General features: G+C 70.7%; 402 protein-coding genes, 7 tRNA genes, 3 rRNA genes, 1 other RNA gene, 6 pseudogenes and 1 riboswitch (2 of these 420 only partly in view). Of the genes and pseudogenes, 225 read left to right on the forward strand and 194 right to left on the reverse strand.

Annotation, left to right across the window (positions count from 1 at the left end):
- The 14 genes and pseudogenes from O7624_RS16245 to O7624_RS16310 all read right to left on the reverse strand — a co-directional run.
- Positions 1–804, reverse strand: the 5' portion of a protein-coding gene (locus O7624_RS16245) for an LCP family protein (protein WP_282236387.1). Its footprint begins 135 nt before the window's first position; 804 of the gene's 939 nt are visible here — the first part of the coding sequence; its start codon is at positions 802–804; its stop codon lies off the left edge, out of view.
- 196 nt (positions 805–1,000) lie between these two features.
- Positions 1,001–2,188, reverse strand: a complete 1,188-nt coding sequence (locus O7624_RS16250) for an LCP family protein (protein WP_282236388.1) — start codon at positions 2,186–2,188, stop codon at positions 1,001–1,003.
- A 171-nt stretch (positions 2,189–2,359) separates the two neighbouring features.
- Positions 2,360–3,583: an LCP family protein gene (locus tag O7624_RS16255; RefSeq protein ID WP_282236389.1), complete on the reverse strand. Its 1,224-nt coding sequence runs from the start codon at positions 3,581–3,583 to the stop codon at positions 2,360–2,362.
- 64 nt (positions 3,584–3,647) lie between these two features.
- A complete protein-coding gene (locus O7624_RS16260) occupies positions 3,648–4,622 on the reverse strand; it encodes an NAD-dependent epimerase/dehydratase family protein (protein WP_282236390.1) in 975 nt (324 codons plus the stop codon).
- 44 nt (positions 4,623–4,666) lie between these two features.
- Positions 4,667–5,197, reverse strand: a pseudogene (locus O7624_RS16265) (flavin reductase family protein); the annotation flags it as partial.
- A 107-nt stretch (positions 5,198–5,304) separates the two neighbouring features.
- Positions 5,305–6,699, reverse strand: coding sequence for a hypothetical protein (locus O7624_RS16270; RefSeq protein WP_282236391.1), 1,395 nt, complete (start codon positions 6,697–6,699; stop codon positions 5,305–5,307).
- 229 nt (positions 6,700–6,928) lie between these two features.
- Positions 6,929–8,620, reverse strand: coding sequence for an ABC transporter permease (locus O7624_RS16275; RefSeq protein ID WP_282236392.1), 1,692 nt, complete (start codon positions 8,618–8,620; stop codon positions 6,929–6,931).
- Complete coding sequence (locus tag O7624_RS16280) at positions 8,605–9,369, reverse strand: ABC transporter ATP-binding protein (protein WP_093410796.1); 765 nt, start codon at positions 9,367–9,369, stop codon at positions 8,605–8,607. Before O7624_RS16280 ends, O7624_RS16275 begins: the two co-directional genes overlap by 16 nt.
- Before the next feature lie 156 nt (positions 9,370–9,525).
- The gene (locus O7624_RS16285) at positions 9,526–11,166 is read right to left on the reverse strand and encodes a cation acetate symporter (protein ID WP_282236393.1); all 1,641 of its coding nucleotides are present in this window, start codon (positions 11,164–11,166) and stop codon (positions 9,526–9,528) included.
- A gap of 1 nt (position 11,167) precedes the next feature.
- Positions 11,168–11,614, reverse strand: a complete 447-nt coding sequence (locus tag O7624_RS16290) for a hypothetical protein (RefSeq protein ID WP_232511461.1) — start codon at positions 11,612–11,614, stop codon at positions 11,168–11,170.
- Positions 11,615–11,716: 102 nt separating this feature from the next.
- Positions 11,717–12,496 (reverse strand): LytTR family DNA-binding domain-containing protein, encoded by a 780-nt coding sequence (locus tag O7624_RS16295; protein ID WP_282236394.1) that lies wholly within the window; start codon positions 12,494–12,496, stop codon positions 11,717–11,719.
- Positions 12,493–13,719: a histidine kinase gene (locus O7624_RS16300; protein WP_093410790.1), complete on the reverse strand. Its 1,227-nt coding sequence runs from the start codon at positions 13,717–13,719 to the stop codon at positions 12,493–12,495. Before O7624_RS16300 ends, O7624_RS16295 begins: the two co-directional genes overlap by 4 nt.
- A 50-nt stretch (positions 13,720–13,769) precedes the next feature.
- Positions 13,770–15,341, reverse strand: a complete 1,572-nt coding sequence (locus O7624_RS16305) for a sugar transferase (protein WP_282236395.1) — start codon at positions 15,339–15,341, stop codon at positions 13,770–13,772.
- 266 nt (positions 15,342–15,607) lie between these two features.
- Complete coding sequence (locus O7624_RS16310) at positions 15,608–16,468, reverse strand: DNA-formamidopyrimidine glycosylase family protein (RefSeq protein WP_093410788.1); 861 nt, start codon at positions 16,466–16,468, stop codon at positions 15,608–15,610.
- A gap of 24 nt (positions 16,469–16,492) precedes the next feature.
- On the opposite strand from O7624_RS16310, the gene O7624_RS16315 reads away from it, so the two are divergent.
- The gene (locus O7624_RS16315) at positions 16,493–17,797 is read left to right on the forward strand and encodes a glycosyltransferase family 4 protein (protein WP_282236396.1); all 1,305 of its coding nucleotides are present in this window, start codon (positions 16,493–16,495) and stop codon (positions 17,795–17,797) included.
- Between the two features lie 91 nt (positions 17,798–17,888).
- On the opposite strand, the gene O7624_RS16320 is transcribed toward O7624_RS16315, so the two are convergent.
- From O7624_RS16320 to O7624_RS16340, 5 genes are all read right to left on the reverse strand, one after another.
- The gene (locus O7624_RS16320; protein WP_282236397.1) at positions 17,889–18,605 is read right to left on the reverse strand and encodes a CDP-alcohol phosphatidyltransferase family protein; all 717 of its coding nucleotides are present in this window, start codon (positions 18,603–18,605) and stop codon (positions 17,889–17,891) included.
- The gene (locus O7624_RS16325) at positions 18,589–19,656 is read right to left on the reverse strand and encodes an iron-containing alcohol dehydrogenase family protein (RefSeq protein ID WP_093410782.1); all 1,068 of its coding nucleotides are present in this window, start codon (positions 19,654–19,656) and stop codon (positions 18,589–18,591) included. Before O7624_RS16325 ends, O7624_RS16320 begins: the two co-directional genes overlap by 17 nt.
- Positions 19,644–20,375, reverse strand: coding sequence for a phosphocholine cytidylyltransferase family protein (locus tag O7624_RS16330; protein WP_282240653.1), 732 nt, complete (start codon positions 20,373–20,375; stop codon positions 19,644–19,646). Before O7624_RS16330 ends, O7624_RS16325 begins: the two co-directional genes overlap by 13 nt.
- A 103-nt stretch (positions 20,376–20,478) precedes the next feature.
- Entirely contained in the window at positions 20,479–21,222 is a 744-nt protein-coding gene (locus O7624_RS16335; protein WP_282236398.1) for a hypothetical protein, read from the reverse strand.
- Complete coding sequence (locus O7624_RS16340; RefSeq protein ID WP_282236399.1) at positions 21,219–21,668, reverse strand: NUDIX domain-containing protein; 450 nt, start codon at positions 21,666–21,668, stop codon at positions 21,219–21,221. The genes O7624_RS16335 and O7624_RS16340 overlap by 4 nt, the downstream gene beginning before the upstream one ends.
- A 117-nt stretch (positions 21,669–21,785) precedes the next feature.
- Between O7624_RS16340 and O7624_RS16345 the strand changes: the two genes are divergently transcribed.
- The 4 genes from O7624_RS16345 to corA all read left to right on the forward strand — a co-directional run bounded on the left by O7624_RS16345 (position 21,786) and on the right by corA (position 25,407).
- Positions 21,786–22,178, forward strand: a complete 393-nt coding sequence (locus O7624_RS16345; RefSeq protein ID WP_093410774.1) for a CBS domain-containing protein — start codon at positions 21,786–21,788, stop codon at positions 22,176–22,178.
- Between the two features lie 110 nt (positions 22,179–22,288).
- On the forward strand, positions 22,289–22,747 hold the full coding sequence (locus O7624_RS16350; protein WP_093410771.1) for an ester cyclase: 459 nt from the start codon (positions 22,289–22,291) through the stop codon (positions 22,745–22,747).
- Between the two features lie 128 nt (positions 22,748–22,875).
- On the forward strand, positions 22,876–23,970 hold the full coding sequence (locus O7624_RS16355; RefSeq protein WP_093410768.1) for a PLP-dependent aminotransferase family protein: 1,095 nt from the start codon (positions 22,876–22,878) through the stop codon (positions 23,968–23,970).
- Between the two features lie 378 nt (positions 23,971–24,348).
- Positions 24,349–25,407, forward strand: a complete 1,059-nt coding sequence (corA, locus tag O7624_RS16360; RefSeq protein WP_282240654.1) for a magnesium/cobalt transporter CorA — start codon at positions 24,349–24,351, stop codon at positions 25,405–25,407.
- A gap of 134 nt (positions 25,408–25,541) precedes the next feature.
- Here corA and O7624_RS16365 read toward each other — a convergent pair whose 3' ends face one another.
- A complete protein-coding gene (locus tag O7624_RS16365) occupies positions 25,542–26,339 on the reverse strand; it encodes a hypothetical protein (RefSeq protein WP_282236400.1) in 798 nt (265 codons plus the stop codon).
- A 59-nt stretch (positions 26,340–26,398) separates the two neighbouring features.
- On the opposite strand from O7624_RS16365, the gene O7624_RS16370 reads away from it, so the two are divergent.
- Together O7624_RS16370 and O7624_RS16375 are read left to right on the forward strand one after the other, a co-directional pair.
- Complete coding sequence (locus O7624_RS16370) at positions 26,399–26,926, forward strand: peptidylprolyl isomerase (RefSeq protein ID WP_093410764.1); 528 nt, start codon at positions 26,399–26,401, stop codon at positions 26,924–26,926.
- Positions 26,927–27,188: 262 nt separating this feature from the next.
- A complete protein-coding gene (locus O7624_RS16375; protein WP_093410762.1) occupies positions 27,189–28,100 on the forward strand; it encodes a rhomboid family intramembrane serine protease in 912 nt (303 codons plus the stop codon).
- A gap of 30 nt (positions 28,101–28,130) precedes the next feature.
- Here O7624_RS16375 and O7624_RS16380 read toward each other — a convergent pair whose 3' ends face one another.
- A complete protein-coding gene (locus O7624_RS16380; RefSeq protein ID WP_282236401.1) occupies positions 28,131–28,598 on the reverse strand; it encodes a PH domain-containing protein in 468 nt (155 codons plus the stop codon).
- Between the two features lie 135 nt (positions 28,599–28,733).
- Here O7624_RS16380 and O7624_RS16385 point away from each other — a divergent pair, with 135 nt between their 5' ends.
- From O7624_RS16385 to O7624_RS16405, 5 genes and pseudogenes are all read left to right on the forward strand, one after another.
- Positions 28,734–29,906 (forward strand): acetyl-CoA C-acyltransferase, encoded by a 1,173-nt coding sequence (locus O7624_RS16385; RefSeq protein ID WP_282236402.1) that lies wholly within the window; start codon positions 28,734–28,736, stop codon positions 29,904–29,906.
- A 175-nt stretch (positions 29,907–30,081) separates the two neighbouring features.
- Positions 30,082–30,591 (forward strand): hypothetical protein, encoded by a 510-nt coding sequence (locus O7624_RS16390; protein WP_282236403.1) that lies wholly within the window; start codon positions 30,082–30,084, stop codon positions 30,589–30,591.
- Positions 30,592–30,661: 70 nt separating this feature from the next.
- Positions 30,662–31,354 carry a response regulator transcription factor gene (locus O7624_RS16395; protein ID WP_093410756.1) on the forward strand — a complete coding sequence of 231 codons (693 nt, stop codon included), beginning with the start codon at positions 30,662–30,664 and terminating at the stop codon, positions 31,352–31,354.
- Positions 31,347–32,734 (forward strand): annotated as a pseudogene (locus O7624_RS16400) (HAMP domain-containing sensor histidine kinase). The gene O7624_RS16395 and the pseudogene O7624_RS16400 overlap by 8 nt, the downstream one beginning before the upstream one ends.
- Before the next feature lie 202 nt (positions 32,735–32,936).
- Entirely contained in the window at positions 32,937–33,428 is a 492-nt protein-coding gene (locus O7624_RS16405; protein WP_232511466.1) for a hypothetical protein, read from the forward strand.
- 80 nt (positions 33,429–33,508) lie between these two features.
- Here O7624_RS16405 and O7624_RS16410 read toward each other — a convergent pair whose 3' ends face one another.
- Positions 33,509–35,107, reverse strand: a complete 1,599-nt coding sequence (locus tag O7624_RS16410) for a ricin-type beta-trefoil lectin domain protein (protein WP_282236404.1) — start codon at positions 35,105–35,107, stop codon at positions 33,509–33,511.
- Between the two features lie 199 nt (positions 35,108–35,306).
- Complete coding sequence (locus tag O7624_RS16415; RefSeq protein ID WP_282236405.1) at positions 35,307–37,577, reverse strand: hypothetical protein; 2,271 nt, start codon at positions 37,575–37,577, stop codon at positions 35,307–35,309.
- 106 nt (positions 37,578–37,683) lie between these two features.
- Here O7624_RS16415 and O7624_RS16420 point away from each other — a divergent pair, with 106 nt between their 5' ends.
- Complete coding sequence (locus O7624_RS16420; RefSeq protein ID WP_093410897.1) at positions 37,684–38,388, forward strand: glycosyltransferase family 2 protein; 705 nt, start codon at positions 37,684–37,686, stop codon at positions 38,386–38,388.
- 96 nt (positions 38,389–38,484) lie between these two features.
- On the opposite strand, the gene O7624_RS16425 is transcribed toward O7624_RS16420, so the two are convergent.
- Both O7624_RS16425 and O7624_RS16430 read right to left on the reverse strand, forming a co-directional pair.
- A complete protein-coding gene (locus O7624_RS16425) occupies positions 38,485–39,372 on the reverse strand; it encodes a transketolase (protein WP_282240655.1) in 888 nt (295 codons plus the stop codon).
- Positions 39,373–39,374: 2 nt separating this feature from the next.
- Complete coding sequence (locus O7624_RS16430; protein WP_282236406.1) at positions 39,375–40,100, reverse strand: transketolase; 726 nt, start codon at positions 40,098–40,100, stop codon at positions 39,375–39,377.
- Positions 40,101–40,146: 46 nt separating this feature from the next.
- Between O7624_RS16430 and soxR the strand changes: the two genes are divergently transcribed.
- Positions 40,147–40,584: a redox-sensitive transcriptional activator SoxR gene (gene soxR, locus O7624_RS16435; RefSeq protein ID WP_282236407.1), complete on the forward strand. Its 438-nt coding sequence runs from the start codon at positions 40,147–40,149 to the stop codon at positions 40,582–40,584.
- Positions 40,585–40,630: 46 nt separating this feature from the next.
- Here soxR and O7624_RS16440 read toward each other — a convergent pair whose 3' ends face one another.
- Positions 40,631–41,608, reverse strand: coding sequence for an NAD(P)H-quinone oxidoreductase (locus O7624_RS16440; RefSeq protein ID WP_282236408.1), 978 nt, complete (start codon positions 41,606–41,608; stop codon positions 40,631–40,633).
- A 150-nt stretch (positions 41,609–41,758) separates the two neighbouring features.
- On the opposite strand from O7624_RS16440, the gene O7624_RS16445 reads away from it, so the two are divergent.
- A tRNA-Ser gene (locus O7624_RS16445) sits at positions 41,759–41,845 on the forward strand.
- Positions 41,846–41,903: 58 nt separating this feature from the next.
- Here the strand turns inward: O7624_RS16445 and O7624_RS16450 are convergent.
- Entirely contained in the window at positions 41,904–42,632 is a 729-nt protein-coding gene (locus O7624_RS16450) for an SDR family oxidoreductase (protein WP_282236409.1), read from the reverse strand.
- Between the two features lie 75 nt (positions 42,633–42,707).
- Between O7624_RS16450 and O7624_RS16455 the strand changes: the two genes are divergently transcribed.
- Positions 42,708–43,085: a MerR family transcriptional regulator gene (locus O7624_RS16455; protein WP_282236410.1), complete on the forward strand. Its 378-nt coding sequence runs from the start codon at positions 42,708–42,710 to the stop codon at positions 43,083–43,085.
- A 53-nt stretch (positions 43,086–43,138) separates the two neighbouring features.
- Here O7624_RS16455 and O7624_RS16460 read toward each other — a convergent pair whose 3' ends face one another.
- Positions 43,139–43,306, reverse strand: coding sequence for a hypothetical protein (locus tag O7624_RS16460; RefSeq protein WP_282236411.1), 168 nt, complete (start codon positions 43,304–43,306; stop codon positions 43,139–43,141).
- Between the two features lie 149 nt (positions 43,307–43,455).
- Here O7624_RS16460 and O7624_RS16465 point away from each other — a divergent pair, with 149 nt between their 5' ends.
- Positions 43,456–43,989 carry a YbhB/YbcL family Raf kinase inhibitor-like protein gene (locus O7624_RS16465; RefSeq protein WP_282236412.1) on the forward strand — a complete coding sequence of 178 codons (534 nt, stop codon included), beginning with the start codon at positions 43,456–43,458 and terminating at the stop codon, positions 43,987–43,989.
- Between the two features lie 97 nt (positions 43,990–44,086).
- On the opposite strand, the gene O7624_RS16470 is transcribed toward O7624_RS16465, so the two are convergent.
- A complete protein-coding gene (locus O7624_RS16470) occupies positions 44,087–44,797 on the reverse strand; it encodes a class I SAM-dependent methyltransferase (protein WP_282236413.1) in 711 nt (236 codons plus the stop codon).
- Positions 44,798–45,011: 214 nt separating this feature from the next.
- On the opposite strand from O7624_RS16470, the gene O7624_RS16475 reads away from it, so the two are divergent.
- The gene (locus O7624_RS16475; RefSeq protein ID WP_282236414.1) at positions 45,012–46,838 is read left to right on the forward strand and encodes a hypothetical protein; all 1,827 of its coding nucleotides are present in this window, start codon (positions 45,012–45,014) and stop codon (positions 46,836–46,838) included.
- Positions 46,839–46,851: 13 nt separating this feature from the next.
- Here O7624_RS16475 and O7624_RS16480 read toward each other — a convergent pair whose 3' ends face one another.
- Entirely contained in the window at positions 46,852–47,568 is a 717-nt protein-coding gene (locus tag O7624_RS16480; RefSeq protein WP_282240656.1) for a hypothetical protein, read from the reverse strand.
- Positions 47,569–47,924: 356 nt separating this feature from the next.
- Here O7624_RS16480 and O7624_RS16485 point away from each other — a divergent pair, with 356 nt between their 5' ends.
- Complete coding sequence (locus tag O7624_RS16485) at positions 47,925–49,439, forward strand: peptide deformylase (RefSeq protein ID WP_282236415.1); 1,515 nt, start codon at positions 47,925–47,927, stop codon at positions 49,437–49,439.
- A gap of 157 nt (positions 49,440–49,596) precedes the next feature.
- On the opposite strand, the gene O7624_RS16490 is transcribed toward O7624_RS16485, so the two are convergent.
- Positions 49,597–50,718, reverse strand: coding sequence for a globin domain-containing protein (locus O7624_RS16490; protein WP_282236416.1), 1,122 nt, complete (start codon positions 50,716–50,718; stop codon positions 49,597–49,599).
- A gap of 155 nt (positions 50,719–50,873) precedes the next feature.
- Between O7624_RS16490 and O7624_RS16495 the strand changes: the two genes are divergently transcribed.
- Positions 50,874–51,644 (forward strand): CPBP family intramembrane glutamic endopeptidase, encoded by a 771-nt coding sequence (locus O7624_RS16495; protein WP_282236417.1) that lies wholly within the window; start codon positions 50,874–50,876, stop codon positions 51,642–51,644.
- A 100-nt stretch (positions 51,645–51,744) separates the two neighbouring features.
- On the opposite strand, the gene O7624_RS16500 is transcribed toward O7624_RS16495, so the two are convergent.
- Positions 51,745–52,365, reverse strand: a complete 621-nt coding sequence (locus tag O7624_RS16500; protein WP_282236418.1) for a hypothetical protein — start codon at positions 52,363–52,365, stop codon at positions 51,745–51,747.
- A gap of 130 nt (positions 52,366–52,495) precedes the next feature.
- Here O7624_RS16500 and O7624_RS16505 point away from each other — a divergent pair, with 130 nt between their 5' ends.
- From O7624_RS16505 to O7624_RS16535, 7 genes are all read left to right on the forward strand, one after another.
- Positions 52,496–53,395 (forward strand): hypothetical protein, encoded by a 900-nt coding sequence (locus O7624_RS16505; RefSeq protein WP_282236419.1) that lies wholly within the window; start codon positions 52,496–52,498, stop codon positions 53,393–53,395.
- A gap of 321 nt (positions 53,396–53,716) precedes the next feature.
- Positions 53,717–53,807: transfer RNA gene (locus O7624_RS16510), tRNA-Ser, on the forward strand.
- 35 nt (positions 53,808–53,842) lie between these two features.
- Positions 53,843–53,915: transfer RNA gene (locus O7624_RS16515), tRNA-Arg, on the forward strand.
- 334 nt (positions 53,916–54,249) lie between these two features.
- Positions 54,250–54,636: a DUF2267 domain-containing protein gene (locus O7624_RS16520; protein ID WP_282236420.1), complete on the forward strand. Its 387-nt coding sequence runs from the start codon at positions 54,250–54,252 to the stop codon at positions 54,634–54,636.
- A 72-nt stretch (positions 54,637–54,708) separates the two neighbouring features.
- Complete coding sequence (locus O7624_RS16525; RefSeq protein ID WP_282236421.1) at positions 54,709–55,098, forward strand: DUF2267 domain-containing protein; 390 nt, start codon at positions 54,709–54,711, stop codon at positions 55,096–55,098.
- 351 nt (positions 55,099–55,449) lie between these two features.
- Positions 55,450–56,229 (forward strand): hypothetical protein, encoded by a 780-nt coding sequence (locus tag O7624_RS16530; protein ID WP_282236422.1) that lies wholly within the window; start codon positions 55,450–55,452, stop codon positions 56,227–56,229.
- Between the two features lie 215 nt (positions 56,230–56,444).
- Positions 56,445–56,666 carry a hypothetical protein gene (locus tag O7624_RS16535; protein WP_282236423.1) on the forward strand — a complete coding sequence of 74 codons (222 nt, stop codon included), beginning with the start codon at positions 56,445–56,447 and terminating at the stop codon, positions 56,664–56,666.
- A 251-nt stretch (positions 56,667–56,917) separates the two neighbouring features.
- Here O7624_RS16535 and O7624_RS16545 read toward each other — a convergent pair whose 3' ends face one another.
- Positions 56,918–57,685 carry a hypothetical protein gene (locus O7624_RS16545; protein WP_282236424.1) on the reverse strand — a complete coding sequence of 256 codons (768 nt, stop codon included), beginning with the start codon at positions 57,683–57,685 and terminating at the stop codon, positions 56,918–56,920.
- A gap of 151 nt (positions 57,686–57,836) precedes the next feature.
- Positions 57,837–58,826, reverse strand: coding sequence for a potassium channel family protein (locus tag O7624_RS16550; protein ID WP_282236425.1), 990 nt, complete (start codon positions 58,824–58,826; stop codon positions 57,837–57,839).
- Between the two features lie 185 nt (positions 58,827–59,011).
- On the opposite strand from O7624_RS16550, the gene O7624_RS16555 reads away from it, so the two are divergent.
- The 3 genes from O7624_RS16555 to O7624_RS16565 all read left to right on the forward strand — a co-directional run bounded on the left by O7624_RS16555 (position 59,012) and on the right by O7624_RS16565 (position 61,147).
- On the forward strand, positions 59,012–59,344 hold the full coding sequence (locus O7624_RS16555) for a hypothetical protein (protein WP_282236426.1): 333 nt from the start codon (positions 59,012–59,014) through the stop codon (positions 59,342–59,344).
- A gap of 4 nt (positions 59,345–59,348) precedes the next feature.
- Positions 59,349–60,005, forward strand: coding sequence for a DUF1345 domain-containing protein (locus tag O7624_RS16560; RefSeq protein WP_282236427.1), 657 nt, complete (start codon positions 59,349–59,351; stop codon positions 60,003–60,005).
- 128 nt (positions 60,006–60,133) lie between these two features.
- On the forward strand, positions 60,134–61,147 hold the full coding sequence (locus tag O7624_RS16565; protein ID WP_282236428.1) for a mechanosensitive ion channel domain-containing protein: 1,014 nt from the start codon (positions 60,134–60,136) through the stop codon (positions 61,145–61,147).
- Between the two features lie 86 nt (positions 61,148–61,233).
- Here the strand turns inward: O7624_RS16565 and O7624_RS16570 are convergent, their stop codons facing one another.
- Complete coding sequence (locus O7624_RS16570) at positions 61,234–63,711, reverse strand: ATP-dependent Clp protease ATP-binding subunit (RefSeq protein ID WP_282236429.1); 2,478 nt, start codon at positions 63,709–63,711, stop codon at positions 61,234–61,236.
- 377 nt (positions 63,712–64,088) lie between these two features.
- Here O7624_RS16570 and O7624_RS16575 point away from each other — a divergent pair, with 377 nt between their 5' ends.
- Both O7624_RS16575 and O7624_RS16580 read left to right on the forward strand, forming a co-directional pair.
- Positions 64,089–64,772, forward strand: coding sequence for a TMEM175 family protein (locus tag O7624_RS16575; protein WP_282236430.1), 684 nt, complete (start codon positions 64,089–64,091; stop codon positions 64,770–64,772).
- A 128-nt stretch (positions 64,773–64,900) separates the two neighbouring features.
- Positions 64,901–65,308: a DUF2267 domain-containing protein gene (locus tag O7624_RS16580; protein ID WP_282236431.1), complete on the forward strand. Its 408-nt coding sequence runs from the start codon at positions 64,901–64,903 to the stop codon at positions 65,306–65,308.
- Positions 65,309–65,407: 99 nt separating this feature from the next.
- Here the strand turns inward: O7624_RS16580 and O7624_RS16585 are convergent, their stop codons facing one another.
- The gene (locus tag O7624_RS16585) at positions 65,408–66,250 is read right to left on the reverse strand and encodes an aldo/keto reductase (RefSeq protein ID WP_282236432.1); all 843 of its coding nucleotides are present in this window, start codon (positions 66,248–66,250) and stop codon (positions 65,408–65,410) included.
- A 233-nt stretch (positions 66,251–66,483) separates the two neighbouring features.
- Between O7624_RS16585 and O7624_RS16590 the strand changes: the two genes are divergently transcribed.
- The 4 genes from O7624_RS16590 (at position 66,484) to O7624_RS16605 (ending at position 69,327) form a co-directional block, all read left to right on the forward strand.
- Positions 66,484–67,065 carry a type 1 glutamine amidotransferase domain-containing protein gene (locus tag O7624_RS16590; RefSeq protein WP_282236433.1) on the forward strand — a complete coding sequence of 194 codons (582 nt, stop codon included), beginning with the start codon at positions 66,484–66,486 and terminating at the stop codon, positions 67,063–67,065.
- A gap of 262 nt (positions 67,066–67,327) precedes the next feature.
- On the forward strand, positions 67,328–67,870 hold the full coding sequence (locus O7624_RS16595; RefSeq protein WP_282236434.1) for an SRPBCC family protein: 543 nt from the start codon (positions 67,328–67,330) through the stop codon (positions 67,868–67,870).
- Positions 67,867–69,042, forward strand: a complete 1,176-nt coding sequence (locus O7624_RS16600; protein WP_282236435.1) for a zinc-dependent alcohol dehydrogenase — start codon at positions 67,867–67,869, stop codon at positions 69,040–69,042. Before O7624_RS16595 ends, O7624_RS16600 begins: the two co-directional genes overlap by 4 nt.
- A 165-nt stretch (positions 69,043–69,207) precedes the next feature.
- Positions 69,208–69,327, forward strand: a complete 120-nt coding sequence (locus O7624_RS16605; RefSeq protein WP_282240658.1) for a CNNM domain-containing protein — start codon at positions 69,208–69,210, stop codon at positions 69,325–69,327.
- Between the two features lie 162 nt (positions 69,328–69,489).
- Here O7624_RS16605 and O7624_RS16610 read toward each other — a convergent pair whose 3' ends face one another.
- The 3 genes from O7624_RS16610 to O7624_RS16620 form a co-directional block, all read right to left on the reverse strand.
- Positions 69,490–69,906 (reverse strand): PIN domain nuclease, encoded by a 417-nt coding sequence (locus tag O7624_RS16610; RefSeq protein ID WP_282236436.1) that lies wholly within the window; start codon positions 69,904–69,906, stop codon positions 69,490–69,492.
- On the reverse strand, positions 69,897–70,121 hold the full coding sequence (locus O7624_RS16615; protein ID WP_282236437.1) for a hypothetical protein: 225 nt from the start codon (positions 70,119–70,121) through the stop codon (positions 69,897–69,899). Before O7624_RS16615 ends, O7624_RS16610 begins: the two co-directional genes overlap by 10 nt.
- A 516-nt stretch (positions 70,122–70,637) precedes the next feature.
- A complete protein-coding gene (locus O7624_RS16620) occupies positions 70,638–71,303 on the reverse strand; it encodes a site-specific integrase (RefSeq protein WP_282236438.1) in 666 nt (221 codons plus the stop codon).
- A gap of 232 nt (positions 71,304–71,535) precedes the next feature.
- Between O7624_RS16620 and O7624_RS16625 the strand changes: the two are divergent.
- A pseudogene (locus O7624_RS16625) lies at positions 71,536–72,480 on the forward strand (cation transporter); the annotation flags it as partial.
- Between the two features lie 153 nt (positions 72,481–72,633).
- Here O7624_RS16625 and O7624_RS16630 read toward each other — a convergent pair.
- The 3 genes and pseudogenes from O7624_RS16630 to O7624_RS16640 all read right to left on the reverse strand — a co-directional run bounded on the left by O7624_RS16630 (position 72,634) and on the right by O7624_RS16640 (position 75,611).
- Positions 72,634–72,855 (reverse strand): hypothetical protein, encoded by a 222-nt coding sequence (locus O7624_RS16630; protein WP_282236439.1) that lies wholly within the window; start codon positions 72,853–72,855, stop codon positions 72,634–72,636.
- Positions 72,856–72,961: 106 nt separating this feature from the next.
- Positions 72,962–74,031, reverse strand: a pseudogene (locus O7624_RS16635) (sporulation protein).
- Between the two features lie 263 nt (positions 74,032–74,294).
- The gene (locus O7624_RS16640; protein ID WP_282236440.1) at positions 74,295–75,611 is read right to left on the reverse strand and encodes a hemolysin family protein; all 1,317 of its coding nucleotides are present in this window, start codon (positions 75,609–75,611) and stop codon (positions 74,295–74,297) included.
- A 167-nt stretch (positions 75,612–75,778) separates the two neighbouring features.
- Between O7624_RS16640 and O7624_RS16645 the strand changes: the two genes are divergently transcribed.
- Positions 75,779–76,237, forward strand: a complete 459-nt coding sequence (locus O7624_RS16645; protein ID WP_282236441.1) for a hypothetical protein — start codon at positions 75,779–75,781, stop codon at positions 76,235–76,237.
- A gap of 188 nt (positions 76,238–76,425) precedes the next feature.
- Here O7624_RS16645 and O7624_RS16650 read toward each other — a convergent pair whose 3' ends face one another.
- On the reverse strand, positions 76,426–77,139 hold the full coding sequence (locus tag O7624_RS16650) for a hypothetical protein (RefSeq protein ID WP_282236442.1): 714 nt from the start codon (positions 77,137–77,139) through the stop codon (positions 76,426–76,428).
- A 225-nt stretch (positions 77,140–77,364) separates the two neighbouring features.
- Between O7624_RS16650 and O7624_RS16655 the strand changes: the two genes are divergently transcribed.
- The gene (locus O7624_RS16655; protein WP_282236443.1) at positions 77,365–78,057 is read left to right on the forward strand and encodes a hypothetical protein; all 693 of its coding nucleotides are present in this window, start codon (positions 77,365–77,367) and stop codon (positions 78,055–78,057) included.
- A gap of 66 nt (positions 78,058–78,123) precedes the next feature.
- On the opposite strand, the gene O7624_RS16660 is transcribed toward O7624_RS16655, so the two are convergent.
- The 9 genes from O7624_RS16660 to O7624_RS16700 form a co-directional block, all read right to left on the reverse strand.
- Positions 78,124–78,732 carry an ATP/GTP-binding protein gene (locus tag O7624_RS16660; protein WP_093410709.1) on the reverse strand — a complete coding sequence of 203 codons (609 nt, stop codon included), beginning with the start codon at positions 78,730–78,732 and terminating at the stop codon, positions 78,124–78,126.
- A complete protein-coding gene (locus tag O7624_RS16665) occupies positions 78,713–79,090 on the reverse strand; it encodes a DUF742 domain-containing protein (RefSeq protein ID WP_093410706.1) in 378 nt (125 codons plus the stop codon). Before O7624_RS16665 ends, O7624_RS16660 begins: the two co-directional genes overlap by 20 nt.
- 8 nt (positions 79,091–79,098) lie before the next feature.
- Complete coding sequence (locus tag O7624_RS16670) at positions 79,099–79,509, reverse strand: roadblock/LC7 domain-containing protein (protein WP_093410703.1); 411 nt, start codon at positions 79,507–79,509, stop codon at positions 79,099–79,101.
- Between the two features lie 17 nt (positions 79,510–79,526).
- Positions 79,527–81,917 carry a nitrate- and nitrite sensing domain-containing protein gene (locus O7624_RS16675; protein WP_282236444.1) on the reverse strand — a complete coding sequence of 797 codons (2,391 nt, stop codon included), beginning with the start codon at positions 81,915–81,917 and terminating at the stop codon, positions 79,527–79,529.
- 185 nt (positions 81,918–82,102) lie between these two features.
- Positions 82,103–83,698 carry a prenyltransferase/squalene oxidase repeat-containing protein gene (locus O7624_RS16680; RefSeq protein WP_282236445.1) on the reverse strand — a complete coding sequence of 532 codons (1,596 nt, stop codon included), beginning with the start codon at positions 83,696–83,698 and terminating at the stop codon, positions 82,103–82,105.
- Entirely contained in the window at positions 83,695–84,594 is a 900-nt protein-coding gene (locus O7624_RS16685) for a terpene synthase family protein (protein ID WP_282236446.1), read from the reverse strand. The genes O7624_RS16680 and O7624_RS16685 overlap by 4 nt, the downstream gene beginning before the upstream one ends.
- Complete coding sequence (locus O7624_RS16690) at positions 84,594–85,946, reverse strand: cytochrome P450 (protein ID WP_282240659.1); 1,353 nt, start codon at positions 85,944–85,946, stop codon at positions 84,594–84,596. The genes O7624_RS16685 and O7624_RS16690 overlap by 1 nt, the downstream gene beginning before the upstream one ends.
- Before the next feature lie 241 nt (positions 85,947–86,187).
- A complete protein-coding gene (locus O7624_RS16695) occupies positions 86,188–86,448 on the reverse strand; it encodes a type B 50S ribosomal protein L31 (RefSeq protein WP_093410695.1) in 261 nt (86 codons plus the stop codon).
- Entirely contained in the window at positions 86,445–87,734 is a 1,290-nt protein-coding gene (locus O7624_RS16700) for a GTP-binding protein (RefSeq protein ID WP_282236447.1), read from the reverse strand. Before O7624_RS16700 ends, O7624_RS16695 begins: the two co-directional genes overlap by 4 nt.
- A 45-nt stretch (positions 87,735–87,779) precedes the next feature.
- On the opposite strand from O7624_RS16700, the gene O7624_RS16705 reads away from it, so the two are divergent.
- The 6 genes from O7624_RS16705 to O7624_RS16730 all read left to right on the forward strand — a co-directional run bounded on the left by O7624_RS16705 (position 87,780) and on the right by O7624_RS16730 (position 91,003).
- A complete protein-coding gene (locus tag O7624_RS16705) occupies positions 87,780–88,301 on the forward strand; it encodes a winged helix-turn-helix domain-containing protein (protein WP_282236448.1) in 522 nt (173 codons plus the stop codon).
- A gap of 44 nt (positions 88,302–88,345) precedes the next feature.
- Entirely contained in the window at positions 88,346–88,582 is a 237-nt protein-coding gene (gene rpmB / locus O7624_RS16710) for a 50S ribosomal protein L28 (RefSeq protein WP_093410688.1), read from the forward strand.
- Positions 88,582–88,749 (forward strand): 50S ribosomal protein L33, encoded by a 168-nt coding sequence (gene rpmG, locus O7624_RS16715; RefSeq protein WP_093410686.1) that lies wholly within the window; start codon positions 88,582–88,584, stop codon positions 88,747–88,749. Before rpmB ends, rpmG begins: the two co-directional genes overlap by 1 nt.
- Positions 88,749–89,054: a 30S ribosomal protein S14 gene (gene rpsN, locus O7624_RS16720; protein WP_282236449.1), complete on the forward strand. Its 306-nt coding sequence runs from the start codon at positions 88,749–88,751 to the stop codon at positions 89,052–89,054. Before rpmG ends, rpsN begins: the two co-directional genes overlap by 1 nt.
- A gap of 517 nt (positions 89,055–89,571) precedes the next feature.
- Positions 89,572–90,105, forward strand: coding sequence for a redoxin domain-containing protein (locus tag O7624_RS16725; RefSeq protein WP_282236450.1), 534 nt, complete (start codon positions 89,572–89,574; stop codon positions 90,103–90,105).
- 1 nt (position 90,106) lies between these two features.
- A complete protein-coding gene (locus tag O7624_RS16730; RefSeq protein ID WP_282236451.1) occupies positions 90,107–91,003 on the forward strand; it encodes a cytochrome c biogenesis CcdA family protein in 897 nt (298 codons plus the stop codon).
- An 86-nt stretch (positions 91,004–91,089) separates the two neighbouring features.
- Here the strand turns inward: O7624_RS16730 and O7624_RS16735 are convergent, their stop codons facing one another.
- The 8 genes from O7624_RS16735 to O7624_RS16770 all read right to left on the reverse strand — a co-directional run bounded on the left by O7624_RS16735 (position 91,090) and on the right by O7624_RS16770 (position 100,707).
- Positions 91,090–92,493, reverse strand: a complete 1,404-nt coding sequence (locus O7624_RS16735; protein ID WP_282236452.1) for a PHB depolymerase family esterase — start codon at positions 92,491–92,493, stop codon at positions 91,090–91,092.
- A 236-nt stretch (positions 92,494–92,729) separates the two neighbouring features.
- On the reverse strand, positions 92,730–94,151 hold the full coding sequence (locus O7624_RS16740; RefSeq protein WP_282236453.1) for a ricin-type beta-trefoil lectin domain protein: 1,422 nt from the start codon (positions 94,149–94,151) through the stop codon (positions 92,730–92,732).
- Between the two features lie 106 nt (positions 94,152–94,257).
- Complete coding sequence (locus O7624_RS16745) at positions 94,258–96,714, reverse strand: non-reducing end alpha-L-arabinofuranosidase family hydrolase (protein ID WP_282236454.1); 2,457 nt, start codon at positions 96,712–96,714, stop codon at positions 94,258–94,260.
- 459 nt (positions 96,715–97,173) lie between these two features.
- Positions 97,174–97,719: a peroxiredoxin-like family protein gene (locus O7624_RS16750; RefSeq protein ID WP_282236455.1), complete on the reverse strand. Its 546-nt coding sequence runs from the start codon at positions 97,717–97,719 to the stop codon at positions 97,174–97,176.
- 26 nt (positions 97,720–97,745) lie between these two features.
- Positions 97,746–98,780: an NAD-dependent epimerase/dehydratase family protein gene (locus O7624_RS16755; protein WP_282236456.1), complete on the reverse strand. Its 1,035-nt coding sequence runs from the start codon at positions 98,778–98,780 to the stop codon at positions 97,746–97,748.
- A gap of 134 nt (positions 98,781–98,914) precedes the next feature.
- Positions 98,915–99,475 (reverse strand): TetR/AcrR family transcriptional regulator, encoded by a 561-nt coding sequence (locus tag O7624_RS16760; protein WP_282236457.1) that lies wholly within the window; start codon positions 99,473–99,475, stop codon positions 98,915–98,917.
- A gap of 72 nt (positions 99,476–99,547) precedes the next feature.
- Positions 99,548–99,769: a ferredoxin gene (locus O7624_RS16765; protein ID WP_282236458.1), complete on the reverse strand. Its 222-nt coding sequence runs from the start codon at positions 99,767–99,769 to the stop codon at positions 99,548–99,550.
- Positions 99,766–100,707 (reverse strand): cytochrome P450, encoded by a 942-nt coding sequence (locus O7624_RS16770; RefSeq protein WP_282236459.1) that lies wholly within the window; start codon positions 100,705–100,707, stop codon positions 99,766–99,768. Before O7624_RS16770 ends, O7624_RS16765 begins: the two co-directional genes overlap by 4 nt.
- 451 nt (positions 100,708–101,158) lie before the next feature.
- Between O7624_RS16770 and O7624_RS16775 the strand changes: the two genes are divergently transcribed.
- From O7624_RS16775 to O7624_RS16810, 8 genes are all read left to right on the forward strand, one after another.
- On the forward strand, positions 101,159–102,085 hold the full coding sequence (locus O7624_RS16775) for a fused MFS/spermidine synthase (protein ID WP_282236460.1): 927 nt from the start codon (positions 101,159–101,161) through the stop codon (positions 102,083–102,085).
- Between the two features lie 14 nt (positions 102,086–102,099).
- Entirely contained in the window at positions 102,100–102,810 is a 711-nt protein-coding gene (locus O7624_RS16780) for an alpha/beta hydrolase (RefSeq protein WP_093411383.1), read from the forward strand.
- A gap of 199 nt (positions 102,811–103,009) precedes the next feature.
- The gene (locus O7624_RS16785; RefSeq protein WP_282236461.1) at positions 103,010–103,906 is read left to right on the forward strand and encodes a hypothetical protein; all 897 of its coding nucleotides are present in this window, start codon (positions 103,010–103,012) and stop codon (positions 103,904–103,906) included.
- Positions 103,907–104,027: 121 nt separating this feature from the next.
- Positions 104,028–104,579 (forward strand): hypothetical protein, encoded by a 552-nt coding sequence (locus O7624_RS16790; RefSeq protein WP_282236462.1) that lies wholly within the window; start codon positions 104,028–104,030, stop codon positions 104,577–104,579.
- 439 nt (positions 104,580–105,018) lie between these two features.
- Positions 105,019–106,806, forward strand: a complete 1,788-nt coding sequence (locus O7624_RS16795) for a glycoside hydrolase family 15 protein (protein ID WP_282236463.1) — start codon at positions 105,019–105,021, stop codon at positions 106,804–106,806.
- Between the two features lie 114 nt (positions 106,807–106,920).
- Positions 106,921–107,700 (forward strand): SDR family oxidoreductase, encoded by a 780-nt coding sequence (locus tag O7624_RS16800; protein WP_282236464.1) that lies wholly within the window; start codon positions 106,921–106,923, stop codon positions 107,698–107,700.
- 64 nt (positions 107,701–107,764) lie between these two features.
- Positions 107,765–108,736: a PaaX family transcriptional regulator C-terminal domain-containing protein gene (locus O7624_RS16805; protein WP_282236465.1), complete on the forward strand. Its 972-nt coding sequence runs from the start codon at positions 107,765–107,767 to the stop codon at positions 108,734–108,736.
- A gap of 229 nt (positions 108,737–108,965) precedes the next feature.
- A complete protein-coding gene (locus tag O7624_RS16810) occupies positions 108,966–110,186 on the forward strand; it encodes a cellulose binding domain-containing protein (protein WP_282236466.1) in 1,221 nt (406 codons plus the stop codon).
- Between the two features lie 137 nt (positions 110,187–110,323).
- Here the strand turns inward: O7624_RS16810 and O7624_RS16815 are convergent, their stop codons facing one another.
- The 6 genes from O7624_RS16815 to stsA form a co-directional block, all read right to left on the reverse strand.
- Positions 110,324–111,124: an ABC transporter permease gene (locus tag O7624_RS16815; protein ID WP_282236467.1), complete on the reverse strand. Its 801-nt coding sequence runs from the start codon at positions 111,122–111,124 to the stop codon at positions 110,324–110,326.
- Entirely contained in the window at positions 111,121–112,062 is a 942-nt protein-coding gene (locus O7624_RS16820) for an ABC transporter ATP-binding protein (RefSeq protein WP_282236468.1), read from the reverse strand. The genes O7624_RS16815 and O7624_RS16820 overlap by 4 nt, the downstream gene beginning before the upstream one ends.
- Positions 112,059–112,796 (reverse strand): signal peptidase I, encoded by a 738-nt coding sequence (locus tag O7624_RS16825; protein WP_282236469.1) that lies wholly within the window; start codon positions 112,794–112,796, stop codon positions 112,059–112,061. The genes O7624_RS16820 and O7624_RS16825 overlap by 4 nt, the downstream gene beginning before the upstream one ends.
- Positions 112,793–113,074 (reverse strand): PqqD family protein, encoded by a 282-nt coding sequence (locus tag O7624_RS16830; protein ID WP_282236470.1) that lies wholly within the window; start codon positions 113,072–113,074, stop codon positions 112,793–112,795. Before O7624_RS16830 ends, O7624_RS16825 begins: the two co-directional genes overlap by 4 nt.
- A complete protein-coding gene (gene stsB / locus O7624_RS16835) occupies positions 113,071–114,531 on the reverse strand; it encodes a StsB family radical SAM/SPASM domain sactipeptide maturase (protein WP_282236471.1) in 1,461 nt (486 codons plus the stop codon). The genes O7624_RS16830 and stsB overlap by 4 nt, the downstream gene beginning before the upstream one ends.
- A 73-nt stretch (positions 114,532–114,604) precedes the next feature.
- Entirely contained in the window at positions 114,605–114,715 is a 111-nt protein-coding gene (gene stsA / locus O7624_RS30675) for a StsA family sactipeptide RiPP (RefSeq protein ID WP_348774953.1), read from the reverse strand.
- 154 nt (positions 114,716–114,869) lie between these two features.
- Here stsA and O7624_RS16840 point away from each other — a divergent pair, with 154 nt between their 5' ends.
- Positions 114,870–115,505 carry a response regulator transcription factor gene (locus O7624_RS16840; RefSeq protein WP_282236472.1) on the forward strand — a complete coding sequence of 212 codons (636 nt, stop codon included), beginning with the start codon at positions 114,870–114,872 and terminating at the stop codon, positions 115,503–115,505.
- 4 nt (positions 115,506–115,509) lie between these two features.
- Here O7624_RS16840 and O7624_RS16845 read toward each other — a convergent pair whose 3' ends face one another.
- The 3 genes from O7624_RS16845 to O7624_RS16855 form a co-directional block, all read right to left on the reverse strand.
- A complete protein-coding gene (locus O7624_RS16845; RefSeq protein WP_282236473.1) occupies positions 115,510–116,850 on the reverse strand; it encodes an ATP-binding protein in 1,341 nt (446 codons plus the stop codon).
- An 80-nt stretch (positions 116,851–116,930) separates the two neighbouring features.
- Positions 116,931–117,596: a response regulator transcription factor gene (locus O7624_RS16850; protein WP_282236474.1), complete on the reverse strand. Its 666-nt coding sequence runs from the start codon at positions 117,594–117,596 to the stop codon at positions 116,931–116,933.
- Positions 117,593–118,768: a sensor histidine kinase gene (locus tag O7624_RS16855; RefSeq protein WP_282236475.1), complete on the reverse strand. Its 1,176-nt coding sequence runs from the start codon at positions 118,766–118,768 to the stop codon at positions 117,593–117,595. The genes O7624_RS16850 and O7624_RS16855 overlap by 4 nt, the downstream gene beginning before the upstream one ends.
- A gap of 198 nt (positions 118,769–118,966) precedes the next feature.
- On the opposite strand from O7624_RS16855, the gene O7624_RS16860 reads away from it, so the two are divergent.
- The 5 genes from O7624_RS16860 (at position 118,967) to O7624_RS16885 (ending at position 124,177) form a co-directional block, all read left to right on the forward strand.
- Positions 118,967–119,983: an NAD(P)-dependent alcohol dehydrogenase gene (locus O7624_RS16860; protein ID WP_282236476.1), complete on the forward strand. Its 1,017-nt coding sequence runs from the start codon at positions 118,967–118,969 to the stop codon at positions 119,981–119,983.
- Between the two features lie 44 nt (positions 119,984–120,027).
- Complete coding sequence (locus O7624_RS16865) at positions 120,028–120,399, forward strand: metalloregulator ArsR/SmtB family transcription factor (RefSeq protein ID WP_093411352.1); 372 nt, start codon at positions 120,028–120,030, stop codon at positions 120,397–120,399.
- Positions 120,400–120,622: 223 nt separating this feature from the next.
- Positions 120,623–122,440: a carbohydrate-binding domain-containing protein gene (locus O7624_RS30680; RefSeq protein WP_170863646.1), complete on the forward strand. Its 1,818-nt coding sequence runs from the start codon at positions 120,623–120,625 to the stop codon at positions 122,438–122,440.
- A gap of 79 nt (positions 122,441–122,519) precedes the next feature.
- Positions 122,520–122,792, forward strand: a complete 273-nt coding sequence (locus O7624_RS16880; RefSeq protein WP_282236477.1) for a hypothetical protein — start codon at positions 122,520–122,522, stop codon at positions 122,790–122,792.
- Between the two features lie 191 nt (positions 122,793–122,983).
- The gene (locus tag O7624_RS16885; RefSeq protein ID WP_282236478.1) at positions 122,984–124,177 is read left to right on the forward strand and encodes a CehA/McbA family metallohydrolase; all 1,194 of its coding nucleotides are present in this window, start codon (positions 122,984–122,986) and stop codon (positions 124,175–124,177) included.
- A gap of 81 nt (positions 124,178–124,258) precedes the next feature.
- Here O7624_RS16885 and O7624_RS16890 read toward each other — a convergent pair whose 3' ends face one another.
- Positions 124,259–125,887 (reverse strand): alpha/beta hydrolase-fold protein, encoded by a 1,629-nt coding sequence (locus O7624_RS16890; protein WP_282236479.1) that lies wholly within the window; start codon positions 125,885–125,887, stop codon positions 124,259–124,261.
- Positions 125,888–126,405: 518 nt separating this feature from the next.
- Between O7624_RS16890 and O7624_RS16895 the strand changes: the two genes are divergently transcribed.
- The 4 genes from O7624_RS16895 (at position 126,406) to O7624_RS16910 (ending at position 130,235) form a co-directional block, all read left to right on the forward strand.
- Positions 126,406–127,779: a hemolysin family protein gene (locus O7624_RS16895; RefSeq protein WP_282236480.1), complete on the forward strand. Its 1,374-nt coding sequence runs from the start codon at positions 126,406–126,408 to the stop codon at positions 127,777–127,779.
- Positions 127,776–128,837 carry a hemolysin family protein gene (locus tag O7624_RS16900; RefSeq protein WP_093411344.1) on the forward strand — a complete coding sequence of 354 codons (1,062 nt, stop codon included), beginning with the start codon at positions 127,776–127,778 and terminating at the stop codon, positions 128,835–128,837. Before O7624_RS16895 ends, O7624_RS16900 begins: the two co-directional genes overlap by 4 nt.
- Positions 128,838–129,170: 333 nt before the next feature.
- The gene (locus O7624_RS16905) at positions 129,171–129,752 is read left to right on the forward strand and encodes a lytic polysaccharide monooxygenase (RefSeq protein ID WP_093411412.1); all 582 of its coding nucleotides are present in this window, start codon (positions 129,171–129,173) and stop codon (positions 129,750–129,752) included.
- Between the two features lie 150 nt (positions 129,753–129,902).
- Entirely contained in the window at positions 129,903–130,235 is a 333-nt protein-coding gene (locus tag O7624_RS16910) for a hypothetical protein (RefSeq protein ID WP_093411342.1), read from the forward strand.
- A 38-nt stretch (positions 130,236–130,273) separates the two neighbouring features.
- On the opposite strand, the gene O7624_RS16915 is transcribed toward O7624_RS16910, so the two are convergent.
- Both O7624_RS16915 and O7624_RS16920 read right to left on the reverse strand, forming a co-directional pair.
- Positions 130,274–130,789, reverse strand: a complete 516-nt coding sequence (locus tag O7624_RS16915; RefSeq protein ID WP_282236481.1) for a YetF domain-containing protein — start codon at positions 130,787–130,789, stop codon at positions 130,274–130,276.
- Entirely contained in the window at positions 130,782–131,057 is a 276-nt protein-coding gene (locus O7624_RS16920; RefSeq protein WP_093411338.1) for a BON domain-containing protein, read from the reverse strand. The genes O7624_RS16915 and O7624_RS16920 overlap by 8 nt, the downstream gene beginning before the upstream one ends.
- A 266-nt stretch (positions 131,058–131,323) precedes the next feature.
- Between O7624_RS16920 and O7624_RS16925 the strand changes: the two genes are divergently transcribed.
- Entirely contained in the window at positions 131,324–131,992 is a 669-nt protein-coding gene (locus O7624_RS16925) for a hypothetical protein (protein WP_282236482.1), read from the forward strand.
- A complete protein-coding gene (locus O7624_RS16930; RefSeq protein WP_282236483.1) occupies positions 131,989–133,179 on the forward strand; it encodes a DUF2254 domain-containing protein in 1,191 nt (396 codons plus the stop codon). The genes O7624_RS16925 and O7624_RS16930 overlap by 4 nt, the downstream gene beginning before the upstream one ends.
- Positions 133,180–133,247: 68 nt before the next feature.
- On the opposite strand, the gene O7624_RS16935 is transcribed toward O7624_RS16930, so the two are convergent.
- A complete protein-coding gene (locus O7624_RS16935) occupies positions 133,248–134,117 on the reverse strand; it encodes an NAD(P)H-binding protein (RefSeq protein ID WP_282236484.1) in 870 nt (289 codons plus the stop codon).
- Positions 134,118–134,201: 84 nt separating this feature from the next.
- Between O7624_RS16935 and O7624_RS16940 the strand changes: the two genes are divergently transcribed.
- From O7624_RS16940 to O7624_RS16950, 3 genes are all read left to right on the forward strand, one after another.
- A complete protein-coding gene (locus tag O7624_RS16940) occupies positions 134,202–134,618 on the forward strand; it encodes a MarR family transcriptional regulator (protein ID WP_282236485.1) in 417 nt (138 codons plus the stop codon).
- A 560-nt stretch (positions 134,619–135,178) separates the two neighbouring features.
- Positions 135,179–136,708 carry a non-reducing end alpha-L-arabinofuranosidase family hydrolase gene (locus tag O7624_RS16945; protein WP_282236486.1) on the forward strand — a complete coding sequence of 510 codons (1,530 nt, stop codon included), beginning with the start codon at positions 135,179–135,181 and terminating at the stop codon, positions 136,706–136,708.
- 234 nt (positions 136,709–136,942) lie between these two features.
- Entirely contained in the window at positions 136,943–138,088 is a 1,146-nt protein-coding gene (locus O7624_RS16950; RefSeq protein WP_093411224.1) for a glutamate--cysteine ligase, read from the forward strand.
- Between the two features lie 17 nt (positions 138,089–138,105).
- On the opposite strand, the gene O7624_RS16955 is transcribed toward O7624_RS16950, so the two are convergent.
- The 3 genes from O7624_RS16955 to O7624_RS16965 form a co-directional block, all read right to left on the reverse strand.
- Positions 138,106–139,890, reverse strand: a complete 1,785-nt coding sequence (locus O7624_RS16955) for an N-acetylglutaminylglutamine amidotransferase (RefSeq protein ID WP_282236487.1) — start codon at positions 139,888–139,890, stop codon at positions 138,106–138,108.
- 277 nt (positions 139,891–140,167) lie between these two features.
- Positions 140,168–141,250 carry a lytic polysaccharide monooxygenase gene (locus O7624_RS16960; protein WP_282236488.1) on the reverse strand — a complete coding sequence of 361 codons (1,083 nt, stop codon included), beginning with the start codon at positions 141,248–141,250 and terminating at the stop codon, positions 140,168–140,170.
- Between the two features lie 197 nt (positions 141,251–141,447).
- Positions 141,448–142,233 carry a pyridoxamine 5'-phosphate oxidase family protein gene (locus tag O7624_RS16965; RefSeq protein ID WP_282236489.1) on the reverse strand — a complete coding sequence of 262 codons (786 nt, stop codon included), beginning with the start codon at positions 142,231–142,233 and terminating at the stop codon, positions 141,448–141,450.
- Positions 142,234–142,343: 110 nt separating this feature from the next.
- Between O7624_RS16965 and O7624_RS16970 the strand changes: the two genes are divergently transcribed.
- Together O7624_RS16970 and O7624_RS16975 are read left to right on the forward strand one after the other, a co-directional pair.
- Positions 142,344–144,164 (forward strand): carbon starvation protein A, encoded by a 1,821-nt coding sequence (locus tag O7624_RS16970; protein ID WP_282236490.1) that lies wholly within the window; start codon positions 142,344–142,346, stop codon positions 144,162–144,164.
- The gene (locus O7624_RS16975) at positions 144,164–144,616 is read left to right on the forward strand and encodes a hypothetical protein (RefSeq protein WP_282236491.1); all 453 of its coding nucleotides are present in this window, start codon (positions 144,164–144,166) and stop codon (positions 144,614–144,616) included. The genes O7624_RS16970 and O7624_RS16975 overlap by 1 nt, the downstream gene beginning before the upstream one ends.
- Here O7624_RS16975 and O7624_RS16980 read toward each other — a convergent pair.
- Positions 144,582–145,991: an NAD(P)-binding domain-containing protein gene (locus O7624_RS16980; RefSeq protein ID WP_282236492.1), complete on the reverse strand. Its 1,410-nt coding sequence runs from the start codon at positions 145,989–145,991 to the stop codon at positions 144,582–144,584. The genes O7624_RS16975 and O7624_RS16980 overlap by 35 nt on opposite strands.
- A gap of 144 nt (positions 145,992–146,135) precedes the next feature.
- Between O7624_RS16980 and O7624_RS16985 the strand changes: the two genes are divergently transcribed.
- Positions 146,136–146,513: a metalloregulator ArsR/SmtB family transcription factor gene (locus O7624_RS16985; protein WP_093411189.1), complete on the forward strand. Its 378-nt coding sequence runs from the start codon at positions 146,136–146,138 to the stop codon at positions 146,511–146,513.
- A 124-nt stretch (positions 146,514–146,637) separates the two neighbouring features.
- Entirely contained in the window at positions 146,638–146,760 is a 123-nt protein-coding gene (locus tag O7624_RS16990) for a 50S ribosomal protein L36 (RefSeq protein WP_210938615.1), read from the forward strand.
- On the opposite strand, the gene O7624_RS16995 is transcribed toward O7624_RS16990, so the two are convergent.
- Positions 146,720–147,724, reverse strand: a complete 1,005-nt coding sequence (locus tag O7624_RS16995; RefSeq protein WP_093411184.1) for a DUF817 domain-containing protein — start codon at positions 147,722–147,724, stop codon at positions 146,720–146,722. The genes O7624_RS16990 and O7624_RS16995 overlap by 41 nt on opposite strands.
- A gap of 138 nt (positions 147,725–147,862) precedes the next feature.
- On the opposite strand from O7624_RS16995, the gene O7624_RS17000 reads away from it, so the two are divergent.
- The 4 genes from O7624_RS17000 (at position 147,863) to O7624_RS17015 (ending at position 151,488) form a co-directional block, all read left to right on the forward strand.
- A complete protein-coding gene (locus O7624_RS17000; protein WP_093411181.1) occupies positions 147,863–149,029 on the forward strand; it encodes a low temperature requirement protein A in 1,167 nt (388 codons plus the stop codon).
- Positions 149,030–149,182: 153 nt separating this feature from the next.
- On the forward strand, positions 149,183–149,518 hold the full coding sequence (locus tag O7624_RS17005; RefSeq protein ID WP_282236493.1) for a YciI family protein: 336 nt from the start codon (positions 149,183–149,185) through the stop codon (positions 149,516–149,518).
- Positions 149,515–150,837, forward strand: a complete 1,323-nt coding sequence (locus tag O7624_RS17010; RefSeq protein WP_282236494.1) for a sigma-70 family RNA polymerase sigma factor — start codon at positions 149,515–149,517, stop codon at positions 150,835–150,837. The genes O7624_RS17005 and O7624_RS17010 overlap by 4 nt, the downstream gene beginning before the upstream one ends.
- An 87-nt stretch (positions 150,838–150,924) precedes the next feature.
- A complete protein-coding gene (locus O7624_RS17015) occupies positions 150,925–151,488 on the forward strand; it encodes a hypothetical protein (protein ID WP_282236495.1) in 564 nt (187 codons plus the stop codon).
- A 44-nt stretch (positions 151,489–151,532) separates the two neighbouring features.
- Here O7624_RS17015 and O7624_RS17020 read toward each other — a convergent pair whose 3' ends face one another.
- Positions 151,533–152,459: an SDR family NAD(P)-dependent oxidoreductase gene (locus tag O7624_RS17020; RefSeq protein ID WP_282236496.1), complete on the reverse strand. Its 927-nt coding sequence runs from the start codon at positions 152,457–152,459 to the stop codon at positions 151,533–151,535.
- Positions 152,460–152,571: 112 nt separating this feature from the next.
- Here O7624_RS17020 and O7624_RS17025 point away from each other — a divergent pair, with 112 nt between their 5' ends.
- Positions 152,572–153,135: a TetR/AcrR family transcriptional regulator gene (locus O7624_RS17025; protein ID WP_198413271.1), complete on the forward strand. Its 564-nt coding sequence runs from the start codon at positions 152,572–152,574 to the stop codon at positions 153,133–153,135.
- Between the two features lie 13 nt (positions 153,136–153,148).
- The gene (locus tag O7624_RS17030) at positions 153,149–153,436 is read left to right on the forward strand and encodes an ATP-binding protein (RefSeq protein ID WP_348774954.1); all 288 of its coding nucleotides are present in this window, start codon (positions 153,149–153,151) and stop codon (positions 153,434–153,436) included.
- Between the two features lie 39 nt (positions 153,437–153,475).
- Here the strand turns inward: O7624_RS17030 and O7624_RS17035 are convergent, their stop codons facing one another.
- The 5 genes from O7624_RS17035 to O7624_RS17055 form a co-directional block, all read right to left on the reverse strand.
- The gene (locus O7624_RS17035; protein ID WP_282236497.1) at positions 153,476–154,876 is read right to left on the reverse strand and encodes an MBL fold metallo-hydrolase; all 1,401 of its coding nucleotides are present in this window, start codon (positions 154,874–154,876) and stop codon (positions 153,476–153,478) included.
- Positions 154,877–155,100: 224 nt separating this feature from the next.
- Positions 155,101–159,468: an ExeM/NucH family extracellular endonuclease gene (locus O7624_RS17040; protein ID WP_282236498.1), complete on the reverse strand. Its 4,368-nt coding sequence runs from the start codon at positions 159,466–159,468 to the stop codon at positions 155,101–155,103.
- Between the two features lie 130 nt (positions 159,469–159,598).
- Positions 159,599–160,291: a hypothetical protein gene (locus O7624_RS17045; RefSeq protein WP_093411163.1), complete on the reverse strand. Its 693-nt coding sequence runs from the start codon at positions 160,289–160,291 to the stop codon at positions 159,599–159,601.
- On the reverse strand, positions 160,288–161,772 hold the full coding sequence (gene eccE, locus O7624_RS17050) for a type VII secretion protein EccE (protein ID WP_282236499.1): 1,485 nt from the start codon (positions 161,770–161,772) through the stop codon (positions 160,288–160,290). Before eccE ends, O7624_RS17045 begins: the two co-directional genes overlap by 4 nt.
- Before the next feature lie 31 nt (positions 161,773–161,803).
- Positions 161,804–163,483, reverse strand: a complete 1,680-nt coding sequence (locus O7624_RS17055; RefSeq protein WP_282236500.1) for a right-handed parallel beta-helix repeat-containing protein — start codon at positions 163,481–163,483, stop codon at positions 161,804–161,806.
- A 187-nt stretch (positions 163,484–163,670) separates the two neighbouring features.
- On the opposite strand from O7624_RS17055, the gene O7624_RS17060 reads away from it, so the two are divergent.
- Genes O7624_RS17060 through O7624_RS17070 form a run of 3 tightly spaced genes read left to right on the forward strand, consistent with a single transcriptional unit; the run spans position 163,671 to position 165,789 of the window.
- Entirely contained in the window at positions 163,671–164,054 is a 384-nt protein-coding gene (locus O7624_RS17060) for a YwqJ-related putative deaminase (RefSeq protein WP_093411155.1), read from the forward strand.
- Positions 164,051–164,536, forward strand: a complete 486-nt coding sequence (locus O7624_RS17065) for an SUKH-3 domain-containing protein (RefSeq protein ID WP_282236501.1) — start codon at positions 164,051–164,053, stop codon at positions 164,534–164,536. The genes O7624_RS17060 and O7624_RS17065 overlap by 4 nt, the downstream gene beginning before the upstream one ends.
- Entirely contained in the window at positions 164,530–165,789 is a 1,260-nt protein-coding gene (locus tag O7624_RS17070; protein WP_348774990.1) for an SseB family protein, read from the forward strand. Before O7624_RS17065 ends, O7624_RS17070 begins: the two co-directional genes overlap by 7 nt.
- Here O7624_RS17070 and O7624_RS17075 read toward each other — a convergent pair.
- The 5 genes from O7624_RS17075 to eccCa (O7624_RS17095) all read right to left on the reverse strand — a co-directional run bounded on the left by O7624_RS17075 (position 165,786) and on the right by eccCa (O7624_RS17095) (position 174,156).
- Complete coding sequence (locus O7624_RS17075) at positions 165,786–166,259, reverse strand: hypothetical protein (protein WP_282236503.1); 474 nt, start codon at positions 166,257–166,259, stop codon at positions 165,786–165,788. The genes O7624_RS17070 and O7624_RS17075 overlap by 4 nt on opposite strands.
- A gap of 12 nt (positions 166,260–166,271) precedes the next feature.
- Positions 166,272–167,570, reverse strand: a complete 1,299-nt coding sequence (gene mycP / locus O7624_RS17080; protein ID WP_282236504.1) for a type VII secretion-associated serine protease mycosin — start codon at positions 167,568–167,570, stop codon at positions 166,272–166,274.
- Between the two features lie 105 nt (positions 167,571–167,675).
- Positions 167,676–169,421: a hypothetical protein gene (locus tag O7624_RS17085; RefSeq protein ID WP_282236505.1), complete on the reverse strand. Its 1,746-nt coding sequence runs from the start codon at positions 169,419–169,421 to the stop codon at positions 167,676–167,678.
- A gap of 31 nt (positions 169,422–169,452) precedes the next feature.
- Positions 169,453–170,073: a hypothetical protein gene (locus O7624_RS17090; RefSeq protein ID WP_093411143.1), complete on the reverse strand. Its 621-nt coding sequence runs from the start codon at positions 170,071–170,073 to the stop codon at positions 169,453–169,455.
- 120 nt (positions 170,074–170,193) lie between these two features.
- Entirely contained in the window at positions 170,194–174,156 is a 3,963-nt protein-coding gene (gene eccCa, locus O7624_RS17095; RefSeq protein WP_282236506.1) for a type VII secretion protein EccCa, read from the reverse strand.
- 141 nt (positions 174,157–174,297) lie between these two features.
- Between eccCa (O7624_RS17095) and eccD (O7624_RS17100) the strand changes: the two genes are divergently transcribed.
- The gene (eccD, locus tag O7624_RS17100; protein WP_282236507.1) at positions 174,298–175,686 is read left to right on the forward strand and encodes a type VII secretion integral membrane protein EccD; all 1,389 of its coding nucleotides are present in this window, start codon (positions 174,298–174,300) and stop codon (positions 175,684–175,686) included.
- An 8-nt stretch (positions 175,687–175,694) separates the two neighbouring features.
- On the opposite strand, the gene O7624_RS17105 is transcribed toward eccD (O7624_RS17100), so the two are convergent.
- Positions 175,695–176,432 carry an SUKH-3 domain-containing protein gene (locus tag O7624_RS17105; RefSeq protein WP_282236508.1) on the reverse strand — a complete coding sequence of 246 codons (738 nt, stop codon included), beginning with the start codon at positions 176,430–176,432 and terminating at the stop codon, positions 175,695–175,697.
- A gap of 73 nt (positions 176,433–176,505) precedes the next feature.
- Positions 176,506–177,246 (reverse strand): SUKH-3 domain-containing protein, encoded by a 741-nt coding sequence (locus O7624_RS17110; protein WP_282236509.1) that lies wholly within the window; start codon positions 177,244–177,246, stop codon positions 176,506–176,508.
- Positions 177,247–177,387: 141 nt separating this feature from the next.
- On the opposite strand from O7624_RS17110, the gene eccB reads away from it, so the two are divergent.
- The 3 genes from eccB to O7624_RS17125 all read left to right on the forward strand — a co-directional run bounded on the left by eccB (position 177,388) and on the right by O7624_RS17125 (position 179,607).
- The gene (gene eccB, locus O7624_RS17115) at positions 177,388–178,815 is read left to right on the forward strand and encodes a type VII secretion protein EccB (protein WP_282236510.1); all 1,428 of its coding nucleotides are present in this window, start codon (positions 177,388–177,390) and stop codon (positions 178,813–178,815) included.
- 156 nt (positions 178,816–178,971) lie between these two features.
- Positions 178,972–179,301 carry a WXG100 family type VII secretion target gene (locus O7624_RS17120; protein ID WP_093411131.1) on the forward strand — a complete coding sequence of 110 codons (330 nt, stop codon included), beginning with the start codon at positions 178,972–178,974 and terminating at the stop codon, positions 179,299–179,301.
- A gap of 15 nt (positions 179,302–179,316) precedes the next feature.
- Positions 179,317–179,607, forward strand: a complete 291-nt coding sequence (locus O7624_RS17125) for a WXG100 family type VII secretion target (RefSeq protein WP_093411129.1) — start codon at positions 179,317–179,319, stop codon at positions 179,605–179,607.
- Positions 179,608–179,704: 97 nt separating this feature from the next.
- Here O7624_RS17125 and mycP (O7624_RS17130) read toward each other — a convergent pair whose 3' ends face one another.
- Positions 179,705–180,967, reverse strand: a complete 1,263-nt coding sequence (mycP, locus tag O7624_RS17130; protein ID WP_282236511.1) for a type VII secretion-associated serine protease mycosin — start codon at positions 180,965–180,967, stop codon at positions 179,705–179,707.
- A 187-nt stretch (positions 180,968–181,154) separates the two neighbouring features.
- On the opposite strand from mycP (O7624_RS17130), the gene O7624_RS17135 reads away from it, so the two are divergent.
- From O7624_RS17135 to O7624_RS17155, 5 genes are read left to right on the forward strand one after another with little or no spacing between them, the layout of a single operon-like run.
- On the forward strand, positions 181,155–181,547 hold the full coding sequence (locus O7624_RS17135; RefSeq protein WP_093411219.1) for a YbaB/EbfC family nucleoid-associated protein: 393 nt from the start codon (positions 181,155–181,157) through the stop codon (positions 181,545–181,547).
- Positions 181,544–181,891 (forward strand): hypothetical protein, encoded by a 348-nt coding sequence (locus tag O7624_RS17140; RefSeq protein WP_093411127.1) that lies wholly within the window; start codon positions 181,544–181,546, stop codon positions 181,889–181,891. Before O7624_RS17135 ends, O7624_RS17140 begins: the two co-directional genes overlap by 4 nt.
- Before the next feature lie 45 nt (positions 181,892–181,936).
- Complete coding sequence (locus tag O7624_RS17145; RefSeq protein WP_282236512.1) at positions 181,937–201,916, forward strand: toxin glutamine deamidase domain-containing protein; 19,980 nt, start codon at positions 181,937–181,939, stop codon at positions 201,914–201,916.
- A gap of 29 nt (positions 201,917–201,945) precedes the next feature.
- Positions 201,946–202,788 carry a DUF6406 domain-containing protein gene (locus tag O7624_RS17150; protein WP_282236513.1) on the forward strand — a complete coding sequence of 281 codons (843 nt, stop codon included), beginning with the start codon at positions 201,946–201,948 and terminating at the stop codon, positions 202,786–202,788.
- Between the two features lie 58 nt (positions 202,789–202,846).
- On the forward strand, positions 202,847–203,692 hold the full coding sequence (locus tag O7624_RS17155) for a DUF6406 domain-containing protein (RefSeq protein WP_282236514.1): 846 nt from the start codon (positions 202,847–202,849) through the stop codon (positions 203,690–203,692).
- A 17-nt stretch (positions 203,693–203,709) separates the two neighbouring features.
- Here the strand turns inward: O7624_RS17155 and O7624_RS17160 are convergent, their stop codons facing one another.
- On the reverse strand, positions 203,710–204,252 hold the full coding sequence (locus tag O7624_RS17160; protein ID WP_282236515.1) for a hypothetical protein: 543 nt from the start codon (positions 204,250–204,252) through the stop codon (positions 203,710–203,712).
- 1,022 nt (positions 204,253–205,274) lie between these two features.
- Here O7624_RS17160 and O7624_RS17165 point away from each other — a divergent pair.
- The 4 genes from O7624_RS17165 (at position 205,275) to O7624_RS17180 (ending at position 211,954) form a co-directional block, all read left to right on the forward strand.
- A 16S ribosomal RNA gene (locus O7624_RS17165) occupies positions 205,275–206,789 on the forward strand.
- Between the two features lie 373 nt (positions 206,790–207,162).
- Positions 207,163–210,275, forward strand: a 23S ribosomal RNA gene (locus O7624_RS17170).
- Between the two features lie 95 nt (positions 210,276–210,370).
- A 5S ribosomal RNA gene (gene rrf, locus O7624_RS17175) occupies positions 210,371–210,487 on the forward strand.
- Together the 16S, 23S and 5S rRNA genes form the textbook arrangement of a ribosomal RNA operon.
- A 165-nt stretch (positions 210,488–210,652) precedes the next feature.
- Positions 210,653–211,954: an IS256 family transposase gene (locus tag O7624_RS17180; RefSeq protein WP_282236516.1), complete on the forward strand. Its 1,302-nt coding sequence runs from the start codon at positions 210,653–210,655 to the stop codon at positions 211,952–211,954.
- A gap of 198 nt (positions 211,955–212,152) precedes the next feature.
- On the opposite strand, the gene O7624_RS17185 is transcribed toward O7624_RS17180, so the two are convergent.
- On the reverse strand, positions 212,153–213,967 hold the full coding sequence (locus O7624_RS17185; RefSeq protein ID WP_282236517.1) for a VanW family protein: 1,815 nt from the start codon (positions 213,965–213,967) through the stop codon (positions 212,153–212,155).
- A 179-nt stretch (positions 213,968–214,146) separates the two neighbouring features.
- Positions 214,147–215,406 carry a polysaccharide biosynthesis protein gene (locus O7624_RS17190; RefSeq protein ID WP_282236518.1) on the reverse strand — a complete coding sequence of 420 codons (1,260 nt, stop codon included), beginning with the start codon at positions 215,404–215,406 and terminating at the stop codon, positions 214,147–214,149.
- A gap of 171 nt (positions 215,407–215,577) precedes the next feature.
- On the opposite strand from O7624_RS17190, the gene O7624_RS17195 reads away from it, so the two are divergent.
- On the forward strand, positions 215,578–216,333 hold the full coding sequence (locus O7624_RS17195) for an FkbM family methyltransferase (RefSeq protein ID WP_282236519.1): 756 nt from the start codon (positions 215,578–215,580) through the stop codon (positions 216,331–216,333).
- Between the two features lie 94 nt (positions 216,334–216,427).
- Here the strand turns inward: O7624_RS17195 and O7624_RS17200 are convergent, their stop codons facing one another.
- Positions 216,428–218,773, reverse strand: coding sequence for a hypothetical protein (locus O7624_RS17200; protein ID WP_282236520.1), 2,346 nt, complete (start codon positions 218,771–218,773; stop codon positions 216,428–216,430).
- 241 nt (positions 218,774–219,014) lie between these two features.
- On the opposite strand from O7624_RS17200, the gene O7624_RS17205 reads away from it, so the two are divergent.
- Together O7624_RS17205 and O7624_RS17210 are read left to right on the forward strand one after the other, a co-directional pair.
- Complete coding sequence (locus tag O7624_RS17205) at positions 219,015–220,733, forward strand: hypothetical protein (protein ID WP_282236521.1); 1,719 nt, start codon at positions 219,015–219,017, stop codon at positions 220,731–220,733.
- Positions 220,730–220,891, forward strand: coding sequence for a hypothetical protein (locus tag O7624_RS17210; RefSeq protein WP_013736401.1), 162 nt, complete (start codon positions 220,730–220,732; stop codon positions 220,889–220,891). The genes O7624_RS17205 and O7624_RS17210 overlap by 4 nt, the downstream gene beginning before the upstream one ends.
- 64 nt (positions 220,892–220,955) lie before the next feature.
- Here O7624_RS17210 and O7624_RS17215 read toward each other — a convergent pair whose 3' ends face one another.
- Complete coding sequence (locus O7624_RS17215) at positions 220,956–222,116, reverse strand: glycosyltransferase family 4 protein (RefSeq protein WP_282236522.1); 1,161 nt, start codon at positions 222,114–222,116, stop codon at positions 220,956–220,958.
- Positions 222,117–222,375: 259 nt separating this feature from the next.
- Here O7624_RS17215 and O7624_RS17220 point away from each other — a divergent pair, with 259 nt between their 5' ends.
- The 4 genes from O7624_RS17220 (at position 222,376) to O7624_RS17235 (ending at position 230,328) form a co-directional block, all read left to right on the forward strand.
- Complete coding sequence (locus tag O7624_RS17220; RefSeq protein WP_282236523.1) at positions 222,376–224,043, forward strand: substrate-binding and VWA domain-containing protein; 1,668 nt, start codon at positions 222,376–222,378, stop codon at positions 224,041–224,043.
- Entirely contained in the window at positions 224,040–228,299 is a 4,260-nt protein-coding gene (locus O7624_RS17225) for an alpha-(1->3)-arabinofuranosyltransferase (RefSeq protein WP_282236524.1), read from the forward strand. The genes O7624_RS17220 and O7624_RS17225 overlap by 4 nt, the downstream gene beginning before the upstream one ends.
- Positions 228,296–229,117 (forward strand): class I SAM-dependent methyltransferase, encoded by an 822-nt coding sequence (locus O7624_RS17230; RefSeq protein ID WP_282236525.1) that lies wholly within the window; start codon positions 228,296–228,298, stop codon positions 229,115–229,117. The genes O7624_RS17225 and O7624_RS17230 overlap by 4 nt, the downstream gene beginning before the upstream one ends.
- Before the next feature lie 68 nt (positions 229,118–229,185).
- Entirely contained in the window at positions 229,186–230,328 is a 1,143-nt protein-coding gene (locus tag O7624_RS17235; RefSeq protein ID WP_282236526.1) for a DUF3068 domain-containing protein, read from the forward strand.
- Between the two features lie 84 nt (positions 230,329–230,412).
- Here the strand turns inward: O7624_RS17235 and O7624_RS17240 are convergent, their stop codons facing one another.
- Complete coding sequence (locus O7624_RS17240) at positions 230,413–232,083, reverse strand: DUF885 domain-containing protein (RefSeq protein ID WP_282236527.1); 1,671 nt, start codon at positions 232,081–232,083, stop codon at positions 230,413–230,415.
- 49 nt (positions 232,084–232,132) lie between these two features.
- The gene (locus O7624_RS17245) at positions 232,133–232,726 is read right to left on the reverse strand and encodes a Uma2 family endonuclease (RefSeq protein ID WP_282240662.1); all 594 of its coding nucleotides are present in this window, start codon (positions 232,724–232,726) and stop codon (positions 232,133–232,135) included.
- Between the two features lie 122 nt (positions 232,727–232,848).
- Between O7624_RS17245 and O7624_RS17250 the strand changes: the two genes are divergently transcribed.
- On the forward strand, positions 232,849–233,832 hold the full coding sequence (locus O7624_RS17250) for a DMT family transporter (RefSeq protein ID WP_282236528.1): 984 nt from the start codon (positions 232,849–232,851) through the stop codon (positions 233,830–233,832).
- A gap of 34 nt (positions 233,833–233,866) precedes the next feature.
- On the opposite strand, the gene O7624_RS17255 is transcribed toward O7624_RS17250, so the two are convergent.
- From O7624_RS17255 to O7624_RS17265, 3 genes are all read right to left on the reverse strand, one after another.
- The gene (locus O7624_RS17255; protein ID WP_282236529.1) at positions 233,867–234,952 is read right to left on the reverse strand and encodes a PHP domain-containing protein; all 1,086 of its coding nucleotides are present in this window, start codon (positions 234,950–234,952) and stop codon (positions 233,867–233,869) included.
- A gap of 74 nt (positions 234,953–235,026) precedes the next feature.
- Positions 235,027–237,939, reverse strand: coding sequence for a glycosyl hydrolase (locus O7624_RS17260; protein WP_282236530.1), 2,913 nt, complete (start codon positions 237,937–237,939; stop codon positions 235,027–235,029).
- A gap of 160 nt (positions 237,940–238,099) precedes the next feature.
- On the reverse strand, positions 238,100–238,876 hold the full coding sequence (locus O7624_RS17265; RefSeq protein ID WP_282236531.1) for a M23 family metallopeptidase: 777 nt from the start codon (positions 238,874–238,876) through the stop codon (positions 238,100–238,102).
- A gap of 49 nt (positions 238,877–238,925) precedes the next feature.
- On the opposite strand from O7624_RS17265, the gene O7624_RS17270 reads away from it, so the two are divergent.
- From O7624_RS17270 to O7624_RS17285, 4 genes are all read left to right on the forward strand, one after another.
- A complete protein-coding gene (locus O7624_RS17270) occupies positions 238,926–239,285 on the forward strand; it encodes a hypothetical protein (protein ID WP_232511435.1) in 360 nt (119 codons plus the stop codon).
- A gap of 87 nt (positions 239,286–239,372) precedes the next feature.
- Positions 239,373–239,540, forward strand: coding sequence for a hypothetical protein (locus tag O7624_RS17275; protein ID WP_170863604.1), 168 nt, complete (start codon positions 239,373–239,375; stop codon positions 239,538–239,540).
- Positions 239,541–239,671: 131 nt separating this feature from the next.
- Positions 239,672–240,202: a tRNA adenosine deaminase-associated protein gene (locus O7624_RS17280; protein ID WP_093410069.1), complete on the forward strand. Its 531-nt coding sequence runs from the start codon at positions 239,672–239,674 to the stop codon at positions 240,200–240,202.
- Positions 240,203–240,347: 145 nt separating this feature from the next.
- Entirely contained in the window at positions 240,348–240,839 is a 492-nt protein-coding gene (locus O7624_RS17285) for a nucleoside deaminase (protein WP_282240663.1), read from the forward strand.
- 12 nt (positions 240,840–240,851) lie between these two features.
- Here the strand turns inward: O7624_RS17285 and O7624_RS17290 are convergent, their stop codons facing one another.
- The 3 genes from O7624_RS17290 to deoD all read right to left on the reverse strand — a co-directional run bounded on the left by O7624_RS17290 (position 240,852) and on the right by deoD (position 242,773).
- On the reverse strand, positions 240,852–241,304 hold the full coding sequence (locus tag O7624_RS17290; RefSeq protein ID WP_282236532.1) for a hotdog domain-containing protein: 453 nt from the start codon (positions 241,302–241,304) through the stop codon (positions 240,852–240,854).
- Positions 241,301–241,939 carry a TetR/AcrR family transcriptional regulator gene (locus O7624_RS17295; RefSeq protein WP_282236533.1) on the reverse strand — a complete coding sequence of 213 codons (639 nt, stop codon included), beginning with the start codon at positions 241,937–241,939 and terminating at the stop codon, positions 241,301–241,303. Before O7624_RS17295 ends, O7624_RS17290 begins: the two co-directional genes overlap by 4 nt.
- A gap of 126 nt (positions 241,940–242,065) precedes the next feature.
- Positions 242,066–242,773 carry a purine-nucleoside phosphorylase gene (gene deoD, locus O7624_RS17300; RefSeq protein ID WP_204024134.1) on the reverse strand — a complete coding sequence of 236 codons (708 nt, stop codon included), beginning with the start codon at positions 242,771–242,773 and terminating at the stop codon, positions 242,066–242,068.
- A gap of 75 nt (positions 242,774–242,848) precedes the next feature.
- On the opposite strand from deoD, the gene O7624_RS17305 reads away from it, so the two are divergent.
- Positions 242,849–242,935, forward strand: a tRNA-Ser gene (locus O7624_RS17305).
- Between the two features lie 355 nt (positions 242,936–243,290).
- Here the strand turns inward: O7624_RS17305 and O7624_RS17310 are convergent.
- The 4 genes from O7624_RS17310 to O7624_RS17325 form a co-directional block, all read right to left on the reverse strand.
- On the reverse strand, positions 243,291–243,776 hold the full coding sequence (locus O7624_RS17310) for a DUF4411 family protein (RefSeq protein WP_282236534.1): 486 nt from the start codon (positions 243,774–243,776) through the stop codon (positions 243,291–243,293).
- Complete coding sequence (locus O7624_RS17315; protein ID WP_282236535.1) at positions 243,777–244,931, reverse strand: XRE family transcriptional regulator; 1,155 nt, start codon at positions 244,929–244,931, stop codon at positions 243,777–243,779.
- Positions 244,932–245,479: 548 nt separating this feature from the next.
- Positions 245,480–245,779 (reverse strand): hypothetical protein, encoded by a 300-nt coding sequence (locus tag O7624_RS17320; RefSeq protein ID WP_281565115.1) that lies wholly within the window; start codon positions 245,777–245,779, stop codon positions 245,480–245,482.
- Positions 245,780–245,788: 9 nt separating this feature from the next.
- Positions 245,789–246,400 carry a hypothetical protein gene (locus tag O7624_RS17325; protein WP_282236536.1) on the reverse strand — a complete coding sequence of 204 codons (612 nt, stop codon included), beginning with the start codon at positions 246,398–246,400 and terminating at the stop codon, positions 245,789–245,791.
- A 343-nt stretch (positions 246,401–246,743) separates the two neighbouring features.
- Here O7624_RS17325 and O7624_RS17330 point away from each other — a divergent pair, with 343 nt between their 5' ends.
- Positions 246,744–247,973: a cytochrome P450 gene (locus tag O7624_RS17330; RefSeq protein WP_282236537.1), complete on the forward strand. Its 1,230-nt coding sequence runs from the start codon at positions 246,744–246,746 to the stop codon at positions 247,971–247,973.
- 6 nt (positions 247,974–247,979) lie between these two features.
- Here O7624_RS17330 and O7624_RS17335 read toward each other — a convergent pair whose 3' ends face one another.
- The 4 genes from O7624_RS17335 to O7624_RS17350 are packed head-to-tail and all read right to left on the reverse strand — an operon-like array spanning position 247,980 to position 250,115.
- Complete coding sequence (locus O7624_RS17335; protein WP_093410052.1) at positions 247,980–248,510, reverse strand: hypothetical protein; 531 nt, start codon at positions 248,508–248,510, stop codon at positions 247,980–247,982.
- Positions 248,511–248,549: 39 nt separating this feature from the next.
- Positions 248,550–249,107: a hypothetical protein gene (locus O7624_RS17340; protein ID WP_282236538.1), complete on the reverse strand. Its 558-nt coding sequence runs from the start codon at positions 249,105–249,107 to the stop codon at positions 248,550–248,552.
- Positions 249,108–249,150: 43 nt separating this feature from the next.
- Positions 249,151–249,357, reverse strand: a complete 207-nt coding sequence (locus tag O7624_RS17345) for a DUF397 domain-containing protein (protein ID WP_282236539.1) — start codon at positions 249,355–249,357, stop codon at positions 249,151–249,153.
- Positions 249,348–250,115 (reverse strand): helix-turn-helix transcriptional regulator, encoded by a 768-nt coding sequence (locus O7624_RS17350; RefSeq protein ID WP_093410045.1) that lies wholly within the window; start codon positions 250,113–250,115, stop codon positions 249,348–249,350. Before O7624_RS17350 ends, O7624_RS17345 begins: the two co-directional genes overlap by 10 nt.
- A gap of 770 nt (positions 250,116–250,885) precedes the next feature.
- Here O7624_RS17350 and O7624_RS17355 point away from each other — a divergent pair.
- Positions 250,886–251,128, forward strand: a complete 243-nt coding sequence (locus tag O7624_RS17355; protein WP_282236540.1) for a flavin reductase — start codon at positions 250,886–250,888, stop codon at positions 251,126–251,128.
- A gap of 102 nt (positions 251,129–251,230) precedes the next feature.
- On the opposite strand, the gene O7624_RS17360 is transcribed toward O7624_RS17355, so the two are convergent.
- From O7624_RS17360 to O7624_RS17370, 3 genes are all read right to left on the reverse strand, one after another.
- Entirely contained in the window at positions 251,231–252,313 is a 1,083-nt protein-coding gene (locus O7624_RS17360; protein ID WP_282236541.1) for a hypothetical protein, read from the reverse strand.
- On the reverse strand, positions 252,310–252,675 hold the full coding sequence (locus O7624_RS17365; protein ID WP_282236542.1) for a PadR family transcriptional regulator: 366 nt from the start codon (positions 252,673–252,675) through the stop codon (positions 252,310–252,312). The genes O7624_RS17360 and O7624_RS17365 overlap by 4 nt, the downstream gene beginning before the upstream one ends.
- 67 nt (positions 252,676–252,742) lie before the next feature.
- Positions 252,743–253,297, reverse strand: coding sequence for a histidine phosphatase family protein (locus O7624_RS17370; RefSeq protein ID WP_282236543.1), 555 nt, complete (start codon positions 253,295–253,297; stop codon positions 252,743–252,745).
- A 106-nt stretch (positions 253,298–253,403) separates the two neighbouring features.
- Between O7624_RS17370 and O7624_RS17375 the strand changes: the two genes are divergently transcribed.
- A complete protein-coding gene (locus tag O7624_RS17375; protein ID WP_282236544.1) occupies positions 253,404–253,763 on the forward strand; it encodes a hypothetical protein in 360 nt (119 codons plus the stop codon).
- A 136-nt stretch (positions 253,764–253,899) separates the two neighbouring features.
- Here the strand turns inward: O7624_RS17375 and O7624_RS17380 are convergent.
- Positions 253,900–253,984 (reverse strand) — tRNA-Ser (locus tag O7624_RS17380).
- An 81-nt stretch (positions 253,985–254,065) separates the two neighbouring features.
- On the opposite strand from O7624_RS17380, the gene ffs reads away from it, so the two are divergent.
- From ffs to O7624_RS17430, 10 genes are all read left to right on the forward strand, one after another.
- An RNA gene (gene ffs / locus O7624_RS17385) (signal recognition particle sRNA small type) lies at positions 254,066–254,155 on the forward strand.
- Positions 254,156–254,418: 263 nt separating this feature from the next.
- Positions 254,419–257,334, forward strand: coding sequence for a DNA polymerase III subunit gamma and tau (locus tag O7624_RS17390; protein ID WP_282236545.1), 2,916 nt, complete (start codon positions 254,419–254,421; stop codon positions 257,332–257,334).
- A 145-nt stretch (positions 257,335–257,479) separates the two neighbouring features.
- A complete protein-coding gene (locus tag O7624_RS17395; protein ID WP_247674451.1) occupies positions 257,480–257,788 on the forward strand; it encodes a YbaB/EbfC family nucleoid-associated protein in 309 nt (102 codons plus the stop codon).
- An 8-nt stretch (positions 257,789–257,796) separates the two neighbouring features.
- Complete coding sequence (gene recR, locus O7624_RS17400; RefSeq protein ID WP_093410030.1) at positions 257,797–258,390, forward strand: recombination mediator RecR; 594 nt, start codon at positions 257,797–257,799, stop codon at positions 258,388–258,390.
- Between the two features lie 99 nt (positions 258,391–258,489).
- Entirely contained in the window at positions 258,490–258,927 is a 438-nt protein-coding gene (locus O7624_RS17405; protein ID WP_282236546.1) for a hypothetical protein, read from the forward strand.
- A 261-nt stretch (positions 258,928–259,188) separates the two neighbouring features.
- Complete coding sequence (locus O7624_RS17410) at positions 259,189–260,850, forward strand: ABC transporter substrate-binding protein (protein WP_282236547.1); 1,662 nt, start codon at positions 259,189–259,191, stop codon at positions 260,848–260,850.
- Positions 260,851–260,927: 77 nt separating this feature from the next.
- Positions 260,928–261,932 carry an ABC transporter permease gene (locus O7624_RS17415; RefSeq protein ID WP_093410022.1) on the forward strand — a complete coding sequence of 335 codons (1,005 nt, stop codon included), beginning with the start codon at positions 260,928–260,930 and terminating at the stop codon, positions 261,930–261,932.
- Positions 261,929–262,891 (forward strand): ABC transporter permease, encoded by a 963-nt coding sequence (locus tag O7624_RS17420; RefSeq protein WP_093410020.1) that lies wholly within the window; start codon positions 261,929–261,931, stop codon positions 262,889–262,891. Before O7624_RS17415 ends, O7624_RS17420 begins: the two co-directional genes overlap by 4 nt.
- A 63-nt stretch (positions 262,892–262,954) precedes the next feature.
- The gene (locus tag O7624_RS17425; protein ID WP_093410017.1) at positions 262,955–264,070 is read left to right on the forward strand and encodes an ABC transporter ATP-binding protein; all 1,116 of its coding nucleotides are present in this window, start codon (positions 262,955–262,957) and stop codon (positions 264,068–264,070) included.
- Entirely contained in the window at positions 264,067–265,191 is a 1,125-nt protein-coding gene (locus O7624_RS17430) for an oligopeptide/dipeptide ABC transporter ATP-binding protein (protein ID WP_282236548.1), read from the forward strand. Before O7624_RS17425 ends, O7624_RS17430 begins: the two co-directional genes overlap by 4 nt.
- A gap of 81 nt (positions 265,192–265,272) precedes the next feature.
- Here O7624_RS17430 and O7624_RS17435 read toward each other — a convergent pair whose 3' ends face one another.
- Both O7624_RS17435 and O7624_RS17440 read right to left on the reverse strand, forming a co-directional pair.
- Complete coding sequence (locus tag O7624_RS17435; protein ID WP_093410015.1) at positions 265,273–265,719, reverse strand: hypothetical protein; 447 nt, start codon at positions 265,717–265,719, stop codon at positions 265,273–265,275.
- Entirely contained in the window at positions 265,701–266,360 is a 660-nt protein-coding gene (locus O7624_RS17440) for an HNH endonuclease family protein (protein ID WP_282236549.1), read from the reverse strand. The genes O7624_RS17435 and O7624_RS17440 overlap by 19 nt, the downstream gene beginning before the upstream one ends.
- A 108-nt stretch (positions 266,361–266,468) precedes the next feature.
- Between O7624_RS17440 and O7624_RS17445 the strand changes: the two genes are divergently transcribed.
- Positions 266,469–267,941: an MFS transporter gene (locus tag O7624_RS17445; RefSeq protein ID WP_093410010.1), complete on the forward strand. Its 1,473-nt coding sequence runs from the start codon at positions 266,469–266,471 to the stop codon at positions 267,939–267,941.
- Positions 267,942–267,982: 41 nt separating this feature from the next.
- Here the strand turns inward: O7624_RS17445 and leuA are convergent, their stop codons facing one another.
- From leuA to O7624_RS17460, 3 genes are all read right to left on the reverse strand, one after another.
- A complete protein-coding gene (leuA, locus tag O7624_RS17450) occupies positions 267,983–269,740 on the reverse strand; it encodes a 2-isopropylmalate synthase (RefSeq protein WP_282236550.1) in 1,758 nt (585 codons plus the stop codon).
- A gap of 236 nt (positions 269,741–269,976) precedes the next feature.
- Positions 269,977–270,525: a nitroreductase family protein gene (locus O7624_RS17455; protein ID WP_282236551.1), complete on the reverse strand. Its 549-nt coding sequence runs from the start codon at positions 270,523–270,525 to the stop codon at positions 269,977–269,979.
- 85 nt (positions 270,526–270,610) lie between these two features.
- Positions 270,611–271,426 (reverse strand): hypothetical protein, encoded by an 816-nt coding sequence (locus O7624_RS17460; protein ID WP_282236552.1) that lies wholly within the window; start codon positions 271,424–271,426, stop codon positions 270,611–270,613.
- Positions 271,427–271,648: 222 nt separating this feature from the next.
- Between O7624_RS17460 and O7624_RS17465 the strand changes: the two genes are divergently transcribed.
- The gene (locus O7624_RS17465) at positions 271,649–272,914 is read left to right on the forward strand and encodes an aspartate kinase (protein ID WP_282236553.1); all 1,266 of its coding nucleotides are present in this window, start codon (positions 271,649–271,651) and stop codon (positions 272,912–272,914) included.
- A 5-nt stretch (positions 272,915–272,919) separates the two neighbouring features.
- Positions 272,920–273,978, forward strand: coding sequence for an aspartate-semialdehyde dehydrogenase (locus O7624_RS17470; RefSeq protein ID WP_282236554.1), 1,059 nt, complete (start codon positions 272,920–272,922; stop codon positions 273,976–273,978).
- Positions 273,979–274,086: 108 nt separating this feature from the next.
- Here the strand turns inward: O7624_RS17470 and O7624_RS17475 are convergent, their stop codons facing one another.
- Entirely contained in the window at positions 274,087–275,505 is a 1,419-nt protein-coding gene (locus O7624_RS17475) for a sensor domain-containing diguanylate cyclase (protein WP_282236555.1), read from the reverse strand.
- A 188-nt stretch (positions 275,506–275,693) separates the two neighbouring features.
- Here O7624_RS17475 and O7624_RS17480 point away from each other — a divergent pair, with 188 nt between their 5' ends.
- Entirely contained in the window at positions 275,694–276,473 is a 780-nt protein-coding gene (locus O7624_RS17480) for a phosphodiesterase (protein WP_282236556.1), read from the forward strand.
- Positions 276,474–276,587: 114 nt separating this feature from the next.
- Positions 276,588–277,049 (forward strand): hypothetical protein, encoded by a 462-nt coding sequence (locus O7624_RS17485; protein WP_282236557.1) that lies wholly within the window; start codon positions 276,588–276,590, stop codon positions 277,047–277,049.
- 37 nt (positions 277,050–277,086) lie between these two features.
- On the opposite strand, the gene O7624_RS17490 is transcribed toward O7624_RS17485, so the two are convergent.
- The 3 genes from O7624_RS17490 to O7624_RS17500 form a co-directional block, all read right to left on the reverse strand.
- Complete coding sequence (locus tag O7624_RS17490; RefSeq protein ID WP_282236558.1) at positions 277,087–277,413, reverse strand: hypothetical protein; 327 nt, start codon at positions 277,411–277,413, stop codon at positions 277,087–277,089.
- Between the two features lie 132 nt (positions 277,414–277,545).
- A tRNA-Pro gene (locus tag O7624_RS17495) sits at positions 277,546–277,622 on the reverse strand.
- Between the two features lie 66 nt (positions 277,623–277,688).
- Positions 277,689–278,582 (reverse strand): metallophosphoesterase, encoded by an 894-nt coding sequence (locus O7624_RS17500; protein WP_282236559.1) that lies wholly within the window; start codon positions 278,580–278,582, stop codon positions 277,689–277,691.
- A 25-nt stretch (positions 278,583–278,607) separates the two neighbouring features.
- Between O7624_RS17500 and O7624_RS17505 the strand changes: the two genes are divergently transcribed.
- Complete coding sequence (locus O7624_RS17505; protein ID WP_282236560.1) at positions 278,608–279,063, forward strand: GatB/YqeY domain-containing protein; 456 nt, start codon at positions 278,608–278,610, stop codon at positions 279,061–279,063.
- A 120-nt stretch (positions 279,064–279,183) separates the two neighbouring features.
- Here the strand turns inward: O7624_RS17505 and O7624_RS17510 are convergent, their stop codons facing one another.
- Positions 279,184–281,637, reverse strand: coding sequence for a transglycosylase domain-containing protein (locus tag O7624_RS17510; protein WP_282236561.1), 2,454 nt, complete (start codon positions 281,635–281,637; stop codon positions 279,184–279,186).
- 402 nt (positions 281,638–282,039) lie between these two features.
- On the opposite strand from O7624_RS17510, the gene O7624_RS17515 reads away from it, so the two are divergent.
- Positions 282,040–282,360: a WhiB family transcriptional regulator gene (locus O7624_RS17515; RefSeq protein WP_093409985.1), complete on the forward strand. Its 321-nt coding sequence runs from the start codon at positions 282,040–282,042 to the stop codon at positions 282,358–282,360.
- Between the two features lie 46 nt (positions 282,361–282,406).
- Here the strand turns inward: O7624_RS17515 and O7624_RS17520 are convergent, their stop codons facing one another.
- From O7624_RS17520 to O7624_RS17530, 3 genes are read right to left on the reverse strand one after another with little or no spacing between them, the layout of a single operon-like run.
- Entirely contained in the window at positions 282,407–283,558 is a 1,152-nt protein-coding gene (locus O7624_RS17520) for an ArsA-related P-loop ATPase (protein ID WP_282236562.1), read from the reverse strand.
- Positions 283,559–283,611: 53 nt separating this feature from the next.
- Positions 283,612–284,589 (reverse strand): ArsA-related P-loop ATPase, encoded by a 978-nt coding sequence (locus O7624_RS17525; RefSeq protein WP_093409981.1) that lies wholly within the window; start codon positions 284,587–284,589, stop codon positions 283,612–283,614.
- A gap of 26 nt (positions 284,590–284,615) precedes the next feature.
- The gene (locus tag O7624_RS17530; RefSeq protein WP_282236563.1) at positions 284,616–285,212 is read right to left on the reverse strand and encodes a hypothetical protein; all 597 of its coding nucleotides are present in this window, start codon (positions 285,210–285,212) and stop codon (positions 284,616–284,618) included.
- A 326-nt stretch (positions 285,213–285,538) separates the two neighbouring features.
- Between O7624_RS17530 and O7624_RS17535 the strand changes: the two genes are divergently transcribed.
- The 7 genes from O7624_RS17535 (at position 285,539) to O7624_RS17565 (ending at position 293,511) form a co-directional block, all read left to right on the forward strand.
- Positions 285,539–286,033 carry a hypothetical protein gene (locus O7624_RS17535; protein WP_093410120.1) on the forward strand — a complete coding sequence of 165 codons (495 nt, stop codon included), beginning with the start codon at positions 285,539–285,541 and terminating at the stop codon, positions 286,031–286,033.
- Between the two features lie 44 nt (positions 286,034–286,077).
- Positions 286,078–286,233 carry a DUF4177 domain-containing protein gene (locus O7624_RS17540; protein WP_013736319.1) on the forward strand — a complete coding sequence of 52 codons (156 nt, stop codon included), beginning with the start codon at positions 286,078–286,080 and terminating at the stop codon, positions 286,231–286,233.
- Positions 286,230–286,700 (forward strand): RidA family protein, encoded by a 471-nt coding sequence (locus tag O7624_RS17545; protein ID WP_093409977.1) that lies wholly within the window; start codon positions 286,230–286,232, stop codon positions 286,698–286,700. Before O7624_RS17540 ends, O7624_RS17545 begins: the two co-directional genes overlap by 4 nt.
- Positions 286,701–286,812: 112 nt before the next feature.
- Positions 286,813–287,640, forward strand: coding sequence for an MBL fold metallo-hydrolase (locus tag O7624_RS17550; protein ID WP_282236564.1), 828 nt, complete (start codon positions 286,813–286,815; stop codon positions 287,638–287,640).
- Positions 287,637–291,224 (forward strand): adenylate/guanylate cyclase domain-containing protein, encoded by a 3,588-nt coding sequence (locus tag O7624_RS17555; protein WP_282236565.1) that lies wholly within the window; start codon positions 287,637–287,639, stop codon positions 291,222–291,224. The genes O7624_RS17550 and O7624_RS17555 overlap by 4 nt, the downstream gene beginning before the upstream one ends.
- A gap of 243 nt (positions 291,225–291,467) precedes the next feature.
- Complete coding sequence (locus O7624_RS17560; protein ID WP_282236566.1) at positions 291,468–292,004, forward strand: hypothetical protein; 537 nt, start codon at positions 291,468–291,470, stop codon at positions 292,002–292,004.
- Between the two features lie 31 nt (positions 292,005–292,035).
- A complete protein-coding gene (locus O7624_RS17565) occupies positions 292,036–293,511 on the forward strand; it encodes a serine/threonine-protein kinase (protein ID WP_282236567.1) in 1,476 nt (491 codons plus the stop codon).
- A gap of 22 nt (positions 293,512–293,533) precedes the next feature.
- On the opposite strand, the gene O7624_RS17570 is transcribed toward O7624_RS17565, so the two are convergent.
- Both O7624_RS17570 and O7624_RS17575 read right to left on the reverse strand, forming a co-directional pair.
- Positions 293,534–293,830, reverse strand: a complete 297-nt coding sequence (locus O7624_RS17570; protein ID WP_282236568.1) for a hypothetical protein — start codon at positions 293,828–293,830, stop codon at positions 293,534–293,536.
- Positions 293,831–294,125: 295 nt separating this feature from the next.
- Complete coding sequence (locus O7624_RS17575) at positions 294,126–294,479, reverse strand: helix-turn-helix domain-containing protein (RefSeq protein ID WP_282236569.1); 354 nt, start codon at positions 294,477–294,479, stop codon at positions 294,126–294,128.
- A 79-nt stretch (positions 294,480–294,558) separates the two neighbouring features.
- Here O7624_RS17575 and O7624_RS17580 point away from each other — a divergent pair, with 79 nt between their 5' ends.
- The 3 genes from O7624_RS17580 (at position 294,559) to O7624_RS17590 (ending at position 297,342) form a co-directional block, all read left to right on the forward strand.
- A complete protein-coding gene (locus tag O7624_RS17580; RefSeq protein ID WP_282236570.1) occupies positions 294,559–295,170 on the forward strand; it encodes a hypothetical protein in 612 nt (203 codons plus the stop codon).
- A 91-nt stretch (positions 295,171–295,261) separates the two neighbouring features.
- Positions 295,262–296,203, forward strand: a complete 942-nt coding sequence (locus tag O7624_RS17585; protein WP_093409956.1) for a transporter substrate-binding domain-containing protein — start codon at positions 295,262–295,264, stop codon at positions 296,201–296,203.
- Positions 296,200–297,342, forward strand: coding sequence for a hypothetical protein (locus tag O7624_RS17590; RefSeq protein ID WP_282236571.1), 1,143 nt, complete (start codon positions 296,200–296,202; stop codon positions 297,340–297,342). Before O7624_RS17585 ends, O7624_RS17590 begins: the two co-directional genes overlap by 4 nt.
- Positions 297,343–297,403: 61 nt before the next feature.
- On the opposite strand, the gene O7624_RS17595 is transcribed toward O7624_RS17590, so the two are convergent.
- The 9 genes from O7624_RS17595 to O7624_RS17635 form a co-directional block, all read right to left on the reverse strand.
- Entirely contained in the window at positions 297,404–298,138 is a 735-nt protein-coding gene (locus tag O7624_RS17595; protein WP_282236572.1) for a hypothetical protein, read from the reverse strand.
- Positions 298,139–298,276: 138 nt separating this feature from the next.
- Positions 298,277–299,467: an acyl-CoA dehydrogenase family protein gene (locus tag O7624_RS17600; RefSeq protein ID WP_282236573.1), complete on the reverse strand. Its 1,191-nt coding sequence runs from the start codon at positions 299,465–299,467 to the stop codon at positions 298,277–298,279.
- Positions 299,464–301,476 carry a biotin carboxylase N-terminal domain-containing protein gene (locus O7624_RS17605; RefSeq protein ID WP_282236574.1) on the reverse strand — a complete coding sequence of 671 codons (2,013 nt, stop codon included), beginning with the start codon at positions 301,474–301,476 and terminating at the stop codon, positions 299,464–299,466. The genes O7624_RS17600 and O7624_RS17605 overlap by 4 nt, the downstream gene beginning before the upstream one ends.
- 58 nt (positions 301,477–301,534) lie before the next feature.
- Complete coding sequence (locus O7624_RS17610) at positions 301,535–303,136, reverse strand: carboxyl transferase domain-containing protein (RefSeq protein WP_282236575.1); 1,602 nt, start codon at positions 303,134–303,136, stop codon at positions 301,535–301,537.
- Positions 303,133–304,344: an acyl-CoA dehydrogenase family protein gene (locus O7624_RS17615; protein ID WP_282236576.1), complete on the reverse strand. Its 1,212-nt coding sequence runs from the start codon at positions 304,342–304,344 to the stop codon at positions 303,133–303,135. Before O7624_RS17615 ends, O7624_RS17610 begins: the two co-directional genes overlap by 4 nt.
- Positions 304,341–306,053, reverse strand: coding sequence for an acyclic terpene utilization AtuA family protein (locus tag O7624_RS17620; protein WP_282236577.1), 1,713 nt, complete (start codon positions 306,051–306,053; stop codon positions 304,341–304,343). Before O7624_RS17620 ends, O7624_RS17615 begins: the two co-directional genes overlap by 4 nt.
- Positions 306,054–306,096: 43 nt before the next feature.
- Positions 306,097–306,897, reverse strand: coding sequence for a TIGR03084 family metal-binding protein (locus tag O7624_RS17625; protein WP_282236578.1), 801 nt, complete (start codon positions 306,895–306,897; stop codon positions 306,097–306,099).
- 26 nt (positions 306,898–306,923) lie between these two features.
- On the reverse strand, positions 306,924–307,544 hold the full coding sequence (locus O7624_RS17630; RefSeq protein ID WP_282236579.1) for a TetR/AcrR family transcriptional regulator: 621 nt from the start codon (positions 307,542–307,544) through the stop codon (positions 306,924–306,926).
- 151 nt (positions 307,545–307,695) lie between these two features.
- Complete coding sequence (locus tag O7624_RS17635; RefSeq protein ID WP_013736306.1) at positions 307,696–308,373, reverse strand: Crp/Fnr family transcriptional regulator; 678 nt, start codon at positions 308,371–308,373, stop codon at positions 307,696–307,698.
- A gap of 220 nt (positions 308,374–308,593) precedes the next feature.
- On the opposite strand from O7624_RS17635, the gene O7624_RS17640 reads away from it, so the two are divergent.
- The 6 genes from O7624_RS17640 (at position 308,594) to O7624_RS17665 (ending at position 313,849) form a co-directional block, all read left to right on the forward strand.
- Complete coding sequence (locus O7624_RS17640) at positions 308,594–309,256, forward strand: adenosylcobinamide amidohydrolase (RefSeq protein ID WP_282236580.1); 663 nt, start codon at positions 308,594–308,596, stop codon at positions 309,254–309,256.
- Positions 309,257–309,314: 58 nt separating this feature from the next.
- On the forward strand, positions 309,315–310,460 hold the full coding sequence (locus tag O7624_RS17645) for a CapA family protein (RefSeq protein ID WP_282236581.1): 1,146 nt from the start codon (positions 309,315–309,317) through the stop codon (positions 310,458–310,460).
- 55 nt (positions 310,461–310,515) lie between these two features.
- Entirely contained in the window at positions 310,516–311,295 is a 780-nt protein-coding gene (gene nth / locus O7624_RS17650; RefSeq protein WP_282236582.1) for an endonuclease III, read from the forward strand.
- Positions 311,292–311,900 carry a TlpA disulfide reductase family protein gene (locus tag O7624_RS17655; protein ID WP_282236583.1) on the forward strand — a complete coding sequence of 203 codons (609 nt, stop codon included), beginning with the start codon at positions 311,292–311,294 and terminating at the stop codon, positions 311,898–311,900. Before nth ends, O7624_RS17655 begins: the two co-directional genes overlap by 4 nt.
- Positions 311,901–311,902: 2 nt before the next feature.
- Entirely contained in the window at positions 311,903–312,607 is a 705-nt protein-coding gene (locus O7624_RS17660; protein WP_282240664.1) for a CoA pyrophosphatase, read from the forward strand.
- A gap of 63 nt (positions 312,608–312,670) precedes the next feature.
- The gene (locus tag O7624_RS17665) at positions 312,671–313,849 is read left to right on the forward strand and encodes a MarP family serine protease (protein ID WP_282236584.1); all 1,179 of its coding nucleotides are present in this window, start codon (positions 312,671–312,673) and stop codon (positions 313,847–313,849) included.
- Positions 313,850–313,856: 7 nt separating this feature from the next.
- On the opposite strand, the gene O7624_RS17670 is transcribed toward O7624_RS17665, so the two are convergent.
- The 3 genes from O7624_RS17670 to eccCa (O7624_RS17680) all read right to left on the reverse strand — a co-directional run bounded on the left by O7624_RS17670 (position 313,857) and on the right by eccCa (O7624_RS17680) (position 320,001).
- Entirely contained in the window at positions 313,857–314,525 is a 669-nt protein-coding gene (locus tag O7624_RS17670; RefSeq protein ID WP_232511433.1) for a phosphatase PAP2 family protein, read from the reverse strand.
- Positions 314,526–314,657: 132 nt separating this feature from the next.
- The gene (mycP, locus tag O7624_RS17675; protein ID WP_282236585.1) at positions 314,658–315,980 is read right to left on the reverse strand and encodes a type VII secretion-associated serine protease mycosin; all 1,323 of its coding nucleotides are present in this window, start codon (positions 315,978–315,980) and stop codon (positions 314,658–314,660) included.
- A gap of 73 nt (positions 315,981–316,053) precedes the next feature.
- A complete protein-coding gene (gene eccCa / locus O7624_RS17680; protein ID WP_282236586.1) occupies positions 316,054–320,001 on the reverse strand; it encodes a type VII secretion protein EccCa in 3,948 nt (1,315 codons plus the stop codon).
- A gap of 100 nt (positions 320,002–320,101) precedes the next feature.
- On the opposite strand from eccCa (O7624_RS17680), the gene eccD (O7624_RS17685) reads away from it, so the two are divergent.
- Positions 320,102–321,502 carry a type VII secretion integral membrane protein EccD gene (gene eccD / locus O7624_RS17685; protein WP_282236587.1) on the forward strand — a complete coding sequence of 467 codons (1,401 nt, stop codon included), beginning with the start codon at positions 320,102–320,104 and terminating at the stop codon, positions 321,500–321,502.
- A gap of 25 nt (positions 321,503–321,527) precedes the next feature.
- On the opposite strand, the gene O7624_RS17690 is transcribed toward eccD (O7624_RS17685), so the two are convergent.
- Positions 321,528–322,034, reverse strand: a complete 507-nt coding sequence (locus O7624_RS17690) for an inorganic diphosphatase (protein ID WP_093409905.1) — start codon at positions 322,032–322,034, stop codon at positions 321,528–321,530.
- Positions 322,035–322,599: 565 nt separating this feature from the next.
- On the opposite strand from O7624_RS17690, the gene dacB reads away from it, so the two are divergent.
- The 4 genes and pseudogenes from dacB (at position 322,600) to O7624_RS17710 (ending at position 327,894) form a co-directional block, all read left to right on the forward strand.
- Complete coding sequence (dacB, locus tag O7624_RS17695) at positions 322,600–324,057, forward strand: D-alanyl-D-alanine carboxypeptidase/D-alanyl-D-alanine-endopeptidase (protein ID WP_282240665.1); 1,458 nt, start codon at positions 322,600–322,602, stop codon at positions 324,055–324,057.
- Positions 324,058–324,114: 57 nt separating this feature from the next.
- A complete protein-coding gene (locus O7624_RS17700) occupies positions 324,115–325,182 on the forward strand; it encodes a zinc-dependent metalloprotease (protein WP_282236588.1) in 1,068 nt (355 codons plus the stop codon).
- Positions 325,183–325,198: 16 nt separating this feature from the next.
- Positions 325,199–326,176: pseudogene (gene tilS / locus O7624_RS17705) on the forward strand (tRNA lysidine(34) synthetase TilS); the annotation flags it as partial.
- An 83-nt stretch (positions 326,177–326,259) separates the two neighbouring features.
- Positions 326,260–327,894, forward strand: coding sequence for a gamma-glutamyltransferase family protein (locus O7624_RS17710; protein ID WP_282236589.1), 1,635 nt, complete (start codon positions 326,260–326,262; stop codon positions 327,892–327,894).
- Positions 327,895–327,920: 26 nt separating this feature from the next.
- Here the strand turns inward: O7624_RS17710 and O7624_RS17715 are convergent, their stop codons facing one another.
- On the reverse strand, positions 327,921–328,883 hold the full coding sequence (locus O7624_RS17715; RefSeq protein ID WP_282236590.1) for a helix-turn-helix domain-containing protein: 963 nt from the start codon (positions 328,881–328,883) through the stop codon (positions 327,921–327,923).
- A gap of 152 nt (positions 328,884–329,035) precedes the next feature.
- Between O7624_RS17715 and O7624_RS17720 the strand changes: the two genes are divergently transcribed.
- The 4 genes from O7624_RS17720 (at position 329,036) to folE (ending at position 332,974) form a co-directional block, all read left to right on the forward strand.
- A complete protein-coding gene (locus O7624_RS17720; RefSeq protein ID WP_170863600.1) occupies positions 329,036–329,173 on the forward strand; it encodes a hypothetical protein in 138 nt (45 codons plus the stop codon).
- Between the two features lie 99 nt (positions 329,174–329,272).
- Positions 329,273–329,848: a hypoxanthine phosphoribosyltransferase gene (gene hpt / locus O7624_RS17725; protein ID WP_093410109.1), complete on the forward strand. Its 576-nt coding sequence runs from the start codon at positions 329,273–329,275 to the stop codon at positions 329,846–329,848.
- Between the two features lie 406 nt (positions 329,849–330,254).
- Positions 330,255–332,273: an ATP-dependent zinc metalloprotease FtsH gene (gene ftsH, locus O7624_RS17730; protein WP_282236591.1), complete on the forward strand. Its 2,019-nt coding sequence runs from the start codon at positions 330,255–330,257 to the stop codon at positions 332,271–332,273.
- A 38-nt stretch (positions 332,274–332,311) separates the two neighbouring features.
- On the forward strand, positions 332,312–332,974 hold the full coding sequence (gene folE / locus O7624_RS17735) for a GTP cyclohydrolase I FolE (RefSeq protein ID WP_282240666.1): 663 nt from the start codon (positions 332,312–332,314) through the stop codon (positions 332,972–332,974).
- Positions 332,975–332,989: 15 nt separating this feature from the next.
- Here folE and O7624_RS17740 read toward each other — a convergent pair whose 3' ends face one another.
- Together O7624_RS17740 and O7624_RS17745 are read right to left on the reverse strand one after the other, a co-directional pair.
- Positions 332,990–333,700 carry a hypothetical protein gene (locus O7624_RS17740; protein WP_282236592.1) on the reverse strand — a complete coding sequence of 237 codons (711 nt, stop codon included), beginning with the start codon at positions 333,698–333,700 and terminating at the stop codon, positions 332,990–332,992.
- On the reverse strand, positions 333,697–336,252 hold the full coding sequence (locus tag O7624_RS17745; protein ID WP_282236593.1) for an FtsK/SpoIIIE domain-containing protein: 2,556 nt from the start codon (positions 336,250–336,252) through the stop codon (positions 333,697–333,699). Before O7624_RS17745 ends, O7624_RS17740 begins: the two co-directional genes overlap by 4 nt.
- A 198-nt stretch (positions 336,253–336,450) precedes the next feature.
- Here O7624_RS17745 and O7624_RS17750 point away from each other — a divergent pair, with 198 nt between their 5' ends.
- Positions 336,451–337,005: a hypothetical protein gene (locus O7624_RS17750; RefSeq protein ID WP_282240667.1), complete on the forward strand. Its 555-nt coding sequence runs from the start codon at positions 336,451–336,453 to the stop codon at positions 337,003–337,005.
- Between the two features lie 2 nt (positions 337,006–337,007).
- On the opposite strand, the gene O7624_RS17755 is transcribed toward O7624_RS17750, so the two are convergent.
- From O7624_RS17755 to O7624_RS17785, 7 genes are read right to left on the reverse strand one after another with little or no spacing between them, the layout of a single operon-like run.
- The gene (locus tag O7624_RS17755; RefSeq protein ID WP_282236594.1) at positions 337,008–337,601 is read right to left on the reverse strand and encodes a hypothetical protein; all 594 of its coding nucleotides are present in this window, start codon (positions 337,599–337,601) and stop codon (positions 337,008–337,010) included.
- Between the two features lie 13 nt (positions 337,602–337,614).
- A complete protein-coding gene (locus tag O7624_RS17760; RefSeq protein WP_093409878.1) occupies positions 337,615–338,781 on the reverse strand; it encodes a M23 family metallopeptidase in 1,167 nt (388 codons plus the stop codon).
- Positions 338,774–339,334 (reverse strand): hypothetical protein, encoded by a 561-nt coding sequence (locus O7624_RS17765; protein WP_282236595.1) that lies wholly within the window; start codon positions 339,332–339,334, stop codon positions 338,774–338,776. The genes O7624_RS17760 and O7624_RS17765 overlap by 8 nt, the downstream gene beginning before the upstream one ends.
- The gene (locus O7624_RS17770; RefSeq protein WP_282236596.1) at positions 339,331–341,268 is read right to left on the reverse strand and encodes an MFS transporter; all 1,938 of its coding nucleotides are present in this window, start codon (positions 341,266–341,268) and stop codon (positions 339,331–339,333) included. Before O7624_RS17770 ends, O7624_RS17765 begins: the two co-directional genes overlap by 4 nt.
- A gap of 1 nt (position 341,269) precedes the next feature.
- Positions 341,270–344,575 carry an ATP-binding protein gene (locus O7624_RS17775; protein ID WP_282236597.1) on the reverse strand — a complete coding sequence of 1,102 codons (3,306 nt, stop codon included), beginning with the start codon at positions 344,573–344,575 and terminating at the stop codon, positions 341,270–341,272.
- A gap of 49 nt (positions 344,576–344,624) precedes the next feature.
- Positions 344,625–344,987 (reverse strand): hypothetical protein, encoded by a 363-nt coding sequence (locus O7624_RS17780; protein ID WP_093409867.1) that lies wholly within the window; start codon positions 344,985–344,987, stop codon positions 344,625–344,627.
- 13 nt (positions 344,988–345,000) lie between these two features.
- A complete protein-coding gene (locus tag O7624_RS17785) occupies positions 345,001–345,318 on the reverse strand; it encodes a hypothetical protein (protein WP_093409864.1) in 318 nt (105 codons plus the stop codon).
- Between the two features lie 343 nt (positions 345,319–345,661).
- Here O7624_RS17785 and folP point away from each other — a divergent pair, with 343 nt between their 5' ends.
- The 7 genes from folP (at position 345,662) to O7624_RS17820 (ending at position 350,409) form a co-directional block, all read left to right on the forward strand.
- Complete coding sequence (folP, locus tag O7624_RS17790; RefSeq protein ID WP_282236598.1) at positions 345,662–346,609, forward strand: dihydropteroate synthase; 948 nt, start codon at positions 345,662–345,664, stop codon at positions 346,607–346,609.
- The gene (gene folB, locus O7624_RS17795; RefSeq protein ID WP_282236599.1) at positions 346,606–346,971 is read left to right on the forward strand and encodes a dihydroneopterin aldolase; all 366 of its coding nucleotides are present in this window, start codon (positions 346,606–346,608) and stop codon (positions 346,969–346,971) included. The genes folP and folB overlap by 4 nt, the downstream gene beginning before the upstream one ends.
- Entirely contained in the window at positions 346,968–347,495 is a 528-nt protein-coding gene (gene folK, locus O7624_RS17800) for a 2-amino-4-hydroxy-6-hydroxymethyldihydropteridine diphosphokinase (protein WP_282236600.1), read from the forward strand. The genes folB and folK overlap by 4 nt, the downstream gene beginning before the upstream one ends.
- Before the next feature lie 109 nt (positions 347,496–347,604).
- Positions 347,605–348,090: a DUF3180 domain-containing protein gene (locus tag O7624_RS17805; protein WP_210939234.1), complete on the forward strand. Its 486-nt coding sequence runs from the start codon at positions 347,605–347,607 to the stop codon at positions 348,088–348,090.
- 183 nt (positions 348,091–348,273) lie between these two features.
- Positions 348,274–349,482 carry an ABC transporter permease gene (locus tag O7624_RS17810; RefSeq protein ID WP_282236601.1) on the forward strand — a complete coding sequence of 403 codons (1,209 nt, stop codon included), beginning with the start codon at positions 348,274–348,276 and terminating at the stop codon, positions 349,480–349,482.
- A gap of 55 nt (positions 349,483–349,537) precedes the next feature.
- Positions 349,538–349,843: a hypothetical protein gene (locus O7624_RS17815; RefSeq protein ID WP_093409856.1), complete on the forward strand. Its 306-nt coding sequence runs from the start codon at positions 349,538–349,540 to the stop codon at positions 349,841–349,843.
- Positions 349,844–349,917: 74 nt separating this feature from the next.
- Positions 349,918–350,409: a hypothetical protein gene (locus tag O7624_RS17820; RefSeq protein ID WP_282236602.1), complete on the forward strand. Its 492-nt coding sequence runs from the start codon at positions 349,918–349,920 to the stop codon at positions 350,407–350,409.
- A gap of 96 nt (positions 350,410–350,505) precedes the next feature.
- Here O7624_RS17820 and O7624_RS17825 read toward each other — a convergent pair whose 3' ends face one another.
- The gene (locus O7624_RS17825) at positions 350,506–351,501 is read right to left on the reverse strand and encodes an ABC transporter ATP-binding protein (protein ID WP_282236603.1); all 996 of its coding nucleotides are present in this window, start codon (positions 351,499–351,501) and stop codon (positions 350,506–350,508) included.
- A gap of 2 nt (positions 351,502–351,503) precedes the next feature.
- On the opposite strand from O7624_RS17825, the gene O7624_RS17830 reads away from it, so the two are divergent.
- The 3 genes from O7624_RS17830 to O7624_RS17840 all read left to right on the forward strand — a co-directional run bounded on the left by O7624_RS17830 (position 351,504) and on the right by O7624_RS17840 (position 354,182).
- Positions 351,504–352,190, forward strand: a complete 687-nt coding sequence (locus O7624_RS17830) for an ABC transporter permease (protein ID WP_093409848.1) — start codon at positions 351,504–351,506, stop codon at positions 352,188–352,190.
- The gene (locus O7624_RS17835) at positions 352,166–352,921 is read left to right on the forward strand and encodes an ABC transporter permease (RefSeq protein ID WP_282236604.1); all 756 of its coding nucleotides are present in this window, start codon (positions 352,166–352,168) and stop codon (positions 352,919–352,921) included. The genes O7624_RS17830 and O7624_RS17835 overlap by 25 nt, the downstream gene beginning before the upstream one ends.
- A gap of 259 nt (positions 352,922–353,180) precedes the next feature.
- Positions 353,181–354,182, forward strand: a complete 1,002-nt coding sequence (locus tag O7624_RS17840) for a glycine betaine ABC transporter substrate-binding protein (protein WP_282236605.1) — start codon at positions 353,181–353,183, stop codon at positions 354,180–354,182.
- 132 nt (positions 354,183–354,314) lie between these two features.
- On the opposite strand, the gene O7624_RS17845 is transcribed toward O7624_RS17840, so the two are convergent.
- Positions 354,315–355,700 carry a transposase gene (locus O7624_RS17845; protein ID WP_282236606.1) on the reverse strand — a complete coding sequence of 462 codons (1,386 nt, stop codon included), beginning with the start codon at positions 355,698–355,700 and terminating at the stop codon, positions 354,315–354,317.
- A gap of 253 nt (positions 355,701–355,953) precedes the next feature.
- Here O7624_RS17845 and O7624_RS17850 point away from each other — a divergent pair, with 253 nt between their 5' ends.
- Positions 355,954–357,615, forward strand: coding sequence for a hypothetical protein (locus tag O7624_RS17850; protein WP_282236607.1), 1,662 nt, complete (start codon positions 355,954–355,956; stop codon positions 357,613–357,615).
- A gap of 44 nt (positions 357,616–357,659) precedes the next feature.
- Here the strand turns inward: O7624_RS17850 and O7624_RS17855 are convergent, their stop codons facing one another.
- Positions 357,660–358,841 (reverse strand): NADH-quinone oxidoreductase subunit D, encoded by a 1,182-nt coding sequence (locus O7624_RS17855; RefSeq protein ID WP_282236608.1) that lies wholly within the window; start codon positions 358,839–358,841, stop codon positions 357,660–357,662.
- Between the two features lie 37 nt (positions 358,842–358,878).
- Positions 358,879–360,243: an SAM-dependent methyltransferase gene (locus O7624_RS17860; RefSeq protein WP_282236609.1), complete on the reverse strand. Its 1,365-nt coding sequence runs from the start codon at positions 360,241–360,243 to the stop codon at positions 358,879–358,881.
- 108 nt (positions 360,244–360,351) lie between these two features.
- Between O7624_RS17860 and O7624_RS17865 the strand changes: the two genes are divergently transcribed.
- The 7 genes from O7624_RS17865 to O7624_RS17895 all read left to right on the forward strand — a co-directional run bounded on the left by O7624_RS17865 (position 360,352) and on the right by O7624_RS17895 (position 367,133).
- Positions 360,352–361,314 (forward strand): Rossmann-like and DUF2520 domain-containing protein, encoded by a 963-nt coding sequence (locus O7624_RS17865; protein ID WP_282236610.1) that lies wholly within the window; start codon positions 360,352–360,354, stop codon positions 361,312–361,314.
- Positions 361,315–361,352: 38 nt separating this feature from the next.
- Positions 361,353–362,201, forward strand: coding sequence for a pantoate--beta-alanine ligase (panC, locus tag O7624_RS17870; RefSeq protein ID WP_282236611.1), 849 nt, complete (start codon positions 361,353–361,355; stop codon positions 362,199–362,201).
- A 27-nt stretch (positions 362,202–362,228) separates the two neighbouring features.
- Positions 362,229–362,648, forward strand: coding sequence for an aspartate 1-decarboxylase (gene panD, locus O7624_RS17875; protein WP_282236612.1), 420 nt, complete (start codon positions 362,229–362,231; stop codon positions 362,646–362,648).
- Between the two features lie 161 nt (positions 362,649–362,809).
- A complete protein-coding gene (locus O7624_RS17880; protein ID WP_282236613.1) occupies positions 362,810–363,706 on the forward strand; it encodes a septum formation family protein in 897 nt (298 codons plus the stop codon).
- Positions 363,707–363,767: 61 nt separating this feature from the next.
- Positions 363,768–365,462, forward strand: a complete 1,695-nt coding sequence (locus tag O7624_RS17885) for an L-aspartate oxidase (protein ID WP_282236614.1) — start codon at positions 363,768–363,770, stop codon at positions 365,460–365,462.
- Positions 365,459–366,355, forward strand: a complete 897-nt coding sequence (nadC, locus tag O7624_RS17890; protein ID WP_282236615.1) for a carboxylating nicotinate-nucleotide diphosphorylase — start codon at positions 365,459–365,461, stop codon at positions 366,353–366,355. Before O7624_RS17885 ends, nadC begins: the two co-directional genes overlap by 4 nt.
- Before the next feature lie 19 nt (positions 366,356–366,374).
- On the forward strand, positions 366,375–367,133 hold the full coding sequence (locus O7624_RS17895) for a type III pantothenate kinase (protein WP_093409827.1): 759 nt from the start codon (positions 366,375–366,377) through the stop codon (positions 367,131–367,133).
- Positions 367,134–367,323: 190 nt separating this feature from the next.
- Here O7624_RS17895 and O7624_RS17900 read toward each other — a convergent pair whose 3' ends face one another.
- A complete protein-coding gene (locus O7624_RS17900; protein WP_282236616.1) occupies positions 367,324–368,064 on the reverse strand; it encodes a class I SAM-dependent methyltransferase in 741 nt (246 codons plus the stop codon).
- 91 nt (positions 368,065–368,155) lie between these two features.
- Here O7624_RS17900 and lysS point away from each other — a divergent pair, with 91 nt between their 5' ends.
- The 4 genes from lysS to O7624_RS17920 all read left to right on the forward strand — a co-directional run bounded on the left by lysS (position 368,156) and on the right by O7624_RS17920 (position 374,096).
- The gene (gene lysS, locus O7624_RS17905) at positions 368,156–369,664 is read left to right on the forward strand and encodes a lysine--tRNA ligase (protein ID WP_282236617.1); all 1,509 of its coding nucleotides are present in this window, start codon (positions 368,156–368,158) and stop codon (positions 369,662–369,664) included.
- A 112-nt stretch (positions 369,665–369,776) separates the two neighbouring features.
- Positions 369,777–370,127, forward strand: a complete 351-nt coding sequence (locus O7624_RS17910; RefSeq protein WP_093409819.1) for an Lsr2 family protein — start codon at positions 369,777–369,779, stop codon at positions 370,125–370,127.
- 439 nt (positions 370,128–370,566) lie between these two features.
- Entirely contained in the window at positions 370,567–373,101 is a 2,535-nt protein-coding gene (locus tag O7624_RS17915) for an ATP-dependent Clp protease ATP-binding subunit (RefSeq protein WP_282240668.1), read from the forward strand.
- Positions 373,102–373,442: 341 nt separating this feature from the next.
- Positions 373,443–374,096, forward strand: a complete 654-nt coding sequence (locus O7624_RS17920) for a C39 family peptidase (RefSeq protein WP_282240669.1) — start codon at positions 373,443–373,445, stop codon at positions 374,094–374,096.
- A gap of 57 nt (positions 374,097–374,153) precedes the next feature.
- On the opposite strand, the gene O7624_RS17925 is transcribed toward O7624_RS17920, so the two are convergent.
- Positions 374,154–375,056 (reverse strand): A/G-specific adenine glycosylase, encoded by a 903-nt coding sequence (locus O7624_RS17925; protein ID WP_282240670.1) that lies wholly within the window; start codon positions 375,054–375,056, stop codon positions 374,154–374,156.
- Positions 375,057–375,150: 94 nt separating this feature from the next.
- Between O7624_RS17925 and O7624_RS17930 the strand changes: the two genes are divergently transcribed.
- The 3 genes from O7624_RS17930 (at position 375,151) to O7624_RS17940 (ending at position 377,122) form a co-directional block, all read left to right on the forward strand.
- Positions 375,151–375,663: an ACT domain-containing protein gene (locus O7624_RS17930; RefSeq protein WP_093403260.1), complete on the forward strand. Its 513-nt coding sequence runs from the start codon at positions 375,151–375,153 to the stop codon at positions 375,661–375,663.
- Positions 375,660–376,253 carry a peptide deformylase gene (locus O7624_RS17935; protein ID WP_282236618.1) on the forward strand — a complete coding sequence of 198 codons (594 nt, stop codon included), beginning with the start codon at positions 375,660–375,662 and terminating at the stop codon, positions 376,251–376,253. The genes O7624_RS17930 and O7624_RS17935 overlap by 4 nt, the downstream gene beginning before the upstream one ends.
- A 137-nt stretch (positions 376,254–376,390) precedes the next feature.
- A complete protein-coding gene (locus O7624_RS17940) occupies positions 376,391–377,122 on the forward strand; it encodes a hypothetical protein (protein WP_282236619.1) in 732 nt (243 codons plus the stop codon).
- Between the two features lie 68 nt (positions 377,123–377,190).
- On the opposite strand, the gene disA is transcribed toward O7624_RS17940, so the two are convergent.
- From disA to O7624_RS17960, 4 genes are all read right to left on the reverse strand, one after another.
- Entirely contained in the window at positions 377,191–378,369 is a 1,179-nt protein-coding gene (disA, locus tag O7624_RS17945) for a DNA integrity scanning diadenylate cyclase DisA (protein ID WP_093403667.1), read from the reverse strand.
- 97 nt (positions 378,370–378,466) lie between these two features.
- Positions 378,467–379,912, reverse strand: coding sequence for a DNA repair protein RadA (radA, locus tag O7624_RS17950; protein ID WP_093403668.1), 1,446 nt, complete (start codon positions 379,910–379,912; stop codon positions 378,467–378,469).
- Between the two features lie 129 nt (positions 379,913–380,041).
- Positions 380,042–380,779: a hypothetical protein gene (locus O7624_RS17955; RefSeq protein WP_282236620.1), complete on the reverse strand. Its 738-nt coding sequence runs from the start codon at positions 380,777–380,779 to the stop codon at positions 380,042–380,044.
- A gap of 139 nt (positions 380,780–380,918) precedes the next feature.
- Positions 380,919–381,806, reverse strand: a complete 888-nt coding sequence (locus tag O7624_RS17960; protein WP_282236621.1) for a UbiA family prenyltransferase — start codon at positions 381,804–381,806, stop codon at positions 380,919–380,921.
- On the opposite strand from O7624_RS17960, the gene O7624_RS17965 reads away from it, so the two are divergent.
- The 4 genes from O7624_RS17965 to O7624_RS17980 all read left to right on the forward strand — a co-directional run bounded on the left by O7624_RS17965 (position 381,805) and on the right by O7624_RS17980 (position 385,532).
- Entirely contained in the window at positions 381,805–382,548 is a 744-nt protein-coding gene (locus tag O7624_RS17965; protein ID WP_282236622.1) for a methyltransferase domain-containing protein, read from the forward strand. The genes O7624_RS17960 and O7624_RS17965 overlap by 2 nt on opposite strands.
- Before the next feature lie 43 nt (positions 382,549–382,591).
- Positions 382,592–383,764, forward strand: a complete 1,173-nt coding sequence (locus O7624_RS17970) for an acyl-CoA dehydrogenase family protein (protein ID WP_282236623.1) — start codon at positions 382,592–382,594, stop codon at positions 383,762–383,764.
- A 65-nt stretch (positions 383,765–383,829) separates the two neighbouring features.
- On the forward strand, positions 383,830–384,906 hold the full coding sequence (locus O7624_RS17975) for a type III polyketide synthase (RefSeq protein ID WP_093403270.1): 1,077 nt from the start codon (positions 383,830–383,832) through the stop codon (positions 384,904–384,906).
- Between the two features lie 26 nt (positions 384,907–384,932).
- The gene (locus tag O7624_RS17980) at positions 384,933–385,532 is read left to right on the forward strand and encodes a hypothetical protein (RefSeq protein ID WP_282236624.1); all 600 of its coding nucleotides are present in this window, start codon (positions 384,933–384,935) and stop codon (positions 385,530–385,532) included.
- A gap of 30 nt (positions 385,533–385,562) precedes the next feature.
- Here O7624_RS17980 and O7624_RS17985 read toward each other — a convergent pair whose 3' ends face one another.
- Positions 385,563–386,228, reverse strand: a complete 666-nt coding sequence (locus tag O7624_RS17985; protein WP_282236625.1) for a hypothetical protein — start codon at positions 386,226–386,228, stop codon at positions 385,563–385,565.
- 372 nt (positions 386,229–386,600) lie between these two features.
- Between O7624_RS17985 and O7624_RS17990 the strand changes: the two genes are divergently transcribed.
- The 4 genes and pseudogenes from O7624_RS17990 to O7624_RS18005 form a co-directional block, all read left to right on the forward strand.
- Positions 386,601–387,086, forward strand: coding sequence for a CarD family transcriptional regulator (locus tag O7624_RS17990; RefSeq protein ID WP_007073334.1), 486 nt, complete (start codon positions 386,601–386,603; stop codon positions 387,084–387,086).
- Positions 387,087–387,142: 56 nt separating this feature from the next.
- Entirely contained in the window at positions 387,143–387,838 is a 696-nt protein-coding gene (gene ispD / locus O7624_RS17995) for a 2-C-methyl-D-erythritol 4-phosphate cytidylyltransferase (protein WP_282236626.1), read from the forward strand.
- A gap of 13 nt (positions 387,839–387,851) precedes the next feature.
- Positions 387,852–388,337 carry a 2-C-methyl-D-erythritol 2,4-cyclodiphosphate synthase gene (gene ispF / locus O7624_RS18000; protein WP_282240671.1) on the forward strand — a complete coding sequence of 162 codons (486 nt, stop codon included), beginning with the start codon at positions 387,852–387,854 and terminating at the stop codon, positions 388,335–388,337.
- Between the two features lie 10 nt (positions 388,338–388,347).
- A pseudogene (locus O7624_RS18005) lies at positions 388,348–388,974 on the forward strand (tetratricopeptide repeat protein); the annotation flags it as partial.
- Between the two features lie 687 nt (positions 388,975–389,661).
- On the opposite strand, the gene O7624_RS18010 reads toward O7624_RS18005, so the two are convergent.
- The gene (locus O7624_RS18010) at positions 389,662–390,828 is read right to left on the reverse strand and encodes a homogentisate 1,2-dioxygenase domain-containing protein (protein ID WP_093403280.1); all 1,167 of its coding nucleotides are present in this window, start codon (positions 390,826–390,828) and stop codon (positions 389,662–389,664) included.
- 79 nt (positions 390,829–390,907) lie between these two features.
- Between O7624_RS18010 and O7624_RS18015 the strand changes: the two genes are divergently transcribed.
- The 8 genes from O7624_RS18015 to O7624_RS18050 all read left to right on the forward strand — a co-directional run bounded on the left by O7624_RS18015 (position 390,908) and on the right by O7624_RS18050 (position 397,706).
- Positions 390,908–391,774 (forward strand): hypothetical protein, encoded by an 867-nt coding sequence (locus O7624_RS18015; RefSeq protein WP_282236627.1) that lies wholly within the window; start codon positions 390,908–390,910, stop codon positions 391,772–391,774.
- Positions 391,771–392,985, forward strand: coding sequence for a fumarylacetoacetase (fahA, locus tag O7624_RS18020; RefSeq protein WP_282236628.1), 1,215 nt, complete (start codon positions 391,771–391,773; stop codon positions 392,983–392,985). Before O7624_RS18015 ends, fahA begins: the two co-directional genes overlap by 4 nt.
- 173 nt (positions 392,986–393,158) lie before the next feature.
- Positions 393,159–393,368, forward strand: coding sequence for a DUF397 domain-containing protein (locus O7624_RS18025; RefSeq protein WP_093403670.1), 210 nt, complete (start codon positions 393,159–393,161; stop codon positions 393,366–393,368).
- 89 nt (positions 393,369–393,457) lie between these two features.
- Positions 393,458–393,928 carry an SRPBCC family protein gene (locus O7624_RS18030; protein WP_282236629.1) on the forward strand — a complete coding sequence of 157 codons (471 nt, stop codon included), beginning with the start codon at positions 393,458–393,460 and terminating at the stop codon, positions 393,926–393,928.
- A gap of 213 nt (positions 393,929–394,141) precedes the next feature.
- Positions 394,142–395,392, forward strand: a complete 1,251-nt coding sequence (locus O7624_RS18035) for a PQQ-binding-like beta-propeller repeat protein (protein WP_282236630.1) — start codon at positions 394,142–394,144, stop codon at positions 395,390–395,392.
- Between the two features lie 58 nt (positions 395,393–395,450).
- Positions 395,451–395,987 carry a hypothetical protein gene (locus O7624_RS18040; protein ID WP_282236631.1) on the forward strand — a complete coding sequence of 179 codons (537 nt, stop codon included), beginning with the start codon at positions 395,451–395,453 and terminating at the stop codon, positions 395,985–395,987.
- A gap of 59 nt (positions 395,988–396,046) precedes the next feature.
- Positions 396,047–396,589 (forward strand): hypothetical protein, encoded by a 543-nt coding sequence (locus O7624_RS18045; protein WP_282236632.1) that lies wholly within the window; start codon positions 396,047–396,049, stop codon positions 396,587–396,589.
- 25 nt (positions 396,590–396,614) lie between these two features.
- Positions 396,615–397,706: a hypothetical protein gene (locus O7624_RS18050; RefSeq protein ID WP_282236633.1), complete on the forward strand. Its 1,092-nt coding sequence runs from the start codon at positions 396,615–396,617 to the stop codon at positions 397,704–397,706.
- A 95-nt stretch (positions 397,707–397,801) separates the two neighbouring features.
- Here O7624_RS18050 and hisC read toward each other — a convergent pair whose 3' ends face one another.
- The 4 genes from hisC to hppD are packed head-to-tail and all read right to left on the reverse strand — an operon-like array spanning position 397,802 to position 401,844.
- On the reverse strand, positions 397,802–398,902 hold the full coding sequence (gene hisC / locus O7624_RS18055) for a histidinol-phosphate transaminase (protein ID WP_282236634.1): 1,101 nt from the start codon (positions 398,900–398,902) through the stop codon (positions 397,802–397,804).
- A complete protein-coding gene (locus O7624_RS18060) occupies positions 398,899–399,867 on the reverse strand; it encodes an RDD family protein (protein ID WP_282236635.1) in 969 nt (322 codons plus the stop codon). The genes hisC and O7624_RS18060 overlap by 4 nt, the downstream gene beginning before the upstream one ends.
- Before the next feature lie 22 nt (positions 399,868–399,889).
- Entirely contained in the window at positions 399,890–400,627 is a 738-nt protein-coding gene (locus tag O7624_RS18065; protein WP_282236636.1) for an RDD family protein, read from the reverse strand.
- Between the two features lie 11 nt (positions 400,628–400,638).
- Positions 400,639–401,844, reverse strand: a complete 1,206-nt coding sequence (gene hppD, locus O7624_RS18070) for a 4-hydroxyphenylpyruvate dioxygenase (protein WP_282236637.1) — start codon at positions 401,842–401,844, stop codon at positions 400,639–400,641.
- Between the two features lie 141 nt (positions 401,845–401,985).
- Here hppD and O7624_RS18075 point away from each other — a divergent pair, with 141 nt between their 5' ends.
- The gene (locus tag O7624_RS18075; RefSeq protein ID WP_093403292.1) at positions 401,986–402,471 is read left to right on the forward strand and encodes an Lrp/AsnC family transcriptional regulator; all 486 of its coding nucleotides are present in this window, start codon (positions 401,986–401,988) and stop codon (positions 402,469–402,471) included.
- A 15-nt stretch (positions 402,472–402,486) separates the two neighbouring features.
- On the opposite strand, the gene O7624_RS18080 is transcribed toward O7624_RS18075, so the two are convergent.
- On the reverse strand, positions 402,487–403,473 hold the full coding sequence (locus O7624_RS18080; RefSeq protein WP_282236638.1) for a helix-turn-helix domain-containing protein: 987 nt from the start codon (positions 403,471–403,473) through the stop codon (positions 402,487–402,489).
- A gap of 81 nt (positions 403,474–403,554) precedes the next feature.
- On the opposite strand from O7624_RS18080, the gene O7624_RS18085 reads away from it, so the two are divergent.
- The 5 genes from O7624_RS18085 to O7624_RS18105 all read left to right on the forward strand — a co-directional run bounded on the left by O7624_RS18085 (position 403,555) and on the right by O7624_RS18105 (position 411,069).
- Positions 403,555–404,835: an MFS transporter gene (locus O7624_RS18085; RefSeq protein ID WP_282240672.1), complete on the forward strand. Its 1,281-nt coding sequence runs from the start codon at positions 403,555–403,557 to the stop codon at positions 404,833–404,835.
- A 98-nt stretch (positions 404,836–404,933) separates the two neighbouring features.
- Positions 404,934–406,370 (forward strand): PQQ-binding-like beta-propeller repeat protein, encoded by a 1,437-nt coding sequence (locus O7624_RS18090; RefSeq protein WP_282236639.1) that lies wholly within the window; start codon positions 404,934–404,936, stop codon positions 406,368–406,370.
- Between the two features lie 295 nt (positions 406,371–406,665).
- Entirely contained in the window at positions 406,666–408,330 is a 1,665-nt protein-coding gene (locus O7624_RS18095) for a fumarate hydratase (protein WP_204019237.1), read from the forward strand.
- A gap of 164 nt (positions 408,331–408,494) precedes the next feature.
- Entirely contained in the window at positions 408,495–409,169 is a 675-nt protein-coding gene (locus tag O7624_RS18100; RefSeq protein ID WP_282236640.1) for a hypothetical protein, read from the forward strand.
- 490 nt (positions 409,170–409,659) lie between these two features.
- The gene (locus O7624_RS18105; protein ID WP_282236641.1) at positions 409,660–411,069 is read left to right on the forward strand and encodes a class II fumarate hydratase; all 1,410 of its coding nucleotides are present in this window, start codon (positions 409,660–409,662) and stop codon (positions 411,067–411,069) included.
- Between the two features lie 118 nt (positions 411,070–411,187).
- Here the strand turns inward: O7624_RS18105 and O7624_RS18110 are convergent, their stop codons facing one another.
- Entirely contained in the window at positions 411,188–411,457 is a 270-nt protein-coding gene (locus O7624_RS18110) for a hypothetical protein (protein WP_282236642.1), read from the reverse strand.
- A 351-nt stretch (positions 411,458–411,808) separates the two neighbouring features.
- On the opposite strand from O7624_RS18110, the gene O7624_RS18115 reads away from it, so the two are divergent.
- From O7624_RS18115 to O7624_RS18125, 3 genes are read left to right on the forward strand one after another with little or no spacing between them, the layout of a single operon-like run.
- Positions 411,809–412,621 carry a helix-turn-helix transcriptional regulator gene (locus O7624_RS18115; RefSeq protein ID WP_282236643.1) on the forward strand — a complete coding sequence of 271 codons (813 nt, stop codon included), beginning with the start codon at positions 411,809–411,811 and terminating at the stop codon, positions 412,619–412,621.
- Positions 412,612–412,797, forward strand: a complete 186-nt coding sequence (locus tag O7624_RS18120; RefSeq protein ID WP_282236644.1) for a DUF397 domain-containing protein — start codon at positions 412,612–412,614, stop codon at positions 412,795–412,797. Before O7624_RS18115 ends, O7624_RS18120 begins: the two co-directional genes overlap by 10 nt.
- Positions 412,794–413,189: a TIGR03618 family F420-dependent PPOX class oxidoreductase gene (locus O7624_RS18125; protein WP_282236645.1), complete on the forward strand. Its 396-nt coding sequence runs from the start codon at positions 412,794–412,796 to the stop codon at positions 413,187–413,189. Before O7624_RS18120 ends, O7624_RS18125 begins: the two co-directional genes overlap by 4 nt.
- 26 nt (positions 413,190–413,215) lie before the next feature.
- On the opposite strand, the gene O7624_RS18130 is transcribed toward O7624_RS18125, so the two are convergent.
- Positions 413,216–413,761 carry a CGNR zinc finger domain-containing protein gene (locus tag O7624_RS18130; protein WP_282236646.1) on the reverse strand — a complete coding sequence of 182 codons (546 nt, stop codon included), beginning with the start codon at positions 413,759–413,761 and terminating at the stop codon, positions 413,216–413,218.
- An 82-nt stretch (positions 413,762–413,843) separates the two neighbouring features.
- On the opposite strand from O7624_RS18130, the gene O7624_RS18135 reads away from it, so the two are divergent.
- The 3 genes from O7624_RS18135 to O7624_RS18145 are packed head-to-tail and all read left to right on the forward strand — an operon-like array spanning position 413,844 to position 417,269.
- Entirely contained in the window at positions 413,844–414,803 is a 960-nt protein-coding gene (locus O7624_RS18135; RefSeq protein WP_282236647.1) for an EamA family transporter, read from the forward strand.
- Positions 414,804–414,816: 13 nt separating this feature from the next.
- Positions 414,817–415,557 carry an HAD family hydrolase gene (locus O7624_RS18140; RefSeq protein WP_282240673.1) on the forward strand — a complete coding sequence of 247 codons (741 nt, stop codon included), beginning with the start codon at positions 414,817–414,819 and terminating at the stop codon, positions 415,555–415,557.
- A gap of 35 nt (positions 415,558–415,592) precedes the next feature.
- Complete coding sequence (locus O7624_RS18145) at positions 415,593–417,269, forward strand: S8 family serine peptidase (protein ID WP_282236648.1); 1,677 nt, start codon at positions 415,593–415,595, stop codon at positions 417,267–417,269.
- A gap of 59 nt (positions 417,270–417,328) precedes the next feature.
- Here the strand turns inward: O7624_RS18145 and O7624_RS18150 are convergent, their stop codons facing one another.
- Together O7624_RS18150 and O7624_RS18155 are read right to left on the reverse strand one after the other, a co-directional pair.
- Positions 417,329–418,051 carry a DUF559 domain-containing protein gene (locus tag O7624_RS18150; RefSeq protein ID WP_282236649.1) on the reverse strand — a complete coding sequence of 241 codons (723 nt, stop codon included), beginning with the start codon at positions 418,049–418,051 and terminating at the stop codon, positions 417,329–417,331.
- Between the two features lie 622 nt (positions 418,052–418,673).
- Positions 418,674–419,282, reverse strand: coding sequence for a helix-turn-helix domain-containing protein (locus O7624_RS18155; RefSeq protein ID WP_282240674.1), 609 nt, complete (start codon positions 419,280–419,282; stop codon positions 418,674–418,676).
- 413 nt (positions 419,283–419,695) lie between these two features.
- Here O7624_RS18155 and cysS point away from each other — a divergent pair, with 413 nt between their 5' ends.
- Together cysS and rlmB are read left to right on the forward strand one after the other, a co-directional pair.
- On the forward strand, positions 419,696–421,111 hold the full coding sequence (gene cysS / locus O7624_RS18160) for a cysteine--tRNA ligase (RefSeq protein ID WP_282236650.1): 1,416 nt from the start codon (positions 419,696–419,698) through the stop codon (positions 421,109–421,111).
- Positions 421,111–422,232 carry a 23S rRNA (guanosine(2251)-2'-O)-methyltransferase RlmB gene (rlmB, locus tag O7624_RS18165; RefSeq protein ID WP_282236651.1) on the forward strand — a complete coding sequence of 374 codons (1,122 nt, stop codon included), beginning with the start codon at positions 421,111–421,113 and terminating at the stop codon, positions 422,230–422,232. The genes cysS and rlmB overlap by 1 nt, the downstream gene beginning before the upstream one ends.
- Before the next feature lie 68 nt (positions 422,233–422,300).
- Here rlmB and ugpC read toward each other — a convergent pair whose 3' ends face one another.
- Entirely contained in the window at positions 422,301–423,392 is a 1,092-nt protein-coding gene (ugpC, locus tag O7624_RS18170) for a sn-glycerol-3-phosphate ABC transporter ATP-binding protein UgpC (protein WP_282236652.1), read from the reverse strand.
- A gap of 321 nt (positions 423,393–423,713) precedes the next feature.
- Between ugpC and O7624_RS18175 the strand changes: the two genes are divergently transcribed.
- From O7624_RS18175 to O7624_RS18185, 3 genes are all read left to right on the forward strand, one after another.
- A tRNA-Thr gene (locus O7624_RS18175) sits at positions 423,714–423,790 on the forward strand.
- 125 nt (positions 423,791–423,915) lie between these two features.
- The gene (locus O7624_RS18180; protein WP_282236653.1) at positions 423,916–424,761 is read left to right on the forward strand and encodes a hypothetical protein; all 846 of its coding nucleotides are present in this window, start codon (positions 423,916–423,918) and stop codon (positions 424,759–424,761) included.
- Positions 424,758–426,335, forward strand: coding sequence for a hypothetical protein (locus O7624_RS18185; protein WP_282236654.1), 1,578 nt, complete (start codon positions 424,758–424,760; stop codon positions 426,333–426,335). Before O7624_RS18180 ends, O7624_RS18185 begins: the two co-directional genes overlap by 4 nt.
- Before the next feature lie 24 nt (positions 426,336–426,359).
- Here O7624_RS18185 and O7624_RS18190 read toward each other — a convergent pair whose 3' ends face one another.
- Both O7624_RS18190 and O7624_RS18195 read right to left on the reverse strand, forming a co-directional pair.
- Positions 426,360–427,475 carry a glycosyltransferase gene (locus O7624_RS18190; protein WP_282236655.1) on the reverse strand — a complete coding sequence of 372 codons (1,116 nt, stop codon included), beginning with the start codon at positions 427,473–427,475 and terminating at the stop codon, positions 426,360–426,362.
- Positions 427,462–428,565 (reverse strand): glycosyltransferase family 2 protein, encoded by a 1,104-nt coding sequence (locus tag O7624_RS18195; protein WP_282236656.1) that lies wholly within the window; start codon positions 428,563–428,565, stop codon positions 427,462–427,464. The genes O7624_RS18190 and O7624_RS18195 overlap by 14 nt, the downstream gene beginning before the upstream one ends.
- A gap of 236 nt (positions 428,566–428,801) precedes the next feature.
- Here O7624_RS18195 and O7624_RS18200 point away from each other — a divergent pair, with 236 nt between their 5' ends.
- A complete protein-coding gene (locus O7624_RS18200; protein ID WP_282240675.1) occupies positions 428,802–429,539 on the forward strand; it encodes an enoyl-CoA hydratase/isomerase family protein in 738 nt (245 codons plus the stop codon).
- A 23-nt stretch (positions 429,540–429,562) separates the two neighbouring features.
- On the opposite strand, the gene O7624_RS18205 is transcribed toward O7624_RS18200, so the two are convergent.
- Positions 429,563–431,089, reverse strand: coding sequence for an FAD-dependent oxidoreductase (locus O7624_RS18205; RefSeq protein WP_282236657.1), 1,527 nt, complete (start codon positions 431,087–431,089; stop codon positions 429,563–429,565).
- Positions 431,090–431,129: 40 nt separating this feature from the next.
- Positions 431,130–431,612 carry an MSMEG_6728 family protein gene (locus O7624_RS18210; RefSeq protein ID WP_282236658.1) on the reverse strand — a complete coding sequence of 161 codons (483 nt, stop codon included), beginning with the start codon at positions 431,610–431,612 and terminating at the stop codon, positions 431,130–431,132.
- A 91-nt stretch (positions 431,613–431,703) separates the two neighbouring features.
- Between O7624_RS18210 and O7624_RS18215 the strand changes: the two genes are divergently transcribed.
- Positions 431,704–433,494, forward strand: a complete 1,791-nt coding sequence (locus O7624_RS18215) for an NAD-binding protein (RefSeq protein WP_282236659.1) — start codon at positions 431,704–431,706, stop codon at positions 433,492–433,494.
- A 6-nt stretch (positions 433,495–433,500) separates the two neighbouring features.
- Here the strand turns inward: O7624_RS18215 and O7624_RS18220 are convergent, their stop codons facing one another.
- The gene (locus O7624_RS18220; RefSeq protein ID WP_282236660.1) at positions 433,501–434,733 is read right to left on the reverse strand and encodes an APC family permease; all 1,233 of its coding nucleotides are present in this window, start codon (positions 434,731–434,733) and stop codon (positions 433,501–433,503) included.
- Between the two features lie 9 nt (positions 434,734–434,742).
- Positions 434,743–435,504 carry a phosphatase PAP2 family protein gene (locus O7624_RS18225; protein WP_282236661.1) on the reverse strand — a complete coding sequence of 254 codons (762 nt, stop codon included), beginning with the start codon at positions 435,502–435,504 and terminating at the stop codon, positions 434,743–434,745.
- 103 nt (positions 435,505–435,607) lie between these two features.
- Between O7624_RS18225 and O7624_RS18230 the strand changes: the two genes are divergently transcribed.
- Complete coding sequence (locus tag O7624_RS18230) at positions 435,608–436,816, forward strand: DUF4032 domain-containing protein (protein ID WP_093403325.1); 1,209 nt, start codon at positions 435,608–435,610, stop codon at positions 436,814–436,816.
- Positions 436,817–436,833: 17 nt separating this feature from the next.
- Here the strand turns inward: O7624_RS18230 and nagA are convergent, their stop codons facing one another.
- Genes nagA through O7624_RS18245 form a run of 3 tightly spaced genes read right to left on the reverse strand, consistent with a single transcriptional unit; the run spans position 436,834 to position 439,828 of the window.
- Positions 436,834–437,943, reverse strand: coding sequence for an N-acetylglucosamine-6-phosphate deacetylase (gene nagA, locus O7624_RS18235; protein WP_282236662.1), 1,110 nt, complete (start codon positions 437,941–437,943; stop codon positions 436,834–436,836).
- Positions 437,940–438,902 (reverse strand): ROK family protein, encoded by a 963-nt coding sequence (locus O7624_RS18240; RefSeq protein ID WP_282236663.1) that lies wholly within the window; start codon positions 438,900–438,902, stop codon positions 437,940–437,942. The genes nagA and O7624_RS18240 overlap by 4 nt, the downstream gene beginning before the upstream one ends.
- Entirely contained in the window at positions 438,899–439,828 is a 930-nt protein-coding gene (locus O7624_RS18245; RefSeq protein WP_282236664.1) for a sugar isomerase, read from the reverse strand. Before O7624_RS18245 ends, O7624_RS18240 begins: the two co-directional genes overlap by 4 nt.
- A gap of 196 nt (positions 439,829–440,024) precedes the next feature.
- On the opposite strand from O7624_RS18245, the gene O7624_RS18250 reads away from it, so the two are divergent.
- From O7624_RS18250 to O7624_RS18275, 6 genes are all read left to right on the forward strand, one after another.
- Positions 440,025–440,810: a DeoR/GlpR family DNA-binding transcription regulator gene (locus O7624_RS18250; protein WP_093403331.1), complete on the forward strand. Its 786-nt coding sequence runs from the start codon at positions 440,025–440,027 to the stop codon at positions 440,808–440,810.
- Positions 440,811–440,965: 155 nt separating this feature from the next.
- Positions 440,966–441,976, forward strand: coding sequence for an ATP-binding cassette domain-containing protein (locus O7624_RS18255; RefSeq protein WP_282236665.1), 1,011 nt, complete (start codon positions 440,966–440,968; stop codon positions 441,974–441,976).
- Positions 441,973–442,986 (forward strand): ABC transporter permease subunit, encoded by a 1,014-nt coding sequence (locus O7624_RS18260; RefSeq protein ID WP_282236666.1) that lies wholly within the window; start codon positions 441,973–441,975, stop codon positions 442,984–442,986. The genes O7624_RS18255 and O7624_RS18260 overlap by 4 nt, the downstream gene beginning before the upstream one ends.
- 159 nt (positions 442,987–443,145) lie before the next feature.
- Positions 443,146–443,523, forward strand: coding sequence for a DUF3263 domain-containing protein (locus tag O7624_RS18265; protein WP_093403336.1), 378 nt, complete (start codon positions 443,146–443,148; stop codon positions 443,521–443,523).
- 62 nt (positions 443,524–443,585) lie between these two features.
- A complete protein-coding gene (locus O7624_RS18270) occupies positions 443,586–444,542 on the forward strand; it encodes a hypothetical protein (protein WP_282236667.1) in 957 nt (318 codons plus the stop codon).
- Between the two features lie 103 nt (positions 444,543–444,645).
- On the forward strand, positions 444,646–445,152 hold the full coding sequence (locus tag O7624_RS18275) for a GNAT family N-acetyltransferase (RefSeq protein WP_282236668.1): 507 nt from the start codon (positions 444,646–444,648) through the stop codon (positions 445,150–445,152).
- 9 nt (positions 445,153–445,161) lie between these two features.
- Here O7624_RS18275 and O7624_RS18280 read toward each other — a convergent pair whose 3' ends face one another.
- The 7 genes from O7624_RS18280 to O7624_RS18310 form a co-directional block, all read right to left on the reverse strand.
- Positions 445,162–447,507, reverse strand: a complete 2,346-nt coding sequence (locus O7624_RS18280) for an AAA family ATPase (RefSeq protein WP_282236669.1) — start codon at positions 447,505–447,507, stop codon at positions 445,162–445,164.
- Between the two features lie 34 nt (positions 447,508–447,541).
- The gene (locus O7624_RS18285) at positions 447,542–448,057 is read right to left on the reverse strand and encodes a hypothetical protein (RefSeq protein ID WP_282236670.1); all 516 of its coding nucleotides are present in this window, start codon (positions 448,055–448,057) and stop codon (positions 447,542–447,544) included.
- A 42-nt stretch (positions 448,058–448,099) separates the two neighbouring features.
- A complete protein-coding gene (locus O7624_RS18290; RefSeq protein WP_282240676.1) occupies positions 448,100–448,663 on the reverse strand; it encodes an ATP/GTP-binding protein in 564 nt (187 codons plus the stop codon).
- Positions 448,664–448,850: 187 nt separating this feature from the next.
- Complete coding sequence (locus O7624_RS18295; protein ID WP_282236671.1) at positions 448,851–449,333, reverse strand: DUF742 domain-containing protein; 483 nt, start codon at positions 449,331–449,333, stop codon at positions 448,851–448,853.
- The gene (locus tag O7624_RS18300; protein ID WP_093403345.1) at positions 449,330–449,800 is read right to left on the reverse strand and encodes a roadblock/LC7 domain-containing protein; all 471 of its coding nucleotides are present in this window, start codon (positions 449,798–449,800) and stop codon (positions 449,330–449,332) included. Before O7624_RS18300 ends, O7624_RS18295 begins: the two co-directional genes overlap by 4 nt.
- On the reverse strand, positions 449,797–452,364 hold the full coding sequence (locus tag O7624_RS18305) for a nitrate- and nitrite sensing domain-containing protein (protein WP_282236672.1): 2,568 nt from the start codon (positions 452,362–452,364) through the stop codon (positions 449,797–449,799). Before O7624_RS18305 ends, O7624_RS18300 begins: the two co-directional genes overlap by 4 nt.
- Positions 452,351–453,523, reverse strand: coding sequence for a hypothetical protein (locus tag O7624_RS18310; protein WP_282236673.1), 1,173 nt, complete (start codon positions 453,521–453,523; stop codon positions 452,351–452,353). Before O7624_RS18310 ends, O7624_RS18305 begins: the two co-directional genes overlap by 14 nt.
- Before the next feature lie 368 nt (positions 453,524–453,891).
- Here O7624_RS18310 and O7624_RS18315 point away from each other — a divergent pair, with 368 nt between their 5' ends.
- Positions 453,892–456,759: an alpha/beta fold hydrolase gene (locus O7624_RS18315; RefSeq protein ID WP_282236674.1), complete on the forward strand. Its 2,868-nt coding sequence runs from the start codon at positions 453,892–453,894 to the stop codon at positions 456,757–456,759.
- Entirely contained in the window at positions 456,759–457,658 is a 900-nt protein-coding gene (locus O7624_RS18320) for an ABC transporter permease subunit (protein ID WP_282236675.1), read from the forward strand. The genes O7624_RS18315 and O7624_RS18320 overlap by 1 nt, the downstream gene beginning before the upstream one ends.
- A gap of 41 nt (positions 457,659–457,699) precedes the next feature.
- On the opposite strand, the gene O7624_RS18325 is transcribed toward O7624_RS18320, so the two are convergent.
- Complete coding sequence (locus O7624_RS18325; RefSeq protein ID WP_282236676.1) at positions 457,700–458,437, reverse strand: DUF4232 domain-containing protein; 738 nt, start codon at positions 458,435–458,437, stop codon at positions 457,700–457,702.
- 203 nt (positions 458,438–458,640) lie between these two features.
- Between O7624_RS18325 and O7624_RS18330 the strand changes: the two genes are divergently transcribed.
- The 3 genes from O7624_RS18330 to O7624_RS18340 form a co-directional block, all read left to right on the forward strand.
- Positions 458,641–459,087: a DoxX family protein gene (locus O7624_RS18330; protein ID WP_093403352.1), complete on the forward strand. Its 447-nt coding sequence runs from the start codon at positions 458,641–458,643 to the stop codon at positions 459,085–459,087.
- Between the two features lie 118 nt (positions 459,088–459,205).
- Positions 459,206–459,341: riboswitch (SAM riboswitch) on the forward strand.
- Between the two features lie 9 nt (positions 459,342–459,350).
- Entirely contained in the window at positions 459,351–460,637 is a 1,287-nt protein-coding gene (gene thrC, locus O7624_RS18335; protein ID WP_282236677.1) for a threonine synthase, read from the forward strand.
- Positions 460,638–460,876: 239 nt separating this feature from the next.
- Positions 460,877–461,373, forward strand: the 5' end (the start) of a protein-coding gene (locus tag O7624_RS18340; protein ID WP_282236678.1) for a GNAT family protein. It continues 523 nt past the right edge of the window; only the first 497 of its 1,020 coding nucleotides appear in the window; its start codon is at positions 460,877–460,879; its stop codon lies off the right edge, out of view.

The raw sequence follows: 461,373 nt of genomic DNA on the forward strand, positions 1-461,373 counted from the left end.
CGGTACCTGCACGCCCCGTAGCCCGTCGGTGGCCAGTCCGTGCAGCGCGAGCAGCAGGTCCTCCACCGGCACGCCGTTGGTGTCCAGGGTCAGGGAGCCGCCGACGGCCCCGATCAGCCGGTGCAGCCGTACCGGGTCGGTGCGGAGTCGGGTCTCACCGGCCTGCGCCAGCATCGCCCCCAACAGCTGTTGCTGGTGGGTCTGCCGGTCGTAGTCGCCGCCCGGCAGGTCGTAGCGCTGGCGCACGTAGTCAAGCGCCTGGTCGCCGTCCATCCGCTGGCAGCCGGGACGGAAGACCCGGTCGGTGTGGATCGACTTCACCTCGTCGCGTACGCACATGTCGACCCCGCCGAGCAGGTCGATCACGTTCCGGAGACCGGCGAAGTCGACGAGTGCGGCGCCGTCGAAGCGGATGCCGGTGAGCCCGGTCAGGGTGGCCGAGAGCAGGTGCGCACCGGGCCGGCCGCCGCCACCGTACTCGTACGCCGTATTGATCTTGTCCTCACCGCCGGGGTAGCCGCCGCCCGGCGGGATCGTCACCAGCAGGTCGCGCGGCACGGAGACCAGATAGCCCTCGCGTAGCCCGGGCGGCACGTGCACGATCAGGATGGTGTCGGTGCGCTGCTCGGAGCCGGCGTCACCGGGCCGGCGGTCCGAGCCGACGAGCAGGTAGTTGAGCGGGCCGTCCAGGTCGGTACGGTCGGCGCGGGCGCTCGGGTCGAGCAGCTCCGCCCGGGTCATGGTGCTCTCGTACCGGTCGGTCAGCATCCGGAGCCCGACCACCGCGACCGTGGCCAGCAGCATCGCCGCCAGCCCGATACCGAGCAGTACGCGAGGCCACCGCGGTCGCCGGGTACGCGCGCCCGGTGCCCGCTCTCCGCTCGTACGCCTCCTGGCCGTGACGTTCCTCCCGCGAACCTGACGTGAATCTGACTCACATCAGGCTACGGAAGTGTCACGAAGAGTGACGGTGGTTTCGGCTATCGCGCTGCCCCACCCGTCACTTCCGTGAAGAGATCACCTCGGGGTTGTAGAAGACGAACTCGGCGAGCTTGTCCTTCCGGACCGCCTGGAACATGTCCAGGGTCTGCTCGCTGAGCGCCTCGGTGCCGTTGCCCTTGGCGTTGTACGTGCCGCCGTTGGTCTTCAGCATGATCAGCTCGTTGCCGGTCACTCCGCGCATGGTGAAGACGAAATCCTCCACCGGCACGCCACCGGTGTCCAGGATGAACGCCTTGCCGGCCGCCTTGATCAGCTCGTTCAGCTTCACCGGGTTGGTCAGGCTCCCGTTCTGGGTGGCCTTCTTGGCCATCGCCTTGATCAGCTGCTGCTGGTTCTGCTGGCGGTCGTAGTCGCTGTTCTTGAGGCCGTACCGCTGGCGGGAGAAGTCCAGGGCCGCCCAGCCCTCCATCTCCTGGCAGCCCTTCTTGTGCACCACCGGGGTACGCGACTTGCCGGTCTTCTTGGCGTCCGCGTTCCACATCGGCTTGCCGTCGACGTACGACATGTGGATCGAGGTGACCTCCTGCTTCGGGCAGATGCGCACCGAGCCGAGGGCGTCGATGACGTTCTTGAAGCCGCCGAAGTTGATGATCGCCGCACCGTCGAAGCTGACCCCGGTCATGCCCTTGATGGTCTGCGCCATCAACTGGGCGCCGCCCTCCCAGCCGCCGCCGTTCTGGGCACCGGCCTGGAAAGCGCCGTTGATCTTGCCGACGCCGCCCGGGTAACCGGTCTTCTCGAACGCCGGGATCCGCGCCTCGGTGTCCCGCGGGATCGAGATCAGGTACGCCTGGTCGTGGGTGGCCGGGATGTGCAGCACGATGATGCTGTCCGCGCGTACGTCGTCCGCCGCCCACCGCTCCCGGGCGTCGACCCCCAGCAGCAGCATGTCGATCGGACCCTTGAGATCGGCCCCACCCTCCGCGGAGGTCTTACCGGCCTCACCGAGCAGGTTGCGCTGGGAAATGCTGCCGGTGGCCTGACTGATCAGCGCCTTGCTGCCGACGATCGCCACACCGCTGGTCATCATCAGCGCGGCACCGAAGATCACGGTGAGCCGGGCCCAGAGCGGGTCCTTGCGCCGGGTGCGCTTCTTGCCGGACTTGCCGGGACCCTCGTTCGTGCGGGTCGGCGGGGCGGCGGACGCACGCGGCGGCTCAAGCAGGGAGGGGCTGTGAACCGGCATGCGTGCTCCAGCTCGTGTACGCAGAAGGGGGCGGGAACACTTTACGTTCGCATTCCGGTGCTGGCGAGTTCGTGTGGTGTCCAGTTCACGTTCTCCGCCGCGTCATCCTGCTGGAATGGCCGATCGTCCACAACTAAGTGGACGATCGGCCGTTCCGGTAGTCGCTGGTGCTCAGCCGTTGCCGTTGGTCGGCTGCTTGTTGGCCTGCATCCAGTCGGCCATCGTGTCCGCGGCCATCGCCCGGTACATGGTCAGCGCCTTCTCCCGGTCCGAGACGACCACCGACTCGCCGTTGATGGTCTGGCTGCCCAGGTGCGGGCTGGTGACGAAGGTCAGGTTCTCGCCGCGCAGGTTGCGGAACTGCACCGCCATGTCGGTGAGCGAGAAACCCTGGTCGACGGTGACCGCTTCGGTGACCGACTGAAGGAAGGCGTTGAGCTTCTTCGGGTTGGTAAGCGTGCCCGAGCTGGCCGCCTTGTCCATCAGCGCCCGCAGGAAATCCTGCTGGTGGCGCATCCGGGCGAAGTCGCCGTCCGGGAACTGCTTGCGCTGGCGGATCCAGTCCAGGGCCTCGGTGCCGTTCATGTGGTTGGTGCCCTTGGTGAACTTCCGGTACGGCTTGTGGATCGAGGTGATGGTCCGCTCCACCTCCAGGTCCACCCCGCCGAGGGCGTCAGTGACCTGCTTGAACCCGGCGAAGTCGATGGCCATCACGTGATCGATGTGCACGTCGGTGAAGCACTCGACAGTGCGTACCGCCAGGGGCAGTCCGCCGAACGCGAAGGCGGCGTTGATCTTGCGCCGTTGGCCCGTCTCACATCCGGCCCCGGCGCTCTCCGGGATCGGCACGTAGAGATCCCGCGGGATGGAGACGAGGTACGCCTGCTTGTGGTCGGCGGGGATGTGCATGACGATGATCGTGTCGGCCCGCCACTCGCCGGCCCGGTCCATCGGCGCGTCCGGATCCCGCGAGTCGGTGCCCACCATCAGGATGTTCAGCGCGCCGTTGACCGCCTTCGGCGGCCGGTCACCGGTGATCTCCGAGAACGGGTCGGTCCGCGCCATGTTGTTGTCGAGGCTGCGGGCGTAGAACCAGGCTCCCGCGCCGCCGATCAGGGCCAGCACCAGCACGGCGACCCCGGCCACCAGCGCGATACGACGCCAGTGCGGTCGCCGCCGCGGTGACGGACCGCCGCCGGGCCCGCCCGGACCCAGCGGACCGCGTGGTCCTCCCGCGCCGCCGGCCGGGCTCGGCTCATCGTCGTACGCCGGGTGCCACCGGGTGTCGGCCGGCGGGTTGGCCCGGCTTCCGCGTCCCGGGCCCGGCACCGCTGCCCGGCCGGCGCTGCGGTGCAGGCGGAGGGCCGGTAGCGCGGCGGGAATGGCTGCTGACATGTAACTCAATGTACGCAGCACGAGCCAGTCCCGTCCCTACCGAGCGGTGCGCCGTCGGTGTCGACTACCCCAGCCGCTGGCGGAAGTGGTCGATGGTGCGCCGCAGTCCCTCCTCGGGAGCGACGGTGGGCTCGTAGCCGAGTGCTTCGCGGGCGAGGGTGAGGTCCGGACGGCGCATCTCCGGGTCGTCGGCACTGCGCGTGACGTAGGTCACCTCGGACCGGCTGCCGCAGAGCGACACGATCGTCTCGGCCAGTTCCCGCATGCTCATCTCGTGCTCGGTGCCGCAGTTCACCGGCCCGCTCTCGGTCGAGTCCAGCAGCAGCAGGATGCCCCGGACCAGGTCGGCGACATAGCAGATGGAACGGGTCTGGTTGCCGGTCCCATGCAGGGTGATCGGCTCGTTGCGTAGCGCCTGGGAGATGAAGGTCGGGATGGCCCGCCCGTCGTCCGGCCGCATTCTCGGCCCGTAGGTGTTGAAGATCCGCACGATCGCGGTGTCCACCCCGCGACTGCGGCGGTACGCCATCGTCGCGGCCTCCGAGAACCGCTTCGCCTCGTCGTAGACGCTGCGAATGCCGATCGGGTTGACGTTGCCCCAGTACGATTCCCGCTGCGGGTGTTCCTTCGGGTCGCCGTACGCCTCGGAGGTGGAGGCCATCAGGAACCGGGCGCCGTCGGCGGCGGCCCGCTCCAGCAGGTGCAGGGTGGCCACCGAGCCGACCCGAAGGATCTCCACCGGCAGCTTCTCGAAGTCGGTCGGGCTGGCCGGTGAGGCCATGTGCAGGATGGCGTCGAATCGTTCCGCCAACGCCGGATGGCTGGGCAGGCCGTCGGCGATGTCGGCTTCCACCAGGGTGAAGTTCGGCGTGTCGAGCAGGTGCGCGACGTTTTCCTTGGACCCGGTGACGAAGTTGTCGAGGACGACGACCGTGCAGCCGCGTTCGATCAGGGAATCCACCAGGTGCGACGGAACAAAACCGGCGCCGCCGGTGACCAGGATCCGATGACCGGGACCGAAGCGCTGCTCAACCTTCATGACTGGTCAGCCTAAAGGAGCGGGTGGTGGGCCCGTCGTGACGGTCAGGCCAGTTCCCGGTAACGGCCCCGGTGGTGCAGCAGCGGCTCGGCGTCGTCGGTCAGCTCCACGCGCTCGATGGTCGCCTCCACCAGCAGGCCCCAGCCGTACTCCCGGCTGCCGTCGAGGCGGCAACCGGCCCAGCCACCCGCGTCGCCCGGCACCGGACCGTACGGCGTGTCGAGCCAGGTGCCGGTGGCGAAAAGGCCACCCGGGGACGGGAACAGACCGGCGAACCGGTCGGCGAGCTGCCGATGTGGTGGACCGAGCGGGGTCACCGCGAACCGGCCCGTCTCCTCGACCGCCGCCCACAGCTCCGACTCGGCGTCGACCAGTCCGAGCAGCCGTCCCGGCTCACCCTCGGCGACCAGGGTCGACGACACCGTCAGCCCGGCCGGCCCGGGTGCCGTCCAGAGGGTCACCGGCGCGGCGAGCCGCCCCCGCAGCCGCCGCACGGGCGAACGTTGGCCGGCCGGCGCGGCGAACGGGTCGGTGTGGTGGATCCGGGCACCCGGCTCATGATTCACGTGAAACATTGTGACCCGTCTGCCCGGTTCTCGGCCTCGGCTACCGCTGGCGAGATGCGGCATGTTGGGGTATCTCCCGGTAGGGATGCCGCGACATGCCGCATCTGGCGCGACGGTCAGCGGCGGCGGGTGAACGCGCGTGCGGCGAGGGGGAACAACGACAGGCCGATTCCCGCGACGAACACGCGCACGGTCGGGTCGAAGCTCAGCGCCGAGCCGAGTTCGGGTGAGACGTGCGTGCCGATGAAGGGCGGCACCGCGGGCCACACCGTGACCGCGAGTAGGAGCAACGCGGTGATTGCGATGAGGCCGGCGAGCGCGCACCGAAGTACGTACCGAGCGAACTGTCTGCCGCCGACCCACAGCCGACCGATTGTGGATGTCGGTGGCCGTCGCCAACTGCCGTGTCGGGTCCACGCCTCCTCGTGGCTGGTGAGCGGATAGCGGTTGACGATCGCCTGGATCAGTTCGTAGGTGGACATCAGCAGGGGAACCGTCTGCGGGACGCCGAAGGCGAACAGGCGCTGTAGCTCTCGTGTCTCGGCGCGGATCCGGCCGGCCCACGCACGCAACTGCCGGTCGGTGATGTCGACGCCGGTACGGTTCACACGCGGCCACGACAGCTCGAATCGCTGCGCGGCACGGTCGAGTTCCGCCACCGCCCGGCGTCGGTCCGGCGGGGTGGGATCCGACTCGACACGGTCACCGAACTTCAGGAGTGCGGCGACCAGAGCCAATTCGGGATCTTTCCATCGGAGCCGCTCGGCCCACCAGGACCGCGCGTAGGGCCACAGTGCTGCGGCGACCAGACCGGCACCGGCGAAGGCGACTCCCACCAGGAGGTCGTACCACCGCGTTTCGCGGACCGTCGGCACGGTCGACACCGCGACGCACGCCACGGCCGGGACCGCGGCGCTGAGGGCCGTGGTGCGGGACGAGAGGGCGAAGTGCAGGACGAGCACGACGAACATGACCCCGAAGACCAGGCTCGTGGCGGAGGCCACCAGCCCGGCGACGGAGGGCCCACCGACAGTGCCGAACGCGGCTGCGGCGGCCACCACCACGCCGAGCTCCAGCGGACGTACCCGCGGTTCGTTCAGTCGCTGAGACTCGCGGTCCCGCCAGAGCAGAATCGCGGTCCGGACGGTTGGCAGCACCGACACTGGTTCGGCGGCCACGAGGCCCCAGAAGGTGTCGTAACCTGCCGGCCCACCGAGCCGCCTGACCCGCTCACGCAGATTCCCCTGGTTCTCCAGCACGATTCCGTCGATCTCCTCGCCGCGCTTGATCCACCAGGGGACCAGATCCGGAGGGACGAAAAGCTCCTCGTGGGTCAGCGGCTCGTCTGCGTCGAACAGGTCGTCGTCGTGCCGGGGGACGAACTCGTCATCCAGAAACGGTGCCCGGCCGTCGGCCCGCCCGGTCCAGTCGATCGAGTCCGGTTCCGGTTCGGGAGCTGCGGCCGTCCAGGAGCGAGGTCGAGGTCGAGGTCGAGGTCCTGCGTCGTTCACGCGATCACCACCAGGTCGCGGTTGTGCCTTCACCTGGTAGCACGACATGGCAAGTCCGAGGCCACCGCCTGCTGCCGCTTCGAGTCGGCGAGCCCGGCGTCACGCGGCCTGTTGCTCGCAAGATGCGGCATGTTGGGGTATCTCTCGGAAGGGATGCCGCGACATGCCGCATCTGGCGCGACAGTCAGCGACGGTCAGCGACGGTCAGCGGCGGTCCAGCAGCCGGCGGTCAGCGGCGCGGGGTGACCAGGGCGAGCAGTTCGGGTTGGCGACGGTCCAGCACGTCGCCGGCCAGGTAGGCGCCGAGCAGCGCCGCGCCGACGCCGTAGGCGACGCCCAACGGCAGGCCCAGCCAGAGCCAGGCGTCGCCGAGCAGTGCCGCGGCGAGCACCATCGGTGCGGCGAGCGCGCTGGTGGCCACCATGGCCAGCAGCGTCAGCATGCCCTTCACCACCCCGGCCCCGCTGTTCATCGCGAACGGGTTGCTCGTCTCCGGCAGCGAGTATGCGCCCAGCACGGAGACGAACGAGTTGACCGCCAGCCCGGCACCGTAGGTGGCGACCAGCGCACCCGCCATGAATCCGATCCAGGTCGGCTCGCCGAGCACCAGCGCGATCACCACGGCGACCACAGCCAGCATCGGCAGCACGTAGAGCGAGAACGCGGTGATCCGGGCGCGCAACTCCAGTCGACCCGGTACGCCGGCCACCACGTTCGCCGCGTACGCGCTGCCGTCGAAGCCGAACTGGTTCGCCAGGGTCACGGCGGCGAGCAGCCCGACGAAGAGCATCGAGAGGCTGACCAGCACCGGCGAGGATTCCCCCGCGGCGCTGAAACCCTGGTCGCTGTCGAACGTGAAACCCTGTCCACCGAAGTTGACCATCACCGGCACGAAGAGACCGACCACCGCGATGGTGATCAGGTTGGCGCGTCGTCGGGCGTCCCGCCACCAGTAGCGGGCCTCCCGGGCGACCAGGGCACCGAAGCGATCCCGGCGCAGCCAGCCGCCGGCCCGGGGAAAGAGCTGGGCCACCACGCCGCCGGTGACTCCGGGCCGTGCCCGGGTGGGTCCGGCACTCGCCGCGCCCACCATCGCCGACTCCAGCGAGCGTGACCACCAGGCCAGCAGCGCGACGATCGTCACCACGGTGATCAGCAGCTTCACGGGTGCGGCCCAGGCCCGGCCCTGCGCCACGTCGATGCCCGCCGTCCACGGGGCACCGAAGGGGGTCCAGCCGATCACCGTCGCCACGCCGGTCAATCGGTCCCAGTCGGTGTCCTGGATCGCCGCCACGCCGGCGAGTTGCAACGGGCCGAGCGACGCGGCGAGCACCGCGAGCAGAACGGCGGCCAGGTCGCGTACCCGGCGGGAGCGCAGCATGGAGGCGAATGCGCTGGTCACCGCTCGGGCACCGGCGACGCAGAGGAGCAGCCCGCAGACCACCCCGACGGCGCTGACCAGGGCAGCCGACCAGCCGCCGAACACCCCGGCGGTGACCACCAGGCCGGAGAGGCCCAGCAGCACGGCGACCGTGGGTACGCTCACCAGCGCCGCCGCGAACAGCCCGGTCACCAGGGTGCGTCGGGACAGCGGCAGCAGCGCGAACCGGGCCGGGTCGAGTGTCTCGTCGACGCCGAAGAAGACAAGCGGCAGCAGCAGCCAACCGAGCACCGTCAGCCCACCGGCGAACGCGGCGACCAGCAGGGCGTACCGGTCGTCGCCAACCAGCCCGGGAGCCGCCAGGCCGAAGAAGGCACCGACCGCGAACCAGAGCCCGATCAGCGAGCCGACCAGGAACAGCGCCACCCGCCAGCCCTGACCGCGGAAGTTGTTGCCCATCACCCGCAGCTTGAGCCGGACGAAGTGACGCGCCGAGACCGGCCGCACCCGGTTCGCCGGTGCGGTCACCGGGACAGCCACGCCAGCTCCTCACCGGTGGCGGTACGCCCGCCGACCACCTCGACGAAGACGTCTTCCAGCGAACGGTCGCCGCGTACCTGCTCCAGGGTGCCGACCCGCTTGATGGTCCCCTCGGCGAGGATCGCCACGTGTGAGCAGAGCCGTTGCACGACCTCCATGACATGGCTGGAGAAGACCACCGTCCCGCCGCCGGCCACGTACCGCTTGAGGATGTCCCGGATCAGCGCCGCCGAGACCGGGTCGACCGCCTCGAACGGTTCGTCAAGCACGAGCAGCCGGGGCCCGTGCAGCAACGCACAGGCCAGCCCGATCTTCTTCTTCATGCCGGCGGAGTAGTCGACCACCAGCGTTCGACCGGCGTCGGCGAGGGCCAGCACGTCGAGCAGCTCGGCCGCCCGCTGGTCGACCACGGCCGGGTCCATGCCGCGCAGCAGACCGTGGTACGCGAGCAGCTCGGCTCCGCTGAGTCGGTCGAACAGGCGTACCCCGTCCGGCAGGACGCCGAGCAGTTGCTTCGCGGTGACCGGGTCGGCCCACACGTCATGGCCCAGCACCCAGGCGCCGCCGGCGTCGGGCCGGAGCAGCCCGACCGCCATGGACAGGGTGGTGGTCTTACCGGCGCCGTTCGGGCCGAGCAGCCCGTAGAACGAGCCGGCCGGGACGTCGAGATCCACGCCGGCCACCGCGACCTTGCCGTCGAAGCTCTTGGCCAGGCCGCGTAGCGCCAGCGCCGGGTGCTCACCAGTCATGCGCCCGACCGTATCCCGTGCCGACCAGCCCGCCGCCCGACCGGAGGAGGATCCGCAGCTCATCCCCGAGTCGGACCAGCATGGAAGCCCGGGCCACCGCGCGGGCAGCCGGTCGGCGACCTGCCGCAGCAGGGCCTGCTCCGGAAGGGTGCTTCCTCACGAGCGGAGGGCGTCGGGGGCGTGCAGGCGGAGCATGGTGCGGCCGATGTCGGCCGGGGCACGGCGGCGGGTGGCCAGCGAGACCGCGATCATCACCGTGAAGGCCAGCGGCACCGTCCAGGCGGCCGGCTGGGCGATGAGGGTGGCCGGCCAGCCGGTCATGGCCGGACCGAGGACGGTGATCAGGACCGAGGTCACGGCGGCGCCGCCGCCGACCAGAATGCCGGCGGCGGCACCCGCGTCGGTGAGGCCCCGCCACCAGATGCCGAGCACCAGCAGCGGGCAGAAACTGGACGCGGCGACCGCGAACGCCAGGCCCACCACCTGCGAGACGTCCAGGCCGGAGACGTTGAGGGCGAGGACCGTCGGCACCACCCCGGCGATCACCGTCGCCAGCCGGAAGCCGCGCACCGAACCTCGACCGAGCACGTCGGTGGAGATCACCCCGGCGACGCTTGTGAGCAGCCCGGACGAGGTGGACAGGAAGGCCGCGAACGCCCCGGCGGCGACCAGCGCGGCCAGTAGGCGACCGGTGGTCCCGGCACCGAGTGCCGCCTCGGGCAGCAGCACCACCACCGCGTCGGTCTGACCGGTGATCAGCAGCTGCGGTGTGTAGATCCGGCCCAGCACGCCATAGATGGTGGGCAGCAGGTAGAAGACGCCGACCAGAGCCAGCACCACCAGGGTGGTCCGGCGGGCGGCGGCCCCGTCGGGATTGGTGTAGAAGCGCACCAGGACGTGCGGCAGCCCCATGGTGCCCAGGAAGGTGGCCAGGATCAGCGAGTACGTGCCGAACAGTCCCCGATCGTCGGAACCGGCGTCACTGGGCAGCAACCAGTCGGTGGCCCCGTTGGCCACCCCGGAGACCTTCGGCACCGGTTCGCCCTGGGCGAAGCTCAGCTCGTCGCCGGGGCGTACCTCCAGGGTCTGGCCGTCGGCGAGGGTGAGCACGGCCTGCTGCTCGACCACGACTGTGGTTGCCGTCCGGAACGTGGCCCCGTCCGGCGGGGTCACCGCCGGACGGCCGTCGGACTGCCACTGCAGGGCCAGGAAGATCGCCGGTACGGCGAGCGCGGTCAGCTTGAGCCAGTACTGGAACGCCTGCACGAAGGTGACCGCCCGCATCCCACCCAGGGCCACGTTCGCGGTCACGACGGCGGCCACCACAAGCGCACCGACCGGGTACGGCGAGCCGGCCAGCGTGGCCAGCGTCAGGCCGGCGCCCTGAAGCTGCGGCACCAGGTAGAGCCAGCCGATGAAGATCACGAAGACGGTGGCCAGCGTCCGTAGCCGGCGGGATCCGAGCCGCAGCTCGCAGAAGTCGGGCAGGGTGAACGCGCCGGACCGGCGCAGCGGCGCGGCCACGAACAGCAGCAGGGCCAGGTATCCGGCGGCGAACCCGACCGGGTACCAGAGCACGTCCACGCCGTACTTGAGGATCAGCCCGGCGACGCCGAGGAAACTCGCCGCCGACAGGTACTCGCCGCCGATCGCGGCAGCGTTCCAGGTGGGGCTGACCACCCGGGAGGCGACCAGGAAGTCGGAGGTGGTGCGGGCCAGCCGCAGCCCGTAGAAGCCGATGGCGACGGTGACCAGGGTGACCGCCACGATCGCCGGTACGACGAGATCGTTGCCCACGTCAGCGCTCCGGCCGCTGGACCAGGTCGGTGAAGTCCTGCTCGTTGCGCTCGGCCAGTCGGACGTACGTCCAGCCGACGGCCACCAGGAACGGGAAGGAGAGCACCCCGAGCAGCAGCCACGGCAGGTTGACGCCGAGCACTGTCATCCGGCCGACCGAGGGGGCGATGGCGAACAGCCAGGGCAGCCCGCCCAGCCCGACCAGCACCACCGCCGACAGTTGCAGGGCCAGGGCCAGTTGCGCGCGGACCAGACCGCGGACGAGCGCCTCACCGACCCGGGTCTGCTGGGTCAGCTCGGTGTGGGTACCCGCCGGCCAGTGCGGCCGGCGGGACACCTCGGCCAACACCACCCGGGTACGCGCGGGCGGCCCGGACCCGACGCCCTCGTCGATGGTTCCGGGCGGATCGGGTCGGCGGGGTGCCGGCAGTGCATCCTCGGCGGCCATCCCGGCAGTCTCGTCCGCCCGGCGGGATTGTCAAGCGGCCTGTGGACAACGGTGTGGACAACGAGTCGGGCCTGTGGACAACCCGGTGGACAACGCCGCCGATCAGCGGCTCCACTCCTGCTTGGCGGCCCGGACCAGCTTGTCCTTCAGCTCCCGGGTGTGCCGGCGGCTCACCGGCAGCTCGGTACCGTCGATGACCACCACGTAGCCGGAGTTGACCAGGCGGAGTTCGGCGATCAGCCGGAGCTGCACCAGGTACGACCGGTGGATCCGGACGAACCCGGCGTCGGCCCACCGTTCAGCGAGTGTGGCCAGCGACACCCGCACCAGGTGTGACCCGTCCGCCGTGTGCAGCCGGGCGTAGTCGCCCTGTGCCTCGACCCACCGCACGGCGGACCGGGGCAGCATCCGGGTGGTGCCGGCCAGTTCGACCGGGATGGTGGGATCCTCCTCGGCCCGGGCCAGCGCGGCGGGATGGGTGGGCACCACCCGCGAGCCGACCACCCGGCGCAGCGCCTCGGCCAGCCGCTCGGCGCGTACCGGCTTGCGCACGTAGTCGGTGGCGCCCACGTCGAAGGCGTCCGCGGCACCGTCGTCGTACGCGGTGACGAAGACGATCGCCGGAGGGCGGGCGAAGCGGCGCAGCACCCGGGCCAGCTCCATGCCGTCCAGGCCGGGCATCCGGATGTCCAGGAAGACCACGTCCACGTCGTCGTCGCGGAGCACCCGCAGCGCCTCGGTGGCGTCGCCGGCCGTGTAAAGCCGGGCCACCCGGGGATCGGCCCGCAGGTGGTACGCCAGCTCGTCAAGCGCCGGTGGCTCGTCGTCGACCGCCAGCACCCGCAGGAAGCCGGTGGGGGCGGCCGGGCCGGAGCCGGTCACGAACCCGCCCGTACGCCGGGGTGGAACTTCGGCACCCGCATGCTCACCTTCGTACCCGAGCCGACACCGGTCTCGACGACCAGACCGAAACCGTCACCGAAGACCGAGCGCAGGCGCTCGTCGACGTTCGACAACCCGACGTGCTGGCCCGGATCGTCCCCCGGGTCGCCGGTCGACCCGGCCAGCTCGGCGATTCCCGCGGTCAGCGTGGCCGGATCCATCCCCACTCCGTCGTCCTCCACCGTTATGTGGCATTCAGCGCCCGCATCCCGAGCCTCGATGCTCACCATGCCCGTGCCCGGCTTGCGCGACAACCCGTGGCGAACCGCGTTCTCGACAAGTGGTTGCAGGCACAGGAACGGCAGGGTCACCGGCAGCACCTCGGGGGCGATCTGGAGCCGCACCTGAAGCCGGTCGCCGAACCTGGCCCGCTCGATGGTCAGGTAGCGGTCGATCGAGCGCAGCTCCTCAGCCAGCGTGGTGAACTCGCCGTGCGCCCGGAACGAGTACCGGGTGAACTCGGCGAACTCCAGGATCAGCTCCCGGGCCCGTTCCGGATCGGTGCGGACGAAGGAACCGATCGCGGTCAGCGCGTTGTAGATGAAGTGCGGGCTGATCTGGGCGCGCAGGGCGCGTACCTCGGCCCGGGCCAACCGCTCCCGGGACGAGTCCAGCTCCGCCAGGGCCAGTTGGCTGCCGGCCCAGTGGGCGGTCTCCAGGGTGGCCTGGACCAGACCGGGCGCCGGAGCGCCGTCGGTGACGGCGACAAGCGCGCCGGTGATCCGGCCGGACGCCCCACCGAGCGGGGCCACCACCGCGCCCCGGACCGGGCAGTCGATCCGGTCGCAGGTCAGCTCCGCCTCGCCCAGCACGGTGGAGCGCTCGGATGCGATCACCCGCCGGGCGGCGGTCCGCAGCTGGTCCCGGTGGTGTGCGCCGCGTCCGTCGAGCGCGAGCAGGTCGTCGGTGTCGGTCAACGCCAGCCCTTCCGCGCCGACCAGGGTGCGCAGGTGGCGGGCGGCCTTTGCCGCGCCGGCCGGGTTCAGCCCGGCCCGCAGGGGTTCGGCCGCCAGCCCGGCGGTGTGCAGTACCTCGTAGGTGGCCCGTTGTCCGGGCGTGGCGATGCCGCGCCGCCCGCGTAGCCGGCCGACCGCGAACAGCGCCCCGGCCAGCACACTGACCAGGGAGAAGACGCCGATCACGGCGGATATGTTGCCACCCACGTCGACGATCCTGCTGGTTGCGGACGCTGCGGGAAAGGGGTGGGCACCGGTCAGTACGCGCCCTTGCGCGCCACCACCACGCCGACCGTGCGCCACAGGATGCTCAGGTCGTACGCCAGCGACCAGTTGTCGACGTAGTACAGGTCCAACCGGACGGCCTCGTCCCAGGAGAGATCGGAGCGGCCGGACACCTGCCACAACCCGGTCATACCCGGGCGGACCAGCAGCCGGCGTCGCACATCACCCAGGAAGTCGCCATCGTCGGCGGGCAGCGGACGCGGCCCGACCAGCGACATCTCACCCTTGAGCACGTTGATCAGCTGCGGCAGTTCGTCCAGCGACGAGGCGCGCAGGAAGCGGCCCACCGGGAAGACCCGGGGATCCTGCTTCATCTTGAACAGCATGCCGTCGGTCTCGTTCTGGTCGACCAGGCTGGCCAGCCGGTCCTCCGCGTCGACGTACATGGTCCGGAACTTCCACACCCGGAACGTGCGCCCCTCGTGCCCCACCCGGGGTTGGCGGAAGAAGACCGGACCCGGATCGGAGATCCGGATGGCGATGGCGATCGCGATGAAGACCGGGATCAGCGCGAGCAGCCCGAGCCCGGCGGCCACCCGGTCCATCATGTTCTTGGCCAGCAGCGCCGGCCCGGAGAGGGTGGGTTCCTCGACGTGCAGCAGCGGCAGGCCCTCGATCGGGCGGATGTGCACCCGGGGGCCGGCGATGTCGGTCAGTTGCGGCGCCACCACCAGATCGACGCCGGAGCCCTCCAACTGCCAGGCCAGGCGACGTAGCTCACCGGGCTCAGCGCTGGCCGAGCCGCAGACCGCGATGGTGTCCGCGCCGACCTCGCGTACCAGGGCCAGCACGTCGCGGCCCGCGTACACCGGAACCGGGGTCTGCACGCCCTTGGCCGCCGCGTAACCGTCGGTGATGTGGATGGCGACCGGAACCAACCCGGCGGCCGGGGTGCGGGTGACCGCCGTGTACACCTCCAGGCACTCCGGCAGGGTACCGACCAGCACCATCCGGTGCGCCGCCTGCTGGATGTTGCGCCGGACGGTGTGCAGCACGAAACGGGTCAGGATCCGTCCCAGCAGGATCAGCAGCAACGCCAGCAGCAACGCCGTGCCGACGGTGAACCGGGACAGGTCGGTCTTGGTGGCGAAGGCGAGGAACGACACCGCCGCGCAGACGGTCACCCCGCCCCGGATCACCCGCTTGAACTCGTCCGGCCCGAGCCCGAGACAGCGTCGGTCGTAGGCGCCGTTGAACCAGAGGATGACCAGCCAGCCGAGTGGCAGCAGCAGGAACGCGACGGTGTAGAACCAGGTCGGGTCGTTCTGCGCCTGATGGAAACCTGCGGTGGCCTGGTCGAAGGTGCGGATCGCGGTGTAGCTGGCGAAGGCCGCCGCGGCGAAGTCGAGTAGCAGCAGGATCGCCGTGTAGGGCCGGTGCCAGCGCGACACGCGCCGCCGGGCCCGGGCCCACGCCGATCGGGGTACGCCGTTCGGGGATGGCGGGTTCGGCGGCTGGATCTCGAAGCTGTCGACGTGCCGCACGAGTCTGCTCCGGCCTTCGTTGGTCACCGGGCGCTGGAGGCTGGTCGTCACCTCACTCATGTCCTCCCGCATGCCCCGCCGCGTTCACTCGCCGTGACCGCCCGGGTCGCCCACCGTTCCAGTTTCCCACGCGAGTTCCGTTCCGTTGCCGACCCGAGGGACTTTGCGCGGCGGCCACCTACCGCCTGGGATCTGGCCGGCCCCACGCCTTTCTTAGGCCGGGGACCGGGCCACTATACCGATGGATGACGGCCCGGGTAGAGCGCCGGACCGGTGGTTGCGCACCGCGCGTCCGATTCCGCTCCGTAATCAGCGAGTGGTGTTACTCACCGTACAAGTCGGGACAACCTTCGGTCAGCAAGGGGCTTGCCGCCGGTCTGGCAGGTCGGGCAGTACTGGAGGCTGGAGTCGGCGAACGAGACCTCCCGGACGGTGTCTCCGCAGACCGGACAGGGCAGCCCGGTGCGGGCGTGCACCTTGAGGCCGGACCGCTTCTCGCCCTTCAACTCCGCGGCCCGCTGCCCCAGCGACCGGGTCACCGCGTCGCCGAGCACCCGGCGGGTCGCCGCGTGCAGGGTCGCCATCTGGTCGTCGGTCAGCCGGTCGGTCAACGCGAACGGCGACAGCTTCGCGGCGTGCAGGATCTCGTCGGAGTACGCGTTGCCGACCCCGCCGAGCACCGCCTGGTCGGTGAGGACCCCCTTGACCTGGCCCCGGCGGCCACGCAGCGCACCGGCGAAAGTGGCGAGGTCGGCCGAGAGCGCGTCCGGCCCGAGCTTGGCAACCCCGGGCACCGCCTGTGGATCCGTCACCAGGTAGGCGGCGAGTTTCTTCTGCGTACCGGCCTCGGTCAGGTCGAAGCCGGAGCCGTCGTCGAGGCGTACCCGGATCGCGATCGGCCCCTTGCCGGGTCGCAACGGAACGGCCGAGGCGAACGCCTCCCGATAGTGCAGCCAGCCGGCGCGGGCCAGGTGGACCACCAGGTGCAGCCCGCCGTCGAAGACCACGTCGAGGAACTTGCCGTACCGTCGCGCGTCGGTCACCGCCCGGCCCGCGACGGCGGTCGGCGGCGGGTCGTACGTCTTCAGGGCGCTGATCGCGGCGACCTCCAGGCGGTCGACCCGCCGGCCCACCGCGCGCTGTCGCAGGTAACCGGCGAGCGCCTCCACCTCCGGTAGTTCGGGCATCGTCCAACGGTAGCCTTCTTTCCCGTGAGAATCGTGGTGGCGCACAACCGGTACCGGGAAGCTCAGCCCTCCGGTGAGAACACCATCGTCGACGCCGAGATCACCCAGCTCGCCGCCGCCGGGGTGGAGGTGCTGCCGTTCCTGCGCAGTTCCGACGAGATTCCGGCGATGCCGAAGACGGCGAAGGCGCTGCTCCCGATCTCCCCGATCTATGCGCCCCGCGCCCAGCAGGAACTGGGTCGGCTGCTCACCGAGCACCGACCGGACGTGCTCCACCTGCACAACCCGTACCCCCTGCTGTCGCCCTGGGTGGTGCGGACCGCGCACCGGCACGGGGTGCCGGTGGTGCAGACGGTGCACAACTACCGGCAGGTCTGCTCATCGGGGCTGTACTTCCGGGACGGCGTGATCTGTCAGGACTGCCGGGGTCGGGCCCTGGGCGTGCCGGCGGTGGTGCACCGCTGCTACCGGGGGTCCCGGGCGCAGAGCGCGCTGATGGCCACCACCCTGGCCGTGCACCGGGGCACCTGGAAGTCGGTGGACCGGTTCATCGCCCTGACCACGGCGGTCGCCGATCACCTGCGGGACTACGGCATTCCCGATTCGCGGATCGTCGTGAAACCGAACGGGATTCCCGACTCGGGCACGCCCGCACCGCTCGGCCAGGGTTTCCTGTTCCTCGGCCGGCTCTCTCCCGAGAAGGGTCTCGACCTGCTCGTGGAGGCCTGGCGTCGGCACCCCGACGGCACGCTCGGGCCGCTGCGGATCGCCGGTGACGGTGAGTTGCGTCCACTCGTCGAAGCGGTGGCGGCAGAGCGCTCCGACGTCACCTACCTCGGCCCGCTGGACCGGGCGGGCGTCCGGCAGGCGCTGGCCGCCAGTGCCGTGGTGCTGGCGACATCCACCTGGCACGACGTGCTGCCTACCGTGATCATCGAGGCGCTGGCCAGTGGTCGGCCGGTGCTCGGCACCGCGCTCGGCGGCATCCCGTACCTGGTCGGCGCGGACACCCCCCGGGAACCCGCCGGCACCGGCCCGGCCGCCGTCGCCTCAGCCCCCGCCCCCGTCGTCTCTGGTTCCGTGCCCGGCTCATCGGCTCCCTCCCGCGATGGTCGTGACACCGGGTCAGCGGTGCCGGCCGGTGTGGTGACCGGCGAGGCGGGCTGGGTCGTGCCACCGGATCCGGCCGCCCTGGCCGCCGCCCTGCCGATGGCCGCCGCCGGCGCCTCGGCGCTCTCGGCTACCGCCCGGCTGCGCTACGAGCGCAATTTCCACCCGGACGCCGTGACCAAACGCCTGATCGACATCTACGCCGACCTGTGCCGCTGACGGCGGGCACAGTTTGCGGGATGTCGCGGTTTCCCGGCGATGGGAAGCCGCGACATCCCGCATCTCGCGGATCGGGTGCCGCGACCCTCGGTCAGCGGAGGCTGGCGCGGGCGGAGAAGGCGATGCTGGCCAGGAGGAAGCCGCCGTTGACGGCGGTGAAGGCGATCATGACCCAGAGGGTGAGCGCCGGGGCGAGCGCCAGCACCAGGGCGGCCACGAAGATCACCGCGCCGTAGTCGCGGACCAGCTTGACCAGGCGTACCGGCAGGCTGGTGGAGGTGACCATGCTGGCCGCGTTCGGGCCGGACTGCATCACCGAGGTGACCAGGTTGACCATCCAGGTACCGGCGAAGGCCGCCACCAGCCAGGTCGGCGTTGCCGGCTGCTGCGCCACGGCGGTGGCGGACAGGGCGGCGACCAGGGCGATCTGGGCGGCCACGTCACAGAGCACGTCGACCCGGGCGCCCGCCGCGCTGCCCTGCCCGGTCACCCGGGCCAACTGACCGTCGGCGCAGTCCAGGGCGTACGCGATCTGCCAGCCGAAGAGCGCGACCAGCCCGACCACCGGAGCCGGCACGTCCCCGGCGGCGACCGGGCCGGCGAGGGCGACCACGGTGACCGAGGTGGCCAGCCCGAGCAGCAGGTTGGTGATGGTCAGCGCGGTCGGCCGGAGCCCGAGACGCTGGGCGACAAGCGCGAAGACCGCGCCGATCCACTGGCTGACCGACTCGCTGAACAGGCCACCGCCCCGGTTCACCCGGTGGAAGTCGGCGACCGTGGGGTGGGACGGCTCAGCCAAGGTGCTCACGGAGGGCGTCAACGTAGTCTCCCAGCCGGGTACGAAGGTCGTCGGCGGACAGCGCCAGGTGTTCGAGGATCGTGTAACGGTCGGGCCGGGTGTGCGGGGCGAAGGCCACCGCCTCGACGAACTGCTCGTCGGTGAGCCCGAGGTCGGCGGGTCGGGTGGACAGCCCGTGCCGGTGCAGGCAGCGGGCGAGCTGACCGAACCGTTCCAGGTCGCCCCGGAGGAAGGTGCAGAACAACGCGCCGAGCCCGGCCTGCTCCCCGTGCGAGGCGGTGCTCGGGAAGAGGTGGTCGATGGCGTGCGAGATCTCGTGGTCACCGCCGCTGGCCGGCCGGCTGGAACCGCAGATCGACATCGAGATGCCGCCCAGGATCAGCGCCTCGGCCAGCGTGGTGAGGAACCCGTCATCGGTGATCTTGCCGGGATGGTTGACCAGGGCCTCCGCCCCGGTGCGGGCCAGCGTCACGGCCAGCCCGTCGATCGGCTCACCGCGCACCTGGTGGGCCAGTTCCCAGTCGGCGCAGGCGCTGAGATTGCTCACCGCGTCGCCGATGCCGGCCTGGGTCTGCCGGTCCGGCCCGTTCTCCACGAAGTCGAGATCGACAAGCACGGCGATCGGGATGTGCACCCCGTACGAACCCTTGCCGCCCTCGTGGGCCAGCGACGCCACCGGAGAGGCGATCCCGTCGTTGGCGAGGCTTGTCGCCACGGTGACCATCGGGATGCCGTAGCGGGTGGCGGCGTACTTGGCGGTGTCGATGGTCTTCCCGCCGCCGATCCCGACGACGGCGTCGTAGCTGCGGCGGCGTAGCTGGTCGCCGAGTTCGATTGCGGAGTCGACGCTGCCACCGGCGACCGTGAACACGTCGGCCGACCCGAGTGAGGGCCGGCACAGCTCGACGATCTTCTCGCCCTGACCCGGGCCGACCACCACCGCGACGTCGCCGCCGCTGGAGATCCGGCGGTCGGCCAGCAGCGAGCCGAGGTCGGCCACCGCGCCCCGGCGGACCTCGATCGACAGCGGCGTCGCGACGGTACGGGCTAGTAGCGGCACGCGATCTCCCGCGCCCGGGTCAGGTCGGCGTGGTTGTCGACCTCGACCCACGCCACGTCGCCGATCGGCGCGGCCCGGACCTCACCGCCACGGTCGGCGAACTCCTGGTATCCGTCCTCGTAGTACAGGTTCGGGTCGCGCCGCCAGGTCGCCTCCAGGGCGTCGGCGAGCGCCTCGGCCACCTGCGGCTCGATCAGAGTGGCCCCGATGTACTCGCCGTACGCCTCGCCCGGGTCCATCAGCTTGGTGATCCGGGTGAGCTGGCCGGCGGCGTCGAAGGTGGTCTTCATCTCCTCCTCGGCCAGCGGCTTGAGGGTGTCGACCGCGAGCAGCACGCCCGGCCCCCGCTCGGCCAGCAGGGTCTTCTCGATGCTCACCGGGTGCACGGTGTCGCCGTTGACCAGCAGAACCCCCCGGGAGAACCAGTCACGCGCCAGCCAGAGGGAGTACGCGTTGTTCCACTCCTCGGCCTTGTCGTTGGGCACCAGGGTGATCGTGACGCCGTACCGGCGCTCCAACTCGGCCTGGCGTTCGCGGACGGCATCGGCGGCGTAGCCGACCACCACCACGACCTCGGTGAGCCCCACCTCGGCCAGGTTGCGCAACGCGATGTCGAGGATGGTGATCTCGCCATCCACCTGCACCAGCGCCTTGGGCAGCGTGTCGGTGTACGGGCGCAGCCGGCGACCTGCGCCAGCCGCCAGCACCATTCCGACCATGCCGGCATCGTTTCCTGTTCTCGCGGCGTTCACCGAAGGAGGATAGCGCCGCCCGTGGCGGCGCTGCCGCCGGTCAGCGGCCAGCGGCCGGTGCGCACCCCGGTCAGCCGGGCAGCGCCGCCAGGTCGGCGAGCATGGTCAACCGTTCCTCGGCGGTCAGCACGGCGTACGGGCCGGCCGCTCGGCGGTCGGTCTCCAACTCGATGGCCTGGCGCTGCGGACCGTTCGGCAGCTCCGCGATGCTCGCGGCGGTGTGTCCGGCGGCCTCCCAGGCGGCGGCGTGTGCGTCGGCCCGGTGGTAGCGCAGCGCGCCGAGCCGGTTGAGCAGCAGCAGGCCGGGAGGGGCGCTGTCCGGCTCGTACGGGGGTGCCACCGCGTGGAATGCCTTGCCGCCCTGCGTGGCGCTCAACAGCCGGCCGGCGACCTGCACCAGCCGCAGCACCCGGTCGTGGTGTCCGGCCCACAGCTCCTCGGTCACCTCGGCGTGCACCTGGTACAGCTCGGCGAGGAAGGCCAGGCCCCGCTCGGTGGCGGCAAGCCCGCCGTCCGCCCGGCGGTGGATCATGCCGTACGCGACGTGCCGGTCAAGACTGCGCCGGCAGGCGGTCGGGTCCCGGTAGCGGGTCACCGCGGCGAACCCCGGACCGTCGACCGTGCCACCCGGTACGGCCAGCCGGGTGCGCAGCTCCACCAGGAAGCCGGTGGCGGGCGGTCCGCCGTACCGCTGGCTCAGCTCGGCCCCGCCGCCGTGCCGACCGGCCTGCATGGCCGCGGTGAAGACCCGGTCCACGGCGGGCGCCACCAGCGCCGCGTACCGGTGCGGAGCAAGCCCGACCGTGTCGCTCACGAACCGATGGACCGCAGCACGGCGAAGGCCCGCTCGGCGATGTGCCGAATCAACCCGTCGTTGACGTCACGGTGCTCGTCGAGCAGGTCGAGGTCGTCGGGGCCGAGCCAGCGGTACTCGGTGTGCTTGCCCGCCTCCAGTACGGGCGCGGTCAGCTCGCCGTCGACCCGGACCAGCCAGTCGCTCTCGATCCGGGCCAGGCCGTCGTCTCCGACGTAGCGGTACTCGCCGACCTCGGCGAGCACCTCGGACACCCGCCAGCCGGTCTCCTCGGTGACCTCCCGGTGCAGCGCGTCGTGCACGGACTCGCCCGGTTCGAGGTGCCCGCCGACGATGTCCCAGCAGTTGGGGAAGAGTCGCCGGTGCGGCGAGCGGCGTTGGAAGAACAGGCGTCCGTCGGGGGCGACGATCAGCGCTCCCGCGCAGCGCAGCGGCTCGGTGGACACGTCAAGAACAGTAACCGCGACCGTCCCGCCGCGACGATGTCCGGTCTTGTCCTGGAAACCTGCGGGGCTCACCATTGCGGGTAACCGGGTGCAGCCGTCCCAAAGGGGTGATGTGTCATGCAGGTTCGGGAAGCTATGTCCAGTGAGATCCTCGTGGTCGGTCCGGAGCACACGCTGCGGCAGGCGGCGCGGATGATGTCGGAGCGTCGTATCGGGTCGGCGGTGGTGATCGACCCGGATTCCGAGGGCATCGGGATCATGACCGAGCGGGATGTGCTCAACGCGATCGGAGCCGGTCTTGATTGCGACGTCGAACGGACCGGGGCCCACCTGACCTGGGACGTCGTCTACGCGGGGCCGGAATGGACGATCGAGGAAGCGGCGGCAGCGATGGCCCGGGGTGGCTTCCGGCACCTGGTCGTCCTTGACGGTCGGGAGGTCGCCGGCGTCATCTCCGTACGCGACATCATGCGGGTGTGGGCGGCCAGCCGGATGGTCGGCACCGGCTGACCAGGTCGCCGATCGGCGGTCGATCGATCCGTCCCGGGTTGGGCGGGCCGGTCGGCGGGTAATGCCCCTGTTGCGGGCGCGGGCCGATCGTGCCCGCGCGGGGAGGCGTGATGCGTGGCGCGGACCGGTTGATCCAGCAGCAGTACGAGATGCTCCTGCGGCGCGACGTGGCTCGCCTGCCGGAGCTGTACGCGACGGATGCGCGTTACGCCATGCCCGGCGTCACGGTGCGTCCGACCGAGTTGCCGGCCCTGCTGCGTACCTGGACGGGTGCCTTTCCCGACCTGCGGGTCGATCCGCTCGGTGCGGTACGCACGGCCGGTGGCGCGGCGGTCGAGCACCTGCTGACCGGCACCCACACCGGCGTGCTGCACACCCCGTTCGGGACCGTCGCACCCACCGGACGGGACGTCGCCTGGGAAGTGGTGGACGTGGTCCGGGTGCGACGGGGACGGATCGCCGCCTGGCGGTCCTACTTCGACTGGGGGCAGCTGATGACTCTGCTCGGCCTGCGGGTCGCGGGGACATCACGCCGGCCGCAGGACGAGCCGGTCGGCCTTCCGGCCTGATCTGCCGCACAGTCGGCGGGTGCGGGTCGGCCACCGGACGTGCCCGTTCACCCGACCCGGTGGCTCAGGATGCGGACATCGCCGTGCCTTCCGCGCACGTCCCACCTCCGCCCGTACGCTGAACAGCCATGACCGCCGAGCAGCTGATCTCCTTTGCCCGTGGCGCCCCCTCACTGGACATCGTCGATGTCGAGGGGCTCAAGGCCGCCGCCGTCCGCGCCTTCGACGCCGACCCCGCCGGGGTGACCGCGTACGGCACCTCCGTCGGCTACGTCCCGCTCCGGAAGTGGATCGCCGAGAAGCACGGTGTCGAGGCGGAGCAGGTGCTGGTCACCAACGGATCGTTGCAGGCCGACGCCTTCCTCTTCGATCACCTGGTCCGCCCCGGCGACGCGGTGGTGGTGGAGCGTCCCACCTACGACCGCACCCTGCTGAACCTGCGGAACATGGGCAGTGAGCTGCACGCTGTCACCATCCAGCCGGACGGTCTGGACACCGCCGAGTTGCGCAAGCTGCTGGAGTCCGGGGTACGTCCTCGGCTGGCCCACGTGATCCCGAACTACCAGAATCCGGCCGGCGTGACGTTGTCCCTGGAGAAGCGCCGCGAGCTGCTGGACCTGGCTGCGGAGTTCGGTTTCACGATCTTCGAGGACGACCCGTACGCGGACATCCGGTTCCGGGGCGAGGCGCTGCCGTCGATGCTGTCGATGGACACCCGCAACGTGGTCGTGCACGCCTCCAGCTTCACCAAGACCGTCTGCCCGGGGGTGCGGGTGGGTTACCTGGTGGGCCCGGCGGACCTGATCGGCGACATCGCGAAGAAGGCGACCAGCCTCTACATCTCGCCCGGCATGGTGTCCCAGGCCATCGTGCACCAGTTCTGCGTGTCGGGGGATATCGGGCGTTCCATCGAGACGGTCCGGGCGGCCCTCGGCGAGCGCGCCACGGTCCTCGCCGAGTCGCTGCGCCGGCACATTCCGGAGGCCCGGTTCGTGGAGCCGGACGGTGGCTACTTCCTCTGGGTCGAGTTGCCGGAGGACGTGGCGGTCGACCGGCTCGCCCCGGCGGCGGCCGAGCGTGGCGTCGCGGTGGTCAAGGGCAGCGACTTCGTGATCGACGGCGGCCGGTCCGCGCTCCGGTTGGCCTATTCGGCGGTCACCGCGGATCGGATCGACGAGGGAGTTCGACGGCTGGCCGAGGCGATGAAGGCGGTGCGCGGCTAATTTCTGTCGGCTTTCCGACAGTACGGCGATACCGGCCGGCCCGGGTCTCCCGCTGAGGCGACTCGGGGCCCACAATGCTGCGAGCGTCTCACCACGCGTACGCACAACCCCCGCCCCCACGGCGCCGGGCGGGCCGGGTCGCCCCCTCACCCCCCCGATGCGGTCCGGTCCGTCCGGCGCCACCCCTGCCGCCCGGTCATGATCACTGCGGCGGCGTAACCTGCAAACCGCAGCCGGCGGGGGGAGGGCGTGATGACGGAGCGGACGCAACGCGCGGGGACGACCTCCCCGGACGGCCCGGCCACCACTGGCAACCGGAACGCGGGCGCCACCGGGGGCCGCGCCCTGCGGCCCCGCAACTGGTCACCCGTGCGGGCCGTGACGCGCCGGCTCAGCTCGGACGGAGCCCAGTCGGGTGAGCCGTCGGCCGACCGGCGACGTAGCGCGGTGGTCGACTGCGCGCTCTATCTCGACGGTCAACGGCAGGCCGGCGACTGGGACTACGCCGACGCGCTGGCCGCGGCTCGCAGCGCCGAGGCCGGCTTCGTCTGGCTCGGCCTGCACGAGCCGGAACTGGCCGAGATGACCGAGATCGCCACCACGTACGGGCTGCACGAGCTGGCCGTGGAGGACGCGGTCAAGGCCCAGCAGCGTCCGAAGCTGGAACGTTTCGGCGAGGTCAGCTTCCTGGTGCTGCGTACCGCCCGCTACTGCGAGCACACCGAGCTGACGGAGAACTCCGAGGTGGTGGAGACCGGGCAGGTGATGCTCTTCATCGGCCCGCAGTTCGTGGTAAGTGTCCGGCACGGCGACGCCTGCCGGCTCGCGCCCGTACGCGAGGAGTTGGAGGCTCGCCGGGAGTTGCTGCTCAACGGTCCCTGGGCGGTGGCGTACGCGATCACGGACCGGGTCGTCGACCTCTACCTGGAGGTTGCCGACCAGCTTGAGGACGACATGGACGTGCTGGAGACGGAGGTCTTCGACCGCCAGACCAGCGGCCGGATCCAGCGGATCTACCAGATGAAGCGGGAACTGGTCGAGTTCAAGCGGGCGGTGATGCCGTTGCAACGGCCGCTGGTGACGCTGACCTCGCAGATGAACCGGGACGTGCCCAAGGAGGTGCGCCGCTACTTCCGAGACGTGCAGGACCACCTCAGCCGCACTGTCGAGCAGGTCAACTCCTACGACGACCTGCTCAATTCGATCCTTCAGGCGCGGCTGGCCCAGGTGACGGTCGACCAGAACAACGACATGCGCAAGATCGCGGCCTGGGCGGCCATCGCCGCCGTGTGGACCGCGATCGCCGGCATCTACGGCATGAACTTCGACTTCATGCCGGAGCTGAGGATGACCTACGGCTACCCCGTGGTGCTGGCCCTGATGCTCAGCATCTCGCTGGCCCTCTACCGCTGGTTCCGCCGCAACGACTGGCTCTGACCCGACCCTCCCTTCCCCCGACCGCCCGCGTCGCTGGCTGCGCTGACCATGAAGTTGTCGCCGCGACACACCGGTGTGCGCGGCGACAACTTCATGATCATCCTTGACGGGGGTGGGGGCGGGAGGGGGAGTGGTCAGGCGCGGGTGTTGGACTTGTGGTTGGTGGCCTTGCTCAGGTCGTCGGCGGGGCGGCCGCTGCTGGTGCGGGCACCCTCGGCGACCGAGGGGACCTTCCCGGTGGCGGCGACCCCGGACGGCGCGGTCGCGGTGGGGGTGGTGGAGGCGCTGTCGCCGCTGGCCACCGCCGAGCTGCCCGCTCCGGTCGAGACCTTGCCGGCACCGGCCGGGCCGGTCGTACGCACCTCGATGGTCTCCACCTCCTCGTGCATCGGCTCAAGCGCGGCACCCGCGTCGTACTCGGCCCACTCCTGCTGCTCGCGGTGCCGCCGCAGGGCCATCGCGCCGGCCAGCCCGGCCACCGCACCGGCGGCCAGCAGGCCGACCATGGTCCCGCTCCGGCGGGACTTCTTCTTCGCCTTCATCTTCTTCGCCTTCCTACTGACCGCGGCCTGCTTGGCGACCGCGGCCTTCTTCCCCTTGGCGGCCCGATCGGCCGCGTCGGACTGCGCGTGACGTACGGCCAGAGCAAGCGGCGCGAGGGCTGCGGCCGTCGATGCGAGGCCGTTCGATGCCCGGTCCCGGACCACGACGGCGGTCGGTGCCACCGCACCGCGGGCCGCCTGGAATCGCGGGCCGACCGTGTCGCCGGCGCCCCTCGCGGCATGCGTGGCGGCCTGCCTCAGGTGACCGATGCTGCGGTTCAATTCGGCCCGGGCCAACTGCGCCTGGGTCTTTCGCCGCCAGTTTCCAAACACGGTCCCACCTCCTGGGAGTTGCTCTGTCTCATCCTCCACCTTCGGATGCCTCCGCATGTCCAGATCGGGCACATGGGAGGATCCGCATGGAACTGACCAACGAATAAGGAGTACCCGTGGCCGAGGCTGTCTACGCCACCCTGCACACCAACGCCGGCCCGATCCGGCTGGAGCTCTTCGGCAACCACGCCCCGAAGACCGTCCGCAACTTCGTCGAGTTGGCCGAGGGCACCCGCGAGTACACCGACCCGCGGACCGGGCAGCCGGGCAGTGGTCCGTACTACGACGGCACCATCTCGCACCGGGTGATCAGCGGTTTCATGATTCAGATGGGTGACCCGACGGGCACCGGCCGGGGCGGGCCGGGCTACACCTTCGCCGACGAGTTCCACCCCGAGCTGCGGTTCGACCGGCCGTACCTGCTGGCGATGGCGAACGCCGGGCCCGGCACCAACGGCTCGCAGTTCTTCATCACCGTCTCGCCGACGCCGCACCTGAACAACCGGCACACCATCTTCGGGCAGGTAGCCGACGAGCAGTCCGCGAAGATCGTCGAGGCGATCGCCAACACCCCGACCGGCCCCAGCGACCGGCCGCTCCAGGACGTCGTCATCGAGCGCGTCGAGATCGAGCGCTCGGCCTGACCGGGCGTCTGCGGGCGGTGCCGAAGCGCCGGCTCGCCGTGCGGGTTCATGGTCTGGTCGACCAGATCGCCGAGTGCCAGCTCGGGCACGTCGACGGCGACCGGCGGCTTGCAGACTGGTCCGGACACCCCACCGGTGTCCGGACCAGTCTTCGCTCTGCGACGGCCGCCAGCACTTCGCCGGGTACGCCTCGACCCGCCTGAGTGGCGGCTCGGGGTACCTTTGCTCGCATGACTGAGCGCTCGGGTGTCTGGGGCCAGCGATGAGCGAGTCCCCGCCGACCACGCCGGCCTGCTACCGCCACCCCGGCCGGGAAACGTATGTCCGCTGCACCCGCTGCGACCGTTCGATCTGCCCGGACTGCATGAACGAGGCGTCCGTCGGGTTCCAGTGCCCGGAGTGCGTGTCGGAGGGACGCCGCAGCGTGCGTCCGGCGCGAACCGCCTTCGGTGGCGGGGTCGTCGGCCGACACGGTTACGTGACCAAGACCCTGATCGCCCTCAACCTGCTGGTGATGCTGGTCTCGATCGCCTCCGACCGGGGCGGGGACGCGGCGGCCGGCGGTAACGGCTTCGGCGGGCTGATGGGCGGCAGCACCCCGTTGACCGAGTGGGGTGCGGTGCTGGGCCGGGCGATGTTCCTCGACGGCACCATCGGCGGTGTCGCCGAGGGTCAGTGGTACCGCCTGATCACCGCGATGTTCCTGCACTACGGCGTGGTGCACCTGCTGCTGAACATGTGGGCGCTCTGGGTGCTCGGCCGCTCGCTGGAGGCGGTGCTCGGGCCGCTGCGGTTCGCCGCGCTCTACTTCATCGCCGGCTTCGGCGGCAACGTCGCGGTCTACGTGTTCAGCGCGCCCAACCAGATGTCGGCGGGAGCGTCGACCGCCATCTTCGGCCTCTTCGCGGCGATCTTTGTGATCATGCGACGCCTGGGTCGGGACACCTCGGCCATCCTCCCCATCCTCGTGATCAACCTGATCTTCACCTTCACCGTGCCGCAGATCTCCATCGCCGGCCACCTGGGCGGCCTGGTGTTCGGCGCGCTGATGGCGCTGGTGCTGGCCTACGCGCCGCGGTCGCGCCGGACCCTTGTGCAGTTCGGCGGCGGCGCGATCATCGTCGTGGCGCTGCTCGGGATGGCCCTGGTACGCACAGCCGCGCTGCTGGGCTGACCGCTGCCCGACACGGCACCGGCGATGCGGTCACATCGGCTGCCCAGGGCGTGGATCACCCGGGCCGCCGGGGCTTCCCGCCCGGGCGGTGCGCAACGCGTCGGCGACCTCGGCCGGATCGGCGCCGAGATCGAGGCGGCTGAACAGGTGCAGTGAATCGCCCGTGTCGATTTCCAGGGTCGGTCCGGCCAGTCCGCGCCCGGACCGGCGGTGCACCTGGATGGTCTCCACCATCGACCAGGGCAGATGCCGTCGACTCAGCAGCCCGGCCGGTACGGTGATGCCGGTCGGGTCCACCGCCAACCGCACCGGCGCGACCAGATCCCGCAGGCCCCACCCGGTGAGAACCGCTGCGGCCAACCCGCCGAGCACCGGCCGGAGCGGGTCACCCGCGGCGAGCAGGATCCCCAGGGCGAGCACGCTGGCTGCGGCAGCCAGCTTGAGGAACGGCAGGCCCAGGGGCACCCGCCACTGCTGTGCGATGGTGTCGTACGCCACGGCACCAGCATGCCAGCGCCGCCGGTCACCGGCATCAGCCGCGGAGCGCCGCCCGGCGTTCGCGTGGGCGGGGGCGTGGCGGTCGACCCGGGTGGGCGTAGGATCGGGACCAGCCCAAGTTACCGGGGAGTAAACATGAGTGACGCGGTTATCGTCGGTGCGGTGCGCACCCCGGTCGGGCGGCGCAAGGGCAGCCTGGCCACGGTGCACCCGGTGGATCTGTCCGCGCACGTCCTGCGTGCCCTCGCCGAACGCACCGGGATCGATCCGGCTCAGGTGGACGACGTGGTCTGGGGCTGCGTCTCCCAGGTCGGGGAACAGTCGTGGAACATCGCCCGGAACGCCGTACTGGCCGCCGGCTGGCCCGAGTCGGTGCCCGGCACCACCCTGGACCGGCAGTGCGGGTCCAGCCAACAGGCCCTGCACTTCGCTGCGGCCACCGTGCTCTCCGGTCAGGCGGACCTGGTCGTCGCGGGCGGCGTCGAGTCGATGACCCGGGTGCCGATGGGCTCCAGCGTGGCCGGTGGGATGCCGTTCAGCGAGCAGATTCTGACCCGCTACCGAGGGGTCGAGGGAGTCGCCGAGGACTCCCCGCTCCCCTTCAACCAGGGCGTCGGGGCGGAATTGATCGCCCAGCGGTGGCGCCTGTCCCGCACCCAGCTCGACGAGTTCGCGTTGACCAGCCACGAGAAGGCTGCCGCCGCGCAGGACGCGGGCGCGTTCGAGGCCGAAGTCGCCCCGGTGGCGCTCGCCGACGGCGGCAAGTTCGCGGTCGACGAGGGCATCCGGCGCGAAACCTCGCTGGAGAAACTGGGCGAGTTGCCCACTCCGTTCCGTCCCGACGGTGTGGTCACCGCCGGTTCGGCCTCGCAGATCTCCGACGGTGCCGCCGCACTCGCGGTCACCACGAGCGAGTGGGCCAGCCGGCACGGGCTACGCCCGCTGGCCCGGGTCCACACCGCCGTGGTCGCGGCCGACGACCCGGTCGCCATGCTGACCGCGCCGATTCCGGCCACCGCGAAGGCACTGCGTCGCGCGGGGCTGGGCATCGAGGAGATCGGGGTGTACGAGGTGAACGAGGCGTTCGCCCCCGTACCGCTGGCCTGGTTGGCGGAGACCGAGGCGGACCCGGAGCGGCTCAACCCGCGCGGCGGCGCGATCGCCCTGGGGCATCCGCTGGGCGGCTCCGGTGCCCGCATCATGACCACGATGCTCGCCCATATGCGCGACAACAACATCCGCTACGGCCTCCAGACCATGTGCGAGGGCGGCGGAATGGCCAACGCCACCATCCTCGAACTCCTCTAACCCCCCACCGATCCCGGTTGATCAAGGAGTTTTGGTCTCCGTTCGGCGCTCAGGCGACCAAAACTTCTTGATCAACTCGGTCGGGCGGGCCGGTGGGTGGGTGGGGTGGGGTGGAAATTGCAGAAAGCATGTCCGTCGGCCATGTCAGCGTGGGGGGAGGGTCGTTGGGCAGGTCATGGACGTCTTCTCCCGAACGTTCCTTCCGGCTGCGGCCGAGGCCGGCCTGGCGGTGCAGACCGCCAGTCGGCACATGCCGGTGTTCCGCCGTTGCGTGGGCTCCGGCGACGCCACCATCCTGGTAACCCGGTGCAGCCGGCCCGACCGACCGGTCGACGGGGATTACCTGCTGCTGCTCACCCACCGGAGGCTGGTGGTCACCCGGCAGACCCGGGTGCTGCATCGGCTTCGCCTGCACCTCAACACGGAGCTCCGCGAGCTGAGCCACGTCACCTGGAGCCCCGACCCGCGCCTGCACTGCGTGGAGCTGGCCGCCACCGCGATCGACGGCATCCGCGAGCGCTTCCTGATCCGTACCCAGCAGCCGAAGCAGGTGTGGCAGCTGGACGCGTTGCTCAATCACGCCTTCCGCACCCGCGTACGCAGCGCACAGCCGCGGATCGTGGCCACCGTCGCCGAGGCGCCCGTCGCCCGACCGGGTGCCTTCCAGCCCGTCGTGGCCCACTGACCGGGTCTTCTTACCGAATCCGAACACAGCCTGACGCTGCCGGGTCTCGTCGATCGGCAATCATGGCCCAGTGACCGCCGAGAATCCGCAACGCGGGCTGGTGCTCGTGGTGGAGGACGAACCGAGCATCGCCGACCTGGTCCGGCTCTACCTCAGCCGGGACGGCTTCGGCGTACACGTCGAACGGGACGGCAGTGCCGGCCTCGCGGCGGCCCGCCGGTTGCGTCCGGTGGCCTGCGTGCTGGACATCGCCCTGCCGGGGCTGGCCGGCACCGAGATCTGTCGTCGGTTGCGGGAGGCCGGCGACTGGACGCCGGTCATCTTCCTCACCGCTCGCGACGACGAGGTGGACCGTGTCGTCGGCCTGGAACTGGGCGCCGACGACTACGTCACCAAACCATTCAGCCCTCGCGAACTCGTCGCCCGGCTGCGGGCGGTGCTGCGCCGGGCCGCCGGCCCGCCAGGCGGCGTCGCGCAGCCCGTCGTGCTCGGCCGGGTCACCGTCGACCCCGACCGCAGGTCGGTTACCGCCGACGGCGTCCCGGTGCAGCTCACCTCCACCGAGTTCGACCTGCTGGCCCACCTGATGAGCCGGCCGGGCCGGGTCTTCTCGCGGGAGGAGCTGCTGGCCGCGGTCTGGGGATACGCGGCGCACGCCGGCACCCGCACCGTCGACGTGCACGTCGCGCAGGTTCGGGCGAAGCTCGGCGCGGCGAGCGTGATCCGGACCCATCGCGGAGTCGGGTACGCCGCCGATGGCTGACCGTCCCGGCCGTACGCTCACCGCGCGTGCGGTGCTGGTGACCTGTGCGGTGGCCCTGGTGTCGGTTCTGGTCACCGCGGTGGTCGCGGTGCCGGTGGCGGTCCGCGCTGCCGAGCGGCGGGACCGGCAGGCGCTCGCGGCGCAGGCCCAGGTCGCCGCCGAGCTGCTGCGGGCACGCCCCGGTCGGGTCCGGGAACTGGCCGGCGAGCGGTTGATCCGCCAACTCGGCAACCAGGGCACCACCATCTACCTGATCTCGGGTGGTGCTGTCGACCGTGCCGGCCTGCCTCCCCAGGTGGTGAAGCGGGTGTCCAACGGGCGGAATTTCTCCGGCCGGCGGCTTGTCGACGGGCAACGGGCACTCGTCGAGGGCCGGGCGCTGGCCGCCGGCGACGGCGTGGTGCTGACCCGTCCGCTCGGGGCGGGAGTGTGGCGTCAGGTGCTGCGCGGCCTCTGGCTGCCGCTGCTGGCTGGGCTGGCGGCAGGCGCGGTCGCGGGCCTCCTGCTCGCCCGGCGCCTGGCCCGGCCGATCCGCCGGGCGGCCCTCGTCGCGACCCGGCTGCGGGCCGGCGATCGCAGCGTCCGGGTGCCGGTCGAGTCGCCGGCCGAGGTGGCCGACCTGGCGTACGCGTTGAACGGGCTGGCCGCCGCGCTGGCCACGAGTGAGGGACGACAGCGGGAGTTCCTGCTCTCCGTCTCGCACGAACTGCGCACCCCGCTGACCGCGATCCGTGGCTACGCCGAGGCGCTGGCCGACGGGGTGATCGAATCGTCGGCGGCGGCCGACACCGGCCGGACCATGCTCGCCGAGGCGGAGCACCTGGACCGGTTGGTCACCGATCTGCTCGCCCTGGCCCGCCTGGAGGCGGTCGACTTCCCCCTCGAACCGGTGCCGGTGGATCTGGCCGGCCTGGCCGCTGACGCCGGTCGGACCTGGGCGGACCGGTGCGCCTCGGTAGGGGTGACGTTCCGGGTCGAGCTGCCGGGGCAGCCGGTGCCGGCGTACACCGACCCGGGGCGGATCCGACAGGTGATCGACGGCCTCCTGGAGAACGCGCTGCGGGTGGTGCCTCCCGGTGCGCCGGTGGTGCTGGCGGTCCGACCGGCCGGTGCCGACCCGGGCGCCGGTGGCGTGATCGAGGTTCGCGACGGCGGACCGGGGCTGACCGACGACGACCTGACGATGGCCTTCGAGCGCGGGGCGCTGCACCAACGCTACCGAGGGCTACGCAAGGTCGGCAGCGGGCTCGGGCTCGCGCTCGCCGCCGGCCTGGTCCGCCGGCTCGGCGGTGAGATAGGCGCCGGGCACGCGCCCGAGGGCGGGGCCGCGTTCACCATCCGGCTGCCGGGATTCCTTACCTGATCCGAACGTCGGCCTGACGGTCGGCGCATCCGGCGGGTCCAGGCTGGGTGCACGGATCCGCGCCGGCCGTGACGCGGCGCGACGAGATCCGGCAGACCGGCACCGACGAGAGGACGAGGAATGGCACGCAGGGGATCCTTCACCGCCACCGGCGCGCTGCTGGTGACGGTCGCGTTGGCCGCCGCCGGTTGCGGGGTGGGCCAGGCCGAGCGGGGCGCGATGCAGGAGAGCGCCGTCGAGGTGGTCGCCGCGATGGGCGCGGAGGGCCAGGCACTGGCCGCGCTCGGTCTCGACCCGGCAGAGCTGGATCCCGACGCGACCGTGGCCGCGCCGGTGGAGCCGACCCCGAGCGCGGCGAACAAGCGCAAGGAGCGGGTCGAGGAGTGGCGCAAGCGTCGGGCAGCCCGGGTGCTGCTGCGCAAGAACACCCTGCACGGCGACGTCGTGGTGCAGACCAAGGACGGCGGCACGAAGACCGTCTCCGTGCAGCGCGGCGAGGTGACCGACCTCGCCGACGACAAGATCACGGTCAAGTCGACCGACGGCTTCACCCGGACCTGGACCTTCACCGACGAACTGCGGGTGATCGAACGGCGCAAGTCGATCGCCGCCACGGACATCAAGGTCGGCACCAAGCTGGGCGTGGCCGGCACCGTGAACGGCGAGCAGGCACAGGCTCGCCTGATCGTCGTCCCGTTCAACCAGAAGTGACAGCGGACCCGCCGGACCCGGCGCGGTGATCGATGCGATCACCCCGTTGCCGGGCCCGGCGGGCCGGCCTGCCCGCGGCGTCAGTAGACCCGGGAGCCGATGAAGTCGTCCCGCCCGTACCCGACGGGCTGGGCGAACGACCGCGACTCGAACGACCACTGCTGCCGGGAACTGCTGGAGCAGTTGGCCAGGCGCAGTCGGGGGGTGCCGAGCAGCGGGTTGTCGAAGGCCAGGCAGAGGTTTGTGGCACCGGCGGCGCGGACCTGGTTGCCGGAGATGGTGAACTTCTGGTTGGTGCCGCCATGGCAGTCGTGGATGTTCACCGCCGTGCCCGACCGCAGCGAACCACCGGCCACGTCCAGGCAGCGGTCGTGGGAGAGCTCGGAGTGCAGCGACTGTCGGGTCGGGTCGTACCAGAAGCCCTGGTTACGCCCGCCATGGCACCGGTACGACTGCTGCGCCGTGCCGTTGCGTGAGTTGTACCCCTTGCCGTCCACGCAGGTGCCGGTGGCGGCGTTGCGCAGCTGCCGGAACTCCATAAGTCCGGGGTAGAGCTGGCCGTTTCCGGTGCTGGCCGGGTCGACGCAGGTGCCCTGCTGCTGGCCGGAGGCGTAGAACTGGGTGATGCACTGGGCGAACATGCCGTGTCCCCGGTAGTTCGGGTGGAACGACTGGCGGGCCGCGTTCTCGTCCCAGATCCCCACCTCGATGTAGAGCCCGCGTACCGAGGTGTTGTCGGTGCACACCTCGTGGCCGTGGAAGAGGCGGCTGGCGTCGAGGTAGCGGGTGCCGGTGTTGGCCGCCGCCGCCCGCAGCGCCGACTCGAACAGCGGCACCGCCTTGTTCCGGGCGAACGCGGCGTCGGCGAGGTAGAGCAGGCAGCCGCCCGAGTACCAGCCGGGGAAGTTCGGGTTGTCCTCCACGTCGGGGCTGGCCGGGCTGGAGTACGACATGAACACCAGTTCGTAGTCGGAGCCGAGGTAGCCGGCGTTCGTCATGGTCCGGCGGATGTCGGTGAGTGCCTCCTCGACGGCTCGGCGGCTGCCATCGGTGCGTACCGTCCACTGGTCGGTGTAGGTGGGCCAGCAGGGGCCCTGGAAGAAGACGCGGCGGACGGCGCAGTCGGTGGCGACCGGGCCGAACTGGATCGTGCCGTCGCCGTTCGCGCCGGCCACCACCCAGATCAGCTTGATGTGCGTGTTGCGTGCCTTGATCGCTAGATGGTCGCCCTGGTTCAACTCGTTGTGCTGGGTGGGACCGCCGACGATCAGATTCCACGGTGTGGCACCCGAGCAGGCGATGTTGTAGCGCTCGTCGGCGGCGATGCCGGTGCGGAAGACCGCCTGGTCGTACGAGCGGTCGCACCAGTTGCCCGGCTGGTGGGTGCCGGGTACGTAGTTGCCGACCCCCTCGCCGGAGATCTGGCTGTCGCCCATGGTGATCAGTGCGGTGCGGCGCTGGTCGAGCGGGCGGATGCCGGGAGCGCCGTAGAGCGCGGTGGCCTCGGCGGCGCGGATGGATTCGAGGTGGGCGGGGAGCGGCTGGACGGCGGGACGGTCGGCTGCGGCGGCGGGTGAGGCCGTGGCCAGCATCGGCAGGACGAGAGCGGTGGCGAGGACGGCGACCTCGGCAAGGCGCCGTCGAGGTGTCCGTTCACGCCTGGCGTGGGTACCAGACATCGACGCACTCCTTTCGGTCCGATCGCGGGACGTCGATCGGGTTACCGGACGGTAACGCGTGCGATGCAGGTATGTGAATACGTCTCGGAATACTTACGTGCTGCGCCGAACCGGGCTATTGGCCCCTTTTCCGCCCGGACCGCGCAGCGTGTCGCGCTGCCCGGTCACCGCCGCCTGCCGGTCACCGCCGGCTGCCCGGTCACCGCCGCTCGGGCAGGGCGTAGCCGACGTAGCTGCGGAACTCCAGCCGCCAGCCGGCGGGCAGCAGGTCGGTGCAGATTTTCCGGCTGCCGACACAGAGGATCGCGTCGACCGAGGCCGGATCGGCAGGTGGTCGGTCGTCCAGCACCGACTGGAGCGCCAGTAGTTCCGGCGGCGTGCCGTCCGCGTCGCGGAGCAGCAGCCACCAGGGGTACTCCCAGTCGTCGTTGCGCTGGGACAGCCCGATCCGGCGCGCGTCGGCGGCCCGGACCGCGTCGGCGGCCCACCGGTACTCATCCGCCCACTGTGGACGCCGCACGAACCGGCTCTCCCAGTCGGAAGTGGTGAAGACCGAGCCCGTGCCGACCAGCCGGCGCGGGAAGCCGTACGACACCGACAACACCCCGGCCAGTGCGCAGGTGGCCAGCACCATCACCGCGAGTCCGGCGGCGACGGGCCGTCTGCCGTAGCTGTCCGCCGGGCCACCGCGCCGATCGCGGACGCGGAAGCCGAGCTGACCCGAGCGACGGAAGAGCGCGTCGAGCCAGAGCCCGGCCAGCGGCACCGAGGCCGCCAGGGCATAGAGGATCAGGCGGTTCCCCCACGGCTGCCACTTGATCATCGCGGTGTGCAGCACCACGGCGACGACCACCACCAGGGCGTACCCGCGCAGCGCCCCCGCCGCGCCCGGACTGACCCGGGCCGGACGACGCAGCGCCGCCACCGCACCGATCAGTGCCAGCGCACCGGCCAGCGGGAAGGCAACCCGGTCCTCGTCGGGATACCAGGACGCGACCGGGAAGATCTCCCGCCCGAACGTGATCGCGCGGTCCTGCGGGTCGACCCCGATCAGTCCGGCCACCCCGATGATCGCCTCGGCGGACACCTCGCGCAGCGGTGCCAGCGGAGTGTCAAGTGCGGTGTGTGCGATCCGGAGCGCGTTCACCAGCACCGAGGGTGGGTCGTGCCGCTCCATCGGGACCGACTCGCGCAGCCGCTCCGGCCCGAGCGGGTGGCCGAACTCGGCGTACACCCGGCCCAGGAAGGGGCCGACCACCGCGGCGGCGACCAGCAGGATCAGGACCGAGGCACCGACGGTACGACTGATTCCGGCGACCGGAGTCCGGCGGTGCGTGGCCGGCCGGTAGGCGTACGCCAGGCGTAGTTGGCCCACCCCCCAGAGCACCAGCAGCGGACCGACCGCGAGCAGGCCACTGGTCTTGGTGACCGCGGTCAGGCCGGTGGCCGCCCCGAGGACCAGCAGGTCACCCAGGTGCGCACGGTGGCGCAGCCCGTCCAGCGCGAGCGTGCCGGCGCAGAGCACCCAGGCGGCGCAGACCAGATCGGTCTGGGTGCTGGTCGCCTGCAGCGTCACCATCGGTGTGCTGGCCAGCAGGAACACGGTGAGCAACTGGGCCCGCCGGCCGCCGCCGAGCTGCGCGGTCACCCGGGCGGCCGCGAGCAGGCAGACCAGTCCGGCGGCCCACTGCACCAGGTGGTGCAGCGCGTCGCCGTCGGTGAGCAGCCGCAGGTGCAGCAGCAGGTACTCGGCGCCCGGCGGAATGGTCACCTGGCGGTGGATCGCGGTCGCCCAGAACGTCAGGTCGCCCTGGGCCACCCAGCGTTCCACCTTGGGCAGGTGGTAGGTCTGCGAGTCGTAGTTGTTGGGTGCGGCCAGCAGGGCGATCAGCAGTTCGACAAGGAGCAGTCCGGCGACCGTACCGGCCAGCAGCCGCTCACCACGGCTCGCCGTACGCCAGAAGGCGCTGGCGGCGTCGCGCCAGCCGCCGGCCAGCGGTCGGTCCGGTCCGGACGGTGTCGACGGCCGGTCCGGTCCCACGGTGACCGTGGCGACCCGCGTGCTCGACGGCTCCGCGTGGACGCCCGCTGGTCCGGGCGGAATGGAGTGGGGGGAGTCCGGTGACGAGGCACCGGCACCTTCGACCGGGACCCTGGCAGGCACTTCGGCCTTGCGAGCCGTGGCGTCGGCCCGTCGGCGCCACCCGGCGGCCGCTGCCGCCACCGCGAGGAAGAGCAGCCAGGCCAGGCCGAAGGCGGGCGCGGTGAGCAGCCGCAGCGCGCCCAGCACCTCGACGGTGGTCACCGCGAAGGCACCGACGGCGAGGGTCGCCCGGAGCGCCGCGAGTCGCCGCGGCGCCGCGGTCTCCACGTTGCGTGGTCGTAACGCCACGCTGAGCAGAATGAGGGCGGCGACGGGAACCAGGACGAACGGGAAGCCGGCGGCCGACATGGCGGAAGTAAACACCATCAGCCTGAGTGCCCGGCCGTGGATCGCCATTGGTGGTCGTCGCCACTCGACTGACCTGCCGGGCTAGGCTATGGCCGAAACGTTACCCGCCCTCGTGGAGATTCCCGTGAAGCTGTCGATCCTCATGCCGGTCTACAACGAGGAAGAACGCATCGCGGATGCCCTCAAGCAGGCGCTGGCGGTCGAATACCCATGCGAGATCGAGCTCGTGGTGGTCGACGACGGCAGCCGCGACGGCACCGGGGAGATCCTCGGGCGCGCCGACGACGCCCGGCTGCGGGTCATCACGCACCAGCGCAACGCGGGCAAGGGCGCGGCCATCCGCACGGCGGTGGCCAACGCCGAGGGCGAGTACATGGTCATCCTCGACGCCGACCTGGAGTACGACCCACAGGACATCCCCAAGCTGCTCGCCCCGGTGCTGGACGGGCGGGCGACGGTGGTTTACGGCAACCGCACCTTCGGCAGCCACAGCGCCTACAGCTTCTGGTACGTGATGGGTAACAAGGGCGTCACCATGGCGGCGAACGTGCTGTTCAACTCCTACATCGGAGACCTGGAGACCTGCTTCAAGCTGATGCCCGTCGCGCTGTACCGCTCGCTGGACGTCCGATCCCGAGGGTTCGGCATGGAGGCCGAGGTGACCGGCAAGCTGCTGCGTCGCCGCATCCGGCCGTACGAGGTGCCGATCAGCTACCGGGCCCGGGGGCGCGAGGAAGGCAAGAAGATCACCTGGCGGGACGGCGTCGAGGCGATCTGGATCCTCGGCCGGGAGCGCACCCGCCGTAACCCCGACGCCTCGGCCCGCTGACCGTTCCGCCGGCTGCGACGGGACCGGCGCCGGTTGCGGCATGTCGGGCCGTACGTCGGCCTCGGAGACCGCGACATGCCGCGGACCGGCACGCGCTCAGACCAGCGCCGGCGACAGGAAATCGGTGATCGAGCGGCGTAGCCCGGTCGCGTCCAGCCCGTGCCACCGCGCGTGGTCCGCCGCCGAACCGTACCGCCGCAGTTCCTCGCGGCGGACCCCGAGCGCCAACAACCGGTGCGGCCGGTCGGCCAGCGCGTCCGAGACCAGCCGGGTCGAGGTGCCCGCCAGGTACGGCTCGACCAGGATCACCGCACTGTCCGCGAGCGCCCGCAGGCCGGTGGTGTCGAACGGGCGCGGGCGGTGGGTGTACGCCACGGTGACCGGCAAATCCGAGGTCGCGTCGAGGGCCGCGTCCAACGTGGGACCGACCGCGACCAGCAGCGCCGCCCCCGGGCCGGCGTCCCGGAGCACCCGCAGGTCGCCCGCTTCCGGGTACGCCTGCGCGTTGCTCTGGGTGGAGAGCCGCACGTATGCCGAGTCCTGGCCGCAGACCACGTCGCGCAGCAACCCGGGTACCTCGTCCCGATGGCCGGGGGCGTGCACCGTCCAGTTGTGCAGGGTGTCGACAAGTGCGACGTCCGCCGGGCCGAGGTGGGTGCGGCCTGCTGCCGCGCGGTCGTACGACGCCCCGACGCTGACCAGCACCGCGCCCACCCCTTGGTGGTCGAGGTCCAGCTTGATCTGCTCGTACGTCCGCTCCACGAGGAACGGCGCGTAGCTGTGCACGATGGGGCGCAGCCCGGTCAGTGCCAGGCCCCCCGCCACTCCCAACATGAGCTGCTCCCGGATGCCGACGTTGATCACCCGGTCGGGGTGTTGGGCGGCGGCCGGAGCGAACGCCGCGGCGGAGATGTCAGCCAGCACGATGACGGTCCGCGGGTCGTCCAGGAAGGCGGTTGTGGTGGCCACGAAGGTGTCCCGCACGATCACTCACCGTCCCTGACGAGCGCTACGACGGCGTGCGGCCGGTGGCCGTGGTGCCCGGTCAGCGCCGGGTGGAGGGCGTCCCGGTCCCGCCCGTCGACAGTCGCGGCGGTCCACCCGTTGACCGTGAACCGGGTGGCCACTCCGCCCGGCCAGCCGTGGGTGGCGGAGGAGTTGTCCACCACGATCGCGGTCAGATTGCCGAGGCCGACCGCTCCGGCGTACGCGATCGCCTCGTGGTTGGAGCCCTCGTCGAGTTCGGCGTCGCCGAGCAGCACGTACACCCGGGGTTCGGGCCGGCCCTGGGCGCGTAGCCCGAGGGCGGTACCGACGCCCAGCCCCAGGCCGTGCCCGAGCGAACCCGAGCCGATCTCCACGCCGGGGATCAGGGTGCGGTCGGGATGGTCGCCGAGCCGACTCGACGGCCCGCCCTGGTCGTCCAGCCAGTCAGGCGGGATGAAGCCCTTCGCGGCGAGCAGCGCATAGTAGCCAGCTACGGCGTGCCCCTTGGAGAGCAGGAAACGGTCGCGGTCGGGGTCGTCGACGGTCGCCGGGGTGATCCGCAGCACCCGGTCGTAGAGCACCTCGAGCACGTCGAGGGTGGACAGGACGTTGGCACCGAACTGCCGGCCGGCGCGAACGCGCTCCAGCAAGGCTGCGACCGGATCGCGCCCGTCGAGCGGCGCGGCGGCCTCGGCGACCCGGGCCGTGGTGGCGAGTGTGGTCATACGGATAGCCTGCAAGTTGAAGCGAGGTTCAACTCAAGGCGACGTGATGCAGGAAGCATTGACCATCGGTCAACTCTCCGCCCGCAGCGGGGTGGCACAGTCCGCGCTGCGCTACTACGAGCGGCTGGGGCTCATCCGGGCCGAGCGGACCAGCGGCAACCAACGCCGCTACCACCGCACTGAGCTGCGCCGGGTGGCGTTCATCCGGATCGCCCAGCAGGTAGGCATCTCGCTGGAGGAGATCCGGGCCGCGCTCGACTCGCTGCCGGCCGCCCGTACCCCCACCGCCGAGGACTGGGCCAAGCTCTCCACGACCTGGCGGGCCCGGCTGGACGAAAAGATCAGGTTGATGAGTCGGCTCCGCGACGACCTGGACGCCTGCATCGGTTGCGGCTGCCTCTCGCTGCGCCGCTGCACCCTCTACAACCCGGAGGACAATCTGGGCGGTGAGGGCCCCGGCGCCCGACTCGTACTGCCCGGCTAGTTTCCCGGGCCGGCTGCCCGTGTCGGTGGCCGGCACGTTATCAGGCTCAGCCGACGGTGAGCAGCACCTTGCCGACGTGCTCGTTCGACTCCACGAGCCGGTGCGCCTGCGCCGCGTCGATGATCGGCAGCCGCCGGTCGATCACGGGACGCACCCGGCCCGCCTCGACCAGCGGCCAGACCTGTTCGCGTACCCCGCGTACGATCGCGGCCTTCTGCTCCAACGGCCGAGAGCGCAGCGCGGTGGCCGCGACCGTGCCGCGCTTGGCCAACAGCGCACCCAGATCCAACTCACCCTTGCGGCCGCCCTGCATGCCGATCACCACCAGCCGCCCGTCGGCGGCCAGGGCGGCCACGTTCCGCCCCAGGTACGACGCGCCCATGATGTCCAGGACGACATCCGCGCCCCGGCCGTCGGTGGCCTGCCGAACCTCCTCGACAAAGTCCTGCTCCCGGTAGTCGACAAGCAGGTCGGCGCCCAGCTCACGCAGCCGCTCGTGCTTGGCGGCCCGTGCGGTCGCCACCACTGTCGCGCCGAGCGCGGCACCGAGCTGGATCGCGAACGTGCCGATTCCGCTGCCACCGCCGTGCACCAGCAGCGTCTCTCCCGCCGTCAGACGGGCCACCTGCACCACGTTCGACCAGACCGTGCACGCCACCTCCGGCAACCCGGCGGCGTCGACCAGATCGACGCCGGCCGGCACCGGCAGCAACTGCCCGGCGGGCACGGCCACCCGTTCGGCGTACCCGCCGCCCGCCAGCAGCGCGCAGACCTGGTCTCCCACCCGCACGCCGGCCACGTCGGGACCGGTCGCGCTGACCACCCCCGAGCATTCCAACCCGGGGTACGCGGGCGCGCCCGGCGGAGGCGGATAGTGCCCCTGCCGCTGCAACAGGTCGGCCCGATTCACCGCGGTGGCCCGCACGTCCACGACCACCTCACCCGGACCCGGCTGCGGGTCCGGCACCTCGCTCCAGCTCAGTACGTCAGGTCCGCCGGGCTCCGCAATGGTGATCGCTCGCATGGCCCAGTCTTACCCGATCCCGGGCCTACTCCACGTCGGCGACCCCGGGCCACCCCCCACCGCCAGTGGTCACGGCGCACCGGGTGGCTCGGCCGCTCGCTGACGTACGCGGCGTGGCAGACTAGGCACGGCCACGCACCGCGTGGTCCAGGAGGGTTCGCCTAGTGGCCGATGGCGCTGGTCTTGAAAACCGGTAAGGCAGCAATGTCTTCGTGGGTTCGAATCCCACACCCTCCGCCCACCTGCACCGCGAGCAGGATTCCCAGCGGCGGTCCGGATGCTCGTGGAGAGCGGCTCAGGCTGCCGTCAGGGCGGCCAAGGCGCGATCCATCGCGGCGTTGAACTCTTCCGGCCTCAGCGTCAGTCGGGACTTGACGTCCCGGCTCCACTGGTCAGCGAGGACCTCGGCGGATCCCGCCTCGACGCCGTCGAGCGCCGCGTCGGCCAGATCCGACGGTGCGATCTTGACCACGGGCCAGTCCGCGGACATGTCGGTGTCGGCGAGGCCGAGGTGGACCGCAGTCACGAGGGTGCCCTGCTCGGCGAGTTCCAGGCGAACGCCGTTGGTCATGGCCCACGCGGCGGCCTTGGTCAGGTGGTAGGCGTTGGCGCCCCTGACCCCGAACCACGACATGGCGGAGAGGACGTTGACGATCGCGCCCCCGCCGCTGCGGGCGAGCGCCGGCGCGAACTCCCGGATCATTCCCAGGTGGCCGAGCACGTTGGTTTCCAGCTCGTGCCGCACCGTGTCCAGTGAGCCGGTCACCAGGTCGGTGCCGGTCTGGATGCCCGCGTTGTTGACGAGCAGCGAGACGTCCGGGGCGGCCTCGGCGGCGGCGCGTACGGAGGCGGCGTCGGCGATGTCGAGCGGCAGCACCTCGACCCCGGGCAGATCGACGGTCTCCGGTCGGCGGGCTGTCGCGTAGACCTTGCGGGCGCCCCGTTCGAGCAGGCGCTTGGCGAAGGCGCGGCCCAGGCCGCGATTGGCTCCGGTGATGAGGGCAACCGAGTTGTTGATATCCATGCCCGCTACGCTAGAACCTGACGTTGACGTCAGAGGCAAGTGCTGCGCGTCAGCGCCGGAGTGAGAGGAGTCACCATGACCGCCACGGGGACCGCAGCCGAGCGGCTCATCCGCATCGGCGAGGTGGCGCGGGCCGCCGGCGTCTCGGTACGCGCCGTGCGCTACTACGAGCAGCAGGGGCTGCTCACCGCGGAGCGCAGCCCGTCCGGCCAGCGCCGCTACCGGCCGGAGGCCATCACCCTGGTGCGCTTCTTCCAGCAGATGTACTCAGCCGGCCTGACCAGTCAGCGGATCGCGGAACTGCTGCCCTGCTGGAAGGCCGGGCACACCGACGCCGAGCAGCGAGCCATGCTGCGCGCCGAGCGCGACCGCATCCAGGCCAAGGTCGACGACCTGCAGGCGGCTCTGGACCGCCTCGACGAGGTCATCGCGATCACCGACGAGCATCCGTAGGCGCTGCCGGTCGGGTCGTGCCAGCGACAAGGGGCGGCAGGTCGAGGTGACCCTCAGCCGCCTGAGCTGCTTTCCGGAGGGCGTTTCCGCTGCTCCTCGCGGATCTTCTCGTCGGCGAGCCGGTCCAGTGCCCGGCGGCGTTCGTCGCTGAGGGCCGCCTCGTCCCGTCGACGCACGGCATCGACGACGGCGGTGATGAAGTCACGCCAGACCCCGGCCAAGAGACTCCTTCGCTAGATGTTGCAGGGTGACAACCGCTGTGAGGTGCTCTCGGTTACGGCGGACTCGGGGCCGGTTCTGTCGAATGTCAGCGCGTCACAGGGTATGAAAGGGGCGCAGAACACCACTTCCACCGGAAGGACCTGTGTCGATGACCCTGGAACGTCCCATCGCTCCGGACCCGTACGAGCTGCTGCCGACCGTCGCCTCCTTCACGCTGACCAGTGAAGATGTGCGGAACGGTGAGCCGATGGACGCGGCTCACGCCCACGGCAGCACTGGTGGCGACAACGTCTCGCCGCACCTGGCCTGGTCGGGCTTCCCGGCGGAGACCAAGGGCTTCGTGGTGACCTGTTTCGACCCGGACGCGCCGACCGGCAGTGGCTTCTGGCACTGGGTGCTGGTCAACCTGCCGGCCGACGTGACGGAACTGCCACGCGGCGCGGCCGAACAGGACCTGAAGGGCGCATTCACCGTACGCAACGACTACGGGGAGCACGGTTTCGGCGGTGCCGCGCCGCCGCCCGGTGACCGCCCGCACCGGTACGTCTTCGCGGTGCACGCCCTCGACGTCGAACGTCTCGACGTCACCCCGGAGGCGACCCCCGCCTACGTCGGCTTCAACCTGGCCTTCCACACCCTGGCCCGAGCCACCACCCGCCCCACCTACCAGATCGCCGGCTGACCCGCCCCCATTCCCAGGTTGATCATGAGGTTGGCTCTGAAGTGCCGCCAACCTCATGGTCAACGGGGACGCTGCGTCGGGACCAGCCGGGGGTTGGTCAGCCGGGGGTACGGGCTACGGCGAAGACGGACTGGCCGAAGGGCGGTCGGACCAGCTGCTCGGCGGCCTTGGTGGCGGGGAGGACCAGGGTGTCGTAGACCTTCACCATCGGGCCCTCCTTCGGCATCAGCCGGAAGACCTTCGTGGCCATGAAGTAGCCGATCAGGCCGAGCGCGTTCGCGTAGTGGATCTTCTCCACCCGCAGGCCCGCCTCGGTCATCGCGTCGGCCAGGGTCTTCTTCGTGTACCGCCGGACGTGGCCGGTGGCGATGTCCGCCGGGCTCATCGCGAACTGGAACGCCGGCACGATGATCACGACGGCTCCGCCGGGCCGGACCAACTGGCCCATGCTGCGCAGCGCCCCGACGTGGTCCTCGATGTGCTCCAGCACGTTGTAGGAGACCGCAGCGCTGTAGTCGCCTTGCTCGGGGTTGGGCAGCAGCATCTGGCGTACCTCGATCGAGGGCCGGTCAGCCAGGCGCTCCTTGAGGGCCACCAGGCGGTCCGGGTCGGCCTCGGTGGCGGTGAACCGGGGGAAGTTCTCGCTCCACTCCAGGGCGTAGTCGCCGAGGCCGCTACCGATCTCGATGGGGTTGTCACCCAGGTAGGGCACGGCCAGCTCGACGAACCAGCGCCGGTGATTGACCGCCGTGGCGAGGCCCTCCAGGACCTCGGACTGCACGCGCTGATCCCCAGTGATTTCTGCCATGCGTCGATTCCTCACGATACGACTCGACCCGTGCCGGGACCGACTGAGTGAACCATCCGCCCGGACGGCGGGGATATCGGGGCCCGTGATGGCCGAATTAGCGGTCGGGGGTGGGGGTGCACGATCGGTGATAGCCAGAGAACTTGACCGATACTACGCCAGCGCCCCGAACCCTGCACGTTGACCACATGGGCCGACTACGCTGCGAATTGTTATGACTACTCCCGATTCGGGCCGACCTGACGCGCAGTCCGAGGCGGGAAGTGCCGCGGTCCAGTCGGGACGCGTACGGGGCGAGGGCGGCTCGGGGCGATGGAAGGATGCCCTGGCGGTGGCGAGCTTCGCCGCGTTCGGCTTCTGGGTCACCGGACGGATGTGGCTGAATCCTGGCGATGGTATTCGCGACAATCCGACCGACATGGCGCAATTCGAATGGATGTTCGCGCATGGTGCCCGGGTTGTCACGGAATTGGCCTATCCGTTCTCGTCGGACCGGATGAATGTCCCGGAATCCGTCAATTTGATAGCAAATACGTCTGTTCTGTCCGTATCGCTGCCGATGACTCCGATAACCCTGCTGTTCGGCACTCGGGCCGCGTTCCTGCTCTTTCTCACCCTCGGCATGATCGCCACCGCCACCGCCTGGTATTTCCTGATCTCCCGGGTGGTGGTGCCCGGTTCGCGCGGGCCGGCCTGGCTGGGGGCCGCCTTCTGCGCGTACGCCCCAGCCATGGTCTCCCACGCCAATGCGCATCCGAACATTGTGTCGCAGTACGTGGTGCCGCTGATCATCTGGCGTACCCTGCGGCTCGCCGAACCCGGGCGGTGGCTGCGCAACGGTCTGCTGCTGGCCCTGGTGATCGTCTGGCAGGCGTTTCTGAACCTGGAGATCCTGCTGATGACCGCGATCGGCCTCGCCGTGGTGGTCGTCGCGTTGGTGATCGGCCGGCCCGAGCTGCGGGCCCGGGTCCGACCGTTCGCCGCCGGGCTCGGGATGGCCGCCGTGGTCTCCGCCGTGCTGCTGGCCTACCCGCTGTACGTGCAGTTCTTCGGCCCCGGCGCCTACCACGGGCTGCCCTGGCTGATCCGGGGCTACTCCACGGACCTGGCCTCGTACTTCGCCTACTCCCGCGAGTCGCTGGCCGGTGACGCCCGCAGCGCCGCCGGACTGGCCAAGAACCCGACCGAGGAGAATGCCTTCTTCGGCTGGCCGCTGGTGATCCTCGTGGTGGCGCTGGTGTGGTGGCTGCGGCGCAGCGCCGTGGTGATCGGTCTGGCCGTGCTCGGGCTGCTCTTCGCGGTGCTCTCGCTCGGCCGGGAGATCCGCTTCGACCGTCGCGGAACCGGGGTGCCCGGGCCGTGGGCGCTGCTGGAGGACCTGCCGGTGCTGCACTCGGTGGTGCCGACCCGCTGGGCGCTGGCCATCACCCCGATCATCGGGCTGATCCTGGCGTACGGCGCGGCGAAGGTCCGCGAGTTGACGGCCCGGTATCCGGACCGCCGGTCGCAGATCCGCTTCGCGGCAGCGACCGGACTGGCGATGGCGCTGGTGCCGGTGCTGCCCACCCCGCTGCCGACGAAACGGCTCGAACCGGTGCCCGAGTTCGTCACCTCGGGTGCCTGGCGTCCCTACCTCACCGGTGGGCGCAGCGTGGTGACCCTGCCGCTGCCTGACACCGAGTACGCCGAGCCCTTGCGCTGGTCCGCCCGTACCCGCCAGGAGATGCCGATCGCTCGTGGCTACTTCCTCGGACCGGACACCCGGCCGGGCCGGAACCGGGTCGCCCTCTTCTCCGCGCCCCCGCGCCCCACCAGCACCTTCTTCGGCACCATCCGACGCACCGGCGAGGTGCCGCCGATCACCGAGTGGACCCGCCGGGAGGCGGTGGAGGACCTGCGGTACTGGCGGGCCGGCGTGGTGATCCTTGGGCCGCACGAACACGCCGGCGCCCTGCGTACCGGGATGACCGAGCTGACCGGCATCGAACCCGGATACGCCGGTGGTGTCTGGATCTGGGACGTGCGCCCGCTGACGGGATGAGTGACGGGCCGACTCAGCTGCGGATGCAGCAGCCCTGGCAGACCTTCGGCTGGGGCAGGGTGAAGGCCAGGCAGCAGGTGCGGCGCTGCACGATCGGCTCGCCGTTCGGGCCGGGCACCAGCTCCACCAGGTCGGCCAGGCCGAGCGCGTCGAGCAGCGTGTCGATCGCCTCGACCGCAGAACCGGGCAAGCCGTCGGCGGCCCGCAGCAGCCCGTGGGCGACGCCGGACGCCACCGAGCCGAGGAGGGTGCGGGCACCGATGCGGACCTCGCCCTGGATCGCGGAGATCACCGGCGACAGGTGCCCGTCCAGCAGCGTGGCGCGCAGTGCGGCGAGCAACTCCCGCTCGTCGGCCACCACTCGGACCTGGGGCAGCCCGGCGAGCGCCAGCGGATCGTTGGGCAGCACCGCGACCGGGATCGACTCGCGTAGGCCGACGGTCACCAGGGCGCGCCGATCGGCGAAGTGGATCAGTGCCTCGGTGTGGTCGAGCAGCGGCACTCGCCGAGCGGCGGCCCAGCCGAGCACCACCGGGAGCGCCGCCCAGTAGCTGTACGCCTTCCAGGCGAGCGCGGCGGAGGCGTGTGGGGTGCCACCCCACAGCCGGACCGCCGATTCGAGTAGCTCTGGCAGTCGCGTGCCGGTCAGGGCGGTCGCCGGGGCCCAACCGGCCTCGTCGGCGACCAGCAGGCCCGGGGCCAGCCCGGGAAGGTCGTCGGTGCCGAACATGGCCCGCAGGGTCGCGGTGACCGGCGTCAGGGGTGTGGCGGCTGGATCCCGAAGGGGCAGCACCGCTGTCACCTGATCCACCCCCGCGTCACCTGACCCACTCGATCCGAAGCGTCCATGGTCGTACTAAGGCTAGCCTAACCACACTTTCGGGCGCAGGGGAACCCGACGGTGGGGTGAGGCGGGCAACCCGGGTCGCGGGCGGGGGGAAAACTACTGTCGGTGTCGGCCTGGAGACTCGGGGCAGTATCGGTATGAAACGTTCATCAGTCAAGGTTCTTGTCGACTAGGTGCCAGATGTGTGTGTGGCCGGCGACTCAACGTGAAACTTGGTACTCCCGGCCACGAGGAAGCTGATGACGACCTCACCGCTCGATCGGGCTGCCGACTCCTTCGCCGCCGAACTCGCCCGGCACCGAACGGAGCGGGGGCTGTCCAAAAAACAACTGGCCACCCTGATGGGCTTCGACCCCTCGTACGTCAGTCACGTCGAGGGACGCCGGCACCGACCGACGGAGGACTTCGCCCGTCGCGCCGAGGCCGTCCTGGAGGCCAGCGGCGCGATCTGGCAGCGCTTCCGCGAGTACGACGACCTTCGCCACGCCCGCAGCGACCGTAACCACCGGGAAGCCAGCCTGCCCGGCCAGTGGATGCCGCCCGGCACCGGTCTGATCGTCGAACGCGAGACGGCCGTGCTCACCCACACCGACGACGCCTACCGCTGCGTCATCCGGCGTGAGCTGTACAACGCCGGTGTCGAGCCGGTCACCCGATACCTGATCCGGGTGGCCGTCGACCGTTACCCCAGCGACCCGGGCCGCTCAAACCGCCACCACCGGGAACACCCGCTCAGCTTCGCCGAACTGCAACTGGTCGCCTGCCGCGAGGAGTCCGGCGAGCGGGAGACCATGCACTGGCGCGCCAAGCACGACCGGGACGCGTTCAAGGAGATCTGGCTGCTCTTCGAGAACGGTGAACGTCGCTTCCCGCTCTACCCCGGCCGCCGCGCCACCATCGAGTACGCGTACACCGTCGGGCGGGACAAGTGGGGGCCGTGGTTCCAGCGCGCGGTCCGCGTACCGACCCGGCACCTCGCCGTACGCCTGGACCTGCCGGTGGCCCTGGACCCGCAGGTCTGGGGCGCGGAGACCTCGCTCTCGGCGGAGGAGGGCCCGCTGCGGACGGCGGTGACCCGCCGCGACGAGGGCGACCGGGCGATCTTCGACTGGGCAACCGACGAGCCACCGCTGAACGCCAGGTACCGCTTGCAGTGGCGATTCCGGGCCCAACCGGAGCCCGAGGCGGAGGGTGGGCGCGTCCGACCGTCGGACCGGATGCGTGGGCTCGGCATCGTGCAGCGCGGCGCCGATCTGCTGCGCCAGCCGGCCCGCCCGTTCGACCTGCCGCGCGAGGAACCGCTCGCCCGGGAGATCGTCGACCGGTTGATCACCGCGTTGGCCCGGCTGGACGAACTGCACCCCTTCACCAAGGGGGTGGGAATCGCCGCCCCGCAGCTCGACATCGACCGAGCCGCCGCGGTGGTCCGTCCGCCGGACCGCACCGCCGAGCCCGTCGTGCTGCTCAATCCTCGGGTGGTCGATGCGGCACCACACACCGACGAACAGTACGAGGGGTGCCTCTCCTTCTTCGACCATCGCGGGCTGGTGCCGCGACCGCTACGACTGGACGTGGAACACGCGCAGTTCGACGGCGGTCGGATCATCACCTCCTTCGAATTCGGCATGGCCCGGCTGGTCGCACATGAGATCGACCATCTGGAGGGCCGGCTCTACGTCGACCGGATGGCACCCGGAGTGCCGCTGGTGCCGATCGAGGAGTACCGCGAATCCGGCCACCCGTGGCGCTACTGACCGGGCACGACTCCGGGGCGCGACCCCGCCCGCCCGGGTGGGAACGACGGCCGGACGGACGAGGTGGCGCGGGGCGGTGCCGGTCCGCCCGATCGGGGGCCGGGGCGCGTGCCCCAGGGGGCAGGGGCACGCGCCCCGGTTCGGGGGGAGCAAAGCTCTACAGGTTGCCGAACGTGTCGTACCGGGTCCGCTGCGGCGGTACGTCGTCGGCGGCCAGCACTCGGAGTGTGGCGCGCACCATCGATGCCGATCCGGAGACGAAGCAGTCGTGCGTCGTCCACGGCCCGTACCGGGCCACCACGTCGGAGATGTCGCCCTGCTCGCCGTCGAATTCCGGGTCGTCACTGCACGCTGGCGTCACCGACAGCCACGGGTGGGCGGCCACCAACTCCCGCAGCCGGTCCAGACCGTAGAGGTCCGCCGCCGTGCGGGCGCCGTAGAAGACATGCACCCAACGGGCCCGGTTGTAACCGGCCAACTCCTCGACGAGCGCCTTGATCGGGGCCAGTCCGACGCCACCGGCGACGCAGAGAATGTCCCGCTCGGACGAGCGGTCGACGGTCATCGACCCCATCGGCGCGGCCACCCGCAGCAGGTCGCCCGGCCCGGTCCGCCGGACCAACGCGCCGGAGACCCAACCGGCGGCGTCGGCCGGCGTACGCACGTGGAACTCCAGCACGTTGTCATCGTTCGGCGCGTTGGCGATCGAGTACGTCCGCCACACCCGGGGATGATGGCGGGGCACCTCCACGCTGACGTACTGACCCGCCTTCCAGGTCAACGGGTGCTGCAACGCCCGGCAGGTGAGGATGGCGGTGTCCGGGCCGTACCGCTTGTGGGTCAGCACCTCGGCGTGCCAGAACGGTGGGTCGTCGTCCGCCGCCGCCCCGGCGAGCATCTTCTCGGCGATCGCCGCGTACGCGTCCCGCCACGCCTGGTCGTACTCCAGGTTCCAGCCGTCGCCGGCAGTGCTGCGCAACGCGTCCAGCAGCGCCACGCCCATGGTGTCGTAGTGGGCCGCCTCGACGTGGTACTTGCGGTGGTCCCGGCCGAGCGCACGGAGGAACTCGTCGAAGCCCTCCGGGTCGTCCACCGTGTGGATCGCCGCGATGATCGCTTCGAGCAGCCGGTCGCCCTGGCCGGTCATCTGCACCGGGAAGAGCTTGCGCAGCTCGGGATCGAGGAGGAAGAGCCGGGCGTAGAAGTGACCGCTCAGCCGGACCCGGTCCTCCTCGACCAGGGTCCAGCTCTCCTTCAGCAGCCGCGCGAAGTTGTCCACCGGGGGCGCTCCTTCTTCTGACGGCGGATCGGGCCCAGACAGAATCTCCACGGAGCGTGCATGAAGGTCGCACAGAATGTGCGATCGCATCGTGAGGGCTGTTCGCCGGTGGGCGGGTGTCACCGGGAGCGCCTCCGGTCGGGCAGAGTGGTCCGGTGACAGTTGAGCTCACCCGTCCGGTGTCCCGCCGGACACTTGGCGTCGAGACGATGCTGGTACTCGGCCTCTCCCTCGGCCAGTCGGCCGTCTACGCCGCCGTGTCGATCATCGCGAAGTTGACCGCCGAGGGGGGCCTGTCGCGGCAGACCGCCGCCTTGAACACCTCCGCGTCGGCCCGCCCCTACCTGGATCTGACGTACCAACTGCTCGGCATCGTCTTCGCGCTGCTGCCGGTGCTGCTCGCCGTACACCTGCTGGCCCGGGACCCCGGCGATCCGGTACGGACCCTCGGCCTGGATGCCGGACGACCCGCCTCCGACCTGGCCCGGGGCGCCGGTCTGGCGGCGCTGATCGGCCTCCCCGGCCTGGCGCTGTTCTGGGCGGCGGCCCAGCTCGGCATCAACGCCACCCTGGTGCCGGCCGCCCTGCCCGACCTGTGGTGGACGGTGCCGGTACTGATCCTCGCCGCGTTCCAGAACAGCATCCTGGAGGAGGTGATCGTGGTCGGCTACCTGATGACCCGGCTGCGCCAGCTCCAGTGGCGGGTCGGCGCGATCATCGCCACGAGCGCGCTGCTGCGCGCCTCGTACCACCTCTACCAGGGTTTCGGGGCGTTCCTCGGCAACGCGGTGATGGGTGTGGTGTTCAGCCTCTTCTACCTGCGTACCCGCAGGGTGATGCCGCTGATCGTGGCCCACGCCCTGCTCGACATCGTCGCCTTCCTCGGCTACGCCCTGCTACCCCGAGAATGGTTCACCTGGCTCTGACCAGTCCCGTCCCGGGCCGCCTTTCGAAGTCGATCAAGAGGTTTGCGTCTCTCCGCCCGGCGTGTCGTGACGAAAACTTCTTGGTCAACCGGCTCACGGCTCACGGGGTGGGGTGGGGTGGGCGGTAGAGGGTGGTGGCTCGGGCGGCCAGGCGTTCGGCCCCCGCCGAGTTGCCGGCCGCTGCGGTCAGTGCCGCCGTACCCGGCAGCAGCCGGGACACCAGCCGCAGCGCCAGCCAGCCACCCGCCTGCGCGGCCAGCGGGGCCGCCAGCCGCCAGGCCGCCTCGACCGCGCGGAGTCCGGGCTTTTCCTCCGGCCCCTGCGCCGCCCGCGCCGCCGCCACCGCCGCCTCCGCGCTCGCCAGGTCCGGGTGTACCTGGGCCAACATCAGCAGTTCCGCCGCCCGGTCCGGATGCGCCGGATCATGGCCGTACGCCGCCGCCAGGTGCAGCACCAGGTTCGCCTGCGACCAGAGCACCGCCGCCAGTTCGACCACCGGCGCGAAGACTCCGCTCAGCGCGGCGGTCGCCCCACCGACGCCGGCCTGCCGGACGAAGCGCCGGTTGGCCAGCCGGGCCAGCCCGTCCGCCCGCGCCCCCGGGTACAACTCCCGCAGCCGCCGGCCCCACTCGGCCGCGCCGGGCCCGAGGACCTCCACCGCGGTCAGGGCCAGTAGCTCCGGGGCGAAGCCCGGATGGTCGACGACCCGCGTCACGAGCATCCCCAGCTCCGATTCCGGCGTACGCCCCGAAATGTCGCGCCCGCTGCCGTCGCCGAACGGTGCGGCCCCGGCCGCCGGCACCAAGACGGCACTGCCCGGCGCTGACCCGGGCTCGCCAACCACTCCGTCGGTGGTCGTCGCGCTCGTGGCCGGTCCGCTGGCCGTCGTCTTTCGGGTGGTCGTGCCGCTGATGGCTGTCTCGCTGGTGGTCGCCGTGCCGCTGGTGGCGGTCGTCTCGCTGGCGGTCGGGTTGCCGCTGGCCGCTTCGCTGGTGGTCCTCTTACGGGGAGCCCGCTTCGTGGCTTTCCGGGCTGCCTTGACCGGTGCTGCCTCGGCCCTGGCCGCCGCCGTTTCGGTACCCGACGCCGTCGGACCAGCCTCGCCCGGGGCGGTAACCGCGCCGGTTGCCGTTCGCCGGGTAGCCTTCCTCGTCGCCTTCTCGACACCGGTCGCCTCGGGTGCCCCCTCGTCGCTCGCCCGCACCCTTCTCTGCGCCGCCGTCGTCTTGGCCGCTTTCCGTGCCGGAGCCCTTCCGGCCGCAGCGGGGCCGGCCGCTGCCCCGCCCGTCCCCTCGGCGGCCGGCTTGCCAGTGTCAACGGAGGGGGAATCGGTCGTCCGGGCGGTCCTTTCGGCGTCGGTAGTCCCGCTGTCCGTCTCCGTGGTGTCGAAGGCTGAGGTGTCGGTGGCCGGGGCTCCAAGGCTGGAACCGGGGTCGGCAGATCCAACCTGCTTCGGCGATGTCTCGCGCCTGGTTGACTTCCGGCGGGCGGGTCGGGCGTCAGCCGGAGTCACGTCCGTTCCAACGGAGTCCGAACCCGCTGCCGGCGGCTGGCCGGTGCTACCACGGCGACGCGACGCAGGTACCGACGTGGCTTCCCCGACCTTTCGGCTCGCCGGTGAAGCCGTGCGCTCGCTCTGGCCCGCCGCCTCCGTCACACCGGTGAACGGCGGCACCGGCGTGGCCGAAGGCCGGGACGCGGCCGGCCCGGACTGGCGCGGCAGCGGCTGCTCCGGCGTCGGTGGCGGCTGAAAGAGCACGCTCGGTGCCGCCTTCGACCGTCGAGGACGGGACCCGGTCGGGTCCTCCTGCTCCTCCGGTGGCGACGGTGCCGGTGCCGGAGGCGGCGTGAAGGTCGCCTTCGCGGTGCGTCGGCGGGCTCCCTCAGCAGGCTCACGGCGGTTCTGCTCGCTGGGCGGCTGCTCCTGCATGCCGATGGAGCGTAGTCCTGATCACACCAACGCACAGCGGGGAGCCGTCCTGGATCACTGGACGCAACTCGTTCCGGTAGTCGCTTTGCTCCCGGCCGGGCGCGGCCTGTATCCTCGGGCGCGGTGGTCTGCGGGCCACCTGGGAGACTTCGCCTAGTCTGGTCTATGGCGCCGCACTGCTAATGCGGTTGGGGTCTTAAAGCCCCTCCCGGGTTCGAATCCCGGAGTCTCCGCGCGAAGGCCGGGTGTGTAGACTGGCCGAGCACCAGCGCCCGTAGCTCAACGGATAGAGCATCTGACTACGGATCAGAAGGTTAGGGGTTCGAGTCCCTTCGGGCGCGCAAGATCACAAGGGGTCTGAACTGCCGGAACGGCGGTCAGGCCCCTTACTGGTTTCGTCCCTTGTGGTCGGTTGGTTGCTCGGATGGTGCTCGTGCGACGAGCATCCCTCGTGTCCTGGTCGGTCCGGCGGCGTCCCGCTGGGCCCGACGGCGCGGGTGCGCTGTCGGAGGACCGACGAGCGGAGCTGGGTCGGCTGCCAGCTGACCGGTGCGGCCGTTGCGGGGATCAGGAGCAGGCCATGGGCATCGGCGGCGCGCGGCAGGGCGGCCATCGCTTGTTTGTGCCCGGTAGCTGGGGGTAGCCAGGCCTGTCCGGGACGGGAAGGGCGGGGGCATGGCTGAGCTGAAGTTCTTCGAGAAAGTAGCGGCACGGGCGGGCGTTGCTCCGGACACGGCGCAATCCCTGACCGTGGCCACCCTGCGTACCCTCACGGAGCGGATCAGCGGCGGCGAGGCGGCGGACCTGGCCGACCGCGTGGCGTACGAGCTACGCCAGTTCATGGTCAAGGGTACGGAGGAGCCGGAGGTTTTCGCGTACGACGAGTTCCTGCGGCGGGTGTCGGATCGCGCGGGGGTGGAGCGCGGCGTCGCAGAGCGTGGCGTGCGGGCCGTTCTGCAGACCTTGCACCGCGTGGTCGGGCACGACGAGTTCGAGGATGCGATGGCGCAACTACCGGAGGACCTGCGGGCCCTGGCCCGGCCGGTGCCCCGCGGACCATGACCGGCGGCGACCCCGGTTGTCGGCCGTTCTGGGACGTCGCGAAGCACCTCAACTGGGCGGGAGGGAGAAGCGGTGAACTACGCCGAGTTCCTCGAAGCGGTGAGGAAGCAGGCGGGGCTGCCACCGACGGAGGCGGCGAACGTCATCCGAGCCACGCTCACGACGCTGGCGGAACGGGTCAGTGGCGGCGAGGCCCGCGATCTGGCCACCCAACTTCCGGCGGAGTATCGAGGGTATCTGCACAAGGAAGTGGAGTTCGCCGAGCGGCTCGATCTTGTGGAGTTCCTGAACGAGGTGCGGACGCGGTCTGGATTGGATGACCAACGGGCGGCTGACGGTGCTCACGCGGTATTGACGACCCTGCGCGAGGCAATGAGCGCCGACGAATTCGAGGACCTGGAGTCCGAGCTGTCCAAGGACATTCGACAGTTGTTTCATTCGGCGGGCCGAGTCTGGGCGTGACACGAGCCGAATCCCCGGCCGAGCGGCGGGTCAGCCCATGCCGAGTCGGTGGGCGGCTACTGGCACGCCGACCTGCTGTTGGCGGTCTCACCCCGGATACGGACGGGAACAGGTGCTCACCTGCTTGCCCTTCACTTTCAGGCGCAGCTGATCCGCCGTCTCCTCGGCCGCACCTCTGAGCCGTTTGATGCCCCGGTACACGGGTAGACCGCGACCCGGTCCGAGGGGATGGGCCGATGATCGGAGCCAGATACCGACGGTGGGCCCATCCGGTCCGCAAACCAGGCGAGGCCCGAGGAGTGCGGGATTGCCGATCCGGAGAGCCGGGATACGGGCGAACGGGAGTCGTCCGTGAAACAGCGCGAGCAGGTGGATCGGCAGCGCGTCGCCGAGGAAGGCGCGGAAGTTTCCGGCCGGGGCCAGAACCTCGGCCCCGGCGACGGGCCAAGAGGTGATGAACTCGGCAAACGCCCGGCCGCCTCGCAGCGTGGTGAGCACAGCCTTCCCCAGCTGGCTGGTGGGCACAGCATTAAGACGCTGTCAGACCCGGACGTCGTCCTGCAGATCCCGCAGGTCAAGGTCGAACAGCTCTACGTTGAGGTCGACAACCTGGACGCCTCCGTGTCACTGCGAGCCCGGCTGGGGAGCCTGCTCCAGCTCGACGTGGGCGTACAGGCGCATCTCGGCACGGTGAAGATCGACATCAAGGGCGTTGAGGCCCAAGCGATGCTCGAGGTTCGACTCGAAGAGCTCCGTGGAATTCTCGACAGCGCTCTGCGCACCATCGAGCGCAACCCTCAGATCGTCGAGTCGCTGGTGAAGACAGTGGACACCGCTGTGAACCAGGTCGGGCAGGCGGCTCAGCAGGCGCTCGGGCCGCAGGGGCCGCTGGCGCGGACGCTGCAGCAGACCACCCAGCAGGTCGGCCAACAACTCGGGCAGACCACGCAGCAACTGGCTCAGGACGGGGTGGCAGCGGCTGGTGGCGGTGGGGGTCTGGGCGGCGTGCTGGGCGGATCTCCGGCCCGGGCGGCCTGGCAACGGATGAAGAAGATTGCCCACAGCAGCCAGCCGCTGAGGCAGGACACGGCGCGGCTGGTAGGGCCCCAGGGGCAACAGCAGCAGAGCTGATCGAGGTCCGCCGTGGTGCGTACTGGCACCTTGTCGGGTTTTTTTCGGTGTATCGCTTCCAGGGTGTATCACCCCCTTTTGCTGCCAGGCAGGGACGAGGGAGGGCATGCCCGAGTGCGGGTGCGGCTGGAGGAGTTCGCGGCTCGGTGTTCGGGGGTTGCCGGCGCGTCCCCACTCGAAAGCATGGGCGCACGGGCGCCGGGTACCCACGGGGCATGGGTAGCCACAAGCGCAACAAGCATGACAGCGGCGGCGAGTCGGCGCGGGGCCGCCGGCACCCGGGCAGCGGAGCGCGGGGCCGGCAGGGGGCCACCGTGGAGCACTCGCCGGGCCAGCGGCACGAGCGCACCGCAACGGGGTCGGCCGGAACCGAGCGCGACCATGGCCGGTCGAAGGCGACCCGGGAGGGGCGGGTCAACCGCCAGGGTACGGCCTGACCCGCGGTTCCCTCTTCCGCCCGCTCGTCGGTCAGCTCTGCGCCTGCGCGGCTGCCGGGAGTAGATGCCGCACCGCCGGCTGGCGCTCGGTTGTGCTCCAGGCTCGATCCTCGGCCTCCCGATCGGTGCGACTGAGTCGGCCGCCGTGCTCGCGTAGGTGCTTGTCCCAGGACGGGGCGAAGTAGACCTCGACGAGCCGGTCCCGGGACTCCCTCTCGCGGAACAGCCTCAGCGCATAGTCCCGGTGCCCCTCAGACGGCGCCCGTACCGGTGAAGGTCGCGATCGCTAGAAGGCCGGAGTAGGCGGCGAGGCCGGCGGTGAACCAGGTGAGGCTGGAGTGACGCTGGGGGGTCAGTTCGTCGACGAAGACGTTGAGCAGGATCCCGCCGCCCAGGAACGCGGTGAGCAGGTTCATCAGCACGCCGGTGGGCTGGGCGACGACGGCTGTCAGCCAGCCGGTGCCGGCACCGGCGACGAGGACGAGGCGCCACCGGGTGGTGAGGCTGATCGGAAAGTGCTGGGCCAGCACGCCGTCGGTGGCCAGCACGTGCAGCCCCATGGCGACGGCGAACAGCACCGCCGGTCCGAGCCCGGCGTGCAGCTTGGTTGCCAGGGTGTACGTGATCAACCCGCTGTAGAGGGCGAAGAAGCCGAGTTGGAACGCGAAGACCACCCGGGTGGGCTCGTGCTTGTGGTCGTTCGACCGATGGGTGGCGCGTTCCAGCACGTAGAACGTGAAAAAGCCGACCAGCGCCACGAAGAACAGGATGAATCCGCGCGCCGGGGTGGCGTCGACCTTTTCCTCCAGCACGTGGGCCACGGCTTGGTTGCCCTCGGCGAGGCGCGGCAGCAGGTATAGGAAGACGTACGCTGCGGCGATGCCGCCACCGAGCGAGGCCGCCGCGTGGGTGGGCACCGGCAGCCTCCGGCGGATGTACGGTGCGAGCAGGTGAAGTGCCCCCAGAACGCACGCCATCACCAGCGTCGCCCACAGGCTGCCCGCCCGGGTGAGTGTCACCGGAGCGTGCGAGCGTCAACGCCGCCGGTGCTCCGTCTGCGACTGGCGCTCGCCCATCGACTACTAACGCTGAGCCCTCCCCGCCCTGGAGGTCCAGGCCGCATGACGGAGTCCTCCACGAGTCCATGGGATCGGCATACCTGTGGGCGCTTCATGGCGGGCTGGTGGCAGGTAGGAGCTGCGCGGGCGGGTACAGGTGTTGCTCGGCCAGGTTATCCAGGAAGGTCTGGCAGCATCCGACGAACCGGGCGAAATCGTCGAGATCCGTCTCGTCCTCCCCGGGGCGGTTCACGCACCAGTTGCCGGCTGCGGCAGCCAAGCGCTGCCAGCGGCGACGCGCGTCGTCAGCGCCCAGCGGACGGCGCAGGCACCGGGGGTCGCGCATCAGGAAGCCGATGGCGTATTGGTCGATGGCGTGCTGAAGACGAAGCTGCAGTTCGCGCCCCTGCACCCGGGCGTATGGGGCGGCGTCCGTGGAGATGCCCCACCGTGCCTGCAGGCATACCATCGCGGTGCCACGGATGAACGTGTGGAGTGTCGCCGACGGGTCGCTCGCCCGGAAGTAGTAGAGGAACGGGAAGCGTTGGGTGTCCTCGTCCACCGAGATCAGCCTCTCCTGCAGACTCTGCAGGTAGGAGCTTCCTCCGAGGACCACCAGTTCCGCTGCGCGTACCGGATCGTCGGCTTGGGTCTGCACCATCCGCGCCGCGCTACTGAGCTGTGAGGTGAGCGGGTAGATCGACAGGACGTACGTGATGGCCGCGGTTATCAGGCCGAAGCCCGCGGCGGCCTCAAGGACCGTGATCAGGCGCAGTGCGTCCGTTCCACCGACGACGTCGCCGAATCCCACAGTCGTCAAGGACATGCCGCTCATGTACAGGGCGTCGAGAAAGTTCAGCGATCCGTAGGAAACCGACGGCGAGTAGGAGAGCCCTGTCAGGTTCGGCAGGAACAGCAGCGCGAAACCTGCCCACATGAGCACCGTCCACACCGCCACAACCGTCAGGACGGCGAGCATCCCCGCGCTCGACAGGATCCGTGGACGTCCGACGCAGCGAGCCAACAAACGGATGGCCGACCACACCCCGACCCCGGTCACGAGGGTGACCGGTCCGCGGCGGGTGGGGTGCAGCACGGTCATCACAGCGTCCACGATTCCGAGGGCAATGAGTAGAACGCCGGCGGCGACAGCCCACACCCCTGACTCCCAACCCGCACCGGAGCCTGCGGCCCGACGATGCGACGTGTCCATGCTGTTCGAACCGCTCCGAATGGCAGCGACGGCCATGCCGGCTCACTGACACCGCCCTTGAGCTGGAGTCCTTCGTGCTGTCCTTGCCTGCCACCGGCGGTCCTGCCGCTGAAGACCCAATCTCACCGGTCTCGCCGATCGCGCATCACCGGATCTTCGCCACGCAGCGCCGCCGTCACCGGCGCTACGTCGACTCCCTGCTTTCGATCCGGGCCTACCCGTTCGCCAGCACATTCTCCGCGAAACCGGACTGGTCCGATGGCCATTCCGGGATTCGCCGCCGGCTCCACTGCCCTCGCGCAGGCTGTTACTGGCTGGCCAGCCTCCTGCTCGGCACCCTCGGCGCTGCCCGATCCGGTGATCGCTCGGGGTTTTCCCTGCGCGATCCGGTCGAGCCGGAACGCTGAACGGGTGGAGCAGCGATCGGGAGGACTGGCGTGGGGACGCCTGCTGTCGGTCAGGCGTGTCCTGTGGTCGTTGGCCGTCGGTGTCGTCGCCGGGGCGGCCACCGCGCTGGTCGGGGCGCCGGAGTTGGCACCGCTGGTGATCTGGACGATCGCGGCGGGCATCATCGTCGTCTGGGTGTGGCGGGCCTGCTGGTCGGCGAGCCCAAAGCGGACCGAGCAGCTTGCCGAGGCGGAGCAGCACACGCGTTCCACTGACTCGGCGATCCTGATCGCGTCGGTCATCAGCCTCGCCGTCGTGGCCGAGGCGCTCGTCCGGGCCTCGAACCAGCAGGACATGGTGGCTGTGACGCTGGTGATCCTCAGCGTCGTCGCGGTGGTCCTGGCGTGGGCGCTTGTGAACACGGTCTTCGCGTTCAAGTACGCCCGGCTGTACTACCGCGACGATGGCGGCATCGACTTCAAGCGCGACGATCCACCGGCGTACGCGGACTTCGCGTATGTCGCTTTCACGGTCGGCATGTCCTATGCCCCGGGGGAGAACGAACCGACCAGCAACCGCATGCGCCGGATCGCGCTCGGGCACGCGCTGCTCTCGTACACCTTCGGAACTGGCATCCTGGCCGTCGCCGTGAACCTGGTCACCAACCTGGGCCAGTCGTGACCCACGCAGCATGACATGCGCCCGCCGCTGGAACGGCTCCGCGAGGGCGAGATCGACGCGCCAGGTGACCGCGAGTGGAACGGACGGGAGTGCCCGATGACGGTCGCCGGTGGCAGGAAAGTCGGTTGATGACCACGAGGATGGTCCTGGTGGTCGCGGTGGCCCTGGTTGTCGCAGCGGGCCTGCTGGCCGGTGTGCTGGTCCAGCGTCGGGCCGGTGGTCGTAGCTACCGATGGCTGTTCGCGCCGCTGTACCGCGCATCCCGACGCCCCGCCGTCGTCGTGCTGCTCCTCGCGGCGCTGTACGTCGGAATCCGCGCGTACCCCGGCACAGGACCCCACATCGTCCGGCGCGTCGTCGTGGTGCTGTTGATCGCGAGCGTGACGTGGCTGGTGCTTCGCGCCCTGCACGTCGCCGAGAGGGCCGCGTTCAGCCGGCTGCCGGGCGAGACGCGGGCCGACCGCCGGATCCGCCGCGCCCGCACCCAGGTTCGACCGGTACGGCGCCTCACCTCGGTCGTGGTGACGGTCGTGGCGATCGGCCTGATCCTCACCACCTTTCCTCCGCTGCGCACCATCGGACTGTCCGTGCTCACCTCGGCGGGTGTCGTCGGCGCGCTGCTCGGCCTGTCCGCACGTACCGCGCTCGGCAACGCCTTCGCCGGCATCCAGGTCGCGTTCGCCGACGGACTCCACGTGGGAGACGTCATCGTGGTCGATGGGCAGTGGGGGCGCGTCGAGGAGGTGAAGCTGACAAACGTGGTCATCCGGCTCTGGGACGACCGGATGCTCATCCTGCCCACCACCTGGTTCACCGAGCACCCCTTCCAGAACTGGACCCGACACGAGACGCGGGTGATCGGCGAGACCCGGCTCCACGTCGATCACACCGCCGACCTGGACGACCTCCGCACCGAGACGAGGCGGATCGTCGAAGCATCACCCCTGTGGGACCGGCACCAGTGGGTGCTGCAGATGGTGGACGCGACGCCCCAGACCGTCGTCGTCCAGGTCCAGGCATCGGCGGCCGACGGGCCGAGTGCGTGGGACCTCCGGTGCGACGTCCGCGAGGGCCTCATCCGGTACCTGCGCGACCACCACCCCGAGTGGCTGCCCCGCACCCGCAGCGAGTACCACCCCTGAGCCCGAGCCCCGGACCTCGTCCATTCCGGAGGAGCAGGTCATTCCTGAGCTGTTCCTCAGGCCTTCGGTGACTAGAAGGACGGGCATCAGGTGCCGGCCGGCACGGCGGCGGGCCGGACCGAGAGGTCGAGTTCGCCGCCGACGACATTGACCTCGATGGTGTCGCCCGGATTCGCCCCGTCCTCGAGCAGCAGGGTCGACAGCCGGTCTTCCAGCTCGCGCTGGATGCTGCGCCGCAGTGGCCGTGCCCCGTACTCGGGCTGGTAGCCCCGGTTGGCCAGCCACTGCGTGGCGTCCGGGCTGACCTCAAGGTTGATGTCCTGTGCGTGCAGCCGACGGCGGGTGCGGTCCAGCAGCAGGCCGGTGATCTCGAGGAGCTGGTCCCGGTCTAGGCCGGTAAAGATTATGATCTCGTCGATCCGGTTGAGGAATTCCGGCCGGAACCGCTGCCCCAGCAGCCCCATCAGCTCCTCGCGCTGGTCGCTGACCGGACGCCCTGCCGTCTGCGCGGCCAGAATGCGATCCGCGCCGATGTTGCTCGTCATGATCAGAATGGTGTTGCTGAAATCGACCGTGCGACCCTGCGCGTCGGTGAGGCGACCGTCGTCGAGGACCTGCAGCAGCGCGTTGAACACATCCGCATGCGCCTTCTCCACCTCGTCGAAGAGCAGCACCGAGTATGGCCGACGCCGAACCGCCTCGGTGAGCTGACCGGCCTCCTCGTACCCGACGTAGCCCGGGGGCGCTCCGACCAGCCGGCTGACCGTGTGCTGCTCCTGGAACTCGCTCATGTCGAAGCGGATCATGCTGGACTCGTCGCCGAAGAGCGCCGCGGCGAGGGCTCGGGCCAGTTCAGTCTTGCCGACGCCGGTGGGGCCGAGGAAGAGGAACGACCCGTCGGGTCGCTGGGGGTCACTCAGCCCGGAACGCGACCGGCGTACGGCGGCCGCCACAGCCCGTACGGCCTCGTGCTGGCCGACCACGCGCTCGTGCAGTTGCTCCTCGATGCGCCTCAACCTCTGCTTCTCCACCTCCGTTAGCTGGGTGACGGGAACACCGGTACGGCGGCTGACCACCTCGGCGATGTCGCTCATGTGCACCTCAGGCACCGGAGGCGTGCCCTCCTGCGCCGCCGCCAGGTCCCGCTCGGCCGCACCGATCTCGGCTTTCAGCGCACCCGCGCGCTGATAGTCCTCGTTCGCCACCGCACTGTCCTTCTCCCGGCGCAGCTGGGACAGCCGCTTTTCAATCTCCTTTTTGTCCGGAGCCGGGGTGCGGGAACGCAGCCGGACCCGCGCCCCCGCCTGGTCGAGCAGGTCGATGGCCTTGTCCGGCAGAAACCGGTCGGTGATGTAGCGGTGGGACAGTTCAGCCGCGGCGTCCAGCGCTTCGTCCGTGTAGCGCACCTGATGGTGCGCCTCGTACCGGTCGCGTACGCCCTTGAGGATCGCGACCGTGTCCTCCACGCTCGGCTCCGACACCAGGATCGGCTGGAACCGGCGCTCCAGCGCAGGGTCCTTCTCGATGTAGCGACGGTACTCGTTCAGTGTCGTCGCACCGACCACGTGCAGTTCGCCGCGGGCCAGGGCGGGCTTGAGCATGTTGCCGGCATCCATGGCCCCCTCGCCACCGCCGCCCGCGCCGACAACGGTGTGCAGTTCGTCGATGAAAAGGATCAGCCCGTCCTCGTCCGCCGTCACCTCCTGGATCACATTCTTCAGGCGCTCTTCGAACTCACCGCGGTACTTGGCACCCGCCACCATCCCGGACAGGTCGAGTGCGACCACACGCCGGTTGGCCAGGGTTTCGGGCACCTCGTCGTTGACGATGCGCTGCGCGATGCCCTCGACGATCGCCGTCTTGCCGACACCCGGCTCGCCGGTGAGCACCGGGTTGTTCTTCGTACGCCGGGATAGCACTTCGATCGTGTCGTCGATCTCGTCATCACGCCCGACGACCGGATCGAGCCGACCGGCCCGGGCGTCCTCGGTGAGGTCCCGCCCGTACTGGTCAAGGGTGGGGGTGCTGCTGGCCCCGCGCCCGCCGGCACCGCCCGCCGGCGGCGTGGGCCCGGTGACAGGCCCACCGAGCGCCCGCAACGCCCGGCCCGCGGTCGTCTCCGGGTTCGCAGCGATGCCGAGCAGGAGGTGTTCGGGGCCGATGTACGTCGCGCCGGATCGTCGCGACTCGCGGTGCGCGTCGAGCAGGGCGCGCTTCGCCGCCGGCGCGAGTGGAGGTGTGTCCTCGCGTGGCCTGCCCCTGGGGACGGCCGACTCTACCTGGCGGGCAAGGTCGTCGGGGTCGGCGCCGCTGGCGTCGAGGATCCGGCGGGTGGGGTCGGACTGGGTAGCGGCCCACAGCAGGTGCTCGACGTTTAGGTAGGGACTGCCCCACTCCGTAGCCTGCTCGGCTGCCCGTTGCAGGAGTTGCCGCGATTCGGTGGAGAGCAGCCGGGACAGGTCGACCCGCTCCACCGGACGTCCCGCGAACGGGTCCCCTCCGAAGAACCGACTCATCAGGTCATCCAAGGAGCCGCCAGGGATGCGGAACGCGTCGAGCGACATCTCATACCTTCCTGTCGGCTGGGTGGGTCCTCGGCACAGGCCCACCTGAACGCTACGCACCTTTCGCTAGCCAAGGCGGCTTTTGCGGTTTGTGGGTTTGCGAAGGAGGTCAGGGTTTGCACTCGCTGCGGGGGCGGGTGGACATGGTCGCCGTCGTCACCGATCGCCGTAAACCTTCGGCGTTCTTGTGCCCGAGCACGTCGCCCGGCTGCAGGTCCGTGCGCCGTCGTACATGCGCGGAGTTCGGACTTCGCCCACGGTCGTCGTCGTGATGCGTACCAAGGCGTCCATCGGTCGCTAGATCCTGGCCCATGTCGTGCTGTAGGTCCGGTTGCGAGGAGCCGGTTATCGTGGGCGCCGGTGGGTAGCCACCGGCCGTGAACAGGCCAACCGACGACCTCGGTACCCGGTCGGACACGAGCCGTGCCATAGCGTTCAGCGACGCGGTCTTGGCCATCATCATCACGCTGCTGGTGGTCGATCTCCGGGTGCCGGACGTACCGCCCGGTCGCCTGCTGTTCGGGCTGCTGGAGCAGTGGCCGGGCTACGCCGCCTATCTCGCCTCATACGCCTACGTGGCCGTCGTTTGGCTGAACCACAAGAGCACGTTCAATCGCATCAAGGAGAGTGATCGCGGCCTGCACTGGGTGAATCTCTTCGTCCTGTTCAGCACCGCGCTGCTGCCGTTCCCGACCGCCGTCGTCTCGAAGGCGTTGCAGGAGCACGACCAGCAGGACCAACGCGTGGCCGTCGCCTTCTACGCGCTGATCGGCGCGCTGCTCTGCGCGAGCTGGCTGGCGCTCTTCCACTATCTGGCCCGGCGCAAAGACCTACTCAGGGAAGAGGTGAGTGGACGGCACTTCCCCGCCGAGCGGGTGCGGGCACTCGTCGGGGTCATCCTCTACGTCGCTGCAGGTCTCATCGGTTACCTGGTCGCACCGCTCGCCGGCCTGGCGATCTTCGTCGTGCTGCCGGTGTTCTACGCCGTCACCAGCGCCGGTCTATACCAGGTGCCTCTCACCCGCCGGATCCCGCGTCGCCCCCCGGCACCAGGGAGCTGACGGTCAGACGACCGGCTCGCAGCCCTCGTCGGGGTCGCCCTCCGCCACCCGGCTGCGGGCGGGTGAACCGCCGTTTCACCCCGACGGGCGCGGGTACCCGCCGTAATCCGTTCGAAGGGGGATCCGAGGTGAACTACACCGAGTTCATTCAGTCCGTGGCAGGACGACCGAAGGTTCCACCGGGGCAGGCGGAACCGATTACCCGCGCCACGCTCGAGACGTTGGCCGAAAGGATCACAGGCGGCCAGGCGAGGGACCTCGCCTCCCAACTCCCTCAGGAACTACGAGGGCTGGTGGGTAGGCCCACCGAAGATCCGGAACGGTTCGGACTGGCCGAATTCTTGGAACGGGTGCAGTCACGGGCCGGGGTGGATCGCCAGGTGGCCACCGACGGAGCACGGGCCGTGCTGGACACCCTTCGTGAGTCGGTCAGAGCGAAGGAGTACGGGGACACTGTCGACCAGTTGCCGCAGGAGTTCTGGCAGTTGACCGGGCCGAGGGCGGAACGGCTCCAGACCCGCCGGGTTGGCACCTAGCTAGAAGGGCTAGGCGCCCGCGGACCCCGCCAGAAGCCCTGGGCGGTCGCGGGCGCCGACGCGCCGTTACCGGTCGGGGATCGGCGGTGAGGGACGCCGCTACAGCATCTCCAGCGGTTGCGGGCCGGCCGGCGGCGGGAACGCCGTGTCGAGTGCCGCCACGTCCTCCTCGCTCAGCTGCAGGTCGCGCGCTTCCGCGTTCTCCCGGGTGTGTGCGGGCTTGGACGACCGAGGTATGGCTGCAACCCTCTCCTGCCGCAGCAGCCAGGCCAGCGCCACCTGAGCGGGCGTGACCCCGTGCCGGGCGGCGGTCTCCGCGACTTGGGGGTGGCCGAGCAGTCGGCCCTGCTCGATCGGCGAGTACGCCATCACCGGGATTCGATGCTGGCGTAGCCACGGCAGCAGGTCGTACTCGGGACCGCGGCGGGTGAGGTTGTACAGGATCTGGTTGGTCGCGCAGGCGCTGCCGCCCGCATCGAGTAGTTCCGTCATGTCGGAAAGATCGAAGTTGCTCACGCCCCATTGCCCGATGTCGCCGGCGTCGACGAGTTCGGTGAACGCCTCGATCGTCTCCGCGAGTGGATTCGGGCCACGCCAGTGCAGCAGGTAGAGGTCGATGTGGTCGACGCCGAGTCGTTGCAGGCTGCGGCGGCAGGCTTGCACGGTACCCCGTCGGCTGGCGTTGGACGGCAGCACCTTGTCGACCAGAAAGACGTCGGCGCGTCGTCCGATGATCGCCTCGCCGACGAGTTCCTCGGAGGCGCCGTCACCGTACATCTCCGCAGTGTCGATCATGGTCATGCCCAGGTCGAGCCCGGTGCGTAGGGCGGCAATCTCGTCCTGCCGCCTCGCGGGACGCTCGCCCAGGTACCAGGTTCCCTGCCCGAGCACGGGCATCGTCTGGCCGGACGGTAGCTCGATCGCGTCGGCAGCGAGGGTCATGTCGTGACCTTTCCGGATCATAGGCACCAATGGGTTGCCTGCGTTACCCGCTGCGACAGGCAGCACACCTGGTAGCGGGCCTTCCCGCGCCGGCCCTCGCTGTGCAGAGGGCCCACATTGCCGCCCTTGAGTGGCGCTCGCTTGTCTGTTTGCCCGTGCCCGCACCGGGAAGGCGATCGCGTTCGAGCGATGTGCCGCCGACGGGGCGGTGCCGCGAGAGGAAGGCCGCAGAGATGGCGCAGAGCCAGCAGCCACTGACCGGCAAGCGAGTCGCGTGCCTCGCCGCCGACGGGGTGGAGGATGTGGAGTACACCCAGTCCCGGGCCGCCGCGGAGCAGGCGGGGGCCGAGGTCCACCTGATCTCGTTGCAGTCCGGCGAGATCCAGTCGATGAACCAGGACATCGATCCGGCCAACCGCTATCGGGTGGACCGGACCGTGGACGAGGCCGATCCGGCCGACTACGACGCCCTGCTGCTGCCGGGCGGGACGGTCAACCCCGACCGGCTCCGGATGAACCCACAGGCGATGGACTTCGTCCGGGCGTTCTTCCAGCAACAGAAGCCGGTGGCAGCGATCTGCCACGGACCCTGGTCGTTGGTCGAGACCGGAATGGTAAACGGCCGGACCGTCACCTCGTTCCCCAGTCTGCGCACCGACATCCGCAACGCCGGCGGGATTTGGGTGGACCAGCAGGTACAGGTCGACAACGGACTGGTCACCAGCCGCAATCCCAGCGACCTTCCGGCCTTCTGCGCCAAGATGGTCGAGGAGTTCGCCCAGGGCGAGGACGTCCGCCAAATGGCCACGGCCTGACCCGGTGGGGCTCAGGGCCGAGTAGTCAGGCCGGGCCCGAGCCCTGCGGGCGGCTATCCCGCCGGCCGGAATGCCACCGCTTGACAGCAGCTGCGCGGCCCACATTCAAAGCCGCGGCGGACGTCGCCGGCGACGCCTCGTCGGGGTTACGGCCGCCATCATCGGCATCACGGTGGTCGACCTGCTGGCGGCCGCGCAGGCAACCCGGTCGAAGGAAATCGGCTCAGTGCGGGCGGCACGGGGCTCGCGCAAGGGAGGATTCATGGAGCTGACAGCCACGACCACCATCCGCAAACCCCCAGCGGAGGTCTACGCGTTCTGGCGCGACCTCGACAACCTCCCGACGTTCATGGCACACCTGGAGGAGATCCGCGTCACCGGTGACCGTACGAGCCATTGGTCCGCCAGCGCTCCGTTCGGCAAGAACGTCGAGTGGGACGCGGAGATCGTCGACGAGGCGACCGGCGAGAGGATCGGGTGGCGGTCGACCGGCAACGCCGACGTGCCGAACTCCGGCACAGTCCGATTCGCGTCCGCCCCGGACGGTGTCAGCACCGAGGTCCACGTCGTCATGTCGTACGACATTCCGGGCGGCGCGGTCGGCAAAGCGGTGGCCAAGTACTTCGGCGAGGAGCCACACCAGCAGCTCGACGACGATCTGCGCCGACTCAAGCAGGTGCTGGAGACCGGCCAGGTGGTCCGCTCCGAGGGCGCCCCGTGGGGCAAGCGGGCCCGCAGGGAGTTCCCGCAGCGGCCGGCGCAACCGCCGTCGGATTCCGACCTCGCGAAGGGAGCGGACGCGTGAGGGCGAACACCTGGGCGGGTCGCAACAAGGTCAAGGTCCGTGACGTACCGGACCCCAAGCTCCTGAACGAGCGCGATGCCATCGTACGGATCACTTCCACCGCGATCTGTGGCTCGGACCTGCATCTGCTCGATGGGTATGTGCCCTCGATGCAGGACGGCGACGTGATGGGTCACGAGTTCATGGGCGAAGTGATCGAGGTGGGCCGGGGCGTCGACCCAGATCGGCTGCGCGTCGGAGACCGCGTTGTCGTTCCCTTCCCGATCGCGTGCGGAGCGTGCGGCGCCTGCGCCGCCGAGCTGTACTCCTGCTGCGAAAATTCCAACCCCAACGCCGGGATCGCGGAGAAGATGTTCGGCCACCCGGTCGCCGGGATCTTCGGCTATTCGCACCTGACCGGCGGCTTCGCCGGCGGGCAGGCACAGTACGCGCGGGTGCCGTTCGCCGACGTCGGTCCGTTGAAGATCGAGTCCGATCTGACCGACGAGCAGGTGCTGTTCCTCTCCGACATCCTGCCCACCGGCTACATGGGTGCCGAGTTGTGCGACATCCAGCCCACCGACGTGGTGGCGGTGTGGGGCGCCGGCCCGGTCGGCCAGTTCGCCATGGACAGCGCCGGGGTGCTCGGTGCGGCGAAGGTCATCGCCATCGACAAGGAGCCGTACCGGCTGCAGATGGCCGAACGGGCTGGCCACACGCCGGTGAACTTCGAGGAAGTGGACGTGCGGTCCCGGCTGCTGGAACTGACCGGCGGGCGGGGACCGGACAAGTGCATCGACGCGGTCGGCATGGAGGCCAGCCACGGCAGCGCACACGTCCACGCCTACGACCGGATCAAGCAGGCGGTCCGCATGGAGACCGAGCGCCCGCACGCGTTGCGGCAGGCGATCATGTCGTGCCGCAGCGGTGGCATAGTGTCGGTGATCGGCGTGTACGGCGGCTTCCTCGACAAGTTTCCCGCCGGCGCATGGATGAACCGGGCGCTGACGCTGCGTACCGGTCAATGCCACGTGCAGCGCTACATGAAGCCGCTGCTGCAGCGCATCGAAGGTGGCGAGATCGATCCGACCCGGGTCATCACCCACACCCTGCCGCTCGACGAGGCGGAACGCGGCTTCGAAATCTTCAAGAACAAGCAGGGCAACTGCGAGAAGGTCGTCCTCAAACCCTGACCATAAACCGCATCCCGGCGGGCACACAGCAACGTATCGGGTGCCTGCCTAACCGGGCCGGTATGTGACGCAAGAACGGAACCTCCCAGTACCGACCAGCCCGAGCTCCGAGAGGCGGCGTGCCGGTGACCGAGTGGCTGCTGCTGGCTGGGGGCGGGCCTGCTGATCGCGGCGAACGCGCTGTTCGTGGCTGCGGAGTTCGCCTTCGTCACGGTCGACCGATCGACGGTCGAGCGCCGGGCGCAGGAGGGCGACCGCCGCGCCGTTAGACTACTGGCACGGTGAACTCGTACCGAAGAACTGGGCGACCTCCGAACCGCTGCGCGTCGGCCGCGCTGTCGCCCTGTCTGGGACTGCCCCCGGTTCGGTCTCGCCGGGTGGGGGCGCTCGTGGGTCTGCGGTCGGGGCCGGTTCTTGCGGCACTGGCTCTGACTTTCCGGGTGCGGCTCAGCCGGGCAGGGTTTCGATCGGCTGGCCGGTGAGCGTGGCGATGAGGTCGAAATCTTTGTCGACGGCCAGGACGGTTAGTCCGGTCTTTTCGGCGGTTGCGGCGATCAGTAGGTCGGGGATTGACGGGGCGCGGTGTTGGCCGCGGTCGGCGAGCAGCATCTGCACTTCCAGTGCCCGGTCCTCGATTGCGGGTGTGAGGTGTTCGACCGGCATGAGTGACAGCGGTGGGGCGGCGAACTGTCGGCGTCCTGCTTCTCCGGAGCGCGCCGAGTAGCCGAGTTCGAGGCGCGTGATGGTGGAGAGGCGGACGAGTCCTCGGCTGATGCGTGCGCTCCACTCGTCGCGGTTCGCCGCTTGACCATGTTGGAGGCGTACGTACGCGGACTTGTCGATCAGCCAGCTCGTCACCGCCACGCGGCCTCCATCACCGTAGGGTCGGCGAGGTCGGCGAAGGCCTCTGCGGATCGTTGCCAGTCCTCGGCGGTGATCGTCCGGTCGCCAGTGGGGCTGATGTTCTCCTCGAACTTGCGGCGTAGGTACTCGTTGCGGGACAGCCCGAGGCTGGCGGCGGCGGCGTCGATGCGGTCCACGGCTTCTTGACTGAGATCACGGACGAGGATGTTGGGCATGTAGCACCTCCCTTGGGCGAATGATATCACGATATCATTCCGACGATGACGTGAACGCGGATCCGGAGCGTTGCCGCACATGCCTCGCTGGTCTACGGACAGGTCGAGCGGCCCCGGCTGGCACGAGCCACGGTCACCTGCCGTGATGGTGCTCCGTTGGTGCTCGGATGTCCGGTACTTGATCGGCACGAACTGATCGGAATCGGCAACGGACGCCTCGCTCGCCGACCATTTTACGCCTGATCTTGACCCTTCATCCGCTGTAGCGCCCGGACCAGCAGGTACTCAGCCGCTTGTTTCGGCACGCAGCACCACTCGGCGGCACACATGAAGCGCCGGTTACGCAGCGTGGAGAGCATCTGGTGGGTTCGGACTACGGATCAGAAGGTTAGGGGTTCGAGTCCCTTCGGGCGCGCAAGATCATAAGGGGTCCGGGCTGCGGAAACGCGGCTCGGGCCTTTCTGCTGTCCGGCCTGTTCGGACGGTGGGTGTCATGTGGGCGCCACTCGGGTGTTGTCACTTTCCGTGACGATAGGTTTCGTCGTGAAGTGTTGACCTGCGGCTTCTTGTGCTTGTCGGGTGCCTTGCGGCTGGAGTATGTGCCGCCGCTCGGGGTTGGTGGCGGTTGCGACGACAGTTCTTACGGATCTTGGCGCGGGTGCGGTGGGCGGCGGCGAGGACTAGGTGGGCGGTGGCGTCGGCGCAGCGGCGCTGTGCCAGGGGTAGGACGCTGGTGTAGGTGTCGGCGGTGACCAGGATGCTGGAGTGTCCGAGCATGTCCTGCAGGGTCTTGGGGTCGGCGCCGGCTTCGTGTGTGAGGGACGCGGCGCCGTGGCGCAGGTCGTGCAGCCGTACTGGCGGGATGCCGGCGCGTTTGACCAGGAGCCGGAATCGGCCGCTGGCGTAGCCGGGGTGCAGGGGGCTGCCGTCCTTGCGGACGAACACGTACCCAGAGTCGACCCACGTCTTTCCGGCCGCCTTCCGGCGGGCTTGCTGGTCTCGTTGGCGCTGCCGGTGGTCGCGTAGGACCTGGATGGTGCGTTTGTCGAGGGCGACTGGGCGGCGTCCGGCGGCGGTTTTGGGGTCGCCTTCGATGACCTGGTAGCCGGCGGTGGTGCGGTTGCATTCGACGTAGAGCATGCCGCGGTCGAGGTCGATGTCGGTCCACCGCAGTCCGCACATCTCGCCGCGGCGTAGGCCGCGTAGGGCGGTTAGCCACCAGAACGCGAACAGTGGGTCGTCGGTGACGGTGTCGAGGAACGCACCGAGCTGCTGCGCGGTCCATCCCGCGACGGTGGGGTGTTCGCCGGTGGTCTGCCAGGCGTGGACACGGTCGTCGGTCCACCTGGGCGTGGGGTTTGCGGTAGCCGGCGACGGTGATGTGCCGGGCCGGGTTCGCGGCGATCAGGCCGTCCTCGGTGACACCCTGGCGGACCGGACCGGCTGGGGGGGGAGGCGGTGTTCGGGGCGGTGTCTTCGGGCTCGCCACCTCATTGTCCGGGATCGTGATGACCGCGGTCACCGCAGCGAGCGATCAGCCGCAGTTGGCCTACAGCAATGCCGTGGGCGGGATCGCGGCGCAGACTGCGGCGGTGGCCGTGGCCGACATGTTCTACCGGCGGGTGAATCTCGAGCACGCGTCGGCGTCGATGTCGAACATTCTGTTCGGCTGCCTGCTGATCGCCCTGCTCGCCCTGGCGCTGCCGGCCACCTACACCCCCGGACGTCACCGTGGCCGGGGTGCACCCGGTTTCCCTGGTGATGATCGGTTGCTACCTCGGGGGGATCCGGATGGTCCGGGTCGCGGATGCCACCCCGATGTGGGACGCGGTGGACACGCGCGAAACCCGCCGCGACATTCCTCAGCCACATGGGTCGCTCGACCGCATGTCGACCCGTGGCCTATGGGGTCGCTTCCTTGCCGTCGGCCTGACCGTCGGCCTGGGCGGCTGGGCCATCGGCACCGCCGATGGCCCAGGGGATCGTGGAGGCGACCGGGCTCAAGGCCGGCTTCGTCGGCGGCGTGCTCATGGGAATGGTCAACGCCCTGCCGGAAACCGTCACCGCCGTCGCGGCGGTCCGCCGGGGCGCCATCACCCTGGCCATCGCCGCGATCATCGGAGGGAATTGCCTCGACGCGCTCAACCTCGTCATCGGAGACGCCGCGTTCCGCGGTGGTTCCTTGTTCCACGCCGCGCAGACCGACGAACTCTTCGTCACCGCCGCAGGTCTGTTCATGACCGCCGTCGTCCTCGCCGGCATGCTGGTCCGCCAACCCCGAGGCTGGGGCCGCGTCGGCTTCGAAGGCATTCTGCTGTTGGGCAGTTACCTCGCCATCGTCGCCGTCCTGGCCACCTGAGCCCGAGCTCGACCACCTGCGCAGCCGTCGGCTCGGCTGGCATCCGGGCCTGCTCGCCGCAGGTGGGAACGCGGAACCCGGCGCGCGGCCAGGCCGGCAGCGGACACCCGTGGCGGCGTGGTGCCGAAAGTCCGGCACCACGCCGCGAGGGAGCTACTTGCTGCCGGTGAGGGCGACCAGGGCGTTGGCGGTGCGGAAGTACGGGTTACGGCCCAGATCGCCGACGGTGGTGATGTTGAAGGCGTCCTTGAGCAACTTGGCGTCGCCGTCGCTGACCCCGGCGAGGGCGGACACCGGGGCGTCGACGATCTCGGTGAGGGTCTTGTCCTGGTAGGCCTTGTCGACCAGCTTGGTGAGGTCGGCGGTGACGGGCATGCACACTCCTTCGAAGTTCCGATCGGGCATACCGACCGGCTACGGACAAATCTGCCGAATTAGATCATGAAGCAGATGTAAAGATCCACTGTGGATTCCGAACAGTTCACGCCTCTTCGTCGCCGCCCTCGTCGTCGCCGAAGGAGTCGAAGACCTCCTCGGCGACCATGCCGCCGGCGAAGCCGAGCGCAGCGCCGCCGACCACCCCGGCGGCGACGGCACCCATGCCGGGGCCGCTGCGATGTTCGTGGTGCTCCTCCTTGTAGTGCCCGCCCGGGTGGCCGTATCCGGGAGCGCCGTAGGCGGGCTGCCCGTAGCTGGGCGGCGGAGGCGGGGGCGGGTAGCCGGGGGTGCCGTAGCTCTGGGCGGGTGGAGCGTAGCCGCTGCCGGCGTGCAGGCTCTGGTATCCGTCGAGCGCCTGACGGAGCCAGGTGTCGACCTGGGCGGCCCAGTCGAGGCGGTCAGCGTCGGCATGCGCGGCGTGGTAGCGGCCGAAGGAGTCGTGGCCGCCGGTGAACAGGCCGCCGCGCTTGTCGAACTCCAGCACCACGTCCACGCCGTGCTCGTTGGCCACGAAGGTCAGCTCGACCTCGTTGACGCCGTGGGCGTACTGCGGCGCGGCGTAGTACTCGATCTCCTGGTAGAACGGCAGCGTCTGGTGCAGCCCGGCGATGTGGCCACGCTCGAGGTCGGCGCTCTTGAACTGAAAACCGAGCCGGCCGAACGCGTCCAAAATGCGTCCTGCACCGGCAATGGGTGCACGTGCACCAAATCGAGGTCGCCCTTGTCGACCGCGCCACGGATGGCCACCTCGGTACGCAGGCCCATGGTCATGCCGTGCAGGTGCTGCCCGTACAGGTCGGTCACCGGGGTCTCCCACGGCACCGCCACCTGCAACGGCAGCGACAGCTGCTGACCTTCGCGCAGGTGCAGGCCACCCGCGACCTGAACGCGGTGGAACTCGATGAGGGCGTCGTAGTCCTCGTCCGCGCCGTCGATCTCCACCCGAGTGACCAGACCGACGGTGATGTGGTCGATGTTCACGTCGTGGCTGCCGCCGGTCAGGTTCACCTGCCCGCCCAGCATCAGCCCTGGGCGGGTGCTCGGATTGGACAGGACGGTATCGACGCTCGGGCCGCCCACCCCGAACGTGCCCAGCATCTTCTTGAACACCACGAACCTCTCCCTCGACGACCACCGAACGCGCGGCAACCGCAGATCCGGTGGAACTTCCACACGGAACCCTTGTGCCGCAACACAACTGACGACGTCCATAATGGAAGCCGCCGTGCCGGGAACCTACCAACGCCACCTGAGAAATAGCTGATTGCATCCACGCGGTCACTCTCGGGTGGAGCTGTGGCGGATCGGATCTGGCCTCGGTGGAGCGTGACGCCATTCCCACATCACGTGCCAGTCAGCCGTCGGCCGGGGGCCCGTCAGGAGGTTGTCTGGTCCTCGCCGGCCTCGTGCCCGTCGCCGCGCGCCGGCATGGCGCGCAGGCGCACCCGGGTGATGGCCCGCCCGGTCACCTCCGCCACCTCGGCCGTCAGGCCGGGTAGTTCGATCATCTCGCCGGGCGTCTTCGGGATGTGGCCGAGGTGCGCCAGGACCAGGCCCGCCACGGTCGTGTAGTCCCCGGTCTCGAGTGTGTCCTCGTCGAGGTCGATGCCGATGTCGGTCAGGTCGTGCAGCGGGAAGCCGCCGGGCAGCAGCAGTGCCCCGTCCGGCTCGCGTACGACGGCCTGGACGTCCCGGTCGGTCTCGTCGTAGATCTCCCCGACGATCTCCTCGACCAGGTCCTCCATCGTCACGATCCCGTCGATGGATCCCCGCTCGTCGACGACGAGGGCGAACTGCTGCCGTTGGGCGCGCATTTCCCGGATCGCCTCGGTGACCTTCAACGTCTCCGGCAGATACACCGCCGGGCTGACGTACTGGGCGACCGGGCCCTCCTGGTCGAGCAGGTCCCGCATGTGCACCACGCCGACGGTGTCGTCCAGGCCGCCGCGACCCACGACCGGGGCTCGGGTCTGTCCCGACTTGCCCAGCTCGCGCAGCGCCTGCGGTGCCGTCAGCGACGCAGAGAGGGTGACCACCTCGCGACGCGGGACGAGGATCTCCCGCAGGATCCGCTCGGCCACCTCGAAGGCGCCAGAAATGATCATCCGGTGTTCGGGAGTGAGGTTGCGCTGGGCGGCGACCATGTCTCGCAACTCCTCGGTGGTGACCTCCTCCCGCCGGGCGCGGGGGTCACCGCCGCTCAGGCGTACGACCGCATCGCTGGCCTTGCTCAGCAGCCAGACCGCCGGCCGGGAGAACGCCGACAACGCATCGAGGGGGCGGGCGACGAGCAGCGCCCAACCTTCGGCGCGCTGCATGGCGATCCGCTTCGGTGCCAGCTCACCCAGCACCAGCGTGACGAACGTCAGCAGGACGGTCACCACGACGATGGACACCGGCTCCGCCGCGCCGCCGAGAAATCCCAAGGGGCCCACGAGCGGCTGGGCCAGGGACACCGCCGCCGCGGCCGACGCCAGGAAACCCGCCAGGGTGATGCCGATCTGAATCGTGGCCAGGAAGCGATTCGGGTCCCGCGCCAACTTCGCCAGCACCCGCCCGCCCCGGGAGGTCCGCTCCAGGCGCTGTAGCTGGCTTTCCCGCAGCGACACCAGCGCCATCTCGCTGCCCGCGAACACCGCGTTTACCAACACCAACACGAACACGAGCGTGACCTGCACGCCATAGCCACCCACGGCCTGTTCGACGCCTCCTCCAGCGGACCCTCCGGAGCATCAACCGTAGCCGCCGCGTACATTCCATCCACCAAGGGCTGGCTAACACGAAGGGCATTTCGCCACCCATCGGGGGATGCGCCACCGGTGCCCGACATGTGCACGTCAATTGACGAACGGGAGCGCACATGCTGATCGACCGTCTCGACGAACTGGTGACGATCGTCCGTGAGCTAGGTCGTCCAGTCGCCTCGTTGCTCGTGCCGGGTACTTCCCGCGGGGAGGTGGAGCGCGCGTACGGTGCGCCCGTGCCCGAGGACGTGGCCACCTGGTTCGGCTGGTGTAACGGAGTTCGCTCCGAGCCCGGGCAGATCCAGGACACCGTGAACCTGGTCCCCGGCTACCGGCCGCTGTCGGCGGCTGAGGCCGCTGCCCTTCGGCCAACGTATGAGGACGATCCGGTGCTTGGTACGCGGTGGATGCCGCTGCTCGGCGGACCGAGTGGTGACCTCTACGCGGCGGTGTGGTCCGGGAACGAGCGGCCCGGCATCGCCGGAGTGCTGATTGGTGAACCGACCGAGATTGGGCTGTTTCCATCATCCGCCGGGATCCCCACAGGACCTCAGGGGGTTAAAGATCAAGCTTAGTGGTGGGGTTGCTGGTGTACATCTGGCCCGAATGATGGCAGCCGGAAGAGGCCCATGCCGCCTCCCCCGCACGGACTCTGCTCGCGACCCCGATACATCGCCCTCAGCTATCACTGTCCACGCGATTCACGCGCCAAAGTCGTTGCGCCGAGCGGGACGCTCGGCCACAGACCGGCTCACTTCGGGTTCTACACCAGCAGAGTCTCCCGCATCCGCGCGCCCAGGTTGATGCCGCCGACCACCCGAGGACCGGTTGGATCGTGGACGTCGAGGGTGTTGTTGCGGCGCATCGCCTCGCGTACCGGCGGCGGTAGGCGGGGCGGGTCGTCGATGGCGGCGAGAACCTGCCCGGCGGTCGAGATCAGGCGGTCGGCCAGCGCTGCGGCGTCGGTGTCCACCCGCACCTGGCCGTACTCGCAGCCGATGATGGTGAGATCGAGCACCTCGAACACGCGGGCCAGGAACAGATCCGGGTCGGTCACCTGGCCGAGCCGGGGCGCGCGGCTGCCGACCACTGAGACGGCGGCGCTCACCTGCACGTACGGGTGAAGCCCGCCCGGCAGCGCGAACAGTGGCCACCGCAGTGCCGGCCCGGCCTCCTTCCACAGCGGTCGGTAGCTCCGGCGGTGCACCAGGAGTCGCCGGCCCGTACGCCGGTGCACGTCGTGGGCTTGGGCCTGCAGGTCCGCGTGAGCCTCGTCGGCGACCTCGCTGACGATCCGGGCCGCCACCACCAGGCCGTCGTCGTCGTTCAGTATCCGCGTGATCGCTTCGACCTGCTCGGAGAACCGGGCCGGCGAGCCGACGCCGTACCGGTGCCGGACATCCCGCAGCAGTGCCTGCTGCCGCCCTGGATCGAGCTGGACCCGCTTGCTACCCAGCAACTGCCGGAGCCAACGCATCTCGCCTCGTTTCAGCCGCTGGAACGCAGCAATGCTAGTGCGCCGGATACCCCTCGTACCGCATGGGGTGCCGAGTAATTCCTAACCTTGCGCGCGGAGAACGGGTGCAGATGGCGAGGCGACCGGCACTGAACCGGCTGCTGACGAAGCCAACCGTCCGCCTGCCGCCGCCGGTCGCACGCTCCGGGAGGGGACGCGGTCGCGGACGACTGGGATCATGGGCCGATGATGCATTCGTTCCATCTCGCACTGCTTCCGCCGGCCTTGACCTTGCGCACCCTGCGTCGCAGGCCCCGGGCGGCTGGGCTGCGGCACGCCGAATGCCTCGCGCTCATGCGACTCGGCTCCCCGGCGTTGTCGGTGGAACGGATGCAGTTGCGACGCCTGGCGATGTTCGCCGAATGGGACGACGAATCGGCGTTGGATCGGTTCCTCGCAGACGACGATCTAGGGCGGCGGCTCGACGGCGGATGGCATGTGCGACTGCAGTACCTGCGGCGTTACGGCGAGGTGGCCGCCCTCGCCGGCCTGCCGATGCAGGCGGGCCGATGGGATCCGGAGGAGCCGATCGTGGCCGTCACCCTCGCCCGGCTCAAGCTTCCCGAACTACCCCGGTTCCTGAAGTGGGGGCGGCCGGTCGAACGCTTGGTCGCCCGCCACCCCGGCACCACGTTCGCCACCGCAGCGGTACGCCCGCCCAACACGTTCTCCACCTTCACGATCTGGCGCAGCGTCCGCGAGATGACCGACATGGTGTACGGCCGCAGCGCTGTCCCACAGGCACAGACACATACCGTCGCCATGGCTGAACAGCATCGCCGGGACTTCCACCACGAATCCGCGTTCATGCGGTTCCGCCCGTTGTCGGAACATGGAACCTGGGAGGGGCGCAGCCTTCTCCCTGACGTTGGCGCGTGAGGCGCCTGCGAACCTGGTTTGGGTACTCCGCGAGCGAGTGTGAGGAGTGTGGCGGCAGGCCGCCGGTCAATGACCTACCGGCTCGGGTCTGCGGCTGAGCCCTTGCTTCTTGACATGCTCGATCAGCGCTACGAGAACCTCTTTGGATGACTGCCGCTCTCGCGCGTCGCACAACATGACAGGCACGTCCGGGTCGAGGTCCAAGGCCAGTCGCACCTCGTCAAGGCTGTACTGGCGGGCATTCTCGAAGCAGTTGACGGCCACGATGAATGGCAGCCTCGTCCGCTCGAAGTAGTCGACGGACGGAAAGCAGTCGGCGAGCCGCCGGGTGTCTGCCAGGACCACGGCGCCCAGGGCGCCGATCGTGAGTTCGTCCCAGACGAACCAGAAGCGGTCTTGGCCTGGGGTGCCGAACAGGTAGAGAACGAGTTCCTCGCTGATGGTGATCCGGCCGAAGTCCATCGCCACGGTCGTTGTCGATTTCGTCTCGACGCCGGAGATGTCATCGACACCCACGCCCTGCTCGGAGAGAACCTCCTCAGTGCGTAGAGGCTTGGTTTCGCTGACGGATCCCACGAGGGTGGTCTTGCCTACGCCGAAGCCACCCGCTATGAGGATTTTGATGGCGGTGGGAAGGGTCACTTGGCCCGTCCGCTCAGAGTTGACGTAGTCCATTGATGAGCGCCTCGAATACGCTGTCGTCGGGAAGGGTGGCGGCTTGACGAGGATCGTTGACCTGGACAAATCCCTGCGCGATCAGTCCGTCCAGCAGCACTCGGACGGTGCCAAGAGGCAGGCTGAGATGCGCGGCCACTTCTGCGAGTGCGAGCGGTCGTTGACAGAGGTGAATGATCCGCGCCTGTTCTGGTGCAATCCCCACCTCGGATGGCGGGGCCGATCGCGTCGAAAGGACCAGAGCGACCACATTGAAGCTGTTGGCTGGCTTGGCTCGTCCGCCCGTAACGGCGTATGGCCGGACCACCGGCCCGGCTTCGTCATCTAACCAGACTGGTTCTTCGTCGGGCATCGTCATGGCGGCCCCTAGTTGTTGGTGTGCTGGCTCGGCCGGGTCGGAGAGGCGAGGAACTTGCCGGCTCGCGCAACGACCATTGCCATCTCGTACGCGACAAGTCCGACGTCGGTGTCTTCGGCCGCAAGGACGGCCAGGCATGCGTTGCTTCCGGCCGCGGTGACGAACAGGAACGACGACTTCATCTCGATGATGGTCTGTTGCACGGGTCCGCCGCCGAACCGCTTGCTGGCACCCTTCGCGAGGCTCTGGATGCCCGATGCCATCGCGGCCAGATGTTCCGCGTCGTCTCGGCTGAGCTGGGCGGAGGAAGCCATGAGCAGTCCGTCAGCGGAGAGCACGATGGCATGCTCAGCCTGCTTGACGCGCCCGACCAGGTCGTCGAGCAGCCAGGCCAAATCGCCCGTGGAATTCTGCTGCACTTGCCCGTTCCTCTTTCTTACCGGTCGGTTTCGGCCGCGGACGTGTTGTCGGCGGCGTTGCGTTGCTCGTCCTCGTCGGCGTCAACGAGACGTGCGGCGTCATCGCGCCCTCGGCGGGTGCCGGATTGGTACGAGGCCATCATCCGGCGAATGTCGTCGGGGGATCGCCCCGCCTCGTCGTCCTCCGGTGGCTGTGGTTGGCCTGGTGACGAGTCGCGTAGTTGGCGCGCGATGTTGGCCTGACGGACTCTCATCGGCAGGCCGTGCTCAGTGTGCTCGGTGTGTTCGGCAGCAGGTTCGGGCCGCTGCCGTACGCTGGGCGCGCTCTTGACCGGTCCTTCGGTGACGGTCGCGGCGGCGTCAGCGGCGGCACGCAGCGGGCGCACTGCGGGCAGTTCCATCGTTTCGCCGTGCACGGGTGTGGGCTCCGCGACGGCGACAGAGGCAGGCCGGGGGGTGGGGACGCGCTGGGCGTCGCTGGCGCCAACCGCGTCTCTGGACGTACCCACCGTCGGGGAGGAGGCCGCGCCGATCGGGTCGGCGGTCGTGACCAGGTCCTTGGGGAGGAGCACGACTGCCGTCGTCCCGCCGTACGGTGACGGCTTCAACCGCACTGCGAGGTGGTGTTTCGCGGCCAGCCGGCTGACGACGAACAGCCCCAGTTTCTTGGCGTCGGCGAGGTTGAATTCGGCGGCGGTGGCGAGGTCGGCGTTGGCGGCGGCCAGATCGTCCTCGGCCATGCCGAGACCTCTGTCCTCGATCTCGATGGCGAAGCCGTTGGCTACGAGTTGTCCACGCACCTCGACAGGGGTGCTCTTCGGCGAGAAGGTCAGGGCGTTCTCGATCAGCTCGGCGAGCAGATGGATGATGTCACCGGCGGCCCGGCCGGCGAGCGCGACCGACCCGAATGGCATCACCTTCACCCGCGTGTAGTCCTCCACCTCCTGCACGGCGGCGCGGGCGACGTCGACCATGGGCACGTTGCGGCGCCAGCCACGGCCGGGCGTCGCGCCCGAGAGAACGATGAGGTTCTCGGCGTTGCGCCGCATCCGGGTGGCGAGGTGGTCGACGCGGAAGAGGTCTTCGAGTTCGTCGGCGTCCTCCTGACGACGCTCCATCTCGTCGAGGAGGGTCACCTGGCGGTGGACGAGGGCCTGGGTGCGCCGGGCCAGGTTCAGGAACACGTCGCGTACGTTGCGGCGTAGTTCCGCCTGCTCGACGGCCGTACGGACAGCCGTCTCCTGAACGGCGTTGAAGGCCTGGCCGACCTGCCCGATCTCGTCAGCGCCGAAGTCGAGCGGCGGTGCCTCGGCGGCGACGTCCACCTTCTCGCCACGCTGAAGGCGTTCCACCACCGCGGGGAGTCGTTCGTCGGCGAGTTGATGGGCCGCGTCACGGAGTCGCTGCAGTTGAGCTACGAGAGCACGCGCGGTGGTGATGGAGACAACGATCGACGCGATGACCGCCAGCAGACCCAGGCCGGCGGCGAGGACCAGCCGGACGATCACCCCGACCGCGACAGGCACCGCGCGCTGCACCAGATTGTCACCGCTGCCGAGAACCATCTCCTGCAGATGGGTCAACGCCGCGGGTGCGACCTCGTTCCATTCCTCAGCGGTAACGTCTGGACGGGCCGATCCTCGAGTGCTGATCACCCGGTCCTCGAGCTGACGCAGGCTCCGGAACGCATCTCCGTTGAGGACCTGGTTGAAGGCGGCCTGGTCGGAGTCGTTCAGCTGGGTGCGATCCGCGACGAAGCGTTGCGCGATGACCAGCTCAGTGAACCGAACCTGTTCACCAGCGGTGATCCGTTCGGCGGCGAGAGCGCCGGTGAGCAAGGCGTCCTCCTGCGAGATGATCTCGCGGAGACGGTACAGCTCGATCAAATTCTGGGTGTCCTGCTGGATTTCGGGATCATCGAGCGTGCCGACGACATCGTAGACGGCGAACATCGACTCGACGAGGTCGCTGTAGGTGCCGATGGTGCTTGCCCGGTCGACTGACCGATCGTCGATTGACTCGCGGACTTCCGGCAGTCGATCGAGCTGGGCGATCGCCTCATTCACGCGTTGTTCGGCGTCGCTACTGCTGGCCATACGGGCTAGCCAGCTACGCGCGGTGGACTTGAAGGCGGTGGCGTTCTTGTCGACCGCCAGACGGGCGGCGTCGAGTGCGTTCTTCCGGTCGGCACTGGGACCACCGAGGTAGACGACGGCTAGGCGTCGTTCAACCTGGAGGTCCAGCAGCAGCGGCTCACTCGGGGAGACGATCTGGCTGTCGATCGCTTGGACGCCAAGGAGGTCCACACCGTCTCGGAGGGTAACCCAGGCGGCGAATGCCCAGAGAGCGACGAGTGAGGCGAGGAGCGCGATGACCTTGGTGCGCAGATTGGCGCTGCGAGACCGCATTGAACCGTCCGATGCCGAGCAGAGGAACTTGTCGGCAGAGGCATGCCGACCAAGCCGCCGGTGTAGGCAGACCGACGCACGCTAGCAGTTATCTGACTATTGACTCAAGACCGTCACTAAGTGTGACGTCCACAAAGGACTCGTGTGTCCTGAGGCGAATGCTGTCAGTCGTGACCGCCGAACATCTACGCGCATTCGGACAGGTAGGTCAGCAGCCTCCCGGCACTGTGCTGGGCTGCCAGAACTGTGGCGCGGACGATCAAGGTGGGTTGGTACAGATCCTTGTCATGCCACAGCGCCGGTCCCGTTGTGCCCTCGTGTTGACACAGGTAGGCGTGCCCGCGACCAACCGCGTCAATTACCTTGGGTGTCCGGGTGCCGCTGGCCAGCAAGATGTGCAACGCGTAAGCCGTTTCCTCTGCGGTAGCACTCCAGGTGCCCCAGCCGCCGTCGGTGCGTTGGGCGGCAAGTGTCCACTCGACCGCGCGATCCAGCGGTTTCGCCACTGTCGTCGGCTCCCCGAACTCTGCCAACGCCTGCACGCAGCAGGAAGTCGCGTAGTAGTGCGAGGCGTGCCACCTGTCGGCCCAACTCCCCTGGAGTTCCTGACGATCCAGCAGGGCCGCCACCAGCCGTCGCACAGCAGCGCGATGGCGCGGCTGCGCGCCCGGCTGCTCCGCCAGTCGCTGGCCCAAAGCGTCGAGCACGTGGGCGTTGGTCGTGGTGCTGAAACCGTCCTCACCTGGCCACGTGGCGAAACCCTCGGGTGTCTCGTAAGGCCACAGACAGTCGGTTGACGCCGAGACGCCGAGGCGGCCGAGAGCGGCCAGAGTCACGGCGGTGGTGTCAGCGTCGGTCGGCAGCCCAGGACCCGTCGGCGTTCCGGTCGCCCCCAGGTCGGCGGTCAAGCTGCCCACCAGCCCCTGGGATCCGGTCAGGTCGATGCCGGCGCGAGCCAGGATGGTGGTCACCCAGGCTCGTTCGAAGACGGTGATCGGGGCTGCGCACGGCACGGGACCGCCGTAGCGATCGACGGCGCCTTCCAGGTATGCCAACGCCCCGTGGCCGCCGGGACGGTCGGGCCTGCCGAGCCACGCGGCGGTGGCCGCCGGCGAGGCACCCACCGTGCCCGAGGCGTTTGGTACGACGCCGCCCGCGGCGGGGGCGAGGTCGGCCACGACCTCCAACGCGTGCAGCAGCTTGTCGGGGATAGGTGCGCCGGTGGCCACCAGGTGACGTACGGCGGTGAGTCGCTGTCGGGTCACGCCACGTGGTAGGCCGAGCGGGGTGGAGCGCTGCCACCGTTCCAGAGCGGCTGGCGGCGGCATGGCCGGGCGGTGAATGTGGTCGTTGATGCGATCAGCGAGTGCGGGGACGATCATGTCGAGGGCCGGGGTGTCGGGTAACGGACCACCGTCGTTCACGAGCCCGGTCAGGGCGACCAGAGCCCGGTCGACGGCGTGAACCAGACGCGCCCGGTCCGCCGGTGGATCGGCGTGCAGGACCGTCAGTAGTGCCTCTGTCGCGCTCAGGGTGGGGACGAGACTGTAACCCCCCGGGGGCCCCCAGCCGCCGTCGGCCCGCTGGGTGTCGAGCAGATAGCGCACCCGGTCGCCGTGTCCGATCAGCCACGGGGCGAGGCTCACCAGCCGGGCGGTCTCGTACGGTGAGGGGGATGTGCGGCCAGCTGGATCGCGCATCATCTCCGCGACGAGGTCGCGGACCTGCCCGCGTACGGCGGCGGTCTTGCTGGTCGGTCTCCGCCCGCTGACGGTTGTCACCGGGATGCCCAGAAGTCGGTCCCGTGGTAGAAGCCGGCCGTGAAGCCGAGCACACGCCGCAGGTAGGTCACCTGCCGCGGGCTGACCCCGGCCAGCGGGTCGAGCAGTTTGTGGCACCGGTCGGCCAGGTCGATCGCCTGCTGGCGCACCTCGTGTTCGCCGACGCCCAACATCAGGATGTTCAGATCGCCGGCCTTGACGTCCCGGTTGTAGCTGGCCAGGTCGTTGACCAGCCGGAGAACCTTCTCCACCTCGTAGCTGGCGGTGACCAGCGCGGTCAAGTGCTCCTCGGTGTCCACCGCGCTCGTGGCGATCCAATGGGAGATGTTGACCCAGGTGGCGCCGTAGCCGGCGGCGTTGGCCAGGTAGTCACCGGCAGACGGCAGCTCGGCCATCTTGTTGTTTCGGTCTGTTCTCCACCGCCACTCCCGTAGCTCGGCGTCGAGCATGCGACGCAACTCGCCCTGCCACAGGTGACCCAGGCGTGAGAACAGCGGTGTAGCTGCCAGATCCTCGCGGATGTCCGCCAGGAACTGCGTGAGTTGGTCGCCGTCGGCTGGCGCGGAACCCGCCGCTACGGCGGTACAGGCGGTGGCGGTGGCAGTGGCTTCTTCCAGGGAGCCGATCTCCGAGTCGATCCGCCAGTCCTCTGCCGTCACCCACAGCGATGCGCGGTTCGCGGTACGCAGTTCGGCGGCGGTGCACCACGGGGCGATGAAAGCGGTGGACAGTGCCAGAGCGCTCAGCATGGCGGCATCGACGGGAGGATCGGGAAAGAGAGCGGGATACGTGGCGACCCGGTCCTGCAGGTCGCGTTGCCCTCGCACGGCCACGGAACAGATCCGTCCCTGTTCGGCGCTCTGCTCAAGCGTGGCGGCCAGGGTGTCCGAGGGCATCAGTGGCTCCTGCTGGCGACGGAGTGCTCGCGACGCGACAGGGTCAGCTCGACTCGCCGTCGGGGGCGCAGTGAGGCGGCGACCCGTGGTGCGGGCACTGTGGGATCAGTCAGTGTGAAGCGGAACCTACTGATCAAGGTCGCCACGATCAACAGGGCCTCCACGTTGAACAGGTGTTCCCCGAGGCATCTGTGCATGCCGAGCCCGAACGGGTAGTAGGCATGGCGGTGAGGCGCGTCCGCGTCGGCGCGGCCGGGTGCGAAGCGCTCCGGATCGAAGGATTCGGCGGTGGAACCCCAGTAGGTCTTCATCCGCTGGGTGGCGTACGGGGAGAGGATGACGGTCGCGCCCTGCTCAATCCGCACTCCGCCCAGCACGTCGGCAGCCAATGCGCGCCGGGGGACGATCCAACCCGCCGGGTACAACCGAAGGAGTTCGCTGAGCACCATCTGGGTGTAGGTGAGCTGAGGCAGGTGCTCCGCCCGCACCGGCCCGGCACCGACAACCTGATCGACCTCTGCGTAGAGCCGGTCGGCGACGTCGGCGTGGTTGGCGAGGACCGGCCAGAGCCATGTCAACACGACGTAGCTCGTCTCCGTGGTGACCGCCACCATCGACACCAGGTCGTCGCGCATCTGCCGTTCGGACAACGGCTGGCCGTCACGTTGGGCACGTGCCAGCGTCGACAACACGTCGTCGCCGTCGCCGGGTTGGCGCACCGCGGCGCGGAGGACCGGCAGCAGGATTCCGTCGATGGTCTGCACGGAGCGGCGGAAGCGACGGTCGCCCGGCATCGGGATCCACCACGGTGCGAAGGGAGCCAGCAGACGTGGTGCCATGGAGGTGACGATGTCCTCCTGCGCCGCCATGATGCGCAGCGCGTCGTCGACCGAGACCCGGGAGTCGAAGAAGACCCGCATGATGGCGGCGCAGACGAGGCGGGACAACTCTGCGCCGATGTCGACGACGCTGCCCGCTGCCGCCGCCGTGTCCAGCCGATCGGTCGTCTCGTCGATGGCCTCCGCCATCGTGTCGACAAGCGCGTCGATGCGGCCACGCCGGAAAAGTGGGGCCAGTGTCCTACGTGATGCCAGCCAGGTGTCGCCCTCGGCGAGGATGCCGTCGCCGACCAGTTTGCGGACCGAGCGCCAGAGTGCGGTGTCATCGCCTCGGGGGTAGTTGGCAGCCCGGTCCTGCAACACCTGCCGTACATGGTCGGGATGGGTCACGAGGTACGGACTGGAGACGCCGAGCCCGAGACGTACGACCTCACCGCCGGCGGCCTCACCGGCGTCCACCAGGGACTGATGTGCGTCACGGAGGAAGCTGGGCAGCGCCTTCCAGGCCGGCACAGACATGGGTCTGCCGGCGGCTCCTGCCTTCGGTGCCCCCATCGCGGACCCCTTCCTGTGGCTGGCCTCGAAGTTGCCGAGCGCGCAACTTCCAGGACTTAATGCAGCCTCAGTGTGCAATTTGTGAAGGCAGTCTCGCAATGGGTGACCAGCTTTGTCACTCGGCCTTGCGCCACCACCGCCGGCCTGCAGGTCGCTGCCGCGACTCGGGTCCTGCCGCTCCCACCGGTAGCAACCGTGCTCATCTGCCCTTGGGGCTGTGGCGGGCGTACTTGTTGCGGAACTTCTCGACGCGGCCGGCGGTGTCGAGCAGGCGCTGCCTCCCGGTCCAGAAGGGGTGGCTGGCGGAGGAGATCTGGACGTCGATGACGGGGTAGGTGTTGCCGTCGGTCCATTCGATGGTCTGGTCGCTGGTGGCGGTGGAGCGGGTGAGGAAGGCGAAGTCGGCGTCCTTGTCGCGGTAGACGACGGGCCGGTATTCGGGGTGGATGCCGGGCTTCATGCGGGTCGTGCTCCTTCGGTGTCGGTCAGTTCCGCCGTGGCGAGGGGGAAGCAGCCGGTGAACGGGTCGGGGTAGGTGCGCCAGGTCTGTTCGCCGTCGGCGAGTTCGGCGTCGGTGAGCAGGCAGCCGGAGAGGGTGCGGTGCAGCTCGGCGGGGTCGGTGTCGAGGCCGATGAAGACCAGGTGCTGGTGGCGGTCGCCGTAGTAGGGGTCCCAGTCGAGGGTGGCGGCGAGGCGGCGCTGGACCTCGACGTGTTCCCAGCGGTCCTCGGGCAGGCTGACCAGCCAGTGCCCGAGGGAGCCCATGGCCAGGCCGCCGCCGGCGAAATCCCAGGCGATGACCGTGTCGGGTTGGCTGGCCAGCCAGAGGTGGCCCCGAGAGCGGATCATCTCGGCGTTGACGTCTTCGAGGACGTCGTGCAGGCGCTGGGGGTGGAATGGGCGACGGGCCCGGAAGACGGCGGAGACGACTCCGCAGTCGGATTCCGGCTCGTGCGCGCCGAGGGTGTAGCCCTGCAGACCACGGGCGAGGACCCCGGGAGTCTCCGGCCGGTGTCGGTGGGTGTGGCGCAGTTGTCGGGTGAGCGTGTCGGCGTCGACGAGGTCGCCGTCGACGCGGATGTGGGTCGCCCAGGGCGCCATCCGTTGCAGGAGAACCGCCAGCCGGCTGGTGTCGAACGCCCCCTCGCGGGACTGTCCCCAGAGGACGAGGGTGTCGGCGTACTCGATCTGCCGGACGACGACGTCGGCGAGCGCGCGGTGGTCGTCGTCGGCGGCCTGGATGCCGAGCGTGGCGAGGTCGTCGGTGCTGGCCAGGCCGTCGAGCAGGTGCTCGGCGTCGAGGACGGTGACGTAGGAGTCGACGCGCAGCAGGTCGGTGATGGGTGCGCCGTCGACGAGGCAGTGGGCGCAGGCGGCGGCGACGGCTTCGGGTTCGACCACCTCGGGCAGCATCAGCACCTGGTCCCGGCCGGGGTGGCTGCGGCTGAGCCGGACGAGGGTTGGTAGCACGTCCTCGCGGAGTGTGCACGAGACACAGCCGTGTCGCAGGGTGACCTGCTCGTCCTCGATGATGCCGGCACCGGTGCGGACCACCCGCCGAACGACGCCGTCGCGGATGCCGGTGAGGTCGTGCCGTACCAGCAGCAGCGAGGTGTCGGCGGCGAGCAGCGTACGGGCGACGGCGAAGGTCGCCGCTGGCCAGAACCCGGACAACACGGTCAGCGACGGACGGGTGTCGGCGTCCGATGTCACCGCACGGGTCGGGGCCTGTGGTGACGACGACATGGGATTCCTCTCGACTTAACTGAAAACGATTGTCATTCTATACACATGCTAGCTCCGGAAGTGAACAGGGCGGTGTCGGCGGAGGGGTGCCAGGTCGACGAGGTCCTCACCGTCACGGTCCACCTGACGCTCGCCCCGGGCGCGCGCGAGCAGGACGCAGACCGCCTCGCCGCCCTGCTCGCCTTGCTCGGTGGTGACCCAGGGCGGGTGTCGCCGTCGCGTGACACGGACCCGGATCTGCGGATCCATCCGCATGCGCGAGCGGTGTACCGCGGTGGTGCCGAGGTCGTGTTGACCCGACGGGAGTACGACCTGCTGTGGTGTCTGGTCGAGCATCCGCGCCAGGTGTTCACCCGGATGCAACTGCTGGACAAGGTCTGGGGTCAGCCCTACACGAGCCTCCGCAGCGTGGACGTCCACGTCCGGCGGCTGCGCGCCAAGATCGGAGTCGATCTGCCGGTGGTGACGACACTGCGCGGAGTCGGCTACCGCCTCGGCTCCGACTGTGCCGTCGAGATCGTCACCGACCCCGGCGCGGAACCGGCCGATCGGCTGATGCGATACTGAAAACCGTTGTCGTTATCGTGGCACCTGACCTAGGAGCGATCACTGTGTCCAGACGTTGCGACGTCACCGGCGCGGAGCCGAGTTTCGGCAACGCCGTGTCCCACTCCCATCGGCGCACTCGCCGCCGTTGGAACCCGAACCTGCAGAACCACCGTTACTGGCTGCCGTCGCAGCGGCGGTGGGTCAGCCTCACCCTGACGGCGAAGGCGTTGAAGACCGTGGACCGTAAGGGCATCGAGAAGGTCGTCGCCGAGCTGCGTAGCCGGGGAGTGAAGCTCTGATGGCCCGCCAGACAGATGTCCGGCCGATCGTGCGGCTGCGCAGCACCGCCGGTACCGGCTACACGTACGTCACCCGCAAGAACCGCCGCAACGACCCCGACCGTCTGACCCTGCGCAAGTACGACCCGATCGTGCGCCGGCACGTCGAGTTCCGCGAGGCACGCTGATGGCCAAGAAGAGCCTGGTCAACCGGCAGGCCCGGCGCGCGGATCTCGTCGCTCGGCACGCCGAGGCGCGGGCGGAGCTCAAGCGGGCGGTCGCCCACCCGGACACCGACCCGGACGTACGCGCCGAGGCGGTCCGCCGGCTCGGCCGGCTGCCGCGCGACTCCAGCCCGGTGCGACTGCGCTCGCGGGACCAGATCGACGGCCGCCCACGCGGCGTGCTGACCCGCTTCGGGCTCTCCCGCGTCCGGTTCCGCGAGATGGCCCTGCGCGGCGAGCTACCCGGAATCCGTAAAGCGTCGTGGTGATCTCACGGACGCCGGGGCGCCTCGGGTCGTAGCGCGGCCGTGGTCCGAGACCCGTGCGAAGGAGTCGGTCGCGCGCAGACACGCCATCACACTCTGGGAATGCCCGCGAACCCGCGCTTGCGGTGACCGACGGGCACTGTGACGTCAGCGGGTGGCGGCGGTCGGTACGACATTGCTCTGCCGGGTGTCGCCGGCGCGCAGGTAGGTAGGTCACTGACACGGGTTGGCCGGGTTCGGCGGACCGCAACGCGCCGATGAACGCCTCCAGCGTGTCGGTGCGCTCATCGGCCATCTGGATGACGATGTCGTCCGGGCGCAGGCCGGCCGTGGGGTGCTGGGCGGCAACCGTCATCCATTCGTCGTGTTGCCCGCCGCGCGATACTGGCTCAGCTACGCCGAACCCCGGGCGACCCCACCGGCACCCGTCGTCCCAAGCGGCATGGTGCACCGCCGCCACTACCCGTGTCCGGCGGACGGAGGTCCCAGCGCCGTCCGACCTTGCGACGAAGGAGTACCGATGAAGGCACGGCAAGCACTCCTCGCCTTGATGATGGTCGGCGTGCTGACGCTGGCCGGCTGCGCGAACGACAGCGGTGATCAGGCGGCCTCGTCGCGAAGCTCGTCCGACGGGTCCACAGACGTGGGAACCGACAGCTACGACTTCACCGTCCCGACGCTCGACGGCGGCAACTTCGACGGCCGCAGCCTGGCCGGCAAGCCGGCGCTGCTGTGGTTCTGGGCCCCGTGGTGCCCCACCTGCCTGGGGCAGGCCAAACCGGTCACCGATCTCGCGACCAGGTACCAGGGCAGAGTTGCCGTGGTCGGGGTGGCTGGTCTGGACAAGGTCCCGGCGATGCACGACTTCGTGCGGATGGCCAAGATCTCCGGCTTTCCGCAACTGGCCGACGAACAGGGCCTGGTCTGGAAGCGGTTCAAGATGACCGAGCAGAGCACCTTCGTGGTGCTCGACAGCCAAGGAGCGGTCGTGTCCCGCGGCCGTGTCGATGTCGACAAGCTGCCCGAACTGCTCGATCCGCTGCTGGTGGGTTGAGATGCTGGACGCACCGCTGGGCTTGGCGGTCGCCGCCGGGATGCTCGCCGCGGTCAATCCGTGCGGGTTCGCGCTGCTGCCGGCGTACCTGTCGCTGCTGGTCGCGGGCGAAGCGGAGACCGACCGTGGGGCAGCCGTCGCCCGGGCCCTGGCCGCCACCGCCGCGATGACCGTCGGTTTCGTCGCCGTCTTCGGCCTGTTCGGTCTCGTCCTCTCTCCCGTAGCCGGCTCGGTGCAGAGGCACCTTCCCTGGGTGACCGTCATTCTGGGTCTGCTGCTGCTCGCATCGGGTGGTTGGCTGCTGGCCGGCCGGCAACTGCCGGGACTGCGGCTGGCGGTCTGGCGCGCCCCGACGGTGCGCCGGTCACTGCCGTCCATGGTGGTGTTCGGCGCCGTATACGCGGCGGCATCGCTGTCATGCACGATCGGCCCGTTCCTGGCCATCGTCGTGAGCAGCTTCCGCGCCGGCTCGATCGTCGCCGGGGTCGGGCTGTTCTGTGCGTACGCGGCCGGCATGGGCCTGACCGTCGCGGTGGCCGCTCTCGCCGTGGCCCTCGCCCGCGACGGCCTGCTCCGCCGGATCCGTCGCGCCGCACCACTGCTGTCCCGCCTCGGTGGCGCGCTGCTCGTGGTCGCCGGTGCCTACGTGGCCTGGTACGGCTGGTTCGAGATCCGGATTCTGCGCGATGTCACGACCGACGACCCGATCATCGCCGCTGCCGGCGCGGCGCAACGCTGGTTGGCCACTCAACTCGACCGCACCGGGGCCACGACTCTCACGGTGATCCTGGCCGCCCTCCTGGCCGGCGCGGCGATCGGCTGGTGGCGCCAACGACGACGGCAGAACCACCCGACCCGGCAGCCCGCGGGGACGAGCACGGCGGAGCGACCGGACTGAGCAGTCCGCTCTCGCTCTGACGTGGCCGGGCGGGCTCGGCGTGCTGCCGGGCCCGCCCGATCAGTTGGTTGGTTGGGTGGTGGTGGTTATGCGAGGGGTGCGAGTCGGAATTGTTGGTTGGTTTGTCCGTGGCAGTCGTAGAGCTGGATCTGTGCTCCGTTGTTGCTGCTCCAGACGTCGAGGCAGCGTCCGGATTGGACGCCGGTGATGGTGCCGTTGGAGTTGATGTTCCATTGTTGGTTGGTGCCGTTGTGGCAGGTGTAGATCTGGATGGCGGTGCCGTTGCCGGAGCCTGCGGCGTCGAGGCACATGTCGCCGTAGACGCGTAGTTGTTTGTTTGTGGTGTTGTAGGTCCAGGACTGGTTGGTCTGCTTGTTGCAGTCGTAGAGCTGGACGCGGGTGCCGTTGTTGCGGGAGGCGTTGGGTACGTCGATGCAGCGGCCGGACTGGGTGCCGATGATCTCGTTGGCGGAGCCGGACGGCGGCGGGGTGGTGGTCGGCGTCGGCGTGGGGGTCGGAGTCGGGGTCGGAGTCGGCGTGCCGGTCGGCGGCGGAGTGGTGGTGGGTGGGGTTGAACCGTCCAAGCCGAAGAACTGGATGGCGACCCGCGCCATGCCGCTGGAGGGCAGACTGTGCCCGGCACCCTGGATGGCGTACGCCTCGACCTGAGTGCCGAAGCGGCGGCGGTTCCAGTTGGCCTGCGGGGTGTCCGTGGACGTCGGCGTCTGGCTCAGGCCGTGCACATTGGTCCACTGCTCGATCGACTCCTGAAGCAGCGAGTACGGCACCAGGGTGTCATTGGTGCCGTGCCACAGCTGGATCGGCGGGCGAGGGCCGGTGTAGCCCGGGTACGCCGCTCGGACCATGTCGCCCCACTGCTGCGGGGTCCGGTTCATCGAGCCGTTGGTGCATGGACCACCGGGAGGGTAGGCGGCCGCGTTGGCGAAGCAGTTGAAGGGCACACCCATGAAGGACGCACCCGCCTTGAACAGGTCGGGGTAGACCGCGAGCATGTGCTGGGTCATCATGCCGCCGGACGAACTGCCGGTGGCGTAGACCCGGTTGATGTCCCCGCCGTGCTGTGTCCGGGCGTAGTTCACCATCGACTCGATGGAGACCGGGTCGCTACCGCCGCCACGCCGCTTGGACGCGTCCGACCAGGTGTCGAAGCACCTGCCGAACCCGGCCTCCTGCATGGCGCTCGGGTAGATGACGATGAACCCGTACTGGTTCGACAGCGAGGCGAATTCGCTGCCCGAGTAGAAGCCCGGACCCGACCCGCCGCAGCCGTGCATGGCGACCACGATCGCCGGGTTGGCGGGTCGGTTGTCGGGCACGTAGATGTGCATTCGCATGCCGCCCGGGTTGTTGCCGAAGTTGGTCACCTCGACCAGCGACGCGGCGGAAGCCGGCGACGACAGCGCCACAAAACCCAAGCTGAGGAGCAGGAAGCTGGCTAGGCCGGCCAGCGCCGCCCTGGTTTTCCTCATGGTACCTCCATCGATGGTGGTGGATACCTAACGTTAAGCACTTTCCTGACGACCGTCAATGAAGCGCCTAATGTCGGGCCGGGAGGTCGATGGAGGGGTGTCGGTGTGGTTCGGGCGGGCCCGGCATGATGCCGGACCCGCCCGATTAGTGCCGATTCGCAGGAGCCGGGGGTAGCTCTAGAGCCGGTAAAGCTTTCCGGCCTCGAACGGGTTGTTGGTTGGTTGGGTGGTGGTGGTTATGCGAGGGGTGCGAGTCGGAATTGTTGGTTGGTTTGTCCGTGGCAGTCGTAGAGCTGGATCTGTGCTCCGTTGTTGCTGCTCCAGACGTCGAGGCAGCGTCCGGATTGGACGCCGGTGATGGTGCCGTTGGAGTTGATGTTCCATTGTTGGTTGGTGCCGTTGTGGCAGGTGTAGATCTGGATGGCGGTGCCGTTGCCGGAGCCTGCGGCGTCGAGGCACATGTCGCCGTAGACGCGTAGTTGTTTGTTTGTGGTGTTGTAGGTCCAGGACTGGTTGGTCTGCTTGTTGCAGTCGTAGAGCTGGACGCGGGTGCCGTTGTTGCGGGAGGCGTTGGGTACGTCGATGCAGCGGCCGGACTGGGTGCCGATGATCTCGTTGGCGGAGCCGGACGGCGGCGGGGTGGTGGTCGGCGTCGGCGTGGGGGTCGGAGTCGGGGTCGGAGTCGGCGTGCCGGTCGGCGGCGGCGTGGTCGGGTTCGTCGGCAGCAACGGGCAGGTGCTGCGGTAGGTGACCACGCCGCTGCTGTCCAGCAGCGGGCAGAGGAACTGGCTGTACCGAGAGTCGTTGTCGACGAACATCTTCAGGAACGGCAGCATGGTCCGGATCAACACCGGGTTCGACCGCCCGACCATGAACCCGTGGTCCCCGCCGGCGACCTCGAGGTAGACGCTCTCGGTCGAGGCCGGGAGGCTGTTGTACAGGCCGAGGGCGTAGGACGGGGTGACCACCGTGTCCGCCTGCCCGGAGATGACCATAGTGGGTACCCGGTCGTTCGCCAGGTTCTGCGACGGCGAGTACGGCGTGATACCGACCGCTGCCTTCAACGACGAGCGCCGGATGGCTGCGCTCAGCGCCCCGCCGCCGCCCATCGAGTGACCGGAGACGGCCAACCGGTTCGGGTCGACCCGGTCGCGTACCGGGCTCTGCTGCGTCAGGTAGTCGAGCGCGGCGAGCAACTGGGTACCTCGGGCCGTGTCGAAGTCGTTACGGCTGTTGGTCTCGATGCCGATCACGACGAACCCGTGCGACGCCAGCCACGGGCCCATCCAGGCCAGTTCCGCGGAGAACAACGCGGTGTAGCCCGGCGAGATGGCGATGGCACCGAAGGTGCCCTGGCTGGTGTCGGTCGGGTAGTAGATCCTGCCGCCGTTGAAGCCGTACCCGGTCGGGACACTGACCGACGTGTTGGCGAAGGGGCCGTTGACGGCCGCGACGCTCGCCCGGGTGGGGTCCGGGCCCCGCTGGTACGGATTGTCGGCGGCCGACGCCGAGCTGGTGGCCACCGTCACGGTGAACATCCCGACGGCGGCTGCGATCCCAGCCGTGGCGAGCTTGAACAGTCGTCGCCGAATGCCGGGGGACACTCGGCCGGCATGGGCTTCCCCTGGGGGCGGGGGGTGGGGTGCGTGTCCTCGCACTGTCGATACCTCCTGGTGGTGGGGTGGGGTGTCCTGCGGGATGGGCGGGCTCGACGTACGCCGAGCCCGCCCGCGCCGGCTGTGCCCAAGCCGGACCTGCACGCCGTCAGCGCTGCAGGGTCAGTACTCCCGGCCGGTACGGCAGGAGGCCGTAGTCGCCGCCGGAGTTGGGTGAACGGCCCTGGTAGAGCAGTTGCAGGTTGCAGGGGTCGATGGTCATGGTCTGGTCGGCGTTGGTGCGGATGAGCTCGCCGTGGCTGATGTCGTTGGTCCAGGTGGCGCCGCTGTTGGCCTTACCGGCGAACGGGTTGCTCTCGCTGGTGGCCTGCGGGGTCCAGTTGCCGCCCAGACTGGTGGCGGTGAACGACCGGAAGTAGCGGCCCTGGGAGCCGATCGCCTCGACGATCATCAGGTACCGCTGCTGGCCCTGGAGCTTGTAGACCTGCACGCCTTCGAACAGGTTGTTCGTGGTGTCGGTCATGATCGTGGTGTAGTTCGATCCGAAGCTGCCGGGGAAGTTCCCGATCGGCATGCTGGCCCGGTAGATGCGGCCGTTGTCGCCGGCGAAGAACAGGTACATGTTCTGGTCGTCACCGATGAGCGCCTGGTCGATCGGGCCGGTGTTGGAGTTGGAGATGCTTCCGGTGAACAGCGTCTGGTGCGCCGACCAGCTGTTCACGTTGGTGGGGTCGGTCGAGGTCCGGTACGAGAACGCCGGCCCGCCCCACTGGTACGCCAGCACCCAGACGTTGCGGGGAGCGAAGTAGAACAGCGACGGCGCGACGGCCGCGAAGGGCATCTGGTTCTGGCTTGCCGAGCCCATCTGGTTCCAGTTGGAGAACAGACCGAAGTTCATCGAGCCCCAGGTGGTGCCGGTGTCGTGCGTGGTGCCGTAGACCAGGTGCTGACCGTTGTACGGCGCGTGGGTGAAGTCCTTCAACGACACCCAACCCGACCGCGGCTGCGCCAGCGCACCCGTCGACGACCAGCGGTACGACGACGGCAGGTTGCAGGTACTGGTCGGCGGTGGCGAGGTCGGCGGCGTGGTGGTCGGCGGCGGCGTGGTGGGACCGCCGAGGGAGACGAGCCGGAACTGCTGGTTGCTCTGTCCGTGGCAGTCGTACAGCTGAACCTGCGCGCCGTTGGAGGTGCTCCACACGTCCAGGCAGCGCCCGGACTGGACGCCACTGATGGTGCCGTTGGAGTTGACGTTCCACTGCTGGTTGGTCCCGCTGTGGCAGCTGTAGATCTGGATCGCGGTGCCGTTGCCGGAGCCGCCAGCGTCCAGGCACATGTCGCCGTAGACGCGTAGCTGCTTGTTCGAGGTGTAGGTCCAGGACTGGTTGGTCTGCTTGTTGCAGTCGTAGAGCTGGACGCGGGTGCCGTTGTCGCGGGAGGCGTTGGGTACGTCGATGCAGCGGCCCGACTGGCTGCCGACGATCTCGCTGGCGGAGTCGGAGGGCGGCGGCGTCGTGGGGGTGGGGGTGGGGGTGGGACCCGGCGTGGTGGGAGTGGGAGTGGGACCGGGGTCGGCGCTGTTCAACGCGTCCAGGGTGGCCGTGTACGCCTGCTTCTTGTTGCCGTTGTTGTCGAACAGCAGCGGGGTGCCGTACGAGCGCCACGAGTCGCTGTCCCGGATGCCCCAGACCGTGATGCCGTTGCAGCGGGGCACCGCGAGGCAGTCGTTGACCACGTTGCGGTAGGTGTTGGCCTGCTGGGTGCCGGAGCCTTCGATGTCCAGCTCGGTGATCTGCACGTCCACCCCGAGGGCGGCGAAGCTGGACAGCGTGGTGCGGTAGTTGCTGTTGTACGCCGACTGCGCGTTGAAGTGCGACTGGAACCCGACGCAGTCGATCGGCACGCCACGCTGCTTGAAGTCCTGCACCATCCGGTACACGGCCTGGGTCTTGGCCCAGGTCCAGTTGTCGGTGTTGTAGTCGTTGTAGCAAAGCTTGGCGTCCGGGTCGGCGGCCCGGGCGGCCCGGAACGCGGCCTCGATCCAGTCGTTGCCGGTGCGCTGCAGGTTCGAGTTACGGCGTGCGCCGCTGTTGCCGTCCTCGAACGCCTCGTTGACCACGTCCCAAGAGTCGATCTTGCCCCGGTAGTAGGACGCGACCCGGGTGACATGGTTGAGCATGGCCGACCGCAGCGCCGAGCCTTCCATCTGCTGCATCCAGCCAGGCTGCTGCGAGTGCCAGGCCAGGGTGTGACCCCGGACCTTCCAGCCCCGGGAGAGGGCGTGGTTGACGATCCGGTCCGCGTTGCCGAACGTGAAGTTGTTCTGCTGCGGCTCGGTCGCGTCGATCTTCATTTCGTTCTCGGGCGTGACGCTGTTGAACTCGCGGTTCAGGATCGTCGTGTACGCGCCGTCGCTGAGCTTGTTCGCCGCTACCGCGGCACCGAAGTACCGGCCGGACTGGCCCGCAGCCGCAGCCAGGGTGGTCTCGGCGGCGTGGGCGAGACTGGGCAGCAACGATACGACGAGGGCCGCAACTATCGCGGCACTTCCGGAGACAGAGAGCGTTCGAAGTCGACGCCCGGAGGGACGGGTCCGGGAGATCATGCTGATCCTCCAGTGATGGGATACGAAACTCGGTCGCTGTGTGGTGGCAGGCTCCGCTCGGACGGCGGGCAACCACGATGCTGAGACCGCCGGCCGGAGCCGGGACTCACGCCCGACTACCGCCCGGAGGCGAGTCGGCTCTGGTCACCTGACCAGTAGGGGGTGGGTGCGATGAGTTGGCCAGGTCGGCCGCCGGGGTGATGGCGGACGTTGGGCCTGAGGTGGTGGATGTGGTGACCTGGCAGGTGGTGGGGGCCTGGTGTGCTAGTGCGGTGCCTCCAAGGGGCTGGGCGGCATGTTAGCGATCACATCGATCGATGGCTCTCAGGCTGGCAGATAAATCCATGGTTTTCAACCGGTAGTTTCGGTGGTCGACCGGTAGTTTTTCGGCCGTTGATCGGTAGCGAGGCGGTGCCGCCAGCCACGACGCTTCGAAGGGCTGACGGCCGCCACTCGGTCCTAGGACGTGGGGTACGACCGGCGGTGGGCGAGGTCGAGCAGGTCGTCGACGCTCCATTGATCATCGGCATGGTGGCCGTACTTGTGGGCGAGGACGTGGCCATCGGTGCCGATGAGGAAGTCGGCGGGCAGGCCGAGAGCACTTTCCCCGCGCCCAGGGGGTGCGGTCTTGCCGGTGGCTACCCCACGCAGGGCTGCGATCCAGGTTCGTGGGTGCAGCACCGCCCACGGGGAGGTGTCGACGCCGAAACGGACGTAAAGGCGACGGTCGGGATCGGCGACGGTGGCGAACGGCAGGTCGCCCTGGTACGGCTGCATGGCGGCGACGGTGGAGTGGAAGACGACGACCTCGCGGACGCCAGCGGCGACGATCTCGTCATGTCGTCGGGTGATGGATCGCAGGTGCAGGTTGCAGATGGGGCAGCCGGCGAAGCGGCGGAATTGCAGGTGGACCAGGTGATCCGGGCCGGGAATCTGGACCGGTTCCCCGGTTATGGTGGTGAGGTCGAGTCGGGCCAGGAGCTGTCCGTTGTGGATTTTTCCCATGGCGACGGTGTCGTCTCCTTCGTCGCTTACGCGGGTTGAGCGAGGCGGGGCCAGGGGTAACCGGGGGCCCCGGCTTCGCTGAGGGATGCGCGGACGGCGTTCCGCCAGTCCTCGCGCGGGGTGTAGCCGAGTGTGCGAGCGGCGTGGTCGGAGGGGCAGTCCCAGTCCTCGGAGACGTGCACGAGAGAGCGGGTCAGGAAGGGTTCGGAGCCGGGCAGGACGGGGTGCAACTTCTCCATCAGCCAGGCGAAGGCGTAGCCGGCGGCGTACGGGACGCTGAACCAGGGGCGCGGGGAGCCGGTCTCGTCGGCGATGAACTGGATGACTTCGCGGGCGGTGGGCGAGGTCGGGCCGCAGATGTTGAACGATTCATAGTCGTCGAGCCCGTCGGCGGTCGCAGCCAGCGCGAACGCCTCCCCCAGGTCGTTGCCGCCGACGAGTGCGAGCCGAGCCCGTCCCCCGGCGAGCCAGGGCACGAGGCGGGTGCGAAGCCGGGGTACGAGAGCCGGCACCATACCGAGGGCGTTGCCGGCGCCGACGAAGTGCCCGAGGCGCATGGTGACCATCTGCGTGCCACGATCGCTGCGGCGGCGCATGTAGTCGTCGAGGTCGATGAGCCGGTCGAGGTGGGGCCAGAAGCCGGTGCGGCGGGTCGGGGCGAAGTCGTCGATCGGGCCGCCGTCGGCGGGGCGCGCGGCCATCGCGATCGTGCTGGTCTGGACGAAGCGGCGGACGCCCCGGTCGATCGCCTGGTCGATGAGGTCCCGATTGGGCTCGAAGAACTGGCGGCGCTCCAGCTCGGCGTGGCCCCAGAAGGCACCCCAGGTGCCGGCGTGGCAGACGACGTCCACGTTGTCGACGACCGCTCTGCGGTACTCGGGGTCGCGCAGGTCGCCGACCCGGGTCTCGCCGGAGAAGGCCGCGGGAAGCCGATCGGGCGTGCGGCAGGCGGCGATGAGGGTGACATCGGGCCGCGCGGCCAGCGCGGCGAGGATGTTGCGGCCGAGGAATCCGGTGGCGCCGGTGACCAGGACTCGCGTGGTACGCGGTTGTTGGCTCATGCCGTCGCCTCGGTCGGGCTGCCGGCCGACATCGGCCGGATCGGCAGGGCGATGTCCATCCTGACCGGCGCCAGGACACCGGTCGGGTCGGGCTGGGAAACAGTCACGGTTGCTCCTTGCGGTAGCCGAGGGGATCACAGGTTTTCGATCCAGGCGGTAAGCCTGGAGGTCTCCCGGTTGACGTAGTCGGGGTCGCCGAGGCTGTGGGCGATCAGCGACACGCCCTGCAATGCGGACAGCAGGTGCAGGGCCAGGTCGGCCGCGTCGGCGTCCCGACCGAGCACGCGGAACTGCTCCTCCAGCCAGCCGAGCAACTCGCCGAAGATGGCGCCGGTCTGTTCGGCGAGGGGGCCGCCGACCTTGTTCAGCTCGGCGCAGAGGGTGCCGACCGGGCAGCCGCTGCGGGCCAGCGCCGCGCGGTTGTCGACCGTCATCTGCACGAACGCCACCAGTCGTGACCGCGCATCACCGCTCTGGGTCCACTGCTTACGCAGCGTGGCGTAGTGCCCAGCGTGTTGGGCGACGAGAGCTTCGCCGATGGCGTCCTTGGTCTTGAAGTAGTAGTAGACGTTGCCCAGCGGCACCTCGGCCGCGCCGGCGATGTCCGCCAGCGTGGTGCGGGCGAATCCCTGCTCATGCACGATCCGGACGGCGGCGTCGATCAGCCGGCTGCGTTTGTCGGGTTGGCGATTCACCAACCTCTCCCTTCTCTCAGTTAGTTAGCTAACTTACTGAGCGGAGGGAGAGAGGGTCAAGCGTCTGTCGGGTCAGGACGGTGCGATCACCGTGCCGTCGTCGTCGCGTACGGCGATCGCCTCGACCGGGCATGACTCCGCAGCGTCGATCACCGCCTCGTTCGGCTCGACGGTGGCCGATACCGGGGCGGCCAGTCCCGACTCCATCCGGAAGTGGGCCGGTGCCATGCCCACGCAGCTGCCCGAACCGATGCAGCGATCGGTGTCGACCTCGATCCGCCAGCCGGTGCTCACCAGGTCACCGGCATCCGCGCCAGACCTCGGACGATCATCCCGCTTTTCCAGGTCAACTCCGACTCGGGCACGGCGATCCGCAACTCGGGCAACCGAGCCACCAGGGTGCCGATCCCGACCTGTAGCTCCATCCGGGCGAGCTGGGCGCCCAGGCAGTGGTGGACACCGTGCCCGAATCCGATGTGCGGGTTGGTCGCGCGGCCGAGATCGAGTCGATCGGGGTCGGCGAACACGGTCTCGTCCCGGTTCGCCGACGAGAGGGAGCCGATCACCGGCTCCCCGGCCCGTACCAGCACCCCGCCGACCTCGACGTCCTCGGTGGCGTACCGGGCGAACGCGGACGCCACCCCGAGCGGGACGTACCGCATCAGCTCCTCGATCGCGGTCGGTAACCGGGCCGGCTCGGTCCGCAGCCAAGCCAGCTGCTCCGGGTGGGTGAGTAGGACGTACGCAAAGTTGGGCAGTTGGGTGACGGTGGTCTCGTGGCCGGCGGCGAGCAGCCCAGCGGCAAGCTGCACGACCTCCTGCTCGGTGAACCGGTCCTGGTGCTCGTCGCGCGCCCGCACCATCGCGCAGATCAGGTCGTCGGTGGGCTCCCGGCGCCGTTGCTGGACGAGTTCGCCGATGTAGCCGTACAGGTTGTCGAGGTATTCGTGAATCTGTTCGGGCGACAGCGAGGTGGTCGAGACGATCGCCTCCGACCAGACGTGGAACAGGTGCCGGTCGGCGAACGGCACCCCGAGCAGCTCGCAGATCACCTGGATCGGCAGCGGAGTGGCGAAGTGCTCGACCAGATCTGCCGGTGGCCCGGCCGTCACCATGGCGTCGACCAGTTCGTCGGCGATCTGCCGGGTCCGGGGCCGGAGCTGCTCGACCCGACGCGCGGTGAAAGCCTTGGCGACCAGTCGCCGTAGCCGGGTGTGCTCCGGCGGGTCCATGGACAGGATGCCGCCCTCGATCTGCCTCGGGGTGAGTCGCGGCTCGTCCCGACCGACGCTGGACGCCCGACTGAATCTGCGTCACCGAGGACCATCCGCACGTCGGCGTACCGGGTGGCGAGCCAGGCCGCCTCGCCGAACGGCAGGCGCACCCGGGTGAGCGGTTCGACCCGCCGCAACTCGGCGTAGAGGGGGTCGAGGTTGAGTCGGTCGGGCGGGCTGAACGGGTACGGCCGCGCGGTGACCCCGGTGACGTCTGGCATTGGTCAACCCCCAAAGCAGACCGAATCACCCGTAAACCAGCCGGATGATCGACTCATCGTGACGTTTCGATGGCTGATGGTAGTGGAGTATGTGGATCCGTACCAGTGCGCGGCCTCGGAAGGTCAGTCGACCGGCGCCGCCCACCCAGCCTCGCCGGCCTGCCGAGTGCCCACTAGCCTGCGTGTGCATGGAGGCCGACGAGCGCCTTGAACTGGCCGTCGATCCGGCCCGGCCGACCGGGCGCACGCTGCTGGCCGGCGGCGTCGAGCAGTCGTACGTGGATGTCGTCGATCCCACGTACCTGCACTTCGAGTACGTCCGCCGGATGGCCGCCGTGATCGACCTCGCCGCGCCGGCCGGTGATCCACTGGACGTGCTGCATCTCGGCGGCGGTGCGCTGACGCTGCCGCGCTTTGTCGCCGCGACTCGGCCCGGCTCGGCGCAACTGGTGGTGGAGCGGGATCCCGCTGTGGTCGAGTTGGTGGCACGCGCCCTGCCGCCGCGTCCGGTCGGCGTCGAGCTCCACGTCGCAGATGCTCAGGAGGCGGTTGCCGCCGCGCCCGCCGGGGCGTACGACCTGGTGCTCGCCGACATCTACCGGGCGGCCCGGATGCCGCCGCACGTGGCCACCGTGGCCTTCTCCGCCCAGGTGGCCCGGGTGCTGCGGCCGGACGGCATCTACCTGCTCAATGTCACCGACCTGCCGCCGCTGTCCTTCACCCGGGTGCAGGCGGCCACCCTGCGGTCGGTCTTCGCCGACGTCTGCGTGGTCGCCGACCGGCGGATGTTGCGCGGCCGGCGGTACGGCAACGTGGTGCTCGCCGCGGCGGCACGCCCGCGCCGACTGCCCGTTGCCCGCCTGGTGGTACGGGCGCTGCGCGATCAGCTGCCCGGCGGCGTGCTGCACGGCCGGCCCTCGACACGTTCATCGCCGGCGCCCGGCCGTATTCCGATACCGCGCCTTGATCCGCGATTCCGGTACCGCCGTCGACATCGCACCAGCCCTGTGCTGACGCCCGGTCGCCCTGCTGAGCCCTGCCGGCCGGTTTCACCCCTGTCTGGCGGGTATTCAGGCGCACCGTCGAGGCCGGCGGTGAACATCGTCACGGAGTGAGGGAGCGCAGCGTCATGCCCGATTCTCAGCCCACTGTCGTCCTCGTGCACGGCGCGTTCGCCGAGTCGGCGAGTTGGAACGGCGTGATCGAGCGGCTCGGCGCTGGCTACGACGTGGTGGCAGCCGCCAATCCGCTGCGGGGCGTCGCGGGCGACGCCGCGTACGTGCGAGACGTGATACGGGGGATCGGCGGGCCGGTCATTCTGGTCGGCCACTCGTACGGCGGGATGGTGATCACGCAGGCTGCCGCTGACGAGGCATCGGTGCGCGCCCTCGTGTACGTCAACGCATTCGCGCCGGAAACCGGTGAGTCGGCCTTGTCGCTGTCCGGCAAGTTCCCGGGCAGCACGCTCGCCGGCACGCTGGTGCAGTACCCGGTGTCGACCGGCGGCAACGAGGTGGCGATCGGCCAGGACGCCTACCACGCGCAGTTCGCCGCCGATGTGCCGCCCGACCTTGCCGCGCTCATGGCCCGGACCCAGCGGCCGATCACCGAACAGGCCCTGGGCGACGGGCTCTCCGGAGCCCCCGCCTGGCGATCGCTGCCCAGCTGGTTCATCTTCGGGGACGCCGACCGGAACATCCCGGTCGCCGCGCACCGATTCATGGCCGAGCGGGCCGAACCACGGGGCCAGCGGGAGATCGTCGGCGGCTCGCACGCGATGGCGGTGTCCCAGCCGAGCGAGATCGCCGAGACGATAATCGAAGCGGTCCGCGGGTCGTGAGTGAGCCATGAACCGGTGGACTCGGGCAGCTTCGCTCCGGTTACGTCCGGCACGGAGGTCACCGTAGCAACGGGCCGTTGCGCGATGCCGTATGCGCCAGATGTGCGGGGATTGTGCGGGCGCCGCCGTAAGGTTCGGCGGTCCGGATTTCCTATCCGAGTGCCCGCCTGCGGCGCACCATCTGGAGGATCTGTCCCTCATGCCCAAAACCATCGCGGCTGCCGCGACGGCGTTGACCGTTCTCGCGACCGGTCTCGCCGTGGCCGGAGTCGTCGGGTCAGCCCGGCCGGCGCACGCGGCGCTCAGTGACGTCCCGGCGGACTGCAGTGCCTTCACCGCGGCGTACCGATCCGACGGGCAGCGTCTCAGCTACGGCTACTCGGGCGGCGAGACCAGCATCACGGCCTACACCGACGACGTGCTCGGCTGGGTGCCGTCGGCGCATCAGCAGCTCGGCGGCTCTGGTGACGACACCATCTTCCGCAGCACCGAGTACGCCGTGCACCCGACCGACGGCTGGCTGTACCTGGTGCGACGCCAGGGTGAGCTGGTCGACGGCGAGTGGCGAGTCACGGCGAAGAGTGCCACCCGCCTCAAGAGCGGGTTCGCCGACACCCGCATCCTCGCGACGGCGTCCCCGTACCTGTACCGGGTGGCGGGCACGTCGCTCTACCGCTACACCGAGACCTACGTGGATGGTGAGTTCACGCTTTCGGCGCCGGTGAAGCTCGCCAGCACCGGCTGGAACACCGTAAACACCCTGGTCTACGAGCGCAGCGGGGGCACGGGCAACGCTGCGGTGGATGTCCTGATCGGCACCAAGACCAACGGACAACTGAAGGAGTGGCGTATCAACCGGGCCACCCCGAAGACGATCACCTCGAAGGTGCTGCGGTCGGTTGGTTGGGCACCCTTCACCAGTCTCAGCACGGGCTACTGTGCGGAGCACCCCAACGGTCGGCCGCTGCTCGGGATCAAGGCCAACGGGTCGGTCTCCGTGCACTTCGACGCCAACAAGACCGACGGAGACGGCACGGACATCCAGGGCGGTCCGATCGGTTCGCTCGGCTGGACCGAGAAGGCCTACGGTCAGTAGGCGGTGATCCTCCGCGAGCCCGTCCGATGCGCGGCTGCGCTCGGACGGGCTCGTCCGGAGCCTGGTGCCGATGATCCTGGCTCGGGTGCGTACGGGGCGCGGTCGCGGGTACCCGGCGCACATGGCGCGGTACACGAAGCCCGAGCTGCGCGAACAGCTCAAGGAAGAGATCAAGGCGTCCGACCGGGGCGGCCGTCCGGGACAGTGGTCGGCGCGCAAGTCGCAGCTGCTCACCAAGGAGTACCAGAAGCGCGGCGGCGGCTATCAGGGCCCGAAGGACGAGCGGCAGAAGTCCCTGCAGCAATGGGGGGACCAGAAGTGGCGGACCAGGCAGGGCGGCACGCGAGCGCGACACGACGGCGAAACCGACCGTTACCTGCCTGACCAGGCTTGGAACCAGCTCTCCGCGGAGCAGCGACGCGAGACCGACGTGAAGAAGCGGAAGGCGTCGAAGTCCGGCAAGCAGTACGTCGCCAACACCGGCCCGGCCAAGCGCGCGCGTCGAAGCGCCGCGTCGTCCGTGTCGCTCACCGACCTGCCGGTCGCCGAGGCGACCCGGCACGTTCGCGACCTCGACACCGGTCAGCTCAGGGCGGCGCTACGCGAGGAACGCGCAGGCAAGGGCCGCAAGACGCTCATCCAACGCCTACAGTCGGCCCTCGACCGCCGCTGACCAAGCCAACAGCAGATACGCGGGGTCCGGTTCGGAACCGGCCAGGGGGTATCGCGGACGCCGGAGGCGGGTACTGTCGGTGTTGGCGGACAGTCGTCCGCGACCGGGAGGCCGCCTGTCAGGCTGGTAACGAACGTCGGAGGTCACGACGTCCCCGGCGGTTCATCTCGCGCAGCACCTGCGCTCCGCTCTCCAAAGAAGGATCTGCATGGCATCGAAGGGCAAGCCCGGTTCGGCGCTGTTTCTCGCCGTACCCACCCTCGACGAGTCCGACGTTTCGGGCGCTCGTGTCGATGGCAGCGAAGAAGCGATGCGGCGGCTCCGCCACCCGTTCGCAGTAGGCTCGCCCGCGGCTCGGGGGCGCACGGAAAGCGCGGGCGAGCGCCCGGAGTAGCGCCGTCGATGGCATATCGGGTATCACCGCGGGTACGCGCGGGGTGTGGCTGTGATCAGCGACTACGCGCTGCTCGGCGACTGTCAGGGCAGCGCTTTGGTCTCCTCGGACGGGTCGGTGGACTGGTGGTGTCCGCCCAGATTCGATGCGCCTAGCGTCTTCGCGCGTCTGCTCGGCGCTACCGGTGGTCACTGGTCGATCCGGCCGGCCGGACCGTACACGACCGTCCGGCAGTACCTGGACGGGACGATGGTGCTCCGTACGGAGTTCCACACCCAGGACGGTGTCCTGCGTCTGACGGACGCCCTCGGTCTCGGCTTCGGTGAACGCGGTCACGGGATCGGCTTCACGTCCCCGCACGTCCTGCTGCGGCAACTTGAGACGATCTCCGGCACGGTGGAGGTCGTGATCGAGGTCGCGGCCCGGCCGGAGTACGGGCTGACAAGTCCCTCGATCGCCGAGGTGCCGGCGGGGATCGAGATATCCGGGGGAGCCGACCGCCTGGTCCTGACCGGCGATCGTGAGCTGGACATCGACGGTCCAGTGGTGACCGGACGATTCACGCTGGCCGAGGGGGACAGCGCGCTGCTCGCGCTGCACCACCGCCGCGCCGCCGACGAGCAGATCGTGCCACTGGACGGGCGTGCCGCCCTACGCGACACCATCGAGGCCTGGCAGTCGTGGGATCGCATCCACCAGGGCTACCAGGGCCCCTACCGCGAGCAGGTCCGGCGTAGCGCCCTGGTGTTGCAGGCGTTGACCTACCAGCCGACCGGTGCCGTGGTCGCCGCGGCCACCACCTCGCTGCCGGAGGAGGTCGGCGGCACGGCGAACTGGGACTACCGGTTCGCCTGGCTACGCGACGGCAGCTTCACGCTCAAGGCGCTGTGGGTCGCCGCCTGCCCCGACGAGGCGCGCAGGTTCTTCGACTGGATGGCCGCGTCGATGGGGTCGGTCAGCGGGGACGACCACGTACCGATCATGTTCGGCGCTGCCGGCGAGCGTGATCTGACCGAGCACACCCTGGAACACCTGGCGGGCCACCGCGGCAGCCGGCCGGTGCGGATCGGCAACGACGCCTGGCAGCAGAAGCAGCTCGACGTTCTCGGTGAGGTGCTGGAATGCGCGTGGGTCCTGCGGGACCAGATCGCGGACCTGTCGCCCGCTGCCGTGGACCTGCTTCGGTCACTGGCCGACCGGGCCGCCGACACGTGGCGGCAGCCGGATGCCGGCATCTGGGAAGGGCGCGAGGGCGAGCGGCACTACCTGACCTCGAAGCTGGCGTGCTGGGTGGCCCTGGACCGGGCCGTCAAACTGGCGCGGGATCTCAACGCCGAGGCGGCAATCCCCCGGTGGTCGAAGGCCAGGGAGGAGGTACGCGCGGCGATCCTCGATGAGGGTTGGCACGCGGCGAGCGGGGCCTTCACCGGCGCGTTCGGGTCCGACCATCTCGATGCCAGCGTGCTCGGCATGCCGATCCTCGGGTTCCTGCCCGGCGACGACGAGCGGGTCCTCGCCACGGTGCGGGCCATCGAACGCGACCTGACCCGGGACGGTCTTGTGCAGCGCTGGACGGGAGCGGGAGATGAGGGTGCCTTCGTCGTCTGCTCGTACTGGTTGGTCGAGGCGTTGGCGCTGGCCGGGCGGATCGACGCGGCCCGGCAGATCTTCGACAGCGTTACCGCCCGGGCAAACGATCTCGGCCTGCTGTCGGAGGAGATCGACCGCAGCGACGGTAGCCAGATCGGGAACTTCCCCCAGGCGTTGTCCCACATCGGCTTGATCAACGCCGCCTGGGTCATCGACCAGGTGGAGACCGGGATCGCACGGTAGGGACGCACCGCGGTCGGACGGCGGCACGGAACACCGTGCGCCGGCTGCCATCCCGCTCGGTTAGGACCGGGGCAGGCGGGTAAGCCGCGACCGGCAGCGAGGGAGGGAGTTCTGATGACCGGACGGCTGGCGGGCAGGACCGCTTTGATCACCGGCTCGGACTCGGGAATCGGACAGGCCACCGCGATCGAGTTTGGCCGCGAGGGTGCCGACGTCGTGGTGCACTACCTGCACGATCACGCGGGCGCGAACCACACGAGGGCCGAGATCGAGAAGGCTGGTCGGCGGGCCGTCGTGGTCCAGGGTGACATCAGCGTCGAGCATCAGGTCGAGGCGATGTTCGACGAGGCCCTTGCGGAGTTCGACCGGCTGGACATCCTGATGAACGATGCGGGCGTGGACGCCTCCGGTATCCCGGTTGCCGACCTGGACACCGAGACCTGGGACCGGGCGATCCGGACCAACCTGTACGGGATGTTCTTCTGCTGTCGGCGCTTCATCCGGCACCGCCGCGACCAGGGCGGACACGGCAAGATAATCAACATCACCTCGGTACACCAGGAGGTGGCCCGGGCCGGCGGCTCCGACTATGACGCCAGCAAGGGCGGCATGCTCGAACTGGCCAAGAGCATCGCCCTGGAGGTCGCTCCGATGCACATGAACGTCAACAACATCGGGCCGGGCATGGTGCTCACCCCGTTCAACCAGCAAGCCATCGACGACCCGAAGTTCCTGGAGGAACAGGTGCAGTCGATCCCGTGGAAGCGGGCCGCGCAGCCGGAGGAGATCGCCAAGCTCGCCGTCTTCCTGGCCAGCGACGACGCCGACTACGTGACCGGCTCGACGTACTTCATGGACGGCGGCCTGATGCAGAACCAGGGGCAGGGCGCGTAGCCGTCACGGCCGGTTCACCACGGCCGGCGAGCTGATGAGCCAGGGGGTGATGCAGGCTGTTGAGGTGAACGCCCAGGAGCCCGCCGACGAGGTCCGAATTCCCCGGGCCCAGATCGGTTCCAGTCCGCAACATCTGCTGACCACCCTGCTCGGCGAGTATCTCGACTCCTCGGATGCCGATCTGCCGTCGACGGCGGTCATCGCGATGCTGCGTGAGTTCGGGGTGAGCGAGGCCAGTGCCCGGGCGGCGTTGTCCCGGCTGGTCAAGCGCGGTCTCATCGCGACGCGAGGCAACGGACGACCACCGGTCTATCACCTCACCTCGCAGGCGATCGCCAAGCATCGCTCCCGGATGCAGCACTTTCTGAACTTCGGTGCCCAGCCGCCACGGTGGACCGGTGAATGGGTGATGGTCTCCTTCTCGCTTCCAAGCTCCGGCCAGGCGGCTCGCCACGCAGTGCGCAGGTCGTTGAGCGCACTGCGGTTCGTGGGCCTGTACGACAGCGTGTGGATCCGGCCCGGACGCGAGGCCGGGCCGGTGCGGGAGGCGCTCAACGAACTGCTGCACTCCGTCGGGGACGCCCGGTGGTCGATCATGCACGTACGCTTCGACGAGGAGTCAGGGCCCCACGGTCCGGCCTCCGCGTACGACCTGACCGCACTCGCCGCTGCCTACACGGCTTTCATCGAGCAGTACGCGGAGCTGCGAGCAGCCGCGCGTAACGGTGAGGTGGACGCCGCCCGGGCGCTGGTCGCCCGAACCTCCGCCATGGATTCCTGGCGGAAGTTCCCGGACATCGATCCGGATCTGCCGAACCATCTGCTGCCCACGCCCTGGCCTCGCCAGCAGGCCAGAGACACGTTTCTCGACATCCATTCCGCGCTCGGGGCGCTCGCCCAGGCGCGTCTGGTCCAGGTGGCGACGCCGTACTGGCCGGACGCCGCCTCGTGGATCACACACTTCCAGGCCTCGCGCGACCCCACCCGGCCGGAGCCGACCGGTGGAAGTACGGCAGCTCACCCCCTGCGGGGCTGACGGCGACCGGGGACCGGGTGGCGAGGCCGAACATTGACACTTTTCGTTGCGGGAGTGATAGTAACTGCACACAGCTCCCATCGGATTGCCTGTGGGGACCGCGGCCGGGCGGTCCGCGCGCGCATCGACCTGACCCGTGGCCAGCGCTGGTCACCGGGGTCGGGATGCGAATGAACCACCGCCACCACCACCGCAGGGAGCGCCCGTCCCGACATCCGCTGGAGGGTGCATGAGCAGGAGATCGAAGATCTACGCCGGCCTGGTAGCCGCGATCGTTCCGGCCACCGCCGTGATCGTGGCGCTGGGCGCGTCACCGGCCGGTGCCGCGGTCGGTGGTTCCGGTCCCTATCCCGCCGATTACGAGACCTCGGCCAGCCTGGCCAATCACACCATCTTCCGGCCCCAGACACTGCCGGCCGAGCGCCTTCCCATCCTGGTCTGGGGCAACGGCGGTTGCTCCGCAAACGGCCTGTCGCAGGGCAACTTCCTCCGCGAGATCGCCTCCCACGGCTTCCTCGCCATCGCCAACGGCGCCCCGAACGGATCCGGCTCCACCACCTCCCAGATGCTCACCCAGTCCATCGACTGGGCCGTCGCCGAGAACTCCCGGCAGGGCAGCAAGTACTACGGCAAACTCGACACGTCCAAGGTCGCCGTGGCGGGCTTCTCCTGCGGAGGGTTGGAGGCCTACGCCGTCTCGAACGACCCGCGCGTCACCACGACCGGCATCTTCAGCAGCGGCTTGTTGAATGATGCCGACGACTACCAGCTCCGCAGACTGACCAAGCCGATCGCTTACTTCATCGGCGGGCCCAGCGACATCGCCTACCCGAACGCCATTGACGACTGGGGCAAGCTGCCGGCCGGGCTGCCCGCCTTCATGGGCAACCTGAACGTCGGGCACGGCGGCACCTACGACCAGCCCAACGGAGGCGAGTTCGGCCGGGTGGCGGTGCTCTACCTCAAATGGCGGCTGAAGGGCGACACCACCGCCGGTACCAACTTCGTCGGGTCCAACTGCGGCCTGTGCCGCAGCCAGTGGAGCGTCCAGCAGAAGAACCTGACCCTCGACGGCGACCCGCCGCCCACCACTCCGCCCACGACCCCACCCACGACCCCGCCGACCACCCCGCCGACCACCCCGCCTGGCGGGACCCCCGCCTGTACCGCCGTCTACGCGGTGCAGGACCAGTGGAACGGTGGATTCGTCGCCAACGTCAACGTCACGGCTGGAAGCACCGCACTCACCGGCTGGCGGGTCACCCTCAACCTGCCGAACGGAGCGTCGGTCAGCTCGATGTGGAACGGTGTGAACAGCGCCACCAGCGGCACCATCACCGTCACGAATCAGAGTTACAACGGACGACTGGCCGCCGGTCAGACCACCAGTTTCGGATTCCAGGGCACCGGTAACGGCAGCGGTGTCACCGCCACCTGCACGGGGAACTGAGCCCGGCAGACCAGTCGACTGGGCGGACCGGTGCCCCCGGCACCGGCCCGCCCAGTTGGGCTTCGGCTCCTCTCGACGCCTTCGCGGCCTGATCCGTCCGACCACGTCGGTCACCGCCCAGGTCCGGCGCAGCCTGCTCAGAGACCGCGGGCCTGCCGGGCCAGCGACCTGCCGACGAGGGCGATCGAGACCAGGGCGGCTGCGGCGAGCAGCAGTAGGTACGGGAGCGCGGACGCGAAACCGTACAGCAGCGCCTCGCGTAGCGCTGTCACTCCGTACGTCACCGGGTTGATCGCGGCCAGCCAGCGTTGCGGCGTACCCATCGCATCGATCGGGTAGAACGACGGGCTGGCGAAGAGCAGCACCGGCGCCAGGACGTTGATCAGTACGGTGAACCGCTGAAAGTCCTGTACCAGCGTGGCCAGCAGCAGGTACAGCCCGTTGAAGGCGCACGCCGCGACCAGCGCGCCACACAGCAGCGCGAACCACCTGTCGGCCGCCCAGCGTCCCTGAAACAGCAGCGCGGTCACCGCGAGCGCGGAGAGTGTCTGGGCGAGCACCAGCGCCGAACCAGCCAGCAGCTTGCCGAGCACGTACTGGCCTCGGGTCAGCGGATAGGACCACAGCTCCAGCGACATGCCGCTCATCCGTTCCTGGAAGAGCGCGGTCCCGGACGTGGTCGCGGCAGCGAGCAGGGACGAGAACATCAGCGCCGGTACCGCGAAGTCGGCGTACCCGATCTGCTGTCCCCGGTAGGTGACCGTGCCGATCAGGTCGGTCAGGGAGGTGGCGAACAACGTGATGTAGACCGCTGTCGGCACGATCGCCAACAGCAGGTTGGTGCGGTTGCGGGTGAGCAGCAGGAACTCGCGGCGCAGGGTCGCGGTCAGGCCGGTGCCGTGCCAGGCGGGTGCGGCCGGCCCAGTGGTCGTGGTCATCGGTTCGACACCTCCGCGCGGGTCAGGGCCAGGAACGCGTCCTCAAGCGAGGAGCTGGTCAGCGCCACGCTCTCGATCGCCACCTGACGCTCGGTGAGCGCGGCGATCAGCGCGGGCAGCCGGCGGCGCAGGTCATCGCCGGTGAGCACGAAGAGTTCACCGCGGTACTCGGGGGCAAGCCCGGTGAGCCGGGCGCACTCGGCCACCGCCGCCCAGTCGTCCGGGGAGCCGGTACGCAGCTCGGCCGTGACCTGGCCCGCCTCGTCCTTGAGCTGCTCGGAACTGCCGTCGCGCAGGATCCTGCCGTGCTGCACGACCAGGATCCGCTCGCAGTTGCGCTCCAACTCGTCCATGTGGTGGCTGGTCCAAACCAACGTCAGGCCGTGCGTCCGGCGCAGTTCGTCGAGCAGGTCCCAGACCCGACGCCGGCCTTCCACATCGAGCCCGGCGGAAGGCTCGTCCAGCAACAGCAGCCGGGGCACCCGCAGCAGCGCGCGCACCACCTGGAGCCGGCGACGCTGGCCACCGGAGAGCGTGAAGACCAGGTCGTCGCTCTTGCCGGCGAGGTCGAACTCGTCGAGCAACGCGTCGGCGCGGGTGCGCACCCGGCGCCAGTTCAGCCCGCGGAACCCGGCGGCGATCCGCAGGTTGTCCCGCACGGTGAGCATCATGTCGAAGGGGCCGCTCTGGTGGACCACGGCGAGGTCGCGCTGCGCCGCGCCGTCGGGGGCGGCACCGTGCACAAGTATCTGACCGGAGGTGGGCGGCGAGACACCGCAGACGAGCTTCAGCAGGGTGGTCTTCCCGGCGCCGTTCGGGCCGAGCAGCCCGATCGACTGCCCGGACGGCACGCTGAAGGTCATCCGGTCCACGGCCGGCGTCGACGCGCCCGGGTAGGTCTTGGTCAGGGCGGTCGCGGTCACTGCATCCTCGGTCACCGCACCGTCCCCTCGCTGTGGCCGAGCGTCTCGGCGACGGCCCGGACCGCGTCGTCCGGGCCCACGTCGGAGAGTGGGTCACCGGCGCGCACGTGCAGGTGGACCGCGTCCGGCGGCAGCACCGGCAGGCCACCGGGGTCGTACCCGGTCCGGCTGGCACCGCTGCGCCCGAACCGGATCCCGATCACCACGGTCAACGGACCGGGAGGGGCGCTGCGGAGAGCGGTGAGCGGTCGCACGGCGGCAGCCGACACCCCGGCGATCGTGCCGGTTACCGAGCGCAACGCGGCGGCGAGTTCGGTCGGCGCGATCCGGCGCAGGCGTACGCCAGGCGGCGCGACCGCCGCCCGGTCGCCGACCACCCACACGGTCGCTTCGGCGGCGGCTGTCGAGGTCGGCGCGGGCGGTGCCACCGGGTCGGGGACCCCGGTGACCCGGCCGAGCAACGCTGCCGCGGCGACCGGTGGGTCGAACAGTGGTTTGTTGTCGCCGGCCGTGATCAGATGGTCGTCGCGTCGCTCGATCACCCGGTGCACGATGACGGTGTCCTGATGCCGGTACGCGACCACGTCGCCGGGCCGGATCTGCGGCCAGGCGGCCGGTTCGACAGTCACGACCGAGCCCGGGTCGATGGCTGGCCACATGCTCGAACCGGTCACCGGGATGCGAGCCGTCCGGCCGGCGGAAAGAGCATGTGCGATCAGGTCGGCGAACCCGGCGACGGCCGTCGTCATCGGCCCGCCTCCGCAGTCCGGCTGGGCCCGAGCATGCCCAACTGGCCCAGCTCGGTGACGAACTCCCGGACGTCCCGGTCGATCTGCCGTCGGTCGTGCTCGTCCTGCGCGTCGAACTCGGTGGCCAGGTCACGCACCACGTCGTCGATCTGAGCACCGTTGGCGAGCTTGCGCCAGATCCGCGCGGCGGTCGCGTTCAAGGTCTGGAACTCCCCGGTACCAGGGTGGTAGATACGCACCTCGTCGTCGTTGTCCACCCACACCACTTCTGGATTCACGCTGAGCACGACGAAGCCCCCGTCCGGTTGGTCAGCACCGGCAGGGCCCGGCGGTGGACCGCGTCGGCGGGATCGGTGTCGGTGCGCCAGTCGTCGTACACCGGGTGCACCGTGCCGTCCCGGATCAGCCGGGGCACCGTCATGGTGGACTCGTTCTCCAGCAGGTCGACGCCGGTAAAACCGTTCGAGCGCCAGATGTTGGCGATCATCGAGTGTCGCAGGATCCGGCAGTGGTGCCGGCTGTTGCGGGTGATCGATCCGGATTCAGCCGCGTGGTACGCGCGGCAACCGCCGCCGCACGCGGCCCGGATGTAGCAGCGCCGGCAGTCGGCCAGGTTCTCGCCCTCGAACACGGTGTTGGTGCGCAGCTGGGACAGCGCCGGGTTGGCGAACACGTCGGCCAGGCGCTGCGCGCGCACGTTGCCGGCCTTGTGCAGTGGACCGGTGACCAGCTTGCACGGGTAGACATCGCCGAGCGAGTTGATGTAGATCTCGGTGCCGCCGAGCCCGCAGTTGCCCCGGATCGAGCACGGTTTGACCGCCTTGGGGCCCTCGGTGAGGATCTTCTGCGCCACCGGGTTGGTCCAGGTAAACCGCTGCACGTCGCGATGGTGCTCCCAGGCGAAATGCACCCCGTCCTCGGCGCCACGGCCGATGCCGGTGTGGTTCATCAGCCGCACGTTGCCGAAGTCGATGCCGTCCAGGAACGTCATGAGCTGGTCCAGGGCGCCGATGTTGTCCGGCGACACGACGTGGTTGATGTCGGGTCTGACGCCGGCGGCGTTGAGCAGCGCGAGCGCGTTGGCGGTGCGCGCGAAGGTGCCCTTGCCCCGGGTCCGCTCGTGGACCTCCGCCACACCGCCGTCCAGGCTGACCGTGATCTTGCCAAAGGTGTCCGCCATCCGTCGGGCGGTCGCCTCGTCCGGGATGCGGGTGCCGTTGGTGATGCAGTTGACCCGCAACCCCCGTGATCGGGCGTGGTCGGCGACTGTGAAGAAGTCCGGGCGCAGCATCGGCTCGCCACCGGTCAGGATGAGCAGTTCTGCGCCCATGTCGGCGATCTGGTCGACCAGGTCGAGCGACTCGTGCGGCTCCAACTCGCCGGGCAGCTTGCGGGTGGAGGAGGCGTAACAGTACGGGCACCGCAGATTGCACCCGTCGGTGATCGCGTAATAGACCATGCGCAGCGCTGGCTCAGCCGGCCGAATCCGGGGTTGCTGCCCGGGGAGGTAGACCAGCCAGTTGAGGACCAGCGTCGCCAGCGCCCGCTCGGTCGTGGCCGGGTCGGCCGGGGACTCGACGCCGGACGCGAGCGCCCGGAGCACGTCAATTTCTCCGTCGCCGACGACCGCCCACGCGGCGATGCCGGGGTTCTCCACGAGATAGCGGTCCCGGCACTGAAAGTAAACGAGGTCGTCCGGGACGACCAGCTCTGACCACATCCCCGACAGCTGCATGACGGGATCCACCTTCCGCGTTCCGAGCGGGGGCCACGGCAGGCGTGGCCCCCGCCACCGATGTCGGGTGTTGTTAGTTGGCGTGCCCGGAACCCGCGCCGGCCAGCGCCCCGCAGGCGCAGGCGCAGCCGAGCTGCGCCGCGAACTCGGCCTTACGGATGCTGGGCTTCTCCCACTTGAGCATGTGGGCCCTCCTTTCGCTGCTGCGGCCGGGCAACGGGCCACTCCCGCGAGACGCCCCGACCACGCGCAGAGGGTTGCTCAGAGTGTCTATGCCGTTCCAGAGGGCAAAATTGACGTCTTGACAGGACAGTCGCACCGGGGAGACGGTGTCGCACGTGCGTCCCGAGATCTCGGTGTCCGTGATCGACGACGACCGGATGCTGCTGGACGGCATCAGGGCGTGGCTGGCCGAGGCCCCCGACCTGCGGCTGGTCTGCACCGCCGGGACCGTCGACGAGTTCTTCGCGGCTGAACCGGCTCCAGCCGACGTGGTCGTGCTGGATCTGCTGCTCGCGGACCGGACCGAGCCGGTCGAAAACGTGCGTCGGCTGGCCGTCCGTGATCGGCAGGTGCTGGTCGTCAGCGCTGTTCCGTACGTGACCCATGGCGTCGACGTGCTGCGGGCGGGCGCACTCGGCTACCTGACCAAGGACAACGACCTGTCCACCCTTGCCGCCGCGATTCGCGACGTCGCGCAGGGCCGGGTCGCCCATTCGCCGGAACTGGCGTACGCCTGGTCACACGATTCCCGACCCGACCGGCCGAAACTGTCACCGCAGGAACAGGCCGTCCTGGTGGCGTACGCGTCCGGTATGACGCTGACCGCGGCGGCGCGGCGCGTCGGCGTCCAGCCGGCCACCGCCCGGCGGTACCTGGACCGGGTGAAGGCGAAGTACGGCGAAGCCGGCCGACCCACCTACACGAAGCTGGATCTGGCCAACCGTGCCCGGGAGGACGACCTGATCCGGTAGCCGGTCACCCGTCCCACACCAGTTCGACGCAGGTGCCGTCGCCGGGGTCGGAGAAGACCTGAGCTGAGCCACCGACCTCGCGCATCCGCTGCTTGATCGAGCGCCGCAGCCCGGAACCGGAGGTGGCACGATCGGGTGTGAAGCCCAGCCCACGGTCGACGATCCGTACGGTCAGCGTCCGGTCGGTCCAGTCCGCGGACACCCAGGCCCGCCCGGTCCCGGCGTGCCGCGCCACGTTGTTCAGGGCTTCCCGGGTCGCGTCGCCGATCCCGTCGACAATCCGGTCGGGGATGTCGTCCGGCAGTTCTCCGATGAGCAGGTGCACCCGCAGGCCGAGCGCGTCGGCTGCCTCAGCCGCCTCGGTCAGCCGGGCGCCGAGCGAGGTGGTCTGCTCCGGGCGTTCCTCGGCGATGAGACGCCGCACATAGTCGGCATCGCGACCGCACCGGGCCCGGACCGCCTCGGTGCGATGGTCGAGACCGCCACGGGAGATCGCGGTGAGGGTGGCCAGCACCGTGTCGTGCAGGTGGCGGAACTGCCGGAGTCGTTCGGCGAACCGGGCCTGGCTGGCCGCAGCCGCGGTCTCGGCGGTGATCCGCCGGGCGGTGGCCGCGTCCACCGCGTCCGCCTGGGCGGCGAGGTAGCGGCGCATGAAATGCAGCAACAGGGCGAACCACAGGCTGGAGTTGACGTGGTTGAGGAAGCCGGACTCCAGCGGTGGCAGCCCTCCGGTGCGCAGGGCGATCGCGGCGACGGCGGCCAGCACCAGCACCGCCAACGCGACGAGCATCCGGGACACGCTCAACACCGCACCGGCCAGAGCCGCGGTGCCCAGAGCGAATTTCGCCATCCAGTTGGCGGCGCTCAGCTCGAAGCCGTCCCGTAGGTTGGCGTTCGCCACGAAGAGCAGCACGCAGGTCACGGCGATGTCGACGACGACGTGTCGGATGGTGAACCAGCCGCGCCGCCAGACCGCGACGGCCAGGATGGCGTTCCAGGCCACCACCACAGTCACCATCGCCAGGTTGAGCGCCGGGCTACGGTAGTGGGTGGCGCCGGTGGAGCCCAGGCTCGACGCGGCGGGCAGCAGGTAGCTGGCGCGCTGGGCGAACAGCAGTACGGCGACGAACCGGAGGGCCCGGTCGAGGCCGGGCAGCGTGGCCATGGCACGAGCGTCTATCCAGCCCTGCCGGGCCTCGACGAAACGCCGCCTCAGACGGCCGACGAGCCCGCGTACGGGCGCGGCGGCAGCGTCGGGGCCGGCACCCTCCCCACGGCTCGCTGCCTCGCCGTCAAGGCGCGCGCCCGCTTCGTGGAGCGGTGTGGAGCGGCGACCGATGCTCATGCGAGAAATCCTCGATGAGCCGCAGAGGGCCTACAACGATCGACATTGTCGGGTGTCGGTCTGTCGATCGGGGTTTGACGTCAGGGCAGCCAGCCGGGCCGGACCAGACCGGCCTCGTACGCGAACACCACCAGCTGGGCGCGGTCCCGGGCGCCGAGCTTGACCATCGCCCGGGACACGTGTGTCTTGGCGGTAGCCGGACTGACCACCAGCCGCGCGGCGATCTCGTCGTTGGACAGCCCGGTGCCGACCAGAGCCACCACCTCCCGTTCCCGTTCGGTCAGCTCGGCCAGCCGCCGAGGTGCGACAGGCGTGGCGGTACCGGCGGCGAACTGCTCGATCACCCGCCGGGTCACACTCGGCGACAGCAGCCCGTCGCCGGCGGCCACCACCCGTACCCCCTGAATCAGCTCGGCCGGTTGGGTGTTCTTGACCAGGAACCCGGCGGCACCGGCGCGTAACGCCTCTCCGACGTACTCGTCCAGCTCGAACGTGGTGAGCACGACGATCCGTACCCCGGACAGCTCCGGGTCGGCGGTGATCTGCCGGGTGGCGGCCAACCCGTCCACCCCGGGCATCCGGATGTCCATCAGGACCACGTCCGGAACGGTCTGCCGGGTCAGCCGGACCGCCTGCGCACCGTCGCCGGCCTCGGCGACGACGGTGATGTCCGGCTCCGCGTCCAGCAGCGCGCGAAAACCGGCCCGGACCAGCACCTGATCATCGACGAGCAGAACCCGGATCACGATGTCGCCTCCCGCGTCTGGTCACGCCCCAGCGGCAGGGTGGCGCGTACCCGCCAGCCGCCGCTGCCGTCCGGCGCTGGCCCGGCGGTCAGCTCACCACCCAACGCGGCAGCTCGCTCCCGCATCCCCGTGATGCCGTTCCCCGCAGGTGCCGGCGCCGGCTGCCGCACACCGCCACCGTCGTCGTGGACCTCGACCACCAACGCATCCTGCCGATACCCGATGGTGACGGTGGCGGCGGCACCCGTACCGGCGTGCCGGCGGATATTTGTCAACCCCTCCTGCACGATCCGGTACGCGGCCCGGTCCACGGCCGCGGGCAGCGGCTGGACCGTACCGTCGATCACGGTCCGGGTCGGCAGCGCGGCGTCTCCGGTCAGCTCGGCGAGCCGGTCCAGCCCGGGCGCGGGGGCTCGCGGGGCGGCCTCGCCGGTCGGGTAGAGCGTGTTGAGCACCGCCTGCACCTCGCGCAGCGCCTCCGCGCTGGACTGCGCTATCGCGTCGAGCGCCGCCCGGGCCTGCTCCGGGTCGCGATCCATCAGATGCAGACCGACGCCGGCCCTCATGTTGATCAGCGAGAGGTGGTGACCGAGTACGTCGTGCAGTTCGGCGGCGATAAGCAGCCGCTGCTCACTGGCTCGGCGGCGTTGCCGCTCCTCGGACAGCCGGCGCTGCTCCGCGATGCCGTTCTGGACCTCGGCGGCGACCAGGATGCCGATCTCGGTGACCAGACCGGCGCCGGCGATCAGCGCCAACGCCGCCAACGCCTGGTTCAGGGTGGCGCCACTGACCAGCACCCAGACTGCGTACGACCCGGCGGAGGCCGTCGCCACCAGCCACCGGTGGCCGGCGACCATGGCCACCGCCGCACCGATCATCGGCGCCAGCAAACTCACCCCGACCGGCCGATCCAGCAGGTGGTACGCCAGGGTGGCGGCGACCACGATCAGGAAATTCCGGCGCGGGAACCGGTGCCGGTCGGCCAGCGCCAGCCCACTGAACACCAGCAGCACGTATCCGACGACCCCGACGCTGGCGTGCTGCCAACCGGCGACGATCGCGGTGCCGACCGGCTGGGCGAGCGCGGTCAGCACCGCCAGGCCCGGCCCGGGCCGCGACTTCGGCCGCTCGCCGGGGGATGCCACGTCGGCAGCGGGGCTCGACCGGCTCATGCTCGCACTGTAGGCCGATCGGCGTCGACCTCGGCAGCCCCGACGGTGGCAGTGCGGCGTACTCCCCGGGGAGTAGCACGGCCCGCCCGCTGCCGCGCGGGGAGTAGCAGCGGTGCCGCCGGCACACCGACGCATTGCCCGACCCGTGCCGACAGGCTCAGTGGCAGAGCATTCGACACGCGACGGCGAGGAGTTTCGATGAAGGCGATCGTGCAGCACCGGTACGGTTCACCCGACGTCCTGCGGCTGAGTGAGGTCGACGTACCGACACCCGGCGACGACGAGGTGCTGGTCCGGGTGCGGGCGAGTTCGGTCAACGCGTACGACTGGCACGCCATGCGGGGCGACCCGTACCTGTCCCGGCTGACGTTCGGGCTCCGTCGGCCCACCGCGCCGATCCGGGGCCAGGACTTCGCCGGTCGGGTCGAGGCGGTCGGCCGGGCGGTGACCCGCTTCCGGCCCGGCGACGAGGTGTACGGCGAGGCCGGCCCCGCCGGTGGCGCGTTCGCCGAGTACGTGTGCGTGGCCGAGAACCTGGTGGCGGCGAAACCGGCGAACCTGAGCTTCGAGCAGGCGGCGGCGATCCCGTTGGCCGCCACCACCGCCCTGGTCTGCCTACGCGACGCCGCCGAACTCCGGGCCGGGCAGCACGTTCTGATCAACGGGGCGTCCGGCGGGGTGGGCACCTTCGCGGTGCAGTTGGCCAAGGCGTACGGCGCGCAGGTGACCGCGGTGTGCCGGTCCCGCAACGTCGAACTGGTCCGGTCGCTCGGTGCGGATCATGTCGTCGACTACACCAGGGAGGATTTCACCCGCACCGACGCCGTCCGCGCCGGCCGCCGCTACGAGGTGCTGCTCGATCTGGTCGGCAACCGGTCGTTGACCGACTGTCGGCGGGTGCTGACCACCGACGGGACACTGCTGCTGTCCGGCGGCGGCGTGTTCACCGGCGGCAGTGTCTTCGGGCCGATGAGCATGCTGATCCGGGGACCACTGGTAGGGCGTTTCGTCCGGCACCGCATCGTCGCGCCGTCCGCGGCGGCAGGTCGGGGGCACCTCGCGACGCTGCGGGAGTTGGCCGAGTCCGGCAGGTTGGCCCCGGTCATCGATCGGACCTACCGGCTGGACGAGGTACCCGACGCGATCCGGTATGTCGAGACCGAGCACGCCCGCGCCAAGGTCGTCATCAGCATTTTCTCGGACAACTCACGGTGATCCAGCCCTCGTTTCACCACCGATCGGTGCTTGTTGCTGCAACGATGCAAGGCGTGGGAACTGCGAAGACTACGACGCCCGCCATCTCGCCCCTCACCGGCGAGCCGATCAAACCTGCCGATGCCGAGCGCCTCGCGGGAGTGCTGAAGGCATTTGCCGACCCGGCGCGGCTGCGGCTGCTCAGCCTCATCCAGTCGTCTCCGACCGGGGAGGCGTCCGTGAGTGACCTCACCGCGCCGCTCGGGCTTTCCCAGCCGACCGTGAGTCATCACCTGCGGATTCTGACCGAGGCTGGCCTGCTGGAGCGGGACAAGCGTGGCGTCTGGGCGTACTACCGCCTGGTGCCGTCCGCGATCGCCGCGATCGCCGACCTGTTGACGCCACCCCGAAAGCGGGCGGCGAAGAAGAGCCGCTGACGGGCCGTCGAAGGCCGGCCTCCGAGCCGGCCGACCCGGCACCCGTCCTGCGGTACGTCACTGAGCCGATGGCCGTTCTCATGGCCATCGGCCCGTCGGCGTTTCCAGCCGACGACGGATGCGGTGGCCACATTGTGGGCGATCAGGGAAAACCCATCGACGTTCATCTATAGTTTACCGAACGCGTGGATCCCGTCCCATCCATCCGAGTCAGGACAGAGCCATGAAACGCATCCCGCTGAGAGCCATTCTCCCCGTCGGGCTCGCGATCGCACTGATCGCCGGCCCACTGGGGGCACCGGCCACCGCGCAGGCGACCGTACCCATCACGCTGACCGGCGCCAGCGCCACCAGCCCCAGCGCCGACGTCACCATCGCCGGACGGGCCGTGACGATCACCGCGCCGGGCACCTACGAGATCAGCGGCACCCTCAACGACGGCTATCTGAACGTCGACACCGCCGCCTCGGGTGCCGTCGAACTGATCCTCAACGGCGCCACGATCAGCAACTCCAGCAACGCGCCGTTGCAGGTCGCCGACGCCGACCAGGTCGTGATCACGCTCGCTGCCGGCACCACCAACCGACTCTCCGACGCGACCAGCTACGTCTATCCGGACCCGAACACCGACGAGCCGAACGCCGCCCTGTTCAGCAAGGCGGACCTGCGGATCACCGGAACCGGTGCGCTGACCGTGCGGGGCAACGCGTACGACGGCATCACCAGCAAGGACGGCCTGGTCATCGAGTCCGGCACGATCACGGTGAACGCGGTCGACGACGGCATCCGGGGCAAGGACTTCCTCGACATCACCGGAGGCAACCTCGACGTCACCGCCGGCGGCGACGGCATCAAGTCCGACGACACCGAGGCGGACCGGGGACGACTCGCCATCACGAACGGCACCGTGCGGGTGAACGCCGGGGACGACGCCATCAAGGGCGAGAACACCGTCGCCATCTCCGGCGGCGCCGTCACCGTCACCAACTCCTACGAGGCGATCGAGAGTCGGCAGGTCACCATCAGTGGCGGCACCGTCAACGTCACCGCCCGCGACGACGCGATCAACGCCGTCGAGGAGGGGTACGGCGACTTCGATGTGGCACCGAACGCCTTCGTCCGGTTCACCGGCGGGACCACCCTGGTCAACTCCAGCATCGACGGCATCGACTCCAACGGTTCGGTGACCTTCGCCGCCGGCACCGTCGTGGTCAGCGGACCGAGCACCGGCAGCCCCGGTGAGGGCGCGATCGACTCGAACGGCCCGGTCCACTTCAACGGCGGCACGATGCTCGGGGCGGGCTCGACCTCGATGGCGGTGCTGAGCCTGCCGCCGACGTCGGGTCAGGGTTGGGTCGCTCCCCAGTTGTCCAGCAGCCAGCCGGCCGGCACCCTGCTTCACCTGGTCTCCGGGGGGCAGGTGCTCGCCTCCTACCGCTCCCCCAAGAACTTCCGGGAGGTGGTCTTCTCCTCCAACCGGATCCAGCACGGACAGACCTACGAGGTCTACCTGGGCGGTAGCCTCTCCGGCACCACGGTCGGCGGCATGGCCACCAGTGGCGGCAGCATCGCGGGAGCCACCCGACTGATGACCGTCGTCGCCGGCCAGTACCGCGGCGGCCTGGTGGGCTGGCCCCCCGGCGGCCCGGGCTGGCCGCCGCCGACCACCCCGCCGCCCACCACCCCGCCCCCGAGCCCGACGACCCCGCCGCCGAACCCGACGACCCCGCCACCGAGCGCTGGGGGCTGTACGGCGACCTACAGCGTCGCCGGTCAGTGGCAGGGCGGATTCCAGGGTGAGGTGCGGGTCACCGCCGGCTCGTCCGCGATCAACGGTTGGCGGGTGTCCTGGACCTTCGCCAACGGCCAGACGATCAGTCAGGCGTGGAACGCGACCATCAGCGCCAGCGGTTCGGCGGTGACGGCGACAAACGTCTCCTTCAACGGGTCACTCGGCGCCGGAGCCAGTGCCACCTTCGGATTCCTCGGCAGCTGGAACGGCAGCAACAGCGTACCGACCCTGTCCTGCACCGCGAACTGATCGGTATCCACCGCCCATCGGGGAGCCCGGCACCACCTGGTGCCGGGCTCCCCTGGCCGTGAGCTGCCAGACTGCTCGCATGCTGCCCCCGCGCTGTCACGTCTGTCACCTCGAACCAGCTCAGTCACCGCTCGGCGACGCGCGCAGCGACTTCGTGCTGGTGTACTTCGCCGACGCCGTCAACCCCCCACCCGGCTGGGTGGGGCATCCGGCAGGTGCGGTGTGGTTCTGCGGGGAGCACGCGTCGCTCGGCGAGGAGCGGGAGCATCTGGGCAGCGACACCGCACTGCGCGACATCGACGCCGTGCTCGGCCGGCTGCCCGGACGACTGTCGAAGACCGACCGTCAGTGAACCCTCGGCGTCGGTAAGGGCCGGGGAAGCTCTGTACGGCAGGTGTTCGCCTGAACGATGACCCAGCTTTGTGGCATCGTCCAGTAGAGACATGTTCATGTTTGCCTATGAGTGGACACCACCCCCATCACTGTCATCACGACCACCGACCCGCCGACGAGGTGCCGTACGGTCAGGTCAACGTCCCGCCGATGCTTGGCCGACGGGCGCTGCTGGCCGGCACCGGCGGCGCGCTGATGCTGGCCGCGCTGCCGGCCTCGGCCCAGGCGGCCAGCACGACGATGGCCAGCGCCCCGACCGCTACCACGGCGGCGGGCGCCGCTCGGACCTCCCTGGTCAGCCAGGGCACGATGCTGGTCCACGCCGACATGCACAACCACACCGTCGTGTCGGACGGTGACGGCAGCCCCGAGGCCGCGTTCGCCTCGATGCGCGAGGCCGGTCTGGATGTCGCCGCGCTCACCGACCACGCCACGCTCTTCGCCATCGAGGGGATCAGCTCGTCCGAGTGGCGGACCACCGGCGACCTCGCCAACGCCGCGAACGACCCGGGCCAGTTCACCGCGATCCGTGGATTCGAGTGGTCCCATCCGTTGCAGGGTCACATAAACGTGTGGAACACCTCTGACTTCGCCGACCTGTGGCGGGCCGGCAGCACCGGCAGCCTGTACCGCTGGCTGACGGGTCGGCCGGGCGGGCTGGCCAGCTTCAACCACCCCGGCCGTGAGCTGGGCCGGTTCGACAACTTCTCGTTCAACGCCTCGGCCCGTGACCAACTGGTGGGGTTGGAGATGTTCAACCGCACCGACGACTACCTGTTCGAAGGCTGGTCGTCCGGGATGACGTCGCCGCTGGTGGCCTGCCTAAACGCCGGGTGGCGGCCCGGCCTCACCGGCGTCACCGACGAACACGGCACCACCTGGGGTTTCCACGAAGGCAAGGGGCGCAGCGGCCTGTGGGTCACCGAGAACACCCGGGCTGCGGTGTTCGAGGCGATGGCGGCCCGCCGATCCTTCGCCACCCGTGTCTCCGGCCTGCGGGTGGACGCCACTGCCAACGACGTACGCATGGGTGGCGTGCTGAACGTGACCTCCGGCGACGTGCGGTTCCTGTTGGACCTCGACCGTGGGCCGGTCTGGGACGGCAAGCCGCTGCGGATCCAGGTCCTGCGGCCCGGCACCTCCGCGCCGACCGTCGTCGATGTCATCGACACGGTCAACGGTCGGGTCACCGACTTCACGGTGCCGCTCAACGTCGCCGACGGCGACTGGGTGGTGCTCCGCGTCTCCGATCCGTCGCTGACCAACGGCACACCCGGCCCGGCCGGTCACCCGTGCAACGACTTCGGAGTGGCGTACACCAGCCCGTGGTGGCTACGCCCCTGAGCGCGAGCGTCCCGTCCCGGCGGGGCCCGGGTCACCAGTGGTGGGCCGACGACGGGAGTCGCCGGCCCACCACATCGCGTGTCAGCGGACTCGTAGCTGCTGGTGGACTCCAGCGGCGGGCGCGTAGTTCCGGTCACCGGAGTAGGCGACGTGGACCGGGTACACACCTGCCGACAACCCGGTGGTCGGCAGCTTCACCACAGCCTTGCCGCCGGCCAGCGGCACCACGTGGGTGCCGCCACCGAAGGTGACAGTGATTTCGCCAGTCACCTTCGGCGCCTTCTTGTGCCGGGTCTGTGCCCGCACGTCGACGTGCAGCTTGAAGATGCCACCACTGGCGATCGACGCCGGCGTGGCCTTCGCCTTGACCACTGTCCGCGCCGTGCCCACGGTGTCGACTTCCGACCAGAGGTGGTCACGGGCGAAGATCGTGAACAGTTGGCTCGCCGTCATGCCGTCGTGCGCACCGGGGACCTGGGTCGTCCTGGCGGCGTATCCCCGAGCCCGGAAGTTGTCCGCGATGGCGTTCTGGGCGTTGAGGTTGCCCTCGAAGACACCGTTGCCGAGGAACACGAAGAGGTCGTCGTCCCCGACCGCGGCGGCGACGTTGTCGTAGTCCTGAGCGGACAGCGACGGGTTACCGGAGAAGTGCCCGTAGTAGGCGAACGTGGTCGGGTAGCCCCTGATGACGTGGGCGCCCGTCATGCCGCCGTAGGAGAACCCGGCGTAGGCGCGACCTTCCCGCTCGGTCGAGACGTTGTACTTCTCCTCGATGAGCGGAAGGATCGTCTGGACCAGGTTGTTGGCGGCGTTCGTCTGGTTGTAGGAACCGAAGCCGAGGCTGGTGCCGGTGAAGTGGTTCCCCATGGTGACCACCACGGTGGGCTCGATCTCGCCCTTGGCCGTCATGTTGTCCAGGATGTTGGGGACGTTCGCCGGGACCATGAAGTCGGTCTCGTCACCGAAGATGCCGTGGGCGAGGTACGCCACCTTGTACGGCTCGGCCCGCTTCGGGTCGTAGTTGGCGGGCAGGTAGACACCGAGGTAGTGGCCGCTGTCGCCGAGAATCGTGGTGTAGGGGATGTAGTTGACGGTGCCACGCTTCTTGCGGTTCGCGATCGGGAGTTCGTACTCCGCACGCGCCTTCAGCACCGGGTCGTTCTGCTTCTTGGCGTACGGCACGTACACCGCATCGAGGACGTCGTTGTTCCTGACCCGGAACGACGACTCACCCGGAGGGCGAGGGTTCGTCGAGGCGGGATCCCAGATGCGCTTGTTCTCCCAGCCCTGGGTGGGATCCCAGACCCGGTACCAGTAGCTGATCCCACCAGCGTGCAACGGCAGCGAGACCGACCAGTATCCCTTCGAGTCCCTGGTCATGTCCCGGAGGAACTCGGTGCCTCCGGCGTGGTACCGCCCTGGTTGCCACTCTTCAGGCTGGTACCGGGTGTTGCCGGTGTCGAGGTCGAGCAGCGTCAGGTCACCGGCCAGGCGCACCTGCGTCGCATTCGGGTTGTGGTAGACGAACGTGACGGTGTACCCGGTCGGTGAACCGTGGTCCGGCTTGACGGTCGCGCCCTCTACGACCGGGCGCTTCCCGGCGACGGCCGCTGGTGCGGAGAGGGTGGCGCTGGCACCAGCGCCAAGCGACATGATCGCGAGTAACGAGATCGCACGGCTGAGCCGGCGTCTTCCGATCGCTTTCCTCATCTGGGACTACTCCTCTGTGGTCTCTCGCAGCCTCATGGGGATCTACAGCCTTTTTCGGACGTTGGCGACCGAGGGACTTCCCGCCTCGCCTCCCGCCGAGTGCGGGGCGCGGCCGGGCGCTTGTTCCGGCCCGATGTGGACGACCCGTGCTGGGTACGGCGTAAAGCTAAATCGAATTAGCTTCGGTAGTGTGGCCGGGCTCACCTTCGGGTGTCAAGGGTGTTGCCGCGGTGTTAAGTGATCGGTCGCTCCTGGTCACGGCCCGACCGGGGTGGTGCGGCGGCTCGAACCGCACCCACCTGACCGCGTCACCTGATCACCGAGCCGGCATGGGCGACCGCTACCAACCATGAATCTGGTGGTGACGGTCGGTGGCCCGCAGCCCCGGCAATGATCAGGTCGGCGTGGCGTCGGGCACACAGCAACGACTCAGCATCCCTGCCTACGCTGGCCGGCATGTCCAGCGACGGTGAGCCTCCCAGTCCTGACCAGCCCGAAGGCCGAGAGGGGTTCTGCTGGTGACTGAGTGGCTACTGTTGGCCGTCGCGGTTTTGCTGATCGCGGCCAACGCGCTGTTCGTGGCTGCGGAGTTCGCCTTCGTGACGGTCGACCGGGCCACCGTCGAGCGCGGAGCGGAGGCTGGCGACCGCCGGGCCGTCGGCCTGCTCAAGGGGCTACGGACGTTGTCCACCCAGCTTTCCGGGGCGCAGTTGGGCATTACCGTCACCAGTCTGGTGGTCGGCTTCCTGGCCGAACCGTCCCTGGCCACGCTGCTGCGTGGCCCACTCGGGATGGCAGGTCTGTCCGATTCTGCGGTCACCGCTCTGTCGGTGACCCTGGCGTTGGCACTGGCGACCGGCTTCCAGATGGTCTTCGGTGAACTCGTCCCGAAGAACTGGGCGATCGCCGAACCGTTACGTGTCGGCCGTGCCGTGGCGGGAGCACAGCGTGGCTTCACGACCGCCGCCGGGCCGCTGATCCGGTTCCTCAACGGCACGGCCAACCGGATCCTGCGTCTGGTGGGCATCGAACCGACCGAGGAACTGGCCTCGGCGCGCTCTCCGCAGGAACTCGCGTCGCTGGTCACCCGGTCCGGCCGGGAGGGCACGCTCGATGCGCGGACCGCGGAACTCGTCGCGCGTTCGATCGATTTCGGTGAGCGCACCGCGGCCGATGTCATGACCCCGCGCAACCGGGTTCAGTTCGTCGCCGCCGACGCGCCCGCAGGGGATGTACTGCGCCTCGCTGCCGGCAGTGGTCACGCCCGATTCCCGGTCACCGGTACCGGCGTGGACGACGTCGTCGGCGTGGTGCATTTCAAGCACGCCCTGGCGGTACCCGCCGAACAGCGGCAGACCCGGCCGGTCCGGGCGATCATGGCGGACCTTCCCGAGGTGCCCGAGACCATGCCGCTCGACCCGCTGCTGGCGGTACTGCGAGGGCACGGGTTGCAGGTGGCGGTCGTCGTCGACGAGTACGGGGGCACCGCCGGTGTCGTCACCCTGGAGGATCTCGTCGAGGAGATCGTCGGCGAGATCGCGGACGAGCAGGACGCCCCCCACCGCCGCCACCACCGGGCCGCCGACGGCACCTGGACGCTCTCCGGTCTGCTGCGTCCCGACGAGGCGTCCCGGCTGATCGGCCTCGATCTCCCGGAGGCGCGGGACACCGACACCCTCGGCGGGCTGGTGACCGAGCGTCTCGGCCGCTTCCCGCAGGTCGGCGACACCATCACCGTGCCCGTGGCCGACCGGAACCATCCCGACGCCGACGGGCTGCCCACCTCTGCCTCTGCGGAACTTGCGGTCATCCGGCTCGACGGCCGCCGGGTCGACCGACTCACCCTGCGTCCTTCCGCCGTCCACCAGCCCAGCGAGGGAACCCGGTCATGAGTGACGTCACCGCGATTTTGCTGGCCGTGGTGCTGCTGGCCGGCAACGCCTTCTTCGTCGGGGCGGAGTTCGCCCTGATCTCCGCCCGTCGTACGCAGATCGAACCTCGTGCGGCGGCTGGCTCCTCCATCGCCCGCGTGACGCTGCGGGCGATGGAGAACGTCTCCCTGATGATGGCCGGCGCGCAACTCGGCATCACGGTCTGCTCTCTCGGCCTCGGCGCGATCGGTGAACCCGCCGTGGCGCACCTGCTGGAGAAGCCTTTCGCCGCCGTTGGAGTGCCCGAGGCGCTGCTGCACCCGATCGCGTTCACCATCGCCCTGGCCGTCGTCGTGTTTCTGCACATGGTGCTCGGTGAAATGGTGCCCAAGAACATCGCTCTCGCCGGTCCGGAACGCTCCGCGCTGATCCTGGGGCCGGTGCTCTACGGCATCGTCACCGTTCTCCGCCCGCTGATCTGGCTGCTGAACCAGATCGCCAACGCGGTTCTGCGGCTGCTCCGGGTCACGCCGAGAGATGAGGTCGCCTCCAGCTTCACCAACGAGGAGATCGCCGGTTTCATCGCCCAGTCCCGGCAGGAGGGACTGATCGACCAGCACGAGCACGACCTGCTCACCGGCGCGCTGGCCTTCAACGACCAGGCCGCCGCTACCGTGGCGCTTCCGCTGGCAGCCTTGGTCACCCTGCCTCAGGACACCACCGTGGCGGAACTGGAACGCCAGTGCGCGGTAACCGGATACTCCCGGTTTCCGCTCACCGATCCGGAGGGCAGGCTCACCGGGTACGTCCACGTCAAGGACATCCTCGGGCTGCCGGCGGAACAGCATGACGAGCCGCTCGACCCGGAACTGATCCGTCCGCTCGTCACCCTGGACGCCGCACGACCGTTGCGCGACGCGCTCACCGTCATGCAACACCGGGGTGCCCACCTCGCCACCGTCGTCGACTCGACCGGCCAACTCCTCGGCCTGGCCGCCCTGGAGGACGTGGTGGAGAAGCTCGTCGGCGAGGTACGCGACGCGACCCAGCGCACCACCGACCCCGCGTTGGCCCACTGACAAAGGGCGCCAGTGGAGGCGCGGCACGACCGGTCCCGATGACCGCGCCAATTGTTGATCGTTGTCTGCCGCCTCTCCCTGCACGTTCCGGGGCGGGAGTCGTGCTGATCAGGACGGCGACTCCGGCGATATTTGAACAACGGATATCAATAGACGATCATTGATATCTTGCCCGATTGGTGTGATACTCGCTGGAAGCGCTCCCAAACCCGTCCCGGTGAGCGCGTCAGAAATGGAGGATGCATCGTGCGTTCACACCATCCCCACCAATCAGGCCGGCAATCCCGGCCCGCCCTCCGGGCGCTGCTCCTGGCACTCACAGTGGTGGCCGCCATGCTGCCCTGGACGGGTGCCGCCCAGGCCCACGGCACTGTGATCAACCCGGCGACCCGCGCCTACCAGTGTTGGCAGAACTGGGGCCACCGGCACATGGATCCGGCGCTGCAGACGCAGGACCCCATGTGTTACCGGGCGTTCCAGGCCAACCCCGACACCATGTGGAACTGGATGAGTCAGCTGCGGGACGGCCTCGGCGGGCAGTACCAGGCCCGTACGCCCGACGGACAGCTCTGCAGCAACGCGCTCTCCAGGAACGACGCGCTGAACCAGCCGGGAGCCTGGAAGGCGACCACCGTCAGCCGCAACTTCACGCTCCAGTTCTACGACCAGGCCAGCCACGGCGCTGACTTCTTCCGGGTCTACCTCACCCGGCAAGGGTTCAATCCGAACACGCAGCGCGTCGGTTGGGGCAACATCGATCTGATCACGCAGACCGGGCGTTACGCGCCGACGCAGAACATCTCGTTCAACGTCTCGACGTCCGGACGCTCGGGACAGCACGTCCTCTTCGTGATCTGGAAGGCGTCGCACATGGACCAGACCTACATGTGGTGCAGCGACATCAACATCGTCTGATCCACCCGATCGCCAGGCGCAGCTCGGCTCCGGCCCGGACGGACGGGTCGGAGCCGAGGCCTGTCGGAGCTGGTGGTACGGCCTGTCCGGTTCTCCGGTGAGGTCCTCGTACGCTGCACCACCGGCCGGCAGCGGGGTAGCCTCGGGCGGGTGCGGATCATCGCGTTCCTGGCCATCTCCGTCGTCGTGCTGATCGCCGTCCTGCTGGTTTCCGTGGTTCTGACGGGGGGTGCGCGACGCCGACGCCATGCCGCGCAGATGTCCGCCCGCTGGGCGGTGCGCCACTACGCCATACCGGGGCGTGGGCACACAGTCGTCGGTGTCACCCTCACCGACGCGGACGGGCGGGTGCACGGCGAGCACGTGGTCGCCCGCATTCCGGACGATGCCCAGGACTGGCAGCGCGACTTCGTCGCCGCCCGTCAGGAGGCCGAGGAGCGCGCATTCCACCTCAACATCGACCGTCCACCGATCGAGGGCTGACGCCGGCTGTGCGGCGAAACCATGCGTTGACCGGCCCGCTACCGTCCCTCGTCGCGTACGTCGACGAGGGTGCTGCCGTCACCGAGCTGGTCGCGGGTGATGATGCTCAGGCTGCCGTCCGTCTCCAGCACGACAGCGGCAAGGTCGTGGAGGTCACCCGCGCCCTGGCTGCGGGCGGCCTGCCGGATCTCACTCTCCGCCACCCGGGTGGACCGCAACGTCTCGCTTCGTAACTGCCCGTCCCGGAGCAGCATGGTGGGCCGGGCCTTGAGCACCTTCTGTGACGGTGGCCAGCGTACGGCGAGCAGCGCGACCGCGTACTGCAACGCCACCAGCAGGATCAGGGCGAGGATTCCCTCCACCAGCGACACGTCCCGCGACAGCAGGATGGTCGCCAGCGTCGAGCCCAACGCGACCGTGACCACGAAGTCGAAGGCGTTCAGCTTGGACAGGGTCCGCTTGCCGGAAACCCGCAGGATCACCACGAGCGCCGGATAGATGATCGCCGCGACCACGAGCAGGCGTACCAGGTCGGCGGTGTTCAGGTCATTCACCGAGGTGGCGGAGCCGATTGCTGACGTCGTGCACTCCCGGTGTACGCCAGGCGAGGGCATGGGCCTCGGCACTCATCTCGGCCGTGCTCACCGTGCCGTCGAGCACCACCACCCGGTTCTGCACCTCGATGCAGATTCGCTCCTGACGCAGGCGTGAGTCCTGCTGCATGCTCGCGAGCAGCTGACAGGCCAGTCGGGTGTCTTCGCTTGTGGGCTCGGCGTAGAACAGCGGCGGCAGGTCGTGGGGAAAGAACCAGGGGTGGGTCATGGCTGACTCCTTCAGGGGATTCGTCTACTACGACTGCCCTACCCGGCGGCCACGGCGGACAACACGACGAACCCATGACGGTCTCTGCCCGTGGCTGTGACGGTCGGCGGAGATCGGCAGCTCGACGTTTGCGGCAGTGGATTTCGGGTACCGGTCCGCGTGGTCGACGTACCTGTGAACGGGCGGCACCGGTCAGGCGGTCGTGGCCACGACCGCCGACATCCGAGCGGGCCGTCAGTGCCCGTCCCCGCCAGGCCGGCGCAGCGATGAGCCGGCCCACCGACGAGCAGGCGCCGGAGGACGCGGTACTGAACGGTGTCGCCCGCCGGCTCGACAAGCCGATGGGTGCCCTTGGCGTGCTCTTCGTGCTGGTCGTCCTCGGGCAGGCGCTCGCCGGACATCCCACGCTGTCCACGGCCCTGACCGTGCTGGGCTGGGTGCTGTGGGCGGTGTTCGTGGGGGAGTTCGCCCTGCGCGCCTGGCTGGCCCGCCATGACGCCCGCCGGTTCTGGCGACGCAACTGGTGGCAGCTCATCTTCCTGGCCGTGCCGTTCCTCCGGTTCGCCCGGGCCGCCTCCGCCCTGCGTGCGGCCCGAGCCGGTGGCGTCATCACCGCGGCCGTCCGCGGCTCGCGCTCCGCCGGTAGGTTGCTGACCGACCGGATCGCATGGCTGGCGATCATCACCGCGACGGTCGTCCTCAGCGTCGGCCAACTGCTGGTCGTCACCGGCACCTACCGGTCGTACGGACCGGCGCTGCACGATGTCGCCATGACCACCATCACTGGTGAACCACTCGGCGTCGACGATCCGCTCGCCCAGGTCGTTGAACTGGTACTCGCGATCTACTCGGTGGTGGTGTTCGGCACCCTGGCGGGGGCGTTCGGCGCCTTCTTCCTGAGTGCCGACCGGGAGCGCAAGGCCGCGGCGACGTGAGCCGGCCCCGTACGGCCGCTGCCCGGCTCGCCGAGATACGGCAGAGCTTCTGGCTCATCCCGGCGCTCTTCGCGGCGAGTGCTGTGGTGGTGGCCATCGGGTTGTCGGTGCTGGAGCTGCGGCTGCGGCTGCCGGTCGAGACCATCCTGCCGAGCGGGCCCGCCGGGGCCCGGTCCCTGCTGTCGTCGATCATCACGGCGATGATCTCGTTCACTGCGCTGGTCTTCTCCATCACGGTCGTCGCGCTGCAACTGGCCAGCAGCCAGTACTCCCCGCGGGTGCTGCGCACGTTCCTGCAGGATCGGGTCATCCAGTCGACGCTCGGAACGTTCGTGGCGACTTTTCTGTTCGCGATGGTGGTGCTGGCGGCGCTGCCGGCCCGCGACAGCGAGCGGCTGCCCGAACTCTCGCTCGCCGTGTCGATGTCGCTCGTGCTGGCCAGCACCGCCATGTTCATCTACTACCTGCACCACATCACCACGGTGATGCGGGTGTCGCACATCATCGTCGCCATCGGCGTGCAGACCCGACGCACGATCGATCAGCACGTGCCGGACCGCGAGGAGCCGGCCGAGGTCCCGGGCGAGGTGGTGCAGGTCGTGCCGGCCGCAGCGGCGGGCCTGGTCACCAGCGTCGACCTCGCTCTGCTCGCCCGGCTGGCCCGCGAGCACGACTGCGCGATCACAGTCGTACCGGCGCCGGGAGACTTCGTGGTCACCGAAGCACCGCTGCTGCGCTGCCACCGGCTGCCCAGCGGTGAGCCGCGCCCACTGCCCGTCGAACGCGTCGCCCACTCGGTCACCATCGACGTCGAGCGCACACCGGGCCAGGACGTGGGATTCGGTCTCCGCCAGTTGGCGGACATCGCCACCCGTGCGCTCTCTCCCGCCTCGAACGACGTCACCACCGCGGTTCGCGCCGTCCAGGAGGCACACGAACTGCTCCGTCGGCTGGCGACCCGGCCCGATCCGGTGGGGATCGTGCGGGACGACGACGGCACGGTGCGGGTGCTGGCGAAGCGTCCCACCTACGACACCTACCTGGCGATGATCATTGACGAGCTGCGGAACGCCGCTGCCGGGGAACCACGGATCAACCGGCTGCTCGACACCGTCGTCGCCGACCTCGACTCGGTGGCACTCCCTGCCCACCGGCCGGCGATCCGGCGGCGGTTGCCGACGAGTTGACGGCGGGACCCTTGAGCCCTCGCCGCTGACCATCCGCACTCGCCGCAGAGCACCTGCCTGCCGAGGCGTCAGATCCCGTGTCGGAACGGCGGCCCGGCGTCGGCCAGGAAATCCCGCAACGATCGCGCGGGCCGTCCGGTCACCCGCTCGACGGAGTCGGTGACCTGCGCGAAGCTGCCTGCCCGTACGCGTTCGAAGGTCAGCGCGAAGAGTTCCCGCTCGAAGCCGGTGGTCCCGTCCACGACCTCGTCAATGGTCAGCTCGCGAACGGTCACCGTACGACCTGCCGCGGCGGAGAGCAGCTCTGCGGTGTGCGGCAGGGAGAGTGCCTCCGGGCCGGTGAGCTCGTACACCCGGCCGGCGTGCTCCTCGTTGCGCAGCGCCCGCTCGGCCACGGCGGCGATGTCCCGGGCGTCGATCCAGGCCAGGCTGGCACCACCGCTGGAGAACGGCAACAACCCGTCGGTGATCTGGTCAAGGTAGAAGCGCGGGTCGGTGAAGACCTGCATGAACCAGCTGGGCCGCAGGATCGTCCACGCGTGACCACTGTCGCGTACCGCCTGCTCGGCACGCGGCGCCCATCCGTCGGTGCCCATGTAGTCGGCGTCCTGCTCGGACAGCAGGACGATCCGGGCCCCGGCGGGCGTCTCGTCAAGCAGTGCGCCGATGAGGTCCGGCGCGTCCGCACGGTCCGGTCGGACGATGTACATGGCGTCCACGCCCTCGGTCGCTGCCTTCCACCCGGATCGGTCGTCCCAGGAGAAGGCGGTCGGGCGGACGCCGTCGATGTCGACCGAGGTCGGGTTGCTGCTGCCGCCGAGCACGTCAACGCCCTCCTGCGCGACAAGCAGCCTGGCCAGCGGCATCCCGGTCTTGCCACGGACTCCTGTCACCAGTACGCGGGGCCTGCCGGCCCCCACCGAGCGCGGACTCTTCACGTCGAACCACCCTTTGGTTGATTCACTAAAGTTCCTCGACCCACTAAAGCAGCGTTACCTGAGGGAGTCAACTAATCTGTGCTCATGACCGAGGTCGCGGACGCCCTTGCCCAGCAGGTATGGGACCTCGTCCTCGCCTACGACGCAGCCTACGACCGCGCGGCGCAGGTTGCCGGGCTCAGCGCCGCACAGGCGTGCCTGCTCGAACACCTCTCGGGGGACAGTCGCCCGATGGGGGAACTCGCCTCGGAGTTGCAGTGCGACGCCTCGAACGTCACCCAGCTCGTCTCCCGGATGGAGACCCGTGGCCTGGTGACGCGGGCACCCGACCCGGACGACCGGCGGATCAAGCGCGTGTCGATCACCCCGGCCGGCCGTGACGTGCGCCGCGTCGTCCGGGGCGCGTTCGGGTTCCCGGCCGAGCGGCTGGCGCTGCTCACCGACCAGGAGCGGCGCCAGCTTTCCGGCCTGCTGGGGAAGATCTTGGGCACCACGTCGTAGGGCCGTGCTGGTCGCGCCCGGCCTCGAACTCGCCCGGCCGCCGCCCCGGCCTCATGCCCGCCCGGCCGCCTCCCTGGCCTCGAAACCGCCCGGCCCGCCCGGCCCGGCCGGGTGCTGGTGGGTGCCCGACCGGCTGGCGTACGCACCCTTGCGAGTCGCCAAACAGATGGGTGAATATCAATGTTAGCGTCATCATGCCGGCGGGTGTTGGGTGCTCGGTGGGTTGTTCGGCCGAGTGGGGCGGTGTGGGTGTCGCAGGCGGGCGGTGAGTGGCGGTGCGGTGCCGATAGCAGGTCAGGTGTCTGATAATTCCGGAACGTCACGGCCTCGTGATTCCGGAACATTACGTCTTGACGAACGACGTGTTATCGCCCACAGTCGATGGTCAAGGACGGCGATGCCTACGGCTTACCGGGCGAGCCTGCTTCGTCCGGCCGGTGAACCAGGCGTGTGCGGGGACGCGTCGACGTTGATGTTAGCGCTAACAAATTGGCGCAGATGTTCGGCGGTGTGCCCATCCTCGGGCGGACCGGTCGGCTCTCGGTCATTGAAGGAGGAACATGTCTGCCTTTGGTAGATCTCCCGCTCTCCCGCCGCCCTCGCGGCCACGTAGGTGGTTGTTGCGGGCCGCCGCGGCGGGTGTCACGGCGGTCGTCGCCGGTAGTGCCGCCGCCGTGGCGGTGTCGACACCGGCCGCCGCCGCGACTGTCGACACGAACGCGTGGTACGTGTTGGTCAACCGCAACAGCGGCAAGGCCCTCGACGTGTACAACCTGGCCACGAACGACGGCGCCCGGATCACCCAGTGGTCGCGGAACAACGGCAACCAGCAGCAGTGGCAGTTCGTGGACTCGGGCGGTGGCTACTACCGGCTGAAGTCGCGGCTGTCCAACAAGGTGCTTGACGTCTACAACTGGTCGACCGCCAACGGCGCCGCCATCGTGCAGTGGTCCGACCACAACGGGGCGAACCAGCAGTTCCGGTTGGCCGACTCCGACGGCGGTTACGTCCGGTTGATCAACCGGAACAGCAACAAGGTGATGGAGGTGCAGGGCGCCTCGACCGCCGACGGCGGGAACATCGTGCAGTACGACGACTGGAACGGCGCCAACCAACAGTGGCAGTTGGTCCGGATCGATGGCGGCGGAAACCCGACGCCGACCACGCCGCCCCCGTCGGGCACCTGCAACCTGCCGTCGAGCTACCGCTGGTCGTCGACCGGGCCGCTGGCGCAGCCGCGGTCGGGTTGGGTGTCGTTGAAGGACTTCACCCACGCGCCGTACAACGGTCAGCACCTGGTCTACGCCACCACGCATGACACCGGCACGTCGTGGGGTTCGATGAACTTCGGTCTGTTCTCGAACTGGAACCAGATGGGTTCGGCCAGCCAGAACGCGATGCCGTTCTCGGCCGTCGCGCCGTCGTTGTTCTACTTCGCTCCGCGTAACGTCTGGGTGTTGGCGTACCAGTGGGGTGGGCCGGCGTTCTCGTACCGGACGTCGACGAACCCGACGAACGTGAACAGTTGGTCGGCGCACCAGACGTTGTTCACCGGGTCGATCTCGAACTCCGGTACCGGTCCGATCGACCAGGCGCTCATCGGTGACGACCAGAACATGTACCTGTTCTTCGCCGGCGACAACGGCCGCATCTACCGGGCCAGCATGCCGATCGGGAACTTCCCCGGCAGCTTCGGATCGAACTACACCACGATCATGACCGACACCACGAACAACCTGTTCGAAGGTGTGCAGGTCTACAAGCTCCAGGGCCAGCAGCGGTACCTGATGCTTGTCGAGGCGATCGGTTCGCAGGGCCGCTACTTCCGGTCGTTCACCGCCACCAGCCTGGGCGGCAACTGGACCCCGCAGGCCACCAGCGAGAGCAACCCGTTCGCCGGTAAGGCCAACAGCGGCGCGACCTGGACCAACGACATCAGCCACGGCGAGCTCATCCGCACCAACGCCGACCAGACCATGACCGTGGATCCCTGCAACCTGCAACTGCTGTACCAGGGCCGTGACCCCAACTCCGGCGGCGACTACGGTCGCCTGCCCTACCGTCCCGGCCTGCTCACCCTGCAACGCTGACGACACGACACAGATCCGGCGCGAAAGATGCCTGATCGTCGCGGATGAGGGCGCTCGCCGAATCGGATGAGCGCCGGCACGCCCCGCGATCGATCGGGTGGGGCCGGAACGGGCGGGCTCGGTCCACACCGAGCCCGCCCGGTCAGTCGGTGGATGTCGTTTGCCGGCCCCCTGGCGGGGAAGTCCCGCGAGTGCGGCGGCGGTGACCGTCGCCGGCAGGAGGGGATGCCGACGATGACGAACCACCCGTCCATCGCCCCGCCCCTGAGTGCCGTGGACGCGCCAGCGCGCCTCACCCTCGGGGTGGAGGAGGAGTTCCTGCTGCTGGACCCCGAGACGGGGGAGAGTCTGCCAGTTGCCGACCGGGTGTTGACGGCCCTGCTCGGTGCGGCCCGGAAGCAGAGCCGGCAGGAGTTCCGACACAGCATGGTGGAAATGGTCAGCCCGGTCTGTGCCGACCTGGCCGATCTTCGGGCGCACCTGATCACCTTGCGGCGGGCCGCGGCGGAGGCGGCGCGGTCGGCGGGAGCGCAGTTGGTCGCGGTGGGAGCCACTCCGGTGCACGAGTCGCACCGGACAGTTCCGGATGAACCTCGCTATCACGCCATGTCTCGCCGTTTTGGTCCGGTTGCGCACGATCCAGCGGTGTGCGGCTGTCACGTGCACGTTGGCCTGCCGGACCGGGAACTGGCGGTGCAGGTCTGCAACCACCTGCGCCCGTGGTTGCCGGTGGTACAGGCGCTCACCGCCAACTCGCCGCTGCACGACGGCGTGGACACCGGCCATGCGAGCTGGCGTTCCATGCAACTGGAGCGCTGGCCGAGCATCGGGCCCACCCCGTACTTCGCCTCGTTCGCCGACTACGACGCGACGGTGGCGGAACTCGTCGACGCGGGCATCATGCTCGACGCGGCGATGGTCTACTGGTACGCCAGACCGTCCGCCACCTACCCCACCGTGGAAATCCGGGTCGGGGACGTCTGCCCGGGGGTGGACGACACGGTGTTGGTCGCGGCTCTGGTGCGAGCCCTGGTCGCCACCATGGTCGGCCAGGTGCGTGCCGGCGTTTCCGCACCCCGCCTACGTAGTTGTCTGCTCGCGGCGGCCCACTGGCGAGCTGCTCACGAGGGGTTGGACGGCCGGCTGATCGATCTGCGTGGCGGCGGCGCGCGTCCGGCGTGGGACCTCGTGGAGGAGCTGTTCACCACGGTGACTCCCGCGCTGATCCGGCACGGCGACTTGTCGTACGTCCAGCAGCAGCTGGCCCGGTTGCGCCGCGACGGCACCGGCGCGGCCCGGCAGCGGCGGGTCATCGCACGCACCGGTGGGGACGTGCGGGCGGTCCTCGACCACCTCGCCGCCGAGACCACCGCCGGTTGAACCGGCAGCCGACACGGTCAGCGGATGCCGTGGGTCTGTAGCCAGAGTTCGAGCAGGCCCAACTGCCACAGCTTGTTACTGCCCGCGGCGGCCTGCGCCTGTTCGGGGTCGGCGAGCAACGCGTCCACGTACGCCGGCCGGAACAGCCCACGCTCGCGCGCTTCCGGCGCCCGCAGCGCCGCCACCACGAGGTCGCGGACCGGGCCGTCGACGTTGCGTAACGCGGGCACCGGAAAGTAGCCCTTAGGCCGGTCGATCACCTCGGCGGGCAGCACCTCGCGGGCGACCTCCTTGAGCACGCCCTTGCCACCTTGGGCAACCTTGTGCTGGGGCGGGCAGGCTGCCGCGAGCGCGACCAGATCCTGGTCGAGGAACGGAGTACGCACCTCCAAACCCCACGCCATGCTCATGCTGTCGACCCGTTTGACCGGATCGTCGGGAAGCATCAGGTGGGTGTCCAGCCGCAGCACCGCGTCCAGGGCGGTCTCCGCGCCCGGTGCGTTCAACTCCGCCGTCACCAGATCCCGGCTGGCGTCGACGTCGACGGCGTGTGCCGGACCGACCACCCGGATCAGCTCGGCGTGGTCGCGGTCGAAGAAAGCGGCGGTGAAGGTTTGCGCCGCCTCGGACCGCGGCACCTGGGTCAGGGGCTGGTGGTAGCCGTATCCGGCGAACACCTCGTCGGCGCCCTGCCCGGACTGCGCCACCTTGACATGCGCGGCCACCTGCTCGGAGAGCAGGTGGAAGGCGACCACGTCATGGCTGCCCATCGGCTCGGTCATCGCCTCGACCGTCCGGCGGACGGCCGGTACCAGGTCGTCGTTGGCGAGTTGGATGCGGAGATGGTCGGTGTCGTACGCGCGGGCGACCAGATCGGAGTAGTGGAACTCGTCGCCGGCCTCGCCGTGCCGGCTGTCGAAGCCGATGCTGAAGGTGCGGAGGTGCTGCTGACCGGCCTCGGCGAGCAGAGCTACGATGAGACTCGAGTCGAGTCCACCGGAGAGCAGCACGCCGACCGGCACGTCGGCGACGAGCCGTCGTCGCACTGCGGTACGCAGCGCGTCACCGATCGCGGCCCGCCAGTCCCGATCGTCCCAACCGGCGTGGGCGGGATCCCGGACGTAGTCCGGCCGCCAGTAGACGCGATCACGGCTACGGCCGTCGGCCTCGACGACCCGCACGGTGGCCGGTGGCAGCTTTCGTACGCCGCGCAGGATGGTGCGGGGCGCCGGCACGATCGAGTGCCAGGACAGGTAGTGGTGCAGCGCCACCGGGTCCACGCTGGTGTCGATGTCGCCCGCCTTGAGCAGCGCCGGTAACGTCGAGGCGAACCGCAGCCGGCCCGGCGTCTCGGCGAGGTAGAGGGGCTTGATACCGAGTCGGTCCCGGGCCAGCACGAGCCGACGCCGGGTGCGGTCGATCAGGCCCACGGCGAACATGCCGACCAGATGGTCGACGAACTCCTCACCCCACTGTGCGTACGCCACCAGGATCACCTCGGTGTCACTGGTGGAGTGGAAGGTGTGCCCGGCGGCGCGTAGCTCCTCGCGCAGCTCCGGGTAGTTGTAGACGCACCCGTTGAAGACCAGGGCGAGGCCGAGATCCTCGCGCACCATGGGCTGGCCGCCCGCGTCGGACAGGTCGATGACGGTCAGCCGACGGTGCCCGAGGGTCACCCAGCCATCGCTCCACAGGCCCTCGCCGTCCGGGCCCCGGGACCGCATCGCCTTGGTCATTCGGGTCACCGCGTCGGCGTCGGGCGTGGTGCCGTCGAACCTCGCCTCACCGCTGATGCCGCACATCACGTTCCGTCCCTCGCCCGCCATCAGGCGTTTCGGGATGGCCGGTATGCCACGACGCTACGTGGCGGAGGTTCTCGGCGGGGCCGGATTGCGGAAGGGGGACCGGAGATCCCCCTGCAAGAGGATCAGGTCAGGCCCGACGAGCGGGTGTGTCGAGGTGAGTGCGCCGCCGATGTAATCGACCGTCGCCGTACGGGTCGGGCGGCAGCGCCGCCGGGGCGTGGAGGAGCAACGTGTGGGGGTGGCGCTGGTCCGCGCCACCCCCACACAGAGGTTGTTACCGGGCGGTGCAGGAGAGGGTGGGTGTGCCGTTGGTGCCGTTCCAGGAGCCGTTGAATCCGAAGGTGGCGCTGCTGTTGGCGCTCAACGAGCCGTTGTGGCCGACGTTCGAGGCGGTGACCGAGGAGCCGCTCGAGGTGATCGACGCGTTCCAGGAGTTCGTGATGCTCTGGCCGTTGGGCCAGGTCCAGTTCACCGTCCATCCGGAGATGGCGGCGTTGCCGGCGCGGACGGTGACCTCGCCGCCGAAGCCACCGGGCCACTCGCTGGTCGTGCGGTAGGTGGCGGTGCAGGCACCGTTACCGGTCGGCGGCGGCGTGGTGGGCGGCGGGGTCGTGGGCGGGGGCGTGGTGGGCGGGGGCGTGGTGGGCGGGGGCGTGGTCGGCGGCGGGGTGGTGGGCGGCGGGTTGCTGCCTCCCCCGAAGGTCACGTCGCTGCAGATGTAGTACGGCTGGTCGAGGTGGGACGCCTGCCAGATCGTGTAGACCACGTGCCGGCCGGTGCGGTTGCCCGCGTTGACCTGCGCCTCGTAGAGCCCGGTGGTGGGGTACGAGCCGGTGCGGAGCACCAGTTCCAGGCTGTTCCAGGTGAGGGGCTGCGTGGTCGGATCGAAGCCCTGCTTGGTGATGTAGATGAGCATGTAGTCGGCACCGTGCCGGGCGCCGTCGGTAAGCGTCAGGGTGAAGTTGTTGGGCATCGGCTTGGCGGTCCAGGCACCGACCGTGTCGAGCGAGGCGTACAGCCCACCCTGGGTACGGCCGCCGCTGCACAGCTGCCCGTCGGGGATGACGGCCTGGTGGTTGCCGCCGACGTTCTCGCGGTACAGGCCGTTCCAGTTCCACATCGTGTTCGGGTTGGCCTGGAAGGCCTGCCAGCACATCGGGTCGCTCTGGGCCATGGCCGGGTTGAGGTGGTCGCCACCCCAGCGCTCATAGCAGCCGTAGTTGCGGGACGGCGGGTTCGTGACCGAACCGTGCGCGGAGGCCGGGCCGGGCTGATTGACGACGACCATGGTGAACGCGGCGACGAGGACGGAGGCCGCGCCGAGTCCTAGTCGACGTGCTGTTCGTGCGAGTTTCATTGATGCTCCAGTTGATCCGCCGACGCCGGTGTCACCCGCCGGGGTGCCCAAACCCCGGGAGGAATGCGTCGATCGATATGACGATCTCAAGAGGGCAGGCGTGTGACCACGCTGCCTGCGACGGCTTGGCGGCTCCCAACCGCGATAGTACCCATCGTATCCACCCGTGTGAATCTTTTCCGGAAGGGGTCGGCGGGTCAGCCGTTGAGGGCGTCCTGGCAGGCCCGGGCGAGCCGACGCTGGCGGGTCAGCCGTCGCCACAACCCGAGCGGCGGTGCCGCGGCGGTACGCGTAGGTGCCGCCGTGACGGTAAGCAGGCCGTCGGTCAGCTCGCCCCGGGTCGTCCACGGGGTCCACCGTTCGAGGTCGGGGGCGGCGAAGTCGTGCCCCAGCAGCACCGCCGGGCCGTTGGCGGGTACGCGACCCGCGAGGCTCTCCACCCGGACCGCCCTGCTCCCCTCGCGGTCGGGCCGCGTCACCGAATCCACGTACAACTGCTGATCGTCGCGGGCGACCGCCAGCACCTCGCCGACCCCGCCGACGCGGGCGCCGACCTCAATCGTCGTGACGACGTCCAGCACCACTATCAGTCGGGGCAGGTACCACCAGTGCTCCCGGCGCAGCAGTGGCGAGTCGATCAGCGCGCGGGCCGGCGGGTACTTGCGCAGTTCCTGGTTGAGCAACTGTTCCGCGAAGAGCGTGCCGTCGCGATCCTCGGTCAGCCGGGGCCGGCCGGTCGCCGCGACCGGCCGCCAGCCACGCCCGGTGAGCCGGTCGTCGGAGACGACAAGGGCCGCGACCGGCGCGGCGGCCAGCCGGCGGGCGAAGGAGACCTCGGCGTACGGGAAGGCGACGGCGGGCCGGTCGTCGAGCAGCAGCGGCGTGACCGGCCGGGCCTGCGGCAGGCCCGCCCGGTCGAGCCAGGCCAACTCGCCGACGGTGGCGGCCTGGATCGCGCGCCGAACATCCGTACCCACGTCCATGTGATCGAGCCGTTCGGTTGACCTTGGAATGTGATCCCCGTTACATTACCGGCAGGTTTCGGGATCTGCACACGAGCGCCCGCCCCCACGGGCCGCAAGGAGGCAGCCGTATGCCCGCCATCGTCGTCGTCATCGCAGTCATGGCGATGTTCGCCATCGGCTACCGGTACTACTCGCGATACCTCGCCGACCGGGTGTACGGGTTGGACCCGGCATACGTCACCCCGGCGCACCGGTTCTCCGACGGAGTCGACTTCGTCCCCACCAACAAACATGTGCTCTTCGGTCACCACTTCACCTCGATCGCCGGAGCCGCCCCGATCGTCGGCCCGGCGATCGCGGTGTTCTGGGGGTGGGGGCCGGCGTTGGCCTGGGTGGTCCTCGGCACCATCTTCGCGGCGGGCGTACACGACTTCGGGTCGCTCGCGGTCTCGGTGCGCCACCGCGCGCGCAACATCGGCACCCTCGCTGCGGACGTGATCAGCAAGCGGGCCCGTACGCTCTTCCTGCTGATCATCTTCTTCCTGCTCACGCTTGTGAACGCGGTCTTCGCGGTAGTGATCGGCAACCTGCTCGTGGCGTACCCGGGCGCGGTCATACCGATCTTCGTGGAGATTCCCCTGGCCATCGCGATCGGCCAGTACATCTATCGCACCCGCAGCGCGGCGCTGGTGCCGTCACTCATCGGCGTGGCCGCGCTCTACTTCCTGATCTGGGTGGGCAACCTCTACCCCATCGAGATCACCGGCTTGGCCGACGCGCTGGGCTTCGAACGGACGCGTGACCTGTGGGTGATCATCCTCTTCGTCTACGCGTTCATCGCCTCCCGGCTGCCCGTGTGGCTGCTGTTGCAGCCGCGCGACTACATCAACTCGCACCAACTGTTCATCGCTATCGCGGTGATCTTCGCCGGGGTGCTGGTCGGGATGGACCGGATCGTGGCGCCGATGTTCAACGACGTGCCGGCCGGCTCCCCGAGCATCTTCCCGTTCCTGTTCATCACCGTCGCCTGCGGTGCGATATCCGGGTTCCACTCGCTGGTGGCCTCCGGCACCACCTCCAAACAGCTCGACAAGGAGACCGACGCCCGGTACGTCGGCTACGCCGGGGCGATCGGCGAGGGCAGCCTCGCCCTCGGGTCGATCATCGCGGTCACGGCCGGGGTCGCCGCCACGCGCGCCGAGTGGGAGGGGCTGTACGCCAGCTACGCCGAGGCGTCGGGCGGCGCCACCCGCAACTTCGTCAACGGCATCGCCAGCTTCGCCACAAACCTCGGCATCGAGTTCCAACTCGCGACCGTCTTCGCGGCAGTTGTGGTGATCTCGTTCGCGGCCACCACCATGGACACCGGTGTCCGGTTGCAGCGCTACATCGTGCAGGAGATCGCCGAGTTGGTCGGCTGGCGGCGGCTGTCCCGTCACCTGACCCTGGCCGGCCTGCTGGCGATCGCCGCACCACTGACGCTCGCCCTGCTGCCGGGCGGCGGGGACGCCGGCTACACCTTCGGGGTGCTGTGGCGACTCTTCGGCACCACCAACCAGCTCACCGCCGGGCTCGCCCTGGCCGTCATCGCGGTCTGGGTGCTGCGCCGTCGACGCAACCCGGTCGCGGTCATCGTGCCGCTGGTCTTCCTGCTGGTGATGACGACCTGGGCGCTGATCGTGCAACTGCGCGAGTTCGTGGCGGCCGACGAGTGGGTGCTGGCACCCCTGGACGCCATCATCTTCGTCCTCGCCCTCTGGCTGATCGTGGAGGCGGTGCTCGCCCTGCGCCGCGCCAGCGGCCAGCCCGTCGAGGCGGAAACGGATTCCGGGCCCGGCCCGGACAGCGACGGTGCGGCCGCCACCGACTCCGAGCCGGCCGACCAGTCGCAGCGGGCGGTCGGTGCCGAGACAGCAGCCGGTGCCGGTGCCACCGACGAAGGCCGCTGATGACCCGGCACCGGGTCCTGCTGATCCGACCGTGGGATGCGCCCGGTGCCGGGTCCGGCTGCTGCACCGGCGCGGCCGACATCTGCGTCGAGGGCCGGCACGAGGATCCCGCGTCGGCGCGGCAACGGGCCGACCAGCGCCCGTTGGGCGAGGTCTACCAGGCGGTCCGCGCCGGTCTGCCAGCCGAGATCGAGGTGGAGATCGTCGACCCGCGTAACACGCTGTTCCTGCTGCCGGCGATCGTGCGCGATGGTCGCCGGCACCGGCGGCCCTGGCGGGCCCTGTTGCGAGACCTGGTTCGGGGCACCGGATACGCGGCGATCATCGTGGACGGCCGGGTGGTAAGCGAGTCCGGCCTACCCCCGGCGGAGCAGGCTCTGCACATCGTCCGGCGGGCGATCGACTCGTCGGCCGACCTCAGTTGCCGCAACAGCCGCCAGCCCGGTCGGTAGCCGGCCCGTCGGTGCTCACCAGGTTCAGCGGTGCGGCGAGCAGACCTCCGCTGACACCTGTGGCGAGGCCCTTGCCGGTCCGCTCGGGTGCTGGGCCACAGCAGTTGTCACCGGCGACCGAGTCGGCCGGGTTGCTGTTGCAGACACCGGTTTCGGGCAGTTCGAGTCGTACGTCGCGGGCGGCCTGCCAATCGCCGGCGAGGGCGGCGACCACGGACCGGGTCTGCTCGTAGCCGGTGGCCATGAGGAAGGTGGGCGCGCGGCCGTAGCTCTTCATGCCGACGGCGTAGTAGCCGGGTTCCGGGTGGGCGAGTTCGTCGACGCCGTGCGGCGGGACGGTGCCGCAGGAGTGTTCGTTGGGGTCGATGAGCGGAGCCAGAGCACGGGTGGCGCCCATGATCGGATCGAGATCCAGACGCAGCTCGGCCGCGATCGAGTGATCGGGCCGGAAACCGGTCGCGGCGACGATCCGGTCCACCGTGATCTGCTCCTGGGCGTCGTCGGCGCGCCGGACGGTCACCGCGACCCGACCGTCGGTAGGGGTGATCGCGTGGACGGAGAATCCGGTCAGCAGGCGGATGCGGCCGGCGTCGACGTGCGCCCGCAGCCGCGTGCCGAGCGCGCCGCGAGCGGGTAGTGCGTCGGCGTCGCCCCCGCCGTAGGTACGCGTTGGTGACAGCGATCGGATGGCCCACGTCACCTCGGTGCCGGGTGCGGCGGCGGCGAGCTCGGCGAGCGAGAGCAGGGTGTTGGCGGCGGAGTGGCCGGCACCGACGACCAGGGTGTGCCGACCTGCGAAGCGGGCCCGGTCGGTGCCGAGGACGTCGGGCAGGGCATGCTCCAGGTAGGCGGCGGCGTCGGTTTCACCCTGGGCGGGCAGGCCGGAGGTGCCGAGGACGTTCGGGGTGTACCAGGTGCCGGAGGCGTCGATCACGGCCCGGGCGAGGATCTCCCGTCCGTCGGTGAGGCGGAGCAGGAAGGGAGCGGACTCCCGACCGGTGGTGCGCAGCCGGTCGTAACCGAGTCGGCTGATCGCCGCCACCCGCGCGCCGTAGCGCAGATGCGGCTTGAGCTGCGGCAGGTTCGCGAGGGGCTGAAGGTAGTTCTCGACGAGGTCCGCCCCGGTCGGCAGGGCGTCCAGGTCGGGTGCCACCCAGCCGGCCTCGTCGAGGAGCCGACGGGCGGCCGGATCGATGTTGTACCGCCACGGCGAGAAGACGCGGACGTGGGCCCACTGGCGGACGGCGGCACCGGCGCCGTCGCCCGCCTCAAGGACGGTGTAGGGCAGGGCGCGCTCGTGCAGGTGCGCGGCGGCGGCGAGGCCGACCGGCCCGGCACCGATGACAGCGACGGGCAGCTGGTCCAGGTCGCTCATCAGGACTCCTCAGGTTTGATGGTTGTCGAAACAGCTTGTCGTGCGGGTCCCTCATGTGCGGACAGGGATGGCGTCCACCGGCTGTCTCGACGTTCTTCGAATCAGAGAGTTGCACGTTGATTAGATAGGTGTCAACCTAGAGGCATGTCGAATCAGGCGGTGCCGCTTTCCCTGGATCTGACCGCCGTCCCCTGCTGCCCGCCCCTGACGCAGCAGCGGGTGTCAGGTGAGACCGCCGCGCTGCTGGCGCCCGCGTTCAAGGCCCTCGGCGATCCGGTTCGGCTGCAACTGATGTCGATGATCGCCTCGGCCGAGGGCGGAGAGGCGTGCGTCTGCGATCTGACCCCGGCCTTCGACCTGAGCGGCCCGACGATCTCGCACCACCTACGGGCACTGCGCGAGGCGGGTCTGGTCGACTCCGAACGGCGCGGAACCTGGGTCTACTACCGCGCCCGGCCCCAGCTTCTGCGACAACTCGCCGCCCTGCTCGCGGTCGAACCGACCGCTCCAGCCGACAGTTAGGGCGGCAGGTCCCCGGGTGGAAGGTCGTGGCACGGGGACCTGCGCCCGGCGCCGGGAATCCCACCCTCAGGGTCGGCGTTTCTCCGGTGCGTACGACGTAGACCCGAGCCGAGGAGAAACGGACATGAAGGTACGTAGTTCCCTCCGGTCGCTGAAGCGGAAGCCGGGTTCGACGGTGGTACGCCGCCGTGGTCGGGTGGTCGTGGTCAACCGGCTGAACCCGCAGTGGAAGGGCCGCCAGGGCTGACCTGCTGTTCGAGAGGCGACCGGCGCCGCTCCTGCTGGCCGACCGGCAGCCCGCCATCTGCGGTCTCGTCGGTGCCGCGGGGTGGCTGCCGGTCGTCGTCGGGTGGCTGCGGCGGCGATATCCAGGTGACAAGCACCACCGAAATGATCATCAAGAGGAACCACGACGTCAGCTTCGTCAGTGACACCGGATGCCAACCATCCACCTGGCTGGGGTAGAGCCACGCGTTCGACCAGGTGGCGATGTTCTCCGCGAGCCAGATGAAGAAGGCGACGAGGACGAAGGCCAACAGCAGCGGCATGCGCCATCGTGCCCGGAATATCCGGAAGTGCATCACACAGCGGCCGAAGACGAGTGCGACTGCCGTGATGAGCAGCCATCGCACGTCCGGCAGGTAGTGGTTGGCGAAGAAGTTGAGATAGATGGCGACCGCCACCACGGCCGTCAACCAGCGTGGCGGGTAGCGCGTGAAACGCAGGTCGAACAGCCGGTTCACCCGGACCAGATAGGAGCCGACTGCGGCGTACATGAAGCCGCTGAACAGGGGCACCCCGCCGAGCCGGAGCACGCCGTCGGGCTCGTACGTCCACGAGCCGACGTGGGTCTTGAACAGCTCCATGACCGTGCCGACGAGGTGGAACAGGACGATCACCCGTAGTTCGCGCAGGCTCTCCAGCCTTCCCGCGACCATGGCGACCTGGATGGCGACGGCGGCGACGGTGAGGGCGTCGTTTCGAGCGAACGCGGCGTCGTCCGGGTACCAGAGGTGTGCCGCACAGATGATCGCCAGCATGGCGGCACCGAAGACGCACGCCCAGGCCTGCTTGAGCCCGAAGACCACGAATTCGGTAAACCACCCGCCCGGCCCGTGACGCGGTAGCCGGGCCAGCCGGGCGCGGAACCGGGCGTCGATCGCGCGTTCGGCCGTGGTGAGGGTTGGCCGCCCGTCGGGGGTGTGCTGCATCGCTCCGAGGTTAGTGCGCGCCGGCCGGCGCGGACCGAGGGCTCGGTGCAGCGCGCTGACCTCGCTGTTCGGGGTCGGAGTGGGACCGTTCGGTGGTACGACTGGGGTGCGATCACCGGCGACGCGCGGAGGGCGAGGATGTCCAGTGGGTTGCCGGCGCGGCTGCTGCGGCGGCGCGAGGTCTCCCGGCGGCCGTCGTTCCTGGAACTCTTCTTCGACCTGGCCTTCATCCTCGCGCTGAACCGGTTGTCCCGCGCTCTTGAGGACGACCTCGGCGTGGGCGGGGCGTACCGCACGGCGCTGCTGCTGGCCGCCATCTGGTGGGTCTGGTTCGTCACCGCCTGGTCGACCGACTGGTTCGAGCCGCGGACGCCATTGATCAGCGGGCTGCTGCTCTGGGTGATGTTCGGCGGGATGCTGATGGCCGCCGCGGCGCCGACCGCGTACGCCGGACATGCGCTGGTGTTCGCCGGTGCGTACGTGGCGATCCATCTGGGGCGGGCCGCCCTGTTGCTGCCGGCCCTGCGCGGGCATCCGCTGCAACTGCGGACCCTGCGGGTGGCGATCTGGTTCGCCGTCTCCGGGGTGCTCTGGCTCGCCGGTGCGTTCGTCGGACCGGCCCAGGTGCTCCTTTGGACGGCGGCGGTGGTGCTGGACTACTCGATGGCGCGACTGCGGTGGCCGACACCAAGACTGGGGCGCAGCAGTTGGGAGAACCTTCAGATCATCGGGGAGCATCTCTCCGAGCGGTACCAGCAGATCTTCATCATCGCCCTGGGCGAGCTGATCCTGACCGCCGGCATCACGTTCAGCCAGAGCGGGTTCGACCTGGGCCGGAGCGCGGCGTTCGCGCTGATGTTCGTCAACGCCGTCAGCCTCGGTCGGCTCTACCTGGTGCCCGGCGGGATGCGGCTCGGCACCGCGATCGAGGCCATGGGACCGCCCGGCAGCCGGCTCGGCCTGCTCGCTGGCTACCTGCACCTGGTGATGATCGCCGGCGTCCTGGCGACCGGGGTCGGATCGCGGTTGATGATCATGGAGCCGTTCTCCCATGAGCTGGCCGCCGTCGTGACGATGGCGGCCGGGCCGACGCTCTTTCTCACCGGCTGGATCCTGCTGGCACTGGCCGTGCACGGCAAGTTCTCCTGGCAACGGCTGATCGGGATGGTTGCCATTCTGATCGCCGCCGTCGCGGGTCACGAACTGTCGTTGCTTGTCAACTCCGCGATCATCACCGGACTGCTGATCCTGATCGCGCACGGCGACACGCTGGCCAACCGCGTGCGCCGACACCGGCAATCGTGACCGGTGGTGCGGACGAGGCGACGCCCGAGGCCGACCGAACGCGCCCGACGGCGAATCCGGGCAAGATGAAATCCTCCGGGTGTCCGGAAGCCGGTTCGCCGTTCGTCATGTCGGTGGAACCACCGCTGGGACGATTCGACGAAAGGCACCTACATGAAGTACATGATGCTGGTCTGCACCGATCCGGAGCCGGACCCCGAGCCGAGCAACCACCCGGACGTCGAGGTGTGGGTGGCGGAGAACGACGCGGCCGGCCGACGCCTCCAGGGCGCCCAACTGGCTCCGGCGTCGGCCGCCACCACGGTACGGGTACGCAATGGCCAACTGCTGGTCTCCGACGGGCCGTTCGCCGAGGTCAAGGAGATGATCGTCGGCTTCGACCTGCTGGAGTGCGCCGATCTGGACGAGGCGATCGAAGTGGCCCGTGCGCATCCGATGGCCTGGGCCGGGCGGATCGAACTCCGCCCGTTCGCCGACTTCGAGCAGTGACGGATCCGGCCGCCGAGATCGCGGTGCCGCGGGCATCGACCGACGCCGACGGCGCGGCGGCGCGGCGCGTCGGGAACGGGGGTACGGCGGCCGGCCGGGCCGCGGCGGCGCAAGCCGTCGCGGCTACTGCCGTCGAGGCGTACCCGCGGATCGTGGCCGCCCTGATCCGGATCACCGGCGACTGGACGCTGGCCGAGGACTGCACGCAGGAGGCGCTGGAGCGGGCGCTGGACCGCTGGCCGGTGGACGGGGTGCCGACCAACCCGGCGGGCTGGCTGATGGCGGTCGCCCGTAACCGGCTGCTCGACGTGCTGCGGCGGGCCTCGGTCGAACGGCGCAAGCTGCGTGACGTGGCGGTGCTGGCGCTCACGGCCGCCACCGCCGAACCAATGCCGGACGAGGAGGTGGTGGACGACCGGCTGCGGCTCATCTTCACCTGCTGCCATCCGGCCCTCGCGCCGCAGGCGCGGGTCGCGCTTACCCTCCGGACGATCTGTGCGGTGCCGACCGCCGACATCGCCCGGGCGTTCCTGGTCAGCGAGTCCACCATGACCCGGCGGCTCACCCGGGCCAAGACGAGGATCGCCGAGGCGGGTATCCCGTACCGGGTGCCGCGTGGGCGCGCCCTGACCGAGCGGCTGCCCGGGGTGCTGGGCGTGCTCTACCTGCTGTTCACGCAGGGCTACGACGCGGACGGCGAGCCGGCCTTTGCCGAGGAGGCGATCCGGTTGGCCCGGTTGCTGGTCCGGCTCATGCCGGAGCAGGAAGAGGTGACGGCGTTGCTGGCGCTGTGCCTGCTGCAACACTCCCGCCGTACCGCCCGGCGGGACACCGACGGGGAGCTGATCCCGCTCGATCGACAGGACCGGTCCCGGTGGGACCACGCGGCGATCGCCGAGGCCGACCGCCTGCTCACCGGCCTCGCCGGGTCCGGCCCGTACGTCTGGCAGGCCCGGATCGCGGCGTGCCACGCCACCGCGCCCAGCGCCGACGCCACCGACTGGCGACGGATCGCCGAGTGCTACGACCAACTCGTCCAGGTGCAGCCCACCCCGGTGGTCGCCCTGAACCGGGCCGTCGCGCACGGTTACGCGTACGGGCCGGCGACCGGGTTGGCCCTGCTCGCCGAGGCGCGCGTCGGTGGCGGGCTCGACGGTTATCCGTTGACCCTGGCGGTGGAGGCGGATCTCGTCGCCCGACAGGGTGACCGGGAGCGGGCAGCGGAGCTGTTCCGCGCGGCGGCCGACCGGGTGTCCGGCGATGCCGAGCGTAGGGCGCTGCTGAAACGGGCGCGTCGGACGTCCGGGCCCGCCTCGTAGCAACCGCGGAACCGGAAGATCCGGGTGAAGGGGGCTGCGCGGATGAACCGACCGGTCGATACTGCGGAGATGATGCGGTGGGCGAGGGTGAGCGCCGTCGTTCTGCTCGCGTCGAGCGCGGCCTGCGACGCCGCGCCGCCGGACGCGTCGCCGGTGTCTCCGGCACCGGCGACCTCGCCCAGGGGGTGGACGGCACCGCCGCTCCAACTGCCCAACGCCGGGCCCGGCGACGCCTGTCCGGTCACCGAGCCGCAACCCTGGCCCGACCCCGACCAGGCGTCCCGGGTCCTCGGGCCCGGCCCGCTGTACCCGGTCGCCGACTACTTCGCCGACGGTGCCCTGCAACTGCGCGACGAGGACCGGGAACCGGACGGCACGTACTCGAAGAAGGTCCGGTGGATCGGTTCCGGCTACACCGGGCCGGTGCTGGTGAGGGCAGCGCGGATCGACGCGCCAGGCGACGCGACGGCGGCGTTCTCCTACACCGGCGAGTCCCGCGACGACGGGCATCACGCCGTGTTGACCAGCCAGGAGAGCGACCTGCCGGGCGTCACCACCGTGGACGGGCCGGGCTGCTACGCGTACCAGGTGGACGGGAGCACATTCAGCGTGACAGTCGTGTTCCGCGCCGTGCTGGCGAGTCGACCCTGATCACCAGGCGTTCGTCCGGTCAACGGGCACCCGACCAACGCCACTCAGGACCGTAGTTCGACGTACGGGCTCAGGTAGCGGACTCCGGTCGCGGCCTCGGAAACCTGCCAGAGCCGGCTGGCGAGGCCACTGTCGTTGCCGGGCGCGACGATCGGGCGGGCGTGGACCCGGTCATCCCACTTGCGCAGCGAAGAGCCGAGCAGGACGCCGGTCTGCGCGGTCGGACTCGTCGCGGCGTAGAGCAGCGGAACGGTGCCTCGCACCGCACTACGGGCTACCAGGAGACCCTGGAAATTGACCACGGCACGCTCGGCCCAACCGCTGGCCTGAGCCGGCATCGACGTACGGGCCATGCCGGGATGGGCCAGGAAGCTGCGTACCGGGCTGCCGGCGTGGCGCAGTCTACGGTCCAGTTCCATGCCGAACAGGACGTTCGCCTGCTTGGAGCGGATGTACCGCTCGATCCGCGAGGTTGCCGGGGTGCCGGCGAGGTCGTCCAGATCCGGCCCGCCGCGCAGCAGGCGGTAGTAGGCGGAACTGACGGTGACGACCCGTGGATCGCGATCCGTCCGGAAGAGGTCCAGGAGCAGGCCGGTGAGGGCGAAGTGACCGAGGTGATTGGTGGCGAAGACCCGCTCGTACCCCTGCGCGGAGTGCGCGTGCGGGACGGCGCCGACCCCGGCGTTGTTGAGCAGCAGGTCGATCTCGTGACCCTCGTCGCGTAGCTGCGCGGCGAAGGCCCGGACCGAGTCGAGGTCGGCGAGGTCGAGTCGCCGCACCTCGAGGTTGCCGGACATGCCGGAGCGGGCCAACTCACCCTTGGCCGGGTCGCGGACCGCCATGATCACGGTTGCGCCGTGGGCAGCGAGGTGTTCGGCGGCGACCAGGCCGAGGCCGCTGCTGGCACCGGTGACGACGGCGGTGCGGCCGGTCTGGTCGGGTATCTCGTCGAGCGTCCAGGCAACGGGCATGGCACGCCTCCAGTCGGGTCAGGAGCGGATTACTTATCCGCTCTCAGGTGACGACCGTAGCATGTCAGCGGATAGTTCATCCGCTAAGTTCCGGATGGATTATCCTCGTACCGTGACGGGTGGGCCGAGGACCAACACCGATTCCCTCCGGGCGGACTCGGCCAGGGTGCGTGCCCGGATGCTGCGGGCCGCCCGCGACCGGGTCGCCGCCGGCGACCTGGACCTGCCGATGAATGCGGTCGCCAAGGCCGCCGGGGTCGGCGTCGGCACCGTCTACCGGCACTTCCCCAGCCGGCAGGCGCTGCTGGAGTCGCTGGCCGCCGAACGGTTCGCCCTGCTGGTGCAGGCGGCCGAGCAGGCCCTGGCCTGTCCCGACGTCGCCGCCGGACTGGCCCGCCTGCTCCGAGCCGCGCTGGAACACCAGCGCGACGACCCGGCGCTAGCCGTCGTGCTGGCCACCCCCGACACCGCCAACCCGCAGACGACGGAGCTGGTGCAAGCGCTCGCCGAGGCTGTCGACCGGCTGCTGGAGCGGGCCCGCGAGGCCGGGGCCATCCGGCCGGAGATCACCGCCGATGACGTCCGGGCGTTGTTCTGCGGGTTGCAGCGCACGGTGCAGGTCGGGGGGGACACCGAGCTCTACATCGACATCCTGCTGCGCGGCATCCGCACCTAGTGCGGACGGTGCGATGGATGGCGACGGATCGCTCACCGTCCGCACTCTCCGCCAGGACGACTGGTTGATCGTTGAGATCGCCGACACCGGGCCGGGCATTCCGGACGACGTCCGGCCCCGGATCTTCGAACCGTTCTTCACCACCAAGCCGGTCGGCGAGGGCACCGGCCTCGGTCTGGACATCTCCTACCGGATCGTGGTCAACAAGCACCACGGGGACATTCGGGTGACAAGCACGCCCGGCAGCACCGTGTTCCGCGTCCTGCTGCCGCTCAGTCCGCCGGAACCGCCGGCCGGCTGACCCGACCGACGGCGGCGTTCGGGCCATCCCGGCCCGCGGTCAGGCGTTGCGGTCGAGTCGTACGCCGGCCGACTCGGCGTTGCCGAAGGTGTCGTTGATGAGCACCACGTCGCGGCCGACATTGGCCAGCAGGGAGGCGGCGAGGGCGGCCCGGTAGCCGGACCCGCAGTGCACCCAGACGGCACCGCCTGGGATGTCGGCCATCCGGCGGGGCAGCTCGGGCAGCGGTACGTGCACGGCACCCTCGACGTGGCCGTCCCGCCACTCGTTGCCCAGCCGCACGTCGAGGACGACCTGCGGGGCGGGCAGCCCGGCCGGCGGGTTCCCGGCCTGCGCGGCAGCCAGCGCCGGGAAGTCCGCGACGAGCAGCTCCCGCAGCTCGGCGGGCTTGTCGGCCCACTGCCCCGGAGTTCCGGTCGCCTGGGCGGCGGGCCGGTCGATGCCGATCCGGACCAGCTCGCGCTGGGCGTCGGCGACCTGCTCCGGCGTCTCGGCCAGCAGCGTGACCGGAGTGCCCCAGTCGATCAGCCAGCCGAGCCAGGTCGACATGGGGCCGTCGAGACCGAGGCTCACCGTGCCAGCCAGGTGCGAGACCGCGTACGCCTTGCGGTGTCGCAGGTCGACCACCCACTCCCCGGCGGCGATGCGTTCCCGTAGCTGCGCGGCTTCGGCCCGGGCCACCGGGGTGAGGTCCACCGGTGCCGGGCCGGCGCTGTTGGCCACCCCCATGTGCGCGTAGTACGCCGGGTAGGCGTCCAGACCGGCCAGGGTTTCGGTGACGAACTCGGTCGCGGCCAGCCGGAAGACCGGATTGACCTGCTTCTCCCGGCCGATTGTCGAGTCCGGGGCGTCGGCCTGGCTGGCCGAGCAGAAGCTGCCGAAGCCGTGGGTGGGCCACACCTGCGCACCGTCGGGCAGCAGGTCGGCGAGCCGTTTCGCCGAGGTGTGCTGACGCTGGGCCAACTCGTGTGCGTGCTCGGCACCGAGCAGGTCGGTGCGGCCGGTGGTGCCGAACAGCAGCGATCCTCCGGTGAAGACCCCCGCCGGGTTCCAGCCCGCCCCGGTGGCCTCGTCGAGCACGTACGACAAGTGGTGGAAGGTGTGGCCAGGGGTGGCCACGGCCCGCAGTCGCAGCGCCTCCGACACCTCGATGACGTCGCCGTCGTCGACCGGTACCCGGTCGAAACCGACCTCGTCGGCGGCGGCCACCAGGTAGCGCGCCCCGGTCAGCCGGGCCAGGTCCAGCCCGCCGGAGACGTAGTCGTTGTGCAGGTGCGTCTCGACCACGTGGGTGATCCGCACGCCGGCCGCGCCGGCGAGGTACAGCACCCGGTCGATGTCGCGCTGCGGGTCCACCACGACCGCGATCCGGCCGTCGGTCGCCAGGTAGCTGCGGTCGCCGAGGGACGACGTCGTGATGACCGACACCTGCACCGTCATGTCCAGCTCCTCGATTCCTCGTCTTCAGCGGGTGGTTACCCGACCGGGCGGCGGAGATGCGGCCTCGATCGGGGTAACCGTCTCCGACTATACCCCTGGGGGTATGTGTCGCCCACTCGGACGGGTTGGCCGGAGCGAACCGGGGGCTGGTCCGCGGCCGGAAACAGGGGGCCGGTCCGCGGCCGGAACAGCTCCGACCGCGGACCGGCGTTGTCACCCAGCGGTCACAGGCGTGCGCACTGACCCGCCGCCGGGCCCCGCACCGTGTTGGCCCGACCCTCGTTCACCGGGGCGGGCGTGTTGCCGGAGCAGGCCAGCGGGCCGCTGATGGTGTTGGCGGCGACGACCACCGGCTGGCTGCCGGAGTTGCCCGTCACCACCACCGGGCCGCTGACGGTGACCCCGTCGACCCGTACCCCGCCGAGGTTGGCCACCAGCGACAGCGGCCCGTTGATCCGGGCCTTGCTGATCTTCAGGTCGCCGGTGGCGCCGGCCACCGTGACCGGACCGGAGACCTTCGTGCCCGACAGCTCGAACAGCACCGGCCGGGTGGCGGAGACCGGGCCGTTGATGGTGCCGCCGGTCACCCGCAGCGAGGCCCCCGCGGCGATCGACACCGGGCCGGCGATCGTGGCGTTCTCCACGCAGGTCAGGCCGGTGGTCACGAGCAGCGGCCGGGAGTGCTTGCCGGTGATCGTGGTGGTGCACTGCGGCCCGCCCTGACCGACCGACGACCGTGGTTCGGTGTCCGCCGTCACCGGTGAGTTGGCGGCGAAGTAGCTCACCAGCATGGTGAGGTCGTTGTCGCCGGTGGTCACCAGGTTGGTGCCCCCACCCAGGGTGGTGAAGTTGTCCCCGCCGGCGGCGAGGAACGAGTTCACCGTCACCCGGTAGCTGCCCGCCGGGTCGATCGGCGTGCCGTTCAGCTCCATCGAGGTGATCCGCGAGCCCGGTGCGGCCTCCGGGTCGTAGGTGTAGCTGAAGCCCTCCGACACACCGAGCCACAGCACCGGGCGGGACGCGCCCGCCGGCTGCCACTGCTGCTCCAGCACCTGCTTGATCTCGGCACCGGTGTAGGTCTTGGTGACCACGTCGTTGGCGAACGGCTGGACGGCGAAGGCCTCGGCGTAGGTCACCGTGCCGTCCTCGCCGTACAGCAGGTCGGCCCGCAGACCGCCGGGGTTCATGAACGCGATCTGCGCCCCGCCCCGACCGGCGTCACGGGTACCGGCGAGCTGCACGTCGGCGATGAAGTTGCCAAGCGTCGACTCCTTGCCCCGATCCTCGTTGCCGTCGGTGTAGGCCCGCCGGATGTCGGCGGTGATCTCACCGAGCTTCCGCTGACCCAACTCCTGCGCCCGGACCTTCGCCGCGGCCACGATCTCCGCCACCGCCGGGTCCTGCGGTGCGCCGACGACGTCCACCAGGGACGCGTCGGCGGAGGTGATCGAGCCCGACTCCGGGTCGAAGGTCAGCGTGACCTTGCCCAGACGCTTGCCGTAGTCCTCGGCCTGCACGATCGGCCGTAGCTTGTCGGTGCCGGGCACCGGCACCTCGAAGGCGTACGGCTGGTGGGTGTGCCCGCTGAAGATGACGTCGATCGCGGCGTCGGCACGGGTGAAATCGCCGAAGACCGGGTCGTTCGCCAGCGCCTCCGGGGAGTCGATGTTCTCGGTCGCGGCGCCCTCGTGCGCGAGCAGCACCACCACCTCCGCCTCGCCGTTGTCCGGGTTGCCGTCCTTGAGTTGGCCGGCGACCAGATTGGCCTCGGCGACCGGGTCGCGGAAGGTGATGCCGGCGATGCCGTCCGGGCTGACCAGCGAGGCGGTCTGCTCGGTGACCACGCCGATGAACCCGACGCGGACGCCGCCGATGGTGTCCACCGAGTACGCCGGCAGCGCCCGGGTGTCACCGCGGTACACGTTGGCGCCCAGGTGCGGGAAGTCGGCCCGGTCGGTCACCCGGCCGGTCAGGTCCGCCATGCCCTTGTCGAACTCGTGGTTGCCCACCGCCGAGACGAGCAGGCCGGCCTGGTTCAACGCGTCGATCGTCGGGTTGTCGTCGTCGATCGCCGAGATGAAGGTGGAGGCGCCGATGTTGTCACCGGCGGAGACGAACGCGGTGTTCGGGTTCTCCGCCCGCAACTGATTCACCAGACCGGCGACCTGAGCCGCACCGCCGACCGGCTGACCTCCGACGGTGGCTGGTGACTCCAGCCGGCCGTGGAAGTCGTTGATGCTCAGCAGTTGGAGGTCCACCGGGCCGGTGCCGGAACCGGTGTCGAGGCCAACCACCAGCGGGTTGTGGTCGCTGGCCCGGTACGGGTCCGGCGCGAAGAACGCGGCCAGGCCGTCGTACTGGAAGGCGTACGACTCGACCGCGTTGATCTGCCACACGTCGACCCCGGTGACCCGCGACGCCAGCGACGGCGAGGCGAGCGCGTGGTCGAGTGAGCCGGACTCACCGTTGAAGACGTAGCTGGTCTTCCCGGTGTCGTTGAGGTTGCGGTAGTCCTCGTCGTAGAGGACCTGCATCGGGTCCTCCTGGGTGTACGCGTTGAAGTCACCCAGGAGCAGCACGTTGTCGGTCTCGCTGTCCGCCTTGACCTGCTCCACGAAGGCAGCCAGCGCCCCGGCCTGCCGGACCCGGTCGCCGTTCCAACCGCCCTGACCGTCGCCGGCGTCGGCGTTGTCACCGCTGCCGGCACCACTCTTGGACTTGAAGTGGTTGGCCACCACGATGAAGTCCACCGAACCGGCGGTGAACGTCTGCGCGATCGGCTCGCGTGCGTTGGACCACACCGTCTCGTCGTTCACCGACCGTGACGGGCCCTTCGGCTGCGCCTTGGCCGGCTTGAAGATGATCGCGGTGGTGATGACGTCCTGCTCGGTCGCGCCGGGCAGCTCGGTCGGAGTGCGGACGTAGTCCCAGGTGCCCGCGCCGTCCTCGCCGTTCAAGGCGGCGACCAGGCGCTTGAGGGCCTGTTGCGGATCCTCGGCGTTGAACCGGACCGAGTTCTCGATCTCCTCCAGCGCGACCACGTCGGCGTTCAGCGCGGTGATCGCCGAAACGATCTTCGCTTCCTGCTTGGCCAGCGCCGCCTCGTCGGCCGCACCCCGGGCGTCGCCGCCGAAGTGGACGAAGTAGTTCAACACGTTGAAGCTGGCCACCCGCAGGTCGCCGCCGACGTCGACGGGTCCGGCGGTACGCGGGTTGGTGGTCTTGAACGTGGTCCGGGCGGCCGGCGCGGTGTCCGCGTCGACCGGGCGGGTCGGTTGTAGACGCCACTCGTTGAAGCCGTAGGACAGCACCGACGGGCCGAACGCCTCCACCTGGTCACCGACCCGCAACGGGCTGGCCGGCGAGACGTACGGCGGCAGCAGCCCGGCGGTGGCCAGGTTCGTCGTCCTGCCGTCGTCCACCAGCAGGCGCCGCAGCTTGTTCTCGGTGGCCAGGGCCTGCGCGGTGTCCGAGCCGGGACGGGCCACATCGGTCGGCGTCCGGGCCGGCTGGTCGCCGGCGGCGAGCGCCACCTCGCCGTACCGGTTGGTGTTGTAGACCTCCGAGACGGCGTACGCGCCGACCGGTGCCACCAGCATCGACTCGACCGACTCGCGAGCGGCCTCGTCCAGCGGCAGCTCAACCGGGACCGGTGCCGGCAGCGGTGCGCCCTGCTCGCAGACCTGGACGTCGGTCCGGGCCGCGATGGTCAGCTGGGTGAGACCGTTGAACTCGCTCGCCGTACCGCTGACCCGGACCCGGTCGCCGATCGCGACCGTCGGGTGGTTCGCGGTGTTTGTGGTGAGGTAGACGAAGATGCCGTCCGAGGCGCTTCCGGCGGCGACCGGGCGCTCGGCGCCGCTGCCCGCCGTCTGCACGTACACCCCGTTGTAACCACCGGTGCGGTGGTCGGCGGTGACGATGCCCTCCACGGTCACCCGGCTGCCGGCCAGCGGCGTGGCCGCGCCGGTGCCCTGCACCTCGGCGATGGTGTGGTCGACGGTGACGGTGCAGCCGGTCGGGTCCGGGTCCGGGTCCGACGCGGCGTTGCGTACCCCGAAGGTGCTCGCCGCGGGTGCCTGCCAACTGCCTTCGATCTTCTGGAGCGAGTGGCCCGTCGGGGTCGAAGCGGTCTCCTGCACGCCGACGTCGACGCCGTCCCGGCCGTCCGCTGGCCCGCCGACCGCAGTGAAGGTGCCCTCGTAGGTCAGGAACTCGGCGACGTCACCGTCGGGCGCGACGAGCGCGACACCGTCGGGCGAGCCGTTCTGGATACCGTTCGACGGATACGTCTCGACGATCACACCGGCGGCCGGCACCACGCCGGTCAACGTCCTGGTGTCGTACGCCGCGCCGTTGGCGCCGTTGTACAGGACGATCTGCCAGCCGGTCAGGTCGAAGCCGACCGGTCCCTCGACCTCGATCGCCTCGCCGGTGTCCGTGCCGACGTTGTCGTAGTGGATCTCACTGATGAACGGCGTGGTGGGCGCCGGGTCCGCGAAGGCGGTGGTGCCACCGGAGAGGATGAGCGTGGTGGCGGTGACCAGTACGCCCGGGATTGTGAGTAGTCGGGTACTTCTTGCGCGCTGCATGTATGCGGCCTCCGAAGGGAGTAGACCGTCGGAGGATAAGCGGCACCGGTGTCCATGCGGGAGCCACCAGGTGTACCAATGCGGCAAAGACCGGGTAGCTCAGCCGCCCTGGGCGGCAGGACCGGGTAGCTCAGCCGCCCCGGGCGACCGGGCCGATCAGCTGCCGCTCGGTGCCGGTCATGCTGAGCATCACCCACTGCACCTTGCCCTTGGTGATCAGGCCGACCATCTCCGGGTGCAACTGGGTGAACCAGCTCTGCACGCTGGCCAGCCCGAGGGCGTTCGCGGCGGTGGCCGCTTCGGCCTCGGTGAGCCGCTGAAGCACCACGATGTCGCTGCGGACCAGGACCTCGACGTCCCAGCCGGCCAGGTCGTCGCGGACCACCAGGGTGGCCCGCCAGGGTGCGCTGAGATTGGTGTCCGGCCCGGTCACCGGACCAGTGTCGATCACCACGAGCTGTGGTTCGGTAGGTGTGGCCGGCACCGGCGGAGCGACACCGGGCGGCAGGAACGAGGCGATCTCCCGGCCGATCACGCAGCGTCGCAGGAAGGCGTCCCACTCCTGCTCCCGGGCGGTCTGCACGAACAGCCGGGCGCCGAGCGCCAGTGACCGGAAGGCGAGCAGTTCGGCGGCGCGTACCCCGCCGGTGAGCATCAGCCGGGTCGGCTCGGCCCGGAACACCCGCAGCCCCACCGGCTCCTGCTGACGGTTCCGGCCGACGACCAGCCCGCCGCCACCGGCGACCAGCCGTAGCCCAGCGACGGAGGCAGCGTCCGCGACGTGCAGCCCCATCCGACTGCCGGGAAAGGCGACGCCGTTCATCGCAGGAAGCCTCCCAACGGCAGGGTGGCGGCCACGCCGTGGGCGTGCTCGCCGTCGAGTCTCTGCAGGCGACCACCGTGATCGCGGATCGCCTGGTCGAGTGCGCGATCGGCGGTGGCCAGTGCGGCCGGGTCGGTGCCGATGAGCCGGAACGCCACCTCCACCAGAGCGTCGTCGTCACCAGGGCGGTCGTTCTCCCGAGCCACCGAGATGGAGACCACGCCAGCCGCGGCGGGTATGCCACGCAGCAGCGGATCGATCTGCCACGCCCGGCTGGGCCAGGCGAGCAGTCGATGACAGCTCTGGGGTACACCCTGAACCGTCCAGCTGCGCCAGCTTTCCCGGGCCAAGGGGCGGTCGGTGCTTTCGGCCGCGCCTCCGGTGAGATGGGTCAGCTGGGCGACCGCGGCGAGCACCTCGTCCCGGTTCAGCAGACGGGCCGTCGCCCGTTCCTGCCGCAACTGACGCCGGGTCCGGCGGATCGCCGCAGTGAGCGCCGGCCGCAGGTCGCGGTCGGCGTGAAAGTCGGGGGTACGCGGCGCATGGAGCACCACCCACGCCTGCCGGCTGGCCGGGACGCCACCGTTCGTCAGTTCGCGGTACGCGCGGTCGACCGCCGCCGCACGGGCGCGCGGCGCCGGTGTCACCTGGATCAGCACCTGCACCGTCACGACGGGCGTCTTCGGGTCGGCCGCCGGTAGCAACGCCACCGGCGAGGGCAGGGCCTGCGGGGCCCCCATGAGCAGCGCGCCCTCGGTCGGATCGACCTCCAGCACCGCGCTGAGCCCGCCCCGGTGGGTCAGCAGCACGGCCGGCTGATCGTCGATCTCGACCTGATCCAGCTCGACGGTGCTTTCCAGGTGGCTCAGCAGCTGCCATGGGCCGTCGGACCCGGCACTGACAAGTCGTCGGCTCCGCCCCCGGTACGCCCACCAAACCGCCAGCCACTGGTGAAGCCATCTGCCCTGGTGGCGCACCATCGTCGGAGCGAGCACCAGCACCGTGGCGGCGGCCACGGCGACGGTCAGCGGCAGGCCGTGCGGCGTGGCCGCCAGCACCGCCGCCGCACCGGCCTGCCAGGCCACGAGTTGGGCCACATGGATCCCACCGACGCGCGGCTGCCGTCGGTGTGGGCGTACGACCGGAATCGCCGCGGCGTCCCCGGCCGCGCCTTCGGCGACGGCCTGTCCCGTCGGGGCGGCCGTGGCCTGCGCGCCGGCCCGGCTCTGCGGTGCCCGGGCGGCGGGCGCGGCGACAGCGGCCGATGCCGCAGCGGCGGCCCGACTGGTGTACGCGGTGCCGACCGTGGCCCGCCCCTGCCCACGCTGGGTCGCCCAGGTGTGGCCGGGCCCGGTACCGCCGAGCGTCGGTGCCGGCGCTGCGCCCTGCTGGGGCGTGCGCTGCTGTGGCGGCGGTGCCGCCGCCCCCGGGTGATGCTGCCAACCCGGCTCGCCCGGCTGAGCCGCACCCGGATGCGTCACCGCACGTCCCTCCCTGACCAGCGCGGCATCGTCATCGCCCGATCGCGGTGCGTACGTCGGCCACGGTCACGGTCCGCAGCTCGTCGAGGCTCGGACGTTGCCCGGACTGGCGCAACCGCTGCGCCTGCGCCTTGCGGACACCCTCGAAGAGCTTGCGCGCCTCCCGGGCGTTGCCGAAGTTCTGGTCCCGTTCGATGGTGCCGAAGTGCTCGCGGAGCACCTCCGAGACGCCATCGGCGAGGAGGTATTCGTCGCCGCCGGCCATCCGCTCCACGATGACCACCAACTGCTCCGGGGAGTAGTTGCCAAACTCCACAGTCTTGGCGAAGCGGGAGGCCAGACCGGGGTTGGCGTCGAGGAACTGCAACATCTCGCCGGTGTAGCCGGCCGCGATCACCGCAATCTCGTCGCGGTGATCCTCCATGAGCTTGACAAGCGTGTCGATGGCCTCCTGCCCGAAGTCGCCGCCGGTGCCCGACGACCGCGAGAGGGTGTACGCCTCGTCGATGAAGAGCACGCCGCCGCGCGCCAGCTCGAACGCGGCGGCGGTCTTCTCGGCGGTGTGGCCGATGTACTGACCGACCAGGTCACGTCGGGAGACCTCGCGGAAGGCGCCGCCGGGCAGTGCGCCCAGCGCTGCCAGCAGGTCACCGTAGATACGCGCCACAGTGGTCTTACCGGTGCCGGGGGCACCCGCGAAGATCAGGTGATGACTGACCGCGCCGACGGGCAGCCCGGCGCTGCGCCGCCACTCGTTGACCTGGATCTCGTCGATGAGGGCGCGGACCTCCTCCTTCACCGATTCCAGGCCGACCATGGCCGCCAGCTCGCCCAGCAGCTTGTCCACTCGGGCGGCGTCCTGGCCGCTGGTGGCGCGGGCGGCGTCGGCGCCGAAGGCGGCCTTACGGTTGACGGTGCCCTCGACGATTGTCGGGTCGGCTCCCTCGGCGATCTCGATCGCCGGCTGGCCGGTGTTCTCCGTGGTGCACTCCTCGACACTGCCACGGCAGCCCCGGGCGAAGGAGACCGCCGGCCCGCGGGTGTCGCGGATCCGGCAGCGACGCAGCACCGGAGCGCTCTGATGGACCACTGCCACACCGGCCTGCCCGGTCTGGGAGATGTCGCAGGTCTCGATGGTGGGTCGGCCGTACTGGTAGATGTAGATGCCCCGGTTGCCGCAGCGGGTGACAGTGCTGGTGCGGATGGTCGGGGCCGCCCCGATCCGCACGATGATGCCGTCCTCGCTGAGATCGGTGAACTCGCACCCTTCGACGTTGCCGTCGGAATCCTCCACCACCAGGCCGTACCGTCCGCCGGTCACCCGGCAGCGGGTGAGCGTGAACTCCGAACGGCCGGCCACCTGGATCGCCGCACCGAAGCCGGCGCTCAGCTCGCACCCGGTCATGGTGAGCCTCGCCCGGTCGGCCACCACGACCGGCGCGTCACCGGCCTTCAGGACCAGGTCGCGTAGTTCCAACCGGCCGGAGTTGCAGGACACCGTCGGGTACGTCCCGGAGGACGCGTCGATGGTGACCGTGCCCGGGCCCTGCGCGGCGACCACACTGATGCCGCGGTCGTTGATGAACAGGGCCTCGTGGTAGGTGCCGGGGCTGACCGAGACGACCGTGTCGTCGCTGGCCACCGCCAGCGCCTCCCCGATGGACGGGTAGGCGCCGGGCTGATCCGGGGAGACGAGAAGGGTGCGCGTCATGGCTCCGGCTCTGGACGGCGAAGAGGGGGCGGAACCGACGATATCCCAGCCGGTCGACGCGGTGTGAGCCCCTCGATGTCAGTGGTGCCCGGACACCACCCCCGTCGGACGGACGGTGACGGTTAGGCTCGCTTGCGGGCCGGGCGAAAATTCGCCGGGGATCCCCTGTCGACAACCGGGAGGACGGATGGCGCAGCCACGGATGCTGCCGCTGGCGGCTGGCGCGCTGCTGGCCGACGGCACCGTCCACACGCACACCTCTGTACGCGGCGATCTGACCCCTGACCTGCATCCCGTTGTCCGGCGTTTCCTGCACGGGCTGCCTGTCGAGCAGCGCGAGCGCTACGCCGGCTGGTGCGCCGAGGCGGTGCTGATCTCCGACCGGCTCTATGCCGCCGAGGCCGGCGGACCACCACTCGACGCCGCCCGGTCCCGCGCGCTGCTCTGGGGCGCGAAAGTCCGGGTCACCCGGGTACGGGAGGAGGGCGACCCGCGCCACGGCGAGGTTCAGCCGCCCTGTCGCTCCTGCGCCGCTCTGCTGGACTGGTTCGGCGTGGAGGCGCTGACATGAGCGAACGCTTTCCGCCGCTGGTGGCGCAGACCCTCACCGCTGCCGGCTGGTCGCCCGACCGCTCCGACGAGAGCCGGGGCCGCGAGTGGGGACTGCGAATCGCCGCTCACGCCACGCCCGGCGGCCGCCAGCACACCGTGACGGCACGGGCGATCGAGGCGTACGCCGAGTTCGGCGGGTTGCGGGTGCGCCCGCAGGGGGAGGGTGAGCAGGTCGTACCGAGCGAGTTCCACCTCGACCCGTTCCTGGTGCGGCATTCGGTGGAGACCCTCGCCGAGCTTGCCGAGGCGATCGGCGCGCCGCTGAGCCCGCTGGGCGAGGAGGGCGACGGCACCGGGATCCTGGCGCTCGATGAGCGCGGTCGGGTGTTCGTGCTGGACCACACCGGGGACTGGTTCCTCGGCGCGGATATCGACGAGGCGCTCACCACGCTGGTGCTCGGTCGTCGCCCCCAGCGGGTACGCGCGGACGGCACCTGGTGACCGCCTGGCAGCCCACCACGGCCACCGAACGCGCGCTGCTGGCCGCCGCTGAGGCCGACGACCGGGAGGGTTTCCTCACCGAATTCGTCGCCGGTCCGCTGCTCCTACCCGTGTCGCCCGCTGCGGCGGCCGGACGGGAGCCGATGGCGTGGCCGACTGCGCAGCACGAGGGCGTCACCCACGTGCTCGCGTACACCTCACCGGCGGCGATCGCCGCCGGCATGCCCGGTCGGTCGGTGAGCTACCGGGTCTCGGGACTTGTCGACATCGCCGTCGACTGGCCCGACGACGAATGGATGCTGGCGATCGACGCCGGGTTGCCGATCGGCGTACGGCTGACCGCTGACGAGCTTCGAGCGCTGAGCGCGCCGGTGATGGAGGCCGAGCGACCGCTGCGTGAGGCGATCCGGCTTCAGGACCCGAACGCCCTGATGTCCACCCTGCTCCGGGCCGAGCTGGTACTGCCGGTGGATCCGGAGGGTTCCGCGACGCGGGACCTGTCCGATCCGGACTTTCCGTGGTGGGTCGTTCCCGACGAGCAGGGCCGGCCCAGTCTGCCGGTGTTCAGCTCGGAAGGCCGCCTGCGGCAGGCGCTAGGTGAGCGGGACCTGGTGCTGGTCAGCAGCCTTCAGCTCACCGAACACTGGCCGGACCTCTCCTGGCAGTTGCTGCTCAACCCGGAGACGCCGCTGGCGGCGGCACTGCCCGGGGAGGCGCTGCTGACGTTGCGCGACTGGCTCGGCGAGTTGCGGCAGGTGCTCCACGAGGCGGCCGAACAGGAGCAGCAGCGACGGGACGCTGCCCGGTACGCCGACCCGTCGACTGCGGGCGTACCGGCGCCCCGCCCGGCACCGGAATCCACCGCCGACGACGGACCCGACCCCAACGCGCCGCTGCTGCTGCAACTGGTCATCCCGCACCGCTATCTGACGTCCTACCTGGACGATGGGTACGACCGGGCGGCCGGGCTGGTGCACGCCTGGCACGGACCTGGACGGGACACCCCGATCCGGCTGTACCGACGGCTGGGGCTGCTCGGTGATGGCTCTCCGTTCGAGGAGTCGGACGAGTGGGTGGCGGTGCTGCGCTGGCCTCCCGGCGAGGCGACGCCCGAGGAATGGGGTCAGGGGCAGCCCCGAATGGAGTCGCTTGTCGTACCGGACGGGACCGAGCTGCACTGCCTGCACGCCGACGGCCGGGACGAGCTGCTGGCCCGCTTCGACGCCACTGGCCGCCGCTGGTCCCCGGCTTAGCCGCTAGCGCGGCTGGCGAACCAGGCCCGCGCCGGTGGACTCTTGATCAGGATGAGCGACACGCCGGCCAGCCCGCCCACCACCAGCGGCGTGACCATCGTCGGGTGATAGCTGAGCTTGCCCTGCGCCAGCAGCGTGACGATGACCACGACGAAGAGTCCGAAGGTGAATCCGGCCGGCACGGCCAGGCCGGCCGCGTTGTCGCCCGTCCAGGCCATGAAGATCCCCATGGCCGCGAGCAGCACCACCAGCAAGGCGATCGCCAGTACGCCAGCACCGATGCCCACCACCAGGAACTTGCCCAGCCCGTCGCCCTCGGTACGCAGCATCGCCAGGAAGAAGGCGACTCCGGCGATCAGCCAGATGACGATCGAGGGCACCATCAGCAGGGCGGCGATGATGACGACGACAGGTCGGCGGCCTGGCGTCGGCATGGACGCGGAGCCGGACTCCGCTGACGTGTTCAGCACCTGTCCGTCCTGCTACTCATTCGACGGGCGGCGCCAGACGGCGTCACCAGCCCGAGCGGGATCAGACAAGGTCTGATCGCCGACCGTCCCGCCCGGCGTTGCCGGCGCGGCAGGCCCACTGCCGGCGAGCGCGGGCTCTGCGGCCAGGCCGGTGTCTCGGTGGCGGCGCGAGCGGCGACGAAGCTTGACGATGGCCACCACTCCGCCGACGAGCATGGCCAGGAAGACCACCCAGACCAGCACAACGATCACGATTTCCGCGTAGTCGGGACCGTCGCTTCCGGCTGCTCGCGCGGCAGCGAGTGCTTCGTCGATCTCCGGCTCGCCGGTTGCCGCGCTGCGGCTGCCCCGCCCGTCGGGTTCGCCGGTCAACGCCTCCCGCAGGTCGAGTATGCCCCAGCCGTAGTACTCGTCGCGGCCCGGCTCACCGGCGTCCCTGGTGGTCTCAAGCAGCCGCTGGAACGTCTGGTACGCGCTCAGGTCCGGGTACTCCGCCTTGATCAAGGCCACCGCACCGGAGACGATCGCGGTGGCGCTGCTGCTGCCGGTCGCGGTGATGTACCGACCACCGGGGCGAGCCATCGTCAATTCCTGACCGGGGGCGGCGATGCTGATCGGTAGGTCCAAGGTTCCCGGTACCGAACCCTTTTTGCTGATGACGCCCTTACGGTCGACAGCGTTGACGGCGATGCTGCCGGGATGCGAGGCCGGCGCGCCGACGAGGATCTGGTCGTCGTTACCGGCCGCGGCGACCACGATCACGTTGTTCTGGTAGGCGCGTTCGACCGCCCGGTTCAGCTCCTCGTTGAAGCTGCTGGAAAGAGAAACGTTGATCACGTCGGCACCGGCGTCGATCGCCCAGTTGATGCCGGCGGCGAGGGCCGTCGGTGCGATCAACGGGGCGCCGTCTTTCTTGATCGTCACTGGAAGGATCTTGGCCTTCGGTGCCACGCCGAGCACCCCGTCACGGCCACCAGGGCCATGCCCGCGACCGGCGATCAGTGAGGCCATGCCGGTGCCGTGCCCCTGACGGTCGAGGCGGCCCTTGGTGCCGTCGTCGTAGAGGTCGACGCCGGGCAGGACGTTGCCGCGCAGATCCGGGTGTGTCGCGTCCACCCCGGTGTCAACCACCGCCACGGTGACGCCCTCACCCTTGGTGATGTCGTGGAGTTCGGCCAATTCCAAGCTCTTGACGTGCCAAGATCTGTCGCGGACGGAGTCGGCGTGGGCGGGTGCGGCGGGCAGGGCGACGGCCGCCAGAACGCTCGCGGTGGTGAGCGCGGCGGCTGCCGATCGTGTGAGGACACGCATGCCCGTCAGCCTTCCTCTGTGCGCCGCCACGGGACGGCTGCGAATGGACAGTCACCGCATGGTACGGGCCGACCACCCAGGGTTGGGTGACCGGCCCGACTGCGGTCAGCTCTGGCCGAGCGTCCTGCCCTGCTCCCGGGGGCGGTGTTCGACAGGGGCCTCCACCACACCAGCGGCGGACGACTCGGTGACCCACAACTCGTCGTCACCGTCGCCGTACTCCCAGGTCTCCTGCTCTGCGTCGCGGGGTGCACCCTTGCGTGGAGGCGGGGTCGTTGGGCCGCCGCGCCGACCGCCCAGCGACGGAGCCGGCCCCGTCGTCGGCGCAGGTCGCCCGGTGCCCGCAGCGGCACGTCCGCTCAGATCGGGTCGGGCGCCGGCAGCGCCTCCGCCGGTCACCGGCTTACCGGCGGCCGATCTGCCGCTCGGTGGAGCGCTGGCCTTGGGCGGCCCGCCCGGCGCGGCACTCCTTTGACCGCCGAGGCTCGGCGGAGGTGCGGCGGGCCGTCCGGGGGCGGCACCGCGCTGACTCGGGCGGGCGGTGGAGCCGGGCAGCCGCGGACTCGACGGCGGCGGAGTGGCCGAAGCGCCCGGCCGGTTGCCCAGACCCGGCCGACCGCGGCCACCGCCGGGAGCGCCAGCGCCGGTGTTGCCGGGCAAGGTCGGGCGGCTCGGCGCGGGACTTTTCCGGCCACCCGGTGCCCCGGAGCCGCTACCCGGGCCGCCGGTCCCAGGAAGGGTGGGCCGGTTGGGCCCCGGCCCACGGCCACCGGGCGCGCCGGGACCGCCCGCACCCGGCAGGGTGGTCCTCGGTGCGTTAGGTCGCGCTGAGTTCGGTGCGTTCAGCCCAGGGTTGCCCGGTCGCGGCCCGGGCGGGGCCACCGGCGGCACCACCGGACCGGGAGTCACGGGTGCCGTGGGTGCGGTGGTCACCGGCGGTGCGGTCGGCGGTGGGGCGACCGGCGCTGCGGCGCCACCTGCCAGACCGACGCCCTCCGGAAGATTTGGTGGCGGCGGTGGCGCGGCGTCGGTCGGCGCGTCGGCCCCACCGGGTCGGGTCGGCAGATCCGGCCGGCCGGGCATGGCCGGACGGTTCGGGGCGGCCCCGTTCATGGGTGCGCCGGGCGGGGGAGCCCCCGGAGCGCCAGGGCGGGGCACGTTTGACGGATTGGTGATAACCGCGTCCGTCGGACCCTTGAACTTCCCGCCCCGCGAGATGTTGGAGATGTAGACGTCGATGTAGAGGTCGGCCAGCGGCTTGGCGATGTTCTTGGCGCGCTGGTGGTACTCGTTCTGCACGTCCTCGTACGACTTGCCGTCGTTGCCTGTTACACCCGGGACCCATTCGACCAGGTCGACAGCCTGGACGCCCGCGTCATCGGTCCGGCGCTCCCCCTGCCGGATCTGCTCGGCGCGGTATTCCTCCCAGAGCGTCTTCATCTCCCGCTGGGCAGTGCCGATCTTGCTGGCGAGCTGGTCCAGACCGGTGGCGTTGTCGCTGGCCACGGTTTTCCACTCATCGAGTGAGTGCAGCGTGGCGCCCACGCGGGACATGAAGACCCGTGCCGCGGGCGACTGCCAGCGGGCATCCAGGGAGTCGGCGTGACGCTTGAGATTGTCCCGAGTGGTCTGCAGCAGGCTCGCCGCTCGCCGCCACATGTCGGCGAGGGCAGTCGTCCGCTCGTCGCTCTCCTTGCGGACGTACTCCCACATCTGCTCGATGTTCACCGAATCCCAGGCCGTGGGCTCGTACGGCGTGGCCCCGGCGGCCCGCTCGGCCGCGTAGTCATCCGACACGCCGGCGTACATCGGGTAGCTGACCGGCTGCCAGCCGTAGTAGTCGTCGCTCATCCCCGCTCCTCAGGCCTCGCCTGTGCCACCGTCACCGGAGATCCGACTGGTCCAGCCGGAGATCTTCGCCGTGCATGCGTTCGCCGTCACCGTGAATCACGTACGCGCCGGCCCCCTCACCGACGACCTCCGACTGCGCCCACGCCGGAGTCTCCTCGCGCTGCTCACCCGTCGGGCAGGAGTCCAGGCCGTGGTAGGGATTCATCGGCGCCGGGTTCAGGGCCGACTCCGGCACCGAGTCCGCCGGGTTCTCCGTGCCCTCCTGCCATCGGCCGCTGAGCGTGTCCTGACCGTCGACGGCGGTGAACGCGTTGTAGACGTCCTCGTTGGTGGCCTGGGCCAGCGCGTCGCCGGTCAGGTACTCGGCCGAGATGGACATGGCGGCCATGCTCAGGGCGGTGAGCCCCTTCATCACGTCGCCCATCAGATGGGAAATCGCCATCCGGCTCTCGTCGTGCCGGCCCCGGAAGAACGCGGCTTCCTTCATCCCGCCGCCACCGAACGGTGCCTGCACCGTGAGCATGGGGCGCAGGCCGTTGTCGAAGCTGGGCTGGAAGTTGGTCTCCATCTCCCGCTGGATGGCCAGCGCGAAGTCCTTCAGCTGCTGGATGTCGACGTCGATCTGTTCGTCGACGAGCCACTCGTCGCCCATGTTCCCTCCCCCGTCAGCTCACACGATGCCGGCGCGGCTGCTGCCCCCTGGGGCCCGTAGCCGCGCACCGTGAGTCCACTCTGGCCGACAGTAGCCTGATCGGGCAACCCCGTACCGGGCTCAAGAGCGTGGCGGAAGGTGCACCAGTTGCACCAACCGGGTACCACCACGCCGGGACACCAGCCAGCCCCGTCCCGGTGGCAGCGGCCCGGGCCGGACGGTGCCGAGCAGCACCCCCTCGTCCCGGTTGCCGGACATCACGATGCCCGGCGTGCTGATCTCCCGCAGCCGCATCAGTACCGGCTCGTAGAGCGCCCGACTGGCACCGCCGGTACGCCGGGCGATGACCACGTGCAGGCCGATGTCCCGAGCCTGCGGCAGGAACTCCAGCAGCGGTGTCAGCGGGTTGCTGCCCGCGCCGGCCACCAGGTCGTAGTCGTCGACCAGCACGTACAGGTCGGGACCCTTCCACCAGTCGCGTGCCCGCAGCCGTTCGGCGTTGATGTCCGGCGGTGGCAGCCGGTCGCGCATCACCCCAGCCACCTCGGCGACGATGCTCTCGGTGACCTGCGCGGTCGACCCGTACCCGATCAGGTGCGGCGTGTCGATGTCGCCGAGCAGGCTGCGCCGGTAGTCGACGATGACCAGCCGAGCCTCGGTCAACTCGTTGCGGTCGACGATGGTCTGCGCCAGCGCCCGCAGGAAGGTGCTCTTTCCCGACTCGCCGTCACCGAACAGGATGAAGTGCGGGTCGGCGGCGAAGTCCACATGCACCGGCTGGAGGTCCACCTCGGCGATGCCGATGGGAACGCCCGGGCGGCCGGTGCTCGGCAGGCTGCCGTACGGCACCACGGGCGGCAGCAACCGGATCGGCGGCGCTCCCGGCCCCTGCCAGGCGGCGGCCAGGTCGGTGACCAGCTTCCGCGCGCCCTCGGGCAGGGTCTCCGCCTCCTGCGCGCTGTCCGCTCGGGGTAGCGCCGCCAGGAACTGTTGCCCGTCCGGGGTGATGCCCCGGCCCGGTGACTTCTCCGGCACGTTCATCGCCGCCCGCCGGTCCAGGTTGGAGTCGCTGGCGTCGGCCAGCCGCAGCTCCAGCCGGGTGCCGAAGACGTCCCGGACGGCCGGTCGCAGGTCCATCCAACGGCTCGCGGTCACGATCAGGTGGATCCCGAAGGACAGCCCCCGGTTGGCGATGTCGTTGATCGTCGGCTCCAGGTCCTCGAACTCCGCCCGCAACGTCGCCCAACCGTCGATCACCAGGAACACGTCGCCGAACGGGTCGTCGTCGTGCTGGCCGTGCCGCCGGGCCCGCCGGTACTCGGCCATCGAGTCGACTCCGCGCTCGGCGAACCGCCGCTCCCGCTCGCCCATCAGCAGTTGCAGTTCGGCCACGGTACGCCGGACCAGGCCGGAGTCGAGGCGGGTCGCCACCGAGCCCACATGCGGCAGGTCGCGCAGCGACGACAAGGCGCTGCTGCCCAGATCGAGGCAGTAGACCTGCGCCTCGCGCGGAGTGTGGGTCAGCGCCAGGGCGGTGACGACCGTCCGCAGCAGGGTGCTCTTGCCGCTCTGCGGACCGCCGACGATAACCGCGTGGCCGGCCGAACCGGCGAGGTCGAACCAGAGCACGTCTCGACGCTGGTCGAAGGGCTTGTCGACGATGCCGACCGCGACCTGCAACTCGCCGAGCAGGCCGGCGTGCGCGACGGTGATGCCGCGGGCGGGATCCGCGGTCATCGGAGGCAGCAACTGGTCCAGCGTCGGCGGCTCGGCCAGCGGCGGAAGCCACACCTGGTGCGCGGGCTTGCCGCGCCCGGCGAGTCGACCGACCAGGATGTCGAGCACACTTTCGCCCATCCCGTCGTTCGGTTCGGGTGCGGTCTCCTCCTTGGGCGTACGGGTCACCGGCGGGGCGACGTAGGACGTGGTGTACTCGCGTACCCGGTCCTCACCGTCGCCGGCCGCGACCGCCGCCGCGGTCTTGCTGCGGTAGGTGCCGGAGACGTACGCGGCCTTGAACCGCACCAGCGGCTCGGTGCCGAAACGCAGGTAACCGTGCCCCGGCGACCGGGGCAACTCGTACGCGTCGGTGGCCCCCAGCACCACCCGGGACTCCATCGCCGAGAAGGTCCGCAGACCGATCCGGTACGACAGGTGGGTGTCGAGTCCCCGCAGCCGACCCTCCTCCAGACGCTGGCTGGCCAGCAGCAGGTGCACGCCGAGCGAGCGACCGACCCGGCCGATCTGCACGAACATGTCGATGAAGTCCGGCTTGGCGGTCAACAGCTCGGAGAACTCGTCGCAGATGATGAGCAGGCTCGGTAGCGGAGACAGCGGCGCGCCCGCCGCCCGGGCCTTCTCGTAGTCACGCTGCGAGGCGTAGTTGCCGGCCGCGCGGAGCAACTCCTGCCGACGGACCAGCTCACCGTTGATGGAGTCGGTCATCCGGTCCACCAGCGGCAGCTCGTCGGCCAAGTTGGTGATCACCGCGCTGGTGTGCGGCAGACCGTCCAGCCGGGTGAAGGTGGCACCACCCTTGAAGTCGACAAGCACGAAGTTGAGGCTCTCCGAGGAGTGCGTGGCCGCCAGCGCCAGCACCAGGGTGCGCAGCAGCTCCGACTTGCCGGAGCCGGTCGCGCCGATGAGCAGGCCGTGCGGCCCCATGCCGTCCTGCGCCGACTCCTTCAGGTCCAGTTCCACCGGCCCGCCGTCGGCACCCACCCCGATCGGCACCCGCAGCTTGTCGCGGTTGGGCCGTGGCTGCCACGCCCGATCCACGTCGAACTCGTAGGGATCGCCGATGTCGAGCAGCTCGGCCAGGCCCAGCTCCGTGGTGAGTGGCGTGTCGCCGCTGCCCCGGGAGGCGGCGGAGAGCCGCAGCGGGGCGAGTTGCATGGCCAACGCCTCAAGCTCGGCCACCCGGCACTCGTCGGCCCGGCCGATCTCGGCCGGACCATCCACCGTGATGCTGTGCAGCCGGCGCTCCGCCGACACCTCCAGCACCAGCCGCGCCCGGTCGAGCAGGCGCGGTGCCGGAGTGGACAGGTCGAGCAGGGTGACACCCTCCACTCCGCCCTCGGTCATCAGGTGATCCGACCCGGCGGTGTCACCACCGTCGATGACCACCAGCACGTGCGGGCCGGCGACCTGCGGCGTACCGCCACTGGCGTTGAACCGGGGCCGGCTGGCCAGCACGTCGTCGAGCATCGCCTCCAGGCCGGTCACCGAGGGTGCCACCAGGCGCAGTTGGCCGAGCGCGTCGGTGCGCGACGGGTGCAGGGCGTGCGGCAGCCACTTCGTCCACTCCCAGTCGGCCCGCCGGTCCGGCGCGACACAGATCGCGACGAGCATGTCGTCGGGCGCGTGAAACGCGGTGGCCTGGGCGAGCACCGCCCGGACCATGGCCCGGGCCGCCTCGGTGTCGCCACGCAGGTGCACCCGGGCGAATCCGTTCAGCGCCATGGTCACCGGCAGGTCCGGTACCTCGCCGTAGGTGGTGAGGAACCGGCGCAGCGCGAGCGCGCACATCGGCTCCAGCTTCTCCAACGACGTGGCCGGTGGCGGCACCAGCGGCGTCGCCAGTTCCTGCGGCCCGAGGCCGATGCGTACGGTGGCGAAGTCCACGTCGCCGCGTCGCCGCTCCCACAGCCGGGGCCCCAGCGGCAGGGACCAGAGCACATCCGGGTCCGGGTGCCGGTAGAACGCCGCCTCGCGCTGCTTACGGATCGTCTTGAGTACGCGACGCCGCTGACGGGACAGATGCGTCATGTACTCGCGGCGCTTCTGCAGCATCTCCTGCTTGCCCGGGCCGCCGGAGTTGTTGGTCAACTGCGATGCGAGCATCCCGATGGCGGAGAGTCCGAACAGGCCACCGGTGACGTAGCCGAGAGTCGACCCACCTCGACCGGCGAACATCAGGGCCATCGCGAACGAGCCGGCGAGCATCGGCAGCAGCATCAGCATCTGCCCCCACGCCTTACCGCTCGGCGCGGGCACCTCGGGCGGCGCGTCCAGCAGCACCTCGCCGGAGGGATACTCCGGCTCCGGCTGGCGGGCGGGTCGCTTGACGACCACCGTGCTCACGTGACAGACCTCCGTCGCCTCTCCTGGGTCTGGGTGCGCCGCGGTGAACCGCCCCCCGCGTCACCGGCACATGGTAGGTAGCCTTTGCCCGTCAGGACAGCCGCGGGCCGTCGGCCCGCTCCTCGTACCGAGGGGTCGTTAGTGGTCACCCAGGCCGGAACCGGACTCGCGCGCATCGCCGTCATCGCCCCCAACCGACGGTTGGACCTCGCCCTACCTGAGCATTTGCCGCTCGTCGGGCTGCTACCCGCCGTGCTGCGGCAGGCCGACGAGGAACCGTCGGACGGCACCAGCCACGGCGGCTGGATGCTGCGGCGCAGCGACGGTAGCCCGGTCGACCTGACCCGTACGCTGGCCGCACAGAACGTCCGCGACGGCGAGACGCTGCACCTGGTGCCGCGGCGCACCGAGTGGCCGGAGCTGGCGTACGACGACCTGATGGAGGCCGTTGCCGACGGTGCCCGACGACGCGGGGTGGTCTGGAGCCCGTTCGCGACCCGGCTGACCGGTCTGATCGTGGCCGGCGTGCTGCTGCTGCTCGGCCTCGTCGTGATCGTGACATCCGAGGAGCCCGGCTGGCTCGGTGGTGCGGTCGCCCTCGGCGCGGCCGGGCTGCTGCTGGTCTGCGGGATCGTGCTGTCCCGGGCGATGGCCGACTCCCTCGCCGGCGCGGTCGTCGCCGCCGCCGGCCTGCCCTACGCCTTCGTCGGCGGCGTCCTGGTGATCGGCACCGGCGAGTCGGTCTGGGCGCTGGGCGCCCCGCACGTGCTGCTCGGCTCCGCGGTGCTGCTGCTCTCCGGGCTGCTCGGGCTGCTCGGGGTGGGCGACGCGACGCGGGTCTTCGTGGCGGCGGTCTTCGTCGGCTTCTGGGGCATGGCCGGCGGGTTGCTCGCGCTCGGCTCCATGGATGCCGCGCAGGGCAGTGCGATCGTGGTCGGTGCGGTCACGTTGCTGCTGCCGGCGATGCCGCTGCTCTCCGTGCGGCTCGGGAAGATGCCGATGCCGGCGCTGCCGCGTACCGCCGCGGACCTGCTGCGCGACGAGCCGCAGCCGAAGCGGGAAGTCATCTACCAGGCCACCGCCCGGGCCGACGAGGTCTTCACCGGCATGATCTTCGGGGCGTTCGTCATCACCATCGCCGGCCTGATCGTGCTCACCGCGACCGGCACGCTCTCCGCGCTGCTGCTCGCCAGCATCATCTCGCTGGGCTACCTGCTGCGCGCCCGACTGGTGTCGACGGTCCGGCACCGGGTGCCGATGCTCGCCGTCGGCCTGGTGGGCCTGGGGCTGCTGCCCCTCGTCGGTGCGACCGACGCGTCGACCGGCGCCCGGGTGCTGGCCGTCCTGCCGGTGGCCCTGGTCGCGGCCGGGCTGTCAGCCGCCGCCGGGCTCGCCTACAGCCGGCGTGCCCCGTCTCCCCGACTGGCCCGGCTCGGCGACACGTTCGACATCCTGCTCCAGCTGGCCGTGGTCCCGGTCGCGTGCAGCGTGCTCGGCCTGTACGCGTTCATGCGCGCCATCAACGGCTGACGGTTCCGTCACCAGTCGCGGTCGCTGGCCTCGGACATTTCATTGCCGCGGATCAGGTTGACGATTGCGGTGTCGATGTCGGGGCCGACGAAGAAGTCGTCGGCCCAGTGCAGCATGAACACCCGCCCCTGCGCGTCGGCAACGAGTTCCGATGGTCCGTCCTCGTTGTTGCCGATCGGGTATACCGGGTTGTCGAATTCCTCGGCGAAGGCGCGTGCCTTGTCCGTGACGATGCCGCCCAAGGTTGGGAAGAGGTAGCTGGTGAAACCGTCCGGTTGACCGGGCCTGTCGAGCTGTGGCAGTTCCAGACCGCCGAACTCGATAAGTGCCGCCCGGACGACGGGTGGGCATTCCAGTCCGGCGAGTTCGTCGGCGAAGCGGACCATCCAGTGGTCGACCGCGGCGCTGGCATCACGGCCAGGAAACCAACCGGCTTGCTCCAGCACGTACCGGACGTCTGGCGGGAAGCGTCCCTCGGCGGCGCGGCGTTGCGCGTACCGCTCGGCGATGGTCTGCCACGGCAGTGAGGGCCATTGGGAGACTTCGCCGCTCTCTCGGTCGATGACGGCTCGGGGGTAACCGGTGGCCGGGGGCGGTAGGGGTGGACCGTCGGTTGCGGCGGCGACCGGTTCGACGAGGCAGGCGACGTAACCGAGGTCGAACTCGAACAGGGTCACGTCGAATGCAACCCGGCGCTCGTCGGCCCATTCGCGGGCGATGGCCAGGGCCTCGTCGCGGCTGATCATCGAAGGACTCCTCGGGCTGCCGCAATGATGGACGCCGGCCACGGTGGCTGCTACGTCGGCGGTCAGGCCAGGTTCACCAGCTGCGGTCGCTGGCCTCAGCCATCGGGCCGCCCCGGATCAGCTTGACGATGGCGGAGTCGATATCCGGGCCGACGAAGAAGTAATCGGCCCAGTGCAGCATGAACACCCGCCCCTGCGCGTCGGCGACCAGTTCGGATGGTCCGTCCTCGTTGTTGCCGATCGGGTATACCGGATTGTCGAACTCCTCGGCGAAGTCTCGGGCCGCGTCCGTGACCACCCCACCACGAGTGGGGTGGATGAAGCTCATGAAGCCGCCGCCCGGACGGCCGCTCCGACCGAACTGAGGCAGCCGTAGACCGCCGAATTCCACAAGCGCAGCACGTACGACGGGTGGGCATTCCAGTCCGGCGAGTTCGTCGGCGAAGCGGACCATCCAGTGGTCGACCGCGGCGCTGGCATCACGGCCAGGAAACCAACCGGCTTGCTCCAGCACGTACCGGACGTCTGGCGGGAAGCGTCCCTCGGCGGCGCGGCGTTGCGCGTACCGCTCGGCGATGGTCTGCCACGGCAGTGAGGGCCATTGGGAGACTTCGCCGCTCTCTCGGTCGATGACGGCTCGGGGGTAACCGGTGGCCGGGGGCGGTAGGGGTGGACCGTCGGTTGCGGCGGCGACCGGTTCGACGAGGCAGGCGACGTAACCGAGGTCGAACTCGAACAGGGTCACGTCGAATGCAACCCGGCGCTCGTCGGCCCATTCGCGGGCGATGGCCAGGGCCTCGTCGCGGCTGATCATCGAAGGACTCCTCGGGCTGCCGTCGTCGGTTACGCAGGCCGACTCCGGATGCGGGCACCGGTCGGCTCGACGCCGTGCCTATGGTAGGCACCGCGGTCCGGAGTTCGTGACCGTGCCGGCGTACGCCAGGGGAGGGGTGCCATGCCGTCGCGGCGGGACCAGGTTCAGTCGTACCAGTTCTTCGTCCAGCGGATGACCTCCGCGCTGGTGGCGCGCGAGCCCGATCCGGAGGCGGCACCTTTCCGCCGGCTCGGTGGTGCCGGCTTCGCCAGCATCATGGTGGCCGTGCTCTGCCTGGCCGCAGTGGGGGTGTACGGACTGCTGCGTCCCGGCGGCGCAACCAAATGGAAGGAGGGCGGTGCGGTCATCCTGGAGAAGGAGACCGGTACCCGCTATCTGTACCGGGAGGGACGGCTGCACCCGGTGCTCAACTACGCGTCTGCCCTGCTGGCCATGGAGACTGCGGCACCGACCGTTTCGGTTTCGCGCAATTCGCTGGTCGGCACCCCGCGTGGCCCGCGCATCGGCATCCCGTTCGCTCCGGACGCGCTGCCTCCGGCCGGCCGCATCCTGGACGGACCCTGGACCCTCTGTACCCAGCCGGCGCGTAACGCGGCCGGCGGTATCGTCGCCACCACCGTGCTCACCGTCGGGCGGGCACCCGGCGGCGGGCGTGATCCGGGTGACAGCGCGCTGCTGGTGCGCGACCGCAAGACTGATCGGCTGCATCTGGTCTGGCGTGACCATCGGTACGAGATCCGCAGCGAGAAAATCGTGTTGGAGGGTCTCACCATGAGCGCCGAGCCAGTGGTGGAGGTGGGTGGGGCGTGGCTGAACGCCTTGCCGGCCGGAGAGCCGATCGCGCCTCGACGGGTGGCCGACCGGGGGACTCCCTCGACGGCGTTGCCGGACGCCCGGGTCGGCCAGGTCTTCGTGGTGGAGAGCCAGGGCGGCAGCCGCCAGTACTACCTCGCCGAACGGACGAGGCTGGCGCCGATCACCCCACTTCAGGCGGATGTGGTGATGGCCGACGGGGAGACCCAGTTGGCGTACCCGGGAGAGGCGAGGCCCTTCCCGATCGAACTGGCCGCCGGTACCGCCGCCTCGGCGCCCAAGGCAGCCGCACCGGCCCAGGGGCGGCATCGCGCGCCGGAGCAGCGGCCGGAGATCGCTCGGTTGGCCGGCGACCAGCCGGCGATCTGCGCGGCCTACCAACCGGGCGCCGATGAACCGACACTGCTGCTCGACGCGCAGGTCCAACCGGTTCGGGAGCCGGTACGCACCGGTGAGCAGACGGGTGACGGGATCCCGCTCGCCGACCGGGTCGTGATAGAGCCGGGTCACGGCGTTCTGGTCGCTGCGGTCTCCTCCCCTGACCAGGAGACGGGAACTCTGAACCTGGTCACCGACCTGGGTCACCGTTACCCGCTGGCGTCCGAGGGCGTACCTGCCATTCTCGGCTACTCGGAGGTGCGGCCGGTACGGCTGCCTGCAAGTTTGGTGGTCCGCCTGCCTGCCGGGCCGGTACTCGACCCGACGACGGCGAAACTCGCCCTCGACCCGGAGTGACCTGACCAGCCACAATGGAAATGCGGGTCGAGCAACGGTCTAGCGCGGGCTGGACACGACCCGTTACCGTTCGTACGACGATGGTGCGCGAGCACCGACTGACAGGACGCCCCGGTGAGTCGGGGCGATCAATTGAGGACGGGGGTGACTTCCGCCATGTCGATGAACACCGACACCGGCTTGATGCTGAAGACCGAAGGTGACGTCGATGCCGTCGCCGATCGGCTCACCGGCAACCTCAACTCGCTGATGGACCAGCTCGCGCCGCTGTACGACCAGTGGAAGGGCGCTGGTGCCGGTTCCTTCCAGCAGGTGCGTGAGCGGTTCGACCAGGACATGGCCCGCCTCAACGTCGCGCTGCGGGCGATCGCCGAGGCGGTCGGGTCTGCGGGTAAGGACTACGACGTCAGCGACGAGGAGATCCGGGCCGACATGGATGGCGCGGGTGCCACCGCCGGTCAGATCACCGCGGCGCTGAAGCTCTGACGGGGGAGAAGACTCATGACGGAGATTCGGTACAACTTCGCCGGGCTGAACGCCGCCGCCGACAGTTGCAGCGGTGCGGTCCGGAACATGACCGGTGAGCTGGACGGGCTCAAGTCCGGCATCGCGCCGCTGCTGGCCACCTGGGACGGCGACGCCCGGGAGGCGTACTTCCAGCGGCAGACTGAGTGGGAGTCGGCCGCCAACGACCTTCGTGACCTGCTTGGGCGGATCGAGAAGGCGCTTCGTGAGTCGGCTGCGAAGATGCAGGCCCGCGAGGCGGCGAACCGCGCGAAGTTCGGCGGCTGAACCGAGATCGCAGCACCGATGGCCCGGCCCCGCGCCGGGCCATCGCCGTCTGCGCCGCAAGACAGCACTCGCCGTCCGGTGACTGGCGACGCCGCGCTCAACCGCGCGGCATCGAATTGGGTACCCGGAAGAAAACCTCCTCGGGTTCGTCGATCTCGGGCTCGGTCGGGGGCGGTGCCGACGGGCGGGTGGGCCGCCAACGGGTGCGACGGCCGCGCGGTAGCAGTGTGGCCAGCACCCCGACACCGACCGCGACCATGGCCAGCGCGAGGCCGATCCAGAGGGCCAGCCGGCCGAAGACCGCCCAGCGGTCCGAGCGGGCCTGCGCCGCTGCGTCGTACGGCACCTCGGGCAGGGGCGGTTGGGCCACCGGGTCCCCGGTGGTCAGTCGTTCGGTGACCGCCCGGTACGGGTTGACCACGCCGCTGCCGTAGCCGCGTGTGGCGTCGCCCCGGGCCGGATCGGCGGTGGCCAGGAGGCGTCTGGTGACTTCCCGAGCCGACAGGTTCGGCTCCGCCGCGCGGATCAGTGCGGCGGTCGCACTCACCATCGGGGCGGCGAAACTCGTCCCGTCGTAGGTGTTGTGTCCGGCCAGTCTGGTCGCCGCCACCACCGCACCGCCCGGAGCGCTGATGTCCACGTACGGCCCGATCTGGGACTGCCGGATCCGGGCCCCATACTGGTCGATCGCGCCCACGCCGATCACGCCGTCGTAGGCCGCAGGGTAGGGCACCGGATCGGGGCGGGCACCGTCCTGGTGCTGGTTGCCGGCGGCGGCGACCAGCACGACGTCCTTCTCCAGCGCGTACCGGACGGCCTGCTCAACGTCAGGATCCGGCTGGTACAACGTCACCGACAGGTTGATGACATCGGCACCGTCGTCGACCGCGTGGCGGATGGCCTGCGCAAAGACGGCCCCGGTGACGGTCTCGCCGCCAGCGCCCGGGCCCTCGTTCGCGTTGCGTTCACTGACCCGGACCGGCACGATCGTGACGTCCGGCGCCAGACCGTGGAAGCCCACTCCGTCCTGGCGGCGAGCGGCGATGATGCTGGCCACGGCGGTGCCGTGGGACACGCAGTCCACGTCGCCCCCCGGCGTGCCGCGCAGGGCGTCGAAGCCGGTGACCACCCGACCGGCCAACTGCGGGTGACTGCTGTCCGTGCCGGAGTCGACGACCGCGACCCGCACTCCCGTGCCGGTGCTGAACGGCCACACCCGCTGCGGGGCGAGCCACCGCTGATGCCAGGGAGTCTCGGTGTTGACCTCTCCCGGATCGCTCGGATTATCGCAAATCGCCGGTGCGGCAGCCGCCGGGCTCGCGACGGGAATCGTCAGAGCCGTGGTCAACAGCGTCCCCATCAGCGCAAACGTCGCGACAGGACGGTCCCGGAACATGTCTGCACGCCTCCCGTCAACCGGTCCCGCTGCATCCTAGCGGCGGGCCGCCGCCAGACCGGGCACACCGATGTCGTGCCCATTCAGTATGGTCGAGTTGTCACGCCCGGGCGTGGGCGGCGGATGGGACCTGCGCGGGGAGGAACACGCCATGGACGTACAGGCGCTGCGCGCCCGTGCCGACGAGCTGATGGCGCAGTTCGAGCGGATGCGCTCCGGTGTCGGCGACCTGCAACAGCAGATCAAGACGGTGAAGGCGACCGTCACCTCCGAAGACGGCCTGGTGACCGTCACGGTCGGTCCTCGTGGTCAGGTGACGAAGGTCGAGTTCGATCCGCGTATCTACCGCCGGCCCAACTCGAAGGAGCTTTCCGCCACGGTCACCGAGACGATCCGGCGGGCTACCGAGCAGGCCATGGCCGAGGTCGAAAAGCTGCTCCGTCCATTCGTACCGGACAGTCAGTTCCAGGCGTACATCGATCATGATCTGGACGGCATCTTCCGTCAGTTGGACAGCGATCTGCCCGGGGAGGAGAGACGATGAGCGACCTTCGCGAGACCTTCGTCAAGCCCGACGCTGCCCTGGAGGGCGCCAACGAGCTCGGCGCGGCCGGTGCTCGGTTGGCTGCGGCCTGGAGCAATGTCGCCGCCACGATCAACACTCTCAACGCCGCCAGGCCGAGTCCCTGGGGTGACGACGAGCCGGGCAACGAGTTCAACAAGAACTACCTCGGTGGTGACGATCAGCCGGCGCAGCGGGTCCTCGACCTCGCCGCGGATCTGGTGCCGCTGGTCGAGGTGCTGGGGCCCACCGTCAAGGGGGCGGTCGAGGGCACCGTCGACACCGACGACATGGTCAAGACGCTGTTCGGCGGAGACGACAAGTAGCAGCTCACCCGCTACGGGTCGACATCGGACAGAGGGGCTTCAGGGGTGGCGATACCCAATCCCAGGAACTCGCTGGGCGAGTACGCGTGGGTCTGGGACGCCATCTGCTGGGTGAGCGCCGGAGAGGCCTGGCCCAGCGGCGACGAGGACCGGATGCGGGAGTTGGCCGACGCGTGGCAGGCGTTGGCCGACGCGGTGAGCGAAACACTTGGCCAAGCCGATCCGGCGGTCATGAGGATCCTGCAGAGCTGGGGCGGCGGCGCCGGCGAGGCGTTCGGCGGGTTGTGGAACCAGATCGGTGTGGACCCGAACACCGGCCTGCCACTGATTCAGGAGATCTCCGCCGCGTACGCAGCCGGCTGCGACCAGGCCGCTCTGGAAATCGAGTACGCGAAGCTGACCGTGCTGATCGCGGTCATCATCACAGTCATCGCGGTTTTCGTCGCGCTCCTGATGGCCTGGTTGGGCGGGGTGTCCGCCGGCGCCATCCCGGGCATCCTGGCTGGCGGCCGGCAGGCGGTGACGATCGCCTTCCGGCGACTGATCGCTCAGATGGGTCGGCAGCTGTTGACCCGGGCGGGAATGCGAGCCGCGCTGCGGCTGGCGGGCACCCGGCTCGGCCAGATGGCCACCAGCCAGGGCTTCCGGCAGGGCCTCAATCGCCTCGGCCGTGAGTTGGTGGAGGAGATCGGCGAGGAGCTGATCATCGACGTCGGTGCCCAGGCGTACCAGATGCACACCGGCACGCGGCGGCAGTGGGACGGCAACCGGACCCTCACCGCCGGCGTGGGTGGCGCCTACGGCGCGGTACTCGGCACCGGCATGAATTGGGCCGGCCGACGAGTGGCACCCCGCATGCCGTTCTCGTTCAGCCCTTCCCAGCTCTCCTTCCGAGGCAGCGGCGTGGTTCGCTGGGGCAGCACGAGCCTCGCCTCCGGTGCCCAGAACGCCGTCATCTCGCCGGCCGCCAGTGTGCTCGCCAACGGCACGATCAACGGGCAGTGGGCGATGCCGGGCGCGGACGCGTTCCTGGGCGGCTTCGCCAGCGGTGCCGGCCGCACCGGAGCGACCCTCGCCGGTGGTGCCACCGGCAACCTGATGGCGCGGGGCACGAACGCGATCCTCGGCGGGATGGGGCTCGACGTCGCGCCGAATGCCGGCCCCGTCGGCGGGACCGGTCCCGGCGTCGGCGTCGGAGACGCAAGCGGCGTCGGTGGCCTGGGTGACCTCGGTGGAGGTGCCAACGGCGCCGGTGCCGGCTCGACCGGCAGTGGCTCCACGTCGGGTGCCGGCGCGACCGGTGGCGGCACAGGCTCGGCGTCGGACGGCGGTTCGGCCGCCTCCGGGGGTAATGCCGGGACGAGTGTCGGCGGCTCCGGCTCGGACGGTGCCGGCACCTCCAACGGTGCGGGCGGTACCTCCGGTGCCGGGACGAGCGACACGGGCGGCGGCACGAGCCAGAACGGCACCGGCACGGTCCCCGACAGCGGAGCGGGCTCGATCAGCCTCGCGCCTCCGTCCGCGGACGGTTCGGTGACGCCGACGAACGATGGTTCCGATGCACCCGCAGCGGATGCCGGGGTGCCGACCGGGGACACGGCGACGGTCGCCGACCCGTCGCGGGTCGACGGCTCCACCGGGACCCCGGTGGGAGTGCCCGGCGACGTGGCGGCCACGACGCCGGACGGCACCCCGGCCGTCAGCGACGGCATCGGGGATGGCGGCACTGCCACCAACGACCAGAGAGGCGGGTCGGACGGCCGGAGTGCGCCGGTCACCGAATCACCTGGCACTGACCGGACCAGCACGAACACCGACACCAGCGTCAGCGACCGGACGACGAGCGAGGCGACGGTTCGGGCCGACGGTGGGCTGGTCACGGGCGCACCGTCGGACGTGACCGCCGCGCCGCCCGCCGACAGCTCGACCGGGACCGGTGCAACGGTGACCGACAGCCCGGTGCCTGCCGTCACCGACGCCGGGCCGGTCGACACCGCTGGCCCGTCCGTCTCCCCGGATGCGCCACCCACCGTCCTACCGGGTACGACAGCCCCGGTGACGGCGCCACCAACCGCCCCGGCGGTAGGGACGCCTCCCGGCACGGCCGCGCCCACGGGACCGACCACCGCGACGAACCCGACGCCCACCACCGGCACACCCGCCACGACCGGCCCGCAGGTGGCGAACACCCCAAGCGCCTCGACGCCGACCACAAGCAGTACACCGACCACGGGCACGAACACCCAGCAGCCCTCCGGCAACACCACGCAACCGACACCCGGCCGGGGTACGCCGGTCGGGCCGGCGGTCAATCCGACAGCGGCGAACACGGCAGGCTCGATCTCCCTCGCGCCCGCTGCGGGCCCGACCACGACGAACCCGGCCCAGCCCGCCGGACCCACCCAGCAGGCCGGACCCACCCAACAGCCGGCTACGCCCGCCCAACAGGCCACCCCGGCCCAACCGGCGCAGTCCATGCCTCGGCCGGACGCGACACCTGCGCCAGCAGACCCGCTCACCCCGACGGTGCCGGCACAGACCGCGGGCATCGAGCCGACGACGCCCCCTGTCGACGCCACTCCTCCCGCCGGCACGGACACGGTCGCGGACCCGAACCCTGAGCGGACCGACCAGGCGCAGCAGAGCACCGACGGGCCGGTCGTGATCCCGGTGCCGACCAGCAGCGGCACCCTCCAGAGCGGGCCGACAAACCCCGGTCCCGAGACAGCGACCGGCCCGGTCGACCCGCAGACCCTCAAACGGTCGGAGGGGCCGACCGGCCGCGGCACCTACAGCTGGCAACTGGCTCCGACCTCGGTCGACGGTGATCCGAACGGCCCCGAAGCCGAGCGCGCGCTGATCGAGGCGTCACGGACGCTTGCCGAGACTGTCCGACGAGAGGTGAAGGCCGGGACGATATCCAAGGGCAAGCAGCCCGGCATGGCCGGTGCGCTGCTGATGCCCGACGGCAGCATCACCACGCACACCAGCATGACCACCGACCGAGGCACGAAACCGCCCACACAGCCCCGGGTACATCCGCTCGCCCAGGCCGCACTGGACCGCATCGCGGCGACCCTTGTCGACGGTGTGGGTGGCGGGCACGGAAAGTGTGCCGAGGTCGCCCTGGTTTCCGACCAGCTCTATCTACTGGAACAGCAATGGCGGAACGCCGGAGAGCCCGGCACCTTCGGGCAGTACGCCCAGGATGCTCTGCAAGGCGCAAAGATCGTTACTCACCAGGTCAAACAGGCTAGATCGGACAGCGTCACCTACGATCTCGGCCATTATCGACCGCCGTGCCGATCTTGCGCACATTTCCTGCCGCAGTTCAACGTCGAGCCCATAACGGACCCGGATCGGGACGTTAGTGCTTACCAACCTCCTGTACCGGGTGGGGTTGGCGTCGGCCCACCGCTCAGCGACAGCCGCCCCTACGGGCAGCCCGAGGGCCTGGTTCCGCCTGACCCGATCGACCAGCAGGCTCTGGAAGATGCCATTCCAGCCGATCAGGCGACAGGGCGGCCTTTGGTACATCCGGATCCGCGTGGCCAATGGACCGGGTTGATCAATGACGGTGGGCCAGCCGTGCCTGGCCGGGACACCAACTGCGCCGACGTCGGACTTTCGGTGCTGTCTACCTGGTTCGGTAGGCCAGAGGTGGCCGCAGCAACTGCGCCGTCGACGACGGTTGAGACCGGCAGCACCGGGCGGCAAGAGCGAGCACTCGGAGCATCATTCGCCCACCAGGGTGTCGGAACATCTGGGCTGGACGCGATCGCCGAGGCCCTCCGCGCGGCAGGTCCGGGGTCTGCGGCGTTGATCGTCACCAGCTGGGCTGACGGATCTGGCGCACACACCTGGAATGCTGTCAATCACAACGGCACCATCATCTGGCTTGACGGTCAGAATCAGATGATCTCCGACAGCGGTCCACTGCACGCCGGCCGAGTGGACGGCGTCTGGTCGATCGTGCTGGATGCCGAGGGCGATCCGATCAGTAACGCTGTGCCCGAAGCCAGCACGCCGGCGCCGGTCCCGCCGGCCTCAACCGCCGACGTGCCGACGGGAGGTCGGGACCAGAATGACTCCCCGACCGGCCGGCCGGGCACAGTCGCCGACCCGAACAACCCGGACCGTACGCCGGGCGGCGACCTGAACAGTTCCGACGGGACGATCGACCCGAACAGCCCGGAAGGACCGCCGCCCGACGCGGACATCGCCGGGACACCGGCCGACCCGCGTGACTCGGGCATGACACCGGGCGATCCGAATCCTGAGGGCGATCCCGACCCGGGCCCCGAGGGCGCGCCGGATCCGGACGTGGAGGGGAATCCCGCTCCGGCCGTCTGGCCGGACATGCAGGGCTGGCCTATGCCGGACACGCGCCAGTTCGGGCCGGACCAGTTGGCGCCACTTGAGGATCCGCAGTACCAGGACGATGTCGAGGACAGCCTGCGAACCCCGGAGGGGTACGAGGTCTACGCCGACCCCTCGACCCACCCGTACGGTCAGTTGATCAACGATGGCGGGCCGGACCAGCCTGGCCGGGCCAACAACTGTGTCGACACGATCCTCGCGGCGCTGGCCAGCTTCTACGGGGATCCCCAGGTCTCGCATCCGCGTTGGCCGGACCGGCTCGACGACGGGACGGTCGACACCACGCTCGGTGAGTTGAACGGCTTCGGCCGGATCGAGAGTTGGATCGGCGGCGAGTGGACCGGCGACAACGACGCCCTACCGGGTACGCCCGCCGAGCGTTCGGCCGCACTCGCCGAACAGTATGAGCAGCTGTACCAGCGGGTTCTCGACGCGGGCCCGGGCGCGGCAGCGGTCATCGCCGTCGACTGGATCCAGTTCGACGAGAACACCGGGGATCCGCTGCTCGACGCCGAGGGCAACACGCAGCCCGCCGGTGAGCACGTCTTCCTGCTTGTCTTTCCGGAAGGCGCGGACGGGCCGGTGTGGTGGGATCCGCAGTTCGGCAGCACCACCACCGATCCGCTGCCCGGCGACTATGTTGGACTGACGCACAACCTGTGGTCGATGGAGGTGCAGCCCGCCCATGCCGATGAGCAGGGAGGAAGCCCGGCAACTGATGACCAGGCTGCTGGGGACGGACAACCCGGTGGCGGTGTTCCCGTTCGAGTTCGGCTGGGCAGCCCAGGAGACGCTCTCCCCGCAGCAGCGGACGCAGGGCCGGCAACTGGGTCAGGGGGTCTTCATCATCGACCAGACGGGAGTAGTGACGGTGCATCCCAGCCTGCCACCACCGTTGATCATGAGGCGGTACGCGGCGGCCCGCCGGGAGGGCCGGATCACCGGCCGGCAGGTCTGGCCGGCCCCGGATCCGACGGACTGAACGACTCTGACGCCGCACCTGACAGTCCTTACCTGGACGGGCTGCCGGACACTGACCAGGCCGCTCTGCTCGACGCGCTGACCGAGGCCCAGATTGAGGCCGACCAGATCCTGGCCGACCTGCACAGCGTCAACGCCGAGGTGAACGCGCAGCTCGGGCTGACCGGTGCGGACGCGCTCAGCACGCTCGGCGAGCAGCACCGCGTCAAGGGCGCCGAGTCCTTGGCTCGCAAGTTCCGCACCGAGCTGGAGCCTCTCGGGTACGACATCGGTTCGGCGCTGGACACCGTCAACGACGTGGTGCGGTTCTCGGTGCGGGGACCGGAGTCCGAGGCGTACGGGCCGGCGGTGGACGCGCTCCTCACATCGTTGGAGGCCCAGGGCTACCAGGTCACCGACCTGAAGAACTTCTGGCACCCCGGAAATCGCTTCTTCGGCCTGAACTGCACGCTCACCGCACCGTCCGGGCGTACCTTCGAGCTGCAGTTCCCGACCGACACCAGCTACAACGTCGGCAAACAGACCCATGACCAGTACGAGGTGATGCGTGACCCGGCGCAGTCGCCAGCCGCCCGCGTACACGCGTTCCTCGACATCCTGGCCGTCAACAAGGCCAACGGCATCGCGGCGAGCATGCCGGGGGGCATGGACAGCGCCCGGTTCGACACGCCGAAGGACACCAGCTTCGCCAAGTGGATGGCGTCGCCCCGGCAGGCGAGTATCCGGGAGTCGTACCTCGACTGGCTCGGGCAGCAGGGCCTGACGTTCGCCGACGTGCTCGCCGCGCGAGGATTGGCCGCGTCCGACCTGCCGGGTCTGGACCCTGACCTGATGGGGGGCGTGCATGGCAGCGCTGACGTTCGGCTACTTCCTCCTCCGGAGACCGGAGGATCCGGACGGCCCGCCGGTGAACCTGATCGTGGAGGCGGACAGCACCGGGCCGACCCAGGCGGTGATCTGGGATCGACCGAAGCGAGCGTGGACGTTCCGGCCGGACGTGGCAGCAGCGATCCTGTGGGCGAATCCGGAACGCCACGAGATCCAGCAGGTCGACCGGGCGACGGCCGAGCGCCAGGTGGCGCACTTCGCGACGGTGCCGTTGCCGACGGAGGACGAGCTGACGGAGATCTGCCGCTCGGGGGGCTGACCGCGGCCGTCCCAGGTGCCCAGAGCGGCCCGGCAGCGTTTGGCGACGTTGGCCCGGGTTCGCCGGATGTGCCGGGTGTTCCGTCGTCGGTGCCGCTCGACACCGATCACGGGTTGGCGCAGACCCGGCGGCTCGGGCCGGGTGAGCTGGCACCGTTGGAGGATCCGGGTTACCAGTGGGACGTCGAGCAGAGCCTTCGTACGCCCGACGGGTACGTCCTGTTCGCGGACCCGTCCACCCACCCGTACGGGCGGTTGGTCAACGACGGTGGCCCGAGCCAGCCGGGGCGCGCCAACAACTGCCTGGACTCCGCGCTCTCGGCGCTGTCCAGCTTCTTCGGAGACCCCCGGGTGTCCTTCCCCCGCTGGCCGGACGTCCGCCCGGACGGTTCGATCGAGACCGTCACCGGCGAGGCGAGCGGGCTCGACCGAGCCGAGGAATGGCTCGGCGTCGACTGGTCCGGCGGATCGGAGGGGCTGCCCACGACCCCCGCCGAGCACGCTGCGGAAGTCGCCGAGCAGTATGCGCAGCTTCATCAGCGTGTCGCGGCGGCCGGTCCGGGCTCGGCGGCCCTCGTCGTGGCCGAATGGGTCAGGACGGATCCCCGCACCGGGGAACTCGTCCTCGACCGAGGCCAGGTCCAGCTTCAGGACTCGCACGCCTTCGTCGTGGTGTTTCCGGAGGGCGCCGACGGACCGGTCTGGTGGGATCCGCAACGAGGGACGACGTGGCCGCAGCCCCCGGCCGCGTACCTGTCGCAGACGTATGCGCTGTGGTCGATGGAGACCATGGCGGAAAGGGTTTCGGATGACGGAGGACGAGGCGCTGACGCTGATCAGACGCCTGCTGGGCACGGCGAACGAGATCGAGCTGCATCCGTTCGAGTTCGGCTGGCTGGCGAAGGAGCAGCTGTCACCACAGGAACGGGCGGAGGGCAGGCAACTGGGCCACGGGAGCTACATCATCGACCGGACGGGAGTGATCACAGTTCAGATGAGTCTGCCGGTACCGCTGCTGATCACGGAGTACACGCAGGCCCGCCAAGAGGGCCGGATGACGGGTCGACAGGTCTGGCCGACGGAGGAACCGACGGCCTGACGCCGCCGGTCGGAACGGCCGGGGACGCCGCGCCGTCAGGTGTGGACGGCCCGCCGCCACCGGGCGACTCCAGGCCCGCAGCCGACCCAGACGGCCCCGACCTGCGGCAGGCGGCAGCCGGTACGACCTTCGGTGGCGCGCTGCTCGACGCCGACCCCGGGCGTACCAGGATCGCCGTCGAGGCGGCCCTGACCACCGGGCCACTGCCGGACGGGGCCAGTGCCGACCCGGCCGCCGCCACGGTCACCCTGGCCACCCTCGACGGCCCCTATCCGGTACGCGTCGAGTTGACCCCGGCCGCAGCGGACGCGTCGGTCGCGCCGGTGGCCGCCATCCGCTACACCAGCGACGGGGCCGTCGTACAGGTCTCGACGAGCGCCCACCCGGATCACGTCCGGCGGGCGGTGGCGGCGGCACTCGCCGAAGTGGACACGCTCGCCCAGCAACGGGCCGAAGGACTGCGGTTCGACGCCACCACCGCACTCGCCGAGGGCGCCCGGCCGGAGGGCGACGGCACCCGCGTGTTGACCGCGCGTGACATCGGCCGGCTGGCTGAGCTGCGGGTGGTGCTCGCCGACAGCTCCACCGCCAACGATCCGGGGACCGCCGGGCAACTCCGCGCCGAGGCGCTGAGCCTGCTCGTCGCCTCCGGCCTCCTCGAACAGGAACCGGCGCACCTCGTGCACGGGCTCGGCAGCAACACGCCGGTCGTGGGGCCGGAGGCGGCCCGCGCCCGCCTCGACCTGATCCACCATCACCTGGGCCCGCTCGCCGCCGAGGTGGAAAGCCTGATCGGGCTCGCGCACAGCGACGGGCAGCAGCTCGTGGCGGACATCCGGGCGGCCCAGTCGGCTGTCCGCGCCGAGGCGCGTGCCTGGGCGCAACAGGCCACCGAGCTGCGTGATCAGGCCGACCTCGCACTTACCGCCAGGGTGGACGCCACCCTGGGGGTGGCGCCTGACCATGTCTTCGACCGGCTCGTGATCGGTGGTGGCTGGGCCGCGACCGCCGATTTCGTCACCATGGGGGCCGCTGCGGACGCTGGCCACGGCCTGCCGCCGGTGCTCTGCATCTCGCAGGGACACGACCCGTGGGCGGAACGCCAGGCGCTGCTGATGGGACAGATCCCGTCGGAGCTGGAGCTGCCTGGCCTGCCGTTCCAGCCGGGCGACCTGGCCGAGGAGGGCACCCAGTTCACCCCCTCCGACGTTTTCGCCGACGCGGTGGGCGCGGCGCGGGCGCTCTCCGGCATGCCGACCTACCAGGGCACCGCCACCTCGATCACACCCCGACCGGCCGACGCCACGGGCTGGCCCGACGGCGCCAACTTCCGGGTGACAGTCAACGGCCGGGACGTTTACACCACCTCCGTCGACATCGCCAGCGGGCCGGGACCGTCCCGGGTGCCGAGCGTGCCGGCCGACGCCACCGGCAGCTACGTCGACCCGACTACCGGCTACCGGGTCGACCGCTCCGGCAGCACTCCGCTGTTCCGGGACCCGGACGGCAACCCGATCGGACCGGAGAGCGTGCCGCCGCCCGTACGAGCCGTTCTCGGTGGCCCCGGCGACAGCCGGTCGGATCTGCCGCTGCTCGCGGATCTGACCGGGCGACCCACCGATCCACTGGTGGTCGACCCGACGTCCGGCTACGCCGTGGACGTCACCACCGGTCAGGTTCTCGACCCCGACGGTGCGCCGGTGGATGCCGGTACCGTGCCGGCCGAGGTCGGGGCCCGGCTGGGCTTCGCTCCGGACGGATCGTTCAGTGATCCCCGGCCGTCCGCGCCGCCTGTCGACTTCGGTGGACAGAACCTCGCCGACGCGTACCGCCCCGGTGACCGGGTGCTCGTCTTCGGCGCGGGTGCCTCCGGCGCGTGGGACATCGAGCAGGCAGTGGCGTCGCCCGCCGCGAGCGTCGACTGGTCGGCCCGCGCCATGGACCCGCCGCCCGACCAGCTCACCGGTGACCCGGATCAGGACGCCGAGGCACGCCTGCGGCACAGCTTCGGCGGTGGCTACAACCGGCGGAACACGCTGCCCGACGTCGGTGCCTACGCCGAGACGGTGCAGAGCCAGGTCGACCGATCGCTGCGGGAGATCGTCAGCCTCCGGCACACCGTCGACGGTGGCTTCCTGGTGGAGTTCACCGACGGCAGCCGGCAGACGTACGACCGGGTGGTGCTCTCGATCGGCCAGGCGGCCGAGTTCCCGGGAGGCGTCGCCGGCCTGCTTCCCGACCTCGACCTCGCCCCTATCGAAGGGCCGGCGACCGATCCGGTAGGCGGCGCCGACGTGCTGGGACTTCACGACGGCAGTGGTCAGCTACGCGTTCTGGGCGCGGCAAGTGTGGCTGGCCCGGTGCTCGGCAGGGTCGACGAGACGGTGGGGGAGGCGATCCGTCGTCAGGCCGGGGCGCTGCCGGCCGACTCTCGGGGAATCGCGCCCAGCATCCGGTTCCACGCTCAACGGATCGCCGAGGCCAACCGGCCGGCGCCGCCGGCCGCACCAGGTGACGGTCCGACCACCCCTGGTTCCCCGTCCGAGTCGGACGCCTCAGACCTCCTCCCACCCGACACCGAGCCAGCGCCATCCCCATTGGACGTCCAGCCAGGGCAGGGCTCCGTACCGGGCGATCAGTTCCCGCCCGAGCGGGGGCATCTCGACCGAGATGGGCTTGCCGTCGATGTCCTGCCCGGATCCCTGGGCGGTGACCTCCACGGGGTTGCGTCGCAGGTCGACGTAGCGCAGAGCGGGGAGGTTACGGGTGGCGGCCAGGGCCTCGGCCCCGGCCCGACCGATGCCGCAGCGCGCCAGACCCAACCAGCGGAGCCGACGCAGGTACGGCGAGTCGACGAGGATGGCGAGCCCGTCGTCGCCGATCGGGTTGCCCCGCAGGTCGAGGGCGACCAGGCGGTCGAGGTGGGCGACCTGGGCGACGTCCGACATGAGGCCGGTGGCCTCGACCAGGACCAGATGGCGGACGGGATGGTGGGCCCAGACCTGCTCGCTGTGGTCGATGAAGGCACGGGCGGTCATGGTGACCGATTCGATCAGGCCGTTGCGGATCCGCCAGTCGACGAGCAGGTGCGCGACGCCGGCGGCGAGCCGCTGGCGGAGTCGCCGGTGCAGGAGCATCACCTCCCGGGTGTTGCGGATTCCGTCGAGGTCGAGGCGGATCAGCGCGGCGTGCTCGGGGTCGGTGGTGCCGACGGCGTCGGCGTAGCGTCGCCGCAGGTCGAGGTCGTCGGGATGGGCGAGGATGGCGGCGTAGAGGTCGGCGGGCGTGGCCATGACGGCAGCGTATCGACGGATGGCGCGCTCACCACCACCCCGGCCCCGTCATTGCCGGAGAGCCGCCGGTTCGGGCCTGGTGAGCTGGCGCCGCTGGAGGATCCACGCTTCCAGGACGATCTCGCGGCGAGCCTTGAGACCCCGCAGGGGTACGCGATCTTCGCGGACCCGTCGACCCATCCGTACGGGCGACTGGTGAACGACGGCGGACCGGAGCAGCCTGGCCGCGCCAACAACTGCATCGACTCGTCGCTGGCAGCACTGGCCAGCTTCCACGGCGACCCGCAGGTGTCCGTACCGCGATGGGCGGACCGGTTCGACGACGGCTCGATCGACCGCGTCACCGGCGAGCGGGGCGGACCGGAGCGCGCCGAAGCGTGGATCGGCGGGGAATGGATCGGCGGTCCCGGCAGCCTGCCGATGGACCCGTCCGCCCGTGCGGACGCGGTCGCCGCCCAGTACGCGGACCTTTACCGGCAGGTGGCGAATGCCGGCCCGGGAGCGTCGGCGCTGGTGGTGGCGGACTGGCTGCTCCTCGATGCGGCCGGAAACGTCGTGCTCGACGATGCTGGCCGGCCCGAGGTCGACAGCTCGCACGCCTTCGTGATCGTCTTTCCGGCGGGTGCCGACGCGCCGGTGTGGTGGGATCCGCAGACCGGGACGACGTCGGTGGAGATGCCGGCCGCCGATGTGCGGGAAACCCACGCCCTCTGGGCGATGATGGTGCCTGACGGAGAGGGGCGAGTTGACCGAGGACGAGGCGCTGACGCTGATCAGCCGACTGCTGCGAACCGGGAATCCGATCGTGCTTCGGGAGTTCGAGTTCGGCTGGCTGGCCCGGGAGAGACTCTCGGAGCAGGAGCGGACCTCGGGGATGCACGTGGGCCAGGGCAGCTACATCATCGACCGGTCGGGAGTGATCACAGTGCATTCCAGCCTGCCGCCGCGTCGGGTGATGGAGGAGTACGCGCAGGCGCGACGCGAGGGCAGGATCAAGGGCCGGCAGGTGTGGCCCGAGGCGGACCCGACCGCCTGACGCAACCGGACGGGGCGGCTGGGGACGTCGGGCCCACAGGCCCGGGTGACCCTCCGGGACCGGGCGCTGCCGGCCCCGCGACCGCTGCTGACGGGCCCGATCTGCGGCGGGCTGCCGCCGGTACCACCTTCGGCGGCGCGCTGCTCGTCGCCGACGCAGGGCGTACCTCGGCCGCCGTGGAAGCCGCGCTGACGGCAGATCCGTTGCCCAGCGGGGCGAGTGTCGACCTGAGCGCCGGCACCATCACCCTGAATACGGTCGACGGCCCCTACCGGGTACGCATCGAGCTGACCGACCCTCCGGCGAACGCGCCACTCGTGCCCGTCGCCACCATCCAGTACGCCGTCGATGGCGCCGTGGTGCAGGTGTCGACCGGCGCACACCCGGATCATGTCCGCCGCGCGGTGGTCGCAACTCTCGCCGAAGTGGACACCGTCGCGCAGGATCGGGCCGCCGGGCTGCGGCTCGACGCGACCACGGCCCTCGCCGAAGGGGCCCGGCCGGAGGCCGGCGGCGTCCGGATCGTCACCGCTCGGGACGTCGGTCACCTCGCCGAGCTGCGGGTCGTGCTGAGTGACAGCTTCGCCACGACCGATCCGGCCCGGGCCAGCCAACTGCGGGCCGAGGCGTTGAGCCTGCTCGTCTCCTCCGGCCTGCTGGAGCAGGAGCCCCTCCATCCGGTGCACGGACACGGTGACAATGTGCCGGTGGCCGGGCCGAAGGCGGCCCAGGCCCGCCTCGATCTGATCCGGAACCAGCTTGGTGACCTCGCCCCGCAGGTCGAGAGCCTGATCGGGCTGGCGCAGAGCGACGGGCAACAGCTCGTCGCAGAGCTGCGCGCCGCTCAGTCGGCCATTCGCGCCGAAGCCCGGGCCTGGGCCCAGCAGGCCACCGCCCTGCGTAACGAGGCCGATCTCGCGCTGACTGCCCGAGTGGACTCCGCGCTGGAGGCAGCACCGGACCACGTCTTCGGCCGGCTCGTGATCGGTGGAGGCTGGGCCGCCACCGCCGACTTCGTCACCCTGGGAGCCCCGGCCGACACCGGGACCGGCCTGCCGCCGGTGCTCTGCGTCTCGCAGGGACACGACCCGTGGGCGGAACGGCAGACGCTGCTCATGGGGCAGGTCCCCACGGAGCTGGAACTTCCCGGGCTGCCGTTCCAACCGTCCGAACTGGCCGAGGCGGGCACCCAGTTCACTCCGTCCGACGTGTTCGCCGACACCGTGGGCGCGGCCCGGGCGCTCAGCGGCATGCCCACCTACCAGGGCTTGGCCACCTCGGTCACGCCTCGTCCTGCCGATGGCGCCGGGTGGCCCGATGGCGCGAACTTCCGGGTGACCGTCAACGGACGCGAGTTCTTCACCGCATCGCTGGACATCGCGGCAGGTCCCGGCCCGGCCCGGGTGCCGAGCGCGCCGGCCACCACCGATGGTCAGTACGTCGACCCGACCACCGGTTACCACGTGGACCGGTCCGGAGCGGCTCCGGTGTTCCGCGACGCCACCGGCGCGGTCGTCGACCCGGATGGCCTTCCGCCGGCCGTGCGAACCGTCCTCGGCGGCCCAGGTGCCGCGGAACTGCCGCTGCTCACCGACCTCACCGGGAATCCGACGGATCCGCTGGTGGTCGACCCGTCCTCCGGCCACGCGGTCAACATCCTGACCGGGCAGGTTCAAGACCAGGCGGGTAACCCGGTGGACCCCCGGGCATTGCCCGAGGAGGTCTCGGCCCGGCTCGGCCATGCCCCGGACGGCTCGTTCACCGATCCTCGCCCGGCCGCGCCACCTGTCGACTTCGGCGGGCAGAACCTGGCCGACACCTACCAGCCGGGCGACCGGGTGCTGGTCTACGGCGCGGGTCCGTCCGGCGCGTGGGACATCGAGCAGGCCGCGGCCTCCGCGGCGGGGCGCATCGACTGGTCGGCTCAGGCCAGGCCACTACCGGCGCACCGGGTGACCGGTGATCCCGAAGTCGATGCCCGGGCGCAACTGGAGTTCAGCTTCAGCGGCGGGGACAACCGGCGGAACAACCTGCCGGGCCTCGGTGCGTACTCGGACGCGGCCCAGGCGCGCGTGTCGGACGTGTCGTTGCGCAGCGTCGTCGGCATCCGACACACCGTGGACGGAGCTTTCGTCGTCGGGTTCAGCGACGGCACCGAGCAGATGTACGACCGGGTGGTGCTGTCCATCGGTCAGGAGCCCCGGCTTCCCGGCGGCGTGCACGCCATGCTGTCCGAGGTGGAGCTGTCGGCGCTTGAGGGGCCGTCCCTCGACGCGGACAAACCGGTTCCCGACCTGCTGGGCCTGCGAGACAACACCGGCCAGCTCAGGGTCCTCGGCGGTGCCGCTGTGGCCGGTGCGCTCCTGGCTGAGACCGGTGCCGCCGTCAGACGGGCTGTGCAACTTCAGGCCAATGCGCTGCCAGACGACTCGCGGGGTATCCCGCCCAGCATCCGTTTCCACGCCCAACGGATCGCAGAGGCCAACCGTGGCGTCCCGCCCGTGCCGTTGCCCGACGGCGGCGGCACCGCACCGCTGGAACCGTCAGACCTCGTCCCAGCGGACGACGCCGAGCAGTCTCCATCCCCACTGCTCGTCGAGCCAGGGCAGGTGCCCGTACCGGGCGATCAACTCCTGCCCGAGCGCGGGCATCTCGACCCAGACGGGCGATCCGTCGATGTGCTGCCCGTAGCCCTGAGCGGTGACCTGAACGAGATTGTCGGACAGGTCGACGTAGCGCAGGGCGGGCAGGTTGCGGGTGGCGGCCAGGGCCTCGGCCCCGGCCGCGCCGATGCCGCAACCCGCCAGCCCCAGCCAGCGCAACCGGCCCAGATGGGGGGAATCGACAAGCGTGGCGAGCCCGTCGTCGCAGATCGGGTTTCCGCTCAGGTCGAGGGCGACCAGCCGGTTGAGGCAGGCGACCTGGGCGACCTCGGTCATGAGCCCGGCGGCCTCGACCAGGACCAGGTGGCGGACGGGATGGTGGGCCCAGACCTCCTCGCCGTGGTCGACGAAGGTGCGGGCGGTCATGGTGACCGACTCGATCAGGCCGTTACGCAACTGCCAGGTGTTGAGCAGGTGGGTGACCGGCTCGGCGAGCCGGGGGCGGATGCGCCGGTGCAGGTACACCGACTCCCGGGTGCCGTAGGACCTGGCCAGGTAGAGACGGATCAGCTCGGCGCGTTCCGGGTCGGTGGCCTCGATGGCGTCGGCGTAACGCCACCGCAGGTCGAGGTCGTCGGGGTCGGCGAGGATGGCGGCGTAGAGGTCGGCGGACGTGGCCATGACGCCAGCGTATCGACGGGTGACTCGATAACTGCCGGTGCCGTTCCGGGCTCCACCTTCCATGGTCTGGGCCGCCCGGTCGCCGACCAGGCAGCGGTGCTGGATCTGGCCCGGTCCGTGCTGCCGCAAGTGGCGCCGTACGCCCAGGTGGACGCGGTGGTCGCGGTCGGGCCGGAGCTGTTCGAGATCCGCTCCGCCGGGCAGCACCCGCTGACCGTACGGCTGACCAGTGGCCCGTTGACCGACGGCCTGGTGGCCCGGTCGCACCGCGACCCCGACGGCGCCTTCACCGTCACCGTGTCCGACCGGGCCGCTGACCAGGTGGTGGCACGGGCGCTCGCGCACGAGGTCGCCGAGCTGGTGGCGCTGCACGAGACCGGTCGGGCGCTGGTCGGCCCGCTGGACCCGGGCAACATCCACGGCCCGATCGATCCGGCCGGACTGACCGCCCACGACCGAGGTCGAATGGCGGAGATCCGGCTGCTCGCCGCCACGTACGCCGCCGACCCGGCCGCCCGACCGGCCGTACGCGCCGAGATCGACGCGCTCGCCGGTCACCTTGGCCTGCGCGTCGGTGATCCGGACGTCCGGTCGCGATGGGCGCTGCTACCTCGGGACGTGCTGGCGCACCTGATGCAACTCAGCGTGCCGTCGATCACGCCTGACGCGGTCTCGACGGTGCTCGCCGGTGCCGCCACCCTCACCGAGGTCGAGCGGATCAGGATGATCGACTACCGGGCCCGGCTGGCACCGGAATTTCAGGTTCCGCAACAGGCGGAGCTGGACGCGAGGCTGCGGGAACTGGCGACCGAGGCCGAACACGCACAGTCCGGCATGCCGCGGATGCCCGCCTTCGCCGGGCAGATCGTCGGTATCCCGCAGGCACAGCTCGACCGGATCCGGGCGGTGGATCCGCAACTCGCCGACCGGCTCGCCAACGAGGGCATCTATGTCGACCTGACCGGGCGCTACGACCTGCGCCCGTACATGGTGCCGAGCGTGCCCGCCGTCGACCTCGGCGCTGCACGGCCGGCGTTCGACCTGACCACCGAGGCCGGGCGGCGCGCCCAACTGCACGAGGATCGGCAGCGGGCCCGAGCGGCACTGCGCAGCCTCCGCAGCGACCAGGCAGCGGCCCTGCTCACCGGGCACGACTTCCACTACCAGGGAACCGCCAGGTGGATGGGGCTGGTACCGGACGTTCTGACCGAGGCACTGCGCAGCATCACCCCGGCGTCGACGGCCACCCCCGCCACCGTGGAGAGCTCCGCGACGCAGGAGACCACCGGAGAGATCCGGGTCGTGGCCGACCGGGTGACCCTGCCACCGGAGTCGGCAGGCCAGCCAGGTCCGGTCTACGGGCCGGCGTTGGACGCCCGCACCGGGCAACCGCCGCCGTTGTTCGACGGAGCGCCGAAGCGGGAAGACGTGCAGCAGGGGGCGCTCGGCGACTGCGGCATGATCGCCGTGATCGGTTCGGTCGCCGGTCAACTGCCGGACGTCGTCGCGCAGATGTTCCACCCGAACCCGGACGGCTCGGTCGACGTGCTGCTGCACGAGACCAGTGGGCCCGACCGCGCGATCACACCTACCGGCCGACAGTTGCGGGTGACCGTCTTCCCGGACGTGCCGTTGCATCCGAACTCGAACGGTCGCAGCGCGTACGCCGACCAGTCCGTGGTCGGGGCGTCCTGGGCGTCGCTGCTGGAGAAGGCGATCGCGGCGATCGACCGGACCTGGACCCAGCAGCGCCACGACCAGTGGCAGCAGCAGTGGACGGCCCGACCGGGCGTGGACGCCACGCAGGCCGCACCGCTCGGCTACGCCCGGCTGGACAACGGCAGCAGCCGGCTGGTGCAGGCGGAGCTGCTCAGTCAGCTCACCGGCCTGCCGACCGGAGTCAGTGAACTGGACCCGACACCGGGACGGGAGGCCGACGCCGAGGCCCGGCTGGCGGCCCTGCTCGCCGCCGGCAGCCCACTGATCACCGGCACCCGGCCGGCCAGCGCCTACGCTGCCCAGCCAGGCGGCAAGCCACCGTACGGACTTGTCGCGGGGCACGCGTACGAGATCGTGTCGGTGTCGAACGGTGAGGTGCAGCTGCGCAACCCGTGGAACTCCCGCCACCCGGCTCCGATGCCACTGCGCGCCTTCCTCGACCTGATGAGCCCCTGGTACGCCCACGTCGAGCCGGCACGCAGCACGGTGGCCGCGTTGCCCGGCTCGGAGTTCCACGGTCAGGGCCGTCCTGCCGCCGACGCCCCGGCGGTGCTGGACCGGGCCCGGACCGTTCTACCCGCCCTGGCGGAGACGATCGGCGCGGACCAGATCGTGGCGGTTGGCAACGACGTCTACGAGCTGCGCGCGCCCGGCCTGGAGCCGCTGCGCGTGCGGGTCACCGCCGCCGCGCTCGCCAGCGGCGTCGTGGCGCAGACCATCCGCAACCTGGACGGCACCTTCACCCTGACGGTCTCCGATCGTGCCTCGGACCTGGCGGTCGACCGCGGGGTGGCGCACGAGGCCGCCGAACTGCTGGCCCGGCACGAGTCCGGCGCCGCCCAGGTCGGGCTCTTCGATCAGGGCGCGGCGGAGGGGCCGATCGATCCCGCCGGCCTTTCGGTCCGGGACCGGGGCCGGCTTGCCGAGCTGCGGCTGATGGCCGCCTGGTACGCGCAGGCAGATCCCACATCCCGGCTGGCACTGCGAGCCGAGATCGACACCCTGGTCGACCGGCTGGGCCTCCGCTGGGGTACGCCCGACGCAGCGGCCCGGCTCGCGGTCCTCCCCGCCGAGGTGTGGACCCAGGTGATGCAGCTGAGCCTGCCGGTGATCACGCCGGAGGCGGTGGCCGGTGCCCTGGCCGTCAACCCCAACCAGACGATGGTCGAGCGGTTCCGCGCGATCGATTACCGCAGCCGGCTCGCTCCCGACTTCCAACCGCCACCCGCCGCCGACCTGGCCGCGAAGCTGCGCGAGTTGGCCGTACACGGAGAGCAGAGCCAATCCTCGCTGCCCCGGATGCCCGCCCTCGCCGGGCAGCTCATCGGTCTGCCGCCGAACCTGCTTGACCAGGTCCGCCGAGTCGACCCACGCCTCGCCGACCGGCTCGCCACCGAGGGCATTTACGTCGATCTGACCGGCCGCTTCGACCTGCGTCCGTACACCCTCGAAGGCGCCCCCGAGTTCAACCTGGAGAGGTCGGCGCCGGCGTACGACCTGAACACCCCGGCCGGCCGAAACGCGCTGCTGGACGAGGACCGGACGCGGGCGTACGCCGCCTTCCACGTGGAGTACGGGTCGAATCCCGCCGCGGTGGCGGTGCTCACCACGCACAGCTTCCACTACCAGTCCGACGCCCGGCGGATGGGGCTGGTGCCGACGGCGTTGACCGAGGCGCTGCAGGCGATGATGCCGCCCGAGCCGTCTGTCGAGACCGAGGTCATCCCGAGCGTGACCGCCAGCGAGGTCGCTGTGGTCGCCGATCGGGTGACCCTGCCCGACCCGAAGCCCAAGTACCCGATCGAGTACGGGCGCCCCCTGCTCCCGGCAACTGGCCAGCCAGCGCCGCTCTTCGACGGCCAGCCCCGACGGACGCAGGTGCAGCAGGGTTTGCTTGGCGACTGCGGGATGCTGGCCACGATGGCGGCCCTCGCCGGGCATCGGCCGGAGGGCATTCCTCAGCTGTTTCAACCGAAACCGGACGGCACGGTGGACGTTCTGCTACACGAGAGCGTGTTGCGCGGAGACGAGTCCAAGGCGACCGGGCGACGCATCCGGATCAACGTGCGCCCTGACGTACCGTTGCACGCCGGGAGTTCCTGGGCCGCGTACGCCGACCAGTCAGAAGTCGGCGTCGGGTGGGCGGCAGTGTTGGAAAAGGCGCTCGCGGCGGTCGACCGAACTTGGACCGCTGAGCGGCACGAGCAGTGGCAGCGCGAGTGGCGCGGGTGGGAGAGCAAGGACGACCCACACCGTGCCGCGCCGATGGGCTACGCGCGCCTCAACGTCGGCAGCACTACCCTGATGCAGGCCGAGCTGCTCACTCAGCTCACCGGCCTGCCGGCCCGGCAGACGCTCCTCGATACCACGCCGGGCCGAGAGCTGGCGGTCGAGCGTCAGCTGGCGGCCCTGCTCGCCGCCGGCAGCCCGATCACCATCGCGACGTGGCCGATGGATAGGTATTCCGGGCTTAGCACCTTGCCGTATGGGCTAAAAAAGGAGCACGTCTACGAGATTGTCGCAGTGCAGGACGGCCAGGTGCAGCTACGTAATCCCTGGAACCGAGAGCACCCGCCGCCGATGCCGGTTCGTGCGTTCCTTGACCTGCTACAGCCCTGGTGTGCGCACCTGGAGCAGTCACCGGTTGCCGCTCCGTCGTCGCCTCCGACGGGTGGTGGCACCGTAGCGAACGTCCCGCCACCCGTGCCGTCGCCGCGATCGTCCGTCGAGCAGCTCGTCGACCGTCCGCTGGTCGTTCCGAGCCCGGTCTCTCCGCTGACCGATCAGCCCGGCCCCCCGGTTAAGCCCGCGTCGCCACCGCGCACCCTCGGTCGCACCGTCCTCGATGACGACCGGTACGTGATCGGTTACTTCGCGTTGCTCGCTTCGGGCGGTAGCGTGGCCGGCCTGATGGTGTCCGAGGTCGGCGGCCCGGGACGCTCGTTGCACTGGGCGGCCGGTGGCGTGGTGCCGGCGCAGGCGACTCCGGCACCGGTGGATCGTGCGGAGGCCGAACGGATCGCCCGCGACCTGCTCGGTCTCGTGCTTCCCACTGAGCCGGAGCTTTACGACATGCTTGACACCTGATCGTGCCTCAGGGAGCCGGGAGAGAACTGGTGCGCTCGTTTACGCATGTGGCCGTCGTCCAGAACAACGCGACGACGCCGGTCGGGCCGGCCCGATTCGGGGTGGGCTGGGTCGATGTCGGGCCACCGGTGCGTGCCGAGATCATCGTCATGCCATTCCAGCGCGACGAAAGCTTCGCCCACGAGGTCACGCTCGGTGAGACCTTCCCGGTGGGTGAGGAAACCTGGCGCTTTGCCGACCTCGACATGTCCAGCGCAGACGAGTGGGAGGTCACCGTCCGGCGGGTGGACGAGGACGAGGTGATGGAGCCGCCGACCGGGCGGCTGTGGAAGCGGGCACGGCTGCGGCCCTATGGCCAGCTCGACGAGGCCCAGCTCCAGTCCTTGGAGGTCGCGCTCGGTGCCCAGCTGCCGCGCGGGTACCGCGACTGGCTGGCGCGGAACAACGGTGCGCAACCTGAGGTCCCACATCACGTCCCCGGGATGCCTGTCGCTCTGCTTCCGCCGGGTCCGCTGTTCGGCGTTCATCCCGAATATCCCCCGTTCGACCTGGTGTACGCCCAGCGTCGCCACCGGGACCTTTGGCTCTCACCGGCCTGGCTGGTCATTGCGAAGGCAGTCAGTGGGCTGCTTGTCGTCTCGGCGGAGTTGGGCAACGAGAGCGTCTACTTCGTGCACGACTTCGACCTGGTCGGCCCGGCCGAGCCAGCCGCTACGGCTGCACGGGAACGAAAATTGCGGGCGGTGGCCTGGTCGATGTACGAGTTCATCGGCCGGCTGACCCCGATGGAGCTGGACCACCTTCCACCCGCAGAGATCCACCCGCCCGGGACCTTCACGGACCCCGCCAACTACGAGAACGGGCAGCTCTGAGCAGGGTGCGGCCCGGCCGTTCGTTGCGCCACCTGATCTAGAACCGGGAGAGAAACTGGTGCGCTCGTTCACTCATCTGGCCACCGTCCGGAACAACACGACGACGAGCGTCGGCCTGGCCCGGCTCGCGGTTGGCTGGGTCGACGTGGGGTCGTCGGTGCGGGCCGAAATCATCGTCATGCCCTTTGCGGGTGGAGATGACTCCGCCCACGAGGTCACCCTCGGCGGGACCTTTCCGGTGGGAGAGGAAACCTGGCGCTTCGCGGATCTGGACATGGTCAGTGCGGACGAGTGGGAGGTCACCGTCCGTCGGGTGGACGAGAACGAGGTGTTGGATCCGCCCACCGGTCGGCTCTGGAGGCCGGCCCGGCTACGGGCCTATGGCCAACTGGAGGAAGCACAACTCCAGGCGTTGGAGGCAGCCCTTGGCGCTCGGCTGCCAGCAAGCTATCGCGACTGGCTTGGCCGGACCAACGGCGCACAGCCTGAGACGGAACATCACATCCCAGGCGTGCCGTTCACCCTGTTGCCGGAGCGCCCGCTGTTCGGGGTGCACCCCGAACGCCCCCCGATCGACCTGGCACACGGCCAACGTGTGCACCGGGATCCCTGGCTGTCGCCGGACTGGTTGGTGATCGCCAATCCGTCGGGCGGGCTGCTCGTGGTCTCAGCCAGCAGAAGGGGCGACGAGTCGGTCTACTTCGTGCACGAGTTGGACCTGGTCGGCCCTGCCGGGCCAGCCGCCTCGGCCGGCCGGGAACGGAGCCTCGCTGAGGTGGCCGGGTCGATGTGGGAGCTGATCGGTCGGCTGACACCGACGGATGAGGTAGATCATCCGGCGGCACGGCTCGTACCCCCCACTGCTGTTTCGAACTCCAGCCACGACGAGGGCGGGCAGAAGTAGCCGGACAACAGTGCTGTTCAGCTGAGCCGGGAAAGCATGCCCGCGTACGCGTCGCGGACGGCGGTGAGGCGGTCGCGCCGGAACCGGCCGGGCTCGCGCTGGTGCAGCTGGCGGCCGCGGTCCGTGGTGAAGGCGTTCGCTGGGACGACGGCACCGTCTGGCGGGATGAACTTGCCGACCTCGTCAAGTGCGGCCACCGCCCGGGTCAGCGCGGCCCGCGCCCGCTGACCGGCCTCACCGCCCCCGGGGTCGGCCGGCACCTGACCGGCGTACGCGTCAGAGACCAGCAGCCATTCCCCCGGGTCGAGTAACTGGGAGGGTTCGTCCCCGCCATAGCGGAAACCACCGCCGGCCGGCGGTGCCGCTGGCGGTAGCCGAAAGAGGAACTCCCGTTCCTGGCCGCATCCGACGCAGGCGCCCGTGTACCGGCTGGCCAGGTCACCGTCGTCGAGGGCCACCACCGCGCTCTGCCGGGGGAAACGCGTCTCCCCGCAGCTGCACGGGTGCAGATCCATGTAGAGGTGCGCCTCCGCGTTGGTGCGGCTCCGCAGGGGGTTCATGCGACCCACCGTACCGATCGGACGCTTCCGCCGACGTCCCGGTCCGGCCGCTGGCATACTCGCCGACCATGGTGCTGTCACGCGGCTGGGCAGTATTCCTCACCGGCGTGGGGATATGGACCTGGGTGATCTGGCCAAGGTTTGCGGTAGCCATCTGGAACGACCCGAGGTCGTGGGCGAGCGGGGTTGCCGGGGCCTGGCCGGCGACCGCGTTCCTGTGGGTGCACGCACTGCTCATCGCGGCGTCGTTGGCTATCGGCACGGCTGTGGGTCTGCTGGGCCTTCGCGGGTGGCGGGCGTCCCGACGCGGTACGCCTTGAGCCGCCGTCCATGCGCCGGTCGGTTGTCTCCGTTGGCGTGTGGAGGGTGGGCTGGACGCACCGAAGTCGAGGCTTCAACGAGTGTGACGGGGACCGCTCCGCGCCGATTTGACGATCACTCCGCCGGACGCGTAACTTTCTCTCTGCCAGCGCGGAACGGGCAAACAGGGCGAAAGCACTGAGAGTCAGATTCCGACTGGCACCGGGTTCGCGAGGACATCGTCCTCTGTGGACTCGGCCGGGTGGGGCTCGACCGGGCCGCCGAGGGGCGGATTTGGTGGGGCGGAACCGACCGGGTAAGGTTTACGACCGGCAGGGAACCGGGCGAGCGTGCGGGCAACCGCAGCGGCCGGCCTGCCAAATCCGATGACCGAGTCGAGCGGGTGACCGCTGTGCTCGGTCGCGGGTGCCGAACCACCTGAAGCGTGACGGACCGGGACAAGCCGGTTTGACTCGCCGCAGACGGTGAGGTAACGTAGTAAAAGTGCCCGGCGCGGTTGTGGCGGGTGTGGTGCCCCGGATGGTGGCCCTTTTGTGGGGTTGTCTGATGGTGTGTGGTTGTTCTTTGAGAACTCAACAGGGTGCTTGATATGCCAGTGCCAAATTTTTGTTTGATTCCCGGGCTGGCCAGTTTTTCTGGTTGGTTTGGATTCCTTTGGCAACAATTTTGTTTGTTGCTGGGATGGATTTTCCTTCAGGTTTTTGTTGGAGAGTTTGATCCTGGCTCAGGACGAACGCTGGCGGCGTGCTTAACACATGCAAGTCGAGCGGAAAGGCCCTTCGGGGTACTCGAGCGGCGAACGGGTGAGTAACACGTGAGCAACCTGCCCTAGGCTTTGGGATAACCCCGGGAAACCGGGGCTAATACCGGATATTCACTTGCGGACGCATGTTTGTGGGTGGAAAGTTTTTCGGCTTGGGATGGGCTCGCGGCCTATCAGCTTGTTGGTGGGGTGATGGCCTACCAAGGCGACGACGGGTAGCCGGCCTGAGAGGGCGACCGGCCACACTGGGACTGAGACACGGCCCAGACTCCTACGGGAGGCAGCAGTGGGGAATATTGCACAATGGGCGGAAGCCTGATGCAGCGACGCCGCGTGAGGGATGACGGCCTTCGGGTTGTAAACCTCTTTCAGCAGGGACGAAGCGCGAGTGACGGTACCTGCAGAAGAAGCGCCGGCCAACTACGTGCCAGCAGCCGCGGTAAGACGTAGGGCGCGAGCGTTGTCCGGATTTATTGGGCGTAAAGAGCTCGTAGGCGGCTTGTCGCGTCGACTGTGAAAACCCGTGGCTCAACTGCGGGCCTGCAGTCGATACGGGCAGGCTAGAGTTCGGTAGGGGAGACTGGAATTCCTGGTGTAGCGGTGAAATGCGCAGATATCAGGAGGAACACCGGTGGCGAAGGCGGGTCTCTGGGCCGATACTGACGCTGAGGAGCGAAAGCGTGGGGAGCGAACAGGATTAGATACCCTGGTAGTCCACGCTGTAAACGTTGGGCGCTAGGTGTGGGGGGCCTCTCCGGTTCTCTGTGCCGCAGCTAACGCATTAAGCGCCCCGCCTGGGGAGTACGGCCGCAAGGCTAAAACTCAAAGGAATTGACGGGGGCCCGCACAAGCGGCGGAGCATGCGGATTAATTCGATGCAACGCGAAGAACCTTACCTGGGTTTGACATCGCCGGAAATCTCGCAGAGATGTGGGGTCCTTCGGGGCCGGTGACAGGTGGTGCATGGCTGTCGTCAGCTCGTGTCGTGAGATGTTGGGTTAAGTCCCGCAACGAGCGCAACCCTCGTCCCATGTTGCCAGCAATTCGGTTGGGGACTCATGGGAGACTGCCGGGGTCAACTCGGAGGAAGGTGGGGATGACGTCAAGTCATCATGCCCCTTATGTCCAGGGCTTCACGCATGCTACAATGGCCGGTACAATGGGCTGCGATACCGTGAGGTGGAGCGAATCCCAAAAAGCCGGTCTCAGTTCGGATCGGGGTCTGCAACTCGACCCCGTGAAGTCGGAGTCGCTAGTAATCGCAGATCAGCAACGCTGCGGTGAATACGTTCCCGGGCCTTGTACACACCGCCCGTCACGTCACGAAAGTCGGCAACACCCGAAGCCGGTGGCCCAACCCTTGTGGAGGGAGCCGTCGAAGGTGGGGCTGGCGATTGGGACGAAGTCGTAACAAGGTAGCCGTACCGGAAGGTGCGGCTGGATCACCTCCTTTCTAAGGAGCACCATCCAGCGAAGGCTGGTATGGAGCCCGCGGCCCGCGGATGTCGGGTCGGGGTGCTCGATTGGCGGAGACACTGGCGAGTTTTCCTCGGCAACGGCCGGAATTTCCTAGTACAGCTGCCCTGTGGGGTGGTGGGAACGGGGTTGTGGTGCGGCTGGGGGAGGCGTAGGGCACCCTGTTGGGTCCTGAAGGAACAACCCGTGGTGGTTGTCTTTCAGAGCCGATGCTTGGGACGTGGTGTCCTGAGTGGCGCCAGGCATGGCCTGGTTTCTCATACCGCCGGTGGTTGCCGGGCTGGTGGGAGACGGTGGGTTGTGGGTTGGTTGTTTGTTGAGAATTGCACAGTGGACGCGAGCATCTTTGTGGTCAAGTTGTCAAGGGCGAACGGTGGATGCCTTGGCACCAGGAGCCGATGAAGGACGTGGGAGGCCGCGATAGGCCTGGGGGAGCTGTCAACCGAGCTGTGATCCCAGGGTGTCCGAATGGGGTAACCCGGCATCAGTCATGTGATGTCACCTGCACCTGAACTCATAGGGTGTGTGGAGGGAACGCGGGGAAGTGAAACATCTCAGTACCCGTAGGAAGAGAAAACAACATGTGATTCCGTGAGTAGTGGCGAGCGAAAGCGGATTGAGGCTAAACCGGTTGCGTGTGATACCTGTCAGGGGTTGCGTGGTCGGGGTTGTGGGACCCTGCTACACGAGCTGACACTCGTGTGAGGAGTGATAAAGCCAGTGGTTAGCTGAATGGTCTGGAAAGGCCGACCGTAGACGGTGATAGTCCGGTAGGTGAAAGCTGCTGGTCTTCTGTGGGTGTTCCCGAGTAGCGGCGGACTCCTGAAATCTGCCGTGAATCTGCCAGGACCACCTGGTAAGCCTAAATACTTCCTGGTGACCGATAGCGGACGAGTACCGTGAGGGAATGGTGAAAAGTACCCCGGGAGGGGAGTGAAATAGTACCTGAAACCGTTCGCCTACAATCCGTCGGAGCCTTGCGGGGTGACGGCGTGCCTTTTGAAGAATGAGCCTGCGAGTTAGTGGCATGTGGCGAGGTTAACCCGTGTGGGGGAGCCGTAGCGAAAGCGAGTCTGAAGAGGGCGTTTGAGTCGCATGTTCTAGACCCGAAGCGGAGTGATCTAGCCATGGGCAGGCTGAAGCGCGGGTAAGACCGTGTGGAGGGCCGAACCCACCAACGTTGAAAAGTTGGGGGATGACCTGTGGTTAGGGGTGAAAGGCCAATCAAACTCCGTGATAGCTGGTTCTCCCCGAAATGCATTTAGGTGCAGCGTCGTGTGTTTCTTGCCGGAGGTAGAGCACTGGATGGTCTAGGGGGCCTACAAGCTTACCGAAATCAGCCAAACTCCGAATGCCGGTAAGTGAGAGCGCGGCAGTGAGACTGCGGGGGATAAGCTTCGTAGTCGAGAGGGAAACAGCCCAGATCACCAGCTAAGGCCCCTAAGCGTGTGCTAAGTGGAAAAGGATGTGGGGTCGCATAGACAACCAGGAGGTTGGCTTAGAAGCAGCCACCCTTTAAAGAGTGCGTAATAGCTCACTGGTCAAGTGGTTCCGCGCCGACAATGTAGCGGGGCTCAAGCACACCGCCGAAGCTGTGGCACTCACACAGAGCCCGGTGTCTGTCTTTCGAGGTGGGCATCCAGGTGTGTGGGTGGGTAGGGGAGCGTCGTGCCGGGGGTGAAGCAGCGGGGTGACCTAGTTGTGGACGCGGCACGAGTGAGAATGCAGGCATGAGTAGCGAAAGAAGGGTGAGAAACCCTTCCGCCGGATGACCAAGGGTTCCAGGGCCAGGTTAATCCGCCCTGGGTGAGTCGGGACCTAAGGCGAGGCCGAGAGGCGTAGTCGATGGACAACGGGTTGATATTCCCGTACCCGCGAAGGAGCGTCCCTGATGAACCTCGTTGTGCTAACCACCCGAGCCTGGTGCGGTCTTCGGACCAAGCTGGGGGAGCGTGGGAACCTGGCGGGTAGTAGTCAAGCGATGGGGTGACGCAGGAAGGTAGCTGAGCCCGGCCGGTGGTTGTGCCGGGGTAAGCGTGTAGGCCGACGTGTAGGCAAATCCGCACGTCATGAAGGCTGAGACGTGATGCCGAGCCGATTCAGGTGAAGTCAGTGATCCTATGCTGCCGAGAAAAGCCTCTAGCGAGTTCTGAGCGGCCCGTACCCCAAACCGACACAGGTGGTCAGGTAGAGAATACCGAGGCGATCGGGCGAACTGTGGTTAAGGAACTCGGCAAATTGCCCCCGTAACTTAGGGAGAAGGGGGGCCGGAGACGTGAAGCCCCGCGCGGGTGGAGCGTTGTATGGCCGCAGAGAGCAGGGGGAAGCGACTGTTTACTAAAAACACAGGTCCATGCGAAGAAGTAATTCGATGTATATGGACTGACGCCTGCCCGGTGCTGGAACGTTAAGGGGACCTGTTAGCTCTTCGGGGCGAAGCGGAGAACTTAAGCGCCAGTAAACGGCGGTGGTAACTATAACCATCCTAAGGTAGCGAAATTCCTTGTCGGGTAAGTTCCGACCTGCACGAATGGCGTAACGACTTCCCCACTGTCTCAACCACAGGCCCGGCGAAATTGCAGTACGAGTAAAGATGCTCGTTACGCGCGGCAGGACGGAAAGACCCCGGGACCTTTACTATAGCTTGACATTGGTATTTGAGTCGGCTTGTGTAGGATAGGTGGGAGCCGGTGAAGCTCATACGCCAGTATGGGTGGAGGCAATCTTGAAATACCACTCTGGTTGATTCGGGTATCTAACTTCGGACCGTTATCCGGTTCAGGGACAGTGTCTGGTGGGTAGTTTAACTGGGGCGGTTGCCTCCTAAAGGGTAACGGAGGCGCCCAAAGGTTCCCTCAGCCTGGTTGGCAATCAGGTGTTGAGTGCAAGTGCACAAGGGAGCTTGACTGTGAGACTGACGGGTCGAGCAGGGACGAAAGTCGGGACTAGTGATCCGGCACTTGCGTGTGGAAGCGGTGTCGCTCAACGGATAAAAGGTACCCCGGGGATAACAGGCTGATCTTCCCCAAGAGTCCATATCGACGGGATGGTTTGGCACCTCGATGTCGGCTCGTCGCATCCTGGGGCTGTAGCAGGTCCCAAGGGTTGGGCTGTTCGCCCATTAAAGCGGTACGCGAGCTGGGTTTAGAACGTCGTGAGACAGTTCGGTCCCTATCCGCCGTGCGCGTAGGATACTTGAGAAGGGCTGTCCCTAGTACGAGAGGACCGGGACGGACGAACCTCTGGTGTGCCAGTTGTCCCGCCAGGGGCACGGCTGGTTAGCTACGTTCGGAAGGGATAACCGCTGAAAGCATCTAAGCGGGAAGCCTGCTTCAAGATGAGGTATCCCACCCCACTTTGTGGGGGTAAGGCCCCCAGCTAGACGACTGGGTTGATAGGCCGGAAATGTAAGCCCGGTAACGGGTTCAGTTGACCGGTACTAATAGGCCGAGGACTTGACTATCAAAGTTGCTACGCGTCCACTGTGTAACTCACAACAAACAAACAGCACCCCGACAAGCGTGTTGGTGTTGGTGTTGTTTGACATGTTGATAAGGTTACGGCGGTCATGGCGGAGGGGAAACGCCCGGTCTCATTCCGAACCCGGAAGCTAAGCCCTCCAGCGCCGATGGTACTGCACCCGGGAGGGTGTGGGAGAGTAGGACACCGCCGGACATTCTTCGATTCAGGGCCACCCCAAACGGGGTGGCCCTGAAGTCGTTTCCACGTACCGAAACCGCCCCGGCCCCTGGAATCGACGTCCCGCATCGTTCACTCGACGTCCCCGAATCGGGGACTGTAAGACGAACGGTGTAACTCCTGATCAAGGAGCAGCACCTGATGTCTGATGGATCGATGGCCGCCGTGGATACTGCCGCGGTGGCGAAGAACGGGCCGGGACAACCGGCGGAGGGTCTCGACGGGGAACTCGTCGCCCAGATCGTGGAGCAGGCCCGTGCGGCGGGTCTGCAGCTGACCGGCGACGGCGGTCTGTTGCAGCAGCTCACGAAGCGAGTCCTGGAATCAGCGCTTGAGGGCGAAATCACCGATCACTTGGGCTATGACAAGGGCGAGCCGGCGGGCAGGAACGGCGGGAACTCCCGCAACGGTGTGCGGGCCAAGACGGTGCTCACCGATGTCGGCCCGGTCGAGATTGACGTGCCGCGCGACCGGGATGGGTCGTTCGCGCCGCAGATCGTCCGCAAGCGGCAGCGTCGGTTGTCCGGTGTGGACGACATGGTCATCTCGCTGTCCGCCAAGGGCCTGACCACCGGGGAGATCCAGGCCCACCTCGCCGAGGTCTACGGTGCCGACGTGTCACGGCAGACGATCTCGACGATCACTGACAAGGTTGTCGAGGGCATGACCGAGTGGCAGAACCGGCCTTTGGACCCGGTCTACCCGGTGATCTTCCTGGACGCGGTGCACGTGAAGATCCGTGACGGGAAGGTCGCCAACCGGCCCATCTACCTGGCCCTGGCCGTCACCGTTGACGGCACCCGGGACATCCTCGGGCTGTGGGCCGGTGACGGCGGTGAGGGCGCCAAGTTCTGGCTGCAGGTCCTCACCGAGCTGAAGAACCGCGGTGTCGCGGACGCGTGCATGGTGGTCTGTGACGGACTCAAAGGGCTGCCCGACGCGATCGGCGAGGTGTGGCCCGAAGCGGTGGTGCAGACCTGCGTGATCCATCTGCTGCGTGCCTCGTTCCGGTATGCCGGCCGGCAGCACTGGGACGCCATCGCCAAAGCCCTGCGGCCGGTCTACACCGCGCCCACCGAGCCGGCTGCCAGGGCCCGGTTCGCCGAGTTCACCGAGGCGTGGGGCGGCAAGTATCCGGCGATCGTGCGGCTGTGGGAGCAGGCGTGGGCGGAGTTCGTGCCGTTCCTGGCCTTCGACGCCGAGATCCGCACCGTCGTCTGCTCCACCAACGCCATCGAGAGCGTCAACGCCCGCATCCGCCGCGCCGTCCGCGCCCGCGGCCACTTCCCCAACGAGGCCGCCGCGCTGAAATGCGTCTACCTGGCCGTGATGAGCCTCGACCCCACCGGGCAGGGCCGCCGGCGCTGGACCATCCGCTGGAAGCCAGCCCTCAACGCCTTCGACATCGCCTTCGAAGGACGCCTGTCCGCAGGCCGCAAGTAGCCGTCAACAACCCGAGTTACACCGTTCGTTTGACAGACCCGAAGCTGAACAGCGTTCTTCTTGTCTGCCATGACGTGGTCCTTCCCGGACAGGATCAACGTCCTGTCCAACGGACCACACCCAGGTCAAACACGGAAATCTACGCAGTCCCCGCCGGCCTCGCGCCGGGGCCGTGACGGAGCTGGTGCCCGGTGGACGTCAGGTGGGTTCCTTGGCGCAGATGAAGCGCGGCTCGGCGCTGTAGGTCCAGCTGAACTTCTCCCGCTTGACGACCTTGCCGTCCTTCTTGATGACCCGAAACGCGTCCTGCGTGAAGCCCTGGCTGCCGCTGGCGGGAATGCAGGTCGGCCCGGGCTCCAGGTAGACGGTCTTCGGCGAGGTGATGTTGCGCCGGGGACCGTAGTCGGTCTTCACGCTGTCCCAGATCTTCGTGCTCCAGATCGACACCGTCACCGAACTGCCGGTGTAGGAGGTGTCGATCAGGACGCCGTAGTCGGTGTTGTTGCGGAACTTGAAGTCGAGGTTGGGCCAGAAGATGGTCGACTCGATGACCGCCGGGTAGCGGCTGAAGTAGTACGAGTGTGGCTTGTGCTCGACGTCCTCCAGGCCGGCGTAGTACGTGGCGTTGAAGAGGGTCGTGGTGAACTGTGAGGTGCCACCGCCGACCCCCGGCACCAGCTTGCCGTCGAGGATCACCGGCGCGTCACGGTAGCCCTGTGCGTAGCCGCGCTCGCCGGTGTGACCGTTCAGCGAGAACGTCTCGCCCGGCAGAACCACAGTGCCCTTCACGTCGTTGGCGATCGTCACGATGTTCTGGCTGCGCGGCGAGGAGAGCCCGCCGGTGAAGTTGGTGGTGAAGGAGGACACCTTCTCCTTGATCCCCAGGCTGCGCAGTTTCGCCGCGGTGAGCTTCGGCTCGACCGGCTTGAGGTCGGCGGAGACCGTACGACCCTCGCCGCGAGGGAGTACGGCGAGCAGGTCAGGGCCGAGATCGCCGGTGTCGACCTGCTTGCCGGCCCGCCCGTCGACCACCTTCGGCTTGCCGCCGGAAATGGTCATCGTGGCGTCCTTCGGGGCCACCTCGACGCTGTCGAGCTTGCTTCCGAGCGCGGCCTTCAGCTTCTTGACGTCCACGCTGGGCGTGAGCTTGCCGGTCTTGTCGGCCTTGAAACGGAGGCCCTTCGCGATGGCTTCCGGCGGGATGGTGACCGAACCACGCTCGGTGGTCAGCTTGACCGGTGCCGCCACCGCCGGTTCGGCCAGCTCGGCGACCAACCGGTCCACCTCCTCGGCGGTGGTGGCCGGGTGGTTCTCCACCAACGGGACGGTCACCGGCTGCCCGCTCAACCAGCCCTGCTTGACGGCGTCGGCGGAGTGCTCCGGGTCGATGGTGAGTGCGGGCTTCGGGTAGCGCACCTTCGGTTTGGTGCCGGAGAAGGTGATCGCCGGCATGGTCATCTTCCGGCCCTGGTCGCCGACGAGCTTCTTCAGCGCGGCCTCCAGCTTCGGCACGTCGACCGCGACCACCGGCTCGATCTCCCGCGAGCCGACGAGGCGGTCCACGGCGTGGGCGTTTGTTGCTGCGGCGGCTGCCACGGTGGCGTCCACGTCGACGGTGAGCCCGACCTCGGCGGGATTGATCTCTGCCGTCCGCTCGCCGACGCGTACCTGGATGGGGGCCTGAAGTTCGGCGGCCCGGCGGTCCAGTTGCGCCCGCAGCTCCCGCGCGGCCTCCGTCCGGCTGCGCCCACCGAGCTCGGTGCCGAGCACGCTGGTGCCGCGCGGCACGTCGCCCGCGTACGCCCAGACGGCCACCGCGCCCACCGAGCCGAGCACGGCGGTGGCCACGCCGGCGGCGAGTAGCAGCCGGAACCGGCTGAACCGGGGGCGGTCACCGCCCGGCGGGACGGGTGCCGGGCGCGCCGGCTCCTCGATCGGCCAGTTGACCGCAGTCACCTGCACCGTGGGCCGGTCGTCGGCCGGCGGGGGACGTTCTTCGCCGTACAGCGTCACAACTACCTCTTAGCGACATACCGCATGCGGAGCCGGGGTTCCTTCTCCGGAAGAGAACCACGGTAGCCAACCAGACCACCGTCGGGGAGCCCGAGTGGGCACGGATCCCCAGTCGTGCCCGTTCGGCGTGGCGAGCATGCCGAATTATCACTCATGGTGACGGTCGGATCTCCCGCGTGTCAGCGCCGACCGCGCCCGAACACCAGCCAGGCCATCACCACGGCAGCCAGGGTGGCGACGGTCAGCGAGCAGGTAAGCACTCCCGTCACGGTGCGTGGCGCGATCAGCGCGGCTGCCGCCGTCAACCCTGCCGTCGCCAGCCACAGCGGCGCGGCGGGCCAGCGGGCGGCGGTCGCCACTCGATCGTTCACCAGCATGAACACCACCGCGTAGAGCGCTCCGACGGCCGCGAACATCGGCGCCGTCCCGGCCAGGTGCAGGTAATCGGCGCCGCCGACGAGCCGGAAGGCCAGCTCGCCGGCGACCGCCGAACTGACCACCAGGACCGCCCCGCACGTCAGGATCAGCGCCAGTGCCACCAGCCGGGCCCGGCGATCACCCTGGGCCAACCGGGGCAGCACCAGCAGCGTGACGACCTGAGGCGCCCAGAGGGCACCCTTGGTGAGGACCGCGCCGACGGCGTACGCGCCGGAAGCGGCCGCCGGTAGGAGTTGGCGGGCCAGGATCAGGTCCGCGTACGAGATGGTGAGCATCGCCAGCGTCGCTCCGCCCGCCGTCATCACCTGCCGTGCCCCCAGCCGCCGCGCAGCAGGGCTCGGATCCGGGGATGTCCCGGTCGCTTCGACGTCACCGGGGCCGGACGTGGCCGGGTCGACTGGTCGTGGGTACTCGGGGGAACTGGCGAGACGGGCCACCAACGGCAGCGCGAACAGGCCGGTCACGGTGGTCAGGAACAGGCACATCTCCGGTCCCCGACCGAGCAGCAGCCCGGCGACCAGTCCCCCGTAGCGGCCGACGGCCACCGCGACCATCGCCGCGGCGAGCCGCAGGAAACGCTGCTGCCCCTGGAGTTCTCCGAGCCACCGGCCGCTGAGCACGGTGGCGAAAGTGGTGGTCGCGAGCAGCAACGTGAGTGCCAGCGGCAGCCGCAGGGCGATGGTCAAGATCGGTGCCGCGGCGACTGTCACCCCAGCCGTGAGGGCTGCGGTTCGCAACCCGAGAGGGCCGGTGTCACCAGCGCCCCTCCGCGCGCGGTGGGCGGCGACCGCGATCTGCAGACCGAAGCCGGGTACCGCCGCGATCGCGGCCAGCGCGAGCACCGTCGCCAGCGCGCCCAGGTCGACGGGAGTGAGCCGGCGCGCACCGAGCATCGGAACGACGTACGCCAGCGCATTTGTCACCACGGTCGCTACGGTGACCGCGGCACCCGCCGCGCCGAGTCGCACCCGTGCGACGTCCCTGCTCGTGGTCTGGGCCATGCCACTCCGCGTCGTGTCGGTCGTCCGCGCGGACGACCCGGCGTCTTCGGGCCGCGATCCGGTCGGGACGGCGGCCCGACCGGAAGACGGTATCGGCAGCTCGACGGTTCCGACAGCCCCGTACCGGTGGCCCCTGCCCAGCAGGCCCGGAAACGTCTAGTGTGCTGCCCCATGGCGTCGACGAAGCTGGCCCCCGCCGCGACCTCCGGACTGGCGGCGCTGCTACCTGCCCGACTGCTGGCGGGAGCGATCCGCCGCGCGTACCCACGGGTGGAGCCGGAACTTGCCCGGCTCACCGATTTCGTTCCGGCCGGGGGCACCGCCGTCGACGTGGGCGCCTGGTACGGGCCGTGGACGGCCCGACTGCTCCGCCGGGCCGACCGGGTGGTTGCGGTGGAGCCGACCGCGGCGCTGGCCGGGCAGCTCCGAGTGGCCTTCCCGCAGGTCGAGGTGGTCGAGGCAGCCGTCTCCGACCACGAGGGCACGGCCACCCTCTACCTGCCGGAGGGTGGGGCGATCGTCGGCACCTCCTCGCTGGAGGACGCGGCCCAGGGCCCTGCGGTCTCCGTCCGAAGGATCACGCTGGACTCGCTGGACCTGACCGACGTGCGTTTCATCAAGCTCGACATCGAGGGTCACGAACTACCCGCCCTGCGTGGTGCGGAGCGGACCGTCCGGCGGGACCGGCCGGTGCTGCTGATCGAGGTCGAGGAGCGGATCCAGCCGGTGGAGCCGCTGCTGGACCTGCTGACCGGCTGGGGCTATCGCGGGTACGTGCTGCCGGATCGGACGTGGGTGCCGTTGGCCGACTTCGACCTCGGTGGGCATCAGCGCGCGGCGATCGCCCGGGTGGGTCAGGGCTTCGCGCGCCGGGTCGTATGGCCCCGCCCCCGGTACGTCAACTCGGTGCTGTTCCGGCCCGAGTGACCGAACTGTTGGGGCCCGGGTGACCGAGCTGTTCGGGCCCGGGTGACCGGCGGGCGGCGGGCCGAGGCTCGCCCCGCCGCCGACCGGCTTGGGCCTACTCGGGCTTGGGCGTCGGGTTGCCGATCGCGATCTCGTTGGTGCAGAGCGACACGTCGCTACCGGCCACCGTCAGTTCGACCGCGTCCCCGCCACCGACGATGCGGAAGAAGCGCTGGTTGAGGCCCTTCTTGACGGGGAACTCGGCGGTTCCGGTGCCGAACCGCAGGGTGGCTGTGCCGTCCGCCGAGCTGAGGTAGCCGATACGGGCCACCCAGTGCCAGTCGTCCCGGGGCTCGTTGAGTGGCATGCGTACCGTCTGCCCGCTGGCGACCAGGTAGCCGCAGCCTTCCTGCGGCCCCGGCTGGATCGTGCTACCGACGATCGTGGCCACCTGGATCCGGCCGAGGGCGTCCAAGACCGAGACGTGGTCGGCCTCGTCCACGTACGTGGGACGGGTGCCGAAGGCACGGAAGAAGCGTGACTGCAGGTTGTACGGCCAGGACAGGCTCGGTACGACGTTGTCCGGGACCGGAGCGTCGAAGAACACCGTGTCGGGCGGCGCGCTGGCCATCTCGATCCGAACGGTGTCGATGTACGACCGGCTCGACTTGACTGCCCACTCGTCGCTGTACCGGGACGTGGTCCACACCGTGCCCAGGCAGACGGCGACGAGCATCAGGGCAAGCATCACGTTCACCGCTTCCCGGTAGCGCTCGGGCAGTGGGCCGAGCAGCCCGGGAGGAGGAGGCCCGAGCGGGTCGGACGGAGCGGCGGCCGGCGGTCGCCGGTCCGGCCCGGTCGGTCGGTCGTCGGCGTCGCGTGGCGGTGGGCCGGCGGTCGAGGCGTCACCGGCATCCGGGGAACTGCTGGGGTGCGGCTCGACGACCGGGTCAGGGGCGCGGACGGCACCGGCCTCGGCGTCCGGCACCGAGTCGGCGACGGATGCCGTCGGCGGGGTCACGTCCGGCGCGGTCGTCGATGCCGGATCCGGCTCGGGGTCGACGGGGGCTTCGGCGTGGATGACGCCGAGCCGGGCCACCACCCGCGCAGGCCGACCGGTCCGGACCGCCTCGGCCAGCACCGGCGCGGTCGGGTGTTCCGGGGGTGCGGTCGGGCTTGCCGGGGGTGCTGTGGCGCTCGGCGCGGCCACGGTCTGCGGGACGCCGCTGTCCGGGGTCCGGCCGTCTCTCGGCTCCGGGAGGGCCATGGGCGTCGTTCGAGGCGTGTCGACGGTGGGTGGCTCGGTCGCGCCGGCAAAGCGGGACGGCCGGGCCAGCCCCACCACGGCGACGCCGAGACAGATGGCGGCCACCACGACGACGTCACTGACGTAACGGGGGACGCCGCCGGCGACCCCACTGAAGGTCGAACCGAGTCGGGTTGCGGCAAGCATCGCGGCCACCAGCACCAGGTACGACCCGAGCAGCAGCCAGGCGCGTCCGGCGCGACGGCGACGGCGGACGGTCGCCACGACCAGGGCCACGAAGATCGTCCAGGCCACCCAGGTGCCGAGTTCCGGTGGTGCCGCGACCGGGGCGCCGTCGCCTGCGCCCAGCCACTGCCATGGTCCGCCCACCAGTCCCGGTACCACGGTGGACCCGAGCATCTGGGTGAGGAAGGAGAACACCTCACCGGCCGATGCCGGCCGGCGCAGGGAAGACTCCGAGTTGCCCAGGTAGGCGGCGAGGAAGCCGAGCGACAGGACGGTCAGCAGCAACCAGGACGGCCACCAGCGGCGGATGGTGGTCCAGATGGTGCGGAAGAAGCCGCCTTCGGCGTAGAGGGCAGCGGTGAGCAGGAAGACGAGCGCCACGACCAGAATCGCCTTCTCGAAGAAGACGAGGCCGAGCAGTACGGAGAGGGCCAGCGTGACCAGGTGCCGTTTGCGTCGGGTCTGCACATAACTGACCTGCGCGCCAACCGCGAGCACCATGGCGATCTGCATCGGCAGCATGTTGACCCCGACCGCCCACCAGGACGTGGCTTCCAGGGTCAGCGGGCTGAACATCAGCGCGCCGAGCGGCAGGAGCAGCAGCCAGGACGGTTGCAGCAGTCGACGCAGCAGCCGGAAGAAGGTGATGCCGAGCACCGCTTGGCCGATCGCCATCAGCAGCACGTACGGCCAGTAGGCCATGCCGACGTGTTCGGTGATCAGCCAGGTGAGCAGCCGACCGCCGGGCATGAGGTGGTTGTTGTAGAGGGCGAGCAGGTGCTCGACGGTCAGGTTCGACTCGGCCGCCTGCGTGATCATCACGTAGTCGTCGGCCGCCAGGAAGCCGCCGGAGGCTACCTGAGCACGCCACAGCACGCTGAGCGCGACGATGGCGAGCGCCGCGGTCCGGATCCGGTCCGTACCCAGCCGACCGGTGCGAGCGGACGCGGATGCAGCGTCCGCAGCCATCGACGTACCCTCACCAACCCGGCCCGGACGCAGCACGTCCGGCCCACCGGTCCGGTCGACCGTGCGGGGAGGTGGAGAAGGGTTCGCTGCCATGGCGGGAAGACTGCCACACCTGCCGTCGCCCATCCCATCAGGTCAACGGATGGTTCGGTGGTGACGGGGGAGGGTCGCCGCGGGCCGCGTACAGTGGCCGCCACCAGCGCGGTCGGTCGCCGCGCACCGGCAGTGGTGAGGTCGACGGATGCGGGAACGGCTGGTGCCGCACGCGGTGGCCGCCGCCGTGACGGCGGTGGTGCTCGCGCCGCTGGCCCTGCCCGGGTATGTGCTGCGCTACGACATGGTCTTCGTGCCCCGGCCGGCGTTGAGCTGGGAGGTGATCGCCCCGGCCACGGCCCTGCCCCGGGCCGTTCCGCAGGACGCCGTGGTGGCGCTGGCCTCGCAGGTGCTCCCGGGGTGGCTGCTGCAACGACTGGTGCTGGTGGCGATTCTCTACCTGGCCGCGCTGGGCGCCGCGCGGCTGGTGCCGACGGAGCGGGTCGGGGTGCGGGTGGTGGCCGCCCTCGGGTACGCGTGGACGCCGTATCTGGCAGAGCGTTTGCTGATCGGGCAGTGGGGGCTGCTTGTCGCGTACGCCGCGTTGCCCTGGCTGGTGCGGGCCGCGATCGGGGTGCGTGACGCCGAGCGGGGTGCGCTGCGTCGGCTGTTGCTGGCGGTGGCGGCGTCCGCGATCACCCCGACCGGCGGTCTGCTCGCCCTGCTCGTGGTCAGTGTGCTGCTGGTCGGGCGGTACCCGGGGGCGGCCCGGACGGCGCTGACCGGGGTGGGTACGACGCTGCTGTTGAACGCGCCGTGGCTGGTGGCTGGGTTCGTCAGCTCGGGTTCCGGCCGGTCCGACCCGGCCGGTGTGGCGGTCTTCGCCGCCCGAGCGGAGAACTGGGCGGGGCCGCTGGTGGCGTTGGCCGGCACCGGTGGCATCTGGAACGGACAGGCCACCCCGGCCTCCCGCAGCGGATGGTTGGTGCCACTGGCGACGCTGCTGGTGCTGGCGGTCGCCGGGTACGGCGTGCCGGTGCTGTGGCGTCGCTGGTCGCGGCCGGTCATCGGTCGGCTCGGGTTGTTGGCGGTCGCCGCGTGGTTGGGTGCCGCGCTCGGCGTGCTGCCCGGCGGGGCCGGTCTGCTGGGCTGGTTGGTCACCACCGTGCCCGGCGCCGGGTTGCTCCGGGACGGGCAGAAACTGTTGGTGCCGTACGTGTTGCTGCTGGCGGTCACCGGGGCGCTCGGCGCGGAGCGGCTGGCCGGCCGCCTCGCGGCCCGGTTCGACCTGGCCACCGGGCGGGTGCTGCTGGCCGGCGCGGCGTTGCTGCCGTTGGCGGTGATGCCCGACCTCGCCGTCGGCGGCGCGGGACGCCTGTGGCCGGTGGCGTGGCCGGCGGACTGGGACACGGTGGCGCGGCTCGTCGACGAGCGGCCCGGCGAGGTGGTGTCGCTGCCGTTCCAGGAGTATCAGAGCTACGCCTGGAACGGTGGCCGGGTGGTGATCGATCCGGCGCCCCGGTACCTCGGCGTGCCGGTCCTGATCGACGACACGCTGCGCGTGGATGGCACCGCCGTCGCCGGGGAGGATCCCCGCGCCGCTCGGCTGCGCGAACTGCTCGCGGCCGGCGAGCCGGTGGCGGCGGCCGGTCCGCGCTGGGTGCTGGTGCAGCGCGCCGCCGGCCCGACACCGGACCCGGCGACACTGGCCGGACTGCGGCCGGTGTACGCCGGTGCCGAGCTGGCGTTGTACGAGAATCCGGCGTGGCGTCCGGCAGCGCGGCCGAGCCACCCCGGTCCGGTGGGCCTGGCGCACCTGTTGGCCGGAACGGTGGTGCTGGTCCTCGTTTTTTCGGGCACTGCGCAATGGTGCTACCGCGTGGTAGCGTCCCGGCACGCGAGTCCCGCGGAAGGAGAAGGTGGATGAGGAACCTGCCCGCGTTCGTCGCCGTCGGGGTACTCGGGGTCGTGCTCGGCATGCTCGGCAGCGTCGGTCTGGCGAACGTGCTCAGCCCGTCCGCCAAGGAGGCTGCCAACTCCAAGGTGAGTGAGCAGACCGAGGCCCCGCTGTACGGCACGCGCTGACCTCGAACGGCGGAAAGGCGCCCGCAGCAGGCGGGCGCCTTTCGTCGTGTCCAGGACCGGCCGGTCAGCCGGTGCGAAGAGTTGCCGCCGCGACCAGCTGCGCGAACCGGGCACCGGTCGCTGTCCAGGTGTAGCGGGCAGCATGGGACAGGGCCGCCTCGCCCATCGCCTTGCGCCGGACATCGTCGGCGAGCAGTTCCCGAACGGCCGCCGTGAACTCCTGTTCATCGTCGACGAGCAGGCCGGTCTCCGTGTCGACCATCGCCTCGGCGACCCCGCCCGCGTACCTGAAGGCCACGGTGGGAGTGCTGCGTGCGGCGGCCTCCACGATGGTCAGACCCCAGCCCTCCTTGAGTGACGGGGTGAGCGCGAGCCAGGCCGAGCAGAGCAGGGCGTGCTTCTCTTCCTCGCTGACGAAGCCGGTGAACCGTACCCGGTCGCTGATCCCGAGGGCGGCGCATCGCTCGCGCAGCGGCTCCTCCCACCACCCCTGCCCGGCTACCACCAGCTCCAACTCGGGTAGCTCCGCAGCCAGCTCGGCGACGGCACGCAGGGCGATCTCGACCCGCTTGTGCGGAACGAGGCGGCCGAGCACCAGCAGCGACGGGTTGCGGGTGCGGGGCAGGGACGGGCCGGTAACCGGAGGGGTTCCGTTGGGTACCACGTCGATCCGTTCGGCGTCGACGCCGAGGGTCGCCAGCTCAGCACGGGTCGCCTCGGAGACCGTGACGTAGCGGCACCGCCGGTAGAGCCGTACCGCGAGCCAGGATTCGATCCACCAGCCGAGCCGGCACATCCACGGCCCGAAGACCACCGGCCACTGCTCCCGGTGGACGTGGTGGACCAGCGCGATGACCGGCCGCCCAGCGTAGAGCGGGGCGAAGAACGGCACACCGTTGCAGACGTCGACGATCAGGTCCGGTCGGCCGAGACCGCGCCGGCTCAGCGGGCCCAGGCCGAACCGGCCGGCGAGGCAGACCAGCGCCGCCCGGAGGTACACGGTCATCCGCGAGCCGCGACGCAACACGCGTACGCCGGATTCGGTGGTCCCGGCCGGCCCAGCGTTGCCGTGGGCGGCACAGAGCAGAGTCACCCGGTGACCGAAGGTGACCAGTTCGGCGGCGATCCGCTCGATGTAGACCTCCGAGCCGCCGCCCTCGGGATTGGTGGTGTCTCGCCAGTTGAGGAACAGGACGTGGCGGGAGGGGGTGTCGGTGTTGTCCACGCTGCTCCTACTGGTGAGTAAGTGAGCACGATCGCGCCACCCTAGGGCGGTCCGGCCCGGCTGCGCAATGGGCAGATCTGGCGGCGACGATCCGGTAACGGGTCGTGGACGAGGGGTTTGCCGACGGGCGGAAACCTTGGCAGGGTGTGCAGCGCAACCGCGTGCGATGCCCGGTGTCTGGTGGCCGATTTCGTCGCGGCAGGTGTTGTGACCTGCGGCGGGACATCGTCCGCAGGCGTGACGAGGAGGTGAGGCGGCGGTGGTTGCCGACCGTCCCGCGCCGGCGCGCGTCCTGTTCCGCCGTTCACCGGTGGTGCTGCTCAGTGCCGCCCTGGTGCTGCTGCTTGCCGGCTGGGCGGCGGTGTCGTACATCCGGGCCGATCGGGGCACCCCGACCTGCGTCGAACAGGTCCGTCTCCGGGTGGTGGCCGCTCCGGTGATCGCCCCGGCCCTCGACCGGGTGGCCCGAGCCAACGCCGGAAGCCAACCCTGCGTCTCCGTCGAGGTGCAGGCCCGGCCGTCGGCGGCGGTCGCCCGGGAACTCGCCGACGATGGCGACGTGGCCGACGCGTGGCTACCGGAATCGACGTTCTGGCTGCGCCGGGCCCGTGCCGCCGGTGCTTTCGAGGTGCCCGGACAGGGCACGTCGGTGGCGAGCACTCCGGTGGTGCTGGCCGTCACGGATCGGATCGCGCGTCGATCCGGTTGGCCGGACAAGCCGCTGAACTGGGCGTCGCTTCTGGGTACCCGGGCGAGAACGGTCCAGGTCGGGCTGCCCGATCCGGCGGCCGACCCGGCCGGGGTCAGCGCCCTGCTCGGCGCGCGGGCGCTGGCCGACGACAACCGGGACTCGGCCGCGACCGTGGCGGCCACGTTGCGTCGGCTCGCCGAGCGGACCTTCAGCCCGGCCGAGGAAGCCAGCTCGTTGACTCCGAACCAGGACCTGCCGGGTCGGGTGAGCGTCGTCGCCGCCAGCGAGCAGGCGGTGCTGGAACACAATGCGCTGGCAGCCAGCGGCAAGCTGGTGGCGGCGTACCCGGAGGTCGACGTGCCCTGGCTGGACCTGCCGTACGTGGTGCTGCCCGCCGCGCAGGGGCGGGCTCGGGACGCCGGTGGCGCGTTCCTCGACACGTTGCTGACCGGCGAGGCCCGGGAGGTGTTCGCCTACTACGGTTTCCGGACCGCGGCCGGTTTCCCGCCGGCAATGCCGGAGGACGACCGGCTGCGGGCCGAGGAACGCCGGCCGGTGCCACTACCCGCCGAGGAGACGGTCAGCGACGTGTTGACCGGTTGGAGCGGCGTCCAGCGCAGCGCCCGAATCCTCACCCTGTTGGACATCTCCGGCTCGATGGCGGCACCGGTACCGGCCGGTGGCACCCGACTCGACGCCACGGTGCGAGCTGCCCGGGAAGGGGCGGCGCTGCTGTTGGACAACAGCGAACTCGGCATCTGGGCCTTCTCCACCAAGGTCGACGGCGACCGGGACTACCGCGAGGTCCTGCCGGTGCGCCCGCTGGGTGGCCAGCGCAAACGGTTGACCGAGGCGTTGGCTGAGATCGCGGTGAAGCCGCAGGGCGGCACCGGGCTGTACGACAGCACGCTGGCCGCGTACCGCGACGCGCGCCGTAACTGGACCCCGGGCCGGATCAACCTGGTGCTCGTGATGACCGACGGGCGCAACGAGGACGACGACACCATCGGGCGGGCCGACTTCCTGGCCGAACTCAAGCGGTTGCAGGAACCACGCCGCCCCCTGCCGATCATTTTCATCGGTCTCGGCGCGGACATCGACCCGGAGGAGCTGGAGGCCATCACGAAGGTCACCGGCGGCCGGGTCTTCGTCACCGAGCAGCCGGGCGGGATGCGGCGCATCTTCTTCTCGGCGCTGGCCGACCTGAGCTGCCTGCCACCGGAGTGCCGCCGATGAGGAGAATTCCGGCGCGGCTGCGCCGCTCGCCCGGCACGGTGCTGTCGCTGCTGCTGCTCACCGCGATCGCCTTCGGCCAGCGGCCCGGTCAGGTCACCTTCGACACCAAGCTCGACCTGGCCGCGAACCCGATCCACTTCATGGCCCGGGCGCTGCACCTGTGGAACCCGGAAGCCACCTCGGGAGAGTTGCAGAACCAGGCGTACGGCTACCTGTTCCCGATGGGACCGTTCTTCGCCGCCGGACAGTGGCTGGCGGTGCCGCCGTGGATCACCCAGCGGCTGTGGACGGCACTGCTGCTGGCCGCCGCCTTCTACGGGCTGTTGCGGCTGGCCCGGGCGCTGGACATCGGCACCGAACCGACGCGGTACGCGGCGGCGCTCGGCTACGCGTTGGCCCCGCGCATCCTCACCGAGGTGGGTGCGCTCTCCTCGGAGACGCTTGCCGCCTCGATGCTGCCCTGGGTGCTGCTGCCGCTGGTGACCGTACGCCGGATCGGGTCACCGCGCCGGGCCGCCGCGCTCTCCGCCCTGGCCGTGCTCGGGATGGGCGGGATCAACGCGGCGGTGGTGCTGATGGCGCTGCTGCTGCCCGGCGTCTGGTTGCTCACCCGGCGGTGGGACGCGCAGCACGTACGGCTGGTCGCCTGGTGGTGCGCCTGCGTCGTCGGGGTCTGCCTGTGGTGGATCGTGCCGCTGGTGCTGCTCGGCCAGTACAGCCTCCCCTTCCTCGACTACATCGAGTCGTCCACCACGACCACCGCGGTGGCCTCCCTGTTCCAGGCGGTACGCGGCACCAACCAGTGGGTCGCGTACATCGTGCAGGGCGAGCCGTGGTGGCCGGCGGGCTGGCTGCTGATCGACCATCCGGTGCTGATGGCGCTGACCGCGGTGGTGGCGTTGGTCGGGCTGGCCGGGCTGGCCGGCAACCTGCTGCCGCAGCGACGCTTCCTGGTGACCGGGTTCCTCACCGGGCTGACCCTGCTCACCATCGGCTACGTCGGGGCGGTGGACAGTCCGCTTTCCGAGCTGGTCCGTGATCTGCTGGACGGCCCGTTGGCGCCGTTCCGCAACGTGCACAAGCTCGACCCGGTGCTTCGGCTGCCACTGATGCTCGGTTTCGCGCACGGCGTCGACGCGGTGGCCACCCGAATGCATCATGCCCTGGCCCGTCGTAGGCCCGGGATCCGGCTGCGACCGTTGGTCTTCGTGCCGGTGCTGCTGCTCGTGCTGGGGGCTGCCGCCCCGGCCTGGCTGGGCCTGTTGCGTCCCGGCCCGGGTTGGTCCGACCTGCCGCCGCACTGGCGATCGGCGGCGACCTGGCTGGCCGACCGTGACGCGCTGGCCCGCACCCTGGTGGTGCCCGGCTCCGGCTTCGGGCAGTACGACTGGGGACGCACCGTCGACGAGCCGTTGCAGGCGTTGGCCGGAGCGCCGTGGGCGGTCCGCCACCAGGTGCCGCTGGGTTCGGCGGGCAACACCCGGATGATGGACACCGTCGAGGAGGTGCTGGCCAGCGGCCGGGGCTCGACCGGCCTGGCCGACCTGCTCGCCCGCTCCGGTTTCCGGCATCTGCTGTTGCGTAACGACATCGACCGGACCCAGGGGGACGCTCCGCCGGTGACGGTGCTGCGCCGGGCACTGGCCGACTCGCCCGGCATCGGGCGGGTGGCCACCTTCGGCACCACCGACGCGCTGTCCCGGACACTCGGCAGCCCGGTGGACGATGGCGCCGGTTCCTTACCGGCGATCGAGGTGTACGAGGTGCAGCGGCCGGTGCCGGCCGCCTCGGCGGTGCTGACCGCCGACGTACCGACAGTCAGCGGTGGTCCGGAGTCGTTGCTTCCCCTGCTGGAGCAGGGGGTGGTGGAACGGGACCGGCCCGTGGTGCTCGCCGGGGACCGGGACGACTCCCCGGCTGACGCTGTCGGTGGCCGGTGGATCGTCACGGACGGTCTGCGTCGCCGGGAGCGCGACATCGGCCGGGTGCGGGACAACCTCTCCCAGACGTTGACCGCGAACGAGGCGGGACGGCAGGGCCGCGTCGCTCTCGACGTGCTGCCCTTCGCCGGGGAGCAGCACCAGACGACCGCGACCTACCAGGGCATCCGTGAGGTGACGGCGTCCTCGGCCGCGAGCTTCGTGGACAGTCTCGGCCCGGCCGACCCGTCGCGCCTGCCGTTCGCCGCCGTTGACGGGGAGTACGGCACCGCCTGGCACTCGGCGCCCCTGGCCGGACCGGTCGGGCAGTGGCTTCAGGTGGATCTGGACACCCCACGCCAGGTGGACAGCGTGCGACTCGCGTTCGTCAGCGATCTGGCGGTTGGCTGGCCGGTGCAACGGTTCCGACTCACCACCGATCGGGGTTCGGTGGACCACGACGTTGCCGACACGCTCGGCGGGCACTCGTACTACACGTTGCCGGGCCCCACCAGCCGGATCCGGGTGACGGTGCTGTCGGTGACCGGCGGCCGGCTCGACGGTGCCGTCGGCATCGAGGAGCTGTCCATTCCGGACACCGAACCGCGCCGAGCGCTGCGAACCCCGGCGGATCTGCCGGACGACCTGTCGACGCCGGTCAGTTGGGCGTTCAGCCGTGGGCCGGCGGACCGGCCGGCGTGCTATCCGGCGCAGCAGACCGGCCCGGAGCCGGTGGCCGCTGGTGGTTCCGGCGGAGCCTCCCTCCGGCCGGACGGCACGGTTATTCGTTGCGACCGGTTCCTCGCCCGGGTCGGTGAGGAGCCGCTGGGCCTGGACCGGTTGTTCCGCAACCCGGCCGCCGGTACGTATCGGCTGGAGCTGTCGGCGGTGCCGCGGCCGGGTGGTGAGCTGACGCTGTCCGGTACGAAGGTGCGGGCGGCTTCGTCGTCCCGACTGAGCGGCGACCCGGCAGTGGCCGCGCACGCGGCGATCGACGGTGACCCGGGAACGGCCTGGCTGGCCGGCACCGGAGACCTGCGTCCCACCCTGAGGCTGAGCTGGTCCGGTGAGCGTCGCATCGACAGGTTGCGGCTGCGGGGCAGCGAGTTGCCGATCGGGTCGCTGCCGCGACAGGTGGAGATCCACACGCCCGACCGCGAGGTACAGGTGCCGGTCGAGGCCGACGGGACTGTCACCTTCCCGGCGGTGCGTACCGACCGGCTCGACATCGTGGTGCGGGAGACCGAGCACCGGCTGGCGGATCTGCGGGGCAACGGCTGGCCCGCCACGGCCGGGATCGCGGAGGTGGAGATCCCGGCGTTGGCGAGCCTGCTGAAGCCGATCGACACCGACACCCGGGTGGTGGAGCGTTGCGGTGACGGACCGACGGTCGAGCTTGACGGTTTCCGGTACGACACCTCGGTCTCCGCGAGCCTGACGGACGTGCTGGCCGGGCGGCCGGTGCCGGTCCGGGTCTGCGGCGAGGACGGTGCGGTGCTGGATCTGCCGGCGGGCGGGCATCGACTGGCCACCACGCCGTCGGCGGGCTTCGTCGTGCAGGACGCGACCCTGCGGCCGGACGGCGACGCGAACCCGGCACCCCGGCACCGGGAGGTGACGGTGCTCGACTGGGCGGCGACCGACCGGACGGTCCGGGTCGCCGCGGGTGAGCGGGCGTTGCTGGTGGTGCCGGAGAACGCCAACGCCGGCTGGACGGCCACTCTCGACGGAACGCCGCTGGTCCGATCCCGGGTGGACGGGTGGCAGCAGGCGTGGGTGCTGCCGGCCGGTGCCGGCGGCGAGATCCGGCTCGTCTTCGCCCCCGACCGGGCGTACCGGGGCGGCCTGGCGGCCGGCGCGGTGGCGGCGGCCGGCGTGCTGGTGCTGGCCGTCTGGCCGGTGCGCCGCCGGGCAGCGAGCAACGGGGAGGCAGCGGACACCATCGCGGCCGAGGCTCCCGCCTGGGCGATCGGGGTGCTGCTGGTGGTGCTGCTCGCCGCGTTGGGCGGGGTGCTTCCGGTGGCCATCGTGCTGGCCGCGATGCTGCTGCGGCAGTTGGCGGTACGCGCGCTGCCGGTGGTGGTGCTCGGCGGGCTGAGCGTGGCCACGGTGATCGCCGTGGCCGGTCGGTTGCAGGGCCATGGACAGGACTGGGCGTACCGGTCGTGGGTGCAGGCGGCGATGCTTGTCGCGATCGGCGCGGTGGTCGCGGCGGTCGTCCCGGTCCCCGGTGTACGCCCCGGACCAACCATCCCGCATGATGTGACGCCGGGCACGTCCGGTGGGCCGCCGGCTGCCGGCCGGGGCGAGGGCGAGAACGGGACGGTGGCGCGGTGACGGCAGCGGACGACCGTACGCGGCGGGCGGAGCGACGCCGTTTCGCCTCGCTGCGTCGCTCGGTGGCGCTGTTCCGGGCGTTTCTGGTGGAGCAGACCGACCCCGACCACTTCTACGGCCTGCTGGCCGCCGACTCGGTCCGTCAGGTGTCCGGCTACACCGAGCTGACCGGCCGGACGCTGCTCGACGTGGGCGGCGGTCCGGGGTACTTCGCGGCCGCCTTCCGAGGTGCCGGTGCCCACTACCTGGGGCTGGATCCGGACGTCGGGGATTTCTCCGCTGCCGGCGAGTCGGTGGCGGGAATGCTGCGGGGCAGCGGCACGGCGCTGCCGATCCGCACCGGCAGCGTGGACGTGGCGTTCTCGTCAAACGTCGTCGAACACGTCGCCGAGCCGCCCCGGATGCTCGACGAGATGGTGCGGGTGACCCGTCCCGGCGGGCTCATCTTCGTGTCGTACACCCCCTGGCTGTCGCCGTGGGGCGGCCACGAGACCGCGCCCTGGCACTATCTCGGCGGCAACCGGGCCCGCCGTCGCTACGAGCGACGGATGGGACGGCCGCCCAAGAACCGCTACCGGGAGACGCTGTTCCCGGTCTCGATCTCGGACACGCTGCGTTGGGCGCGGGGAAACCGCGACGTCGAGGTGCTGGACGCGTTGCCGCGCTATCACCCGTGGTGGGCGCGGTGGGTGATCCGGGTGCCCGGCGTTCGGGAGGTGGCGGCGTGGAACTTCGTGCTCGTCCTGCGGAGGGCCGGTGACGGGCAGCCCGGTGCGGTGGAGAAATCAGAGCTGACCGGGGGTCGCGTGGCTATGTGACTTGGTAGTAACCTCGCGGCCATCTCACTGATTGACATCGACGATATTGAGCTCCTCAGGGAGGAAACATGAAGCACCGCGCCGTGGGTGCCGTGCTGTTCGGCGGCGGCGTCCTGCTCCTGGCGCTGGCCGCCGGGTTGGTGTTCGTCGTCAAGCCTGCGATGACCAAACTGCCCTACGACCTGGAGTCGTCGACGTCGGTGGCCGAGGCCCGGGCGGCGACGTTCCTTCAGATCACCAACGGTGCGGTCGACATCGTCGATCAGACGGACCTGAGGTCGACCGTCCAGGTCACCCCGGAGCGTGCCAAGACCGCGGCGCTCAGCGGCGACCTCGCCGGTGACGCGGTGGTCTGGCGGGTCGGCCAGACCGTCGAGCGGACCGACACCAAGGCGCTGGTCAGCGCGTACGGTGCCGAGCTGGCACTGGATCGGGTCTCCGCGGCAGCCGTGGAGTGGAACGAGCAGTTCCTCGACGAGAGCGGCACGCCGGAGAAGGTCTCGTTCGCCGGCCAGGTCTACAAGTTCCCGTTCAACTCCGCCAAGGACAACTACGAGGTCTTCGACCGGGATCTGCGGCAGACCCGGATGGCCGAGTTCAAGGGCACCGAGGACATCAACGGCATCGAGGCGTACCGCTACGAGCAGGTCATCACCGACGAGAAGCTGCCGTTGGCCACCGACCGGGTGGCGCTGCTACTCGGTGCGCTCGCCCCCGGCTCGACGTCGGGTGACGTCGTCTACAGCAACACCCGTACGGTCTGGGTGGATCCGGTCACCGGCTCCTACCTGAAGGTCCGGGAGCAGCAGAAGAAGGTGCTCGTGCCGAACACGGGCACCCCGGTGACGCTGCTGGACGCCGACTTCTCCTACAACGAGGAGACCGTGGCGTCCTCGGTGGACCGCGCCAAGGAGAGCCGGAACCAGCTCAGAATCCTCGGAGTGTTCGCACCGCTCGGGCTCGCCGTGCTGGGCCTGGTGCTGATCCTGGTCGGGCTGCTGGTCTCGCGTAGTCGTACCCCGGCCACGGTGGCCCGGCACGCCGCCGCCGACCCGGCACCGACCCGGGTCGACCAGCCGCCGGTGCGGGACGACGCTCGGCCGGGTGGGCCGTTGACCGACGAGATCCCGCCCGCCTCGACCAACTGGAAGTCCGAGGAGCCCACGGTGCCCAGCCAACGGTCGGCACAGGGCGAGTCGGAGAAGCAGTAGCACCAGCAGTGCCGGTTGTGGGGGCGGGCCGACGGCCCGCCCCCACAACCGGCAGCGCGAGCCGCGAATCAGCCGATCAGGGTGTCAGAGCCGGGCCAGCGCCCGGCGGAGCGGGTCGAGACCGAGCGCACCGAGGTCGAGCGCCTGGCGGTGGAACTCGCGCAGGTCGAAGTCGGCGCCCTTGCGGGCCTTCGCGTCCTCCCGCGCCTGAAGCCAGATCCGCTCGCCCACCTTGTACGACGGCGCCTGCCCCGGCCAGCCCAGGTAGCGGTTGAGCTCGAAGCGCAGCATCTCGTCCGGCACCCGGCAGTGCGCCCGCAGGAACTCCCAACCCAGCTCCGGGGTCCACCGCTCACCGGGATGGAAGTCGAACGGGTTGTCCTTGGGAATCTCCAGCTCCAGATGCATGCCGATGTCCACGATCACGCGGGCCGCCCGCAGCGCCTGACCGTCCAGCATCCCGAGCCGGTTGCCCGGGTCGTCCAGGTAACCCAGCTCCTCCATCAGGCGCTCGGCGTACAGCGCCCAGCCCTCGCCGTGACCGGATACCCAACAGAGCAGCCGCTGCCAGCGGTTGAGCAACTCGGCCCGGACGGCGGTCTGGCCGATCTGGAGGTGATGGCCGGGGACCCCCTCGTGGTAGACGGTGGTCACCTCCCGCCAGGTGGAGAAGTCGGTCAGGCCCTGCGGCACCGCCCACCACATTCGACCCGGTCGGGCGAAGTCCTCGCTCGGGCCGGTGTAGTAGATGGAACCGTCACTTGTCGGCGCGATCATGCACTCGATCCGCCGGACCTGCTCGGGGATGTCGAAGTGGGTGCCGTTGAGGTCGCTGATCGCCTGGTCGGCCAGCTCCTGCATCCAGTCGCGGAAGGCGTCCCGACCCCGGATGGTGCGGGCCGGGTCGGCGTCCAACGCCGTCACGGCCTCGTCGATGGTGGCGCTCGGACCGGCGATCTGGGCGGCCACCGTCCGCATGTCGGCCTCCAGCCGGGCCAACTCCGTGAAGCCCCAGGCGTACGTCTCGTCGAGGTCGATCCGAGCCCCGAGGAAGTACTGGGAGGCCAGCTCGTAGCGCTCACGCCCGGCGGCCTGCTTCTCCCGTCCGTGGGGAGCCAGCTCGGTGCGGAGGAACTGCCCGAACTCGGCGGTAGCCGCCGTGGCCGCAGCCGCACCGCGACGCAGTTCGGAGCCGAGGGAGCCATCCTCGCCCAGCCGATCGACCAGCCCGTGGAAGACGTTGTCACCGTCCGGATCGACCCAGGTGTCGCACTGTTTGGCCACCTCGATCAGCTGTGCGCGCGAACTGATCCGTCCGGCGGCTGCCGACTCCCGCAACGTGGTCTTGTAGTCCTCCAGCGTGCTTGCGAAGAGGTTCAGCCGGGCGGCCAGGTTGGCCCGGGCCTGCTCCCCTTCGGTGGGCATCAGGTCGAAGACCATCCGGATCTCGTGCAAGCCGCTGGTGATGACGCTTACCTCGCTGGCCGTCTCGCCGGTGTCGTACCGGTCCAGTTCGAGGCCCAGACGCTCCTGCATCGCCTCCCGCGCGGTGCGTTCGGCCTCCGTCACCGGCTCGATGCTGTCGAGCTCGGCAAGGGTGCGTCGGGTCAGTTCGGCGCGTGCGGCGTACCCGTCGGGGGAGAGGTCGTCGAACTTGTCGTCATGGCCGGCGATGCCGACGGAGGTGGCGCCGGTCGGGCTCAATGCCGCCCAGTCGGCGACGTAACGGTTCGCGAGATCGTCGATTCTTCCCACGCTGCGTACCCTACGCGAGGTGGGCGTCGCGATGATGCCGCCGACGCCGTCAGGGCAGCAGGTCGGCAGGATCGAAGTCGATCGGGAACGGCTCGTCGGCGCGTAGCCGGTCACCGCTGACCGCCTTGGCGAGCGTGTCGTAGCCGCCGAACTTGCCGAGGGCGAACAACTCCACCGCGGCGTGCCGCAGCCGGCGCGAGATCTCCACCCGCATGAAGTAGGGCACCCGCCCCTCGGCGCAGCGGATCGGCTTGTCGACGAAGTCCTGCCGGCGGCTGCCGGGGGAGACGAACTCCACGGCCATGGTGCACAGGTGGGCCGGGATCCAGCGGTCCTCCTCGTCCGTCTTCGGCAGCGCGTGCAGCACGGTGATGTCCGGCTGGATCCACCGCTGCGGGGAGAAGGTCAGATTCACCTGACCGAAGACGTAGAAGTTGTGGGCCTCGGCAGCGGGTGAGAGTAGCCAGGCGAGTTCGATTTCGCCGTAGCTGTTCGTGCCGACCGCGGCGGGCGTCCTGACCAACCTCCCGTCGATGCACTCGTACCGCGCATCTGGTAGCTCAGGCAACGGGAGGTAGCGGTCGGCGAGCTGGGTCGTCCACATGCCGTCAAGGTCGACGAGCGGGTCGAAACGGATCGGCATCGCCACGATGTTCACCTCCTCGGTCGGTCAACGCCCTATCAAAGGATGTGGTTTCTGTGGCGCGCGACACGACGGCCGAAAACCGCAGGACAATGTCGTACCCCGGCGGCAGAGTGTCAGGGGTGACAGGCGACTTCACCCCTGACCGGCCGGCGCTGCGGAGCTGGCTGCCCGGCTTCATCGCCCTCGCCGCGATCTGGGGTTCCAGCTTCCTCTTCATCAAGGTCGGGGTGGCCGAGCTGCACCCGCTGCACCTCACCCTCTACCGGGTCGCCTCCGGCGCGCTGACCCTGCTGGTGGTGCTCGCCGTGCTGCGTGACCGGCTACCGCGCGAGCTGCGGGTCTGGGGTCACCTGACGGTGATCGCCGCCTTCGGGGTGGCGTTGCCGTTCACCCTGTTCGGCTACGGCGAGCAGCGGGTCGAGTCGATGCTCGCCGGCATCTGGAACGCGACCACTCCGCTTGTCGTGCTGCCGCTGGCGGTGCTGGTGTTCCGCACCGAGCGGCTGACCGCACGCGGCGCCCTCGGGCTGGCGCTCGGCTTCACCGGCGTGATGGTGGTGCTCGGCGTCTGGCAGGGCGTCGGCGGTGCGCACTTCGTCGGCCAGTTGATGTGCTTCGGCGCCGCCGCCTGCTACGGCTTCGCCATCCCGTACCAGAAGAAGTTCATCGCCGGCAGCGCCCTGTCCGGGCTGTCCCTCTCGGCGGCGCAGCTGATCGTCGCGGCGGTCCAGCTCGCGATCGTGGCGCCGGTGGTGGCCGGTGCGCCGCCGCTGCCGACCGCGCTGTCGCCGCGGGTGCTCGCGGCCGTGCTGGCGTTGGGCGCGCTCGGCACCGGGCTCGCCTTCGTGATCCACCTGCGGAACATCCGGACCGTCGGCGCGACGACCGCCTCCACCGTGACGTACCTGATCCCGGTGTTCGCGGTGCTGATCGGTGCCCTCGTGCTCGGCGAGCGACTCACCTGGCACCAGCCGGTCGGCGCGCTGATCGTGCTGCTCGGCGTCGCCGTGTCGCAGGGCCTGCTCGGCCGACGTCGTCGCCGCCGGGTGGCACCGGGTGTGGGCACCCCGACGGCACCCCTGGTCGAGCCCGCCACCCGCTGAGCGGAGGCGGGCGGGCCGGGCGGTTGGGCACGCGTCAGGCGCGCGTCCAGGCGACCAACTCGTCGGCCGCCCACGTGTTGATCACGCGGTCCGCGGGGACTCCGCACCGGGCGGCCCGCTCGCAGCCGAAGCGCTGCCAGTCCAACTGGCCGGGGGCGTGCGCGTCGGTGTTGATGGCGAACCGGCAACCGGCCTCCAGCGCCCGCCGGATCAGCCGCTTCGGCGGGTCCTGCCGCTCCGGCCGTGAGTTGATTTCCACGGCGACGTCGTGTTCGACACAGGCGGCGAAGACGGCGTCGGCATCGAAGTCACTCTCGGCCCGGGTCCGGGCGCGGTGCCCCCGGTCGCCCGGCCCGGTCACCCCGGCCGGTCGGGACGAGACCATCCGACCCGTGCAGTGGCCCAGGATGTCCAGATGCGGGTTGGCGATGGCGGCCAGCATCCGGCGGGTCATCTTCGCCCGGTCGTCGTTCAGGCCGCTGTGCACCGACCCGACCACCACGTCCAGCCGGGCCAGCAACGCCTCGTCCTGGTCGAGCGACCCGTCGGCGAGGATGTCGACCTCGATGCCGGTGAGGATGCGGAACCCCTCCGGCAACGCCTCGTTGACGCGTGCCACGTGGTCGAGCTGGCGGCGCAGCCGATCCGCGGTCAGTCCCCGGGCGACCTTCAGCCGGGGCGAGTGGTCGGTGAGCACCAGGTACTCGTGGCCCAGCTCGACGGCGGCCAGCGCCATCTCCTCGATCGGTGACCCACCGTCGGACCAGTCCGAGTGGGTGTGGCAGTCGCCGCGCAGGGCGGTACGCAGGGCGGTGGCCTCGGCGTCCAGGTCGGTGCCCTCGGTGGCGAGCAGCCGGCGCAGGTAGACCGGCTCCTCACCGGCAAGCGACTCGGCCACGCAACGAGCGGTGACGTCGCCGACCCCGGCCAGCTCGGTGAGCTTGCCGGCACGGGCCCGCTCGGCCACCTCCTCGACCGGCAGCGCGGCCAACGCCTTGGCCGCCGAGCGGAAGGCGCGTACCCGATAGGTCGCCTCGTTCGCCCGCTCCAGCAGGAAGGCGATCCGGCGCAGATCGGCAATGGGGTCCCGCTGATGATTCGCTCGCTGGCGCTCGCTCATGTCGGCAAACCTACGCGGCCGCGCCGCCGGTCGGGGTACGACCGGCGGCGCGGGGCGGATCGCGGTGTGCGGGATCAGGCGTACGGCAACCGCACCACGGAGCGGTCACCGACACCGAGGTTGGTGGGGTTGTTGCCGATGGCGGACCAGACCTCCACCCGGACGGTGCCGCCACGCAGGTTGCCGAGGGAGCCGCTGCTGGAGTGCAGCCCGGCGGCCTGGGTGTAGTGCTCCCAGCCCGGCACCGGGTCGGTGGCGAAGTAGCGGTACGTCTCCACCCGCTCCCAACTGCCGTCACCGGTCAGGTCGTACGAGACGCGGGCCTGCACCCCGTTGCCGACCGCCGTGCCGGCATCGAGGAAGAGATCGAACGCGGTCTGCCCGCCGTTGTGGTTGAGGTTGAGCCCGGTCGCGGTGAAGACCACCGGGTTGCGCGGTGTGCCGTCGTGGTTCGTGCCACCGGCGCTGCTCACGGTGGTGGTGCCGGCGCTGCCGGACGCACCCAGACCGCCCCCGGACAGCAGGTAGCGCACAGGTGAGCTGGACGGCGGGTCGGTCGGCGTCGGCGTGGGAGTGGGCGTCGGGGTCGGCGTCGGGCTGGACGTCGGCGTCGGTGTCGGGCTCGGTGGCGTACCCCCACCGCCGCTGCCTCCGCTCCAGGTGTGCGCCCCACTTGTGGTGGTGCGCCCGGCAGCCACGGTCAGCTGCGTGCCGTCGGAGAACCGTACGGTCAGCGGTGAGCCGGAGATGTTGCTGGCCACGTACGTCCGGGCGCCGTTGCGGTTGAACACCGCGGCCAGCGGATGGTCGGCGGTGATTCCGGTGTCGACCCGGCCGAGGGCGGCCAGGTTACGGACCCAGTGGAAGGTGTGCGCCCGACTCTCGCCCTCCTCCGGGGTGTAGCCGGGGTTGGCTCGCAGCTTGGCCAGCGCCGCGTCGGCGTCACCGAGGGCGAGGAACTGCCAGTGGATGTCCTGCCACACGGTCGGCTCACCGCCGTTGTTGCGGACCAGTTCGGCGTACTTCACCGAGTTGTAGTTCGGGTGCTGGCCCAGGTAGAGGTGCCCACCGGTGATCGGCAGCAGGTTGATGCCCTGGATCATCTCGGGCTCCGCGCTGAACCAGGTGGCGTACGCGCCGCCGTCACCCCAGACCATGCCCACGTTGGAGTGCCCGAACTCGGTGGGGAAGTTCTCGCCGGTGACGTCGAACCAGTACTCGTGGATCGCGGCGGCCTGGGTGGTGTAGAGGTAGATGCCGGCGTCGCGTACCGCCGTGTCGCCGGTGGCCTGCCCCCACTGGATGAGGGCGTTGGCGAAGTTCATCCCCTCCGACGACGACTCCTGGTTGTTGCCGCTGGCGAACGCGCCGTGCCCGGAGGCCCAGTCGTGCCCGGCGTAGATGTCGAAGTCGCGCAGGTACGGGAAGCGGGTGTCCGACCTGTCGTAGTTGTTCGCGTCCCGGATGAGCAGGTCGATCATGCCGCCGTACTGGTCGTCCCGCGCCCAGGCCGGGTCGAACTTGGCAAGCGTGGCGGCGGCGGCGATGTAGTAGCCGTAGTGGAAGTGGTGGTCGTTCAGTTCCTGGTCGGAGCCGTACGACGCCGGGTAGCCGATGAGCGTGCCCCACCGCTGGTCGTAGTAGAACAGCCGTTGGGTCTCGCCGGACGAGGCGGTGAGCCAGTCGTTGAGGGTGGCGCGGATGGCGTTCAGCGCCGAGGTACGGGTCTCGGTGTCGCCGACCAGGTCGGCGATCTCGGCGATGCGGGCCGCCCGGCCGAGTCCCTTGCCGGTCCAGTAGGTGTCGCCACCGCGCTGGTCCATCGGGTTGCTCCGCACCGCCGCCAGGTGCTGCCGCAGCGTGGTCAGGTCGCTGCCGGCTCCGGTGGCGACGGCGGGCAGTTCCGGCAGTACGCCGTTGAACCGCATCGAGGTGCGGAACTCACCGACGCCGGTGACCACCTTCATCCGCCCTCGGGCGGAGGGGTAGGTCGGCGTGATCGGCATGACACCGGTCAGCGCTCGCCAGTGGTGCGGGTAGAGGCTGACCACGGTCCGCGTCTCGGTGCCCTCGCGGGGCGTGGTGGTGAAGGTGTAGCGGGTCTCCACCCGGCTCGTCGTCGCGTTGTAGCTGTAGCTGACCCGGGTGCCGGTGACGTGGGCGTGCGCGTACTGGCCGTAGGTGCCGGCGAGTTGGGTGCGGGCGGTGCCGCCACCGGTGGCCGGGAGCAGCGCGACGCTGAAGTAGCCGCGTCCGGCGAGGTTGGAGCTGATCCGGCTGCCGCTGACGGTCCAGGTCGCGCCGCTCGGCGCGTACGCCACGTAGTCGTGGCCGCGGACGGTGAAGCCGATGCTGCTTCCGTTGTTGGACCAGACCGTGGGGCTACCACCGGTCGCGTTGATCACCGCGTCGCCGCCGCTGGTGCGGAAGTACGCCAGCGGCAACCCGTGGCCGATGGTGGCGCGCATCGTCTGCGCCCCGTCGCCCCAGTACGGGGTGACCGTCCAGTCAGTCCAGTCGTCCACCAGCACGTTGGGGGCGGCAAGTCCGGCCACACCGACCCGGATGTCCTCGACGTAGGGGTACTTGAACTCGCCCACCCCGGTGGCGGTGCCGGAGATGGCGGGGGTCGAGGTGGCGGAGAAGCCGAGCCCGTCGGTGACGGGTTGGTAGGACACCGGGTGCGCGTGCAAGGGCTCGCTGAAGGTGCAGTTCAGGCGCTTCCACAGCAGCGAGGACCACCAGTCGTTTGTGGGTACGGCCCCCGATGGCGCGGCGGCGGTGACGTACTGCCGGGGGTTGGTGGTCAGGTTTCCGCAGCCGCCGGGGAGCGGGCCGACGGGAGTGGTGGTGTAGCTGCCGGCGCCGACCGGTGCGGCCTGCGCGGGGGAGCCGGCGATGACGGCCAGCCCGCCGAGAACGAGGGTCGCGGCGGCGGTGGCGGCCAGGATCCGATGGTGGGTGCGGCGTGGGACGGGAGGTCTCATCTTTCCTCCAACGCGTGCCGGCCCGGCCGCGCCGGTCGGCGCACGCTTCGTCGGTATTGTGAATTAAGCGACGTGAGAGAGCGCTCTCTCTGGTCTACCGGACGGTAGTTCACCGGCGAGACCTGCGTCAATGTTTCGGACTGATGAACCCGGATGGCGCTTATCGGCGCGCGGGCGGTTTGCTCGGGCAGCCGTGCTTGCGATGCCACGCGGCCACCTCGGCGGCCGGCTCCCGGTTGCCGCCCTTGCGCCACGAGTCGAGGTACGGCGCGGGCCAGACCACGCCCCGGCGGATCCACCAGCCGTCCTCGCCCAGGCACGGCGGGGAGATGCCGAAGTGCAGATGGCAGACGTTGTTGGCGTTGCCCGTCCGGCCCACCGTGCCGAGCCGTTGACCGGCCCGTACCCGCACCCCCGCGTCGATGCCCTCGGCGATGTCGGTCAGGTGCGAGCCGTAGTAGCGCACCCCGTCGTCACCGATGACCGATACGGAGAGGCCACCGTTGTACGGCCCCTGCGGACCACTCTTCTTGTACCGGTCACGCCGGCTGACCTCGCCGATCGTGCCGTCGGTGACCGCCACGACCGGCTCACCGCAGTCGGCGAAGATGTCCGTCCCCGGGTACGCCGAGTGGGTCGGGTGATACGACACCTTTCCGGCGCGTACCGGAAAGATGTGGGGCAGGCCCTTGCGGGGAGTCGCCGCCGGCTGGTCCGTGAGATCGGGCGCCGCGCTGGTCGCGGTCGGTGCGCCGGTGGTCGCCGCGGCGGTCGGTCCGGGCGCGGCCGTCGGGCTGGTAACCGCGGTCGGGCTGGTCACGGGGGTCGGGCCGGCGTCCGTCGGTACGCCGGGCGTACCGCAGCCGCTCGCCGCGAGCACCGGCACGAGCAGCAACAGGGCGTACGCGCGGCGGCGTCCGATCGGCAGCGGAACCATCCGGCCATCCTGACAGACTCGATACGGTGGTGAGACAGCGTTCGTGCGTGTGGAGGAGTGGGTACCGGTGTTGCCGTACAACCCGTCGGGCCTCTTTCCCTCCGGGCGGCCACCGCGCCCCGCCTACCGCGAGCCGAACCCGGTCGGCGGTGCCGGTGTCGCGGCGGGAGCGGTCGGAACCCTGGCCTGGCTGGTCCTCTTCGGTCTGCTCGGCGGCAGCCTCGTCGGGTACGTCTGGTGGACGCTGCTCGCCGGTGCGCTGGCCTGGCTCGCGGCCCTGGCGTTGGTCAGGTACGGCGACCGGGGAGTGGCGGCCGGCATCGCGATCGTCACCGCCGGAGGCTGGAGCATCGCCACCGCTGCGGTCGTCACCCGGTGGATGAGCAGCGGTGACTGGCCGCTCTGGTGAACCGTGCCGGTGGCGACTGCGGTGCGTCGTCGCGCAGACACCGAAACCCGTCTTGACTGGATGGCCGTAACTCGGCACTCTCCCGGTATGGCCTGGACCACTCCGCGGCTGGATCCCGATCGCAGCCGCCGCCGCCTTCAGCTTCTGGCGCAGTTGGCGGACGCGCGCGCGGTACGCGAACGCGAACGGCCACAACGCGCCCGCACCGCCCAGCTCCGCCAACTGATCGCCACTCGCCGACGCCTCGCCGGCTGAGCGGCTCGGAGATCCTTTCCCCAGGAATGACCGGCCCTTCGGGGCGTTGACCGGTCGCCTGCCGACCCGACCGGCTAACGTGCACGCGTAACGGGTCGGCGAGTGCTGTGCCGAGGCAACTTGGGGGAAACGTGTCGTACTTCGCTGCGGCCGTCGTACGCGAGAAGGGCGGCTGGACAGCCGCCGAGCTGAGTCTGCGGGGTGCCGCAGACGTCGATGACGTCGCCGAGCGGCTCCGCGATGTCGCTCCGGACGCGGACGTGTCGCTGCTGTTCGTCGAGGCGGACGACACCTACCTGGTCATCCTGCGTCTTGACGAGGGCGAGGACCTGCGGGTCTTCGGCTCCGACTCGGCGTACGCGGAGGAGTCCCGGCTGGGCGCCCTGCTGGTTGGTGACCTGAAGACGTCGGTGACCGGGCTGGACGACACCGAAGAGGTGCGTCCGGCCGCCGCCAGCGGTGGCGACGACAACGAGCAACCTGCCGTCGATCCCGAGGCGGACCCGGTGGGCGAGGCGGATCTCCTGACCGACCTGGGCATCCCCGCGCAACGGCTGCTCGGCCTCTGCGCCCACGAGGGGATGATGCCGGCCGACGTCACCGCCGAGATCTGCCAGGTGCTGGGTTGCGTCGACGACGTCGAGGAACTGCGTGAGGTCTGAGCCGTCTGACGTGACCGATCCGGCGCTGGAGACGGTCCGGCCTGGGCAGCCCACGCCTGGTTCCGTCGGCCGGCGCGGGCCGGGAGCGGACGAGGGCCTGGCCGACCCGACCGGCACCGGCCGACGACAGCGGCACGAACTCTGGATGCGCCGCGCCCTCGAAGTCGCGGTGAGCGGCCCGGCGGTCCCGGGCGGGGGCGGCGGTCCGGCCGGCGCGGCGGACGGTGACGCTGTCGCGGTTGAGCCCGGCCAGTCCGGCGATGTGCCGGTGGGCGCGGTGCTCTACGGGCCGGACGGCAGTGAGCTGGCGATCGGTCGCAACGAGCGCGAGCTGACCGGCGACCCGACCGCGCACGCCGAGGTGCTCGCGCTACGCCGGGCGGCCGAGCGGCTGGGCCGCTGGCGGCTGGACGGCTGCACGCTGGTGGTGACCCTCGAACCCTGCACGATGTGTGCCGGGGCGCTGGTGCTGGCCCGGGTCTCGACAGTGGTCTTCGGTGCCTGGGAACCCAAGACGGGCGCCGCCGGTTCGCTCTGGGACGTGCTGCGTGACCGCCGGCTCAACCACCGACCCGAGGTGTACGGCGGCATCCTGGAGGCCGAGAACGCCGCCGTCCTGCGCGCCTTCTTCCGCTGACCGCTTCGGGCGTCAGGTGCGCAGCAGCGTGGTGGCGACCGCCCGGGCGGTGTCGGTCCAGGGGGCCGGCCGCAGGGTGGCCGGGTCGAGGCGGACGACCGCGCGGTGCCCTTCCGCGTACGTCGTGGTGCCGTCGATCGAGTGGAAGCGGAAGGCGTACCGGGCGCTGCTGGTGCCGAGCTGCTCCAGCCAGAAGTGCACCGCGACCGGGCCGGTGCCGGTGACGGGCGCGAGGTAGCTGATGGTGAATTCGCGTACCGCGTGGAACACGTCGGGCGTGCTGGCCCGGCCGGCCTGGTAGGCGACGCCCCGGTCGGACCAGTACGCGGTGAGCGCCCGTTCCAGCAGCAGCGCGTACCGGGCGTTGTGCAGGATGCCGAGGGCGTCGAGGTCGTCGAAGTGAACCATGGTGCGCTCGACGTGGCCGTACTCGACGGCGGGCTGTTCGGCGACTGCGTGACTCATGACGGGCCTTCCGGTAGCAGAGCGGGATCGGGGCAGAGCGCCCGTAGGCGGTTGAGCACGCCCAGGCGGGCGTGCCGGTAGGTGACCTCCGGGTCGAGCAGGCGGGAGCGCATGGCGGCGGCGATGCCGTACGCGTCGATCTCGTACGCCAGCAGCGCGACATCCGTGCCGGTGGGCAACTCGCCCAGCTCGACCGCCTCGGTGACGAGCCGTTCCAGGAACCTCGTCCAGGCGGCGAAGACGTCGGCGAGACGGTCGCGGACGGCGCCGGGCCGGGCGTTGAACTCGAATTCCGTGGTGGCGAAGAAGCAGCCGCCGGGCAGCACCCGACCGGCGTAGAAGTCGATCCGGGCCTCGTGCAGGGCGTGGATCCGGCGTACGCCCCGGGGGGTGCGCAGCGCCGGGCCGATGATCTGTTCCTGCCACTGGGCGACGGCCCGGTCGATGGTGGCGAGCTGCAACTCCTCCTTGGAGCGCCAGTGTGCGAAGAGGCCGGACTTGCTGACCCCGAGCGACTCGGCGAGATGCCCGAGGGAGAGCCCGTCGAGGCCGCTGGCGGAGGCCAGGCTGACGGCGGCGTCCAGCACGGCGGTGCGGGTGCGCTGCCCCCGGGCGAGCCGGCCGTCGACGTTCATGCGGCGAGACTACTAAATAAGAACGACCGGTCGTATACATTTACCCAGTGGAGGCCGTCACACCGACCCCGACACAGAGCGTCCCGCCACCGCACGGGGGGTGGCGGGACGTCGGGCTCGACCGGATCAGGCGATGATGGTGTCCAGGGCGATCTCGACCATCTGGCTGAAGGTCTGCTCCCGCTCCTGGGAGGTGGTCTTCTCGCCGGTCTTGATGTGGTCGCTCACCGTCAACAGGGTCAGGGCGCGCGCCTTGAACCGGGCCGCGATCGTGTAGAGCGCCGCCGACTCCATCTCCACCGCCAGCACGCCGTACTCCGCGAGGCTGTCGTAGAGGTCCGGCCGGTCGGTGTAGAAGGCGTCCGCGGCCAGGATCGGCCCGACCCGCATCGCGATGCCGCGCCGCTCGGCCACCTCCACCGAGGTACGCAGCAGCCCGAAGTCGGCGACCGGGGCGTAGTCGATCAGCCCGTCGAAGCGCATCCGGTTCATGTTCGAGTCGGTGGACGACCCGATCGCCGCGATCACGTCGCGCAGCTGGAGATCCTCAGTGAGCGCGCCGCACGAGCCGACCCGGATCAGCGACTTCACGCCGTACTCGTTTACCAGCTCGTGGGCGTAGATCGAAGCCGAGGGCATGCCCATGCCGGAGCCCTGCACCGAAACCTCCACGCCGTTCCAACGGCCGGTGAAGCCCAGCATGCCCCGGACCGTCGAGTAGCAGTTCGCGCCCTCGAGGTAGGTCTCCGCGATCCACTTGGCCCGCAGGGGGTCACCCGGCATCAGGACCCGCTCGGCGATCTCGCCCGGCTTCGCGCCGATGTGCGTACTCATGGCGTTGATCCTGCCAGGCCGGCCTGGCCGGGACCGGTTCGGCGTCGGAACCTGTGGTCCTGTACCCTCGTCGGCGGTGGCGTGTCCGAGCGGCCTAAGGAGCACGCCTCGAAAGCGTGTGAGGGTTTACGCCCTCCGAGGGTTCAAATCCCTCCGCCACCGCTCGTGAACAGGCGAAATGCCCGGCGACTCTCCGTGAGTCACCGGGCGTCTCCCTGTCGTGGTCTCAGTTTTGGTCTCAGTTGCCCTCACGACGAGTTGCTGAGCACCCCGGCCGCGCCGTCGTCCGGGTCGTCGTCGGCGCTCTGCGCTGGCTGCCACAGCAGACCACCGACCCGCTTGGCCACGTCGCGGCGAACCTGTCCCGTGAGGTGCCCTGAGGCTCATGCCGCAGGGCTCTTGGTGGCCCGTCGCTTCATCGACCCACGACAGATCATCACACGAGCTGACCTTCCTGTCGCGCTCGTCGGCGGCCAGCCCTTCCAGATTTGCGGTCGGCGTTAGCCAAGCCCTAACACTAGAGCCTGAACGCCGCCTGTTCCGTTCGGAGCATATCGAAAGGGTTCATCCAGCTCACACCGACCGCCTCACAAGCGTCCGGAATTTTGATGCGGTTGCGTGAACCTGTGCCCGCCCTCTCATGCGTCACTACTGTTGCGCTAACCGTGTGGGCATGCGCCACAAGGAAGTAGTCAGCGGCACCTAAGAACTCAAAAACGGCCGCCCTTGTGTACTGGGAGGAGGTGTTCGCCCAGGTGCTGAGCCGCGTAAGTGACTGTGCGCCGATCTCGGTTGCCGGGAGTGTGAAGGATTTGGGCATCTGCTTGATCCATTCGCACAACTCGTCTGCGGTGCCCACCAACTCGCCGTAGACGGCTTCGACTGTGTAAAGCTTGGCGCTTAGGTGGGCCGACTTGAGCCAATCCCAGAATCCAGGCACGACGTCAAAGGGGTAATAGCGATTCTTCGCATCTATAAAGACGTTCGTGTCAATTAGATACATTTAAGCAACCCCGAGGCTCTCGCTGAGCTGCTCGAAGGTTGATGTCTTCTTAAAGCCAAGAAGGCGAAACGCATCCCGGTAGAGAGTTCCACCTTCAAGAGTGTCAGCCACGACTGATCGGGCGAAGCGCCTGCTTACTCGAACAGGGAGAGTGGTGTAGAAGTTCCCGCCACCGGATTGCCTGTTCATCAAGGCGAGTACTCGCTCCAACTCCTCTTCGAAGGCGCGATTGAACTGACGCTCTTGCATGAATCCAGCGTCGAAGATGCGCCGTAGTACGACCAGCGTGCTTACCTTGTAGAGGCGTGCTAGTCGCTGTAGCTCCAAAGTCAAATTACGGCTTGGGGCGAACTCCAGCCGTAGAGAGGTCATTGGAATCAAAAGCTCGGCAGCAACCTCGTTGCACCAACGCTCTGTCCGGTTGTCGTTGGCCATACGGGCAAGGTCCTGGTTTGAAATTGCAGAGCCGCCAAGACTGATGTGAGCCAGTTCGTGAGCTAGCGTAAATATCTGCGCAGCTTTGGTGTCTGCGCCGTTGATGAAGATCAAGGGTGCGATGGGGTCTGCAAGCGAAAACCCGCGGAACTCTCTGGGGTCGAGCTTCCGGTGGGTATTTGAGCCAACGATTCCGCTGGTCATTACCAGTATCCCCTGGCGCTCAGCGTGATCGGTCAGCCCGCGAAGTGCCTCCGCCCACGTGGCGAACTCCGAACGGATCTCAAGGTCAAACCCTAGAGAGTCGCGCAGGCTATCTGCTGCCGCCTGTGGAGTTGTTGCAAGCTGCATGCTTCCGACTACTGGTACAGGTCGGTAGCCGTGTGACTCGGCGAACTCCCGGTACCACTCCTGTCGCTGCTCGCATGCGTAAATCGTATCTAGCAAATTGGGGGTGGGGTTTCGGTTCCGCTCGTCGCGAAAGGTTCGAAAATCGGGTACAGGTAGCGTCTCGTCCGGCGGACTCGGCAAGAAGAATAGCCCGATGGGAGTGTATGTCGCCTGCGCATAGTTCTCTAGCTGCCGCATTGTCGGCTTTACAGAACCTGACTCCCACTGAATAAGCATCGGGAATCCTTTGGCTAAGTCCCCGATAGAAAGACGCGCCCTCTCGCGCGCCCAGCGGAGCATCTCAGGCGCAACATTGACCCGCGTGGGCATGCCTGTTCCTCTCCCGGCCGTATTCGAAACGAACCGACAACTTCTGACTCTAGCCGATCTGACCTTCTACGTTAAGTACCCAGACGGTCACGTTGTGGAACCCAAAGCTCGTGAAACTTGACGGCTCGGTCATGACGCCTCTGCCAAGCAGGCCAGAGGCGTGGCAGGGAACACGTGCGGGCCGAGCGTCGATGGGCACATGGAGCGGCGCAGCGCGGCACGTGTGTTGCCGGAGCCGGCCGTGGTCTCAGTTGCGGTCTCATTCAGCGCCGTACACCCATGTTCGCCGGAGCATCAAGGCGACGCTGGCCGCAGCTCACGTACCGTGTCGACCTTCCCTGTATAAGATTTCCTAACGAAATGATGTTGGGCGTGTAAGTGATCGCAAACCTCGAAAGCGTGTGAGGGTTTACGCCCTCCGAGGGTTCTAATCCCTCCGCCACCGCTCGTGAGCAGCGCGAACGCCCGGTAGGTCCGCGAGGACCGGCCGGGCGCTGCGCAATCGGTCTCAGCCGGTGCTCAGAGGGCGGTCTGCGGCCCGCCCGGAGTCAGCCCGGAAAATCCTGCAGGTACTCCTCGAACGGGATGTCCGGCGCGGCGTCACCGCCGATTTCGATGAAGTGTTCAAGGTCGTCGTAGCCAGGCTGGCCTGTGACGAGCACCCGGAGTGGGTGGCCGGCGTGGTCGGCGAGGAATTTCCAGAGCGCTCGGGTCAGGTCGGACTGGGCGGAGTTCGCCATGTATCCCACCTGGAAGTAGCGGATGTTGTCGCCATCGGGTCGGATCGGCTTGCCCAAGGCGAGGCACATCCGGCACTCAGTGCACGCCAGCCAGCCGTCCAGCGACATCAGCCCTCCTCAAAACACCATGCCGCGAAGGCCCAGCATCGCCGCTGCCACCCGTTTACCGCTTGGGTCGTGAACTACCACCCACACATGCCGGAACTTCAGCAGCTGCTCGTCGGTCCGGGCACCCCAGAAGCCCTTGATCATGCCATCAACCCGGACGCTCGCCGGCACCTGCACGAAAATCTCACCGTCGTATTTGACCTGCTTGGCGGCTCTGGTCAGCACCTTCTGGAAGTTTGGACCGTCGGTGCACTTGACTTCGCGGCGGAACGTGCCGGTGCCGTCCGGGTGCACGAAGGTCACATCCGCGCCTGCCCCGCCCGGCCCGGCGACCTTAGGTACCGTCCCCTCTGGCCCCCGCAGGGCGAGATCCGCATTGGTCTTGGTGAGTTGGAAGTCCGGCTTCGAATCCTTGATCATCTCTTCGATGGCTGCCGCGCGTTCTGCGGGGGGCAGATTGACCTGCTGCTGACCGCCGCACCCGCCGCATGCGTCGTGCGCGATGCGGATGTTCCTTTTGAAGATCTCCAGCCAGTCCGAGCTGGATGGGACAGCGGAATTCAGCGCCGCAGAAGGATCGGATGGGATGGGAGACGCGCCGACCGTGGTGTCAGCCGTCACGCTCGGCGACTTGCGATTGTCAGGGGCTGTAGGACGTTCGTCGGCCGACCCGCAGCCGGCTAGCACCAATGCGACAGCCACTACAACAAGCCACCGCCGCGCCCGACCACGGAGCTCCATGCCGGCACCCCCCGTACACCTAGCCGGTCCGGCCCCACCCTAGTAGGCCGAATGCCCTACGTCGATGTCCGGGCAGCGTACCGACTTGGTCTGGCGCAAGTGGTACGGCCGCGAGCCCGCCACATCTCAGAGCGGTGGCCTCTGACTTCTAGGTGGGATACCTGGCGCGGGTTACCCAACGTGATCGATTGCCTTCACTGGGAAGTAGTGCCATGGTAATTGCATGGTGGCGGTCGAGGGCGGTCCAGTACGACACCCGTTGAACGTCGACGCGGATGGCATCGACCGGACGCGCGGCCCGGACAAGCACCCCTACTACGCGCAGCTCGCCGCCTCGGAATCCGGCGTCCTGCCGGTGGTCCGTCAGGTTGGCGGGGAGTGGCTGCCGGCGCTGCTGATCTGCCGGTACGACGACGTCCGGGAGGTGCTCCGCCGCCAGGATCTGTTCTCCCGGGCTGCCGCCGCCCACGCCGACCAGGTCGATGTGTCCGGGACGATGCTCGGCATGGACGGGGCGGAGCACGCCGCGGTCCGGGGAACGGTGAAGGACAGCTTCACCAAGCCCGCCGTGTCCGGGCTACGCGAGACGGTGCGTGCGGCTGCCGAGGCTCAGCTCGCGGTGCTGGCCGCCAAGGGCGGCTCGGCGGATCTGGTGGGTGACTTCGCCGTACCGTTCGCCCTGAACGTGATATCCGATCTGCTCGGCCTGCCCGAGCCGGACCGGGCGCAGTTCCGCCGCTGGGGCGACATGTTCATGGGCACCGCCGACCTCACCCGAGCCGAGGCCGCCCGGTCCGCCGAGGAGATGGGCGGCTACCTGTGGCAGCAGCTGGACGGACGGCGCGGTTGCCCCCGCGATGACCTGATGACCCGGATCGCCACGGCGGCGGCGGATCAGCCGGTGGACGTCCAGGTCAAACTTCCCCTGTCGCTGCTCGTCGGCGGGTGGGAGACCACGGCCAGTTCCATCTCGACATTCGTGTACCTGTTGCGCACCCGCCCGTACGCCGGGCACGACTTCGCGTGGGACTACCTACTGGAGCATCCGGAGCAGGTCGACGGGGCGGTCACCGAGTTGGAGCGACTGCACTCGACCTCCAACGGCGACGAGATGCCCCGTCGGGTGATGGCTGATGTGACGCTGCCCAGCGGTGCGCGGCTGGCCGAGGGCGACATCGTCATCCCGTCGCACGACGCCGCGAACCGGGATCCACGGGTCTTCGTCGACCCGGAGCGGATGGACTTCGGTCGGGACCCGAACCCGCACCTCTCTTTCGGGTACGGCCCGCACTACTGCGTCGGCGCGCACCTGGGCGCCCTGGAGGTCCGGGTCGCGCTGGCGCTGTTGCTGCGCGAGCTGCCGACGTTGCGGCTGGCCGTGGCTGCGGACGAGGTGCGGTGGAAGCAGGGGCACGCCATCCTCGGCCCGGTGGAACTGCCGGTCAGCTGGTGACGCGACTCAGCAGGGGGCGTGGCCCTCGATGAAGAGGCGGTGGGCCCAGTCGGCGTACCCGGCGATGACTTTTCGCACCGTCTGGCCGTCGTGCAGGAACAGGTAGGCGCGGTCGCCGTCGCGGGCGAGCAGGCCGTCGAAGCGGTACGTCCCCTGTGGAGCTTGCAGTTCGCGTACCGTCGGATGGCTCGCCCGGACCTCGGCGACGGGTGAGCCGGCCGCGATGCCCTCCGGGGTGCGGACCGGGTCGCCGGCCCAGAGCAGCACCAGCCGATCCTCGATGAAGATCGGGCTTATCTCGTCGTGTCCGGCCAGCGTCGGGCCGCAGGCGTCGACGTCGGTACGCAGAATGCCGCGCCGGGTCAGCTCGCTCTCCGAGTCACCGAAGTCCACATCGGCCACTCCGTCGAGATCGACGACGCTCACCGACGCGACGGGCTCGCGGACGGCGATGGTGTCCGGTGGCATGACCCCGCTGCCCGATGCCGAGGCAGCCAGAAGCAGTGCGGCGATGAAGCCGAATTGTCGCAATTTCATCAGAATCCCCCAGTCCCCAACGTGACGGGGGCGCTGAGGTTATTGCCGAGCCTCCCATTCGTCGGCCAATTCGTCCCAGTAGTCGGCGCTGAGCCCTCGCCGCCCGTGCGCGAGCCACCCCTCGGTGCTTCGCTCGACGTGTAACCCCAGCTCAGCGAAGGGGTCGATCCATCGGCCCGGCTCCACGCCCAGCTCGACAAGTGCTGCGTTGATCGGCCAGTCCGGACGCGGCCCGTCGAACGCCGCGTCGAAGCGCGGCCCCCAGGTGAGGGCACCGTCGAGCCAGACCGCCGCGGCCTGGTGCCCGGCCCCACCGGCGAACTCCGCCTCGACGTACGCCAGCGGGCCGCGCACCGACCAGCGGGCCAGGACCTCGGCAAGCGCGGGAGAGAGGATCAGCTCGAACGGCTGCGCCGGGTCGGGATCGTCGGTGAGGTAGTCGGGCGGGGCCCCGGTCAGCTCCACCACGAGCTGCGGCGTGACCGGCAGCAACGCGAAGTCCTGCCGCAGCCCGCCGAGCACGGCATGATCCAGCTCGCGGGTCTCCTCGCGCAGCAGCTCGGCGTCCGCGACGACCGCGCTGAGCTGGTAACTCACCCGGCTTCCACAACCTGTGGATAGAACATGTGTACGACGGTGGTCAGGTCTTGTCGACGGTGGCGACGAAGGCACGCCAGGCGGCCGGGCTGAACAGCAGTGCCGGACCGGTCGGGTCCTTCGAGTCGCGTACGCCCACCACGTCGGGCAGGTTGCCGGCGACCTCGACACAGTCGCCGCCGTTGCCGCTGCTGCGGCTGCTCTTGTGCCACCGGGCGCCGGACAGCGCCGGGGTGTCGCTCAGTGCCATGACTCCGCCACCTCCCTGATCAGGTCGACCGACTGCCAGTGCGAGAGTGTCTCGCCGCGCACGTTCTCCCAGGCGGCCAGTATGGCCGCGATCTCGGCCTGCTCGCTCACCACCTGCCCCTGCAACTGATTGTCGAGGTAGCCGGCTATGCGGTGATCGGGCGCGGTCGCCAGCACGAACGGGCCGTTCAGCCCAGCGTATTCGCCCACTGTGGACGGCACCACATGTAGCCGGATGTGCGGCTGGGTCGACGCCTCGGCGAGCGCCAGCAGCTGCTCGCGCATCACGGCCGGGCCGCCGACCGGCCGGCGCAGCACCGCCTCGTCCAGCACGGCGGTGAGCAGCGGCGGCTCCTCGCGGTGCAGGATCAACTGGCGGGACATCCGGTGGTCGACAAGCCGTGCCACCTCGCTGCGCGGGATCAGGCCACCACCGGTGAGCACCGCGCGGGCGTACGCCTCGGTCTGGAGCAGGCCGGGTATCACCAACGGTTGGTATGAACGCAGCGTGGTCGCCTCGCGCTCGATCTCCTGCCAGGGGCGGAACCAGACCAGCGCGCGACGTCTCGAAATGTCTGGCCAAATGTCCGAGACATTCTTCTGGAGCGCATCTGCCGCCGTGAGCCGGTGTCGGGCATGCGGGATCCGATCTTCGAGCAACCACCGGCTTACCGTCTTCGGGTCGACGCCGACGCGTTCCGCGAGCGACTCGATCGTGTGCCCGGTGTCCCGCAGCGCCACCCGCAGCGCGTCGTTCATGGCCGCCTCCCATTGGACATCTCGAATATCCGCCGACCATACCCACACGCCATGTAGTTGTCCCGTTACCTGCGGCAAGTTGGGGTATCGATGGCGCGGCCGGTGGAGGTTCATCCCCCTTGACCCGGCGGTCGTGACATCGGGGGCCGCCGCCGGGCGAGCAACCACGGCGGCCCCCATCCACCACTCGACGCGCTGTCGAACTGAGAGCGCAGCCGACTCAAGCCCGCTGGCGACGCGGGACCGGGCGACCTGTGCCGGCCGGCTCGACCACCGGACGGAGCGAGGTGACCAGTGCCGCACCACACCGCAAGCCCGCGATCGCATGGTCGTCGGGTTGGGCACCTTCCCGGTCGCGACGTCCTCGGCCGGGATGCCATCGGTCGGCATGCCGTCGGTCGGGGCGTCGTCGGTCGGGACGCCGTCGGGCCGCATCCGTGCCGCCGACCCGGCCCATGCGTATGCGCTGGCTCGATTACTCCGGGCGAACTCTTCCTGCTGAGCAGCGCGGCGTCCCCGCAGTTCGTTCGCCCGATCACGGTCCGGGTCATCCGGCACCGCACCGACCGGGTCACCTACGACGGGTGGACCTGGATCGAGTGCTACCAGCTCGACGCCCGAGGCGACGCTGTCGAGCGCCGCGAGCTGTTCCTGATGCCGGCCGGCCTGATCCGGCCGGGCGATCGGCCCAACTTGCCGCATCCGGCGATGGCCGGCGCTCCTTCGGCGTCTCGCGCCTGGTCAGGCCGCTCCGCTGGCGCGGTCCGCCGATGAGACGCCGTCGCCCGGAGCACGCGCCGTCGCGACCGACGTGGCGTTGCCGGAACTGCGGCGTCAGGTGGCCGTGCAGCGCGGCCAAGCTCCGGCTGCTCGGCGAGTACCGGGAGGACCGGGCCGCGTTGCTGGTGCACCTCGCGACGCTGTACGCGCAGGCCAGCGCGGAACTCGGTGACCCGACGTCGACGGTCGGGCTGTTCGACCGCTTCGTGTCCTGGGCGCGTGTGCGAGGTTAGGAGGCTGTCCGCGTACCGTCGCGGGTGCCGGACCGGGACGGGCCCGGCGCATGCCCAGGGGCCGCTCCCGGTCGGAGCGGCCCCTGCCCCCGTTGTCGCGCGTCAGCCCGGTACGACGCTGGGCTGTGGTGGTTGGTCGCCCGGACGGGCGGTGAGGATCGCGGCGACGGCGACCACGAGCCCGGCGACGGTAAGCCCGAGCACCAGCCACTGCGGGCCGAACGGGTAGTACTCGCCGGGCGTGAAGGCGCTGTGCACGGTCAGCGGAGAGCCTTCGTGGACGCTGCTGTCCCGGAACACCCGCATGACGTTGCCGTAGAGAGCGACCGCCGGTAGGGCCAGCACCATCAGGGCACCACTCCAGAGCGCTGCGGCGGCGTGGCGGCGTCCGGACGGCGTTGCCGTCATCCGGTACGCGCCGGCTGCCGCCAGCAACCAGCCAGCGAGCAGTCCGACGGCGGTACCGGTGACGACCAGAGGAAGGAACGCGGCGGTACGCGCCGGTATCGCGTAGAGCGAGACGTCACTGCGGATGGCGGCGGAGCGGTTTTCCGCAGGGTTCCAGCCCATCACGTTGATGATCACGCCATCCGACTCGGCGGTGAAGCGCGTGCCGCGCAGCGGAACCTCGACGAACGAGCCGGCGTCGTCGACGGTGCCCGACATGCCGGTGATCGGGGTGAAGCCGGAAACCGACCAGCCGTCCGCAACGAGCCGCTGCCGGACCTGCTCGGCATCCCAGGTGCCGTCGACCCGGCTGAACGAGTGGGCCGTTTCGGCGGTCCACGGCGATGACGAGTAGTAGGAGTGGAGCGTGTCGTCGCCACCGGTCTGTTCGGTGAGTCTGGCCATGCCGGCTTCGCCGGGCAGATCGGCGAAGGTCTGGGCACCGAGCCAGGAGCCGGCGGCGGCACCGAAACCGCCCATGACCAGTGCGGCGAGCAGCGCCGCGATCGCCATGAACGGCCGGCCGGCGGGCAGCCGGAACCGCAGCCGCAGACCGCTGCCGATCAGGTGCAGGGCCTCGCCGACCCGAGGTCGGCGCTGGCCTGGTTCCGCCATCTCCAGCAGCGTGGTCACCACCTCGGTACCGTGCCGCCGCCGGTGCCGGCGCGGGTAACTGAGCAGCAGCCGGCGGTAGCCACGCTCCAGCCGGTCATCGGCGTTCGGCCAGGCCGCCGTCATCCGGTCACCGTGCCGAAGATGGGGGCGCTCGCCGGGCCGAAGCTCAGCGCATCGCCGAGGCGCCTGCCCAACTGGATCTCGGCTGCGGTGGCGTGCCGGCGCAGCCGCTCGACCTGTGCCCGCAACGCGGCGGCACCGGCGTCGCTGAGCCGGTAGTAGCGGCGCAGCCGGCCCTCGACGGCCTCCTCCCGGTCGACGGTGACCAGGCCCTGCTCGGCCAGCCGGTCCAGCGCGCCGTAGAGGGTGCCCGGCCGCAGTTTGACCTCGCCCGCCGACAGCTCATCGACCGCCCGGATGACGCCATAGCCGTGCAACGGCTGCGCGGCCAATGCGGTGAGGATCAGAAAGGTAGGTTCCCGCATGAGTGGATAGTACGTCTGGCGTTATATATCGTCAACCTGACTTACTGGCGTGGCTCGGCCCTTGGCGTCATGAACCGTTCCAGCCGGTGGGGAGGGTGTAGCGCCAGCCCTCCTGCCAGCCGAAGGGTGCATCGACCTGTTCTTCGAGTGGGACTCCGGTCAGGAGGTTGGCCAGAGCCCATCGGTTGGCGGAGTGCGCGATGAGAAGGATCTTCTTGCCGTCCCAGTCGCGCGCGATTTCGATGAGGAGATCGCGTGTCTGGTCGACCACGTCCTGGTAGCTCTGCCCTCCGGGGAACGGCTTACTGATGTGCTGGAACCTGAGCCGCGCGAGTTCGGTGACCGGCATCCCGTTGAACGTTCCGTAGTTGCACTCGCGCAGTCGCGGGTCGTGACGAAGGGGGATACCGGTTCCGGCGAAGGCGATTTCGGCGGTCTCGACCGCGCGGGCCAGGTCCGAGGTGAACACCACGGCGAGGCCATCCTCACTGCGGCGCTGTCCGAGTTCCCGAGCAAGCCTTCGGCCCGTCTCCGACAGGCGCCCGGGCAGCCAGCCGGTAGCGATGCCGGTCTCGTTGTCCGTGGTGATCGAGTGGGTCTCGTAGATGATCTCAACTGGCATCGTCGACTACTCCTCGCTGCCGCCCTCGGGCCATCGTGGCAACCCCTGACCGTCGCCTGGGCTCGTGGGGCAACGCATCTCCGTCTGTCGCTCTATCGTTCTCGCCATGTCGGAGGCGGAAAGCACCGAGCCGCACCGCCACGGCCGGTTGGATCGCCACCGTGATCTGACGGGTTACGTCCTGACGCCGCTGCTCACGCTCGCGGCGGCCCCGTTGGTGGCCTGCTGCACGGCGTTGCTGGCCGACGACGGTCAGGCGTACCCATCGGTGTGCGACCCGGTGCGGGCCGTCAACGGATGCGAGGAACGCGTTCTCGGCATCGTGGCCGGGCATGTCCTGTCTTTCGCCGCGCTCTGGCTGTTGCTGTGGGTGCTGCCATGGTGGCGGGGCCTGCGGATGGCACGGATCCTGCTCGCCGTCATCGCCTCCGCAGTGGTCGTCGCCCTGGTGCTGCGGATCGACTGATGTCCGCCTGCCGGCCTCGTCGTTGCACCGACGAGGCAGTTCACGTTGCGGCAGGTGATGTCGACCGTGCCCGTCGAGACGACTCAGGGCCGGTCCCCGCCGGGGCCGGCCCTGTCGTTTTTCCTGCTCAGGTGAGCGGAGGATACGAGATTCGAACTCGTGAGGGTGTTAACCCAACACGCTTTCCAAGCGTGCGCCCTAGGCCTCTAGGCGAATCCTCCGCGAGCCAGGATACAGGTCCGCGCCGAGCTTCCCACCCCACCACCCCCTGAGGATCCACGGTCGGTCGGGTAGGCTGGGGACACCTCCCGTGCGGCGGTATCTCGTGAACCTCCCCAGGGCCGGAAGGCAGCAAGGATAAGCGAGCTCTGCCGGGTGCACGGGGGGCCTTTCTGTCTCCGGCGCTCGCTGGCGTGCTCCGGCGTCCTCCAGTTGCGGCATCTGGGGGTTCCCGACCGGTGGAGGCCGCAAGATGCCGCAACCGGAGTGGATCATCCCGGCACCGCGACCTGCCGCACCGCGACCTGCCGCACCACGACCTGCCGCGGCGCGGCCTGCCGCAAGTCGGGCGGACCACCCGGAGCAACCGGCGGGGTGGGTGGTCAGGCGGGCGAGGTCGGCGCAGAATGGCTCGGTCGAGAGGAGGCGGGACGCCGTGGCACTGGCGCTCTACCGCAAGTACCGGCCGCGTACCTTCGCCGAGGTCATCGGGCAGGAGCACGTCACCGAGCCGTTGTCGCAGGCGCTGCGCAGCGGGCGGCTCAACCACGCGTACCTCTTCTCCGGCCCACGCGGCTGCGGCAAGACCTCAAGCGCCCGGATCCTGGCCCGCTCGCTCAACTGCGAGCACGGGCCCACCCCGGAGCCCTGCGGCACCTGCGACTCCTGTCGGTCACTGGCCGGTGACGGGGCCGGCTCGATCGACGTCATCGAGATCGACGCGGCCAGCCACGGTGGCGTGGACGACGCCCGTGAGCTGCGGGAGAAGGCGTTTTTCGCGCCGGCCAACAGTCGCTTCAAGATCTATGTCATCGACGAGGCGCACATGGTCTCGTCGGCCGGCTTCAACGCCCTGCTCAAGCTGGTCGAGGAGCCCCCGGAATACGTCAAGTTCATCTTCGCCACCACGGAGCCGGAGAAGGTCCTCGGCACCATCAAGTCGCGGACCCACCACTACCCGTTCCGACTGATCCCGCCGAAGGTGCTGCGGCCGTACCTTGAGCAGCTGACCCAGGCCGAGGGGGTGCAGGTCGAGCCGGCGGTGTTCCCGCTCGTGGTGCGCGCCGGTGGCGGCAGCGCCCGGGACAGCCTCTCCGTCCTCGACCAGCTCATCGCCGGTGCCGGGCCCGACGGGGTGAGCTACGCCCGGGCCGCCGCGCTGCTCGGGGTGACCGACGCGGCGCTTATCGACGAGATGTGCGACGCCCTCGCCGCCGGGGACGGCGCCGCCGCGTACGCCACCGTCGACCGGGTCGCCGAGGCCGGGCACGACCCCCGCCGGTTCGCCGCCGACCTGCTGGAACGGCTCCGCGACCTGATCGTGCTCCAGCAGGTGCCCGACGCGGTGACCAAAGGGCTCATCGACGGACCCGACGACCAGATCGAGCGGATGGCCGCCCAGGCCCAGCAGCTCGGCCCGGGCACCCTGTCCCGCTGCGCCGACATCGTGCACGACGGCCTGGTCGAGATGCGTGGCACCACCGCGCCCCGGCTGCTGCTGGAGTTGATCTGCGCCCGGATGCTGCTGCCCGGCGTCGACGACGGCACCGGCGGCCTGCTCCAGCGCCTCGAACGCATGGAACGCCGGCTCACCCTCGCCGGCACCGACGCGCCGCCGGCCACCGCCGGCTCCGCGCCCGCCACCAACCCCCCGGCGGTACGCACCCAGCCTCCCGCCGCGCCCGCGGCTGCCGCCGCGAACCGGGCCGGGACCGGCGCTGCCGCGCCGGCTACCGCCACCTCGTCGAGCGCCGTCCCGCCTCCCGGTCGCGGTAACGCTTCCCCGTCGGCCGATCGCGGCAACGGCCATTCCTCTGGTCACGATGCGTCGGCCGGTCCCGACGGCACGACTCAGGACGCCGGTCGTGACGGGGTGATCTCGACGGCCGGGGCGGGTACGACGGGCGGTACCGCAGCCGGTGATGGGGCCGACGCTGGTCGCCACGCCGGCATGAACGGGACCGCTGACGGTCCGGCCGGCGGACCCGGCGACGGCGGTTCGGGGCGGTCGGGTGGCACTCAGGACGGTGCGACAAACGGTGCGGCCACGCCCCGGCGACCCGTGCCACAGTCGGCCGTCATGCCCGATCCGGCGACCCCGGAGCCGCCCCGACCCGGCGCGGTGAGTCCCGGCGTACTGGACGCGGTGGCGGTGCGTCGGGTCTGGCCGGAGGTGGTCGGCAAGGTCAACCGGAGCAACAAGCGGATCGCCGCGCTGATGCGCGACGCGGTCGTCCGTGACCTCGACGGGGACACTCTCGTGCTGACCGTGAAGTCGGCGGTGCTGGCCCGGATGATGTCCGACCACGCGCAGGTGCTCACCGACGCGCTCTACGAGGAGTTGGGCGGACGCTGGCAGATCCGCTGCGAGGTGGCCGGCGAACGGGGCGGGGCGTCGCCTGGCCCGCATCGCAGCCCAGCCGCTCCCGGCCCGGCCCCCGCTCCGGTCGCCCCCAGTCCGCAGGTGCCCGCAGGGCGGGCCGACCGGGGTCGCTCCGGCGCTCCTCGGTCGGGTGACCCGGCCGCCACCACTGCCGAGAGCAGCGACGACGACTGGCCCGAGCCGGCCCGCCCAGGTGGTAGTGCCGCGTCCGCTGCCGACGACGACTGGCCGGCGGCGGCCCGTCCCGGCGGTGGGTCGGTCGATGCGGCGGCGGACCCGTCGGGCGACCCTCGGGCGGCTGCCTCGCAAACCTCGGCGGGGCCGGTAGCGGCGGGCGCCCCGTCGAGCCGTGGCGCGGGTGACGGCTCACCGGTCGCCGGTTCGGACGGCGCGGGGACGCACGCCGCGTCGGGCCGGGCAGCGGCCGGCGTCATGCCCGGCGGAAGCGGGGCGAGGAGCGGGTCGGGTGGACCGGCGACCACCGCCGGTTCAGGTGGAGCGGGGACACACGTCGGATCGGCTGGAGCGGGAACAACCGCCGGGACCGGTGGGGCCCGGGCGAACGGTGGATCGGGCGGCCATGGTTCGAGTGCCGCGCCGCGCCAGGCGGGAGCGCCCAACGGCAACGGCAGCTCCGGTGGTGCCCCGGTCAGCAGTGCGATCGCCGCGGCTCGGGCGGCAGCGGCCGGGCGGGGTACGCGTACCGCCAAGGGAGCCCGGCAGACCGCGGACGCGGAGTTCGCCGGCGAGCCGCCGTACGACCCGGATTTCGACGGCCCGTTGCGCGGTGGCGCGGGACGTCCCGGCGGTGCTCAACCGGCCGTCACCCCTGCCTACGAGGGCTTTGACCCGGGTGACGAGCCACTGGACGAGATCATCGACGAGAAGACCGCCCGCGAGTCGAGCGAGGAACAGGCCGTACGCCTGCTTCGGGAGACCTTCGGCAGCGTCGAGAAGATCAACGACTGAGTTCGCGGCCGGCACCTCAGGTCGACCGGGCAGGTAGGTGACAGGGGTGCGGCGCGCGGGGTAGGTCGGTGGGTGGCGTTAGGGTGGGCGGCGGCAGCAAAGGCGAGTCGAGGGAGTCATCGTGCGGCCTGGTGGACAGCCGAACATGCAGCAGATGCTGAAGCAGGCGCAGAAGATGCAGCAGCAGATCGCCAAGGCGCAGGCGGAGCTGGCCGAGGCCGAGGTGACCGGTACCGCCGGCGGCGGCCTGGTCACCGCTGTCGTCACCGGTTCCGGTGAGGTCAAGAGCATCAAGATCGACCCGAAGGCTGTCGACCCGGACGACGTGGAGACCCTGGAGGATCTCGTCGTCGCCGCGCTGCACAACGCCACCGAAGCGGCCCGCGAGCTGACCGAGCAGAAGATGGGCCCGGTCGCGGGCGGGATGGGCGGCCTCGGCCTGCCCGGGTTCTGAGCCCACAGATGTACGAGGGCGCCATCCAGGATCTGATCGACGAGCTGGGCCGACTGCCGGGCGTGGGCCCCAAGAGTGCCCAGCGGATCGCCTTTCACGTGCTGTCCGCCGACCCGGCCGACATCAACCGGCTGGCTGGCGCGCTGCGCAAGGTCAAGGAGCTGGTGCGGTTCTGCACCAGCTGCTACAACGTCGCCGAGTCCGACCAGTGCCGGATCTGCCGCGACCCGCGCCGCACCGACGAGGTGATCTGCGTGGTCGAGGAGCCGAAGGACGTGGTGGCGATCGAACGGACCGGTGAGTTCCGCGGCCGGTACCACGTGCTCGGCGGGGCGATCAATCCGCTGGAGGGCATCGGGCCGGACAATCTGCGCATCCGCGAGTTGATGACCCGTCTCGGCGGTGGTGCGATCCGTGAGTTGATCCTGGCCACCGACCCGAACACCGAGGGCGAGGCGACTGCGACCTACCTCGCGCTGATGGTGAAGCCGATGGGGATCGCGGTGACCCGGCTGGCCAGCGGGCTGCCGGTCGGCGGCGACCTGGAGTACGCCGACGAGATCACCCTGGGCCGGGCCTTCGAGGGCCGCCGCGCCGTGTGACGGAGCCGCCGAGCGGCGGCGCGTGGGCGTTTCCGTCGGCGGTGACGTGCGGACAAACGGCCGGCCCCACCGGTTGCCTGCGGCGCGAGGGAGGTCGAGGTGCGGCAGGAACGGGACGACCGGCCCTGGGCGCCCTCGGTACTGGCTGCCCTGCTGGTGCTTGCCGTGCTGGCCGGTTGGTGGTGTGTCGCGGGGAAGATGCGCCAGCTCCGCGAGGCGAGCGACCGCGGCGAGGCGGCGGCTGCGGCGGAACTCGACCGGCGGGCTGGCGACTACGCCGAGGCGGTGATCGCCGCCGGGGCAGGGACGTCCGACGACAGGTTGCGCACCCTCGCCGCCGAGCAGGGGATGGATGTCTGGGAGATCCGCCGGGAGCCGGAACTGTCGCTGGTCGTCCAGTCGACCGAGGCCTACGGTCCATGGCCGGACGGGTTGTTGCAGCTGTGCCATCGACTCGATTTCCGGGCCCTGGGCGCGCCCGATGCCGGCTCCGATCTGGTACGTCTGCCCTCGTGCCCGACGCCGCCCACACCGTGACAGGCACCTGCCGACGGTATGACACCCTGCTAGTGATCCGCCCAATCGATGTAACAGAATGATATCGATTGTTTGGGGCTATTGAGCGTTTTTGTCCGTGAGCCTGCTGGTCCGCGTGACCGGGGCCAGGCACTAAGGACACGATCCGGTACCAAGAGCTTCCAGCGCCGTTTCCCGCCGGTCCGAACGGGAGCTAAGGTCACGGCCATCGGTGACCCTGTCACCACGTTGTCCGTACCCCTAAGGACGAGGTGAAGCACCATGCGTGCATCCAGGCCGAAGGTCGCTATCGCGGCCGTGGCGGCCGCGGCCCTCGCGGTAGCAGGCTGTGCCGAGAGCGACCGCGAAGGTTCCAGCGGTAGTAGCAAGGACACCCTGGTCTTCGGCGTCGCCGGAGACCCGAAGGTGCTCGACCCCAGCTTCGCCAGCGACGGTGAGTCGCTGCGTGTGGCCCGCCAGGTGTTCGAGACGCTGGTCCGCCCGGAAGAGGGTGGCACCAAGGTCAGCCCCGGCCTCGCCGAGTCCTGGGAGCCGGACGCCGCGGGCACCACGTGGACGTTCAAGCTGCGTTCCGGCGTGAAGTTCCACGACGGCACCGACTTCAACGCCGAGGCCGTCTGCGTCAACTTCGACCGCTGGTACAACGCCAAGGGCCTGATGCAGAGCCCGGACGTGACCGCGTACTGGCAGGACGTCATGGGTGGCTTCGCCGCCAACGAGGACGACACCCTCGGTGAGAGCCTCTTCAAGTCCTGCTCCGCCACCGACCCCACCACGGTCGCGCTGACCTTCAGCCGGGTCTCCAGCAAGATCCCGGCCGCCCTGATGCTGCCGTCCTTCTCCATGCACAGCCCGAAGGCGCTCCAGGAGTACGACGCCAGCAACGTCTCGGGCAGCGCGGACGACATCAAGTACCCGGCCTACGCGACCGAGCACCCGACCGGTACCGGCCCGTTCAAGTTCAAGACCTGGGACATCGCGAACAAGACGCTGACCCTGGAGCGGAACGAGGACTACTGGGGCGACAAGGCCAAGCTCAAGAGCCTGATCTTCAAGACCATCTCGGACGAGAACGCCCGTAAGCAGGCGCTGCGCTCCGGCGACATCCAGGGCTACGACCTGGTCGGCCCGGCCGACGTCCAGCCGCTCAAGGACGAGGGCTTCAACCTCCTGACCCGCCCGGCCTTCAACATCCTCTACCTGGCCATCAACCAGAAGGGGAACCCGAAGCTGGCGGACCTGAAGGTCCGGCAGGCGCTCGCCCACGCCATCAACCGGCAGGCCCTGGTCGACTCGAAGCTGCCCCCGGGTGCTCAGGTCGCGGTGAACTTCTTCCCCGACACGGTCGAGGGCTGGAACGGCGACGTCACCAAGTACGAGTACGACGTCGAGAAGGCGAAGTCGCTGCTGGCCGAGGCCGGTGCCTCGGACCTGACCCTGCGGTTCCACTACCCGACCGAGGTCACCCGGCCCTACATGCCGAACCCGAAGGACCTGTTCGAGCTGGTCTCGGCGGACCTCCAGGCGGCCGGCATCAAGATCGAGCCGATCCCGCTGAAGTGGAGCCCGGACTACCTCAACGCCACCACCTCCGGCAGCGAGCACGACCTGCACTTCCTCGGGTGGACCGGCGACTACGGTGACGGCTACAACTTCATCGGCACGTTCTTCGACCGGCAGAAGGACGAGTGGGGCTTCAACAACAAGGCCCTGTTCGACAAGTTCCGGCAGGCGGACACCACTGCGGACCAGGCGGCCAAGGTGGCGCTCTACAAGGAGTTGAACGCCGACATCATGAACTTCCTGCCCGGTGTGCCGATCTCGCACTCGCCGCCGGCAATCGTGTTCGGCAAGGACGTGACCGGGGTCAAGGCGAGCCCGCTCACCGACGAGCGGTTCGCCACCGCGGAGTTCAAGTCCTGATCTGACGCACCGACCACGGGCGGGCGCTGTGACCCACAGCGCCCGCCCGTGATCCCTTGCCCCCTTCCGAGGCCGCCGTGTTCCGGTTCATCGTCAGACGCCTGCTTCAGCTGATACCCACGCTGTTCGGGCTCTCCATCCTGTTGTTCATCTGGCTCCGGCGACTGCCCGGAGGCCCCGAGACCGCCATTCTCGGCGAGCGGGGCACACCCGAGATGCGTGCCGCGATCCGCCGCAATCTCGGTCTCGACGAGCCGATCCTGATTCAGTACGGCCGGTTCGTCCGTCGGATGATCCGCCTAGACCTGGGTACGTCCATCTCGACGAAGCGCGAGGTGACGACGGAGTTCCTGCAACGATTCCCCGGCACCGTCGAGCTGACGATCACCGCGATGGTGATCGCGGTCGGCATCGGCATTCCGCTGGGCTACCTGGCCGCCCGTCGGCGCGGCCGGTTCCTCGACCACGCCTCCGTCGGCGGGTCGCTGATCGGCATCTGCATCCCGGTCTTCTTCCTCGCGTACATCCTCAAGGCGATCTTCTCGGAGAACCTCGGCTGGTTCCCCTCCAGCGGCCGGCAGGACCCGACCATCGGCGCCACCCGGATCACCAACTTCTTCGTCCTCGACGGACTGATGACCCGGGAATGGGACGCCGCGGCCGACGCGCTCATGCATCTCGTGCTGCCGGCGCTCGCCTTGGCCAGCATTCCCTTGGCGATCATCGTCCGGATCACCAGGGCCAGTGTGCTCGAGGTGCTCAACGAGGACTTCGTGCGTACCGCCGAGGCCAAGGGCCTGACCGAGAACGTCGTCCGCCGCCGGCACGTGCTGCGCAACGCCATGCTCCCGGTGGTGACCTCGATCGGTCTGCTCACCGGTGGCCTGCTCTCCGGCGCGGTGCTCACCGAGACGGTCTTCGCCTTCAGCGGGATCGGCGCCTTCCTCGCCGACTCCATCAACCAGCGCGACTATCCGGTGCTGATGGGCTTCATCATGATCATCGCCGTGGTCTACGTGTTGGTGAACCTGATAGTGGACCTCTCCTACAGCCTGATCGACCCGAGGGTGAGGGTCCGATGACGACCATCGGTGGCAAGAAGCGAGAGAAGATCGACCGACTCGCCGAACTGGCCGCCCGCGACGAGGAGCGGGGGGTGAGCCTCTGGCAGGACGCCTTCCGTCGGCTGCGGCGCAACCCGGCCGCCATCATCGGCGCGGTCATCCTCACCGTCTTCGTCCTGGTCGCGCTGATCGGCCCGTTCCTGGTGCCGTACGGGCCGACGGACACGATGGGCATCCGGGAGGGCGTCATCAAACCGGGGGTCATCCCCGGATCCTCCAGCGAGCACTGGTTCGGTTACGACCACCAGGGTCGAGACGTCTTCAGCCGCATGATCGTCGGGGCCCGGCAGACCCTGCTGGTCGGCGTGGTGGCGACCCTGATCGGTCTCGCCGTCGGCGTGCTGATCGGCGGTGTCGCCGGTGCCGCCGCCGGCCTCGGCGGGCGCTGGGGCCGATGGGTCGACAGCACCCTGATGCGGTTCATCGACATGCTGCTGGCGCTGCCGAGCCTGCTGCTGGCGGTCAGCATCGCCGCACTGCTCGGACCGAGCCTGACCACGGTCATGATCGCGGTCGGCATGGTGTCCGTGCCGGTCTTCGCCCGGCTGCTGCGCGGCTCGATGATCGCCCAGTCCAACAGCGACTACGTCCTGGCCGCCACCTCGCTCGGGGTACGCAAGTCGAAGATCGCCCTGGCCCACGTGCTGCCCAACTCGCTCGCCCCGGTCATTGTCCAGGCGACGCTGACCCTGGCCACAGCGATCATCGAAGCGGCAGCACTTTCCTTCCTCGGGCTCGGCAACCCCGACTCGGCAACCCCCGAGTGGGGCGTCATGCTCGCCGACGCGCAGCAGTACCTGGGCATCCGGCCCGAGCTGGCCATCTACCCGGCGGTCGCCATCATCATCACCGCGCTGGGCTTCACCCTGCTCGGTGAGTCGATGCGTGAGGCCCTCGACCCGAAGCTGCGGAAGTAGGCGTGCCGAGCATGAGAAGCGCGCATTTGACCTCCGTGGCTGTGAACGAAAGGGCGGTGCGACATGGCACTGCTTGATGTCGAAGATCTTTCGGTGACCTTCGCCCGGCGCGGTCAGCGGACCGTACGGGCCGTGGACGGAGTCTCCTTCTCCGTGGAGGCCGGCGAGGTCGTCGGCCTGGTCGGCGAATCCGGCTGCGGCAAGTCGGTGACCTCACTGGCGATCATGGGCCTGCTGCCCAAGCAGCCCGGCCTTCAGGTGGCCGGCAAGGCCGTCTTCGACGGCACCGACCTGCTTCAGCTCGACGACCGGTCGCGCCGGGACATCCGGGGCCGGGACGTCGCGATGATCTTCCAGGATCCGCTGTCGTCGCTGAACCCGGTCGTGCCGATCGGGCTTCAGGTGACCGAGGTGTTGACCCGGCACCGTGGCATGAAGGGCGAGGCGGCGGCGAAGGAGGCGGCGCAGTTGCTGGACCGGGTCGGCATCCCCGACCCGAGGCGGCGGCTGAAGGAGTACCCTCACCAGCTCTCCGGTGGGATGCGCCAGCGCGCCCTGATCGCCATGGCGGTGGCCTGCCAGCCCCGGCTGCTCATCGCCGACGAGCCGACGACGGCGCTGGACGTCACCATCCAGGCGCAGATCCTGGAACTGTTGAAGGATCTGGTCCGGGACTCCGGCACCGCGCTGGTGATGATCACGCACGATCTGGGCGTGGTGGCCGGCATGTGCGACACCATCAACGTGCTCTACGGCGGTCGGGTGGTGGAGACCGCGCGGCGGCGTCCACTGTTCCGTCAGCCCCGGCACCCGTACACCGTGGGGTTGCTCGGCTCGGTGCCGCGCCTGGACGCGGGACGCGGTGAGCGGCTGAACCCGATTCCGGGCTCGGTGCGTGACCTGCTGCCCTGGCCGGACGGCTGCGCCTTCGCGCCGCGCTGCGACCGACGGGTGGACGCCTGCGTCGGCGAGCCGCCGGACCTGGTGCTGACCCACGACGGCCGCAGCTACCGGTGCGTCAACCCCGCCCCGCTGCCGGGCCTGACGCCCGGTGCGGAGGCTCGGGAGACGCGACCGGGACAGGCCACGCCGGGTTCGGTACCCGCGCAGGCGGTGCCGGACGACCCGCCGGCCGCGCCTGGCCTGGCCGCCGCCCCGAGTGAGGAGGAGACGCCGTGAGCGAGCGAATCGATCGGCTCAGCGGAGAGGACGTCCTCGTCGAGGTACGGGACCTGAAGGTGCACTTCCCGATCAAGCGAGGGGTGCTGTTCGACCGTACGGTCGGCCACGTCAAGGCCGTCGACGGCGTTGACCTGCGCATCACGCGCGGCCAGACGTACGGCCTGGTCGGCGAGTCGGGCTGCGGAAAGTCCACGCTCGGGCGGGCGCTGCTCCAGCTCACCCCGCCGACCTCGGGCGAGGTCAGCTTCGACGGGGTCGAGCTGACCACGCTGGCACCGAACAAGCTGCGCACGATGCGCCGCCGGATGCAGATGATCTTCCAAGACCCGATGTCCAGCCTAGATCCCCGGCAGAACGTCGAGTCGATCCTCACCGAGGGGCTACAGGCGCACGGCATCGGTGGTAACCGGAACAGTCGTCGCAAGATCATTTCCGAGACGTTGGACCAGGTCGGGCTGCCGCGTTGGGCGCTGTCCCGCTACCCGCACGAGTTCTCCGGCGGCCAGCGGCAGCGCATCGGCATCGCCCGGGCGCTGGTGCTGGGGCCGGAACTCATCGTCGCGGACGAGCCGGTCTCCGCGCTCGACGTGTCGATTCAGGCCCAGGTGGTCAACCTGCTCGACGAACTTCAGGACAACCTCGGTCTGACCTACCTGGTAATCGCGCACGACCTGGCGGTGGTCCGGCACATCTCGGACACCGTGGGCGTGATGTACCTGGGCGCGCTGGTCGAGGAGGCACCGAGCGACCGGCTCTACACCGAACCGCTGCACCCGTACACCCGGGCGCTGATGTCGGCGGTGCCGGTGCCCGACCCGGACGTGGAGGACCGCCGAGAGCGCATCCTCATCGCCGGTGATCTGCCGTCGCCGGCCAACCCGCCGTCGGGCTGCCGCTTCCACACCCGGTGCCCGTGGGCGCAGCCGACCCGCTGCGCCGACGAGCGGCCGGAGTTGCGGGACATCGGCGGCAGTCGGGTCGCCTGCCACTGGGCCGAGCAGATCGCCAGCGGGGAGCTGCGTCGACACAAGGTCAGCGTGGAGATCACCCGGCCAGCGGGCGAGGGTGAGGATCCCTCGGTCGTTTCCGCCCCCACCGAGCCCGGCTCCTTCGTGTAGGTCGTGCGCGCAAGGGGTCCCTTCCTGACGCTCGAGCTGTCAGAAGGGCCCCTTGCCGTCACTGCCGACGACGCTGGGCGATCAGCCCTCGGGGCGGTGCAGCAGGCCGAGGGCGATGGTGTGTACCGCATCCAGCCCGGAAGCGTCGGTCAGCGGTGCGCTGCCGCCGGTGACCGCGTACCACTCGTCGGCGTCCTTGTACTGCACGTGCAGGCTGACCCGGCCGTCGGCGAAGTCGGTACGCAGGGTCAGCTCGCCGGTCACCACGCCGACCTCGTCGGTCATCACGCCGCCCGGTCCCGGCACGATGTCGGCGGTGCGGCTCTGTGGGCCGGTGGCACCGCCGGCGTCGGCGGTCATCCCGGCGCCCGGCACCTCCACCTCTGCCGCGGCGGCGCCGTCCACGGTCATGCCGGCCGTTGCCGGGCCGGGGCTGCCGGTGGCCGCCGCCGCGTCCTCGCCGCCCGGATCCGGCGTACGCTCGGGTGCCGGTGCCCCGTCGGCCCCGGTTACGGCTTGCTCTCCCATGTGCAGCCCTCCAACATGTCGGCCAGTTCGGCCTGCTCGGCACTGGTCACCGTCAGCTGCCAGTGGTGCTTCACCGCCACCCAGTCCCCGGCATATTGACACCAGTATGACCGGTTTGATGGCTTCCACTGGGACGGGTCCTGGTCACCCTTTGCCCGGTTGGAGGATGCGGAAACCGCGAACAGCTGCGGCCGGTCGAGGTCGTTGGCGAAGTCACCGCGCTTCGAGTCGTCCCACTCGTCGGCACCGGAGCGCCAGGCGTTGGCCAGCGGGACCATGTGGTCGACGTCCACGTCGGAGGGGTCGGTGAAGGTGCGGCCGTCGTAGACGCTCTCCCACCGCCCACCGACCACGTTGCAGCCGGAGTGCTCGATGGATTTGCCGTCGCGCTCCAGCACGGTGTCGCGGACGTCGCAGTTCTGGCCGGTCTTGCGCCAGTGCGGGAAGCGGTTGCGGCTGTAGCCGCGCATCGAACCCGCCTCGGCGACGGTCAGCTCCGAGAGCATCTGGTCGATGTTGCCGCTGCCGCTCGGCGGCGTGACCGGCTCCTCCTCAAGTGGGACGCAGCCGGCGGCGCCGAGGGTCAGCGCCGCGATGAGCGCGAGCGCCCCCGGGACGCGCGGTCCTGATCTGGTACGCACAGACGACACCTTTCCAGCTTGCGGGCTTCCGGCGATCCCGCACAGTACCCGGCTAGGGTTTCGGCGTTTCGTGGTGTCTGACGGATGGTGCACGGCAGATTGGTAACCATGCCCGAACCCTCGTCCGCTCTCCGCCTGCGCAGCAGCGCCGGCCGGGGCACCCTGGCCGCCGCCGTGCTCGCCTCCGGCATGGTCTTCCTGGACAGCACCGTGGTCAACGTGGCGCTGCCCCACCTCGGCGCCGACCTCGACGCGTCAGTTGCCGGTCTGCAATGGACCATCAACGGCTATTTGTTGACGCTCGCCGCGTTCGTACTGCTCGGTGGGGCGCTGGGCGATCGCTTCGGGCGTCGGCGGGTGTTCCTGCTCGGCGTGGTCTGGTTCACCGCCGCCTCCATCCTCTGCGGGCTCGCCCTGCGCACCGACTGGCTGGTGGCCGCGCGGTTCCTTCAGGGCGCCGGGGGTGCCCTGCTCACGCCGGGCTCGCTGGCGTTGCTTCAGGCCAGCTTCCATCCCGACGACCGGGCCAAGACGATCGGAGCGTGGTCGGGGCTCTCCGGTGTCTCCACCGCGCTCGGCCCGTTCATCGGCGGTTGGCTGATCGACGCCCTCTCCTGGCGGTGGATCTTCTTCCTGAACGTGCCGCTGGCGGTGCTGGTCGTGCTGGCGACACTCCGCTGGGTGCCCGAGAGCCGGGACGAGAACGCGTCCCGGAAGCGGGGCACCCGCCAGTTCGATGTGGCCGGTGCCCTGCTCGGCGCACTCGCCCTGGCCGGCGTCACGTACGCCCTGGTCGACGCCCCCGACCGGGGTCTGGACTCGCCGGCGGTGGTGGCCGCGGCCCTGGCCGGGGTGGTCGCCGCGGTGGCGTTCGTGTTCCTCGAACGACGTCGTGGGGAGACCGCGATGCTGCCCACCGGCCTGTTCCGCAGCCGGTTGTTCTCGGTGCTGAACTTCTTCACCGTGCTGGTCTACGCCGCCCTCGGCGGGTTCACCTTCTTCATCGCCGTGTACCTGCAGAACGTGGTCGGCTGGTCAGCCCTGCTCACCGGCCTCGCGCTGCTGCCGATGACCCTGCTGCTGCTGGTCGGCTCGCCGCTCACCGGTGCGCTGTCGACGAGGATCGGACCCCGGTTGCCGCTGACCGTCGGGCCGCTGCTGGCCGCCCTCGGGCTGCTGATGCTGCGCGAGATCGGGCCGGGGGCATCGTACTGGCGGGAGGTGCTGCCCGGGGTGGCGATCTTCGGCGTCGGGCTGACCCTGGTCGTGGCGCCGCTGACCGCCTCGGTGCTGGCCGCCGTCAACGACCGCTTCGCGGGAGTGGCCAGCGGCTTCAACAACGCCGCCTCGCGGGTCGGCGGGCTGCTCGCGGTGGCGGCCCTGCCGCTGCTGGTCGGGCTCACCGGCACCGGGTACGAACAGCCCGCGGAACTCACCGCGGCCTACCGTGGCGCGTTGCTCTGGTGCGCCGGTCTGCTGGTGGCCGGCGCTCTCATCGCCGCCCTGCTGGTCCATCGGCCGGCCCGTCGCCCGCCACCGGCCCAGCCCTGCCACTCGTTGCCCGTCTCCACGCCGAGATGACGCAGGGGCCCCGCGCCGGTGCGGGGCCCCTGCCTGTCGGTTCAGCCTCGGGCGCGGTTGACGGCGCTGGTGACCGCCTTGATGGAGGCGGTGACGATGTTGGCGTCCATGCCGACACCCCAGACCGTGTGCCCCTGCACCTCGCACTCGACGTACGCGGCGGCCTGGGCGTCCCCACCGGAGGAGAGCGCGTGCTCGTGGTAGTCGAGCACGCGTACGCTCACCCCGGCTGAGCCCAGCGCGTTGACGTACGCGTCGATCGGGCCGTTGCCGATCGCGGTGATCGAGCGGTCCTGTCCGCCGATGCGGATCCGGGCGGCGATCTCGACCTTCCCGTCGGCGGTACCGATCGTGTACTCGGACAGGGCCACCGCAGGGTCGCGCTGGTGGTCGAGCAGGTACTGCCCGGCGAAGATCTGCCACATGGTGGCCGGGTCGACCTCACCGCCGTCGTGGTCGGTCACCTGCTGCACCACGCCGGAGAACTCGATCTGGAGCCGGCGGGGCAGGTCGAGCTGGTGTTCGGTCTTCATGATGTACGCGACGCCGCCCTTGCCGGACTGCGAGTTGACCCGGATCACTGCTTCGTAGCTGCGGCCCAGATCCTTCGGGTCGATCGGCAGGTACGGCACCGCCCAGGTGAACTCGTCGATCGGCACCCCGGCCGCCGCCGCGTCGGCCTCCAGCGCGGTGAACCCCTTGTTGATGGCGTCCTGGTGGGAGCCGGAGAAGGCGGTGTAGACCAGGTCGCCGGCGTACGGGTGGCGCTCGTGCACGGGCAGCTGGTTGCAGTACTCGACGGCCCGTTTGATCTCGTCGATGTCCGAGAAGTCGATCATCGGGTCGATGCCCTGGGAGAACAGGTTCAGGCCCAGCGTGACCAGGTCGACGTTCCCGGTGCGCTCACCGTTGCCGAACAGGCAGCCCTCGATCCGGTCCGCCCCGGCGAGCAGGCCCAGCTCGGCGGCGGCCACGCCGGTGCCCCGGTCGTTGTGTGGGTGCAGGCTGAGCACCAGGCTGTCGCGGCGCGGCAGGCGTCGGTGCATCCACTCGATCGAGTCGGCGTACACGTTCGGCGTGGCCATCTCGACGGTGGCCGGCAGGTTGATGATCAGCTTGCGGTCCGGGGTGGGGTCGATCACCTCGATGACCTTGGCGCAGACCTCCAGCGCGTACTCCAGCTCGGTGCCGGTGTAGGACTCCGGCGAGTACTCGTAGAAGATCTCGGTGTCCGGGGTGTGGATCTCCGCGTACTTCTGGCAGAGCCGGGCACCGCTGGTCGCGATGTCGGTGATGCCGTCCCGGTCTAGCCCGAACACGACCCGGCGTTGCAGGGTGGAGGTCGAGTTGTAGAAGTGCACGATCGCCCGGCGGGCCCCGCGCAGCGATTCGAAGGTGCGTTCGATCAGGTGCTCCCGGCACTGGGTCAGCACCTGGATGGTGACATCCTCGGGGATCAGGTCCTGCTCGATCAGCTGGCGGACGAAGTCGTAGTCGGTCTGGCTGGCCGACGGGAAGCCGACCTCGATCTCCTTGTAGCCCATCTGCACCAGGAGCTGGAACATCCGACGCTTGCGCTCGGGTGACATCGGGTCGATAAGCGCCTGGTTGCCGTCCCGCAGGTCGACCGCGCACCAGCGCGGGGCGGCCTCGACGTGTCGGGTCGGCCAGGTGCGGTCGGGCAGGTCGATCCGGAACTGTTGCCGGTACGGCTGGTAACGGGCGTACGGCATCCGGCTCGGGCGCTGCCGCGCGAACGGATCGGAGTCGATGTCGGTGGTGCCGGCTGGGTGAGCCATGGCGGAGTTCTCCCGTGGTCATGTGACGTCAGCGGTGGAGGTCGGCGGCGAAGCCGAGAAGGTTCCGGGAAATGCTGGCGGCGCGGTTCAACTCCGCGACGAGGTGCCGGCCGTCAGGCCTCGTCGCGGCGACCAAGGAGAAGGTGCGCCTGCCACATGACAGAGTGACACTACGTGATGGACGTCGGTCTGGGAAGGCTCGTCCGTAGTTTGGGACGAGGCTTGCCTTCGTTCCTTCAGCTCGAGGCGTTCGAGCAGCTCAGGAGTAGTTCGGCCAATGGTTGGCGGTGGCGTAGTGACGTCTCGTGACGCAACAGGTCGGTCGGGAGGCTGAACGGATCACCGAGTTGCCCGACCGCCGCCACCGCGTACGGTCGCACGTCGGCGGGTAGATCGAGGTCGGCGACCAGGCCGGGCCGGTCGAGTTCGGTCACCTGGCGTACGTGCAGCCCCAACGCGGTGGCCTGCACGGTCAGGTGGGCCACCGCCTGCCCCAGGTCGTACGCCGCGAACGGGTTGTCGGTGGCGTGGTGCGCGGCGAGCAGCAGGACGCTGGCCCGCCCGGCCCACCGCTGCTCGTCCGCCGGCAGGTTGACCAGGATCCGCTTGAAGGTCTCGTCCTCGCGGTGCCCGACGGCGAACCGCCACGGTTGCCGGTTGCCGACCGAGGGCGCCCACCGGGCCGCCTCCAGCAGGGTCGTCACTTCGGTTGGCGTCAACTCCGCGACCGGATCGAAGGAGCGGGGGCTCCAGCGGAAGGCGAGCAGCGGAGTGAGGTCGGTCATGGGAAGAGTGTCCCGTATGGGCGTTTTGATCGGGCCGGCAGGGGTGGACGAATGTGGGCAATGACACCCGTAACGGGATAGGTCGTCAGGGCGTTCCCGCGTGCTCGCCCGTACCTGTCGGATCCGGGCCGACGGGCGGGGTGGGATCCACCGGCGCGGCCATGCCCAGCGGCTCACCCTCGACCACCGGACCGGGCAGTTGCACGGTGCCGGGGGCCGGCTCGGGTGGGGCGGCCAACGTCAGCGTGCCGAACGCCGCCCGTACCGCCGTCGGTGTGCCGTCGGCGTCGAAACAGTAGATGCCGACGTCCAGCGGCGGGTTGATCGATGCCGCGGTGGTCTCCACCGAGTAGCAGTTGCCGGTCGCGTCGGCGGGTGCCATGGCCGGCGACACCGCCAGCGGGGCGCGCCGGTCGGTCAGCACGTCGAGCCAGTCGGTGAACGGGTGCTGCACCCGGGGATCCAGCCGGCGTGGCAGCGTGTCGTCCCGTTCACCGAGGCGTACGCAGCTCGCCGGCTCCGGTCGGGCGGCGGAGGGCAGCCCGCACTGGAACAACCCGTCCGCGATCGCGGCCAGCGTGATGTCGGCGGTGCCGCCGAGCGCTCCGCCCGGCACGTCCACCCGCCAGCTGCCGTCGTTCGCGCTGGTGAAGACGATCAGACGGTCGGCGGTCCCGTCCGCCCGCAAGGTGTACCGGGCGACCAGGTGCCGGTCCTGAGCGGCGGCGGCAAGGGCGGCCAACTCGTCCCGGGCCGCATCCGGACCGGCCGGGCGTGGCGCGGCGGTCGGCGGCGGTGCGGGGTCGGTGGGCGGGTCGGACGAGCAGGCGGCGAGGAGTGCGGGCACGGCAAGCGCGAGCGCGACGGTCAGCTGACGGTTCGGATGATGGGCGGCGGGCACCCGGCCATTCTGGGTGTTGGGCAGGGCTCGGCACAGCCCCGGAAAGGTCGGCCTTTCCGGCGTGTCGCAGGCCACTCCGGTCGCCCCGGCGGGCCGGATCGTGGGATCACCTGACCTGGCGGTCAGAGACGACCGATACCCTGAGGTCGTCCGACCCGCGCCGCCGGCCCCGGTGCCGGCGGCGTCGGCACGCTCAGGGCAACTGGGAGGGAGTGCACCGTCGTGGCACTCGTGGTGCAGAAGTACGGCGGGTCCTCCGTCGCCAACGCCGAGCGGATCAAGCGGGTGGCCGAGCGTATCGTCGCGGCCCGCAAGGTCGGCGACGACGTGGTCGTGGTGGTCTCGGCGATGGGTGACACCACCGACGAACTGCTCGACCTGGCCAACCAGGTGAGCCCGTTGCCGCCCGGCCGGGAGCTGGACATGCTCCTCACCGCCGGCGAACGGATCTCCATGGCGCTGCTCGCCATGGCGATCCACAACCTGGGGTACGAAGCCCGCTCGTTCACCGGCTCCCAGGCCGGCGTGATCACCACGTCGGTGCACGGCCGGGCGCGGATCATCGACGTCACCCCGGGTCGCCTCAAGGGCGCACTGGACGAGGGCGCAGTGGTCATCGTCGCCGGTTTCCAGGGCGTGTCGCAGGACACCAAGGACGTCACCACCCTCGGGCGGGGCGGTTCCGACACCACCGCCGTGGCGCTGGCCGCGGCGCTCCGCGCGGACGTCTGCGAGATCTACACCGACGTCGACGGGGTGTTCACCGCCGATCCTCGGATCGTGCCCAACGCCCGGCACATCAGGCAGATCACCTACGAGGAGATGCTGGAGCTGGCCGCCTGCGGGGCCAAGGTGCTGCACCTGCGTAGCGTGGAGTACGCCCGGCGGGCCGGGCTGCCGATCCATGTCCGTTCGTCATACTCGACAAACACCGGCACCATGGTCACCGGATCGATGGAGGAGCTCTCTGTGGAGCAGGCACTGATCACCGGAGTCGCCCACGATCGTAGCGAGGCCAAGATCACTATCGTCGGGGTACCCGACGAGCCCGGCGCCGCGGCGAGCATCTTCGACACCGTCGCGGGCGCTGAGATCAATATCGACATGATCGTGCAGAACGTCTCCACCGAGGGCACCGGTCGTACAGACATCTCCTTCACCCTGCCGAAGACCGATGGTCCGACCGCGATGGCTGCCCTGAGCAAGATCCAGGAAAACCTGAACTTCAAGGGCCTGCTCTACGACGACCACGTCGGCAAGGTCTCCCTGATCGGCGCCGGGATGCGGTCGCATCCGGGGGTGGCCGCCGGCTTCTTCGCCGCGCTGGGTCAGGCCGGGGTGAACATCGAGATGATCTCCACTTCGGAGATCCGCGTCTCGGTGGTCTGCCGGGACACCGACCTCGATGCGGCGGTCCGTGCCATCCACCAGGCTTTCGACCTTGGCGGCGACACCGAAGCGGTGGTGTACGCGGGGACGGGGCGGTAGCCCGGGTGGCCAGGCTGCCCACCCTGGCCGTGGTCGGGGCGACGGGGGCCGTCGGCACGGTGATGTGTGAGCTGCTCACCGGGCGGCGCAACGTCTGGGGCGAAATCCGGCTGCTGGCCTCCGAACGCTCCGCCGGTCGGAAGGTCCGCTGCCGGGGCGAGGAACTGACCGTCCAGGTCCTCACCGAGGAGGCCCTCGACGGCGTCGACGTGGCGATGTTCGACGTGCCGGACGAGGTCGCCGCGCACTGGGCGCCGATCGCGGTCAGCCGCGGTGCGATCGTGGTGGACAACTCAGGTGCCTTCCGGATGGATCCCGACGTTCCGCTGGTGGTGCCCGAGATCAATCCGGAGCAGTTGCGCAACCGGCCCCGGGGCATCGTCGCCAACGCCAACTGCACGACTCTCGCGATGATCGTCGCGGTCGCCCCACTGCACCGCGAGTACGGCCTGCGGGAGCTGGTGCTCGCCTCGTACCAGGCAGCCTCCGGAGCCGGTCAGATCGGCGCGGACACGCTGCACGACCAGCTGGCCAAGGTGGCCGGCGACCGGCTGCTCGGCTCGCGTACCGGCGATGTGCGGCAGGCGGTCGGCGACGACCTCGGCCCGTTCCCCGCACCCCTGGCGCTCAACGTGGTCCCCTGGGCGGGCTCGCTTGCCGATGGCGGCTGGTCGTCCGAGGAGATGAAGATGCGCAACGAGTCGCGCAAGATCCTCGGGTTGCGTGACCTCAAGGTCTCCGCCACCTGCGTACGGGTACCCGTGGTGACCGGCCACTCGGTCGCGGTGCACGCCGTCTTCGCCACCGAGATCGACGCCGAGGGCGCCCGTGGTGTGCTGCGTAACGCGCCCGGCGTGATCGTGGTCGACGATCCGGCGGCCGGCGAGTTCCCGATGCCGATCGACGCGGTGGGCACCGACCCCTCCTGGGTCGGTCGGATCCGCCGTGCCGTCGACGACCCGCGGGCGCTGGACTTCTTCGTCACCGGCGACAACCTCCGCAAGGGAGCCGCCCTGAACACCGCCCAGATCGCCGAACTCCTCGCCAAAACCCTCACCGCCTGACCCCCCACCCCCGCTCTTTGGCGTTGATCAAGAGGTTTGCGTCATTTTCGATCTCCCCCGAGGACCAAAACTTCTTGATCATCTCGGCGAGGCGAGGCGAGTTGGCTGTTAGGCGGCGGAGAGGTGGACGCCGTCGCGGCCCTGTCGTTTCACCGCGTAGAGGGCCTGGTCGGCGCGGCGCAGGGCGAGTTCGGGCGACTCGCCGGGGCGAGGCAGAGCCACTCCGACGCTGATCGTGCGGCCCACCTGGCGAGCCGCCTCGGTGAGTCGTTCCGCGACGCGGACCGCCTCCTCGGGGCGACTCACCTCGATCACCGCGACGAACTCGTCCCCGCCGATCCGGTACAACTCGTCACCCTGGCGCAGGGCGTCCTCCAACGCCCGGGCGAGCCCGATCAGCACCCGGTCGCCCGCCTGGTGACCGTACGTGTCATTAATGATCTTGAAGCCGTCCACGTCGATGGCCAGCAGGGCGGTGCGACCCGGCGTCACGGTGGCGATCCGCTGCCCGAACGGGCCGGTGTGCCGCAGCCCGGTCAGCGGGTCGGAGCTGGCCTGCTCGCGCAGCCGTTCCAGGGTGCGTAGCCGGTCCAGGCAGCTCCACGCCTGCCCGGCCAGCAGCTCCAGCAGGTTGACGGTGGTCGGGTCCGGCCGCAGCAGCCGCTCGTCGGCGACCAGCAGCACCCCACCTCGCTCCGGCGGCCCGAACGGCACCGCGACCAGCGTGCTGACGCCGACCCGGACCAGCGGCTGATGCTCGTCGGTCGGTGGATGACCGGCCTCACCCAGGGTGTAGCCCGCCCCGTAGCGGTGGGCCCGGTCGATGATGCGCCCGATGGCCGGGGCATCCAGCTCGGCCAGTTCGGTACGCATCCGGGTCTCCAACTCGCCTGGGGCGACCGTCGGGGGACCGAGTCGCGGGCCGCCCCGGCCACCGAGCAGCAGGACGGCCGCGGCGAGGGTGGAGATGTCCCGGGCCGCGGCGATCGCGGCCGTCATGAGGTCCCACTCGGTGCCGGCGGCGGTCATCGCCGAGACGTGCCGGAGCAGCTTCTCGCTGCGGCTCTCCGCCGGCCCACCGAGTGCCGAGATCCGGGTGCCGAGGCGGGCGGCGACCCGCTCGGCGACCAGCCGCCACGAGCCGAGGTCGGCCGGCCCGGTCCATTGCAGGTCGAGTACGCCGATGGTCCGGCCCGCCGGGTTCAGCACCGGTACGCACACCTCCGCGGTCACGTCCGGGCGTACCGGGATGTGCGCGCCGTCGGTGGTGACGTCCGGAACGACGGCGGAACGTCCACCTGTGTAGACCCGCCCGACGATGCCGGCGTCCGGCGCGACGGTGGCGAAGACCTGCCAGGATCCGGTGGCGGCGACGCAGCGGAGCCGGCCGTGCACGTGCAGTAGGACGGCGATCGTGGCAGGGGTGTACCGGGCGAGAGCGTCGACGGCCGCTTCGCAGACCTCGGTGACGGTCGACGCCATGGGCAGGCGGACCGTGACGTCACGGATGACTCGCTGGTGATCCACTCGCACGTCGTTCCAGGTCGGATCGGTTCCCGGTGGCGCCGGGTCGCGGATCAAGCGTACTCACGCGTGGCTGAGAGCCGGCTGTGGTCGTACACATGTGCTATCCACAGGGTGTGGACGCGGCCTGTGGGCCCACGCGTCGGGCGCGGCGGCGATAGCGTGGGATTCTCCGGTCTAGTGGAGGCCCGATGCTCATCGCTCACCTCAGCGATCCGCACCTGACCACCGGCGTCCTCGGTGCCGAGCCGGCTGCCGGCCTGCACCGGGCGCTCGGCCGGGTGCTGGCGCTGAATCCCCGACCCGACTGCGTGGTCATCACCGGCGACCTGGCCGATCACGGCCGGCCCGACGAGTACGCCGTGCTGCGCGAGGTGCTCGGCCGGTTCCCGTTGCCGGTGCACCTGGTCACCGGCAACCACGACGACCGGGAGTCGCTGCTCGACGCCTTCGGCGGCACGCCCTGGCTCGGCGGTGGCTTCTCCGCTCACTACCAGGTCGATCACCCTGGAGCGACCGTCGTCGTGCTCGACTCCCTGGTCCCCGGCTCGAACGGCGGGCGGCTCGGTGAGGAGCAGCTCGCCTGGCTGGACGGGGTGCTGGCGGCGCGCCCCGACGTGCCGGCCGTGGTCTGCCTGCACCACCCGCCGGTCGAGGTCGGCATCCCGATCGCCGACTCGATCCGGCTCGCCGACGGTGCCGAGCTCGCCGAGGTGCTGCGCCGACACCCCCATGTGGTACGCGTCGCCGCCGGCCACCTGCACCGTCCGGTGACCGCCACCTTCGCGGGCACGGTGCTGACCGTCGCACCCAGCACCTGGCGGCAGTCGACGCTGACCATGAGCGACGACGAGCAGATCGGGTGGGTCGCCGAGCCGACCGCACTGCTGTTGCACGTGGTGTCCCGGTCGGGCTGCGTCACGCACACCGTCCAGGTGAGCCACACCGCCGGCATGACCTGCGGCTTTTGACCGGCGCACGGCGACAAAGAACGACGAGAATCACTATCGTGGTTCGCTGAGGTCGCCGGTGGCCGCTCCGGTCCGTCCGACTCGGCGGCCCGGGCGGGACAAAGGGGTGTCGGGATGAGGCGTGGTCTTGCGGTGCTGGTGGTGGCCCTGCTGCTGAGCACTCCGGTGGTGACCGCCTGGCTCGTCGGCGACCTGACCGGCGAGGCGGCGCGGCGACTCGCGGCCGAGGGAGAGTCGCTCGACTACGCGGTGGAGCCGGTCAGCCTGGGTGCGACCGGTGACCGGGTCCTGGTGGTCGTGGCCAGCGCGCTCCTGCTGGCGTCGCTGGCCCTGCTGATCCGCGCCACCGTCACCCGCAAACTCGATCCGCGCGTGTGGTCCGCGCTCGTACCGCTGCTTGTCGCCGGTGTGTTGATCGGTCTCGCCTGGCGGATCGTGACCGCCGGAGCGATCGGTGCGAACATCGGTGCCGGCCTCGTCGTCCTCGGCGGCGGCCCGGTGCTCCTGATTCTCCTCGGTGTCGCCGCCGTGCAGGCCGCTCGGCTGCGCCGCGAACACCGCCGCCGGGTCGGCTGAGGCGGCAGATTCGACGTCGGCAGGCCGGGCCAGGGGGTCAGCGCAGCGGAGGCGGAATCGGCACTTCGCCCTTGAATGCCTTGGCCGACAACTCCACGCGCTCCGGGTGACAGGCACGATCTCCGAGCGGATGACCGGCAACGTTGACGCAGCGTTGGCCGGGCAGGGCGGCGCAGATCGGGCACTGCAGGAACAGCCCGCCCGACGAGACCACCTCGATGCCCTGCGCCAGAGCAGCTCTGCCGATCTTGACGATTGCCTGGTAGATGTCTTGATCCTGATGACGCGCGGCGGCGTCGGCGACGTCCCGCATCCCTTCCCAGAACAGGTCGCGGGCGTCGGGCTCGTCCACGTCGATGCGCATGACCGCGCATCCCCGTCGACCCATAGGCCAAACCTGACTTCGGAAACTCACAGTGCCCGATGCGTCGGTTGGGCGATGGCGTTGGCACACCACAAAGAGGGGCACATCCAGTGGCTGGATGTGCCCCTCACCTGGTCGGGGTGGCCGGATTCGAACCGACGACCTCTTCGTCCCGAACGAAGCGCGCTACCAAGCTGCGCCACACCCCGAGGCGTGCCGACAAATAGTAGCCCACCCGTCCCGAGGCTCAAACTCGGTACCCGGGGCGCGGGTGGTCAGCGCGGGATCAGCGTGAGCAGACTGGCCTCCGGAGGGCAGGCGAACCGGACGGGGGCGGTCGGATGGGTGCCGAGCCCGGCGGAGACGTGCAGCCAGGAGTCCGATCCGGGCCAGCGGTGCAGGCCCTTCGCCATCGACCGGGGCAGCCCGCAGTTGGTCACCAACGCTCCTACCCCCGGTACGCAGACCTGCCCGCCGTGGGTGTGCCCGGCGAGCAGCAGCCCGAAGCCGTCAGTGGCCATCTCGTCGAGCAGCGCGGGCTCGGGCGAGTGGGTGAGCGCGATGGAGAGGTCGGCGTCGAGGGAGATCGGCCCGGCGACCGAGGCGTAGTCGTCCCGCTCGACGTGGGGGTCGTCCACCCCGACCATGTCGATCGCCCGGCCGCCGGCCTTGACCGTGCTCCGCCGGTTGTTCAGGTCGACCCAGCCGGCACCGACGAGCACGTCACGAAGTTCCTCGGAGGGCAGCTCGACGCCCTCGGTGTACTCCCGGTCAGGCAGGAAGTAGGTGAACGGGTTCTTCCAGACCGGCCCGGTGTAGTCGTTCGAGCCGAACACGAACGCACCCGGGTAGTCGAGTAGAGGTTGCAGTGCCCGCAACACCCCCGGCACCGCGCCCGGGTGCGCCATGTTGTCGCCGGTCACCACCACCAGGTCGGGATCCACAGCGGCCAGCGACGCGACCCACTGCTGCTTGCGTACCTGGTTGGGGGTCATGTGCAGGTCCGACAGGTGCAGCACGCGCAGCGGCTCGGTGCCGGTCGGCAGCACCGGCACATCGAAGCGGCGGAGGGTGAACATGTTGCGCTCGACAAGGGAGGCGTACGCCAGGGCGGCGGCACCCGTCGCGACGGTTGCGGTCGCGAGCCGGAATAGTGTGCGCTTTCGCATGCCGATCAGGGTAGTTTGACCGTCCATGAGCACGCTGAAGGACCGCCTCACCGCCGACATGCGCGCCGCCCTGAAGGCCCGCGACGAGCTGACCACCTCCACGCTGCGGATGGCCCTGGCCGCCGTGGGCACTGCCGAGGTCTCCGGCAAGGCCAAGCGGGAGCTCAGCGACGACGAGGTGATGGCCGTGCTGACCAAGGAGGCCAAGAAGCGCCGCGAGGCCGCCACCGCCTTCGCCGACGCGGGCCGCGCCGAGCAGGCCGCGAGGGAGAACGCCGAGGGCGAGGTGCTGGACCGCTACCTGCCGAAGCAGCTCTCCGACGCCGAGTTGACCGAGCTGGTCACGCAGGCGCTCGCCGCGGGCGGCTTCACCGGCAAGGCCCAGATGGGACCGGCGATGAAGGCGGCTCAGGCCGCGGTGGCCGGCCAGGCCGAGGGGGGCCGGGTGGCCGCCGAGGTACGCCGCCAGCTGGGCCTCTGAATCGTCCCAGCCGAATATCCATCCCGGCCCTTATCTCCTGCTGGCGGCAGGTCACGCCACATGAACGGGCGGGCACCCCCTGGTTCGGGGTGCCCGCCCGTTCGAGCGCTGCTGCGGCGGTCAGCCGCCGGGCCGGTCCGGCGGACGGCCCGGGTTGTTGGGCGGGCCGGAGGGTGAATCGTTCCCCGGCCGGTCGTCACCGCCGCCGTTGCTGGGTTTACCGGCACTGACCATGATCGTCACGATGCCGCCCTTGATGGTGCGCCCGCTGGGGCTGGTGCCGGCGGCCGTCCCGGCGGGGCAGTCGGAGGTGACCCGGCTGCTGGAGACGATCGGCTCGAAGCCAGCGCCGGAGAGGCGGGACTTGGCCCGGTCGAGGGACAGGCATCCGACGCCAGGGATGGTGCGCTGGTCGCCCAGGGAGATCTTCTTACCGGGCGGGTCGAAGTCGATCCGCTTCTTGCCCTTCATGGCGTCGCGCAGCGTCTCCCAGACCGGCGGGTTGATGCCGTCCGGCTGGTTGTGCTTCATCTTGGCATTGGTCTGCGGCCAGTCCGGGTCGGCCATGATGCCGGCCACCGCGTACTGCTTGGTCATCGCGACCAGGGCGGCGCTCTTCTCGGAGTCGGTGGTGCCGGACTTGCCGGCCACCGGGGCGTTGACGATGCCCTTGGTCTGGGCCGCGGTCCGGCTGCCGCCGCACTTGCTGGTGGAGGAGTTGTCGCCGACCGGGCACCGGGCGGCGTCCACCGCCGCGCGGGCCACCTCGGTGCTGATCCGCTTCTCACAGCGCGGGTTGGCCACGTCCAGCTTGTTGCCGTCCAGGTCCCGGATCTCCTGCACCGGGATCGGCTCGCAGTACTTGCCGTCGGCGGCCAGGGTGGCGTACGCGTTTGCCAGATCCAGCGGGGTGACCTGCGAAACGCCCAGGGTGAACGCGCCCCACTGGTGCGCGGCCTCCTTGGTGTTGGCGAAATCCGCGTCCTTGCTCTGCCGGAACTGGATGCCGAGGCGCTTGGCCACGTCCACCACGTTCTCCGCGCCGACCTGCTGCTGCAACGGAACGAAGTACGTGTTGATCGAGGCGGAGAAGGCGCTCCACATGTTCTGCACGCCGCCGGCCTTCTTACCTGAGTTCGTCGGGCAGTAGAGGTTCGTGCCCGGACAGGCGGCGGGGCTGCTGCTGTCGATGATGTACTCGGACTTGAACTGCTGCGGCGCGTTGAAGGTGTAGCTGAGCGGGATGCCCTTCTCCAGCGCGGCCACGATGGTGAAGATCTTGAAGGTCGAGCCGCCCTGGTAGCCGGTGATGCCGTCGCCGCCGGTTAGCAGCGGGTTGACCGTGTTCGGATAGTTGCCCCGCTTGCCCTTCTCGCGCTGCTTCGGGTCGCTGTGCGGCTTGTTCTTGGGCTTGTCGGGGTTGTCGAGCTTGAAGTTCCGGTTGACCGACAGCGCCCGGACCCGGCCGGTGCCGGGCTCGACCACCGCGACCATGGCGGCTTCCTTGGCGGTCACCGGCTTCGCCCGGCGCACCGCCTTGTCGGCGCCGGTCTGGGCCTGCTTATCCAGGGTCGTGATGATCGTGTAGCCGCCGCTCTTGAGCCGCCGCTCCCGGTCGTACGAGGTCGACCCGAACGTCTCCTGCGACATCCACCAGCGGTAGAAGTAGTCGCAGAAGAAGCCCCAGGCGTTCTTGTTGGTGGCGACGCAGCCGTTGGGGGCCCGCTTGCCCTTGACCACCAGCTTGACGGCCTTGGCCTCATCGGCCTGCTGCTGGGTGATCGCCCCGGTCTTGACCATGTTGTCGATCACGTAGTTGCGCCGGTCGACCGCGTGCGGGTAACCGTCCTTCGTGGTCGGGTCGAAGGCGGTGGGTGCCTTCACCAGGCCGGCCAGCATGGCCGCCTCTTCGATCTTCAGGTTCTTCGGGGGCTTGTTGAAGTAGACCTGGCTGGCGGCGTAGACGCCGTACGCGCCGTTGCCGAAGGCGGCGAGGTTGAGGTAGCGCTCCAGGATCTCGTCCTTCGACATCTCCTTGTCGAGCTGGAGTGCGTACCGCATCTCGCGCAGCTTGCGGGCGCTGGTGTCCTCGGTCGCGGCGATCACGTCGGCCGGGTGCGTGGCCGAGTACGCGATGCCCATCCGGACGTACTGCATGGTCAACGTCGAGGCGCCCTGCCGGTCGGCGCCGGCCTGGCTGTTGTTGACGAAGGCCCGGGCCACGCCGTTGAGGTCGACCCCGTTGTGGTTGTAGAAGTCGTGGTCCTCGGCGGCGATGATCGCGTTACGCATGTTCTCCGAGATGTCGGCGAGCTTGACGTCCCGCCGGTTCTCGTCGTACATGGTGGCCAGCGGTGTCTTGCCGTCGGAGGCGAGCAGGTAGCTGATCTGTGGTGCGCGGGCCACGGTGAGTTCCTTCGGTAGCGCGCCGAAGGTCTCCGCGCCGGCCTTCGCGGCCAGGCCCGACATCGCCACCGCGGGGAAAGCCGCAGCGGCGACCACCACGCCGGCCAACAGCCCACAGATGAGCAGCGATGCGGCGTTGGTCAGGACGTTGTGGTCACGTTTCCGCATCCAGGTCACCTCGACAGGGTACGCGAACAGGTAACGAGGGGCGCTGGGGCGTCTTTTCCCCATTTCCTGCGCGCGCCGGCCTCGTTGTGCTAGACGCGTGGCACCGGGTGTCCGGTTGCGTGGATTCGAGCCGAGTTTCCTCCTCATGGAGGTGGCTCGCAGCGTTTTCGGCGACCTCGGTGGGGTAAGCGGCGGTCCCGGGCCCGAGAAGCCGGGAGTGTCCGGAATGATGGATTTCGCCGACAACGTTGCGTAATCGTGCGACTACAGAGCATGATGTAGGCGGCGACAGCGCCACATGTCGTCTGTGCCGCCTTGGGGTAAGGCGTGCCGGACGACCCGGGGGGATTGCCGGCTGGCCCGCGACGGCGTCGGTAGTACAGCAAGGGGGGACGTGTACAGATGGGCATGATCACTGACTGGCCGTCGTTGGCGGCATGTCAGAACGGGGACCCGGACGCGTTGTTCGTACAGGGCGCCGAACAGAACGTGGCCAAGCGGATCTGCCGGAGCTGCCCAGTCCGGTACGAGTGCCTGGCCGACGCGCTGGACAACCGGATCGAGTTCGGCGTGTGGGGTGGCATGACCGAACGGGAACGTCGCGCGCTGCTGCGTCGCCATCCCCAGGTCACCAGCTGGCGCAAGATGTTCGAGGCGGCGATGAAGAAGAACGCCAAGGACAAGGCCGGCAAGGACAAGATCCTGGCCGCGACCGGCAACTGAACCACCGGCACGGTCGGCTGCGGCTTCCGGCCGCACCCACCGTCGGTCAGTGGCGGCTGATCGCCGCCGCGATCGTCCGTAGCCCGTCGACGTCGTGCACGTCGGCGGGCTGCGCCGTCACCGACACGGCCGGCACCTGGGGAAACGCCTCGGTGAACCGCGCTGCCACCTGCTGCTCCCGTACCGCCTGCTCGGCCAGGGCGGCGTGCGCCCGCAACACCTCGACGGTGCCCTCATGGCCACCGGCCGCGGCCAGGCGGTCGGCGGCGGCCCGGCTCTCCGCCGCGCCCAGTTCGGTCACCGTCGGCCGGTGCACCCGGTTGAGTACCAGGCCGGCGAGCGGCATCTGCTCCGCGCCCAGCCGGCCGGCGAAGTAGGCGGCCTCCCGGACCGCGTCCGGCTCCGGCGCCGCGACCAGCAGGAACGCCGTCTCCCGCGCCTGGAGGATGCGGTACGTCTGCTCGGCGCGCTGCCGGAACCCGCCGAACATCGAGTCGAGCGCGGCGACGAAGCCGGACAGATCCGTCAACAACTGGGTGCCGATCACCTTCTGCACCACCCGGGAGAACATCCCGAAGGAGGCGGTGACCAGGCTGAACATGCTGCGACCGCCGGTCCTTGCCGGCGCGAGCAGCAGCCTTAGCATCCGCCCGTCGAGAAACCGCGACAGCCGGGCCGGTGCGTCGAGGAAGTCCAGTGCCGAGCGCGACGGGGGAGTGTCCACCACGATCAGGTCCCACTCGCCCCGCGCGTGCAACTGGCCGAGCTTCTCCATCGCCATGTACTCCTGCGTGCCGGCGAAGGTGGAACTCATGGCCTGGTAGAAGGGGTTGGCGAAGATCTCCGCCGCCTTCGCCGGATCGGTGTGCGCCAGCACCACGTCGTCGAAGGTGCGCTTCATGTCGAGCATCATGGCGTGCAGTTCGCCGCCGCTGTCCTCGACGTCGATCCCCTTGACCTGCCGGGGCGTGTTGTCCAGCTCGGTCAGGCCGAGGGACTGGGCCAGCCGCCGCGCCGGGTCGATGGTGAGCACCACCGTGCGGCGTCCGTGCTGTTCGGCGGCGCGCAACGCGAGCGCGGCGGCCGTGGTCGTCTTGCCCACCCCGCCCGCACCGCAGCAGACCACGATCCGAACTCCCGGATCGGCCAGGATCCGGTCGACGTCCAGCGGCGGCGCGGCGTTGTCGGAAGGCACCAATCGAGCGTATCGGGCTGACCGGCTCCGCGCGCCAGGCCGAGGTGAGGTGTGAGTCAATCGGCCTGGACGAGCGCGGCGGCGAGCACCTCCAGGCCGGCGCGGTTCACCCCGTCGGGCAGCAGCGGTAGTTCGACCAGGGGCACGCCGAGGTCCACCAGATCGGTGCGGAGCGAATCCTCCAACTCCCGGCGGATCATCAGATCCCGCGCCTCGTGGTGCAGGCCGGTGACGATCCCCGTGCTGGCTGGCAGCCCCGCCGCGCGCAGACCCCGCGTCAGTTCCGCTTCCGTGACCAATCGTCCGGTCGGCAGCGGTGCCCTGGTCCCGTTGACGATCACCCGCCCCACACCGAAACCGAGCGAGGTCAGCTCGGCGATCGCGTCGACCGTCTCCTGTACCGGCATCTCCTCAAGCAGAGTCACCACGTGCACGGCGGTCATCGGTGAGCGCAGCAGCGCGGAGACTCCGTCGCTCTGCGTCTTGATCGGCCCCATCTTGGCCAGCCGGGCGGTCTCGGCGGTGACGTTCAGGAAACGCCCGATCCGGCCGGTCGGTGGCGCGTCCAGCACCACCGCGTCGTACACCCGTCGCTGGTCGACGGTGCGGGTGGTGGCCTCCTTGACCTTGCCGGTGAGCAGCACGTCGCGCAGACCGGGAGCGATCGTGGTGGCGAAGTCGATCGCACCGAACTTGCGCAGCGCCCGGCCGGCCGCGCCGAGCTTGTAGAACATGTCGAGGTATTCGAGCAGGGCCTCCTCGGCGTCCACCGCGAGCGCCGCCACCGTCCCGCCGCCGGGGGCGTCGACCAGGTGCCGCTCGGCGTACGGCAGCGGTTCGGTGCCGAAGAGCTGGGCGATGCCCTGACGCCCCTCCACCTCCACCAGCAGGGTGCGTCGACCACCGGCGGCCAGGCCAAGGGCCAGCGCGGCGGCCACGCTTGTCTTGCCCGTGCCGCCCTTGCCGGTCACCACGTGCAGGCGGGCGGGCCAGTCGATGCCGGCCCGGTCAGTCGGTCGCTGCGCTGCTCCCACCCGTCGAGCCTATCCATCCGGCGTGCTCAGGCGACCTCGCAGACCCACCAGCCGGTCTTACGGATCACCGTGAAGCGCAGATCCTGATCAGCGATCTTCTCGTCGGCGGTGGTGACGGTCACCGTGGTGGTGACCGTCGCCCGGTCGCCGGTCTCGTTGTCCACGGTCGGCGTGTCCCACCGGAACCGGGGGTTCTGGTAGGTCGCGACATACTCCTCGACCTCGGACACCTTGGCCCGGATCTTGTCCTGGTCGCGCGCGGCGGTGCAGACCATAGCCGCCGCCTTGGCGGCGTCACGGTCCTGGTAGATCGCGGTCAGGAAGTCGTCGACCGCCACCGACGGATCGGGCGCGCCCTCGCCCGACTCGGTGTTGCGCAGGGTGAGGAAGGCGGCCACCCCGCCTCCGGCGCAGAGCAGCAGCACCACGACAAGCGTGAGCGAGGCCAGCAGTGGCCCCCGCTTACGCGGCGGTCCGGCCGGCGAGTGCTGCGGCCGATACCCGCCCTCGGGCGGCGCGGGCGGCGCACCGTGGCCGGTGGCCGGTGGCGAGGGCTGGGCCGGTGAGCCGGCCGGCGGGAGGTCGGTGGGGCCGGTCGGGCCGCCGACGGGTGGCTGGGTCATCGGTCCCCCCGGGTGCGGCGCAGCACCGCATGAAGGCGGTGCGCGTGGGATCGGGTGGCCGGGCCGGGCGCCCGTCCAGACGGGAAGGGTAGCGGTCCGCGGCGCCGCTGCGGAGGGCCCGGTCTGTCCGGTACGACGATCGCGATCAACTTTCCGCTGGCCGGGTGTCGCAAATGTGACCGAACGCGATCAGGCGCGCGCGTCCTGTTGATGGGACCGGTGCCCCGGTCCTACGGTCGCTCCGGCACGCCCCGGCCCGGGCCGGGCGGATGGGTCCCGGACCGGTGGGCGACGCCGTGACCAGGTACGACGCCCGGAGGCAGTGCATGCGCGACACGGACAACACCCCCCGAGCCCAGTTCCCCGCCGGGCTGCGGCGGGGCAGCCGGACAGCTGGCGGAGACTCCTCCGGCCGGCTGCCGGTCAACGAGCGGTCGTATCGGCGTCCCGTCGACCCGGTCACGAGTGCCGAGCCGACCGGCGGACGGGAGGAGGACGGCCCCGGGTACGTCATTCACCTGCCCATCCGGGTGACCGATCTGGCCGCCGCCACCGCGTTGGCCGGTCGGCTGGCCACCTCGCTGAACTTCCTGCTCGAACTCGACGCCGGTGAGACCGAGGTGTCGACCGCCGACGACCAGAACAACCGGCACCGGGTCTTCTGCGACCTGTTGCTGCCGGATCGCACGCGCTGCCCCCAGCCCTACGACCACTCCGGCCCCTGCGGGGAACTGTCGCCGGCACCCGAGCAACGGGCCGCTCCCGAGCAGTGGCCCGATGCTGACCAGCGTCCCGCGTCCCGGCCGGCCGGCGGACCGTAGGCTGTGTCCCGAAGTGTCCATGCCACCGAGGGAGCACTCCACCGATGCAGAAGTGGGAATACGCCACCGTCCCGTTGCTGGTCCACGCGACCAAGCAGATCCTCGACAACTGGGGTGAGGACGGCTGGGAACTCGTCTCCGTCGTGCCCGGGCCGAACCCGGAGCAGCTGGTCGCCTACCTGAAGCGCCCGAAGGCATGAGTGCCGTGGCCAACGGACCCCACGCCAGGCTGGCGGAACTCGGTCTGGAGCTGCCGGAGGTGGTGCCGCCGGTGGCGAGCTACCTGCCGGCGGTGCAGTCCGGGCAGCACGTGTACGTCTCCGGGCAACTGCCGATGGCCGAAGGCAAGCTCCTGGCAACCGGCAAGGTCGGTGCCGGTGTCTCCGCCGAGCAGGCCAAGCAGCTGGCCCAACGCTGCGCACTGAACGCGCTCGCCGCGATCGACTCGCTTGTCGGTCTGGAAAACGTGGTCAAGGTGGTGAAGCTGACCGGGTTCGTCGCCAGCGCAGCCGGCTTCACCGGGCAGCCGGGTGTCATCAACGGCGCGTCGGACCTGTTCGGCACCGTCTTCGGTGAGGCGGGCCGGCACGCCCGGTCGGCCGTCGGTGTCGCGGAGCTCCCGCTGGACGCGCCGGTGGAGGTCGAGGTCATCGTCGAGGTCTCCTGACCTGCCGCGATCTTGCAGTTTCCGGCCGGACGAAGACCTCTAACGAGGACGAATCGGGGACCGGAACTGCAAGATCGCGGGGCTGCGTTCGTGGGGTCGTACGATCGCAGCCATGGGAGGGCATGTGACGGGGGCGGTGACCGCCCTCGCCAGCGAACTGCCGGACTGGGCGGCGCTGCTGCGGGCACCCAACCCGGGGCCGATGACGTTGGACGGCACCAACACCTGGCTGCTGCGGGCCCGGCCGGGCGAGCCGGCCGTGGTCGTCGACCCGGGCCCGGCGGACGAGGCGCACCTCGCGGCGATCGTCGCGCAGGGGCCGATCGGGCTGGTGCTGATCACCCATGGCCATCCGGACCACACCGAAGGCTCGGCGCGCCTGCACGACCTGCTCGACGGAGCCGCCGTCCTCGCCGTCGACCCGGCGCACACCGTCGGTGGTGAGCCGCTGACCGGGCCGGGGCAGGACCTGAGCGGCTTCGGCCTGGAGATCCGCCTGCTCGCCACCCCCGGCCACACCGCCGACTCGGTCTGCTTCCTGGCCGAGCGGGACGGTCAGCGGGTGGTGCTCACCGGTGACACGATCCTCGGCCGGGGCACCACCGTCGTGGCGCACCCGGACGGGCACCTCGGTGACTACCTGGCGAGTCTGGAGCTGCTCTCGACGTACCGGGGCGTGCCGGCGTTGCCCGGGCACGGCCCGGCGCTGGCCGACTGCGGTGCCGCCGCCGACTTCTATCTCGCCCACCGCCGCGCCCGCCTCGACCAGGTCCGGGCGGCGCTGGACGCGGGGGCGCGGACCGCGGCCGAGGTGGTCGCCGCGGTCTACGCCGACGTCGACCGGTCGCTGTGGTGGGCGGCGGAATGGTCGGTGCGCGCCCAACTCGAATACCTCGGCCGGGAATCCGACGGCGGCGACGCGAGGTTGGATCCAGCGTGACCTGCCCGGTGTGCGGAACCGTCGCCGTGCCCGGCGCCCGGTTCTGCCACAACTGCGGCGCCGCGTTGCCGGCCGCCGCGACCCTGCCCGCCGCCGAGCGTCGGGTGGTGACCGTGCTCTTCGGCGACCTGTCCGACTTCACCTCCTGGTCGGAGGATCTCGACCCGGAACGCGTCGGCGCGGTCACCGACCGGGTGCTGGCCGCGCTGGCCGGGGCGGTCAAGACCTTCGGCGGGCATGTCGACAAGCTGACCGGTGACGGGATCATGGCGGTCTTCGGTGCCCCCGTGGCGCACGAGGACGACGCCGAGCGGGCGGTACGCGCCGCGTTGTCGATGCAGCGTGCGGTGCGCCGGGTGCTCGACGACGAGCGGGGCGGCGGCGCGCCGCTGGGACTACGGGTCGGGCTCAACACGGGTGACGTGATCGCCGGCATCCAGGCCGCCATCGAGTACACCGTCATCGGCGACACGGTGAACACCGCCGCCCGGCTGGCCGACGCCGCCGCCGTCGGTGCGGTCTACGCCGGTGGGCGTACCGCCGCGGCGACCCGGCACGTCGCGAGCTGGCGGGCGTTGCGACCGCTGCGGCTCAAGGGCAAGCGGGAGCCGGTCGAGGCGTACGAGCTGCTCGGCCTGCTGGACGCACCCGGTACCCGCTCGGGTCTGGGCGACGAAGCGCCGTTCGTTGGCCGGGAGACCGAGATCGGTCGGGTGGCCGGCCGACTCGCCGAGGTGATCGACCGTACCGAGCCCCGGGTGCTGCTGATGACGGCCGAGGCGGGCATCGGCAAGTCCCGGTTCGCCGCCGAGGTGGAACGCCTCGCCGCCGGCTACGACGTAGGTGCCGGCCGGTACGCCGCGCATACCGGTGCCCGGGTTCTCTCGGTGCGCTGTGCCGCGTTCGGCGAGCGTCGCCGGCTGGCGCCCCTCGCCGACCTGGTACGCGCCGCGACGGGGTTGCCGAACGACACCGCGACCGCGGTCACCCGGGCCGCAGTGGAGGAGCGGCTGCGCCGGCTCGGGCAACGGCTCAGCCGTACCCGGACGGAGCCGGCCCCGGTCGCCACCGATCAGCTGCTGGCTCTGCTCGGGTACGCGGAACTCCCCGCGGGCGGCCCGACGGACCAGGGCGAGTGGAGCACCGCCCAGGCGCCCGCCGACGTCGACGCGGTGCCCAACGCGGTGGCCGACCTGCTCAGTGCGCTCGCTGAGGAGGCACCGCTGATGGTGATCGTGGACGATCTGCACGATGCCACCGCGGAGACCATCGGCGCGTTGGAGGTCACGCTGTCCCGGCTCGCCGGTCCGGTGCTGGTGCTGCTGCTCGGTCGACCCGAACTGGTCCGTACCGCTGGCACCCTGGCCCGGGTGTCCGACGCCGAGGTGCAGCCGCTGCCGCCGCTGCGAGGCGCAGACGCGGCCCGGTTGCTGACCAGCTACCTCGGCGGTGGACGGCTGCCCCAACCCGACGCCGACCGGTTGCTCGCCACCGCCCAGGGCAACCCCTTCTACCTGGCGGAGCTGGTCACCCTGCTGATGGAACGCGGGGCGCTCACCGCCGGGGCACGCAACACCTGGCGGCTGGCACCGGGCTCACTGGGCAGCCGACTGCTCTCCCGCGACCTCGCGGCGGTGCTCGCCGCCCGGATCGACGCCCTGCCGGCGGAGGCCCGCTCGGTGCTGCGGGACGCCGCGGTGGTCGGCGACACCGTGCCCGACGGTGCGCTGGAGGCGCTGCGGGAGCAGCGCACCGCCAGTGACGGCCGTCCGGCCGCCGTCGCCGCCGTCGAGCTGGAACGGGCCGTGGAGGAGTTGCTGCAACGCCGGATGCTGCACCGCACCCGGAGCGGGTACGCCTTCGCCACCCCGCTGATGCGGGAGGCCGCGTACTCCGGAATCAGCAAGGCGGAGCTGGCGGAACGGCACGCCGCGTTGGCCCGCTGGGCGGCTCCGGTGACCGAGGTCGCCAGCCCGAGCGGCACCGGAACCGGCCCGGGCGGCTTCCCTGAGGCGTCCCGGGACGACTTCGTGGCCGAGCACGTCGAGCGGGCCACCGCGCTGGCCGACGCGGTCACTCTACGTCCGGACGCGCCGGCCCGGGCGGTCGCGCCGCTGGGCGTGGCGGCGCTCGGCCGGGCCACCCGCCGGGCCCTGCACGCGGGGGAGCCGGCACTGGCCGTCGAGTACGCCGAACGCGCCACCGAACTGGCCCGCGACGGAATCCCCGCCGTCGACCGGGTGGCGCACGCCCGGGCACTGCTCCAGGTGGGTCGGGCCACCGACGCGCTGGCCTCGGCCGAGAAGATCGCCGCGAACGTGGGAGATCCGGCGACCCGGGCCAGTGCCCTGCTGCTCGCCGGGCAGGCCCAGCAGGTGATGGGTGATCTACGGCGGGCCGAGTCCTGCTGGCAGGAGGCGCTTCAGGTGGCCGGGGACGCCGACCTGCCCGCCCTGCGTGCCTCGGCGATGCGCCGGCTGGGCATGACCGACTTCCTGGTCGGCCGGCTGGGCCAGGCCAGCAGCCGGCTGGCGGCGGCGTACCAGGTGAGTCTGGGCGCGGGGGACCGCCGGGGACAGGCGTGGTCGTTGCAGAACCTCGCCTGGGTGACCACCACCCGGGGCGACTTCGCCGGCACGGACGCGGTCCTCGGCCGGGCCGCCCGGCTCTTCGCCGAGCTCAAGGACCCGTACGGACGGGCGTGGTTGCGCGGCACCACCGCCTTCGCCCGGCTGCTCGCTGGTCGGCTGCGGGAAGCGCGCCGGCTGGCCCGGGTGTTCCTGCCGTTCGGTGAACGGGTCGGCGAGGCGTGGGCGGTGGGCACCCTCCGGGCGGTCGACGCGTACGCCAACGCCGAGCTGGGTGAGCTGGTCGACGCCGACCGGGAAGCCCGGCGGGCGTACCGGGATTTCGCCGCCGCCTCGGACGACTGGGGGCAGGGCTTCGCGCTTGTGGTCCGGGGCGTGGTCGCCCGAGGGCTGGGCGAGCCGGAGCACGCCGCGGACCTGCTCACCGACGCGCTCGCGTACGGCCACCGGACCGGTCACCCGCTGCTCACCGGGATGGCCGGTACGCTGCGCGGCTTCGTCGCGCTGGAAATGGGCGACGTGGCCGGCGCCGAGCGGCACGCCCGCGCGGTGCTCACCACTGTGGAACCACACAATCCGCAGGCACCGGCCCAGGTCGCTCCCCGGGTGCTGCTGGCCACCGCCCGGTTGGCGGCCGGCGACTCGGGTACCGCGGTCGGTCTGCTCGCTCCGGTCGCCACGATGGCGGCCACCACCCCGTCCCTGCTCTTCTCCCGCCGGCAGTCGATGGCGCGGTACGCCTCGGCCCTGCTCGCCCACGGCCAGCGCGAACAGGCGTTGGACTGGGCCCACCGCGCGGTGCGGGTGCAGGCCGAGGATGTCCGCAGCCAGGTGGTCGCGGCGAGCGTCCTGGCCGAGGCGCTGGCCGCGTGCGGGCGGCCGGCGGAGGCGAAGGCCAGCGCCGAGGACGCGGTCCGGCTGGCGTACGCCACCGAGCAGCGCAGTGAGCGGGCCGCTGCGGAGGCGCTGCTGAACCGCCTGCGAACCCCCGGCTGACCGCACCCGCCCGCGACCTCGACGTGCCCGCGCCCGGCCACGCCGCCGGTGTGACCGCACTGTGGCGCGATGTCCCGGAAACGTCACCCGGCGGGGTCTGGCTCTCGACCTGGTACGCCCGGTCGATCGATGGCCGGTACGGATCTGGCGGTTTCGGGGATGTGGCCGGTCGGGGCCGGCCGCTAGCGTGGCGGGTGCACGCGACCGTCGATGTCGTCGGTCGCGCCGTCGAGGGGGGCGAAGATGAGGCTGCCGCGTTCGGTCGCGGGGTGGACGATCGCGGTGTTCGGCGTGCTCGCGCTGGTGATGGGGGCGGTCGGCCTGCTCTGGCCGGAGGCGCTGTTGCGGGTGCTCGGCTTCGAGATCCCGCAGAGCCGGGCACCGGGTGACTACACGGGTGTCTTCGTGACGGCATCCTCGATGGCCTCGTTCAACATGGGGGTCTACTACCTGCTCGCCGCAGCCACCGAGTGGCGCGCCTTCTACCGCTTCACGGTCGTGTTCCGGCTGGTCACGTTCACGGTCTTCACCCTCGCGGTGCTTGCTGACATCGCACCGGGGCGGTTCTTCGGGGTGGCGGCCTGGGAGGGCCTGGGCGCGGTGGCGACTGCCGCCGGGCTCTGGTGGGACGCGCGCCGGCCCGCTGGCACGGCTGCTCGGTCCGGGGCGGTCGCCCCGGCGGCGGGGAGCGGATCGACTGCCGACGAATCGGAGCAGGACGACGACCGGCGCGGTGCCGGGACATCGGGTGTGGGGCCGGCCACCGATGCGGTTCACTGAGCGGCCGGCAGAGTTCGGTATTTTCGAGACTGTGACCGACACCCCGCCCGGCGCCCTGCCGACGCCCATCGTGCCCGGTCTGACTAATTTGCAGGTGTTTGCCCGGGGTGGCTACGCCACGGTCTACCGCGCGACGCAGATCTCGGTGGGCCGCGAGGTCGCCGTCAAGGTGGAGAACCGGACCCTGGCCAGCGACCGGGATCAGGCCCGTTTTCTGCGCGAGGCGCGTGCCGCCGGTCGGATGTCGTCCCACCCGCACGTGGTCGACCTGTTCGATGTCGGGGTCACCATCGACCAGCACCCTTACCTGATCATGGAACTCTGCGACGGCTCGTACGCCGAGCGGATGCGCAACTCGCCGCTGGGCGCGGTCGAGGCCCGGGATCTCGGTGTCAAGATCGCGGACGCCATCGCCCACTCACACGCCGCCGGCGTGCTGCACCGCGACGTCAAGCCCGCCAACATCCTCCACTCGCACTTCAACCCGGCGGTGCTTGCCGATTTCGGGCTCGCCGTGGTCGCCGAGATGCGGGACGCCTCCGTCGCGCTGGAAGTGCTCACCCCGGCGTACGCGCCGCCCGAGATGTTCAGTCACAGTCCGCCCTCGCCGGCCGTCGACGTGTACGCGCTCTGCGCCACCCTCTACGCGGTCATGCACGGCCGGCCCCCACGCTGGCAGAGCGAGCGCAACCCGAGCCTGGTCACCGTGTTGGAGATGTTCCACCAGCCGGTTCCCAGCCTGCCCGGCATCCCGGAGGACCTGGTCGACGTGCTGCGTGCCGGCATGGCCAACGATCCCGGTGACCGGCCGTCCGCCGCGGAACTGCGCGACATGCTCACCAATCTGACGTTGGACGGCTCGGCCGCACCGAGCGGGGGGTCGACCCCTCCAGCGGCACCGACCAGCGGCGTTGCCGCCAACATCCACGATGCCGGCCGTGCCGCCCCGCCGGCCAGGGAGGGCTCCACCGAGCGCAGCCGTCGCCGCCGCTGGTTCCTCGGGGCCGCAGGGGTGGTGGCCCTCGCGGCTTCGGCAGGTGTCGGCGCCTGGGCCGCCGGTGGTGGACCGTCGCCACAGCCGAGCATGCCGGCCCGCCCGGCGGCCACCGGTCTGCTCCGCCCGGGTTGCGCCACTCATCAGGAGGCGCTTCCCACGGGTGCCCAGTGCGCTGCGGAGTTGGAGTGCTTCGGGCCGGTGCAGGTGCGTGGCCAGCAGGCCGAAGCCAGCCGAGTGCCGTGCGACGCCCGGCACACCTGGGAGAGCTACGCCCAGGGGAAGTTGCCGGCCGCCCTGGCCGATGCCGGCCACGACGAGATCGTCGCGGATCCCCGAGTACGCCAGGTCTGCAACGAGGAGACGTTCCGTCTGGTCAGCGGGATGCGTCAGGCGGCGGGATGGAATCTTGAGGTGTTACCGCCGGCTGACGCGGACACTGACCTCACCTATCGATGCCTGGCCGGTCGGGGTCTCAACGGCCTTGCCTCGCCCACGCTCACCAGCGGCTGACCTCCCGGGAGGGTCGCGGGCGTCAGCGTCCCCGCCGGTCGCGTCGATGCCGGTCCCGCAGCGCACGGACCGCCTCCCGATCGCCCAGGCTCTCCAGTGTGTCGGCATCAATGCCGAACGGCTCGATACCCGGCCCTCCGGACGGCTGCCCGCTATCCGGTCGAACATCCGCGTCACGCTGCCGGGCAGCGGTGACGGCCACCCCCGCGACGGTGGCGAGCAGAACGCAGAGCAGCGCCCCCGCCACCCCGAGCAGATCCTGCCGGCGCCCCACCACCAGCGCCGCGAGCAGCCAGAACGCTGCCAGGGCCGCAGCCACTGCCACGGTCCGTGCGTCGGATCCTGGGAACCGTCTCACCCGTCCAGAATGTCGGAGATTGCCGATCTGTCAACAGCAGCCAGCTTCACCAGGCGGAACAGCTGACGAACAACAGCTTGCCGAACGAAGAGGGGCAAGGTCTGCCACGGCGACATCCAGCCGTTCGAGGAGCTGCCGGAGACCGAGGTGGCCCAGCGCGCGGAGACCGCCAAGAGCGACCTGGCCGCTCAGGGTGCGCCGGCGCGCGCTGAACCCAAGCGGCTACCGCCGGTTGTGCGCGGCCGTGACGGCGGCGTCAGCCGGCCCCGAGACGTCGGGTGCCGGGCAGGTGGGTGATGCCCCAGGTGGCGAGGCTGTCCAGCACCGGCGCGAGGTCCCGGCCGCGTTCGGTCAGCTGGTATTCGTACCGCCGGGGCCGCTCGCTGTAGGGGTGGCGCACCAGGATCCCGCACTCCTCCAGCCGACGTAGCCGGTCGGTGAGCGTGTTGGTCGGCATCGCCTCGGTTGAGGCCGCCAGGTCCGCGAATCGGAGATTGCCGCGGAACAGCAGGTCACGCACGATGAGCAGGGACCATCTGTCACCGACGAGATCCAACGTGCCGGCGATGGCGCAGTCCGAGCGGGGGGCCACGTTCCGGGCTGAAGACATCCGCACCTCCGAGTCACTTGCGATACACAAGCTACCCCAATAGAGTCACTTGCAAAACACAAGCGACTCTGGAGGGCTCGTGACCGTGCCCGTGCGTACCCATGCTTCGGTGTTGACCCTGCCCGCGCTCGTCGCTGTCGGCTGGTTCTGCGCCACGCTCGCGGCCAGCGCCCTGGGCGCGTTCCGCACGCCACCGGGCGATCCGCCAGTGGCTCTCGCGCTCGCCGCCGGCGTACCGCCACTCACGGTGCTCGTCCTAGCCGTACGCTCGTCGCGGTTCCGTGCCTGGGCCCGCCGCCTCGACCTGCGGTTCCTCACCCTGTTGCAGACCTGGCGGGTAGCGGGACTGGCGTTCCTGGCGCTCGTCGCCGTCGACGCGTTGCCGGCCGGCTTCGCGCTGCCGGCCGGGATCGGCGACGTGGCCATCGGGTTGACCGCGCCACTGGTGGCGGCCTTCGTGGTCGACCGCGCCAACCGGATCTTCGTCGCCTGGACAGCCCTGGGCATCGCCGATCTCATCCTCGCCGTCACCCTCGGCGTCCTCTACTCGGCCAGCCCGGCCGGCCTCCTGCTCACCAACGTCGACACCGGACTCATGTCCACCCTGCCGATGAGCCTCGTCCCCGCCTTCGGCGTTCCCATCACGTTGGTCGCCCACCTGCTGTCACTCGTCAAACTCTCCGGCCGGTGACCCACGCCGGAACCGACCACCGGATGGTGGTAACTCGACACGGACGACTACTTTCGGTGCAACCCGAAACTCGAAACGTAGCGAGGTGGCCATGGCGGTAAGCCTCTCCAGTTCCCGGTGGCGTGCGGCGGCGACCACTGCGGCGGTCGCCCTGACGCTGCTGCTCGGCGCGGCAGCCGGCTGCGACAGCCAGAAGGAGCCGGAACTGCCGTCCGTGCAGGAGAAGCTGCGCGAGTCACACATCTGGGGCCAGCCCGTCCTGCGGATCGGGGTGGCCGACGACGAACCGCTGATGGGCGAGATACGCGACGGGAACCACATCGGGTTCGACGTCGAGATCGCCCGGTACATCGCCGCTTCCCTCGGCTACGAGGGGGAGCACCGGCTGGAATTCGTGGCGGTGTCCACGGAGGACCGGATTCCGGCCCTCCAAGGCGGGGTGGTGGACCTCGTCGTCTCCAGCTTCTCGATCACGGAAGAACGCAAGAAGCTCGTCAGCTTCGCTGGTCCGTACTTCGTGACCACCCAGGAGGTGCTGGTGCCGACCAGGCACAAGGACACCATCCGTACCATCGAGGACCTGCGGAACCCGAAGTACCGGATCTGCACCAGCGGCGGTTCCACCACCGAGGCGGAACTTGAGAAGAACCAGGTCCGCACGCTCGTGGTCAAGGACGTCTGGGACTGCGTCAAGGGCATTCGGGCCGGCAAGTACGACGCGGTCAGCTCCGACGAGACGATCCTCGCCGGCTTCCTGGCCCGCTACCCGACCGAGTTCGAGATCGTCGACATGCCCTTCGGCACCAGCGAACTGCTCGGCGTCGGCGTGCCAATCGGGGACCCGGCCCTGCGGGACCTGGTCGCCTACTTCCTCGACAAGAGCTATCAGCAGGGGCGCAGCGGAGAAGCCAGCCCGTGGCTGACCGCGTACAACCGCACGTTGGGGCCGTGGCTGCGGGGCGAGAAGCGGCAGCCGCAACCGCTCGACGTGCCGAGACTTGTGGACTTCGACGACAAGGCACCACAACGATGAGTGCGGCACCCGCCACCGCCTCCGACGAGCCGGGCGCAGGCGGCCCACCGCCGCCCGTACTGCGAGCCCCCGTGCAGCCGACCGCCCCGCCGCCTTCGGCGCCGCCGAGCACGGCGGGGCGGGTCGAGCCGCCCCCCGGTACGGCCCGGACGGAGACCACCGGTGGCTGGGATCCGGCCGAGCGACGGGCGCGGGCCAGTCAGTCGTTCTGGACGGCCGTGGTTGGCGTACCGGCGATCTTCTCGGTGCTGCGGCTCGGTATCGAGGCCGGCGGTGAGTTGCAGACCACGCTGCTGCTGGTGGCCAACGTGGGACCGGTGAATCTGCTCGCCGGCTTCCTCACCACGGCGGCCCGCCTGCTCTCCACCGTGCTGGTCGCGGTGTTCGCGCTCGGCGGGGTACTCGCCGCCAGCGGGCACCGGCTGACCCGCCGACCGCTCTTTGCCCGGTGGATGGAGATCACGCCGGGCTGGTTCGTCGCGGCGAGCTTCCTGATGGCCCTGGTGACCTGGCCGCTGCTGTATCTCCCGCTGCTGCTGCCCACCGTCGCGGCGGCCTTCCAGCTCCGGCCGGAACGCCTGCACGAGCGTCCCGCCCTCCGCGTCCTGATCGTCGTCGCGGCGTACGCTGGCTACCTCTGGCTGCTCGTACCGACGCTGCGCGACGCCGGGCGGCAGGGCGAGCTGCTGCCGATCGTGCTGCTGGTCGTACCTCCGCTGCTGGCTCTCTTCGTCGCCGGCCCGCTGCCCCGGGTGGTCATCCAGCCACTCGCCCCGGTGACCCAGCTCGCCGTGCTGGTGGTGCTGGTCTGGGCGGCGCTGCCGGTGATCAGCACGCCGGTGCTGCCGCTGACCGTGACCACTGTGGGTGAACCCGGCGTGACCTCCGCCGAGGCCACCGAGGAGATCCGTGGGCACGTGGTGACCACCGACGACGTCAACATGGTGATCCTTCAGGAACGCGGTGGGGTGCGCTACGTGCCGGTCGACCAGGTACGCGGTCAGGTGCTCTGCCCCTCGGAGGAGGAACTGCCCCGGTACCGGCTGCGCATCCACGACTTCCACGTCGAGGACTCCCTGCTGGAAGGGCTGGGCCGCCGGGTACGCCCGGTCCACCGGGTAGACGCCGCCTGCCGATAGTTGACCCCGGCCCGATCCGGTTCGGCTCGCCGAGCAGTCGGCGACTGCGGCGATGCCCGGATCAGTCCGGACGTAGGCCCTTCTCGCGCAGCCAGCCGCGGAGCGCCTCGGCCTGCTCTCGTCCCCTGCTGATCTCCCTGGCGGCCGCCGGGTCGGCGACATGCGTCGCGACGGCGTCGAGAAGGGCCAGTGGCTCGTCCCCGGCCAGCCAGCGCTGAAAGGTCGAACGGTCGTCGTCCGGGACGGTCGAGAAGACGCACCAGTCGATGACGTCGGCCAGGTGGCGGGCCGCGGCGACCTCGCCGATCTCGGTGAAGGCGGCGAGGTAGGAGGTGAGGTCGACACCGCACTCCAGGGCGGCGTCCAGCAGATACCAAGCCTCGTTCGACCCAGCGAAGGTGTGCAGCATGTGCCGCCACCATGTCGCCAACAGGCGCGTCACGGCGGCCCGCTCGGCTGTCGACCAGTCGCGCCACTGCGAGGAGATCCGTCTCGTCACCGCGTCCGGCCTGCTCCAGCCGTCCATCTGGTCGCGGGCGTACAGTTCCAGCAGCCGGGGCAGCAGGTGCGGGAATTCCGTGTCGTCGCCGAAGGTGCCGGGGTTGAGCAGGTAGACACCGAGCTGATCCGGGGTGAGCTGGCGCAGCGGCGTACGCCGGAAGAGATCCACCTCCTCCGGGCTCACACAGTGGTCGCAGGCCGTCAGGTCTGCCGGCAGCTGATGGCGGGCGAAGAGGGCGTACACGTTCTCGATCGCGTCGTCCAGGGCCTGACCGGCCGCTCCGGTGTCGTTCACGACGGTGAGTATGCGCGTCGGAGTCGGACACGGCGACGAGGAAATCGGGTGCCTGTGCCGCGGGTTGCGGCATGTTGCGCCTTCCCACCCGACTTATCCCGCGACATGCCGCAACTCGGGACGACCACGTCACGGGACTCAGTACGACTTGTCCTGACCGAGGAGATGTTGAGCGACGAAGTTGAGGATCATCTCCCGGCTGACCGGAGCGATCCGGCCGGCCCGTACCGCGCCGAGCAGCGTCGCCACGCCGTACTCGGTGGTCATGCCGGCGCCGCCGAGCGCCTGCACGGCGGTGTCCACCGCCAGCGCCGCGGCGTCGCCGGCCGCGTACTTGGCCATGTTGGCGGAGACCCCGGCCTCCAGGTCGCGGCCGGCGTCGTAGAGCGCCGCCGCTTTCTGGATCATCAGCCGGGCCAGCTCCACCTGCACCGCCGCATGCGCGAGGGGGTGTGCGACCCCCTGGTGGGAGCCGATCGTCCGGCCGCCCCACACCGAACGGGTCGCGGTGTACTCGGAGGCGCGTTCGATGGCGTACCGGCCGGTGCCGGCACCCATCGCGGCGACCGTGATGCGCTCCGGGTTGAGCCCGGCGAACAGTGCCGGTAGCCCAGCGTCCAGCGACTCGCCGACCAGCGCCGCGGCGGGCAGCCGCACGTCATCCAGGTAGAGCAGGAACTGGTTCTCCGGGGACACGATCTCCATGTCCAGCTTGGACCAGGTCAGCCCGGCCGCGTCGGTCGGCACGATGAACAGCGCCGGCTTGAGTTTCTGCGGAGCCGCCTCCCCAGCGCCGGCACTGCCGTCATCGACGGCGACGCGGGCCACCACCAGGACGAACTGAGCCTCGTCGACGCCGGAGATGTAGCACTTGCGGCCGGACAGCACCCAGTCGTCACCGTCACGGCGAGCCACCGTGGCGAGGCGGTGGAAGTTCGAGCCGGCGTCCGGCTCGGTGATCGCAAAAACGATCTTCTGGGAGCCGTCGGCCAGGCCCGGCAGGTGGCGTTTGCGCTGCTCCTCGGTGCCGTGTCGGTTGATGACGGTGGCCGCGATGGCGGGGGAGACCACGAGCAGCAGCAGCGGGCAGCCGCTGGCGGCCAGTTCCTCGCAGACGATGGCCAGTTCGGTGATGCCGCCGCCCCCACCGCCGTACTCGGTGGGGATGTTGACGCCGAGGTAGCCGAGCTCGCCGGCCTCCTGCCACAGCTCGGTGGTGTGCTCGCCGGCCTTCGCCTTCGCCACGAAGTACCGGTGCCCGTACCGCCTGCCCAGCGCCCGTACGGCGTCGCGGAGCTGGTCCTGCTCGGGGGTGAGGTCGAAGTTCATGACGGCGACTCCTCATCGGGGGTGACCACGGCCAGCACGGCGTCGGTGTCCACCTGACCGCCGGCCGGTACCGGCAGCTCGGTGACCAGACCATCGGTGGGGGCGAGCACGGGGTGTTCCAGCTTCATCGCTTCCAGGGTCAGCAGCAGGTCACCGGCGGCGACGCGCTGACCGACCTCGACGTGCACCCGGGCCACCGCGCCGGGCAGCGGCGCGAGCAACGACCCGGCGGCCAGCTCCGCGGTGGGCAGCGGAAAACGCGGCAGCTCGGTGAGGCCCGCGGCTCCGTCCGGACCGTCCACGAAGACCTCCGACCCCACCCGGCGTACCCGGTAGACCCGCCGCACCCCGTCGACATCGAGCACGACCCGTTCCGGGTACGCCTCGACCAGGCTCACGGTCGGCTCGCCGCCGGCGGTGGAGGTCGCTGATCCCGAGCCCGCAGGCGATGTCGTCCACTCGGTGAGCCGGCCGGCGCGGTCCAGCCGGTAGCGGATCTCGATTTCGTCCCCGTCAGCGGCAGCGAAGCGGGCGACCTGCGGGAAGGCGGGCACGTTGCGCCATCCCGAGGGCAGCCCGGCCAGCACCGTCGCGGCAGCCCGGCGAGCGGCGGCCGAGGCCAGCGCAGCGGCCAACGCGACCAGGGGGTGCTGTTCGGCGGGCAGCAGCGCGGCGAAGACCTCCGGATGCCGGTCGAGGAAACCGGTGTCGATGTCGACGGCAGCGAACTGTGGGCTACGCAGGACGTGGACCAGCAGGTCCCGGTTGGTGGCCACACCGTGCAACTCCGCCCTGGCCAGCGCGCCGGCCAGGGCACGGGCCGCCTCCGCCCGGGTTGGCGCCCAGGCGATCACCTTGGCGAGCATCGAGTCGTAGTGGATGCTCACCGCCGACCCGTCGACCACGCCGGAGTCCAGCCGCAGCCCGGGTGCGGCAAGGGGCCCGAACTCGGCCGCCACGCCGGGCAGGGCGAACCGGTGCAGGGTGCCGGTCGCCGGTCGGTAGCCGTGCGCGGGTTCCTCGGCGCAGAGACGTACCTCGATCGCGTGTCCGGTGGCCGCCGGTGTCCCGGCCAGCGGCAACGCCCCGCCCTCGGCGATCAGAAGTTGCAGCCGAACCAGGTCCAGTCCGGTGGTCAGCTCGGTCACCGGGTGCTCGACCTGGAGGCGGGTGTTCATCTCCAGGAAGTGGATCTCCCCGTCGGGCGCGAGCAGGAACTCGACAGTGCCGGCGCCCACGTAGTCGACCGCCCGTCCGGCGGCCACCGCCGCCTCGTGCAGCCGCTCCCGCGCCTCGTCGCCAAGGACGCCGGGCGCCTCTTCGACGACCTTCTGGTGCCGGCGCTGGATCGAGCAGTCCCGCACGCCCAGCGCCACCACAGTGCCGAAGCTGTCGCCGAAGATCTGCACCTCGACGTGCCGGCCACGCTCGACGTACCGCTCGATGAAGACCGTGCCGTCGCCGAACGCCGCCGCCGCCTCGCGGCGCGCGCCTTCGACGGCCGCGGCGAGCCCGTCGGCGTCGCGGACCACCCGCATGCCGCGCCCGCCGCCCCCGGCGGACGCCTTCACCAGCACCGGGAAGCTCGTCACCTGCGCCGGGTCGGTCCAGGTGGGCAGCATCGGTACGTCGGCCTCGGCGAGCAGCGCCTTGGCGGCCAGCTTGTCGCCCATCGCGGCGATCGCCTTGGCCGGCGGACCGACCCAGGTCAGGCCGGCGTCGGTGACCGCCGTGGCGAACTCGGCGTTCTCGGCGAGGAAGCCGTAGCCGGGATGGACGGCGTCCGCACCGCAGCGGCGGGCCGCGTCCAGGATCAGGTCGATCCGCAGGTACGTCTCGGCAGCGGTGTTTCCGGGCAGCCGGACGGCCTGGTCGGCCTCGGTGACGAAGGGCGCGTCGACGTCCGCGTCGGAGTGCACGGCGACCGTCTCGATCCCGAGGGTCCGACAGGTGGCGAAGACCCGGCGGGCGATCTCCCCCCGGTTCGCGACCAGCAGCTTGCGAATCATCTGCCGTGCCTCCTTTCGTTCGCGACTGCGGGACTCCGCTTCGCTGCGTTCCTCGCGCTCACATCCGGAAAACGCCGAAGCCGTCGGCGCCCTTCACCGGTCCGCTGTGGATGGCCGACAGACACAGGCCGAGGACGGTACGGGTGTCCCGGGGGTCGATCACCCCGTCGTCGTAGAGGCGGCCCGACAGGAACAGCGCGCCGGACTGGGACTCGATCTGCTGCTCGACCATCATCCGCATCGCCGCGTCGGAGTCCTCGTCGAACTCTCGGCCCCGCGCGGCGGCGGCCTGCCGGGCCACGATGGACAGCACCCCGGCCAACTGCGCCGGTCCCATCACCGCAGACTTGGCGTTCGGCCAGGTGAACAGGAACCTCGGCTCGTACGCCCGGCCACACATGCCGTAGTTGCCGGCACCGTACGAGGCACCCAGGTTCACCGTCAGGTGCGGCACCGTCGAGTTCGACACCGCGTTGATCATCAGGGCGCCGTGCTTGATGATGCCGCGTTGTTCGTACTCGGTGCCGACCATGTAACCGGTGGTGTTCTGGAGGAAGATCAGCGGCGTGTCGGCGGCGTTGGCGAGCTGGATGAACTGTGTCGCCTTCTGCGCCTCCTCGCTGAACAGCACGCCCCGGGCGTTGGCCAGCACACCGACCGGGTACCCGTGCAGCTCACCCCAGCCGGTGACCAGCGCGGTGCCGTAGGCCGGCTTGAACTCGTCGAACTCGCTGCCGTCGAGCACCCGGGCGAGCACCTCACGCGGGTCGAACGGCACCTTGAGGTCGGCGCTGGTGATGCCGAGCAGTTCCTCCGGGTCGTACTTCGGTGGTTGCGGCATCGGGTTGCGCGGTGCCGGACCCCGCTTGCGCCAGTTGAGCCGGCGTACGCACTGTCGGGCCAGCCGGATGCCGTCGCGCTCGTCGGCGGCGAGGAAGTCGGCCAGACCGGACTTCGTGGCGTGCATGGCGGCGCCACCCAACGACTCGTCGTCGGCGTCCTCGCCGGTGGCCATCTTCACCAGCGGCGGCCCGGCCAGGTAGACCTGCGAACGGTCCCGGATCATGATCGTGTAGTCGGACATCCCGGGCGCGTACGCGCCACCGGCGGTGGCGTTGCCGAAGACCACGCTGACCGTGGGGATCCGCTCGGCCGAGAGCCGGGTCAGGTCGCGGAACACCCGGCCGCCCGGAATGAAGATCTCCGCCTGGGTGGGCAGGTCCGCGCCGGCCGACTCGACCAGGTTCACCATCGGCAGCCGGTTGGCCAGGGCGATCTCGCCGGCCCGCCGGGTCTTCGCAAGCGACCAGGGGTTCACCGCGCCGCCGCGTACCGTCGGATCGTTGGCGACGACCAGGCACTCGACGCCCTCGACCACGCCGATCCCGGTCACCACACTGGCCCCCACCGGGAAGTCCGTGCCGAACGCGGCTACCGGTGACAGTTCGAGGAAGGGGCTGTCCTGGTCCAGCAGCAGCTCGATGCGTTCGCGGGGGAGCAGCTTGCCGCGCTTGTGGTGCCGGGCCACGTACTTCTCGCCACCGCCGGCCCGGGCCTGGTCGAGCGCCGCGTCCAGCTCGGCGAGACGTTCCAGCAGCGCGTCCCGATTGGCCCGGAAAGCCGGCGTGGACCTGTCGATCGCGGTGTCGAGTGTGCTCACAGGCCGATGCCCTTCGCGATGATCTCGTTCATGATCTCGGTGGTGCCACCGCCGATGCCGAGGATGCGGGCGTCCCGGTAGTGCCGCTCCACCTCGGCGTCGCGCAGGTAGCCGAAGCCGCCGTGCAGTTGCAGGGCCTGGTCCACGACCCGGTCGGCGGCCTCGACCGCCACGTTCTTCGCCATCGCCACCTCCGTCACCACCGGCTCACCTGCGGCCACCCGGGCGGCCACCTGGTGCACGTACGCCCGCGCCGCCTCGGCCCGGGTGTGCATCTCGGCCAGCCGGTGCCGGACCAGCTGCCGGCTCGCCAACGGCCGGCCGAAGGTGGACCGGTCGCGACACCAGGTGGCGGCCAGCTCGACGCAGCGCTGCGCGATGGCGTACGCCTGGGTGGCCAGGGAGAGACGTTCGGCCGCGAACTGCTGCATGATCGCGAGGAAGCCGGTGTCCTCCTCGCCGATCCGGTTCGCCACCGGCACGCGTACGTCGACGAAGGAGAGTTCGGCGGTGTCCGAGCAGTGCCAGCCGAGCTTCTCCAGCCGTCGCCCGACGGTGAAGCCGGGGGTGCCCTTGTCGATGACCAGTAGGCTCAGCGTTCCGCTGCCCGGCACTCCGGTGCAGACCGCGGTCGTCACGAAGTCCGCCCGGACTCCGCTGGTGATGTAGGTCTTCGCGCCGTTCACCACGTAGTGGTCGCCGTCGAGGCGGGCGTGGGTGCGGATGCCCGCGACGTCCGAGCCGGTGTCGGGTTCGGTGATGGCCAGCGCGCCGATCATCGAACCGGCCAGCGTCGGCCGGACGTACCTGTCGATCAGGTCATGCTCCCGGCCCGTCGGGTCAATGCGTTCGACGGCGTCACCGGGCGGTCTGGGGAGCTTGCCGCCCGACCGGGCACCGGCCGCGGCGACCATGTGCGGCAGCGCGATGCCGTGCGTGAAGAGGGCGGCCACCAACCCCGAGGAGCCTCCCGAACGGATGATCTCCTCGGTGACCAGAATCGAGTCGAGCAGGTCACCGCCGCTGCCGCCGACCGCCTCGGTGAAGCCGATGCCGAGCAGGCCGATCTTCGCGGCGTTCACGTGCAACTCGCGGGGTACCTCGCCGGCCCGCTCCCAGTCGGCCAGGTGCGGCAGCACCTCCCGGGTGACGAAGGCGCGGGTCAGCTCCCGCAGCTGCCGCCGCTCGGGAGTGTCCACGATGGTCACGGCCGCACCTCCCCGACGACCGGTGCCGGGGCGTCGCCGGTCGCCGGCTCGACCGGCAGGTCGACGATCCGGGAGCGGAGCAGCTCGCCGAGAGCCTTGGCCTGCGGGTCGAACCGGGTGGAGGCGGCCACCCCGGCTCCGAGCAGCCCTCGGATCACGAAGTTGACGGCCCGCAGGTTCGGCAGTTCGTACCGTTCCACTGCCAACGGGGCGGTCTCCGGCAGCAGCTCCGCCAGCCGCGCCACGGTGAGCCAACCGCGTAGCCAGGCCCAGGTCGCGTCGGTCCGCGCCCAGACCCCCAGGTTCGCGTCGCCGCCCTTGTCACCGGATCGCGCGCCCACCACCTCACCCAGCGGCCCCCGCCGGGTCGGACCTGTCGCCACCGGGCCGGCCAGCTCGGCCGCCGGCTCGGCGGTTACCGTCCCGGTCACCGACGGTGGGTCGATCGGCAGCCGGGTGCCGTCGGGCAGCACGGCGACGTGAGCGACCTCGTCCTGCGCCACGACGTCGGCGGTGAACACGCCGTACGGGGTGGCGTCGCCGGGCAGGGTGGTCAGGGTGCAGCCCGGGTAGGAGGCCAGGGCCAGCTCGACCGCCGCCGCCGAGAACGCCCGCCCGGCCCGCGCCCGGTCACCGTCGCGCAGGTGTACGTGCAGCAGGGCGCTTGCCGTCTCGGTGTCGGCGGCGTCGGGGTGGTCGGTGCGGGCCAGCGTGAACTCCAACCCGTCCGGGCCGACCGCCTCCGTCAACTGCTCCCGTACCAGGGCCGCCTTGGCCGGGATGTCCAGCCCGCAGAGCACGAACGTCGTGGAGTTGCGGAAACCACCGAGGTTGTTGACGCCCACCTTCAGCGTCTCCGGCGGCGGCGTGCCCCGGGCACCGCTGACGAGTACCCGGTCCGGGCCGTCCTGGCTCAGTCGGACCGAGTCGAGCCGGGTCACCACGTCCGGGCCCAGGTACGCCGGCCCACCCACCTCGTACAACAACTGGGCGGTGACCGTCTCGACGGTGACCGCGCCGCCGGTGCCGGGATGCTTCGTGATCACCGCCGAGCCGTCCCTACGCAGCTCGGCCACCGGAAATCCCGGCCGGCGCCCACCGTCGGGCAGTTCGGTGAAGAAGCTGAAGTTGCCGCCGGTGACCTGCGCCCCGCATTCGATGAGGTGCCCGGCGACGGTGGCCCCGGCCAGCGCGTCGAGGTCGCCACGCCCCCAGCCGAAGCGGGCGATGGCCGGCCCCACGACCAGCGAGGCGTCGGTGACCCGGCCGGTCACCACCACGTCCGCCCCGGCGTCGAGGCAGGCGGCGATACCGAACGCCCCGAGGTACGCGTTCGCGGTCAGCGCGTCCGGTCGGGCCAGGGCGTCGCCCTCGACGTACCCGATCCGGACAGGGAGCCCGAGCCGGTCGGCGAGAGCGCGGATCGCGGCGGCCAAGCCGGCCGGGTTGAGCCCGCCCGCGTTGGTGACCAGCGTGACCCGGCGGTCGAGCGCGGTGCCGAGGCAGCCCTCCAACTGCCGGAGGAACGTCTTCGCGTAACCCAGGTCGGGGTCGCGCATCCGGTCCCGACCGAGGATGAGCATGGTCAACTCGGCCAGGTAGTCGCCGGTCAACACGTCCAGCTCGCCGCCGTCGAGCATCTCGCGCCAAGCGGAGAACCGGTCACCGTAGAAGCCGGAGGCGTTGCCGACCCGCAGCACGTCGCTCATCGGCAGCCCCCTGGGGTCGCGGCTGCTCGGTGCCACCGTGCGCTCATGGCTTGGCTCCCGAGGCCGCCGTTCGTGGCGGGCGGCCGGTGCCGGGCGGGCCGGCGAAGGCCTGGGCCACGTCCAACCACCCGTCGGCGACCGGCCCGGTAGCGACCAGCGCGGTGTCGGTGCGGTGCTGGCGTCGGGTCACCAGCAGGCAGAAGTCGAGCGCCGGACCGGTCACCCGGTCCGCCGCGTCCGCCGGACCGAAGGCCCAGGTATCGCCGCCGGGCGCCGCCAGCTCCACCCGGACCGGTGCCGTGGGCACCGCGCGGCCGTGGGCGGCGAAGCTGTGCCCGACGGTACGGAAGCCGAGGTACGCGACGTGCCGTAGCCGGTCGGTGGCGGACCGGGTGACGCCGAGCGCCTCGGCCACGTCCTCGCCGTGCGCCCACGTCTCCATGATCCGGGCCGTCACCATCGAGGCCGGCGACATGCGGGTTCCGTACCAGGGCAGCTTCTCCCCGGCGGGGGCGGCGGCGAGGGCCGCCGCGAGCGCCGAACGGCCCTCCCGCCAGCGGGCCAGCAGCGCCTCGGGCGGGGCGAGGAAGGCGATCGCGCCGTCGTCGACCAGTCGGGCCGGATCCGGTGCGGCGGTGACCGAGGCGTAGAACGCGTCGGCGTCGGTCGCGGCGAGTCGGGCCACCTGATCCGTCCAGGCCAGATGGGCGATCTGGTGAGCGACGGTCCAGCCGGCCGCGGGGGTGGGCCGCTCCCACTCCTGCTGCGGCAGCGCCGCGACGAGCGCGTCGAGCTGCTCGGACTCGGTGGCCAGATCCGTGAGCAGGGCGGTCAGGTCGACCATGGGTGCCTCCGGGCGGGTTGGGCCGGTCAGGGTGCCGTCTCCGCGCTGGTGAGCAGCGCCGTCAACTGGGTCTTCCAGGCGTGCAGCAGCGCGGCCCGGCGGGCCGAGTCGTCGCTGAGCAGGTTGGCTACGCCGAGCCCACGCAGCAGGTCCAGGGTGGCCTGCACCGCCTCGCGGACGCCGGGACGCCGCTCGTCCACCCCGAGCAGCTCGACCGTCAGTCGGTGCATCTCCCGGCCGATCCGGGCTTCGAGGGGCAGCAGCGCGGCCCGCAGCTCGGCGTCGGTGCGGGCGGCCACCCAGAGTTCGAGGGCGGCGACGAAGAGGGGCCCGGTGAAAGCGGCAGCGAGCAGGTCCACCACCCGGTCCAGCCGGTCGGCGCCGGTCGGCAGGGCGTCGGCTTCGGCCCGCAACTCGGCCGCCCGCCGTTCGGTGAGGTGCCCGACGGCGGCGGTGACCAGGGCGGTGCGGGTCGGGTAGTGGTGCAGCTGGGCACCCCGGGAGACGCCGGCCCGGGACGCCACGACCGTGGTGGTGGTGCCGGACCAGCCATGCTCCACCAGGCAGTCGACGGTCGCCTCCAGCAGCCGGGCCCGGGTGGCGCGGCTGCGCTCCTGCTGAGGGACGCGCGTCGATGCAGCGGACATGCGGGAAAGCCTGCCCCCCGAAAAACAAACAGTCAAGCTTGACTTTTTTAGGCCAGTCGACAGCGCAACTTCAGGGCTGTTGCTGCATCCGGCGCGCGGCAGGCAACAACAGCCATGAAGTTGCACACCCAGCTACGTGGGTTTCGGGGGATCAGACGCGGGCGCGGCGGGCCAGGCGCTCCGGGTCGAGGATGATGATGCTCTTGCCGTCCAGCCGGAGCCAGCCGCGCGAGGCGAAATCCGCCAGGGCCTTGTTGACCGTCTCCCGGGAGGCGCCGACGAGCTGGGCGATCTCCTCCTGGGTCAGGTCGTGCGTCACCCGCAGCACGCCGCCGTCGCGGGTGCCGAAGCGCCCCGCCATCTGGAGCAGGTTCTTGGCCACCCGGCCGGGCACGTCGGTGAAGATCAGATCCGCGAGAGCGTCGTTGGTCCGGCGCAGTCGGCGGGCCAGCACCCGCAGCAACTGCTCGGCGATCTCCGGCCGGTTGTTCAGCCACGGCCGCAGCGCCTGCTTACGCAGTCGGGCCAGTCGGCTGTCGGTGACCGCGGTCGCGGTCGCCGTACGCGGGCCCGGGTCGAAGAGCGACAGCTCACCGACCATGTCCGACGGACCCATCACGGCGATCAGGTTCTGCCGGCCGTCCGCTGCCCGGCGGCCAACCTTGATCTTGCCGGACAGCAGGATGTAGAGACTGTCGCCGGGCTCGCCCTCGTTGAAGACGACCTCGCCCTTGCGGACCTCGATCGTCTCCATCTCCTTGGCGAGCGCCTCGGCCGCCTCCGGGTCGACACCCTGGAAGATCCCGCTGCGGGCCAGTACCTCGTCCATCGCGCACCTCCGGTTGCGCGTGCCGTCTGCTCGGCCTGGGTCCGCCGTCCGCTGATCCCTCGCGCGCCGACCAGTCTAGGCGCACGTGAGCAGGAATCAGAGGTGCACCCCTGGAATCTTGATCGTTGGGCGTAACGTGCCCGTCGTGATCACCCTCTAGGATCCCGCGCCTGGTCAGGCCCGGGTCGGCGGGGTGGACACCCGGACGTAGGGTCACCGGGTGCTGCCCGAGCCCCTACTGACCACCCGGCGCGAGGACGAACGTGACATTCCGGTGCTCATCTGGCGTGCCGAGGGGGCGCTGCGAGCGGTCAGCTCCGCCCCGCTCGGCGGTGGGATCGGCGTACGCCGGTGGGTGCTGAACGCGACGGTGCCCATGTCGTACGACCGGAACGACCCCGCCGACCACCTGGCCGGGCTGGCCCGCGAGTTCGACCTGGACGGGCCCGGCGTGGGCCTGCTGACCGGAGTCGACGTGGCCGAGGTGGTGCGGTGGACCGACACCGGCGTGCTGGTCTGGGCCACCGTCGGTCTGGGCACTCCGGTGCCGGCGGCGGCACCGACGGTGGCGGCACCGGCGCAACCGGTCGGCACGGTGAACATCGTGGCGTACGTTCCGGCGCGGCTCGGTGACGCGGCACTTGTCAACGCGGTCGCCACGGCCACCGAGGCGAAGGCACAGGCGATCGCGGAGTTGGGGCTGCCCGGCACCGGCACGCCGACGGACGCGGTCGCCGTGCTCTGCCCGCCGGACGGGCCGATCAACGCCTACGGCGGACCCCGCTCCACCTGGGGTGCGCCACTGGCCCGGGCGGTGCACGCCGCCGTGCTGTCGGTGGGCCGCCACACCGTCGTGCCATGGTCGGATCGGCTCCAGGGCTGAATCTCCTCACCCGATCGGCGGTCGATTCCGCGTTATCCGCCCGGTAGGGTCGCGCACGATGTACGCTGCCGCACCCTTCGTGCCCCGACCCCGCCGCCGCACCCTGGCCGCAGTGGGGGCGCTGCTCGCCGCCCTCCTCCTCGCCGGCTGTGTCAGCACCGACGAGGGGCCGCTCTGGCAACCCGGCACGGGCGGTGGCGAGGGCGCGCCTGTCGAATCGGCCGCCCCCGAGGTCAAGAAGATCTCGCTCTCCGCCACCGGCGACATCGTGATGGCCATGGCACCCGACCGGCTCCCCCCGAACAACGGCAAGGGTTTCTTCAACTCGGTGAAGAAGGCGCTCGCCGCCGACCTGGTGATGGGAAACCTGGAAGAGCCGTTGACGGTGGACACCGGGGCCGGCAAGTGCGGTGCCAACTCCACCCGCTGCTTCCAGTTCCGGGCGCCGCCGGAGTACGCCGCCCATCTCGCCGACGCCGGTTTCGACCTGCTCAACCAGGCCAACAACCACGGGTACGACTTCGGGCCGAAGGGTTACGAGAACACCCAGAAGGCGTTGGAGGAACACGGGCTGGAGCACACCGGCGCGCCTGACCAGATCACTGTCGTCGAGGTGAAGGGCGTCAAGGTCGCTGTCGCCGGTTTCTCGTCGTACCAGTGGTCGAACAGCCTCACTGACATCCCGGCCGCGAAAAAGGTGATCAAGAAGGCCGCCGGTCAGGCCGACATCGTCGTGGTGCAGGTACACATGGGGGCCGAAGGGTCGGAAATGACGCGGGTGCGGCCCGGCACCGAGATGTTCCTCGGCGAGAACCGGGGCGACCCGATCAAGTTCTCCCGCGCCATGATCGACGCCGGTGCCGACCTGATCGTCGGGCACGGCCCGCACGTGCTGCGCGGGATGGAGTTCTACAAGGGCAGGCTCATCGCGTACAGCCTGGGCAACTTCGCCGGTGGCGGCAACTCGCTCAGCAACAACGGTCGGCTCGGCTGGGGTGGCGTGCTGAAGGTGTCACTCGAAGCGGACGGCACCTGGGCCGGCGGCTCGTTCACCTCCACCTACATGGACGGGGCACGCAAGCCGACGATCGACCCCGACGACCGTGGTCTCGGGCTGCTGCGGGACCTCACCGAGCTCGACTTCGCCGAGACCGGAGCCCGGTTCACCGACTCCGGGAAGATCAGCCCGCCCGACGCGGACTGATCGCCGACGGCACTGGCGTCCGAGCCGGTCGGACCGGCGACGTAGGCTGGCCGTCGTGACCAGAAGCGCCACCGAGACCGACCTGGGACGCACCCGTCGCGCGCGGCGGATCGGCCGGGTGCTGACCGAGACGCACCCCGACGCGCACTGCGAGCTCGACCACGGCAGCCCGCTGGAACTGGCCGTCGCCACCATCCTGTCGGCCCAGTGCACGGACAAGAAGGTCAACGAGGTCACTCCGAAACTGTTCGCCCGCTACCCGACCGCCGCCGACTACGCCGGGGCCGATCGTGGCGAGGTGGAAGAGATGATCAAACCGACCGGCTTCTACCGCAACAAGACCAACTCCTTGATCCAACTGGGCCAAGCCCTGGTCGAGCGGTACGACGGTCGGGTTCCCAACCGGCTCGCCGACCTGGTCACCCTGCCCGGGATCGGTCGCAAGACCGCCAACGTCATCCTCGGCAACGCCTTCGACGTGCCCGGCATCACGGTCGACACCCACTTTCAGCGGCTGGTGCGGCGCTGGGGGCTGACCACCGAGACCGATCCGGTCAAGATCGAGCACGAGATCGGGGCGATGTTCCCGAAGCGGGACTGGACCATGCTGTCGCACCGGATCATCTTCCACGGCCGCCGGGTCTGCCACGCCCGCAAGCCCGCCTGCGGTGCGTGCACCCTGGCGAAGCTCTGCCCCTCGTACGGCACCGGACCGACCGAACCAGCCGCCGCCGCGAAGCTGCTCAAGGGCCCCCGCGCCCGTGCCCTCGCGGCCGCCGCCGGTGTCGATCCCGAGCTGGTGCCGGCGCAGGCCGTCCAGGCGGAGGCACCGTGAACCGCCGACTCGCGCTGCTGACCCTGCCGCTGCTGCTGTTGCTCGCCACCGCCTGCACCGCCGACTCCGAGACACCGGCACCGGCCCGGCAGGGCACGGCCGCCGCCCGCCCGTCCCCCTTCGAGGGCTGCGCCGACCTCACCGACGGTCCGGTCGGCCCCGGCAACGGGGAGGCGACGGGCGATCCGCTGCCCGAGTTGACCCTCACCTGCTTCACCGGCGGGGCCCCGGTCGCCCTGCGGGACATCCGCGGACCGGCAGTGGTCAACATCTGGGCCTCCTGGTGCCCGCCCTGCCGCAAGGAACTCCCCGCCTTCCAGCGGCTGCACGAACGTACCGAGGGCCAGCTGCGGGTCATCGGGGTGAACAGCCGGGACAGCCGCGACGGCGCCCAGTCGATAGGCGAGGACTTCGGCGTGCGGTTCCCGATGCTTGTCGACCAGGGTGAGGCGGTGCAGCGGGCACTGCGTCGCAACGCCGTCCCGCTCACCGTCTTCCTCGACGACCAGAGCCGGGTACGGCACATCGACAGCTCCGGCGCGCTGGACGACGCCCGCCTCGCCGAGCTTGTCCGACAGCACCTCGGCCTCACGGTGCCGGCGTGAGCGTGCCCGAACCAGCGGATCGCCAGCCGCCCGGCTGGCTGGGGCCGCTGCTGGGTCGGCTCGACACCGCACGTACGGAGGACTTCACCCAGCTCCGTACGCCGGAGCAGGGTGGCCGGGAGAGCGCCGTGCTGGTGCTGCTCGGCGAGGACACCGTCACCGGCCCGGACGTGCTGGTCCTTCAGCGGGCCGCGACCCTGCGCAACCACGCCGGTCAACCGGCGTTCCCCGGCGGCGCGGCCGACCCGGAGGACGCCGACGCCGCCGCCACGGCGCTGCGGGAGGCGAACGAGGAGGTCGGGCTCGACCCGTCGAGCGTCACGGTGCTGGCCCAGCTGCCGAGGTTGTGGATCCCGGTCAGCGACTTCGTGGTGACCCCGGTGCTCGCCTGGTGGCACGCGCCGCATCCGGTGGACTCCCGGGAACCGGCCGAGGTGGCGCACGTGGCCCGCCTGCCGATCGCCGAGCTGGTCGACCCGGACAACCGGGTCCGGGTACGCCATTCGAGTGGCTGGGTCGGCCCCGCCTTCTCCGTACGCGGGATGCTGGTCTGGGGGTTCACGGCCGGGGTGCTGGCCGCGCTGCTGGACATGGGTGGCTGGAGCCGCCCGTGGCCGCGCAGCCGAGTGATCGATCTTCCGCCGATCGGTGCCTCACCCGCCCCGTCGGCCGGCACCGACGAGGTCGACGAGAGCGCCCTGCGCTGATCTGACCGTCACCTTCCGCAAGCGATCGTCTTCGCGCGAGCCCCGGCCCCGTACGCTTGAGCCGTGTCGGCCGTGGATCTCGTCCTGCTGTTGCTCATGCTCGTGTTCGCGATCAGCGGATACCGACAGGGGTTCGTCATCGGCGTGCTCTCGTTCTCCGGGTTCTTCCTGGGTGCCCTGATCGGCCTTCAGGTCGGCCCGATGTTCGCCCAGCAGTTCGTAGACAGCGGCACCCGGGTGCTGATCTCGCTGGTCGCCATCTTCGGTCTCGCCGTGGTGGGTCAGGCACTGGCCGGCTGGCTCGGATCACACCTGCGCCGCACCATCGCCAGCGATGTGGGACGCCGGGCCGACGACATCGGCGGCGCATTCGTCTCGCTCTTCGCGGTGCTGCTTGTCGCCTGGCTGGTCGCCGTGCCGCTCGGCTCCTCCTCGCTGCCCTGGCTCGCCGCCTCGGTGAAGAGCAGCGCGCTGCTCAACGTGGTGGACCGGGTGCTGCCCGACCAGGCTCAGCAGCTCTCCACCGCGCTGCGCGACACGGTCGACACCAACGGCTTCCCGGACGTCTTCGACGGGCTGCGGCGTACCCAGGCTCGGCAGGTCGAGCCGCCGGATCCGGCGCTCGCCGGCTCCGAGGTGGTGAGCAGCGGTCAGCGCTCGGTGGTGAAGGTGCTCGGGTCGGCCCCGAGCTGTTCGCGCCGGATCGAGGGGTCCGGCTTCGTGTACGCCGACGACCGGGTGATGACAAACGCGCACGTGGTCGCCGGCACCCGTTCGGTCGCGGTGGAACTGGGCGGGGACCGGTACGAGGGCGAGGTGGTCGTCTACGACCCGGACCGGGACCTGGCCGTGCTCTACGTGCCCGGGCTGCCCGGCCCGTCGATGCGCTTCGCCGCCGGCAACGCCTCCACCGGCGCGGACGCCATCGTGCTCGGTTTCCCGCTGGACGGGCCGTACAACGCCCAGTCGGCGCGGATCCGCGACGTCGACCGGATCACCGGGCCGGACATCTACTCGTCGGGGAACGTCAACCGGGAGATCTACACGATCCGGGCCCTGGTCCGCAGCGGCAACTCGGGGGGTCCACTGGTCTCCTCGAACGGCCTGGTGCTCGGGGTGATCTTCGCGGCGGCGGCCGACGACCCGAACACCGGGTTCGCGGTCACCGCCGCCGAGGCCCGACCGGTGGCGCTGGCCGGCGCCGAACGCACCCGGGGCACCGACACCGGCGACTGCACCTGACGACGGGTCAGCCCGACCGGCGCCGCGACCAGACCGCGAACGCGGTGACGGTGGCGACGACCACCGCCGCGCCGAGCAGCCACCCGGCCAGCACGTCGCTGCTCCAGTGCACGCCGAGCGCCACCCGGCTGAACCCGGTCACCAGGACGATCGTCAGCGCACCGAGCCAGACGGCTGCGCGGGTCACGGAGCCGGGCCTGGTCCGGGGCAGGAACACCACAAGCAGCACCCCGGCGGCGAGCATCGCGTTCAGCGCGTGGCCCGACGGGAAGGCCAGACCGGGCGCCTGCGCCACCGGGTCGGGCAGATCCGGTCGCTGCCGGCCGACGAGCAGTTTGAGCAGCGGCCCGAGCAGACCACCGAGCACCATGGTGCTCGCGACCCAGCCGGCGAGTCGCCGCGCACCGTCGCGGGCCAGCCAGATCACCAGGACCAGCGCCACGGCCCGCAGGGGCATCGGCGCGAAGGCGTCGGTCCAGAAGCTCATCGCCCGGACCCAGACCGGGTGGTCCAGGGCGTACCCGTGCAGCTGAGTGGTGATCGCCAGGTCGAGTCGACGCAGCGGCGGCCAGTCACCCAGCACCAGCGTGGCGAGCAGCGCGAACGGCACGACCAGCAGCACGCCGGAGACGGTGTGGGTCGGCCACACACCTGACCGGTCGTCCCGTTGTCCCACACCGTCCGGACCGGAGGGCGGCGCCGAGTCGACTCGTTCGAAGGTGTCCACGGCGATGGTTTTACCCCGCTGAACGGGACCTTCCCGGGCGGATGCGCAGAATCTGTGGAATGTTGCGTCGACCGGGGCCGGTCAGCGGTGCGACTGCCGGAACCGGCGCAGCATCAGCACCGCACCGGTGAGCAGCGCGACGAAGATGGCCGAGCCGATCCAGAGCCGCTCCGAGCCGGCGTCGTCCTGCGAACCGGCGGCCCGCGCCCGCCACTGGGTCTCCTGCCCGGACCCGGTCAGCCCGAGCTGCTCGGCGTCGGGATCGCCCGTCGTCGCGGCACCGGGCGCAGGACCGAAGCCGGTCACCCCGGGCGGGTCGTTGTCGTCCAACGGGTTCCTGTCCGTCGGCGGCACCTGTGCGGTAAGCGCCGCGACCGGGTCGACCAGCCCGTACCCGAACCGCTCGTCACGCCCGGTGGGTCCGATGTCCCTGGCGGTGGCCAGCAGCCGGTTCACCACGTCAGCGGCGGACATCTGCGGGTAACGCGACCGCACCAGGGCGGCGGTGGCGGCGACCAGGGGTGCCGCGAAGCTGGTGCCCTGCACCCGCCAGTAACCACCCGGCGGACGTGCGCCCACCAGTCCGCTGGCGGGGGCGGTCAGCACCGTGGTGCGACCGGTGATCGCCCCGCTCCACAGGTTGTCGCTGTTGCGCTCCAGGCCGGAGACCGCGATGACGCCAGGTTCGCGGGCCGGATACCACACCTTCGCCTCGGGCGAGGTGGCGAGATTACCGGTGCAGGCGACCACCACCACGTCCCGGGCGAAGGCGTAGTCGATCGCCGCGGCCAGCGCCGCGCTGTCACCGTTACCGCCGAGCGACAGGTTGATCACCTTCGCGCCGTTGTCGACAGCCCACCGCACCCCCTTGGCCACGATCAGCGCGTCGTCGTAGCGGTTCTCCGCATCCAGGACCCGCACGGGCAGGATCCGGGCGTCCGGCGCGAGCCCCACCACCCCCCGGCGGTCGTCGTTGCGGCCCGCGATCAGGCCGGCCACGGTGGTGCCGTGCCCGACCGGATCCGCTTGGGTCGCCCCGTTCGGCGCGACCAGGTCGAGCCCGGGCAGCACCTGACCGGTCAGGTCCGGATGGGAACCGTCCACCCCGGAATCGATCACGGCCACGACCACGCCGCGCCCGGTCGAGGTGCGCCACGCCGCCCGCGCGTTCAACTTGTCGAGCTGCCACTGCTCGTCACGGACCTGGTCGGCGCGTCGCGCGGCATCGGGGTTGTGGGCAGCCGGCGTGCCGAGCGCGGGAGCCTGGACCGGCACGGCGGCGGCCGGCATGACGGCGACGGCAGCCGACAGCGCGGTGGCGGCCGCTGCGAGCAGCACGCGGTTGGCGAACCGGCCGGCCCTCGCCGGGCCGGTGTGCCGCAGCCTGGTCACATCCTCAGCCATTCGTCGCGGGACACATGACGATCGGAGATTACCGGTTTCGACCCGCCTACAGGGACGTTCCGTGGAGTCGACGTCACTGTGGCGGCAGGTGAGCCAGTTGGACCAGGCGTACGCCCTCGCGTCGGGTGAACAGCCGACCGCGCCCGGGTGGCAGCGGACCAGGACGCACCGGACCGACCAGGACACCCTCCTCCGGGCTGCCCGACATCACCAGGCCCGCGGTGGACAGTTCCCGTAGCCGCTGCACCAACGGCTCGTACTGGGCGCGGGCGGCACCGCCGGAGCGGCGCGCCAGCACCAGGTGCAGCCCGACGTCGCGGGCGTGCGGCAGGTGCTCCTCCAGCGCCCGCAGCGGGTTCGCGGGCCCGCTGGACACCAGGTCGTAGTCGTCGACCAGCACGAACAGCTCCGGCCCGGACCACCACGACCGTTCCCGCAGCTGCGTCGGGCTGACCTGCGGGCCGGGTGCGCGGCCCGCCAGGTAACCGGCGGCCGACTCGACCAGGTCGGCGGTGTGTGCCGCCGCGGTGCCGTAGCCGATCAGGTGTTCCGTGGAGATGACGCCGAGCAGGCTGCGCCGATAGTCCACCAGGATCACCCGTGCCTGTTCCGGCGTGAACCGGGCGACGATCGAGGTGGCCAGGGCGCGCAGGAACGACGACTTGCCGCTCTCGGCGTCCCCGTAGACCACGAGGTGTGGCTCGGTGGCGAAGTCGAGGACCACCGGACGTAGGTCCGCCTCGGCGACGCCTACCGGAATCCGCAGCCCCGTCGTGGCGTCGAGGTCGAGGTCGGCGTACGGCAGCACGGCCGGAAGCAGCCGGACCGGGGGTGCGCCCGGGCCGGACCACGCGTCGTTGACCCGCTTCACCAGCCCGGCGGTGTCCGTTCCGGTCGGCTGCGGCAGCGCGGTGAGGAAATGCAGGCTCTCCGAGGTGATGCCACGCCCCGGGGTCTGCTCCGGCACGTGCGCCGCCGCCCGTCGAGCGACAAGCGAGTCCGACGGATCACCGAGGCGTAGTTCCAGCCGGGAGCCGAAAAGGTCCCGGATGGCCGGTCGGAAATCCAGCCAACGCACCGCGGTGGCGACCACGTGCACGCCGTAGGAGAGTCCCCGGGTCGCCAGGTCGGTGATCAGCGGTTCCAGATCTTCGTACTCGGTCCGCAGGGTCGTCCACCCGTCCACGACTAGGAACACGTCGCCGTACGCGTCGGTATCGCCCGGGTCGGTGCCGGTGTCGCCGCTGCCGCGCCGCTGTCGCCAGGCGGCCACCGACTCCACGCCCAGTTCGGCGAAGCGGCGCTCCCGATCGGCGAGCAGGGTGGACATCTCGCCGACGGTGCGGCGCACGCCGGTGGGATCGGCCCGGCCGGTGACCCCACCGACATGCGGCAGGTCACGCACCGAGGCCAACCCACCGCCACCGAAGTCGAGGCAGTAGACCTGAGCCTCGGCCGGCGTGTGGGTGAGGGCCAGCGCACAGATCAGCGTACGCAGCGCGGTGGACTTGCCGCTCTGCGTACCGCCGACCACCGCGACATGGCCGGCGGCTCCGTCCAACGCCAACCACAGCAGGTCGCGGCGCTGCTCGAAGGGCCGGTCCACGACGGCCACCGGCACCTGGAGGGCGCCGTGCAGCTCGGGATTGCCGAAGGTCAGCCCCCGGACCGGGTCGACCGTGAGCGGACCTACCAGCTCGTCCAGGGCCGGAGCGACATCCAGCGGCGGCAGCCACACCCGGTGGGCCGGTGCGCCCTGCCCGGCCAGCCGGTCGACGAGCAGACGCAGCACGGTCTCCGTGGCGTCCGCCTCGTCTTCGACAGCCGGTGGGGCGGGCGGCTGCGGTACCGGTGTGACGTGGGTGGAGAAGGCGAGCAGCCGGGGACGTTCGGGTCCGGTCGCGTCGATCGCCAGGGCGCGCCGACGTACCGGGCCGGAGACGTACGCGGTCTTGAAACGCAGCAGCGGCTCGGTGCCGAAGCGCAGGAAACCGTGCCCCGGCGACGGGGGCAGCTCATGCGCGTCGGGCACCCCGAGCACGGTGCGGGACTCCAGCGAGGAGAAGGTCCGCAGACCGATCCGGTACGACAGGTGGGTGTCCAGCCCGCGCAGTCGTCCCTCCTCCAACCGCTGGCTCGCCAGCAGCAGGTGCACCCCGAGGGAGCGGCCCAGCCGGCCGATCTGGACGAACAGGTCGATGAAGTCGGGCTTGGCCGACAGCAGTTCGGAGAACTCGTCACAGATCAGCAGCAGCGACGGCAGCGGGGGCAGCGGGTTGCCGGCCGCCCGGGCCCGCTCGTATTCGCGCAGGCTGGCGAAGTTGCCGGCGCGGCGCAGCAACTCCTGCCGGCGGACCAGCTCCCCGTTGATCGCATCGACCATCCGGTCGACAAGCGGTAACGCGTCGGCCAGATTGGTGATCACAGCGGCGGTGTGCGGCAACCGGTCGAAGGGCGCGAAGGTGGCCCCACCCTTGAAGTCGACGAGCACGAAGTTGAGCTGCTCGGCGGAGTGGGTGGCGGCCAGCCCGAGCACCAGCGTACGAAGCAGCTCGGACTTGCCGGAGCCGGTGGCTCCGATCAGCAGCCCGTGCGGACCCATGCCGCCCTGCGCCGACTCCTTCAGGTCCAATTCGACCGCGCCGCCGTCCACGCCGACGCCGACCGGCACCCGCAGCCGGTCCCGCGGGGACCTCGGAACCCACCCCTGCTCGACGGTGAAGCCCTCCGGCTCGCCGATGCCGAGCAGCTCGGGTAGACCCGGCTCGGCGCCTGGTGCGGCGTCGGCACCCGGGGCGGCAGCCAGCCGCAGTGGTGCCAGCCGCCGGGCCACCGCCTCGGCCTCGGCGACCTCGAGCGCGTCGGCGGTGCCGACCTCGGCCGGCCCGTCCGAGGAGCGGGAGTGCAGCCGGCCGTCCCGCAGCTCCAGCAGCAGCGAGAACCGGTCGAGCAGGCGCGGCGGCGGGGCGTCCAGGTCGATCAGGGTGACCGCGTCGATCCCGCCGTCCCCGACCAGCTCGGTGGCGCCGGTGCGGTCGCCGCCGTCGAACACGACCACCAGGTGCGGCCCGTCCGTGGCCGGTCCGACCGGGCTGAACCTCGACCGGCTGGCCAACACCCCGTCGAGCAGTCGTTCCAACTCCACCGCGGAACTGGCCACCAGCCGTACCGGACCGAGCGCGTCGGTGCGGATGGGGTGCTGGGCGTGCGGCAACCACTTGACCCACTCCCAACTGCCGCGCCGTTCCGGCCCGGCACAGATGGCGACCAGCAGCTCGTCCGGGGCGTGGAAGACGGCGAGCTGGACGAGCATGGCCCGGGTCAGCGCCTGCGCGGCCGGCGACCCGGTGGGCCCGGCCGGAGCGGCCCGGACGAAGACCCGGGCGAAGCTGCGCAGCGAGAGAGCTACCGGCAGGTCGGGCACCACCGAGTACGCGTCCAGGAAGCGCCGCAGCGCGCCCGCCGTCATCGGCTCCAGTTCCTCCAGCGGGCGGGTGACCGGCGGCACCAGCGGTGTGGCCAGGGTCTGCGGCCCGACGGCGACCCGAATCACCGCGAAGTCCGGGTCCGTGGGTCGTCGCTCCCAGACCCGGTGGCTGTGCACCGTCGACCAGAGCAGCGACGGATCGGGGTACCGGTAGCAGAGGCCGGCGCGTTGTCGTTCCGCGGTCTGCCGAACCTGTCGGCGCAGGGTGGCCAGGTGCCGTAGGTAATCCCGGCGGGCGGCCATCATCTCGGACTTCTTCGGGTTGCCGGAGGCGCTGCCCCAGGAGGTCGCCAGCATCGCCAGGGAGGAGAGGCCGAACATGCCGCCGACCACGTACGCGTACGCTCCGCCGCCCCGGCCGAACATCATCGCCATCGCGACCGTACCGCCGAGCATCGGCAGCAGCATCAGCAACTGGTGCCAGCGGGTGTCGGTGGCGGCCGGAATCTCCGGGGGCGCCTGCACCGGTAGGTCACCGACGGGTATCTCGGGCGCCGGGCGTCGCGCCGGCCGCCGGATGACGACAGTGGACACTCGACCTCCCGACTGCGCACGGTGACCCGAGCCTGGCTCATGGTAGGTAAAGTCCTGTCGTCCGCGCAGCAGCAGGCCGGCTCGGGATGGAGGTGAGTCGATGACCGTCGGGCTTGCCCGGCTCACCGTCAGCACGCCCCGACGGCGGGTCGACGTGGCACTACCGGATCAGGTACCCCTCGCCGAGTTGCTGCCCGAGGTGCTGCGCCACGCCGGCGACGGGCTCGCCGACGAGGGGGAGCAGCACGGCGGTTGGCTGCTCCGGCGAGCCGACGGCACCGTGCTGACCGGCGGGCAGGCGCTGCTCGCTCAGGGGGTCCGCGACGGCGAGGTGCTGCACCTGGTACCGGCTCGCACCGAGTGGCCGGAGTTCGAGTACGACGACGTGGTGGAGGCCATCGCCGACGCTGCCCGCCGACGCGGTGGGGCCTGGTCGCCCGGTGCCACCCGGGCGGTGGCCCTGGTCGGTGCCGGTGTTCCGCTCGCCGTCGGCCTGCTCGCCCTGGCCGCCGGTGGGCCCGGCGACCCCGCCGGCTGGCCGGCCGCGACCGTGGTGGCGGGTCTGCTGGTGCTGGCCGGCACCGTGCTGTCCCGCGCGCAGGGCGACGGGTCGGCCGGCGCTGTGCTGGGCGGACACGCGCTGCCCTACGCGGCACTGGCCGGCGCCCTCGCCGTCGGCTCGGGCGACCCGGTCGGGCCGATCGGCGCGCTGCGCTGGGTGGGTGCACCGGAGTTGCTCGCCGGGTCGGTGACGCTGCTGCTGGCCTCGGTGCTGGGGCTGTTCGGGGTGGCCACCCGGCTACGGATCTTCGTGGCCGGCACGGTGGTGGGCGCGGGCGCTGGAGCAGCCGCTCTCGGCGGCCTGCTGCTCGGCCCGGCCGGCTCGGCCGCCGTCCTGATCGGCGCGCTCACCTTCGCCGTCGGGGCTGTCCCGCTGCTGGCCATTCGGCTGGGCAAGGTGCCGTTGCCGCCGATCACCCTGCCCACCGATGGTTCGGATGACCCGGACCAGGCGCGTGACCTGCCGGACCGTGGCCGGGTGCACGCAGCCGTGGCCCGTACCGAGGAAATGCTCACCGGCCTGCTGATCGGTCAGGCAGTGCTGGCCGTCGGCGCGGCCGTGATCCTCGTGAGCACCGGTGGCACCGCCGGTCGGCTGCTGGTCGGGGTGTCCGCGACGGTGCTGCTGCTACGGGCCCGGCTCTTCAGGACGGTCCGGCACCGGATCGCGCCGGTGCTCGCCGGCCTGGCCGGGTACGCGGTCCTCGGCGGGGCGCTGGCCGGGGCCGCCGACGCGGCGGTCCGGCTGATCCTGGTCACCGGCGGGCTACTGGGCGCGCTGCTGGTGGTGGCGGGCGGCACGACGTACGCCCGCCGGCCGGTCTCCCCGTACCTCGGACGGCTCGCTGACCTGGCCGACACCCTGCTGGTGGTCTCGGTGGTGCCGGTCGCCTGCGCGGTGCTCGGCCTCTACGAGCGGGCCCGGGGGCTGCTCGGCTGAGCGATCCCCGGACCCGTCGGACACCTCAGTGGGTGGACTCGCCGCGCTCCTCGGCCTCCCTGGCGCGCCGGTACGAAGCCTGGATCTCGGCCTCGGCCTCGGTGCGCCCCACCCAGGTCGCGCCCTCGACCGACTTGCCCGGCTCAAGATCCTTGTACACCTCGAAGAAGTGCTGGATCTCCAACCGGTCGAACTCGCCGAGGTGGTGGATGTCGCGCAGGTGTTCCTGGCGCGGGTCCTCGTAGGGGACGCAGAGGACCTTGTCGTCGCCACCCTTCTCGTCCGTCATCCGGAACATGCCGATCGTGCGGCACCGGATCAGGCAGCCGGGGAAGGTCGGCTCGGGCACCAGCACCAGGGCGTCCAGCGGATCACCGTCCTCACCCAGGGTGCCCTCGATGAAGCCGTAGTCGGCCGGGTACTGCGTGGAGGTGAAGAGGGTGCGGTCCAGCCGGATCCGCCCGGTCACGTGGTCCACCTCGTACTTGTTGCGGTGACCCTTGGGGATCTCAACCGTGACGTCGAAATCCATCTGCACGCTCCCTCGTTGGCCCACGCTGGCTTGACGGAACCGGCGGCGGAGCCGGGCGGGCGATTGCCAACCCGCCGACTCCGGCCGCCGCATAGTCTTCGGACCGAAGTAGTGTCACCCAGGCCGGTTCCCGGTGGGGGAGGAGGGGGTCGTGGGGAGGGAAGATTCACACTACCGTCCCGGCGGTGCCGCCGAGGGCGGTGCGAACCAACCGCCGGTCAAGCCGGCCGCCGGACGGGTGCCCGTGCCGGACGCGCAGGTCCTCCGGCCACAACCTCCGACGCCGCCCGTCACACCGACGTCCGTGAACCGGCCCGAGGCGCATCCGCCCTCGGGCGCGCAACCGCCGGCGACACCGCCCCTTGGGACCGCGTCCGGACGGGCCGCCGCGCCTGGCGCTGCCGTCCCGACGAGCCCGGCCGCCCCGACGAGTCCGGCCAACGGTTCCGGTGCCGCCGTCCCCACGAGCCCCGCCAAGCCGCCGACCGGATCGGCAACCGTGCCGGTGCGCCCGGCGCCGGTAGCGCCGGCGGGCGGCACGCCGGGTGATCCGCCGGCCGGTGCGGTGCCGCCCCCGGTCGGGCCGGCGCCGCGGCGGCGGCTGCCGCTGGTGCTCGCTGCCGTGCTGGTGCTCGTGCTTGTCGCGGTGGGTCTGGTCGTGGTCCGGCCCGGGCCGGTGGGCCGCTGGCTGGGCGACGCACCCGCGACACCGGCGGCAACCGGGACGGTGGAGTCCGCGCCGGTCCCGGTGCTGGTGGCTGCCGACAGCGGCGCGCCGCCGCCCAGCACGGACGGGCTCCGGACCACCCTCGAACCGCTTATCGACGACACCGCGCTGGGCGGCCGGGTCAACGTGGCGGTGGCCGACGCGCTGACCGGGGAGATGCTCTTCGATCGCGGTGGTGGGGAGGGGACCGTGCCGGCCTCGGTGACCAAGCTGGTCACCGCCGTGACGGTGTTGACCGCCCGGGGCCCCGGCCACCGGATCCCGACCCGGGCGGTGGCTGGTGCACAACCCGGCGAGGTGATTCTGGTCGGTGGCGGGGATCCGACGCTGGCAGCCGGCCCGAAGGGCTTCTACCCGGGCGCGGCCAACCTCACCGACCTCGCTGATCAGGTCCGCAAGGCGCTGGGCGGGGTCGCACCCACCAGGGTCGTCGTCGACTCCTCGCGCTACTCCGGCCCCGTGTACGAACCCGGCTGGGACGACGACATTCCCACCGGCGGCTACGGCGGGGCGATCACCGCACTTATGCTCGACGGAGCACGCACGAATCCGAAGGCCGGCCCGGGCTGGGCCGAACGCGTTGCCGAACCGGACCTGGCCGCCGGCCGTGCCTTCGCCAAACTGCTCGGGGTGCCGGTCGGCACCGTACGCAAGGGCACCGCCCCGCCAGCGCCGACCGGGACGACCGCTTCGGAACCGGTCGGTGGCGGTGGACCCGGTGCCGAACTCGGCGCGGTGCACTCGCCGCCGCTGCTCCGGCTGGTCGACATCATGATCAGCGATAGCGACAACATCGTCGCCGAGGCGCTGGCCCGCCAGGTCGCCCTGGCCCGCGACCGGCCGGCCTCCTTTGCCGGTGCCGCGTCGGCGATGGCCGAGGTGGTCTCCGAGATGGGCCTGCCGGTGGCAGGGCTCGACCTGGCGGACGGCAGCGGACTGTCCCGGAACAACCTGATCAGCCCGGCCCTGCTGACCGAGCTGCTGGCGCTCGCGGCCAGCCCGGACCGGCCCGAGCTTGCCGGCATCTTCGGCGGTCTGCCGGTCGCGGGCTGGTCCGGCACGCTGCGCGATCGATACGGCGCGACACCCGGCACCGCCGCCGGTGCCGGTGTGGTCCGGGCCAAGACCGGCACCCTGACCCGGGTGCACGCCATCGCGGGAGTGGTCACCACCGCCGAGGGGCGCCTGCTCACCTTCGCGGTGCTCACCGACGACGTCCCGCCGGACGGGATGGAGCCGGCGCGCGCTGCGCTGGACAGGATCGCCGCCGCCCTGGCCGGCTGCGGCTGCCGCTGAGAACGACGGCCGCCGGACCAGCCGGGTGGGTGTCGCGGCGCGGGTACGGTGGGTTGCATGGCGCAGTTCGTGGACTGGGATCTGGCTACCGCGACGGCGGGGGCCCTGGGCAAGTCGGGCCCCCGGGTGACGTACGCCGAGGCCACCGAGGTGGTTTCCGAGCTGCGCCGGTTGACCGAAGAGGCAGCCGGGCACGTCGCCGACTACACCGGGCTGACCTCGCAGGTGACCCATCCGCCGGTGCGCGTGGTCGATCGGCGGGACTGGGCGGCGACGAACATCGCCGGCCTCCGCGAGGTGATCACCCCCCTGGTCGGCCGGCTCGCTCAGGACAAGCAGCCCGGTGCGCTCACCGAGGCGATCGGTTCCCGGGTGACCGGGGTGCAGGCCGGCACCGTGCTGGCCTACCTTTCCGGCCGGGTCCTCGGGCAGTACGAGGTCTTCTCCGCCAACCCGGGGCAACTGCTGCTGGTCGCGCCGAACATCGTCGAGGTCGAGCGCAAACTGGGCGCGGATCCACGCGACTTCCGGCTCTGGGTCTGCCTGCACGAGGTGACCCACCGGACGCAGTTCACCTCGGTGCCCTGGATGCGGGCCTACTTCCTCGGTGAGGTGCAGGCGTTCGTCGATGCCGCCCAGGGTGGCGAGCACCTGCTGGAGCGGCTGCGTCGGGGGGTGAGCACCCTCGCTGACGCCGTCCGCGACCCGCAGAGCCGGTCCAGCGTGCTGGACATCGTGCAGACGCCCGGTCAGCGGGCCGTGCTGGACCGACTGACCGCCCTGATGACCCTGCTGGAGGGGCACGCCGAGTTCGTGATGGACGGCGTCGGGCCGCAGGTGATCCCGAGTGTGGAGCGGATCCGGTCCGCCTTCAACCGACGGCGCGAGGCCGGCAACCCGGTGGAGAAGGCGATCCGGCGGCTGATCGGCATCGACGTCAAGATGCGGCAGTACGCCGAGGGCCGCAAGTTCGTGCACGCCGTGGTGGACCGGGTCGGCATGGCCGGCTTCAACCGGGTCTTCGAGTCGCCGCTCACCCTGCCCCGACTGTCCGAGCTGAGCGAACCGGACGCCTGGGTGGCGCGGGTGCACGGTCCGGTCGGCCCGGTACCGACCGCCGGCTGAGCGCGTCGCCGCACCGATGGCCCCACTCGCACCACCGGTGGCCGCGATCCGGATCGCGGTCCGTCGTGCCCTGGCCGACCTGCCGACGGACGGTCCGGTGCTGGTCGCCTGCTCGGGCGGCGCCGACTCGCTGGCCCTGGCCGCGGCCACCGCGTTCGTGGCACCCCGGGCGGGCCGCGCCGCCGGGCTGGTCACCGTGGATCACGGGTTGCAGGCCGGGTCGCGGCACCGGGCCGAGGCGGTGGCGCGCTGGGCGACCGAGGCCGGCCTGGCTCCGGTGGAGGTGGTCCGGGTCGAGGTTGCCGGCCGGCCCGGTGGCCCGGAGGCGGCGGCCCGGGACGCCCGCTACCAGGCGCTGGCCGAGGTCGCCAGTGGGTACCGCGCTTCAGCACTGCTCACCGGCCACACCCGGGACGATCAGGCGGAGACGGTCCTGCTCGCGCTGGCCCGGGGTGCCGGCCCGCGCGGACTCGCCGGCATGCCGGCCCGCCGGGACCTGGCCGGCACCCCACTCGTACGGCCGCTGTTGGAGATCGGGCGGGCGGAGACCCGTGCCGCCTGCGTGGCCCTCGGGCTGGTGCCGTGGGACGACCCGCACAACAGCGACCCGGCCTACGCCCGCTCCCGGGTCCGGGCCGACGTGCTGCCCGTGCTGATCCGGGCGCTCGGACCGGGCGTGCTGGACAACCTCGCCCGTACCGCCGCGCTGGTGGCTGCCGACAACGCGGTCCTCGACGAGCTCGCTGTCGAGGCGCTGAGCCGGGCCCGGCGCCCCGCCGGTGGCCTGGCCATCCGGATCCTGGCGGAGCTGGCGCCCGCCGTGCGCGGTCGGGTGCTGCGCGCCTGGGCCCACGAGCTGGGCGCCCCGCCGGCCGCACTGTCGCACCGCCACGTCGCCGCGCTCGACGCGTTGGTCACGGCGTGGCGCGGCCAGCGAGCCAGTTACCTGCCGGGCGGGCTTCGGGTGCTCCGCCGCGACGATCGGCTGGTGTCGGAGTCGTCACCGGCTTCGCCGGCCGACCCGGCACCGGTGTCCGAGGCGGTGGAGTCAGCGCCCGACGATGCGGTGGTCGAAGGGTGACCCATCCCCGGCAACCGCTGTACGCGCCGCGTGGCGCCGTGGCCACCAGCCACCCGCTGGCCGTGGCCGCCGGCCTGGCGGTGCTGCGTCGCGGTGGCAACGCCGTGGACGCCGCGCTGGCCACCGCCAGCACGCTCGCCGTCGTGCAACCTCCCTCGAACGACATCGGCGGTGACCTTTTCGCGATCGTCTGGGACGGCCGCCGGCTGCACGGCTTGAACGCCTCCGGCCGGTCGCCCGCCGGGCTGACCCGGGACCTGGTACTCGCGGCGACCGGCGGTCGAGGCGTCGAACCCGCCGACGCGTTGGGCGGCGCACAGGCGGTCGGCCCGGCGATGCCGGCCCGGGGCTGGTTGCCGGTGACCGTACCGGGCGTGCCGGCGGGCTGGCGCGACCTGCACGAGCGGTTCGGATCGCTGCCCTTCGCGGACCTCTTCGCCGACGCCATCGGTTACGCCGAGCAGGGACACCCCGTCTCCACCACGACAGCGGCGGCCTGGTCCCGCGCGGTCGTCGGGCACGCCGGCCTGACCGGTCCCGAGTACGCGGAGTTCGGGCGGGTGTTCGCAGCGGGTGGGCGGGCTCCCCGGGCGGGCGAGCGGTGGCGCAATCCGGACGCGGCCCGGACGCTTCGACTGATCGCCGACAGCCGGGCGGAGGAGTTCTACCGGGGGCGGATCGCGGCGGCCCTGATCGACCATGCCGCCCGTACCGGTGGGCTGCTCACCGCGGCGGACCTGGAGACCCACGCCAGCGTCTGGGTCGACCCGGTGTCGATGCGTTACCGGGACCACGAGGTCTGGGAACTGCCGCCGAACGGGCAGGGACTGGCCGCGCTGCTCGCCCTGGGCATCCTGGACGGATTCGACCCGGCCGACGAGTCGCGGTGGCTGCACCGGCAGATCGAGGCGGTCAAGCTCGGCTTCGCCGACGCGCATGCCCATGTCGCCGATCCCGACCTTGCTCCGGTCCCATCCGGACTGCTCACGCCGGAACATCTGGCGCGGCGCCGCGCGACGGTCTCCGACGCGGCGGCCGACCCGGTGACCGACGCGCCGGAACGCGGTGGAACGGTGTACCTCTGCACGGCCGACGAGAGCGGCATGATGGTCAGCCTGATCCAGTCCACCTACCTGGCCTTCGGCTCGCACGTGGTGCTGCCCGGGTACGGGTTCGCGCTGCAGAATCGTGGTCTCGGTTTCCGGCTCGACGTAAACCATCCCAACGTGGTCGGCCCGGCGAAGCGGCCGTACCACACGATCATCCCCGGTTTCCTGACCCGGCAGGGGTCGCCGGTGGGGCCGTTCGGGGTGATGGGTGGGCACATGCAGCCCCAGGGCCACGTACAGCTCGTCTCGGGGACCGTGGACGCGGGCCTCGACCCGCAGGCGGCGCTGGATGCCCCTCGCTGGTACTGGCACGCGGGTCGTTCGCTGCTGGTCGAGGAGCAGTTGATCGCCGGGCCCGGCGGTGCCGCGCGGCTGGCCGACCTGCGGGACCGGGGGCACCAGGTGACCGTCGCGCCCGATCCCACCGTCTTCGGCTACGGGCAGGCGATCTGGCGACGCGACGACGGGGGATACGTCGTCGGTTCCGAGCCCCGGGTAGACGGCGGTGCCGGCGGCTTCTGACAGCTGCGCGACCGGCCGGTGACCGGTCAACCGGTCGGAGCACGATCGCGGAACGTGGAGCGGTACGCCTGCGGCGTGGCGCCGACCCGGCGGGTGAAGTGGTGCCGCAGGGCGGCGGCGTCACCGAAGCCGGCCCGTTCGGCCACCCCCTCCACGGTGAGCGTGGTGTCCTCCAACAGCCGGCGGGCCAGCAGGACGCGTTGGTTGGTCAGCCAGTCGTGCGGGGTGGTGCCCGTCTCGGCCCGGAACCGGCGAGCGAAGGTCCGTGGCGCCATCCCGGCCCGCGCGGCCAGCTCGTCGACGCTGGTCTGCCGGTCCAGATGGGCCATCAACCACTCCAGTACCGGTTCCAGGGTGGGCGCCTCGGGTGCCTTCGCGATCGGCGCCTCGATGTACTGGGCCTGTCCGCCGTCGCGATGTGGCGGTACCACCATCCGTCGGGCGAGCCGGGTGGCGGTGGCCGAGCCGTGCGCCTGGCGCACCAGGTGCAGGCAGGCGTCGATACCGGCGGCGGTGCCCGCGCTGGTGAGCAGGCGACCGTCCTGCACGTAGAGCGAGTTGCAGCGCACCCGGGCGCTCGGGTGACGGCGCTGCAACTCGTCGACGTGCCGCCAGTGGGTGGTGCACTCCCGGCCGTCGAGCAGTCCCGCCTCGCCCAGCAGGTACGCGCCGGCACACACGCTGAACAGGTACGCGCCCCGGTCGGCGGCGCGACGCAGCGCCTCGTGGACCTCGGCCGGTGCGGTGGTGGTCGGGTCGTGGGCGGGGACGGCCACCAGGTCCGCCTGCTCCAGCGGATCCAGGTCGGCGTTCGGTACCAGGTGGAAGCCGGCGGAGGTGCGTACCGGGGCCTGCCCGGGTCCACACACGTCGAAGCGGTAGCCGGGCAGTCCGTCGGCGGTGCGGTCGGTGCCGAACACCTCGGCGAGCACGCCGAGTTCGAACGGGGCGACGCCGTCCAGGACGAGTACGGCCACGGAACGAAGCATGTGACGAGGGTAACCGTAGGAGTGGCAGGAAATCGAGTAGGAGTGGCATTCCTGCCACTGTCCGGGGAATGGCGGGGTACGCAGACTGGTAGATGTCCGGTGCGCACCGGCGGCGACACGACAACCGCAGATGCCAGAAAGCGAGCGCCGCCATGGGTTTCCTGTTCTTCCTGTTGTTCTTCCTGACCCTCGCCCTGCTGTCCGCCCTGGGGCTGACCGCCGACAGCCGTGACTCCGCGGACTGGAAGCCCTCCGACGGGGGCCGCAGGTGGCAGTCACGCCACTGCTGAGGCGAATGTTCCCTTCATCCGAAAAATCACTGGGCGGGGCTGCCTCGAAACGGGCGGCCCCGCCGACGGTGAACCCGGGGCGTACGGCAGGCTATGGTCATGGCTGACGGCTCCTGGTACGACGCCGACATCGACCACGTGATCATTTCCGAGGCGCAGATCCGCGAGAAGACCGCGGAGCTGGCCAAGCAGGTCTCCGCGGACTACTCCCACGTCACCGACGGGCTGTTGCTCGTCTGCGTACTGAAGGGCGCGGTCATGTTCATGGCCGACTTCGCCCGGGCGCTGGGCCGGCACGGACCCCCGGCCGAGCTGGACTTCATGGCCATCTCCTCGTACGGGCAGGGCACCACCTCCTCCGGCGTGGTGCGCATCCTCAAGGACCTCGACCGGGACATCGCCGGTCGGCACGTCGTCGTCGTGGAGGACATCGTCGACTCCGGGCTGACCCTGTCCTGGCTGCTGCGCTACCTGGAGTCCCGGTCGGCGGCGAGCGTCGAGGTGGTCGCGCTGTTCCGCAAGCCGGACGCGGTGAAGGTGACGGTTCCGGTCCGGTACGTGGGCTTCGACATTCCGACCGAGTTCGTCGTCGGGTACGGCCTCGACTTCGGTGAGCGCTACCGGGAGCTGCCGTACGTGGGGGTGCTCAAGCCGGAGGTCTACGCCCGCTCCTGACCGTGCGGCGGCGTCGCGTCGGGGTGCTGCCGGACCGTCAGCCCTCGTCGCGGAACCGTCGACGCCCCCGGCCGCCACGCCGCCGGGCCCGACTGTCGCCGCGGGCGCGTCCGCCCGACATTCAGCCGACTTTCAGCTGATCGGACTACCTTTGACCACGGTGACCCGGGGATCCGACTCCGGGCCACGCCGGCTGACATCCGGTTCGCCGTGCGCGTAAGTGCTGGGCTCGCCAGCTCATATCGGTCTCGCACGGTGTACCGTCGAATGACCGTGGCGCGGCAATCGCGTCCCGGGGTCGAGGCCGGCCCGCACGGCGGCTCCGGCAGCCGCCCAGGCGGCGACACCCACAGTCGGTCAGGACGTCGATCAGGAGGATGCGGGCGTCTCGGCGCTCGACAACAGCATGGAACGTACGCGTTTCTTCCGCCGACCGGTGTTCTGGGTCATCCTGGTCATCCTCGGCGCCGTCGTGCTCAGTCAGTTGTTCACCGGTGGACCCAGTTACCACCGGGTGGACACGTCCGTCGCGCTCGACCAGCTCAACAAGGGCGGCATCGAGAAGGTCGTCTTCCAGGACAAGGAACAGACGATCCAGCTCGAGCTGGCCGAGGAGACCGAGTTCGGCGATACCACCACCAAGCTGATCGAGGCCCAGTTCCCGTACGAGGTCGGCGACGAGGTCTGGAACCAGGTCCTCGACGCCAAGGCCAACAACCGGGTCACCGGGCCGGCCGACACCGAGGTGTCGTCCGACAGCATCTGGGTCAGCCTGCTGGTCAACCTGCTTCCCATCGTGCTGCTCGTGCTCCTGCTGCTGTTCTTCATGTCGCAGATGCAGGGCGGCGGCTCCCGAGTGCTCAACTTCGGCAAGTCCAAGGCGAAGATGATCACCAAGGACACGCCGAAGACGACGTTCGCTGACGTGGCGGGCTCCGAGGAGGCCGTCGAGGAACTGTACGAGATCAAGGACTTCCTGCAGAACCCGGCGAAGTACCAGGCGCTCGGTGCGAAGATCCCGAAGGGCGTGCTGCTCTTCGGCCCGCCCGGCACCGGTAAGACGCTGCTCGCCCGAGCGGTGGCCGGCGAGGCCGGGGTGCCGTTCTATTCGATCTCCGGTTCCGACTTCGTCGAGATGTTCGTCGGTGTCGGTGCCAGCCGGGTCCGTGACCTGTTCGAGCAGGCCAAGGCGAACGCGCCCGCAATCGTCTTCGTCGACGAGATCGACGCCGTCGGCCGGCACCGTGGCGCCGGCATGGGCGGCGGCCACGACGAGCGCGAGCAGACCCTGAACCAGCTCCTCGTCGAGATGGACGGCTTCGACGTCAAGGGCGGCGTCATCCTGATCGCCGCCACCAACCGGCCGGACATCCTCGACCCGGCGTTGCTGCGTCCGGGCCGGTTCGACCGGCAGATCCCGGTGGACGCTCCCGACATGGAGGGCCGCAAGGCCATCCTGCGGGTGCACGCCAAGGGCAAGCCGTTCACGCCCGACGTCGACCTCGACTCGGTGGCCAAGCGGACGCCGGGCTTCAGCGGCGCCGACCTTGCCAACGTGATCAACGAAGCGGCCCTGCTGACCGCCCGGAAGGACCAGCGGGCCATCTCCAACGACTCGCTCGAGGAGTCGATCGACCGCGTGATCGCCGGCCCGCAGCGTCGTACCCGGGTGATGAGTGACCAGGAAAAGAAGATCACCGCGTACCACGAGGGTGGGCACGCACTGGTCGCCTGGGCGCTGCCGCACGCCGCACCGGTGCACAAGGTGACGATCCTGTCCCGGGGCCGTTCCCTGGGCCACACCCTGGTGCTGCCCACGGAGGACAAGTACACCCAGACCCGCGCCGAGATGGTCGACACCCTGGCGTACGCGCTGGGCGGCCGGGCCGCCGAGGAACTCGTCTTCCACGAGCCCACCACCGGTGCCGGCAACGACATCGAGAAGGCCACCCAGCTGGCCCGCGCGATGATCACGCAGTACGGGATGAGTTCCAAGCTCGGTGCCATCAAGTACGGCACCAGCGGCGACGAGCCGTTCCTCGGTCGCAACATGGGCCACGAGCGGGACTACTCCGACGCGGTCGCCGCCGAGATCGACGGCGAGATGCGGGCACTCATCGAACTGGCCCACGACGAGGCCTGGGAGATCCTGGTCGAGTACCGGGACGTGTTGGACAACATCGTGCTCGAGCTGATGGAGAAGGAGACCCTCTCCACCGCCGACATGGCCCGGATCTGCGCCCGGGTGGTGAAGCGACCGCCGATGGCCCCGTACAACGGCTTCGGCAAGCGGCAGCCCTCCACCGAGCCGCCCGTACTCACCCCGGCGGAGAAGGACGCGCTGAAGGTGCAGGCGGAGGCCGACGGCGCAGAGGCGACCGTCGGTGGCGGCAGCTCCAACAACTCCTCGGACGGTTCGCACTGAGCACCGACGACACGGCGGCCAGTTCCCCACAGCGGGGACTGGCCGCCTCCGCCACCGAGCCCGACACCGATCGCCTCGACTACATCGCCGCGCGGCTGATCAACGGCCGGCTCACCGGTCGTCCCGTCGAGGACACCATGGACCTCGGCCGGATCGAGAAGGCCGTCCGCGAGATCCTCATCGCGGTCGGGGAGGATCCCGACCGCGACGGCCTCCAACAGACCCCGGCCCGGGTCGCCCGGGCGTACGCGGAACTCTTCGCCGGCCTGCGCGTCGACCCGGCCACGGTGCTCACCACCACCTTCGAGGCCAACCACGAGGAACTGGTGCTGGTCCGGGACATCGACGTGATGAGCCTCTGCGAGCATCACCTGCTGCCCTTCCGGGGCAGCGCCCACATCGGCTACATCCCCGGTCCCGACGGCCGGATCACCGGGTTGTCCAAGCTGGCCCGGCTGGTCGAGGTCTTCGCCCGGCGTCCCCAGGTGCAGGAGCGGCTCACCTCGCAGATCGCGGACCTGCTGATGACGCGGCTGGCTCCGCGCGGCGTGGTCGTCGTGCTCGAGTGCGAACACATGTGCATGGCGATGCGGGGCATCCAGAAATCCGGTGCCAAGACGATCACGTCTGCGGTGCGGGGCACCCTGCAACACGACGCCAAGTCCCGGGCCGAAGCGATGGCGCTGATCATCCCCCGCTGACCGATTGTCGGTTGTTCAGGACGACAGCATCGCCAGCACGATTCCCGCATTGACCACCACGGCCGGGACCAGGCAGACCAGCGCGCCGAACCGGGGCGTGCGATCCACCCGCCCACCCGGGCCGGGCGGGAAGCAACGGCCCACCGCGAACCACCCCAGGCCGAACGCGACCGCCGGTGCCGGCAGCCCCACCAGCAACGCCAACCCGGTCACCGCACCGGTGCCGGCCAGCGCATACACCACCGCCAGAAGCACCGGAACGAGCAACCCCAGCGGCCCGTACACCAGGAGGTTGCGGGCGCGCGACGGCCAGTGCGCGACCTGGGACAGGCCGCGGGCGGCGAGCGTGTCATCCGCTCCGACAGCCCAACGTCGGGCATCCCGCAACGCCGTCAACACCGCCGCCGGGCCGCCGCTCATCGACCGGGTCGCCTCCGCGAGCTCTGGCGGTGTCGGCACCAGCGAGATCGGGGGTACGCCCAGCTCACGTAGTCGGCTCTCCTGTGGTGCCAGCCGGGTGCGTACCGCGGCGAGCTCCTCCCGCGCGGCCTGGACCGCGCGGGCCTGCTCGCCCGCGGCGGTCGCCGCGCCACGGCGTACCCCGTCGAGCTGCCGGGCGGCGGCGAGATAGTCGGACCAGGCGGCCCGCACCGGATCCCCCGGTGCGCCGGCCGAGCGCTGCCGAACCGTCCCGGGGGTGGTGACCGGCGCCTGATCGAGAGTCATCTGGATTCCCCCTGCACGCTGCCGGGCACGTCGTACGGAACCAGCACCACGCCGCGCTCTGCCGGCCCGTCCCAGAGCACCACCCGGTCGGGTCGAGGTCGCCACTCCACCGGGCGGCCGAAGATCGGAGTGAGCTGGGCCCCCGGCACGCCCGCCACCGCCACGGCGGTCAGCTTGTCCACGGTCTCGTCCGGTTCCATTAGCGTCGCGAACGACGGCACCGTACGCCACCAGCCGAGCAGGTGCTGCCCGGCCGGTGGCCCGTCGCGCAGCAGGGCCCGCAGTCTGGCCGCCGGCAGTTGCTCGGGCGGTGCCACATCCAGCCCGAAGACGATCAGGTACGCCGGCTCACCGGCGTCCGCCACGGCGACCAGCCCGGTGAGGTCCACCCGGTCGACCTGGTGGCGTTCGGCCAACTCCGCGACCAGAGCATCGGCCAGGTGCCCAGCCTCGGCGTCCGGTACGGCGACCACGAACCGCGCCGTACCCGCCGGATGGTGAGCCGCCGTGCTGTGCGCGGCCGTCGCCAACAGGCGACACGCAGCCGGCCGCGGACCGAGAACCGCGAGGTTGCGCCCAGCCGCCGGTCCGAACGGCACCGCCGCGGTGCTGCGCGCGACATCCACCGCCCGGCCGAGCAGGGCGGCCGGCGCCGTCGACTGCCCCGCGACGGCTGCCCGATAACGCGGATCGTTGCTCAGCACCGGCCGCGCGTACCCGGCGAAGACGACGGGTGGCGTCGCGTTCGGCGGCCGGGCCGCCCAGAGTCGGTGGCGCAACCCGGCCACCGTCTCCGGCTCGTCAGCCGGGTCGGGGAACCGCACCATCCGCTCATGACCTCGGATCGCCCCGCGGGGACCGCCGAGACCACCGGCGGTGTTGACCACCGCGCTGCCCACCGGCAGGCCGGCTGCGGCGTCGTTGGTGGGGGCCAGCACCGCCCCGCCGCCCGGCAGCGCCACCCGCACCGGGAACTGGCCCAGCAGGGAGTCTCGCTGCCCACCGTCCGATCGGGTGCCCAGGCCCAGGTCGCCCTCGCCAGCCAGCAACAGATGAACCCCGTACGCCCGCCCGGTCCGGGCGAGTGCGTCCAACCGCGCGGCCACCTCGGCGGATAGGCGATCCCGTTCGGCGAAGAGCAGCGGCAGGTTCTCCAGCACACAGACCACCCGGGGGAGCGGGCGATGCTTCCGCAACTCGGCGAAGCGCTGCCCACCCGCGCGGGCGGATGCCTCCGCGCGTCGATGCACCTCGGCGGTCAACTGGTCCACCAGATCCAGTACGTACTCCCGGTCGGCGGCCATCGCGGCCGCCCGGACCTGGGGGACCCACGATCGGTCCCGCTCCGTCTGCAGGAACTCGGCAAAGGACTCGCCGTCACCGAGGTCCACCAGGTACAGCGACAACTCGTCCGGGCCGTACCGCGCGACGAGCCCCAACAGCGCCGTGGTCAGGAAGGTGGACCGGCAGCCCCGCGACCGGCCGCTGACCAGCCAGTGCGGGGTCAGCTCGGTGAAGCCGAGGGAAACCGGTCGGCCACCCGCATCGCCAACGGTGCTGCTGAGCCCCTCCGTCCCGGCCGCCCGCCACAGCTCGTCGGCGGGCGGCAGCAGGTGGGACAGGGAGAGCCGGCTGCCGGCCTCGATCTGGGCCGCGATCCGGCGGCACACGGTATCGACCAACTCGGCCGGCGGATCCGGGTCGACGAAGACCGGCGAGTTCAGCCCTCCGTCGGTGCCGCCACCGGCGAACGCCCCGCCCGGCGGATCACCGAGCAACGCGTAGGCCGTCCGCATGGCCAGCGGCGTAGCTCTGGGCAGTGCGGCCCGGGCCGGTGGCCACCCCGCCACCACCAGGTGCAGCCCGGCCTCCGGCCCCTGCTCGGCGAGCGCCTCGATCCGCGCGAGATCGCCCGGCCGGTACGGTTCGGGCAGCGCGGCCAGCACCAGCAGCAGCGCGCGGTCGTGCCGGCGAGGACCGGCGGCGTCCGGCGCCACCCACCGCTCCGCCTCCGCCAGCACGGCCTGAAGACCGTCGGCGTCCGTGGCCGGTGGGGCGAGCACCCCGGCGTCACCGAGCGCCGCGAACGGCGCCAGCGCGACACCCGTGGCGTCCACCGCCCGTACCAGCAGCGCGCCGGCCGGTGTAGCCGCCAGCATCCGCAGCAGTACGGCCCGCAGCAGCCCGGCGACCCGTGCCTCGTGCGCGTCGGCGTGCACCACGAGGTGGCCGCTGCCGAACATCGGCACCAGCGCCGGGAAACGTGCGTCGTCAAGCGGGGCGGCGGTGCCCACCCGGACGAACGACGGCGGTCCCTCCCCGGCGGGATGCGCCGGCTCGACCGCGTCCAGCGTGGACCCGGCCCAACCAGGGGCGAGGACGGTGGCCGCCTGGCGCAGCCGCTCGGCCAGCGCGTACTGGCGGCGCTGGTCGGCCGGGACGGGACGGGTCTCATCGAGAACGTTCGTCGCCGCCGTGACCGTCGCGGCGGCCCGGCGGTGCAGCGCGGCGGCGCGGAGCGTCCGTGCCTTCGGACCGCCCACCGTGTCCACCCCCTCCGCCCGAGGTCGGCACCCACTCGCCGGGCAGCAACGACGGTATCCCAGCGATGGCTCCACCTCCGGGAAGCGCGTCGGCGCTGCGTCGGTGTTGTCATGGATCTCACCCATCGGCAGCGTTCGGTCACGATCTGCCAAATCTGGGGCATTGGGTCCTGGGCCGGCAGCCGCTAGCCTCAGGGGGTGGAATCAGTGCCGCCCCCCGCCGGTTCCCAGGTCTCCCGCGTACCGGCGCAGAGGACACCGCCGGAGGAACTGGCACCGCCTGCGGTCGCGCCGGCCCCGCGCCAGCCCCGGCGGCGCCTGCGTACGGTACTGACCGTGGTCGCTGGGGTGGTCGCGGTGCTCTGCCTGACCGGGGGAGTCGTCGGCTATTTCGTCTACGACCGCGCCACCACCCTCGACCGCAGCGCCCCGACGGTCGTCGTAGACAGCTATTTGCGAGCTTTCCTCGTTGACCGGAACGATGCACGAGCCAAACTCTTCGCGTGCGAAGGCGGCAGTGACTTAGAGCAACTCGACGTGCTTAGATCCGATCTTGCGGCCCGTGAAGAGCAGTTTGGCACGAACATGTCGATCAGTTGGGGAAATGTGCTGGCGGAACAACGTGGCAACGAGGCTGAGGTGCGAGTCGAACTGCTGTTGTCAGCTCGAATCGATGGAATCAGGCAGTACGACCGGCAGCCCTGGACGTTCACTACCCGGCTGGACGAGGACTGGCGGGTCTGCTCAGCTGCGCCCAGCTGACCTCACTCCACCCACAGCATGTGTACCGGTACCTCCAATGTGGTGGGGGCCTGACCGCGCCAGGCCCAGCGGTACCACTCCACCTCGGGTGTCACCCGTACGCAGATGTCGCCCTCGGCGCCCGAGTAGGTCTCGGTGACGGCGCGCAGATCACGGTGCTCGACCGAACCGACCATGTGCACGACCCGTCGCCCAGTCACCGCGTCCGCCTCGAAGACCGGCGTCGGCGCTGGGTGGGCCGGGGCGTCCAGCGAGACGAGACGCAGGCCGCTCTCAGTCGTCGGCGTGGTCGCCCGGCCGACCGTCTCGACCCAGACCCGTTCGACCGGCACCAGCGGGGCGAACACCTCGACCTGGTCCGCCTCGGCGCGATACCACTCGTGCTCCGGGATGACCGGTACGTAGGTGCGGCTGTTCTGCACCACCCGATCGTCGGCCCGTAGGTCGGCACGCCATCCCAGACCGGGGAGTCCGACCAGCACCCGCCGGCCGCGCAGTTCGACGCGTCCGGCAGCGGGGACGATCTCGATCGGACGGGGCGGCTGGGGAGCCCAGTCGGGCTGGTCGGCGAACGGGTCCGGAAGTGGTTCGGTCATGATTGCCCGTGGTTCACCCGGCGCCCTTCAACGGCGCGCCCTTCGACCGCATGAACGGCACCGGGTCGATGGCGCCCCGGCTGCTGCGATCACCTTCGACGTGCACCTCGAAGTGCAGGTGCGGCCCGGAGGAGTTGCCGCTGCTGCCCACCTCGCCGATCACCTCACCGGCCTGCACCGTGTCGCCTGCGGCGACCCGGGGACGACTCACCAGATGACAGTAGCGGGTGATGAAGCCCTGGGCGTGCAGCACGTCGACGAACCAGCCGCAGCCGCCCTTACCGGGCCAGCCATCCACGTTGCACGTTAGTCGCCCTCTCCGGTCGGGATCACAGCGAGACACCAGCACCCGTCCGGTCGCCGAGGCCCTGATCAAGGTGCCCTTCGGCGCGGCGATGTCCACACCGTTGTGTCCGGGCCGGCTGGCGGTTCGAAATCCGGAGCCAACCCCGCCCGGAATCGGTGCGGTCCAACCGGAGGCGGCGATCTCGCCGCCCGCGGCGGCGTCACATACGTCCTGTCCGGCGATCAGCGCGGTCCGCGCCGCACCCCCGGCCAGCGCGTCCACGATGCGGGCAGCGAGTTCCTCGTGCTTGGCGTACGCGTCCGGAAAGGCGCTGATCTGGACCTGCTGCGCGGCCACGGTCAGCGGCAGTTTCTCCCAGTCGGCCACGTCGACCAGCTTCTCGTAGAACTTGCGGGACGCGTACTCGGGGTTCATCCGCTGGGCGACCGTGCCCCACGAGGCCCGTTGCTGAAAGAGGCCGACGGAGTCGTGGTCGGCCCCGATCCCCTCGTTCGGGATGTCCTGTGACTCGCCGACCGTGCTGTTCGCCAGGTTCAGCAGCCGCGACTCCTGCATGGCGGTCGCCACGGCGATCACCCAGCCCCGTGGCGGCACCTTCATCTCCTGACCTACCTTGATGATCACTGCGGCGTTGCGTAGCTGGCGTTCTCCGTACTCGGCGAAGCGCGGCATCGTGCCGGTGGCGTCGACCTCGAAGTCGCCGGTGCAGTCCATGCTGGCCGGGGCAAACTGCTCGGCGGAGTCGCCACCCAACTCGGTGAGGAAGAAGGCACCGGCGCCACCGGTGCAGCAGAGCAGTGCCAGCGCCGCAGTGAGCGCGGCGGCGAGGGCACCGGTCCGGACCGGTCGACGGGGACGGCTCTGCTCACTCATCCCTGCTCCAGTCCACCGCGTCCACCAACCATCGCCCGTCGGGTGCCAGTAGTTCGAGGCGGAGTTGCCCGCCGTCGAGCGGGATCGTCGCCTCCACGAAGGTCTCACCGCGTGGGCGAAGGGTTACCTCGCCGGTGACCGCGCTGGCGGGCACTTCGGCCGGGTCGGCGCCGGAGAGCTTCTCGGTGAGGCCGGCGGTCGAGAGCGGGCGTAGTGCGTCGTGCCAGTCCTCGGCGGTCTGGCCGGGGCGGCCGAGCCAGGCGGCGGCGAAGCGTTCGGCGACCAGATCCGGTGTCGGCTGGCCGGGCCGGGTGACCGGGGACGGTGTCGTGGTGGTGGAGATCGCGCCGTCGTCCCCGGTGGTCGGGTGCACTGTGGTGATCGGGTCGATCGGGCGATTACTGAGCCCGGCCGCCGGGTCGCTCGGGCCAGCCACCAACCTGGCTGCACCGACCACCCCGAGCACCAACACGGCGATCCCGAGTGCGACACCCAGCCGGGACCGTAGCAACCGCAGGAACAGGAACTCGATCGCCCGGCGCACGACCGTCACCGCGCCTCGGAGCGGACCCGCGGTACCGGCTTCTCGGGAGCCCGTTCGGCCGAACCGGGACGGTAGATGACGTAGGAGGGATTCTCGTCCGGCAGGTCCGGTTCCGTCCATGAGGCCGGCTGTCGACGACGGGGCCTGGGCGCGGCCGCCCCCTTGGCAGGCCGCTCCCGGGGCTGATCGTCGGCGCCGCGCGCTTCGCGGTCGTCCGGCCGCTTCGCGGCTGCGGGTGGTCCGCTGGGGACCGGGTCCGGACGAGCCTCCGGACGCACCTTCGGCTGCTCCGGTGCGATCGCCCGGCGTCGTCCGACGGTCGGCTCGGCGGTGCCACCGGGCTCGGCGATGTCGAGCCGGGCCGCCGTGCGCATGTCCCGGAAGAATCTGCGGTGCCAGGAGCCCGCCGAGCTGACCGCCTCGCTGTTGTCCTTGCCGCCGAGCTGGGTGATCCGGCGGTAGGGGCGCAGCAGCAGCCAGCCGACCACCCCGCAGAGCCAGACCAGCACCACCTGCAGCCAGCCGGGGAGGGTCGCCGTGCTCATGATGAGGTCGACCGCGAAGAGGTAGATGGCGGCACCGGTGCCGAAGATCGCGATGTTGAACAGCGCCGCCACCACCGCGTTACCCAGCCGCCGCAGGCCAGCGCTGGCTGGACGGAGCAGGCCGATGGTGCCCAGGATCGGCGCCGCGATCACCGCCCACCGGAAGATCAGGAAGCCCAGCAGCACCAGCAGCGACGCGGTCAGGTCGAACATCGCGAAAAGCAGGGCGGCGAGCACCGCGATGAACCCGGCACCCACCCGGTCCATGTCCCGGACGCCTTGCAGGTACTCGTAGGCCTCCGGATCCTCCCGCTCGATCTGCGCGGCGACAGTCATCCACTGTTGCTTCTTCGCGCTGATGGTGGCCTCACGGAGTTCGGGACTGGTCCGGATCTTCTCGGCCTCGTCCCAGGAGAGCGACTTGGCGTCGTAGAGCGCCTCGCCGTACTTCTTCGCGGTCTCGCTGTCGGCCGAGCCGAGCACGCCGCGCAGCCAGTTGCGGTAGAGCATCGCCTCGGCGGCCGTGTCGCTTGCCCTTACTGCTGGCGGGCGCTTGTCCGTGCAGGCGTCCGGGTTCGGCATCGCACACCGGTCCGGGGGCACGTCCTTGGCGGCCGGGCCGACGGCGTCGTGCACGACGCCGAGCGTGGAGACGAGGGCGCCGTCGGCGAGGTTCGCGGACTTGACCGGCCAGGCGGCCAGCGCGGTGACCGCCACCATCACCACCAGGGCCCACCCCGCCGTGGTCATCGCGCTGCTCATGTCGGACTGGCGCGAGCGCCAAAGCAGGTAGAGCCCGACCACGCAGAGGGTGACGATGCCGAAGACGCTGAACACCTTCTGGTAGATCGCCTTGGTGGCCTGGTCCACCAGCGGGTCGGCCCAGCCCCACATGGTGCCTGGCTCCCAGGCGCGTTCACGCAGGGCGTTCGAGGCACCGATGATCGCCGTCGCCATCATGAACTCGCCGTTGGCGATGGTGTTTGTGAACTTGTAGTCCGGGTGCAGCAGGGTGGTCGCGCAGCCGGATTCGATCTTGTAGGTGCTGTAGCTGTAGCCGGCGTAGCCGTAGTCGCTGTAGTAACCCTTCGGGCCGGGGAGCTTGGATGCCTCTGGACGGGAGGCGAACCAGCCGGCGATGCCGGAGTCGGGGGCAGTTGGTGTCGGAGGGTTGAGGCAGGTCGCCTCCGATTCCGCCACCTGCTGAAGTTTGGCGACGCAGGCGCGGAAATCGACCTGCCATTCCTCGGTCGAGCAGAGTTCGGCCGCGGCGGCCTGGTACGCCACCGGAGCCGCGTACGCCGGTGTGGCTGTGAGCCCGGGCCAGCCGATCGTGGCTGCGGCGAGGACGCCGAGTGCCAGGAGGAGCGCCGTGATCCGTGCCCGGGCCCTCGCCATGTCACGCCTCCAGATCAGGCAGCACGGTCGGCAGCACCCCTGCGGCGGCGGCGATGGCGGCGGGGGTGGTGTCGAGGTGGTCCAGTAGGCCATCCACGTAGGAGACGTCGACCCGGACCTTCTGGACCCGGCCGTCGACGTCGCGCATCACGAACTCCCGGAAACCGAGCCGGCTGGCGGAGGTCGCGTCGGCGGTGGAGAGAGAGGCGAGGGTGGCCTCGTAGCCGTCGTCGACCGGTACGCGCAGCAGCCGCAGCGCCTCGGAGGCGATCTCGGCGTCCTCGGCGATCCGGCCGACGAAGACGGTGGAGACGAGGTTCTGTACGTCGAGACCGAGGATGTCACGTGGGTTCTGCGAGGCGACCAGTGCGGCGAGGTTCCACTTGCGGGAGTCGCGGGCGAGTCGGACGAGGAAGGACCGGCCGGAACGCCATCCCTCCATGAAGTGCGCCTCGTCCAGGCCGACCAGCTTCCGCGAGGCCATCGAGCCGCCGTAGCACCGGCGGACCGCCAGCCGATGCGCGGTGTGCAGCATCGGCAGCGCGAGCGCCTCCTCGGCCGACCAGTACTCGCGTTCGATCTTGAGGTCGGGCAGTCGCAGGCCAGCCATGGTGATCACGGTGAGTGCGGCGTCCGGCCCGAGCAGACCCTCCGGCGGGCGGCCGAAGAAGAGCATCGCCAGCGGCATCTCGGCGGTGTCCAGCAGCAGGTTGGCCAGCTCCCGGCCGGCGTCGTCGTCGAGTTGGCCGAGACAGGTGACCACATCGTCCAGCGTGGAGCTTTCCTCTGCCGGGACCTGGCGTACGGCGTGCCGGAACAGGGTGGCGGTGGAGGCCTCCCGGGCCACCTGCGGTGGCACCAGCATCATGCAGATGTCCTGGACCAGCATCCGGCGTTCGGCCCGCGCGTTGGAAACCGCGATCTCGAACTCCCGGTCGCCGGCGGCTCCGGCGGCGAACTCGCTGCGCAGGGGCGTCGGGATCAGCGCGTACGGCGCCAGCGTGCCGTGTTCGGAGCCGGTCAGGTTCAGCACCCGCGAGTACGGCCGAAGCTCTGGCATCGCACAGAGCCGGGCCAGCGGGCCGGAGGGGTCGAGCAGCGTCACCTGCACGCCACGGCGGGCGGCCAGGTAACCCAACGCGCCGAGCAGCGTGGACTTGCCACCGCCCGGTTCGGCGACGAAGACCGCCAGACCGGATCGCTCCCGCACCTCCATGGGAAAGTGCAGGTCGAGGAAGACCGGTCGACGGCAGGTGCCGGCGGTACGCCCGATCAGGTCGCCACGTCGGTCACCCACCGTGGAGGCGGCCTGCGGCAGCGCCGCCGCGAGCAGGTTGACGGGCATCCTGCGTACGTAGCCGGTGTTGGCGATCGGCTCGCCGGGGATGAACTCGCGGGCCAGCCAGTCCTGGTTCTTCGGGTGTTGCAGGGAGATGCGCAGCTCGCGGGAGTAGAGCTGAATGAGCCGTCGGGCCCGTTCCAGGCACTCCTCCCGGGTACGGCCGCCGACCGCGATCCGGTGCCAGCCGTGGGCGCGGGCGGAGTCGACCGGCAGCCCGGTGGTCATCTCGTCGCCGATGACCAGGGCCCGCTTGGCGAGTCGCTCCAGCTCGGGCGGGGCGTCGATGCCGTGTTCGGCGTAGTCCAACTGCTGTGACCGGATCATCCGGAGCCGGTGTTCCAGGTTGCGGAAGGAGTCGCCGGAACCGAGGATGTCGACCCGGGTGGAGAGCTCCATCGGCCAGGGCAGTCGCTCGTGGAAGTGCAGCCAGGGCTCGTGTCGCTCGGGGATCTCGAGCGGCTCCATCCGACCCACGGCGAGCACCGCCACGTGTCGTTCCTCGCCGGTCATCCGGTGGACCAGCTTGACAGTGGAGCCGTACGGCGTGCGGTAGCGCTCGACCTGCTCGGTGAGGGCGAGCAGGTCGCCGCGTTCCCAACGTCCGTCGGTGATGGGCGAGAGCGTGCCGGGGGGTGCCATGCAGAGCGCCACCGACCGGTAGAGCAGCCATTCCAGTTCGTGCGCGGTGACCCGTCGTCCGCGCATCCCGAAGGCGCCGAGCACCTCGTCGAACTGCTCAACGGTGCGGCCGAGCTTGCGTCGCTCGCCATCGGCGACGCCGCGGCCGAAGGTGCGCAGCAGTCGCTCGGTGAGCGAGTCACCGAGGGAACGGCGGGCGAAGGTGACGCCGAGGTAGGTCTGGCCCTCGGCGTGATTGACCGAGAGCAGGTGCCGTTGCGCGGCGACCAGGTGCTCGGCCCAGCCGGGTGTGCCGGCCACGTCGGGCAACGGCGCGGCGGTGTTGGCGTCGATGGTGCGGGCCCACTCGTCGGCCGGGAAGGGCCGGGTGGTCCGGCGCAGGTGCAGCCGGAAGCCAGCCAGGCCGGCGTACTGCTCGGAGATGGCCGCGAGCAACGCCTCGCGTTCGGCGTCGGGGCGGAAGGCCCAGCGCACCTCGGGCAGCCAGTACCAGGCGGTGACCGTGTTGGGGGTGAAGGTCAGGTGACCGGCGATCTCGGTGATGGCCAGCTCGACCGCCGGATCCCGATCGCCGAACTTGATCTTCGGTGGCCGGACGCGGACCGGCTTGACCGGCCGGTCCCGATGGTCGACGGACCGCTGCCGGGGAGCCGGGCGGTTGGCCGGGGGTGCCACCCGGCGTGGCGTCCGGGTTTCGGCGTCGGCGGATGCCAGGTCGTTGTTGTCGCGGGCGCGGCGGTCCTCCCGGACCGGTCGGTCGTCTCCGGCGGGACGATCGTCGGCGGGTGGCCGGGCGCTCGGCAACCGGTCTGCGGGGGCGGGCGCCACCCGGGAGGGGGCCGGCGGCAGGCTCGGGGCTGCCACCGCGTCGTCGACTGGGTGGACAGGTGGCGCGGCCGGCGTGGGGCCGGGCGGTCGCGGGGGTGCCGGTGGCGGAGCCGCCCGATGAGCGGCCGGTGCGGGCCCGACGGCGGGTGGTGGCGTGGGGTGCGGCTGCTGCGGCAGGGCCCGCGCGGGGAGCCCGTTGCCCCGCTGGGCGGAACCGCCGCGAGGGTATGCGCCACCGAAGAGATCGAGGAACGGAGAGTCGATGTCTGCGCCGTCCCGGCTGGCCGGGGCCGGGTCGGCCGGCACCGCCCGGCGCTGCGGCGGGCGAGGTGCCTGGAACACGCCGACGCTGCCGTGACCCGGGGTGGTGGCGAGCGCCGGGTCCAACGTGGCCTCGTCCCGCTCGTCGGATTCAGGGTAGTCGAATGAACGCGCACGGTTACCGTGTGGTGCGGCCGGACGTCCGGCCGGGGATCCCGGCGTGGCGGAGCGGCTCATGCGATCGCCCTGCCCGTGTCCTCGTTCGGCCCGTACGGCGTGCAGCCGGTCATGCCAGTTCCTCCCGGATCCTGATCCTGCTGCCGACCAGGCGCGGATCGCGCTGCTCGGCGGCCGGCTCCCGGGTGCGTCGCCAGTCGGTCAGCGCGGTACGGATCACCATGCGCGCCGGACGGTCCGGGTCGACATACCGGAAGACGAACGAGGTGGTCACGATGGCGAGGGCGATCTCCCAGGCGGGAAAGAGCTCGACCTGCAGCGTGAACAGCCAGTGGATGAACATGTAGAGGGGGACGAGCAGCATGAACAGCCCGTACTGGGCGTACGGCAGGTGGACCGGAAGGGTGTAGCCGGGCGGGCCGAGATAGACCAGGCGGGCCCGGTAGATGTCGTCGTCGGTGCGCAGCCGCATCTCGTGCCCGCGCCTATTCGAAGATCAGGTTGATCAGGAAGTCGCCGATGAAGAAGAGGGTGGCGGCTCCGGCGATGAAGGCCAACCCGACGATCGCGATGGCCGAACTGGTCAGCACCTTGGAGATCTCGCCCCGGCTGGCGCGGCCGATGAAGATGACGCCCAGCACGGCCAGCAGGATCGGAGCAATCTTGCTGGCGAAGAAGGTGACGACGCCTTCGGTGTCGATCCCCTTCGGTTCCTCGGCGGCGAACGGAATCGACGACGCCAGGGTGGAGAGCAGGTGGGCGGCGCTTGTGGACGCCGTTTCCATCAGCTCGATGGCGATCACTGAAACCTCCCCAAGTCGCGGCCGGCGGCGCCGCGGTGGTGCAGTAGGCAAGCCTGGCGGGATCGGTGCTCAATGTGCGCAGCGCACGAGACCCTGCGTACGACAACCGCCACGTAGGGTGGCGATTTTTGGGCGGGTTGTCCCGTTTCGGCCCTCCCTCCTACCGTCGCCATCTCGATGCTGGGCAATTCCACAGCGTACGGGCCGCCCCCCTTTGCGACAAGCCGCGAAGATGCTGCCCGAAGCGACCCGGACGACCGATCGTACACCTGTTCCAATTGCCATGTCAGGGGTGTCGACGGGGCGGTCTGCGACGTGCAACGGGACCGGTACCGTCCTACTCGTGACCGATCTGGTGCGGGCCCCGGCCCCGGTGGTGATGGGCGTCCTGAACGTCACGCCCGACTCTTTCTCCGACGGCGGACGCTACGCCGACGTCGAGGCCGCTGTCGCACACGGCGTCCGGCTACGAGCCGAAGGGGCGGGGTTGGTGGATGTCGGTGGTGAGTCGACCCGCCCCGGTGCCGACCGGGTCGACGCGGAGACCGAGACCGCCCGCGTGGTACCGGTGATCCGGGAACTCGCCTCGGCAGGTGTCCCGGTCAGCATCGACACCACCCGCGCCCGGGTGGCCGTGGCGGCGCTGCACGCCGGCGCGGTCGTGGTGAACGACGTCTCGGGAGGGCTCGCCGACGCCGACATGGCCCGGGTGGTCGGCGACGCCGGCTGCCCCTGGGTGCTGATGCACTGGCGTGGCCACTCCCGCCGGATGAGCGAGCTGGCCAGCTACGGCGACGTGGTCGCCGACGTCCGTGCCGAACTCGGTGAGCGGGTGGACGCGGCGCTAGCCGCCGGAGTCGACCCGGGGCGCATCATCATCGATCCTGGCCTCGGCTTCGCCAAGAACGCCGCCCACAACTGGCAGCTCAGCGCCCGGCTGCCCGAACTTGTCGAACTCGGCTACCCGCTGCTGTTCGGCGCGAGCCGCAAGTCGTACCTGGGACAACTGCTGGCCGACTCCGACGGCGTGCCCCGGCCCACCGACGGGCGGACGGCGGCCACCGTCGCCACCAGCCTGCTCGCGGTCGCTGCCGGCGCCTGGGGGGTACGCGTGCACGACGTACGCGCCACCGTCGACGCCCTCGCCGTCTGGCAGGCCACCGGCCGTCCCCGGCTAGCCGCCGAGATCATCCCCGGTGGCGGATCGACAGTTGGTGAGGTCGCCTGGTCGGCTGCCGCCGACGGGAGCGCGGTCGACGGGAGCGCGGTCGACGGGCGGGGGCGACGATGACCGGTCGGATCGAGCTGACCGGCCTGCGGGCGCACGGCCGGCACGGGGTGTACGACTTCGAACGCGCCAACGGTCAGGAGTTCGTCGTCGACGCGGTGCTCGAACTCGACCTGGGTCCGGCCGCGCGGTCCGACGACGTGCGGGACACCGTGCACTATGGCGAACTGGCCGAGCGGCTGGTCGAGGTGATCACCGGCGAGCCGGTCAATCTGATCGAGACTCTCGCCGATCGGCTGATCGAGGTCTGCCTGGCGGATCCGCGGGTGTCCGGCGCGACGGTCACGGTGCACAAGCCCGAGGCGCCGGTTCCGCACGCCTTCACCGACGTGGCCGTGACGATGCGTCGGACGCGTACCCGATGACCCGCGCCGTGCTCTCCCTCGGCAGCAACCTCGGTGACCGGCTCGGTCACCTGCGCACCGCCCTGACCGTCCTCGGTGACAGTGTGCTGGTGGTCTCCGGGGTCTACGAGACCCCACCGTGGGGTGACACCGAACAGCCGGCGTACCTGAATGCCGTGCTGCTGGCCGCGGACCCGAACGCCGGCCCATACGACTGGTTGGCGCGGGCGCGGGCGGCGGAGGCCGCCGCGAGGCGGGTCAGGGACCCGGAGCGGCGCTTCGGTCCCCGCACGCTGGACGTCGACATCGTCGCGGTGTGGACCGACGACGACCACCCGGTGTTGAGTGACGACCAGGAGCTGACCCTGCCGCATCCCCGGGCCCATCTGCGGGCCTTCGTGCTGCGACCGTGGATCGACATCCAGCCCTACGGTCACCTGCCGGGGCATGGTTCGTTGACCGACCTGCTCACCACCGGCCCGCTCGCCGTCGAGGTGCCGGAACTGAGCCCCCGACCCGATCTGACGTTAGAGTCGACGGCATGAGCGAGCGCACCGAGCGGACCATCAGGCTCAGCGCGACGGTGTCTCTTGACGGTGCGACGTACAGCGGGGCGCCGGCATGAGCGTTTCACCGCCGCCCGACGGGTCGCGGATGGGACCCACCCGCATCTCGACGCTGGTGGTGGCCGCCCTCGCCGCCGCCGCGGTGGCCTGGCTGTTGATCAGCGGCATCTACTACGAGCGGCTGCCGCCATTGCCCTGGCTGCCGGTGGTGACGCTGGCCGGGTTGGCTGTGCTGGAGGCGTACGCCGCAATCAACACCCGGGGTCGGATCGACCGCCGACCGGGCCGCGACCCGGTCAATCCGTTGATGGTGGCTCGGTTCGTCGTACTGGCCAAGGCGTCCGCGCTGGTCGGTGCCATCTTCGCCGGAGGGTACGCGGGGCTGACGGGCTGGTTGTTCGTACAACCGACGCGGGCGGCCGCCGACGATCGCCCGGCTGCCATTGCCGGCCTGCTGGCCTCGACCGCTCTGGTGGCCGCCGCGCTCTGGCTGGAGCGGGCGTGCCGCGTCCCGGAGCGGCCCGACGACGAGCACGAGCCGGACGACTGGGAGAACCACCCGGGCCACCGTTAGGTCCTGTCGTACGCGGCTCGCCGGGCCTGCGCAACCCGGTCCGGGCCGTCAGCCACCCGCCCAGGCAGGGGGTTACGTCCGCTCTCGCGCGCGGGTACGGTGCCTGCGACCGAAGGGCAACGCCCCGCCGCTGGTCCGCCCCTGCGTCGGTGGAGTCCGGGCGACCGCTGGGAGGCAGAAATCATGGGGTACGACGAACCGGGCCGTGATGGACCGCCGGAGCCCACCTCGGCCGGTCCCGCGACCGGGGCGGAGGCCGTGCTCGACGATTCCGACGCCGAGCCGGGCCGGGACCGTTTCGGCGTCTACATCGTCTGGGAGACGCTCCTGCTGCTCGGCTTCGGCGCACTTGTCTACCTGGTGTGGCGGGAGGATCCGGCCCTGCTGCGCGGCAACGGGCTGCGGGACCTCATCGTCGACGTGGTCGGTTTGGGTCTGCTCGCCCTGGCCGTCGGGCTGACGCTGCGTACCGCCGCGGTCAACCTCGCTGTCGGGCCGGTCGCCGTCGCGGCCGGGCTGCACTTCGCCGAACAGAGCGACCGCGGGTTGCTCGGCACAGTCGGCATGGCCACGGCCGTGGCCGCGATCGGTGGACTGGTGCTCGGGCTGGTGGTCGCGCTGCTGCACGTGCCCGGTTGGGCGGCGAGCCTCGGTGGCGCGGCCGGCGTCATCGTCTACATCGAGCAGCGCTCCGCGCCCGTACTGGTGCAGGGGGATTACGACCCGCGGGGGACCGCCGGACAGCTCTTCGTGGGCTTCGCCGCGATCGCGGTGTTCGGTGGTCTCTTCGGAGCGGTGAGCCCGATCCGTCGGCTGGTCGGCCGGTTCCGTCCGGTCGCCGACCCGGCCCGGCGGCGGGGAGCGGCGGCCGCCCTCGTCGCCACCGCTGGATACGTCTGTTCCACCGTGCTCGCGGCCCTCGCCGGAATGCTGATCGCCGCGGCGGACGGCACCGTGGCACCGACGGCGGGGTTGGACTGGACGGTGCTGGCGGTGGGCGCGACGCTGCTCGCCGGCACCAGCGCGTTCGGGCTGCGTGGCGGCGTCTTCGGCACGCTGCTGACGGCCGGCGCGATCGGGCTGTTCCTGGCGTACGCGGAGTCGCGCAGCTGGACGGTCAGCTACTGGGCGGTCGGTGGTGCTGCGCTGGCCGTCGGGCTCATCGTCACACGCCTGGTCGAGAGGTACGGACGTCCGCTGCCGGTTTTCGGGGCTCCGCCCCCGCCGCCCACCGAACCGAACACCGGGGCTGGATGGAGTGTGACGCAGCCGCAACCGGTCGGCGACTGGCCGCCCGTGCTGCCGGCCCAACCGTCCGTCAGCGGTACGGACCCGTGGGGAGCCCGGCGTTGGGAGGCCGGCCCACCAGCCTGGGAGACCGACGACCGCTGACGGGTCGGCAGCTTGTCGGCGCGCCGAGCGTGATCTCGACGGTTAGGCTCGGCACATGACCGACACATCATCGATCTCCGGCGGCCGGTCGTTCGAGGAGCTGGACGTCCTCTCCACCGAGGAGTTGCGTGAACGGGCGTTCACCCTTGCTCGGGAGCGCCGCGACGTACGGTTCTTCTGGTCGGTGCTGCGGCACCTGCCGAATGCGGACGAGGCCGCCGCGCTGGACGGCGCGCCCAACTCGGTGGGGCCGACGGTCGATGAGGCGGTGGCCCTCTGGCGCGAGATGACCGGGCACGGTTACGAGGAGTCGGCACCGCTGCTGCGCGCCGCGTTCATCGACTACCTGATGAAGCATTAGCCGTCAAACGCTCGTACCACCATAAATGACGCCTCGCGTTTGCCTGCGTCGATCCGCTGGGAAATAGCGGGGCCATGGCTCTCACCAATCGTTACAAGTCCGCACCGGGCGCTGGCACGCTCGCCGCGCTCATCCTGGTTCTGGTCTTCGGTAGTCCCTGGTACGTCGACTGGGCCCGGGACAACACCGATCCGGAAAGCGCCGGCGGGTGGTTCCTCAGACTGCTCGCCTGGCCGGCCTGGCGATTCGACTCCTCCGACTCGATCCAGGAGATCTTCGCCGACGACCTGAGGGCGATCCTCGTGGTCGTCCTCACCTTCCTGTTCCTCTACCTGCTGCCGGGCTCCCAACTCGCCCGTGCCCGGGGCACCATCAGCCAGTTCTTCGCCGGCTGGGCGGCGTTCGTCTTCGCCGGGGCCTTCGCGGCCCTGTTCACCACGCTGATCCGGACCAACCCGTCGCTGCTGGGCGCCTTCCAGGCTGCGGGGGACGGCGCGGAGTACGGCCTCTTCGTCGGCTGGATCATCGGCATCGCCACCCTGGGCGGCTACCGGGGCCGGCGCTGACCGTACGGCCGGGTCCGTCGTGCCGACGGACCCGGCCGACCTCCGGTGCCGGACGCCGGGCTGAACATCGCTGAGCCCGGCGACGCTTCGCGGCACTCAGCCGGCCGACTCCGTCAGCGTCAGGATGCGTTCCCGGCTGAGCGTCCCGACCGGCCGCCCGTCCTCGGTGACCACGGCCTGGCCACCGGCGGAGGTGAGCAGCACGGCCAGCGCGTCGTACGCCGACCCGCCCAGCGGCACCGATGGCAGGTCCGCCACGCCGTCGACCGGCAGCGGATCAAGCACCTCCCGGGTCAACGGGGTGACGGCCAGCCGGCGGATCCCTCGGTCGGCTCCGACGAACTCGCGGACGAAGCCGGTGGCGGGAGCGCCGAGCAGCGCCGCCGGGGTGTCGTACTGCTCCAACCGGCCGCCCTCGGAGAGCACCGCGATCCGGTCGCCGAGTCGGACGGCCTCGTCCAGGTCATGGGTGACCAGCACGATGGTCTTGCGTACCTCCGCCTGCAACCGCAGAAACTCCTCCTGTAGCCGGGTGCGCACGATCGGGTCGACGGCGGAGAAGGGCTCGTCCATCAGCAGCACCACCGGATCGGCGGCGAGCGCCCGGGCCACCCCGACCCGCTGCCGCTGGCCGCCGGAGAGTTCGTGGGGGTAGCGCCGGCCGAACTGCGCCGGATCGAGACCGACAAGCTCCAGCAGCTCCTCGACCCGGCGTTTGACGGAACCGGCGGCCCAGCCGAGCAGCCGGGGCACGGTGGCGACGTTGGCGGCCACCGTCTGGTGCGGGAAGAGCCCGACGTTCTGGATGACGTAGCCGATCTGGCGGCGCAGTTTCACCGGGTCGACCCGGGTGACGTCGGAGTCGCCGAGCAGTATCCGGCCCTCGGTGGGCTCGATCAGCCGGTTGATCATCCGCAGCACGGTCGACTTGCCGCAACCTGAGGGGCCGATCAGCACGACCAGTTCGCCCTCGTCGACATGCAGGCTGAGCTCGCGGACAGCCTCGGTGCCGTCCGGGTAGCGCTTGCCGATGCCGTCGAGGGTGATCGACGCGGCGCGTCGATGACCGTCGGCACCCGGGGTAACGTCCACGTATGTCCTTCCGCCTGAGCTACCGGGCTGATCCGGGTAACCCGTGGTTCTCCTGGCAGTACGTGCGGGACAACTCGGAAACCGTGCTCAACGCCCTGCGTGAGCACACCACGCTGACCCTCCGGGCGGTGCTCATCGCCGCGTTGATCGCCGTCCCGCTGGCAGTGGTGGCGTACTGGTTCCGGCCGCTCACCGGGCCGATTCTCGCACTGACCGGGGTGCTCTACACGGTTCCCTCCCTGGCCCTGTTCGCATTCGTCGCACCCTATCTGGGCATCGGTGTCGCGACCGTGCTGAGCGTGGTGGTGCTGTACGCGCTGCTGGTGATCGTCCGCAACACCGTCGCCGGGCTCAACCAGGTGCCGGCGGAGGTCCGCGAGGCGGCCGAAGGCATGGGGTACGGCCGTTGGGGGCGACTGTTGCGGATCGAGTTGCCGCTCGCCCTACCCGGCATCCTGACCGGGCTGCGGTTGGCCACGGTGTCCACGGTCGCCCTGGTCACCGTCGGCGTGGTGATCGGGCGGGGCGGGCTCGGGCAGATCATCTTCGCCGGTTTCCAGAACAACCTCTACAAGGCCCAGATCATGACCGGCACGCTGCTCTGCGTCCTGCTGGCGCTGGTGCTCGACCTGCTCCTGGTGGGGGCCGGTCGGCTGCTCACCCCATGGCTGCGTGGGCGGACCGGATGAGCGCCGCGACGAACCCGGTGTCTCAGGCGGTGGTCTGGCTCAACGACCCGCTGAACTGGACGAACCCGGGCGGCATCCTGGACCGGCTCGGCGAGCACGTAAGCATCTCGGCCGCCGCGGTGCTGGTCGGCTGCCTGGTGGCCTGGCCGCTGGGTCTGTGGCTGGGACACACCGGCCGGGGCGGCGGGCTGGTGGTGCTCGTCTCCAACCTGACCCTGGCGGTGCCCACGTTGGCCCTGCTCACCATCCTCCCGTTGACCTTCCTCGGTTTCGGCCGGCCGGCGGTGGTGGTGGCGCTGGCCGTCTTCGCCGTGCCGCCGCTGTTGGCGAACGCGTACACGGGGGTGCGGCAGGTCGATCCGCAGACCCGGGAGGCGGCCCGTGGCATGGGCATGACCGGGGCGCAGGTGTTACGTCGGGTGGAACTGCCGCTCGCGGTGCCCTATCTCGCGGCCGGTTTCCGCACCGCCGCCGTCCAGGTGGTCGCCACCGCGGCGCTGGCGACCTTCGTCAACGGGGGTGGCCTGGGTGAGATCATCCGGTTCGGGTTCGGTCTGAGCATCGCGGTCGGTGGTGGCCAGATCCTGGCCGGCGGGCTACTGGTCGCCGGGCTCGCGGTCAGCGTCGAACTGCTCTTCGCGTTTGTCGAACGGCTGGTCACCCCCCGCCCGCTGCGCCGCGTCCGGCGTCGCGCCGGGCGACGCGCGGCGGACGCCGTCGCCGGCTCCTGACCAGGAGACCCTTCACCCGAAGACCACGGGACCGAACACCCCGGCCCAGCGGACCGGGCGTGCGATCGACGTCACCTGCGGGGGACTGGCCGGGCCGCGATGACCCCAATGGGTGACGTTCCGGTGACGAACGCCTCCTCGGCTTGTCGGGGGGCCGCGTCAGGATGTTGGGTGGAAAAGCGGGCGGCCGGAGGGCGGATCGCCCGTCGGACACGCGGCCGGCCCACCGGGGCCGCGCCGGGACACGGAAGGCGGGCTCATGCGCGCAGGTAGAAGACTGTCCATCGCGGTCGTGGGGGCTGTCGCGGCGGCGGCGGTCCTGGCGGGTTGCGGCGACGCCGGTTCGTCCGGCACGGAGGCGCCCGAGCAGGGCGCCTCCGGCGAGGGTTGTGCGCCGGTGGCCGGTGAGCAGTTGATCGCACTCGAAGACGACAAGTCACTGCAGAACGCTGACAACATCATTCCGGCGGTCAACAGCGAGGTGGCGACCCCGCAGCTGATCGCCGCGCTCGACAAGGTCTCCGCGGTGCTCGACACGCCGAAGCTGGTGCAGCTCAACAAGGCGGTCGACGTCGACCGCAAGAGCGCCCAGGCCGCGGCACAGGAGTTCGCCGACGCCAACTCACTTACCGACGGTGTGGAGCAGGGACCGGGCGGGCAGATCACGGTCGGGGCGGGCAACTTCACCGAGAGCGAGATCATCGCCGAGCTCTACAAGATCCAGCTGGCCGCCGCGGGTTACCAGGCCACCGTGCAGCAGATCGGCAACCGGGAGTTGTACGAGCCGGCGCTGGAGAAGGGCGAGATCCAGGTCGTCCCGGAGTACGCGGCCACCCTCGCCGAGTTCCTCAACGGCAAGGTGAACAGCGGTGGCCAACCGGTCTCCTCGCCGGACGTCGACAAGACCGTCACCGCGCTGCGTGACCTGGGCGAGCAGGTGGGCCTGACCTTCGGCGCGCCGGCAGCGGCCCAGAACCAGAACGCCTTCGCGGTGACCCAGGAGTTCGCCGAGAAGTACGGCGTGCGGACCCTCTCTGAACTGGCCGAGAAGTGCTCGGGTACGGCGACGGTGCTGGGTGGCCCGCCGGAGTGCCAGGAGCGTCCGTTCTGCAAGCCCGGCCTGGAGCAGACCTACGGGCTGACGGTCGGCTCGTTCTCCTCACTCGACCAGGGCGGCCCGCTGACCAAGACGGGCCTGCGCAACGGCACGATCAGCGTCGGCCTGGTCTTCTCGACCGACGCGGCGTACGCGCAGAGCTGAGCAGCCGCGCCAACCGCGATGGCGCCCCGGCCGAGTCGGCCGGGGCGCCATGCTCGTGTTTTGACCGGTCTGTGGGCAGGGTGGTCTGGCGGTGTGGTGTGGGTGTGTTCGTGGTGGTGTGGGTGAGGGCTGTTACTTGCCCTTGTGGATGGCGTTCTTGCGGATGACGGGGTATCGGGTGCGGCGTTTGCGGCGTTTTCCGGCGGGGCGTCCGGGGCCGGGGTGGCCGGGTTTCGGGTGGCCTGGTGGTTGCCAGGCGTTGCGCAGAGCGGGCGAAACCTGGCGGCGGGTCTGGCCGGGGGTCGGTGTCGTGGTGGTGGTGGGTTCCCAGGGCAGCCGGTGGTGGGTCAGGTGGGTGCGGGCGCAGAACAGGTGCAGGTAGGCGTAGGAGTGCAGGCGGAGCCAGGTGGTCAGGGTGCCGGGCTGGCGGGGGTGGAAGTCCGGGGCGTGGGCGGTGGTCTTCAGGTATCGGAAGTAGTGCTCGATGTCGAAGCGGGCCAGGTAGGTCATGACCAGGGTGAGCAGGTCACGGCGGGTACCGGAGTACCAGAGTGCGAGGTCGCCCGCGCGGCGGCTGGGGCGCAGGTGCTGGACCCGGGCGAGTAAGACGCTGCCCTCGACGATCGGGAGGGTGGGCTGGTCTTCGAAGCCTCGGCTGGCGCGGGTGAGTTTGGGGTGGACCTGGTGCCAGGCTCGGACGGTGACGGTGCCGTAGATGTCGAGTGGTCCGCTGACACCGGCATCCGGGTGCAGGTCGGGTTGGCGCAGGGCCAGGCGGAACCCGTGGCGGCGGGGCCGGCCGCCGAGGGGGTGCGCGGCCCGGCGTTCGGGTCTGGTCCACATGGTCTGCGAGGTCGCCAGCCTGACCAGGACATCCGCGGGAATCCCGCGTTCGCGCAGCAGATGGGTGATCCGGGCCGCGGGGTAGCCGGAGTCCAGCAGGAACAGCGACGGATCGGCCGGGCAGGCGCCGTCCTGGGCGCAGACCCGAGCGATGTGGTCCACGGTGACCTCGACCAGGTCGTCGTCGGAGGCGATCCGGTCGGCCAGGACCGGCACAACCCACGAGTCCGGGGTCAGGGTCAACCGGACGACATGCTGATACCGCCACCCGGTCTTGATCTGGGCCGCGCCGCGCGGGCCGCCCGGGGTGTACTGCGGCTGCCGGTCCGGGCTGGTGGTGGCGTTCGGCCGTGGCCACGCGGTGGTGTCGACGGCGTACACCCGGGGCAGGCCGGACCGCGCGGCGATCCGGCACGCCGCCCGCAACGCCCGGCCGGTGTCGATCTCGCCGTCGCGTAACGCCCGGTACGCCGCGGCGTGCCCGGTGACGGTGCCCAGCGACAGATGCGCCGGACAGCCACACCGGCCCTGATCGGCGGCCAACTCGTCGACCAGCGTGAACAACGTCCGCGACCGGGACGCGAGGACACCCTCGTACAACTCCCGCCGCCACGAATCCAACAAGATCCGGTCCAGCTCGCCGCCACCGGCACCAGTAGCCGTTACGCTCCTCATCGAGGACCCTGCCCATTGATGATCTTTGTGTGAGAACTCAGATCATGGACAGGGTCCTCCCCATTCCGCTAGACCTCGACCACCACGAATCCCCCCGATGGTCAAAACACGAGGATGGCGCCCCGGCCGAGTCGGCCGGGGCGCCATGCCGTCTGCCGGCCATAACCGCGCAGCGGTAACCCGGGCGGCATTCCCGACGGACCTGCCGTCAAGCCGTTCCCACGTGACGCAACTCTCGGTAGGCTGCGGACCCATGCCCGCCCCGGTGCCCGCCGATACGCGCAAGCTGCTCACCGTGCTCTTCTGGGGCGGGGTGGCCCTGGCTCCCGTCGCGGTGCTGATTCTGCTGGTCGCTGACGGCAACGGGCCGCTGCGGTTCGCCGCGGTGCTGGCCATCCTGGCTGTGGTGCTGATCGGGCTCTCCATCACGCTGCGTACCGACGGCGGCGGACAGCACGCCGAGGAGCTCCGCGCGGAGGTCGACGAGCTGCGGCGGGAGTTGCGCGGTGAGATCGTGGCTGCCGCCCAGCGCGGGAACCAGGCTCTCGACGAGGTTCAGCGGGTACAGGAGGCGCTGGCCGGGGTACGTCGGCGGATCGACGCGGGCGGCGTCGATGCGGCCACGAACGACGAGCCACCCGGCCCCGGCCGGGCCCGGGTGCCGACCCCGGAGGCTCCGCCGCGGCAGCCCGAACGACCGGCCGCGCAGGCCGGGGTCTACGGCACAGCTCAGCCTGGTAACGGCCCGGTCGCAGGGTACGGCGGGGAACGTTCCCGGCCCGGCAACGATCGCCCGGCCAGCGGCTCAGCCGGTGTCTACGGATCGCCGGTCCGTCCGGAGCAGGACAGTCGTCCGGGCGAGCCGGCGTCGAGGCCGCTCGGGGTGGTCCGGCACACCGAGACAGTGCACGTCACCACGCGGCACACCATCGTGGGCGAGTCCGGCGGCCGGTACGGCGGATACGCGTCGGCGTGGTCGGGAGCGCAGGCCGGGGAGCACGGGCAGGGGCGCGGCATCGACCGGGACGACCGCTCGTGGTCCGACGGCGAGGACCGTTCCCGCCGGGACGACGGCCACCGCTGGTCCGGTGCGGAGCGGTACGACGAACGTTCCTGGTCCGGGGCGGCGCAGGAGGAGGAGCGCCCCTGGTCCGGATCGTCCCGGGACGACGAGCGTTCCTGGTCCGGTTCACCCCGCGAAGAGGAACGCTCCTGGTCTCCACCACGGGAGCAGGGCCGCTGGTCCGCCGCGCACGACGACTGGTCCGCGGCCCGCGGCGGCGGCTCCGGCTATCCGGACGGGCCCTCCGCGGATCGGGACGGTGACTGGGGCCCGCGCGACGACCGGGGCTGGGACGCGGGTGACCAGCGCTGGGAGGCCCCCGCCGACCCGGTGCCGGCGGCCCGGGGACACCGGGCGGACGACACCGGTGAGTACTGGGCGCAGCTGCGGGCCGGGGACCGGTGGGCGGCGGTGCGCGACGACGACCGGGGCCGCGAGCTGCGCGTCGGCGAACGCCGGGCCGAGCTGCACGCCGATCCGGCCGGCACCGAATACCGGATGGAGGATCGCTGGGCGAGCGTACGTCGCGACGAGCCACGCCGGGCGGCGAGCGACGACGCGTGGCGGGACGGCTGGGGTGAGCCGGAGAACCGTCCGGCGCTACCCGCTGGCGGGGTGCCGGTGCCACAGGAGTGGCGTCCGCCCCGTCAGCGCGGTCACCAGCCCGACCAAGCGAGCGGCTACCAGCCCGAACCGGCGCGCGGCTACGCGCCGGAGCCGGCATACGGGCACCAGCCCGAACCGGCGCGAGCACAGCGTGCGGGCGGGGAGCAGTACGGCCGCCGGCATCGCGTGGACGAGCCCGACCACGGCCCGGCCGCGTACGAGAGTGGCACTGGCCGCTGGCGCTGACCCCTTCGGACGTCGTCGCCTGTCAGCGGCGCCGGAAGGGGCAGTCACTTGTCGATGTCGCCGACTACGAAGAACATCGAGCCGAGAATGGCGATCAGGTCCGGCACCAGACAGCCGGGCAGCAGGGTGGCCAGGGCCTGCACGTTGGCGTACGAGGCGGTGCGCAACTTGAGCCGCCACGGCGTCTTCTCGCCCCGCGAGACCAGGTAGTACCCGTTGATGCCGAGCGGATTCTCCGTCCAGGCGTACGTGTGCCCCTCGGGTGCCTTGAGCACCTTCGGCAGCCTGGTGTTGATCGGTCCGGTGAGCTGGTCGACCCGGTCCAGGCACTGCTCCGCCAGGTCGAGCGAGGCGTACACCTGGTCGAGCAGCACCTCGAAGCGGGCGTGACAGTCGCCGGCCGTCTTCGTCACCACCGGCACGTCGAGCTGGTCGTAGGCCAGGTACGGCTCGTCCCGGCGCAGGTCCAGGTCGAGCCCGGAGGCTCGGGCGACCGGACCGGACGCACCGAACGCCGCCGCGTCGGCCGCCGACAGCACCCCCACCCCGACGGTACGGGCCAGGAAGATCTCGTTGCGCCGGATCAGATTGTCCAGGTCCGGCATCCGCCGCCGTACCTCGCCGATGGCGGCCCGGGCCCGACCGGTCCAACCGGCCGGCACCTCCTCCTTCAGGCCGCCGACCCGGTTGAACATGTAGTGGATCCGCCCGCCGGAGACCTCCTCCAGCACCGCCTGGAGCGTCTCCCGTTCCCGGAAGGCGTAGAACATCGGAGTGATCGCCCCGATCTCCAGCGGGTACGAACCGAGGAACATCAGGTGGTTGAGCACCCGGTTCAGCTCGGCGAGCGCCATCCGCAGCCAGGTGGCCCGCTCGGGCACCTCAATGCCCATCAGCCGTTCCACGGCGAGCACCACGCCCAGCTCGTTGGCGAACGCCGAGAGCCAGTCGTGCCGGTTGGCCAACACGATGATCTGCCGGTAGTCGCGTACCTCGAACAGCTTCTCGGCACCCCGGTGCATGTAGCCGACGACCGGTTCGGCGGCGAGCACCCGCTCGCCGTCGAGGACGAGCTTGAGCCGCAGCACGCCGTGCGTGGAGGGATGCTGCGGTCCGATGTTCAGCACCATGTCCGCGCCGAGCTGCTCCCCGCCGGTGCCGGCCACCAGCCCGGCGCCGGTGCCGACGGTCAGCTCGCGCAGCTCGCCCGTGGTCATGCCCGCCATCGTGCCATGAACCACCGGGCCGGGCGGTGGTCGCCCATCAGCGGCTCAGCTCGTGGGCACCACCGCTCAGGGCCGCGAGAGGCGGTAGCCAGTCGGCGGGCAGGCCCACCGGCTGCCACAGCCACCAGTGGCCGCCGAGGCCGGCCGGGTCGGTCAGCTCGGCCGCCGCCGACACGGTGGCCAGCGCCCGCAGGTAGCCGGCCGGGTCGCTGGAGGCCAGGCTCAGCGGCGGTCGTCCGCCGTCGGCCCCGAGCGCTCGCAACGCCTTCCGCTGCGAGGTCAGGACGTACGCGCACCGGGCGACCCGTTCACCGGCGGAGGCGACCGAGTCCATGGCGACGTGTGCGGTGACGTCGCAGGAGCCGTCCGGCACCGGCGGCACCTGCCGTCCAGCCCGGTACCCGGTCATTGTCCCGTCGATCGGCCGCTCCGCACGCAGGTGTCCGTAGTCCACGGCCAACGCCAGCCCGCGGTCGACGCGCCTCACGGCATCAGCCCACGCCTCGTCCCTGGCCCGCCCGATCTCCGCCCGCCCCATCGGCGGTAAGCGGTCCGTGGAGGTGCGGTCCGTGGGGGTCTCCGGGCAGCCCGGCCGGCTCCGGGCGGTCAGGCTTGATCCCTGCGCCGGCCGGGCTGCCCGGAAACCCGACCTGGTCGAGCCCGACCCGTCCGCTGCGGTCCGTGGTGGGAGATCTGGGCCGTCCGCGACTGTCCGCCCACTGGGAGCCGGGTCGGTCGGGGTGGGCCACCAGGTGGTCAGCCAGTCGAGGTCGGCGGGGTTGATCTGTTCGCCTGTCGTCTCGGCGCCGGTGGTGGGGTCGACGAGGAGGTAATGCCAGTTGTGGTCGGTGTGAACGGCGAGGTCGAGGGGGACGTTGTCGAGCCATTCGGTGGCCAGCAGCAGGCCGGTGATGGCGGTGGGGATCTCGTTGGTCCAGGTGATCTGGTCGGGGAGATCGGCGGGGCGCGGGGCGAGTTCGACGGCGGTGAACCGTACCCGCCGAGCCAGCGGAACCGGCGCGGACGGCAACGAATCGACGGATCCGAACGAGACACCACCCGGGCCGGGGTGGACGGCGGCCGTGGTGGTCAGGGTTTCCGGGGAGCCCGCCCGCGCAGGGATCAAGCCTGACCGCCCGGAGCGGGCGGGCTCCCCGGAAACCCTGACAGCGAGAGCGTGGAGCAGTTCACCCCGCCCCGCCCCCACATCCACCACGTCGAACGGGTCGGGGAAGCCCAAGGCGGCGTCGAGCTGGTGGATCAGGCGGAGCAGCGCCGAGGTGAAGATCGGGGAAGCGTGCACGCTGGTCCGGAAGTGGGCTGCCGGCCCGGCACCGGAGACGAAGAAGCCATCGGGTCCGTAGAGCGCTTGCCGCATCGCCTCCCGCCAGCGCATCGACATGGGGCCCTCCTCACACCGGTGAACGATTTCACACATCCTTGTTTCAGATCCGCGTCAGCGACGCATACTTGCCCCGACCGGTACCCGTCTCGAGGACTGGATCGTGACATGAGCGCACCGCTGCGCACCGACTCGGCCGCCCGTCGGCGGCCCGCGACCGTGGCATCGGCCCAGGTCGCCACCGCTTCCGTGCTCACCGTCGGCGTCATCGGCGCCGGACGGGTGGGTGCCACCCTGGGCGCCGCGCTGGCCGCTGCGGGCCATCGCGTGGTCGCCGCCAGCGGGGCGTCCGGTGCCTCCCGGGCCCGCCTGGCACTGCTGCTGCCGACCGTTCTTCGCCGGTCCGCCACCGAGGTCGCCCGGGCTGCCACCGATCTGCTGCTGGTCGCCGTGCCGGACGACGCGTTGACCGAGGTGGTGGCCGGTCTGGCTGCCGACGGCGCGCTGCGCCCCGGTCAGGTGATCGCGCACACGTCGGGGGCGCACGGCCTGGCGGTCCTGGCGCCGGCCAGCGCGGCCGGTGCCCGTCCGCTGGCGTTGCACCCCGCGATGACCTTCGCCGGCACGCCCGACGACCTTGGCCGGCTGCCCGGCATCTCGTACGGGGTGACCGCGCCGGCCGACCTGCGCCCGCTTGCCGCCCGTCTGGTGGTCGACCTCGGTGGGGTGCCCGAGTGGATCGCCGAGGCCGACCGACCGCTGTACCACGCGGCGCTGGCACACGGTGCCAACCACCTGGTGACCCTGGTCAACGAGGCGGCCGACCGGCTGCGTGACGCCGGGGTGGGTCAGCCCGAGAAGGTGCTCGCCCCGTTGCTGCGGGCCGCGCTGGAGAACGCGCTGCGTCTCGGTGACGACGCGTTGACCGGCCCGGTCTCCCGTGGCGACGCGGGTACGGTGCGGCGGCACCTGGCGCAGCTCGCCGCCACCGCACCGGAGTCGGTCGAGCCCTACCTCGTGCTGGCGCGGCGTACCGCCGATCGGGCCGTCGCGGCCGGCCGGCTGCGTCCGGGCGACGTGGCGCCACTGCTCGGCGTCCTGGACGACTACCGGAGCGGGGTGGCGGCGTGACCGTCGGCGGAGGACAGCTGTCGAGCGAGGTGGATCACGTGACGGAGCTGGTGCACACCCGTGCCGACCTGGCCCGGGCGCGAGCCGCCCGCACCGGGACGGTGGGGGTGGTGATGACCATGGGCGCGCTGCACGAGGGGCACGAGACGCTCCTGCGGGAGGCCCGAGCGCGCGCCGACCACGTGATCGTGACGATCTTCGTGAATCCGCTGCAGTTCGGGCCGAACGAGGACTTCGACCGCTACCCGCGTACTCTCGAATCTGATCTTGAAGTGTGCCGGCGGGCCGGTGCCGACCTGGTCTTCGCTCCCCCGGTCGGGGAGATGTACCCCGGCGGCGAGCCGGCGGTTCGGGTCAATCCGGGGCCGCTCGGTGAGGATCTGGAAGGGCTGAGCCGGCCCGGATTCTTCCACGGGGTGCTCACAGTGGTGCTGAAGCTGCTCCAGCTCACCCGCGCGGACCTGACCTTCTTCGGTGAGAAGGACTACCAGCAGTTGACCCTGGTCCGACGGATGTGCCGGGACCTGGACGTGCCGGTCGAGGTGATCGGGGTGCCCACGGTCCGGGAACCGGACGGCCTCGCCCTGTCCAGCCGCAACCGCTACCTCTCGCCGGACGAGCGCTCGGTGGCGCTGAGCCTGTCCCGGGCGTTGCGGGCCGGTGCCGAGGCAGCCGCGGCTGGTCGTGACGCCGCAGCGGTCCTGACCGCCGCGCACGTGGCCTTCGGTACCGGCGACTCCGGAGCACGGCTCGACTACCTGGTGCTCACCGATCCGGATCTGGAGCCCGGGCCGGTACGCGGCCCGGCCCGACTGCTCGTGGCGGCCTGGGTAGGTGCCACCCGACTGATCGACAACGCTCCGATCCGACTCGACCCGGCTTCCTGACCACACATACCCGTGAAAGGCGTCCCGATGTTCCGCACGATGCTCAAGTCCAAGATCCACAGGGCCACGGTGACCCAGGCGGACCTGCACTACGTCGGCTCGGTGACCGTCGACGAGGATCTGCTCGACGCCGCCGACCTCCTTCCCGGTGAGCAGGTGGCGATCGTCGACATCACCAACGGCGCCCGGCTGGAGACGTACGTGATCCCGGGCCGGCGGGGCAGCGGGGTGATCGGCATCAACGGTGCCGCCGCCCGCCTGGTGCAGCCCGGCGACCTGATCATCCTCATCTCGTACGGGCAGATGGACGATGCCGAGGCTCGTGCGTACCGCCCCCGGGTGGTGCACGTGGACGCGGACAACAAGGTCGTCGACCTCGGTGCCGACCCGTCGACCGCCGCGCCCGGCACCGCCGGCGCCCCGGTGCCGAACCCGCTGTCGGTGTAGCGGGTCCGCTCGGCGGCCGGGTTCCGTCGGCACCTGTTCGGGCAGCCTTTCTGACCGGCGGCGACGATCGCGCCGCGATTCCGGTCTGTCACCAGAAGGTCATTTCTGGTTACCCTGAAGGCGCCGTCGGGGGACGGCCGCTGACTGGGGGAGGCGGCGCCATGCAGCATGCGACGAGGACCCTGGTCACCGCCTTCGCCGTGGCGGCACTGCTGGCCGGCTGCGGATCGACCGCAGGGCTGGACGGCAACCTGGTGGACGACTGGGCCGCGCTGCCGCCGCCCGGGGCCTTCACCCCCACCGCGGGGGTTTGTCACGAGGCCGACTTCGCCGAGGTGGTGCCGCTCGGTGCGTACGCGCCGGTGGACTGCGCCGCGCCGCACCGGGTGGAGACGGTGCACGTCGGCACCTTCCCCGCCGACCGGAATCAACCGCCGTCCACCAGTTCGGCGGAGCTGCGTGCCGCCTTCGTCGAGTGTGACAACCGGGCCACCGGCTACGTCGGTGACAACTGGCGGGCCGGGCGGCTCCGGTTGGCGGTCGCGGTGCCGTCGGAGCCGGGCTGGGCGGCCGGCTCACGCTGGTACCGCTGCGACCTGATGGAGGTCGACACGGTGGAGGCGGGCGCCAAGGTCGTGCTGCGGACCGGCTCGCTGCGCGACGTGCTGCGGACGGCGTCGGCGCTGCGACTGGGCTGTCAGCAGACGCGCACCGGCGGGGGCGGGGTGGTGCAGACCCTGGTTCCGGTGCCGTGTACCGAGCGCCACGACGCCGAGTTCGCCGGGGTCTGGCCGGCCCCGGACCGTCCGTATCCGACGCGCAGCGCGCAGTGGGCACCCTTCTACGCCGGTTGCCGGTCGGTTCTGGCCCGCTTCGCCGGTCTGCCGGACGACGACGACCTGGTCTTCCGTACCGACGTGGTGGTGCGTCCGCCCAGCGCCGGTCGGTGGCGGGTGGGCGATCGGGGGATCCGCTGCTACCTGTGGCTCAGCGACCGTCGGGTGACCGGGACGCTCAAGGGAGTGGGCCCGGCTGAACTTCCGGTCCGGACGAAGTAGCCGGAACCACTCGTCCCGCCCCCGCCGCCCGAGACGAAAGCCATTCGGGTTGACTGTGGGCATGGACCTACCGACCGTCGGCCTGCCGGCGCTGCCGAACCGGCTGGCCGCCCCGGCACCCGGCTGGGTGGAGACCACCGACGTGATCGTGGTCGGCTCCGGCGTGGCCGGGCTGACCGCCGCGCTGCATCTGCGTGAGGCGGGCCTGCACGTCACCGTGGTCACCAAGGTCGACATCGACGAGGGATCGACCCGGTGGGCACAGGGCGGCATCGCCGCGGTACTCGACCCGACCGACACCCCGGCCATGCACGCCTCCGACACCGAGATCGCCGGCGTGGGCCTGTGCGACCCGGCGGCGGTCCGCGTACTGGTGGAGGATGGGCCGACCCGGCTGCGGGAACTGATGCGCCTCGGTGCCGAGTTCGACCGCAACGCCGACGGCTCGTTGATGCTCACCCGGGAGGGTGGGCACCGGGCGGACCGCATCGTGCATGCCGGCGGCGACGCGACGGGTGCGGAGGTGCAGCGGGCGCTGCACGAGGCGGTACGCCGCGACCCGTGGATCAGGCTCGTCGAGCACGCGCTGGTGCTGGATCTGCTCCGGGCCCCCGGCGACGGCCCGGGCGGGCTCGGCGCGGCGTGCGGGATCACGTTGCACGTGCTCGGCGAGGGCAGCGAGGACGGTGTCGGTGCGCTGCTGGCCCGCGCGGTCGTGCTGGCCACCGGCGGCATGGGGCAGATCTTCGCGGCCACCACCAACCCGGCGGTCTCCACCGGAGACGGGGTCGCCCTGGCCATGCGGGCCGGTGCGGCGGTCACCGATGTGGAGTTCGTGCAGTTCCATCCGACCGCGCTGATCGTGCCGGAACACTCCCGAGTGCCGGGGGCCGGCCACGCCCAGCAGCCGCTGGTCTCCGAGGCGTTGCGGGGCGAGGGCGCGCACCTGGTGGACGCCGACGGCAAACGCTTCATGCTCGGCCAGCACGAGCTGGCCGAGCTGGCGCCACGGGACGTGGTCGCCAAGGGCATCCACCGGGTGCTGCTGGCCACCGGTGACGATCACGTCCACCTCGACGCCCGCCATCTCGGCGGCGACTTCCTGGCCCGCCGCTTTCCCACGATCGTCGCGTCGTGCCTGGCCATCGGCGTCGACCCGGGAACCGACCTGATCCCGGTGGCCCCGGCCGCGCACTACGCCTCCGGTGGGGTCCGCACCGACCTGCACGGTCGGACCTCGATCCCCGGTCTGTACGCCTGCGGCGAGGTCGCCTGCACCGGCGTGCACGGCGCGAACCGGCTGGCCAGCAACTCGCTGCTGGAAGGGCTGGTCTTCTCCCGACGGATCGCCGACGACATCGCGTCCGGCCTGCCCGAGCAGGCCCGTCCGGCGGACACCGGAGCGTGGCGTGGGGAGGGTGGCTGGGTGCTGCCCGCCGCGGCGACGCCGGCGTTGCAGCGGGCGATGACCCGGGGCGCCGGGGTGCTCCGCTCGGCCGCGACGCTCACCGCGACCGCCGCCGAACTTGTCGAGTTGGGCGTTGCTCGTGGCACACCGCGTACTGCGGACTGGGAGGCGACGAACCTGCTCACGGTGGCCGCCACGCTGGTGGCCGCCGCGTACGCCCGTCGGGAGACCCGGGGTTGCCACTGGCGGGAGGACTTCCCGGTGGCCGACGAGCGGTGGCACGGCCACCTGGTCGGTGCCGTCGGCGAGCAGGGACGGTTGACCACCCGGTGGGAGGAGACGCGATGACCGCCGAGACGGTGCGGCTGCTGCGCGCGGCCGGGCTGGACCCGGACCAGGTGCGCCGGATCATCGAGAACGCGCTCGTCGAGGATCTCGGTCCGGACGGGCTCGACGTGACAAGCGTCGCCACCATCCCGGCGACCCAGACGGACACCGCCGATGTGGTGGCCCGCGCCGACGGCGTGGTGGCCGGGCTGGCGGTCGCCGCCGCCGTGTTCGAACTGGCCGCCGAGAGTACCGGGATCGGACGTACCGTCGAGGTCTCGCTGGTGGCCCGCGACGGCGAGCGGGTGGCCCGGGGGGACGTGCTGGCCACGGTGACCGGCCCCACCCGGGTGCTGCTCACCGCCGAGCGCACCGCCCTCAACCTGCTCAGCCGGATGTCCGGGGTGGCCACCCACACCCGGGCCTGGGCGGACGCGCTGGCCGGCAGCAAGGCGGTGGTCCTGGACACCCGCAAGACCACCCCGGGACTGCGGGCCCTGGAGAAGTACGCGGTCCGGGCCGGCGGGGGCACGAACAAGCGGATGGGCCTGCACGACGTCGCCATGGTCAAGGACAACCACAAGTTCGCGGCGGGCGGTGTCGCCGCCGCCTACCGGCGCGTTCGGGAAGCGTTCCCGGACGTGCCGGTGCAGGTGGAGGTGGACACCCTCGCCGAGGCGGTGGAGGCGGTCGAGGCCGGCGTCGACTTTCTTCTGCTGGACAACATGTCCCCGGCCGTGCTCGCCGAGGTGGTCGCCGCCGTCGGCGACCGAGCCGAGTTGGAGGCGACCGGCGGGCTGACGCTCGCCGACGCGGCGGCGGTGGGCGCCACCGGCGTCGACTTCCTCTCCGTCGGCGCGCTCACCCACTCCTCGCCGATCCTGGACATCGCCCTGGACCTGCGTACGGAGTGAACCCGTCTAGGCTGCGTGCGTGCTGCTCTGCATCGACATCGGGAACACCAACACCGTGCTGGCGACCTTCGACGGCGACAAGCTGGTGCACTCCTGGCGGATCAAGACCGACGCCCGCTCGACCGCCGACGAGCTGGGGCTGATGTTCCGGGGGCTGCTCGCCGGTGACGCCGTCGAGATCACCGGCGTGGCCGCCTGCTCGACGGTCCCGGCGGCCCTGCGCTCGCTGCGGACCATGCTCACCCGTTACTACGGGGAACTGCCGAGCGTCATCGTCGAGCCCGGCGTACGAACCGGAGTGCAGCTGGCCATCGACAACCCGAAGGAGGTCGGCGCGGACCGGGTGGTCAACACGCTGGCCGCGTACACCCTCTACGGCGGGCCGTCCATCGTCGTCGACTTCGGCACCACCACCAACTTCGACGTCATCAGCGGCCGGGGCGAGTTCCTCGGCGGTGCGTTCGCCCCGGGCATTGAGATCTCCTTCGACGCGCTCGCCGCCCGTGCCGCCCAGCTGCGCAAGGTCGAGGCGACCCGGCCCCGCTCGGTGATCGGCAAGAACACCGTCGAGTGCCTCCAGGCGGGCCTCTACTTCGGCTTCGCCGGCCAGGTGGACCGGATCGTGGAGCGGATGGCCGCCGAGATGGGCGAGCTGAAGGCGGTGATCGCGACCGGCGGGCTGGCCTCGTTGGTGCTCAACGAATGCCGGACGATCACGCATCACGAGCCGATGATCACGCTGATCGGGTTGCGCATGGTGTACGAGCGGAACGTCTGACGCTTTCTCGGTGGTTGCGGTGGGGTTTCCGGGCAGCCCGACCGGCTCCGGGCGGTCAGGCTTGATCCCTGCGCCGGTCGGGCTGCCCGGAAACCCTTCGGTGGGTACGCGTCATCCGTCCGCTGGCGGGTGGGGTCTGTGGTGGTGGGTGGGGGGCCGTCCGTCTGTCGCGGTCTCGTGCGTGAGTGGTTCAGGTTCTCCGGGCGCGGGCTACGAGGGTGGTGTAGGGGAGGGTGATGGTTTCCTGGCCGGCCAGGTCGGGGTGGGTTTGCAGGAGGGTGCGGACCTGGTGGTCGACCTCGGCCTGTCGGTCGGGGGCGGCGGTGAGGTAGTGGGAGCGGGTGCGGACCAGGCCGAGCAGTTCGTCGGGGGTCAGCGTGGTGGTGTGGGTGAACTCGGCCCACTCCGGGCTGGTGAAGGAGTCGCCGAAGTCGGTCACGCTCTGGCGTAGGTGTTCGACGGTGTCGCCGATCTGGACGATCCGGCTCAGCTCGGCCACCCAGTCGACGCCGTCGTCCCGCAGGTTCCAGATCGGGGCGAAGACCCCGCCGGACCGCAGCACCCGGGCGATCTCCGCGTGCGCCCGTGGCCGGTCGAACCAGTGGTACGCCTGACCGGTGAGCACGGCGTCGGCGTACCCGTCGGGCAGCGACATCGCCTCGGCGCTGCCGGCCAGGGCGAGCGGGTCGCCGTCGAGCGACGTCAACTGGGCCCGCATCGCGGGGTCGGGCTCGACGGCGGTCACCCGGTGCCCCAGGGCGAGCAGCCCACGCGCCAGGATGCCGGTCCCGGCACCCAGATCGACAAGTTGCGCGGGAGCGTCGATGTCGGCGAGCGCCCAGCGCAGCGCCGCCGGTGGATAGCGGGGACGGTAGCGGTCGTAGTCGGCGGCGGCGGTGCCGAAGGAGAGGGCCTGGGTGGGGTCGGTCATGACCGGCAGGCTATCCAGTAACGGTCCCCGGGGCGTTTGAGTACGCTCGGGGCTTGACCCCGCCCGAATTCTCCCGCTGAGGAAGCGTGCCGTGACCCAACAGAGCCCCGTGCCAGTCGACCCCGCCGACGACCTTCCCGAGCAGATGAAGGTCCGCCGGGAGAAGCGGGACCGGATGCTCGCCGACGGTGTGCAGCCCTATCCGATCGGCTACCCGCGTACCAGCACGCTGAGCCAGCTGCGCGAGCGATACGCGGACCTGCCGACGGACACCGCCACCGGCGACCGGGTCTCGGTCACCGGCCGGGTGATCTTCGTACGGAACACCGGCAAGCTCTGCTTCGCTACCTTGCGCGACGGTGACGGTACCGAACTGCAGGCCATGCTGTCGCTGGACCGGGTCGGCGCGGATCGGCTGGAAGCCTGGAAGCGCCTGGTGGATCTCGGTGACCACGTCGGGGTCACCGGAGAGGTGATCACCAGCCGTCGGGGTGAGCTGTCGGTGCTGGCCGAGCAGTGGGCGGTCACCGCCAAGGCGCTGCGCCCCCTGCCGGTGGCGCACAAGCCGCTCAGCGAGGAGGCCCGGGTCCGGCAGCGCTACGTCGATCTGGTCGTCCGTCCGCAGGCGCGGCAGATGGTGCGTACTCGGGCGGCCACGTTGCGCAGTCTGCGCGATTCGTTGCACGCCGAGGGTTACCTTGAGGTGGAGACCCCGATGTTGCAGTTGCTGCATGGTGGTGCGGCGGCCCGGCCTTTCGTGACCCACAGCAATGCGCTCAACACCGATCTGTATCTCCGAATCGCGCCGGAACTGTTTTTGAAGCGTGCCGTGGTCGGCGGGGTCGAGCGGGTCTTCGAGATCAACCGCAACTTCCGTAATGAGGGCATCGACTCTTCGCACTCGCCCGAGTTCGCCATGCTGGAGGCGTACGAGGCGTACGGCGACTACGACACGATGGCCGAGTTGACCCGCAATCTCGTCCAGCGGGCGGCGGTCGCGGTCTCCGGATCGACGGTGGTCACCCACGCCGACGGTCGGGAGTTCGACCTCGGTGGCGAGTGGCGTTCGGTCACTCTCTTCGGTGTGCTTTCCGAGGCGCTGGGTGAGGAGGTCACGGTCCACACCGAGCGGGCGCGCCTGGTTGAGTACGCCGACAAGGTGGGCCTGGCCGTCGACCCGAAGTGGGGCCCGGGCAAGCTCGCCGAGGAACTGTTCGAGGAACTGGTCGTACCCGGCCTGGAAGCACCCACCTTCGTGCGCGACTACCCGGAGGAGACCAGTCCGCTGACCCGCTCCCATCGCAGCGAGCCGGGCCTGGCGGAGAAGTGGGACCTGTACGTGCTCGGTTTCGAACTGGGCACCGCGTACTCCGAGCTGGTCGACCCCGTGGTGCAGCGGGAACGACTGATGGCCCAGGCGCAGTTGGCCGCTCGGGGCGACGACGAGGCGATGCGACTGGACGAGGACTTTCTCCGGGCGATGGAGTATGGAATGCCGCCGGCCGGTGGCATGGGAATGGGAATCGACCGTCTCCTGATGGCGCTGACCGGCCTGGGAATTCGGGAAACCATCCTCTTCCCCTTGGTTCGCCCCGAGTAGTCGTACGAAAACTTACCGCCTCGTTACCGCATCCTATTGACGCGGCAAGCATCTGACGGGTTATTGTGCTTGTGCAGTTGGCAGGATCAGCCCTGCTCGAAAGGAATGTGGCATGGCCAAGCAGATCATTCACAAGCTGGTCGATGACCTGGACGGCGGGGACGCGGACGAGACCGTCAAGTTCGCGCTCGACGGTGTTCAGTATGAGATCGACCTGTCAGGTTCGAACGCTGAGAAATTGCGCGAGGTATTCGCCCCGTACATCGCTCACGGCACCAAGGTCGGTCGCGGCGGTGTCGTCGTCGGTGGTCGGGCCGCCCGTGGTCGCGGTGGCGCGACCGCCGACCGCGAGCAGAACAAGGCCATCCGGGCCTGGGCGCGCAAGGCGGGCAAGGACATCTCGGACCGAGGCCGGATCCCTCAGGAGATCGTCGACGAGTACCACTCGAAGGCCGGTCACTGAGACCAGGCACCAGGAGTGAGCACGACGCCGGCCCGGAGACGCTCTCCGGGCCGGCGTCGTCGTCGCGGGACTATTCGGGGCGTACCGCGCGTTGTCCACAGCCGGTGGATGTCTTGTCCACAACCTGTGGATGGTGCCGTGGCGGTGCCGTCCCCGGGCCGGGGCGCCCCCGTGCGGCGTTCCCGGAGGTCCCGGCCAGCGGGCCGAATTTCGCTCTGCGCGTACACAGACCATGCCCGGAACACCCGTTGAGCGTGGATGGTTGTGCAAAACGACGCGTACCGGGCCTACGACGCAGACACACGAGGTCAGCCGAGTCGGCTCGCGGCGATAGAGTAATGAGGCGCGGACGCCCGTCCCGGGCGCTCGCGTATCCGGCCCCGCCGAGAGTCTTGACCACCAAGATCGAGTGCGCACGGCACGTGAGGAGCACGAGGGCATGTTCGAGCGGTTCACCGACCGAGCGCGACGGGTTGTCGTCCTGGCCCAGGAAGAGGCCCGGATGCTCAATCACAACTACATCGGTACGGAACACATCCTGTTGGGCCTGATCCATGAGGGTGAGGGTGTCGCGGCGAAGGCTTTGGAGAGTCTGGGGATCTCTCTGGAGGGCGTCCGCCAGCAGGTGGAGGAGATCATCGGTCAGGGTCAGCAGGCGCCGAGCGGGCACATCCCGTTCACGCCGCGGGCCAAGAAGGTGTTGGAGCTGTCGTTGCGGGAGGCGTTGCAGCTCGGGCACAACTACATCGGCACGGAGCACATCCTGCTGGGTTTGATCCGTGAGGGTGAGGGTGTCGCCGCGCAGGTGCTGGTGAAGTTGGGCGCGGATTTGAACCGGGTGCGTCAGCAGGTCATCCAGCTGCTGTCGGGCTATCAGGGTAAGGAGCCGGCTGCCGCTGGTGCCGCCCCGGGTGAGGCCGCGCCGTCGACGAGTCTGGTGTTGGACCAGTTCGGCCGGAACCTGACTCAGGCGGCTCGGGAGGGCAAGCTCGACCCGGTGATCGGGCGCGAGAAGGAGATCGAGCGGGTCATGCAGGTGCTGTCCCGCCGCACCAAGAACAACCCGGTCCTGATCGGCGAGCCCGGCGTCGGTAAGACCGCCGTGGTCGAGGGCCTGTCCCAGAAGATCATCAAGGGTGAGGTGCCGGAGACGCTGAAGGACAAGCAGCTCTACACGCTCGACCTGGGTGCGTTGGTGGCGGGTTCCCGGTACCGCGGTGATTTCGAGGAGCGTCTGAAGAAGGTGCTCAAGGAGATCCGCACCCGGGGCGACATCATCCTGTTCATCGACGAGATCCACACCCTCGTGGGTGCGGGCGCCGCGGAGGGTGCGATCGACGCGGCGAGCATTTTGAAGCCGATGCTGGCGCGGGGTGAGTTGCAGACCATCGGCGCGACCACCCTCGACGAGTACCGCAAGCACCTGGAGAAGGACGCGGCGTTGGAGCGGCGGTTCCAGCCGATCCAGGTGGGTGAGCCGTCGCTGGCGCACACCATCGAGATTTTGAAGGGTCTGCGGGACCGGTACGAGGCGCACCACCGCGTCTCCATCACCGACGCCGCCCTGGTCGCGGCGGCGACGCTTGCCGATCGGTACATCTCCGATCGGTTCCTGCCGGACAAGGCGATCGACCTGATCGATGAGGCGGGTGCGCGGATGCGGATCCGTCGGATGACGGCGCCGCCGGACCTGCGGGACTTCGATGAGCGGATCGCGCAGGTGCGTCGGGACAAGGAGTCCGCGATCGACGCGCAGGACTTCGAGCGGGCCGCGCAGTTGCGGGACACCGAGAAGCAGCTGCTGGGTCAGAAGGCGCAGCGGGAGAAGGAGTGGAAGGCCGGCGACCTGGACGTCGTCTCGGAGGTCGATGACGAGCAGATCGCTGAGGTGCTGGGTAACTGGACCGGTATTCCGGTCTACAAGCTGACCGAGGAGGAGACCTCGCGTCTGCTGCGCATGGAGGACGAGCTGCACAAGCGCGTCATCGGGCAGGAAGACGCGGTCAAGGCCGTGTCGAAGGCGATCCGCCGCACGAGGGCGGGGTTGAAGGACCCGAAGCGCCCGTCGGGGTCGTTCATCTTCGCCGGCCCGTCGGGTGTGGGTAAGACCGAGCTGTCCAAGGCGCTCGCGGAGTTCCTGTTCGGGTCCGAGGACGCGCTGATCCAGCTGGACATGTCGGAGTTCCACGACCGGTACACGGTGTCCCGGCTCGTCGGTGCCCCTCCCGGCTACGTCGGCTACGACGAGGGTGGGCAGCTGACCGAGAAGGTGCGTCGCCGCCCGTTCTCGGTGGTGCTGTTCGACGAGATCGAGAAGGCCCACCCGGACGTGTTCAACACGCTGTTGCAGATCCTGGAGGACGGCAGGCTCACCGACGGTCAGGGCCGGATCGTGGACTTCAAGAACACGGTCATCATCCTGACCACCAACCTCGGCACCCGCGACGTCGCCAAGGCCGTGTCGCTGGGCTTCCAGGCCTCGGAGGACTCCGAGTCGAACTACGACCGGATGAAGCAGAAGGTCAACGACGAACTCAAGCAGCACTTCCGGCCCGAGTTCCTCAACCGCATCGACGACACCATCGTCTTCCACCAGCTGCGGCAGAACGAGATCCTCTCGATCGTCGACATCATGATCTCCCGCATCGAGACGCAGCTGCGCAACAAGGACATGGGTCTGGAACTGACCGACAACGCCAAGAAGTACCTCGCGGCGAAGGGCTTCGACCCGGTACTCGGCGCCCGCCCGCTACGCCGCACCATCCAACGCGACATCGAGGACAACCTCTCCGAACGGATCCTGTTCAACGAACTCACCCCAGGACAGATCGTCGTGGTGGACTGCGAAGGCGACCCCAACGACATCGACAAGTCCAAGCTCGTCTTCAAGGGGTCCGACCGCCCGGTGGAGGTGCCGGACGCCGTGCCGGCCGACCTCGGCGGCAGGACGGCTGCGGCGGGCGCGGACGAGTAAGGTCGTCAGCCGAAGCAAACGGCGGCCCGGTGGCGAAATGCCACCGGGCCGCCGTCGTTTGTGCTGGTCAAGGCGTAAGCCGCCCCCATAGCCGGATGTCCGCTTTGTGGGTCTTTGTCGTGACGGCGGTCACGGTTTGCCGGGGCATGGACCGCTCCTGGGAGTCGTTGTACCGGGAGTAACCGCGACGGCCACCCCGGCCGGCCCGACCCGGAAATGCCGGGCCCGACGAGGTCGTTGCAGACCCGGAGCAGGCGCACCGCGCCGCCTCCATCCGACGCGGTACTCGCAACCTCCCATCTCCTGGTGTCGTGTCGATCCCCCGAGACGGAAGGCAAACGATCATGACTAGTTCGATCCGCAAGGCTGCCCTGACCGCCGCCGGTGCCGTCTGCGCCGGTGGGATGATCGCCGGCCCGGTGAGCGCGACCGCTGCCCCGCAGAGTTCCGACCCGCTGGCCGCCGTGACCGAGCGGGGGCACGGCAAGGGTGAGCGGCAGTTGAAGGTGCGCTACGAGGCCCAGCCGAACTTCTACTACTGCGGTCCGGCAGCGGTCCGTAACACCCTGAGCATCCTCAACAAGGACGTCTCCCAGGATGACCTGGCCCGCGAGATGGGCACCACCGAGCGGGGCACCGACTCGGCCTTCCTGATCACCGAGGCCCTCAACCGGAAGGCCGGTGAGGATGTCTACCGCACGGTGGAGATCCCGGGCCAGGCCGCCGACCGAGCGGAGACCGACCGGCTACGGGAAGACGTCGTCCGTGCCGTCGACAGCGGCCGGGGCGTGGTGGCCAACGTCGTGGGCACCGCGACCGACCTCGACGGGGGCAGCCACACCTTCGATGGTGGGCACTACATCGCGGTGACCGGTTACCGCGACGGCGGCGACCAGATGAAGATCGCCGACTCGGCAGACGCCGCCCGGGCCGAGTACTGGATCAGCACCGACGCGCTGGCCGACTGGATCGCCAGCCGGGGCTATTCCGCCTGATCCAACCGACAGATGCCGAGGGCCGGCCCCGATCGGGGCCGGCCCTCGAACACGTTCTCAACCGGCCACCGGTGCCGGAGGGCCGTCGCCGATCAACCGGAACGACGTCTCACCGACCGGCTCGACCAGACCGTCGTCGACCAGGCCGGCGAGTGCCCGAGCGCGCTGCACGTCGTCCACCCACACCTGGTCCAGGCGTTGATGCGGCACTGGGCCGGTAGCCTCCCGGAGCACTCCGAGCAGCAGTCCGCGTACCTGGCGGTCGGTGCCCGCGTACCGTTGCGGGCGGCGGGTCGGACCGGCTGGAGCGGGGCGTCCCGAGGCCCGCCAGGCGCAGGTCGACTCGACGGGGCACGCCTCGCAGCGAGGCGACCGGGCGGTGCAGACGACCGCCCCCAACTCCATGATGGCGGCGCTGGCCAGGGCCGCCGCAGCCGGTTCGGCGGGCAGCATCTCCTCGGTGGCGACCAGATCGGCGGGGCGGGTGGTCGGGCCGGCATCCGGTTCGCCGGCCACCGCCCGGCACACCACCCGACGTACGTTCGTGTCGACCACCGGGTGACGCTGGCCGTACGCGAAGGCAGCGACCGCCCGGGCGGTGTACGTACCGACGCCGGGCAGGGCGAGCAGTTGCTCCAACCGGTCCGGCACCACACCGCCGTGCCGCTCCACGATGGCCACCGCGCACTCGTGCAGCCGGACCGCTCGACGGGGATAGCCGAGCCGTCCCCACATGCGGATCGCCTCGGCCGGGCTGGACCCGGCCAGGGCGGCCGGCGTCGGCCAGCGCTCCAGCCACGCCTGCCAGGCCGGTACCACCCGGACGACCGGGGTCTGCTGAAGCATGACCTCGCTGACCAGGATCGCCCAGGGGCTCGTCTCGGGCCGGCGCCACGGCAGGTCCCGCGCGTGCTGCTCGTACCACCGGCTCACCCGGCCGGCGAATGTGGGTTCTGTCATCGCGTCGCCGATGATGTCACGCACGCCGATCCCGCCGTTCGGACGGTCGGCGGGCCGACGCCGGCGGCGGGTGCCGGTCGGGCAGAATGCCCGGATGAACGAGCTTGCGATCACCGTCATCGGCCGGGACCGGCCCGGCATCGTGGCTGACGTCGCCGAGGTGCTCGCCCGGCTCGGCGCCAACCTCACCGACAGCACCATGACCCGCCTGCGGGGACACTTCGCGATGACCCTGATCTGTGTCGGCCCGGCCGCCGCCGAGGTCGAGACCGCGTTGGCGCCGCTGGCCGCCGACGGCCAACTGCTGGCGACAGTACGCGCGGTGACGCCTGACGGCGAGACGGCACCGGCCGGCGAACCCTACGTGATGGCGGTGCACGGGGCCGACCGGATGGGCATCGTGGCCGCGATGACCCGGGTGCTGGCCGAGGCCGGCGGCAACGTCACCGACCTGAGCACCCGTTTGGCGGGGACGCTCTACGTGGTGGTGGCTGAGGTGGAACTGCCCCCCGGTACCGCCGACGCGCTCGGCGGCCGGCTCGCGGAGGCAGCCGCCGGTCTCGGCGTCGAGGTGACCCTCCGGCCCGCCGAACCGGATCTGCTGTGAGCGGCGCGCCGGACGTGTCGAAACCGGACCCGCAGGCCGACGCGTACGTGGGTCTCGGCGACTGGGCACCCGAGACACTTGGCGCTGGGCGGGTCATCCCGGTGGTCTCCGCCCCGGACCCGGTGCTCAGCCGGCCGGGAGGGGAGGTCGACCCGACCGCCGACGAGACGGTGCAGCTGGCCGCCGACCTGATCGCCACCATGCGAGTCTCGCCCGGCTGCGTGGGCCTGGCCGCCCCGCAGGTCGGGGTGAGCGCCCAACTCTTCGCGGTGGACGTCACCGGGCATCCGAAGACAATCACCGGGCACGGCGTCTTCGTGCTCTGCAACGCCCGGGTCGTCGAAGCCACCAGGTGGAAGGCAGGTCGGGAAGGTTGCATGTCGGTGCCGGACCTGACCGGCGACGTGAAGCGCGCGAGCCGGCTGGTGGTGGAAGGGGCGCTGCCCGGCAGCGGTGAAACCGTACGCCTGGTTACTGACGGTTTCGAGGCGCGCGCCCTGCAACACGAGATCGACCACTGCGCTGGCCTGCTCTTTCTGGACCGGGTGGCCGGCGCGCACGCGATCTACCAGCGGAAGGTCTACCTCTGAGTCGAGCCGGACGGTCGCGCTGAGTGACTGCCGTCGGTGCGTACCGTCGTGAGTGGAGGGTCGGATCCGATGGGACGGGGGAGTCACGGCGCGTCGCTGACGTCCGCCGCACGCGCCGCCGCTACGGTGGGGGCATCATGCGTCTGACGGTCGGCCCCCTGCCTCCCACCGTGTACTGGCGGCGTCGCGCCGTCGTGCTCGGTGCGGTGCTGCTCTTCCTGATTGTCCTGTTCTATTCGTGTAACGGGCCCACCGGAGGCAACGACCCGACCGGCGAGGGACAACCCGACTCGGGCGTGGCGACCGGCACGCCGGACCCGACCGGGTCGGTGCTGACGCCGCAGACCGGTGCGCCGCCGTCCGGTGACGCCGGTGCCGACCCCGCCGATCCCGGGGACGGTGCCGAGCCGTCCGCCCCGGAGAACGAGCCGAGCCTCAGCAACGACCCGCCAGCGGTAGATCCGGTCGCAGACGAAGGCAACTGTGCGGACACCGAACTCTCGGTCACCGCCGTGGCGCTGCCGGCGCAGGCCGCCTCAGGGGCCCACGTCGACCTGAACCTGAAGATCCGTAACCGGTCCGACCGGACGTGCAGCCGAGACGTCGGCGCGACCGCCCAGGAGTTGTACATCAAGGCCGGGGCCGAGGTGGTCTGGTCCTCGGACACCTGTGGCACAGCCGCCGGGTCGGACGTGCAGTCCTTCACCCCCGGCTTCGAACGCTCCTACCAGGTGAACTGGAACGGCAGGGACAGCAGCCGGTGCGCCGACGGCGTGGCCAACGGGCCGGCCGTGCCGGCCGGGACGTACCAGGTCTTCGCCCGGGTGGGCACCAAGCTGAGCCAACCCGCGAAGCTGGTCCTCAAGTAGTCGGCGCTCGGTCGCTCGGCCGGATCGCCGGCCGAGCCGCGGGGACGACCGAGGACTTCGACGCAGGCCTAGACGTAGCGTTCCAGGATGGACGCCTCGGCCAGCCGCGACAGCCCCTCGCGTACGCCCCGGGCCCGGGCGTCACCGACGCCGTCGACCGCTTGCAGGTCTTCCACGGTGGCACCGAGCAGCCGTTGCAGGCTGCCGAAGTGCAACACCAGCCGGTCGACCACGGCCACCGGAAGGCGGGGCACCTTCGCCAGCAGCCGGAAGCCGCGCGGGCTGACCGCCGCGTCCAACGCGTCCGAGGCGGCCGGGTAGCCGATCGCCTTGGCGACCGAGACCAGGTCGATCAGCTCGGTGGCGCTGAGCAGATCCAGCTCGACAAGCGCCTCGTCAAGGGTCCGGGACTTGCGACCGGTGGGCAGGTAGTCCCGAATGACCAGGGTGCGGTCAGCGTCGACGCCGGCCATCAACTCGTCCAGCTGAAGGGCGAGCAACCGCCCGTCGGTGCCCAACTCGACCACGTAGCCGGCGATCTCGTCGGCGATCCGCCGGACCATCTCCAGGCGCTGCACCACGGCCACCGCGTCGCGTACGGTGACCAGATCCTCGATCTCCAGGGCGGACAGGGTGCCGGAGACCTCGTCGAGGCGGAGTTTGTACCGCTCCAAGGTGGCCAGCGCCTGGTTCGCACGGGAGAGAATCGCCGCCGAGTCGTCCAGCACGTGCCGCTGACCGTTGACGTAGAGGCTGATGATGCGCATGGACTGGCTGACCGAGATGACCGGGTAGCCGGTCTGCCGGGCCACCCGCTCCGCGGTGCGGTGCCGGGTGCCGGACTCCTCGGTCGGGATCGTCGGATCGGGCATCAGGTGAACCGCCGCCCGGACGATCCGGGTGCCGTCGCTGGAGAGCACCACCGCGCCGTCCATCTTGCACAGCTCCCGGACTCGGGTCGCCGAAAACTCGACGTCCAGCGGAAAGCCACCCGTGCAGAGCCCTTCGACCACCTTGTCGTAGCCCAGGACGATCAGCGCACCCGTCCGACCCCGCAGGATCCGCTCCAACCCGTCACGTAGTGCGGTGCCCGGCGCCATCAGGGCAAGGTTGGCGCGCAGCGGGTCGCCGACGACGCCGCCCCCGGTCACGCTCACGCTGATGGGTCGGGCGGGCGAGCCCACGGCAGCGGTGCGGGCGTGGGGCGTCGCGCCGGCTGGCTTGGTGGTATCGCGGTCGATCGGCACGGGCACAGTCTACGGACTGCCGTGCGGTGGGTGCTCTCGCGGTTACTGTGATGTGTCACGATTCCGCCCGCCCTGCCCGACCCGACCGGTGGACGGCTCACTCCGCCGACGCCCGCGCGGCGGCCTGCAACGCCGAGCGGACGTCGGTGACCTCGATCACGCGCATCTGCTCCGGACCGGCACCGGCGCTGGTGGGCCCGCAACCGGGCGGCACGAGGGCCAGCCGGAAGCCGAGCCGGGCGGCCTCGGCCAACCGGCGCGGCACCGCGCCCACCCGGCGCACCTCGCCGGTGAGACCAACCTCGCCGATCGCCACCAGGTGCGGGGCGATCGCCAGGTTGAGCCCTCCCGAGGCGACGGCGAGTGCGACCGCGAGGTCCGCTGCGGGCTCCACCACCCGGATGCCGCCCACGGTGGCCGCGAAGACCTCCCGGTCGTGCAGAGTGAGCCGTTCGGTCCGGCGTTGGAGCACCGCCAGCACCATCGCCAGCCGGGCGGAGTCCAGCCCGGAGACGGTACGCCGGGGCGACCCGGCCACGGTGGCACCGATCAGGGCCTGCACCTCGGTGAGCAACGCCCGGCGGCCCTCCATCGCCACCGTCACACAGGTGCCCGGGACCGGCTCGGAGTAACGGGTCAGGAACAGCCCGGAGGGGTCGGCGAGGCTGCTGATGCCGCCCTCGTGCATCTCGAAGCAGCCGACCTCGTCGGCGGCGCCGAACCGGTTCTTGACCCCGCGCACCATCCGCAGCGACGAGTGCTTGTCACCCTCGAAGTGCAGCACCACGTCGACCAGATGCTCAAGCACCCGAGGACCAGCGACCTGGCCGTCCTTGGTGACGTGGCCGACCAGCACGGTGGCGACCCCGCGTTCCTTGGCGACCGCGACCAGGGCGGCGGTGACCGCCCGGACCTGGGTCACCCCGCCGGGCACGCCTTCGGTGCCGGTGGTCGAGATGGTCTGTACCGAGTCGAGCACGAGCAGGCCGGGCTTGACCGCGTCCAGATGGCCGAGCACCGCCGCCAGGTCACTCTCGGCGGCCAGGAAGAGCTGGTCGTGCAGGGTGCCCATGCGCTCCGCCCGCAGCCGCACCTGGCTGACCGACTCCTCACCGCTCACCACAAGCGACGGGCTGCCCGCTCCGGCGGCCCACTGCTGGGCGACGTCGAGCAGCAGAGTCGACTTGCCCACCCCCGGCTCACCGGCGAGCAGCACCACGGCACCGGGGACCAGGCCACCACCGAGGACGCGGTCCAGCTCACCGACCCCGGTGGGCCGGGCCCGGGCCGGTGCCGCGCTGATGGTGGCGATGGGCCGGGCGGGCTCGGCGGGCATCCGGGAACTCACCACCCGACCCGAGACGGTCGGGCCGGTGATCGTGCATTCGACCACGGAGCCCCACTCGCCGCACTCGGGACAGCGGCCCACCCACTTCGGTGGCTGGTGTCCGCAGGCGTCGCACTCGTACGCGGGCCGCGGCTCGCGAGCGGCGGCGCGACCGCGCGAGCCGGTGCTCGCCCGGGACGGGGTCGATCGGGAGATGCTCACCCGACCGACGCTAACCCCCGGGTACGACGAGGGCGCCGTCGGCATGGCTACACCACGCCGACGGCGCCCTCGGAAATCACCTGGACCGGTTCGGTCGCGGTACGCGACGTCGGTCGGTCGGGCTCAGTGGCCGCCTTCGCCCTCGTACCCGGTGTGCCGCTCGATGATCGGCGACGGCTCGGGCGCGGGGGTGAGCGGCACGGCGATCGGTGCGGGGCTGGTGACCGTCTCGCCGCCGAAGTCGAAGGTCAGCGTGACGTTCTGGCCGGCGAGCAGGGCCTCGTTCAGCCCGACGAGCTGAAGCACCTGCTCACCCTCGGTGTTGAGCTGCACGTAGCTCAGCGGGGGGATCTCGATCCGGGCCGGACCGGCCGAGGGCGATTCGGTCGGGCTAAGCGACGGAGATTCGTCCGGCGAGGGCGAGTTGTCCGGCGAAGCGGAGTTGTCCGGTGAGGGAGAGCCCTCCGGGGACTGCTCCGCTGACGGGGACGCGGTCGGCGACGGGGACGCGGTGGGTGATGGGCTGGTCGCGGCGGCGACCGAGGTGAGCACCACCTCGCGGGCGTCCGACGAGGTGACCGTCACCGTCACCGGGTCCGCCGAGTCGTTGTAGAGGACGACGTTGAGCAGGGCGTTGTCGCCGGCCTGGTAGCCCTCGACACCGGGATAGGCGACCAGGGCACCGCGTACGGCGTACTTCCCGTCGCCGGCCGCGAGGTTGGCGCCCTGGACCGACGGCACCTTGTTGGCCGTCTCGGAGATCTGGCCGGCGCCGCATCCGGACAGCAGCAGCCCGGCTGCCGCCGCGATCCCGGGCAGCAGCACGGCAGCCCGCCGGGAACCCCTGATCGAGCGCCTCACGTCGGTCCTCCTCGTCACGATCACACCCGGCCTACCCGCCGGAACCGCTGGCCATGCCCGCGCAGACCGGGCTCCAGGGTAGTTGGAGCTGATCGTGGCGCGCACGCCGACCCGGTGCGACCACCTGCCGGGGGGAGGTTCAGCCGAGCCGACCGTTCGTGACCAGCAGGGCGACGTCGATCAGGGCGACCAGGAGCACCGCCCGGAAGGCGGCCACCGGCCGGGCTGCGGCGGTGTTCCCGGCCCGGCCCGCGTACCAGGCCACGATGAAGATCACGACGGTGGCGCCGACCGCCGCGAGGCCCACGCCCGTCGGCGGCCCGGGCGGCCCGAGCACCAGCGTGACGGTCGCCGCGATCAGCAGCCCGACGGCCGCCGCCCGGCTGCCCGTCGCACCCAGCCGGTGCGGCAGCCCGCGGACCCCGGTCCGGGCGTCGTCGGCGAAGTCGGGCAGCACGTTTGCGAAATGGGCGCCCGCGCCGAGCAACGCCGCCGCGACCACCAGCCAGGCCGGGGGCGGCGGAGCGTCAGGCAGTGCCAGCACCACGAAGGCGGGCAGCGCACCGAAGGAGATCGCGTACGGCAGCACCGAGATCGGGGTGGACTTCAGCGGCCAGTCGTAGAGCAACGCCGAGACCAGAGCGACGGTGGCGCAGATCGCCGCCGTCGGGTTGGTGGTCAGGGCCAGTGCCACGGTCGCGGTGGCGGCCACGGCGGCGGCCACCGCGACGGTACGCCGGCTCAGCGCGCCGGCAGCCAACGGCTTGTCGGTACGCCCGACCGCGGCGTCCCGGTCCACGTCGAGCAGGTCGTTGGTCCACCCGACGGTGAACTGGCTGGCAGCCACGGTGAGCACCACCGCGACGACGCCGCCGGGTGGATGACCGACACCGACGGCGAGCAGACCGGCCACTGTGGTGACCGCCGCGGTCGGTTCCGGATGGCTCGCTCTGACCAGCCCTAACACCGTCGACGACATAACGGAAGTCTGGTCGTTACCGGGGAGTCGTGCCACGCTCGTTGCCATGCGTGACGCCGGCCGCGTGCTGCCCCGCAACGATCCGCGCCAGTACGACGACCTGGCGGACGAGTGGTGGCGGCCAGACGGCGTCTTCGCCATGCTGCACTGGCTGGCCCGGGCGCGGGCCGCGCTGGTGCCCCCGGCGACGCGGCCGGGTGCGCTCCTGGTCGACCTGGGCTGCGGGGCGGGGCTGCTCGCCCCCCACCTGGTCGGGAAGGGCTACCGACACGTGGGGGTGGACCTCACCCGCTCGGCACTGGCGCAGGCGGCGGCCCACGGCGTGACGGCGGTCAACGGCGACGCCACGGCGGTACCGCTCGTGGACGGCTGTGCCGACGTGGTCGCGGCCGGCGAGGTGCTGGAGCACGTCCCGGACTGGCGGGCGGCGGTGGCCGAGGCGTGTCGCCTGCTGCGGCCCGGTGGCCTGCTGGTGCTGGACACCCTCAACGACACCGCGCTGGCCCGACTGGTCGCGGTTCGAGTCGCCGAACGTCTGCCCACCGTGCCGCGCGGCATCCACGATCCTCGGTTGTTCGTGGACGATCGCGAGCTGGTCACCGAGTGTGCCCGACACGGCGTCGACCTGCGGGTCCGTGGTGTCCGGCCAGGGGTGCCGGGGCTACTGCGGTGGCTGCTCCGGCAGGCCACGGGTGCCCCGACGCCGCCCGCTCAGGCACCGCGCATCGTGCCGACCGGGTCGAGGGCCGTGCTCTACCAGGGCCGTGGGGTGCGCGCGACGGATAGCTGATCCAGGTGAGGGTATGGCAATGGCCGAAGAGGGGGTTCCATCCATGACCGAGCGCAGTGGAGCGGCGTCGGCGGCCCGGCGGCTGGCGCCCCGGCTGGCGGCGCGGGCCACCGGCCACGACCGGGACGGCTCGTTTCCGGTCGACGACTTCACCGACCTGCGAGAGGCGGGACTGTTCGGGCTGATGGTTCCCGCCGAGCTGGGTGGCGCCGGGGCCACCTTCGCGGCGTACGCGGCTGTCGCCACCGAACTGGCCCGGGGCAACGGCGCCACCGCGCTGGTGTTCAACATGCACGCCTCGGTCACCGGGGCGCTCGGCGCGGTCACCGAGGAACTGGCCGAGGCGCTCGGCGTACCGGCGGAGGCACTGGCTGCCCGCGACCGCCTGTTGCGGGCGGCGGCCGACGGGGCGTGGTACGCGGTCGCGATGAGCGAGCGGGGCGCGGGTGCCCGGCTGTCCCAGCTCGCCACGGTCTACGAACCTGTCGACGGCGGCTGGCGGATCAAGGGCAGCAAGACCTTCTGTTCCGGTGCCGGTCACGCCGACGGTTACCTGGTGGCGGCCCGCAGCGCCGCCGACCCGTCGGTGGTCTCGCAGTTCCTGGTTCCGGCCGGCGAGGGCCTGACCGTCGAGCCGACGTGGGACGCCCTCGGCATGCGCGCCACCGCCTCGCACGACCTGCACCTCGACGTGACCGTCGGGACCGACCGGCTGCTCGGCGGGGTCGAAGGGCTGGCCCTGGTGGTGGCTCAGCTCATGCCGCACTGGCTGGTGGCCAGCTACGCGGCCGTCTACGTGGGGGTGGCCCGGGCGGCGATCGACGCGGCCGCGGAACACCTGAACGCCCGGAACCTCGCCGGGCTGCCGGCGGTACGCGCCCGGCTGGGTCGCGCCGACGCCGCGGTGGCGGCGGCGGAGCTGGTGGTCGCCGAGGCGGCCCGACGGGTGGACGAGGCGCCGGGCGACGAGGAGACCAACAGGTGGGTGTGGCGGGCGAAGCTGCTGGCCGGTACGACCGCGGCGGAGGTGGCAGCCTCCATGCTGGAGGCGGCCGGCACCTCCGCCACCCGACGGGGCCATCCGCTGGAACGCCTGTACCGCGATGCTCGTTGCGGGTCGCTGCACCCGGCCACCTCCGACGTCTGTGCCGACTGGCTCGGCATCGCCACACTCGGCGGTGACCCGGACCGTGACGGAACGAGTCCTCGTTGGTGAGCGTGAGGGAATGAGCCTGTCGGCCCTGCGGTCGTGACCGGGGGCGGGACTGGCGAGCGTCAGACATGAGCTTGCGAGAGGAAGGTGGGACCGTGTCCGTACCGGTGATCGCGGGCCTGGGCACGGCCCATCCGCCCTCGGCTGACCAGCAGGAGTTGTGGGAGAAGTTCTTCTCCCAGCACTTCTCCGGCTCCACCCGCGCGTTGGCCGAGCGGATATTCGCGCACTCCGGCGTGACCCGGCGGCAGGCAGCGGTCAACCCGTTGCTTGAGGACGTCTCCGACTGGCCGACCGAGCGACGGATGCTCCGTTACCAGGTCGAGGCGTTGCCGCTGGGTAAGGAGGCGGTCGGCCGGGCGTTGACCGCCGCCGGGCTGGACGCCCGTGACGTCGGACTCTTCGTGGTGTGCTCGTGCACCGGGTACGCGACCCCGGGGCTGGACATCCTGCTCGCCCGGGATCTGGGCATGGCCGCGACGACCCAGCGGATGTTCGTCGGTCACATGGGCTGCTATGCGGCGCTGCCGGGGCTGGGCGCGGTGGGTGACTTCGTCACCGCGCGGGGGCGTCCCGCGCTGCTGCTCTGTGCCGAGCTGACCAGCCTGCACCTGCAACCCTCCTCGGCCCGGATGGACACCCAGCAGATCGTCTCTCACGCGCTCTTCTCCGATGCCGCCGTCGCCGCGGCGGTCGTTCCCGGCGGGCGGGGGTACGCCGTACGCGAGGTCGCCTCGGTGACCGACACCTCCACCGCCGACCACATGACCTGGGAGGTGACCGACACCGGTTTCCGGATGGGACTGTCGCCGAAGGTGCCTCAGGTGCTGTCGGCGCACGTCCGAGGGCTGGTGGACGAGGTGCTGGCCCGGCACGGCACCCGCCGGTCGGAGGTGGACGGCTGGGCCGTGCACCCGGGTGGTCCACGCATCCTCAACGTGGTGGAGCGTGAGTTGGGGCTGGCGCCGGAGGCGTTGGCGGCGTCCCGGGAGACGCTCAACGACCACGGCAACTGTTCCTCGCCGACGGTGTTGTTGATCCTCGACCGCCTGTTCCGGTCGGCACCGGCACCACGCCGGGTGGTGATGCTGGCCTTCGGGCCAGGGCTGACCCTCTACGCCGCCCTGCTGGAACGAAGCGCCTGACCATCCAACAGAGCTACGCTTCAGGTATGGACGTCGATGCCATCCATCGGCTACGCGGGGCCCTGTTGGCCGCCGTCGCGGTGGCGGCGCTGACCCTCGGCGGCTGGTGGTGGCGGGTAGCGGCACCGGAGGCGCAGACCGGTGTGGGCCTCCCGTCAGCCGTCACGTACTGGCGGGGGAACCCGGTCACCGGTGGCACGGTTTCCGAGCTTCCGAGTGCCACCTCCTCCGTCCTGGTCGACGCGCGCACCGGCGCGGTGGCCGGGGCGGACGACGGGCCGGCGGAGCGCCCGGCCACGGGTTCCGCCGCGCCGAGCGGCTGGTACGTGGGCGGGACCGAGCTGGTCTGGACCGAGTCGGCGAGGCTCGGTTCCGGTGCGGCGGTCGTCCGGCAGACCCGGATGGAGCGGGGCGAGCGGCATCTGTTGCGCCTGCGCTGCACCGGCCCGGGCGAGTTGCTGGTAGCCGTCGCCGGTGCCCGGTCAGCGGCCCCGATGACTGTGGGCTGCGACGGCGGGCAGGTCATGATGGAGCTCACCGGCATTGGTGCCGCGGCCCGGTTGTCGTTCTCGCCAGCCGGGTCGGAGCCGGTCCAGATCGAGGCCCGGTTGATCGCCTTGAGCTGAGCGATCCGGGTAATCTACGGATCGGGCGGGTCAATCCGCCAGCCGGGACAGTTCGGCGTGGTGGTCTGCGATCGAGGTGACCTCGGGTACCACAAGCGTGATCCGGCCGGTGCGGTCGGCGAGCAGGGCGGTCACGCCGTCCTGACTGGCCGGTAGGTGCAGGAAGGCACGCAGGCCGCCGGCCGGGTCGGCGAGCGCGCGAACTCCCGGCGGCGCTGCCCGTGGCCGGGCGGCGGCCACGCTGACCACGGTCACCCCGGCCGGTGCCGCCGTCGCCGCCGCGGCCACCTGCTCCGGGCAGGCACATCCGTCCACCAGCAGCACCACCACCGGCAGCAGCCCGCGCAGCGGCACCGGCGACTGCCCGCCGTCGACCAGGTCGAGCGCGGGCAGGGGGCGACCGGTCAGCTGCGCCGGTGTCGGGTCGGGCGTAGTCGCGCCCGGCCCGGTCCGGCTGGCCCTGGGCCAGGTGACGGCGGCCAGGCCGGCGAGGGTGGTCAGGACCGCGACGATCAGCACGATCACCGGTGCGGCGGGTGGACGCCAGCGGCGCTGGTCCGCCGCCGTCCGTCGCAGCTCCCGGCGGATCTGTTCAGCCTCGTCGGCCAGGGCAGCGATGTCGTCCGGGACGACCACGCGGCCCCATTCCGGCGGCAGGTCGGGCAGCCCGGGACCATCGGCGTCAGCCTTGCCCATTACAACCCCCTGGAACCTCACGGGTGTGCGGACGCGGCACCCCTCAAGCGTCCCGCACCAGGCCGGGTACCGCTACCGCTGCCCGCGTCGGACTGCGGCGGGATATCATGGAACGGGTGCGTAGCCCTTGATCTCCAGTGGGTGTGTTGCAGGGCCTCGGCGCTTGTTCTCCCGGATCTCCACGTCCATGACAGTGGTGTCCGGGGGTCATCCCAAGGTTACTCAACGTGTTCGAATCATCGTCTGGATGGTCTGTCAAGCCGAAGAAATACCTCTCACAGGGCCCCTGAGCTGCGCCAACGGTCAGGACAGCGGTGAGACATCGGTGCCTGAGCGTGTTACCCTAGACACAGCGAAAGGGGTTTCGAACCTATGGTTTTCAGTGTCGGCGAGACCGTTGTTTACCCCCACCACGGGGCCGCACTCATCGAGGCAATCGAGACTCGGGTCATCAAGGGCGAGCCCAAGCAGTACCTCGTCCTGAGGGTCGCGCAGGGTGACCTGACGGTCCGGGTACCGGCCGAGAACGCCGAGATCGTGGGTGTGCGCGAGGTGGTTGGCGAAGAGGGCCTCGGCAAGGTCTTCGACGTTCTCCGGGCTCCGCACACCGAGGAGCCGACCAACTGGTCGCGGCGTTACAAGGCGAATTTGGAGAAGCTGGCTTCCGGCAACCCGCTGAAGGTGGCCGAGGTCGTCCGTGACCTGTGGCGTCGCGAGCGGGAGCGGGGGCTGTCCGCGGGCGAGAAGCGCATGCTCGCCAAGGCTCGCGACATTCTGGTCGGCGAGGTCGCGCTGGCCGAGAAGAGCACCAAGGACGAGGCGGAGACGCTGCTCGACAAGGTGCTGACGGAGGCCTAGTCCGCACCGCATCGTCGTACCCGATTCGTAGCGAACAAACCGTCGAGGACCGCGACGTGACCGCGCAGCTCAATCCGTGCGGTGACGTCGCGGTCCTCGTGCCTGCGGCCGGTGCCGGCGTACGCCTCGGGCCCGGTCGACCGAAGGCACTTCGGCTGCTGGCCGGTGAGCCGCTGCTGGTGCACGCGGTTCGTCGGTTGGCCGAAGCCCCCTCGGTGCACAGCATCGTGGTGGCCGCACCGGTCGCGGAGGTGGCGGCCGTGGGTGAGCTGCTCGCACCGATCGCCCCGGTGACCGTGGTTCCCGGTGGTGCGGAACGGCAGGCCTCGGTGGCCGCCGCGCTCGCCGCGGTACCCGCCGGTCCCGGGATCGTCCTGGTGCACGACGCGGCTCGCGCACTCACCCCGCCCGCGCTCGTGGAATCGGTGGCGGCGGCGGTCCGGGCGGGCCATGACGCGGTGATCCCGGTGCTGCCGGTCGTCGACACGATCAAGGAGGTCGACGCGGACGAGAAGGTGCTCGGCACCGTCGACCGGGCTGCGTTGCGCGCCGTGCAGACCCCCCAGGGATTCCGCCGGGCGGTGCTGGCCGCCGCCCACGCCGCTGCCGCCGACGCCCTCACCGACGATGCCGGGCTGGTGGAGAAGCAGGGCGTGCCGGTGCACTGCGTGCCCGGTTCGGAGCACGCTCTGAAGATCACCAGGCCGTTCGACCTGGCGCTGGCCGAGCATCTGCTGGCGACCGGACGATAGCGCGTACCCTCGGATCATGATCGTTCCTCGGGTGGCCATCGGGACCGACGTGCACGCCTTCGAGGCCGGTCGGCCCTGCTGGGTGGCCGGTCTGTACTGGCCGGAGCAGGACGGCCTGGCCGGGCACTCGGATGCGGACGTGGCCGCCCACGCCGCCTGCAACGCGCTGCTCTCCGCCGCCGGTCTCGGTGATCTCGGGGCCAACTTCGGGGTGGGACAGCCCGCGTGGGCCGGGGCCAGCGGGGTGGCGCTGCTCACCGAGACGGCCCGCCGGGTACGCTCCGCCGGCTTCGCCATCGGCAACGTGTCCGTGCAGGTGGTCGGGGTGCGGCCGAAGATCGGCCCACGTCGGGACGAGGCCCAGCGGGTGCTGTCGGAGGCCGTCGGGGCGTCGGTCACCGTTTCCGCCGCCACCACCGACGGCCTGGGCTTCACCGGGCGCGGGGAGGGGCTCGCCGGGATCGCGGTCGCCCTGGTGTACGAGCAGCCGAGCGCCTAGGCTCGCCGCGATGTCCGCCGACGTCCCCACCGATCCGCCCGCCGCCGACGGCTACCTCGAACGCGCCACGCTCCTGGCCGAGCTGGGCCGATACGACGAGGCCGTGGCCGAACTCGGCTTCGCCCTGGCCCTCGACCCGGCCGCCGCCAGCGTGTCGACAATGCTGGCCCGGGTGCACCTGGCCGCCGGCCGGCCGGCCGAGGCGCTCGCCGCCGCCCAGGCCGCAGTGGCCGCCGCGCCGGGACAGGTGCCCCCGCTCGTCGTCCGTGGGCTGGCCCTCGGTGACCTCGAACGGTACGCCGAGGCCGCCCGTACCGCCGACGAGATCCTGGCCCTGGGCCCGGAGGACGCGTACGCCCAGCGCAGCGCCGCGGCGATCCTGGCCGGCTCCCGCAACGGCCAGCCGGCGTTGAACGCCGCCTGGCGCGGGGTGGAACTGGCCCCCGATGAGCCGCAGGGCCACCTGGTGCTGGGTCTGGTCGCGGCCAACATGCGGATGTACGACCTGGCGGAGCGGGCCTACCGGGAGGCGCTGCGGCTGGACCCACGCCTGGCGGAAACCGGCGACGACGTCGGGGTACTGCGGCTGGAGCAGCGCCGGTGGAGCGCTGCGCTGGCGCGACTGGCCGAAGCGGCGGTGGCGAACCTGCCGCCGACCGATCCGCGCCGCGCCGACGAGATGCCGGACGAGTCGACCCGCCCGGAAGCGGCCGGCGACGATCGGGACCGGCCCGGACGTGACCCGGACGAGGCCGGACGTTCGGCTGCTGGGGACGTCGACGCCAGGCCCGCCGCCGGGCCGGAGGAACGCCCGAGCCTGCCGGCGCAGGGCGGTGACGTACCCACCGGCGGGCCGGTGACCGGCCGTGCCGCAGACCCGGAGTGGGGGCGTGGCGAAGCCGGGCCGGGCGGGCCGGGCCACCTCGGTACCGGGCCGGTCGTCGCACGCCAGCCGGTGCCGGCGGCACTGCGGCAGTTCGTGCTCTGGGGCGCCGGTTGGTCGGTGATTGCCGCCACCGTGATCGCCTGTTCGACAGCGACCGGCTCCGGCTTCTCCCGGCTACTGGCGGTGGTGGCGGCTGCGGGCGGAGGCGTCGTGCTCTGGCAGCAGGCGGCCCGGCTGCCCGGGCTGACCCGCACCATCCTGCCCGTGCTGCGGCGTACCGACCGTCCACTCGCCCTGGCCGTGTACGCCGCCGCCGCGGCACCCGTGCTGATCCTGCTCTACGCCCTGTTCGGCAACCCGTGGCCGCTGGTGCTGGCCATCGCGATCGCCACCGCGGCCCGGTTGGCGATCGTCGGCCGGCCGGTGGCCTGACCGTCCCTAGGGGCGGCGGGCCCAGGTCCAGGCGTACCCGTCGTCCTCGCACTCGGCCGCCGCGTCGCAGAGGTCGAGTGGGCGGAAGGTGTCGACCATGACCGCCAGCTCGTCGAAGAAGTCCACTCCGATGGCGCGTTCCGCCGCGCCGGGCTGCGGTCCGTGCGTGAATCCGGACGGGTGCAGCGAGATGGAACCCTGCTCGATGCCGGAGCCACGCCGCGCCTCGTAGTTGCCCCCGGTGTAGAAGAGCATCTCGTCGGAGTCGACATTGTGGTGGTGGTACGGCACCGGAATGGCGTCCGGGTGGTAGTCGACCTTGCGGGGCACGAAGGAGCAGATCACGAAGTTCGGGCCGGCGAAGGTCTGGTGCACAGGTGGCGGCTGGTGGATCCGGCCCGTGATCGGCTCGAAGTCGTGGATGGAGAACGCCCACGGATAGAGGTGCCCGTCCCACCCGACCACGTCGAACGGGTGGTTGGCGTAGACGTGGCGGGTCCATCCGCGCCGGTGGCGGACCAGCACCTCGACGTCGGTGCCGTCGACGAGCAACGGGGTGTCCGGCCCCCGGACGTCGCGCTCGCAGTACGGCGAGTGTTCCAGGAACTGTCCGCGTACGGAGAGGTAGCGCTTGGGTGGGCCGATGTGCCCGGACGCCTCCACGGCGAGCAGCCGGGTCGGGGTGTCTCCGGTGGGCACCAGGCGGTGCACCGTCGAGGTCGGGATGATCACGTAGTCGCCGGGTACCGCGTCGAGCACACCGAACGTCGACTCGACCCGCAGGGTGCCCGCCTCCACGTAGAGGCAGTGGTCGCCGGTGGCGTCGCGGAACAGCGGGGAGGGGCGGTCGGCCAGCACGTAGGCGATCCGCACGTCGTCGTTGGCGAGCAGGTACCGCCGGCCGAGGACCGGGTCCGCGCCGGTCCCGTCGAGCTTGTGGGTACGCAGGTGCCGGGGCTTGAGCGGCAGGTTCGGCACCCGGGTGACGGCCGGCGGGGTGAACTCCTCGGCGGCGACGATCGCGGTCGGGGCGTACCTGTGGTAGAGCAGGGACGAGTCGGAGGAGAAGCCCTCCTGGCCCATCAGTTCCTCGGTGTAGAGGCTGCCGTCCGGCTGCCGGAACTGGGTGTGGCGCTTGCGTGGCAGCTCGCCGATGCTGCGGTAGTACGGCATCTCGCCCTCCCGGTCCGCCTGCGTCCGATATTCGGACGCTGTTGTCCGCTCAATGAAGCGTCCCGTACATTCTTGTCTCGTGTCAACGCAGCTGCCCACTCTTGTCGCCGGCCTGGTCGATGACGCCGCAGTCTTCCCGCCGGGCAGCGCGTCGCTGCCCGACGCCGTGCAGGCCCACCGGCGGCACCGCGTCGCGTGGTACGCCGACCTGGTCGGCCCGCTGCTGCTGCCCGCCTCGGCGATCACGGCGGGCGAGCTGAGCGGTCTGGTCGATCCCGAGGAAGGCTTCGCCATCGGGCTGATCGGTGACACCGGTCTCGACCGGCTCCCGTTCGCGCTGTCGTTCCTACCCCCGCTCGGGGTGACCGCACGACAGGTCGAGGTGCCCGTCGCGCGGCGGGGCGAGGACCCGCAACCAGGACTGACCGAGCTGGTGAAACTCGCCGAGCGGTTGGACGGCGTCCCCGTCTACGCGGAGATCCCGCTCACCTTCGGGCTGATGGGTGCCCTGGACGCGCTCGCCGACTCGCGCGCCCGGGGGGTGCCGGTCGCCGCCAAGTTCCGTACCGGCGGGCTGGCCGCCGAACTGTTCCCGACCCCGGCCGAGTTGGCCGCGGTGGTCTGCGCCTGCCGGGACCGGGGCCTGCCGTTCAAATTGACCGCCGGGCTGCACCACGCGGTCCGGCACGTGGACCCCGAGACCGGCTTCACCCACCACGGGTTCGGCAACGTGCTCGCCGCGACCCTGGCCGCCGCCGACGGCGCGACCGTCGGTGCCGTCGCCGAGTTGCTCACCGTGCGCGACGAGCGCCCGCTGGTGCAGGCTGTCGACGGCCGGCCCGATGCGGCGCGCCCGCTGTGGGTGGGGTTCGGCTCGTGCAGCATCGTGGAACCCCTCACCGATTTGATCCGGCTCGGGCTGGTGGACGGAGGCTTTGAGGCATGAGCGAGAGTCAGCCAGCGAGCTGGGTGCCGGGTGCGGCGGGTTCCGGGTACGGGGTGCACCACCTGCCGTACGGCGTGTTCCGGGTGAGCGACGACGAGCCGCGCATCGGCGTACGCATCGGAGATTTCGTCCTGGACCTGGCCGGCGCGGAGGCCGCGGACCTGGTGCTGGCCGGCGGCGCGCTGTGCCGGCCCACGCTCAACGCGTTCCTGGCACTGGGACGCCCGCAGTGGACCGCGGTGCGGGACCGGATCACCGAGCTGCTCACCGACCCGACGCACCGGGCGGCGGTGGAGCCGCTGCTGGTGCCCGTCGACGAGGTACGCATGGAGTTGCCCTTCGAGGTGGCCGACTACGTCGACTTCTACTCCTCGGAACACCACGCCTCGAACGTCGGCCTGATCTTCCGCCCGGGGCAGCCGCCGCTGCTGCCGAACTGGAAACACCTGCCGATCGGCTATCACGGCCGTGCCGGCACGGTGGTGGTCTCCGGCACCCCGGTGGTGCGTCCGCAGGGGCAGCGGCCCAGCTCCGACGGTCCGACGTTCGGCCCGTCGGCGCGCCTGGACATCGAGGCTGAGGTCGGCTTCGTGGTCGGCGTACCGAGCCCGCTCGGCCGCCCGGTGGCTGCCGCTGACTTCGCCGACCACGTCTTCGGTGTGGTGCTGGTCAACGACTGGTCGGCGCGGGACATCCAGGCATGGGAGTACCAACCGCTCGGGCCGTTCCTCGGCAAGTCGTTCGCCACGTCGGTGGCCGCCTGGGTCACTCCGCTCGACGCGCTGCGCGACGCGTTCGTCGCCGGTCCGGAGCAGGATCCGCCGGTGGCCGACTACCTGCGCGACGAGCCGCACCTGGGGCTGGACCTGCGGTTGCGGGTGCTCTGGAACGGAGAGCCGGTAAGCGAGCCGCCCTTCGCCGGCATGTACTGGACGCCGGCCCAGCAGTTGGCACACCTCACCGTCAACGGCGCCTCGCTGCGTACCGGCGACCTGTACGCCTCCGGCACCGTCTCGGGCCCTCGGCGCGACCAGGTCGGCTCGTTCCTGGAACTCAGCTGGGGCGGCACCGAACCGGTCACCGTGGGCGGGACGGAACGCACCTTCCTGGCCGACGGTGACACGGTGACGATCACCGCCACCGCACCCGGGCCGGACGGCACCACCCTCATGTTGGGCGAGGTCACGGGCACCGTCCTGCCGTCGAACTGACCTGAACCCGACAGTTGACCTTGATCGCACAGCGGGTGCGATCAAGGACCGTCACCGTCTTCGTTGATCGCCTCGGAATTCCGTCGCCATGCCGCGCCGGGCCGGCCGGTGCCCCCTTTCCGGTCGGCCCGGTCTCGGCTGGCGGAACGTCGAAACCGAGGGAGATGACGACGATGCACGTTCTCGTGGACGCGGTCTGGCGTACCAGCAGCCGTTCCAACGACCAGGGCCTCTGTGTGGAGGTGGCCGACAATCTGGCCGCAGTCCACGGTGTGGTGGGCATCCGCGACTCAAAGGACCAGGCCGGACCGGTGCTCGTGGTGAGCCCGCCGGGCTGGACCGCATTCGTCGACGCGATCCGGGACGGTCGATTCGTCGGCTGATGCCCGCCGGGGGTCTCCGGCGGGGATTCTCCGCTCGGGGACCCCGCACCACGATCACGCCGCGTACCGTCGGTGCCACGGGAGGTGGCATGTCGACAGTTGCGGTGAACGGGTTGGTCGCAGCATCCGCAGTCGATCTGTGGCGGGTGCTCACCGACCTGTCCCGGCCGAGGGGCGGTGATCGGCCTGTGCAACTGCTGACGCCCGGAACGTTCGGCCCGGGTACGAGTTGGCGGGAGATCCGGACGCGACCGGGCGGCGGCACGGTGGCCGAAGAGTTCGTCGTGTTGGCCGCCGAGCCGCCCCGACGGCTGGTCCTCGGCTCGCCCGGTGACGGCGTCGATTACCGGATCACCTGGACGCTACGGGACGTGCACCGTCGTGGGCGTCGCCACGCCTCGGTGACGGTGACGGTGTGGGCTCAGCCGGCCGCGACGACTGGCCGGGCGCTCGCACTGCTGCTCGGCGGGTTGGCGGTCCGAGCAGCGGAAAAGGTGCTGCGGCAGGACATCGCCGCCCTGGCCGCCGCAGCCGCCGCCCGCCACGCCGAAGTCGCCTGACCCAGCGCCCGCCCGCCTCCGTCACGCCCAGACCCGAGCGGGTGTTCTCGCGAGTTGCGGCAAACAGCGGCATCACGCCCACCGCGAGACCGCGGCATGCCGCATGTCGGGACGGGCGCCGCGGGCGAGTCCGGGCGCGCGGGTTGGCGGGGCGGCTCGGGGGCGGGGGCGGGTCCGGGGGTGGCTGGGTAGGGTGCCGTGCGGAGGTGCGGCATGGGGTGGGCGGCGGGTCGGCGGCGGTTCGTGGCGGCGGTGGCGGCGGTGGGCGTCGCCGCGACGGTCGGGGTCATCGCGTACCGGGTCCTGGCGCCGGCCGAGGTGAGCACCCCCGCCCGGGACGACTACCCGGCGCGGAGCACGCCGGCCCCCGGGGTGACCGGCCGCCTGCCGGTTGCCCCGCTGATCGTCGACGGCCGGCTGCGGGTGTACGCCGCGCCCCGGCAGGTCTACGCCGACCAACCTGTCGACAGTCGTAGCCGGCGCACCCCGTACTGGTCCTTCCGGCGTTGGCCGGCGAGTCTGGACGCGGTGGTGGCGAGCGGGACGACGGTGGTGAGCCGCTGGTCGGACGGGCAGCTCGTGGCGATCGACGCGCGTACCGGTCGGGTTGCTTGGCGGGCGGACGGGCCGGAGCCGGCATCGGAGCGGGTGTCGCGGCGCACCGGCACGGCCGTCCTCTGGCGGCCGAGCGGGCTTGCGGTGAGCCGGACCGTCGATGGCCGCCACGTGGTCGTCAGCTCCGGCGAGGGCGAAATCCGGGCGGTCGACCTGGCCGATGGTGGGCAGTTGTGGCGGGCGGCGGTGGGTTCCGGTTGCCGCGAACCGGTGGGCACCGGCTCCGGTGGCCGGCTGCTGACCGTGGACGACTGTGAGGGACCGGCGGCCATCGAGTTTCGGGACACCGCAACCGGCATGGTGACGACCAGGTGGCGTCCGCCGGATGCCGGTGACGAGCTGACGGCCACGCTGCTCGGCTGTGGGCCGGACGGCGTCGGCTGTGCCGCGTTGCGGACCGCTGGGCCCGGGGACGCGCCGGCCCGGGGGTGGTTGCTCGGCTCGGAAGCGCCGGTGCAGGCACCGGTGCTGGATGGTCCGGGTACCGAACTGGTCGACGGGACGGCAGTGGGCATGGCCGAGGGAGTGCTCGTCGGCCGGACCGTCCCCGGCGGTGAGGAACGCTGGCGGGTCGAGGTAGGCCCGGGTCGGGTGATCGCCGTACAGCCCGGCCGGGTGCACGTGTTGACCGAGGCGAACGAGCTCGTCACGCTGGACCCGGCCACCGGTGCGCGATCGTCCAGCTTCGTGCTCGACATCGGCTCCGACGGCACCGGGTGGGCACCGGGCGACGCGTACGCGGCCGACGGGTACGTGGTGGTGGAGCGACTGCGCCGGCCGGTCGATCCCGACGCGGACGACCAGCGGTACTACCTCACCGCCGAATCGTTGATCATCGCCGCGACCTGACGACCGACGACCCGTGGCTAGCTCGACAAAACGGACATAAGTTACTTATAGTCCCACTGTGCGTCTCTTGGCAGCCCTGCTGGGCGTGATCATGATTCTCGTCGGCGCCGCTCCGGCGGAGGCCGCCGCGCCGGTCGGGCGCAGCTTCCAGCTGGCCAAGACTGAAGGGGTGGACATCACCGTGCCGGCGACGGTCAACCTTGGTACCGGCTTCACCGGCGGGGTGCTGACCGGGCCGATGGGCCGCGTCGAGGTGACGGATGTCCGTGGCCCGGTCAACCCGAACACCTGGGTGGCCACCGTCTCCGCCACCGTCTTCATCACCGGCGGGGGTGGGGCGCAGCGGACCATCTCCAACGCCTCGGTCTTCTACTGGTCGGGGCCGGCGGTGCAGAGCACCGGCGGCGGCACGCTGGTGCCGGGTCAGCTCACCCAGGCGCAGGCGGTGGCCCTCAACGTGACCCGTGAGGCGTTCCGGAAGACCTCCGGCAATGGCAACAACCGCGTCGCCTGGAACCCGAGCCTGCGCATCGTCGTGCCGAACGGCATCATCGCCGGCACCTACACGGGCACGATTACCCACTCTGTCGCCTGATGGGTTATTTGTACAAAAGATCCTGCTGTGTGCCGACCGTGCGCTTTAGCGTCATCGGCATGAGGAAGCCACTTCTTACCCTGACCGCCGCCGCGGCCACCGTGGTGGCCCTGGCGGCGCCCGCCGCCGCCGCCCCGTCCGGCGACACCATCGTGACCTTCACGGTTTCCACCGCCAACCTGGACATCGCCGTGCCCCCGGCGGTGAACCTCGGCGCCGCCTTCGCCGGCTCCAGCATCACCGGTGAACTCGGCAACGTCACGGTCACCGACAGCCGGTCGGCGCTGAACGCCACCTGGACGGCCACGGTGAGTAGCAGCGCCTTCACCACCGGCGGCGGTACGCCCGAGGAGACGATCCTGCCGAACCTGGTCGAGTACTGGTCCGGCGGCGCCATCGCGACGACAGGTACCGGCACCTTCGTGCCCGGCCAGCCCACCCAGGCCGACGCGGTCGTGCTGAACGTGCCACGGGTCGCCTTCTCGAAGACCTCCGGTTCCGGCAACAACTCCGCGACCTGGGCACCGGACATCCGGATCACCATTCCGGGCGGTGCGGTCGGCGGCACCTACACGGGGGTGATCACCCATTCGGTGGCATGACCGCGTCAGCGCCCTCGCCCTGGCCGTGACCGTCCTGGTCACGGCCGGGGCACCGGCGTCGACCGCAACCGGGGCGGTGCCGGCGCCCCGAGCGGTGGCCCGCGTCGAACCGGCTCCGCCCGAGGTCGTCGACCTGCCGGCGGCCGACCGTCGGGACGGCCGCTCCCGGTCGCCAGAGCCGAGCGGCAGTGCGTCACCGAGCCCCAGCGGCCCGGCCGTCTCGGTCGGGGTGCGCCTGCTCGACGCGCCGGTGAACCGCCGCGACGACTCCCGGGCGCACAAGTACATCGTCGACCACGTCAAGCCCGGGACCACGATCAAGCGGCGCATCGTGGTCAAGAACTCCTCGGAGGTCCAGCGCAAGGTCGCGCTCTACGCCGCCGCGGCGGCGGTGACGAAGAAGGGTTTCGTCATCGCGCCGGACCGGACCGAGAACGAGCTGAGCAGCTGGATCCGGGTGGAGCCCGGCGAGGAGGCGCTGGCCGCCGGTGAGGAGGTGGAGGCGCTGGTCACCATCCGGGTGCCGCGCGCCGCCGAAGCCGGTGAACGGTATGCGGTGGTGTGGGCCGAGATCTCGGGCACGGACGGCCAGCAGATCCGCAACGTGGGTCGAGCCGGCATCCGGGTCTACCTGTCGGTGGGGCCCGGCGGAGAGCCGCCGTCCGGCTTCGAGATCGGGCCGCTGACCGGTCTTCGGGAGCCCGACGGGACGCCGATTGTCACCGCCGACGTACGCAACACCGGGAAGCGGGCGCTCGACCTGGCCGGCGAACTCCGGCTCGCCGACGGGCCGGGTGGTCTGTCCACCGATCCGGTCCGGGTCGAGGCCGCGACGCTGCCCCTGGGCGGCAGCACCACCGTCCGCGTCGCGCTGGACTCCCGCCTGCCCGACGGACCCTGGTCGGCAAAGCTCGACCTGGCCAGCGGCTGGACCAAGCGCAGCGCCAGCGGCACGGTCAGCTTCGGCGGCACGACCGTCCGGGCGGCGGCCAGCGCCGACCGGTCGAGCGCGGTGCTGGCCGGCGGGCTTGTCGCCTCGGGGTTGGTGTTGGCGCTGCTGTTCGGCTTCGCCTATCGGCGGCGGGCGCAGCAGCGGGAGCCGGTGCCGCAGGAGTAGCAGACTCGGGCCGGTCCGCTGGGGGATGGCGGACCGGCCCGGTACGGCCCTCGGTGGGATCGGCCCGGTTCGACACTCGGCGGGCCGGACCTGGCTCAGCCCAGTGCGGCCTCGGCCGCCGCCAGGAAGGCGTCGTTCTCGGTCGGCGTGCCGATGGTGACCCGTACCCCGTCACCAGGGAACGGCCGCACGATCACGCCCCGCGACTCGCAGGCCTTGCCGAACTCCACCGACCGGTCACCCAGCGGCAGCCAGACGAAGTTCGCCTGGCTGGCCGGCACGCCGGGAACGAGCTTGGTCAACGCCTCGCCGACGCGCTCGCGTTCGGCCACCACCAGCGCGCACCGCCGGTGCACCTCGTCGGCCTGGGCCAGCGCGGCCAACGCGCCCGCCTGTGCGGCCATGCTTGTGGAGAACGGTGTGACGACCTTGCGGACCGCCGCCGCCACCTGCGGCTGGGCGACCAGGAAGCCGATCCGCAGACCGGCCAGCCCCCACGCCTTGGAGAGGGTGCGCAGCACCGCCACGTTCGGCCGGTCGGCGTAGCTCAGCCCGTCCGGCACCTCCGGGTCGGTGACGAACTCCCGGTAAGCCTCGTCGATCACCACAAGCACGTCGTCGGGTACGGCGTCGAGGAAGCGGTCCAGCTCGGCCCGGCGTACGGCCGTGCCGGTCGGGTTGTTGGGGTTGCAGACCAGGATCATCCGGGTGCGATCGGTCACCGCCGCGGCCATCGCCGCCAGGTCGTGCCCGTGCCCGCCGTCGTTGGGCACCTGCACGCTCGTCGCGCCACTGGTCGCCGCAATGATCGGGTACGCCTCGAACGAGCGCCACGAGTAGACGAGTTCGTCGCCCGGCAGGCAGGTCGCCCGTACCAGGTGCTCGGCCAGCGCCACCGAGCCGCAGCCGGTCGCCACCCGGTCGGCGTCCACCCCGTACCGTTCGGCGAGCGCCTGGCGGAGCGCGACCACGCCCATGTCCGGGTAGCGGTGCACGCCGGCGACGGCCTCGGCGACCGCCTCCACCACACCAGGCAGCGGGCCGTACGGCACCTCGTTGCTGGCCAGCTTGATGGCCTCGGGCAGGCCCAGCTCGCGAGCCAGGTCGGCCGGGCTGCGTCCGGGCACGTAGTTGGGTAGCGCGTCCAGGTCGGCGCGGGTCAGCCGCACCGCCGCCTGGTGTCGTCGGTCGGTCATGGGGTCTCTCCCGGGGGGTTGGCGCGGTCGTCGGGGGTACGCGGAAGCTGAACCACCACGGTCTGCGCCCGCTTGTCGTGCAGCGCCTGCCGTAGCGGATGGTCGAAGAGCGGTGAGAGCGCGTCGATCAGCTGGAGCAGCAGGCCGAGGCCGCAGCAGTACCAGAGCAGCGTGGGCAGGCCGAGAGTGTTCCAGCGGCGCAGGGCCCGGCCGAAGCCCAGTGGTGCGTCCGCCTCGACCGGCACCGCCCTGACCCGCAGCAGCCGCTTGCCGAAGGTCTGCCCACTGGCGGCCATCGACGGCACCTCGTACGCCAGCCAGAGCGAGGTGGCGATGAGCAGGATCGTCACGACCAGCGCACCGGCCTGATCACCGGCGGCGGGCAACGGGTCGGTGGTGCGGTCCTGGTCCTGCACCCGACGCCAGAACTCGTCGAGTGGCGCCGAGAGTTCCTGGAGGTAGCGCCAGACGAACCAGCCGTTGACCAGGGCGTTGAGCACGAAAACGATGCCGAAATCGATAAGCCGGGCGCCCAGCCGGGCACCGAACGAGGCCAACGGCATCCCGTGCGGACGGGGGGCCGGCGGGCGTCCGGGCCAGGTCGGGTACGGCCAGCCGGGCGGCGGCCCCTGCGGCGTGTCACCTGTCGGCCAGGTCGGCGGCGCGCCCGGAGATCCCTGACCGCCGGGCCAACCCGGTGGCGTTCCGCCGCCCGGCTGCCCTGTCGGCGGGCCTTGCGGCCAGGTGGCCGGTGGGGTGCCGCCGGACGGCAGGTCGGCTGCGGGCGGTGCCGAGGCGGACGCCGGGGAGGTGGGCTCCGGGGCCGGCTCGGGCTCGGGCTCGGGTGGGCCCTCGGGCGGCGTGACGTCCACCGGGATGGGCGCGCCGATCCAGCCCTCACCGTCCCAGTACCTGCGGGTTTCCGGGTCGGCGGGGTCGACGTACCAACCGGGTGCCACGCTCACGGCGAGGCCTCGCTGCGCTCAGTCACCTCGACACCTTAACGACGACGGTCCCGGCGAACTTGTCGTGGAGGCACTGCTGCCAGGGCTTGTCCCACAACTGCCAGAGGCCGTCGACGTAACTGCCACCGGGCACCAGCGACCCGCCGACGAACTCCACGAGGTATCGCTTCCCCGCCATCCGTCGATCGAGGGTGCCGGTCGGGTCGAGCGGAACCACCTGGAGGCCCATCACCTTCTTGCCCAGAGTCTGGCCCGTCCGCTTGAGGTACTCGACGTGGTACAGCCAGTAGATGCCGAACATGATCACGAGAGACGCGGCCTGGAGCAGCAGCATCGGCAGCAGGATCTCCACGACGAACAACCCGGGTTCCGCCACGGTGCCGTCCGGGTTGGTCTCCGGATCCACGGCCAGCATCCGGGCCATGAAGATCACGAAAAGCGGCCCGAACACCACCAACAGGGCAGCGACGACGACGGCGGTGTCGATCAGGTAGGCCAGCAGCCGGTCACCGAAGCTCGCCAGCGGCTGCCCACCCGGCCCCAGCACCGACGGTGGCGGCCCGGCAGCCCAGCCGGCCGGTGGCGGTCCCACCGGCCAGGGCGGCTGGGACGCGTACCCCGGCGGACCTGGCTGTGCCGGCGGCGGCTGGCCGGGCGGGGCCCACTGTGCCGGAATCTGGGGTGGGCCGGCGGGTGGCGCGGCACCGCCGGCCGAGGGCTCGCCGGCCGGCGGTGTCGGATGTGCGGGTGGCTGGGTCACGCTCGACAGTGTTACAGGTTGCCGCGCTTTTCCTGCTCCCGCTCGATGGCCTCGAAGAGCGCCTTGAAGTTGCCCTTGCCGAAGCCGAGCGAGCCGTGCCGCTCGATCAGCTCGAAGAAGACCGTCGGACGGTCCTGCACCGGCTTGGTGAAGATCTGCAGCAGGTAGCCGTCCTCGTCCCGGTCGACCAGGATCTTGCGGGACTTGAGCTCCTCGATCGGTACGCGTACCTCGCCGATGCGGGCGCGCAGTTCCGGGTCGTCGTAGTACGAGTCCGGGGTCTCCAGGAAGTCGACGCCGGCCGCCCGCATCGCGTCCACGCTGGCCAGGATGTCGTTGGTGGCCACGGCGATGTGCTGGGCGCCGGGGCCCTGGTAGAACTCCAGGTACTCGTCGATCTGCGACTTCTTCTTGGCGATGGCCGGCTCGTTGAGCGGGAACTTCACCTTGCGGGTGCCGTTCGCGACGACCTTGCTCATCAGCGCCGAGTAGTCGGTGGCGATGTCGTCACCGATGAACTCGGCCATGTTGGTGAAGCCCATGACGCGGCGGTAGAACTCGACCCACTCGTCCATCCGGCCCAGCTCGACGTTGCCGACCACGTGGTCGACCGCCTGGAAGAAGCGCTTCGGCTGGATCCCCGCGTCGATCATCGGCTGCCGGTCCACGATCGGGCCGCGGGCGACGAAGCCGGGCAGGAACGGACCGGTATAGCGGGACCGGTCGACGAGCGTGTGCCGGGTGTCGCCGTACGCGTCGATGACCGCGAAGCGGACCGTGCCGTGCTCGTCGGTCATGTCGGTCGGCTCGGTCCGGCCGTTGGCACCCTGCTGGACGGCGTGCGAGTAGGCCGCGTCGACGTCCGGCACCTCCAGCGCGATGTCGATCACGCCGTCGCTGTGCTTCGTCACGTGTTCGGCGCCGGGCGCGTCGGGGCGTACCGCCCCGGTCAAGACGAAACGGGCGGAACCGCTGGTCAGCACGTACTCGGCGTAGTCCCGGTGGCCCTGCTCCGGTCCCCGGTACGCCACGCAGGTCATGCCGAACGCCGTGGAGTAGTAGTGCGCCGCCTGCTTGGCGTTGCCCACCATGAAGTGGACGTAGTCGAGGCCCTTGACCGGGAACGGGTCCTTGCTGGTGTCGTGGTCGACGGCGCCGACGAGAGCGTCGACGTCCACCTCCTCGGTCGGCTGGGGTCGGTCGATCGCCTGGGTCATGGTGGCCTCCCTCGCGTACCGGCCGGCCTGGTGGGCCGACGGGATCGTGTGCTGTGTGCCGAGCATCGCGGTGACCGGGCGCACTGGGCAACCCTCACGGCGTACGCTGGTCAGGTTGCACAAACGGTATGGTGTCCACGCATGAACACTGGTCAGATTGCTCAGCTGGACGAGCTGGACGTGCGACTCATCGAACTGCTCGCCGAGGAACCCCGGATCGGCGTGCTGGAGTGCTCGCGTCGGCTGCACGTCGCCCGGGGGACCGTCCAGGCGCGGCTCGACAAGCTGGTCGGGCGGGGCGTCATCGCCGGGTTCGGGCCTGATCTCGGCCCGGCCGCGCTCGGCTTCACGGTGACCAGCTTCGTCACCCTGGAGATCAGTCAGCGGCACGGGCACGACCCGGTCACCCGTCATCTGGCGGCGATCCCCGAGGTGTTGGAGGCACACACCATCACCGGCTCGGGCGACCTGCTCTGCCGGATCGTGGCCCGTTCGAACACCGACCTTCAGCGGGTGATCGACCAGATCGTGGCGTACGAGGGCATCACCCGCGCCTCGACGATCATCGCGCTCGCCGAGCAGATCCCCTACCGCGTCCTTCCGCTGCTGCGCTCGGCGGTGCAGTGAAGGAAGGGCGCCGGATCAGTCGGCGGTGAGGGCGTCGCCGAGCGGGGTGCGGCGGTACCGTACGGACCGGCCGGAGCGGACCCGGGTGATCAGGCCCGCGTCGCGCAGCACGGACAGGTGGTCGCCGACGCCGCCCAGACTCATCCCGAGTTGCACGACGAGTTGACTGGTCGTGGCGGGCAGGGCGAGTGCCCGCAGCACAGCCGCGCGGGACCGCCCGACCAGCCGGTCCAGCGCCTCCTCGGGGCGGCCGGGGTCGGGCGGGCCGAGCAGCTCGGCCACGCCGGAGGCCCGGTAGACGATCGCGAACGGCCATGGCGGCTCGACGTAGTTGATCATCATGCCGAAGACCGTGGGAATGAAGAGCAGGCCCCGCCCGTCCAGCGAGTAGCTGCGGGGGTCGCGGTCGGCCACCTCGATCGCGCCGAGGCCGCCGCCGGAGACCCAGCGCAGCCTCGGGTCGAGGTCCGCCACGGCGGCCCCCCAGCCGTACGCGAGCAGACGACCCGCGCGATGCACCAGGTCCCGTTCCAGCACCGCCCGCAGTCGCGGCCAGTCCGGCTGCACCAGGGCCATCCAGGACGCCTCGATCGCGTCGGCCAGCCGGTCGACGACATCCGGCGAGTCGTAGATCCTGCGGGCGTACGCCGGTGGGGTGCGCAGTCCGACAAGGTTGCGGGACAGTTCGTCGCGGGCCTGCCCGAGCGGCGTGGCCCGGACCACGGCCAACTCGTCGGCGAAGGTGCGGCCGATGCCGTCGGGTGGCGGCTGGATGAAGTCGGCGTTGTAGCCGCCCCGGCGTAGCAGCGCCATCAGCGCGCCCACCGCCGGGTAGTCCCGGCGCAGTTGCTCGAAGACCGATCGGGTGCGGGCCACCCAGGGGGCCAGCCCCGGCACGGCGTGCTGGCCGGCGTGGACGCGCAGCGCCCAGACCGCCTCGCCCAGCGGCGAGATGGCGTACCGACTGGCCGCGACGTCCGCCGGAGTGACCTCGATCCGCATCGCCCGACCTTTCGTTCTTCAGCGAAAGGATAGAGCGGTCCGGTGTGCGCCACCAGGCTGATCGGCGTGGACAACACCAGCATGAATGCGCCGAAGGTGGCCGACCGGCAGGCCACCTTCCGGGACGTCTTCGCCGTCGCCGAGTTCCGGGTGATCTTCGCGAGCTACGGGATCTTCATGATCGGCGAGACGGTGAAGATGCTCGCCCTCTCGGTGCTCGTCTACGAGCGCACCGGGTCCGGTCTGCTGGCCGCGCTCGCGTACGTGACCGGATTCCTGCCGCACGCGCTGGGCGGGCTGTTCCTGCTGGCCCTGGCCGACCGGTGGCCGGCCCGCGCCCTGATCGTCGGCTACGACCTGGTGCGGCTGGCCGTAGTGGCGGTGCTCGCCACGGGTCTGCTCTCCCCGGCGGCGATGCTCGGCCTGGTCGCCGTCGTGGCCCTCTTCGGCCCGGTGAGCAGCGCATCGCGTACCGCGCTGCTGCCCGAGATGCTGCACGGTGACCGGTACGTGCTGGGTCGTTCGCTGCTCACCGTGGCCGCCGGGGGTACGCAGGTGGCCGGGTTCGCCGTCGGTGGCCTGCTGTTGGGGCTGGTCGGCCCGTACGGCGTGCTCTGGCTGACGGCGGCGACCTGTGGCCTCTCCGCATTGCTGGTGCGGTTCGGGTTGGCTCCTCGTCCCGCCCGCACCGGCCGGGCGGTTGCCGGTCCGCGGCCCGGTGCGTTCCGGGAGACTGTGCGGGTGAACCGGCAGCTGCTGGCCGACCGCCGGATCCGTGGCCTGCTGCTCGCCCAGTGGCTGCCGGGGTCACTGCTTGTCGGTGCCGAGGGGGTGGCGGTGCCGTACGCGGCCGGGCTCGGGCCGGGGGCCAACGCCGGCATCCTGCTGATGGCGGGCGCGGGCGGCATGCTTGTCGGCGACCTGCTGGTAGGGCGGTTCGTCGCGCCCGCCCGGCGGGAACGCTGGACGCCGTGGCTGGCCCTGCTGCTGGGCGTACCCATGCTGGTGTTCCTGGCCCGGCCGGTGCTGCTGCCGGCGGCGGCCCTGTTCGCGGTGGCGACCGCGGGCTTCGCCTACCAGCTCGGGCTGGCCCGACGGTTTCTCGACGCGGTCCCAGAGGTACGCCGAGGGCAGGCTTTCGGCCTGGTCAGCACCGGCATGATGGCGGCGCAGGGGTTGGCCGCCGCCGGGGCCGGCGCGCTCAGCGAGGTGCTCGCGCCGGGCGTGGTGATGGCCGGTGCCGGGGCTGCTTCGATCATCGCGACGCTGCTGCTCTGGCCGGTCCTCGCCCCCGGTGGCCGACGCTCACCTGCGCCTCCGGCGCAGTCCACGCCGGCTCCTGTGGTGTCCGCTGACCGCTGAGTCGACCAACGTGCTCGCGGTGCCGCCCACGCGATCTTTCCGGTGCGACACGCGGGGCGGTGCGGGCGGTGCTCGGCGCGGATGGCTACCGTGTCCCGGTGGCGAAGGGGAGCGGCCTCGGCGTACGTAGCTGGCTGCTGCTCGGCCTGATCACGGTGGTGGTGCTCGCCGCTACCGGAGTCTGGAACCCGTTCCCCACCATGTGGGACTGGATGAACCGGCCCCAGCCGATCTCCCAGCCGGACGTGGTCTGGCAGCAACGTATCGGTGGCACCCCGCGCAGCGTCACCATCGCCGGTGAGAGCGTCGTGATCGAGCAACGCACCCGGGTGGAGGCCCGCAGCCTGGCCGCCGGCACGCAGCTCTGGGAGCGCAAGGCCGACTGGAGCGCGGTCACCGGCGCGGGGCGGGAAGCCGTCGTCGTCGTGGGCAAGCTGCTGGTCAAGGGGTACGAGGTGCTCGACCCCACCACCGGGGTGACCCGCCGTCGCGACGATGATGCGGTGGCGGTCTGGACCTACCGAAACCTGCTGCTGGACGCCCGCTGCGTGGAGGCCACCGACTGCACGTTGAGCGCCTGGGACCCGCGCGGCACCGTTCCGCTGTGGACCGCCTTCCTGCCCGGGGTCAGCACCGGCCTGCTCGCCGACAACCCGAATCTGCTCGACAGCCGGCGGCTCACCAGCAACCGGATCGACGGTGAGGTGGCCGGCCCGGAGGCGGTGCCGCCGCTGCTCGGTTTCCCGGTCGACGGGCGGGTGCACGTGGTGGACACCGCCACCGGCCGGGTGCTGCAGAACGTCGAACCCGGCCGGGAGGAGCGGCTCGCCGTGATCGGTGGGCGTCTGTTGCGCATCACCGCCCGGTCTCAGGACGGCAGTTGCTACTACGCCATCTCCGGTCGGGACTCGGCCACCGGACAGGAGGCATGGCAGCAGTCGGGGCTCAACCTCCGTACCGCCGACAGCGCCGGTTGCGTGCAGCGGGAGGACCCGTACGGTGCCCGGAACGTGGTGCTCGGCGTTTCGCCGGACGGCCGGGAAGTGGTCCTCGACGGGTACGACGGGCGGCTGTTGCTGGTCACCGCCGACGCCGAACGGGTGCTCGCCGTCGACGACCGGTACGCGTTGGTGCGTGCCGCCGACGGCGGTGCCGTCTCCGCCCGCGAACTCGGTGCCGGGCGGACCCGGTGGAACCGGCCGGCGGGGAAGAAGGCGGATGCGGCCCTCACCCCGTACGCGGCGATCGTCGCCGACGAGAAGCCCAACCGGCTGGTCGCGCTCGATCCGCGGACCGGGCGGGAACTGGCCGTGCTGCGTACCTCGGCGAACGCCCTCGCCGTGGGGCCCGCCGGCATGGTGATAGGGGAGGGCCGGGAGATCGGGTACGTCCGGTTCGGCGCGGCGGCCGGTGGCACGCCGGGCGAGGCCGACGGGGCGGACCCGGGCCCCGCCGGCAGCGGCGCGGTGCCGCAGCCCCAGGACAGTTGTGGTCCGAAGAACGAGCTGTGCGCCGCCCCTGACCCCGGTAAATGATCGCGCCCCCCGGCGGGTGGGACGGACCCAACCTTCTGCCCTAGGCTTTGCCGTCATGAGCGAGCGGCAGCGAGCGAATCTTCAGCCCAGTGCGGTGGTGCCTCACGGCGGCACGGAGCGAAGCGGAGTGTCGTCGTGAGCGAGCGGCAGCGAGCGAATCATCGGCCCAGTGCGGTGGTGCCTCACGGCGGCACGGAGCGAAGCGGAGTGTCGTCGTGAGCGAGCGGCAGCGAGCGAATCATCGGCCCAGTGCGGTGGTGCCTCACGGCGGCACGGAGCGAAGCGGAGTGTCGTCGTGAGCGCCGCCGACTTCGCGTACGCCCCGCTGCTGCCGACCGGTCCGGATCAGACGGACTACCGCCTGGTCACCGACGAGGGCGTCGATGTGGTCAACGGCCCCGGTGGTCGCCGGTTCCTGACGGTCGAGCCGGCCGCGCTGACCGCGCTGACCGCCGAGGCGATGCACGACATTGCGCACTTCCTGCGCCCCGCGCACCTCGCCCAGCTGCGGTCGATCATCGATGACCCGGCGGCCTCCCCGAACGACCGGTTCGTCGCGCTTGATCTGCTGCGTAACGCCAACATCGCTGCCGGCGGGGTGCTGCCGATGTGCCAGGACACCGGCACCGCGATCGTGATGGGCAAGCGCGGGCGGCACGTGCTCACCGACGGAACCGACGCCGAGGCGATCTCGCGGGGCGTGTGGCAGGCGTACACCCGGTTGAACCTGCGCTACTCGCAACTGGCCCCGCTCACCATGTGGGAGGAGCGCAACACCGGCAGCAACCTGCCCGCGCAGGTCGAGCTGTACGCCGAGGACCCGGACGGGCACCCCGACGCGTACAAGTTCCTCTTCATGGCCAAGGGGGGCGGCTCGGCCAACAAGTCGTACCTCTACCAGGAGACGAAGGCACTGCTGAACCCGACGCGGATGATGCAGTTCCTGGAGGAGAAGCTGCGGCTGATCGGCACCTCCGCCTGCCCGCCGTACCACCTGGCCGTGGTGATCGGCGGCACCAGCGCCGAGTACGCCCTGAAGACCGCCAAGTACGCCTCCGCCAAGTACCTCGACGCCCTGCCCACCTCCGGCTCGATGACCGCGCACGGCTTCCGGGATCTGGAGCTGGAGGCCGAGGTGCTGGAGTTGACCCGCAACTTCGGCATCGGCGCGCAGTTCGGCGGGCGCTACTTCTGCCACGACGTACGGGTGGTGCGGTTGCCCCGGCACGGCGCTTCCTGCCCGGTGGCGATCGCGGTGTCCTGCTCGGCCGACCGGCAGGCAGTGGCCAAGATCACCCCGTCGGGCGTGTGGCTGGAACGACTCGAAACCGACCCGGCCCGCTTCCTGCCCGACGTCACCGAGGCGCAGCTGGACGCGACCGAGGTGGTACGCGTCGACCTCAACCGGCCGATGGACGAGATCCGCGCCGAGCTTTCCAAGTACCCGGTGAAGACCCGGCTGTCGTTGAGCGGCCCGTTGGTGGTGGCCCGGGACATCGCTCACGCGAAGATCGCCGAGCGGCTGGACGCGGGCGAGCCGATGCCGCAGTACCTGCGCGATCACGCGGTCTACTACGCCGGCCCGGCGAAGACCCCGGAGGGCTACGCCTCCGGCTCGTTCGGCCCGACCACGGCTGGCCGGATGGACGCGTACGTGGCCAAGTTCCAGGCCGCCGGCGGTTCGATGGTGATGCTCGCCAAGGGAAACCGGTCGGGCCAGGTCACCCGCTCCTGCGAGCAGCACGGCGGCTTCTACCTCGGTTCGATCGGCGGCCCCGCGGCTCGACTCGCGCAGGACTGCATCAAGCACGTCGAGGTCCTGGAGTACGCCGAGCTGGGCATGGAGGCGGTCTGGAAGATCGAGGTGGAGGACTTCCCCGCCTTCATCGTGGTCGACGACAAGGGCAACGACTTCTTCGCCGAGGTCACCAAGCCGGTCCTCACCATCGGAAGCCGCTGAAATCAGCTGGACAACACCCACCCTTTCTCTAGAGTTTCTGGAGGAAGGGTGGGTGGCTCGTGGTCGCCCTCGTCGGACATAGCTGTGCCCCGGGCCGCGTGCTGAGCAGAGGCGAACACCGGGGCTTACGTCTACAACGATACCCCATTGGTGGTGAAACCCAAGTGGTCGTTCCCTATGAAGCGATCAGGGTTGGCATCTCGGAACTCCGGCTCGCGCCCTACGTAGCGGCTGAAGGGGGCGATCTCGGCAGGGCTCTTCGTCTCTACGCGTGGAACGTTGAGGTTTCCGGGGCCTTTCTCGGCATCCTGCACCTCTTGGAGATCCGCCTACGCAACGCGCTGGACGAGCAGTTGTGCCGGATGTATCAGCGGCAGGACTGGTGGGACGCGCCGGACCTGCGGATCCATCACATTGGCCGGCGCGCGGTCGTCAGGGCGGCCCAAGTCGTCAGCGCCCGTTCAGGTGTGATCACCCATGGCCACATGGTGGCTGAACTGTCCTTTGGGTTTTGGGTTGGCCTGTTGGGGAGGGGCGGATCGTGCGACTACGAAACTCGTCTCTGGCGCCCGGCACTCCGTCACGCGTTCCCGCACTACCGAGGCAGACGACAGCCCCTCTATACGGACCTTGACCACATCCGGACATTCCGGAACCACGTCGCGCATCACGAGCCGATTCATGATAGGCACCTTGCCGCCGACCGGTTAACGATCTTTCGACTGCTCGGTTGGATCTGCCCGGACTTCGCAGACTGGGTGACTCCCCTCGACCGAGTGCCGGAGGTGCTCAGTCGACGGCAGGATGTTGTAGAGGGTCGACTCGCACCACGCTTCTGACAGTTCGGGATCGTGGGTTTTGGAGGGGCGATGCCAGTTATAGATATCGATCACGATACCGACCGCTACCTGGAGTTTGCGGCGAAGATCGCTGGTCTTTCGAAAGGGGCGGTGGTTGCGCGGCTGGTCGAGATCCACCGGTGTGGCCAGGAAGACGGACCCTCACCCGAGGACTTGCCTGAGATCCGGGTCCACGCTGACTACGCGGGTCAACGTGTCTGGGCTACCTTCGTTCCCGGCCCAGGTAGGACGACGATCACCAGCTCGCCGGTGGAGGGAAAGACGTTCCGCACCCCGAGCGAGGCCGCCCGCGCGGTGGTGAGCGCTCTACGCCCGGGCGTCAGCCCCCAACGTAACGGTTGGACCTTCTGGACCATCACCGAGACCGGTCAGCCGCTACAGACCGTCCGGCACACCTATCGATAGCAGACCCTGTCGGTAGGGAGATTGCTCGCCCGATCATCTGCACGTCGTCGCGGTGCGCGGCAGGATGGTACGCGTGACGACTCCAGAGAGCACCGGCTACCGGATCGAACGCGACTCGATGGGCGAGGTGGAGGTGCCCGCCGAGGCGCTGTGGCGGGCCCAGACGCAGCGGGCGGTGCAGAACTTCCCGATCTCCGGCCGAGGCATCGAGCCGGCCCAGATCCGGGCGCTGGCTCAGATCAAGGGGGCGGCGGCAGAGGTCAACGGCGACCAGGGGGTGATCGACGCGAACGTGGCCGCCGCGATCGCCGCCGCCGCGGCGCACGTGGCCGACGGCGGGTACGACGACCAGTTCCCGGTGGACGTGTTCCAGACCGGCTCCGGTACCTCGTCGAACATGAACACCAACGAGGTGATCGCCACCCTGGCCGGGCGGGAACTGGGGAGCAGCGTTCATCCCAACGACGACGTAAACGCCTCGCAGTCCAGCAACGACGTCTTCCCCTCGTCGATCCACCTGGCGGCCACCGAGGCCGTCGTACGGGATCTGCTGCCGGCGCTGAACCACCTGGCCGCCGCGCTGGAGGCGAAGGCGTCGGAGTTCGAAACCGTCGTGAAGGCCGGGCGTACGCACCTGATGGACGCCACCCCGGTGACGCTCGGGCAGGAGTTCGGCGGGTACGCCGCCCAGGTTCGCTACGGCATCGAACGCCTGGAGTCCGCGTTGCCCCGGCTGGCCGAGCTGCCGCTGGGCGGTACCGCGGTCGGCACCGGCATCAACACCCCGCTCGGCTTCGCCGCCCGGGTGATCGAGAAGCTGCGCGCCTCGACCGGGCTGCCGTTGACCGAGGCGCGCAACCATTTCGAGGCGCAGGGCGCCCGGGACGCCCTGGTCGAGACGTCGGGGCAGCTGCGTACCGTCGCGGTCGGGCTCTACAAGATCGCCAACGACATCCGCTGGATGGGCTCCGGCCCGCGTGCCGGCCTACGTGAACTGCGTATCCCGGACCTCCAACCGGGGTCGTCGATCATGCCGGGCAAGGTCAACCCGGTGGTCTGCGAGGCCGTTCGGCAGGTCTGCGCGCAGGTGGTAGGCAACGACGCGACCGTGGCCTTCGCCGGCTCGCAGGGCGACTTCGAACTGAACGTCATGCTGCCGGTGATGGGCCGCAACATCCTGGAGTCGATCCGGCTGATCGCCGCGTCGAGCCGCCTGCTCGCCGACCGGTGCGTGGTCGGCCTGGTCGCGGACGCCGAGGTCTGCCTGTCGTACGCCGAGGGTTCGCCGTCGATCGTCACACCGCTCAACCGTCACCTCGGCTACGACGAGGCCGCCTCGATCGCCAAGGAGGCGCTGGCGAAGCAGATCTCCATCAAGGAGGTGGTGATCTCGCGGGGCCATCTCGACTCCGGCAAACTCTCGGAGACTCAGCTGGAGGAGGCGCTCGACCTGCTCCGCATGACCCACCCCTGACCTGGCCCCGCCGACCCGCGTCCGCGCCTGCCGGTCGGGCTGGCTTGATCGACTCCAGTTGCGGCATCTCGGCGTATCCGGGCGGCTGATGGCCGCAAGATGCCGCGACCGGAGTCGATCAGCCCTCGGCCATTCGATGCCTGGGCACCCAGGCGAGAAAGCGGGCGAAGAGAGCCGCTGGGTCCGGACCGTCCTGTGGGTTCAGGCGGTACAGGTCGGCGGCAGCCTCGTGCAGCACCGCGCAGAGGTAGATGCTGAGCGCGACCCGGTCGTGGGCGTACTCGGTGACAAGATCGAGCCGTGCGGCGGCGCAGGGCCACGGTGCGGCGCAGACCCGGCAGAGCCAGAGCGGACGCAACGGCAGATGTGTCCGGGGCGACGCGCCCATGCCCCTCACCCTCGGCCGCCGTCGCCCGGCCGGTCGGTCTTGGGTGCGCTTCGGGAGGTGGTTCGACGGGCATTCCGGGGCGCGGTTCGGGACATGGGACAGCCTCCTGTCGAGCTGAGTCGTTTGCGTGAATCGCCCCGGCGGTGGGACCGCCCGGCCGGGGGAGCGGACGGTCCCACCTCGACGCCGAGCTCGGGGGATGAGCGGCGAGCGTCGCGCTTCACAGTCTGCTGAGGACGCCCCTACGCTCGGAAGTGTTTGTGCCTGCTGTCCGAGAGCCACTGCCGGTGGTCGGGCTGCCGGTGGCGTGGCGCTGGAGTCGATCGACCGGTTGCTGGAGGGCGGTTGGAGATGGCGGGTGGACAGCTGACGGCGGCGGCGTTCCTGGTTGCGGAGCTGCGCCGGGCTCGGGTCCGGCGGGGGTGGAGTCAGGAGGAGTTGGCCAAGGCCGTCAACTACTCACCGTCGATGGTCAGCGCGGTCGAACTGGGCCAGCAACCGCCCACCCCGAAGTACCTGGACCTGGCCGACAAGGCCCTCGACACCGGCGGCATCTTCGGTCGCATGCTCACCGACCTGGTAGCCCTCGACAAAGCCCAGGTCTGGCAACGCGGCTGGCGCGCCATCTTGGCGGAGTCATGGGCCCTACGCTGGTTCGAACCGCTCCACGTGCCTGGCCTGCTGCAGACGGAAGCGTATGCGCGAGCGGTCTTCGAGTCCGATCCGCTGCTGGATCCCGGCGAAATCGAACGACGGCTGGCTGACCGGTTGAGCAGCCAAGAGGTGCTTTACGCCGAGAAATCTCCCCGGATCGCGGCTGTCGTGGACGAGTCGGTCTTGCGGCGACGGGTCGGTGGTCGGAAAGTCATGCGTGAGCAGCTTCTGCACCTCGTCCGCCTCGCTGTCGAGCACCCACACTTTCGGATCCACGTCGTGCCCACGTCCACGGAGGAGTATCCGGGCCTGAATGGCCCGTTCATACTCGCCAGCCTGGCCGACGGTGTCGAAGTTGCCTTCCTCGGGGGCCAGATCGGTGGACGGGAGTTGGACGGAGCAGCCGATCTCCTGCGACTGCAACGGACCTGGGAGGCTACTCTCGCCGTGGCTCTGCCCCCGCAGGAATCGATCGAGCTGCTGAAGGAACTGGCGGAATCATGGAGTTGACCGGCGCACGCTGGCGAAAGAGCCGCCTTAGCGGGTCCAACGACCAGTGTGTCGAGGTGGCGGTCGGGCGTTCCGGGGTGGGGGTGCGGGACAGTAAGGATCCGGCTGGGCCCGTGCTGAGCTTCGAGGCGTACGCCTGGCGGGTCTTTGTCGCGGCACCGCCGCGCCGGACGTGACCACCTCGCCCGGCGCGGAGGTGTTGGAGCGGCTGGCGCGGGAGCGGGTCGTGTGGATCTGCACGCTGCGGCCGGACGGCTCGCCGCATCTGACGCCGGTCTGGTTCCACTATGCCGAGGGTGAGTGGTGGATCGGCTCCGGTGAGCGCAACCGGAAGGTTCGCAACATCGCTGCCGACCCCCGGGTGTCGCTGGCGCTGCCCGACGGAGATGCGCCGGTCGTCGCGGAGGGCGAGGCGAGCATCGTCCGCCGGCCCTTTCCGCCCGACGTGGTCGAGGCGCTTCGCCGCCGGTACGACGGTTGGGACGTCACGGTGGACGGCCCGGACGGCCGCTACGTGCTGCTCCGGGTCAGCGTGACCCGCTGGCTGATGGCCGGCCGTGCCCGCTGACAAGCGTCGCGCCCACGCGTCGGAGGTCAGGAGCGGGCGGCGGCCCGGCGCGCCCGGTAGGCGCTGACGGCGGCCCGGTTGCCGCAGCCGGCCTCACAGAATCGGCGGGAGCGGTTCTTGGAGAGGTCGACCAGCACGTTGTCGCAGTCGGGGTGCTCGCAGATGCGCAGCCGGCGCAGTTCGCCGCCGCGTACCACGTCTGCGACGGCCATCGCCGCCTCAACCGCGATTCTGGTGGCGAGCGGGGCGTCCCGGGGCACGGCGTGCAGATGGTAGGGCTCGGTGTCGTGCGTGATGAGCTGGGGCAGCGCACGGTGCTCGCGGAGCAGGGCGTTGACGATCGACACGATCTCGTCCACCTCGGCGTACCAGATCCGGCGGAGGCGGGGGCGCAGGGCGCGTACCGCCCGTAGCTCGGTCTCGGTGTGCTCGTGCCGGCCGCTGTAGGAGTGAGTGGTGAAGAAGGCGTCCAGGGCGGCGATATCCGGGAGGCCCTCTCCGCTGGATCCGGCGGTGTTGACAAGCGCTGCGGCGGCGACCAGAGAGCACTCAGTGTCATGGGCGAAAAGCAACTTGACTCCTGTCGTGGCTCCACCTAGCGTCATCGGCGTAACCTATTTTGCCCATGGCGGGCAGTCGTGCCAAGGAGAGCCCATGCGTCAACCGCCCGCCGCAGGTACCGGTCTCGCGCTGGCGCTGCTCTCCGCGATCACCTTCGCCACCTCAGGCACCTTCGCCCGATCCCTGATCGACGCCGGCTGGTCGGCCGAGGCGGTCGTCATCGCCCGGGTCGGCATCGCCGCCCTGATCCTGATGGTGCCCGCCGTGCTCGTCCTGCGGGGGCGGTGGCCGGTGTTGCGCCGCAACCTCGCCTCGATCGGCGTCTTCGGATTGCTCGGGGTGGCGGTCGCGCAGGCGTGCTTCTTCAACGCCGTACGGTACCTGCCGGTCGGCGTCGCGTTGCTGCTGGAATACCTCGGCATCATTCTCGTCGTCGGTTGGACCTGGCTGGTGCAGGGCCAACGTCCCCGGCGGCTGACCGTCGCCGGTTCGGTGGCGGCCATGGTCGGGCTGGTCTTCGTGCTCGACGTGACCGGGACGGGCCGGCTCGACGTGGTCGGCGTCCTTTGGGGACTCGGTGCGGCGGTCGGGCTGGCCGGATACTTCGTGCTCGCCGGCCGGGTCGACCCGGCCCTGCCATCGACGGTCATGGCCAGCGGCGGGATGGCCGCCGGTGCCGGCGTGCTGCTGCTGCTCGGCCTGAGTGGCGCGTTGCCGTTGCGGGCCACCTTCGACACCGTGCAGTTCGCCGGCACGCAGACCAGTTGGCTGGTGCCAATCGTCGGTCTGACGCTGGTGGCCGCAGTGGTCGCCTACCTGGTGGGGATCGCCGCGGTGCGGGCGCTTGGCTCCCGGATGGCCTCGTTCGTCGGGCTGACCGAGGTGATGTTCGCGGTCCTGATCGCCTGGCTGGTCCTGGGAGAGCTGCCGACGGTGGTGCAACTGTTCGGCGGACTGCTGATCGTCGCAGGTGTGGCGCTGGTCCGCCTCGACGAGCTGCGGATCCCCGTCCAGCCGACTCCGCTGAAGGCGACGGAGCCCGCCCTGCGGTGACATGCTGAACGGCATGCTGAGCACAGTGGTGTTCGATGCCGACGAAACCCTGATCGATCTGCGTCCGGCCGTCACCGCAGGGCTGGAAGCCGTGCTGGCACAGATGCGGAGGTTGACCCCGGTCGCGGCCGGCGTCACGCTCGCCGACCTGGAATCGGACTGGGGCGCGGTCTTTGGCGACCTGGCCGCCGCGCCGGTGGCCGAGATCCGGCGTGCCGCCCTGGCCCGGTCCCTGGATCGGGCCGGGCTCGGTGCGCACCTGGACGAGATCAGCGAGCTCTTCTTCGCCCGCCGCTTCGCGCTGACCCGGCCGTTCGTCGACACGCTGCCGGCACTGGCGGCTCTGCGTCAACGATGGACGCTGGGCTTCGCCACCAACGGCAACAGCCGCGTCGAACGCTGCGGCCTCGTCGGCGAGTTCGCCTTCGAGGTGTACGCGCACTGCGACGGAGTGCCGAAGAAACCGGCCCCGGATTTCTACGCGGCGGTGTGCGCTACCGCCGGAGTCGATCCGGCTCAGGTGGTACATGTAGGCGACAACCCGGCCCATGACGTGGTCGGAGCACAGCAGGCGGGCCTGCGGGCCGTGTGGCTGAACCGCCGAGGCGAGCGGTTGCCGGCCGATGTGGTGCCGGATGCCGTGGTCTCGACCCTGACCGAGCTGCCCAGCGTGCTGGCCGATCTTTCCGGCGAAGCGGATCTTCCGCCGTTAATCCGGCGCTGCTCTGGCGAAACCTCACGCATTGATGTCTGATGACGCCACGTCCCTCAACGAGAGGATCCGATGTGGTGAGCAAGCGCTTCACCGTCGGTGCCGTCGCAACCGCGACGGCGCTGACACTCACGGTCACAGGTCTGGGAGTGCCCGCCAGCGCCGAGCCGGCGGACCTGCGGACCTTCACCGTGGTCGCCGAGGACGGCGTCTCCACCGACGCGGCGATCGCCGCGATCCGGTCGGCGGGCGGGACCGTGGTGTCCCGCAGCGACGAGGTCGGTGTCTACCAGGTGACGACCGACCGGGCCGACTTCGCGACGAAGGCGACCTCCGCCGCCGCCCTGATCGGCGCGGCCGAGGAGAAGGCCATCGGGCGCAAACCGCGCCTTGACCGGGTCGAGCAGGAACACCTGCTGGCCGCCGCGGCCGCCAAGGGCACCGGTAAGCAGCGGGGCAAGAAGATGGACCCGCTGGACGACAAGCTCTGGGGTCTGGAGATGATCCGGGCCGACAAGGCGCGCAAGGTGGAGCCCGGCGACCGCCGGGTGACCGTCGGCGTCCTTGACACCGGCGTGGACGCCGGTCACCCCGACATCGCCCCCAACTTCGACTGGGCGCTGTCGCGCAACTTCGCCCCCGACATCCCCGAGATCGACGGTGAGTGCGAGGTGGCGAGCTGCCTCGACCCGGTCGGCACCGACGACGGCGGCCACGGTACGCACGTCGCCGGCACCATCGGCGCTGCCGCCAACGGCTTCGGTCTCTCCGGTGTCGCGCCGAAGGTGTCTCTGGTCAACCTCAAGGGTGGCCAGGACTCCGGCTACTTCTTCCTGAACCCCGTGGTCAACGCTCTGCTGCACGCGGGCAGGTCGGGGCTCGACGTGGTCAACATGTCCTTCTACGTCGACCCGTGGCTCTACAACTGCACCGCGAACCCGGCCGACTCCCCGGAGGCGCAGGCGGCGCAGCGGGCCACCATCCGGGCGATGAAGCGGGCGCTGACCTTCGCCCACAACCGGGGCGTCACCCTGGTCGGCGCGCTCGGCAACAACCACGAGGATCTGGGCGACCCCCGTACCGACGTCTCCAGCCCCAACTACGGTGACGTCGCGCCCTATCCGCGCGAGATCGACAACGACAGCTGCTGGGACCTGCCCACGGAGGGGCCGCACGTCATCAGCGTCTCCGCCGTCGGCCCGTCCGGTAAGAAGGCCGACTACTCCAACTACGGCACCGAGCAGACCGCTGTCGCCGCTCCCGGTGGCTGGTACCGCGACGGCTTCGGCACGGACACGTTCCGTACCGACGCCAACATGATCCTTTCCACCTACCCGAAGAAGGTCCTCCAGGAGGAGGGGGCGGTCGACGAGGACGGCAACATCGTGCCCGGCGCCGAGACCTTCGTGTTCAAGGACTGCAAGCGCAACGGGGAGTGCGGGTACTACACCTACCTCCAGGGCACCTCGATGGCGGCACCGCACGCCTCCGGGGTGGCCGCGCTCATCGTGAGCCGCTACGGCAAGAAGCAGGGCCGCAGTGGCTACGGCATGGCACCCGACCGGGTCGAGCAGCAGCTCCTGCGGACCGCCGCCGAGCGGGCCTGCCCGGAGCCGCGGCTGTTCAGCTACGCCAACGAAGGCCGGCCGGCCGAGTTCGACGCCTACTGCGACGGCTCGCGAAGCTTCAACGGCTTCTACGGGCACGGCATCATCGACGCGTACGCGGCGGTGACGGTCAAGCCGCGCCGATAGCACGCCGCTGATCGAAGGCACGATGGCCGGGCTGGAACCCTCAGCCCGGCCATCTGCTGTCATCGGTGCCACCCCCGGTCAAGTAGCGCAGCGCGGACTTCCCGGACGATCCCCGGGAAGTCCTGGTGGAGACGGCGACTGGTCACGTGCAGTACCAGCCAGCCGGCACCGACGAGACGGTTGAGTCGCTGGCGGTCCCGATGCAGCTGCTCGCGGTCCGAATGCCAGTGCCCGTCGTACTCCACCGCCACGCGGACGGCGGGCCAGGCGAGGTCCGGATGCAGGATCAGACCGCCGGGCACCTGCACCGGATGCTGCACCACCGGTCGAGGCAGACCGGCCAGCACCAGGCGGATGCGCAGCTGCGACTCGGCTGGCGACTGGGCCGCCGGCTCAGCCAGATCGAACAGCCAGCTCGCCCGGCGTATCCCGGGACGGCCATCGTGCAGGGCCGCGAACTGGGCGAGAGCCGCTCGTGTGGTGAGTCCCCGGCCGAGCAGGGTGTCGATGATGGCGATCGCGCGGGTCGGCTCCAGCCAGACGGCGCTCTCCCATGCTGCCCGGGCCGGGTCGGTGCGGCGGAGCGTGCCCGTGCCGATGCCCGGGAGCCAAGGCTCCTCCGACATCGTGTGCACTTGCAGGCCAGGTTGACTGCGCAGCCCGGCTGGCGCCGGCACGAGCACGTGCACCTTGTCGGCGAAGCTTGCGGCGTGCTCGACCCCGTGCAGGTACGCCGCCGACGGGCCGGCGAAGGCTGCCGCGACCGGCAGCTGCAACGCCACGGCGCGGCAGGCCAATTCGTGATCGCGATCGAGCCGGGCATCGACGTAAATGTCCCGTCGTAATCGAGCCCAGGCGGAATTGCGAAGCTGATGCGTGGTGAGTAGGCCCTGGCGGACGGTCTCCGAGCCGCGGAACACCTGCCACGCAAGGGCGCTCGGTCGGTGTGCTTGAGCTGGCATGAACGAGAGCCTGCGCGTCGTACGGCCGCCTCGGCAGCCCCTGTGGACAACCGCCGCCAGGGCCTCGGCCGTCCCCTGTGGATAACTCCCCAGCCATCGCCGATTGTGCTATAGGCGTCCCTGCGGCCCCGCCCGCTCCGTGCCGCCCCGCTCCGTGCCGCCCCGCCCGTGCCGCCCCGCTCCGTGCCGCCCCGCCCGCTGGCCCGCCCGTGCTGGCCTGGCCGTGCTGGTCCGCCCCGTCGTGACGGCCCGAGCGCGTGCCGCGCGACTTGCGGCAAGTTGGGCTTTCGAGCTGTGGTTTGGGCGCAACTTGCCGCAAGCCGGGCCGGGCCTTGCCGGGCCTTGCCGGGCAGGGCCGGGCCTTGCCGGGCCCTGCCCGGCGGTGCCGGCCTTGTCGGGCAGGGCAGTGTCGGGCGGTAGGGCCAGGGGGAAGGGCGGGCGGTCAGGTCAGGGCAGTGGTGATGGCGGTGGCGGCGGCCAGCACCTGTGCGCCGACCGTCTCGGCGTCCAGCGGGGCCAGCGCCACCACCCCGACGCTCGCCTCCAGGCCGGGTACCCCGAGCACCGGCGCGGCCACCCCGTACGCGCCTGATTGAAGCTCACCGGCGGTGCTCACCGGGCCGCCGTCACCCGACCGGCCCGCCAGGATGGCCCGCCCGGCGGCCCCGCGCTCCAGCGGGTGTCGGGCCCCGGTCCGGTACGCGACGTGAAACGACGTCCAACTCGGCTCGACGACCGCCAGCGCGACACCCTCCCCACCTTCCACCACCGTGAGGTGGGCGGTGGCTCCGGCCTGTTCGGCGAGTCGCCGCAGCGCAGGCAGTGCCCCCTCGGCGAGCAGCGGTTGGGCCCGCCGGGCCAGGTTCAGCACCCCGGCGCCGAGGCGCAGCCGGCCGTCGGTGTCACGGCGCAGCATGCCGTGCCCGGCCAGCGGCCCGACCAGCCGGTAGACGGCGGCCCGACCGATGCCCAACCGGTTCGCGGCCTCGGTGACGGTCAACCCACCCGGGACGTCCGCCACCAGGTGCAGCAGCCGCAGCCCCCGGTCCAGGGTCTGCGACGCCTCGCCACCCCGCGCCGGCCCGCCTGACGCCGATCCGCTCGACGCCGACTCACCCGACGCCGGCCCGCTCGACGCCGACTCACCCGACGCTGGCCCGCTTGACGCCGATCCGCTCGACGCCGGCCCGCTTGACGCCGGCCCGCCGGCAAGTGTCGAGCCCACCGGGCCGTTCGGCACCGGGCCGTTCGGCACCGGGCCGTTCGGCACCGGGCCGTTCGGCACCGGGCCCACCGGGCCGTCCGGCGTCGGGCTGTCCGGGGGTGGTACGGCAGCGCCGGGCGTCGCTGGAGTGCTCACGACCAGCAGCGTACGGCCAGCGGGTGGTCATCGACAGGCGCGGAGCGGTCGGGTGCTACCAGGCTCCGACCGGGCAGGCAACAGCGGACGGCTACCCTTGTACGGTGACGCTACGCCTGTATGACACCGCCACCCGCTCGGTGCGGGACTTCGTCCCGCGGGAAGCCGGCAAGGTGGGGGTCTACCTGTGTGGTCTCACCCTCCAGGCACCGCCGCACATCGGCCATCTTCGCTCCGGCGTCAACTACGACGTGTTGCGTCGCTGGCTGACGGTTGCCGGTTTCGAGGTCACCTTCATCCGCAACGTGACCGACATCGACGACAAGATCCTGGTCAAGGCGCAGGAGCAGGAGCGCTCCTTCTGGTCGATCGCGTACGCCAACGAGTTGAAGCTCGCCGAGGCGTACCGTGCGTTGAACGTGCTGCCACCCACCTACGAACCGCGCGCCACCGGTCACATCCCCGAGATGCACGAACTGATCGCACAGTTGATCGAGCGGGGGCACGCCTACCCGGCCACCGACGGTTCGGGTGACGTGTACTTCGACGTGTGCTCGTGGCCGTCGTACGGGGCGTTGTCCAACCAGTCGCCCGACGACATGCAGTCCGCCGGGGACGCGCCGGACCGGGGCAAGCGTGACCCGCGCGACTTCGCTCTCTGGAAGGGCGCCAAGCCGGATGAGCCGGCGGACGCCTACTGGCCGTCGCCCTGGGGGCGGGGCCGACCCGGCTGGCACATCGAGTGCTCGGCGATGTGCTGGCGCTATCTGGGCGCGGAGTTCGACATCCACGGCGGCGGGCTCGACCTGACCTTCCCGCACCACGAGAACGAGCTGGCTCAGTCCCAGGCCGCCGGCCTGCCCTTCGCCCGGTACTGGGTGCATCACGGGCTGCTCAGCATCGGCGGGGCGAAGATGGGCAAGTCGCTGGGCAACGCCCTCGACCTGGCCTACGTCGCCTCCCTCGGGGTGCGCCCGGTCGAGCTGCGCTACTACTACGTGGCCGCCCACTACCGTTCCCGGATCGACTACTCCGAGGAGGCGTTGCGCGAGGCGGCCGTCGCGTACCGGCGGATCGAGGGCTTCGTGACCCGGGCCGTGGAACGGGTAGGCGCGGGTGGGCTGGGCGAGCTGCCGGCCGCGTTCGTCGCCGCGATGAACGACGACCTGAACACCTCGGCCGCGCTGGCGGCGCTGCACGAGGTGCTGCGGGACGGCAACAACGCGCTGGCCGGCGGGGAGGATGTGACCGTCCGCACCACGCTCGCCAGCGTCCGCGCGATGCTGGATATCCTCGGAGTCGACCCTCTCGACCCGGCCTGGACCGGCGGAGCCCGGGCGAGCGACCTCCGTGGTGTGGTGGACTCCCTGATCGCCCTGGCACTGGAACAGCGCGCGCAGGCCCGGGTCCGCAAGGACTGGGCCGCCGCCGACGCGCTGCGGGATCAACTCAAGCGGGCCGGAGTGGTGGTCGAGGACACCCCACAAGGGCCGCGTTGGACTATTGGAGAGCAGGACTGATGGCCGGCAATTCGCAGCGCCGTGGTCGACGGGTGGCGTCCAAGGCCAGTGCCCCGAAGGGGTCCGGCGGAAAGAACCGGGACTCCCTCGCCGGGCGCGGCCGGACGTTGCCGGCCGACGAACGGCCCTGGCACAAGGCGTACTCCGGCACCGAGAAGTTGCCGCAGCGCACCGCCTGGAAGCAGGAGAAGGAACGCCGGGCGGCGGCCGAGGAGGGGCGTGCCCCGAAGATCGGCAAGCCCGGCAGCAAGGACACCACCTGGGGCAAGGGTGGCGGCCGGGGCACGACCGCCACCAATCCGGGGCGCGGTAGGCAGCCCGCCGGGCGGGGCGGTCCCCGGGTCGCGCCGGGACGCAAGTCCAACCCGGCGAAGGACGCGGCGGAGCTGCTGGTCGGTCGAAACCCGGTGCTGGAGGCGCTGCGTACCCAGGTGCCGGCGACCGCGCTCTACACGGCGCAGGGCATCGACGTCGACGACCGGGTCAAGGAGATCATTCGTACCGGCGCCGACCGGGGCATCGCGATCCTTGAGGTCAGCCGTGCGGAGCTGGACCGGATGACCGGCGGCGTGCTGCATCAGGGCGTCGGTCTCCAGGTGCCGCCGTTCGCGTACGAGCCGTTCGAGGACCTGGTCGCCGCCGCACTGGAACAGCCGGCACCGCTGCTGGTGGCGCTGGACGGGGTCACCGATCCGCGTAACCTCGGCGCGGTGATCCGCTCCGCTGCGGCGTTCGGCGCGCAGGGTGTCTTCGTACCGGAACGGCGCGCGGCCGGGATCACCGCGACCGCCTGGCGGACCAGCGCCGGTGCGGCGGCCCGGGTGCCGGTGGCCCAGGTGACCAACCTGACCCGGTCGCTGAAAGCCTGCCAGGACGCCGGGTTCATGGTGGTCGGCCTGGACGCCGACGGGGAGACGGACCTGTACGACCTGGAGGCCGCCGTCGGCCCGCTCGTGGTGGTGGTCGGCTCGGAGGGGCGGGGGCTGTCCCGCCTGGTCGGGCAGACCTGCGACCTCACCGTCAGCATCCCGATGATCTCCGAGGTGGAGTCACTGAACGCCAGCGTCGCCGCCGCGGTCACGCTGGCCGAGGTGGCGCGCCGCCGGGCCGTCGAGGGCTGAGAAACCGCAGAGCGTACGCGAGAAGGGGCGGCCCGCCATCGGCGGACCGCCCCTTCTCGGTTGCTAACTCAGATGCGCTGCCCGGTGGCGGAGTGGAAGACGTGGCTCTGGCCGGTACGCGGCTTCACGAAGATCGTGTCGCCGAGCTTCGGCATGTGCCGACGGTCGGTGCGGACCACGAACCGCTCGGAGGCGCCGTCGAGCGCGGCGTGACCGTAGACGTTGGCGTCGGAGCCCAGGTCCTCGACCAGCTCGACCACGACCGGCATGCCACCCTCGGTCGGGCTGACGATGTCGCAGTCCTCCGGACGGAAGCCCACGGTCACCTTACCGTTGCCACCCTCGGCGTTGGCCGCCTCGACCTGCTCGCGGGTCAGCGGCACGGACATCTCGGCGAACGACGCGCCCTGCTCGCTGAACGGCACGGTCTTGATGTTCATGGCGGGCGAGCCGATGAAGCCGGCGACGAAGACGTTGGCGGGGGTGTCGTAGAGCGTCCGCGGGGTGTCGACCTGCTGGAGCACGCCGTCGAGCATGACCGCGACCCGGTGACCCATGGTCATGGCCTCGACCTGGTCGTGGGTGACGTAGACGGTGGTGATGCCGAGCTTGGCCTGCAGCGACGCGATCTGCGTACGAGTCTGCACCCGCAGCTTGGCGTCGAGGTTCGACAGCGGCTCGTCCATCAGGAAGACCTGCGGCTCCCGGACGATGGCCCGGCCCATCGCGACCCGCTGGCGCTGACCACCGGAGAGCGCCTTGGGCTTGCGGCTGAGGTACTCCTCCAGCTGGAGCAGCGCCGCCGCCTCCTTGACCCGCCTGTCGATCTCGGACTTGGAGGTCTTGCGCAGCTTGAGCGCGAACGCCATGTTCTCGTACACCGTCATGTGCGGGTAGAGGGCGTAGTTCTGGAAGACCATCGCGATGTCGCGGGCCTTCGGCGGCAGGTGGGTGACGTCCCGGTCGTCGATGTAGATCGCGCCGTCGTCGACGTCCTCCAGGCCCGCGAGCATGCGCAGGCTGGTGGACTTACCACAACCGGAGGGGCCGACGAGGACGAGGAACTCGCCGTCGCCGATCTGGAGGTCGAGCTGGTTGACCGCGGGGCGTTCGGTGCCCGGGTAGATCCGGGACGCCTTCGCGTAGGTGACCGTAGCCATGAGGGGGGACGCTTCCTTTCACCGGCAGGAACGTGCCGGACGATCCGAGTGAAGGAGCGACCGGCACGGATGCCCGTACCGGCGCCACGGCCGCCGCGGGGCGAGCCCGTGTCGGCCGTGTCACTGCACGGTAAACGGCTTTCGCCGCAATGCCAAGGTCCACCGTCGAGCGGTACTTCCGAAGCATTCGCATTCCGGTCACTCGGGCATGGGCGGACACGAATCGACGTCCACGCGTCGGGATAATGACGTTTCCCATGCTCGGGACCCCTGCCGAGCAGGAAAACCGGACGTCGGTCGCTATGCTGGCCACGACACAACGCCCCTGTAGCTCAGCTGGCCAGAGCACCCGCCTTGTAAGCGGGATGTCGCCGGTTCGATCCCGGCCGGGGGCTCCATCTATATCGCGCATGGCACACCGGGCGGACATCTCGGCGTGGCCGGGTGTTCAGACGGGCCGGTTAGGCTCCGCCTCCACCCGTCACGCCGTGACCCGTCACCACGACCAGGGGCGCCCGCCACCGTGCACCATGCCAACCACTACTACGGGCACTCCCACGTGCTGGCCCGGTACTGCGGGCTGGACGACCGGGATCCGCCCCGCATCCACGGCTACCTCCAGCACGGCTGGAACATCGGCGACGGCATGGCGTACGACCACGAGTTCGTGCCGGGCGTACCGCTGTTCCTGTGGTCGGAGCGGACCCGGCGGCGGGCCTGGTCCCTCGGCCGCCGGCAGACGTACGTGGTCGGTTCCCCGTGGGCGTACCTGTTGGCGATGGAAGCGGACGACCCGCAACGGCGGGAGGGCACCATCTGGTACCCCTTCCACGGTTGGGAGGGGCAGCAGGTCGTCGGCGACCACGACCGGCTGATCGACGAGATCCGGGCCGTCGAACCGGGCCCGGTGACGGTCTGTCTCTACTGGCAGGAGTACCGATCCACCCGGGTACGCCAGCACTACGAGCGGGCCGGCTTCCGGGTGGTCTGCCACGGCTACCGGGGCGGCCGGTGGCGTGACCTCGACCCCGGTTTCCTCCACCGGCAACTGGCCGAGCTGCGCCGGCACCGCCGGGTCGCCTCGAACCGGCTGTGCAGCGCGGTCTTCTACGGCATCCTGGCCGGCTGTGAACCGGCGGTCTACGGCGATCCGATGCAGCTGGCCGGCGAGGCGCCGATCTGGGGTGGCCAGCCGCGGATTCGTCGCCAGTGGGCGAGCCTGCACGGCCCGCAGATCGACCCGGACGGCGCCCGTGCGCTGGCCGTCGCCGAGCTGGGTGCCGACCGGCTGCTGCCACCGGCCGAGCTGCGCCGGCTGTTCCGCTGGCCCGAGCCCGCCGACCGGCACCGTACGGAGGTTGGTCGATGAGCGAGGTGCACCTGCTCGGTGGCGAGATGCTCGGCTGGTCGGATCTCGACGGCGCGCACGGCCCGGGACCGGTACGCGGGCCGGGGCTGGCGGCCCTGTTGTCCGTCGCGTCCGGCCGCACGCTTGTGGTGGGGCCACACGATCCCCGCCTGCTCGACGCGCTGCCCTCGGCCGACCTGACCGTGCTGGTGCGGGGGCTGCCCGACGCCGAGGCGCTGGCCGACCGTTACGCCGACCGCCCCGGGGTGCGGGTGTGCTGCGGTGGCCCGGAGAAGCTCGCCGGCACGCCCCCGTACGAGACCGTGGTCGCCCTGGACGGGCTGGACCGCCTCGGCTCGGTGGAGGGGGCGCAGCTGTCCTGGGGCGAGACCTTCGACCTGCTGGTGTCGGTGCTGCGGCCCGGCGGCCGGCTGCTGCTCGGGGCCGAGAACCCACTCGGGCTGCACCGGTTGCTGACCTCGCCGCCGAGCGCCGACTCCGACTGGGCGGCACTCGGCGAGTACGACGACTCCCGCCCGGCCGGCCCCGCACGGCTGCGGGCCCGGCTGACGGCGTCGGGGCTGCGGATCGGCGACGCTTGGGCGGTCTTTCCGTCCCCCGTCGCGCCGGCCGCTCTGGTCAACACGGAACTGCTGGCCGACCCGGACCTGACCGGTTTCCTCCAGGCCGTCCTCGGCGACGGCGAGGGTGGGACGCGTGGCCCCGACACCGGACGTGATGGCTCGGTGCCGGCCACACCGCTGCTGGCAGACCCGGCTCGGCTGGCCGGATCCGCCGTCCGGAACGGGATCGCCGTCGAGCTCGCGCCGGCCTGGGTGCTGCTCGGCGAGCGCCTGCCGGATCCGCTGATCCTGGCGGACCAGCCCGCCGCGGGCACCCACCCCGGGGCCGAGCGGACCGGGGCGGTGCCGCCTGCGGCACTGCTGGTGCGGGACGGTCGGCTCCGGAAGGTGGGCCGGGATCCGGTGGGCGGGTGGCGGTTCGCCGACGGCGAGGCCGTTCCGTCGGGACGTACCGTCGAGGATCTGGTGGTGGCCGCGACGTTGCGGCGGGACCTGCCGGCGGTGCGGGCGCTGCTCACCACCTGGCAGTCCGGTGCGGAGGCGGGGATGCCGGCGGACGCAGTCGTCGTCACCCCGGCCGGCATCTGGCACGGTCTGGCCGAGTCCACCGAGCCGATGCTGGCGCTGCGGCGGCTGGCGTCCCGGCTGATCGACGCCGGGCTCGCCGACCTCTGGCCGGCCGGTGAGCTGGCGGCCATGCTGACCACGATGTCCGGTCGGGAGCCGGGAACATCGGTCGACCACGTGGCGGGTGCGGCTGCCGGCGGGTGGCGGGAACTGCTGTCGGACCGGGACCGGCTGGCCCGCGAGCTGTCCGAGGCGCGCGCGCTCCAGGACTGGTACGAACGGACGTTGACCGAGCGTGACGACGAGTTGAAACGGCTGCGCCGGATCGTCTCACTGCTGCACGGCACCCCCACCGCACGGGCCGGCCGCCTCCTGCTGGCCGGTGCCCGTACCGCCCGCCGTACCGCCCGTTCCGCCGTCCGCCGCCTCCGCCCCACCGACTGACGGTCCCACCGAGGGGTGCGGGGGTCAGGGTGAGGGGAGGAGGGAGTCGTAGAGGGATTCGAGGCGGCGGGTCTGCTGGTGCAGGTCGAAGTCGGTCTCGGCGCGGTGGCGGGCGGCCTTGCCGAGGTGGTCGCGCAGCGGTGCGTCGGTGAGCAAACGGCGGAGGTTGGCGGCGAGGGCCGGACGGTCGCCTTCCGCACAGAGCAGGCCGTTCGACTCGTGGGTGACCGCCTCGGGAATGCCACTGTGGTAGGTCGCGACGACCGGCACGCCGAGACTGAACGCCTCCAGGATCGTGGTGGGCAGTCCCTCGGTGTCGCCGTCCGACGCGGTACGCGACGGTGCGGCGAGCAGCCGGGCCTCGGCGATGTGCCGCATCACCTCGGGCGGCGGCAGCGCGCCGGGAAACGTGGCGTCCACGCCCAACTGGGCGGCGCGGACGCGTACCCGCTCATGCAGCGGCCCGGTGCCGACGAGCAGCACGCGGGGGCGCAGTTCGGACAGCATGCCCAGCGCCTCGACGAGATCCTCGACCCCCTTCTTCTCGACGAACCGCCCGACGAACACGACGTCCCATTGCTTCGGCCCGGCCGCCGGCTCGGGTGGCACCGGCACCCCGGTGTGGTGGACGCGGATCTTCGCCGGATCCGCTCCGAGCGCCACCGCCCGGTCCCGGATCGCCCCGGAGACGGCCAGGACCAGTGCGGCCCGGCTGAACATGGACCGCAGGTTTCGCCGATGCCGAGCGCCGCGCGGCCCGGGTGCCGCCGCCTGCCGGGTGACGTCGAGACCGTGCAGGGTGACGACCAACGGAATGCCCAGCTGTTCGACGGTACGGCTGACCAACCAGCCGTCCCCACCGAAGTGCGCGTGCACCAACCCGGGGCGTAGCCGGGCCAGCAGCCGACGCAGCCGGGGTGAGCCGCCGGTCAGCCGCAACCGCAGCCACTCGCGGCGGCCACGCGGCGTGGCCGGGCACAGCACCACGTCGCTGTCCCGGGACAGCGGTGAGGCCACCCGGACGGCGCCCAGGTAGACCGGACGCCAGGTGGACAGCGCGTCGCCCTGGTTGCGGATGAACGTCTCCGAGCCGGGTAGCAGGCAGCTGCGCCATATCACGGCGACCCTATCGCCGGACATCGGCCCCGATCCCCGCCGCCCCGGCGGTGCCGGCCGTGCCCGTCGACGTGCCGGCGATCCTCGCCGCGTCGGCCGTCGCGCCACCCGGCGCTCGTACGCCGGCATCGACGCCGGGCCCCGCGCTCGCGGGTTCCCCGGTCGAGGCCGGGCCGCTGCGCTGGCGACGGCCGAGGATCCGGTCACGTACCCGGTGCCGCAGCTGCGGTGGGAGCAGCCAGATCTGCATGAACGTCAGGTAGTCGACGAGCCCCGGCCGCCCGTGCCGGCGTGCCTCGGCGAGCAGTAGCCGGAACACCCGGAAGCTGCGCGTGGGTGCGGCCATCGAGCTGATGATGCTCATCGTGATGGCCGCGTACGCCCGCGGCGTGATCAGTGGCCGGATCCCGCGCAGCCACTCCAGCTGGGCCTCCCACGGCGAGCTTAGGCTGATCCGTGGCCGGTCCTCGTCCTGGTGCCAGAGCACCAGCGGCTCGGCGGCGATGAGCAGCTTGACGTCCGGATGACTGGTCGCGCGTACGGTCCAGTCCAGTTCCTGCTGCCGGCGCAGCCCGACGGTGAACGGCACCCGGCGCAGCAGTCCGGTAGGCGCCATGATGGTCGAGGTCTGGATGAATCCGTCGCCGTGGAACAGCCCGCGCCGAAGGGTGAGGTACTCGCAGATCGGCTCGCCCGGCTCCGGGAGCCGCCGGGGCATCACGAACTGCGCCCGGGGCGTCTTGTTGATCAGCCGGCTGGCGATGATCGGGCTGCGTACCGTGGCGCTACGGGCCAGCTCCAGTTGCGTGGCGAGCTTGGTGGGAAGCCACTCGTCGTCGTCATCGAGCAGGGCGGTCCAGGGGGCACGCGCCTCCCGCACGCCGGTGTTGCGGGCGTTGGGCGCGCCACCCTTGCCCGGCAGCTCGACCACGCGCAGCCGGGGGTCGCCGATCTCGGCGAGGGCCTTGCCGGTCTCCTCGTCCGGACCGTCGACCACGACGATCACCTCGATGTCGGTGACGGTCTGCGCGAGGGCGCTGCGGACCGCGCGGCTCACCAGCTCCGGGCGGGCGAAGGTGGGGATGACCACGCTGACCTTGGGTGTGGATGGCATGACCACCTGCTCACTCGTGTCGGCTACGACGTGCGCGAACGGTGACGTTATGGGCCGTGGGCGGCCCCGGGGTGAATGCCGGGCGGCGTTCAGGCGTACAGCGGCGGTCGTCGACCGGATCGGCCCACCCAGCCTGGCGCGGAGCGGACGTCGCTAAGGTCGCCGCAGGTGGCGTACGGCGTGGTGCGGCGGAGGGACGGTGGGCGGTGGTGGACGCGGACCTGGTGGTCGAGGTCATGGGTGCGGTGGCCACGGTGGTGATCCGCAACCCGGGGCGGCGCAACGCGATGACCCCGGCCATGTGGCGGCGGCTGCCGGTGCTGCTCGACGGTCTGGAGTCCGACCCGGCGGTACGCGTCGTGGTGCTCACCGGCGCCGACGGCACCTTCTGCGCCGGCGCTGATCTGGGTGATCTGGACGAGCTGCTGGCCGCCGGTGACGGCAGCATCGCCGTCGCGGCGGAGGAACGGCTGGCCACCTTCGCCAAGCCGACCGTGGCCGCCGTCCGCGGCGCCTGCGTCGGTGGCGGCTGCCAGCTGGCGGTCGCCTGCGACCTGCGGATAGCTGCGGCCGACGCACGTTTCGGCGTACCGCCGGCCCGGCTGGGGCTGGTCTACCCGGCACCCACCACCCACCGGCTGGCCCGACTGATCGGCCCGGCGGCGGCGAAGCACCTGCTCTTCACGGGCGAGTTGGTGGCCGCCGAGCGGGCGCTGCGGATCGGCCTGGTCGACGAGGTGCTGCCCGATGCCGACCTGGCCGCCCGGGTCGACGGCCTCACCGGCGTGATCGCCGAGCGTTCGCAGCTCAGCGTCGCCGCCGCCAAGGAGATCGTGGACGGACGGGCGGACGAGGATCGGATGGCCTGGTGGCACGGGCAGGTGCGGGTCAGCGGCGAAGCCCGGGAGGGTGTGGCGGCCTTCCATGAGCGCCGCGCGCCGCGATTCGGTTGGACGCCGCCCGCCGCACCGTGAGCCGGCCCGGCCGGACCTGGAGGTCAGCCTCGGGCGAGCAGACCACGCGGCCGGATCGAGTGGATCGGCTCGGCGGCACCGCCCGCGGCGCGCAGGATGTGGTTCGCCGCGAGGATGCCGGTGGCCGCCGCCCGTTCCATCAGGGCGCTGGGGAAGTCGGTGCCGATGCCGTCGCCGGCCAGGTAGAGACCGGCGGCGTCGGTGCGAACCCCCGGGCGTCCCGCGTGGCTGCCCGGGGTGAAGGCCGGCGCCTTCGCCTCGACCCGGGCACGCAGTTCCCGTACCCGTAGCCGCGTCGTCTCCGGCCAGAGCACGGCCAGTTCGGCCCGCATCCGTTCGGCCAGGCCGGTGGCGGGCACGTCCGGTTCGCAGGCGTACGCGTGCAGCTCGATCACCGAGCCGCCGGCGCGTTCGGCCCACTCGCGGGATTCTCGTTCCAGCCGGTGGTAGAGCGTCACCGAGTCCAGGGTGGCCTGTCGGGACACCCCGCTGAAGATCGCCCGCTCGGGGGCGACGTCGCCGTCGCACCAGTAGCGGGCGACCGCGTACGGCGGGCCGGGCCGACCGTACGCGGGCATCGCCGCCGCCAGCGCCGGGGCCTGCTCGGCCAGCGACGGAGAGCCCGCGACCAGGGCGGCGAGTGCGGGCGGGTCGACGGCGAGCACGACGTGTCCGGCCCGGTAGGTGCCGTGCGTGCTGTGCACCTGCCAACCGTCGGGATCGCGGTGCAGACCGGTGACCGGCTCCCCGGTGCGGATCCGGCCGCCGTGCCGTTCGACGTGCCGGGCCAGCGGCTCCCAGATCGACGTGGCGTAGTCCTCGTCGGGGCAGTCGAAGGCCAGCCCTTCCGGGTTGCCGAGCAGGTAGAAGTGGAACTGCGCGATCATCTCGGCGGCCGACATCTCCGCCTCGTGATTGAAGAACGAGTGGGAGAAGACCTCGAAGAGCATCGCTCTGGCCCGGTCGGGCAGGCGCAACGAGTCGAGCAGCTCGTCGGCGGTGGTGTGGTCGAACTCGGCGTAGGTGCGTACCGGGTCGTACGTCAGCAGCGGCAGGGCCGCGTCCCGGTCCATCCCGCGCAGGTCCCGCAGCCGGAGGCTGGGGCTGCGGACCAGCAGGGTGAGCAGGTTCGCCGGTGGCGCGGGTGGCAGCCGCCCGAACTCCTCGGTCGGCCACTCCGCGCTGAGCACCGGATAGCCGGGCACGGCCCGCAGGAAACGCAGCGTCGGGTCGACCCGGCGCAGGATGTTCCGCCAGTTGTAGTACTGCCGGAAGAAGGCGTGGAAGCCGTGCTCGTTGACCTGCCCGGTCCCGTCGGAGAGGGTCTCCGGCCAGGCACCGAGCCGGCCGCCCAGGGTGGGCGCGGCCTCCAGCACGGTCACCTCGACGCCGCGTTCGGCGAGCACCACCGCGGCGGACATGCCGGCGATGCCGCCGCCGACGACCACGGCGGTGACCGGATGCGGCACCCGGGGGGCGCCACCTCCGCCGGGGTCGACCCGGTGCCGACGTACGCCGATGAACCGTCCGGCCAACTGCGACAGCGTCATGCGAACCTCCCGGTCGACCCTGCCCAGTGTGCGCTGCCGCTCACCCCAGACAGCGGCGGGGGCGGTCGGAGCTCGGCCAGACGTAGTCCAGGTCGTCGGGGACGTCGTCGCCGAAGACGGGACGGTAGTGCGCCGGATCCTTGCGGAGCAGCGACGAACGGTGGCTCAGATGCACGTCGGTCCGGCCGAGCCACGGCGGCAGCTCTCCGGCGACGGCGAGTTCCTGCTGGGAGCGGACCTGCTCGACGCCGCAGGCCGCGGCCAGGTCGACGGTCAACGTGGTGGCGCAGGTGTCGGCCCGGCCGGCCGCGCACCAGACCGAGCAGATGTCCAGCCCGTACCGGGTCAGCGCCTCCTCGTACCCGGCCCACATCTTCACCGCCGGGTGGTTGCGCCAGCCGTACGTGGGCCAGGTCAGCCCGCGTAGCACCTGGATCGCCTCCACCCGCTGCTTGCCGAGCCGTCGCTGATCCAGCGCTCGGGCGCTGGCCAGAAAGTCCGGGTACGGCAGGAAGGTCTGCATGCCGCTGCCCTACCCGTCACCGGCCCGGACATGCGGCGGCGCGGCAGCCACGATCATGACGGGCTGCGCGGGCTGCGACCGGCTGACTACCATGCGGGTCATGGCGGAGCCGCTGCTCGATCGGGCCCTGCGGGCCAGCCGCCGGTTGCGGGTCAACGGGGAGTCCCGGGCACACTACGTGATCTGCGGGCAGGATCCGCTCGCGTACTGGGTGGTGCGGACGATGCTGGCCGGCGAGACACAGGCCGGCCGGGTGCGGATCACCCTGATCGTGCCGGAGCGTCGGCGTTCTCCCGGGCCGGACGGCCGTGACCTGCCGGGCATCGAGGTGATCCGGGCCGACCGGCTGGACGAGGTCACCTTCCGCCGGGCGGGGCTGGCCGAGGCCGCCGGCCTGGCCCTGCTGCACCAGGACGACGTGGGCAACATGCACGCCGCGCTCTGCGCGCAGGAGGTGGAGCCCCGGCTGCGCCTGGTGGTGCGGATGTTCAACACCGGCCTGGCCAACGGCGTACGGCAGATCTTTCCCGACTCGGCGGTGCTCTCCGACGCCTCGATGGCCGCGCCGGCCTTCGTGGCCGCCGCGCTCGGCGAGATCGCGCCGACGCATTTCCGGCACGGCGGGCGCACGCTCTACGTGGCCCGCCGCGACGACGTACGCCCGAGCGAGATCGTCTGCGGGGTGGCCGACACCCGCGACGCGCAGCAGGATCTGGTGCTGCCGGCCGACGACCGGGAAGCCGACGTGGTGCTCGCCGAGGCGGTCGGCCGGCCGGCCGGCACCGAACTTGCCGCGCGGCGGCTGGCCCGGGCCCGGCGGCGGCGTCGGCCGGTCGCGATGGTGCTCCGGGCGATCCGCAGCTTCGCCACCCGGAAGATCGGGATCGCGGTGCTCGTGCTGCTCGCCATGGTGGCCGCCCTGGGCGGGCTGTACGCCAACGCGGCCCACGTCGGCTGGGGCGACGCGCTCTACCTGACGCTGGTCACCACCCTGACCGGGCAGGATCCGGACACCGCCAAGTCGGCCGCCGAGCAGGTCATGCAGGTGGTGCTCAATCTCGCCGGGCTGGCGCTGATCCCGCTGATCACGGCGGTGGTGGTCGACGGGGTGGTGAACGCCCGGCTGGCCCTGCACACCGGGCGGATCCTGCCCGAGCGCTCCGGGCACGTGGTGGTGGTCGGGCTCGGCAACATCGGCACCCGGGTGATGGCCCAGCTCAACGACTTCGGCGTCGAGGTGGTGGCGATCGACAAGAGCGCGGACGCGCGCGGTGCCGGGCTGGCCCGGCGGCTCGGCGTACCGATGGTGGTGGGCGACGCGGCGCAGGAGGAGACGTTGCGGGCCGCCTCGGTGGCGACCTGCCAGGCGCTGGTGGTGGTCTCCACCGACGACGGCGCCAACCTCCGGGCCGCGCTGAATGCCCGTGCCCTCGACGACCAGCTCCGCGTGGTGCTGCGGCTCTTCGACGGCGACTTCGCCGAACGCGTCCAACGGGCCTTCGGCATCGGCACCTCGCGCAGCGTCTCCTACCTGGCGGCACCGTCGTTCGCCGCCGCCCTGCTGGACCGCGCGGTGATCGCCACCATCCCGGTTGGCCGGCACGCGTTGCTGGTCACCGAGGTCCCGGTGGCCGCCGGCTCGGACCTGGACGGTCGTACGCTCGCCACCGTCGGGCGGGCCGGCAGCGTACGCCTGCTCGCACACGCCCGGACCGGGCAGCGCCTCGACTGGTCACCCGACCCGCGCATGGTGATCGTGGCGGGCGACCGGCTGACCGTGGTGGCCCGCCGGGCCGGTCTGAACGCGTTGCTCCGCGAGGTCGCCCCTCCGGAGCCGGCAGCGCCTTCCGGCACACCGGTACCGCGCGAAGCGACGGAGTGACCCTCGTCAGCGGCGGGCTGACCGGAGTGCGTACCAGGCGGCGCCGAGGGCGAGCACGCCGAAACCGGCGAGCACGCTGGACAGTGGCAGGTTGACCGCGAGCAGTACGCAGCCGACCAGCCCCGCCACCGCGAGTGCCTGCACCGGCAGCTTCCGCTCCGGTTCCCGCCCCAGGGTCAACGCGGCGGCGTTGGTGATGGCGTAGTAGACCAGCACGGTGCAGGCGGAGAAGCCGATAGCCCCCCGCACGTCACCGAGCACGACGACCAGGATCACCACCGCGGCCACCGCCAGCTCGGCCCGGTGCGGCACCTGGTGCCGGGGGTGCACCGCGGCCAGCCCGGCGGGCAGGTCCTGCTGGCGGGCCATCGCCAGCGTGGTGCGACCCACCCCGGCCAGCAGGGAGAGCAGCACCCCGGTCACCGCGATCGTCGCGCCGGCCCGGACCACCCACTCCAGGCCGGGCAGCCCGACCGCGCCCACCACGTCGGCGAGGGGCGCGGCGGAGGCGGCCAGCCGGTCCGCGCCGAGGACGCCGACGGCCACCACCCCCAGGATCAGGTAGATCACCAGCACCAACCCGAGCGCCAACGGCACCGCCCGGGGAATGGTGCGCTGCGGGTCGCGTACCTCCTCGCCGAGGGTGGCGATCCGGGCGTACCCGGCGAAGGCGAAGAAGAGCAGCCCGGCGGCGGTCAGCACCCCCCGGGCGGTGCCGCCAGGCTGGTCGATCCGGTCGATCGAGACGCTCGTCGCGCCGACCACCGCGACGAGCGCGAGCACGGCGAGCACCAGGAGCACCAGGATCCGGGTGGCGGCGGCGGTCTTGCCGATGCCGCGCAGGTTCACCGCGGTCACCGCGACAACCGCCAGCACCGCGACGAGCCGGGCCTGCCCCGGCCAGAGGTACGCGCCGATGGTCAGCGCCATCGCCGCGCAACTGGCCGTCTTGCCGATCACGAAACCCCAGCCGGCGAGGAACCCGGCGAACGGGTTCAGCCGCTCCCGACCGTAGACGTAGGTGCCACCGGACTCCGGATAACGGGCGGCCAGCCGGGCGGAACTTGTCGCGTTGCAGAACGCGATGAACCCGGCCAGGGCCAGAGCGAGAAGCAGTCCGGTGCCGCCGGCCGCCGCAGCGGCCGGGGCGAAGACCACGAAGATGCCTGCGCCGAGCATCGATCCGAGGCCGATGACGACGGCGTCCGGTACACCCAGCCGGCGCGCGAGTCGGTCCACGCCGGCACCCTACCGGTGCCGGGCGAACGGCCCGTCCCACTGCCGAAGGTGCCCGGGCAGCGGCAGGTCGTCCCAGGGCACCCGGTGCAGCAGCCGGTCCAGCAGCAACCCCAGCAGCAGGGCGGCCAGCCCGTCGGTGAGCCAGTGGAAGTTGAGGTAGGTGGTGGTGACCAGCAGGATTCCCGGCGGCGCGTACCGCACCAGCCGGTACAGGCCGGCCGGCAGCCGACCGACGGTCAGCGACACCAGCAGCAGGGCGATGACGCCGTACCAGACGATCGCGTTGGCCACGTGCCCCGACGGGTACGACATCGAGTAGGCACCGGCCGGCAGGTGGTTGAAGACCTGCACAGCCTCCTGCGGCGCCAGGAACGGCTCCTTGACCGAGGCGGTGGGCGCCGCCCGGTCAGTCCAGAGCTTGAGCGGACCGATGGTCACCATGGTGATCAGGAGGGCACCCGCGACCAGCAGGAACGGCCGGATCGTCCGGCGACGCCAGGCCACCGCCACCGCCAGTGCGCCGGAGAGCGGCAGCAGCAGGCCGCCGCCCTGTCCGAGCAGGTTGAACGCCCGGGCGGTCCAGTACAGCGGGGCCGGGTCGTGGGTGAAGGCCCACTCGCTGACGGCGAGGTCGAGATCGAGCAGGTGACCGCTGGCGAGCGCGGCGGTCAGCGCCACGAACCCGGCCACCAGCACGGCGTCGAACCACCAGCCGGCTGGGCGTACCGGTGCCGGGCGGATTCTCCGGCGTACCGATGTCGTCTCCCGCACCCCGATCACGCTACCGGCCCGCGCGGTGCCTCCGGCGGACGGCGACTGTGGGCCGAGCCACGTAGGGAGGCGTTCCGGCGGAGGAAACGTCAAACTTGACGCCGTGCGGATCACCTCGGCCCTCGTCGACCCGGCGCTGCTCGACCTTCCCTGGTCGACACCGCTGGAGCAGTGGCCGGCCGAACACCTGGTCGCGCTGCCGCAGGGCATCTCCCGGCACGTGGTGCGGTTCGTGCAGTTGGGCGGGCACGTCTACGCGGTGAAGGAGACCGGCGAGCGGGTGGCCGAGCGGGAGTACGACCTGCTGCGTGCCCTGGAACGGATCGACTTCCCGTCGGTGAAGGCGGTGGCGATCGTCGCCGACCGGGAGTCCGACGCCGGTGAGCCGCTGGACCCGGTACTGATCACCCGTCATCTCCAGTTCTCCCTGCCGTACCGGGCGCTCTTCTCCCACACGCTGCGGCCACCGACGATGGGGCGGCTGCTCGACGCGCTCGCCGCGCTGCTGGTCCGGATGCATCTGACCGGCTTCTTCTGGGGTGACTGCTCGCTGTCGAACACGCTGTTCCGGCGGGACGCCGGTGCCTTCGCCGCCTATCTGGTCGACGCCGAGACCGGGGCGCTGCGCAGCGTGCTCTCCAACGGCCAGCGTGGCGAGGACCTGGAGATCGCCCGGGTCAACATCTTCGGCGAGGCGCTCGACCTCCAAGCGGCCGGGCTGCTGCACGACTCGATCGACCCCGAGGTGGTCTGCGAGGAGGTGGTGCAGCGCTACGAGCGACTCTGGCACGAGATCACCTACGAGCAGCAGGTCGAGCGCGCGGCCCGGCACGACATCGAGGGGCGCATCCGCCGGCTCAACGAGCTGGGCTTCGATGTGGCGGAGGTGGCCATGTCGAGCATCGACAACGGCCGGTACCTGATTCGGCCGAAGGTGGTCGACGCCGGGTACCACCATCGCCGGCTGCTCCGCCTCACCGGGCTGGACGCGGAGGAGAACCAGGCCCGCAAGCTGCTCAACGACCTGGACGCGTACCGGGCGGAGAGCGACCTGACCGACGAGCAGCAGGCCGCGCACCGTTGGCTGACCGAGGTGTTCGAGCCGGTGGTCCGGGCGGTACCGGCGCACCTGCGGCGCAAGCTGGAGCCGCAGGAGCTGTTCGCCCAGATCATCGAGCACAAGTGGCTGCTCTCCGAGCAGGCCGGTCGGGACGTGGGGATGCGCCACGCGGTGCAGTCATTCCTGTCGGACGTGCTGGTGCACCGCCCGGACGAGCAGGCCGTTCTCGGCGTGGAGATCTCCGCGGGCTGACCTGGCGGCTGCCGGGTTCACTCCACCCAGGCACCGGCCCGCATCACCCGGACGATCTCCAGGTCGTCGTCGAGCACCACCAGGTCGGCGCGGAGCCCGGTCTGGAGGGTGCCCACCTGGTCGCCGAGGCCGACGGCCAGGGCCGGCGTGGTGGACGCCATGCGTACCGCGTCGGGGACCGAGACCCCGGCGGCGACCGCACGGCGCAGCGCCGCGTCCATGGTCAGCGTGCTCCCCGCGATCGCCCCGTCGCGGGAGAGCCGGGCCACCCCGTCGCTCACCGTCACCGCCTGGCCGCCCAGCTCGTACTCGCCGTCCGGCATGCCGGCGGCGGCCATCGCGTCGGTGACCAGCGCGCACCGTTCCGGTCCGGCAGTCGACGTGGCGAAGGTGAGCGTCCCCTCGTGCAGGTGCACCCCGTCGGCGACCAGCTCGCAGATCACGTTCGGCGCGCTGAGCAGCGCCACCACGGGGCCGGGGTCGCGGTGGTGCACCGGGCGCATCCCGTTGAACAGGTGGGTGCCGACGGTCGCGCCCGCCGCCACGGCAGCGCGGGTCTGGTCGTACGTGCCGTCGGTGTGGCCGACAGCGGCGACCACCCCGTGTCGGGTGAGCAGTTCCACGGCTTCCAGCGCGCCCGTACGCTCGGGAGCGAGGGTGACCATCCGGACCGCGCCGTCACCGATCTTGATGAGCTCGGTCAGCTCGTCGGCGGAGGGATCCCGCAGGAAATCCGGGTTCTGCGCACCGCACCGGGCGGCGGAGAGGTACGGCCCCTCGAAGTGGATGCCGCCCAGCACCCCGTCGCGGACCAGCGGCGCGAAGGCGGCGGTGGCCGAGCGCATCAGCTCGAACGGGGAGCTGACCAGGCTGGCCAGCAGGCTGGTGGTGCCGTGCCGCAGGTGGAACGCGGCGGCGGCCCGGGCCTGGTCGGCGTCGCCGGTGGTGAAGGTGTGCCCGCCGCCGCCATGGCTGTGGATGTCCACGAACCCGGGCACGATCCAGTGCCCGTCGCGCACCGACGGGTACTCGGCGACCGCACTGATCCGGTCGCCTCTGACCTCGACGCAGCCCTGCCAGATCACCCCGCCGGGGGTCACCACCTTGCCGTTCACCCGTACGGTCATGGCGTCTCCAACTGGTCGAGGGCGAGTAGGGCGGCGCCGAGGCAGCCCGCCTCGTCGCCGAGGACGGCCGGGACCAGTTGCGGCTCCCGGTGGAAGGTCAGCCGGTCCCGCAGCGCGGCACGCAGCGGGTCGAACAGCCCGGCGCCGGCCTGGGCCAGGCCGCCACCGAGGACGATGGTCGCCACGTCGAACAGGGCCTGGGCGGTGGCGAGGCCGTCGGCAAGTGCCTCGACCGCCTCCCGCCAGACCCGGGTGGCCACTTCCTCGCCGGCCGCCGCCCGGGCAGCCACCTGGGCGGCGGTCACCATGGTCCGCCCCGGGCCCGGTCCGGCGGCGGACCCATCGTCCGGTGCGGTGGTCAGTTCGGCGTAGCGGCGGGCGACGGCCGAGGCGGAGGCGAGCGCCTCCAGGCAGCCCGACCGTCCGCAACCGCAGACCGGCCCGTCCGGGCGGACCAGGATGTGACCGAGTTCCCCCGCGGCACCGTGCGCCCCGGTGGCGGCCGAGCCGGCCACCACGTGCGCGGCGGCGATGCCGGTGCCGATCGCAACGAAAAGCACATGCCCGGTGGTTCGGCCGGCACCCAGCCGCGCCTCGGCGAGGCCACCGGCGCGTACGTCGTGGCCGAGCGCCGTGGGCAGGCCGAGTCGCGCGGACGCCAGGTCGCGCAGGGGTACGTCCCGGAAGCCGACGTTCGCCGACCAGACCGCGACGCCGCGCGCCTCGTCCACGACGCCGGGCACCACGATGCCGAGCGCGATCGGGGTGAGCCCGTCCGCGCGGGCCTTGCCGGCGAGTCCCTCGGCCACCGTCAAAATCGTCTCGACCACGGCGTCGGGGCCGCGCCCGGCGTCGGTGGGGTGTCGTTCGGCGTGCCGCACCACACCGTCCGTGTCGACAAGCGCGCATTTCATTCCGGTGCCACCCACGTCCAGCGCGACGGCAACCTCTCCGATCACGTGAGAACCACGGACCGGCTCAGGTGCCGGGGTGCGTCGGGGTCGAGGCCGCGACTGGTGGCCAGCGCGACGGCGAAGCGCTGGGCCAGGATCAGGTCGGCCATCGGGTCGACCGGGGTACGCCCGGCGGCCCACCGACCGAGCACCGTGCGGTAGCCGTGGGTGCGGCTGTGTGCGAAGGATGCGCCGGTGGCCGCGACGTCCTCGGGCAGCCCGTCGGGCAACTCGCCGAAGGCCCAGACCAGCCGGCCGGGAGCGGCCACCGAGATGGGGCCGTGCCGGTAGTCCATCGCGGGGTACGCCTCGGCCCAGAAGGTGGCCGCCTCGCGGCACTTCAGCGCGGCCTCCTGGGCCAGGCCGATCGTCCAGCCCCGACCGAGGAAGGTGACCTGCTCGATCAGGCTCGGGTCGATCGGCAGTGGGGCCCGGACGGCGACCTCCGCGTCGGCGACCAGTGCGGTCATGTTGTCGCCGAGGTTGGCGCGGAGCAGCGCCAGCGCGGTGGTGGCGAAGCGGGTCTGCACCACGGAGCGTTCGTCGGCGAACGGCAGGGTGACGGCGGCGTCTGCGATCTCCACCACCGGAGACCCGGGATCGCCGACCAGCACCGTGGTCGGTGTCCGGCCGCGCAGCGCGGCGAGCAGGTCCAGCACCTCCGTGGTGGTGCCGGAGCGGGTGATCGCCAACAGCCGGTCGTAGTGGCGGCCGGCGGGAAACTCGCTGGCCTGGAAGGCGTCGGTCTCGCCCTGGCCGGCTGCCTCGCGGCGGGCCGCGTACGCCATGGCCATGAACCACGACGTGCCGCAGCCGACGACGGCGACCCGCTCACCGGGGCGGGGGAGGCGGTCGAGCATCGCCGGGGCCAGCTCGCTCGCCTGACGCCAGCAGTCCGGCTGGCTCGCGATCTCCGCGTGGACGTACGCCATGAGAACTCCTCGCAGGGGCGGAGCCTTGCGCATTACGGCTCGTTAATCCCGTCTTTCGCGCGCCATTCTGCGTGAAACTTACCGGAAATGGCAACCACGGGAGCGATCGCGCAGAGATGGTTTTTGCCTCTTCGTAGTTTCGAGCACTACTGTGCACGCAACCAATCACCGATCGTGCAGACACGGGAGGCCCGGGGTGGACCGCTACGCGAGATGGAACGCCCTGCTCGAAATGCTTACCGACTCGGGCCGGGTCACCGTGGAAGAGGCCGCCGAACGGCTCGACGTCTCCCAGGCGACCATCCGTCGGGATTTCGACCAACTCGCGCAGCAGCAGATGATCACGCGTACCCGGGGTGGAGCGGTCGCCAACGGGGTCTCGTACGACCTGCCGCTGCGCTACAAGACGGCCAAGCACTCGGCGGAGAAGCAGCGCATCGGCGCGGCGGCGGCCGCGCTCGTCTCGCCGGGCACGGTGGTCGGCCTCAACGGTGGCACCACCAGCACGGAGGTGGCTCGGGCGCTGGCGGTGCGCCCGGATCTCAACACCAACGCCGAGGGCGCCCAGCTGACCGTGGTCACCAACGCCCTGAACATCGCCAACGAGTTGCTGGTCCGGTCCCGGATGAAGGTGGTGGTGGCCGGCGGCGTGGTGCGGCCCAAGTCCTTCGAGTTGGTCGGGCCGCTGGGCGGGGCGCTGCTCCGCGAGGTCACGCTGGACGTGGCGCTGCTCGGGGTGGACGCCATCGATCCGCTTCTCGGTGCGGCAGCTCATCACGAGGGTGAGGCGGCGATGAACAACCTCATGGTGGCGCGGGCCAAGCGGGTCGTGATCATCGCGGACTCGTCCAAGCTGGGCGGTCACGCCTTCGCTCGGATCTGCCCGGTCGACCGGGTCGAGACGCTGGTCACCGATTCCGGCGCCGCGCCCGAGGTGGTCGACGCCTTCCGCGCCGCCGGGGTCCACGTCATCTGCGCCTGAGCGCTCCGGCCCCGAGGCTGACCTGGCGTCGCTTCGTCGACGCTCACGGTATTGAAATCTTCCGTTCGGCGTGGCGCTGCATACCGGGTATTGCCTGCGGCTGCATACCGCGTATGGTGTCGTCGTCGCCCACACACCAACGGGGGAGGTGCAGCTTGCCAGCTGTCCTGGAAATCGAAGGTCTACGAAAGACGTACCGAAGCCGACGCCGTGGCACCCGCAACGCCCTGGACGGCTTCGACATGCGGGTCGAGGCGGGCCAGGTGCACGGCTTCCTCGGTCCCAACGGGTCCGGCAAGACCACCACGCTGCGTACGCTGCTCGGCCTGATCCGGCCGGACGGCGGCCGGATGGCGATCCTCGGGCACGAGGTGCCCGGGACGCTGGACCAGGTCGCCCCGCAGGTCGGCGCGATCGTGGAGAGCCCGCAGTTCTTCCCGCACTTCACCGCGCGCGACACGCTGTCGCTGCTGGCCGGTGCCGGTGACCTGCCCGAGCAGCGGGTCGACGAGGTGCTGGAGCTGGTCGGTCTACGCGATCGGGCCGGTGAGCGGGTCAAGACGTACTCGCTCGGCATGAAGCAGCGGCTCGCGGTCGCCTCGGCGTTGCTCAAGAACCCGCGGCTGTTGATCCTGGACGAGCCGGCCAACGGTCTCGACCCGGGCGGCATCCGGGAGATGCGCACGCTGATGCGTAACCTCTCCGAGGCCGGCATGACGGTGGTGCTGTCCAGCCACATCCTCGGCGAGATCCAGCTGATCTGCGACTCGGTCACCATCATCTCGCTGGGCCGGCGGGTCGCCTTCGGCCCGGTCGACGAGGTGCTGGCACAGCACTCCTCCGGCGCGGTCCGGGTGCGGCTGGAGGCGGTCACCGACCTGCCGGTCGCCGCCACGGCGCTGACCCGGGTCGGCGTACGCGTCACCACCAACGACGACCACCTGATGCTCGCCGGGGTGGACAAGCCGGCCACGGTCACCCGGATCCTGGCCGAACAGGGCCTCTACGTCAGCGAACTCGCGCCGATCGCTGTCGACCTGGAGAGCGTCTTCCTCGAACTGACCGCCACCGCGCCGGTACCCGGCCAGCACCGGCAGGTCGACCAGTCCGTACGAATCGACGGGACGGCGCCTTCCGCGCCCGCCGGAGGAGGTTGGGGCGCGTGAGTCTCTTCCGTACCGAACTACGCCGGCTGGCCAAGCGGCGCTTCGCCCGTTGGATGACCGCCGGTGGCCTGCTGGTGCTGGTGCTGGTGGCGGCGGGCATGTTCCTGAGCAACCAGAAGATCGGCCCGGACCAGCTTGCGGAAGCGCGGCAGGCCGCCGACCGGCAGCATCAGGAGCAGGTCCGCTGGGCGGAGCAGGAGCGCGCAAACTGCGAGCGGGCCAAGGCAGCAGGCGAGAACGTCGACTACTACCCGGCCGACTGCGCTGAGATCAGCCCGCCACCACGGGAGTCGATCGAGGAGCAGTGGTTCCTGCCCTCGACCTTCGACTTCCGGAAGAGCTTCGGCGAGATGCTGATTCCGCTCGCCGCGATTCTGGCCCTGGTCGGGTTCGTGGTCGGTGCCTCGTTCGTGGGTGCCGAGTGGAACACCGGCGGGATGATGAATCTGTTGCTCTGGCGGCCGAAACGGCTGACTGTCCTGCTGACCAAGCTGGGCGCGCTGCTCACCGGTCTGCTGGCGCTGGCACTGCCCGCCACGGCGGCCTGGTTCGGCAGCATGTGGCTGGTCGCCAACCTACGCGGCACCACCGAGGGGATGACCTCGGGTACCTGGCAGTCGTTCCTCATCACCGGGCTGCGCGGCATCGTGCTGGCACTGGTCGCGGCGACGGTGGGCTTCGCTCTGGCCTCGCTCGGCCGGCACACCGCGATGGCGCTCGGCGGGGCGATCGCGGTCATGGTGGTCGGCCAGGTCGGGCTCGGCATCCTGCTGTCCATGGCGCAGGTGCGCTTCGCCGAGGCGTGGCTGCTGCCCACCTACGCCATCGCCTGGATGACCAAGACGGTCACGCTCCAGGACTGGCAGGCGTGCAACGCGACCTACACCGGTGAGTGCGAGCCGGCCACCCTGGACATCACCTGGCAGCACTCCTCGGTGCTGTTCAGCGTCGGGATCGTGCTTTTCCTCGGCGCGGCGCTGTGGACGATGCGCCGGCGCGACATCACCTGAGCCGGCCGGTGGCGGACCGTCCTCGCCGGAGCGGTCCGCCACCGCCCCTCTTTGTCGCGGTGGCCCGCCGGCTGGTGGGATGCGGCAGGTGGTGGCCCTCGTTAGGCTGATGGGCCAGGTTGGCCTTGCCGTGCCGGCCGCCCCCGGATGAGGAGCACGATGCAGCCCGCCGACGCCACCCCGGCAGCGCAGACCGGTCCGGACGCCGTCACGGTGCCACCGCCGAGATCCGCCCCCGAGGTCGAGTCGACGTCACCGGACCCTGCGGAGTCACCTGCCGACGCCGGTGGGGAAGCGGCCACGGCCAGCGGGCTGGACGAGCGGGAACGGGAGATGCTTGCCTTCGAGCGGCAGTGGTGGCGGCACGCCGGTGCCAAGGAACAGGCCATCCGCGACCGGTTCGGGCTCTCGGCCACCCGCTACTACCAGCTGCTGAACGCGCTGCTGGACAATCCGGCGGCCCTGGCCGCCGACCCGGTGCTGGTGGGCCGGCTGGTGCGGCTGCGCGCCTCCCGAACCCGCAACCGCCGCCGCTAGGCTTGCGACCTCGACGTGTCGTCCGGTGCTGAGTGGGTAGCCGGGGGCGCGGGGAGGTGGCGATGAGCGACGGGGGGCCCAGACAGCCGGGACGAATCGCGCAACCGGAGACCAGCGTGCCCGAGGCGGCCCCGGACGAGCGCCGGCGAGGTGCGGTGGTCGGGACCGCACCCACCATGCGGGTACGATCCGCGTCCGCCCCGCCACCCGGCCGGGCAGTCAACGAGGACCTGGTGTTCCGCTTCGGGCCGCTGGTCGGGGTGCTCGACGGCGCCACCGTGCCGGAGGGCTTCGACACCGGCTGCGTACACGGGCCGCAGTGGTACGTCCGGCACCTGGCCGCCCGGCTCGGCCTGGCGGAGGCCGCCCGCCCGGCCGCCACGCTGGTGAGCAACCTGGCCGCGGCGATCCTCGCGGTCCGTTCCGACCATGGCGAGCAGTGCGACCTCGACCACCCCGGCACCCCGTCGAGCACGGTGTGCCTGCTCCGCGACGGCGGTGACCAGGTCGACTACCTCGTGCTCTGCGACAGTCCGCTGGTGCTCGACACCGGTGAACGCGTCGACGTGGTGGCCGACGACCGGCTCGCGGCCTCGGCGGACAACCTGCGCGAGACCGCCGACCTGCTGCCCGAGCCGACCGACTGGGCCACCCGGTTCCGACGCGCCGTCACGGCGCAGCGGGAGCGGATGAACCGTACCCACGGTTACTGGGTCGCCGCCGCCGACCCGGACGCCGCCTACCACGCGGTGGTCGGCACCGTGCCACGGCACGGGCCGGCGGCGTTGCGCCGCGCCGTGCTGCTCTCCGACGGTGCCTCCGCCCTGGTCGAGGAGTTCGGACTGCTCGACTGGTCCGGCCTGTTGAACGTGGTGGCCACGGAGGGTCCGGACGGGCTGATCGACCGGGTCCGCACCGCCGAACGGGACCACCCCGACCGGCGACGCCGGCACAAGGCGGCCGACGACGCCTCCGCCGTCTACTGCGAGTTCGCCCGGCCGGACGATCGCGGAGCGTGACCCGGGAGGTGATTCGACCCGACCGGTCGGACCGGTCCGCCGGAGGGGCCGGTCGTCGCCAACCGGGTGGACGTGCGCCGCCGGGCGCGGGAGACTGCGGCACGTGACTGGTGCGGTCCGGTTGGAGCCGGTGGACGAGCGGAACCTCGAACCGTTGCTCTCCGTGGCGGTGGCCGAGGCGGAGCCGGCAGACGTGATGCCGCCGGTGGAGGCGCCGGCCGGCTGGTCGAACGCGCGGCGGGAGGCGTTCCGTGAGTTCCACCGGGCCAGCTTCGGTGGGCTCGACGCGACCGCCCGCAGCGCGATGTACGCGATCGTGGCGGGCGGCGAGGTGGTCGGAATGATCCGGATGAGCCGACGGGACGAGCCCGGCGTTGCCGAGGTCGGCATGTGGCTCGGCCGGTCGGCCCGGGGCCAGGGGATCGGCGCGGCAGCGCTACGCGAACTGCTGCACCTGGCGGCGGCGGCTGGCATGCGGACCGTGGTCGCGGACACCACACCGGAGAACCGCGGCGCGCTGTCCGTGCTGGGCAAGTGCGGCGCGAAGCTGCGCGAGGCCGATGACCGGGTGTACGCCGAGATCTCGCTGGACGACGCAGCTCCCTGTTGACCGGGATGCTCAGCCCCGTTGTTCGGCGTACGCGGCGAGCCAGGCGACCTGGGCCGGGTCCAGGGACGGGCGGACCCGGGACCGGGCCGCCGCCACGTGCTCGGCGGTGACCGTGGAGGCGGTGAGCGACTCGCGCATCGCGGCCAGCGCTGCCTCCCGGACCAGCGCCGCGCAGTCGGCGGCCGAGAACCCGTCCAACTCCGCGCCGAGGGCGGGAAGGTCGACGCCCTCGGCGAGGGGCACGTTGCGTGCTGCGGCGCGCAGGATCTCCGTCCGGGCCTCGGCGTCCGGTGGTGGCACGTAGACCAGCCGTTCCAGCCGCCCCGGGCGCAGCAGCGCCGGGTCGACCAGGTCGGGACGGTTCGTCGCGGCGACCACCACCACGTTGCGCAACGCCTCCACCCCGTCCAGCTCGGTCAGCAGCGCGGCCACCACCCGGTCGGCGGTGCCGCCGTCGGTGGCCTGGCCGCGTACCGGGGCGAGGGCGTCCACCTCGTCGAGGAAGACGAGCGTCGGGGCGGCCTCCCGGGCCCGGCGGAACAGCTCCCGTACCGCGCGTTCGCTCTCGCCGACCCACTTGGACAGCAGCTCCGCGCCCTTGACCGACAGCACGTTCGCCCGGCCGGTCCCGGCCAGCGCGGTCACCAGGTAGGTCTTGCCGCAGCCCGGCGGGCCGTAGAGCAGCACCCCGCGCGGCGGTTGCACGCCGAGCCGGGCGAAGGTGTCCGGGTAGGTGAGCGGCCACAGCACCGACTCGGTAAGCGTCTGCTTGACCTCCACCAGGTCACCGACGTCGTCCAGGGTGACCCGGGCCAGTTCGAGGGTGGCGGCGGCCATGGTGGTCGGCCGCACCACCTCCAGGGCGGCGGTGAAGTCGGCCATCAGCACCGTGGGGGTCTGCGCCGACTTCTGCCGCAGCGCCGCGCGCACCCCGGCCTCGCGGACCAGCGCGGCCAGGTCGGCGGCGACGAAACCGGGGGTACGCGTGGCGACCTCGTCAAGCCGTACGTCGTCGGCGAGCGGCACCGGACGGGTCAGCACGGTCAGCTGCTCCCGGCGCAGGGCGGCGTCGGGCAGCGGCACGTCGATCCGCAACGAGAGCAGGTCCGGGGCGCGTAGCGCCGGGTCGACCGCTTCAGGTCGACTGCTGGTGCCGACCACCGCCGCTCCGGCCCGTACGAGTTGTGCCACGCACTGCCGGAACACGGTCGCCACCGGTCCGGGAGCCTCCGCCGGGGCCAGCGCCTCCACGTCGGTGACCAGCAGCACGGCCGGCCCGGCGGCCAGCGCCTCGGCCGTGACCGCCCGGAGCCGGGCTGCGGCCGAGTCGTTCGTCAACGCCGCGATCTCCGGCGCCCAGAGCGGATGCACCCGGGCGCCGACCTGGGCGGCCACCGCCCGAACCAGGGCCGCCTTGCCGGAGCCGGCCGGCCCGCTCACCAGCACCCCCAGCGCCACTGCGGTGCCCAACCGGCTGAGCACCTCCCGATGGTGGAAACCGAGGTCGAGCAGCTCGGTCAGCTCCTCCGCCTGGGCGCGCAGGCCCGGCAGCTCGTCCACCGACGGCACGGCGCCGACGTTGGCGTCGGCGTCCGACTCGATGTCGGAACCACCAGCCGTCCCGGGCTCCGTCGAACGGCCGTCGACGCTACCGTTGCCAGTGGTGCCGCCCGTCGGCCAGCTGCCCTGCCCGACGCCCGTCGCCTGGCCGCGCGTTCCGCCGCCCGCCGCCCGGCTGGCCGCAGCGGTCGTCCGGGGGACGCCGGTGCCATTGTGGGTCGCGGGACCGTGTTCCCAGGCGACGAGGGTGTCCATGGTGACAAGCGCGCCCGGATCCGGTTCGGCGGCCAACACCCGCAGCAGGGTGCTGGTCCAGGCGTAGCCGACCCGGGTGGAGAGGCTGCGCCGGGCCGCCTCGACCAGGGCGCGGGTCGAGGCGTCCGGCAACACATCCTGCGGCAGCAGGGAAACGTCGTCCCCGGTGGTGACCACCTTGCCGAGCAGTGCCAGCCGCAGCATCTCGGGGGAGACCACCGCGACGACCTCGGCCGGCCCGGCGAGCAGCACCCGGCGGGCCGGGGTGACCGGAGTCGGGCTCAGTCTCACCTGCCCGCCGTCGCGTACGCCGAGGTTGCCCAGCATCAGGTCGTCGGCGTGCAGCAGGGCCGCGCTGGCGGTGCCCTCGGCCGCCGCGACGAGGCCGGCGGTCACCCGCCGTCCCGCGAGCCGGACCGGATCACCTGGGCGCAGCGCGAGGGCGGTGAGCGCCTCCGGGTGCAGCCGGACGATGCCCCGCCGGGCGTCCAGTGCGGCCGGCCGCAGGCTCGCGATCAGGGTCAGCTCGGGTTCGCCCACCGCCCGACCCTAGCGTGCGTGTGGAAGCCCCTGGTCAGCCTGCGGGTTCCTCCCCGGTGAGCAGGGACGGGTCGCGGCGGATCAGCTCGGCCAGCCGGGCTGCCGGATCCTCGCTCAGCCCGTCCTGGGCGGCGGACCAGCCGGGCACCGTCTTGACCGACAGTGGCCAGGAAGGTGGCGGCGCGGCCGGCTGTCCGCTGACCGTGACCTCCTGATCGACCCAGGCCACCCGCAGGTCGTACGCCTGCCCGTCGTGCTCGACCCGAGCGGCGACGGACGCCCCCGGGTGCGCGGCGACGGCCGCGCGCAGCGCCTCGGCCACGTCCTCCACCGGGTGCCGTGGCGGGGCCTCGTGGGCCGGTTCGTGGACCCCGGCCCAGCCGGGTCCCGCGTTGCGGCTGTCGGTCCGACCCCAACCGGTGCCGGACCCGTGGCCCGGCTCCGGACCGGGCTGGTCGTCGGCCGCCACGGTCGGGTCCGTGGCCCGTCGACGCAGCGCCTCCTCACGCCGACGCATCCGGGCCAGAGTCTCGTCCAGTCCGCCTCTCATCCGCCTCACCCCTTCCCACGAGGGGCCTGCGAGCCGGTCGGCTCAGGCCCGTTTCTCCCGGGTGGCCCGGTCCAGCGCGCGGTCCAGGACGACCAGCAGGGCGTCCCGGACCGAAAGCCGGTCCCGTGCGTCGAACTGCACCAGGGGTACATGTTCGCCGATCGCCAGAGCCCACCGGATCGCACCCAGGTCGTGCGCCAACCGCCCGTCGAAGGCGTTGACCCCGACCACGAACGGCAGTCCTGACCGTTCGAAGAAGTCGATCGCCGGGTAGCAGTCGTCGAGCCGGGCGCTGTCGACCACCACCAGTGCGCCGAGCGCACCCCGGGCCAGGTCGTCCCACATGAAGCCGAAACGGGTCTGGCCCGGCGTACCGAACAGGTAGAGCTTCAGGCTTCGATCGATGGTGACACAACCGAAGTCCATCGCCACCGTGGTGGTGGTCTTTCCGGAGCGCTGACCAGGGTCGTCGACCCCGATCCCGGCGGTGGTCATCTCCGCCTCGGTGGTCAGCGGAGCGATCTCCGAGATCGAGCCCACGGTGGTGGTCTTGCCGACCCCGAAGCCGCCGGCCACCAGGATCTTCACCGGTATCGGCGGGGTCACCCGGTGCGTACCCGTGGTGGCGGGCGTCGCGGCCGGCGGCCGGTACGGTGGCGGCGGCGCCGGTGCGGCGTGGGCCGGTGGCGGGGGCGCGGTGGCCCGGCCGATGGACGGTGGGGTAGGTGTCGGACCGCCGTAGCGGGCAGCGGCGCTGTTGGCGGCGAGCGCGCCCGGTGGCGCGGCGGGCCAGTCAGGAGATTGCACGGAGTCCATCAATCACTCGCAGGATGACGTCGGGGTCGAGGGCGTCGTCGGCGTCGGTCACGTGTACGTCCAGGTGGCCGGAGGCGCGCAGATCGCCCACCAGCACTCGGGTCACGCCGAAGTGCAACCGGGTCTTGGCGGAGATCTCGGCCACCGAGATCGGCTCACCGCAGAGCGCCACGATCGCCTGGAGTTCCGGGCTCAACCGGGTGGCCGTGACGTTCCACGCTTCGGTGGTCGGTCGGGCGGTCACCTGGGTCTCCAGGCCGATCGTGGGGTCGGCGCCGGCCACCCGGCCGGCGGTCAGCACGAAGGGGCGAGGTCCGGTCGGCCCGGCCTCCTCGGGCTCCGGTCCGATCGCCGCCGGTGCGCCCGCCGGGCCGGCGGAGCCGGCCGGGGAGGACTCGCGCAGGTAGGGCCGGATGCGGATCACCGGCTCCTGTTCGGCACCGGCGGCGTCGGGATTCATTGCTGTACGGAGTTCTTGAGCTCGGCGATAAGGCGCGGGGTGAGCGCACCGCCGGCCCGACCGGCGAAGAGGGTCATCTCGTAGGCGACGGTGCCCAGGTTCGCCGACCGGTCGGCGACCACGCCGAGCACCGAACCGCTGCTGATCGCACTGATCAGGAGATAACCCTCGGCCATGTCCACTACGACCCGGTTGAGACCGCCCAACGCGTACCAACTGGCGGCCCCGCCGGCCAGGCTGGTCATCCCGGAGACGACCGCGGCGAGCCGCTCCGCGTTGGACCTGTCCTTGATCGCGGACATGGCCATCAGCAGGCCGTCCGACGACACGGCGATCGCCTCCAGCACCCCCGCGGTCCCGGAGGTGAAGGAATCCAGCAGCCAGTTGAAGGTGCGGGCCTCGGGGCTGAGGTCGCCGGCGGGGTGGCTCTGGTGGTCGAGGTTCTCGTGCACGTGCGGGCTGGTCAACGTGGCGTTCCTTCGTCGTCGCTGCGGTCGTTACGGACATCGCGCAGAGCCCGGGCGACGCCCGTCTCGAACGCGTTGATGCGATCGCGGACCTCGGCCGGATCGCCCGGGTCCTGGGTGAGCGGTTGTTGCGGTAGCTGCGCGATCAAGTTGGCGCCGGGCACCCTGCGGGACAGCTGAGTCAGCCCCGGCGGAGCGGGCGGCTCGACCGGCTGCGGCAGCGCGTCGGCCTGGCTCAACTCGGCCCGGCGTACCCCCGACTCGAACGCCTCGACGGCGGCGCGAGCGGCGCTCGGGTCCACGCTGCTGGAGTCGGCCCGGCCCACCTTCGGTGCCGTCCTCGGCAGGCTGGCGCCGGGCACCCGCTGCCGGATGCCGGGCATCGGGGCCGGCGGGGTGGCCGACGCCGGTGCGACCTGCGGAACCGTCACGGTCGCCGCGTCGATTGCGGCCGATTGCTCGTCGGTCTTCCCGACGGGCTCCGGGCCGGTGCCGAACGCGTCCCAGGACTCGGACAGTTCCATGCTCTCGGTTGCCCGGGTCAGCAAGGTGGGATTGAACCCGACCGGTTCCGGCACGGGGGTGGCCAGGTCCACTGACGCCTGGGTGTCCCGGGTCGGTGGCACCGGTTCGAGCTGGTGCCGGGCCGGCAGGGCGGCCACCGGCGCGGCCCGGCCGACCGGTGGAACGGGGAGGCCGGCCGGCTCGGGCGTCCCGACGACCAGCGACGTACGGGGAATCTGGAGGGTTGCGGTGACGCCGCCGCCCGGGGTGGCGGAGAGACCGACCGCCCACCGGTGCCGGCGGGCCAACCGACCCACCACGAACAGCCCCAGCACCTCGGTCGGAGCAAGGTCCAGCCGCTCCCGTCGGGTGATGCGGGCGTTCTCGTCGGCCAGCCGCGCCTCGGTCATGCCGATGCCGTGGTCCACCACGGTGAGCTGTACGCCGTTCTCGGTGAGTTCGCCGCTGACCAGCACCCTCGTGTGCGGCGGCGAGAAGACGGTGGCGTTCTCCATCAGTTCGGCGAGCGCCAGCACCAGGTCGCCGACGATCGCGGGTGCGGCGGCGGCCTCGGTCGGCACCTGGACGTCCACCCGGGTGTAGTCCTCGATCTCACCGAGGGCGAGGCGGACCACGTTGGCCAGCGGAACCGGCGCGACGTGCGCGACGTCACCCACCGCGCCGGAGAGCACCACGAGGTTGCCCGCGTTGCGCCGCAGCCGGCTGGAGATGTGGTCGAGCCGGTACAGGTTCTCCAGCCGCCCCGGATCGGTCTCCTGCTGCTCCAACCGGTCGATCAGGGCGATCTGCCGACCGACCAGGTTCTGGGTACGCCGGCCGACGTGGCCGAACATCTGGGCGACGTTGCGTCGGCTCGCCGCCTGCCGCTCCACCAGCCGCGCGGCCGTGTTCTGTACCCGTTCGAAGGCGCGGGCCAGGTCGCCGACCTCGTCCCTGGCGCGGACATCGACGGGATCGAGGCGAACGGGTTGGGCGTTGTCGACCTCGTCGTCGGCCACCCGGACCAGCTCGGACTCCGCGACCCGGGCGACCCGGTCCGCGGAGCGGGTGAGCCGGGTCAGTGGCCCGGTCACCGTGCGGCCGATGGCCAGGGCGAGCAGCACCACGCCGACCAGGATCACCGCGACCAGCACGGTCACCCAGTACGCCCCGGAGAGCGCCGTCTGCCGTTGTGCGCGTACCTCGGCGGTCACGTCGGCGACCAGTTTCTTCTCGACGAACTGACCCAGCGTGATCAGCGAGGAAACGGTGGGGAAGAGAGCCTGGATGGGGATGTCCGCCACCGCGGCCACCGGGTCCAGGGCGCTCTGTTGGAGGAACTCCGGGCTGGTTCGTGCGTCGACAGCGGTCTGCTCGATGTTCACAAGCGCCTGCTGCTCCGGGGTGAGCAGGCCGAGCATCTTGCTGCTCTCCGACTGGAGGGTGGCCATGTTGGCCACGAAGGCGGTGGCGAACTGCGGGTTCGGCGAGGCGGCGACCAACACGATCAGGGCACCGCCGCTGCTGAGGCCCTCGCTCTTGCGCAGGATGCTGTCCAGGGCCAGCGTCTGGCGTCCGGCCGGGGTCCGGGTGTCCACGTCGTGCGGCAGCCGCAACGAGTCGATCAGGGCGATGTGGACCGGCCCGTACGCGCCGATGACCTGCGGCGGCGCGGCCTGTCCGGCCAGTACCGCCGTGCGTACCTCGGCGAGTTGCGCAACGCCGTCGAGTGCCGTGTCCACCTCGGCCGGAAGGTCACCGTCGAAATCGGCCCGCAGATCGACGATCCGGTCGTCCACCTCCGCGATCTCCTGCACCAGCGTGGTGCGCTCGACCTGCCCGAGCAGGAGCCCGACGGCGAGCATCCGTTCCCGCTGCAGGTGTTGAAGCAGGGTGCCGACCCGGCTGGCGAGCTGGACGGTCTGGTCGATGTCGGCGGCCCGCTGGGCCACACCGGCTCGTTCCCAGACCACCGGCAGGGTCAGCCCAAGCATGCCGAGCAGGGGAATGGTCACCAGCAGGCTGAGTTTGCCGCGGATGCGGAGCCTACCGAGCAGCATCGAAGGGCCTCCACCGATCCGGCTCGTGGACCTGTCCCACCGGCTGAAGCGCCGGTGGTGGTTCGACGGGACGTGACCCGACGGCACCCCACTGGACGCCGGACGGCGGAGTCGGCACGACTCCGCCTGCCGACGCGGCGGAGGTGTCTCTCGGACGGGACATCCAGCCGCTCACCGCGAGACCGGCCAGCAGCAGTGCGGCGAGGCCGCCCGCGCCGAGAATCAGCAGGCGATCCTGGTCCAGCCCGTCGAGTCGCTCCACCAGCAGCCGGTCGATCTCGTCGAGAAGGACCGGGTGGAGTTGCTTCGCGGCCTGCTGCGCCTCGTTGCGGGCGGCGAGGAGCCGCGTCGTGTCGACCGTGCCGGCCCGATCGACCGGCTGGGAGTGCAGGGCCATCGTCTCGACCGCGCGCTGGTAGGCGTCGAAGGGGGTGAGCACGTTCGCACCCAGGTCGGCGCTTTCCGTGTTCTCCACCACCGCCCGTAGGTTGCTGGCCAGGTCGTTGGCGGGTTGCAGGGCGGCAGCCCGGAGGGTGGCCAGCTGGCTGAGCGACTGGATCCGTTCGGCCGTGGGCCGGCGGTTCATCAGGACGGCCAGGTCGGTGAGGCGGCCGGCGGCCACCATCGCCTCCGGCATCTCCTCCGCGACGCCGTCCTGCATGAAGTACGCGTCGACACCGGGGTCCCGGATCAGGCCGGAGGTCTCCCGGACCTTGCCGTGCAGGGCCAACAGCAGGTCGGTGACCTCGCCGTACACGGTGAAGGCGGTCTCCGGGTCGGCCAGTGAGCGTTCGGGGAGCGCCTCCAACTTCGCGCGGAGCCCGGCCCACCGCTCGCTGGTGCTCAACTCACCACCGATGCGCGCGTCGACCGCGGCGGCCCGCTCGACTGCCTGGTCGAGGGTGTCCCGGCGCAGCGACCGGCCGGTGACGGCGGCGCTCTGCGCGTCGACAAGCGCTTCGGTCACCGGACCGAGAGCGCGGAGGTACTCGACACCGAGCCGTTCCCGCGCGACGACGTCGCGGTCGTTGTCGACGAACTGGTGTGCCTGTACGACGAGGAACGCCACCGGCAGCAGCAGCGCGGTGGCGAGTAGCAGCGGCAACAGCCGGCCCGGTGTCCGGGGCCGGCGACGGACCCGCGGAGCGGGAACGGTCATGGTTGTCTCCTCCGGCATGGCGCAGGTTGTCCGACGGCGTCGACGAGCCGGTCCCGTGCGCCGGACCGGAAAACTAATCGAAGGCTGGTGCTATCGGTCGGCCGGCAACCGTCAGCTTTGCGTCACTTCGAGCGATGTGACTCACGGCGATCAATTCGCTCACGGTAAGTGCCGTTCATGTGGGAGATAGGCGTACTTGAGTATAGATTCGAGCGAAAGGCAGGAATTTCCGCGATGCGAAGTCATCCCAAAGGTTCGCCGACTGGACGCTGTGCGGATGACCTTCGCCGGATGACGATCGGGCTACCAGAACGGACGTACGGCGGATCTCAGCTAATACCCAGGTTTCGGGCCGTACCGTGTGCCCAATGAGATCGCCGTTCTCGGCCGCGCGGATCCGACGTGCCCTGCCCACCGGTCGCCGGGCCGTCGCCGCCACCGCGGCTGTCGTCCTGCTGGCGGCGGCCGTGGTGTGGGCGGTGTGGCCGGACCGGCCGGCCTTCCGCACGGAGTCCGCGATGCTCACCGTCCGGTCCGGACCGGACGGTGACGAGCCGGTCGACCTGGACACCACGCTGTACCTTCCGCTCGACGCCGCCGCCGGCCGCGAGGTGCCGGCGGTCCTGCTCGCCCACGGCTTCGGTGGCACCAAGGAGTCGGTCCGCACCGACGCCGAGGATCTGGCGGACCGGGGGTACGCCGTACTGACCTGGACCGCGCGCGGCTTCGGTCGCAGCGGCGGCCAGATCCACCTGGACAGTCCCGACCACGAGGTACGCGACGCGCAGCGGCTGCTGGACTGGCTCGCCGCGCGTCCGGAAATCCGCACCGACGCCACCGGCGACCCCCGGGTGGGTGTGGTCGGCGGCTCCTACGGCGGTGCCCTGGCACTGCTGCTCGCCGCCCAGGACCAGCGGGTCGACGCGATCGTTCCCATGATCACCTGGAACGACCTGTCCCGCGCCTTCCTGCCGGAGAGCGCCGGCGGCGAGCCGACCGAGGGCGTGTTCAAGTCCGGCTGGGCCGGCATCTTCTTCGGCGGCGGCGGAAACGTCGGCTCCGGCCCGGCCGGGATCTCCGGCACCGGCGCCGAGACGCCGGAGGGCGCGCCCGGCGCCGGGCCGCCCAGCCCCGCCCCGGGCCAGGGGCCCGGCACCGCACCCGGCGCACCGGCCGTCGGCGGTCTGCCCGATCCCTCCTGCGGACGGTTCGCCGCCGACGTCTGCGCCGCGTACCTGCGCATCGCCGCCACCGGCCGGGCCGACCAGGGCGCCGTCGACCTGCTGCGCCGGTCCAGCCCGGCCGGGGTGCTGGACCGGATCACCGCGCCCACCCTGCTGGTGCAGGGCGCCGCGGACACCCTCTTCCCGCTCGCCGAGGCCGACGCCAACGCCCGGGGCATCGCCGCGAACGGCACCCCGGTCCGGGTCGCCTGGTTCACCGGCGGCCACGACGGCGGCTCCGGACCGCAGACCGACTCCGACCGGGTGAAGTTCCTGACCGCGCAGTGGCTCGACCACTACGTGTCCGGCGACGGTGACCCACCCGGTGACACCTTCACCTTCTCGCGGATCGCCGGCTTCGACGCCATGGACCGTGGTTTGGTCGCCACCGGTTACCGCACCGAGGACTATCCCGGTATCAGCGGCGACTCCCGGGTGGAGGTGGCCGTGGCCGGCCCGGCTCAGCCGGTGGCCAACCCGCCCGGCGGCAACCCGGCCGCGATCTCCTCGGTGCCGTTCGCCGGCTCGCTGAGCTCGCTGCTCGGCGGGGTGGCCGGCGACATACCCGGGCAGCACGCCCGGTTCGAGTCCGAGCCGTTGACCGAGGCGGTCGACATCGTCGGTGCGCCGACCGTGTCGCTGCGCGCCGCGTCGAGCAGCGGCGAGGCCGTCCTCTTCGCCAAGCTCTACGTGGTCGACCCGGAGGGGGCGGCAACCCTGCCCAGCGGCCTGATCGCGCCGATCCGGCTCACCGCCCTGCCGGCAAGCGTCGACGCCGCCGCGCCGGTCACCGTCACCCTGCCGGCGATCGTGCACCGGGTGGAGGCCGGGCACCGGCTCCGGCTGGTGGTGGCCACCTCGGACCAGGCGTACACGACCCCGATCGAGCCGGCGGTCCACACAGTCGCGGTCGGCGACACGCCGATCAGCCTGCCGACTGTCGACAGCGACCCGATCCCCACCGAGGCGGCGCTCTGGCGCTGGATCCTGGTCGGGCTGCTCGCCGCGATCGTGGTCGGGCTCGTCGTGCTCGTGGCCGTGCTGCGCCGCCGGCACCGTCGCCAGGACACCTCGGTGCATTCGGAGTACGCGGACACCCCGCTGGCCGTGCGCCGGCTGCGCAAGGAGTACGCCGACGGCTTCGTCGCGGTCTCCGAGGTGGACTTCGAGGTGCACCCCGGTCAGGTGGTCGGCCTGCTCGGGCCCAACGGCGCCGGGAAGACCACCACGCTGCGGGTGCTGATGGGGCTGACCCAGCCGACCGCGGGGGAGATCTACGTCTTCGGGCACCGTCTGGTGCCCGGCTCGCCGGTGCTGTCGCGGATCGGTGCACTGGTGGAGGGGCCGGGGTTCCTGCCGCATCTGTCCGGCCTGGAGAACCTTGAGGCGTACTGGCGGGCGACTGGCCGGCCGAAGGCCGACGCCCACTTCGAGCAGGCACTGGAGATCGCTGGGCTGGGTTCCTCGGTACACCGGCGGGTGCGTAAGTACAGCCACGGCATGCGGCAGCGCCTCGCCATCGCCCAGGCCATGCTCGGTCTGCCGGAACTGCTGGTGCTCGACGAACCGACCGACGGGCTGGACCCACCGCAGATCGCCGAGATGCGCCGGGTACTCCAGCGGTACGCGACCGACGGTCGGGCGGTGCTGGTCTCCAGCCACCTGCTCGCCGAGGTGGAGCAGACCTGTACCCACGCCGTGGTGGTGAACAAGGGCCGCATTGTCGCCTCCGGACCGGTCGAGGAGATCGTCGGTGACTCGCCCAGCGTGCTGTTCGAGGTGAGCGACCCGACCGCGGCCCGGACCGTGCTCGACGGCCTCGGCGGCGTACGGGTGCTGGACGACGCCGACGGGCAGTTGGTGGTGGACACCAACGGCACCGCCCGCAGCGAAGTGGTCGCCGAGCTGGTCCGGGCCGGCATCGCGGTGGACCGGGTGGTGCCCCGGCGCCGCCTGGAGGACGCCTTCCTCGCCCTGGTGGGCGAGAACTCTCGGGGAAGCGGGGACCGGTGATGGCGGGATCGACTGTCGAGCCGACGCGGGACACGACAAGCGTCGCCGCCTCGGGAGCGGCGGCGGGTTACCGGCCCGCCCGGACGCTGCCGTTCGGTGCCGAGTTCCGCCGGCAGGCGTCGCGTCGGCGTACCCAGTTGGCGCTCGGCTTCATGGTGCTGCTGCCGCTGATCATCCTGATCGCGTTCCAGTTCGACACCAACGACGACGACAACGGCGGGGGCGAGTTCGGCAGCCTGATCGATCTCGCCACCTCTGGTGGGTTGAACTTCACCCTCTTCACCATCTTCGTGTCCGCCTCGTTCCTGCTCGTCGTCGTGGTCGCGCTGTTCTGCGGCGACACGGTGGCGAGCGAGGCGAGTTGGGGAAGCCTGCGCTACCTGTTGGCGATTCCGGTGCCCCGGGCCCGACTGCTCACGGTGAAGCTGCTTGTCGCGCTCGCGTACTCGGCGCTGGCACTGATCCTGCTCGCCGGCACGGCACTGGCCATCGGCACCCTGCGCTACGGCTGGTCGCCGCTGCGCAGCACGGTCGCCGCGCAGTTGGAGCCGGGCGAGGGGCTGCTGCGGTTGCTCGCGGTGCTCGGGTACCTGGCGATCGTCCTGCTGGTGGTCGCGGGCCTGGCCTTCCTGCTGTCGGTGACCACCGACGCGGCGCTGGGCGCGGTGGGTGGCGCGGTGCTGCTGTGGATTCTCTCCAGCATCCTGGACCAGATCACCGCGCTCGGCGCGATCCGGTCCTTTTTGCCGACCCACTACAGCACCGCGTGGTTGGGGCTGCTCTCCACGCCCGTACAGACCGACGACATCGTGCGAGGCACGGTCTCGGCGATCTGCTACGCGACCGTGTTCTGGGGTCTGGCGTTCTGGCGTTTCACCCGCAAGGACATCACCAGCTGAGCCCGCTGTCCGCGCCCGCTCCGCCCGTGTGCTCCGTCCGGTCAGAGCAGCGGGACCGGTGTGGTGGGCGGCGGGTTGGGCACCGCCCGCGTCGGCTCCGGCGTGCTCGGCTCGCGTTTCTGCCAGGCGCTGACCCCGAGCCGGTCGGTGTTGCCCAGGTCGATGTGGCCCTGTATGACGACCCGTTGCGCGGGCCGGCCGCGCAGCGGGGCGACGTCGAGGTGCTCGGCGTTGGTCGCCACCACTGTCGGATTGTCGACCAGGTTGCGCCAGAGCAGGGCGGTGCCGGCCGCCTCGCCGGGGGCCAGGACCAGGGGGCGGGGTGGGTCGTCGAAGCCGGACGTGATCCCCTTCGCGCCCCGGATCACCCGAACCGGGATGACGTCGCCGTCCGCGTCCCGCAGGCGCGGCTCAGGGTAGCCGTGCAGCCGGTAGGGGCGGTCGCCGCAATTGACAAGTTCCAGGCCCATCGCCCGCAGCCCCATCGCGGCGCTGACGCCGCGGTAGGTGATCCGTACACCGGAGTCGGGGCAGCCGGACGTAGGGCCGTTGCTTCCCCCGGGATCGCCGTCCCGGGAGGGCGTACCGCCGAGCTCGGCGGCGTCGGACGGTGCGCTGCCGGGCCCACGGGAAGCCGGGGTCGGGCCGGGCGGCCCACTCGCGAGGCCGCCGGCCGGGGCGCAGCCGGCGAGCAGGCCGAGCGTTGCGGTGATCGAGACCGACACGGCGACGAGCCGACGCCCACCAGGGGCCGGGCTGCGGACCGTTGTGGGTGGCATCGGAGCATCGTCGCACCCGGCCACGGCGGCTTGTGCTCCCGCCACCCACGTAAGCAGACCATAAGGTTTCCGTGGTAGGGGTGCCCCCGAAAGTTTCGGCCGCTAGACTGAGTGTGGGAGCGTTCCCAACAAGAGAGATTGCATCGACAACTATCTATAGATTCCGCATTCTGGTACCACCACCCCACTCGTAGGAGGTACCAATGCGTACTGACCGGTTCGGCGGGCCGGCTCTGTCCCTGTTCCGCATTGTCATCGGGCTGTTATTTCTCATTCACGGCATGTCGTCCGTCTTCGGCGTCTTCGGCGGCAACCGTGGCACCGGCGAGGCGGTGCCGCTCGGCCAGTGGCCGGGCTGGTACGCCGCGATGATCCAGTTGATCTGCGGTGCCCTCGTTCTCCTCGGCCTGTTCACCCGACCCGCGGCTCTGGTGGCGTCGGGCTCCATGGCCTACGCGTACTTCGTCGTCCATCAGCCCGAGGCGCTACTGCCGCTGCGCAACAACGGCGAACTGTCCGTCCTCTTCTGCTGGGCGTTCTTCCTGGTGGCGGTGCTCGGCCCGGGCACCTGGGCGGTGGACACGCTCTGGCGACGCGGGGCCGCCACGGTCGCCCTGGCCGAGGACGAACGGCGGTCCGTGCCAGCCTGACGGCGATGCTCAGCGGCGCCGGGGGGCACGAACGGCGCCGCTGAGGTTTCGCTCACAGGCTGAGATTGACAGGCGACGGCTGCGTCCGGATTGCCTAGACTCGGCGACACAACTGCATACCTCATCCAGAGGGGCTGAGGGATACGGCCCGACGACGCCCCGGCAACCACCTCGCGCGCTCACCGTTGAGCGTCCGGCGGGGCAGGTGCCAATTCCGTCCCCGCCGCAGGGTGCGATGCGGGGAAAGATGAGAGGACTTCGACATGACGTCGACGCTCGCCCCGTCCGGCATCGACACCGCCGCCAGCCCCGCCCGTGCCCTGGTCTGCCGGGCCTGTTCGGCCCGCTACCCGCTCGCCGCCCAGCACGCCTGTTACGAGTGTTTCGGCCCGCTGGAGGTCGACTACGACCCGGCCGCACTCGCCACCGTCACCCGCGAGCAGATCGAGGCCGGCCCGCGCAACCTCTGGCGCTACGCCGCCCTGCTGCCCGCCGGCCAGGACCCGGCCGCCCGGGTCACCCTGGACCCGGGTTTCACCCCGTTGGTGGCCGCCGACCAGCTCGCCGCCGAGTTGGGCATCACCGCTCCGCTCTGGGTCAAGGACGACAGCGCCAATCCCACCCACTCCTTCAAGGACCGGGTGGTGTCGGTGGCGCTGACCGCCGCTCGCGCGCTTGGCTTCTCCCGGTTCGCCTGCGCCTCCACCGGCAACCTGGCCAACTCGGTGGCCGCGCACGCCGCCCGGGTGGGTACGCCCTCCGTGGTCTTCATCCCCAGCGACCTGGAGCAGGGCAAGGTCGTCACGACCGCCGTCTACGGCGGTGACCTGGTCGCCATCGACGGGTCGTACGACGACGTGAACCGGCTCTGCGGCGAACTGGTCGAGACCGACGAGTTCGAGGACACCGCCTTCGTCAACGTCAACGTGCGGCCGTACTACGCGGAGGGGTCCAAGACGCTCGGCTACGAGGTGGCCGAGCAACTCGGTTGGCGGATCCCCGCCCAGGTGGTCATCCCGATGGCCTCGGGTGAGCTGCTCACCAAGATTGACAAGGCGTTCAGCGAGCTGGTCGAGATCGGCCTGGTCGAGGCCCCGGCCGGTGGCTGGAAGGTCTTCGGGGCGCAGTCGGCCGGCTGCAACCCGATCGCCACCGCACTGCACGGCGGCACCGACGTCATCACCCCGGTCAAGCCGACCGGGATCGCCAAGTCGCTGAACATCGGCGACCCGGCCGCCGGGCTGTACGCCCTGGAGGCGGTGCGCCGCACCGGTGGCTGGATGGACTACGCCGACGACGACGAGATCCGATCGGCGGTACGCCTGTTGGCGCGTACCACCGGGGTCTTCGCGGAGACGGCCGGCGGGGTGACCGTGGCGGTGCTGCGCAAGCTTGTCGAGTCGGGCCGACTGGACCCGACCGCCGAGACGGTGGTGTTCAACACCGGCGAAGGGCTGAAGACCCTCGACGCGGTCGCCGGCGAGGTCGGCCCCACCCACCGGATCAAGCCTTCGTTGCGGGCCGCTCGCGACGCGGGCCTGCTGAGCTGACGACGAACGGATTAGTAAGCGGCATTTCGCAGGGAGTGAGCGAAACACGCCGCCAGGGACTTGACGACCGCAAACGGACGGCGCAAGATGCTCCGTGCGGGAGGGCGCTTCGCCGTAGACTTTCAGTCTTTACGACCCAGCGCCGGAGGCGTTGTGCGATCGTCCCTCCCGACCAACGTCCGAGCGGGCCAGCGAAAATTCGCTGGCCCGCTCGTCTGTCGCTGGCGCAGGCTGCCGGCATGACCATCACCATCACCCCGGTCTGGGCCGCCGACGAGGCGGCCGTCGAGCAGGCGTATCAGATCGGTGCCGCACAGGTGGCCGCCGACGAGCCGGACTTCCCGCCGCTCTGCCGGCGACGATTCACCGCCCTGCTCCGCCATCCGATGCCGGGCTACGAAACCAGCATGCTGCTGGCGCGGATCGACGGTGTGCCGGCCGGTTTTCTCCGACTGGACCTGCCGCAGCTGGACAACACCGAAAACGCCTCCGCTGAGCTGATCGTGCATCCGGCACGACGCCGCCGAGGCGTCGGCCGAGCGTTGGCCGAACATGGCCTCGGCCTGCTGCGCGAGCGCGGGCGTAAACGGGTGAGTGCGATGAGCCGGGCGGAGCTTGCCGGCGAGCCCGGCCGTCGGTCGCCGGGTAACGCGTTCGCTGCGGCCATGGGCGCGGTCAACGCCCTGACCGATGTGCGGCGACGCCTCGACACCGCCTCCCTCGATCAGGCGAAGCT

The organism is Verrucosispora sp. WMMD1129 (genome assembly GCF_029581255.1).
Taxonomy (GTDB): Bacteria; Actinomycetota; Actinomycetes; order Mycobacteriales; family Micromonosporaceae; genus Micromonospora; species Micromonospora sediminimaris.

What these genes read in the sequence shown, in the direction of transcription:
- O7624_RS16725 (WP_282236450.1), top strand. Translation starts at nt 89,572, where the DNA reads ATGAAGGCACGGCAAGCACTCCTCGCCTTGATGATGGTCGGCGTGCTG.
- O7624_RS16810 (WP_282236466.1), top strand. Translation starts at nt 108,966, where the DNA reads ATGAGCAGGAGATCGAAGATCTACGCCGGCCTGGTAGCCGCGATCGTT.
- recR (WP_093410030.1), top strand. Translation starts at nt 257,797, where the DNA reads ATGTACGAGGGCGCCATCCAGGATCTGATCGACGAGCTGGGCCGACTG.
- O7624_RS17345 (WP_282236539.1), bottom strand. Translation starts at nt 249,357, where the DNA reads ATGGCACTGAGCGACACCCCGGCGCTGTCCGGCGCCCGGTGGCACAAG.
- O7624_RS17000 (WP_093411181.1), top strand. Translation starts at nt 147,863, where the DNA reads ATGTCCAGTGGGTTGCCGGCGCGGCTGCTGCGGCGGCGCGAGGTCTCC.
- O7624_RS17110 (WP_282236509.1), bottom strand. Translation starts at nt 177,246, where the DNA reads ATGATCAGCCGCGACGAGGCCCTGGCCATCGCCCGCGAATGGGCCGAC.
- O7624_RS17445 (WP_093410010.1), top strand. Translation starts at nt 266,469, where the DNA reads ATGCCCGAACCCTCGTCCGCTCTCCGCCTGCGCAGCAGCGCCGGCCGG.
- O7624_RS17970 (WP_282236623.1), top strand. Translation starts at nt 382,592, where the DNA reads ATGACCGAGCGCAGTGGAGCGGCGTCGGCGGCCCGGCGGCTGGCGCCC.
- stsA (WP_348774953.1), bottom strand. Translation starts at nt 114,715, where the DNA reads ATGCTCAAGTGGGAGAAGCCCAGCATCCGTAAGGCCGAGTTCGCGGCG.
- O7624_RS17575 (WP_282236569.1), bottom strand. Translation starts at nt 294,479, where the DNA reads ATGTCTTCAGCCCGGAACGTGGCCCCCCGCTCGGACTGCGCCATCGCC.
- mycP (WP_282236504.1), bottom strand. Translation starts at nt 167,570, where the DNA reads ATGCGTGTCCTCACACGATCGGCAGCCGCCGCGCTCACCACCGCGAGC.
- O7624_RS17370 (WP_282236543.1), bottom strand. Translation starts at nt 253,297, where the DNA reads ATGCCAGTTGAGATCATCTACGAGACCCACTCGATCACCACGGACAAC.
- O7624_RS17035 (WP_282236497.1), bottom strand. Translation starts at nt 154,876, where the DNA reads ATGACGGTGCAGGTGTCGGTCATCACGACGTCGTCCCTCGGCGACCGC.
- O7624_RS17840 (WP_282236605.1), top strand. Translation starts at nt 353,181, where the DNA reads ATGCGCGCAGGTAGAAGACTGTCCATCGCGGTCGTGGGGGCTGTCGCG.
- O7624_RS17975 (WP_093403270.1), top strand. Translation starts at nt 383,830, where the DNA reads ATGAGCTTGCGAGAGGAAGGTGGGACCGTGTCCGTACCGGTGATCGCG.
- O7624_RS17260 (WP_282236530.1), bottom strand. Translation starts at nt 237,939, where the DNA reads ATGAGACCTCCCGTCCCACGCCGCACCCACCATCGGATCCTGGCCGCC.
- O7624_RS17510 (WP_282236561.1), bottom strand. Translation starts at nt 281,637, where the DNA reads ATGCGGAAACGTGACCACAACGTCCTGACCAACGCCGCATCGCTGCTC.
- O7624_RS16780 (WP_093411383.1), top strand. Translation starts at nt 102,100, where the DNA reads ATGCCCGATTCTCAGCCCACTGTCGTCCTCGTGCACGGCGCGTTCGCC.
- O7624_RS18330 (WP_093403352.1), top strand. Translation starts at nt 458,641, where the DNA reads ATGCGTACTGACCGGTTCGGCGGGCCGGCTCTGTCCCTGTTCCGCATT.
- O7624_RS17855 (WP_282236608.1), bottom strand. Translation starts at nt 358,841, where the DNA reads ATGGCGGGCATGACCACGGGCGAGCTGCGCGAGCTGACCGTCGGCACC.
- mycP (WP_282236511.1), bottom strand. Translation starts at nt 180,967, where the DNA reads ATGGGGACGCTGTTGACCACGGCTCTGACGATTCCCGTCGCGAGCCCG.
- O7624_RS16485 (WP_282236415.1), top strand. Translation starts at nt 47,925, where the DNA reads ATGACGACCTCACCGCTCGATCGGGCTGCCGACTCCTTCGCCGCCGAA.
- O7624_RS17330 (WP_282236537.1), top strand. Translation starts at nt 246,744, where the DNA reads ATGGTGGCGGTCGAGGGCGGTCCAGTACGACACCCGTTGAACGTCGAC.
- O7624_RS17560 (WP_282236566.1), top strand. Translation starts at nt 291,468, where the DNA reads ATGAGGCTGCCGCGTTCGGTCGCGGGGTGGACGATCGCGGTGTTCGGC.
- O7624_RS17990 (WP_007073334.1), top strand. Translation starts at nt 386,601, where the DNA reads ATGGTTTTCAGTGTCGGCGAGACCGTTGTTTACCCCCACCACGGGGCC.
- O7624_RS16620 (WP_282236438.1), bottom strand. Translation starts at nt 71,303, where the DNA reads ATGTGCGGACTGCGGTGGACCGACATCGACCTCGACCGCGGCATGCTC.
- O7624_RS17350 (WP_093410045.1), bottom strand. Translation starts at nt 250,115, where the DNA reads ATGAACGACGCGCTGCGGGTGGCGCTGCGGGACACCGGGCACACGATC.
- O7624_RS18295 (WP_282236671.1), bottom strand. Translation starts at nt 449,333, where the DNA reads ATGAATCCCGACGCCGCCGGTGCCGAACAGGAGCCGGTGATCCGCATC.
- O7624_RS17020 (WP_282236496.1), bottom strand. Translation starts at nt 152,459, where the DNA reads ATGCCCGTTGCCTGGACGCTCGACGAGATACCCGACCAGACCGGCCGC.
- stsB (WP_282236471.1), bottom strand. Translation starts at nt 114,531, where the DNA reads ATGCAGCTGTCGGGGATGTGGTCAGAGCTGGTCGTCCCGGACGACCTC.
- O7624_RS17365 (WP_282236542.1), bottom strand. Translation starts at nt 252,675, where the DNA reads ATGCGGGAACCTACCTTTCTGATCCTCACCGCATTGGCCGCGCAGCCG.
- O7624_RS17930 (WP_093403260.1), top strand. Translation starts at nt 375,151, where the DNA reads ATGAACGAGCTTGCGATCACCGTCATCGGCCGGGACCGGCCCGGCATC.
- O7624_RS18310 (WP_282236673.1), bottom strand. Translation starts at nt 453,523, where the DNA reads ATGACCGTTCCCGCTCCGCGGGTCCGTCGCCGGCCCCGGACACCGGGC.
- O7624_RS16480 (WP_282240656.1), bottom strand. Translation starts at nt 47,568, where the DNA reads ATGTTCGGCACCGACGACCTTCCCGGGCTGGCCCCGGGCCTGCTGGTC.
- O7624_RS16260 (WP_282236390.1), bottom strand. Translation starts at nt 4,622, where the DNA reads ATGAAGGTTGAGCAGCGCTTCGGTCCCGGTCATCGGATCCTGGTCACC.
- O7624_RS16430 (WP_282236406.1), bottom strand. Translation starts at nt 40,100, where the DNA reads ATGACCACACTCGCCACCACGGCCCGGGTCGCCGAGGCCGCCGCGCCG.
- O7624_RS17160 (WP_282236515.1), bottom strand. Translation starts at nt 204,252, where the DNA reads ATGAACCCCCTGCGGAGCCGCACCAACGCGGAGGCGCACCTCTACATG.
- eccD (WP_282236587.1), top strand. Translation starts at nt 320,102, where the DNA reads ATGACCGTCGGGCTTGCCCGGCTCACCGTCAGCACGCCCCGACGGCGG.
- O7624_RS17060 (WP_093411155.1), top strand. Translation starts at nt 163,671, where the DNA reads ATGGCGCAGCCACGGATGCTGCCGCTGGCGGCTGGCGCGCTGCTGGCC.
- O7624_RS17105 (WP_282236508.1), bottom strand. Translation starts at nt 176,432, where the DNA reads ATGATCAGCCGCGACGAGGCCCTGGCCATCGCCCGCGAATGGGCCGAC.
- hisC (WP_282236634.1), bottom strand. Translation starts at nt 398,902, where the DNA reads ATGACCGACCGACGACACCAGGCGGCGGTGCGGCTGACCCGCGCCGAC.
- O7624_RS16590 (WP_282236433.1), top strand. Translation starts at nt 66,484, where the DNA reads ATGGCGCAGAGCCAGCAGCCACTGACCGGCAAGCGAGTCGCGTGCCTC.
- O7624_RS16655 (WP_282236443.1), top strand. Translation starts at nt 77,365, where the DNA reads ATGATGCATTCGTTCCATCTCGCACTGCTTCCGCCGGCCTTGACCTTG.
- O7624_RS18135 (WP_282236647.1), top strand. Translation starts at nt 413,844, where the DNA reads ATGCGTCAACCGCCCGCCGCAGGTACCGGTCTCGCGCTGGCGCTGCTC.
- O7624_RS16440 (WP_282236408.1), bottom strand. Translation starts at nt 41,608, where the DNA reads ATGCGAGCGATCACCATTGCGGAGCCCGGCGGACCTGACGTACTGAGC.
- O7624_RS17420 (WP_093410020.1), top strand. Translation starts at nt 261,929, where the DNA reads ATGACGACCATCGGTGGCAAGAAGCGAGAGAAGATCGACCGACTCGCC.
- O7624_RS17125 (WP_093411129.1), top strand. Translation starts at nt 179,317, where the DNA reads ATGACGGAGATTCGGTACAACTTCGCCGGGCTGAACGCCGCCGCCGAC.
- O7624_RS17700 (WP_282236588.1), top strand. Translation starts at nt 324,115, where the DNA reads ATGGCGCAGTTCGTGGACTGGGATCTGGCTACCGCGACGGCGGGGGCC.
- O7624_RS16955 (WP_282236487.1), bottom strand. Translation starts at nt 139,890, where the DNA reads ATGTGCGGCATCAGCGGTGAGGCGAGGTTCGACGGCACCACGCCCGAC.
- ftsH (WP_282236591.1), top strand. Translation starts at nt 330,255, where the DNA reads ATGGAACGTACGCGTTTCTTCCGCCGACCGGTGTTCTGGGTCATCCTG.
- nadC (WP_282236615.1), top strand. Translation starts at nt 365,459, where the DNA reads ATGACCGCCGAGACGGTGCGGCTGCTGCGCGCGGCCGGGCTGGACCCG.
- O7624_RS16520 (WP_282236420.1), top strand. Translation starts at nt 54,250, where the DNA reads ATGGCTGAGCTGAAGTTCTTCGAGAAAGTAGCGGCACGGGCGGGCGTT.
- O7624_RS17585 (WP_093409956.1), top strand. Translation starts at nt 295,262, where the DNA reads ATGGCGGTAAGCCTCTCCAGTTCCCGGTGGCGTGCGGCGGCGACCACT.
- O7624_RS17235 (WP_282236526.1), top strand. Translation starts at nt 229,186, where the DNA reads ATGAAGCACCGCGCCGTGGGTGCCGTGCTGTTCGGCGGCGGCGTCCTG.
- O7624_RS16630 (WP_282236439.1), bottom strand. Translation starts at nt 72,855, where the DNA reads ATGCCCGTCACCGCCGACCTCACCAAGCTGGTCGACAAGGCCTACCAG.
- O7624_RS16450 (WP_282236409.1), bottom strand. Translation starts at nt 42,632, where the DNA reads ATGGATATCAACAACTCGGTTGCCCTCATCACCGGAGCCAATCGCGGC.
- O7624_RS16455 (WP_282236410.1), top strand. Translation starts at nt 42,708, where the DNA reads ATGACCGCCACGGGGACCGCAGCCGAGCGGCTCATCCGCATCGGCGAG.
- O7624_RS16705 (WP_282236448.1), top strand. Translation starts at nt 87,780, where the DNA reads ATGCTAGCTCCGGAAGTGAACAGGGCGGTGTCGGCGGAGGGGTGCCAG.
- O7624_RS17040 (WP_282236498.1), bottom strand. Translation starts at nt 159,468, where the DNA reads ATGCAGCGCGCAAGAAGTACCCGACTACTCACAATCCCGGGCGTACTG.
- panD (WP_282236612.1), top strand. Translation starts at nt 362,229, where the DNA reads ATGTTCCGCACGATGCTCAAGTCCAAGATCCACAGGGCCACGGTGACC.
- O7624_RS16470 (WP_282236413.1), bottom strand. Translation starts at nt 44,797, where the DNA reads ATGGCAGAAATCACTGGGGATCAGCGCGTGCAGTCCGAGGTCCTGGAG.
- O7624_RS18185 (WP_282236654.1), top strand. Translation starts at nt 424,758, where the DNA reads ATGAGCGAGGTGCACCTGCTCGGTGGCGAGATGCTCGGCTGGTCGGAT.
- O7624_RS17820 (WP_282236602.1), top strand. Translation starts at nt 349,918, where the DNA reads ATGGCTCTCACCAATCGTTACAAGTCCGCACCGGGCGCTGGCACGCTC.
- O7624_RS17200 (WP_282236520.1), bottom strand. Translation starts at nt 218,773, where the DNA reads ATGGCTGCGGACGCTGCATCCGCGTCCGCTCGCACCGGTCGGCTGGGT.
- O7624_RS16985 (WP_093411189.1), top strand. Translation starts at nt 146,136, where the DNA reads ATGTCGAATCAGGCGGTGCCGCTTTCCCTGGATCTGACCGCCGTCCCC.
- O7624_RS16860 (WP_282236476.1), top strand. Translation starts at nt 118,967, where the DNA reads ATGAAGGCGATCGTGCAGCACCGGTACGGTTCACCCGACGTCCTGCGG.
- O7624_RS16700 (WP_282236447.1), bottom strand. Translation starts at nt 87,734, where the DNA reads ATGTCGTCGTCACCACAGGCCCCGACCCGTGCGGTGACATCGGACGCC.
- O7624_RS17865 (WP_282236610.1), top strand. Translation starts at nt 360,352, where the DNA reads ATGAGCGCACCGCTGCGCACCGACTCGGCCGCCCGTCGGCGGCCCGCG.
- O7624_RS17435 (WP_093410015.1), bottom strand. Translation starts at nt 265,719, where the DNA reads ATGGGAGAGCAAGCCGTAACCGGGGCCGACGGGGCACCGGCACCCGAG.
- O7624_RS16770 (WP_282236459.1), bottom strand. Translation starts at nt 100,707, where the DNA reads ATGGACCCGCCGGAGCACACCCGGCTACGGCGACTGGTCGCCAAGGCT.
- O7624_RS17395 (WP_247674451.1), top strand. Translation starts at nt 257,480, where the DNA reads ATGCAGCAGATGCTGAAGCAGGCGCAGAAGATGCAGCAGCAGATCGCC.
- O7624_RS16405 (WP_232511466.1), top strand. Translation starts at nt 32,937, where the DNA reads ATGCAGGAGAGCGCCGTCGAGGTGGTCGCCGCGATGGGCGCGGAGGGC.
- O7624_RS16905 (WP_093411412.1), top strand. Translation starts at nt 129,171, where the DNA reads ATGCTGCCCTGGACGGGTGCCGCCCAGGCCCACGGCACTGTGATCAAC.
- O7624_RS17720 (WP_170863600.1), top strand. Translation starts at nt 329,036, where the DNA reads ATGGGTTTCCTGTTCTTCCTGTTGTTCTTCCTGACCCTCGCCCTGCTG.
- O7624_RS17140 (WP_093411127.1), top strand. Translation starts at nt 181,544, where the DNA reads ATGAGCGACCTTCGCGAGACCTTCGTCAAGCCCGACGCTGCCCTGGAG.
- O7624_RS16355 (WP_093410768.1), top strand. Translation starts at nt 22,876, where the DNA reads ATGACCGCCGAGCAGCTGATCTCCTTTGCCCGTGGCGCCCCCTCACTG.
- O7624_RS17835 (WP_282236604.1), top strand. Translation starts at nt 352,166, where the DNA reads ATGGCTGCGTGGGCGGACCGGATGAGCGCCGCGACGAACCCGGTGTCT.
- O7624_RS18270 (WP_282236667.1), top strand. Translation starts at nt 443,586, where the DNA reads ATGAGCGACGGGGGGCCCAGACAGCCGGGACGAATCGCGCAACCGGAG.
- O7624_RS30680 (WP_170863646.1), top strand. Translation starts at nt 120,623, where the DNA reads ATGAAACGCATCCCGCTGAGAGCCATTCTCCCCGTCGGGCTCGCGATC.
- O7624_RS17055 (WP_282236500.1), bottom strand. Translation starts at nt 163,483, where the DNA reads ATGACGCGCACCCTTCTCGTCTCCCCGGATCAGCCCGGCGCCTACCCG.
- O7624_RS18045 (WP_282236632.1), top strand. Translation starts at nt 396,047, where the DNA reads ATGAGGAAGCCACTTCTTACCCTGACCGCCGCCGCGGCCACCGTGGTG.
- O7624_RS17490 (WP_282236558.1), bottom strand. Translation starts at nt 277,413, where the DNA reads ATGCGCATCGACGTGGACGAGCCCGACGCCCGCGACCTGTTCTGGGAA.
- O7624_RS17590 (WP_282236571.1), top strand. Translation starts at nt 296,200, where the DNA reads ATGAGTGCGGCACCCGCCACCGCCTCCGACGAGCCGGGCGCAGGCGGC.
- O7624_RS17480 (WP_282236556.1), top strand. Translation starts at nt 275,694, where the DNA reads ATGCTCATCGCTCACCTCAGCGATCCGCACCTGACCACCGGCGTCCTC.
- O7624_RS16890 (WP_282236479.1), bottom strand. Translation starts at nt 125,887, where the DNA reads ATGAGGAAAGCGATCGGAAGACGCCGGCTCAGCCGTGCGATCTCGTTA.
- O7624_RS17295 (WP_282236533.1), bottom strand. Translation starts at nt 241,939, where the DNA reads ATGAACGTCGACGGCCGGCTCGCCCGGGGGCAGCGCACCCGCACCGCC.
- O7624_RS18105 (WP_282236641.1), top strand. Translation starts at nt 409,660, where the DNA reads ATGGTACGCGTGACGACTCCAGAGAGCACCGGCTACCGGATCGAACGC.
- O7624_RS16595 (WP_282236434.1), top strand. Translation starts at nt 67,328, where the DNA reads ATGGAGCTGACAGCCACGACCACCATCCGCAAACCCCCAGCGGAGGTC.
- O7624_RS16900 (WP_093411344.1), top strand. Translation starts at nt 127,776, where the DNA reads ATGAGTGACGTCACCGCGATTTTGCTGGCCGTGGTGCTGCTGGCCGGC.
- O7624_RS17030 (WP_348774954.1), top strand. Translation starts at nt 153,149, where the DNA reads ATGGATGGCGACGGATCGCTCACCGTCCGCACTCTCCGCCAGGACGAC.
- folB (WP_282236599.1), top strand. Translation starts at nt 346,606, where the DNA reads ATGACCGGTCGGATCGAGCTGACCGGCCTGCGGGCGCACGGCCGGCAC.
- O7624_RS16465 (WP_282236412.1), top strand. Translation starts at nt 43,456, where the DNA reads ATGACCCTGGAACGTCCCATCGCTCCGGACCCGTACGAGCTGCTGCCG.
- O7624_RS18075 (WP_093403292.1), top strand. Translation starts at nt 401,986, where the DNA reads ATGAACACTGGTCAGATTGCTCAGCTGGACGAGCTGGACGTGCGACTC.
- O7624_RS17940 (WP_282236619.1), top strand. Translation starts at nt 376,391, where the DNA reads ATGCGTCTGACGGTCGGCCCCCTGCCTCCCACCGTGTACTGGCGGCGT.
- O7624_RS16965 (WP_282236489.1), bottom strand. Translation starts at nt 142,233, where the DNA reads ATGGACGTGGGTACGGATGTTCGGCGCGCGATCCAGGCCGCCACCGTC.
- O7624_RS16615 (WP_282236437.1), bottom strand. Translation starts at nt 70,121, where the DNA reads ATGCCCAACATCCTCGTCCGTGATCTCAGTCAAGAAGCCGTGGACCGC.
- O7624_RS16825 (WP_282236469.1), bottom strand. Translation starts at nt 112,796, where the DNA reads ATGACGACGGCCGTCGCCGGGTTCGCCGACCTGATCGCACATGCTCTT.
- O7624_RS16550 (WP_282236425.1), bottom strand. Translation starts at nt 58,826, where the DNA reads ATGACCGTGCTGCACCCCACCCGCCGCGGACCGGTCACCCTCGTGACC.
- O7624_RS16845 (WP_282236473.1), bottom strand. Translation starts at nt 116,850, where the DNA reads ATGAGCATCGGTCGCCGCTCCACACCGCTCCACGAAGCGGGCGCGCGC.
- O7624_RS16980 (WP_282236492.1), bottom strand. Translation starts at nt 145,991, where the DNA reads ATGAGCGACCTGGACCAGCTGCCCGTCGCTGTCATCGGTGCCGGGCCG.
- O7624_RS17550 (WP_282236564.1), top strand. Translation starts at nt 286,813, where the DNA reads ATGGGAGGGCATGTGACGGGGGCGGTGACCGCCCTCGCCAGCGAACTG.
- O7624_RS17775 (WP_282236597.1), bottom strand. Translation starts at nt 344,575, where the DNA reads ATGAGCCGCTCCGCCACGCCGGGATCCCCGGCCGGACGTCCGGCCGCA.
- O7624_RS16990 (WP_210938615.1), top strand. Translation starts at nt 146,638, where the DNA reads ATGAAGGTACGTAGTTCCCTCCGGTCGCTGAAGCGGAAGCCGGGTTCG.
- O7624_RS16375 (WP_093410762.1), top strand. Translation starts at nt 27,189, where the DNA reads ATGAGCGAGTCCCCGCCGACCACGCCGGCCTGCTACCGCCACCCCGGC.
- O7624_RS16970 (WP_282236490.1), top strand. Translation starts at nt 142,344, where the DNA reads ATGCCCGCCATCGTCGTCGTCATCGCAGTCATGGCGATGTTCGCCATC.
- O7624_RS16675 (WP_282236444.1), bottom strand. Translation starts at nt 81,917, where the DNA reads ATGCGGTCTCGCAGCGCCAATCTGCGCACCAAGGTCATCGCGCTCCTC.
- O7624_RS18205 (WP_282236657.1), bottom strand. Translation starts at nt 431,089, where the DNA reads ATGACGCTGTCGCAGTTGGCCGGACGGTTCATCGGCGTACGTCGGCAC.
- O7624_RS16755 (WP_282236456.1), bottom strand. Translation starts at nt 98,780, where the DNA reads ATGAGCCAACAACCGCGTACCACGCGAGTCCTGGTCACCGGCGCCACC.
- O7624_RS16775 (WP_282236460.1), top strand. Translation starts at nt 101,159, where the DNA reads ATGGAGGCCGACGAGCGCCTTGAACTGGCCGTCGATCCGGCCCGGCCG.
- O7624_RS16330 (WP_282240653.1), bottom strand. Translation starts at nt 20,375, where the DNA reads ATGGTCGGAATGGTGCTGGCGGCTGGCGCAGGTCGCCGGCTGCGCCCG.
- O7624_RS17205 (WP_282236521.1), top strand. Translation starts at nt 219,015, where the DNA reads ATGCGGGAACGGCTGGTGCCGCACGCGGTGGCCGCCGCCGTGACGGCG.
- O7624_RS16730 (WP_282236451.1), top strand. Translation starts at nt 90,107, where the DNA reads ATGCTGGACGCACCGCTGGGCTTGGCGGTCGCCGCCGGGATGCTCGCC.
- O7624_RS16570 (WP_282236429.1), bottom strand. Translation starts at nt 63,711, where the DNA reads ATGTCGCTCGACGCGTTCCGCATCCCTGGCGGCTCCTTGGATGACCTG.
- O7624_RS16685 (WP_282236446.1), bottom strand. Translation starts at nt 84,594, where the DNA reads ATGCCCTCGGACACCCTGGCCGCCACGCTTGAGCAGAGCGCCGAACAG.
- leuA (WP_282236550.1), bottom strand. Translation starts at nt 269,740, where the DNA reads ATGGCTCACCCAGCCGGCACCACCGACATCGACTCCGATCCGTTCGCG.
- O7624_RS18325 (WP_282236676.1), bottom strand. Translation starts at nt 458,437, where the DNA reads ATGCCACCCACAACGGTCCGCAGCCCGGCCCCTGGTGGGCGTCGGCTC.
- thrC (WP_282236677.1), top strand. Translation starts at nt 459,351, where the DNA reads ATGACGTCGACGCTCGCCCCGTCCGGCATCGACACCGCCGCCAGCCCC.
- O7624_RS17605 (WP_282236574.1), bottom strand. Translation starts at nt 301,476, where the DNA reads ATGATTCGCAAGCTGCTGGTCGCGAACCGGGGGGAGATCGCCCGCCGG.
- ugpC (WP_282236652.1), bottom strand. Translation starts at nt 423,392, where the DNA reads ATGGCTACGGTCACCTACGCGAAGGCGTCCCGGATCTACCCGGGCACC.
- O7624_RS16800 (WP_282236464.1), top strand. Translation starts at nt 106,921, where the DNA reads ATGACCGGACGGCTGGCGGGCAGGACCGCTTTGATCACCGGCTCGGAC.
- O7624_RS18215 (WP_282236659.1), top strand. Translation starts at nt 431,704, where the DNA reads ATGCGGGTCATGGCGGAGCCGCTGCTCGATCGGGCCCTGCGGGCCAGC.
- O7624_RS17320 (WP_281565115.1), bottom strand. Translation starts at nt 245,779, where the DNA reads ATGTCGCTGGACGGCTGGCTGGCGTGCACTGAGTGCCGGATGTGCCTC.
- O7624_RS17770 (WP_282236596.1), bottom strand. Translation starts at nt 341,268, where the DNA reads ATGGCGAGGGCCCGGGCACGGATCACGGCGCTCCTCCTGGCACTCGGC.
- O7624_RS17600 (WP_282236573.1), bottom strand. Translation starts at nt 299,467, where the DNA reads ATGAACTTCGACCTCACCCCCGAGCAGGACCAGCTCCGCGACGCCGTA.
- O7624_RS17740 (WP_282236592.1), bottom strand. Translation starts at nt 333,700, where the DNA reads ATGACTCTCGATCAGGCGCCGGTCACCACCCCCGGGACGGTTCGGCAG.
- O7624_RS17690 (WP_093409905.1), bottom strand. Translation starts at nt 322,034, where the DNA reads ATGGATTTCGACGTCACGGTTGAGATCCCCAAGGGTCACCGCAACAAG.
- hppD (WP_282236637.1), bottom strand. Translation starts at nt 401,844, where the DNA reads ATGACCCAGGCGATCGACCGACCCCAGCCGACCGAGGAGGTGGACGTC.
- O7624_RS18115 (WP_282236643.1), top strand. Translation starts at nt 411,809, where the DNA reads ATGGCGGGTGGACAGCTGACGGCGGCGGCGTTCCTGGTTGCGGAGCTG.
- O7624_RS17005 (WP_282236493.1), top strand. Translation starts at nt 149,183, where the DNA reads ATGAAGTACATGATGCTGGTCTGCACCGATCCGGAGCCGGACCCCGAG.
- mycP (WP_282236585.1), bottom strand. Translation starts at nt 315,980, where the DNA reads ATGGCTGAGGATGTGACCAGGCTGCGGCACACCGGCCCGGCGAGGGCC.
- O7624_RS18035 (WP_282236630.1), top strand. Translation starts at nt 394,142, where the DNA reads ATGGGGTGGGCGGCGGGTCGGCGGCGGTTCGTGGCGGCGGTGGCGGCG.
- O7624_RS16735 (WP_282236452.1), bottom strand. Translation starts at nt 92,493, where the DNA reads ATGAGGAAAACCAGGGCGGCGCTGGCCGGCCTAGCCAGCTTCCTGCTC.
- soxR (WP_282236407.1), top strand. Translation starts at nt 40,147, where the DNA reads ATGCAGGAAGCATTGACCATCGGTCAACTCTCCGCCCGCAGCGGGGTG.
- O7624_RS18195 (WP_282236656.1), bottom strand. Translation starts at nt 428,565, where the DNA reads ATGCCATCCACACCCAAGGTCAGCGTGGTCATCCCCACCTTCGCCCGC.
- O7624_RS16645 (WP_282236441.1), top strand. Translation starts at nt 75,779, where the DNA reads ATGCTGATCGACCGTCTCGACGAACTGGTGACGATCGTCCGTGAGCTA.
- O7624_RS16995 (WP_093411184.1), bottom strand. Translation starts at nt 147,724, where the DNA reads ATGCAGCACACCCCCGACGGGCGGCCAACCCTCACCACGGCCGAACGC.
- O7624_RS17245 (WP_282240662.1), bottom strand. Translation starts at nt 232,726, where the DNA reads ATGCCGATCCGTTTCGACCCGCTCGTCGACCTTGACGGCATGTGGACG.
- O7624_RS16290 (WP_232511461.1), bottom strand. Translation starts at nt 11,614, where the DNA reads ATGGCCGCCGAGGATGCACTGCCGGCACCCCGCCGACCCGATCCGCCC.
- O7624_RS17285 (WP_282240663.1), top strand. Translation starts at nt 240,348, where the DNA reads ATGCGCCGCGCCCTCGAAGTCGCGGTGAGCGGCCCGGCGGTCCCGGGC.
- rpsN (WP_282236449.1), top strand. Translation starts at nt 88,749, where the DNA reads ATGGCCAAGAAGAGCCTGGTCAACCGGCAGGCCCGGCGCGCGGATCTC.
- O7624_RS16500 (WP_282236418.1), bottom strand. Translation starts at nt 52,365, where the DNA reads ATGCTCGTGACGCGGGTCGTCGACCATCCGGGCTTCGCCCCGGAGCTA.
- O7624_RS18085 (WP_282240672.1), top strand. Translation starts at nt 403,555, where the DNA reads ATGAATGCGCCGAAGGTGGCCGACCGGCAGGCCACCTTCCGGGACGTC.
- O7624_RS16815 (WP_282236467.1), bottom strand. Translation starts at nt 111,124, where the DNA reads ATGACCACGACCACTGGGCCGGCCGCACCCGCCTGGCACGGCACCGGC.
- O7624_RS16750 (WP_282236455.1), bottom strand. Translation starts at nt 97,719, where the DNA reads ATGGGAAAAATCCACAACGGACAGCTCCTGGCCCGACTCGACCTCACC.
- O7624_RS17980 (WP_282236624.1), top strand. Translation starts at nt 384,933, where the DNA reads ATGGACGTCGATGCCATCCATCGGCTACGCGGGGCCCTGTTGGCCGCC.
- O7624_RS16310 (WP_093410788.1), bottom strand. Translation starts at nt 16,468, where the DNA reads ATGCCCGAACTACCGGAGGTGGAGGCGCTCGCCGGTTACCTGCGACAG.
- O7624_RS17635 (WP_013736306.1), bottom strand. Translation starts at nt 308,373, where the DNA reads ATGGACGAGGTACTGGCCCGCAGCGGGATCTTCCAGGGTGTCGACCCG.
- O7624_RS17065 (WP_282236501.1), top strand. Translation starts at nt 164,051, where the DNA reads ATGAGCGAACGCTTTCCGCCGCTGGTGGCGCAGACCCTCACCGCTGCC.
- O7624_RS17815 (WP_093409856.1), top strand. Translation starts at nt 349,538, where the DNA reads ATGACCGACACATCATCGATCTCCGGCGGCCGGTCGTTCGAGGAGCTG.
- O7624_RS16790 (WP_282236462.1), top strand. Translation starts at nt 104,028, where the DNA reads ATGGCGCGGTACACGAAGCCCGAGCTGCGCGAACAGCTCAAGGAAGAG.
- O7624_RS17645 (WP_282236581.1), top strand. Translation starts at nt 309,315, where the DNA reads ATGTACGCTGCCGCACCCTTCGTGCCCCGACCCCGCCGCCGCACCCTG.
- O7624_RS17535 (WP_093410120.1), top strand. Translation starts at nt 285,539, where the DNA reads ATGCGCGACACGGACAACACCCCCCGAGCCCAGTTCCCCGCCGGGCTG.
- O7624_RS16920 (WP_093411338.1), bottom strand. Translation starts at nt 131,057, where the DNA reads ATGACCCACCCCTGGTTCTTTCCCCACGACCTGCCGCCGCTGTTCTAC.
- O7624_RS18285 (WP_282236670.1), bottom strand. Translation starts at nt 448,057, where the DNA reads ATGAGAGGCGGACTGGACGAGACTCTGGCCCGGATGCGTCGGCGTGAG.
- O7624_RS16945 (WP_282236486.1), top strand. Translation starts at nt 135,179, where the DNA reads ATGTCTGCCTTTGGTAGATCTCCCGCTCTCCCGCCGCCCTCGCGGCCA.
- O7624_RS16385 (WP_282236402.1), top strand. Translation starts at nt 28,734, where the DNA reads ATGAGTGACGCGGTTATCGTCGGTGCGGTGCGCACCCCGGTCGGGCGG.
- nagA (WP_282236662.1), bottom strand. Translation starts at nt 437,943, where the DNA reads ATGACCGTACGGGTGAACGGCAAGGTGGTGACCCCCGGCGGGGTGATC.
- O7624_RS16975 (WP_282236491.1), top strand. Translation starts at nt 144,164, where the DNA reads ATGACCCGGCACCGGGTCCTGCTGATCCGACCGTGGGATGCGCCCGGT.
- O7624_RS18245 (WP_282236664.1), bottom strand. Translation starts at nt 439,828, where the DNA reads ATGGCGTACGTCCACGCGGAGATCGCGAGCCAGCCGGACTGCTGGCGT.
- O7624_RS16250 (WP_282236388.1), bottom strand. Translation starts at nt 2,188, where the DNA reads ATGCCGGTTCACAGCCCCTCCCTGCTTGAGCCGCCGCGTGCGTCCGCC.
- O7624_RS17425 (WP_093410017.1), top strand. Translation starts at nt 262,955, where the DNA reads ATGGCACTGCTTGATGTCGAAGATCTTTCGGTGACCTTCGCCCGGCGC.
- O7624_RS16475 (WP_282236414.1), top strand. Translation starts at nt 45,012, where the DNA reads ATGACTACTCCCGATTCGGGCCGACCTGACGCGCAGTCCGAGGCGGGA.
- O7624_RS17265 (WP_282236531.1), bottom strand. Translation starts at nt 238,876, where the DNA reads ATGGTTCCGCTGCCGATCGGACGCCGCCGCGCGTACGCCCTGTTGCTG.
- O7624_RS17780 (WP_093409867.1), bottom strand. Translation starts at nt 344,987, where the DNA reads ATGCGGCTGCGCACCGACGACGACATCTACCGGGCCCGCCTGGTCTAT.
- O7624_RS17375 (WP_282236544.1), top strand. Translation starts at nt 253,404, where the DNA reads ATGTCGGAGGCGGAAAGCACCGAGCCGCACCGCCACGGCCGGTTGGAT.
- O7624_RS18315 (WP_282236674.1), top strand. Translation starts at nt 453,892, where the DNA reads ATGAGATCGCCGTTCTCGGCCGCGCGGATCCGACGTGCCCTGCCCACC.
- O7624_RS16745 (WP_282236454.1), bottom strand. Translation starts at nt 96,714, where the DNA reads ATGATCTCCCGGACCCGTCCCTCCGGGCGTCGACTTCGAACGCTCTCT.
- O7624_RS16855 (WP_282236475.1), bottom strand. Translation starts at nt 118,768, where the DNA reads ATGAGCCGGTCGAGCCCCGCTGCCGACGTGGCATCCCCCGGCGAGCGG.
- O7624_RS17960 (WP_282236621.1), bottom strand. Translation starts at nt 381,806, where the DNA reads ATGGCAACGAGCGTGGCACGACTCCCCGGTAACGACCAGACTTCCGTT.
- rpmG (WP_093410686.1), top strand. Translation starts at nt 88,582, where the DNA reads ATGGCCCGCCAGACAGATGTCCGGCCGATCGTGCGGCTGCGCAGCACC.
- O7624_RS17500 (WP_282236559.1), bottom strand. Translation starts at nt 278,582, where the DNA reads ATGCGAAAGCGCACACTATTCCGGCTCGCGACCGCAACCGTCGCGACG.
- O7624_RS17620 (WP_282236577.1), bottom strand. Translation starts at nt 306,053, where the DNA reads ATGAGCGACGTGCTGCGGGTCGGCAACGCCTCCGGCTTCTACGGTGAC.
- O7624_RS17195 (WP_282236519.1), top strand. Translation starts at nt 215,578, where the DNA reads ATGGCGTCGACGAAGCTGGCCCCCGCCGCGACCTCCGGACTGGCGGCG.
- O7624_RS16865 (WP_093411352.1), top strand. Translation starts at nt 120,028, where the DNA reads ATGCAAGGCGTGGGAACTGCGAAGACTACGACGCCCGCCATCTCGCCC.
- fahA (WP_282236628.1), top strand. Translation starts at nt 391,771, where the DNA reads ATGAGCGAGAGTCAGCCAGCGAGCTGGGTGCCGGGTGCGGCGGGTTCC.
- O7624_RS17715 (WP_282236590.1), bottom strand. Translation starts at nt 328,883, where the DNA reads ATGCTTCGTTCCGTGGCCGTACTCGTCCTGGACGGCGTCGCCCCGTTC.
- O7624_RS16345 (WP_093410774.1), top strand. Translation starts at nt 21,786, where the DNA reads ATGCAGGTTCGGGAAGCTATGTCCAGTGAGATCCTCGTGGTCGGTCCG.
- O7624_RS17545 (WP_093409977.1), top strand. Translation starts at nt 286,230, where the DNA reads ATGAGTGCCGTGGCCAACGGACCCCACGCCAGGCTGGCGGAACTCGGT.
- O7624_RS18030 (WP_282236629.1), top strand. Translation starts at nt 393,458, where the DNA reads ATGTCGACAGTTGCGGTGAACGGGTTGGTCGCAGCATCCGCAGTCGAT.
- O7624_RS17540 (WP_013736319.1), top strand. Translation starts at nt 286,078, where the DNA reads ATGCAGAAGTGGGAATACGCCACCGTCCCGTTGCTGGTCCACGCGACC.
- O7624_RS17830 (WP_093409848.1), top strand. Translation starts at nt 351,504, where the DNA reads ATGTCCTTCCGCCTGAGCTACCGGGCTGATCCGGGTAACCCGTGGTTC.
- deoD (WP_204024134.1), bottom strand. Translation starts at nt 242,773, where the DNA reads ATGAGTACGCACATCGGCGCGAAGCCGGGCGAGATCGCCGAGCGGGTC.
- O7624_RS16535 (WP_282236423.1), top strand. Translation starts at nt 56,445, where the DNA reads ATGGGTAGCCACAAGCGCAACAAGCATGACAGCGGCGGCGAGTCGGCG.
- O7624_RS17760 (WP_093409878.1), bottom strand. Translation starts at nt 338,781, where the DNA reads ATGAGTGAGCAGAGCCGTCCCCGTCGACCGGTCCGGACCGGTGCCCTC.
- O7624_RS18265 (WP_093403336.1), top strand. Translation starts at nt 443,146, where the DNA reads ATGCAGCCCGCCGACGCCACCCCGGCAGCGCAGACCGGTCCGGACGCC.
- O7624_RS17810 (WP_282236601.1), top strand. Translation starts at nt 348,274, where the DNA reads ATGGGGTACGACGAACCGGGCCGTGATGGACCGCCGGAGCCCACCTCG.
- O7624_RS16350 (WP_093410771.1), top strand. Translation starts at nt 22,289, where the DNA reads ATGCGTGGCGCGGACCGGTTGATCCAGCAGCAGTACGAGATGCTCCTG.
- O7624_RS18305 (WP_282236672.1), bottom strand. Translation starts at nt 452,364, where the DNA reads ATGCTGCTCGGTAGGCTCCGCATCCGCGGCAAACTCAGCCTGCTGGTG.
- O7624_RS18025 (WP_093403670.1), top strand. Translation starts at nt 393,159, where the DNA reads ATGCACGTTCTCGTGGACGCGGTCTGGCGTACCAGCAGCCGTTCCAAC.
- O7624_RS18140 (WP_282240673.1), top strand. Translation starts at nt 414,817, where the DNA reads ATGCTGAGCACAGTGGTGTTCGATGCCGACGAAACCCTGATCGATCTG.
- O7624_RS16665 (WP_093410706.1), bottom strand. Translation starts at nt 79,090, where the DNA reads ATGACGATGCCCGACGAAGAACCAGTCTGGTTAGATGACGAAGCCGGG.
- O7624_RS16280 (WP_093410796.1), bottom strand. Translation starts at nt 9,369, where the DNA reads ATGACTGGTGAGCACCCGGCGCTGGCGCTACGCGGCCTGGCCAAGAGC.
- O7624_RS17275 (WP_170863604.1), top strand. Translation starts at nt 239,373, where the DNA reads ATGGCCTGGACCACTCCGCGGCTGGATCCCGATCGCAGCCGCCGCCGC.
- O7624_RS17180 (WP_282236516.1), top strand. Translation starts at nt 210,653, where the DNA reads ATGTCTGATGGATCGATGGCCGCCGTGGATACTGCCGCGGTGGCGAAG.
- O7624_RS17530 (WP_282236563.1), bottom strand. Translation starts at nt 285,212, where the DNA reads ATGACCCAGCCACCCGTCGGCGGCCCGACCGGCCCCACCGACCTCCCG.
- O7624_RS17885 (WP_282236614.1), top strand. Translation starts at nt 363,768, where the DNA reads ATGGACCTACCGACCGTCGGCCTGCCGGCGCTGCCGAACCGGCTGGCC.
- O7624_RS17090 (WP_093411143.1), bottom strand. Translation starts at nt 170,073, where the DNA reads ATGGGCGACGAGTGGCTCGTCGACGAACAGATCGACGTCGACATCCAG.
- O7624_RS17845 (WP_282236606.1), bottom strand. Translation starts at nt 355,700, where the DNA reads ATGAGGAGCGTAACGGCTACTGGTGCCGGTGGCGGCGAGCTGGACCGG.
- O7624_RS16885 (WP_282236478.1), top strand. Translation starts at nt 122,984, where the DNA reads ATGCTTGGCCGACGGGCGCTGCTGGCCGGCACCGGCGGCGCGCTGATG.
- O7624_RS16650 (WP_282236442.1), bottom strand. Translation starts at nt 77,139, where the DNA reads ATGCGTTGGCTCCGGCAGTTGCTGGGTAGCAAGCGGGTCCAGCTCGAT.
- O7624_RS16365 (WP_282236400.1), bottom strand. Translation starts at nt 26,339, where the DNA reads ATGCGGAGGCATCCGAAGGTGGAGGATGAGACAGAGCAACTCCCAGGA.
- O7624_RS18110 (WP_282236642.1), bottom strand. Translation starts at nt 411,457, where the DNA reads ATGGGCGCGTCGCCCCGGACACATCTGCCGTTGCGTCCGCTCTGGCTC.
- O7624_RS16415 (WP_282236405.1), bottom strand. Translation starts at nt 37,577, where the DNA reads ATGGTGTTTACTTCCGCCATGTCGGCCGCCGGCTTCCCGTTCGTCCTG.
- O7624_RS17630 (WP_282236579.1), bottom strand. Translation starts at nt 307,544, where the DNA reads ATGTCCGCTGCATCGACGCGCGTCCCTCAGCAGGAGCGCAGCCGCGCC.
- rlmB (WP_282236651.1), top strand. Translation starts at nt 421,111, where the DNA reads ATGGCCGGCAATTCGCAGCGCCGTGGTCGACGGGTGGCGTCCAAGGCC.
- O7624_RS16660 (WP_093410709.1), bottom strand. Translation starts at nt 78,732, where the DNA reads ATGGACTACGTCAACTCTGAGCGGACGGGCCAAGTGACCCTTCCCACC.
- O7624_RS17900 (WP_282236616.1), bottom strand. Translation starts at nt 368,064, where the DNA reads ATGACCGACCCCACCCAGGCCCTCTCCTTCGGCACCGCCGCCGCCGAC.
- eccB (WP_282236510.1), top strand. Translation starts at nt 177,388, where the DNA reads ATGCCGTCGCGGCGGGACCAGGTTCAGTCGTACCAGTTCTTCGTCCAG.
- O7624_RS16785 (WP_282236461.1), top strand. Translation starts at nt 103,010, where the DNA reads ATGCCCAAAACCATCGCGGCTGCCGCGACGGCGTTGACCGTTCTCGCG.
- hpt (WP_093410109.1), top strand. Translation starts at nt 329,273, where the DNA reads ATGGCTGACGGCTCCTGGTACGACGCCGACATCGACCACGTGATCATT.
- O7624_RS16960 (WP_282236488.1), bottom strand. Translation starts at nt 141,250, where the DNA reads ATGAAACTCGCACGAACAGCACGTCGACTAGGACTCGGCGCGGCCTCC.
- O7624_RS18200 (WP_282240675.1), top strand. Translation starts at nt 428,802, where the DNA reads ATGGGTGCGGTGGCCACGGTGGTGATCCGCAACCCGGGGCGGCGCAAC.
- O7624_RS17985 (WP_282236625.1), bottom strand. Translation starts at nt 386,228, where the DNA reads ATGGGCAAGGCTGACGCCGATGGTCCCGGGCTGCCCGACCTGCCGCCG.
- O7624_RS17315 (WP_282236535.1), bottom strand. Translation starts at nt 244,931, where the DNA reads ATGCCCACGCGGGTCAATGTTGCGCCTGAGATGCTCCGCTGGGCGCGC.
- O7624_RS16410 (WP_282236404.1), bottom strand. Translation starts at nt 35,107, where the DNA reads ATGTCTGGTACCCACGCCAGGCGTGAACGGACACCTCGACGGCGCCTT.
- O7624_RS16940 (WP_282236485.1), top strand. Translation starts at nt 134,202, where the DNA reads ATGACCGAGGTCGCGGACGCCCTTGCCCAGCAGGTATGGGACCTCGTC.
- O7624_RS18190 (WP_282236655.1), bottom strand. Translation starts at nt 427,475, where the DNA reads ATGTCCGGCGATAGGGTCGCCGTGATATGGCGCAGCTGCCTGCTACCC.
- O7624_RS18010 (WP_093403280.1), bottom strand. Translation starts at nt 390,828, where the DNA reads ATGCCGTACTACCGCAGCATCGGCGAGCTGCCACGCAAGCGCCACACC.
- O7624_RS17915 (WP_282240668.1), top strand. Translation starts at nt 370,567, where the DNA reads ATGTTCGAGCGGTTCACCGACCGAGCGCGACGGGTTGTCGTCCTGGCC.
- O7624_RS17190 (WP_282236518.1), bottom strand. Translation starts at nt 215,406, where the DNA reads ATGGCCCAGACCACGAGCAGGGACGTCGCACGGGTGCGACTCGGCGCG.
- O7624_RS16950 (WP_093411224.1), top strand. Translation starts at nt 136,943, where the DNA reads ATGACGAACCACCCGTCCATCGCCCCGCCCCTGAGTGCCGTGGACGCG.
- O7624_RS17255 (WP_282236529.1), bottom strand. Translation starts at nt 234,952, where the DNA reads ATGAGCGAGCGCCAGCGAGCGAATCATCAGCGGGACCCCATTGCCGAT.
- O7624_RS16585 (WP_282236432.1), bottom strand. Translation starts at nt 66,250, where the DNA reads ATGACCCTCGCTGCCGACGCGATCGAGCTACCGTCCGGCCAGACGATG.
- O7624_RS17625 (WP_282236578.1), bottom strand. Translation starts at nt 306,897, where the DNA reads ATGGTCGACCTGACCGCCCTGCTCACGGATCTGGCCACCGAGTCCGAG.
- O7624_RS17455 (WP_282236551.1), bottom strand. Translation starts at nt 270,525, where the DNA reads ATGACCGACCTCACTCCGCTGCTCGCCTTCCGCTGGAGCCCCCGCTCC.
- O7624_RS18320 (WP_282236675.1), top strand. Translation starts at nt 456,759, where the DNA reads ATGGCGGGATCGACTGTCGAGCCGACGCGGGACACGACAAGCGTCGCC.
- O7624_RS17505 (WP_282236560.1), top strand. Translation starts at nt 278,608, where the DNA reads ATGAGCACGCTGAAGGACCGCCTCACCGCCGACATGCGCGCCGCCCTG.
- O7624_RS17880 (WP_282236613.1), top strand. Translation starts at nt 362,810, where the DNA reads ATGCAGCATGCGACGAGGACCCTGGTCACCGCCTTCGCCGTGGCGGCA.
- O7624_RS17355 (WP_282236540.1), top strand. Translation starts at nt 250,886, where the DNA reads ATGAGACGCCGTCGCCCGGAGCACGCGCCGTCGCGACCGACGTGGCGT.
- O7624_RS17135 (WP_093411219.1), top strand. Translation starts at nt 181,155, where the DNA reads ATGGACGTACAGGCGCTGCGCGCCCGTGCCGACGAGCTGATGGCGCAG.
- O7624_RS17210 (WP_013736401.1), top strand. Translation starts at nt 220,730, where the DNA reads ATGAGGAACCTGCCCGCGTTCGTCGCCGTCGGGGTACTCGGGGTCGTG.
- O7624_RS16255 (WP_282236389.1), bottom strand. Translation starts at nt 3,583, where the DNA reads ATGTCAGCAGCCATTCCCGCCGCGCTACCGGCCCTCCGCCTGCACCGC.
- O7624_RS16565 (WP_282236428.1), top strand. Translation starts at nt 60,134, where the DNA reads ATGACCACGAGGATGGTCCTGGTGGTCGCGGTGGCCCTGGTTGTCGCA.
- O7624_RS17805 (WP_210939234.1), top strand. Translation starts at nt 347,605, where the DNA reads ATGGGACCCACCCGCATCTCGACGCTGGTGGTGGCCGCCCTCGCCGCC.
- O7624_RS17755 (WP_282236594.1), bottom strand. Translation starts at nt 337,601, where the DNA reads ATGACCGAACCACTTCCGGACCCGTTCGCCGACCAGCCCGACTGGGCT.
- O7624_RS17360 (WP_282236541.1), bottom strand. Translation starts at nt 252,313, where the DNA reads ATGACGGCGGCCTGGCCGAACGCCGATGACCGGCTGGAGCGTGGCTAC.
- O7624_RS17850 (WP_282236607.1), top strand. Translation starts at nt 355,954, where the DNA reads ATGCCCGCCCCGGTGCCCGCCGATACGCGCAAGCTGCTCACCGTGCTC.
- O7624_RS17910 (WP_093409819.1), top strand. Translation starts at nt 369,777, where the DNA reads ATGGCCAAGCAGATCATTCACAAGCTGGTCGATGACCTGGACGGCGGG.
- O7624_RS17085 (WP_282236505.1), bottom strand. Translation starts at nt 169,421, where the DNA reads ATGAGCGACGACTACTACGGCTGGCAGCCGGTCAGCTACCCGATGTAC.
- O7624_RS17860 (WP_282236609.1), bottom strand. Translation starts at nt 360,243, where the DNA reads ATGTCGATGCGCTGGCGGGAGGCGATGCGGCAAGCGCTCTACGGACCC.
- O7624_RS17515 (WP_093409985.1), top strand. Translation starts at nt 282,040, where the DNA reads ATGGGCATGATCACTGACTGGCCGTCGTTGGCGGCATGTCAGAACGGG.
- O7624_RS16925 (WP_282236482.1), top strand. Translation starts at nt 131,324, where the DNA reads ATGAGCCGGCCCACCGACGAGCAGGCGCCGGAGGACGCGGTACTGAAC.
- O7624_RS17925 (WP_282240670.1), bottom strand. Translation starts at nt 375,056, where the DNA reads ATGACAGAACCCACATTCGCCGGCCGGGTGAGCCGGTGGTACGAGCAG.
- O7624_RS17310 (WP_282236534.1), bottom strand. Translation starts at nt 243,776, where the DNA reads ATGTATCTAATTGACACGAACGTCTTTATAGATGCGAAGAATCGCTAT.
- O7624_RS17410 (WP_282236547.1), top strand. Translation starts at nt 259,189, where the DNA reads ATGCGTGCATCCAGGCCGAAGGTCGCTATCGCGGCCGTGGCGGCCGCG.
- O7624_RS18210 (WP_282236658.1), bottom strand. Translation starts at nt 431,612, where the DNA reads ATGCAGACCTTCCTGCCGTACCCGGACTTTCTGGCCAGCGCCCGAGCG.
- O7624_RS16695 (WP_093410695.1), bottom strand. Translation starts at nt 86,448, where the DNA reads ATGAAGCCCGGCATCCACCCCGAATACCGGCCCGTCGTCTACCGCGAC.
- folK (WP_282236600.1), top strand. Translation starts at nt 346,968, where the DNA reads ATGACCCGCGCCGTGCTCTCCCTCGGCAGCAACCTCGGTGACCGGCTC.
- O7624_RS17335 (WP_093410052.1), bottom strand. Translation starts at nt 248,510, where the DNA reads ATGAAATTGCGACAATTCGGCTTCATCGCCGCACTGCTTCTGGCTGCC.
- O7624_RS16305 (WP_282236395.1), bottom strand. Translation starts at nt 15,341, where the DNA reads ATGAGTGAGGTGACGACCAGCCTCCAGCGCCCGGTGACCAACGAAGGC.
- O7624_RS17290 (WP_282236532.1), bottom strand. Translation starts at nt 241,304, where the DNA reads ATGAGTCACGCAGTCGCCGAACAGCCCGCCGTCGAGTACGGCCACGTC.
- O7624_RS17485 (WP_282236557.1), top strand. Translation starts at nt 276,588, where the DNA reads ATGAGGCGTGGTCTTGCGGTGCTGGTGGTGGCCCTGCTGCTGAGCACT.
- O7624_RS16390 (WP_282236403.1), top strand. Translation starts at nt 30,082, where the DNA reads ATGGACGTCTTCTCCCGAACGTTCCTTCCGGCTGCGGCCGAGGCCGGC.
- O7624_RS17225 (WP_282236524.1), top strand. Translation starts at nt 224,040, where the DNA reads ATGAGGAGAATTCCGGCGCGGCTGCGCCGCTCGCCCGGCACGGTGCTG.
- O7624_RS18080 (WP_282236638.1), bottom strand. Translation starts at nt 403,473, where the DNA reads ATGCGGATCGAGGTCACTCCGGCGGACGTCGCGGCCAGTCGGTACGCC.
- O7624_RS16880 (WP_282236477.1), top strand. Translation starts at nt 122,520, where the DNA reads ATGCTGCCCCCGCGCTGTCACGTCTGTCACCTCGAACCAGCTCAGTCA.
- O7624_RS17045 (WP_093411163.1), bottom strand. Translation starts at nt 160,291, where the DNA reads ATGAACGGCGTCGCCTTTCCCGGCAGTCGGATGGGGCTGCACGTCGCG.
- O7624_RS18120 (WP_282236644.1), top strand. Translation starts at nt 412,612, where the DNA reads ATGGAGTTGACCGGCGCACGCTGGCGAAAGAGCCGCCTTAGCGGGTCC.
- O7624_RS17965 (WP_282236622.1), top strand. Translation starts at nt 381,805, where the DNA reads ATGCGTGACGCCGGCCGCGTGCTGCCCCGCAACGATCCGCGCCAGTAC.
- O7624_RS17120 (WP_093411131.1), top strand. Translation starts at nt 178,972, where the DNA reads ATGTCGATGAACACCGACACCGGCTTGATGCTGAAGACCGAAGGTGAC.